This window comes from Chitinophaga sp. CB10 (genome assembly GCA_001870995.2).
Classification (GTDB): domain Bacteria; phylum Bacteroidota; class Bacteroidia; order Chitinophagales; family Chitinophagaceae; genus Chitinophaga.
Window position 1 is genome coordinate 1 of sequence record MLAV02000001.1, and the last position, 461,373, is coordinate 461,373.

Here is a 461,373-nt window from a genome sequence, read left to right on the forward strand (position 1 = left end):
CAACCAATACGATTGCACAACATTTTTTATTTCATAATTATATACATATTTTTCATTATCATTTAAGTCGCCACTTTAATAGCACAACACGTTAAATAACAACCTCCTTTACAGGCGCTTTATTGATCACCCCGAAGGAGAATAAAAAAAGTTGGTTTCAGCATAGTACCTTTTTTGAGTTTTGCTGTTATATAAAATAACCGCATCCCGTCCAGGTACTTTAGTGATCAACCTGAAGGAGCAAAAAAAAAGTTGCTTTCGATCTAGTACCTTTTTGGAGTTTTGCTGTTATATAAATAACAACACCTGAATAGGTGCATTAGTGATCTACCTAAAGGAGAAAAAAAAGTTACTTCCCGCATAGTACCTTTTTTGAGTTTTGAAGTTATATAAATAACAACATCCTTTACGGGTACTTTAGTAATCAACCTAAAGAAGCGAAAATATAAAAAGTCATTTCCAACATAATGTAACATTACACCAATTATCAAACCACCCGTAACAGTACCACTAAATCCAAACCCGGTACCCGTTACGCCACAAAGTTCTTTGATGAATCCTCCTTCACAGGATATAAATATTTGTCTCAGCCATTGACAGACAAACGCTATGAAGTCATTAAATAAGATGGATCCCTTTAACCGTTCGCGGCCATCATCTTTCTTCATAGAAGATGACGGGTGATGTCTATCGCTCGTCTTTCATCTAACTTAAAACCATTGTGTGTGGCAGCATGCTTTAAGGGTATGGCTTAAGGCGTTCAGCACAGGCCCCGAAAGGGGCCTCCCTTCCAAGGGACACCCAGCGGTATCAAATATTTGCAATTCTGAAAATGAGGGGATGCTGGAAACCCCGCCAGCTCCCCAAATTTCAGTCGCTCAACATCATTATAGGTCAAGTTTCTTAACGCAGTACTTCCGAATCGGGATAGCCACGCCCCGACCCATTGCCGGACGTCCTTCAGTAAGATTAGTACCGCGATTCGTTGTGAAAAGGCAACTCCCGATGAAGAAGTCGTTAAGACGCAAACCTCAACGCAGTTACGCTCCGCCAGTTTTTTGAGGGATTCTTGGACGGATGTAACTAACCTCTGAATAGCAGGTTTCTCAGAAACCTGCTATTTATAAAGCAGTATCCTTTCTTTTCTGCAAATAGCTTTTGTTTAAACATTAAGGTCACAACCCTTAATTTATTCAAAGTACGCCAACACGTACTTTGCAAAAAGATCACGGGTGGGAATTCATTCCCACCCACCATTAAACAGGCCCCTGAAAATATTTTACATATTCAAGGCAACTTGAGATATGTATCCGTGAAACCACGGAAAGCTTGGGTTAACAAACAAATGAATATGGATAAAGCTGGATTCTTCCAGCTTTGGTTATTCCGGCCCGTAGTGCGTCACAGCGCTACGGGTCTTTTTATCTTTAATGTTCGTAGGAAATAATTACCAACTTTCTTACCTTAATGCCACACACAAATTATTATGAAATTAAACCGCGCTATGATCACCCTCATCATCTCCTTACTCTGCCTCGGCCTCATGGCCGGCCTCTTCTACGCATGGGCCGTTTCCGTTATGCCAGGCATCACCAAACTAAACGACCTGCAGTTCCTCTCCGCCATGCAAAGCATGAACAGGGCCATCCTCAACCCGCTCTTCCTCATTCCCTTCATCGGAACAGTTTTCCTCCTTCCATACGCCACCTGGCAACAAGCCAGCCAGCCGGCATTCTATTACCTGCTCGCGGCGTCTGTACTCTACATAGCAGGCGTATTCGGTGTTACCATCACCGGCAACGTACCGCTCAATGAATCCCTCGATAAACTAAACCTGGTAAATGCGACAGCCGAAGCGCTGGCCGAGCAGAGAAAATTATTCGAAAAGCCCTGGGTTAACCTGCATAACATCCGCACCATCTGCGGCGTGCTTGCTTTTGCCTGCGGCCTGATAGGGCTTTACCAGGCCGCTGCAAATAACTGCAAATAAATAACTGCAAATAAATAACTGCAAATAAATAAATAACTACGACTAAATAACTAAATAACCACAAATAAATAACTACAACTAAATAATCGCAATTAAATAACTACACCTAAATAACATATCAGCCTTCGCCCCCTCACACCGCCGCCGCCGCCGCAGCCGTCTTATTATACTTATTCCTGTACTCAATAGGCGATAACCCCGTCACCTTCCTGAATATCGTCCTAAACGCCTTAATATCCGCATACCCCACATCATACATCACCTCGCTGATATTCTTCCGGCTGCTCTCAAAACTCTTCTTCGCCACCTCTATCTTCACACGCTGGATATACTCCGTCACCGTGTTACTGGTCGCTTTCTTAAACCGCCGTTCCAGGCTGCGCCGGCCCAACGCCAGCATGTTCGCCAGCTGATCCACCGTTACCCGGTCCTGGAAGTTCTGTTCAATGAACTCCTGCGCTTTGCGTACCGGCTCGTCCTCGTGTGACTTCTGACCCTGGAACATAATAAACGGCGACTGGCTATCCTTATCAATATCAATCATGAAAGTCTTAGCCACCACAATCGCAACCTCCCTGCCGGCATATTTCTCCACCAGGTACAATAGCAAATTCAAATACGAATAAGCGCCGCCACTGGTATAAATACCTTCCTCCTCCGTTAAAATCCGCTCGTCAACGACATCCACCGTCGGATACATCGCCCTGAACTCATTCACTGAGGCCCAATGCGTCGCGCAACGCTTGCCGTCCAGCAAGCCCGTGCCCGCCAGGAAAAACGCGCCAATGCAATAACTGATCAGCTCAGCGCCCTTCGCATACTGCTCCTGTATCCAGGGTATAAACTCCTTGTTCAGTCGCAACGCCTCCCGCGGATCCTGATGCATGGCGGGAATAATGATCATATCCGTTTTCTTCACCTGAGATACCAGTGAATCGGGTTGAATGGTAAACAAACCATTTCGTTGGGTTGATAATGCGGATATCCCCACAAAGTGTACATCAAAAATAGGATCGCGGTCCATGCGCTTTAAGATGGTGTTCACTTCTGTTAAAATATGCCAGGTTCCTTCTATATTCGATAAACTGCTGGCGCCAAATGGGATCAAAATGGATACGTGTTTCATACGCTAAAGTTAGGAAATAAAATTGTCGGGATCAACCCGTGCAAATGTCGCAAACCCTCCCCAATTGTAAGTTATAACATCATTAGATTTGTATCGACTAATTCTTTATTCATGCGAAAAGTTGTTGCACTGGCATTTGTGACCCTGGATGGTTTTACTACCGGCCCCAATGGTGAAACCGATTGGCAGCTGCATAACTTTAACGAAGAAATCGGAGAGTATATTTTCGAATCATATGAAGATACGGACCTGCTCCTCCTCGGCAGGTACACCTACCAGCAGTTCGCCGCCTACTGGCACCACCAGTATAATAAGAACCCCGAAGCGGCCCGCATGAATAATACCCATAAAATCGTTTTCTCCACCACCCTCACAGAAGCCACCTGGCATAATACCCGACTCATCTCCTCCAATATCGTACAGGAGGTGAACGCCCTGAAGCGACAACGGGGCAAAAACATCGCGATCGTCGCAAGCGCCGGCCTTATCCAAAGTTTCACTAACCTCGGACTCATCGATGAATACCGCCTCCTGATCTACCCGGTCATCCTCAGCAATGGCCGGCGGCTCCTCAGCAACATCCAGCAAACGCAGCAATTGGAGTTTATCCGTTCCCGTATCTTCAGCAACGGCGTCATGCTGGCGATATACCAACCCGTCCGCGAAGCCTGCATCTTCACCATGCTCTCCGCCGCCTTATAAATAAGGCCCGGAAGAGGGTCCAATGCTGCATTTTTGCAATTGCTATTATTTTTTAGGGGGAAAAATTAGTGCTGCCACTCCTTACCCTCCCGTCCAAACCCACCCTGGCACTACGCCGCGCGCACATGGCCGGCAGCCTCCCTTACGCGCCCAACATCCCCGAGGGAGTTACGCAGTGATATCCGGTACCGGTATGATAACAAGCCACAGCCCATAACCCCGCTTGGCAGAATCTGTATAATTTTTGTCATTGCGGACACCCACTTCCTGCCGTACTTTTGAACTGTCAAATCAACCCGCATATGACCCAGCAACGGAAATTAGTCGTAATAGCAGTACTCCCCGGCAGTCGCCTGCTCACCATGGCCGGACCCGCAGATGTATTCTCTTTCGCGCAATCAATGCTGGGGGCTCAAAAGGGACCTCATTACCAATCGTATGAAGTGTTGATCGCCGGCGCGGTCCCCGGGAACCGCATCCCTATGAACAGCGCCGCCGACCTCCTCGTCACCACATCTCTCCCTGATATAAAAAGACCCATAGATACCCTCATCATTACCGGGCATAACCTCCCGGAAGATGATGCGGATACCGCCCGCTTTTACCGCTGGCTGCAACGCAAGGCCCCCGGCATCCGCCGCGTAGCCGCCGTATGCGTGGCCACGTACGTGCTGGCAAAAGCCGGCCTCCTGCGGAATAAACGCGCCACCACCCACTGGGAACGGTATGATCATTTCCAGCAAACCTTCCCCGACATAAAAGTGGATACAACGCCTTTCTATATCAAAGACGGAAATATCTATACGGCAGGCGGCGTCACATCCGGACTGGACCTCTCGCTCGCCATGGTGGAAGAAGATTACGGCCGCGACCTCGCCCTGCAGATCGCCCGCAAACTCGTCATCCACCTCAAACGCCCCGGCAACCAGAAACAGTTCGGCAGCCTGCTGCCGGAATATGAACTGAACAGTAAGCTGGTACTGCTGCTGCGCCCATGGATCATGGAGCATATCGCGGAAGACCTCCCCGTAGAACGCCTCGCCGCAGAGGCGCATATGAGCGCCCGCAACTTCGCCCGCGTGTTCCTCAAAGAAACCGGTTTTACACCGGCAAAATTCATCGAAAAACTACGGGTGGAACTGGCCCGGAACTACCTCGAAAACAGTAGCCTGGGCCTGGAAGAAATAGCGCTCAGGTGCGGCCTCGGCGGCCTCGTATCCATGCGCCGCACCTTCCTGCGGCACCTGGAAATGTCGCCCGGCACCTACCGCAGCACCTTCCGGACAGTTTTGCCGACTGACTGATTAATGAACCTATAAACGATAGATTATGAAAATAGCCATCAATGGATTCGGACGCATAGGAAGAATGACCATGAGAGCCCTGCTGTCCCAACCGGGCGCAGAAGTACTTGCCATCAACGACCTGGCCGATATCGCCACACTGGCCCACCTCTTCAAATTCGACTCCGCGCATGGTAAGTTCGAAGGCACGGTTACTACCAATGGTAACCACCTCGTGATAAACGGACAATCCATCCGCCTCGTCAACGAACGTAATCCCGAAAACCTGCCCTGGAAAGAACTGGACATAGATGTAGTCGTAGAGTCTACCGGCCGTTTTACCGCACGTGACCAGGCCGCCGCGCACCTGACCGCCGGCGCTAAAAAAGTCCTGATCACCGCGCCGGCATCCGGCGGCGTAAAAACCATCGTGGATGGAGTGAACAATCACATCATCACACCGGAAGACACTATCCTGTCCACCGCTTCCTGTACCACCAACTGCATCGCGCCGGTGCTGCACGTACTGGATACCGCCTATGGCGTGGAATCCGGCTATATGACTACCATACACGCCTACACGATGGATCAGATGCTGCAGGATGGCCCGCACCGCGATCTTCGCCGCGCCCGCGCCGCCGCACAGTCCATCATCCCCACCAGCACCGGCGCCGCCAAAGCCATAGGAGAGGTGCTGCCTAATCTCAAAGGCCGCCTCGATGGCCACTCCTTCCGCGTACCCGTGATCGACGGATCCATCGCCGAACTCACGCTGAACCTCCGCAAGGCCGCCACCGTGGAACAAATCAACGCCCTCCTCCAGCAACAGGCCGAAGGGGAACTCAAAGGTATCCTGGAATACACCGCCGAACCCCTCGTGTCCTCCGATATCATCGGCAATACCCATTCCTCCATTGTAGACAGCCAGCTGACCCGCGTCATCGGTAATACCGTGAAAGTGGCTGCCTGGTACGATAATGAAGTAGGCATCTCCAACAGGATCGCCGCCCTCGTAACTGCGCTTTAGTCGAATAAAGGTGTATCCTTAACCGGATACACCTTATAATAAAATCACAGCTCCATGCGTTTAACATAGTAATTTTTACTATTTGTTATATATTTGCATATCATAATTCGACAAACCCTTGTTATCCATGAAGATAATTTCCCGATACCTGGTGATATGCCTGGCCATACTTTGCTGGGGCTGTAGCGCAGAAATGGTAAGAGATGGCAGCTTTAATCTGAACCCGAACGAGTACCAGAATGCCAGCGGTACCCTCAAAGGCAGCGATAACCAATGTTTACAAACAGCGATTACCGGAACCTTTGCCACCAAAGACGCGCAAACCGGCGCCGCCTACATCATCGCCAATGTGAATGTACTGGTACCCGGTAAATATGCCATTTCTACCGATAAGCAGAATGGCGTCACCTTTGCCGCATCCGGTCAGTTTACCGCCACCGGTATCCAGCAAATCAAACTGCTGCCCATCGGCGTGTTCGAGCAGGCCATCATCACCAACTATACGCTTACCTTCGGCAATACTTCCTGCCCATTATCGATCAATGTAGTGGAAGGTACCGGTACCGGCAATCCCGGCACTGGTAATCCGGGAACAGGTAATCCCGGCACGGGCAACCCCGGTACTTCCGCCGGTTCTTTCAACCTCACCATCAATGGCAAAACCTACAACGCCCTGGTAGCCACTTTCGATATTGATACAGATGGCGGGGTAGTAAGCATCATCGGCGCAGGAGTAAATACCAGTACCCAGGATGGTTACGTGCTGGAACTTTCTTTGCCGCTGACAAATAACACCGTCGCAGTGCAAACGTATAAGTCCACCGATTACGGCCCCCGTTGCGCTTTCGCCATCAGCGGTGCCGCTAACGGCAACGTACTGTATCAAACGCAGTCGGCCAACGGCGCTGTTACCACCTACCAGGTGACCGCCTTTAGCGCTACCCAGCTGAATATCACCGTGAGCGGCCAAACCGTTGCTGCGGATGGTAGTAAGGTGAACATCTCCGGTACGATTTCGGCGGTGCCGTTGCGGTAATACCACGAGCATAACTAAATAAATATTTTAAAACGGGTGATGCCTGCAGGCATCGCCCGTTTTTTATTTAACCAACTGCCACCCGTTAAAATTTCCGCCGCAACCGAATTACAACTATTTTCTTTATCTTAAATCAAACTTCCTATGTTATGAAAACTTTGAGAGGCTTATTCCTGCTCCGGGAAGAAATGAAGCGGCCATTCACCCTGCTGGATAACACCGGCAACCGCATTGCGTTTATCGCCTTCAGCGCCGTGTTTTCCTTCTGCTTCATGTACATCTTCCTGCCGTTTAATATCAATAAATGGTACGAAGGGCAGCGGCTCTCCCTCATCGCCATACTGGGAATATTCACCCTCTGCGGCAGCGTTGCCATGGCATGCACCCAGTTCATACTGTTCCGCATCCGCTGGCGCCGCCACATCAGCAACGCCGGCTATCTCCTCTGGGTAATGGCGGAAGTGGCGCTGATCGGGTTGATAGTAACCGTGGTCAACTCCGCCATCAACACAAACATTTTTCTCACCTTTGCTGAATTCTGCTCCACACTCCCTTACATAGCGCTCATCATCGCCATCCCGTACTGCCTGTCCCTCTTATGGTTCTACACCCGGCAAAAAATACAGGAGGTGCAAAAGCTGGAACATACCCGCCAGCAGGTTATGCCGGCGGACAGTACCCTGCAGATCCGGGACGAACATGATAAGCCGGTGCTGAGCATCCACCCGGAAAAACTCCTGATGGTAAAAGCGGAAGATAACTACGTGCATGTGTTCTACCTCGCCGGCGCCACCATGAAAAAAGAACTGATCCGCACTTCCCTGAAAAAAGTAGAAGCGGAAATTGCCCCTTTCGGGTTTAACCGGAGCCACCGCTCCTATATTATCAATACCTCCCGGGTGGTTTTATTCCGCAAACAAAACAAAGGCTACATCCTGCACCTGGAAGGACTGGACGATATGGAAGTACCGGTCTCGGGGTCCTACCTGTCCTTCTTCACCGAACGCTTTTCCACGGCCTGCTGATTCGCCCCGTATAGCGCCAATTTCGCCCCAAACCCGCTGTAGTAAGCACTTTTGCAAATGGTTTTTGAGTAATATCGCAGCAACGCCAAAATCAAAAACTAGCTCCCCATGTTTAAAGTCGCACAGTGGATCACGATGATGTTGCTGCTCAGCTCACCGCTGATGGCACAGCAAATAATTTCCGGAACTGTCCGTAACCGGGACACCAAAGAAGCCATTCCGGCAGTTTCTGTCAGAACAACGGATGGTAACGCGGGCGACTATTCCAACGGCCAGGGTAATTTCCGTTTTACCGTTCGCAGCAAATTTCCCCTGCAGCTGACCTTCTCCTGCGTGGGCTTCGAAACCCTTACCATGAACGTCAATTCCGCCGCCGCCATCCAGGTGGAACTGGCCCCCGCATCCGTGCTGGGGAAAGAAGTGGTGGTAAACGCCAGCCGGAATGTCCAGAAGAAAATCGAATCTCCCGTCACTATCGAAAGTATCGGCAACCGGGAAATCATCAACTCCCCGCAGCCCAGCTACTACAACATGCTGCAGGGCCTAAAGGGCGTGGATGTAACCACTTCCAGCCTTACCTTCACCACCGTCACCACCCGCGGTTTCAATACCAGCGGCAATACCAACTTCACCCAGGTGGTGGATGGGATGGATAACCAGGCCCCCGGCCTCAACTTCGCCCTGGGCGCCGCCATCGGGCTCACGGAGCTGGATGTGGACAACCTGGAAGTACTGTCCGGCGCATCTTCCGCCCTGTACGGGAGCCGCGGCCTGAACGGTACCATGGTCATGACCGGGAAGGACCCGTTTAAATACCAGGGCCTCAGCCTGCAGGTTACCCAGGGAGTGAACCATATTAAAAAAGGAAAGTCCAACGATCCCCTGGGCCCTTCTCCCTATTACGACTACACGCTCCGCTGGGCTAAGAAAGTAGGGGAGCGTTTCGCCTTTAAGGTCAACCTGCAGTATATCAAGGCGCGCGACTGGATCGCTTCGGATACCACGAACACCAACAGCCTTGCGTCTCGCTACACGGACCCCAATTACAATGGGGTAAACTTATACGGCAGCAAGACTTCAGTAGATATTAACCCTTTCCTGGAAGGCGCCCTGGCGCAGGCCCCAGATCTCTCCCCCCTAATAACCCCCATGTTGGGCTCGCCCAACTATGTAGCCCGCACGGGCTACCCGGAATATGAATACCTGAGCTCTGATGCCAAACTGTTCAAAGCAAACACAGAGTTGCGCTATAAGATAAAACCCAGGCTGGAAGCGATTGCCAGCGCCACCTACGGCCAGGGCAACGCCGTCTACAGCAACGATACCCGCTATGCCCTCACCGGCTACCATTTATCCCAATACCGGTTAGAATTGAAGTCGCCCCAATGGTTTGTGCGCGCCTACACCACCCGCGAAAACTCCGGTAACACGGTCATCGCAAGTCCCACGGCCCAGCTGATCAACGAAGCCTGGAAGCCCAGCTACAACCCCAACACGGGCGACGGCTGGTACCCGCAGTACACCAGCGCTTTGCTGGAAGCCATGGCCATGGGAAAAAGTTATGAAGACGCCAGCTGGATGGCCCGCCAGGTAGCAGACCAGGGCCGTCCGGCCGCCGGCAGCGGGTATTTCAATCACCTGAAAGACAGCATCGCCGGCCTGCCCACCCGCCAGGGCGGTACCCTCTTCCAGGACAGGAGCCGCCTGTTCAACGCCGAGGCGCAGTATAATTTCGGTAAGCTTATTCCTTTTGCGGCCATCATCGCAGGACTCAACTACCGCCTCTACCTCCTGGATTCCAAAGGCACCCTCTTCCCGGATGACGATGGCCCTATCCACGTCGCGGAATACAGCGCCTACCTCCAGGGAACCCGCAAGGTGATACATGATAAACTGAGCCTGAACCTGGCCTTCAGGGTAGATAAAAATACCCTCTTCGAAAAGCCGCGCGTTACCACCCGGGCATCGTCCGTATTGGAACTGGCGAAGGAAAGCTTCCTCCGCTTTTCCTACCAGAATGCCTATAGCTTCCCTTCCAATATCCAGGCCCTGCAATCCACCCCGGTGGACTATAACAGCTTCGCCTCCGGCGGCGCCACCCGCTTGCTGAACGGCGTGTACCAATTTGATAAATACCCGGCTTATACCCTCGCCAGCGTGCAGGCCTTCCAGCAATCGGAGAACCCGGATTCCCTGGTGAAATTCACCCCTAAAGACATCATGCCGCAGTCCGTAGATGCGTTCGAGTTAGGCTGGTCCTCCCTGATCGGCGGCTGCGTACTCGTGGACGTGCTGGGCTATTACTCCACCTGGAAGAACTTCATCGGCTATACGAACGTGGCCAACACCCCCGGTACGGATGATGTGAACGCCTTCAAGGACCACAGCACCTACGTGCAGTACAACATCGCCTACAACGGCGCGGAAAAGGTGAATACCTACGGCTACGCCGCCAGCGTCAGCGTGGACCTTTCCCATAATTTCCTCGCAAAAGTGAACTTTAGCTCGGATTTCCTGAAAAACCGGAACAACAGCCAGATCAACAACTTCAACACGCCGAATTATAAATTCAATATCGACTTTGGAAATGAAGGCTTCGGGAACAAACAGCGCTATGCTTTCAGTACCACTTTCCGCTACCGGCCGGCGTACTTCTACCAGATAGGATTTGCCAGCGGCACGGTGGACGCCAGTGCCGTGCTGGATGCACAGATCAGTTATAAATTACTGCAGGCGCATTCCCGCATCAAACTGGGCGCTACCAACCTGACGAACACCTATTACAGGACAGGCTTTGGGAGTCCGGCCATCGGCGGCATGTACTATGTTTCATTTGCTTATAACGTATTCTAAAAACCCAGCATCATGCGTATATACAACCTGTTCATGGCGGGCATGGCGGCCATCACGCTCCACGCCTGTACCACCCGGCCGGATAACGGCGACGGCTATATCCACCACCTCAGCTTCGGCCCCGGCGAAGAAACCAAAATCGCCGAAGCCTTCCTGACCCTCAAGGACTCCACCAAGGTGGAACTGAAAGAAGGAACTTATCATTTCGATAACCTCAGCATCGCCCAGTTGAAACACATCTTCATCAAGGGCGCCGGCGCTGAAAAAACTATCCTCGATTTTTCCGCCCAAAGCCAGGGTGGGGAAGGCATGCGCGTGACGGACGTGCTGGGCTTCACCATCGATGGGCTCACCCTGCAGGAATCCAAAGGGGACCTGATCAAGATCAATAAGAGTGAGGATGTCGTGATTTCCAACGTCAGGGCCATCTGGCACAAGGCGGACAGCGCCAGCGGCGGCTACGCCATCTACCCCGTATTATGCAGGCGGGTCTTGGTGGAAAACTGTTATGCGCAGGGCGCTTCGGACGCGGGCATCTACGTGGGGCAGTCCGACAGCGCTATCGTGCGCAAATGCAAAGCCTATAAAAACGTGGCCGGCTGCGAAATTGAAAACACCAGCCATGCAAAAGTCTATGATAACGAGTTTTGGGGCAATACCGCCGGCTTCCTGATCTTCGACCTGCCGGACCTCAGCAAGCGGGGCGGCAATGTGGAAGCATATAACAATTACCTGCACGACAATAACGAACGCAACTTCGCCAAAGCCGGCAGCTTCGGCAACACCTGGGGCGTAGGCAACGCCGCGCCGGGCAGTGGCATCATCGTACTGGCGGCCTCCGATATCAACCTGCATCACAATAAGATCATCAATAACAATTCGGCCGCCATCGCCGTGGTATCAGGATTTTTCATTGATGAAAAAGCGGCGGAGAAAATGAATGATCATTACTTCCCCATCCCCCGCAACGTAAAGATCCATGATAACGAAATGCAGGTGGCGGACAGCTTTCCGCCCGCCGTGTACGCGCATCACACCGGCAAGGTACTCGTAGGCATTGAGCAGATGCTGAACGCGCAGGACCCTTCCCGCAAAAATGCCCGCCTGCCGCTGATCACCTGGGATGGTATCACCACCAATATCCTCACCGGCGGCAAAGCGGTAAACCCGGATTCGCTCTGCATCAGCCAGCAGCAACCTAACCTGTTTGTGAACGCCGACGCTTTAAACATAGGCAAGCCAAACTGGAAGCCTTCCACCGATGTGACGCCATATGTCTGTAAATAAATGCTATTGCTTATGAGAAAGTGTTATGTGATGATGGTAGCGCTGCTGGCCTGTTTGAGCTGCAACAACAGGACGGAGCAAAAACAAACCGGGCCTTTCCGTTTCCTGGACAGGCTGTCGGACTACCACTTCTTTGAAGGGGAACTGAAGTTGTTGCAACCACGTAAGGGAGTTACCAGTTATGAACTGGCCACTCCCTTATTTACCGACTATGCCGTGAAAGACCGGTTCATTGTACTGCCGGCGGACAGCGCGCTGACCTACACCGGCGACGGGCTCCCGCATTTCCCGGACGCTACGTTTATCATCAAAAACTTCGCCTATACGGATACGCTCCATCGCAAGGTGATGATTGAAACGCGCCTCCTGTACAAAGATCCCTACGATCACGGCTGGAAGGTGATGAACTACCTCTGGAACAAGGAGCAAACGGATGCCGACCGCTGGCTGCTGGGCAAACGCGTTCCCATCACCCTGCTGGACGATAACGGGCAGGCACACACGACGAACTACCAGGTGCCGAATACCAACGACTGCAAGCGTTGTCATATCAACAACAGCACGCTCACGCCTATTGGCCCTAAATGGCGCAACCTGAATTTCACGCGCGCCGGCCATTCGCAGAACCAGTTGCAGGCCTGGGCCGGCATGGGGCTGGTAAAGGGTTTGCCTGACGCCAAACAACTGCCGGCATTGCCCGTTTGGAACGACAGCCTGCATTACTCAGTAAACGAACGTGCCCGCGCCTACCTGGATGTGAACTGCGCGCATTGCCATATCAAAGGCGGGGATGCCTTTAACACCGGCTTATTCCTCGATTATGAAACGACGGCCAAAGTGCAGGGAGTGATGAAATCGCCCGTATCCGCAGGCGGCGGCGCCGGCGGCCTGGATTACGACATCGTGCCGGGGGATGCGGCCAACAGCATCCTGTATTACCGCATGAACAGCGTGGAACCGGGAACGGCCATGCCCGAGCTGGCAAGAACGTTGGTGCATAGGGAAGGAGTGGAGCTGATAGCGAAGTGGATTGATGCGATGGCTGGCTCGCGGTAGGTTTTTTTTCTCGCAAAGAGGCAAAGGAAATTAAGGGCGCTAAGGAGTTTTATTTCTCGCAAAGAGGCAAAGGAAATTAAGGGCGCAAAGGAGGTTTATTTCTCGCAAAGCCGCCAAGGAAATTAAAGCCGCTAAGGAGTTTTTTTTCTCGCAAAGCTGCAAACCAAATTATAGACACTAAAAATGTTTTTTGTTATCCTATAATACATCATACCACAATCCCTTTGCGCCCTTAATCCCCCTTTGCCTCTTTGCGAGAAAAAAAACCGCTTTGCGAGAAAAAAACCTCCCTCTTCTCCTGCGTGAAATTCTCATCATTCAAATCCTCTTCCCACCGGTACAACTTCCCGTTTTCCAAAAACACCCGCGCCTGCATCGCTGAATCCGTCAGCGGATCACAGCCCGTCGGTATCAGCAGCGGCGTAAGCAACTGCTTCCACTCCGTACCGTTAAACGTCCACGTCGTGCAGGTAAACGTGCATCCATGCAGGGGTTCATTAAAAACAGACACCTCGTCGCGGCCGTCCCCGTTGAGGTCCCCCTCGTTCTGCACGGAAATGGCGCCCATAAACGGCGGCAGCGCAGGAATACCGCTGCTGAACGTAACGAGGTATTTATCCTGTACCTCCTGGTCCGGATCGTCCGGATGTTCCGGGGTGGCCATAGTAATGAACGCGGTATCAGCTTTGCCGGCAGCGGAAAAATGGCCGGTGATCGTATCATGGGAGGGAGGCGCCAGCGGTACCACCGTGGCGGTGTGGGTCGTTACCACGGAATCAGCAATCGTGGTGGAGTCATGCGCCGTTTCCTTATTCACGGAATTACAGGCACAAACCATCAAAGCGGCGATAGGAATCAGATTTTTCATAGCCGGCTAAAATACAAAAATGTCCCTGGAATGGCAAAAACCGCCGCTTCCCCGGCCGGCCGGCGCTTTGCCGGAAATACCCTACCTTTGCGGCAAATGCAAAAAGAAATTATACCGGCAATACTTGCCAATTTGAAAATAGCAGCGCTGAACGATATGCAGCTGGCGTCCCTCGAAGCCAACAGAACGCACAAGGATGTGATCCTGTTATCGGCTACCGGCTCCGGCAAAACGCTGGCATTCCTGCTGCCCGTGCTGGAAAGGCTGCAACAGGGCGTGAAGTCCACCCAGGCGCTGATCGTAGTGCCCTCCCGTGAGCTGGCCCTGCAGATAGAAAAGGTATTCCGCCAGATGGGTACCGGCTATAAGATCACCGCCTGCTACGGCGGCCACCTCCGCGAAACGGAAGAGAACAACCTGGTCGAAGCGCCGGCCGTTATCGTAGGCACCCCTGGCCGCCTCGGCGATCATATCCGCCGCGGCAACATCACCGTAGATAGTATCGAAACCCTCGTGCTGGACGAGTTTGATAAAACGCTGGAACTGGGCTTCCAGGAAGAAGTAGGTTTCATCGTGGCATCGTTGCCTAACGTAAAGCGCCACCAGCTTACATCTGCCACGGAGGCGGTAGAGATACCGGACTTTGTGGTGCTGGACAATCCGCAGCGGCTTAACTTCCTGCCGGAAAACGGCGCCGCTGCAGAGCGACTGGAAATAAAACAGGTCCGCTCTCCCGAAGCGGACAAAGTGGATACGCTGTTCCGCCTCATTTGTCACCTCGGCAACCGCTCTACCATTGTGTTCTGCAATCACCGCGAAGCGGTGGAGCGCACCAGTAGCCTGCTCTCCGAGAAAGGCATACTCAATACTTTTTACCATGGAGCAATGGAGCAGCAGGAGCGCGACAGCGCCCTCTGCAAGTTCAGGAACGGTACGGTAAACGTCCTCGTGACAACGGACCTCGCCGCGCGTGGCCTCGATATCCCGCATATCCGCTACATCATTCATTACCACCTCCCGCATACGGAAGATAGCTTCGTGCACCGCAACGGCCGCACCGCCCGCATGGAAGCCAGCGGCACCGCCATTATCCTCCTCGGGCCTGATGAAAAGCTGATGCCTTACGTATCCCCGGATATCGACGCCATCACCCTGCCTGAAAAGGCCGTATTGCCTGAAAAGCCAAAGTGGGTAACGCTCTTCATCGCCGCCGGCAAAAAGGATAAGGTAAACAAAATCGATATTGTAGGCTTCCTGGGCAATAAAGGTCAGCTGAAGAAGGAGGATATCGGCCTCATCGAAGTGAAGGACTTCTTCTCCTTCGTGGCCGTTGTACGCTCCAAAGTGGGGCATACCCTGGAAATGATCAAGGGGGAAAAAATCAAGAACAAGAAAGTAAAGATTGAAATAGCCAGATAAATCTGGCGGTTGTTGATAGGATAACGGGAGAGATTAAACGCCGCGGCGCTTTATCTCTCCCGTTTACATTTCCGTACAATCACGGCATATGCCGTATATCCATATTAGTGCAGAAAATTCAATGCCGCTCCTGACTCCACTTCATACGGCGCCTTCCCCTGTTCAAAAATCCTTGCCGACAATTTCCCTTCCAGGGTAATAGCATCCCCCTGTACGCGTATCCAGCTGCCCTCCCGCAGGCCTACTACCGGGGTGCTGTTCTGCGTATGGAATTCGCGGATGCGGGTTTCCCTGGTTTCGCCCATGTGCTGACTGCCAGGCACAGGATCCAGGTAATGCGGGTTGATATTGAATGGCACCATCCCGCTGGTGACAAAGCTGGATGGATAAACAATCGGCATATCATTGGTGGTTTGCATGCTCACGCCGCCTATATTCGTGCCGGCGCTGCAGCCCAGGTAAGGCGTGCCCTTGTCCGTTACTGCCTTGAGCAGCGGCATCAAACCCAGTTCATGTAAAGTTTTTACCAGCAGGAAAGTATTGCCTCCGCCGGTGAAAATGCCCTGCGCGTTTTCCAGGGCGGCCGCAGGATTTTCGAAGGTATGCAGCCCCTTCACGGCAATACCCAGCTCCTTAAACCCCTCCGCAGCCCTCGCCGTATAATCGTCGTGGGAAATACCTCCGGGCCTTGCAAATGGGATGAAGATAATTTCGCTGATCCCCGCAAATAAACTTTTCATGGCCGGCTTCAGGTAAGCCAGGAATTCTTCCCCAAATAAAGTAGAGGTACTCGCCAATACGATCTGTTTCATCTAAAAAATATTTCCGCAAATGTAAGAACCACATTGAAAAAAATATATCTTTACGATGAGCAACATATTCAACATCAACTGTTCTTTGTCCGAGCGCGATAATATAGCATCATTCTATGTCATGCCTGTGTCCTGAAAGTACCAGTGAAATAGTGCGCATGAAAAAAGCATTGTCATAGAATTTTCACTTTTTTAACAGAGATTATAAGGTAACAATTACGCTTATTACTTTGTGAGAAGATATAGTGCTGTGCGTGAACAATGAAGTATCAACCAAATAAATTGTAAAAAGTCGTAGCCGTAATCAAAAATTCGATCATGTTACACACCTGAGTACAAAATGCCCGGCAATTCCGGGAGTTTGTAACGTTAATTCCGTGCGATGAAGCGTTGTGCCTATTGTGCAAAGCCCCGCTTTGCCACCCTGTATGAACACGTGAATCACGTCAACCTCATTTTTGTATGCTTACACAGCAATGAACATTGCTGAATGGACCGACTCATGCGTAGAAAGTTTTAAAATTAATGAACAATGAATAAATGCTACTATTCTTCAAAGGCATCCTGCATGCGTCTCCTTCGCGTGCCCGAATATCCTTTTAACAGACATCCGAACGTATAACATATAGCTGAATAACAGCGGTATTCCGCTTGTGCGCAGGTGTTGAAAAATGCCTGGAAGGAATGCTGTTGCCTTTATAATCCAATTAAATCTTTTTACCAATGAGAGATCATCTATCCATGCGGTTGTCTGACAGAAAGCGTCGCTGGGTGCAGTCGCTGGTGGCCGCCTGTTGTACGCTCAATGTAGCCTTGTGCATCAACCCGCACGGCGCCATGGCAGCAGGTCTTAATCTCCCGTTACCTGCAAGGGATACTTTGCCTCCCGTTAATAAGGATTCCTTACCTCCTGTCAAAGACAGCTCCGTGGCCAATGAAGTGGTAAGAGTCTTCAGCAGGCGAAACATCCCCGCAGCCTTTACCAACGCTGACACCCTGGCGGTTAAACAGGTGGCCCTCTATCCTTATACCTCGCTGCAGCAAATGGTAAAAGGAAACATCAGGGGGCTCTATACACAGGAACCCAGCGGCGAACCCGGAACCGAACAGTTTATGTTCATCCGCGGATTGGCCATGCCACTGCTTTCCAAGCAGGATGTGTACCAGGTGCAACCCGCCGTATATCTCAACGGCATCCCCCTGGTACAAGATAACTCCATGGTGTTTGATATCCAGGTAAATGATAAAAACCGCCTCGGACCAGCCATCAACCTACTCAACATCGTCAACCTGGATAACGTTCAGTCGATCGACGTATATAAAGATGCCGCCGCCATCGGGCTTTTTGGCCCCAGAGGCGCTAACGGCGTTATCAACATCATCACTAAAACGCCTACCTTCGGTAACCGTAAAATCAGTATCAACAGCTACTTCGGCGTTAACCTCTACGACCCGGTGTTTACCACCAACGGCCAGTACGAAAACCGCGCCCGTAAACCTTACTACGAAAAGTACGCTACCACCGCCGATTCCCTGGCATTCCCGCCATACCTGAGGGATTCCTCCAACGCCGCTTACTACGGTAATGCCAACTGGACGGACCTCTACTTCCAGAACACCACCAGCCACGGTATCAACGCCGCCATCTCCGGCGGTTCCGAAAGAGCGAACTTCCGCTTCTTCGCAGATAAAACTACCGCCAACGGTATCGCGGATAATACCCGCCTGGATAAATACAACGCGAACTTTATCGTGAACATGGCGCCGAAGGAATGGCTCATGGGCTCCGCCCTCATCAACGCCACCCGTATGGACAGGCAGCGGAATACGAGTATGGTAGACCGTTATATAGAAACGGCCTATGTACCGGATATCACCAGCCCGCTCGCCCCTAACAGGGACGCCTATGGCCTCTACCTCCGTGAACTGGATAAAGGCTTCGATAAAAACCACCTCAACAGCATTCAGGGTAGCTTCTCGCTGATGTTCAACTGGAAGAGCGTACGCTACACCACGCGCCTGCTCTTCGATTACAACGAAAGCGACCGCGATATCTTCTACCCGTCTACACTCATGGACGGCGCCAACTACGTATCCAACTACTATGGCAACAACCAGCGGGTAGGCTTCCAGAACACCATCGATTACGACTGGCAACCCGCACCGCAACATAAGTTCAGCTTCGAAGCAGGGCACCTCTTCCAGTCCGATAACTTCCGCTACAACTACCAGCGCGCCTATAACGGCGCCAGCGACCGTATCAAGGTGAACGTAGTAGGCTCCAACCCGGATGCCGGCAACTACCTGTCCCCGCTGTACTACGCCAATCAGCTGGTGTACCGCTTCATCGATGGCCAAAAAACACGCCTGCTCTCCTTCCACGGCAACGTGAAATATGTATATAACAATTACCTCCGCCTCTCGCTCACCCTGCGTAGCGACGGTTCTTCCCTCATCAATCCTGCCCACCGCTGGCTCCTGTCCCCATCCGCCGGCGTAGAGTGGGATGTGAAGGAACACCTGCTCCCTGCGCTCACCCGCGTGTCTGACCTCACGCTGCACGCCAGCTACGGCCGCATCGGCCGCCTCCCCGGCGATGAACGCTTTGCCGCAGGCCCGCAGTATAAGGTGGATATGGGCTGGAGCGCCAACAAAAACGCCTCCTCCTACGCAGGCGTTGCTGGCCTTTCACGGCCTTATTCCTTTGGCTGGGTAGGCGAAAATATTCCATGGGCAACGACAGATATCTTCACCCTCGGCGCTAACTTCTCCCTGTATGACAACAGGGTACGCATCAACGGTGATTACTACAATAAAAATGACCGCAACATGCTGGCCCCTATGCCGGCAGTAGCGGAAAGCGGCTATAGCAGCATCTACGAAAACGGTATGCTGGTCAACAACAGCGGGGTAGAAGCCACCCTGTCCGTCGACCTGGTACGTACCAAAAAATTCATGTGGACGCCCGCCCTCACCGCTTCCTATAACCAGAACACCCTGAAAGCCCTGCCAGGCGGCGCTAAATCCCTCACCATCGGCGACCGCCACTTTGAAGTAGGGCAGGCCGTGGACATGTTCTGGCTCTATCAGAATGAAGGCATTTACAACACCGCCGCCGAAGTGCCGGTGAACAGCAAAACCGGTTCCCCGCTGACTTTCAAAGGCACCCCCTTTGCCGCCGGCGATGCCAAGTGGAAAGACGTGAACGGCGACTTCACCATCGACGATAAAGACAAAGTGCTGAAAGGGCATAGCATGCCTACGCTTTTCGGCAGCTTCGCCAATACCCTCCGCTATGGTAAACTGGATTTCTCCTTCAGCATATACTATGCGCTGGGCCAATCCATCCTCAACAGCAAAACGGCTACCCGGCTCGACTTTGCTAACCACGACGGACAAACGGACCTCGGCTCCGTTAAGGATATCACCTACTGGCAACGTAACGAGGATATGAAAACATATCCCATCTACAACCCGTGGAGCGCTACCATTCCTTTCCGCGCGGACCAGGACCTCTTCCTCGAAAAAGCCAATTTCGTGAAGCTCCGTACCATCAGCCTGGGATACGATTTTGCCGGCTCCAAACTGCTGAAACGGTTAGCGCCAACCCTTACCCGCTGCTACTTCTACGCAACGGCGAATAACATCCTCACGTTTACGGCCTACACAGGCGGCGATCCGGAGCTGACCTATTACAATGGTTACGATAACGGATATACGATTCCGGTACCGAAAACTTATACCGTAGGATTGAAACTGGATTTATAATCAATAGCCATCTGATTTTGTATGAATAAAATATATCGCTCAATAAAAGCAGCAGTGGTAGCAGCAGGCCTCCTGGCCATGGCAGCCGCCTGCAACAAATCACTGGATGTGCCGTCGAGCAGGCTGGTGGGTGAAAAAGACTACTGGAATAACGTGGAGGACGCGCGCAGCGCCCTGATGGGCATTTACGGCCTTTCCCGCGCAGCGCTGACGGATAATGCCGCCTTCTGGATGTACGGGGAGTTCCGCAAGGGCGACTTCACCGCCATCACCCGTACGGACCTGAAAGCCATCGTGAACAACGACCTGAATGTATCGTTGCCGATGCTGCAAAGCCTGAAAAACTGGCGCCGCTTTTACGCCGCCATCAACGCCGCCAACCTCTTCATCGAACGTTCCGGTGAAATCACTAAAAAAGATGCCTACTATCCCGCCAGCACCAATCGTATAGACATTGCCCAGGCCAGAGCCATGCGCGCTTTCCTGTACTTCTATATGGTGCGCATCTGGGGAGATGTGCCCCTGGTGGTAAGCTCCTTCGACGGTAAATTCCCGCAGCTGGAAAGAACGCCACAGCAGCAGGTACTTGCCTTTGCGGAAAAGGAACTGATCGAATCCGCGAAAGACCTGCCCGTAATCTATAACTCCACCGATCCTTTGCTGGGAGGCCTCTACTACAACCAGGGGTACAGCTTCTGGAAAGGCAGCCTGGTGAACAAGATCAGCGCATACGCAGTGCTGGCGCATATTGCAGCCTGGCAGCAGCGCTATAACGACGTAATGAGCTATACCCAGTTCATTATGGATAACTACAAAACGGCGGACATCTCTTTTACCAACAATACCGAATTGCTGTGCGACAGCGACAGCGGCTTCTTCTATCGCATGGGCCCCAGCCAGATGCTCAACTTCTCCTTCGATTACAATAACGGGGAAGGCATCACCGCCGGCCACCTGGAAGATTACGTGCTCGCCAAACCCATTACCAGCAAGCTGATGCCGGACCTGTTTGTACAGAAGGACAGTATCATCAAAATCTTCACCTGGAACGGGGATGAGCGTTTCAGCATCGACCTCGCCACCGGTTACCCTAAAACGGAATACTACTTCGTGAATTATAACACCAACACGCCGGTGTTTTCCAAAATCAAGGTATTACAGGATGGTAAGCTGGATAAGGGAACTTTCCGCATGTTCAACGCTACCATGATGTTCACCCGCATGGAGGAACTGGCGCTGCTCCGCGCGGAAGCCGCCGTGGTAACCAACAACATGCCGGAAGCGCTCAACTGGCTGCGCCAGGTGATGGTGAGCCGCGGCATACCCAGCCCTACTTTCAACGGCGTGGATATACTGGATGAAATTTTTAGGGAGAGAAGAAGAGAACTCATGGGAGAAGGGTGGCGCTGGTACGACCAGGTGCGCTATGCCCGCCTCCGCCCGGCCGCCAATCCCGCTTTTGCAGCCATGGTACAGAATGGCGCGATCTATTGGCCCGTAGCGGAAGAAGCCATGGCCGCCAATCCTAAGCTCACACAAAATTCTTATTGGAATAAATAAATATTGCCATGCAGAAAAGAAATCAAATTTTTGAAAGAGTCTGTTTGCTGCTGCTGGCAGTAGTATTTGCCGCCAGCTGTCAGAAAGATGGCGGTTATATCAACTATGTAAAACAACCGCCGCAGATAGATGCTAACGTGTACGACTACCTGCAAAGCAAACATGGCGTATATGATTCCATGGTGCTGGTGATCGATAGGGTAGGGCTGAAGCGTATCCTCAGCAATACCAAAGTCACCGTGTTTGCACTGACCAATGCCAGCTATACCGCCGCTCTGCGCAACCTCAACATCCTCCGGCAAAAACAGGGGAAAGCGCCCGTGACCCTCAGCTCACTGGACCAGCAACACCTGGATACCCTCATGTGCCGCTACATTGTGCCGGGCTTTTTCACGACGGACAGCCTCGCGCCTTATCCGGACGGCTTTACCACCACCTCCCTGAAATACGGCGGTGGCGCCAATATGCAGCTGTTTACCGAAACGGCTTCCGGTATGGCCAACGGTGGTCCCAAGTATATTATTTACAGCGATACTAAAGGTTCATTCTATATCAACAAGTGGGTAAGGGCCAACACCATGTCGATGGATACCTACCTGCGTAATGGCGTGGTGCATGTGCTTAGCGGCGATCATGAATTTGGTTTCAATGAATTCATCACCCGCTTCAACAAATAAATCCTATTGCTGACCGCTCATAAATGATGTAACAATGAAAAAATTACTTTTAGCAATGACGACGATGGGCCTGCTGCATGCTTGTGTGAAATTGCCCGCAGATGCCGATTATCTCAGCAAGGGAGCCGGGTACACCCAATCCAATTTCCAGCCGATCCTGGGCCGTACCACGGTAATGCCCAACGATCCGTTTGCAACCATCTTCAATGCGGACCACTCCACGCTGCCGCTGACATTTAAAATGCTCAGCGTCCGCGATGCCGAAACCGGCGATACGGTGGACCTCTTCAATAAAACCTTCGACGTCCAGGTATGGAAAGAAGCCTACACCGGCTTTGAAACCACGCGCGAGGAAATCGAGAAGAAACGGGTGATCGAAAAACACCGCCTCTTCGAAGTCCGCGAACATTCCGGCCAGCTCGTATTCTGGACCCCGCAGGACCTGCAATACCTGAACGCCGTGAAAGTACAGCCGCACAAAGGTTACAAGTTCGATATCGAAGTGTCCAACAGCGGCGGCTCCAAGGTGATCCACAACCTGGAATTGCAACCGCTCCGCCCGCAGCCTTTCGAGCCCACCAACGTGGACCCCGTAACAGGCAACTCCTACGGCGTGCTGCGCCCTTCTGTGGTAAGCGGTATCAAGAATTATAACGACGATAGTTACTTAAGTTCTGCCGATGTGCAGATGGTTTTTTATAAAGACCTCAACAGCAAGGAAAATACGCTCACGTTTGAATTCCGCGATTCTTCCTACGCGCCCATCGATCCTAAAAAGTTCAACAGTACCCAATGGGAAAAAGTATGCCACCACTTCGGTGAGCCGGTATTCACACCGGAAGGCGTTACCTACCAGGTAGCCTACCCGATCCCGCTGGCGGCCATTACCACCCAGTACACCACGGTCAACGGCCTGTCCGCGCAAAGCATGTTCAGCTTCAACAGGATCGGAACTGGCGGCATGCGCCAGGACGCCACCATCGGCACACAGTTCAGAATATTCGAACCGGGCGCCTGGAAAATTATCTTCTGGTTTTACAGGGGTAATCCTGATTTCCGCAATAACTAATGCGGTGCTAACTGAACTAAAATTATCAATGCTAAAAATCAAACCTTAATGTATAAGTCTGCAATTATACCAGGGAAGATAAAACAACTCTTAACGGTACTGGCTTTACTCTGGAGCGTTTGCGCAGCAGCGCAGACCAACATGGTAACCGTACGGGGGATTGTTTATGAAAAGGGCGCCAATACAGGCATTCCGGGCGTGCCTATCCTCGTGGGTAAACCGCCTAAAGGGGTAGGTACCACCAACGGGGATGGTAGCTTTGCCATCAACGTACCGGAAGGCGCGGAATTAACCTTTCAATCCATGGGTTACAATCCCATCAAAGTGAAAGCGAAAGCAGGGGAGTTAATGCGTATATACCTCCTCGTTAAAGAAAATAAACTGAATGAACAGGTGGTGATCGGTTACCAGCGCAAGTCAAGGGAAACCGTTACTGGTTCCACCGTGCTGATCTCCGGTAAGGAACTGCAAAATGCCCCGGTAGCCAACGTAATGGAGCTCCTCCAGGGTAAAGTGGCCGGTCTGAACATCCAGAACAATACCGGCGCGCCGGGATACGCAGGTACCATCCAGATGCGTGGTCTGAGTACCATGACCATCAGCGGCTCCGGCGATAATGCCTTCCTGACGCCTACCTCGCCACTGTTCGTGATTGACGGGGTGCCGGTAGACCCTAACACCAACTTCGAATACGGCTTTAACCAGGCAGGCCCTGGCCTGAACCCGCTCTCCCTCATCCCGCAGGAAGATATCGAAAGCATCCAGATCCTCAAAGATGCGCAGGCCACCGCCTTGTACGGCTCCCGCGGCGCTTACGGGGTAATGATCATCAATACAAAGAGAGGTAAATCCAAAGTGCCGATCGTATCCTATACCGGCAACTTCTTCGTGAGCATCCCGCCTACCTTACGCAAGGTGATCGGCGGTAACGAAGAACGCCGCATGCGCATCAACCAGATACTAAACTATACGGATACGCTGGCCTGGGCAAAAGAGCTGATCAACGGCACACCGTTCCTGGCCGACTCCCTGAACCCTTATTACAATAACTCTACCGACTGGCAGGGGCTGTTCTACAAATACACCTATAACACCACGCATAACATGAGTGTGTCCGGTGGGGACGACCGCTTTAACTACAAGGTGAACCTCGGTTACTACAAGGAAAGCGGTATCCTGAAAAACACGGATTTCAACCGCTACAACATGAACACCAACATGCAGTACCGGCCGACCAACCGCCTGAAGGTATATGCTTCCATCCAGGCGGCCCTGGGGCAGAACAGTAAGGGTAGCGGTAATGGTATCACCCAGTCGGACGTAGGTAAGGCAGGCAACCAATCTTCCCTGCTGCCGGCGCCGGCGTTCTATTCCGCCTCCGCCAATGCGGTAGCCGCCCTTCGTAATGATAACATCAACAAAACGGCGAACATACTCAGCAGCGTGGATATCGACTATGAAATACTGACCGGCTTACACGCTACCACCAACTTCAGCTACAACTATACCGGCGAAACGGAAGATAACTTCATCCCCGCAGCCATCAATAATAACCTGGACGAGGTGACCGCCTACAATGGCCGCCGCCACACGCTGTACAGCCGCAGCGGTTTGAACTACTTCAAAACCATCAACGAAAAGCATAACCTGAGTTTCTACTTCTTCAACGAGTTGAGAAAATCCGGCTCCCAGGCCAGTAAGCTGCGCCTGCGCGGTACCGCCAGCGATGAGCTGAAAGGCCCGCTGGGCTCCTCCTCCGGGTTCAGCAGCGGCGGCGTGCTGGACAATGCTACAGACGAGCGGGACATGGGCCTGGCCGGTAGCGCCACCTACAGCTTCATGAATAAATACATCCTTGATGTATCTTTCAGAAGGGACGCCTCTTCCAAGCTGGGTCGTAAAACGCCGTTCTCTAACAACCCATCCTTCGGTTTTAAATGGAATATCAACCGCGAAAATTATTTCAAGGATAAAACCTGGCTGGACTATGCGGACATCCGCCTCACCTGGGGCCGCAACGTAGTGCCGCAGGGTAATATCTTCTATGCATACGGTACCTACGATGACCGCAACGGCGGCCGCTATAACGATAAGCCCATGAGTGGTATCGATTACGGCCTGCTGCCCAACAACCACCTGCGCGCCCTCTCTACCACGCAGTATAACACCGGTATCGACATCGGCCTGTGGAATGGTAAGTTCAACGTCATGCTGGATGCTTACCTGAAGTACGTGGACAACAGCCTTATTAAAGTAACCCTGCCTAACACCAGCGGTTTCAAGGAAACCTGGAGCGACGATGCAGGCCTGATGGACGTAGGTTTTGAGTGGGATTTCACCTACCGCCCGCTGCCCAAAACGAGCAAGCTGCAATGGACCATCGGGTTTAACGGCGCTATCAACAAGGATTACGTGCGTTACCTCCCTAACGGAGCAAGAGAAATGCTGGAATACGATAGCACCAACCGCCAGAGCATCCTGCGCCGCGTAGGCCGCAATACCTTCACCAACGTATTGCTCAATACCCGCGGAGCATATCCGACCATGGCAGATGTACAGGTAGATCCGGCCACCGGCCGCCCCATCATGGTCATGAACTACGCCGGTACCGCTATGATGCTGGGCCGCCCCGGTGATCCTATCTGGACGGACCTGAACGGCGATTACATCATCAATGAACTGGATTACATCTATGCCGGTAACAGCCAGCCGCTGATCACCGGTGGTCTGACCTCTTACCTCACCTACGGGCCATGGTCTATGAACGTTACCGCCAGCTATACCGCCATCAGGTCTATCCTCAACAACGCCGTGCAATACCGCTTTGAAGGATATTCCAACCCTACCAATACCAAGGTAGCGCTGGTGCCGCTGGACGATTACAACTACTGGAGTAAAAACGGTGATATCGCCAAGTACCCGAATCCGTTCGACTATGTGCGCCAGGGCCAGGTACGCCCATACCGTGTGGATCAGACGCTGTTTGAAGAAGATGGTTCCTATTTCAAAATACAAACCATCACGCTGTCTTACACCATCCCGCGCGACAGAACTATCCGTTGGGGAGTAACTTCCTGCCGGTCTTATGTAACCGTTACGAATCCGTTCATCTTCTCCAAATACAGCGGGCCAAACCCCGAAGCAGTATCTGCGCTGGGCCGCGACCAGAAAGATGGCTACCCGGTTCGTAAAACAGTGACCGTGGGTCTTAACGTACAGTTCTAATCTTAACCTTAACGAATCAAGCAATAAAACCCAGATATATGAAGCGTTTAATAATCGGGATAGGAATGGCAGTATTGCTCTGCGCCAGCCAGTCGGGCTGTAAAAAATTCCTGGACGCGGAAAGCCCTGTAAAGGAATCCGGTGCTAGTTTCTGGAAAACGAGAGATGACGTAGAGCGTTTCACCAATAACCTTTACGGGGAGATAGCAGATATATTGCTGAACAACTCCTTTTTCCTCGCAGCGGAATTCCGCTGCGGCGTGTACCGGCAAACGGCGAAGTCGGTAAGCACCTGGAAAACCAGGTACTACTACGATTACCTCGTGTACAACGATATGCGCTCTTTAAATGTGCATGATTACTGGAATGGTTTCTTTCATTTCGATGATATCCGCAAATGGGCGCCTTACTTCAAGGTAATCCAGGCAGCCGGCATCCTGCAGGACCGCGTAATGGACATCTCCACCTCCGAACTGTCGGATGAGGATAAACGCCGTTACCGCGCCGAAGGCGTATGGGTGCGCTGCTTCCTCTACTTTATCATGGTGCGTTTATACGGGGACGTGCCTTATTACAACGAGCCTTACTTCGATAAAATCATCGGCCGTACCAAATTTGTAGACGTACTCAACTCCTGCATCGCTGACCTGGCTTCCGTAAAGGACGACCTGCCCTGGGCATATACCAATACCAAAATGAAAGCCGTGCGCCCTACCCGCGGCGCCGCGCTGGACCTGATGATGCACATGAACATGTGGAACGCAGGTTTCGACGAAGCCAACAAGGATAAATACTACCAGGCCACAGTAGACCTGGGCAAGGAGCTGCTGGAAAAAAACAACGGCGCTTACCGCCTGCTCACCATCTCTGAGTTCAAAACATTATTCAGAGGCGGTAGCGAAGAAGGTCTGTTCGAGTTCACCCAAAACGTGAACTACGGAGAAGTACGCGGCCTCGGTTACCAGTACCTGAACGATAACGTGCTGGAACATGGCGCCGGTAGCGGTTACGCTTACGTAGCGCCGGTGGCGGCATTTATGAAGAAGATGTACCCGCTGGGTATTGCGGATAAGCGCAGGGACGTATGGTTTGATGTCAATACCATGTACACCAACGGCAACCTCGTGGAGTTCCGCAAGTTTGCCGCCAACGCCGGCAGTAACATCGCATTCGACGGTAACCTGATATTTTTCCGTTTGTCTGACGCCATACTCCTGGCGGCGGAAGCAAACGCCGAACTGGGCAGCGCCCACGAGGCAGAGGCCATCCGCCTCATGAACCTCGTAAGGGCAAGGGCCGAAACGCCGCTCTACGTTGGCGCTGGCGGGGAGGCCCTGAAAGATGCCATCTTCTGGGAACGCGCGAAGGAACTGATGGGCGAAGGACATGCCTACTACGACCTGGTACGCACCCACCGCATCCTTAACTCCGAATACTGCAGCGCCCCGATCAGCCAGTCCGCATTCCTCCGTGGCGCATGGACCTGGCCTATCGATGAAAGCGCGCTCGATAATAACCCGTTAATGACACTCAACGAATACTGGCGTTAAACCTTAAAGCAGATGAAAATGAAAAAACAATTCTTCTCTATCGTGATCGGTCTGGCAACAGTAGTCATGCTGTTGAGTGCCTGCAAAAAGGATTATTACCAGGATACCGGTCTGGCAAAGGGCAAGTATGATGGCACCATTATGCAGTACCTGGAAGCCCGCAACGACTACTTTACCAAACTCGTGAAAGTGATCAAGCTGGCGAAGCTGGAAGATGTGCTGGGCAAGGAACAGCTGACCTTCTTTGCGCCAAACGACATGTCCATCGACAGTACCATCCACGAAACCAACCTCCTCCTGTATCAAACCGGCAAGGATACCATCAAAACGCTGGAACAGGTGCCGGCGCAGGTATGGCGGGAAATGCTGGGGAAATATATTTTCCGCGGAAAGTATATGCTCAATGATTTTCCCCAGGTGGACTGGGCGTTTTTCAGCACCTACCCGGGCGTGTACATGAAATCCTACGATGATGTGATCATGCATATCGGCGTGGTGTACAACGATGAAGGCTCGGCCAAATACGTAGGCTACAGGCAGCTGTTTATTTCCTATGCGCCAACGCCGGCGCAGTCAGGTATGTTCATCAGGTCGGCCGTATCGTCCGTGAATATTGAACCTACGAACGGGGTAGTACATGCGCTGGCTACCGCTACGCACGACTTTGGATTTTCGGTGATTGATTTTTACAACCGCTGCCTCTTTTATGGTTACACCGGTAAGTAGTCACCTTTCAAATTGCTAACATGACAGTATCACTGAAAAATAAAATAATGTGCATCACACTGGCGGCCGGCCTGGTAGCAGGTTGCCAGAAGGATAATGACAAATTCTTTCCGGATCCATATGCCGGCGGAAAGCCGCAGCTGGGCGTAAAGTTCAGCGAAGCGCTGCCTTCCCCTTCCTCCGGCGCGGCGGGTGAAAAAGTCACCTACAGCGTAAGAGGCTTGCTGGCTTATAAGGATTCCATCCACTTTTTCCAGAATGGGGAAGAAGCCGCTATCAGCAGCGTCACAGATTCCACCCTCACGGTGGTCGTGCCGGCACAAGCCAGCACCGGTACCGGCTGGGTAACCATCGGCGCGCAGGTATTCCCCGCGCCGCTGTTCCGCGTACGCGGTAAAGCCCGGCTGGATAATACGTTCAAGTCCGGCAGCGGTACCGATGGACTCATCTACCAGATTATTCCTACTTCCGACAACCGCTACCTGCTGACAGGCAGCTTCAGGCTGTATAACAGTAACGGACAAGGGAACTGGCTCAATGGTATCGCCAAAATTGAAAAACACGGCCAGTATGTAACGGATATGAGTACGGACTCCGCAGCGGGCCGTAATGGCCGTATCCATTCCGCCGCCGAACTGGAAGACGGTCGCTTCATCGTAGCGGGCGCCTTCAGCACCTACGGCTACAAAAAAGGCCTCTTCAATTTTGCCCGAGTAAACATCTCCGGAAAAATTGATACCACCGTACAAACCGTGATCCCGGAAGAATACAACTACGATCCGGACGCAGGTTTGCCTGATATGACGGAGGCGCTCTCAAAGGACACCGTTTCCGCTTTCAACGGCGGTTCCAGCTCCGCGCCAACGAAGATATTCGCACGCAATGGCCGGGTAATCGCTTTCGGCTCTTTGGGATTGTATCAGCAGATCTTTTATAAATCCAGTACCCGCAATGCCAAGGTAACAGACCGGCGGGTAGTACACTCCGTGATGGCCATGGACCTGGATGGCAACCTCGATTCCACTTATCACTACGACCTCGCCAACCACGAAGGTATGCCGGGAGCGGATGGATACCTGGCCGATGCCATCCTGATGTACGACGGGAAGCTCGTTATGGTAGGCAAGTTCCCCCGCTTCGATGGGGTGACCGCAGGCAACATTGCACGCCTGGACGCCAACGGCCGGGTGGACAATACTTTCAAAGCCGGATCAGGCGCCAATGGGGATGTGTTTTCCATCACCTTTAACAAGACCACCCGCAAGTTCCTCATCACGGGCAACTTCACCAGCTATAACGGGCAGCCCTGCCATGGCCTGATGTTGCTGAATGAAGATGGCTCGCCGGTAACAAACTTCCAGACGGATGTATTCCTCAACGGGTACGCCACTTACGCCATGCAGCTCAAAAACGGGATGATCGTGGTAACCGGCGGCTTTGAGAAATATGGTACCCGCATCAGAAGGGGAATGGTAATACTCAATGCGGACGGCTCCTATGCAGCGGCCTATAACAATACCGGCGACTTAAACGGCGCCGTGTATGGCATGCTGGAAACGACTTCCGCAGAGGGCGAAACCGCCGTCCTGATTTACGGGTATATTCCATCGTTCGACAATACGAACGTGGGCAATATCTTCCGACTGGTACTGGCTAAATAATTATCTGTAACACCACAATCTTTCAATCATATGAAAAAGATCATTTCATTGCTGGGAATGGCCGCTATCATCATCACGGTTTCCTGTAACAAGGATAAATCCGATATGCTGTCCGGCACAGATTACAAAAATGATCCTGCACTGAATACCGGGGAGCGGAAAGTACTGTTTGTTGTGCTGGATGGAGTAAGAGGCAATACCGTCCGTTCCCTGCAGCCAACCGTGCTTTGGGGTATGCGCGACAGCGCCGTGTACACCTGGGCAGGCGTGTCCGACGCTTCCGGTACCAACGGCGCCAACTGGGCGGCCATGCTCACAGGCGTGCTGCCTGCCAAAAATGGCGTCACCGGGGACGACCTCACCAAGGCTAACCTGACCGACTATCCGGTATTTACCAAACGCCTCAAGGATGCCGGCATCATCCAGGCCAGCGCCGCCTTCTGCGCTTCGGCGGATTTAAGCCAGCAGCTGATCGGCAACAACATGGACGTCAACAAAGTACTGCCTACCGACGACGAGGTAACCGCCAGCGTGGTGGCTGAACTGGGAAAAGAAGAAACAGACGTCATCTTTGCAGAATACAACGATGTGGACGAAGCAGGCAAACAATTCGGTTATGATGAATCCGTGCCGGAATATGTTGCCGCCATCCGGAAAGCGGATGAACAGGTGGGCCAGTTACTCACCGCCCTCCGTGCCCGTAAGAACTATAAAAAGGAAGACTGGCTGGTAATCGTAACCTCCAACAAAGGCGGTAAATGGACCGTGCCGCCTGCGGAAGATGATGGTACCGTTTTCAGCGTGCCGGAATACAACAGCTTCACCTTCTTCTACAACCCGCGTTTTGTGGCCGCGCCAATTGCCAGGCCGGAAAAAATCCGCGTGGCCTATGAAGGCAAAGCCGTACGCATGACGGGCGATCCTAAGACCAACGGCGCATACAACCGCGCGGAGCTCAACGATGCGGGCGCATTCAATATCACTACCCGCGCCATGACCTTCGAGTGTAAGATCAAAATCGTGAAGAATGCTTCCGGTAACTACAACTACACTTACCCGCCCTTCTTCGGAAAGGTGAACGCCAGAACGGGCAATACCGCCGGCTGGGCGTTTTTCCGCAACGGTAACAGCTTCTCCTTCTATACGGCGGATGGTACCACCAAATCCGAACTTACGCCGGCTGAAACCTTCCCGGATGGCAACTGGCATGCGCTTACCGGCGTGGTACAGCCAAGCGGCACTTCTTTAAATACCTATTTTTATATAGATGGTAAATTGTTGAAAACAGGCTCTATTGCGAATGCTAAATTCGCCAGCATGACCTCTACGGCAAATACCATCATCGGACCTTTCCCGGAAGTATTTACCACCAACTGGTTAAATGCCTACATCACGGACGTGCGTATCTGGAATACCGCCCTGCCTGAACAGGTAATCAAATCCTGGGCGGAAAGGACCGTGGTGAATAAATCGCATCCCTACTATGCGAACCTGATCGGTTACTGGACCTGTACAGATGGTAGCGGCAAACAGTTCGTAGATCAATCTCCTTTTAAACGCAACTACAACCTCGTGGGCAACTACACCTGGGATGAATTTGCCGATCCGAGCGGGTACCTCTACCCGGTGATCCCCAACTTCGACCGCTATGTGCCTAACCCGGTGGATATCCCGATGGTGATCTACAACTGGATGAAACAGCCGGTGAGCCTGGACTGGAAGCTGGATGGCAAAACCTGGCCGGCTACCTACCGCGATTTCCCGGTGATCAACCAGTAATGTTCTTTTATCAACTAAACTAATCGTACATGAAATCATTCAACATAAAACCGCTGGCGGGCATACTGGTGATGGGAACGCTCCTGGTGGCCTGTACAAAGGAATACAACTTTGAAAACGGGTATGATAAGCCGTTGAAAGAGGACACTACCGGCATCGGCAGCATCGATACCAGCATGTCCCGGATCGACAGCAGCGGCTTCCCGGATGCCCGTAAATTCCCCGGCCTGGTGTCTGTAGTGGAGCCCCGGCTGATGAACGCATCCGTCACCATCGACCTGAATTATAAACTGGTATCGCCGCAGCTGCGTATCGCTTCGCCTCCGGGCAACTGGTTCAGCACCGGCTTCTACGCCGGCCCGGGCGAACTGGTGAAAATAGTAGTGCCGCAGGGCACCGAAGGGATGACCGTACAGGTAGGCGCCCATACGGACAATATCAACGGTAAAATGCCACAACTGCGTGCAGGCGTGATCGTTACCCGCAAGACAGTACTCCCTGGCGTGAACTATATCCGTAATATCTACGGCGGCCCCATCTACCTCATACCTACAGGGCCCGCGCCTAAAAAAGTGACCGTTACATTCAGTAATGTTTGTAAGTCGCCCGATTTTATTTTGGGAGAAACAACCGATGCCGATTGGAAAGAAGCCGTCCGCAAATCACAGGTACCGGTGGTGGAACTCCGAGGCAAACGTTTCATCATCACCATGTACCGGAAAGTGCTGCTGGGATTGCTGAATACTTTTAACGCAGAAGCAGTGATGAAGAAATGGGATGACGTCATCGAAAAAGATTATAATGAATGGTATGGACTGTCCGACAATCCTGCCGACCCTATTGATCAGGCGCCCGGTACACCGCACCGGTTTGTGCTGGATATACAGATTTCCCTGGGTAGCGGCCATAGCGGGTATCCTTGTATGGCTTACCTGGACTGGCATGCGGACTTCCTGGATACCGCGATGATCAGTCGCGGCGCCAGCTGGGGCCCTTGCCACGAAATCGGCCACAACTACCAGATGATCAACACCTGGAGCTGGGGCGGCGCCGATGCCCTCACGGAAACATCCAACAACCTGTTCGTATTTAAAATTGCGAACCGTTTTGGCGGCAAACCACCGCGCATTTACGATGCTGAGCAAAACTTCGTACAGCCGGCGCTCGACTTCGCTAAAAAAGACAGCACCGGCAAAACTTTCGTAACGGTAACGGATGTATTTCAGCGCCTGATCCCTTTTGTACAACTCTTCCAGAAATATGGCTACGGCATGATGGGCTACATCTGCCGGGAAGCGCGCCATACCGAGCGTGAGATCTACATCGATGTGGTGAAGAAGGACTTCTTTTACGTCAATGCCAGCAAGTACGCGAAAAAGGACCTCTATCCGTTTTTCCGTTACTGGGGCATTAACCCTTCGCCGACGGCCAGGGCAGAGGTATTGGCCCTGGGGCTCCCGCTGCTGACGGAACAGATATGGCTAAACGATATCCGCTAGCCCTGCATGTTTAACATCTCCCTAAAAAACAAAAAATGAAAAAACTGACATACATACTCGGGTGCGCCGCTACCGTAGCCATGCTGGCAGCCGCCTGCTCCAAAATAGCAGAGGTACCGAGCGATACGGCCGATAAACCAAAATTTACCGACAAAAGTAAAGTGCTGGTCATCGTGGTAGACGGCCTCGCCGGCAAACAGCTGAAAGCCGTTGCGCCGCCGGTTATCACCCAAATGCTGGCGCACAGCACCTACAGCTACGATACCAAAGCGGATACCGTTACCACGGATGGCGCTTCCCTGGCCACGCTCTACACGGGCGTGCCTTACGCCAAAAACGAGATACGCGACAGCTCTCTCACGGCCAGGTCCACCAGCGGCGCGCGTTACGCGCCTTTCCTCAGCCTCATCAAAAAAACGGGCAAGCGGGAACTGAAATCTGTTTCAGTGACTGCCTGGGAAGCGGTCAACAAAACCCTGCTGGCTGATGCCGCGGTAAAAGTAACCACCCCGGACAATGATAAAGCAGTACTGGATACCGCCGTTAACCGCCTGAAAAAAGACAGCGTGGACCTGATGTTCGTGCAGTTCAACGGCATCAACAAAGCAGGTAAGCAATACGGCTACTACAGCTACGTGCCGGAATATGCCGCCGCCATCAAGCAGGTGGACGCTTACATCGGCGAGCTGCTCAATGCCATTAACAGCCGCCCGGATTACCAGAACGAAAACTGGCTGGTGATCGTGCAATCCACCCACGGCGGCCAGGATAAATCCTACGGGTCAGACAGTGATGCGGAAATGAACAGCTTCTCCCTCTACTATTGCCCTGACCTGTTCCGCTACCAGATTGATCAGCCGCAAACCATTCCGGCAAGTATCAAATTCAACGAGCAGAATGAAAAAACGGTGAATGCCGTGTTGAACGATGCGTCCATGTACAACTTCGGCGCGCCGTCTTCCGCCAACCAGTTCACCGTGGAATGTAAAGTGAAAACGCCGAAAGGTAGCAATCCTACCTATCCTGGCTTCTTATCCAAACGCGCCAGCTTCGCCGTAGGCCAGGCCGGGTGGACCTTCTTCCAGGAAGGCAGCTACTGGCAGGTGAACCTTTCCGGTACCGGCGCTACCAAAAACCTGCAGGCAAAAGGCGCAGATATCAATGATGGCAACTGGCATCACCTGACCTGTGTGTTTGCCACGAAAGCAAACAACGTAAGGGTTTGTTCTACCTATACCGATGGAAAATACAACAACTCCGTAACGGTGACCGAGTTTGGAAACCTCAACAGTACCGCGCCCCTGACGCTGGGCTTCATACCAGGTTCCATCAATACCCCGGTGACCATCTACATGTCCGATATCCGCATCTGGAACGATACGCTGCCTGCCGCTACCATCGCGGCGTTCAGCTGTACCAACGTGCTGGATCAGCATCCCTACCTCTCTAAATTAATCGGCTGGTGGCCGATGAATGAGCGCAAAGGAGCCCTGATCAGGAATGTGGCGCCTTCCGCTATCGGAAAGGATTTCAAAGTAAACGGCACTTTTACCTGGGAAGCAATAAACTATGTGTTGCCCTGCTCCGGCAATGCGGATAAACAAAATCCGCCCAACAACACGGACCTGTGCTACCAGATTGCGTACTGGCTGAACCTGGAACTCAATCCCGACTGGGAAATCGGAGGTCGCCTCTGGCTCAAATTCTTTTAACGGATTGTTTCATTCCTAACGAATGTATCTTATGCAGAAATTATTTTCAAACTATATCAAATGCGGACTGGCAGGCGTGTTTGCAGCCATGATCGGAATGACGGCCTGCACGCGGGAAACGGTAGACCCGGTTCGTTATAACACCGATACCACGGACCAGCTGATCGGTAGTCCAACCCTCAAAGAAAGAAAGGTGCTGCTCATCGGCATCGATGGCGCCATTGCCCGCCTGGTCGATGCCTACAAGCCGCCTGTAATCGCAGGCCTGCTGCCGAAAAGCGTGTACACCTTCTCCGGTATGAACGATACCATCAATACCACCGGCTCCACCTGGACCTCGCTGATGACGGGCTTCCCCGTGCAGTCGCATAAGGTGGTGGACAGTACCCTGATCCCTCGCTCCGTGGAAGGCAGCCACGACCCGATTAAATACTACAATACTTTCCTTTACTACATCAAGGAAGATAATAACCGCGCCAAAATCACCAGCATTTCCCAATGGGCGGACCTCAACTACTTCACCATGAACGTGGCGGACCGCATCGTGAACGTAGACCCTGCCAAAGGCGATAAAGGCGTGGCGGACGAAGCGGTAAAAGAGCTGTCTGCCGCCGATCCTGACCTGGTGATCGTGAACTTTAACGGCCCTGCCGTTGCCGGCAAAAAAAGCGGTTTCACCGATAACCCGGATTACCGCCAGTCCATCATGGACGTGGACGCCCGCATCGGCGAAGTAATCAAAGCCTTACAGGCCCGCAAGGACAGCGCTAAAGAGGAATGGCTGGTGGTAATTCAGAATACCACCGGCGGATTCCAGAACAGGATAGGAGGGGCTTCCCACTTTGAAAGGGATAACATGACCATCTACTACAGCCCGATCATTACGCCCGGCCGTGTGGACGGTTCCGCGTATCACGCTGCCGGCATACGCTATACCGGTGGCGCCGGCAACTACATCCGTGCGGAAAACAATGACGGCGGCCTCTATAACCTCAGCGATAAGGAAATGACCATCGAAGCCAAAGTGCGTTTCAATAAAGGGCCGCGTGGTAACTATACCTATAGCTATCCGCCATTCCTGAGCAAGATCGACTCCCTGGATGGCGCCATTGCCGGCTGGGGCTTCTACAGGGATGGTACCAGCATCGCCTTCGCCTACCAGGATGGCAAAAATGCCAACGAGGTAAGACCGGGCGTAGGCATCAGCGATGGCAACTGGCATACGATCACGGCTACACTGAAACATACCTACGACGCCACTAACGGGCACACCTATACGGCCAGCGCTTTCCTGGACGGTACGGCGAAAGCTACCACCACCATCAAAAAGGGCGAGGCGAAAATAGAATCCCTGGCGCCGCTGGTAATCGGCTACCGCCCTGTTATCTACAACGATAACAATGAAATCGATATGTACATGACCTACCTGCATATCTACAACACCGTACTGCCGGATGCCGCTATCCTGGCGAATGCCAAGGCTTTCGATGTGGACCCCGCCAGCCCGTATGCCGCTAACCTGATCGGCAACTGGGTGGGCGATGAAGAATCCGGCAACATCCTTTACGACAGAAGCAGCAGCAAAAAGAACTTTACCATCACCGGCAAATACCGCTGGGATGCGTTAAACCTCATGCTGGGTACGACGGTAGCGCCAAACAACCTGGATGTGGCGGCGAGTATCCTGGACTGGATCGGTATTACCCTGCCGGCCACCACTAAACCGCCGGGAACAAGCTGGTTGAAGGTGATAGGCGCCAAGTAGGGAATTGATGCAATGATAGAATTAAAACCTTCAGGGAGCGGCGTAAATACGCTCTCTGAAGGTTTTTTTATACGGTAAGGAAAGCGGGCTGGCAATACCTTATTAGGCGCCGTTCACAATCTGCGCGGTTACTTATCGCTTTATTGAACGCCCCGGTATGGATGCATCGGGAAGTATATATCAAAAAGTAAAGCATTATCTCAGGTAGGAATAACCTTTGGCTGGAGCCGCTGTTTTCCAGCTTTCTTCTTTAATCCATGGTATGCAAGCATCTATCCACTGGATAGACGCCGTCCGGTTGTTGATGCCAAACCCGTGACCGCCGTGGGTGTACACAAAAAATTTGACCGGCACCCGTTGTTGCTGCAGCGCCGCTACAAAACAGAGGCTGTTGCCAACCTTTACCACATCGTCGTCCACGGCATGTACAATGAAGGTGGGCGGTGTAGTGGCGGTTACCTGTTGCTCATTGGAGTACGTGGCAATTTTTTCAGGGGTGATATCCGGGCCGATTAAATTCTGACGGGATAGTTCATGGGTAAGACTGTCTGTAAAACTGATCACAGGGTACACCAGCACCATGAAATCCGGCCGCATGCTCGTATTGTTGGGATTTTCAATGTAGGTGTTGGTAAAATGCGTACCTGCGGTAGATACCAGGTGTCCTCCGGCAGAAAATCCCATAATACCCACCTGGTCCGCTTTAATAGCATATTGTTTGGCATGTTTCCTTACATACTGAATGGCACGTTGTAAGTCCTGAACAGGGCCAATTTCCTTATTGACCATCATGTCGGCCCGCGGTACCCGGTAGTGCAGCAGGAAGGCGGTAATGCCTGCATCGGCCAGCTTTTCCGCAGCGGGTATGCCCTCCACGCGGTCGGCCACATTCCGGTAGGAACCGCCGGAACAAACGATGACGGCGATGCCAGTGGCTTTTCCTGGTGGCGGCGTATAGACGGTGAGGGTAGGCATGATCGTTTTGGGTCGCAGGATAACCGTATCTGCATTGGTCAGCCAGCTCTTGCCCCGCAAAGTATCCGGGCCGGTATTGCCGGCAATGGCATTGGGCACTTTACCGTTTTCATAGAGCGGGAGAGGGCTTTGCGCTATCGTGGTTAACCCCGGCATGAATAGGACAGCCATCATTAACAGCCTGGTTTTGAGGAGCATGGTCTGATTGCGTTAAAGTGAATAATGTTTGTGCAGCAGAAAGGGTTCCGGAGAATTATCTTCCCCGGAACAATATTAATTTAAAATCAAAATAAAATTACCTTCCTGAAATGTTTCACTGCTTGTATAACATTTGCATAACAAACGAAAGCTCCATTTCCTCAATACCCTTTCCGCCGTTTCGCTTCCTCCACCAACTTCGAAAATGACCGCTCCCATTTGCGCTTCTCATGTTCCGATGCGGAAAAATGCCATGCTTCCCGCCGCAGTTTCAAATAACTCTCATATACACGGCGGTCCAGCCGGCCTTCCTGAACGGCGGCAATCACCGCGCAGCCGGCCTCGTTGATATGCTGGCAATCCCTGAACCGGCAGCCATCGGCGTAATCGGAGATTTCCAGCGCCTCCGCCAGCGAATCCGGCTGGTCCAGGGCCAGGCCAAATTCCCGCACGCCCGGCGTGTCGATAAGGATACCGCCGTTTTTCATCAATACCATTTCCCGGCGGGTAGAGGTATGTTTTCCCTTTCCGGTGGATTGGCTGATGGCGGAAGTCAGCAATACCGAATGTTCACAAAGGGCGTTTACCAGGGAGCTTTTGCCCACGCCGGAGGAGCCCACAAATACCACCGTTTCCCCCGCGCCGATATATTCCTTCAAAGGCTGCAGGGTGGCCGGCTGGTGGATGCTCGTAAAGAACACGGGCATCTGCCGGGAAAGGTGCGTAATCGACGCCAGGATGCCCTCCCGGTCAAATTCCAGGTCGGCCTTATTGAGTACCAGCACTGGCTGGATCCGCGCTTCCAGGATCTGGACCATAAAGCGTTCCGCCCGGCGGATGTTAAAATTGTCGTCCAGGCTTTGCACAATAAAGGCTTTGTCCACGTACGACGCAATGGCCTGCCTGTCCGCCACCGTGCCGTTCTTTTTGCGGTACAGCGCACGTTCGCGGGGCAGTATGTCCAGGATAATCCCTTTATCCTCGTCAAACGGCTGGAAAATCACCCAGTCGCCCGTGCAGGGAAGTTCCATATCCGCTTTGCTATACAACAGGTTGCCGGACAGTTCGCATTGCACCAGCCCTTCGGCGGCAATAACGTCATAACGGGTCCGGTGTACAACGGATACGCGGCCGTGTGGCAATGTATGGAAGGAAGATGCTTGTTTAAGTTGCTGTAACGGTTCATTCCAACCGTAGTTATTTAATTGGATCATTGTTTTGTAATTAAAAGGCGGACCTGGCGCATAGCCGCAATGGTATTGCGCATGGCAATGCCAGGTGTTTACCGTTTGAAAACTATTATTGAATAGGAAATATGCTCCGCAGGATTACCGGGAGCAGGCGAGGAACAACCTGGACAGAGCGGCCAGGTTGCTTACAAAACAATATCCGATATGGATGAGTTAAATAACATGCACTATTTTTAGCGTTGACAAAGGTAAATAATTTTTTTGGGGGGAGAAAATTTAGCCCTGCGCCGCCATACTGCCCCGGCCGGGCCTGCATAACAACTGTTTAACAGCCGGATCACGACAGTGCTGTTTGCATTTCAAACATTAATCACGATATTTAGAAATTGTTATTCTTACACTTATTAACCAGAAAATACGTTATGAAACTGACTTACAAACCCTTATGCACCCTTTTCGTGGCAGGTACCGTACTGGCGGCCTGTAATAACAATACATCCGGCAGCAAGGAAGAAAAAGCTAAACAAGATACTATGGCATTAACACAACAGGCACGTCCATTTGGCACATCCGACGGGCAGGAGGTTTTGCAATACACCCTCCGCAATGCCAATGGCATGGAAGTAAAAATTCTCAATTATGGTGGTACGGTTACGGATATCATCACACCGGATAAGCAGGGCACTCCCGGCAACGTAGTACTGTCATACGATTCCCTGGCAGGCTACCAGCAAAAAGGCCAGCCTTACTTCGGGGCGCTGATCGGCCGCTATGCCAACCGCATCGCCAACGCGAAATTTACCCTCGACGGGAAGGAGTACACCCTCGCGGCTAACGACCACGGCAACACGCTGCACGGTGGCCTCAAGGGATTCGATAAAGTGGTGTGGACCGGCGTCCAGCAGGGGGACAGCGCTTTACAGCTGACCTATAACAGCAAGGACGGGGAAGAAGGCTACCCGGGCAACCTCACCGCTACCGTGGTGTACACCCTGACGCCGGATAATGCGCTCCGCATCGATTATAAGGCTACTACCGATAAGCCTACCCCGGTAAACCTTACCAATCACGCTTATTTTAACCTCTCCGCCGGGAAAGACAGCACCATCCTGAACCATGTGCTGTCCCTCAAGGCATCCAAATTCACCCCGGTGAATGATAAGCTGATCCCCACCGGCAAACTGGCGGATGTGAAAGGCACGCCGATGGACTTCACGGCGCCTAAAAAAGTAGGAAAAGATATCGCGGCAGTGAAAGGCGGCTTCGATCATAACTGGGTACTGGATAAGAAGGCGGGCGAGCTGGAAACAATCGCTACCCTTTACGATCCTGCTTCCGGCAGGTATATGGAAGTGGCTACCACCGAACCGGGTATCCAGTTCTATTCCGGCAACTTCCTGGACGGCGCCTTACAATACACCGCCCAGGGCAGGAAGTACCCGCAACATGCAGCCCTCTGCCTGGAAGCGCAGCACTTTCCAAACTCTCCGAACGAGCCATCCTTCCCGAACGTAATCCTGAAACCAGGTGAAACCTATACCCAAACAACCATCTATAAGTTTGGCGTAAAATAAAAATAAGCCTGGCCTAAATATTAAAACAATTAACGGGCCACCGGCCCGTTAATTGTTTATAAAAAATCCTTTGCTCCCTTACGCCCCTTTGCGAGAAACCATCCGCCTCACTGCAACGCATACACGATAATATTCACACCGAACTTCGTATTATCCTCCGCTAAAAAGCGCTTATTCCTGAAATCATAATCCCACTCGCACCCGTAATCCTTATTACTGTACAACACCCCGATCCGGCCGTTTACCGTAATGGCTTTCAGGTATTCATGTATCAGGTCGTCGCCCCAGCCGTTTAGCTCAAAGGAAGTATTGGGAGGCCCGCTTTCAAAGGTGAAGAAACTGCGGTATATCGCGTGGCTATTCGGTATTTTCTGCAAGGCCGCCGGCCCGAACAAGCTCGCCATCTGCTTTTCAAACGAGCGGGCAAACAGCCCGTCAATATCATGGTTGCAATCATCCACAAACACAAACCCGCCGTTCTGCACGTACTGCTTAAAGTTGGCCGCCTCCTGCTTGTCGAACTGCACGAGCTTATGGCCGCTCAGGTAGCAGAAGGGGTATTGAAACAATTCCGGGCTGCCCAGGTCAATCACTTTTTCCTGCATGGCCACGGGGATGGTCGTATATTCAATCAGGGAGTTGAGGATATTGGAGGGCATGCGCTGGTCCGTATCCCAGTCGCCCGATTTATACCGTAACCTTACAAATGTGAATGTATTTCCCTCCATATGAACATTAAGCTGCGTAATAATACAAAATGCAATTTTTGTGGCAGAAAAAAATTATCGCCACGGGATAACGGTTCATTTTCTTGATGACCGGTTATTAATTTAAACCTATTGTTACTACATTAGTACCTACACACAACCATTTTCTTCGCTAAACGATGGTATGATGCTTAATGAGAATATGTTGCAACAACTGCTGCAAAAGCTGCCTGTACTCCGCCAGGAAATAAAGAAGGTGATAGTCGGACAGGAAACCGTGCTGGACGAAGTGCTGGTGGCCATGCTCGCCGGCGGCCACTGCTTGCTGGAAGGGGTGCCCGGGCTCGCCAAAACCCTGCTGGTACGCACGCTGGCGCAGGCGCTGGACCTGCCTTTCCGCCGCATACAGTTCACGCCGGACCTCATGCCCACCGATATCATTGGTACGGAAGTGCTGGAAGAAGATCATGCCACCGGCAAGCGCTTCTTTAAATTCAATAAAGGCCCGCTCTTCGCCAACATCATCCTGGCAGATGAGATCAACCGCACGCCGCCCAAAACGCAGTCCGCCCTGCTGGAAGCCATGCAGGAATTTGAAGTGACCTACGCCGGGCAAACCTATCCGCTGGACAGGCCCTTCTTTATTCTCGCCACGCAAAACCCCATCGAGCAATCCGGCACCTACCCGCTGCCGGAAGCGCAGCTGGACCGCTTCCTGCTCTATATCCGCATCGGCTATCCGGGGGAACAGGAGGAAACGGCCATCCTTGCCGGCACCACCGGTACCGCTAAAGCCAATATACAACCGGTGCTGAACGCCGCTGAAATTATCCAGCTGCAACAGCTCGTCCGGGAAGTGGCCATCGATGCGGAACTGATAGGCTATGTGAGCCGGCTCGTACGCGCTACCCGCCCGCTCACCACCACCGTGGAACCAGTCAGAGAGCTGGTACGCTGGGGCGCCGGACCCCGCGCCGGCCAGGCCCTGATCCTTACGGCCAAAGCCTATGCGCTGCTCCATGGCCGCTTCGCCGTCAACATGGACGACATCCGCACCATGGCCCTGCCCGTGCTGCGCCACCGCGTGCTGATGAGCTTTAAAGCGGAGGCCGAAGGCGTCCAGCCCGATGACGTGACCAACCTCTTACTGAAAAATATTACCAGAACCGCTACCAGCATCGCCTGATACCATGAGCACACTCCTTTCACCCGCTACCATCCTTGTCATCAGGGACCTGCAACTGGCTGCCAGAACAGTGGTGGACGGATTCCTGACGGGTATGCATGCCAGCAGGATGAAGGGGGTAGGGCTGGAATTCAGCCAGTACCGCAGCTATCAGCCCAGCGATGACCTGCGGTGGCTCGACTGGAAGATGTACGCGCGGTCCGACCGGTACTACGTGCGCCAGTCTGAAATCGAAACCAGTATTGACATACAGCTGATCCTTGATGCAAGCAATTCCATGCTGCATACGGAAGATGGCATCTCCAAAATTGACTACGCCCGCTACCTGGCGGCTTCCCTCGGCTACCTCTCGCACCTGCAGGGGGACGCTACTGGCCTCGCCGCCGTCAGCGAGGGCCAAATCACTACGCTGGCGGCCCGCCGCGAAGCCCGGCACATGGCCCGCTTCTATTACCAGTTGGAGCAGCTCCGCGCCGGAGGCCGGCTGCCGGAGGACGCCAATATCAGCGCCTTTACTACGGGGCCGCATAAACGAAGATTGATCGTGTTTATCACCGACTTCTATGAACGCCACCTCGAAATAATGCGGCTGCTGGATGCCTTTGCCGCCATGGGGCACGAGGTGATCGCCTTCCACCTGGCAGGGCAACAGGAGCAGTCCGCCCGCTTTGCCGGCTACCAGGCCGTGGAAGACCTGGAAACAGGAGAGGTGCTGCCACTGGATGGCAGTGTGGATACGGCCCGCTATGCGCAGGCATGGCAGGCGTTTACCGGCCAAATCAGCCGCCGCCTGCTGGAAAAGAATATTCATTACCGGATGCTGGATTTGCAGGCGCCTATGGATATGGCGCTGCGCGACTTCCTCCGTCATTACCATAAAATCCGCCGATAACTTGCTGCAACTGCTTCAACCCATATGGATGTTTCTGAGCGCCGCCGCCATTGTGCCGTTGCTGATACACCTGTGGAACCGCAAGCCGGGTAAAATCCTGAAAGTGGGCAGCATCCAGCTGTTGAAAACGGCCACGGTGAGGCATGCACGAAGCCTGCGTATTGCCGACTGGCTGCTGCTACTGCTCCGCTGCCTGCTCATCCTCCTGCTGGCCGTACTGCTGGCCAAACCCGTATGGCAACGCAACATCGCCCGGGAACACCGGGGCTGGATTATTTTGGAAGACGGAGCCTACCCGCATTTCCAAACCGAAATTGATTCGCTCCTGGCATCCGGCTGCCAGCTCCGCCGCTTCGATGCCGCCTTTACGCGCATTCAGGTCAAGCACCTACCCACGGGAGATACCACCACCACGGCCTACTGGCAACTGCTCAAAACGCTGGAAGCACAGCTGCCGCCCGACTTCCCGCTGTACGTCTACAGCGGCAACCAGCAGCGCCGCTTCTACGGCCGCCGCCCTGCACTGCGGCTCAACCTCCATTGGAAAGTATATACCAGCGCAGATACCCTGCATAACTGGCAGGCCTATACGTACCCGCTGGCCAGCGGGGAGGAAATGGTGCTGACGGGGCGCTCCTCTGCATCCGGCACTTACTATACCCGGCAGGCTACGCCTGCCGCAGGCGGGGAACCGCTGCGCATCTGCGTGTACACGGATCAGTATAAGCAGGATGCGGCCGCGCTCATCTACGCCCTGCAAACCGTTCAACAATACACCGGGCGAAAAATGACGATCGCAACAACGAAACCTGCCGGCGAACAGTACGATTGGATCTGCTGGCTGTCCGATGCGGAAGCGCCGGCGCCCGCGCACGGCAAACTGCTGAAATACGCTGTCGGCAAGGCATTGCCAACGAATGCCAATGCAGCTACAGTGAATATTTTAAAGTACATACCCGCTGCCACAGGAGATAGCGTGGCGCTCTACGATAGCTACCATCATCCAATCGTTACTTATAATGGTAACGTATATACGCTGTACACGCACATCAATACTGCCTGGTGCAGCCTGCCGGATGACGGCCTGTTTCCGTTACTACTGCTGAAAACGCTGCTGCCCGTGCCGCCTGCGGGCATACATGATATGCGGGCGGTGGATGCGCAGCAGCTGCTGGCTGCCAACGGCGCAGCGGCGGGCACACCGGCGCCAGGGCACTCCGGCGCAAAGCGCAATGACCGCCAGCGCACCGCAGCACCGCAGCGCCGTAACCTCCCCAACGATACGACCGACCTGCAAACACTTTGCTGGATGATCCTTTTCCTGCTGTTTGCAGTGGAGAGATACCTCGCTTTAAAAACACCTAAAACACATGACTATGGTAAAGCGGGGATATGACATATTAACGGCCTGGCGCAAACGCTGGATCATCCTGCGTATAGCCGCCATCGTTATACAGGCGATGGCCGTTGCCTTAACCGGCTGCGCCCTCTGGGGCAAGCCGGGCGCTTTGGCCGGCATAGCTTACCTGCTGGTGTTCCTCGTCAATTTCCTGCGCCGGCTGCCGGATAAATCAGAAATGGCTACCTGGCTGAACCAACAGTTCCCCGAGCTGGAAGACAGTGCCGGCTTGTTTCTGAAGGACTCCGCGGAGCTGAACCTGCTGGAATCCCTACAGGTACAAAAGATTTCCGCGAGGCTGGCCCTCCTGAATCCGCCCCTCTCTTTTTATAAACCCGTCTGGAACAGCCTCGTGATGTGGCTGCTGGCCGGCGGGCTCAGTTACATCATCTACTCCAGGGAAACCATCGCCCGCCCTGAAAAAGCGACCGTGAAGCCGCAGGCGGAAAAGCCCATACCCGGCGTAAAACGTACAACCATTACCGTTACACCGCCGGCTTATACGGGGAAGCACGTACGAAGCCAGCACAACTTCAACCTCCTGGTGGAAGACAGTGCCGAGGTGCAGTGGCGGATTGACGCCAAAACGCCCGCCCGCAGCGTAAGCCTCCTGTTTAGCGACAGCACGGTGCTGCGGCTGCAGCCCTCGGCTGACAGCGCGTCCTGGACAGGGGCAAAGCATATCCTCCATCCGGGATTCTACCAGGTGCAGCTGGATACGCTGCTCTCCGGCTATTACCAGTTGCAGGTGATCCCGGACCATCCGCCGCTGGTAAAGGTGAGCAGTCCGCAGCCGAATACCAGTATCGATTTTGGCCGCCCGCCGCTGGTGCGCATACAGGCCAGCCTGACGGACGACTATGCCATCAAAAATGCCCGCATCGCCGCCACCATCGCCAGCGGCAGCGGGGAAGGCGTAAAGTTCCGCGAAGCGCAGTTCAACTTTGACCAGTCGCTGGCAGGCCGCCCTGCGGCCATAACCGCCACCAAATCGCTCAACCTGGCCAGCCTCGGCATGAAGCCCGGGGATGAAATATATTTGCATATAGCCGTTACCGATAGTCGCAACCAGCAAACGCTTTCCGATGTATTCATCGTAACCCTGCCGGATACGGCGGCGCTGTTCAGCATGGACGGGATGGCCACGGCCCTCAACATCAAGCCGGAGTACTTCCGCAGCCAGCGCCAGATCATCATCGAAACGGAGGCGCTGATCCGGGATAAGGACAGCCTCGGCGTGGCGAAGTTCAACAGTCGCAGCAACGAGCTGGGTACGGATCAAAAGCTGCTGCGGCTGCGCTACGGCAAATTTTTGGGAGAGGAGTCGGAAACCTATGGCAGCGACAGCCACGAAGCAGGGCATGACCATGATGATCACGGCGATGACCATGGCCATGAGCCCCCCGATAAAACGGCCTTCGGCGATGCGCAGCAGATCATGGACCAGTTTGCCCATAAGCACGACAACGCGGAAGACGCCACCTTCTTTGATCCTGAAATCAAAAAACAACTGAAAGCTACTTTAACGGAAATGTGGAAGGCGGAGCTGCAACTGCGATTGTACAAGCCGCAGGAAGCCTTGCCGTACGAGTATAAGGCATTGCGCCTCCTGAAGGACCTGCAACAAAAGTCCCGTGCCTTTGTGGCCAAAACGGGTACCAAAACCACGCCCCTGAAGCCGGAGAAGCGCCTCAGCGGGGAGCAGGATAAGATCAACCCCGCCATCATGAAGCAGGCGTTTGATTACAACGATCCCGATGCGGCGATAAGGGCGGCTTTGTCCTTATTGGATAATCATAGGGGGGCGCCTCCGGCAGATGCCAATGCCGCAGCGCTTATGCGCAGCGCCCTCGGGAAGCTGACCACGGCTGCCGCACGCGAACCCGGCAAATACCTGGGCGCTATGGAGGCGTTGCACCGGATTACGCAGGGGACAGCGGCCGCGGGGGACTATACCACTGCCCGGCAGGGATTGTTCCACCTGCTGGCGCCCAGAAGCCTCCCGCAGCCCGGCGTACGCCCGCACGGGAAACTGGAAGAGGCCTATTTCAAAAACCTTAAAAAAGCCGGTAGCCGATGATACAGCAATGGACCTACCTCGTTGTGGCGGCCGGCGCCATCTTGCTGGCCTTCCTGCTCTGGCAGGAGTACCGGCGTGCGGATAAGCGCCGCCTGTTAGCGCGGCTGCTGGCCACGGCTGTAGCAGTGGCCAGCCTGGTAGCCTTAGGCATTCACCGCCAAAAAGCGACGCCGCCATCTCCCGGCAATAAAAGTGATACAGGCCGGCTAAAGCCGGCGCCGGGGTTTGTAAGTGCATACTGGGAGAAGACGTTGCCGTACCTGGCGCCGTTACAGGTTAAGGGGCGGTATCACAATACAACGGGCACGACTATACGCTTGTACCTTACTTATGCCGGCCTCCGCCTGGATAGCCAGGCTATACCTGCCCGCCAGGATACGACCGTTGCCCTGCAAACCCAGCCGCCCTTCCTGGGGACAGGCGTGCTGCAGCTGCTGGCTGTGCGCGGCGGCGATACCGTCGTATATCCGGTACCGGTAGAGGTGATGCCGGAAAAACGTATAGCCGTATTGTTTATAGCGGGCAGCCCGGGCTTTGAAAACCGCTTCCTGGCGGACTGGTTGGCGGCACGGGGCATGCCGGTAGCCATGCGCAGCCGCATTGCCGGCACGCAGTACGCCACAAGGTTTAATAATATGGACCCGCTGCCCCTGCATACCGTTACGCCGCAATTGCTGGAAAAGTTTGATGTAGTACTGGCGGACCCCGGCGCGCTCACCGCTACGGAAAAAAGCTGCCTGCTGGCGGCCATCCGGAATAACGATAAAGGCCTGGCCTACCTGGCGGACAGTGCGCATACCCTGCCGGCAGGCAGCGGGGTGGAAGTGTTGCTGAAAGACAGTACCGGCAAGCCTGCGGTAACGATTACCCGGCAGGGAATGGGCCGGCAGCTGCAGCTGGGCAATAGCAATACGTTTGCCTGGAAGCTGATGGGCGACACTACCCAATACGGACGTTACTGGGCAACGGTACTTAGCGCGGCCGCTGGTAACGCCGGCACAATGCGGAGCATCCAATGGAGCCCTGACTTTGCCACTACCCATGATGCCGTAAATCTCTCCCTAAAAAATACCGGAAACCTGCCAGACAGCTTCCTGGTGGCTGGTACCGTACGCCTGCCCCTGGCGCAGGATGCCCTGGCAGACGATCATTATACCGCCAACTGGTGGCCGGCGGACAGCGGCTGGCATACCCTCCGCTGGGGTACGGAAACTTTTCATGCCTATGTATTCGGGCCCGGGGAATGGGCGGAATTAAGGCCCGCCGCGCCGGCGGACATGCCTCAAACCAGCCGGCAGCAAGGGGAAGAGCGGTTGGTGTGGTACTGGATACTGCCATTGCTGGCGGCCTGTATTTTTTTGTGGATCGAAAAGAAATTGTGACCAGCGGTTATAAATTAAACGAAAAAAAAATTAGCTTAGGCTTCCGATAAGAATAGCATGGTTTTGTAGTTATGAGAAAAAAGCACCCGGGCGTGCCGTGTGCCTTATGTACAAGCCTGTCGACCAACAAATCTAAATCTAACCAAATCAACAGAACTGCTCTTGAAACGTAAAGACTTTATCCAGCTCTCTGCTATGGGACTGGGCGCCCTCGTTCTGCCGAAGTTCACATTCGGCACTCCTGTTGATCCATCCCGGTTTCTGAATGATGGGATCGACGTTAAGATCAAGAAAGAACTGGCAGATGTGGCCCTGAACGCCGCCAAAGCCAAAGGAGCCACCTACGCCGACGTGCGCATCGGCCGCTACCTGAACCAGATGGTGATGACCCGCGAAACCCGCGTGCAGAACATCGCCAACACGGAATCCTTTGGGGTAGGCATCCGCGTGATTGCCAACGGCTGCTGGGGCTTTGCCGCTACCAACAACGTAACCCGCGAGGAGGTGGCCAAAACCGCCGAACGCGCCGTGGCCGTTGCCAAAGCCAACAGCCGCGTAAAGGCCGAACCCGTAAGGCTCGCGCCCCAGGAAGGCTATGGCGAGGTAAGCTGGAAAACGCCCATTGAAATCAACACCTTTACAGTTCCGGTAAAAGATAAGGTGGACCTCCTGCTGTCCGTCAACGATGCGGCGCTGAAAGGCGGCGCGAACTTCGTGAACTCCGCCATCATGGCCATCAACGAACAGAAGTACTTTGCGTCTACCGATGGTTCGTATATCGACCAGGATATACACCGCCTCTTCCCGACATTTACCGTTACGAAAATAGACAGGGGCAGCGGGAAGTTTGAAACCCGCAAATCCCTCAGCTCCCCGGTAGGCATGGGCTACGAATACCTCAACGCACGCCCGGAAGATAAGGTTGGCGGCATCGTGACCCGCTACCGCGGCCGCTATGATATGCTGGAAGATGTGCAGAACGCTACCCGCGACGTGGAACAGAAGCTGAAAGCGACTTCCGTGCAACCGGGTAAGTATGACCTGATCCTCGATCCTTCGCACCTCTGGCTTACCATTCACGAATCCGTGGCGCACCCTACGGAGCTGGACCGCGTGCTGGGCTACGAAGCCAACTACGCAGGCACCAGCTTCCTCACGCTGGACAAATGGAAATCCGGCAACTTCAACTTCGGCAGCAAGATCGTGAACGTGGTGGCGGATAAGCTGCAACCCGGCTCCCTTGGCGCCGTTGGCTACGATGATGAAGGCGTGAAATGCGGGCAATGGGACCTGATTAAAGACGGCATCCTCGTCAACTACCAGGCCATCCGCGATCAGGCGCATATCATCGGCCTCAATCGCTCCCAGGGCTGCTGCTACGCCCAAAGCTGGGCGGACGTGCAGTTCCAGCGTATGCCGAACGTGTCCCTGCAGCCCGGCAAAACGCCGCTGAGCGTAGATGATATGATCCGGAACGTGGAAAAAGGTATCTATATCATCGGGGATGGTTCCTTCAGTATCGATCAGCAGCGCTACAACTTCCAGTTCGGCGGGCAAACGTTCTACGAAATAAAGAACGGCCAGATCACCGGTATGCTCAAGGATGTGGCCTACCAGGCCAACACCCGGGAGTTCTGGAACAGCTGCACAGCCATCGCCGATAAAAGCGATTACCGCCTGGGCGGCGCCTTTAACGATGGTAAAGGTCAGCCCGGCCAGTCAAACGCCGTTTCCCACGGTAGCTCCACTACCCGCTTTAACGGCGTGAATGTGATTAATACTGCTCGCAAAATCTAAACGACAACAATGGCAATTCTACATAAAGAAGCAACAAAAGCCCTCCTGCAGAAAGTACTGTCTTTCTCCAAGGCCGATGAATGTGAGGTGAGCCTGCGCGGCACCGAAGGCGGCAACATCCGCTACGCCCGCAATGCCATCAGCACTGCCGGCGATATCAGCACCCTTACCCTCAGCGTAACATCCAGTTTCGGCAAACGCTCCGGCACTGCCACCATCAACGAGTTCACGGACGATGCGCTCAAACGCGTAGTAGCCCGCTCCGAAGAGCTGGCGAAGCTGGCGCCGGAAAACCCGGAGTACATGCCGTTGCGCGGCCCTGCGGAGTTTAAGGACGCTCCGGGCTACGTGGAAGCTACGGCCAACATGACACCGGACGACCGCGCCGAAGCCGTGGCGAAAAGTATTAATGTAGCAAAAGAAGCGAAGCTGGAAGCGGCGGGCTTCATTGAAAATACCACCGGCTTTAATGCGATCATGAATTCCAAAGGGCTGTTTGCCTATGACACGGATACCAACGTGGTGTTTACCATCACCACGCGCAACAGCGCCGGTACCGGTTCAGGCTTTGCCGGCAGGGGATTCAACGATTTCCGCAAGCTGGATACCCATGAGGCTACCCGCATCGCTGCCATGAAAGCCAACAGCAGCGCGGATGCCAAGGCCATAGAGCCGGGGAAATATACCGTGATCCTGGAGCCTATTGCCGCTACGTATATGCTGGAAAATATGTTCCGCGGGCTGGATGCACGGAATGCGGATGAAGGCCGCAGCTTCATGAGTAAACCCGGCGGAGGCAACCGCATCGGGGAGCAGCTGATGGATGAAAAAGTGACCATCTATTCCGATCCTTTCCACCCGGAACTGCCGGGCCCCACCTGGAACCGCGACGGGCTGCCGCTGGAAAAAACTACCTGGATTGATAAAGGCGTGGTGAAAAACCTCGCTTACTCGCCCTACTGGGCGCAGAAAAAAGGCGTACAGCCGGTACCGATGCCTTCCAACATCATCATGGAAGGAGGCACGGCCTCCCTGGAGGAGCTGATCAAATCCACAGAAAAAGGCATCCTCGTTTCCCGCCTCTGGTACATCCGCCTGGTAGACGCGCAAACCCTGCTGCTGACAGGCCTTACCCGCGACGGAACTTTCTATATCGAAAACGGTGAAATCAAATACCCGGTAAAAAATCTGCGTTTTAACGAAAGCCCGGTGATTATGCTCAACAACGTGGAAGCGCTGGGAAAAACAGAACGCAGCGTGAGTATCGAGTCCTACAGGAGTTTTATGATCCCGCCCATCAAGGTGCGCGACTTTACCTTTACCTCCCTGTCGGATGCCGTGTAGCATTTCCGTAGTTCATACTTCGTCATTCACATAAAACGTTACCCATGAAAAGAAGAGATTTTCTACATCTCACCGGCATGGGGATCGGAGCGGGGATCTTGGCACAGATCCCCGTTCTTGGTAAAGCGATCCCCCTTGAAACGCCGTGGCATACAGTAGATGTGGCCAGGAAGAAAGAGCTGGCCGACATTGCGCTGGAAGCCGCCAGGAGTAAAGGCGCCACCTATACGGACGTACGCATTGGCCGTTACCTCAATCAGTTTGTTATCACCCGGGAAGACAAAGTGCAGAATGTAGTCAACACGGAATCTTACGGTATCGGCATCCGCGTATTGGCCAACGGCTGCTGGGGCTTTGCCAGTACCGATGATTTGAGCCGGGATAACATTGCCCGCACCGCCGCCCTGGCTGTAGCTATTGCCAAAGAAAATTCCCGCCTGATCACCACCCCGGTAGAACTGGCCCCGCAGAAAGGAGTAGGAGAGGTGAGCTGGAAAGCTCCCATCCAGCGCAATGCCTTCGAGGTGCCCATTAAGGAAAAAGCGGACCTGCTGCTTTCCGTCAACGATGCTGCGCTGAAAGGCGGCGCCAACTACATCGGCTCATACCTGTTTTTAGTCAATGAGCAGAAGTATTTTGCCAGCTCCGACGGTTCCTACATCGACCAGGACATTCACCGCATCTGGCCTACGTTCGACATCACGAAGATCGACAGCGCCACCGGTAAGTTCGAACGCCGCTCCGCGCTCAGCGCTCCCCGCGGTATGGGATATGAATACCTCATGCCCAACGAAGCAGAAAAAATTCATGGTATAACTACGTTGTACCGTAACCGTTATGACATGCTGGAAGATGCCCGCCAGGGCGCAGCCCAGCTTGGTCAGAAGATGAAGGCCAAATCCGTGGAGCCGGGCAAGTACGACCTGGTACTGGATCCTTCCCACCTCTGGCTCACCATCCACGAATCCGTAGGGCATCCGACGGAGCTGGACAGGGTGCTGGGTTACGAAGCCAACTTTGCCGGCACCAGCTTCCTGACGCTGGATAAATGGGAATCGAAGAAATTCAATTTTGGCAGTCCTATCGTCAACATCAAAGCAGATAAAAAACAACCCGGCTCCCTCGGCGCAGTGGGGTACGACGATGAAGGCGTGCCTACCCAGGAATGGGACCTCATCAAAAACGGCATACTGGTGAACTACCAGGCCATCCGCGATCAGGCGCACGTGATCGGGCTGGATCATTCGCAGGGTTGCTGCTACTCGCAGAGCTGGAGCGACGTGCAGTTCCAGCGCATGCCAAATGTAAGCCTGCAGCCGGGCAAACAACGGATGTCGCCGCAGGACATTATCAAAAACGTGGAACGCGGCATTTACATCGTAGGAGATGGTTCTTTCTCCATTGATCAGCAACGCTACAACTTCCAGTTTGGCGGTCAGTTATTTTATGAAATTAAGAACGGGCAGATTACCGGCATGCTCAAGGACGTAGCCTACCAGAGCAATACGCAGGAGTTCTGGAATTCCTGCAAGGCCATTGCCGATGAGCGGGACTACCGCCTCGGCGGTTCCTTCTTCGACGGAAAGGGCCAGCCGGAGCAGGTAAGCGCCGTCAGCCACGGCTCTTCCACCGCCCGTTTTAATGGAGTAAACGTTATTAACACAGCAAGAAAAATTTAACTATGCCTATCCTTACTAAAGAAGATGCGCAACAGTTACTGAAAAAAGTACTTGCTTTTTCAAAAGCTGATCAATGCGAAGTAAACATATACGGCAGCAATAGCGGTAATGTGCGCTATGCCCGCAATGCAGTATCTACCAGCGGCGGTAATAGCCTGAGTCAGCTGGTAGTATCATCGGCCTTTGGCAAACGCCTCGGTGTGGCCACCATCAACGAGTTTGACGATGCCTCCCTGGAAAAGGTGGTCAGGCGTTCCGAGGAGCTGGCAAGGCTGGCCCCGGAGAACCCTGAATTCATGCCTTTTCTGGAGCCGCAGCAGTATGGCCCTGAAACCCCTGCCTACGTGGAGGATACGGCCGCTGTTGATCCTAAAAAGCGCGCGGATATGGTAGCCGCCTCCCTGGATGTGGCCCGCAAAAACGGCCTCGTAGCGGCCGGCTTCCTGGAAAATACCGCCGCCTTCAGCGCCATGATGAACTCCAAAGGATTATTTGCCTACCATACGAGCACGAATGTACGTTTTACCGCTACCCTGCGTACGGAAGACGGTACCGGCTCCGGTTACATTTCCAGGGGCGTCAACGATGTCAAAAAGCTGGATACCGGCGCAGGTACGACCATCGCCGCCAAGAAGGCCCTGGGCTCCAAAGGGGCCAAAGCCCTGGAACCCGGTAAATACACCGTGATCCTGGAACCGGCTGCCGGTATTGTACTGCTGGAAAATATGTTCTTTAACATGGACGCACGCAGTGCGGATGAAGGCCGCAGTTTCCTCAGCAAGCCGGGAGGCAAAACCAAAGTAGGCGAGAAGCTGGTGGACGACCGGGTGACGATTTACTCCGACCCCTGGAATCCTGAACTGCCTACCTCGCCCTACAGCAGCGATGGCCGGCCCATGGAAAAAACGACCTGGATAGAAAAAGGCGTGATTAAAAACGTGTATTATTCCAGGTATTGGGCGGAAAAACAGAAAGCCAGGGCCATCCCCGGGCCGGATGGCGCGATCATGCTGGGCGGTACCAAAACGCTGGATGAAATGGTGAAGGAAACCGAAAAAGGCATCCTGGTGACCCGCCTGTGGTACATCCGCGAGGTGGACCCGCAAACGTTGCTGTACACCGGCCTTACCCGGGACGGAACTTTTTATATTGAAAACGGCGAGATCAAATACCCGGTAAAGAATTTCCGGTTTAATGAGAGTCCGATCATTATGCTTAACAACCTGGAGGAGTTGGGTATTTCGGAAAGGACGATCAGCGGGGAAAGTAATACGGAGGCGATGATTCCGCCGATGAAGATACGTGACTTTACTTTTACTTCTTTGTCCGATGCGGTGTAGGCCGGATAGAAAGGACGCCACGATTAGTGGCGTCCTTTTTTTGCAGGATCAATTACTCCACCCGGTCGTCTGTACCAGGTTCTGATTCAACTGCATCTCTTCCAGCGGTACTGGCTCATTATAGTATTTATCCAGCCAGCCAACAGGTACAGGGTAATAAACAACGGACCCGCTGCTGTTGAGCGTAATTGGCGTACCTGCGCCATAGTCGCTTACTTTCACTTTAGCGCCCAGCAGCTGTTTATTAAAATAGATTCCTTTTTTCCAGCGCTTCAGGTCATTGAAGCGGAAGCCATCACCCATCAGTTCAACCCGGCGTTCCCGCCTGATCTCCCATAACACCGGGTTCACGTCCGGATCGCGTTTGGCGTCGAAGTTCGCATCGATAGCAGCTACGGTCATTGCCGGCAATCCCGCTCTTGGCCTTAGCTTGTTGATGGTTATATCCGCAATGCCCTGGCTGAATGCGCCCAGCTCCCACATTGCTTCCGCATAGTTAAGCATTACTTCTTCTATTCTGAAAACAGGGAAGTCCGTAGTGGCTACGCCGGTGGTACTTACATCCGTAAAAGTGTTGTAAGGCTTGTAGTAATAATATCCGGTAGCGGTGTTCATAAAGCCTTGCGCGCCGGGCGTTTTATCATTCAGGAAATGCGGCGCCCTGTAGAGATAATAACCGGCCCAGTTGGTAACGGGCAACCTTTTCCGGGTGGCATCGTTGCCGGGAAGGGTAGCCATAAAGTCTATAAACTCATAATCGGAAGGCACACTGGTGCGGGTGTACGTAGTGACCTGGCCGGAGGCAATCACCCTGTATGGCGGCAGTACCGTGAAGTAAAGCCTGCGATCCCTTTTCCTGAATTCGGCGTTCATGGTAGAATCGCTGTAGCCCGTGGTGGTGGTGCTTACAGGGCGCCCATCCGTGCAGAGATAGCTTTCTACGGCGTCTTTGGAGAGGTCCGTACCCCAGGAGGAAGTGCGGACAAACCTTGTGGCATTATGGCCTGTTTGCCCGGTGATATATTGCCTGGCGAGGATGATGCCCGGCTTGCCGATGAGGTCCTCCGAGTTGAATACATCATCGTAACTGCCCATTACGGCAGGGAAGGAGCTGATCAGTTTTTCAGAATAGGTTTTACAGGCATTCAGGTACACCTCCGCCTGTGGCAACTGGTGATACTTACGCCAGGTGCCTTCAAACAATCCAAAGCGGGAGAGCAGGGCCCTTACCACATGTACGTTGATGGTGTTGGGGCCGTCGCCGTCTGTTTTAATATGCGATTCTGCCCATACCAGGTTGTCCAGTATATTTTTGGTCACCTCGTCGCGGGGTGTCCGGGGGCCAAAGAGCACGCTTACGGAGGTATCGGTTACCTTATGTTCAATCCAGGGGATATCGCCGTAGGCGGCCAGCATATCATAGTAACGGTACGCGCGGAAAAAGTAGCCCACGCTGCGGTAGTGATCCTTGTCCGTTTGGCTCATGGCCGATTGGTCAATGTTATCCAGCATCACGTTGATCCTCCTGATGAAGGTAAAATCCCACTGAGTGCCGGCAGTATTGGTAGGTATTATCTTCAGCTGAAAAGCGTAGGGGGATTTGTTGGCCACGTTGTAACCATTCACCATATTATCGGAGTTGAGCTCTCCGGCAGGAGCATCGATGCCGTATTCCGGTAGGATGCCGTAACAGCCCCAGAGGTAGGTCCGGAAGTTATCGGCAGTTTTGAATGCCGTTGCTTCCGTTAACTGGTCCAACGGCAGTTTATTGAGATAATCTTTGTTACAGCTGCTGGCTGCAAACAGCGCCAGTAAAAGGAATATATTCTTTTTCATTGCACGCATTTTAATTCATTAAAGAGAAGCGTTGACCCCGAAGGAGAACATACGCATGATCGGGTAGTTGATACCATAGCCTTTATCGGCGGTGGATGTAGGGTCCAGCCCTTTAGGCATTTTGCTGAAGGTGAACAGGTTTTCGCCGCTGAAAAACACCTGTAACCGGGTAAAGGAAATGCGTTTTAACAATGCTTCCGGAATGGAATAGGCTAAGCTCAGATTTTTAACCCGCAGGTAAGCGGCGTTGGTGAGGTACCTGGTTTGTACCAGCTTGTTGATAGCGGAGTTGCCGGCCGCCTTCGCATAGATGCGCGCAAAGTGAGCGTTGGTGTTTGTCGGCGTCCAGTAATCCAGCTGGTTGTCGTAAATAGTGCCAAACTCGTAATTGTAAGGGAAGGTCAGGTTATTACTGATCCAGAGGTCGCGCTTACCTACGCCTGCAATGGCAAAGCTGAAATTCCAGTTCTTATACCCCAGGCCGCCGTTGATGCCATATTGCATGGCGAGCCTGGTATTGCCTATCACAGAGAGATCGCCGGGCGAGCTAACGGTATTCAGCCCGTTGGTGATCACACCGTCCCCGTCAAAATCCCTGTACAGTACATCCCCCGGGTTGGGCGTCACCAGGGAGTTGCCGTTCCTGATTTGCTTTGGAATGCCGGCTTTAATCACGCCGTTTTCGAAGTCAGTTTCCTGGTAGAGGCGGTCCGTAGTATAACCCCATATTTCCGTCATGTCTTTTCCTACGTAATACGTGTTGAGAGAGCCGGCTTTGTTATTGTCGAACTTGGTGATCTTTGATTTGAAGTCGTACAGGTTGGCAGACACATAGTAGTTGAAATCGCCAACTTTATCCCGCCATTCCAATGCTATTTCATATCCCTGGGATTGCAGGTTGGCGGCATTCTGCAGCGGCGCGCCGGTGCCCAGTACTGCCGGCAGTTGCAGGGCGTTGGTCAGCATGTTGAGGGTTTGGCGCCTGTACCAATCGGCCGTCATGCTGATCCGGTTGTCCAGGAAGCCTAAGTTGATACCATAGTTAATGGTTTTCACGGTTTCCCAGGTGAAGTTCGGACTGATAAGACCCGGCGTGCCAAGCGTGGTAGGCTTTGCGCCGCCACTCAGCCAGTTGGTAAGGCTGGGCTCCATGGCATCGAGGAAGCGGTAAGGATCAATATCCTGGTTGCCTACAGCGCCAATGGATACACGCAGTTTCAGATCCGAGAGCCATGGTTTCACCGATTGCATGAATGGCTCCTCTGAAACCCTCCATCCTGCGGAGCCGGAAGGGAAATAACCCCAGCGGTGGCTCGCCGGGAATTTGGAAGAACCGTCGGTACGGCCGTTGATCTCCAGCAGGTATTTGCCTTTATAGTCGTAGTTGAAGCGGCCGAAAAAACCCAGCACACTCCATTCGGCGTAGTTGTCATCCGCCGTCAGGATGCCGATTGCCGTGGAAATGGAGGGCAGGTCAGCGGAAATCATTTGCGTCTTATTGGCCCAGAGGTTTTCCATATACAGATCATCCTGGTTGTAACCGGCCATCAGCGTGAAGTGGTGGTTCCCGAAGGATTTCGCATAGTTCGCGTACACGTTCAGCGTACGCCTGTCCGTATTTTGGTTAAACTTGTAAAACGCCGCATTGTTGGCCGGTACGGTGGTTTTTACCACAAATTCGCTGATATCCGCATAATTGAAAGATTTGTTATAGCTCGTATTGGTCTGGCGCAGGTTTTCAAACAGGTATTCTCCGGTAATAGTCAGTCCTTTCACAGGCCGGGCGATAACCTTGCCCATCAGCCGGATATCATCGTACCTTACTTTGGATGGCACACTGTTGAGCAGCAGATTTTTGGGCGTGCCGGTAGGATATAACACGCCGTTGATGGTCATGGTGTCAATTGTAGGACTGTAGGAGGGGCTGTTACTGGCCACATTCCAGAGCCAGGAGCTGTTCGGGTCCGACTTGGTGGAGGTGTAATAACTCACATCTCCCTGGAGGGTGAGCCAATTGGTAACATCGGAGCTAACGTTGGATTTTACGTTATAGCGTTGATAGGAGTCTGCATTGCTGGTCATGATCCCGTCTTCTTTCACCGTGCCGAGGGAGAGGCGGTAGGCCGTTTTTTCAGTGCCTCCGCTGACGGCAAAGTCGTGCATTTGCTGCACGCCCGCGTTGTCGAACAGCTGTTTGATCACATCCGTAGGCGCCAGCTGGTAACGGATGCCGGCATCCATCGTATATCCGTTAGGGTATTTGGATGGATCGGCGTTATAGTCCTGGAGGAACTGCAACCATTTGTCTACATTCTGACCGGTCCAGTAGGCGGCATAGCCCATGTCCTTATACGCCTGTACAGTGGCCAGGGGACTGGCTTTCTTAGGGATCGAACTGGGTGTGGAGAAGGTGAAATTATTACTGTAATCGAATCTCACTTTATTATGCTTGCTGCCTTTTTTGGTGGTGATGAGTATCACCCCGAATGCGGCACGGGCTCCATAGATGGCAGCAGCGCCGGCATCCTTCAAAACCGTCACGGTTTCAATATCGTTAGGATTCAGCATATTCATAGGCGCGCTGAAAGGAATATTGTCCACCAGGATCAGCGGTCCGCCGCCATTGATACTGGTAGTGCCCCTGATGTTGAAGCTGAAGCCGCCTCCCGGCTCGCCGGTGGTAGACGTTACTTCCAGGCCGGGTACCACGCTTTGCAGCAGCGCGCCTGCAGTACTGGTTGGCCGGTTTCCTGCCAGTTCCTCCATTTTAACGGTATTGACGGCGCTGGTCAGGTTGGTTTTCTTTTGCGTACCATAACCTACCACTACTACTTCGTCGATTTTTTTATCCGCCGGTTTGAGCGTGATGTCGATCTTGCCCGACTGAGTCACTGGAATTTCCGTTGGTTCATAGCCCATAAAGGTGATGACCAGCGTGCCGCCTTTTTGAGGTACGTTGAGGGTAAAGTTCCCGTGTACATCAGCAGCGGTACCAATATTGGTGCCTTTCAGCGCCACAGTGGCGCCGGGCAATGGTTGCCCGTTCTCGTCCGTAATGCGGCCTTTGATGAGGAGGTCGGCAACGGCCAGTTCTGGCGGCAGTTTATGCTTTTTTTCTTTGATGATAATGGTTTTGTCGACCACGCTGTAATCGAACGGTTGCCCGATGAAGCACAGGCTGAGGGCCTTTTCTACGGGCATGTTGCTGATGGTGAGATTCACCTCGTTGGCATGTTCCAGCAGGCGGCTGTCGAACCAGAATTCATAGCCCGTTTGTTTGGTGATAGCACGCAGCACCTTTTCGAGCGATGACTTTTCCGCCCTGATGGTTACGCTTTGCCCGTTTGTTTTAGCCGATAGTTGCAGGCAAACAGATAAAAGGAATAACATCGTCGTTTTCATGATCAATAGCTTCTTTAAGAAAGTCCATTGGTGGAATCCCCGTTTCGCCGGGGAATGGAGGAAATTCATACATTTGTTTTTAGGCGTGACAATAAATGGCTTCTTCCCATGAAGCCGTTTTACGAGGTGAAATTTGTACATGCCTGATCCTGCCGGAGGCCGTCCCATGGCTTCCGGTAATTTTTTCAGTACATGCTTGCAGGAATAATTATGGTAGTACGGTCAGCCTTTTCCCTTCCAGTCTGAAGCGTATCCCATTTAGCTCCATGACGTGAAGGATGGCGGCAAGGCTTTTGTCGCGTGAAATGCTGATGGTAAAGAACCGTGGTGGAATGGTCCCTTCGTACATGACATCCACATCATACCATCTGGCCAGTTGCTGCAGGATGGATTTCAGCTCTTCGTTTCTGAACTGGAACTGTTGTTGTTTCCAGGCGAGGGCTGCGTCCAGGTCGGCGTCTTCTTCCACCTGGACTTTACTATCCGTTGCGATGGCCTGCTGACCGGCGGTCAGCGTTTTCATTGTTCCTGTTGAATTTTGGCTGATTTGAATTTTCCCTGTTACGAGGGTTGCTTTTGTTGTGGCCTCATCTTCATATGATTTGATGTTAAATGCAGTTCCCAATACAACGATCTGCTGTCCTTTGGTTGTTTTTACAATAAATGGCCTGGTGGATGGTGCTACATCAAAGAAGGCTTCTCCGCTGATGGTGACGTGCCTTTCCTTGCTGGAAAACGGGACCATAAAAGTAACGGTGGAAGCTACGTTGATGGTCAGCCCGGAGCCGTCCGGGAGGGTGATGCGCAAAGGGCGGCTTCCCCTGGGGACCGTGATGGTGGCTGGTTCCGGCTGCGTGGTGGCGCTGCCCTGGTACACGATGTTATCCTCTCCCAGCTTCTGCGCCACCGCTTTTCCTGTATGGATGCCTGCTCCGGTTTGGATACTGTCTACATAAATCCGTTTGCCGTTGCTGAGCGTGAAGTACGCTCTTGTGCCGGCAGGCGCCGGTATATCTGTCAGTAGTTTTTTTGGGTTGGGGGAAGAGATATAAGGCTGCGCTGCCTGCCGGTACCGGTAATACCCTATGCTGCACGTTATCAGTATGCCGGCTATCGCGGCGGCATACCAGAAATGCTTTGTGGTCCGGATACGTTTGGCCGGAAGGGACGTTTGCGCCTGTATTTTTTCCCAGAGCCTGCCCCGGGTGTCGAGGATGCGCAACAACTCTTCCCTTATCCGCGCTTCATCCTTAAATTCCTCCACCAGGAGGCGGTTAGCCTCGCTGGCATTGGCCCATAGGTCCAGCTGCTGCTGTTCTTCAGCAGTGAGTTCACCTGACAGGTATTTTAAAATTAATGTGACTACATCTTCATTGTGCAACTGCATCGACGGCATTTTAAATCTGGCTCTATCGTATAAACACCGACAGTTGGTAATTGTCCCGTAAAAATTTTTACTTTTTTTAGCGTGCAAGGAGAATAAGCAAAAACAGTAACTCCTGCTTCAGTAATTTGGTGCGAAGCTGTTTGATCGCTTCCGTTTTAAGGTTCCGCACTGTTTTTTCTGAGATGCCTGTTAAATCAGCGATTTCGTTATTCCGGAGGCCTTTCAGGCTCAGTTGCATGATCTGCGGCATTTTACCCGGCAGCAGCGCTATCTCCTGGTAAAGCCGGTGGTAAATATCAGTTCTGATAGTGGTAATATCTCCTGCCGTTGCCGCTGCTTCTTCCAGCCTGGCCAGCTCCTGGTGCCGGCGCAGTAAGCGTTCTTCATTGCGGAGATGGTTAAGGCAGGCATTTCTGGCAATCGTATAAAGTAATCCCCGCAGGTTGGAATCCGGGGCAATGGCGGTACGCCTGTCCCAGAGCTTTACAAATGTTTCGATGGTGATGTCCTCCGCAGCCTGCCTGTCCCCGAGATACTTCAGGGAAAAATTGATCACCTCCGGGAAGTAGTAATTGTATATATCCTCAAAAGCGCGGCTATCGTTTGCAGAAAGCCGCTCCAATAAGCGCGTTTCAGTTGGTAGGTAGTCAGGCATCAGCATTCATCGGCTATCCTTACGCAAAATAAGAAAAGCAGCCGTACCCCGCAATTATTCTTTTCAGGACCAGGGAGGCGCTTTACCGCCCTGCGAAACGTTATTACCTGGAGATATTAGGTCCTAACTTTCAATTATCTCCTCGTCCGCCTCCTTATGCGTAGGCTGGTAATACAGGTAATAAAACGCCAGCACCAGCACGCCCAGCGTAAACGGGATCATCGCCAGGTGCTTGCAGGTCACCGTGCCAAAAACAATCTTTTCATCGAAATGCAAAAACTCGCTGATCATCCAGTAGGAGTTGGCCGTGATCCAGAGGGTGATGGCCAGGTTGTGCGTCAGCTCCGCCATATATTGGCGGGTGCGCCAGGCAATAACGATGGAGATGATTAAAGTAGGGAAGATCATCGCGATCCCCAGCGGCTTCCAGACCATACACCAGCCGATATCTTTCAGCAGCCAGAAAACAATGTGCAGGTTCTCCATCTTCCGGTAGCGCAACGGAATACTATACACCGGTGAGCCGGTATTCTCTTTACTCATGTTTGGTTGTATTGCATATTTTGGGCTTAAAGATATTCTTTATCTTCGTTTTACGCCAGAAGTCTTATCTCTCAAAAGAAAAATCATCCTATGACAGGCAATGCATTCTACTGGACAACCCGCCACACCCGCTTTCATGGTCTTGAATGGATCCCCGGGCAATACAGCCATGTAATGATCATCGTACATGGCATCGGCGAGCATATAGGCCGCTACGATGCCGTGGCTGCCTACTTTGCCGATAAGGGCTTTGCCGTAACGGGGATCGATCATTACGGGCACGGCCGCAGTGATGGGGACCGTGGCGCCAGCAAAGGGTTGCAGTTTACGATGGACTACCTGGGCGATTACCTCCGGCATGTGCAGGAGCAGTACGGCAAGCCGGTAGTGATGTATGGCCATAGCATGGGAGGCGGGATGCTCGCTGGCTTTTTACTGAGGAAGCAGCCGGCCATTGAAGCGGCCGTCCTCTCCGCGCCGGCGCTCATCGTGGCCAGGCGGCCGGGAGCGCTGCTCCGCGGATTCCTGCGGGTAGCTGCCGCCGTACTGCCCAACCTCCGCATCAGCCAGGGATTGGATATTACCAGGATCTCCCACGATACGCGGGAGGTGGAAAAGTTCAGAGCGGACCCGCTGCGGCACGGAAAAATGAGCCTGCGCCTGGCCAATGATATGATCCAAAACGGGCTGTGGTGCCTGCGGCATGCCAAACAGCTGCACGTGCCCGCCTTACTGATCCACGGCAACGCTGATGAGCTGACCGCCGTGGAAGGCTCCCGCCTTTTCGCGGAAAGAGCCCCGCAAAACCTCCTTACCTATAAGGAATGGCCGGGCGACTACCATGAATTGCATAATGAATTAAACAGCAAAGATGTTTTGTTCTATATCAATAAATGGCTTACCCACCACCTGGAACTATAACGGGGACGGATCATTGGTCCGTCCCCGCCTTTACATCTCCCGAAGGGAAAAAAGAAAAAGAAAAATATCCGCAAGGGCCGCAGGCCCCCTTTGCTCACCTACTTAAAAACAAAAACAACCATCTTTGCCTCTTTGCCCCTTACGCCACTTTGCGAGCAACCCTCCGCACAAATCAGCTACCTCCATCACGGATTCGTAGAAAACAGCGTCGCCGATTTCAGCAATACCCGTTTGTTCAGCTTCAACTGCGCCACCACCAGCTCCGCGAGATCCTCCGGTTGCATTACTTTTTCCGGATTGCCATCAGTCAGGTTCAGATCCTTCGCCATGTCCGTAGCAATGGTACTCGGCGTCAGCGCGCTCACGCGGATGTTATGCTTGCGCACTTCCAGCATCAGCGATTCCGTCATGCCCAGCAGGCCGAACTTGGAAGCGCTGTAGGCGCTGGTGGCAGGCGCGCCCTTTTGGCCTGCGGTGGAAGAGATGTTGATGATATCGCCGGTTTTGCGTTCGATCATGGATGGCAGCACGGCACGGGTAACATAATAAGCGCCCAGCAGGTTCACCTGTATGATCTCTTCCCATCTTTCCGGCGTGAGGTCCATAAAACCGCCGAAGGAAGAGATGCCGGCGTTATTGATGAGGATATCGATTTCGCCCAGCTCAGCGGTCAGGCTGGCTACGGCTGTATTTACTGCTGCAATTTTAGCAACGTCCCCGGTGGCAACCGCTGCTTTAACGCCGTGTTGGCGCACTTCCGCTGCTACCGCTTCCAGCGGCCCGGCGGACCTTCCCATCAGCGCTATATCCACGCCTTCCGCCGCGAGGGCGATCGCAATGGCGCGTCCGATTCCTTTACCGGCGCCGGTGATCAGGGCTTTCTTACCTTTTAATGATTCCATATGCTCCAATTTATTTTTACACTTGTTTCAGATTCATGCTTACCGGTTTGCAATTTACAGATTATCTTCGTTGCTCAGCATTAAATCACTGTATCATGATTCGGCTTTCCAATGAAAAACTAACGGTTACTATCGCAGAAAAAGGCGCGGAAATTCAGAGTATTCTCCGCAATGATACCAACCTCGAATACATGTGGAGCGGTAACCCGGAATTCTGGGGAAAGAAAAGCCCTGTGCTGTTTCCCATCGTTGGCGGACTCCTCGGCAATAAATACACCTATAATGGCAACGAATACACGCTGGGCAGGCATGGGTTCGCAAGGGATATGAACTTTGTTGTCACAGAGCAGGGCCCGGACAGCGCGCTCTTTTCCCTGATAGATAATGAAGAGACGCTGAAGGTGTACCCGTTTCATTTTATCTTCAGCATCCGTTACGTGCTGGAAGAAAATACGCTTTCCGTTACCTACCACGTTAAGAATACGGGAGAGGATATGATGTACTTCTCCGTTGGCGCCCACCCGGCTTTCCGCGTGCCGCTGGCAGAAGGTTCCGAGTTCACGGATTACTACCTGGAATTCAATCAGCCGGAAACCGCCGGCAGATGGACGCTTTCACCCGGCGGGCAGATTGAAAGCATCGCCCTGCCATACCTCTCCAATACGCAAAGACTGCCGCTGAACAAGCCCATGTTCTATGAAGATGCACTGGTGTTCAAACACCTGGCGTCCAATAAAATTGCTATTAAAAGCGACCTGACTGTGTATGGCCTCACCGTGCAGTTCGACGGGTTCCCGTACATGGGCATCTGGTCAGCCAGGGATGCGGACTTTGTCTGTATAGAGCCATGGTGCGGTATTGCGGACAGTGTGAATACCTCCGGGCAGTTGTCGGAGAAGGAGGGGATAAATGCATTGCACCCGGGGCAGTTGTTTGACAGGACGTGGTCGGTGACGCTGTATTAGCCACGCTTGTATCAGTGCGGGGAGAGGGCGTTTCACCCCTTGTACCCCCATGCATAACAGCACGCCATAAAAAAAGAGGACACTTCTTCCGAAGCGTCCTCTTTCTATTTTTAACAGTATTCTTAGAAGTTATATCCCGCCTTCAAGCCCCAAAAACCACGGGTGCCATCCTTAAACCACGCCTCATACTTACCTTCCACATCCAGGCCCAGTAAGCGGATGCCAATGCCTGGGGCCACCAGGCCGCCCACGCCGTTGTAATCCTTACCTGCATATTGTACTGTACCGCCTTCTACTTTCGCATACAGCAGGGAGAAGATTTTATATCTCAGTCCAAGACGGATAGGAATCGCTTTTACATCCGCCCAGTCCTGGCTGTTGCCATTGGTATCCGTATAGGATTTACCGCCGAAGTACATGTAACTCACAGAACCCACAGCAGTTAAACCAGCCACCAGTTTAATATCGGCGCCGATGCCTATGCCATAACCCGTTTTATTTGTTTCACTGAAATCTCCGGTGGGGAAACCGGCTTCTACAAACGGACCAATGCTAAATCTTTTTAATTGTGCCTGCGATGATTGTGCAGTGGCGCAGATCAGTAACAGGAAGGCAGCAACTGCCTGGAAGATTTTTTTCATAAGATCTAATTTTCAAGGATTTGGTTTGTGCCAATTATGTGTAAATGTACATATTCCCTGATAATTTCCAACTATTTACGCTTCTGCCAATTCCATCATTTCCGTTGCTACGGTTTGTTTGCCTGCCGCTGCCTCCACTTCAATTTTAGGCGGAATCAGCTTGTACACCACCGGTGTTACAATGCGGGACAGCAGCGTGGAACTGATCAAACCACCTATCAGCACGATGGCCAGCGGCGCAATCAGCGGATTGGTACTGATGGCGATCGGAATCAGTCCGCCGATGGCCGTTAACGAAGTGAGTACGATCGGGAGAAACCGCACTTCCCCCGCCTCGCGTATCGCGGATTCAAGGCTATGCCCCTGCCGGCGCAGCTGGTTGGTAAAGTCCACCAGCAGGATCGTGTTCTTCACTTCAATACCCGCCAGCGCTATCAACCCGATGATGGCAACGAACGACAGGGAATTACCGGTAATCCACAGCCCCAGCGCCGCGCCCACAATGCCCAGCGGTATTACGGACAATACAATCAGCGTACTCTTAAACGTTTTGAACTCCAGGATCAGCACCGCCACAAACATGAATACCGTTACAATGATGATGGTCATAAACCCGCCGAAAGAATCCTTCCGGCTTTCCACTTCCCCGCCCATCTCGTAGCTGTAACCTGCCGGCAACTGCAGCTTGTCCATCTGCCCGATGACATCGTTGATCACCTTATCCGCCAGCATGCCTTTCTTTACAAAGGCCGTAATCGCTATCATCCGGTTCTTCTCATGGTGGCGGATCACCAGGGGAGAGGTCTCCATTTCCAGCGTTGCTACCTGCGACAACGGGATGGCTACGCCCTGGTTATTGTTCACAAACAGGTCCCGGAAGACATCCAGTGTAGGCTTGCCCGTTTTCTCCCTCGTCAGCAGGATGTCGTAGTCGTTATCATTCTTATCATTGTAGCGGCCCAGGTTGATGCCGGCCACGGCCAGGCGCACCGTCCTGTCAATGCTGGCCGTCGGGATGCCCAGCTGCTGCGCTTTTTCGCGGTTGATCCTCACCCGGATATCGGTCTTCAGGTGGGAAACCTGGTTGTTGATATAGATGGCGCCCTTAGTTTTTTCCAGCATCTTTTCCACCTTGTCCGCCAGTACGCGGAGCGTATCCAGGTTGTCCCCAAACACGCGCACTTCTACCGGCGCGGCCATGGGCGGCCCCTGTTCAAAGTTTTTCACCTCGATCTTAGCGCCGGGGTAAGGCGTCCATTGTTTGCGGAGCTTTTCGATCAGGTCCAGCTTCGCGGCAGGACTCGTATGCGGGTCCAGCTGCACGAACAGCTGCGCATAATCGCTCCGCTCATTTTCCGGCACCTCGTTGTAATAAATCCTCGGGTTGCCTTTGCCGATATTGCTGGCTACATATTTCACCGCGCTTTCCTTACGCAGCACCGCTTCCAGGTTACGGGCAATGCTGTCCGTATATTCCAGGCTGCTCTGCGGCGGCGCCATCACGTTCACCAGGAACTGCGGCTTTTCCGAAGAAGGGAAGAGGCTGAAGCCCACCACCTGCAAAATACCAATGGAGCCGGCAAAGATCACCAGGGATACGATCACCGTCAGCACCGGGCGATGCAGGGCCTTATCCAGCAGGCGCGCATAACTGCCATGGATCATTCTTTTGAGCGCGCGCATGAAAATATTTCCTTCCGGGTTGGCATGCTGTTTCAGCAAACGGCTGGCCAGGAAAGGGATGATCGTCAGCGATACCGCCATGGAAGCCAGCACGCTGAAGATCACGGCCAGCGGCAATCCGCGGATGAAATCTCCTGCGCCTTCCGGCATGAATACGATCGGCATAAAGGCAATGATGAGGGTAGCGGTACAACCTACCACCGCGAGGCCTATCTGGGAAGTGGCTTTCAGCGTGGCTTCCATGCGGCTGTGCCCTTCCAGCATCCAGCGTTCAATGTTTTCAATCACCACGATGCTGTCGTCCACGAGGAGGCCGAGCGCTACTACCAGCCCTACAATGCTAAGCTGGTTCAGGTTATAGCCGAAGAGCTGCAGCAATACAATCCCGATACTGAGCGACAATGGAATGGAGATCATCACGATGATGGCCGGGCGTTGACCCAACGGCAACAGGGTGATGGCCACCAGGAGGATGGCAATGAGGAAGTCCTTCCCAAGCCCCGCCAGGCGGGAGTTAACAGCATCCGCCTGGTTAAAGTACGTTACCAGGTCAATATTTGCCGGCAGCGTTTTCTTAAATGCCGCAATCACTGGTTCATATTCCAGTTTCGTTTTACTGATGTTTTCCCCGGTTTTTTGCGCAGCGGAAACCACCACGCTGCGATGGCCGTTCAGCCGTACGAAATATTTCTCATCGTCAAATCCGTAGTACACGCGGGCAATGTCCTTCAGGAAAATATTCTTGCCGTTGGCGGCGGCTACGATGGTGCTTTCAATTTCTTTCAGGTCGTTGTAATTGCCGCTGGTTTTGATATTGAAGCTCTTTTCCCCTGCGTCGATACTGCCGCCGGGGATGTTGGCCATTTCGCTCTCCAGCGCGCCCATCACGGCATCCACGGGGATGTGCAGCTGCGCCATTTTATCCAGCTGCAATTCCACCCGCACCTGCTGATCAGGCAAGCCATGAATTTTTACATTCTTGAGCGCCGGTACTTTTTCCAGGTTTTCCTGGAGCTTGTCCGCATAAAAGCGCAGCTGATCGCGGGAGGCGTTTTCTGAAATCAGCGCCGTTTGCAGGATGTTTACATCCGACGGCTCCTGCTTCTTCACCTCTATACTAAAAATATCCGACGGCAGCTGGCTCCGCATGGTGTTTACTTCCCGCACCAGTTCCTGGTATTTCTGCTCTACGTCGGAGTTGTATTTGTAATCCACCTGGAGGATGGCCACGCCATCGTTGATGGTAGTACGAAGGCGTTTGATGTTTTCCAGGCTGTAGATATTTTTTTCCAGCGGGTCCACCACCAGGTCCTCCATATCCTTGGGGCTGGCGCCGGGGTAGATCACGACGACGGAGAACTGCGGGGATTTCATCTCCGGGTCCTCGGAGCGCGACATATTCATGATGGTACTGATGCCCAGCACGATGATCATGATGAATATCACCAGCGTAAACTGGTAATTTTTTACAGCGTATTGAGAGATTTTCATGAGAGCGGATTATTGGATGATGCGAATGGGAGATTGGTCTTTAAGGTACGCGCTGCCGGAGATGATCAGTTTGGCCGCGGTTTCAATACCGCCGCTAATCAGCACCTGGTCTTTTTCCATACCGGCAATGGTAACCGGCACTTTGCGGGCAGTCTTGTTATCGTTGGTGACGAATACAAAACCGCTGCTGCCGTTGCCATCCAGCAGGGCGGCATATGGGATCCGCCAGAAGCCGGAGGTATCGGCGGCAGCCGTTTGTATGGTACATCTGCCAAACATGCCGGCGGCAATGGCGGCGGGTTTGGCGCCGTCCAGCTGTACATCGATGGTGAAGGTGCCGCTCTGCGGATCTATCCCTTCTGATTTACGTATAACCGTAGCCGGTAGTGCGGCGCCTTTGGCGGATTCGGTTTCAATGGAGGCTTTATCGCCTTTTTTCACGCTGGCCCATTCGCCATCGCTAACGCCTATACGAAGTATCCAGTGCGCGTTTTGAGCGCCGTTGATCTGGAATACGGGCGTACCCGGACTAATCACCTGCCCCGTGTTGGCCAGTTTATGCAGCACATAACCGTCTTGCGTGGCGTGTATGGCGGAGTAGGAGCGGTTGAAGTTGGCGGCGGTCAGTTGCTGCTGCGCCAGGTCCAGCGCGGTTTTGCTGTTTTGCAGCTGTTCCAGCGTAGCTACGCTGTCTTTATAGAGGTTGTTGGTACGCTGGTAATCCCGTTGCGCTTTTTCAAAGGCCAGCGTAGCCTGCTGTACCTGCGCGTTCACTTCCGTGAGGTTGAGCGTGGCCAGCAGCTGCCCGCGGCGCACGGGGTCGCCCTCTTTCACTAAAATACTATTGATGATGCCACCGGTTTTAAACGAGAGGTACACTTCATCATCCGTCGTGAACTGCCCGGAGGCGTGAATGGTTTGCGCGCCGCCATGCTGTTGCAGGGCCATCGTTTTCACGGGAATGATAACAGTACTGTCCTGCTGAACGGCGGTTTGTTTGCTGCCGCAGGCGGCCAGCAGTGCGGATATTGCTATAGCGATGGGAAATTGTTTCATGGGAGTGTGATTTATTATTTGTTATCGTTAATCGGGTAAGATGCCTGCGCTCTTTCTACGCCGGCGTAAGCGGTTTGTACGGCTGCCTGCGTAACGGAAGTCTGCAGCCGGGCGGTGGTCAGCTGGTTTTGCGCATCCAGCAGTTCCAGGTAGAGCAATTGCCCTTCCTTGTAGGTCTTCAGCTGGTCGCGGTAATACCGCTCCGCAAATTCGAGCTGACTCTTAGCACTGTTGTAATTACGTATAGCCGTGCTGTAATTATTGCGGGCCTGTTGCAGTTGCAGCCGGAGCTGGTCCTCCGTTTGGGAAGCCTGCATGGCCACGGACTGCATATTGGTTTCCGCCTGTTTGATACGGTAGCGGCTTTTGTGAAAATTGAAGATGTTCCATTCCAGGTTCACCCCGAAGAAGTAGTAACGGGTGCTGTTATCGAAACGTTCCGGCGCGCCCTGGCTGCCAAGGTCCAGGAAGGTGTTGAGTTTGGGAACAAGGTAGCTGCGCTGCAGTTTGGTGTTGAGTTGTAACGCGCTTACGGCATGTTTGAACTGCTGCAACTCTTCACGGCCGCTAACATCCGCCGCAATGGCTTGCTCTGCAGGAATGGCCAGCAGCGAGCTGTCCAGCTGAATACTGTCCTGTAAGCCGCGGTTCAGCAGGAAGTTGAAATACGCTTTCGCATTTTCCCGGGCGTTGATCGCTTCGTTGATGGAGGCTTCCGTCTTCTCCTTTTCCGTGCGGGAGCGGTACAGCGCCGTATTGTTGCGGACGCCGTTGCGCACCAGGCTTTCGTTGATGCGGATATTTTCATGGATAAGCGAGAGCGCGCTGTTGTAGATCGCTACCGCCTGGGTGGCCTGGTAATACTGGAAGTAGGCGGCTTTCACCTCCTGCACCAGCTGGCGTTTGAATACGTTTACCGCTGCCTGTTGCTGGCTTAGCTGCTCTTTTTTGATCTGCTGGTTGTAGTAGATTTCCGCGTTGATCAGTGGCATGCTGGTGCGTAGCTTCGTGTCCAGGAAGTTGTCCGGGTTGAGCTGAAACTTTTCGTTGTTCAGCGTCCCGAAATGATGGCTGTTCGTCAGCTGGTTGAGGGTGGAGTACACGGGGTTCATCATATCCCCCAGGGGCAGGTCTATCGTTCTGCCGCCGGCCGATTTAACATAGCTGCTCAGCAGCGATACATCCGGACTGAATAATGCTTTCGCTTCTTTTAAGGCATACAGCGATCTGTCCAGCTGTATGTACTGCTCTTTCAGGCTCTTGTTGGATTGAAAGGCTTCCCGGATGTAATTGTCCAGGACGGATTGCTGCGCCCGGGCGCTGAAACTCATGACTACAGCGCTAATTAACAATGCTCCTTTTGTTATTAATGTTGACATTATAAACAGTGTTTATTAATGTTGTTAAAAAAAATAGCCAGGCGGCTATAGTTAAGATGCTACGGTGGAGCGGCATATAAGGGCGCTCCTTTCCCTATTGAATTATTTTATCGTTGTTGATATAATGAACAGTGTTCAAAGCTTGTGTTTAAAAAAAGCCCGGAGGGCTTTGGCGTTGCTATGCAGGCTAACCTGGTGCGGCTCAACCAACGGTAACGGCTACACTTTAATCGTTGCCAGGTAATGCTCCACGGCCTGTCGCATTACGATGGGAATGACCTCTTCACCCAATTCCGCGATTTTGATCCTGCAACGCAGGTTCAGGCTGATAAACCCATGCGCAAAGGCCCAGATGCTCAGCGTGGCGATCATGGGATTATCAAAGCGGATCAGCCCTTTTTCCACGCAGCTGATCACGTTCTCACGGAGCAGGGTAAACGCATCCTGGCCGTTATCCCATTCGGCGTCCTTCTGCACGGAGTTCATCGGCGCTTTGATGATGAACATCAGGTCATACAGTTCCTCGTATTCGCGGGCAAAATCCAGGTAAGCCAGGATCAGCTGCCGCACTCTTTCCAGGGGATCTTCAGCGGTAATGCGTGCGCGCAGGTAATTGGCCAGCTTTTGAAATGCTTCCCCCTGTACGTCATACAGCAATTCATCCTTATCTTTGTAGTAGAGATAAATAGTGGCCGGGCTGTATTCAATTTTATCAGCAATGTTCCGGATCGATACTTTTTCATATCCCTCCGCAACGAACATTTCTATTGCCGCATCTACGATACGCCGCCGCATTTCTGCCTTCTCTCTCTCTTTTCTTTCTGTAATGCCCATTGAAAAAGTTTACAGTGCAAATATAATGAACAGTGTTTATTATTTCCAAATTAATTTTCAAAAATTTTTGAAAGGTTTGAATGTCAAGCGGTTGGAGTGCGGAAGTTGCGTTCGCCTGCCGTCCTTGCGGCTTATTCATAGTTTTTAGTGGGTGGGGGAGATGGCAACCCGCATCTGCCGCTGTACCTGCCCGGTCACAGGTTCCCGGCACGGTAGCATTATGCCGTTGCAGCCAGCCGGGCCCCAGGCAGGCGTGACTATTTTAAACGCGGGGCTACGCGTACCCGGCATGTACGCATTTCGTGCGGCTCGCAGCCATGGCAGCAGGCATAGCTCCTCCTGTTGATTTACCGGGACCACGCTCACCGCGGCATTAATTTCTCCCCCTAAAAAAAATTAAGGGTCGCTGGCGACTCCCGCTCACAACACCACCACCTCATCGCAGCAAACCGCCGGCAGCTTGTTCGGGATCGCCCGCCAGTCCGGCATCTTCGGCGCACAAACCGCCGTCACCCGTACGTACCTCGCAGCCTTGCCGCCCGCCTGGAACTTAAAATTCCGGATTGCCGCCGTGTAATCCTCTTCCGCAGGCAGCCCGCCCGTTTGCGTGCCGATTTTCGTATAGTCCAGGCCGTTAGCCGATATTTCAATCGTGATTTGCTGAGGCAGGAAGATGTTATGCCGCGCATCCTGCAGGAAGTTCAACTGTACGCTGCGCACCGTCTTACTCCCGCCCAGGTCAATGGTCGCGATCATATCCTTGCCGTAAGTGAACAGCCAGTTGTAACTGAAATCCAGATCGCCGGTGAGCCCGTCCGTCAGCGTTTTCTCCTTCATAGGGCTGTACTCCGGCGTATAGGCGTTCACGAGCGTCACGGGCGCTTTAAACGCCAGGCCGCCCACCCAGGGCCGCCGCATCAGCGCCTGCCACTGCGCCAGGTACGCCTCGGGGGAGAGGCCTCCTTCTGACAATTCCTTCACCCCGGCCGCCTTCGCCTGTTCCGCAAACCGCTGCACCCTTGCCGGCCATTTCGGATTCACCGTATAGCCGCCACCGTTAGCAGGCACGAGGTAGCCGAATTTTTCGGTGCCGTACATGCGCGACTGCTGCAACACCGTGTATTCCAGTGGCAGCCTCGCCCGGTACACCCGCCGCAACGCCGCCGTATCGCCCTCCGCGGCCGCTTCCGCCCGGTCCAGCAGGGTGGAATATTGATCCAGGTTGGCAGGGGAGAGGTAATCCTTCCCGCTGTAAATAGGGCTGCCGTAAATATCCAGCACCGCCCCGGTGGTCTTGACCGCAGCCGTCAGCGCCTGTAAGTATTGCTGCATCGGCGCCGCCGCCGCCCGGTAATAATGCTTCATGAAATCGGCCGTTACCGCGCCGGCATCCGCCCGGGTGTTCCAGAGCAAGGCCGCCTGCAGGTAGCTGTTATACTCCGCCATATCCCCGTAGGTATCCCCGCTGCCCTGGCTAAACACGCCCCGCACGCCATGCGCGGCAAAATATTGCAGGTTGGCCGCCAGGTGGTTGTAGTCCGGGAACGGACATAAATAATTCGTGAACTGCGTGGTATAATCCCAGATAAACAAATGGCTGCCCAGCTTTTCCCATGCAGCCAGGTTCCTGCGGAAATCCGCTGCGGAAGGGGCTTCCGCCAGCGGCGTTTGCCGGTATGCATCAATTGTACTCAATAAAATATACACATTGCCGGCAGGCTTCGTTTTTGCCGGCGCCTTGCTCGTATAGCCGTAAGCGAGGGTCGTAAACCTCGCCTGCGGAAAGGCCGCCGCCACGCGGTTTACAAAGCGTATCAGCGAGCCGGACTGGCTGCCTTCCTCCGTATCCGCCTTTTTACATTGGTCGCAGGTACAGCCGCCAGGGCCGTCTTCCGGGGAAATGGACCAATATATCGCATCCGGGTTATCCGCCATGGCCTTTTTAAAATAAGCCACCGTCAGCCGGTACACCGCCTCGTTGCTGAGGCATAGCTGCAATGGCTGCCGCCGGCCGTTGACCATGGAATAGTATTCCGGGTGCGCGGCAAAATAAGTTGCGGGCGGTAGTATCTTGAAATAGGAATGCCCCCAAAGGCCCCACAGATCCTCGAATCGCTGCAGCCCATGCCATTCCAGGTACTCCGCATCTGCGGACGCAGGGTAGTAGCTCTCCCGGTAAATAAAATCCGGTTCGCTCAGATCCTGCATATTCCCCGGCAGGCTGATGTCCTTACTCACCGGCGCCACCGCCGGCGCGCCGGGCAACTTACGGCAACGCATATACGCTTCAGCAAAATGATACGCGCCATATACGACGCCCTTGCCGCTGCCACCCCGGATGTACAGGGCCTGGCCCGATACGCCGGTATAATAGCCGTCATCTTTTATCTTTTCCGGACCGCTGCTTTGCCGCGTGTTCCCCACGTAAATCGCCTGCTTACCGCTGTAGCCGCCCTCCTGCAGGATAGGCAGCTTGGCGCCGGAGGCCCGCAGTATATATTCCTGTACAATCCCCGCGGCCTTGCGCTCCGCCCCGGAAGGGCTTGCCGGCGTTACAATCACATACGCGCTCCTGCCGCCCGTTACCAGCGGGATGTCGCCGCCGGGGGCGCCACAGCCGGCGCTAAGCATCATCATCACGGAAAGGAATAAACTGCTCATTGAATACATCGGTTAGAATTTACGCATAAACAGCAGGTAGATATCGTATTGGTTGCGATATTGATTATCCGCTATCTTACTGTTGATCCAGGTGCCGTACAAACCCAGTGTAGTCCTGTATTTGATCACTTTCTGGTAGCCCGCCGCCACGCTGTGCGTGAGCAAGCCGGACAGCTCCGGTAAATTGATCAAACGGCTGCGGTCATCCGGAGAGGTGCCAATGCCGGCAATGAGGGATACAAAATCCTGCCGCCTGGCATCGGTGTAATACCGCGTCGTCAGGTTAAACGAAGTGTAGACATCCGATTCCTCGCTGATCACGTAAGCCCTGAAATTCACCCAAAAATCCCCGAAAGGTTTTGCGATGCTGGCCACGCCTGCAATGCTGGAAAGGCTGTCCAGGTTCAGGTAGCGCACGCCCAGCTCGCCCTCCACCTCCTTGCCGAATGTTTTGAACAGGGAGTAACCGGCCCGCAACTGCGGGAACACCACCTTGTTGGAATAAGTGACGAGGCCGTAGCTATAGAGCTTCGGATTATGCACATAATACATCTCCGCCTCGCCCTGCAACCCGTTGCCATCCTTGCGGCCGGCATAATCCAGCCGGAAGGCATAGGAGCCGCCCCGCTTCATCAGCCGCCGGTATTCCACGGTAGCAATGTTGTATTTGTTCGACGTATAGTCGTAACTGCTATTCAGGTAGTATAAGCCAAACTGGTTGCGCAGGGTTTTATTATACAGCTGGTCGTAATAATCTTTATTGGCCGCGGTTGGGTACTTGCGTGCCAGCGTATCCGCCGCCAGTGCGGCATTGGAGTAGTCTTTCCTGTTTTCCAGCGTCACGGCCCGTTTCAGCAGCAGGGCTTCATTGTCCGGGTAATACCGCAGCCCTTCCTGTACATAAGCCAGCGCGCTGTCGTACCGCTGCTGCGCATTCAAGAGGTTGATACTGCTTTGCAATGCCAGGGAATCCTTCGGGTTCAGCGCCAGCACCTGCTGGTACATATACAGGGCGCTGTCCGCCTGCTGCGCTTTCTGGTAGGCGCTTGCCGCAGCCAGTAAGGAATTCGTATAGGCGTCCCGGTATTTGGAGAGGTAAGGGTAACGCGCCATCAGGTCCGCCGTAATGGCCGCCGCTGCTGTGTTTTGGCCAAGCTGCTGCAAGGCGCCGGCTTTTTTCAGCAGCAGGTCTTTATCGTTCGGATAATATATTAACGCGTTGTCCGCATAGTACACCGCGCTGTCCGCCTTGCCGGTAGCGCTTTGCATGTTGATCATATAATCCAGCGCATCCCGGTTGTCCGGCTGGGCGGCCAGTACGGCGGCAAACTGTTGCTTGGCCGCTTCGTATTCCTCCGCCCGCATGAGGTTGCGCCCCATGCTCAGGCGCAGGTCCACCAGGGAGCCTTTGTACTTTTCATCCCCCGGGCGCCGGGCGCTGAGTTGCCCCAGCAGCTCCGCCGCAGCTTCGTACTTGCCGGAAGCCTCCAGGATAGCGGCTTTGCGCAGCAGGAACTTTTCGTTGTCCGGGTAGTAGGCCAGTGCGTTGTCCACCGCTTTCAGCGCGCCTTTATTGTCTTTCAGCAGCAGGTAAGTATTTGTTACCAGGGATAATAAATTAGTATCCTTGGGAGAGGTTTGGAGTCCTGACTGAAATGCGGCCAGCGCCAGGTCGTACTGCTCTTCCTGTAAATAGGCCCTGCCGGCCCGTAGCTGCAAATCGGTCAGCCGTTCTTTCAGGTCCGCATTAGGGCTGCGCCGGTACAGCATCTCCGCAATCGCGGCAGCAGCGCTGTATTTATGGTCCGCTTCCAGGATGTCCAGCTTAAAGCCCAGGAGGCGGCTATCAGCGGGGTTCGTACGCAAGCCGCGGTTGATCCACGCCAGGGCTTCCATATAGGCGCCCCTGGACATGGCATAGCCGATCACTTTATCCAGCGCTTCCCGGTTGTTCGGGTTCTTTTCCAGCACGGAGGTATAAAGCGTGTAGGGGTCGGCGTTAGCATAATAGGCCGCCGCTTCCATGCGCAGCGCGCTTTCTATGCTGCGCGCCTTGGCGTCGTTGGGGTATTTCCGGTAGATCTGTTGCAGTACGCTGAGCGCTTCCGCATACTGGTGCATTTCCTGCAACAGCCCCAGCTTCTTCATCAGCAGGTCATAATTATTCGGTTGCTGCGCCAGCTGGCGGTCCAGGATGGCCAGGGCTTCCGTGCGGTTGCCTCCCTTGAGTTCTGTGCCCAGCGTGGCTTCGCGGGCGTCTTTATTGTTAGGGTCTACCGCCAGCACCTTATCGAAGTTGCTGCGCGCCAGGGTGTAATTTCCGTTTTTCTGGTGATAGTAGCCCGCTTCCAGGTAGTGATTGATATAGGCGCGGCGTACTACGGTATCCTCGGGGAAGTTGTCCATCAGCGTTTCGGCGTAGCCGTCCGCCCGGCGGAGCTTCCCCTGCGCGTCCAGGATGTTTATCTGCCGGATCCTGAAATCCCTGTTGCCGGGGAAGTTCAGCAGCGCTTCATCCACATAGCATTCCGCCTCTTCATACCGGCCGGTGGTCATTTCCACGTTGATGCCGTAGTAATAGGCGTCCTTGTATGTCGGATCTTTGTGCAGCACTTTTTTGATGTATTTCCGGGAGAGGTCGTATTGCCCGGTGAGCATGTACAACCTCGCCAGCAGCAGCTCCTGGTCGATGTAGTTGGGTTCTTCCTTCAGCGCTTTTTTCGAGAGCTCAATGGCCTCCGCATAGCGCTGTTGCTGCGTGGCGGCCAGCGCCTGGTTGTAGTATTGCTCTGACTTGTTCTTTACCTTCTTCAGTTGAATAATCTGCCCCTGTGCCGTTATGGCAAAGCTCACCAACAATAGCGCTACGATATATTTATACGGCATTACCTTCACATGCATGGATTTAATTCGGTTTTTTGGGCGCAAAGCCCTGACGTTGCATATTCCCCCAGCTGGTCTTCTTCCCGATGAGGAAGAACCAGTATCCCCGCAGGGCGAAGAAAACGATTAACGGATGATATATAAATGGCTCCAGGAAGGCCATGAGCGTAAGCCCGAAAACCTCCCGGGTAGTTTTGTAGTAGGGATACGTGAGCTGGTCCCAGCAGAGGGCCAGCGTGGTAATCATCACGGAATACAGGTACACGAAAAGTAACAGTATCCGCGCATATGGCCAGTTGATCTGCCCGGTCAGGGCCAGCCAGATGATGGAGATCAACCCCAGCGCTTCAATGATGGGCGCCAGGAATTCAAACAGCAGGTTATACGGCAATACCACCAACCCCAGCTGCTTGTAGCGGGGATTGAACAGGAGATGCCGGTGTATGGTGATGATCTCCGCCAGGCCGCGCCCCCAGCGGGTCCGCTGCCGGCTGAAAATTTTCATGTTGGGCGGCCCTTCCGTCCAGCATTGGGTGGTTGGGATATAACGGATGGCGTATTTCAGGTTATTGTCCAGCATATAGCCGCACATACGGGTTACAATGTCCATATCTTCCGCGAACGACTGATGGTCATAGCCCCCCGCTTTAATGGCGATTTCCTTGTCAAATAACCCCAGCCCGCCTGAAACGTTGGGCACGGCGTTGATCATGCTCCAGCCCATTTTACCCAGCACGTAGGCGCGGATGTATTCCATCTCCTGGAACCTTGGCAGGAAGCGGGAAGGCGGCCTTACCCTTACCATCACCCCTTCGTCCACTTCGCTGGAATTGGCAATGCGCAGGGTGGCGCCGGAGGCAATAACCCGGGTACTGTCTTCCACGATATGAACGTAGCCGCATTCCGGGCAGGGATCTCCCACTTCCTTTGTTTTATTTTGGTATTCGTTGAGGAACGGGTGTATCATGCGGGAGAGGGTGTCCTTTTCCAGGATACAGTCCACATCGGTACAGAGGAAGTAGTCGAATGCCGCCGCGTTGATGCCGGCATTGGAAGCATCCGCCTTACTCTTGCCGTTCACCTTATCGATCACCAGCAGCTTGTCGTACGCCGTGTTGGTGGATTTGAAGAACTTGCGCACCGGCCGGGTGATGATCCGCTCGTTGTACGCGAAATCCACTTCCACCATTTCAAATTCGTCGATCAGCTTTTGCAGCGTATCATCCGTACTGCCGTCGTTGATGATGATCACTTCAAAGCGTGTATAGTTCAACGTTAGGAGGGAACGTACGTTGGAAATAATGGTAACGCCCTCGTTGTAGGCAGGCGCAATCACAGATATGCCGGGCGTTAAGGGGGAGTCCAGCAGCAGGGAATAGTCGGTATAGGGACTCCGCTTTTTAAACAGCCGCACGCCGATATTACTCATCAACGCAAGCAGCGCGTAAATGAGCAGCATGGCCAGGCCATAAACGAATACAAAATTTTCAAATATAATACCGATCATTGCCAATAATGAATTAAGTGGTTGTCTTAGCCTTCCGGAAGCCCTGCCGCTGCATATTACCCCAGCTGCTTCGCCTGTTGGTCAGGAAGAAGAGATAACCTTTCAGGGAATAAAAGGTAATCAGCGGGTGATACAGGAGGAATTCCAGGAATGGCATAATGAGGAGCGACAATACTTCTTTTACTGATTTATAATAATGGAAACTCAGCTGGTCCCACAAAATGGATAAGGTGGTGATCATTATCGCATACGTATATACGAAAAGGAGCAGGAGGATGGCGTATGGCCAGTTAACATTACCGGTCAGCCCCAGCCAGAGATATATAATGATGCCGGAAGCCTCTATCACGGGCGCCAGCAGTTCAAAGAAAAAGTTGTAGGGGAATACCACCAGCCCCAGGCGGCCGTAGCGCGGGTGAAGGAAGATGCTTTTGTGGGCGTACATCAGCTGCGCCAGCCCCCTGGCCCAGCGGGTCCGCTGTCTTCCAAAGACCTTCAGGGACGATGGCCCTTCCGTCCAGCAAAGCGTTTTAGGGATATAACGGACGGAGTAGGGGATCTTGTTGTCCTCGCAAAAACCGCACATCCGCGTGAGCAGCTCCATATCCTCTCCAAAGGATTTATGGTCATACCCGCCGCTTTTAATGACGATCTCCCTGTCAAACAAACCCAGTCCGCCGGAAACGTTCGGTACGCAGTTAATCGCGCTCCATCCCATCTTCCCCAGCACGAAGGAGCGGATATACTCCACTTCCTGGAACCGTGGCAGCAAGGCCCGGGGTGGGCGCATGCGAGTCATCACCCCTTCGTCGAACTCGCTGGAATTGGCGATGCGCAGGGTAGCGCCGATGGCGATCACCCGCTTCCCGCCTTCCTGCATCACGGGTTTGATGAGTTCCAGCAGGGTGTCCTTATGGAGTACGCAGTCTACATCCGTACATACGAAGTAATCGAATGCGGCGGCGTTGATGCCGGCGTTTACCGCGTCCGCCTTGCTTTTACCGTTGACCTTATCGATCACCAGCAGGTTGGAGTAGGCCTGGTTGCGGGATTTATAAATTGCGCGTACGGGCTTGGAGCGTATCTTTTCATGATAGGCGAAATCCACCGCCACCATGTCAAATTCATTGATCAGCTGTTCCAGGCTGTCGTCCGTACTGCCATCGTTGATCAGTACGATCTCGTATTTCGGGTAGTTGAGCGTCAGCAGGGAGCGTACGTTGGCAATGATGGTCAGCCCTTCGTTGTAGGCCGGCGCCAGGATAGAGATGCCGGGCGCCAGCGGGGAACTCATGAGGTTTTCCAGCTGGCTGGGCCGGGTGGCATTGAGGTAGCGCCGGATGGCGATAATGGACAGCACGGCCAGTACGCCGTACACGACGATTAACGTCAGCCCATATACGAAGATGGCTGAATCATAGAAGGCGCTTAATATTTCCTGTACGCTGTTCATCAATACTTAATTAAGGGGTTCATGCAATGTTTGAGGATCAGCAGGTTCTCGCCGGTGGTGGTGGCCAGCAATTCATCAATCACTTCCCTGGCCATGATCTCATTCTTCACAATGGCGCGGGCAGCGGCTTTGCGCAGGTCAAAGTCGGTGGAGTGAAGGAACTCGTTGCGCAGGAAGTCGATATGCCGGCCGCTCCTGATGCGCCCCAGCGCCTTCAGGATGGCGATCTGGCAAAACAGCGGCTGGCTGGTGTAAAGGTGTACCAGCCTATCTTCCACTTCGGCGATCTTCAGCCGCCCCAGCGCTTCGATGGCCTCGGCGCGCAGCGTATGATCCCGGTTTTCCAGCAGTTTGATGATGGCCGGCACGGCGGCAAGCTGGTTGTAATGTACCACCAGCTTCATACAGAAGGACACTACGCTTTTGTTGGAAGAGTAGGTGATCCACCGGGCGAAGTTGGGAATAGCGATATCCGTGGTAGTGGTAATGATCCGGTAAAGCTCCACCTGGTCCCAGGGCAGGAGGGGATCCGTCACGGAATCGAAGAACTTAAACGGTTCGTTCTTACTCAGTTTGATATACGCCTGCCGGGCAGCGGCCCTCAACTCACGGTTACGGCTATTGGCCAGCGGCAGGATGGTGACGTCGGCAATAGGCATATCCATGAGGGTGAACTCATTGAGCGCTTCCACCTTCTTATTCCAGTGCCTGGATTTCAATTTGCGCATGGCATCCTTGTCCAGGTCCAGCTGCAGGTACAGGTTGCGCAGCAGGTCGCCCGCTGTGCCGGATACGTTGTTGCGGTAATGAATAATGCGTTCGGTCAGCATTTCCCGGCCCCAGCGTTTGTGCAGGGGCAGTTCATCGAATGGTTCCAGGTCCAGCGCCACTTTTGAGGGAGCTACATCATGAGGGATGTTAGGATTGGCAATGATCTCATTCATCAGCAACTCGTCTATCTTCGGTAGCATGCGGGCCATGCGCCGCTGCTGCCGGTAATTCCGGTAGCGGCTCCGCAGCATGACCAGGTAAGCCAAAACAGTTGCCGACACCGCTACGATAATAAAGATAATCGCTACCTTGATAGCCAGCGGCGCATAATAATAAATGGAACGGATATCTTGTAAAATGTCGGATAGTGTAGTTTCCAATACGCTATTTATTTCTCATTAATAAACGTTTTACCCTGATAACCAGCTCAGCAGGGATAATCGGCTTCTTCAGAAAATCGTCCACACCGAGTTTAAAGCCTTCCATGATCATATCCTCATTGCCGGCATTCGACACGATGATGACGGGGATCGGCTTTTCACGTTCATGGCTTTTAACTTTACTGAGGATTTCAAAACCATTTGCATACGGCATCATAATATCTGTAATCACGAGATCGTACTGATAATGGTTGGCTTCCAGCTTTTGTATGGCCTCCTTGCCGTTCACGGCAATGTCCACCTCATACTCGGGCGGCGGCAAAATGCGTGCAATAATCTTTGGCATTACTTCATCATCCTCTACTAGCAGAATTTTACCCATTGTGGCTCTTTTTGTCCGCTTATAACAAACAGGGTGAGTGCTTGTTCAACGCGGCAGTTTTGAATTAGATTTAATTTTTCGTACAGTCATCCGTAGGGACGCTAATGGCGGTTCAATAGAGAATGATGGTCTTTTTTTATGTAGCATACCGGCCTTGCTGCGGTATGGCGCTTCAAATGTCACAGAAGTGAACATTTCTTAAAATTTCGTGCCGGAACTGCCGGCTGCTTCGTATATATACTGCGAACAGGTGTATATAGTTTTCCCATTAACAAATAACAAAATATTAAACTCAAGATAATATTACTTGGCAAAATCATTGAATATGAGCAACTTTTGATATTTTTAACTAAATTATAGAATAATCTTGATTGGAGGAATTTCAACCGCTTTTTTAAATCATATATTTTTTGTCGGACTATGAAGTTTTCGTTGGTAAACCGCTTGTACACCGGGTTTGCACTGGTAGTTATCCTCGTTGTGCTGGGCGGCCTGCTCACGATGAGGTCGTTTCATCAGCAAAAACGGGAATCGGCCTGGGTGCAGCATACCTATAAAGTGTTGAATCAGCTGGAAAGGATCAACCGGTTAGTGGTGGATATGGAAGCTTCCCGACGTGGATTTCGCGCCACATTCCAACGTAAATACCTGCAGCCTTACGAAATAAACCTGCCTAAGATAACGCCTGCCATCGGCACGCTGCGCGAAATGGTGGCGGACAATGAAGGGGAGCTGCGCCGGGTGGACAGCCTGGAAGATGCCGTCAACGCCATCCTCAGCTTCTGGAATGAAAACGACCATCGCATCTGGAAGCAAACCTTCGAAGATAACGAGGAGCTGACCAACCGGGAAGTCATCCTGATGGAAAAAATCCGCGTCGCCATCGTTAATATCCGCGCGGAAGAGCAGCGCCTGCTGGCCCTCCGGGAACAGGAGAACGAGGAATCCGCCTCCAGGTCCATGGTGATCCTGACCTGGAATAACATCTTCATCCTCCTCGTTGGCTTCATCCTCATGGTGGTTACCTACAAGGAATTCAAACGCCGCCTCAAAGCCCAGCATATCCTCAACGCCAAGCTGGAAGAGGTGGTGGAGCTGAACAACCAGGCCAACCAGCGCAACTGGAAGCTGGTAGGCATGGACCAGATGAACGCCAGCCTGCAGGGCATCCTGGACGTCAGGTGCCTCGTGGAGAAATGCCTTAAAGAGCTGGTGGACTACGGCAATTACATTGCCGGCGCTTTTTATGTAAAGGATGAAAAAGCTGCGCATCTTCGTTTAGCCGCCGGCGTTGCCATGCCGGCTGACCTCCCGCAAACGCTTGTGCCCGGTGAAGGCATCACAGGTCAGGCCGTGCTGGAGAAAAAAATAAAAGTCATTGACCATATTCCCGGCAACTTCTGGAAGATCGCTGCGGCATCAGGAGCCGCGCAACCGCAGGAACTCATCGTAGTGCCGTTATGGATGGACAGCGAAATTACCGGCGTCATAGAACTGGCGTCTTTCCATAAAACCTCCCAGGTGCAGCTGGAATTACTGGAAACCCTCGCCAAAGACATTGCAGTGGCCCTCAACGCCGCCAGCAGCCGGGATAAAGTGATGGAGCTGCTCAAACAGGTGCAGGAACAGAAGGAAGTACTGCTCAACCAGCAGGAAGAACTGCGCCAGAGCAATGAGGAACTGAGCCGGCAGTCGGAAGTACTGCAAGCCTCCGAAGAGGAACTCCGCGTGCAGGAAGAGGAACTGCGGCAGGTGAACGCTGAAATGACGGTGAAGAACAAAGCCCTGGAAGCCGCCAGGGAAGCGCTTTCTGTAAAAGCTTCCGAACTCGAGGCCAGCAACCGCTATAAGTCGGACTTCCTCGCCAATATGTCCCACGAATTGCGCACCCCGCTCAACAGTGTCCTCATCCTGGCCAAAATGCTGGAAGAAAATAAGGATAACAACCTGACCCAACGGCAACGGGAGTACGCTACCATCATCCACCGCTCCGGTACGGAACTGCTGACCCTCATCAACGATATACTGGACCTCTCCAAAATCGAAGCGGGTAAGGTGGATATACATATTGAAGACGTGCGGGTGAAGGAAATGCAGAACGATATCAACGACCTGTTTAAAATCGTAGCCCAGCAAAAAAATATCAACTTCACCCAGCATACCAGCGCGGACGTACCGGAGAAGGTGCCTACCGATAAACAACGGCTGGAGCAGGTGATCCGCAACCTCCTGTCCAACGCGTTTAAGTTCACACCGGAACAAGGAACCGTGCGGGTGGAATGGTATATTAAGGACGCGCAACTCTACGTCAGCGTGATCGATACGGGGATGGGCATCCCAGAGGATAAGCAGCAGCTCATCTTCGAAGCCTTTCAGCAGGCGGACAGCAGCACCAGCCGCAAGTTTGGCGGTACAGGGCTGGGGCTCTCCATCTCCCGCTACCTCATGAAGATGATGAACGGGCAGATACAGCTGGAACGCAGCTCCCCGGAAGGAAGCACCTTTACCATTAACATCCCCCTGGAACCCGCTCAGCTTGCCATGCGGTCCATGGCGGAAATCACGCCCGCCAAAACAGCGCTCCCGGTACCGGTGGACGCTGCCCCGGAGGACGACCGCGCCAACATCCACCGGCACGATAAGCTGATCCTCATCGTGGAAGATGATAAATGGTTTGCGGACATGCTGAAGCAGGTCGCGAGGAATAAAGGCTACAAAACCATCGTGGCCCACAACGGGCAGGAAGGGCTTAACCTCGCCCGCAAATTCAGGCCGGTGGCCATTATCCTGGATATGAACCTGCCGGTGATCGACGGGGAAAGCATCCTGCAGATCATCCGCAGCACGGAGGAGCTTAAAGATATACTCGTACACGTGGTTTCCGCAGGGGAAATATCTTCCCATACGGCTCATAACGTAAACGGATACACGCAGAAGCCGGTGCAGCAACCCGCCCTGGAAAAAATCTTCCAGGACATTAACACCCAGCTGCATGCCCGCCTGAAAAAAGTCCTGATAATTGCCGCGGGGCCACTGGCCGGCGATCCGCATATCCGCTCCAAAACGGAGGAGCGCCGCATGGATACCCGGTACGATCAGGCGGCCACGGTAGAGGAGGCAAAAGCTTTCCTGGATGAAAAAAAATATGATGGCGTAATTGTTGAATTAGGGGGAGATATCCATGCCGCCGTGGCGGAGTTGCAGGAGCTGGCCATCCTGACGGCCGGTTCGGCCACTCCGGTGATCGCTTATCTCGACAAGGATATCAGCCATGCAGAGGAGGCGCAGCTGAAAAAATACGCAGCGGCCATCGTGCGCAGCTCCGCGCTGGCAACGGACCGCCTGCTCGACGAATTAGAGTTGTTTTTGTATAAGCTGGAAAAAGTAGATCCGGCCAACTTACAAACCGTGAAGGAACTGATAGACACGGAAAATATCATGGAAGGCAAAACCATCCTGCTTGCGGACGACGATATGCGCAACGTATTTTCCATCAGCTCCTTACTGGAAGCCCAGGGCGCCAGTGTGCTGGCCGCTTCCGACGGGCAGGAGGCGCTGGAAATACTGCGGCAGCATCCGGACACGCACCTGGTACTCATGGACATCATGATGCCCGGCATGAACGGATACGACGCTATGAAACAAATAAGACAGGATAAACGATTTACCCGGCTGCCGATCATCGCGCTCACCGCCAAAGCCATGGCGGACGACCGGCAGAAGTCCATCGACGCCGGGGCATCCGATTATATTTCCAAACCTGTGGACGGTAGTAAATTATTATCCCTGCTGCGGGTGTGGTTATCGTAACGCATATGGTAGAAGATATCAGTAATACAGAACTCCAGGAGCTGATCTATATAATCCAGCATCAGTACGGCTATGACTTCAATGACTATGCAAAGGCATCGCTGAAAAGGAGGTTTGTACGTTTTATGAGCCATGCCGGCGTAACCACGCTGGTGGAGTTCAAGGTAAGGCTACAGACGGACCCCGCATTTTTCAGGAAGATGGTGGAATACATCACCGTAAATGTGACAGAGATGTTCCGGGATCCGGGTTTTTATAAATTGTTGAGAGAAGAGATACTGCCGCGGCTCGCTACCTACCCGATCATTAAAATCTGGCACGCGGGCTGTGCCACCGGCGAAGAGGTTTATTCTATGGCAATCCTCCTTCAGGAAGCCGGCCTCCTGGAACGGAGCCGCCTGTACGCCACCGACATGAATGCCGCCAACCTGGAAAAAGCCAATGCGGGCATCGTACCGATGAAGTGGATGAAGGATTATACCCATAACTACATTCAGTCCGGCGGCCGGCACGATTTTTCCGACTATTACACCGCCCGTTATGATAGCGCCATCATTCATCCGTCGTTGCGGAAAAACATCATCTTCTTCCAGCATAACCTCGTGACGGACCAGGTGTTTAACGAGTTTCAGCTCATTTGCTGCAGGAATGTATTTATCTATTTTAACCGCGCCCTGCAGGAAAAAGTGGTGTCGCTCTTTTACGATAGCCTGGCCACCAGGGGCTACCTGGCATTGGGTATGAAAGAAACGCTGTTGTTCAGCAAGGAGAAAAAGAAGTTTGAAGTAGTAAACGGTCCGTATAAAATTTTCAGACGTAAATTATAATACTTGACACCTGCAACCGGATTCGATATAATAGCCATAGGAGGTTCCGCCGGCAGTCTGCCCGTGATGGGAAAGCTGATCAGGGCTTTCCCGCCCGAAATGAAAACGCCGGTCATACTGGTATTGCACCGGTTGAAGAACGTGCACAGTGAATTGAACAAGCTGATGTCTGCCGATAGGCAGATCATCGAACCGGAAGACAAGGAGCAGGTAAAGCCCGGCTGCATTTACCTCGCCCCCCAGAACTATCATTTGCTGGTAGAACCGGACGGCACTTTTTCGCTGGACTACTCCGAGCTGGTGCATTACAGCCGGCCCGCCATCGATGAAACCTTTTTCAGCGTAGCCGCCGCCTACGGCCGCCGCGCGCTGGGCATCCTGCTCAGCGGCGCCAACAGCGACGGGGCCGCCGGACTGCTGCGCATTGTAAAAAACGGAGGAACCGGCATTGCCCAGGACCCCGAAGAAGCAGAATTTGAAATCATGCCACTCGCAGCTATAGAACTTTCCCACAAAATAGACGTTATGCGGACAGATGACATCGCCACCTTTATAAGATCTAAATACACCAACAAGTAAATTGACAACTACATGTTAGAACCTTCCAAAAAAATGACTATCCTGCTTGTGGACGACAAACAGGAAAATTTGCTTTCACTGGAAGATATGCTCCAGGCGCCCAACCGGGTGTTCCTGAAAGCGCTATCGGGCAATGAGGCATTGAAGCTGACCCTGAAACACCCGGACATCGGGCTGATCATGCTGGATGTACAGATGGGGGATATGGATGGTTACGAAGTAGCCCGCCTCCTGAAAAGCAATCCCAAAACAAAAGACATCTCCATCATATTTGTCACCGCCATCAACAAGGAAGAACAATATGTGCTGAAAGGCTTCGAGGAAGGCGCGGTCGATTACCTGGCCAAGCCGTTGGATGTGGATATTACCCGCGCTAAAGTCCGCGTTTTTGAAAAACTCTACTTCTACCAGGAAGAGCTCAAGCACACCCTGGCGGACAAGGATAAGATCAACAAGCAGCTGGAACGCTTTATGTTCGTGGTGGCGCACGACCTGAAATCGCCGCTGAACGGGGCCATCGGCCTGCTCAATGTCATCGCGGAGGATGAACGCATTAAAAATGAACCGGACCTCCATGAATACATGCAGATCGTGCTCACGGCCACCAACCACCTTACGGAAATGATTACCAGCGGTGCTGGACTACACCCGCAAAAACGAGGAAGAGCAGCCCAAAGAGCCGGTGGATGTAGGGCAGCTGCTGCGGCAGCTGGTGAAGCTCCTGTTCCTGCCGGGGCATGTATCCGTGCAGTATGATACGGAGTTTCCCACGATAACCACCACACGGCTTAAACTGGTACAGGTATTCCAGAACCTGGTCGCCAATGCCATCAAACATAACGACAAGGAAAAGGTGGAGATCCATATCGGCGCCATGCCGTCCGAAAAAGAGGGCTACGTGCAGTTTTACGTGCAGGACAACGGCCCCGGCGTAGCCCAGCGGGATACGGACCGCATCTTCCGCCTGTTCGAAAGAGGGGATAGCGCTACCGGCACCGGCATAGGGCTAAATATCTTTAAAATGCTGGTAGAGGAGCAGGGGGGCAAGGTGTGGGTAGAATCCAACCCCGGTATTGGCAGTAAGTTCTTTTTTGAATGGAGTAAACAGTAACCCGCTTCGTTTAACCCTTCTCTTCAAAAATCCATAACCTTCCGCTTACCTGCTGGGAAGATACCGGCATACAAATGACGTTGTAGCTTTTCTCGGGGTAAGCGAATTTCCACTCCCAGTTGGTAATAACGTTGGAAGGAGAGGTAAACAACTGCATGGCTTCCTTGTAAATTTCGTCCGCATTCGTGGCTTTGTTCCGCAACTGCATCATAGCATCCGAGAGGATGGCGGGCAGCTGCTCCCCTGCGCCGGAAAGCTCCAGCAGGCGGGCAGCGGTTTGATTGACCCAGCCTGAAAATCCATCATTGTTAATAAAGATAATGGCATGGGGCATAGCATGCATGATCGCTGAAAAGCGGGCGGCCACGCGCTGGAAATGCGTATGCTGCTGGCTGTGGGTGATGATCTCCTTCAGGCGCATGCGCATGGTTTCAATGCATTCCTGGAAGCTGGCGCTCATCTCCAGGGGTTCGCTCCAACCCAGCAGGATCATGCTGTTGGCCGGTTCGGTATGCAGCGGTATGATAACGGAAGAGGAAAAGGCCTGCAGCAGGTCTTTCAGGACGTTCTGGTTAGGGGGAGGAATGGTAGGCCAGTAAATGGTTTTAAAGGCATTGCCGTACAGCATTTTTTTGATGGGCTCAGGGTCCAGCACCATATCCTCCAGGTATTCCGGGTAAGCGTTTTTTACCCTGGCAGTAAATTCATCCTGGAATTCTATTTGCAGGGTGATATCCGCATGCAGCAATGATTTCAGCAGGTTGATACTGAAGGTGAGGAATGATCCGATATGCTTATCCTTATCCCAGCGGCTTGTTTGATTGATAAAACTCAGCGCTTTACTGTCCCAACTTGTCACACCTAATAGGTTGAACGGGTGATAAATAATTATACAAATGTTTTCATGGCACTGATCACTTCCTGTGGTGCGCTTATATGTGGGAAATGCCCGGTGGTATAAACCTTTATTCGTTTACTCATAGGGATGCGGGCTTCCATATATTCGCTTACTGCGCCGGGAACAGCGATGTCATCGGCTGTTTGCAGGATCAGTACCGGGATTTTCACGTGTGGCAGGGCATCGCGGTGATCGAGCTGGAAAATGCTCCTGGCTACGGCGATGGCAATATCTGCCCTGATAGCGGTAAGGCTGGCGGCAAAACCGGCGGCCAGTTCCGGCCGGTGCGGTTGGTTCATGGCCAGGGCGGAAAATCCGCTTGCCCAGGCTTGATAGTTGGCCTCCATCGCTGCGTATAAGTCGTCGAGCGACTGCTGGTTGAACCCACCCACATAGTCCTGCGCTTCATCGTCGAGGTACCGCGGGCTGGAACCGATCATGACGAGCTTTTCAAAAATACCGGGGTATTGCAGGCTGGCCAGCAGGCCTATCATGCCGCTCACGCTGTGCCCTACAAAGGTGACATGCGCGAGCCCCAGCTCGTGAATGATGTCCGCAATATCCGCCACGTACCCGGCGGTGGTAGCATACCGGTGAAAGCTAAACGAAGCGATGTCCGAATTACCGCCACCCACATTGTCGAACAGGACTATTTTATAATCATCTGTGAAGGCCGCAGCCACCTCGCTGAAAGAGGTCTGATCTATGCCAAATCCATGGCCGAAAACGAGTGTTTTTGGGGCGTCAGGATTTCCAATGATATGAATATTGTGCTTCCGGACTACTGCCATAATGATTATTTTCGAGTGCCTTGCTTACCAACTGTCGTTCCAAATATAACGAATAAACCCTTACCTTGCGCCAAAAAAAACCGCGCCTGTTGCAGCAGACACGGTCAAATGATTCATACAATCTCTTGTATGCATTTAGTTAACACTAAAATCAGTCTAATATACATTTTTTTATCGTAGAACACAACGGCAGCATGGCTTTTATTTTTGACATGAACGGAACCATGATCAACGACATGGAATACCACCTGGATGGCTGGTTTGATATGCTTAACCAACTGGGCGCCAATATGACCCGGGAGCAGGTCAGGGCGCATATGTACGGGAAGAACGAGGAACTCCTGGAAAGGATTTTCGGGAAAGGGCATTTTACGCCGGAAGAAATGGCCGCCTATGCCCGCCGCAAGGAGGAAATATACCAGGCGGCCTTCCGCCCGCACCTGCAGCTGATTGCCGGGCTACCCGCCTTCCTGGATAAGGCCGCGGCCGCGCAGATACCCATGGCCATCGGTACCGCCGCGGATAAATTCAATGTGGATTATGTGCTGGATAACCTGGACCTGCATCATTATTTCAAAGCCGTAATCGGCGCGGAAGATGTGCGCAGCAGCAAGCCCGATCCGGAAGTATTCCTGAAGGCGGCGGAAGCGCTGGGCGTGCCTGCCGGCAACTGCATCGTATTCGAGGATGCGCCCAAAGGGGTAGAAGCCGCCGCCAACGCGGGTATGCAGGCCGTGGCTATTACGACCATGCACACGCGTGACGAATTTGATCAATATAATAACATCCTGCTGTTCATCGGGGATTATACGGACCCCCGGCTGGAGCAGCTGTTGAAGGAGGCGTAAGCCCAAAGCACATCATTATCCTGCGGAATACCTCCGTATTCTCATACACTCCCCTGAACAGGCCGGAATTAGGGCCATAGGCAAACACCATCACGGGGATGCCTGTATGATCATTGGTGGCAAAATTGCCCCGCAGCCATCCCTGGCGGATGTCCCCATCCATCAGGGATAATCCCCCCGTTTCATGATCCGCCGTCACAATCACCGTCGTTTCCTTTTGCTGGTCGGCAAATTGCAGGGCTTCCCCCACGGCCACGTCAAAGTCCAGCATCTCGCGCACCAGGTAATCCAGGTTGTTGTAATGGCCGCCATGGTCTATCCGGGAGCCTTCCACCATCAGGAAGAAGCCTTTCTCACTCCGGCTCAGCTGTTGCAATGTTTTTTGTAATGCTTTTTTGAGGTAATCCCCGCGGCCTTCCACCATGGAGTTCACCACGCTGCCCGGGAGGATGACCAGCGTGCGGCCCTGCGTCAGCGGATTCCATTGATCCAGTTGGTCCGTCACCGTTACGCCGGCACGGGCCAGCTCCTGCTGCAAAGCCGGGTGCTGCAGGGCTTCCCTGCCGCCGCCTACGGCCAGCTGCAGCTTGCTGCGGATCAGCTGGCGCATCAGGATATTAGCGCTGTCCCTGTCCGCTGTATGGCCGTAAAAAGATGCCGGGGTAGCGCCCGTGATCTCCTCCGTTACCAGCACGCCGCTCTGGATGCCCGCAGGGGCCAATAGTTCCGGCAGGGAAGGGATGGCCACGTAGGTATTATCCATCCCGATTTCCCGGTTGTTGGTTTTGCTGCCGGTAGCCAGGGCTGTACCGCCGGCGGCGGAATCGGTATGGTAGTTATCGGTGGACTGGGTTTTGGATAACCCGAGTTGCCGCATGCGGAAAATATTCAGGTCCCCGCGGTTGGCCGTATAGCCGGCGTATAGCTGCGCCAGGCCCGTACCGTCGCCAATCATGAGGATGACGTTTTTGGACCTCGCCTGCGTGGCGTCGGAGGCATACGTGGGCGTATATACGGCGTGCGCCGGCGCGTTGGCGCTGCTGAGCTTTTGCGGGTTTTGCAGCACTTCATAGAGTTCCACCGGGTGGTCCGTACCAATCACGTCCACCCCGAGGTCCATGAGTTTATAATAGGTGCTTTTGCTGCTGGCGGCGCCCCAGAAGCGGAAAGGCTTGCCCATGGCATGTACCGCCGCTATTTGCTTTTCGATGGCTTTTTGCTCGGCCGGCACCAGCGTGCCTTTTCCATTCCAGGAAGTGAATCGCTTCATATCCGTGCTGATGAGGGCTACTCTTTTCAGCGCTTCGGCGCTGTAGGTACTGTCCGGCCGCCCGTCGAAATAAAACAGGGCATCATACTGATCCCAGGCGCCGGCCGGGGGCACGTTGCCGGAAAGGATGATCTGTACGGCATGCGGATTGATCCGGCTGTCGAAATATTTTCTATAAGGCTGTATCGCTTTTTGTAAAGCGGCGAGGGTAGGGCCTCCCGCGGTTTTCAGGTCGATGAGCAGGCGCATGGGCGCGTTGCCGGGATATGGCTTTCCGTTGTTCAGTTCAAACTGCCGGGCGATGGGTTGCAGGTAGAGCGCCTCCAGGGTACGGTTGCTGCTGATATCCTTGCTGTCGTGCGCCACGTAGAGCTGCCCGTTTTGCAGATGTATATCCGCTTCTATATAGCCGAAGCCCAGGCTGGCGGCCGCATAAAAAGGAGCGGCACGTTCGTAGTCGTTGTGGGAGTGCGCCTGGGACATCGTATAGAACGTCGTTTGTGCGTTCAGGTTAGCGGCCATTATGCAGGCGGGTATCAGGAGGAGTTTTTTCACTTTAGCAGGATTGTTTTGATTAGGCATTTTCAGCGTGTTGGTGCAAATAAAACGGGGAGATAAAGCGCCGCAGCACTTTATTCTCCCCAGAAAAATATAAAAATAATTACCAGCCTTCGTTCTGTTTGATCACGCCGCCGCTTGCATCAATTTCGCGCTGCGGCACCGGCCATACATGCATGACTGTTGGGTCAAACTTGCGCGCCGGCCAGATGACCTTCACTGGGTCCACCCCGTGCAGGGGTTTGGCGTAGGCGGCCTGCGCATCGCCCCAGCGTACCAGGTCGAAATGGCGGTCCGCCCATTCGCCGGCCAGCTCGCACCTTCTCTCATGCTTCAGGTTGGCCATTGTAGCGCCGCTGACAGGCGCCAGGCCTGCTCTTGCGCGCAGCTGGTTGATTTCATTATCCCCGCTCTTACCCTGCATGATCATTGCTTCCGCTTTGATCAGCAGTATTTCCGCATAGCGCAGCAGCGGCGGATTGAGCGCCGTCACGGGATGGTCGCCGTTTGGGCTCAGGTAAGTGCCGATGGGGTTTTCGTATCCAAACGGCTCCATGTACTTGCGGAACTGGTAGCCGCTGGTGCTGTTGGTGCTGCTGTAGGACATCGTTTGCCCGAAATATTTGAACTGATCGCCGGGTTGCAGGATGGTAGCAGGCAAACGGAGGTCGCCTGGCTCGTATTCCTCCACCAGCTCGCGGGTGGGCATGTAATAGCCCCAGCCGTTGTACTTGCCCCAGCCGGTGTTTTCCAGCATTACGCCCGGCAAAATACTTCCCCAGCCGCTGGTGCCGGCAGCGGTGCTGTAGGCGCTCCAGATATATTCGGACGTCCAGTTGTTGGCGATGGTGAATACATCCGCGAAATTTTTCAGCAGGGCATGTTTGCCGCTGAGGATCACGGAGTCCGCATAGGCGGCTGCGTTCACGTAGTCTTTTTTATAGAGATAGGTTTTGGCGAGATAGGCCAGCGCAGCGGTCCGGTGGGCATGCCCGTAATCGGAAGGAGAGTAGGAAGAGAAGTCCGGTAACAGGGACGCCGCCTTTTTTAAATCCGAAATAACGGTGTCGTAGTTTTCGGAGACGTTCTTCGCGCGCGGTACCACAACGCCGGGCGTAGGATTGTACTTGCTGATGATGGGCACGCCGGCGCGATTATCGCCATAGAGGTAGGACAGCTGGAAGTACATCAGTCCGCTGAGGAAGTAGGCCTCGCCCAGGTAGCGCTGCTTCAGCTTTTCGTCCATCTGGATGGCCGGCACTTTGCTCAGGATATCGTTGGCGCGTTTGATCACCAGGTAGCGGAGGGACCACTGGCCTTCGGTATAACTGCCGCCGATAAACGAAGAATTGAAGTTCTTGATGTTTTCCGCTTCCGGCTTACCACGGCCTACCACCATATCATCGCTGGCATCGATGAACCAGAAGGCGCCGCGGCCGTAAAAGTTTTCGTCGTCAAAAGGAGCGTACATCGCATTTACGCCGCTGGTGGCGTCTTTGGCGGTTTTCCAGAAGTTGTTCAGCGCGGGAGAGCCTTCCGGCGATACATCCAGCTTACTGTTGCAGGCGCTGATGGCCATGCCTGCGAGTATTGAAAAGGTATATACTATCTTTTTCATAATGTTTTGGCTTGAGTATTAGAAATTCACGTTCAGGCCTGCAATGAAGCCACGCGCCTGCGGATAGCGGCCCAGGTCAATGCCGTAGGTATCGGTGCCCACTTCAGGGTCCATACCGGAATATTTGGTAAAGGTGAAGAGGTTATTACCGGTAACGAATACACGCAGTTTGCTGATATGCATCCTGCCGGCCACCGCATTGGGCAAGGTGTAGCCGAGGGTAACGCTTTTCACGCGCAGGTAGGAACCATCTTCCAGGTACCAGTCGGAAGTAGTGCCAAAGTTACCGTTAGGATCGCTGATGGAAACGCGTGGAATATCCGTGTTGGTGTTGGTCGGCGTCCAGGCATTCTTTACATCCGCCAGCAGGTTGTAACCCTGGCCGGTTACCAGCGGCGCAAGGCCGGTATATTTCAGGGCATTGAAAATCTTGTTGCCCTGCACGCCCTGCAGGAAGAGGTTGAAGTCAAACCCTTTGTAGCTGCCGTTGAAGGTGAATCCGTACGTGAATTTGGGATATGGCGTGCCCATAAACTGGCGGTCGGAATTATTGATTTTACCATCGTTGTTGTAATCGATGAATTTCATATCCCCCGGTTTGGCATTCGGCTGGATCTTGCTGACAGCGCCGGTTTTAGGATCGGTCCAGGTGTAGTTATCGATTTCCGCCTGGGTCTGGAACAGGCCTGCGCTTTTCACGAGGTAGTAGGAGTAGAGCGGGTGCCCGACTTCTACCCGGATAGGTGTGATGGAGCTGCGGATATTGATGTCGGAAGTACTCAGCACCTGGTCGCCCATGCCTAAGGACAGCAGTTTGTTATTCACCGTAGCGAGGTTGGCGCTCACGCTGTATTGGAACTCGCTGCCTTCCTTGCTGTTGTAGGTGATGCCCAGTTCAATACCGTTATCCCTTACATTGCCCACGTTCATCCAGGCGCCGTTCTGCACGCCATCCGTACTTAACGCCTGTTTCTGGCGGAGCATTTTGTTGGTCTTTTTGATGAAGTAGTCGCCGATCAGGTAAAGGCGGTTGTTAAACAACCCGAGGTCCATACCGATGTTGGTCTGCTGAGATTCTGCCCAGGTGAGGTCCGGGTTGGCGATGGTTTGTTCGTAATAAGCGCGGCCGATGGCAGGTTGTGCGCCAAAGTACACGCTGGAACGGCCCAGCAGCGGGCTCACCGCGCCTACCGGCAGGGAGGAGAGGTTGCCCAGCAAACCGTAGCTGCCCCTGAATTTGAGGTAGCTCAGTACATCGCCGATTTCGAGGTCTTTCATAAACTGTTCGCTCGTGAGCACGTAGCCGGCAGAGAGGCTATAGTAGTTCTGGTATCGGTGCGCAGGCGCCACGAGGGAAGTGCCGTCCCTTCTGCCCAGTACGGAGAAGAGGTATTTGGCTTTATAGTCGTAGTTGATACGGCCAAAGAAGGACTGTGCGGCGGAGAGGTCGCGCCCGCCGTTGAAGCCATTCGGGTCAACGGCATCGCCGTTTTGCGGGTAGCGGAATTCAGGCCGCTCGTCGCCAAAATTATTTACCAACAGGCTGAAGTAATCGCGTTGCATACGCTGGTAGCTGAAGCCGCCTACTACGTTGAGGTGGTGGGCCTGCAGCTGTTTATCGTAGGTCAGCGTTTGCTCTGCCAGCAGATCGCTGGAATTGCTGTTGGAGAGGTAAAGGTTGTTGAAGTCGAATTTCTTACCGATTTCGAGGATGCGGGAAGTAAAGTTCTTCTCGTTATCAAACACTTTGTTGATGGAGAAGTTGGAGCGGAAAGTGAGGTTGGCAGGCAACTTTATTTCCACGTAGGGGTTGATGAGCAGGAAGCTTTTCGGGTGCTTCTGATCGAGGCGTTGCAGGTAGGCCACGGGGTTGATCACATCCCCGTAACCGCCGGCCCATTTGGCGGGCAGGCCGCTGTAGGAGCCATCCGGCTGGTAGGGCGTAACGCTCGGCGTGTATTGCAGGGCGGTGAGGATAGCGCCGGTGTAGGCGCTGGTAGTGTTGGCGCCGTTGCCGTTGGAGTACGCGTAGCTGAGGTTTTCGCCTACTTTCAGCCAGTTGTTGAGCTGGTGTTCGGAGTTGAGGCGGAAGTTATAGCGTTCGTTGAAGGTATTGATGAGGATACCTTCCTGTTTGCGGTAACCGAAGCCCATGAAGAATTTGGATTTATCGTTACCACCGCTCATGTCCACGTTGTATTCCTGCAGTTTGGCGGAGCGGGTGATCTCGTCCATCCAGTTGGTGCGGGTGATGGCGCCGTCCGGGTTCTGCGTGGCGTCATAGGCCGGGTTGCGGGCTTTGCCGGCGTTGTCGTACGCCTGGTTCATGACGCTGTTGAATTCAGCGGCGTTGAGCACGTCCAGCGTTTTGTATGTCTTTTGCACGCCCATTTTGGCTTCCGCGTTGACGGACATCTTGCCGGATTTGCCTTTTTTGGTAGTGATGAGGATGACGCCACCGGAAGCGCGTGCGCCGTAAATAGCGGCGGCAGCGTCTTTGAGGACGGAGATGGACTCAATGTCCGCCGGGTTGATCAGGCCATTATAGATGGTACCATCCACCACGTAGAGCGGGTTTTCGCCGTTGATACCGCCCGTACCGCGGATATATACCTTGGGCGCGGAGGTAGGGTCGCCGCCCTGGTTTTGTACCACTACGCCGGGGGCTTTGCCCTGCATGGCTTCTTCCACGCTGTTTACAGAGCGGGAGCTGAGTTTATCCAGCTTTACATCTGTGATCGCGCCGGAAATCTTATTACGGGACTGGCTGCCGTAACCCACCACCAATACCTGCCCTAGTTCGCGGCTGGCGGTGTTGAGTACGATTTGCAGGGGCGCGCCGTTGAAGATAACTTCCTGTTGTTTGTACCCTACCATGCTGATAACGAGTACTGCGTCGCCATTGAGGGGAGCGCTGAAGGAGAAGTTGCCGTTAGCGTCTGTGATGGCGCCTTTGTTAGTGCCTTTGAGTTGCACGACCGCCCCCGGCAGCGGGCCGGAGGCATCGGTTACTTTACCGCTGATCTTTTTTTCCTGTTGCAGGGAGGTATTGACGCCGGCAGGGGTGGCGGCGGCGGGAAAGATCACGATGGTGTTCTGGCGTTCTTCGTATTTCAGGCCGGTGCTGTTGAGCAGGTCGGACAGGATAGCCGCCACCGTTTCATTTTTCCAGGAATGCGGCGCCACGCGGACGTTGGCGAGGGCGCGGTTATCGTAGGAGATGCGCACGCCGGCTTTCTTTTCCAGGGATACGATGGCCTGGGTAAGGGAACCTTTTTTTACATCCATGCCCGGCACTACATGCTCCAATGCCTGGCTGAAGGCGGAGAAGCTTTCTGTGAACGGGACGGATGCCAGTAGTAGAACAAGCAGGGGCTTCATCCTTCGCGGATGTTTCAGGTGATTTTGCAATGTTGGTTGCATAGTGTAGTGTATTAAATATGATTGTCTGGTTGTTACTGTACCACATACTTTTGTTGGTCTGTGGTATGGAATTTTATTTTTGGTGAGATGATAATCCTGCTGATAATATCGAGTTTGTTTTGAAGGGTCATGCTGGGGGTAAAGCTGACGCTTAACCTGCACGCATCTATGTTCACCTTCGTTTCAAACGTTACGCCGTGGTAGTTCTCCAGCTCCCACAGCACCTGTTGCAGCGGCGTGTCGTGGAGTGCCAGTTCCCCGTTGGTCCAGCTGCGGATGCTGGCGCTGTCGATAAAACTCATCCTGGCCATTTGCGGGGTGACGGTGAGTTGCTGGGATGCCTGGAGGATGCCGAGCACCTGTTCTTTTTCCGTTACCTGCACTTTACCTGTTGCCACAGCGATGCGGGCGGGCTGGCCTTTGACGTTGGTAATGGCGAAGGCGGTGCCGAGTACTTTCACGCGTATATCCGCCGCTTCCACGAGGAAGGGGGACTGGCTGTTCTGCGCAACGTCGAAGTAGCCGTGGCCTTTGATGCGTACGGTTCTGTTGGCGGTGAAGGCGGCGGGGTATTCAAACGTGGTGGAAGCGTTGAGCCATACCTGTGAGCCATCGGGGAGGACGATTTTTTTCACTTCCTCTTTACCGGTGCGGACGGTTTGCCAGGCGACGGGGGCGGTGCGGCGGGCGTCGGTTTTCCACCACCATGCCAGTGCGATCAGGGGGAGAAGCGCTGCCGCTACGGCCCAGCGTTTCCAGCTGAGGGGGCGTACGGCAGGCGCCTGGTGGATATTTCTAAGGATAGTTTGCTTGATGGAGGCCTGCATTTCCGCGGGTAGCCCGGCGGATTGGCGTCCCTGCATGCGGTCGAGCCAGGCCATGAGGAGGAGTACTTCTTCCGGGGAGCATTTGCCGGCGCGGTAGCGGGCCATTAATTTGTATATCTCTTCTCTTTCCAATTAAAACGATTTAGCGGATCAGGAAAAATTTGCTCGTTTGTATATATGTCACATGTGGCGGAAAGGATAACTATTCCGGTTGTGTGCTTAACATTTTGGTAATATGGGCGCCGGTGGTTACCGTGGCGGGCGGTTTGCCGGGCAGGGGAATTGGGCCTGCAAAACAGCGCCGCTGCGTTGTAGCCTGCAAGGCCCAACGATGGCGGCACAATAGGTATAGGGAGTAATTATAGGAGGAAGGAAGCCATAGAGCCTTTCAGCATAAGCTTCAGCCTTTTATTGGCGGTATTGAGCTGGTTGCGAACTGTTTGTTCGGAGGCCCCGAGTTTGGCGGCAATTTCAGCTACGGATAAATTCTCAAAGCGACTTAACTTAAATACTTCCTGAATGCGTGCAGGCAGCTGGTTCACGTGCTGGTGCAGCTCTTCGTACAGTTGCTTATAATATAACTGGTCGGAGCTGCTGGAGGTAACTTCCGTCAGCAGCCCGGCAAATACATGTTCATGCCGGTTACGGATATCTTCTTTTCGCAGGGCGTTTAAAATGCGTAGCCGCAGTAAAAACAGCAGAAAGGCCCTGGTTTCTTTAGGAAGGGGTAGCGAAGCCCGTTTTTCCCAGAGTTCCAGGAAGAAGTTCTGTAATACATCCTTGGCCATATCCACATCCGCGATGATATTACAGGTATAATGCATGAGGGCATCCCAGTGTTCCTGGAACAGTTGCTCAAACGCCGTAGTATCGCCCTCCTGGAAACGTTCCCACCTGTTATTGTCTGGCATAATCACTGAAGTTGGATAAGCAGGCCCAAAGGTAAGGCCATAGTTATCTGGTTGATAAAACGCTTTTTTATGTTTATGTTAATTGTATGCTGCTTGCCGGCAGGTTTCCGGTTACAACTCATAATCTCCTTTATCCCCGCATCCTTCTCCTGCTGTATATCCATCCCACTAAACCCAATATCAGCGCCAGCACCGGCCAATAACGGCTGTATCCCGCCGCAGCCGCCAGCGGTTGCGCATTGCCCTGGTAATATAAGGCGGCCCAATAGTAAGGCAGCTTATGCAACTCGCTCACTGACGGGTCCTCCAGCCATTGGACCTTAGCCTGTTGCAATGCCATGGCTGCATTGCGCTCTTTTTGCAGCCCCCGGTAAAAATGTTGCATCAGGAGCGGAGCGGTGGCATCGGTCACATTCCATAATGCCGCCACTACTGCCGGCGTACCGGTGGCTACAAAGGCCCTTGCCATACTTTCCGCTCCTTCTCCCGCCATGTATCGCCCATCCGCTGTGCGGCAGGCGCTTAGCACCACCAGGGCCGGATGTTGCGGGGTTTGGTGCAGCTCAAATAAATAAAACGGCGCATCGGATAAGGCAATATGCGGAGCGGCCAGCGTATCCTGCCGGATGTAGGCATGGGAGCTGATATGGAGGATGCCGCCGCGCTGCAGGGCTTTTTTCAGCGCTGTGGTGCTGGCAGCTGCATTTTCGTATAGCTCGCCTGTAACCACTTCCTGTAATAACGTTTTTTCCTGCGCTACCCCCTGTAGGTTGCCCCGCTGCTGCTGCCCGGATACGAAGAAGCCGGTGAATGCCGGTGATTGAGGATCGGTACTATATTGCGCATACCAGGTACGGAGGGAATAGGCGTAGGAAAAGGTAGCCTGCCTGACGAGGAACGGCCATTTGCTGACGGCAGGTTTGTACACGCTGTCCGTCACCAGCGCTTCCACAGGTAAGCCGGTAAGGCTGCCATCCAACAGGAGGCAATAGGACGCGCCGGCTTCCGGCGGATGCGCGCGGAACAGCTGCCGGTAAATCGTATAGGCGTCCCGGTAATATTGCGCCGGTTTGCTCACCATGGCCTGGGGGCCTTCGTCAAAATAATGTTGGCGAAAGTATTGCAGGCTGTCCGCCGGGAGGATCGTACGGTCGAGGTAGCGAATGCCCTGTTGCCCTAACTCCATCGTATATACGAGGTTGCCGGCGGTGAAGTAAGTACGGATATAATTTTTTGGTCCCAGCTTTTTAAGCATCGCAGTTAGCGGCAGGCTGGTATCCGGCTGCTGGGTATGATCCGCCTGTTTATGCAGCCGGGAAAGCTCGTAGGCCAGTTGTTGCTGCCGTTGCCGCATACTGCTGTCCGCACCGCCCTGCTGCAGGGCTTCTTTCTGGTAGTAGGCCTGCGCCTGTTCCAGTACCCTGATCTTATGAATTAGGGTATCTTTTGCGCGAAGGTGGAGGCGTTGGAGCTGTTCCCATAGCAGCTGGGACTTGCTGTCCTCCATAAACAGCAGGAGGTCCTGCCGGTAGTGGTCCTTACCGCCGGCTTTCCAGGCGGTATAGGCGGTGTTAATGGCGCTGGCATAACGGGTACGGATATCCGCTACGGACATTTCCCTTGAGGCTGCGGATACATATGCCTGCCGCAGCTCCCGTTCGGTGGCGAAGGTGAGTTTGTAATAGTGCAGGGCATCGTCGAAACGGCCCTGCGTGGCGTGTACTTCCGCCAGGAGGTAGCAAAGGTCCATCAGGGTGTTTTCCGCATATACATCCGCGGCGGTAACCGCGCGTAAACGTTTGCCGGGGAGTAGTAAAGCGGCGCAGCTGTCGAGGTTGGCCAGCGCTTTATCCGGTTCCTTCCCGGCGGCGTATAGCCGCGCAATGCGCAGGAATAATTTTGCCTGCTCCCGGCGGCGGTGGGGGAGGCGTTCGTAAGGGAAGCGCAATGCCTGCCGGTAATAGCGCATCGCCTGTTGCGGCGAGGCGGCATAAATATCGCCTGCCTGCTGGTAGGCCATGTATAGCCAGTGGGCTGCGGCCGGGTCGTTGGCTGGTTGTTGTGCGAGGATGCGGATAGCCTGGGAGATGGATTGCTGCGCTGCGGGCGTATCGCCCAGCTGCTGGTACACATCCGCCTGCTCTGATAATAACAGGCCATAAAGCGCACTGCGTTTATCCGCCAACGTAATGCCCTTGCGGCAGCAGTCCAGCGCCAGGGCATATTCCCCCCGGTTGGCTGCCGCATTGGCCAGGTTGCTGTAAGTGGCTGCCATGGCGTCTTTGTCTTCCAGGGCAGTCGCAACCTTCAGGGACATGCGGTGGATATAGATCGCCTGATCGTAATCGCCCAGTCGTGTATAGTTGTTACCCAGCGGCTTCAGGATATGCTCCAGCAAGAATTCCGGATCGGCATCGGGAAACTGCTGGCGTACCCAGTCAAAAGCTTTTTGGTAGATGGCCGTGGAGGAAATGATATCGCCTGATTGGAGGTAGCGGTAACCTGCGTTGGCCAGGAGGTCCAGCCAGGCTTGTTTTTCTGGCTGGGTGCGCGGTGCGCGCCAGCTGCTCTGCAGGGTGGCTTCCAGTTGTCTGGCTTTCTGTCCCTGGTCGGGCAAGGGGAGTTGTAGTTGTGCGTATATCCAGCCGCTGAGGTCATCTTTGCTGCGGTAGTAGCGGAGGGTATCGGAGGAGGGGGCGTGGAAGGCAAGTAATGGCACTGCCGCCACCAGCAGCAACAGGTACTTCAACCGCCTGATATGTACAGCGCCTTCAGCCATTTCTTAGCTGAAGTTATGGTTTTTTACAATCGATATATAGCGTAAACAAAAAATCTGTTGGGCGTATTCCCCGTCACCTGCCGGATGTACCTTAAACCCACTGCCGGACCCGCTTTGACGCTTCCTGCCTGCACGTCCGCAAAGGCGGCCGCGTTAAAGGAAGCCAGCCAGGCGGTATTTTCAGTAAGCGTATTGCTGACAGTTTTCAGCACCACATCCGGCCGCTGAAAGTCGGAGAGGTACGCTTTGTTTTCAACAGTTGTTTTAGTGGAGAGGTTAACCTGCGCCAGCGCGCCAACGCCAACGCCTATCCAGCGGTTTAAATTATAACGGAAATGCAGCGGTACTACCTGCAGGGAGCTCCGGGTGATTTGCGTACTGCTGCTCCGGCCGCTCACCATATACGCCCGCCCGTCCACGGTGGTGTCGCGCTTATCCCTCGTGTAGCCGCTCTCGTGGGATTCTTTTTCCAGTACGCCCGCATAGGCTTCCAGCTGGAAATACGGCCTTGACGGCGCAAAGGGCGCCAGTACAGCGCCGAGCTGCAAAGGCCCACGCAGCGTATAGTCGCCACTGTTAGGCGCAAACGTATAGCCGGCTACGATTGCCGGCGATATGCCTTTGATAAACCTTGCCGTAGCCCGGTTGGTATAGATCGGCTCATTCTTATCGAATATAATAGCGGCACTGCTGGAAAACGGGATTTTCTTTGGCTTCTTCTTAAAACGGATGGTGTAACTGATAAATCCCTTGGTGGAGTCCGGGTCCGACACGCCGTCCTGCTGCATGCCTGGCAGGTAAATGTTCCTGAATACGAAATACAGGCTGTCCCTGGTGCGTACGGTATCAATACAGCTTTGCGTGTTATAGGCGGAGTCGCAGTGGATGCACTCGGGGCTCATGCTGTTGATCGCTACCGTTTCTGTATTCAGTTGCTTAGGCACGGCGATGCCGATTGCTACTTTTTTAGCGGGTCCTTTACCGGTATTCTGGAATTGCACTTTATAGGTCAGCTCTTTCTTTTTGCCCATCAGGCGGTAATTGATCCTGCGTTTTTTCAATTGCATCCTGTTGGGATCGTGGGAGGCTACTACCGGCATTTCCAGTGTAAATGCCTCCGGCTGTAAAGCCGGGTTGTCAGGAATCATTACAGCGGTCATGCTCACGATAGCATTGGTGTCTGCAATCATTTCAGGCAGTGTATGCAGGGTTACAAAAAGGAATCGTTCTGTACCCTGGTTAGCCCGGTTAAATTTCATGACGGTATGGCCGCCATATACCTGCTGCATATTTTGTAACAAAGCTTTAGCGGCGCTGTTAGGAGTGCTGCCAGTGCCGGCGGATGGGCCTTTGGCAAAAAGCATGTCACCGGCGTCGCCATCGAGTTGCGCCAGTAACGCCTCCATGGAACTGGAATCCATGCCGTTGTAACTGCGCTTTTCTGCAATGGAAAAACTTTCCCGGTCAAATTGCTTTTCATTGTAAAACAGTACCAGGGAGCCTGCGCCAATATCTCCTGCCGGATCCCTGTAGCCTATCAGCGCTACAAAATCTTCTCCGGGTTTGGGGCTCCTGTTTGTTTTCATTTCAATGTTTCCATTACCGTGGAAAAAGTGCGAAGCCCAGATAGTGCCCTTCATGGGTTTCTTGACTTTTATAGGCCGTGGTTTGGTTGGCGGCGCTTTACCATCGTCGTAGTTATTGGTAGCGTATAGCCGTAACAGGTAGGTGCCGGTATCGCTGTAATGCAGGGTAGGCGTTTTGGCGAAGCTGAAGGTACCGTCGCCCAGCTCCCAGAAGTAGGTATAAAAGGCGGCGGGCGCGCCGGCAATCTGCCTGAGCGGCCGCAGGTTGGCTGAAACCCGCATACTGTCGTCCTCGCCGGTAACCACAATTTCGGCCGGTATGGTATCTTCCGGGAATGCGGGCGGCCGGGGCGCGGCCGGCGTTTGCGCCATGGCGCAGGTATGCCTTAGGAGCAACAGTACAATGATAGGGAACCAGTATTTCATACCCTATAAATATAGATAATAATTATACAAAACAGCAATAAGCCGGCACGCCGGCCAGCTTATTGCCCTTCAACATTCGGGGATATATAAACGGATAACAGGCCGGTTATTTACTATTCATGCTGTTGATAAGCGTCAGGAGGCCATTGGCATCCACGGGCTGTAAGTCAAAGCTGACAGTGGTATAGTTGTCCGTGCCGGCAGGCGCGCCAATCACCACGGTTTTCTGTTCGGCGTAGAACTGGCCGTTTACGGCGCTGATAGCCAGGAAGGTGCCTTCCATACCAACGGAAATAGAGGCCTGGTAACTGTGGAAGCCTTCTTTACCGCTCGGGGCTGACATGATCACATTATAGAACTTCACCAGCGTATTCATATTCTTCGGTTTGAAGAACAGCATGCTGGGTTGCTCACCGCCGTAGCTGGAAGCAGTTTCGTTGTTAAAGTGATTGGTGAAATAAGCCATCACCGTGGTTTTAGGGTTCGGCAGGGAAGCGATGGCATCACAGTTCAGCCAGTGCAGGAGGCTATCCAGCCTGAAGTCCATACTACCGTTCGCGGAGTTGAAGAAGGCAAAGCTGGATGGAATCTGGTTCCAGGCAACGCCTTTTTGGGCGGCTATCTGCGAGGTCAGCGTAACGGGCTGGTTAATGTGATTGTATCCATATTGCGTTAAAGTAATAGTGGTATCGCCACTCCACATAGGCACCTCCTTATTGGCGCCGTTGGCAGCCGCTCTGGCAGGCACCTGTACCCGGATACCACTATCATTGTTCCGTTGCAGGCCAAGGGCCTGTGAACCCTGCGCTGCTTTCACAAAGAATTCCCCGTAGGATTCCAGCAGCCTGCCATCGCTGGTCACAGTCGCCTTGTCCGCCAGTATCATCCCACTCACATTCAAAATCTCCCGGATACTGAGTGTAACAGGGCCGGTAACAGGTTGCCCGGACGCCGTCACAAAGGCATTCGCAGCAACATGGAATTTTGTGCCCTTGGAGGTAGTGATAGTACCGCCGGCTGCACCATCCACCGTAAACGATTCGAACTTTGGGGCATGGCTGTTCAGCAGGTCCGCGAGCATACGCGCATCCTGTCCGCCGGCAGGAGCGTCGTTATGGTTATTCTTTTTACAGGCGCCCATCGCTAAGGCGGCGGCAACAAAAAGGGCGATCGGTTTTACAGAGATGCTTTTCATAACAATTATTTTTTGATGGTGAGTTTTTAGGTTTGTTTGTAAAGAGATCAACGGACCTTTGCATTTGTTACCCCCTTTTTCAAAAAAAATTTCAGGAAAGATGTATTTTTAAGGATATCAACCATTTAATTCAATCCCAGATGGCAATTCACCCCGATCAGCGTTACCTGGAAGGCCTGCTGAGAAACGATACTTTGATAGTGCAGGAGATCTATCAGCGCTTTTCGGGAAAGATCAAACACTATATTCTGCAACACCATGGCACAGAAGATGATGCCGCTGATATTTTCCAGGAGTCTTTAATAGATATCTACAACCAGGCAAAACACAGGCAGCTGGAGCTGAGTTGCCCCTTTGAGCCTTTCCTGTTGCTGATCTGTAAAAGGAAATGGCTGAATGATATAAAAAAAAGGGGCCGGCAGCCGGTAACAAAAAAGCTGGATGATGTATATGATGTAGGGGAAGATGTATTTGCCGCTGCGGAACAAACCATCCAGGACGAAGCGCGTACGGCTTTTATCCTTGCTCAGTTTGAACGCTTGGGCGAAAAATGCAGGGAAATCCTCCGGAGCAGCCTCGCGGGCGAAGCGCAGGAGAGAATCGCCGCTGCGATGAGGGTAACGTATGGCTACCTGCGAAAGAAGAAATCGGAGTGTATGGCTAAGCTGCTTTCGTATATACAGGGACAAAAGGTTTAGTGTATGCGTGGTGATATATTACCCGTTACGATTCCTGCACAGGGACAAAAAGTTTAGTGTATTACCCGTTACGACGACATGCTTTCCTCCACACCGGAATAAAAATATTTAATCTATGAGTGGTTATAATAATGAAGATATCATCCGTTACGTAGATGGCGACATGGACGCCGCGGAAGCCGCGCGCTTTGAAGCTGCCCTGGGGAACGATCCGGCCCTTGCCGCCGCCGTAACCTCCTACCGGGAAGTCAAAGCCACCCTGGCGCAACGCCTGCCTGCGGACCTGCAGCTGGAAGCGCTGAAAGGCACGCTGGCGCAACAACGTTCCGTCCATTTCAGCAGGCCGGCAAAGGTAGTGCCCATCCGCCGCTACCTGGCAGCTATCGCCGCCGCCGCTGCCATACTGGTAGCCGTGTGGTTCCTGCTGCCGGATAACCACAAAAACTACCTGCAGGAATACAGTACCGGCATGGAGGTATCCGCAGAGCGCGGGGATGAAAATGATACGCTACTGATACATGCAGCGGAGCTTTACAACAATAAGGAATATACGAAAGCGATAGCCGTATTGGATACCTGCCTGCAGCGCGACAGTACCAACGCGCAGGCGCTCTACTACCGCGGCCTCGCCGGCATTTACGCCAACTCGCCGGCACAGGGAGTAGCCGACCTGGAAAGAACATTTGCCGGGGAATCTATCTTTAAATATGATGCTGCTTTTTACCTCGCCGTACATTACGCGCAATTGCATCAAAAGGATAGCGCGCTGTATTGGATAGATAAGATTCCAGCGGAGGCGGCGCCATATGAGAAAGCGAGCAAATTGAGGAAGGAGGTTAAATAGCCACTCCCTGCGGCAACAATTCCCGCAGCAGCTGCAACCCTTCCGGCCATTCGCCCAAATCTGACTGCGCATTCAGGTGCCCCTTCGCGCCCATATTCACAAACCGGCTGCCCCAGGTGGCGGCAAAATAAGTAGCCCGGTCAAGGGTGCAATATTCATCATTGGTACTGGCAGCCACAATGGTCCGGAAAGGCAACCTGTCCTTAGGCACAGGAGCAAAACCAGTCGCCTCCGGCGGAAAGCCGGGGCGCTCCACATCCGCAGGAGCTACCAGCAAAGCGCCGGCAATACTGCGCTTCGTATGCGCGGCCCAGTGAACCACGGCAATGCAGGCCAGGCTATGCGCCGCAATCACCACCTGCGGCCCCGCAGCGGCTACCTCTTTTTCTATCTGCGCTACCCAGGCTGCGCACACCGGCGCATCCCAGGAGGTTTGTTCAATACGTTTGGTGGCGGGAATCAACTGTTCCCACAGGGTTTGCCAATGTTGAGGGCCGGAACTCCCAAGCCCCGGCGCAGTGAGCAGGTGTATAGCCATGTATGGACGAAGGTTTGTACAGAAAGATAATAAATATCTCACCAAAATATATCCCTCAAAAAAAATAGCCGGTGCTAAACAACACCGGCAACAGGTAACAACCAAAACAGCATATTACATACTGTAGTAATTTTAAAAGGAGGCTGCCTTAGCCACCTTCGCCCGTTTACCGGGAAAGATGGGTAAGGCAACCTCCGGGTAGTGGAATTTTAAAATGAAAATCTTTGCGTTGATAATCCAGCCTGCGTCCTGACAAACTTTAAAAAAATTGATCTGGGTCAGAAGGCCCTGATCGTTTTTGCTATTCCATTATATGTTATCAGTTCGCTTTTAATACCTGTCAATTGATCCGGCGACGCCGGATGCTTTTTATCCACTATAATGATGTTGAAATATCTCGTTGTCAGCATGCCGGGGAAGCTGCCTTCCCTGGCGCCTATCGTCAGCTCCTGCTTCGCTTCGTTCCATTGGAAACGGATACGGCTAAACGCGCCCTGCTCGTAATCGTAGTTGGTATTGCCGTCCTCATACAAGGCAAACTGCGCATCCTTGCCGGCATACACAAACAGCTGGATCGTATCCGGCTTCTTTTCCGCCACATATTGCAGTTCCGGCCCCACCGGCAGAATACTGCCTTCCTTCACATACAGCGGCATCCTCGAAAGCGGCGCTGCTACAGTAATACGGCGGCCGCCTGTTACATACTTCCCGGTATAGAAATCGTACCAGCCGGTTGTTTTGGGGAGATATACCTCCCGCTGGCGCGCCTGGTACGTAGTAACGGGGTTGACCAGCAGGGACGGGCCGAACATAAACTGGTCGCGAATACGCAGCGTTGCCGTATCACCCCCGAAATCCATAGGGAGGCCACGCATGATCGTATAGTCGTGGTGGTAAGTATCGCCCGACAGGGTATAAACATATGGTAGCAACCGGTAACGCAGTTTATCATAATAGAGCATGGACTGATACGCCTCGCTGTTTTCCGGGGCGATGTGGAACATCTCCCGGTAAGGGTACTGGCCATGGGAGCGGAACAGCGGACAAAAAGCGCCATACTGGAACCAGCGGGTGTTCAGCTCCTGCCATTCGGCAGCGGCAGCGCCCTGCGGATCCGGATGATCGTATTTATCCTCTACGAAAAATCCACCGATGTCCGTCGTCCAGTACGGCAAGCCGGACATGGAGTAGTTCAGCCCCGCCGGTATCTGGCGGGCCATCTCATCGAAAGTGGCCGCTATATCCCCGCTCCACGATGCGGCGGCATACCGCTGTATGCCGGCATAGGCATTACGGGTAAGTATAAACACCCGCTGATCCGGCCTGGCAGCCCGTTGCCCTTCGTACACGCCCCGCGCGTTCAGCACGGAATAAGTGTTGAAGTATTGCGCCGCCGGGCCTATCGCCGTCGGGTCCATCAGCTTTTTACGATGCGCGATAGATGCATTGCTGAGGATGTCCGGCTCGGTGGCATCCAGCCACCAGGCGTCCACGCCTTTGCTGAAAAGCCGCTCGTTCATAAAATGCCAGAACAGCTTGCGGGCATCCGGGTTAAAGGCATCGTAAAAAGTAGATACATAGCCTTTCCCGATCCAGTCCCGCTGCCGGTCCAGGATATTCTGTTTATACAGCCAGCCCTCTTTGTCAAAGGCTTTATAAGTACTGATCCCTTCGTAAAACTTCGGCCATACGGAAATCATGAACTGCGTATGGTACTTGTTATGCAGGCGGTCTATCATCCCTGCCGGATCGCTGAAGCGCGCCGGGTCAAACTCCTGGCTGCCCCATTCGTCCTGCTTCCAGTAGCTCCAATCCAGTACGATATTGTCCAGCGGAATTTGCTTCTCCCGGAAGGCAGCCACCGTCTGCTCAATCTCGTCCTGCGTTTTATAACGCTCCCGGCTTTGCCAGAAGCCCATCGCCCAACGGGGTAGCATAGTCGCTTTACCGGTGATCCGGCGGTACCCGCCAATCACTTCGTCCATTGTACGGCCATATACAAAGTAGTAATCCAATCTCTCCCCAACCTCAGCAGTAAAAATGGCTTTATGCCGGTACGCCGCAGGCGCAGGAGATAAAGTTTTGATGGAAAGGAACGACTGCGCCGTTTCCGGAATCCATTCCACCTTAACGGGAACGGCTACACCCTTTTTCAGCGCTACCCTGAACTGGGAAGGGCCGGGGTTCCAGCTTTCCCGCCATTTGTCCAGCTGCAGCTTGCCGTCGATCCATATCTTCAGGTAGCCGGATGCCTGGATGAAGAATTTATATTCGCCGGTTTCATCGCCTTTCAGGGCGCCTTCCCAAACGGCCTTCCCTTTTTCCAGCGGAAACGCCTTTGGAAGGCGGGGGAGGTCCTCCAGGAACTCGTAGTCGATCACACTGTCCCGCTGCTGCAGGTACACCTGCCCGGTTTTTTTATCGCTGTACGTGGCGGTCAATGCGCCCGGCCTGCCATCCGCTGCTATTAGCTGCAGGGCGTTCAGCTGCCGGCGCTCCCGCGGATCGCCAAACCTGGTAATGGAATAGTTATCCCAGAGAATGCCGAATTTATCGGTCGACACCAGGAACGGCACTGCCGAAATCGAATTGTACTGGGTAAGGTCCACGTCCTCGCCATTGTAGTTCATCAGCCCCGTTTGGTGCTGCCCCAGGCCATACAGGCCGGCGGCAGGGTTCACGTCAAATACCTGCTGTACCTGGTACAGGGCCTTGCCATTGATGGTTGCCGGCTGAAAAGTACGGCCGCCGGCTGCCTGTTCGGATAAGATCACTTTGCCGGCAAGGTCCCGGAAGATCACCTGCCCGCTGGTTTTATTGACGTCCACCCGCAGGGCTTTCGTCGTCAGCGTATAGTACGCGGCCTGGTCCTTATAATCCCAGGGAATATTTTTACCGGCAACTTCCACCGCCATGATACTGGGCGTACTGCTGATCGCTTGATCCGGAGAGGCGGTAACGTGCACAATATTATCACTGATCACCTGCAGCCGCACCCGGGCCGCCCCGTTTTTAGCCGGCTTGTCCAGCCGGATCAGTATGCCGTCCGCCAGCCGCTCCACCTGCCCGGCATAACACCAGGAGGCGATACAAGTCATTAATACAATCGGCAAGGTCCTTTTTGTCATGTCGTGTGGAATTTTGGCTTGGCAGCCTTTTCAGCGTTCATAACGATGCCGGCAAAAATAGAGGGGGCCCGGCACTTTGAGGGTACTGTTCTGTTTATGATTAGGGGTCAAAATGTTAACGGGAAAGGGGAGGCGCGCCGGTTGCAGGGGTAACGGATGTTAAGGAGCGCGCCACTGTGGCGGGTTTTAATGGATTGCCGTATAGCAGCGGTGCTGCCACCGCCGCCAGGCCGGCCCTATTCCCCATCCTGCTTCTTTCGCCCATATACTGACGGCAGTTCATTAAACTCCAGCTTAAAATACTTCGTGAAATACTTCGGGTTATTGAACCCCACTTCATATGCCACCTCGGCTACGGACAACTGACTTTTTTCCAGCAGTTGCGCCGCGCGTTTTAACCGGATGCTCCGGATAAATTCAATCGGCGACTTGCCGGTGATGGAGAGGATTTTCTTATAAGCGGATACGCGGCTCATGAACAGGGCGCGACTCAACTCCTCCACGGAAAAGTCCGGGTTGGAAATGTTTTTTTCTACAATCTCTACCGCCTGTTGTATAAACTGCTCGTCCGCAGAGGAAATTTCAATTTCGCTGGGATGCGCGTCGAAATGCTGCCGGAAGGTATTCCGTAGGGAGGCCTGCTGCTGCACAATATTCCGGATCTTCGAAAGCAGCATTTCAAAGTTAAAGGGCTTGGTCACATAATCCGTAGCCCCGGTTTCCAGGGCTTCCAGCTGCTGCGCTTCCTCCGCCCGGGCCGTCAGCAATACAATCGGGAGGTGACTGGTTTTAGCGTTTGCCCGTACTTTTTTGCAAAGTTCCAGCCCGTCCATCTGCGGCATGGCAATATCGCTCACAATGAGCTGCGGCTGAAAAGTTTGCAGCAGCTTCCAGGCCGACTGCCCGTTTTCAGCTTCCTCTACGTGGTAATACTGGCTCAAATTATCTTTCAGGTAAAAGCGGAAATCTTCGTTATCCTCTACCAGCAATATTTTTGGTAAGTCTTTTTCGGGGGGTGGGGGAGATGCGGGCGCCGCCTCCGGTAAACTGCGCAACTGGGCGTTCAGGGGCCCGGCCACTGCATCGGCTGTTTGCACCGGCAGCGTAACGGTAAAACAGCTCCCCATTTCAGGGGCACTGTCCACTGTAATGCTACCGCCATGCATTTTCACAAACTCCCGCGTAATGCTCAATCCTATGCCGCTGCCCTGGTTCATGACAGCGCCGGCCACGTCATGCTGGAAGAAGCGATCGAAAATATGCGCCTGCTTTTCCAGCGGGATGCCTATCCCGTTGTCTTTCACAAGCAGCTGCACCTGCGATTGCTCCGCATCGTATTGCAGTTCCACAGCTATTTTGCCGTAGTCCGGCGTGAACTTGAAGGCGTTGGAGAGGAGGTTGAAAATGATCTTCTCTATCTTATCCGCGTCATACGTCATCGGGAGCGACTGCACATTGCTCACAAAGTCCAGCTGGATATGCTTTTTCTCCGAGAGGTCGGAGAAGCCCTGGGTCAGCTCTTTCACAAACGCGGCCAGGTCGCCGGGCGCCGTATGCAGTTTGATCTGCTCCACTTCCAGCTTGCGGAAGTCCAGGAGCTGGTTCACGAGGTTGAGCAGGCGGCGGGCATTGCGTTGCATCAGCTGCAACTGGCCGTTCAGTTGTTTGTCCATACCCATGCTGATCAGGCGTTCCAGCGGCGTGATGATCAGGCTGAGCGGCGTCCTGAACTCGTGGCTCACATTTGTGAAGAAGCGGATCTTCAAAGCATCCAGTTCATGCATACGTTCCGCTTCGCGTATCTGCTCGGCTACCCTGAATTTCAGCCGTTCCCTTTCCAGGATGATCCGGCGGGCCAGCACCAGCGCGCCAATGATCAGCAGCGCATAGAGCAGGAATGCCGGCCAGGTTTTCCAGAACGGCGGCAGGATGCGGATATGCAGCGTTGCGCCCGTGTCGTTCCAGATGCCGTCGTTATTGGAAGCCTTGACCCTGAAAGTATAATCCCCGGGGTCCAGGTTGGTGAAGGTAGCTTTGCGCTGCGTACCGTCCGTATAAAGCCAGTTGTTGTTAAAGCCTTCCAGCTTATAGGCGTAGCGGTTTTTCTCCGGGTGGAAGTAGTTGAGCGCGGCAAATTCGATGGAGAACATATTTTGATTATGCCGCAGCGTCAGGGATTTGGTGAGCGGCATCGCCTCATGTAGTATCGTACGCCCCTGCAGTTGCTGGCCGGGTTCTATCCGCTGGTTGAATACCTGTAAGTCCGTCAGCACCACGGGCGGAATGTTGTTGTTAAGCCGTATCTGCCCCGGGTAAAAGAGGTTGAAGCCATTGCCTCCGCCGAATATCAGCTCCCCCTTGCTGGTACGCAGGGCCGCGTTTTCATTGAACTCCCTGCCTTGCAAACCATCCGCTTCATCGTAATTCCTGAAGGTAAACCGGCCGTTTTTCTCCTGCATGTTCGAGAGGCCGTTGGGTGTACTCATCCAAAGCCCGCTGCGGTCATCTTCCAGGATGTTCAGCACTGTATTGCTGGGCAATCCATTCTCTTTGCGAAAATTGCGGAAAGTATTATTCACCGGGTCATACAAACTTAAACCGTCGCGGGTGCCCACCCAGAGCCGTTGCCGGCGGTCCTCAAACAGGCATACAATGTTATTGTGGCTGATGCTGCCGGGTTGGCCGCTGCTGTTAAACCGCCGGGCCACGCCGGTTCCCCGGGTGTAAACGGTGAGTCCTTCGCTGCCGCCCACCCAGATGCGGCCGTCATGATCCTGCAGTAATGCGGATACGTAGCGGTAAGGGAACAACCGGTCCATGCGCCGGAACTGCCCTGTAGCCGGATTGAAAATATTCACGCCCCCGTTGAGTGTACCTACCCACAGCTGGTGCTGGTCGTCTTCCATCAGCTCCCACACGCTGTTGTCGCTGATCGTCGTACTGTCGGCAGCGTTATGTTTGTAATGCGCAAACCCGCTGCCGGTAAAGCGGTCCAGTCCACCGAAATAGGTACCCACCCAAAGCTGGCCCTGGTGGTCGATCAGCAGGCTTACCACCACATTGCCGGCAATGCTGGCAGGGTTGGCCGGTTCATGCTTGTACTGCCGGAAGGTATTATTGCTGCGGTCAAAATAAATAAGTCCGCCCCCGTTGGTACCTATCCAGAGGTTGCCTTTGGCATCCTCCACGAAGCGGTTCACATCATCGAAAGGCAAACTGTTACGGTTATACGCCTGGTATTGAAACAGGGGGAATTTCACCATGTTTTCATGGTAGTAGTTCAGGCCTTTCTTGTAGGTCCCGATCCAGATAATGCCGCTGTTATCGCGGTACAGCGTGGTAATACTGTTTTGACTGAGGCTGCGGTGATCGTCCGGGATATTCTGCACATAGCGGACCGTATGCTTTCTCTTATCGATGATATTGATCCCCCCGTGATCCGTGCCTATCCAAACTTCCCCGTTGTTGCCGGGTACTATGCCTCTTATAATATTATTATTGAGGGAGATAACCGGCGACGTTTGGCTGAACTGCGTCCACCTGTCAGCCGCAGTTTCGTAATACCATACGCCGTTGTCGTCCTTGTCGCCATAGGCCCACAGGTCCCCGTCCATATCCATGCACAACGTGTAGCCGTTTCCGTTTAGCTGCCGCAGGGCGGTATTTTGCCGGAGCGCTTTGCCGGTGGCTGCGTCCAGCTGTTCCAGTATTCCGTTGTCGTGAATGATCCAGTAATGCCCTTTGTTATCCGCCACCAGGTCAGCCACGGTAGCAGTGGCAATACTGCCTGGTTGCTTGCCCGGCAGCAGGTGTATGGTGGGTTGTCCGGTTTGTGTCAGGTAGATGCCATTGCCTTCCTGCAGGAAAATAAAGCGGTCCTTATCCCGGATCACATCGGTGATGCCATTGGCGGTAATCCCCAGCGGCTGCAGGATGCGTTCAGGATGGTGATCAAACTTATTCGTTGCCGGATCGTAAAGGTCAATGCCGTTGCGGGTAAACAGCCATAGCTTATTCCCCGGGCCGGGTTGTATCTTTTCAATGGTATTGTCCGCCAGGGTAGTGGTATCCCTGGCGTCGTGCTGGTAGCTGCGGAACGTATAGCCGTCATACCGGTTAAGCCCCGATACAGTGCCGATCCACATAAACCCGCTGCTATCCTTATAAATACAATTCACCTGGTTGTTGATCAGGCCATCGTTATTATCAATATGATTGAACTGGTACGCTAATGTCTGCGCAGGCAGCGTTCCTGCATGCAATAACATTACTATAATGGAGATGAGTAGATACTGTAGGGAAGTCCGCTTCCTCATGGTCACGCTGCTTTGGTTGACATATCGCTACGGAAAGATAGCTATACTATGGCTAAAAAAACAGAAAGGTCGAAAGAATTCGACCTTTATTGCTAAAATTCCACGTTATGGCACTCAGGTCCATAAAAAGTTGAAAATTTTTTGCCGCCTATATAACACACAACCCGCCATTACCGGTGGGTTGCAGGGGATTCGGAATGAATGTCAGACTGACAAATTATAGGCTAAAAGCTCAATAAATTGATATACTTTTAGACTATCACAAATGTAGCTCATGCTAAAACGAATGTCAAGTATTAGCAGGTTTATTTTTGCAATATTTGCAAGTATTTTAGCATGATAAGTTTGGAAACCGGTTGACGCCGCCAGTCGGAATGCAAACGTTTGCAATTTATTAAAAAATTGTATTACATTTTGCGAAAAAATTAGCTTTCCCGTCAAAGCGCGTCCATTAATATTGTAATCGATTAAAGACTAATAGAAAATGCCACGTTCCCACTTTTTCCGCGGAGTACTCTCCGCCATGCTGATGGCCCTGAGCGCGCCTGCATGGGCGCAGCAGTTGCCCGCAAAGAATGTTACCGTCACGCTCGACTACTTCTTTAACCACGAATTCAAAAAAGACAAGGCCGGCAACACTGTGCGCTGGCACTACACCTGGGAAGAGCAGGATTACGGCGGGTTCTCCCTCTGGGGGCATATCTTCGATTCGCTCGGCGCCAAAAGGGATACGCTTGCCGCAGCGCCCTCCGCAGCCACGCTGAAAGGTACCGGCATCTATATCATCGTAGACCCTGATACCGAGAAGGAAACCGCATCTCCCAACTATATGAACGATACCTACGCCAAAGCGATTTACAACTGGGTGAAAGCAGGCGGGGTATTGGTATTGCTGCAAAACGACTCCCTCAATTCCGAGTTCACGCATTTCAATAAACTCTCGGACCGCTTCGGTATCCACTTCAACGGGGATTCCAAAAACAGGGTGCAGGGCCGCAACTTTGAGCAGGGCGCCGTATTCTTCCCCCCAAACCACGAAATATTCCCGAACGTGAAGAAGGCCTATATCAAGGAAGTCTCCACCCTTACCCTGAAAGCCCCTGCCAGAGCGGTACACAGGGATGCGGAGAATAATATACTCATGGCCGTAGCCAAAGTAGGGAAGGGGACCGTATTTGCCGTAGGCGATCCCTGGTTTTACAATGAATACACAGATGGGAAAAAACTGCCGGCAGAATTCCAGAACTACGCCGCCGCTGCGGACCTGGCCGCATGGTTGCTGAAGCAGGCGCCCGCTAAAAAATAATTATGGCTGTTTGAGGAATTGCAGGTTGCGGCGGATGCCCGCATATTTGCTGCGCTTGAGCGGCGAATGACGGAAGATGGTCTTAAACGCCTCTTCCGTCATCTCTTCCCAGTCGCTGGTACTGAAATTCAAAATAGCCGGTATAGGCGTAAACGCTACTTCGCTGTTAGGTTTGGAAAAGCGGTTCCAGGGGCATACATCCTGGCAGGTATCGCAGCCAAACATCCAGTTGTCGAAACTGCCCTGCATCTTTTCCGGTATCAGCTGGTCCTTCAGCTCTATGGTGAAATAGGAAATACAACGGCTTCCGTCCACTACCCCGGGGGATACAATGGCCCCCGTCGGGCAGGCATCCAGGCAACGGGTGCAGGTCCCGCAGTAATCCCCCACAGGCCCGTCATACTCCAGCTCAATATCCGTAATAAGGGTCGCAATAAAAAAGAAGGACCCCGATTGTTTGTTGATGATATTCCCATTCTTTCCCATCCAGCCCAGGCCGCTGCGCCGGGCCCAGCTGCGCTCCAACACCGGCGCCGAGTCCACAAAACCGCGCCCCTGCACCGCGCCGATATGCTCCTGCATCCGGTCCAGCATCGTCTTCAGTTTCGCCCTTATAACCTCATGATAGTCTTCCCCATAAGCGTACTTGGAAACTTTAGGCGCATCGCTGCGCTGCTTTTCCGATGGGAAATAGTTGTATAAAAGTGTGATAACGGATTTGGCGCCGTCCACCAGCTTGCGCGGGTCAATACGTTTGTCAAAATGGTTCTCCATGTAATGCATACTGCCATGCATCCCCTTTTTGAGCCACTGTTCCAGCCGCCGCGCATCATCGTCCAGCTGCACCGCCTCCGATATGCCGCAGTAGTCAAAGCCCAGTTCCCTGGCCAGCGCTTTTATATACCTCGTATGTTCCACCCTGCGAAATTACAACTTGTCCTGTTCAATTCCCTGCTGAGGATATTTGAGTATATTTTATAGCTTTGGACCTGAATTAATACCTATACCGTCATTATTATGCGCTATCTATCTGTCGCCCTGGCCTTCATTGCCAGCTGTTTGTTATCTGTTGCAGCCCTTGCCCAGGACTACTCTAAAATCAAGTTTGGAAAAGTGGACCCGGCCGAGTTTAACCTGAGCTTTGATAAGGATACAGGCGCCCATGCCATCCTCATTGCTGAAATAGGCAGCTCCAATTTCGAAACCGGGAAAGGGGACCTCAGCCTCGTGTACCGCGTACACCGCCGGTATAAGATAGTGGACAAGGCGGGATTCGATTATGCCGAAATCTCCATCGGGCTGGATAAAACCAGCCGCGGCATGGAAGAAGCGAGCAAGATCAAAGCCGCCAGCTATAACCTGGAAAACGGGCAGATCGTTGTCAATACGCTCAACAGCAAGGATATTTTCACCGAAAAAGTAGACCAGGCAGGCGAAATCAAGAAGTTCGCCATCCCGGGCGTGAAAGTGGGCAGCATCATTGAATACAGCTACACTCTCACCTCCCCCGCCTGGGAATACATCCCCAGCTGGACGTTCCAGCACAGCGTGCCCACTCTCTGGTCCGAATACACGGTAGGCATTCCTGAATTTGCCCGTTTTATGCGGGTAGGCCAGGGCTTCGTACCCCTGGAAGTAAATTCCAAAAGGGATTACCGCACTACCTATAGCTTCCGCTATGAGCCGAATGGCGGCGCAGGCGCATCCGAAAACGTAAACGTTACCTCCAACGTAACGGAGTTCCGCCTCGGCGCCAGAAACGTCATGCCTATCCGTGCTGAAAACTTTATTACCACCGTTGATAACTACGTTTCCCAGATAAAATTCCAGCTGGCCTCCACCATCATCGGCGGGATAGAGACCAACTACTCCAATACCTGGCCCAAACTGATGGAGGAGCTGAATAAAAACCAGGAGTTTGGCGCTGCCATGGAAAAGAATAACAACTTCATGGACAACGTGACCAACGATATCATCAAAGGCGCTACCACCAACGAAGAGAAAGCCCGCAATATTTTCAACTGGGTAAAAAGCAATGTAATTTGTACGAGCGAGCGTGGCCTGGGTACTACCCAGAAGCTGAAAGCCACGCTCACCAACAAAAAAGGCGCAGTATCGGATATTAACCTCCTGTTGGTTGGGCTGCTCCGCAGGGCTAACCTCAACGCCTATCCCGTGATCCTCAGCACCCGCGATCACGGCTACGTGAGCATGTATCCCCTGTTGTCCTCCTTCAACTACGTGATCGCCGTAGTGGATATTGACGGCAGGCAGGTAACGCTCGACGCTTCCCGGCCCATGCTGGGCTTCGGTAAACTGATGCCCGAAACCTATAATGGCGACGCCAGGATAGTGGACGGTAACGGTACGGCCATGATCCTCTCCCCGGATTCCCTGAAAGAGATTGCTATCACCACCATCACGATGGAGCGCAATGCGGAAGGAGCTTTCGTAGGCAAATTCCAGAAACGCCCTACCTACCTGCAATCCTACAACATCCGCAACGCCATCAAAACCAAAAAGCTGGAAGGCTTTAAAGCAGCCCTGCAGCAATCCTATGGCGACGAAGTGGAGATACTCAATACCAGCGTGGAGGACCTCGATGACCTCGACGGCTCCGTATTGCTGGATTACGATTTCAAAATGAACAACACCGGCAGCGATGATATCCTCTACATCAAACCGATGATGGGCCAGGAGTACAAGCAAAACATCTTCCAGTCGGAAGAGCGCAAATTCCCCGTGGAAATGAACGCCGTGATGGACGAAATGTACACCCTCAACCTCGCCATCCCTGAAGGCTACGTGGTGGATGAACTGCCCAAATCCAGCATTATAAAATACAATGATGATGAAGGCATGTTCCAATACCTGATCCAGCAGGTGGATAACCGCATCCAGATGCGCAGCCGCATTAAGTTCACCAAGGCTACCTTCCAGCCGGAAGAATATACCGGCCTGCGCGACTTCTACGAAATGGTGGTGAAAAAACAGGCGGAACAAATTGTATTAAAGAAAAAAGCTTAAACCTTGAAATATATAGCGATGGCGCTGCTGCTGGCCGGCCTCGGCACTAAAGCGCTGGCAGCAGACCCTTACTATCCGGCTTCCGCCATCCCGGAAGCCCTGAAGAAAAATGCGCACAGCGTGGTGCGGCTGGACGAAGTATCCTATCGCTACGTGAGCCCGAAAGAAGTGCGGTATGTGCGCCATCATGTGGTCACCATACTGGACCGCGAGGCGGACCACCGCAGTGAACTGGAGTTCAGTTACAGCTCCCTGATGGAGCTGCGCAGCGTTTCCGCATCATATTACGATGCCGCGGGGAAACTGGTGAAAAGGGTGAAGCAAAGCGATATGACGGACCTCCCGGCCGGTAATGAGGTCAGCCTCGTGTCGGACAGCCGGGTGAAAAAATACGCCTTCACCGGCTTCGGATATCCCTACACCATCGAGTTTGAAGAAGAATACAAGTATAACAGCGGAGTGTACCTGGACAAATACATGCCCTATTCCTGGTACGATGAACCGGTGGAAAAGGCGGTATGCACAGTCGTGATGCCCCAGGGTATGGACCTGCGTTACCGCCTGCTGCAATCGGATTTACAGCCGGCTATAACGGACGTAAAGGAAGGCAAAAGCTATGCCTGGTCCTTTGCCAACCTGGCGCCCATGCGCCGGGAAACCAGCTCCCCGGCCCTCCATGAGCGGTACCCCTACCTGCTGATGGCCCCTGCGGAAGCAAAATATGCGGAGGTGCAGGGCAAAATGACCAGCTGGCAGGAGCTGGGTAACTTCATGTATGCGGTTAATAAGGGGAGAGATATACTGCCGGAGGCGCTGAAAGCCAAAGTACATGCAATAGCAGATCCACTGAAAACGCACGATGAAAAAGTGGCCGCCTTATATAAATATCTGCAACAGAATTACCGTTACATCAGCATTTCGCTGGGAGTAGGAGGCATGCAGACCATTGATGCCATTACCACCGCCCGCACCAGTTACGGCGATTGTAAAGGGCTCTCCAACCTCATGGTAGCCATGCTGAAAGAAGCAGGCATCAAAGGGTATTCCGTACTGGTATATGCGGACGAAGATCCGCTGCGCTTCCCGGAAGATTTTGCCACCCTCTGGTTCAACCACGTCATCGCCATGGTGCCTAACGGGAAGGATACTACGTGGCTGGAATGCACGAGCAATATGACGCCGCCGGGCTACCTCGGCAGCTTTACGGCGGACCGTGCGGTGCTGGTGCTCGACGAAACGAACAGTAAGCTCATACATACGCCTGTCTATACCCGGCAGGACAACCGCCGGTACTCCGCTACCAGCGCCACGATAGATGAAAAGGGAAACCTGAAAGCCACTTCGCGGGTAAGCAGCACCGGTATATTGCAGGATGATAAAATCCAGATCGTACACCTGCTGAGTAAGGATAAGCAGATGGAAGTCCTCCGCAAATCCATGGAAATAGGCAGTGTGAATATCTCTTCCTATACCACCGAAGTGCTAAGCAACCGCCTGCCGGAAGTAAGGGAAAACTTTGAGCTATCCGCCAGCAACTACGCCTCCGTTACGGGCAAGCGCCTGTTCCTGAAACCGAACATCATCAACCGTATGGGCGCGAAGGCAGCGGCGGATACAGCCCGCACTGCCGCCATCGATGTATCCTACGGGGAAGAATATACGGATAGCGTGACCATCACGCTGCCGGCTGGCTATAAGGTAGAATCGCTGCCACAGCCGGTTTCGCTGAAAACAAAATTCGGCGCTTACGAAGCGGCCGTAAAAGTGCAGGATAGCACGGCAACGTATATACGAAATTACAGTATCCAGAACGGCCGTTTTCCGGCGGCGGATTATCCCGCATACGTCGCGTTCCTGAACAGCGTGTACAAAGCGGAGAGAAACACCCTGGTGCTCGTGAAGGAATAATTACAGAAAAGGCGCTGCAAAGTATTTTGCAGCGCCTTTTCTGTAATGCATATAGCAGGATTATTTTTCGCGTACACTTACGCTGATATGCCTGTCTTTCTTCCGCTCTTCGTCCGGCGCATTAGCAGCCGCTTTTGCAAACTCGGAACCATAACCTTCCGCGCCCAGCAGCTGGGATGGGTTGGCGTTCAGGTTCTTAAGTCCGTTCACAACGGCATCCGCTCTTTCCTGGGAGAGTTTTTTATTAACCGCCGCATCCCCGGTTTTATCCGTATAGCCGCCCACTTTAATTTTCGTGTTGGGGAAGGCTTTCAGGATGGCGGCCAGGTTGCTGAGCTGCACTTTACTTTCTTCCGTAATTTCCGCGCTGCCGGTTTTGAAATTGAGGTTGTCAAAATCAAACCATACATCTTTGCCGGCAGGTTTGGTGTTATCCTTCAGGAAGGTCACCAGCTGGTCCTCAATACCGCCTTTATACGCATTTAACACCGTGCCATCCGGCAGGGTTACCTGTATGCTTTCCCGGCCGGCGTCCGCAGCAGGGGCAGGAGTGGCGGCAGGCGCCGGCGCCATGGCAGAGTCTGCCAGTTGGCTGGTAGTAATGCTGTCCGTAACCGCCTCGTTATTTTTATTGCCGCCGCAGCCACGCATCAGGTACCACAGCAGGATAATCGCCACCAGTATCAGGAGTAAGGACCAAATCCACTTCCCGCCGCTGGCTTGTTTTACTGTATTTACGGTAGATGTAGCCGCCCCGCTGACGGCGTTGCCCAGGTTGCCGGCAAGGCCACTGAGCTTGGAGCCGATGGCGCTCAGGCTACCCAAACCTAATATACCTGCCAGGTTTAACCCGCCTGGTACTGCGTTCAGGATTTTGTCCTTCTGCGAATTCAGGAATGCGGCAAATCCACCGGCACTCAGGTTGTTCTGAATCGCATACTGCCCCACCGTTCCCAGCGTAGCCGGTGCGGCGGATTGCAGCAGGGTATTGGCCGATGATTCCTTGATGCCTGCATACCCGGCCAGGGTAGCGGCAATAGCGCCCGCCTTGTCGCCAAATAAGCTCCTGAGCAAATCAGCGCCCTTACTCAGCAAAGTGCCGGCGCCGCCCTGCAGGGCGCTCGTCAGCGCTGCCGGCGAAGCATCCGAGGCCGACCCCTTCACTAAATTTAATAACCCGGATACATCGCCGCTGCTCTCTGTTTTGTGTAACAAACCAGTTAACACTGTCGGAATGATACCCGACAGCGCTTTCTGAATACCTCCTTCACTCTCGCCTAATTGCGCGGACGCCTGGCTGATAACGTTGCCGTTAAATAGATTTTTTGCACTCTCTAATAAGTCGAATGACATAATTTTAAGGGTTTTAAGATGAAAAAATCGTGATGTGCGGAAATAGTTCTCATACGCTGTAAAAAACAATTGTAGCAAGTCAATAACAATACTCATTACCCCCTTGTTCACATTTTTTTAAGAAATCGTTTGGCTTCCTCTCCGTTTTTTTGTATCTTCGCAAAGCTTTGACGCATTTCAGACTGTTTAAAGTGCCTTCCGAGCACGCTCATTACGATAGAACAGTCAATATTTATTGGTATTGATCACTTGTCGGGCCACATCGCGCCCGGTTTCATTTCCGAATAACTGTTATCATGCAGTTCCTGCATATAGGATTCCTATGTCGCAGAGGAAACGATCAGCATAAAACACATTAGAACTATGACTGCTATGATTGTAGGATCATCGGTGGTAAGGAAAACCTATGCCATCCAACCAGCAATTTCAGGCCTGTTGTCTAATGGATTTAAAGTGCTCTGCTGCATTGCATTACTTTGTCCGTTGACATCTAACGGTCAGGATAGTACGAAAACAAAAAATCAGGAAGAGCAACCCAAGCTCCACATTGGCGGAGCTTTGCGATTCAATTACAACAACTCCTCCTGGAAGACCAAACAGGTAAAACGCGGCGGCGATTTCGGATTCGATATGTTCCGCGTCAATGCGGACGCCTCCTGGAAAAACTTATCCCTGCATGCGGAATACCGCTTTTATTCCAAAGACTTTGGCGGCGGCATGCTCAAGGAAGGATATCTCAGCTGGCATGTTAACGATAGCACGCGTATTGATATCGGCCTTACCCAGGTGCCATTCGGGAATGTTGCATACAACTCCCATAGCTGGTTTTTCAATCTCCCCTATTATACCGGAAAGGAAGATGACTACGATATGGGTATCAAATTCGAACGCAAAAGCCATCGCTGGAAATATCAACTCGCCTTCTTCAAAAATGCGGAAGAACTCAGCTTCGGCGATGATACGCCCACGGATCCCGGCCGCTACTCCTACGATGTAGCAGGCAGGAATAAAGAGGTGAACCAGGGCAACGCCAGGGCGGAATATTTTTTCAACGCCGGCAATAGCCTGGGCGCATCTGTGATGGCGGGCGGCCTCTATAACATTCCTTCCGGGAATATGGGGAGCCATTATGCCGCCGCCCTGCATGCAAACCTGAACCTGCGCAAGTGGAACCTGAAGCTGCAAACCATGTATTATCAATACAACGCGGCCGACTCCGCCCGGTTCAAAGACGCAGTGGACATGGCCGCCTACGGCGCCAGCTACCAGGTTGCTTCCAAAGCATTTATCCATACCGCCTCCCTGTCGTTTACCCAACCGGTAAAATGGGGGCCCGTCAGCGCGCTGACGTTCTATAACGATTATTCCTACATGGATAAACAGGTGGCCGGATTCCGGGACTCGCAGATGAATGTACTGGGATGCATGATCACCGCTGGTCCTGTATTCACTTATGTCGACTGGGCTGCAGGAAAAAATCATTCCTGGCTGGGCCCCGTCTGGAACGAAGCCTTTGCCGCCGGCACGCCCGGGGAATCATGGCATAGCCGCTTCAACATTAATATCGGGTACTACTTCTAAAACAACTAACGATGACACCTAAACTTAAAATAGAAAATCTTACACTGATCTTTGGTCGCGATAAGGAAACCGCCCTGCGCATGCTCCGCGAAGGCAAAAGCAAGGCGGACATCCTTGCTGCCACCGGCTGTACGGTGGGTGTAAAGGAAGCCTCCTTCGATATTCAGAAAGGAGAGTTTTTCGTGATCATGGGTCTTTCCGGTAGCGGGAAGTCCAGTTTGTTACGCTGCCTGAACCGGTTGATAGAACCCACTGACGGCAATATCTTCATCAACGATACCAATATCACCCAGCTCAATGATAAACAGCTGCAGGAAATACGCCGCAAGGAAATCAGTATGGTGTTCCAGCAGTTCGGACTCCTGCCTCACCGCAGCGTGCTGGAAAACGTAGGCTTCGGCCTGGAACTCCAGGGCATCCCCCCGGCGGAAAGAAACCGGAAAGCTGCTGCCGTCATTGAAATGGTAGGCCTCAAAGGCTATGAACAACAGCTGCCCTCCAACCTCTCCGGCGGTATGCAGCAGCGCGTAGGCCTCGCCCGCGCGCTGGCCAACGATCCGGAAGTGCTGCTGATGGACGAAGCCTTCTCCGCCCTCGATCCGCTCATCCGCACGCAGATGCAGGATGAACTGCTGGACCTGCAGGAGAAGATGCATAAAACCATCGTCTTCATCACGCACGACCTGGATGAAGCCATCCGCCTGGGGGACCGCATCGCCATCATGAAAGACGGGGAAGTGATACAGATAGGCACGCCGGAAGAAATACTCACGGCGCCGGCAACGGACTATGTGTCCTCCTTCGTGGAGAAGGTAGACCGCAAAGCCATTATCACTGCCTCCTCCCTCATGGATACGAAGCCGGTGAGCGCCGTATTCAGAAAGGACGGCCCCGAAGGTAGCCTCCGCAAAATGCGCGCTACAGGGCTGGATATACTCCCCGCCGTTACCGTGGATAAACATTTCCTCGGCTTTGTGTACCTGCGTGAAATCCTGGAATGCAAACGCCGCGGCGAGCCTACCATCGAATCCGTCATCCACCGGGAAGTGCCGGTGGCCTACCCGGATACCACGGTAGAACAAATGCTGCCCTTCATCGCCGAAACGGATAAACCCGTGGCGGTCGTAAACCCTGAAACCAATAAGCTCATGGGATTGATTTCCCAAACGGCGCTGATTATCGAAACTACCGGCAATCAGACGTTATAACCCTTATGACTAAACGAAAATTATGATTAGAATAGGAAAATATATTGAACAATTCATCAACTGGCTGACGCATAACTTTGGTCCTTTCTTTAAAGCGGTCAAACATGTAGTGGAAGTCATGGTCAACAGCGTGCAGGGCCTGCTGGGCATCGTACCGGCTTATGTGTTCATCGTGCTGCTGGCCATCCTCGCCTGGCGCCGCGCCGGCTGGTCCGTAGGGATATTCACCCTCGCCGGCCTCGGGCTGATCTTTGGGATGGGCTACTGGCCGCAAACAATGGAAACGCTGGCGCTCATCCTCGTATCCGCCTGTATTGCCCTGATCATAGGCATACCATTCGGCATATGGGCGGCGCGCAACCAGATGGCCGGTAAGATCATGCGGCCCGTGCTGGATTTCATGCAAACCATGCCGGCCTTCGTGTACCTCATCCCCGCCGTACTCTTCTTCGGGCTGGGTAAAGTGCCGGGCGTATTTGCCACCATCATCTTTGCCATGCCGCCGGCGGTGCGGCTCACCACCCTGGGCATCCAACAGGTGCCGGGGGATATCGTGGAAGCTACCCGCTCCTTTGGCGCTACGCGCGCGCAGCTCCTGTTTAAAGTGGAACTGCCGCTGGCCATGCCTACCATCCTGGCCGGGGTGAACCAGACCATCATGATGGCGCTCTCCATGGTAGTTATATCCGCCATGATCGCCGCAGGCGGCCTGGGAGAAATTGTGCTGAAAGGGATCACCCAGCTGAAGATCGGGATCGGTTTCGAAGGCGGTATCGCCGTCGTGATCCTCGCCATCATCCTGGATCGCGTCACCCAATCCTTCGGCAAAAAGAAAGCAAAAACAAAAACGAGTAACCAATAAAAAGTACAGTAACCATGACTATGAAGAAAACGCTCCTGGCCTTGCTTGCTATCCTGCTGATCGGCGTTACCGCCTGCCGGCAGGGCGAGTCCGGCGGGAAGAAAATTACCATCGCCTACGTCAACTGGGCGGAAGGACAAGCTATGACCTATCTCGCCAAAAACCTGCTGGAAAAGAAGGGTTATACCGTAACCCTCAAAAATGCAGACGTAGCGCCGGTGTTTGCGGCAGTGGCCGGGGGAGATGCAGATGTATTCCTGGATACCTGGATGCCGGTCACTCATAAAACCTACATGGATAACTTCGGTGAAAAAGTAACCGTACTCAATACCAACTTCAATGGCGCACGCATCGGACTGGTGGTGCCGGATTATTCCGCCGCCAAAACCATCGACGACCTCCAGGCCATGAAGGCTAAATTCGGCGGCAAGATCGTAGGAATCGATGCCGGCGCAGGTATCATGAACAAAGCGGAAGACGCCATCCATGCATATGGACTGGATTACCAGCTGCAATCCGCCTCAGAAGCAGCCATGCTGGCCACCCTCAAAAAAAGTATCGACGAAAAGCAGGAAGTAGTGGTAACCGGCTGGCAGCCGCACTTTATGTTCAGCCAGTACAAACTGCGCTTCCTGGAAGACCCGAAGAAAGTATTCGGGGAAACGGAAAAAATCCTCACCATCGCCAACAACGAATTCAGCGTGACGGATACCACCGCGGTGAACTTCTTCCGCAAGTTCCAGCTGGATGCCGGGCAACTGGGCTCCCTCATGGGCGCCATTGCGGAAGCGGATGGTAACGATGAGCAGGGTGTGAAAAACTGGATTTCGAATAACCAAGCCGTTATAGCCGCCTGGGAGTAACTGCGTAGTAACAGCTATACCAATAACAGAAGAGGAGCCTTACGGGGCTCCTCTTCGCATTTATGGGTGATGTAAAGCATGGTTGCAGTAAAGCGTCATCGACTAACATCCGCCAGTTAAATCCGCCTACAAAGCCAGCTGCTGCTGGTTCCTGAAAACCGTCCATTTCAACGGCTTTTCTGCCGTTTTCAGCACCTGTTGCAGCTCGTGCACATTGCGCACCTTCCGCGTGCCGATCAGCAAAATTACATCGCCCTCCCGCAGGCCCATTGCCGGGACGGGCGCTTTCAGCACCAGCACGCCCTCATAATCCGGCATGCCGGTAGCAGAGCGTTCGCCCAGGGTTTCCAGGTTTTTGAAGCTGCCACCCTGCCAGGCCCAGCTGGCGGTAGTGGCTTCCGCGCCGGCGCCAGGCACGGGAAATACCGGATGGGCGGCCAGGGCCCGCAACTCAGGCGATACCACGCCAAAGCGGTGTTGGTTAAAATTCTTAAACCCCAGTGCCAGCGCTGCCGGATTGCGGACGGTGTAATCCCCTGCGGCGGGGTCGGCAAATGCCGGGTCGCCATAGCTGCTGTGCTGGTCCGTACCGTTCGCCTGCGCCATGGCCAGGGCAAGGCTGTCCGGGAAAAAGTTACGGTCCACCTCCCGGCCCCAGTACCGGATGCCGATAGGCTTGTAACGGGTCATCACAATATTGCCGGTAAATTCATCCCCGCTTTGCCTGAACCAGACGTGCGGGTGGAAGGAATTGTTCACGATGATATTGTTGTACACCTTCCGCTTAAAGCCTTCGCGTAGCTTTAGGCCGCCATGCAGGCACAGGTTGCCGTAAATCTCGTAATTGGAGGAGCCGTCGTCCAGGTCAATATCCCAGCCGTGGTCACAACGGAAACGGTTATACCGGATGATGTTGGTATATACGGCGTCCTGCTGCACGAGCCAGGGATAGCGGGCGGCGATGCTGTCCATCTCCTTCCTGTCCGGATACCACCAGCGGTCCCGGCCCCAGGAGTTAAACGAGCCATGGTCGCCAGTTTCCAGCACGGTATTAAAAACGTCGTTATATTCAATCACATGCCCGCCCCAGGTGCCTTCACTGATGTTAATACCGGCCCTGGGCAGGTTGTAAATGCTGTTATGGGCCACCTGCACGTGCGCGCTCATCGACAGCTGCACGCCGGCCACCTGTTTTTCAATCAGCCCGATATCGTGGATCAGGTTGTCCACCACGGCGCAGGAGTCGGGATAATTGGCGGTTTTGGGGCCCCGGGCTGTGTCCATGCCGGCAATGGCCTGCCGGTCGTTATACGCAAACAGGGGCGCCCTCACCGCGTCCGGACTGCCCGCAAACGCAATCGCGTTGGCGCCCAGCTGCTGTATGCGGTTACCGGTAATCATGGCATGCCGGTTGAAATTACTGACGAAGATGGCGTTACCGCCGTTCTGCTCAAATACGCAATGCTGTACCGTGCAGTCCCGGGTGCCATCCAGGAGTATAACGCCCCCGCGATAGATAGCCCAATCGCTGCGCAACAGCGGTTCGCGGGTTTCCATAAATGTGGCTTTTGCCTGCGTAAATCGTATATCCTTTACGGTTACCCGTTGCACCGGGGCATTGGCATCTCCCCGGAAAATAAAAATGCTGCTTAACCGGGATACCACGATGCGGGAGGAGGGCGCCTTGCCCGCCACGGGCTTATAGTACAAAAAGCGTTGCGCCTTATCGTAAAACCATTCATGGGCGGTATCCAGCTCTTCGAAGATATTTTCCACGAAACGGATAGTTGGGTGCATGCCCATCTGCCGGTTATTCTGATAGCCGCCGGTCAGCTGCAGGCTGGTATCCTTGTTCACCCCGGTAATCAGGTAATGGTAACCGCCCCATTCCGCCTTGTGCAGCGCGTGAATGTAACCGCCGGCAGGATGCTGCCAGCCGGCAATCCGACTTTTGCTGATGGCGTCCGCCGCATAGCCGTTGTAATGGGAGGCCGTACTGTCATAATTCGGGTAACGCGCCCTTACCTGCGCCACGCCATCCAGGTACAACTGGTCAAAATCAAAGGAAATATAAAGGGGGGTACGGTAGATGCCATGCTTCCAGGGCTGCCATTTTACCGTCAGGGCTTTACCACCGCTGAGCGTTACGCCATGGCGGGCATCCCCCTGGATAGTCGTGTACCCTTTCCCGTTAGTGAGCGCCGCAGGTATAACCAGCGTACTGTCCAGGTAATAAGTCCCGGGGCGGTAACGGATAGTCAGGTTGCAGTCCGGGTACTTTTGCCGGTACTCCCGGATCACCTGCACGGTACGTGCCGGGTCAGTATCCACGACGAAGTGCTGCGCCTGCGCGGGTGAAAAAAATACTGCTAACAATAATGACTGTACGAAAAATGAAAATAGCTGCCTCATGTCGTTTCGGTATGTTGCTAATATACCATCGCTTTTTGGTGGGGGATGATGCTAATTTAGCAGTGATTACCAGTATTTTCTGCTAAAAGTGCAGTCCTGTTTAGCAAATGCTGCCAAAATTTCCGGCAGGTCAACATTGGTTCATGCTTTGTTGTTACCTAAGGCAAGTTTGATGACACAAAAAAGGAGAAAAAAGTAATTTATGAATCTGAATAATTTCACTATTAAATCGCAGGAAATACTGCAAAAAGCTCAACAGCTGGCCTTCAACAACCAGAACCAGGCTATCGATACAGGTCACCTGTTAAAAGCCCTCCTGGAAGACCAGGACAGCCCTGTTGAATACCTGCTGAAGAAGAACGATGTGAACACGACGTTCCTCAACAGCAAGTTAAACGAACAGCTCAATAGATACCCGCGCATGCAGGGTGGCGAGCCGGGTCAGGTACTGTCCCGCGATGCCAACAACGTCATGCTCCGCGCCGGCGCTTCCCTGAAGGAATTCAAAGACGAGTTCGTCAGCGTGGAACACCTGCTGCTGGCCATCCTCGGCGGTAACGACGATACGGCCAAACTGCTCAAGGATGCCGGCCTGACCGAAAAAGGCCTGAAAGCAGCCATCAAAGAATTACGTAAAGGCGAAACCGTCAACTCACAGACCGGTGGAACCCAATATAATACCCTGCAGAAATACGCCAAAAACCTCAACGAACTGGCCCGGGACGGCAAGCTGGATCCCGTGATCGGCCGCGATGAAGAGATCAGGCGTACCCTGCACATCCTTTCCCGCCGCTCCAAAAACAACCCTATCCTCGTGGGTGAACCAGGGGTAGGTAAAACAGCGATCGTGGAAGGGCTCAGTCACCGCATCATCAATGGCGACGTGCCGGAGAACCTGAAGTCCAAAACCATTTATGCGCTGGATATGGGCGCGCTCATGGCAGGGGCCAAATACCGAGGTGAATTTGAGGAAAGGCTGAAAGGCGTGGTAAAAGAAGTAGCGGAAAGCGATGGAGAAATCATCCTCTTTATCGATGAGATCCATACGCTGATCGGCGCCGGCGCCATGGAAGGCGCCATGGACGCTGCCAACATCCTGAAACCGGCCCTGGCCCGCGGGGAACTCCGTGCCATCGGCGCTACCACCCTCAACGAATACCAGAAGTATTTCGAAAAAGATAAAGCCCTGGAACGCCGCTTCCAGAAAGTAATGGTGGATGAGCCTTCCGTGGAAGATGCCATCTCCATCCTGCGCGGCCTCAAGGAAAGATATGAGAGTCACCACCACGTGCTGATCAAAGACGAGGCGATTATCGCAGCAGTTGAATTGTCGCACCGCTATATTACCGACAGGTTCCTGCCGGACAAGGCGATCGACCTGATCGATGAAAGCGCCGCCAAACTTCGCCTGGAAATGAACTCCATGCCGGAAGAGCTGGACGAACTGGAACGCCGCATCCGCCAGCTGGAAATCGAAAGGGAAGCGATCAAACGTGAGAATGACGAAGATAAACTGAACGAACTGGCTGCTGAAATTTCCCGCCTCAGCGATGAACGTAATACGTTCAAAGCCAAATGGCAGGCGGAAAAAGAAGTGGTCGACAAGATACAGAACGCGAAATCTGCCATTGAAAACCTGCGCCTTGAGGCAGAACAGGCAGAACGTAACGGGGACTTCGGCCGTGTTGCTGAAATCCGCTACGGTAAAGTGAAAGAGCAGGAAAAACTGGTGGCCGACCTCACGGTGGAACTGGAGGAATTATCCGCCAACCACAAGCGCATGCTCAAGGAAGAAGTAGACGCGGAAGATATCGCGGAAAACGTAGCCAAAGCTACCGGCATCCCGGTATCCAAAATGATGCAGAGCGAGAAGGAAAAACTGCTCAACCTCGAAGAGGAACTGCACCAGCGCGTGGTAGGCCAGGAGGAAGCGATCATTGCCGTGTCCGACGCCATCCGCCGCAGCCGTGCAGGCCTGCAGGACCCCCGCCGCCCGATCGGCTCTTTCATCTTCCTCGGTACAACCGGCGTGGGTAAAACAGAGCTGGCAAAAGCCCTGGCGGAATACCTCTTCGATGACGAAAGCATGATGACCCGCATCGACATGAGCGAATACCAGGAAAAACACAGTGTGAGCAGGCTGGTAGGCGCGCCTCCGGGATACGTAGGTTACGATGAAGGCGGCCAGCTCACCGAAGCCGTAAGACGCAAGCCTTACTCCGTAATCCTGCTGGATGAAATCGAGAAAGCTCACCCGGATACCTTTAACATTTTGTTGCAGGTACTCGACGATGGCCGCCTCACTGATAACAAAGGCCGCGTGGTGAACTTCAAGAACACCATCATCATCATGACCAGCAACATGGGTAGCAATATTATCCAGGAAAACTTCGAAAATATCGACGAAGGCAACAAGGAAGAAATCGTGGACAAAACCAAAGAAGAGGTGATGTCGTTGCTGAAAGCCACGATCCGTCCGGAGTTCCTGAACCGTGTGGATGAAGTGATCATGTTCCAGCCGCTGATGCGCGAGGAGATTAAAGGAATAATTAACATTCAATTACAACAATTGAAGGACATGGTTGCGAAGACTGGCATGATATTGGAATTTTCTGACTATGCATTAGAGTTCCTCGCTGTACAGGGTTACGATCCGCAGTTCGGCGCCAGACCACTGAAACGCCTCATTCAGAAGGAGATCATCAACCTGTTGAGTAAGAAGATACTGGCAGGCGATATCGACAAAACCAAACCGGTACTGATCGATGTATTTGACGGTGTTGTGGTGGTGAGGAACAAACAATAAACAAAGCAATTCTAAATACGACGATACATAGTTTACAATAAGCCCCGCGATTCCTCGCGGGGTTTTCTTATATTAGTACACGACCAAAAGTTTAGCTTATGATGGGAGAAAGAGAACAAAAATTCATGGACTACGCCATCGCCTTATCTGCCCGTGGAATGAACAATGGGGACGGTGGCCCGTTTGGTTCAATTGTGGTGAGGGGAGATGAAATTGTAGGAGAGGGGTGGAACCAGGTGTTATGCAATAACGATCCTACGGCTCATGCCGAGGTAATGGCCATACGTGATGCCTGCCGGCGGCTGAATACTTTTCAGCTGGACGGCTGCGAGATATACACTTCCTGCGAGCCATGCCCGATGTGCCTGGGCGCTATTTACTGGGCCCGCCCGGCAAAGGTGTATTACGCCAATACCAGGGAGGATGCGGCGGCCATCGCTTTTGATGATTCTTTTATTTACAGGGAGCTGCAACTGCCGATGGATGCGCGCAAAATTCCGTTGGTGCATATGCCCAGCGAAGCTGCATTAAAGGTCTTTAATGCGTGGAAGGAGAAGGAAAACAGGACGTTGTATTAAGGCAAATCCGCAGGCCCCGCTGCGGCCATACTACACCAGATGGCCGTTGCGGGCGGGAAAACTATTTCGGATGGGTATAGAAATGATAACCCCAGAATAACGCAAGGATTAAGAAGATGATTGCCAGCACTATAACGGCAATGTATATATTAAAATGTTCCGGGCGGCGGCTCTTCCGGTATTTATTATGCAGTTTTTTCAACAGCTCCCACCGCATCTCCCTGACGAGAGCCGGCAGTTTTTCTTTGTCGTTAAAGGCGGCTAATCCATCCAGCGCTTCACTGCACAGTTCGCAGTCGGCCAGGTGCATTTCCACCTCGTGCTGTTGCTCCGGCGTCAGTTTACCCTGGACGTAATCCAGCAACTGCTGTTGGGATGGACAGCTGGTAGCGACAAATATATCTTTCAAATGCTCGTTCATATCACTAGTGCAAATTAACTTTTGTTTGCGCGTTGTTGTTTCTCCAGTATGATTTTTAAGTTACGCTTTCCATTCTGAATATGGCTTTTGACCTGCATGAGGTTAAAGCCTGTTTCGTCGGCTATTTGCTGGTAGGATTTTTTATGAAGATAAAAAAGTTCCAGGCAAATGCGCTGGTCCGCGTTTAATGACACCATGGCCTGTTCCATATTTTCCAGGAGGATGTCTTTTTCCTGGTGCGCGCGCTTATCCTCCTCCTCTGCTACCATTTTGCCGATGGTATTATCGGTGATTTCCTCTTTGTGCTTCAGGTGTTGCTGCCGCAGCTGCATCAGGCAGTAGTTTTTGGCTACCTGGTAAATCCATGCCCTGAAAAACTGCACCTCATGTTTATGCACGTCCGAGAGCACCTTCAGGAATATCTGCTGTACCGCGTCGCGGGCGTCTTCTTCGTTTTTCAGGTACTTCATGCACATACCCAGCAGCAGTAACGCATAGCGGTCGAATAGTACGCCTATCCATTCGCTGTTGCCGTCAGCTTTATACCGTTGAAGTAATTCCTGGTCTGTTAGTGTATTTATTTCTGAGTTATTCACAGGCTAAAAAATGGAATGCTGTTGGTAAGATGCAGCATATTGCAAAATTCCATAAAGTTTTTGAAAATAAAAATCCGCGCTTTAGGCGCGGACTTTTCAAACTGTATTTTTCACTGTTATATTACATGGTATCCAAAGCCTGCTGGGCGGCGGCTTTGAGGCTGCCGTTCATCCGCACTACTTCTTTAAACATCCTGCGGGCTCTGGCGCTCTGGCCTTTGCTGCGGTAGCAGATGCCGAGCTGGTAGCGGGCCATTTCCACGTATTTGCCGCTGCCGTTTGCTTCGATGCGTTTATAGCGGTCCATGGCTTCGCTGAGGTTGCCCTGCTGCTGGAATTGAAGGGCGGCTTTGTATAAGTTCTCGTCGCTGTTGGTGGGAGGAGGCGCGTCCTCTTTCTTCTCTTCTTTTTTAGGCGCCGGTTCAGGCTCTTTCTCTTTCTCCTTTTCTTTAGCGGCTTTAGCGGCTGCTTCTGCTTCCTGGTCTTTCTTCGCTTTTTCTTCCGCGAGTTTTTTGAGGCTGTCCTGTTTGCGGGCTTCCGCTGCGGCCTGGCTGGCTTTCAGGGCGCTGTCCGCCTGTGCTTTCCTTTTGGCGGCTCTTTCGGCCGCGAGGAGTTTTATTTTGGCAGAATCCACTGCGGCAGGCGCGGCAGCAGCGCTGGCGGGGGCGGCGGCGGCAGGGGCCGGAGCCGTATTGGACACGCTGCTGGTATGGTTAGCGGCGATGATAGGCTGCGAGGTAACCGCAGGTTCGGTGGCGGGCATTTTCTCCGCCTCAGCCGGCGGAATGGCCGACACCATGAGCCGCGGAATAGTGGGGTTATTGCGCATGTGCCCTTTCAGCACATACACGCCACTGACGCCGAGGATGGCGAATGCCAGCACCCAGAAGTACACGAGGAGGTTTTCTTTGGTGCGCTCCTTACGGGTGTACTGCAATACTTTCTGTTCCTGTGAAACGGGGCGGATGCTTTGCTGGATGTAACGTTGCAGTTTGCCGGTAAGGTCGGTGTACTTATCCATATTACCTTCCTTTTCCAGGGCCTGCAGCGCTTCGAAGCAGAGGTCGCAATCCGTGAGGTGTTGTTCTACGAGGTGCTTCTCCACGTCTGTCAGCCGCCCGTCCAGGTAACGGGGGAGCTGATCTTTACTCACGCAACGGATGCCTGAGAAGATTTTGATCACCTTGTCGCTGTTGTCTGAATTACTTAACATAGGCTTGATTGATGAAAAGCTTAGCCAGTTTAGCTTTGGCAGCTTTCAGCTGGTTGCGTACCTTATCGCGGTTCCAGCCTTTGGCTGCAGCAAGGTCACTGAACGATTTCTGTTCTACATAAAATTCATCCAGGAGTTCCTTTTCTTCGGGCGCCAGGCGCTGTAACGCCTGTTCGAGCCGGAGGATGATCTCCTGGCGGTCTATCGTATTGGTGGATGCTTTATCCACCTTATTTTCAATGTGCAGTAAATCTCTTGCTTCCCTGGAGGGGTAAAAAGGCGTTGCTTTCTCCTGGTTATTCAGGTAGGCCCGCTGGGTATGCATAATCCATTCGTTGGCTTTGTAAATGGATTGCGTGCGTAAACTCGCGCTGAGGCGTTGTAATAATGTAGGGAAAACAATGTTGGGGTCCAGGCTGGGATTTTTTTGCAGTTGCGGCAGCGTAATGGCGACCAGCAAGTGACTGTAGCGATCCATTAATACGCCTTCTGACTCCCGGTCTTTCTGCTTCCTGGTCCGGGATATCAGCTCTTTATCCGATAAACTGGTTAACTGCTGGTGCATAAACTTATTATTTTATATTTACGTATAGAATCGGAAAAAGTTCATTTCTGCATTAATAATATTGGATCACCAAACGGTTATATACAATTCATATGCCATACGCGGTTGTTATTGTGCCAGTTGCGCCTTTACGCATGGAATCAGCACACAGGAGCGAGATGATATCGCAGTTGCTCTGGGGGGAATGTGTGGAAATTATTGCTACTGCTCCCGGTAGCTGGGTACAGGTTAAGAACCAGTACGACGGGTACGTTGGCTGGGTGGCGGAAAACCAGCTGGAGGAAGTGGGAGAGGACGTGTACAATGCGCCGGTACTGGCCTACCTGCCGGAATATGTAAACGAAGTCAATTTCCAGGGCACGGCCATGCAGGTGCCTTTTGGCTGCCTCGTAAAAGGGGACCGGCTGATGTCCAAATGGGGCCGGTATAACGTATTCTATCCCCGGGAATTAGGCTCTTTGCGCATCCCCGAGGCGGATAGGGAGCGGATGGTCATCGCCACGGCGTATAAATACCTGGGAACGGGCTATTTGTGGGGAGGCAGGAGCGTTTTTGGGATAGATTGTTCCGGGTTTACCCAAAATGTCTACAAAATGGTGGGAATTCCCCTGCTGAGGGACGCTTACCAGCAGGCGACCCAGGGCGCGGCGGTGGACTTCCTGCAGGAAGCGCGGCCGGGCGACCTCGCGTTTTTCGATAATGAGGAGGGCCGGATCACCCACGTGGGCATCCTGCTGAGCGAGGAGCGGATCATTCATGCCTCCGGCAGGGTACGGGTAGACCCTATCGACAACCAGGGCATCACCAACATCGATACGGGGGAGCGCACCCATAAACTCAGGATTATTAAACGCTTTTTATAGGGGAGAGGCCTCCCTGAAACGGAAAAAGACTGATGCCTGGGGCGTCAGTCTTTTTCTTTGCTGCTTTTAGCGCGGTTTAGCTCTGTTTGAAAATCTTGCGATAATCTTCAAAGCTTTTCTTAATAATTTCTTCCGCTTTCACTTTATTCTGGAATTCTTCCACCTTCACGGTCTTTCTTTCCAGGGTTTTGTATTCTTCGAAGAAATGGCGCATTTCTTCAATAAAGTGAGGAGGCAGTTCGGAGATATCGTTGATGTGGTTTACACTCATATCGTTGGCTGCCACGGCGATGATCTTGTCATCCGCTTCGCCGCCGTCGATCATTTGCATTACACCGATCACTTTTGCTTCAATAATACACATCGGAACGCAATCTACCTGTGATAATACCAGGATATCCAGCGGATCATGGTCATCGCAGTAAGATTGAGGTATAAACCCGTAGTTGGCAGGATAATACACAGATGAATACAGTACCCTGTCCAGTTTCAGTAATCCGCTTTCTTTATCCAGTTCGTATTTGGCACGGCATCCCTTTGGAATCTCAATAATGGCATTTACGATGTGTGGTACTTCATTTCCGGGACTCACACTATGCCAGGGATTTGTCATCATAATAGATCTTTACGTTATAAGTTTATAGTTCTAATGCAAGCTTAAGGCAACATAATACGCTTTTGCCCCGCTTATTGCGGTGCAAAATTACATAACTCAGCGTTAATAGCTAAATTATTATTATCCCGGCAGTTAGGATCCGGGGGAAACGGGCTGCTACTGGGCTTGTGGCACGCTGCCGCCGCCCGGCAGGGTAGTGTCCACGGGCACAGGAATGGTATTGGCGCTATCGGTGATAGCTCCGGCATCCGGAGGAGGGATATAATTAGGAATGATGCTTTCAAATGTCAGGGAAATCTTCCATTGACCACTTTCCTTTACCAGTTGCAGTACTTCTTCCTGGTGGGCGGAGGAGTTGAGGATAGTGACGGAAGCTTTGTCGCCTGATTCGCTTTCTTCCGTTTTTACGACCTTGATCTGGGCATTTTTGATCTTTTCTCTTTCTGCCTCATTGCGGCGGGCATCAAAAAAGGAATAGAGTTGTATTACCTGTTGGGATTCTTTCGTGGCGTAATCCCTTGCCTTGTCAAAATTCGAATCCTGTATGGCGTGCATAAAAGCCAGTGCCACTTCATCAGGTGTGGCCTTTTTCTTACAACTGCTCAGCAGTAGGGTTGGTATCACTGCCAGTAACAGGAAACGACGAATATTGGTCATGCGGTGGATAAATTATTAATATATCACTAACAAAAATAGGGTTAAACAATCAATTCTGCAAAGTTCCATCACTTTATCGTCACCAAAATGTTTGCCCATAGGATGGTGAGTTACAAGCGACCCCCTTTCGGAACATTGTTAAAAGGATTGGCACTCCGGGTCCGGAGTGCCAATGCCTGTTATAAATCTTTATTGGCATCGTAGGCCTTGATGATGGCTTTCACCAGGCGGTGACGCACCACATCCTCTTCGTCCAGCTCCAGGTAACCGATCCCGTCAATGTTGCGCAGGATGCGGGTGGCTTTGTCCAACCCCGACTTCTGGTTCTTTGGCAGGTCGATCTGGGTTAAGTCGCCGGTGATGATGGCTTTGGCGGATGCGCCAATACGTGTCAGGAACATTTTGATCTGCAGGTCCGTGGCGTTTTGCGCCTCATCCAGGATAATGAAGGAATTGTCCAGGGTGCGGCCACGCATATACGCCAGCGGCGCTATCTCGATGATGCGGTTGGCCATATAATAGCTCAGCTTTTCAGCCGGTATCATATCGTCCAGCGCGTCGTAGAGCGGACGCAGATAAGGGTCAATCTTCTCCTTCAGGTCCCCGGGAAGGAAACCCAGGCTTTCGCCCGCTTCCACGGCAGGGCGGGTAAGGATGATCTTCTTGATGGCCTTGTTTTTCAGCGCTCTCACTGCCAGCGCTACTGCAGTATAGGTTTTACCGGTTCCCGCCGGCCCGATGGCAAACACGATGTCATTTTTATCCGCCAGGTTCACCATTCTTTTTTGGTTAGCTGTACGTGCCCTGACAGTTCTGCCGTTCGGTCCGAAAACCAGTACCTCATTGGGGTTACGGTCACTGAAATTATCAATACCAGTACCCTCTTCATCTCCCAGGATCTGCTCAAAATAGTTCTCAGTCAGATTGCCGTTGCGCTCCAAATATTTTACAATCTGGCTAATCTTTTCCTCCGCTGTCGATACCTCCTCAGGGGAGCCGCTCAGCTTTAGCTGGGTACCTCTGGACAGGATTTTCAACAATGGGAACTTTTTCTTCAGTAAATCCAACTTTCCGTTGTTTACGCCGAAAAACTCAATGGGATTAATACTGTCTAAGTTGATAATGGTTTCTGTCAATGATCTAGAGATTTAATTGTCCAGGAATAATCGATGTTCTGTAATCGAATATATTTAATTCTTGCGCAACCCGGATAGCAATCTTGTTAAGCTAATACTAAATTGTGTAGTACATTTTTAAGGAATGCTTCCATTTATCAGGTTTTGCGGGTATCTTCCCAACGCGAAGATAGGATGTGTAACACAATTTCAGAAAACAGAAATTCCACAAAAGTGGATAACCAAACCAACTGTGCCACAATTATTTTTGCATGATCTCGATAACCTCCGTATGCTTCCAGGCTCAGCCCATCAACATTTTAACTACATTTATGGAATTAAAACTATTTTTTCCTGTAGAAAAGCTATTTTAGGCCCTTTGCAGACAACGATATTAAGTTCCGCTATCATATGAACATAGCTATGCTGGATCAGCATTACCGGCATCTACAACACCTGGAAGCTGCTATTAATGCTTGTGCGCTCTCGGTTTCAGTGAATGCAGACGGTACCATTTCCTCGGTGAACAACCTGATGCTGAATGCGCTGCAGCTACCCGTTTCGGCCATTGAAGGTCAATTGTTCGAGGCTATCCTGATCCCTGTTAACAGGGACCAATGGACTGCTATTGTTCAAAAGATAGCCGGCGGCGCCGCCGTACAGGAACAGATCGGCTTCCTCATCAACGGCATTACCCCGCTGTGGATCGAAGCCGGCATCAACCCTGTCTTCGACGATAACGGCCAGCTGGCCCAGTTCCTGCTCATCGGCCTCAATATCACGGAACGCAAATTATCGGAACTCCGCATCCAGGAAGATGAGCAATACTTCCGCCAGATCCTGGAAAACCTGCCCATCGGCCTGCAGCAATTTTCCCCGGAAGGCATCAGCATGGAAATGAACAGCCGCCAGCGGGAAATCTGGGGGCAGGATCATCCCTTCCTCCGCCAGCCGGACTATAACTGGCTGCAGGATCCCCAATACCGGCTCAACGGGCTTACCCGCCTGTTTGAAGAAGTACGGGAAGGCCGTAAAACCCAGAAACGGGAAATCCTGCTCAACTATACGGAAAAGCATTACGACGATATCACCCGCATCTACCCGGTGTACTTCGAAGCCACCGTATTTCCGGTGGTGGACAAGCAGTCCAACATGGCCAACCTTTTCCTCATCCTCGACGATATCACCGAAAAGAAACTCGCCGAGATCAGCCTGCAGAAAAGCGAACGCCTCCTCGACAACATCATAGAAAACCTGCCGATCGGCTATATACAATTCGATAACTTCGGCTTTATCCGCCGTATTAATCAAACGCAGCGCAACTTCTTTAACTCGCCGCATCCCGCCGCACGCCGGCAGTTCAACGTGATGAACGACGAGTTTGCCACCACCTTTGAACTGGATGACCTCTTCCAGCGCGCCCTGCAGGAAAATGAAACCATCCGCCTGGAAAAGAAGGTGGACTTCACCAAAGACGCCCGCTGGACCTCCGTGCAAAGGGAAGTGTACCTGGACCTCACCGTGTTTCCCGTGGTCAACCCCATCGATAAGGAACGCATCGTAGTGGCCCTGGTCAATGATATCACGGATAAAAAAACGCAGGAGCTGGAAAACATCAAAAACCAGGAATTCCTGCTGCAAACCGGCCAGATAGGCAAGATCGGGGGCTGGGAGCTGGAAGTGGCCACCAACACCATCCGCTGGTCGGACCAGGCTTATCATATACATGAATGCCTGCCCGGAACACCGCTGACGCTGGACGTACTGTTGAACTTTTACCAAACAGCGTCGCGCCTGAACCTGGCACATCACATCGAAACGTGTATCCGCACGTGCAAACCATTCGATGTGCAGTTAACTTTCTCTCTGCAAAAAAATATTATTAAACGCATACGCTGTATCGGACAGGCGGATGTTACGAGCGGACAACCCCAACGCATATACGGCGTTGTACAGGACATCACCGAGCAATCCGCGATCCGCGATGCGCTCTCCCGCAATACAGAGCTGATGCGGCTTTTCTTCGATACCATGGATATGGGCTACGCCGCCATGGAGCCGGATGGCCGCCTCAACTTCGTGAACCAGAAAGCGGAGAAGATGATCGGCCGCAAAGTGCCGGCCGGCGCCAACATCTTTGAAGTGTTCCCGAAGCTCAGCGGCACCGTGTTTTACGCGCGGCTGCAGGAGTGTATCAAACAGCATACCTCCCAGTCCTTCGGTATCTATTTCCCGCTGCCGGACAAGTGGTACGACTTCCTCCTGACTCCCATGCAGGACGGCGGTATCTCCGTGTTCATCCGCGATATCACGGAAAGCCGGAAAATGCAGAAGGAACTGCGGAAAGCAAACGATCAGCTCTCCAACCTCAATAAAAACCTCGTTAACCAGAACAAGCAGCTGGAAGACTTTGCGCATATTACCTCCCATAACCTGCGCGCGCCGATAGCCAACCTCAAAGCGCTGATGCAAATGCACAACGAGGCTACATCCGGCCAGGAGCGCGAGTTGTACCTGGGTATGCTGCATGAAGTGATTAAGAAGATCGATGAAACCCTCAACGACCTGGTGGAGGTCGTGCAGATCCGCAAGGATGTGAATGTGGAGAAGGAAAAGCTCTACTTTGCAGACAGGCTGCAGAAAGTAAAGGATATTTTGCTGGTGGATATTGAAAATAGCAAGATCCAGATTACCGCCGACTTTGAGAAAGCCCCGGCCCTGGTATATTCCAAGGTGTACCTGGACAGCATACTCCAAAATTTCATCACCAACGCGATCCGGTACCGTTCGCCGGAACGCACGCCTGCCCTGCGTTTACAGACCTGGGTGGAAAACGATGCCATCATCCTCACCGTGGAAGACAACGGGGTGGGTATCGATATGGAACGGTTCGGCAACAAATTATTTGGCTTCAGGAAAACGTTCCATAAGAACAAAGATGCAAAGGGAATAGGCCTCTTTATTACAAAAACGCAGGTAGAGGCCATGGGCGGAAGCATCAAGGCAGAAAGTAAGCCCGGCTTTGGAACCAAATTTATTATTACTTTTAGACCTGAATAATTTGCTTATATGAACCTGATCGATATGATTTTTATTGTGGATGATGACCCTATTCACCAGCAAATCGCCAAAATTATGATTGAGCGGCAGGGTATAAGCAGCAATATCCGTGTATTCTCTGACGCCCAGGAGGTGCTTGACTATTTCAGAGAAAACACGAAGGAGGCAGCGGCGCTGCCCGATTTAATCCTGCTTGACCTGAACATGCCGGTGATGGACGGTTGGGAATTCCTGGATGAATATGCAGGGTTCCAGGCGGAGCTGCCTAAGTCCATTAAAATTTTTGTACTCACTTCCAGCATTGATGAAAAAGACAAGGAAAGAGTCCGTTCTTATTCGTTTGTAAGTGGGTATCTGACGAAACCACTGTCGAAAGAGATCATATCACATCTTTCCTAAGCCTGCCATGGCAGCGGCTTTCAGCTCGCTGATCGTTCCGGAGGGATTCTCCGATGCAAATACCGCGCTACCTGCAACCAATACATTCGCACCAGCCTGAATCAGCTGGCCGGCATTCTCTGCGCTGATGCCGCCGTCCACTTCTATGAGCGCATGCGCATTGCTGTCGTCAATCAACTGCCGCAGCTGCGCAATCTTATGATAGGTTTGTTCTATAAATGATTGTCCGCCGAAACCCGGGTTCACACTCATGATCAGCACCATGTCCACATCGCGGATGACATTTTCCAGCAGGCCCACCGGGGTATGCGGATTCAATGCCACGCCGGCTTTCATGCCCAGGTTTTTTATCTGCTGGATATTGCGGTGCAGGTGCGGGCAGGCTTCGTAATGCACGGTGAGCATATTGGCGCCCGCTTTCTGAAAGGCTTCCGCATATTTTTCCGGTTCTTCTATCATCAGGTGTACATCGCAGGTTTTCCGGGCCACCTTGCTGATTTGGGAGATCACGGGCAAACCAAAGCTGATGTTCGGCACAAATCGTCCGTCCATCACATCGAGGTGAAACCAGTCGGCCTCACTTTCATTCAGCATAGCCGCTTCCTTTCCCAGTTCCAGGAAGTTGGCCGCCAGCAGGGACGGGGCAATCAATACAGGTCTGTTTTCCAAAGGCAAATATTTTTGATCAGTGTAAATGTAAGCAATTTACTTGCTCAGTCTTTTGATGGCGGCTTTCGCCTCCGCATAATCCTTCCTGAAGGAAGCGGCTTTGCTATAGTCTTCCAGGGCCAGGTCCGTTTTGCCCAGCTTTTCGTTGCTCAGGGCGCGGTAGTAGTAAGCTTCCGCATCCGTGGGCGCGGCTTTGGCGGCCAGGTTATAGAAGGTCCAGGCGTCTTTCCAGTTATTTTTTTTACGGTAGATGTGTGCGAGCGCCATGTAGGCGGCTTCGTGACCGGGGTCGGCTACGATACTTTTACGGTATGCGTTGATGGCCGCATCGGTTTGCTGCAGTTGCTCATAGAGCTGGCCGGCGTTGAACATGGGCGCGGCATTGGCTGAGTCTAACTTCCACGCCTGTACGTAGTACGGGATGGCGGCGGCATCGCGGCGGGAGCTGAGCAGGTCGCCCAGTTCCATCAGGGCCTCGTACTCCGGCCGGGTAGCTACGGCTACTCCCTGTTGCAGGTATTTGATGGCGCTGGCGGTATCGCGGTGGTCTTCCGCGATGCGGGCTTTGAGGTAATAGCCCTGGTCTTTAGCTTCCTTGCTTTGGGTGAGGAGGTCCGCCAGGCTGTCCGCCGCGGCGTAATGTTTTTCTTCCACCTGCGCGATGGCCAGTTTGTATTGCAGGTACGGATAGCCGGGAGCGGTAGTCAGCGCTTTGCTGAACAGCTGTGCGGCCAATTGGTGGTTACCCGTTACCAGTGCGGCTTCGCCGGCGCCGGCCCAGTAATCGGTATTGGCGGTATCCAGTTTGGCGGCCTGCTGAAAGTCCTTCAGCGCCAGTTCAGGATGGGTATTAAAGAGGAGCAGGGCGCGGCGGTAATACAGCTGATGGTTGTCAGGGAATTGCTGTAAGGAGTCGGTAACAGGTTGTACGATGTCTTCGTTCAGAACGGAGTCCGCGGCGGACTCCTGCCGCTGGCTATTGTGCGCCTGTTGTTGTTGGCAGGCCACAATAGCCAGTCCCAGTGCAAGGATAGTTAGTTTTCTCATACAGTGCCAAGTTAATGGCTTAATTCTGAATTTTGAAATTCTAACTGTAATAATGTTTTTTTAACTGCCTGGTAATCTGCCGGTAATACGATGGAAGATTTCTCTTTACCGTAGAGGGACATCACTTTGGCAGGCGTATGGATTTCGTCGCGGATGGCTTTGGGCGCGGTGTCCTCAAACTTAACCGGGTGGGCTGTTTCCAGGAATACACCGGTAGCGTCAGGGTCTTCCGCGAGGTACTGTTGCAGGCCGAGGTAGCCTACGGCGCCGTGCGGGTCGAGCATGTAATGATATTCCTTGTACACCCGTTCCATGGTGCGGGCGGTATCCTTATCGTTGAAGCTGTAGGCGCTCATGCTGGCGGCCAGCTGCGGGAAGTTTTTACCATAGAGTTCCAGCACGCGTACGAAGTTGCTCGGGTCCGCCACGTCCATCGCGTTGGAGAGGGTAGGCACGGCGCGGCCGGGCTTGTACTCCTGCGTTTGCATGAAGCGGGGAATGGTATCGTTGCTGTTGGTAGCCGCGATGAAATGGGATACCGGCAGGCCGATCGCCGCGGCCATCATGCCTGCGCAGATGTTGCCGAAGTTGCCGCTGGGCACGGAGAAGACGAGCTTCGGATGCGCGGCCTTCATTTGCCGGTAGGCGAGGAAGTAGTAGAACATCTGCGGCAGCCAGCGGGCTACGTTGATGGAGTTGGCGGAGGTCAGCGGGCGTTTGGCCTGTATTTCCTGGTCGAGGAAAGCCGTTTTCACGATCTGCTGGCAATCGTCGAAAGTGCCGAGAATTTCCAGGGCGCGTATATTGCCGCCGAGGGTGGTGAGTTGTTTTTCCTGCAGGGTGCTGACCATGCGGGAAGGGTAGAGGATGACCACTTCCACGCCGGGCACGTTGTAGAAGCCGCTGGCCACTGCCGCGCCGGTATCGCCGGAAGTGGCTACCAGTACGGTTACCGGCTTTTTGCTGTTGCGGCGGAAGTAGCCCAGGCAGCCGGCCATAAAGCGGGCGCCCACGTCCTTAAAGGCGAGGGTAGGGCCGTGGAAGAGTTCCAGCGCGTAGGTAGCGCGGGAAACCTTTTGTATGGGGAAAGGGAAATGCAGCGTGTCCGCCACGATTTTCCTTAACTGCGCTTCAGGGATTTCCTCTCCTACAAATTCTCTGATGACTTCATAACCGATTTCCTGGTCTGAATACTGGTGGAGATTTTTCAAAAACGTTGGATCCAGTTGTGGAATCCGCTCCGGGAAGTACAGGCCTTTGTCCGGCGCCATTCCTTCCGTAACGGCGGTTTCAAAGGATACTTTGTGAGCTGGATTTTGCAAGCTGTAGTATTGCATAATGCGTTGCTTTAAATTAGTTAATCAATCACTTTTACTCCTGCAGTGTTTATCCGGGAAACGTATATTTTATAATCCACGCCGAGGGGCGCATATACTTTGTCCATCATGGCGGCCACGTTGCGGGCGTTGGCTTCGCCTTTGCTGAGCATGAATACGGAAGGGCCGGAGCCGCTGATGCCGCCGCCGAGGGCGCCTGCTTCCCTGCATTTTACTTTCAGTTCGTGGAAGGCCGGGATGAGGATGCTGCGTACCGGTTCTACGATCACGTCTTCCAGGGAGCGGCTGATCAGCTCATAGTCTTCCTGGAAGAGGCCTGCCACGAGGGCGCCTACGTTACCCCACTGGCGGATGGCATCCGTCATGAGGACTTTCTGTTTAAGTATTTCCCTTGCGTCGGAAGTTTTCACTTCTATCTGCGGGTGAATGACGGACACCCATAATTCGGACGGGGAGTTGAGCGCAATGATATCCAGGGGGCGGTAGCTGCGCACCATGGTGAAGCCGCCCAGGATGGCCGGGGCTACGTTATCCGCATGGGCGGAGCCGGAGGCCAGGCGTTCCCCTTCCATGGCAAAGCGTACCAGTTGCTTGCGGGTGAAGGGCTGGCCCAGGAGGTAGTTGGCGCCTACCACTGCGCCGGCGCTGCTGGCGGCGCTGGAGCCGATGCCGCTGCCGGGATGTATGTTTTTAAATATTTCTATTTCTATGCCGACTTCCGGGTTCTCATATTTCTGCAGGAGGGCTTGTACCGCCACGCCTGCTACGTTTTTCAGCGGGTCCAGGGGGAGGTTAGCCCCGTGGACGGCGGTGATACGGATGCCGGGTTCCTTGCTCCTGCGCAGGATCATTTCGTCGCCGGGTGCGTCCATAGCCAGTCCTATTACATCAAAGCCGCAGGCAACGTTTGCAACGGTGCCGGGAGCAAATACTTTTATAGAATCCATATACTTAATTTAATCATTGATTTTCAGGTACGGAAATAAGGAGATAAGGATAACGTTTTATTAACCCTACCTGGCGGTCCGGATAATGTCCGCAAATATGCCGGACGCGGTAACATCGGCTCCTGCCCCTGCGCCTTTCACGATCAGCGGTTGTTCACGGTACCTGGTGGTGGTGTACAGTACGATGTTATCTTTTCCTTCCAGGTTATAGAAGGGATGTTCTGGCGCGATGCACTGTAAGCCTACGGATGCCTTGCCTTCTTCATAACGGGCTACGAACTTAAGGCGTTTGCCTGCGGCCACCGCGTTACTGAGTAATTGTTTGAAGTGGTCCGCGTGGACGTCCAGCTGTTCGTAGAAATCCGCTACGGACGGGGCATCCAGGCAGGCCTGCGGCAGGAAGAGGTTATTGGTGATATCGCTCATTTCCATTTTAGCGCCGCTTTCGCGGGCGAGGATGAGGATTTTACGCATAACGTCTACCCCGCTGAGGTCAATGCGCGGATCCGGCTCGGTGTAGCCTTCGTCCTGCGCGGCCTGTACGACATCGCGGAAGCTGGCGCCGTTGACGAAGTGGTTGAACACGAAGTTGAGGCTGCCGCTGAGTACCGCTTCGATGCTGTGGATACGGTCGCCGCTGCGGATCAGGTCATTGAGGGTGTTGATCACCGGCAAGCCTGCGCCCACGTTGGTTTCGAAGAGGAAGGAAGCGTTGTAGCTGCGCGCGAGGTCCTTCAGTTGTTTATAGTATTGATAGTCGGAAGAGCAGGCGATCTTATTGCAGGTCACCACGGAGATGCCGTGTTGGAGGAACTCGTGGTAGGTTTTGGCTACCTCGGCGCTGGCAGTATTGTCTACAAACACGCTGTTGCGAAGGTTGAGGGCTTTGATACGTTCGATGAAAGCGGGGATATCGCTGACGTCGGCCTGTGGCAGCTGCTCTTTCCAGTCGCTCAGTTTGATGCCGTATTCGCTCAGCAGCATGTTTTTGCTGTTGGCGAGGCCGGTTACCCTTATTTGCAGCCCGAGTTCTTCTTCCAGGTAGCTTTGCTGCTGTTGCAGTTGTTCCAGCAGTTTGCCGCCTACGTTGCCGGCGCCGGCGATGAAGAGGTTCACCTGTTTGAGCGGCTTTTCGAAGAAGGCTTCGTGGATGAGGTTGAGGGCTTTTTTTACATCCGCTTTGTTGATGACGGCGGAGATATTTTTTTCGGTAGAGCCCTGTGCGATTGCGCGGACGTTTACCCCGTTGCGGCCCAGGGTGCCGAAGAGTTTACCGCTGGTGCCGTGGTGGTTTTTCATTTTATCCCCTACGACGGCCACGATGCAGAGGTCTTTTTCCACCTGCAGCGGTTCAATTTTTTTCTCGTGTATTTCGGTGGCAAATTCCTCGTCTACTGCGGCTTTGGCGCGGAGCATTTCGCTTTCATGGATACCCACGGTGATGGAGTGTTCCGAAGAGCTTTGGGTGATGAGGATGACGTTGATGCGTTCCCGCAGGAGGGCTTCGAACAGGCGTTTGGAGAAGCCGGGGATGCCGACCATGCCGCTGCCTTCCAGCGTCAGCAGGGCGATTTGCTGGATGCCGCTGATGCCGGTAACGGCCATGCTGCGTTCGGAGCTGTCTTGTATGAGGGTGCCGTAATCTTCCGGCGCGAAGGTGTTTTTAATCCACACGGGAATGCGTTTATCCATTACCGGTTGTATGGTAGGCGGATAGATGACTTTGGCCCCGAAGTGGGAGAGTTCCATGGCCTCTTCGTAGGAGATGTGCGCGATGGGAATGGCCTGGGATACGATGCGCGGGTCGGCGGTCATCATACCGCTGACGTCCGTCCAGATATCGAGTACGCTGGCGTTTACCGCTGCGGCGATGATGGCGGCGGTATAGTCGGACCCGCCGCGGCCGAGGGTAGTGGTTTCGCCATCCGGCGTAGCGGCCACGAAGCCGGGGAGCACGGTATAGTCGGCGGTAGACTGTTCGAAGTAGGCGTTGATGTTATGATTGGTAACGGGGAAGTTAACGGCGGCGTGGCCGAAGTTGGCGTCCGTCACGATGAGTTCCCGGCTGTCCTTGCAGGTGGCGTTGAGGCCTTGCTGCCTGAGCTTTTCCGCTACGAGTACGCAGGAGATGAGTTCGCCGAAGCTCATGATTTTATCGAGGGAGCGGGCGCTGAGTTCTCCTACCTGGAAGATGCCGTCACAAAGGTTTTCCAGGGCGTTGAGTTTCTTTTTAAGTTGGCTGATCTGGCTGCTTTGTGCCGTGATAGGGAACAGTTCGCGGATAGCGTCGAGGTGGCGGGTTTCAATTTCCTGCAATACGGATTTATAGGATTCCTGTCCTGCGCCGGCGAGTTGGCCAGCGCTGATCAGTTTGTCGGTAATGCCGCCCATGGCAGATACCACGATGGCGTATTTGCCTGCGGGTTTATGCTTTACTAATATCTGGCATACTTGTTCTATTGCTTTGGAGCTTCCAACGGATGTACCGCCGAATTTTAAAACTTGCATATTGAATTATGTTTATACGTAGAAATATTCCGATCCTTCCGGTTTGGTTACCACCTGCGTGGTCATTGGATGATATGTGAAAACTAACCCCGCAGTGGGGTTGTAATAATGGTGGTGGTAATAATAGTGCTCATGCATTCCCCCTGGGAGGTGGGAGCGGAAGAGAAGTGATATGTATTTTTCTGTAGCACTATTTGATTTGTATGACGATTACGTTACAAAAGTCTACAATTACAATGGTAAATAAAAGCGCAGTCTGTATATTTTTAAAAATTTCATTTTTTGTTGGTTATAATAATTTTTTTCAAAAATTATTAGGTGGTTATTGGGAGATGTTCAAGGTTTCTGCGAAAATACTGACGTCCGTTTAACAAGGGGCGCTTCATCAGGCTGCCATTTTGCACTGGCTGTGTGACGCAATCATGACAATTTACGGACGTTTCACTATTCTTAAGGGTTCCCTAAATCTTCCCCCCAAAAAATTGGAGTAATATAAAATATGATTAACTTTAGCAGGTAAAAAATAAACACTGCATTGCCGGAATTATTGAAATATACTTCCAATAGTCAGCTTCGCTACTATTTCCTCATGGCCACCCTCGCCATGGATTCGGCTTTGGCATAACCCTTCCTGTAACCCGCGCCGCCGGGCATTTTACCTTTTTAATTAACGTAACTTTACAGCAGCGTTCTTAACCTGCCTTTTTTGGTCGCATCCGGCGATCCGTTAATTACTACGGTATTATTACATCAGCGCCATTTATTGTCACAATATTTCATCATACACCAATACAATCACCTTATTTCTATCAACAATTCCTGTTATGCCACATTATCATAAACTAGGACAGATTCCGCACAAGCGTCATACCCAGTTCCGCAAGCCGGATGGGGGCCTGTATTCGGAGCAGCTCTTCTCCACGGAAGGATTTTCGTCCCATTCCTCCCTATTGTACCATTGTCACCCGCCGACCGAAATTGTGAAGGTAGACGAGCCTTACAGCGTGGCGCCGAAGGTGGCGGAAGAAAAAATGCTGAAACACCGCAGCTTCCAGGGTTTCAACATCCAGCCGGAAGACGATTTTCTGAAGAGCCGGAAGGCGGTGCTGGTGAATAGCGACCTGCACATTGTGCTGGCCGCGCCCCGTAAAAGCATGGTGGATTACTTTTATAAGAATGCCGATGCGGACGAGATGATCTTTGTGCATGAAGGGGCCGGTACGCTGAAAACCCAGTACGGGCAGTTGACATTCGGATATGGGGATTACCTGGTCATCCCGAGAGGCACTATTTACCAGATCCAGTTTGATACGGAGGCCAACCGCCTGTTTATCGTAGAATCGTTTAGTCCTATCCGTTACCCGAAACGCTACCTCAGCAAGTACGGCCAGCTGCTGGAGCATTCGCCTTACTGCGAGCGGGACATCCGCCAGCCGGAGCGCCTGGAAACCATTGACCAGGAAGGGGATTTCCTGATCAACATCAAAAAGAAGGGAGTGATGTACCCGATTCATTACAAGCACCATCCGTTTGACGTAGTTGGCTGGGATGGCTGCGAGTACCCGTTTGCCTTTTCTATCCACGATTTTGAACCTATCACCGGCCGCGTGCATCAGCCGCCTCCCGTGCATCAGACTTTCGAAGGCAACAACTTCGTGGTTTGTTCCTTCTGCCCGCGGCTGTTTGATTACCACCCGCAGGCGATACCTGCTCCCTACAATCACAGCAATATCGACAGCGATGAGGTATTATATTATGTGGACGGGGATTTCATGAGCCGCAAACATGTGACGCGGGGAATGATCACCCTTCACCCGGCCGGCATTCCGCATGGTCCGCATCCGGGCGCGGTGGAAAAGAGCATTGGCGCAAAGGAAACCAAAGAACTGGCGGTGATGGTGGATACCTTCCACCCGCTGCAGATTACGGAAGCCGCCCTTGGTATTGAAGACCCATCGTACACCATGAGCTGGGCCGAATAAGACCATTAAAAAACCAATCATCTATTTACACAACAAAATCTTTAAACCACTCAATTAAAAGTTATGGAAACAGCAACATCAAATGCTTCCACCCTTAAAACCCAGCAGGACTTCCTGCCGTTGAACGGAACTGATTATGTAGAATTTTATGTAGGCAACGCCAAACAAGCGGCACATTATTATAAGACGGCGTTCGGTTTCCAGTCCGTAGCCTATGCCGGCCCTGAAACCGGCGTGAGGGACCGCGCGTCCTATGTGCTGGTGCAAAACAAACTGCGTTTTGTGCTCACCACGCCGCTGCAGCCGGACAATCCTATCGCGGAGCATATCAGCAAGCACGGGGATGGGGTAAAAGTACTGGCCCTCTGGGTGGATGATGCCCGTTCCGCTTTTGAAGAAACGGTGAAGCGTGGCGCCAGGCCTTATATGGAGCCTGTCGTGGAGCAGGACGAGTTTGGCGAAGTGGTGCGCAGCGGTATTTATACCTATGGGGATACGGTACACGTATTTGTAGAACGCAAGAATTATAACGGTCCGTTCCTGCCGGGTTATAAAGAATGGAAAACGGCCTACAACCCAACCGACACCGGTTTGCTGTATGTGGACCACTGCGTGGGCAACGTAGGCTGGAATGAAATGAATACCTGGGTGGACTTCTATGAGAAGGTGATGGGTTTTAAAAACCTGATCTCCTTTGACGATAACGATATTTCCACCGAGTACTCCGCCCTGATGAGTAAGGTGATGAGTAACGGTAACGGCCGTGTGAAATTCCCTATCAACGAGCCGGCGGAAGGTAAAAAGAAATCCCAGATCGAGGAGTACCTCGATTTCTACGGCGGCCCGGGGGTACAGCACGTGGCGATCGCTACCAATGACATTGTGAAGACGGTTTCCGAACTGCAGGCCCGCGGCGTGGAATTCCTGACCGTGCCAGCGTCTTATTACGAAACGCTGCTGGACAGGGTGGGTAAGATCGACGAGGAGATTGCGCCGTTGCAAAAGCTGGGCATCCTGGTGGACCGGGATGACGAAGGGTACCTGCTGCAGATTTTCACCAAGCCGATCCAGGACAGGCCGACAGTGTTCTTTGAGATTATTCAAAGGAAGGGAGCGCAGTCGTTTGGAAAGGGGAATTTCAAGGCGTTGTTTGAGAGTATTGAGCGGGAGCAGGCGTTAAGGGGGAATTTGTAGGATATTGGAAGGATGATATTACAACAAGATAGAACCTGCGACCGGGGCTGCTGTGAGGTGGTCCCGGTTTGGTGGGAGAGGAGTTAAGAGAGTTTTTTTAGGAGGGTTTGATACAACAAAATAGAACCTGTGACCGGGGCTGTAGGGTGGTCCCGGTTTTTTTATGGTAGGGAGTGCTTGTTTTTTGTGAGGGGCTTGGATGCGAATATGGTTGAGGTTTAAGCTGCAGCTGCGGCTATCCATGGTACACTTGCACCCACGCGCCCGCCCACGCCCACCCACGCCCACACTGGCACCCACGCCCACACTGGCACCCACACCCACGCCCACACTGGCACCCCCGCTCGCACCCGCACTGTCCCTTAATGATTGCTATGGTTTGGTATTGTACTTTTTTCTGATGGATATTTTAAGCTCTTTTTCTGCAATATCAACCATCGTAGAGAAGGCAATAGCTTTCATTTCAGCCTCCTTTAGCTGTTTTTCCAATTCAGTAATACGTTTTTCTAATTGCTTCTTTTCGAAGTCATTATTAAGCGATTGGATTGATTCTTTTGCCATCAGGGAGGAGCTTTGATGGATCAATTTACGTTTTTTACCCGGTGCTTCATATCCCAGCTCCCGCATCCACTTCAAAATCTTTCCATGTTCCTCGAGATGACCTGTATATTCTTCCCAGATGGATTGCTTTGTTCTATTTGAATTCAAATAGGCTTTAATGATTAGGTGCTTGTCAGATTCCAAGTAATAACCATTTTCTGGTTTAATGATCTTCTTCATTTTTTACACTTTTTGTGTAAACCTATTCTAGGACAAGACACCCGCACCCGCACTCACCACTCATCCCCGCCCCCTCTCGCCACCTCCCTGCCATTAAATAGCACTCCTTATTAATATTTTTAACCCATTAACAATTTTTTAATATGTTAGTTCGTTTTTACAACAATCCGGCTCAGCCATTTTTCCGTATATCACCGTGAATATGTAACATCATATTATTTTAATTAATAACCTATGTCCAACAACAACTTGACCCGCAAGGCCACTGCTGCCTTGCTGCTGGCCACTTTTGGCCTTAGCTCTGCCTTTACAGTACCTGGGGAGCCACAACCTACTTACCTGACCAGCATCAGTTCGTCAGGAGGCCGTACTACCGTTGAGTACAACGCCGACAAAACCATCAGCCGCCTGGTGCTCGTTCACAAAGGAGAGAGCGGGGATTACAATGAGGTGATCAAGCCGGTTTATGAAAACGGCCGCCTTGTAAAAACCATGGCTTCCGACGGCGAGTCCGCCGACGAGGTGAACACCACCCTGGAATACAATCCGCAGGGACAGGTTACCAAAATCAGCTATTACCGCAACGAAGCCGTATATGCTTACGACTCCCTCGCGTACAACGAAGCCGGCCAGCTGACTATCCGTCACCTGTACACGCTGCAGGCCTCCAAAGGCACTTTTGACAACAGCGGCTACCAGGAATATACCTGGGACAATGCCGGTGATATCGTGCGCCAGGATAATTATGGTAAACAGCCAGGGTTTTCGAAGTTTCTCCGCCTGTCCAGTATCAGTTACCGGTACGACAACAAGGTGAATTCCCGTCAGCAACACCCGGAACTCCGCTGGGTACTGGAACTGCAACCGGCTAACCTCTCCGCCCACAACGTGGTGGCTGAAACGCTGACCAGCGCCAGATCCTCCCGCGCGGTAACCTCCACCTGCACCTACACGTACGCCGGTGGTAAATTCCCGCTGAAAGCAACGTACACATCAGACGCGGATCGCGAAATTGTTAAAATGGAATTCACAAGGTTGTAAGTACCCGGACAATAACTTAACTTTACATGCAATATTATTTGTAATTGTTTCGTTGTCTATGAGTATTCAGACGCTGTTTGGGATTTTGTTTTTGCTGGCGGGGATTTTTCAGGCTATCACAGTCATATTGATCTATCTGGGACACAAAAGCTATGTTTTGAAGTTTATCAGTAGGAATGTGGCCATGGTCCTGTATTCCATATTTTCGTTTTTCTTATTTTTCCTGGCGTATATTAACCTGGCTTAACTTAAAAATTTTGTTGATTTAGTATGAAGCGAATTTTAGCACTCGCATGGATGTTGTTGGCAGGGGGCAGTTTATATGCCCAGCAATCTTTTCTTGAGAACCAGAAGATGTACCCGAAAGTAGGGGAGGCCTACCGTCAGAAGGAAGAACTGATCCGTAAAGAATTTGAAAAGAAAGGCCTTGCATATCCTGCCAGGTATATCTTTATCCGGTCTTTCAAACTGGACAGCGAAATGGAAATCTGGGTGAAAAACAATCCCCAGGATACTTTCCGCCTTTTTAAATCCTACCGGGTATGTACCTTATCCGGTAAGATGGGACCCAAACGCCGGGAGGGCGACCGCCAGGTACCGGAAGGGTTCTATTATATCAATGATTTCAATCCAAACAGCAATTATCACCTCTCGCTCGGTATTAACTACCCGAACTTTTCCGACCGCATCCTCAGCGATCCCAAACGTCCGGGCAGCGAAATCTATATCCACGGTAACTGTATTACTGTAGGCTGTATCCCGCTGACCGATGAGTTTATCGATGAGGTGTATATTCTGGCGGTGAACGCCAAGAACGCAGGGCAGGACTTTATACCCGTACATGTTTTCCCGGTAAAGTTCAGCAACAACAGGTCGGTGGAATACCTGTCCGGTGTGCCGGTAACAGATTCCATCAGTCGCCCCTTCTGGGCTGACCTCCGCACTGCTTACGACTACTTCGAAAAACATCACAAATTGCCGGTGGTGATGATCGATGATAAAGGGAAATACACCATGTAACAGCTTATGCCTCAAAATACTTGCGGAAGCGGGCGCCATCGGCGTCCGCTTTTTGCATTTTATATCGTCCGGCCCAATTACCGCCCGCCCCTTCCTGCTGCAGCTTTAAGACAAAAAGATAGGCTTTCATCCATGTTAATTTGGTTTTTATTAAATTTTTTCTAAACTTACCAGCCGGTCAAATCAATTCATCATTATGCACAGAAGAGACGCAATTAGGAATGTGGCGATTTTGTTGGGTACAGCCATTTCCGCTTCCACGTTATCAGCTTTGGAGAGCTGCACAGGGTCCGCACCGAAAAATTATGACCTTCACAAACCAGAAACGAAAGCTATGGTGGCTGAAGTAGCGGAAACTATTATTCCTACCACCGATACTCCGGGAGCCAAGGCGGCGAAGGTAGATGAGTTCATCATCACCATGATGAACGATTGTTATAAAAAAGAGGACCAGGAACTGTTCCTCAGCGGTTTGAAAAAAATTGATGAAGCCAGCAAAAAGAAATTCCAGAAGGTATTCCTGGAGCTGACTCCTGAACAGCGCACGGAAATCCTTACCGAAATCGATAAGGAACGCGTGGCTTACAACAAACGTGATAATAAGAAAGAAGGAGATGCTGCCCACTACTTCCAGGCCATGAAAGACCTGACGCTGGTTGGTTACTTCACTTCCGAGCCAGGCGCTACGCAGGCCCTGCGTTATGTACGCGTTCCAGGCAAATACGAAGGTTGTGTGCCTTACAAAAAAGGCGATAAAGCATGGGCTACCTGATAACCCACCGGTAATCCCTGTTGTTGGTTGATGCAAGTATGGCGCAGGCCATCACTGATTCTTTCTTCTTATTAAATCCGTACACAATGAACTTAAATACAAAAGCGCAGGCGCAGAATACCTACGATGCCATCGTAATCGGCTCCGGTGTCAGCGGTGGCTGGGCTGCTAAAGAACTTACTGAAAAAGGGCTGAAAGTACTGATGCTGGATCGTGGTAAACAACTGGAACACGTGAAGGACTACGATACCGCTATGAAGGATCCATGGGAATTCCCTCACCGCGGCCGCCTCACCGTTGAACAGCGGGAAACGCATCCGAAACTGAGCCGCGACTACCCTTACTCTGAACACAACGAAAAATTCTGGATCAACGATTCACAATCTCCATACAACGAAGTAAAACGATTCGACTGGTACCGCCCGGACATCGTGGGTGGTAAGTCCATCATGTGGGGCCGCCAGTCTTACCGCTGGAGCGACCTCGACTTCGAAGCCAACCTGAAAGACGGTATCGCCGTTGACTGGCCTATCCGTTATAAGGACCTGGCGCCATGGTACGACTACGTGGAAAAATTCGCCGGCATCTCCGGTACCCGCGAAGGCTTACCACAACTGCCAGACGGCCAGTTCATGCCGGCCATGCCGATGAACTGCGTGGAAATCGATGTGAAGAAAAAAATCGAATCCGCCTTCAAAGGCCGCATCATGACCATGGGCCGTGTGGCCAACATCACCGAGCCGCTGCCCGGCCGTGAAAAATGCCAGTTCCGTAACCTGTGTAGCCGCGGTTGTCCGTTCGGGGCATACTTCAGCACCCAGTCCTCCACACTGCCGGCCGCCATGGCCACCGGTAACCTGACCCTGCGTCCGGATTCCATCGTGAACTCTATCATCTACGACGAACAAAAAGGTAAAGCTACCGGCGTTCGCGTAATCGATAAACACTCCAAGCAAATGACCGAGTACTACGCGAAGATCATCTTCGTGAACGGCTCTACGCTTGGTACCACCTTCGTACTGCTCAACTCTATCTCCAAACGGTTCCCGAACGGTTTGGGTAACGACAGCGGCGTACTGGGTAAATACCTCATGGATCACCACTTCCGCACCGGCGCTTCCGGTATCGCAGAAGGCTATGACGATAAATATACCTTCGGCCGCCGTGCAAACGGTATCTACATCCCCCGCTACCGCAACGTAGGCAGCGATAAGCGCGACTACCTCCGCGGCTTCGGTTACCAGGGTGGCGCCAGCCGTGGCGCGCTGTGGAGCAAAGGCATCGCGGAAATGGGCGTAGGTAAGGACTTTAAAGACTCCCTCGTAGAACCGGGACAATGGTCCATGGGCCTCGGCGGATTCGGTGAATGCCTGCCTTACGAAGATAACCAGGTGACCCTCGATACCTCCGTGAAAGATGCATGGGGCCAGCCGGTACTCAAATTCGACGTGGAGTTCAAGGAAAATGAGAAGAAAATGCGCGTGGACATGATGAACGACGCCGCAGAAATGCTCGAAGCCGCCGGACTGAAAAATATCAAAACATACGACAACGGTTCATGGCCTGGTATGGCTATCCATGAAATGGGTACCGCACGCATGGGTCGCGATCCTAAAACTTCCATGCTCAACGGTAATAACCAGCTGCATGCGGTGCCTAACGTATTCGTTACAGACGGCGCCTGCATGACTTCAGCAGCCTGTGTGAACCCGTCCCTCACCTATATGGCGCTGACTGCCCGTGCAGCGGACTTTGCGGTGAAAGAGCTGAAGAAAGGCAACTTATAATTCATTTGACCGAAGGGTGACTGAAAGCAGCATAAGGAGGATGGATGTTTCGTCAGGAACAACTGTCCGCAGCCGTTATCTGCTCTCAGGTCACCCTTTTTAATTTCTGCCAACATGAACCTGAATATAAAAGCTGAAAAAGAAAATACCTATGATGCCATCGTCGTAGGCTCCGGAATCAGTGGGGGCTGGGCCGCAAAAGAACTTTGCGAAAAAGGGCTCAAGACCCTGGTGCTGGAAAGAGGCCGCAACGTAGAGCATATCAAAGATTATACAACGGCAATGATGGATCCCTGGGAGTTCAAACACCGGCTCCGTCATACCAACGAAATGCGGGAAAAACACCCGATCCAGAGTCAGTGCTACGCTTTCGACGAAGGCACCCAGCAGTTCTGGGTGAACGACCTGGAAAATCCGTACAACCAGGTGAAGCCTTTCAACTGGCTGCGTGGTTACCATGTGGGCGGCCGCTCCCTGATGTGGGGCCGGCAGGTGTACCGCTGGAGCGACCTCGACTTTGAAGCCAACGCAAAGGACGGCCACGGCGTTGACTGGCCCATCCGCTATAAGGATATTGCGCCCTGGTACGAATACGTGGAACGCTACATCGGCGTGAGCGGCCAGGCCGAAGGACTGCCGCAGCTGCCCGATGGCATCTTCATGCCGGCCATGGAAATGAACTGCCTGGAAAAACATGTGGCTGCCCGCATCAAGGAACAGTATAACGATCGTATCATCACCATCGGCCGCGTAGCGCACGTGACCCAAAAGCATAACGGCCGCGGACCCTGCCAGTCCAGGAATCTCTGCGCCCGCGGTTGTCCGTTTACCGGCTATTTCAGCAGCAACGGCGTTACCCTGCCTGCCGCTGCAGCCACCGGCAACCTCACCCTCCGCCCCGATTCCATCGTGCTGGAAATCCTCTACGATAAGGATACGGCGAAGGCTACCGGCGTACGCATCCTGGATGCGCATACGAACAAAACAGTGGATTACCACGCGAAAGTGATCTTCCTCAACGGCTCTACCCTTGGCACTACCCATATCATGCTCAACTCCGTGTCCGACCGCTTCCCGAACGGATTTGGTAACGACAGCGGACAGCTGGGCCATAATCTCATGGACCACCACTATGGCGTAGGCGCAGGCGGAGAATTCGAAGGCCTGGAAGACCAATATACCAACGCCGGGCGCAGACCAAACGGTATCTACATCCCGCGTTTCCGTAACGTGAACGCCGCTACGACCCGCAAAGACTATGTGCGCGGTTTCGGCTACCAGGGCGGCGCAGGCCGTGGCAGAGGCTTAGGCGCTGATGGCATCGGCGTGGAGCTGAAGGAATCCCAGCTGTACCCGGGCAAATGGAGCATGGGCATCGGCTCCTGGGGCGAACACCTGCCTTACTACGAAAACAAGGTGACGCTTAATAAAGACAAGAAGGATAAGTACGGACTGCCTACCCTCGATATCGATTGCGAGTTCAAGGAAAATGAAATGGCGATGCGGAAGGACATGAAGGAAAGCGCGATCGAAATGCTGGAAAAAGCAGGCCTGAAAAACGTGTATGGCTACGATGGCGCGCCGCCTCCGGGCCACTGTATCCACGAAATGGGTACCGCGCGTATGGGCCGCGATCCTAAAACCTCCGTACTCAACGGCTTTAACCAGGTGCATGCTGCGCAGAACGTATTCGTAACGGATGGCGCCTGCATGACTTCCTCTTCCTGCGTAAACCCAAGCATTACCTACATGGCGCTTACCGCCAGGGCAGCGGATCACGCGGTGAAAGAACTGAAGAAAGGAAATATTTAACAAATATTCACAGCGAATAAGTCAGGCCTTCAACGTCCTGGCTTATTCGCTTTTTTTTGCGATCACTACCGTGTGTACCTCTTCTTCCTCTCCGCGGCGGTAGGGTTTACGAATCACTTCCAGGATCGTGAAGTGATTGGCTGTCAGCGTATCAAGCATCATCCCGATGGTGTGGTAATAAAAATAAGTCCTGTCCCCACTGCTGCCGGAAATAAACCCCGAACGTTCCGGACTTCCTTCCACAAAGCTGCCATAGAAAATACCTTCCCCGTATAATAACCGGTAACTGTCTTGTACCAGCTTCTTACAATCTGCCGCTGACAGGTACGGCAGGCAAAATCCTGCTATGATGCCATGAAAGCCCGCAGGCAGCAGATGGATATCCCGGCTGTCCAGCACCCGGAAGTTGGCATTGGGCACGGCTTCCCGCGCGAGCGTGATCATATTTTGCGAAATATCGGTGGCGACTATACGAAAATCGGGTCTTGCGGCAAGTAAGTACCGCGTGATATTTCCCGGGCCGCAACCCAGTTCCAGGATAACGGGATGTTGCATGGGCAGCTGCGCGCAAAAATGGTCATAGGTGTCGTTATACAAATCCAGGTCCATGAACTTTTCTTTGTACAGCGCCGCGATCTTATCCCAGGTAGCGAAGGTTTCTTTATAGGGGTCCATACGGTAAGTTAGCAGATTTTTTGGTTTCTACTTTCATAAAAAGCCGTATTTTGTACACTTAATCCTAACTTCAATTACAACTTAGAGCAATGAAAAAAGTGATTCTGAGCGGGATGTTGGCCTTATCCTGCTGGTTGTGCCAGGGTGTGAACGCGCAAAGCAAACATACGTTCACCCTGGGGAAATCTGAGTTCTTATTAGACGGTAAGCCTTACCAGATCATCAGCGGCGAAATGCATCCTGCCCGCATCCCGCGCGAATACTGGCGCCATCGCATACAGATGGCCAAAGCCATGGGTTGCAATACCATTGCAGCTTACGTATTCTGGAATTACCATGAAACGGAAAAGGGAAAATTCGACTTCAGCACCGGTAATCACAACATTGCGGAGTTTGTGAAAATTGCCCAGGAAGAAGGCATGTGGGTAATGTTGCGCCCCGGTCCTTATGTGTGCGCGGAGTGGGAGTTTGGCGGATTGCCTTCCTACCTGCTGCAGATACCTGACATCAAGGTGCGTTGTATGGACCCGCGCTACATCGAAAACGTGCAGCGTTATGTGAATACGCTCGCCGCGGAAGTGAAGCCATTGCTGGTGACCAACGGCGGCCCTATTGTGATGGTGCAGGTAGAAAACGAGTATGGCAGCTATGGGAATGATAAACAGTACCTCTATACGCTGAAGGATATGTGGGTGAAAAACGGGATCAATGTACCGTTCTATACCGCTGACGGCCCTACGCCGTTTATGCTGGAAGCCGGCACGGTAGACGGCGCAGCCATCGGGCTGGATTCCGGCAGCTCCGAAGCGGACTTTGAGCAGGCGAAAAAACAAAACCCCAATGTACCAGCCTTCAGCAGCGAATCCTACCCGGGATGGCTTACCCACTGGGGCGAAAAATGGCAGCGCCCCGGGGTAGACGGTATCGTGAAGGAAGTGAAATTCCTCATGGATACCAGGCGTTCCTTTAACCTGTACGTGATCCACGGCGGCACCAACTTTGGGTATATGGCCGGGGCTAACTCCGGAGGAAAAGGATACGAACCCGATGTTACCAGCTACGATTATGACGCCCCGATTAATGAGCAGGGAGATACGACTGCCAAATACATGGCACTGCGCCGGCTGATGGCTTCCTATCTCCCGAAGGGAAAAAAATTACCAGCCATACCTAAACCGATACCAGCTACCACCTTTGCGCCGGTGACCCTGCAACCTTTTACCACCGTTTGGCAACACCTGCCCGAACCGGTGAAAAAGCCGCAGCCTGTACCGTTTGAGGCAGTAGGGCAGGACTATGGCTTTATGGTGTATAAAACAACGCTCATCGGCCATAAGAGCGGGAAGCTGACGATTAAAGAGTTGCACGACTATGCCACCGTTTTCCTCAACGGCAGGTACGTAGGTAAAATAGACCGCCGCCTGGGCGAAAACAGCATCACCCTGCCTAAATCCGAGGTAAAGGACCCGGTGCTGGAAATCCTGGTGGAAGGCATGGGCCGCATCAACTTCGCGGAGGCGATGATCGACCGGAAGGGTATCACCGACCGCGTGATCCTCAACGGGATGACGCTCATGAACTGGGAGCAGTACCGCCTGCCCATGACGGAGCAGTTTGTACAGGAGCTGGCAAAAGGCCCTGCTGCTGCGGATAGCCGTGAAGGTAAGTTCTTCAAAGGCAGCTTCGAACTGGCTGCCGCCAATGATACCTACATCGATATGTCCGCCTTCAAGAAGGGCATCGTTTGGGTGAATGGCCATAACCTTGGCCGTTATTGGGAAATCGGCCCGCAAAAACGTTTATACTGCCCGGCCCCGTGGCTGAAAAAAGGCAGCAACGACATCGTGGTGTTCGACCTGCACCAGCAGGAAGCCGCTGCGGTAAAGGGCGAGAAAACGCTCGAATAGCATATAATTACAGCTTTCAGGCCGGAAAACAGCAATAATTGCCGTTTTCCGGCCTGTTTCGTTTACGGCGTCGCTGCCTTGAGATTATCAGGAAAATTCGTTATCTTAGGTTAGAGTCGGTTTTTCATTTTTTCACACCAAATTAGGCTTACCATGGGAACAGTACGCAACATCCTGGAGGCCAAGGGTCGCGCTGTTTACGCTATTCGCCCGCACAACACCGTGTATGAAGGAATTCAAATGCTGGTAGACCGTAATGTTGGGGCTTTAACAGTTGTAGATGACAACGACCATTGCCTTGGAATCTTCTCCGAACGCGACTATGCCCGCCGCGTTATCCTCAAGGGACGGGCATCGAAAGACACGCTTATCAGCGAAATCATGACAGAGAACCCCATTACAGTCACAGAGGATACCTCTATTGAAGACTGTATGGTGAAAATGACGGATAAACACATCCGCCACCTGCCTGTCATCAACGACCAGGAACAATTGATCGGAGTTATTTCAATCGGCGATGTGGTGAAGTATATTATTAACGACCAAAAGCATATCATCTCCAACCTGGAGTTGTATATCAATGGTACGCACGGCTGAATGAAAAAGGGCCGGTTGCTCCAGCGAACAACCAGCCCTTATATGAATCAAATTAATGCAGGATCAACCGGCGCGTTTAGCCTCTGCACTGGCCCCGGTTTGCCGCTCGCGGGCGGCTTTGATGGTGTTGCTGCCGAATTTATAACTGAAGTACACGCCTACGGTGCGGTACTGCCAGATGTTATAAATACTCATGTCCAGCGAACCATATTGCGCTCTTCCCCTGAAATACTGTACTGACAGCAGGTTGTTGACATTCAGCTTCACAGTAGCTTTCTTTTCCAAAAATGTTTTCTGGATACCGAGGTTCGCGTTGTATTGCGGATCGCCTTTGAAGATACCGAAGATAAACGGCGACTGGTAGAAGCCGGTCAGTTCTACCTTGAAATCTTTCGGCAGGCTGAACGTCTGCGTGGTATTGGCGTTGTAGCTATAGTTGGTGCGCGTTTCCAGCGGACCGCTGCCCACCTGTATCCGGTAGCTGTTGTAGTAGAGGTTCAGGTTATTATCCATATGCCACCACTTGGTCACGTCTACCGGCACGGTGAAGTTCAGGTTCATGAAATCCGCGTGGTCGTAGTTCACGTCCGTACTGGTCGTGATTTTGGTAGCGTTGTCCTGCGTGAGGAATTCCTCAATGATATGATTGATCCTGCTGGCGTTGAACGTAAAGATATACTTGTCTTTCAGCACGTAACTCAGCTCGGCGGTATTGGTGTACTGCGGCTTCAGAAAAGGATTTCCCTTGCGGTAGGTGTACCGGTCGAGGTAGAAGATGAAAGGATTCAGCTGGCCGTATTCCGGGCGGTCGATCCTCCTCGTGTAGCTGAGGCTTAGTTTATTTTTATCGTTGAGCTTTTGCTCTACCCCGATGTTGGGGAAGAAGTTCAGGTAGTTGTTCTCCACCGTGCTGTCCATCGTGTGGGAGTAACCGTTAGAGCGCGTATATTCCATGCGCCCGCCGAGGTTAAAGCTCGTTTTGTTGATGGTCTTTTTATAGCTGGCATAGGCTGCGTACACGTCTTCCTTATAATCAAATTCATCGCTCTGGGAGTAAGCCCGCACGTATTTACCGCCTTGCAGGGAATCGTATAACATCAGGTTATTGGTAGATACGGAGCTGAATTTGGCGCCGGTTTCCAGCTTGCCTTGTTTGCCCCAGGGGAATACCATATCCGTCTTAAGGCTCCTGATGGTGATGTTCGTGCGGGCGTTGTTCTGCACGCCGTTCATGTTACGGAACTGGCCGGTGTGGTTATCCAGCATGCTATCATTGAGGAGCATATGGCGCTGGTTGCGGAAGTTAGCGTAATCCGCATCTACTGTTACTTCCTTGCCGAGGGTGTCCAGCACGCCTTTATAGTTCAGGTTGACGGCAATGTTGTCAAAGCTGTTATCGTTGGTGGTGTAGGAAGACAGGATGGAATCAGGGCGCATACCAGGCCTGAAAAGGTTAGTGGTGCTGGGAATACTCGAAGTGAACGAGTTATTGTATCCGTTGACCAGTACGCCGACTGTATGTTTATCGTTGATGAAATAGTCCAGGCCCGCTTTATAGCTCCTGTCGTTAAAGCGGTTCCGCTGTTTGATATCCTGGGAAAGCATGGAGGTATCCTGCGCATCCCGGAAGGTCCGGCGGAAGTCGCGCTGCACGAGGTTACGGTACACTCCCAGGCTACCGTTGCCATAGAGGTTGAACTTTTCCGTGCGCCAGTTGAAGTTACCGCCACCGTTGGCCTGCGGGTACCAGCCTTGCGTGAAGGTACCATTCACAGAGCCATTGATGCCGGTCATCTTACCTTTCTTGGTTTTGATGTTGATGATACCACCGTTGCCTGCAGCATCGTATTTGGCGGGAGGAGTAGTCATGAGCTCAATCTGCGCAATATTTTCGGCCGGCGTACTTTTGAGGAGGTTCGTTAGTTGTTCTCCGGAGAGATAAGTGAGCTTCCCGTCTACCATAACCTGCACGGATTTGCCTTGCAGAATTACGTTTTCGTTATTATCCAGGTTAACGCCGGGCGCCTTACGCAGTAAGTCCAGGGCGGTGTTTCCGGCTGCGGTAGGGCTGCTTTCCACGTTGAGGACGGTTTTACCTGGTTCTCTTTCAATATAGGGCTTCTGGGCGGTTACCTGCACGGCCTGCAAACTTTTGGTAAGCGGTTCGAGGGTAATACTGTCGAAGCTGAATTTCTTGTGGGATGCGTCTATCTGGAAGTTGGGAACAAAGTGGGTGTTAAAGCCCATTTGTGATACCTGCAGGAAGTATTCGCCCTCAGGTACATTACTGAAATTGCAACTGCCGTTTTCAGCAGTCAGTTCTCCTTTAACGAGGGAAGAGTCTTGTGTTTTGCGTAACAGGATACTGGCAAACGGTAAGGGTTTCCCGGTTTTGTCGCTGACTTTTACCGCTATGGTTCCATTGATGGCGGCGGATTTTTGAGCATTGGCGGTTAACATTAGATGCATAAGCATTCCCAACGCAATCATTAGTTTTCTCATACTATCGAGGCGGTTATAATTTTTCTCCAAGCAAAAACTCAGGCTAAATACCTTAGGACTATCTGATGTTATAGATTGAAAAGCTTTCCAACAACACTTTACAAGCAGATTCCTTTGTGTCTGTGTTGGAACGGCAGTATTTCTCCGGTTCCGGGTCTACTGTATCGGCGGGTCTGATAATGTTGCCGGCAGTAAAGAGGTAAAAAGGTAATTCATCGGGGGACATGCTGGGCCCGTGACTTGCCAGTAAACTGCCCCCGCAGGCCACGGCCCCCGCTATTCCAAAAAACAAAAATGCAACTTTTTTCATACGGCTGTTTTCCTAAAGACGTACAGGTATGAAAAAAGTTGCACCGCCTGTCAAAATTAATAACCGGCTGATAAGTTTATTTCTTCCACAAGCGCTGGATCGTAGTAGGGGAGCGCTGTTCGAGCAATATACGGTGGCCGTTGCTGAGCTCTTCCAGGAGGCTGTCCTGGTAGTAACGTACAGTCAGTAGTTCCAGTCCTTCGTTATAGTTGATCTTGAAGTCGTTGTGCAGGGTTTTGATGAGCAGTTCAATCTTTTCCGGGTTGTGGTCGATACAGCAGCTAAAGCTGATAGCCCCGTTCTGCATCAGGTTGATCTTGATTTTCAGGCCGTGGAAGATCTCGTAGATGCCGCTGATCTTCTCCTCGGTGATGAAGGAGTAATCTTTGGAAGTTATGTGTAGCAACACCTGATTTTTTTTCAGCACGATGATGGGCGGCAGTTGCCTTACATCGGATACTTCTTTGATCACGGTGCCGGGGAGGTTCTTATCCAGGAAGCATTTTACATACAGGGGTATCTGTTTGTTCTGCAGCGGTTTAATGGTCTTGGGGTGGATCACCTGCGCGCCGTAGAAAGCCATTTCGATCACTTCCCCGTAGCTGATCTCCGGGATGTTAACCGTGTTGGGGAAGAGTTTCGGGTCGGCGTTTTTCAGGCCTTCCACATCTTTCCAGATGGTCTGGCTTTCGGCGTCGAGCATATTGGCGAATACGGCGGCGGAATAGTCGCTGCCTTCGCGGCCGAGGGTCACGCTTTCATTTTGATCCGTGCTGCCGATAAAGCCCTGTGAGATTACGATATTCGTATGAGTGAACAGGGGGAGTACCTTTTCTGTCACCTGGCGCTGGGTGATGTCCCAGTCAATATTCGCATCGCGGAAGTTATCGTCCGTACGGAATACGTCCCGCACGTCCAGCCAGGTATTGCGTATGCCTACGCTGTTGAAATACGCGCTGACGATGGCGGTGCTGAGCAGCTCGCCGAGGCTCACGAGTTGATCGTAATAGTAATCATATGCCCGCATAGGTTTTTCGCCCAGTGTCCATTCCGCTTCCGTGAAGAACTGTTGCAGTTGGATAAACAGCGGGTTTTCCCGGTTACCCAGCAGGGCTTCCGCTACCTGCATGTGCTGCTGCTCAATGTTATAGAGCAGCTGGGCGGCGATTTCGCGTTTGCGCAGAAAGTAGTTCTGTGCTACCTTTTCCAGCTCATTGGTCGTTTTGCCCATAGCCGATATAACGATCAGCAGCTTGTCTTCCGGGAAAGACTGGATAATTTGACCCACCTGGCGGATGCGTTCAACACTTTCTAAACTTGCGCCTCCGAACTTAAAAACCTTCATATGATATTTTGGCTTCTATTAAAAAAATATTTGGCAAAGTAAGGCAAGTTTAGAATTGTTTTAAAATCTGATTACAGATAAATGACAGTTTCATTAAAATAAAGTCCAATTGCCGTACTTTCGTTGCCGAAACTTATAGTTAACGTTATGAATCACAAGCAAAGAGTAATGACGCTGGATGAGTTCACCATCCAGGAGTTACGTAACTATCCTGGCGCCACCGGCCAGTTGTCTGGTCTGTTGCGGGATATAGGTCTCGCGGCGAAAAGGGTGAACGTGGAAGTTAACAAGGCCGGTATTGCCGACATCCTTGGCGAAGCCGGTACCACTAACGTTCAGGGGGAATCTGTAAAGAAGCTGGACGTATTTGCAAATGATCAATTCATTGACTCCCTTCAAACCAGCATTTACTGTTGTGGCGTTGCCTCCGAAGAAAATGAAAACTTCATTGCCTTTACGGACGAGCATTCCAAGAAGTCTAAATATGTCGTGCTGATCGATCCGCTGGACGGTTCCAGCAATATCGATGTCAACGTATCCATTGGTACCATCTTCTCCGTGTACCGCCGCCTGTCGCCGGAAGGAGAGGAATGCACTCTGGAGGACTTTCTGCAGCCTGGCACCCAGCAGATTGCCGCCGGTTATATCATCTACGGTTCATCCACGATGATGGTGTACGCCACCCGCCGCAGCGTGCAGGGCTTTACGCTGGACCCATCCATCGGGGAGTTCTGCCTCTCGCATCCTAACCTGAAATGCCCGCCGGAAAGCGATATCTTCTCTGTAAACATTGGCTACTACCACCTGTACGAGAAAAATATCCGGGACTCCATCGATCACTTCATGGCCCGGGATGAAAATGACCGTATTTACCGTCATCGCTTTGTTGGCTGTATGGTGGCCGAAATCCACCGTACGCTGATCCAGGGAGGTATTTTCATGTACCCTGCCTTTGGCAAGTATAAGTCGGGCAGATTGCGTTTGTGCTATGAATGTAACCCTATGTCCTTCCTGGTGGAAAAAGCAGGAGGCGTGGCAATGGCCAATGGCCGCCAGCGTTTGCTGGAACTGAAGCCGGCGCAGTTGCACCAGCGCGTGCCTATCTTCATCGGTTCCAAAGGAATGATGGAAACCTGGCAGGATATCGTCAACAAGCGATAGTCAAACTATTATATTAATGCAAACTTTTCCGCCTCGCCGGAAAGCAAAAAGCGCCCCTGTGGCGCTTTTTCTGTTTCAACTAAACTCTGGCACAATTTTTTAGTCTGTTTATATACACATTAATCATTTTTTATTATTAACCATTACTTTTATGTTCGTTTTGAAGAGCCGCAGCATCCTTGCTTTCCTGGTAGCCATCTTTTCCGCATTCCAAGTGAGTGCCTGCTCCCGCGCTACCACCCGTCATGCCACTGACGACGGAGGCGGCACCCTGGAGGAGCAAATCCTGTATTATACCAACAAGTTCAGGGCATCCAAAGGACTGAAGCCATTACAGCTGGATTCCTACTGCAGCCAGCAGGCGGAGCGCCACAGCCGCGATATGGCAAATGGCAGCACCGGCTTTGGCCATGAAGGCTTTGAAGAACGCGTGGCCAACATCTCCAAAAAACTGGGAAGAGTGAACGCCGCCGCTGAAAACGTGGCTTATGGCACACTGGACGCCGAGCAGGTAGTGAACGGATGGATTAAGAGCCCGGGGCACCGCCGCAATATGCTGGGCGATTACAACACCATCGGCATAGGCGCCGCCAAAGGCAATGGCCGCATCACCTTCTTTACACAGGTGTTCATCAAGAAATAGCAGCAGCAATTTTTCGGCTTACATCAGATAATAAAGGCAAGTCCACCCGCGACTTGCCTTTATCTTTTGGCAATTAATGTCTAATTTGGCAGCATGGAAAAGAAAAAGATCATCGAGGTAAATAACCTGGTGAAGAAGTACGGTGATTTTACCGCAGTGAAAGGCATCAGCTTCGAAGTGTATGAAGGGGAAATTTTCGGCCTCCTGGGCCCCAACGGCGCAGGAAAGTCGACCACGCTCGAAATCATTGAAACGTTGAGAGATAAAACCAGTGGTACCATCAAAGTGGATGGCTACGACCTGGATCAGCAACCGGACGAGATCAAAAAGATCATTGGCGTACAGCTCCAAAGCTCCGGCTACTACCCGAACCTGACCCTCACAGAACTGATTGAGATGTTCGGCGGCCTCTATAACCAGCCGGTAAAACCCATGGAACTGCTGGCCATGTTCAACCTGACAGACAAGGCCAGGAACAAGTACAAGGAACTCTCCGGCGGCCAGAAACAGCGCTTTTCCATCGCGACCACGCTGATCAACAAACCCCGGATCATCTTCCTGGATGAACCTACCACCGGCCTGGATCCGCAGGCGCGCAGGAGCCTCTGGGACCTGATCCTGCAGGTACGCGCGCAGGGAACCACCGTAGTGATCACCACCCACTATATGGATGAAGCGGAATTCCTCTGCGACCGCTGCGCCATTGTGGACAGCGGGGAGATCATCGCCCTGGCATCCCCGGACAGCCTTATAGACCAGCTGGTATCACAAGGCTTTGAGCGGAAGAAGGAAGTGAAAAAAGCCAACCTGGAAGATGTGTTCATCCACCTCACCGGTAAGGAATTAAGAGAAGATTAATCAAGATCGTGCATATGGAAGAATTAAAATATCCTATCGGCCGCTTCGAGGCAAAAGCCGATTACACCCCGGAAGAATTGCAACGCTTCATCAACGATATCCGGTACCTGCCATCTTTGCTGGAAATCACCGTGCAATCCATGGACCAGGCGCAGCTGGATACGCCCTACCGCCCCGAAGGGTGGACGGTGACGCAGCTTGTGCATCACGTGGCGGACTCTCACCTCAACGCCTATACGCGGTTTAAGCTGGCCCTCACGGAAGATACGCCTACCATCAAACCGTACGACGAAGCCGCATGGGCCGAGTTGCCGGATGTGAAAGCCACGCCCATCAACGTTTCCCTCACGCTGCTGCATGCCCTGCATACGCGGTGGACGGCCCTGCTCAACAGCATGGACGGCGAGCAGTGGGAGCGCGCTATTTACCACCCGGAAAGCAAAAAGGAAATTAACCTGAAATCGCTGGCGGCCATGTACTCCTGGCATGGATTGCATCACCTGGCGCATGTAACGGGACTGAAAGAGCGGATGAACTGGGATTAAAAGAAAGGCTATGAATAATATGGATTGGAAATTACTGTCGTCAGAATACCTGTACAAAGATACCTGGCTGACGGCAAGGAGAGATAAATGCGAAACCCCGGACGGCCGTATCGTAGATCCTTACTACGTGCTGGAATATAACGACTGGGTGAACGGGCTGGCGTTGACGGAAGACGGGCAGGCCATTATGATCAGGCAATACCGCCACGGGCTAAAACAGACCCTCATTGAAATCCCCGCCGGCACCATGGACGATACAGACCCTTCCCCGGCATTTGCCATGGAACGGGAGCTGCTGGAAGAAACCGGCTATGCTTTCAAGGAAATTATCCCGCTGGGCGCCGTATCCGCTAACCCCGGCTCTACGAACAACCTCACGCACATGTTCCTCGCCACCGGGGGCGTGAAAGTGAAGGAGCAGGCCCTGGACGATAATGAGCAGATTGAAGTCATCCTCATGCCGATAGAAGCATTGCAGCAACTCATTGCAGAAAACAAGCTGCTGCAAAGCCTGCACGTTACCTGTGTGTACTATGCGTTGCAGCACATGGGCAGGGTACAGTTTAAATAATTTACATCGCTTCCGCTACAATAAAGAAGCTGCCGCATACCAGTATCATATCATCCGGCTGGGCATGTTGCTTTGCCGCCTGTAAGGCGTGTTGCACGGTAGGATATGCCTGGCCTTCGAGGCCGTTGGCGGCAGCCATTTCCGCGAGTGTGATCTCATCCAGCGCCCGTGGTATCTGGGCTTTACAGAAATAATATTTAGCCGCTTTCGGAAACAGCGGCAGTACTTTCTCTACTTCTTTATCTTTCACAAACCCGGTAACGATATGAAGCGCCGTGTAGGTAACGTGGCGCAGCTGCTGTACGATTTCCGTGATGCCGGCTTCGTTGTGGCCCACGTCGTAGACGGTGAGCGGGTGCTGGCTCACTACTTCCCAGCGGCCGCGGAGGCCTGTCAGCTTTTTCACGTGGCGCAGCGCATTGGATATATCATCTTCCGTTATCTTCCAGCCGCGGGCCATCAGCTGGTGTACGGCGGACAGTACGCCCATTACATTTTTTTCCTGGTATTGCCCGTTGAGATCGAGCTTGTAGTGGCGGGTTTCCTGCTGGCGTATATGCAGCAACGTTAGTTCCAGGTGGGTGTTGGTGATGTTGGTGCCGTTGGCGGCGCCCATCCATTCCTCGTCCGCAAAGTGAATATCAGCGCCCACTTCCGCCGCTTTGGCGATAAATACCTCCTTGGTTTCAGACTGCCTTTCGCTGATCACCACCGGTACGCCGGGTTTGATGATACCGGCTTTTTCGCCGGCAATCTGTTGCAGGGTATCGCCCAGGAGGTTCTTATGATCGTAGCTGATGTTGGTGATGAGGGAGAGTTCCGGGGTGATGACGTTGGTGCTGTCCAAACGCCCGCCCAGCCCTACTTCCACGATGGCAATATCCACCTGCTCCTGCGCAAAATATTCAAAGGCCATGGCTACGGTGAGCTCAAAAAAGGAAGGATGGATTTCAGCGATATGGGGTTTCATGCGCTCTGTAAAAGAGATGACAAAATCCTCGCTGACCATTTGCCCGTTCACTCTGATACGCTCCCTGAAATCGACCAGGTGGGGAGAGGTGTACAGGCCGGTTTTGTAGCCGGCCTGCTGGAAGATGGCTGCGAGCATATGGCTGGAAGATCCTTTGCCATTGGTGCCGGCAACATGAACGGATTTGAATTTTTTATGTGGATGACCGCTGATCTCCAGCAGGGCCAGGGTGTTGTCAAGATCTTTCTTGATGGCGCTGGCGCCTACTCTGCTAAACATGGGCAGCTGCTGATACAGGAAGTCCAGCGTTTCTTGATATTTCTGCATGGCTTAAAATCTTCCCGGCGAAGATAAATATTCCTGCCATTTTCCACATCAACGTTTGCTATTGATTGGCGGGGCAGCGCAGTTGCCGCTTACGCATATGGAAGATGCCGCCGCCGTTTGGATCGCTCTTTTTGATAGGCACCCAGCGCAGCGCGATGTAGGCGTCCGCGCGGTTCACGTTTTTGCGGAACAGGTTAGTGAACAGCGTATTGGAACCCAGGAGGAGCGGACCTATACGGAATCCTGCGCCTACGTCGGCCATGCCGTTCTTATTGACGATGATGGGCATTTATGCGCCGAAGAGGTCTACATCGTAACGGGGCGTCACCTGGACCTGCGTCATCCCGTAGGTTTTGTAAATATTGTTGGGGCCACCGTTAAGGGCTATATCTGCATTCGCAGAGATAAAAAAGCGCCCGTCAATATTATAGTCGCCCATCAGGTGCAGGGTAGCCGGCAGGGCCATGCGAAACACAGAATCGGAAGCGACAGGGGTGAAGGCGTTATTGAGTTGCCTTGCAAATTGCCGCAGACTTTGATTCTTTTTATAGGTGATACTGTAGGGATCAATGTTGTTGGTTACCAGGTCCAGGTCCGTATTGCCGGGGGCTTTGTTGTACCCGATGCTGCCGAGGTCCGTAATGGAAGCGCCTACACGCCATTGGTAATAATCCGCTGCCGGGTTCCAGTGATCGCCTTCGTAATCCCCGAAGCCGTCGTTATCCGGCCGGTATTCGTAGATCACGCCGAGGTCCGCGGAGAAGCCGGAATTACCGTTGGGCTTCAGGTTATTGAGGTAGGGTTTATCCCAGTGGTCCAGGTTTTCGGAATAGCCATACCGCATGGTACCGCTGCTCACACTGGCGTTGCGGCTGCTGTTGAGGCGGAAGGTGGCGTTATCCACTGCCGCATAGCCGGCAGCAATGCCGCTGAGGTATTTGACCGTGATACCGCCTTTCCATACGCCGCCGTAAGTATTGCGGAGGATGCGGGCATAGCTGAGGCCGAACTCGTGCCAGATGTTGGACGATACGGCTGCGTGCTGGACAGTATAGTTGGTACCGATGTAAGCTTTATTGGGAAAGTTGTTACCGAAGAAGTTGGCCTGCTCCGTGGGTATGTTGCCCCCGTTGCTGCTGCTGCGAATACGCCAGATGAAGGACACGGTTTGTTTTTCATCGATGGAGTACATGATGGAGGGCATCATGATTTCCGCCATCTCCCAGCCGTTTTGCCGGCGGTTGGCCGCCGTGTCGAGAAAGTAGTCGACATTACGGGTGAGGGTATCATAGCGGTGGAGTAATGCTTTCTTGGTAACAGTCATGTAGGTGTTGCCGGCTTTGGCGTCGGCGCCTAAAATATGGAGGTCCCATTTATACCGCGTGGAGGCGGCGCTGGCCGGGTTGTACAGGATGCCGTACACGCCGGCGTAATTACTTTGGTGGATACCCGAAAAAGATTGTGCTGCTGCGGTAATAGCGCAGGCGGAAAAGATGATGGTCCCTGACAGAATTCTGCTGAAAATAGTCATTGCTGGCGATAAGTAAATTGAAACAGGTTTTTCAGATGGCGCAGGTTTATTGCGCATGGCGTACTCATGGTCATCATAGGTGCAGTAGAGTTTAAGGACAAAATGCGCCGGGGGAAGGAACTGGTATGCCGGTCTTCCTCAGCGGTTGCAATTCGGTTTGTTTAGATTATTGGTTTATTCGGCTTTAAAATAGAACCGGATGAGCCCGAACTGTACTTCAGGGGCATCCTGGCTGGCATTGTATTTAATTTGCATTGCTGCGCGCCTGGCAATACTGATCAGGTTATCATTACTGATGGTAGAGCCGCTCATGCTGTAACTGGCAGCAATCACATTCCCCTGTTTATCTACTTTGATATTAATCGCTACGTATCCGGATTCGTTACTGTCGTAGGTAACGTTGGGGCGTCCTACGAGGCTGCGGCCTTTCAGCTGGAAGTCGGACCTGCCGCCACCGAGGCCGCCACCGCCCGTATAGCCTTTGGCGTTAGGATCGCCATTGATCTGGCCACGGTCGCCCGGTTTGCCGGTATTACCCTCGCCGGTGGAGTTGTTGGAACCATTGGCGCCGTTGCCGCTGTGCGCGCTGTTGTTGCTGGCCACCCCGCCGAATACGGCTTTGGGTTTAGGCGCAGGCGCAGGGGGAGCCGGTTTGGGGGCTTCTGCCGCGGGCTTTTTAACGGGCTTCTCCGGTTTGGGTTCCAGTTTTTTAGGTAATTCTTTAGGTTTGGTTACCGGTTTTTCCGGTTTTTTGACTTCCGGCGCATCCGCGTCATTGTCCGTCGCAATGTCCTGAGGCGGTGCTGCGTCAGGCGACGGTTGTTGTGCTTCGGCAGGTGGCACCGGCGCGGGCGCTTCAGCGGCGGGAGGGTTTGGATCAAGCGGCTGTAGATCTCCCATCCCCTCATCAGAAGTGCCTAAATTCACTTCCATACCGAGGTCCTGATTCGGTAACGGGGGAGGAGCGGAAAAACCGGCAAACAGGAGCCCTACTAACAGCAACGCATGTACGCCGATAGTTACTCCCAATGCCTGTAAATTCTTTTTTCCTTTATTTTCCTGCATATTGCTGCTTGATCTTTCGGCCAAAGTTAATAATTACCTTATAAGTTACGCTAATGTTTCCATTAATTTTATCTTTACGGCCTCAATATGAACCCGCTAAAGAAAACGCTTGATCTTTACCGCAACGCCTATACGGGGCTTGCGCCTGCCACCTGGTGGTTGTCCCTCATCCTCCTGATCAACCGGAGTGGCACCATGGTGATTCCCTTTCTCACAGTGTACATGACCCAGCACCTGCATTTCTCCATTGCGCAGGCAGGTATTGTGATGGCCTGCTTTGGATCCGGCGCTATTGTAGGCGCTACCGCAGGAGGCTGGTTATCCGACCGCATCGGCTTTTACCAGGTGCAGTTCTGGAGCCTCTTCTCTAACGGTTTATTGTTCATTTTATTGGGTCAGATGCATACATTTCCGCAACTCTGCGTATGTGTGTTCGCGTTAAGTTCCGTGGGCGATGCCTTCCGGCCGGCGAACAGTATGGCGATTGCGGCATACAGCAAACCCGAGAACAGGACCCGTTCCTATGCGCTGAATCGCTTGGCCGTTAACCTGGGATGGTCCGTGGGGCCCGCTATCGGCGGGTTGCTCGCCAGCTTCAGTTACGACCTGCTCTTCTGGGTGGATGGGGCTACCTGTATGGTTGCCGCCATCACGATGCGCATCCTGTTGCCACCAGTGCCTGCACCCGCCAAAAGTCATGCCGATCCTTCCGCGCCGAAGGAAAGCATCTGGAAGGATCATATCTATATAACCTTCCTGGTTTTTGCGATGATCAACGCCATCTGCCTGTTCCAGTTTTCCAGCATTGTGCCGCTGTATTTCAAGCAGGTGCTGCATTTGAAGGAGTGGGCCATCGGGTTGTCGATGTCCATCAACGGGATTATGATTGCCGTGGTTGAAATGGTGATGATCTACCGGCTGGAAGGGCGCTTCCCGGACCTGTTGTTTATCATGCGGGGGAGCATTATGGTAGCCATTGCCTATTATGTAATTGCCGGATTGCCGGCCTGGTGGATAGTGGCGCCGGTGTTTATGGTCATTATTACTTTCGGGGAGATGTTATGCCTGCCTTTTATGAACAGCTTCTGGATTTCGAGGAGCCAGGCGCATAACAGGGGGCAATATGCGGCGTTGTACACGATTTCTTATTCCGTGGCAAATATTGTGTCGCCCACGGCGGGAGCTTTTGTGGTGGGTCACCTGGGATTCACCTGGTGGTGGGCGATCACGGGGAGTGTGTGCCTGCTGGCGGCAACGGGCTTTTGGTTGTTGCAGGCGAAGTTGGGCGGTTTTTTTTCTCGCAAAGGGGCGTGAGGAGGTTTTTCTCGCAAAGGGGCATAAGGATTTTAAGATCGCAAAGGCCTGTATTTTGTTGTTATAAGAAAAAAAGGATTGTATTATATTGTTATAAGAAAAGAAGGATTGTTTTAAGAAAAAAGGCTTATTATATCATTATAAGAAAATTTAACCCTGTTATCCACTAACCTTGAAAACAAACCCTGATCCTTTGCAACTTACCCCCTTATCATAAAAACAAAACCCAATCCTTTGCGACCTTAAAATCCTTATGCCCCTTTGCGAGAAAGAACCCGCCAACAAAAATTGTTAAACGATATACAAATATTGTCCTCAATTATCGAAATTTCCCGGAAATTGAGTAAAATTGGTAAATGAAAGTTATCCAATTTACCGTTCCGGTGGCTGACGAGGGCTCCGTAGTAGTACAGGAGGACATTTTACCATATTTCTATCATTATCTCCACCGCCACAAAGAAGCGCAGATCACCCTGATCCTGAAAGGAGAGGGTACCCTGATTGCCGGCAATTACACCCAGCCGTTCAAGGCCGGGGAAATTTATGTGATTGGGGCCAACCAGCCGCATATGTTTAAAGGAGATGCCAAATACTTCGAAAACCAGCAGGAAAAGAATATACATGCCATTCATATTTTCTTCGACCATGAGGATGCGCTGATGGGGCTACTGGCTTTGCCTGAAATGGAAGGGGTGCGCAGGTTCCTCGCCCAGGCACGCAGCAGCCTGCAACTGCCGGCCCAGTACGAGGAGCGTTTTGCGCCGGATATCATCCGCATCTCCCGGCTCACCGGGGCGGAAAGGCTCCTGGCGTTCATGCACCTGCTGTTGCAGATGAGCCGGCAGGTGAAGGACTGGAAGTCGCTCTCCACGGGCTTCTCCCGCCATGCCTACAGCGAGTCGGAAGGGCTGCGCATGAACGATATTTACCAGTACACGCTGGAACATTACGCAGAGAACATCACCCTCGGCAAAATAGCGCAGGTGGCGCACCTCACGACCTATGCCTTCTGCAAATACTTCAAAAAGCACACCCGTAAAACCTACCTTGAATTTTTAAATGAGATCAGGATCAATGCCGCCTGTAAGAAGATTATCAGCGGGGAGTATGACAGCATTGCATCTGTAGCCTATGCTACGGGGTATAACAACCCGATCACTTTCAACCGCGTATTCCGGAAAGTAACCGGTATGTCGCCCAGCACCTATGCGCGCCAGTATCGCTTTGGAGCTGAAAGCGCGCATAGGGACGGACTTTTATTATCGTTGGAAGAACTTTCCTAGTGTGCGAAATCCTTCATGTAATCGCCTTTGATACGCTCGATAGGCGGATTAAAATAACCGAATTTCAGGTGAGGGAATTCCTCGTGGATCAGTTCCAGTAACTGTTTCATGCCGAGGCACTCGCCCGGGTCCGTAATGTTCATACGGCCCATGTACCAGTCCGGATCGATGTTGAAGTTGCGCCATTGGATCATTTGTAGGTCCGTGTCGCGGATCAGCTTACGCAGCGCTTCATATTCATCCGCACTGTCGGTAATGCCCGGGAACACGAAGTAGTTGATGGACGTCCACCCGCCGAATTCGCGCACCACTTTCAGGCTTTCCACGATATCGTCAAACACGTAGTTATTAGGCCGGTAGTAAGGCGTATAATACTTCTCCTGGCAGGAATTCATACTCACGCGGATGCTGTTCAGGCCTGCTTCGCAGAGGGCTCTTACCGCATCCGGCTTGCTGCCGTTGGTGTTGATGTTAATGCTGCCTTTAGGCGTATGTTTACGGATTTCGATAATGGATTCGCGGATGGTTTCCCACATCAGCAGCGGCTCTCCTTCGCAGCCCTGTCCGAAGCTCACGATAGGGTAAGGCGCTGTTTCCAGGTGCGGGACGGTGTATTCCACGATTTCTTCCGCTGTAGGTTTAAAGCGGAGGCGATCCTGTGTGGATACGATGGATTCTTCTTCCGGCTGGAAGGAAATACAGCCAACGCAGTTGGCGTTACAAGCCGGGGAGGAAGGGATCGGGCATTCCCACCTGCCCATGAAATAGTTGCGGGCGGCAGGGCAATGGTAGGTCAGCGCGCAGTTTTCTGCCAGGTGCTGTACCAGCCTGTTATGCGGGTATGCTTTCAGGAGCTGGTTAACGCCCTGTTTCACTTTCTTATCGTCGAAGCCGGCGCATTCCTGGCGGATGTCCGCCTCAATGCGGGTGGCAGGCACATAGAACTTCCCGTCCAGCCAGCCCACTGCCGTGTAGCAGAAGAGGGGGAGGGTAGGCGCATCCGGCATGGTTTCATATGCTGCCAGGTAAAAGCCGGTATGTGCAGGCGGGATAAAAGCCGCTACCGCCCAACCTTTTTCGCAGAGCTGCATATCGCCGGTTTCGGCGTTGATACCGATGCCTCTGCGTCCGGGCAGTTCATACAAGTTTCCGCCTTCCGGTAATTCAATCCATTCATCCGCCTCGATAGGCCATGCATCCCAGCCACTGCGGCCGGTTACGTACATGGACGTATCTTCGAAGATATTACCATTCCCGTCGGAATAAAGTATGTAAGGTGTTTGCTTTAATACCGCCATAAAAATAATTGATGTTTAGAGCCTGCTTTTGCAGAAGTTGTTGATCGCTTCCCTTTCTTCTTTGCCTGGTTCATCGATGATTTCGATTTGCACCACTTTGTTGGTTTTGAAATCCAGGGTGAGCAGGTCATTACGCAAAATTACGTTATTCAGTTCGTTCCAGCCAACCAGGCGGTTTTTGAAAGCCGTCGGGACGGTGATGCCTGTTGCGTCCAGCTGGATGCGTGCCGGCAGGAATACGGTGTATTCCGACCAGGCGATGAAGCCCAGCCCGAATCCTGCCAGGATCAGCAATAACGCGGCCAGCGGTTGCAGGTGCGAGAGGAAGTACAGGCTGCCGGTGAGGCAAACGAAGATCTGTACGAGCCGCACCAGGGTATTGGCTGCCGCAAAATTTTTGAACCTTTTGGACATAAAGGGGAATGCCAGGCTGGCAAATCCTACCGCTACAAAAAAGAGCGCCAGGAACCAGTTGGGATTGGCTGCCCCCCGGTAAATGCCGATAGCATTTACCAGGAACAGTACGCCCACGATGCCATGCATAACAGGCAGCAATTTCAGCCTGCCGGTGGCATTGGGATGTATAATGCGCAGTTTGTACATGCCGCTTGATTTATTTGTGTGCGCTAACCAGCAGGTTGCAGAGTTTGAACAGTACGCGGGCGCCTACGTTGGCATCCCATTCGTCGTGGGAAGCGGCTACCTCGTTCAGGTCGAAGCCGATCAGCTGGCGGCCGCTGGCGAGGATGCGTTTAAACAGGTAATATACCTGCTCTGTTTCAAAACCGCCGCTCACCGGGGTGCCGGTATGCGGGCATAATTTAGGATCCAGCCCGTCGATGTCGAAGCTGATGTACACCTGCTGCGGGAGTTGCTCCACGATGCTGTCGCAGATGGATTTCCAGGTTTCGCCTTCGAACTGTCTTTCCTTGATGTCCTTGTCGAAGAAGGTCACTACCCGGCCATTGCTGTTGCGGATGTAATCCACCTCTTCCTCGCAATAGTCGCGGATACCCACCTGCACCAGTTTCTGCAGCTGCGGTACTTCCTTCAGCGCGTTGAACATGATGGAAGCGTGGGAGTACTGGAAACCTTCGTAGCTGTCGCGCAGGTCGCAGTGCGCATCGATCTGCAGGATGCCGAAATCGCCTTTGTGTTCGCCGATGGCTTTGAAAAAGCCCAGCGGCGTGCTATGGTCGCCACCTACGAGGCCTACCAGCTTGCCTTTTGCCAGCAGGTCGCGGGTTTGGTTATATACCCATTCGTTCATGGCCTTGGTACCGTTGTTTACGTCTACCAGGGTCTTTTTCAGGAACTCATTTTCTTCAATATCACCCCCTTCCATGAGGAATTTCAGGTAGAGTTCTGCTTCTTTACGGAGGTAGTCGCTGCGGAGCAGGAGGTGTTTATCCGGTTCGCGCATGTAAAAACCTTCTTTCCAGCCGTCTTTCACGTCCGCATCATAGAGGTCAACCTGGAGGGAAGCCCTGAAGATATGTTCCGGACCTCTGGCGGTACCATTACTGTAGGAAACGGTTACCTCCCAGGGTACAGGAAGCAGTACCAGCCTGGCGTCATCTTCCTGGAACGGCAGTCCGAAAATGTTGTTTGAAAGCAGCCCCACTGAGTTAGGGTCAAATTGAGTTAAATCAGCCATGATAAAATTCTAAATTCAAAATTCCGCGCAAAGATACTATTATGTTTACTTACAGCCTGACTTCCTGGAAAAAGAATTGCCTTTTATATAAATTTTGTCGTTTCCAGGTCATTTTGCGTTAATTTTGCGCAGTTAATCTGGAGTAGATAAATACAGGTTTTTTGCATAGGGGTTGAAACATTGACTGGGTAAGGGTTTTTGCAGCTTGTATCATAAGAATAGGAAGATAATTTTTATATGAAAAAAACAAATATTATCCTGCTGGTGGTTATTGCGGTAGCAATAGGGGTGATTATCACGATGGTTGGTGATTTCAGTACCTATGAAACTTTCGCAACCGCCCGTCAGAAAGAAGGGAAGGAGTTTCATGTGATTGGCACATTGGATACGCTCCAGACAATGACCTACGATCCGCTGAAGGATGCCAATTTTTTCAGTTTCTATGTTAAAGATAAAAAAGGGGAAACCCGCAAGGTGGTGTTTAACGGCGCCAAGCCAACCGACTTTGAGAAAGCCGAATCCGTTGTGCTCACCGGCATGATGGATGGGGAAGACTTTCATTGCAGCAAAATCCTGATGAAATGTCCGTCAAAGTATAAGAACGACCAGGTTGTGCTGGGCAAGACAGCGCCGGCAAACAAGCCACTTTAATTTTTATCTGAAGCATCATGAATTTTGTAGGGGAACATTTACTACCAGGCCAGCTGGGCCACTTTGCCGCCATTTTAGCGTTTGTAGCATCTTTAGTAGCCACTGTGGCCTACTATTGCGCTGTGGTGAACAAAGAGGAGCCGGCGCGCACCTCCTGGAAAAAGATAGCACGCTGGGGATTTTTCATCCAGTCCATCGCCGTTCTGGCCGTTTTCAGCTGTCTTTACTATATTCTGTATAATCACTTTTTTGAATACAAGTACGCGTGGCGTAATACCTCCCGCGACCTGCCTATACAATACCTGTTGTCCAGCCTCTGGTCCGACCAGGAAGGGTCCTTCCTGCTGTGGAGCATCTGGAACAGCGTGCTTGGTATTATCCTGATCCGCAGGAGCGGCAAATGGGAAAGCCCGGTGATGACCGTGATCTCCCTCTCGCAGCTCATGATGAGCAGCATGCTCCTCGGTATTTACATCCTCGGTTATAAAGTGGGCAGCAATCCTTTCATGCTCCTGCGCCAGGCAGAAGAAAACCAGGCAGCGCCCATCTTCCAGTCTGCCGAATACCTTACTTTCATACACGATGGTAACGGCCTGAACCTCACCCTGCAGAACTACTGGATGGTGATTCACCCGCCGGTACTGTTCCTTGGCTTCGCCTCCGTGATCGTGCCTTTTGCCTATGCTTTCGCCGGCATCTGGACCCGCGATTACACCGGCTGGGTGAAACCCGTACTGCCATGGGGCCTCTTTGCCGTAGCCATCCTCGGCCTCGGTATCATGATGGGCGCCGCCTGGGCATACGAATCCCTGAACTTCGGCGGCTACTGGGCCTGGGACCCGGTGGAAAACGCCTCCCTCGTACCATGGTTGCTCCTGGTAGCGGGCGTGCATACCTGCCTGGCCTTTAAATCTACCGGTCACGCGCTGAAATCCACCGTGTTTTTCTTCTTCATGGCTTTCATCACCGTACTGTACTCCACCTTCCTCACCCGTAGCGGCGTACTGGGGGATTCCTCCGTACACTCCTTTACGGACCTCGGTATGAGCGGACAGCTCCTGGTATTCATGGGCGTGTTCACCATCCCGGCTATCTGGATGATGATTGCCCGGAGAAAAGAAATCCCTGCGGTCAACAAGGAAGAAAGTACTTACTCCCGCGAATTCTGGTTGTTCGTCGGTTCCCTGGTAATGCTGATTTCAGCCATCCAGATTACCTTCACGACCTCCATCCCGGTGTGGAATAAACTGCTGGACCTCTTCGGGCTGAAGAAGCTCTTCAACCTCGATGAAATGGCGCCGCCTTCCGACGCCATGTTCCACTACAACAAGATACAGATCTGGCTGGCGGTGATCCTCGCGATCCTGACTGCCGTTGTACAATACATGCGCTACAAGGATACGCCACGCAGCGTACTGGGCAAAAAACTGCTGGTACCTACGGTGGTATCCCTGGCCATCACGCTGGCGATCATATTCGCAGGCGGGGTGCATTACACCGATTATGGCGCGGGCTTCCTCGGCGCTATCTACCTGATGCTGTTTGCAACGGTGTACGCGGTGGTGGCTAACATCATCTATATCATCGTTGAACAAAAAGGTAAGATAAGAACTGCCGGCGCTTCCATTGCCCACGTGGGCTTTGGCATGGTGCTGCTCGGCGCGCTGCTCTCCTCCTCCCGCAAAGAGGTGATCTCGCTGGACAAAATGAAAATGCTGAGCCAGGACATCTTCCGCAAGGAAAGTAAGCAGAACGCCCGCGAAAACATCATGCTGCCGCTGGGCGTACCGGTGGAAATGGGCGATTACCATGCTACCTTCGTCGGCGATTCCATTGCCCCGGGAGATGCGAAAGTCTATTTCAAAGTGGATTATGAGCGGAAGGACAAAGCCGGAAAAATCGTAGAGCGTTTCCGCCTATATCCTAACGCATTCGTTAACAGCAAGGAAAATGCGCTGACTTCCAACCCGGCGTCCAGGCATTACCTGCACAAGGATATATTCACGTATATCACCGCTACGCCTCCTTTAAAGGATAAAACCGCGCCAGCCAACGATACCGCCAATTATACCAGCCACCTGGTGCAGGAAGGCGATTCCATCTTCTTCTCCAAAGGCTTTATGATCATGCGCGGCATCGCGAAGGACCCTACCAATAAGAACTATGTGCCGCGACAAGGCGACCTGGCGGTAGGGGCTAACCTGGAAGTATATACGCAGACGGACGATCACTTCAACCTGCAGCCGGTGTACCTGATCCGCGACAGTGCATATCAGTACAGCATCGAAGATACTTTGGCGCCGCTGGCCCTGCAGGTACGCTTCAGCAAAATCCTGCCGGCGGAGAATAAGATTGAGATTAAGGTGAAGGAAGCGGATACCAGCAGCGACTATATCATCATGAAAGCCATCATCTTCCCGTACATCAACGTGCTGTGGCTGGGTGTGATCGTGATGATTGTGGGTACGCTGATTGCCGTTGTGTACCGTGTGAAGCTGAACAAGGGCAAGGCCTCCGGCTCCAAAGCCACGGCTGCTCCTGTGAAGGAAAGGGTTTAAAAATATTGAGCTGTTTTTCCCGGCGGGGAGTAAATGAACCGGAAGGTTTGTTTACTCCCCGCTTTCGTTTGTTCCCATTCCCCATCGCCACTCATCCCCTCCGGAACAATGTTCCATCAGCGTTTAACACCTGCCGGGCCGCCTGCCAGGCCCATCATCGCCCTGGCATACCGCCCCACTATTGGTACCTATCACCGGTACCACGTATTACCGCGGCATTAACTCTTACCTCCCCCCCCAAAAAATCCGTTTTTCCTCCTTATTTTTATAATACAAAACCCTGACCATGAAACGCAGATGGTTCCGTATATGCCTCATCGTTACATCCGCCTTGCTGGTGGTGTACCTGTTAGGCCCCAAACCCGCCACCCCGACTTATCCAAAGCATATGCCCGCGGTGCCGCAGCAGCCGGACAGCCTGGATGCGTATATCCGTCACCGTGAGGCCGCCCTGCCCGTGAAGCCGGATAATGAAGCCAGGATCGTTTGGGCGGATAGTCTGCATGAAAAAACGCCCTTTTCCATCGTGTACCTGCATGGCTTTTCCGCCAGCCAGGAAGAAGGAAATCCCGTACACCAGGAGGTGGCAAAGGTATTTCACTGTAACCTCTACTTGTCGCGGCTGGATCAGCATGGCCTCCGGTCCGACAGCCCGCTGCTGCACATGACCGCGGAAGGCCTCTGGGCGGACGCGCAGGAGGCGCTGGCCATCGGTAAAGCCATCGGGGAGAAGGTCGTTATCATCAGCACGTCCACGGGCGGCACCCTGGCGCTGAAACTCGCCGCGGAATACCCGGACGACGTATATGCGCTGGTGAATATGTCGCCCAACATCGCCATCAACGATAAATTCGCCTTCCTCGCCAATAACCACTGGGGCCTGCAGCTGGCGCGCCTCATCACCGGCGGGGATTACCGGGAGGGGCACGACACCAACGCCATCCGTAACCGGTACTGGAACAACCGCTACCGGCTGGAAGCCGTGGTGCAGCTGGAAGAGCTGCTGGAAACCACGATGACAAAAGAAACTTTTGCGAAAGTGAAGCAGCCGGTACTCAACCTCTACTATTATAAAGATGAACAGCACCAGGACCCTACGGTGAAAGTTTCCGCTATCCTGGCCATGGAAAAGCAGCTGGGCACGCCGCCCGGGCAAAAGGCCGCCATCCCCATCCCCGGCGCTGGCGCGCATGTGCTGGGCTCCTGGCTGACGAGCAACGCGGTGCCGGACGTGCTCCGGACGATCGACAGCTTTGCCGTGACAGTGCTGCATATGCGGCTTGGAAAGAGAGTGTACTACGTGTCAAATCTTTAATTAACTTGTGGTAACAATCAGATAGTAACTTGCGTTTCATGGGTATGCATCCGCTTAAAAAAACCGTTTTCCTTTTATCCCTCGCAGCAGGCATGCTCGCCTGCAGCAGGCCCGCTGCAGCCCAGGAAGCGCATGGGGCGGACAAAATACCCTTGCATGCCGTAGTGGTAGGCACGGATACCATTCCCGTGATTACCCTGGCTATTTTTGACGTGGTAGATAAATTGCCGCGGCGCCTGCGGAAGGAAAAAGAGCGTTATTCCAGGCTGCGCAACGCCGTGTATGTAACTTACCCGTACGCTAAATCAGCCGCGCGCATCCTCAAGGATGTAGGTGCGGAGCTGGCAAAACTGCCGAATGGCCGCGCCAGGAAGGCTTACCTCGCCAGCAAGGAAAAGGAGCTGAAGGCCCAGTTTGGGGATAAGCTCACCAACCTCTCCGTGTACCAGGGCAAGGTGCTGATGAAGCTGATCGACCGGGAGACCGGCCAGAACTGCTTTGAAATCATCAAGGAACTCAAGGGCGGCTTCAACGCCCGCGTATGGCAAACGGTGGCCTTCTTCTTCGGGGGCAACCTGAAAAGCGAGTACGATGTCCAGGAAGACAAGGACATCGAGGTGATCGTCCAGGAGCTGGAGATGTACCAGCGGTACCGCGCCTATAACTAAGATTGCCTACCTTCGTACACATGAATTACAATCGTTTTCTACTGTCATTATTGTTGTTGTTACCCACCGCCCTGTTCGCGCAGTCCGAAGAGGAGGGCGACCCTGTGTACGTGGTAGACAGCGTGCTGGTGACGCCCGGCGCCGCCAACCAGATTACGCCGGACCAGATCGGGCTGATCACCATCGCCAAAGGCCGCAGGGCCGTGCTGTTATACGGCCCGCAGGCGGAAAACGGGGTGATTTATATGGAAACCAAACCCTTTGCCCGCAAGAGAGTAGCGAATTTCCTGCAATCGGCATCGCCGGCGTACGACAGTTTGCGTAATACCGGCCTGGCAGACAGCGCGCTGGCCTATATCGTGAACGGCCAGGTGGTGAATGATAAAAACGAGGCCCTCCTGTTTACGGTCGATAAAAAGACTTTCCGCACCCTGGAAATAGTGCCGGCAAAGGAGCTGGAACAGCGCTACCAGCTGACCGGCAAGAAAGCAGGGGTACGTATCACCAGCTCAGAAGATTGATCCGTATCTTTGCACCTCAATTTTTTAGCTTATGAAACTGGATATACTCGCAATAGCCGTACACCCGGATGATGTGGAGCTGGGATGCTCCGGCACCCTGATGATGCACGCGGCCAAAGGCATGAAGGTAGGCGTAGTTGACCTCACCCGCGGAGAGCTGGGCACGAGAGGTACCCCCGAGCTGCGTGAGCAGGAAGCGCAGGCGGCTGCAAAAATTATGGGCCTGGAAGTGCGGGAAAACCTGGGCCTGGCCGATGGTTTTTTCCGTAACGATACCATGGAACAAATGGCCATTATCAGCGCCGTGCGGAAGTACCGCCCGGAAATCGTGCTGGCCAATGCGATTGACGACCGGCACCCGGACCATGGGCGCGCGGCGAAGCTGATTGCGGACAGCTGCTTCCTGGCCGGCCTGCGGAAGATATCCACCCAGCTGGATGGCGTGGAGCAGGAGGCGTGGCGCCCGAAGCAGGTGTTTCACTTCCTGCAGGACCGTTACATCGAGCCAGATTTTGTGCTGGATATTTCCCCGGTGATGGAGCGCAAGCTGGAAGCCATCAAGGCGTTTTCCTCGCAGTTCCTGGCCGCGAACGACCATGAGCCGCAGACCTACATCTCCGGCGCGAACTTTTTTGAGAGCGTGATTTACAGGGCTAAGATGCTCGGTAAGATGGTGGGAGTGGAGTATGCGGAAGGATACACTTCGGCCAAGATGATCGGGATACGGAGCTTTTCGGATTTGATCAGCGTAACGACATGATGAAATAAATATTAGGCGCCGGCTTTCGGCGCTTTTTCTTTTGCTGTATCCTTTTTATTTTAAGGGGATGAAAACTTACCTCCTCGGTTGCCTTGCGGCTACGTTATTAACCGCACCTGCGTTTGCCCAGCGCACGGATGCCAAATTGCAGGCGAAATTGCAACAATTACTCCGGGAATTTCACGGCCAGGCCGGCATTTATGTGCATCACCTGCAGCGGGATAAAGTGGTGGAGATCAACGCCGATACCATCTTCCCGACGGCCAGCATGATCAAGACCACGATCCAGGTGGGCATTTTCGACAAGATCGCGAAAGGGGAGCTGCAATACCGGCAGCCATTGACCTACAGGGATTCCCTGCTGTATCCCGGGGTGGATATATTGGGATCGTTTAAGGACAGCCAGCAGATTGACCTGGACAAGGTGATGATGCTGATGCTGACGATGAGCGACAATACGGCGAGCCTCTGGCTGCAATCCCTTGCTGGTGGCGGCGCTACGATCAACAGTTGGTTGGAACGCAACGGCTTTAAGGTATTGCGGGTGAATTCAAGAACGCCGGGAAGGGAAGAGATCAGGAAAATTTATGGCTGGGGGCAAACGAGCCCGCGGGAAATGGCGCGGCTGATGGAAATGGTGTACAAGGGGGAGGTGATAGACCAGGCGAGCAGCGAACGAATGTACAGGAACCTGACGCGCAATTATTGGGATACCCAGGGATTACTGCAGGTTCCTGCCAATATCAGGACCGCATCAAAGAACGGCGCTGTGGATGATGCCAGATCGGAGGTGATCATGGTGAACGGGCCACATGGCGATTACGTGTATTGTATTGCCACGAAAAATATTGCGGATCAAAGCTGGAAACCGGAGAACGAGGCCTGGCAGTTAATGCGGAAGGTAGGGTATGCCATATGGCAGCACTACGAACCTAAAAGCAAAAAACGTCCCGATCCCGCGGTGGGGAAGTTTTGACCGGCAATGCAGGACCCGCTAAACACTAGATGAACAGATCTTTGGTAGCGTCAAATTCATCCTGTTTAATGATGCTGTTTTTAATAAACGGAATCAGAGCAAGTCCAATCGTAACGATCACGAGTAATAAGTATTTCTTTTTCATTTCCATGCTAAAATTTAATTTTTCCAGATTTAAAAAGCTTCACTTATATAACTAATTTCCGTGCCAAAATGTTACGGAAATCCCATAAAAATGTGATCCGCCGTATTAAATTATTGTATATAGAGGGGCAGGGGCTTTGCTGTAGTGCTTCACTGCGGTATTTTTTCCTATATATAGAGAAACTCAATATCACATTTTAAAAATCTATTTGATTAATAATGAATGTAAAGTGATCTTTGCGCCTGCAAAAACGACATTTAGCTGAAGCAACAAATCAAAAATCGAATATAGAATATGAAAAATGTTATCTTATCCGTAGGATCAGAGTTTCCTGAATTCAAAAAAACGGCTGTAGTTTCTATCGAGAAGGGCAAAGAGTTCTACGAACTGTCTTCTGAAGAGCTGAAAAACTCCGGTAAATGGATGGTGATGTTCTGGTGGCCTAAGGACTTTACGTTTGTATGCCCTACTGAAATTGCTGAATTCAACAAACATGCGCAGGATTTCGCTGACCGCGATGCGGTACTGATCGGTGCTTCTACTGACAGCGAGTTCGTTCACGCAGCATGGAGAAGAGACCACGAAGACCTGCGCGGTCTGCAGTTCCCGATGCTGGCTGATACTTCCAAATCCCTGGCAGAAGAACTGGGTATCCTGGAAGCCAATGAAAAAGTGGCATACCGTGCTACTTACATTGTAGACCCTCAGGGAATTGTGCGTTGGGTATCCCTGTACGACCTGTCCGTAGGCCGCAGCGTGAAAGAAGTACTGCGCGTGCTGGACGCCCTGCAGACAGATGAGCTGTGCCCATGCAACTGGCAGAAAGGCGAAGCTACCCTGTCCGCTTAATTATTATCAATACTACATTACATACCCGGGAAGCAGCGTGCTGCTTCCCGGAGTTTTAAACACGAAATAGCATATGTTTGCAACAACCAATCAGGATACCGCTGTACAATTGTTAGAAGCGGTTGGTTTGGCAGAACTGCCGGTATCTGAAAAGTTACAGGCGCTGGTAAATGCGGATGCGCGTTACCTGAAAGATCTGAAGATCAACGTTACGAATGCACTTGGTGCAAGTACCCTTAGCAAGAAGGAAGCCTATCTGATAGGACTGTCTGTTGCGGTGAACGAGAAGCATGCCGCACTGGAGGCTGCTTTCGGGAAACTGGCCAAACAGGAAGGCGCTACTGAGAAAGAGATTGCTGAAGTAATGAGCTGCACTTCCCTGATGAACGCCAACAATATCTATTATAGATTCAGGCACTTCGTAAATAAGGAATTCTATACTACTACCGCTGCCGGTATCCGTATGAGCATTATGGCCAACCCGGTGCTGGGCAAGGAGTTTTTCGAGTTGCTGAGCCTGGTGATTTCCGCCCTCAACGGCTGTGAAATGTGCGTTACCTCCCATGAAGAAGCTGTCGTAAAACACGGTACCGAACCGCAGCGCGTGCTGGAAGCGGTGAGATTAGGCGCTGTGCTGAAGAGTCTTATTGTATTGTTATAAAAAATATATAAAAAGTAGAAGTTATACTAACTACTGCTGTAAACAATTGATTATCAAACTGATGTAAGATCGGGTGTTGCTTGTGGACAGGTGTTATACCATACAAATTTTGAATTTGTGAATAAATTCATGCAATAATATTTGTAAAGTCCACAAAAAAATCTGACTTTTGCATTCCTAAAATTTTTAGATCATGGCAAGAGTATGTCAGGTGACAGGAAAGAAGCCGATTACAGGTCACCATGTTTCCTTCTCCAATATCAAGACAAAGAGAAGGTTTCTGCCTAACCTGCAGAAAAAACGTTTTTTCCTGGCGGAAGAAGACAAATGGATATCTTTAAAAGTATCTGCTGACGGTTTAAGAACCATCAACAAGAGAGGTTTGTATGCAGTAGTGAAGGAATTGCGTGCAGCTGGTCAGGAAATTTAATTCTAGGACTCACTTAATTTGTATACAAAATGGCAAAAAAAGGTAACAGAGTGCAGGTAATTCTGGAATGCACTGAGCATAAAAACTCAGGTCTGGCTGGAACTTCCCGCTACATCTCTACAAAGAATAAGAAAAATACTCCAGAGCGTCTGGAGCTGAAGAAGTACAACCCTATCATGAGAAAGGTGACTGTACACAAAGAAATTAAATAGTTAATTGTTAGTGGTTAATGGCTGTAATGCAATAAACGGCCATATAGCCATCGACCATAAAACAAACGCAATACAATGGCAAAAGCAGTTTCAAAGAACTCGAAAGTAAAAGACGCTAAAGCAGCAGCTGATGCAAAGGTGTGGACCAAAGTTGTGAAAGCAGTTCGCTCTCCTAAAACCGGTGCCTATACTTTCAAAGAAGCTATCGTGCACAAAGACAAAGTGCAGGAGCATATCAACGCTAAGTAATTCGGCTTTACTAATATCATACTTAAAAGCTGTCCCTTAACAGGACAGCTTTTTGTGTTTGTGCCATCTTTGCCATAAAAGCCGTATTTTAGCGACCTGAATTGAAAAATGAACCCGGCCGCCTTTGTTGGCCCACTTTAATTAATATGAGCTTTTTCAAAAATCTATTCTCCAGAGAAAAAAAGGAAAGCCTGGATCAGGGACTCCAAAAAACAAAAGAAAGTTTCCTCTCCAGGATCGGACGCGCCATCGCCGGTAAGTCCACCGTTGACACCGAAGTACTGGATAACCTCGAAGAAGCATTGGTTGCAGCCGATGTAGGGGTAGATACCACCGTAAAAATCATCGATAGGATCGAACAACGCGTTGCGAAAGATAAATACCTGGGAACGAGTGAGTTAAACAGGTTGTTGCAAGAAGAAATTGCAGCGCTGCTCGTGGACGCGCCGGATAGCGGCTTCCGCGACTTTGACGTGCCGGCAGATAAAAAGCCTTATGTAATCATGGTTGTAGGCGTAAACGGCGTGGGTAAAACCACCACCATCGGCAAACTGGCCTATAACTTCAAGAAAGCCGGTAAATCTGTACTGCTGGGCGCAGCGGATACCTTCCGCGCCGCCGCGGTAGACCAGCTGACCATCTGGAGCGACAGGGTAGGGGTGCCGATCGTAAAACAGGCCATGGGGTCAGACCCCGGCGCCGTTGCCTTCGATACCGTACAAAGCGGCGCCGCCCGTAACGTGGACGTCATCATCATCGATACCGCCGGCCGCCTCCACAACAAAACCCACCTCATGGACGAGCTGAGCAAAATCAAACGCGTGATGAAAAAAGTCATCCCCGACGCGCCGCATGAAGTCCTTCTCGTACTCGACGGCTCTACCGGGCAAAACGCAGTGGAACAGGCCAGGCAATTCACCGCTGCCACCGAAGTGACCTCCCTCGCCATCACCAAACTGGACGGTACCGCAAAAGGCGGCGTAGTACTCGCCATCGCCAACCAGTTCAAAATCCCGGTGAAATACATCGGTATCGGTGAAAAAATGGAAGACCTGCAGGTTTTTGACAAACATGCCTTCGTGGATTCATTGTTCAGTGTAACTGATTGATAATGAAATTTATATAATTGTTGTTTGGAGTTCTGAATTATACTTATTTAAAATTTTACTTCAAATAAATAACAGCTGACCACTAAGCGAACAAATGCATTATATTCGCATTATTAAAATAAACGCTTAGTGGTCAGCTTTTTTTGTCTGGCTTTCCGTATTCGATTAGTTTTTGTTGCCACATAACCAAGCCTTCGCTAAATTAGAGTAGTTGTTTTTTTGGTACCCTTTTTAATAACAATTCGTAGTTATGAATATTTCAAGCATAGATCGAGTTGATAATATTACACCGGAGGAATTCAAAAGAAACTATTACCTGCCACGTAAACCGGTAGTAATTACAGGACTCAGCAAAAATTGGCCAGCTAAAGAGAAATGGACCTGGGACTATTTCAAATCCATCGTAGGGGACAAAACCGTAGGCGTCTACAACAACACCAGGGCAGACGCGAACACGCCGGTAAACGGCGCTGATGACTACATCAAGTTCGGCGACTACCTGGACCTCATCCAGAAAGGCCCCGTAGCCCTTCGCATCTTCCTCTTTAACATCTTCCAGCACGCACCGCAACTCACGGAAGATTTTACCTGGCCGGATAACTATTCAAAAGGCCTCCTTAAAAAATATCCCATGCTGTTTGTCGGCGGAGCCGGCTCCGTGGCACATATGCATTACGATATCGACCTCTCCCATATATTCCATACCCAGTTCGTCGGCCGCAAACGCGTCCTGCTCCTGGAAAACAAGCAGTCGCCCTACATCTACCGCATGCCTTTTACGGTAGAGAGCGCCGCTAACTTCGTGAACTGGCATGAGCAGCTGAATACGGCGGACTTCCCGGCGCTTAAATACGCCTCCGGCCTCACCACCATCCTCGAACACGGGGATACCCTGTTTATGCCGGGCGGGTACTGGCACCATATGGAATATATCGACAGCGGCTTTGCCATGAGCCTCCGCGCGCTGGACCACTCCCTGGTAGGTAAGCTGAACGGGCTCTACCACATCGTCGGGCTCCGCGGCATGAATAACCTGCTCATTAAAATGGCCCCCCAGTGGTGGTACCACAAAAAGCGGGAACTGGCCCGGAACAAGGCAGATAAATTGCTGAAAACTATATCGGCATAAAAACGGTTTAGCAGCTGCAAACGCTTTGTTTGCAGCTGTTTATCTTTAATTTCATAATTATCAATTCTTTTTGCTACCTTTGCACCTTCCTTACTCAACCCCCACTAAGGCTCAAAGTCACGTACAGTAAGTCTGCTGTTTTATCATGTTAGTGTCTGTGTGTCTTCGTGGCGGTAAGCGGTCCGGTAATAAGCCTGCACCGCAAGCGCTAAAACATTCGCATTGAAGACGAAAACTTTAAAGAAAGACAAGGTTAATATTATTACGCTTGGATGTTCCAAGAACATGGTTGATTCGGAAGTATTGAGCGGTCAGCTCGCTGCTAACGATATCGACGTGGTGCACGAAAGCACAAAGCGGGACCACAACATCGTGGTAGTCAATACCTGCGGTTTTATTGACAAAGCCAAGGAAGAATCCATCAACACCATCCTGGAACAGGTAGAGCTCAAAGAGCGCGGTAAACTCGATAAAGTGTATGTTACCGGCTGCCTGAGCGAACGCTATCGCGGCGACCTCGAAGCGGAGATCGCAGGCGTGGACGCCTGGTTCGGCACCATGGAACTCCCCCTGATCCTTAAAAAATTTGACGCGGATTATAAGGCCGAACTGATCGGAGAGCGCCTGCTGGCCACTCCTTCCCACTACGCCTACCTCAAGATCGCCGAGGGCTGCAACCGCACCTGCGCTTTCTGCGCTATCCCGCTCATGCGCGGCCAGCACGTTTCCAAACCCATCGAGGAACTGGTGGCGGAAGCGGAGAAGCTCGTGAAATTCGGCGTGAAAGAAATCATGCTCATCGCACAGGAACTGACCTACTACGGGCTGGACCTGTATAAGCAACGCCGCCTGGGCGACCTGATGCGGGCCCTCGCGCAGGTGAAAGGGTTAGAGTGGATTCGCCTCCACTACGCTTATCCGACCAAATTCCCCATGGAAATCCTGGATGTGATGAACGAGTACCCGAACATCTGCAAATACCTGGATATGCCGCTGCAACATGCCTCCAACGGCATGCTCAAAGCCATGAAACGCCAGATCACCCGCGAGGAAATCGAAGACCTGGTACACGCCATCCGCGAAAAAGTACCCGGCATCGCCCTCCGCACCACCCTCATTGCCGGATTCCCCGGCGAAACGGAGGAAGATGTGGAAGAACTCAAAGGATTCCTCGAAAGAATGCGTTTCGACCGCGTAGGCGTATTCACCTACAGCCACGAAGAAGGCACCAGCGCCTACGAGCTGGAAGACGACATCCCGGCTGAGGAAAAAGAAAGAAGAGCACAGGACATCATGGCCGTGCAACAGGAAATCTCCCTGGAGAAAAACCAGGAAATGGTAGGGAAGGTTTTCAAAGTAATCGTAGACAAAAAAGAGTCCGGCAGATACCTTGCTCGCACTGAATTTGACTCAGTGGAAGTAGATAATGAAGTGATCATCAATACCACCAAACGCCTCAAACCCGGCGACTTCGTGGAAGTGCGTATCACAAAAGCATTCGACTACGACCTCGAAGGAGAACTGGTGTAAGCAGCGCAACAGCAGGCGTTGCCTCTTTGTCCGGGTAAAAGACCCGGTAACAGCAAAAATTTTTCAACAGTCCCCCAACAAAAAGGGGCCTATTACTACAGCTCCCGACGGAGCTGGATCAATGTAAATCAATGACAACATTTGAATCTCTGGGCTTAAAAGAGTCCATCTTAAAGGGAATTACAGACTTGGGCTTTGTTGCTCCAACCCCCATTCAGGAAAAGGCTATTCCCGTATTATTGAGTGGTGACCGCGACTTTGTAGGTCTTGCCCAGACGGGCACTGGTAAAACGGCAGCTTTTGGCCTGCCCTTACTCCAGCAAATCGACGTTAACCTGCACAAACCTCAGGGACTGGTGCTTTGCCCTACCCGTGAGCTCTGCCTGCAGATTACCAACGACCTGAAAAACTTCAGTAAACACCTGGGCGACGTTAGCATCGTAGCCGTTTACGGTGGTTCCAGCATCGTACAGCAACTGCGCGAACTGAAAAGAGGCGTCCACATCGTGGTAGCTACCCCGGGCCGCCTGCTCGATATCATCGACCGCGGCGCCATTAACTTCGACAACGTACGCTACGCCGTACTGGACGAAGCAGACGAAATGCTGAACATGGGCTTCCAGGAAGACATCAACAGCATCCTCTCCAACACGCCTGAAGAAAAAACAACCTGGCTGTTCTCCGCTACCATGCCGCAGGAAGTTCGCCGTATCGCCCAGAAATACATGGAAGATCCGTTTGAACTCACCGTAGGTAACAAAAACAGCGGTAACGCCAACATCGAACACGAATACTACGTGGTACGCCCACGCGAAAAATATGCGGCGCTCAAACGCCTCGTGGATTATAACCCGGATATCTTCGGTATCATCTTTACCCGTACCAAGATCGAATCCCAGGAAATCGCCGAATCCCTGATCAAGGACGGTTACAATGCAGACGCCCTGCATGGCGACCTCACCCAGCAACAGCGCGATAAAGTGATGAAACGCTTCCGCGAAAGAGCCCTCCAGGTACTGGTAGCTACTGACGTGGCAGCCCGCGGTATCGACGTTGACAACGTTACCCACGTTATCAACTACGAACTGCCTGACGACGTGGAAAACTACACCCACCGCTCCGGCCGTACCGCCAGAGCCGGTAAATCCGGTACCTCCATCGCCATCATCAGCAGCCGCGATATCGGGAAAATCCGCCAGATCGAAAGAGTGATCGGTAAGAAATTTATCAAAGGTGAAGTACCGGACGGTTTCGCCGTTTGCGAAAAACAACTCTTCGGCCTCATCCACCGCGTACATAACGTAACCGTAAACGAAGAACAGATCGAACCATACCTGGAACGCATCAACGAAGAATTTGCCAACATGAGCAAAGAAGAGCTGATCAAGCGTTTCGCTTCCCTGGAATTCAACCAGTTCCTGGAATACTACCAGGATGCGCCGGATCTGAACGTGAAAGAAGAAAAACGCACCTTCGAAGACAGACGCCGCGATAATAGCAAATTCACCCGCCTGTTCATCAACCTCGGCTCTGTAGACGATTTCAACCGCGGCGATATGCTCCGCTACCTCTGCGATAACACAGGCTTGCGCGGCAACAAAATCGGCCGTATCGACCTGAAAGGCGTTTACTCCTTCTTCGAGGTAGAAAACGACGCAGTGGAAAAGGTGACCCAGGCATTCAAAAAAGTAGAATACAACGGCCGCTCCGTTAGGATCGAAATGTCCCAGGACGGCGATAAACGCCGTGGCGGCGGTGGCGGACGCAGAGATGACGGTCCGCGCAAACGCTGGCACAGCACGGAAGGCGGCAGCCGCGGAGAAAAAAGAGAATACTCCGGCGGTGGCAGCAGACCTCCGTTCAAACGTAAGTTTAATGCCTAAGCAGCATAAATAGTAAAGAGTCGCCACTAGGCGGCTCTTTCTTTTTCCCGGGAATCCGAAAAATTTTTCTTTGCTTTGAAATTTAAACTATCTTGTTAATCCAGACAATTCAACCAAGCAGAGCTATGACCGGAGATTCCAGCGTTCAACAGTCCGTTATACCCTTTTCCCTTTTCACATCCGCTGATATTGCCCTGTTCCAGGCAGGCTCACACTACCGGCTATACGAAAAGTTCGGCGCCCGCGTGACCCATTGCGATGGCATCGCAGGTACGTACTTCGCTGTATGGGCGCCGGATGCGGCGTATGTTTCCGTCACGGGCGACTTCAATCAGTGGGATCGCTACAGCCACACCCTGTTACCCCGATGGGACAGCTCCGGCATCTGGGAAGGTTTTATTCCCGGTGTTGCGGAAGGCTGCCTGTATAAATATTTTATCCGCTCCAACAGCGGGGAGGAATTATTCAAGGGCGACCCCTACGCCACCCACTGGGAAGTGCGGCCCAAAACGGCTTCCATCGTACATCCGCTGGATTACAAATGGAAGGATAAAACCTGGCTGGAAAAACGCCACCAGCACAATTCCCTGAAAAAAACATTCAGCGTGTATGAAGTGCACCTGGGCTCCTGGCGCAAGCCGGACCCCATGGAAGCGGAGAAGTTTTACTCCTACCCGGAAATCACCCGCATGCTTGTACCTTACGTGCAGGAAATGGGCTTCACACACGTGGAGTTCATGCCGGTAATGGAACATCCGTTTGACGGCTCCTGGGGGTACCAGCTCACCGGCTATTACGCGCCGACCTCCCGGTACGGCACGCCCCAGCAATTCATGGAAATGGTGGACGCCTTCCACGAGGCAGGCATCGGCGTGATCCTCGACTGGGTGCCTTCGCACTTCCCGTACGATGCGCATGGCCTCTTCCGCTTTGATGGCTCGCATACCTACGAATATGCGGATATGCGTAAAGGTTACCATCCGGACTGGAATTCCTATATCTTCAACTACGGCCGCAACGAAGTCCGTTCCTTCCTGCTCAGCAACGCCGTGTACTGGCTCGATAAATACCATGTGGACGGGCTCCGCGTAGATGCCGTAGCCTCCATGATACACCTGGATTACAGCCGGGAAAGAGGCGCCTGGGACCCGAACGAATTTGGCGGGAACGAAAACCTCGAAGCCATCAGCTTCGTAAAAAAGCTGAACGAAACCATCTACGCCCTCTACCCGGATGTGCAAACCATCGCGGAAGAATCCACTTCCTTCTATGGCGTATCCCGGCCTACCTTCCTCGGTGGCCTGGGCTTCGGCATGAAATGGATGATGGGCTGGATGAACGATACGCTGGATTATTTCAAGAAGGACCCCATCCACCGAAAGTGGTTTCAGAACGATCTGACCTTTAGCCTCGTGTACGCCTTCAGCGAAAACTTCATGCTGCCGTTCAGCCACGATGAAGTGGTGCACGGTAAGTCGCCCATGCTCTATAAAATGCCGGGGGACGACTGGCAGAAGTTCGCCAACCTGCGGCTCCTCTACAGCTACATGTTCACCCACCCGGGCACGAAGCTGCTCTTTATGGGCGATGAATTCGGGCAAACTTCCGAATGGAACTACAAGACGGAACTGGATTGGCACCTGCTGAAATACAAACCACACGAAGGCCTGAAAAACTATGTCAAGGCCCTCAACGCGCTGTACACCGGCAGCTCTGCCCTCTATGAGCAACAGTTTGACGGGGCGGGCTTTGAGTGGATCACGGTGAACGATTACGATAACTGCGTGCTCATTTACATGCGCAAAGGCTTGCAGCCGGACGATCTGCTGCTCGTAGCCCTGAACATGACGCCCGTGCCGCGGGAGAATTACGTGGTAGGCGTGCCGGTACCGGGGCAGTGGAAGGAGATCCTGAACAGTGATGACCCTGCGTTTTACGGCAGCGGCGTGGTAAATACGGGCGTACTGGAAAGCCGGAAACAGACCTATAACGGAAAGGATTATACGATAACGTTGCGGCTGCCCCCGCTGGGCGCCAGCATCTCCCAATATATCCCTGGTAAATAAACGAAGGGGCTCCGAAGAGGTTGTAGCCGGACTGTTCTGCGGAACAGTCCGGCTTTTTTTGGTCAATATTTTGCTGCAATAAGACTAAACTTCCGCACGTTATTTTAGTCTTATAACAGATTCAGCCAAAGCGTCAATCAATTTTTCAACCAAACCAATAAACCATCATCATTTATTGATTTCAAAACCAGTAGTTTATGAAAAACGCACTCCGTAATGCCGGATTGTTGTTGGCGGTTATTGTTACAGGAGCGGCAGTCCTGATCAGCGCCTGCAATAAGGATAATTCCGTAAACAATGAGCCGATTCCGGCCAACAAGCAAAAAGTAAGTCTGTATTTGTCCGACGACCCCGGGTATTTTGACCAGGTGCTGCTGGACATCCGCAAGGTGGAGGTACTCGTGGATACCTGCGGCAAGATCGATAACAGCAACTGGACGGACCGGGACCGCTGCGGTTGGGACGATGTGTTCGGCCGCCGTACGGACAGCTGCCAGGTCTGGGATTCCCTCGGCATCAAAGCCGGCGTGTACGACCTGCTGACCCTGCGCAATGGTACAGATACGCTGCTGGCCGGCGGTACTGTTAGCAAAGGTACCATCGAGCGTATCCGCATCACCATCGGCGACAATAACTCGCTGGTGAAAAACGGCGTGACCTACCCCGTGAAATCCCTTACCGGCCAAAGCAAAATTGTGGTGCGCGTGCGCCATACCGAGTGGGACCAGCTGACGGCTGACAACCTGCGCCTGTGGCTGGATTTCGATGTACAGCGCTCCATCATCAAAACGAGGGACGGCAAGTTCTTCCTGACCCCGTACATCAACGTATTTACCATTCTCAAGATGGGCAGCCTTTCAGGCCGTATCACGCCAAGCGAGGCTTACCCCGTGGTATCCGTGTACAACAGCAACAAGGACACGCTCTATGCGCTGCCATGGAGAGATGGTTTCTTCAAGGTAAGAGGCCTGAAGCCAGGCACCTGGAACGTGTTTATCAACCCGGATGCGGCCTTTAAGGATACGACCCTTACCAATGTGACCATCACCGCCGGTAAGGACACGAACCTCGGCGCCATCAAGCTGACTAAAAAATAAGCGCTATCCATATTTATCGCGGGGAGGGGAGGCCGGCGCCTGCTTCTCCCCGTTGTTTTTTGGGGCCTTCGGCAGATGTCTAAGGCCGCGGTAGCGGGGAGGCAACGTGAGGGCTATAGCACTGCCGGTTGCCATATTCGATTCGGCAGCATGCCGCCTTAGGCATGGCGTCTGAAATATAAATCCTAACTTGTAAAAAAAAGATGATGCGTCAATTACTGTTACTATGCCTTATGAACGCCTTTGTAATGGCCGGTTTCGCGCAGGAGCGACTGGTGTATAAAGTTCCGAAACACAACCAGCGGGACGAGAAGGGGCGCAAGCAGGGCCTTTGGATGGAAGAAGTGGGAGAGCTGCGCGGTGAGCCAGGATACACCTGGGAAGGGAATTACAAAAACGGCCGCAAGGAAGGCGTCTGGAAAAAAACGACCGCTTCCGGCCACCTGCTGGCGGAAGAAACCTACAAAAATGATGTACTCAACGGTTATTGCAAATACTACTACCCCGATGGCAAAAAGAGCGCGGAAGGCCAGTATGTAGCCACGGAAATCCCCGGGCAGAAGGATACCGTAATGGTGATAGACCTGGAAACCCAGCAGGAGAAGCCGATGGAGATCATCCGGGAAGGCAATCCCGTACGCCACGGCGTCTGGAAACTCTACGATGAAGAAACGGGGAAGATGGTGAAGGAATATTATCGTTTAGGCGAGGTTGTTACGGCGGAGGACTTCGGCGACAACGATTCCATTCCCGTGAAAGCAGCGCCCAAAGCGCAGCCGTCGCAATTGCCCCATGAAGGGATAAAGGGCGGCAAAAAAAAGCATTAATTCAAAAATGAACAGGCGCTAAACAAAAATGAACAAAAAGATTTGTCCATTTTAGCTTTTTTCTTTGTACATTCATTTTAGGAAAAGATGTTAAGACGTATGTAGAGGCCCCCTGGAATACCCCCTCAGTATTTCAGCATTTTTTAAATCCTTTTAATTTGTTTGTATGAAAAGCCTAAGTTTAGACCACGCCGAACGTAGACAAGAAATGAATAACTACGAAATGACTACTGATAAGATAGAGATCCTGTTTCGGGCAGTATTCGTGTTCCTGATCTTTTGTGCGTTGATTTCTATTTGTTTTCTGTCAATCTATTACTAATAGTTTGACCCAATTAGCCTATCAGTAATAAACATATACAATTCATCAAGCAAAAAAGCCTTCCTCCTGGAAGGCTTTTTTGCTTAAGCAAGTGGCTCACCCGGAAGGGTGATATTTCTAAAATGAACAAAATGAATAGGTTGTGAGGCTGTTCATTTTGTTCATTGTTGCTGCAGGCTTTGCGAAGATGCTTTGTCCGGTTAATTTTGCGCCAACTAAAGTTGGCATAGGTTAGGACAAAGCACGTTAGATGTCTATCTGGTGTGCCCTATTTTATCACTATCTCTTCGAAGCTTTTATCCGCCACCAGCTCCACTACATTTTCCCCTACGGTATAACTGCCCGTTGCCAGTGGCAGCCCGTCTACGGTCACCGCAGCCGCCTGGAATGGCAGGCCATAGACTTTAATGCGGAAGCGGGTATAACTGGTCTGGTAGTTTTCGTAAAACTGCTTCTTCAGGCGGAACTGTTTGTCGTCCGAATCCTGTTTGAACCGGATGACGTTAAACTGTCCGTTCTTATAGCCGTAGTGATCGCCGGCATCTTCATACAGGGAGCTCTTAACCGGCGTGTTGCCGTAGTAGGCTTCGAGTATGATTTCTTCCAGCTGCTTTTCGCCGGTGTACTGCATTTCAGGATAGAAAGGCACTACGGCGCCCGCTTTTACAAACAGGGGCATCTGGTCCAGCGGGGTGGCTACGGTATGGTGTTCGCCGCCGGCAAGGACTGATTTATCCCAGTAGTTGTACCATTGGCCAACCGGCAGGTACAGGTCTTTTTCCTGCATGCCAGGTTCGTTCACGTAGCTGATCAGCAGGGAATCCCCGAACATAAATTCATGGGAGCAGTTATAGGTATCCGCTTCGCCCTGGGCTACGAATGCCAGCGGCCGCAGCATGGGCGTGCCTTTCTGGGCATATTGCCAGAACGTGGTGTAGAAATAGGGCAGCAGCTGGTAACGGAGGGTAATGAATTTTTTCACGATGGCTTCATACTTTTCTCCGAAGCTCCATGGCTCCTGGTCGAACCCGGTTTCGTTGCTGGCGCTGTGGGTGCGCATGAGCGGGTGGAAGGTGGCCAGTTGAATCCAGCGGGTGTACAGTTCGCCATCCGGCTCGCCGATGAAACCGCCGATATCGCTGCCGCAGAAGGAGAGGCCGGAAACGGCCAGTCGCTGGCATTGCACGGCCGCCAGCCAGAGATGCTCCCAGCTGGATACGTTGTCGCCCGTCCACACGGAGGACCAGCGTTGCGCCCCAGCGTAAGCGGAGCGGGTGATGACGAACGGGCGGTTAGGCATCAGGTAGCGTTTCAGACCTGCGGAGGTAGCCTTGCTCATGAGGTGCCCGTACACGTTATGCGCCTTGCGGTGGCTCACTTCTTCGCCGTCGTAATCGTGGCGCACATCTTCAGGGAAGGTGCCCATTTCAAATACGGCGGGTTCGTTCATATCGTTCCAAACGCCGCGCACGCCGGTTTCAGCGAGTCCTTTGAAGAGGCCCGCCCACCATTCCCGCACTTCCGGGTTGGTGAAATCGGGGAATACGCATTTACCGGGCCATACATCCCCCTCCATGAGCGCGCCGTCGGCGCGTTTGCAGAAGTAGTTGTTTTTCAGGCCATCCTGGTAGATGCTGTATTCCGGGTCCACTTTGATGCCGGGGTCAATGATCACTACTACCTTGAAGCCTTCTGCGGCCAGGTCGCTGATCATTTTTGCCGGATCAGGGAAATATTCTTTATTCCAGGTAAAGCAGCGGAAGCCGTCCATATAGTCGATGTCCAGGTAGATGACATCGCAGGGTATCCGGCGTTTGCGGAATTCCGTTGCAATATCCCGTACTTTTTGCTCGGGGTAGTAGCTCCAGCGGCATTGGTGGTAGCCCAGCGCCCAGATGGGCGGGAGCTCCGGCGTGCCGGTGATGCGGGTGTAGGTTTCGGCTACTTCCATCAGCTCAGGCCCGTAGATGAAGTAGTAGTTCATTTCGCCGCCCCTGGCCCAGAAGCTGCATACGTTTTCCCGTTCCTTTCCGAAGTCGAAAATGGTGCGGAAGGTATTGTCGAAAAACAGCCCGTAGCCGATGCCGTTATGCAACCCGTAGTAGAAGGGGATATTGCGGTAGAGCGGGTCGGTATCTTTCTGGTAGCCATAGGCATCGGTGCCGTAGTTTTCCAGCCGTTTGCCGCGGAGGTTGAGGTCCGTAGGTTTATCTCCCAGGCCGTAAAAGACTTCGTTTTCCTGGATCAGCTTACTGCAATAGACGATCTTACCGCCTTTGAGCAGGTAGTGCTGCCAGTGGAAGCCCATTTCGTCCTGGTTGATGATTTTGCCTTCCAGGTCCGTTATGGTTACGCGCAGGTTATCCCTGGCGATCAGCACTTTAATATAGTTCGTATATATTTCGAAATTTTCTTCGAACTCCCGTATGCCGAAAGCGATCGGAGATTCTTCCAGGGTATCACTGGTGGCATAGGAGAAGTCGCGCTGGAAAGTGCCGTCTGAGGCGTATCTGAACCGGATGATCTTATCGGAGATGACCCTTACTTCCAGGATGGTTTCAGAGGTATAAAAGTAGAAGATGTTACCTTCTTTTTTCCATGACCGGATAGCGTCCGGGTAATGTTTCGCTGAGTATTTGCTCGAGGAGGTTTCAACTTGCATAATCGCTTTTTCTGTGTCAGGCTAATCCCGGCTTTAAGTTACAAAAAAAAGGAGGCGAATGTAAATTTTTACCTGCCTGCCCGTGGGTGTTTACGATCAAAAATATCTGCTTTGCAAAAAAGAGCAAAAAAAGAGATAATATCTTATTAACTTCAAACCAATAAATGTACTTTTTGCTTTAACCTATTCCAGCGGTGCGCCTTTCCAGGAGCACCTTTTTGGTATAAAGCCATTAATTTCCATTCATCACTGCAATTTCTTTGCCTGCGAGGAACACCCGGTTTCCCTGTCGCGCTTTCATGATGGCATTGTAGCCACTGCCGATCTTTTGCCAGGTTTTACCGCCGTCGTAGGAGAGGTAGGTGCCGCTGGTGCCTGTTGATGCCACTGTGTGATTATTTACCCATGTTACGGCGGACTGGTAACCGCCGGGGGGCGCCACAGGGGCCTGCCAGGTTCTGCCGCCATCGCTGGTTACAAAGCAGTTACGTTCCCGCAGGGTATCGTTTTTATAATCGCCACCAACTATGATGCCGTTTTGCTGATCGCGGAAGGCAACGGAGAAGGCGCCGGTGCTGTTCGCTCCCTGTATTAACGGCAATGGGTAAACGCTGCAGTTATTATCCCGGATAACACGGTTGCGGGTACCGTTGTTGAAAAAAATTCTTGAAACGGCGCCGCCGGTTACGAATACGGACCTGCCATCCGGGAGGGCGGCCAGGCTGCTATTGCTGGCGGCAAATACCGCTTCGCCGGGATGTGCCGGGGGCCTGGCTTCCATAGGATCCAGCGCCCAGCTGCGGCCGCCATCGTGGGTACGGAGGATGGTAAAGCGTTCGTTGCCGTCCTTGTCCTTCAGGGGATCGCCTACGGCGATGCCTTCCCGGTTGTCGAGGAATACGAGGCCGTCAAAAAAGATGTCTTTATCGTGGTTGGCGTACACCAGTTTCCAGGACTGCCCGCCGTCCGCAGTGCGGTACAGCAGGGCCGGGCTGCCAATGCTGAGTACTACTGCCTGTAGGCTGTCGAACGCGTAAATGGAACGGAAGTCGCAACTATCGGAGGCGACCTTAAACCATTGCCAGGTTTCACCGCCGTTAGTGCTGCGGCCTACCATACCCTGCGTACCTGATACCCACAGCATTTTATCGGAGAGGGCCTGCAAACCGCGCAGGCTCCGCGATGGCAGGTTGACGGCGAGCGTGCGTACGGGTACGGGCAACTGTGCCCGCGCAGCGGTGAACATCTCTGCAAAAAAAAATAAAAAACAGCAGCGCCGTAAGGCGCGCGCCGCCAGATGATGCCACCGTGGCGTGTTAGAGCGCTGCGCGAAAAAAATGGGCCTGGAAACCGGCATAAGTTATAATATTTATTCCCAATTGGTTAAGCGGCAAGAAAATTACAAAATTGCTTTAAAGTGTGGATCAGATTTATATATTTGCATTAAAGCCTAAAGCTGCTCACTGTCATTAACACTAAGACCATCGTGCATTTACTGCCTAAATTAAAAATACTCGTCCTGCTGTGCCTGTGTCTGTTAGGGAGTCGAATGCTCCGTTCCCAGGATAAGCCGTATATTTTTGATGGTTATAGCGTAAATGAAGGGCTCTCACAGAGTTCCGTATCCGACATCTGCCAGGATGACCAGGGTTTCATGTGGTTCGCCACCCGCGATGGTATCAATCGATTCGACGGATATATTTTCAACGAATACCGGTATAAACCCAATACCCAGATAAGGCCGGGCGACGGCAAAGGGGAACTGGTGCCCCGCACCATCACCGGCAACCGCGCCGTGATCAACCGTTTTGACCTGAGCGGTTATAAAGGCTATTCCTTTTTTAAAGACAGTCGCAACCGCCTGTTGCTCACCCATAACAATGGCGTGAGCGTGTACGATAAGTACCGTAACCGTTTCCGGGAAGTCTTCCCGGATAGCGTGAAAGCCAATGTGAATACGGCGGAGCGGGACGCGCCCTACAAATTCAGAATCCTGGGGGAAGATACGGCCAGCCGTACCATCTGGATCTGGCGGCCGATGAAAGGGATTTACGTGGTGGACAGGGATTCCTTCCGGACCAGGCGTATGATCGCCTACCCGCGGCAGTTTCAGCAGGCGGGCGTGGTGCCGGGCGTAGCCTATAAAGACGGCGACCTCGTGTGGATGAATCACCAGCCGGGAGAGATGCTGGCGCTGAATATCCGCACCCTGCAACTGCAGATTTTCTGTTTGCCGGGCGTGGGTAAAAATCCTGTGATACGCCGGCTGAACCAGGATTCCCTGATTATTGTGAGCGCGGGGCATATTACCATCTTCAACAAAAAAAGAAATAAGTTCAGCGACCTGCCGTACGATGTACGCAATGAACACAACCAGCCTTTTGCGCCCAGGGTGGTGGAGCTGGATCATGACGGCAATGCGTGGATTGGCGGGTCGGACGGGGTATTGATCTACAGTATTGCGCGCAATGAAATTATCCGGCATATTGTGAGTTTCAATACGTTTGAAACGCATTCCTTCAACGATGTGACTTTCCTGTACCGCGACGCGTCCGACAATATGTGGGTAGGCACCGATGGGGACGGGATTAAAAAATATTCGCCGCATAAAAAAGTATTCAACCTTTACCGTTCGCCCTACATTACGCATAACATGGTGATGTCCGTGTACAAGCACGACGATGGCCGGTTGTATGTAGGGTTATTGCGGGACGGACTGAATGTCTATGAAGAAGGCGGCCGGTTCCTGGAACGTTTTTCCAACGAGCTGTACCCGGGAAAGTTCCCCGGGAGCGATCTGGCGGCCATCTGCCGGGAGGACTATGAACATATCTGGCTGCATTTCATGGGGATGCATATAGGCCTGTTCAATGTGATTACCAAATCCTTTACGGACCTGACGGCGCAGGTGCGCAAGCTGGGGCTGCCGGAGGATCCGCAGCATTTTCCTTTCCTCTTCAAGCGGCCCAACGGCGAAGTGTATTTCAACTACGGGCATTACCTGCTGATGTTTACGAACGAGGGCATGGGGTATAAAGTGAGTATGGTGCACGACTTTGGCGATGAAACGCTGACGACCTATTGTGAAGATATGATGGGGAACCAGTATGCCGGTACGAAGTCGTCCCTGTTTGTGCGCCATGCGGGGAGCAGCCGCTGGAACAAGGTGATTTTCCCGGAAGGGATGATGGTAAAGTCCATCAACAAAAACTCCCACAGGCAGGTGTTGGTAGCCGGCACGAAAGGGCTGTTTGTGTTGAACGAGCAGGATCAGATTGTGCAGCACTTCAACAGTTATGATAACCCGAAGCTGATCAATGATTATTTATACGGGGTGTTGCTGGATGATAAGGATAAGATATGGGTGAGCCATAACAAAGGGCTGTCGCAGATCAACATGGTCACCAACGAGATTACGAGTTTTAATCATGAAGACGGGCTGCAGTCCAACGAATTCAACACCGGGGCATTTTACAAATCCGTGGACGGGGAATTATTCTTCGGCGGTATCCGCGGGGTAAATGGTTTCTATCCAAAAAATTTCCGGAACAATCCTTATTATCCGAAGGTGGTAATACGGCGGATGGAAGTGCTGGATAAGCCTTATGAATCGGATACGGTGGTATCCCTGCTGAAAAGAGTGGAGTTGCCTTACAACCAGAATACGATTGCGTTGGAGTTTGTGCCGCTGGAATATACGAATCCGACTAAGAACAGGATACAGTACAAGCTGGAAGGAGCGGATGAAGACTGGGTGGATGGCGGTACCTTCCGTATGGCGCGTTACACGAACCTGCATCCGGGAAAATATACGTTTAAGGTAAGGGCTTCCAATAACGACGATATCTGGAACAGCACGCCGACGACGCTGGAAATCCTCATCAGGATTCCTTTCTGGCAGTCGCTCTGGTTCCGGTTCCTGTTATTGTTGCTGTTGCTGGGCATCGCCTATTACTTCTCCACGTTGTATCTGGATTACAAGATACGGCATGAGAAGCTGAAGCTGGAAAAAGAGCAGGCGGTGGACCAGGAGCGGGCCCGTATCAGCAGCGATATGCATGACGACCTGGGATCGGGTTTATCTACGATCCGGTTGCTGAGCGAGATTGCGAAGCGGAAGATACAGGACACGAATCAAACCCGGGAGATAGAGCGGATTTCGGAGACGGCGGGGGAGATGGTGGACAAGATGAGCGAGATTATCTGGGCGATGAATTCTTCCAATGACTCTTTAGCGAATCTGATTGCATATATGCGTAGTTTTGCGGCCGACTTTTTGGAACATGCGCATATCACACATCAGTTCTACATACCTGATACGATTCCCAATATAAAACTGAGCGGCGGCACGAGGAGGAACATTTATCTTGCCGTGAAGGAATCGCTGCACAACGTAGTAAAACATGCCAAAGCGAGCGAAGTAATCATTGAAGTGAAAATGAATAACCGGAACATGACCATTATGATAAAAGACAACGGTAAAGGGTTTGACCAGGAGAAGGTGCGACTTTTCGGGAATGGCCTGAAAAACATCCAGAAGCGGATGGTAGCAGTGGGTGGTAATGCAGATATTACCTCCGATAACGGTACAATAGTTTTTCTCGATATCCCACTAAATTAACATACATTTGTTAGCAGTAACATCTAAGTGTTATAATTACTAAAACATGACGGTATACTCAAAAAAGAAGTCCCAGGATAACATGGATATCATCTCTATTGCGATAGTAGAGGACAACCATGATATTCGCACGGCTATGGAATTGCTGATTAATGGTTCTGACGGATATGCCTGTGTTGGCACTTTCAATAATGCAGAAACCGCAGTGGAACAGATCCCTCACTTACTTCCCAATGTGGTACTGATGGATTTCAATTTGCCCGGAGGCATGAATGGTATTGAATGTATTGCACGTTTGAAGGCAGAGTACCAGGACATGCAGTTTATGATGCTCACGGTTTATGAAGATGACGACAAGATTTTCAATGCGTTGGAAGCGGGCGCCAGTGGTTATATCCTGAAGAAGACGTCCCCGGGGGAATTGCTGGAAGCCATCCGCGACCTGCATGAGGGCGGCAGCCCGATGAGTTCGCAGATTGCGAGGAGGGTGGTAGCGTTTTTCCAGAAGCAGGCCAAACCGAACCCGGCGCTGGAAGCGTTGACGACGCGTGAGAAGGAGATCCTGGACCAGTTGTCGAAAGGCTTCCTGTACAAGGAGATTGCCAGCAATTTATTCATCAGCATAGAAACGGTGCGCCGCCACGTGCATAATATCTACGAGAAGTTACACGTGCGCAGCAGAACAGATGCTGTTAACAAATATTATAACCGTTAAGGGCGGAAAGTAAAAACAAAAGAGGCTGTCTCAATCACATGAAACAGCCTCTTTTTATTGTGGTAACCTCAGCTTCTCACCCCTTTACGCAGGAGGTGAGCAGTTAAAACGATTGTAGCGATCAACAGACATGCTAGTCTGAACAGTAAACCGGTTTTCATAGGAATAGGGATTATCAATGACGTAATCTGCTATTGCCTGGCTGAAAGTCCTGTGCTGAAACTATTGTATTAGTGCCGGATGTGCTATGTAATCTGAAAATATATTATATTGAAAATTAACGCATCATCTGCCAGGAGTCGAACTTCCGGATCAGACGGAGAAATTTGTTACCGACGTTGTTTTCCTGTTCCCTGCGGATATAGCGCGTGGCGACGAAAGCGGCGGCAATCATTAAAAGGGAGATGACAAGGCATAGTGTTTTCATAAGGACATAGGTTAGGATTTCAAAAATAGGTGTCTTTTGTAAATATAGTGAAAAAGTTAATATAAATACGAAATGCATGTATTTTTTTATTTATCTATCTTATACTTGGGTTGATTCACTGAAACCATTATTTTTGCCCATAATCCGGTTTTGCTAAAAGTTTTAGTATAGCAGGCGCCGGAAACTGGAAAAAAACATCATAAGTATTTAGGAAACTTTAATATATATGGCTAATACGGAGAAAACGGATAAAAAGGATCTATTTGCTTCCTATACGGAAGACTCCATCAGGTCGCTGGACTGGCGGGAGCATATCCGGCTCAGGCCAGGTATGTACATAGGTAAGTTGGGAGACGGTTCCAGTGCAGATGATGGTATTTACATCCTGCTGAAGGAGGTAACGGACAACTGTATCGATGAGCATACCATGGGTTTTGGTAAGCAGATAGATATTAAGGTAACGGAGCATACGGTAACCGTGAGGGATTACGGCCGCGGTATTCCGCTGGGTAAAGTGGTGGACGTGGTCAGTAAGATCAACACGGGTGCTAAATATGATAGCAAAGCCTTTCAGAAGTCGGTGGGTTTGAACGGTGTGGGTACGAAGGCGGTGAATGCGCTTTCCAGTTACTTCCGTGTACAGTCCGTACGGGACGGCCGGATGAAAGTGGCGGAGTTTGAGCGTGGCGTGCTGGTGAAGGAGCACAAGGAAACTGCAACCAACGAGGAAAACGGCACATTGGTGACGTTTTCGCCGGATGATACTGTATTCAAGAACTTCCGTTATATCCCTGAGTTCCTCGAAAACCAGATCTGGAACTATTGCTTCCTGAATGCGGGTTTAACGATCAACTTCAACGGGAAAAAATACCTCTCCAAGAACGGTTTGCTGGATTTGCTGCAACGCAAAACCAACGAGGAGGAGCTGCGCTACCCGATCATTCACCTGAAAGGGGAGGATATCGAGGTGGCCATCACCCATGAGAATCAATACGGGGAGGAATATTACTCTTTCGTAAACGGTCAGCATACGACCCAGGGCGGTACGCACCTCGGGGCTTTCCGCGAGGCGTTTGTAAAAACCGTACGTGATTTTTATAAGAAAGATTACGACGCGACCGATATCAGGGCTTCCATTTGTGCGGCGATTTCCGTACGGGTGCAGGAGCCGGTATTTGAATCCCAGACGAAAACGAAACTGGGCTCCCTGACGGTATATGAAGGCGGGCCTTCCATGAAGGCGTTTGTGCTGGATTTCCTTTCCAAACACCTGGACGACTTCCTGCACCGTAACCCGGCCGTAGCCGATGCGATGAAGAAACGCATTGAGCAGAGCGAGCGGGAACGCAAGGAGCTGGCTGGCGTGAAGAAGCTGGCGAACGAGCGGGCGAAAAAAGCGAACCTGCACAACCGCAAGCTGCGGGATTGCCGCATTCATATGAACGAGGAATACACCGGGAAGGACAAGGCGGAGAACGAAGCCCGCAAGCTGGATACCACCATCTTTATTACGGAGGGCGACTCAGCGAGCGGCTCCATCACCAAATCCCGCAACGTGGAAACGCAGGCCGTGTTCAGCTTACGCGGTAAGCCGCTGAACAGCTTTGGCCTCACCAAGAAGATTGTGTATGAAAACGAGGAGTTTAACCTCCTGCAACATGCGCTCAATATTGAAGAAGGGCTGGAAGGCTTACGGTACAACAACATCGTGGTAGCCACCGATGCCGACGTGGACGGGATGCACATCCGCCTGCTGATACTGACCTTCTTCCTGCAGTTCTTCCCTGACCTGGTGAAGAACGGGCACGTATATATCCTGGAAACGCCGCTGTTCCGCGTGCGTAACAAACAGGAAACTATTTACTGCTACAGCGAGGAAGAGAAGCAGAAGGCAGTGAGGAAGCTGGGCGGCAAGCCGGAGATCACCCGCTTTAAAGGACTGGGAGAGATATCGCCGGAGGAGTTCGGCCGCTTCATTGGGGAAGATATGCGCATAGAGCCCATCATCCTCTCCAAGGACGTACATATCCAGAAGCTGCTGGAATACTACATGGGTAAGAACACCCAGGCGCGCCAGGAATTTATTATCAATAACCTGCGCTACGAAAAGGACCTGATTGAAGAAGAACAAGCTACTGTTAAGTAATAAAGTAACTGTATGAGCTTAAAGCATATCGTGTTTGGCGAACCGGCGGCAGCAGTGCTTACGGAAGCCATAGGGATGGACGAGAAGATGCAGGGGGAGGTACTTTCCTTTGAGGATGACTTGTCCGTAGGCCCGCTGTTCATACTGGATACCAAGGAAGGCCAGGCGGGCCGCCAGCAATGGTGGCAGCAAATGCAGGGTGCAACGCCTGCACCGGCGCCGGCCACGGCGGATATGTTTGAGGAAGCAGCCACGCCCGAACCGGCGCCAGAGCCGGTACTGGAACACTCCCCGGACGAAGCCCGGTTCCTGGCGCTGAAAGCGCAGCTGAAGGAAGATCCGGAGCTGGAAGTATGGATATGGGCAGGGCAGAACGCCAGGGATGTGACCGGGTATTACTGGCTGGTCAGCAAGTTGTACGACTTTGCCGGCCGCATACACATCATCTACCTCAACAACCTGCCTTTCCTGAACGAAAAAGGCGCCGTGTTTTATCCTACGCACCTGCACCAGATACTACCCAAAGAATTCCTGAAAGCGAAGAAGCTGGCCCGCCCTATATCCCTGGCGGAGTATGAGCTGGATGGGGATGAGTGGCATCGCATGATGAATGAGAATGCCGGCATCCGCTTGCTGGAAGGCGGCAAGAAGCTGAAAGGCGAGCCTGCTACGTTCTATGATAAGGACCTGCTGCAACAGGCGGGGAAAGACTTTATCAAGGCATGGCGTGTAGCCGGGCAGGTTACCGGTAAGCTGAAATACCCGGTGATGGACCAGTTCCTCGCATGGCGGCTCAAAGAGCTGGTGAAGGAAGGGAAGCTGGAGAGCAGGGGAGAGTTGAAGACGCTGCGGGATTTTGAAGTAAAACAGCCAGGCGGAGAGCCGGCGGCAGCCGAGGCTGCGCCCGCGGTGGAAGCCTGAGGATAAAAGATACATGAACTATGATCAAGGTAACGCCGATAGCCCAGCAAGAGGAAGATGAAAGAGGAAGTAATTACATGTGGAACTGCCAGCGCACGGGCGATTTTATGCTCTGCTACCGGCATGCCGGCAGCAGCAGCGGTCAGCATTACCACGAAGGTCATAGCGATAATAAAAACCCGGAGGTCATGTACCTGTTCAGCGGAAAGGCTGAGTTGCACTGGTGCCCGCTGGGGGGTAACGAAATAGCGGTTACCGAAATTAATGCGCCCGCAAGGGTGGAAGTACCAGTGATGGTTTGGCATCAGCTGATCGCCGTGACCGATTGCTGCTTCATAGAACTGAACTCCATGGATGATGTGCGTAAAGACAGCGTCCGCATCTGGAGGGAGGATTTTGAAAAAATGATCAACGAAAAATCGTAAGTGTTTATACATGGATATGGAAAATCAAACATCAGACGAATCTCTGCATAATGTCACGCATGTAGGCGGCATGTATGAGAGCTGGTTCCTGGATTATGCTTCTTACGTAATCCTGGAGCGCGCGGTTCCCAGCATTGAAGATGGGTTAAAACCCGTTCAGCGCCGTATCCTGCACGCCATGAAGGAAATGGATGACGGCCGCTTCAACAAGGTGGCTAACGTGATCGGGCAAACGATGCAGTATCACCCCCATGGCGATGCTTCTATCAGTGACGCCATCGTGAACCTCGGCCAGAAAGACCTGCTCATCGATACCCAGGGTAACTGGGGCGACGTCAGGACCGGCGACGATGCCGCAGCCGCGAGGTACATCGAGGCGCGCCTTTCTAAATTTGCACTGGATGTAGCGTTCAACGCGAAGACGACCGCCTGGCAGCTCAGCTACGACGGCCGTAAGAACGAGCCGCTGGCGCTGCCCATGAAATTCCCGCTGCTGCTGGCACAGGGCGCGGAAGGTATCGCCGTAGGCCTCTCTACTAAAATATTACCTCACAACTTTTGTGAACTCATAGACGCAGCCATCAAATCCCTCAAAGGCAAGAAATTCGAACTCTACCCGGATTTTGCCACGGGCGGTATGGTGGACGTAGCCAACTACAACGATGGTAAACGCGGCGGTAAGGTAAGGGTACGCGCGCATATCGAAGAGCGCGATAAAAAGACACTGGTGATCAGGGACGTGCCTTATGGCATCACCACCACCCAGCTGATGGAATCTATCGTAAAAGCAAACGACAGCGGCAAAATCAAGATCCGCAAAGTGGTGGATAATACCGCCAAGGACGTGGAAATTGAAGTACACCTGGCTCCCGGCATTTCCCCGGATATTACGATAGACGCCCTGTACGCCTTTACCGATTGCGAGATTTCCATCTCTCCCAATGCCTGCGTTATCGTAAACGATAAACCGCAGTTCCTCTCCGCTTCAGACCTGCTGCGCTCTTCCGTGGATTACACCAAGGACCTGCTACGCCAGGAGCTGGAAATCAAACTGAGCGAACTCGAGGATAAATGGCATTATACCTCTCTCGAAAAAATCTTCTTCGAAAAAGGTATCTATAAGGAGCTGGAACAGAAGCATAAGGACTGGGAAGCGGTGCTCACCGCCATCGACAAGGCTTTTGCGCCGTACAAGAAAAACCTGAAACGCCCTATCCTGCGCGAAGATATCGTTAAACTAACGGAGAAGCCTGTACGCAGAATCTACCGCCTGGATATCAATGAACTCAACGAGCAGATAAAAGGTATTGAAGCGGATATCAAACAGGTGAAACATGACCTCGCCAACCTGACCGACTTCGCCATCGCCTACTACGAAGGGCTTCTGAAGAAGTACGGCAAAGGCAGGGAGCGGAATACGGAGATCAAAACCTTCGACACCATCCAGGTGCAGCAGGTGGCCATCGCCAATACCAAACTCTATGTAAACCGCGCGGATGGCTTCATCGGTACTTCCCTGAAGAAAGATGAATTTGTGGCCGACTGCTCCGACCTCGATAATATCATCGTTTTCCGCCGCGACGGTAAGATGCTGGTTACGAAAGTGGCCGACAAAACCTTCGTGGGTAAGGATATCATCCACGTGGATGTATTCCGCAAAAACGATGAACGTACTACCTACAACATGATCTACGTGGAAGGTAAAACCGGCGTGAGCTACGCGAAACGCTTCAACGTTACAGGCGTTACCAGGGATAAGGAGTACGACCTCGCGCATAAGGGAGAGAAAAACTCCAAAGTGCACTACTTCAGCGCCAACCCTAACGGGGAAGCGGAAGTGGTGACCATCAAACTGAGCCCGAACTGCTCCGCCCGCAACAAGGAATTTGACCTGTACTTTGAAACCATCGCGATCAAAGGCCGTAACTCCATGGGTAACCAGGTGACGAAATACCCGATCCGCAGCGTGAAGTTCAAGGAGAAAGGCGTGTCTACCCTCGCGGGCCAGAAGATCTGGTTTGATCCGGAAACAGGAAGGCTGAACACCGAGGAAAGAGGCGTGTACATCGGCAGTTTTGAAGGAGAAGATAAGATCTTCGCGGCCTTTAAAAATGGTACCTACGAGCTGACCAACTACGACCTGACGAACCGTTACGAATCCAACGATATCGTGTATATCGAGAAGTTCAACCCGGACAAGGTGGTGACCGCCATCTACTACGATGCGGACAAAAAGCAGTTTAACGTAAAACGTTTCCGCGTGGAAACGCAGACGCTGAATAATAAATTCCTTTTCATCAAAGAAGGCGCCGGCAACTACCTGGAAATGGTGACCACCCATACCCAACCGGTGGTGCTGCTGAAAACCGGTAAGAAGAGGAGTCCGGAAGAGGAGGAAATCAACCTGGCCGAGTTTATTGAAGTTACCGGCTGGAAGGCAGTAGGTACGAGGATTGCAGGCGATGACCTGATCAGTGCGGAATTACTGTCGGAGGATGAGGACCCGAGCCCGGAAGATGATAATACGGGAACGCAGGGAGAGTTGTTTTAAGAGATTTTTGTGAAAGGTATAAAGAAGGCCGTCGTTGCAGGTGCAGCGGCGGCCTTTGAATTTTTTCGGGGGTGGTGAGTAGGTATTTTAGGCGGTTGAATTGCCGGCAGATTGCTGTCTATTGCTGCAGGAGGCGCCGTTATGCACCCTTATTGCTTTTTCGTTCCCTTCGCTCCCTGTTCATTCAAATAATCATCCACGCTCTTCGGATTGGTCATACTCTTCTTCTTCACGTCCAGCGGCTGTGGCACCGGCGCGCCTTTACCCAGCGGAATGGCGTCGTTGAAGACTTTTTCCACGTGCAGCCATTTGCCGGCAGTCCATTTAAAGCCTTCATAATCCATGTCGGATACAAGGGTGAATTTCTTTTCCGGCTCATTGCTTTCGGATACCAGGTGATCGAAGATGATCATGTCCGCATCCTTATTGTAATTGAGGCTGATGCTGCTTTCCTTTTTGTATTCCAGGATAAACCTGTTACGGGAGGGCTTTTTCACACTGTCGGCCGTAAAGGTGAAATACGGGCCGCCAAATACCGGCTGGCCGTTCTTAAAGGTCAGCATTTCCACGATCTTCTTCTGGCTGCGTGGGTTATTGGCGTCCCAGCCGAAGAGGGTATAAAACTCCTGGTTGAAATAGTGGCGTTGTTCGATGTTGTAATACAGGCAGCCGTACCAGTATTTATTATCGGCAATGGTATCGGTGTTGGCCATATAATCGCTGGCATCGAAGAGGGGGAACAGTTTCAGCGAACCGTCCGGCGTATTCATCTGGATGGCGCCAAAATGCCGGTAGAAACCATTTTCATGCTCCAGGGCCCAGGTAAATATGCGGAAGGTGCTATCCTTCGGGTACTGGATGGAAACGGTTTTGAGCGAATCAAACCGGAATTTGAAAGAGTACTTGTTTTTGAGCGCTCTGACCAGGGCGGGGATGAAGGCATCGCAGGCTTGTTGCCGGCCTTCATCGCCACGGCCGGCGAAAATATCCTTGCTGAGTTGCTGCAGGGTGTCCTGGTATTTGAGCAGGCTGGCCCTGGAAGCGGCGTCAGGTTGCTGCGCAGTGGCGGAGAGGCCGGCGCTGATAAGCAGGATGGATATTACTAATTTTTTTACCATATCTATAATACGGTTGTAAGGTCGAATTATTGTATCGTGGCGGCATATTCCATCAAACTGCCGTACCGTTCATCGATGAGCGGGTGGGGCAGGGTGATTTCCGGGTGGGTAGAGGCAATGAAAATGGTTTTCATGCCCAGGTTGCGGCCAAATTGCATATCGCTCAGGGTGTTGCCCACCATGACGGCTGCTTGGAAGTCAATTTCCGGGAAATCCTGTTTTGCCTGCAGGGCCATGCCGTTTTGCGGTTTGCGGCAGGGGGAGCTGTTGTCCACGTCCGGGCAGTAGTAGATCTTGTCGATACGGCCGTTATGCGTATGGATGTCTTGCAGCATGCGGGCGTGGATGGCCTCCAATCCTTCCGGAGTAAGGAGGCCCCGGCCGATGCAGCGCTGATTGGTAACGATGACGATGCGTTGAAAGGCCTGGCTCAGCAGGGGCAGCGCCTGCAGGACGCCGTTGCTGAATCGGAACATATCCCAGCTTAGCACATATCCATCTTTAATCTCGTCGTTGATGACGCCGTCTCTGTCCAGGAATAATGTCATTAAAGCTAACGTTAAAGGTTATACGGTAAATAGTTGGAGGCGGCTTCATAGTCTTCCGGGATACCGATGTCAATGAAGTAGGTATCGCTCACAAAGCCATAGAGCTGGCCACTGGCGGCCATTGGCTCCAATACTTCTTTTTCAAATGAAAATTTTTGGGGGAGATGTAAGCCCCGCAGATACGAGGCCGCGGTAAGGTACACGCCCCCGTTGATCAGGCCGGCATCCATATACTGCTTTTCCCGGAACGCCGTTATAGAGTGGCGGCTGTTGAGGGTAACGGTACCGTAGCGGTCAAACTGCCGCATGGGTTTAAGCGCCAGCGAGAGTTGGCTCTGCTGCTGTTGATGGAAAGCGTGGAAATCCCGCAGGGATACATCAAAATAGGTATCTCCGTTTACGATGAACACCCCGTCGTTCTCTACTTTCTCCAACGCATATACGATGCCGCCGCCGGTGCCCAGGGGTTCCGGCTCTACGGTAAAGGATACACGCAGGGGGAGTTCGTTTTGCTCACACCATGCGATCACCTGTTCGGATTTATACCCGAGGGAGAGGATGGCATGGGTAATACCCTGTTTATGGAGGTATAGGAGCAGGTAGTAAAGGAAAGGCTGTTCGCCGATGGGCGCCATGCACTTGGGCTTATCGGCCACTACGCTGCGCAGGCGGGTGCCGAGGCCGCCCGCCAGTACGATACATTCAGTTGTCATCCCGGGAAGAGGTTGTTTTCTACTATTTCGCAGATGATGTGTCCTACGGTGATGTGCGCTTCCTGTATGCGCGGCGTATCGGTGGAGGGCATGTTCAGCAGGTAATCGCTGCCGGCGGCCATTTTTCCACCGGTCTGGCCGGTCATGCTCACCACGGTCATCCCTTGTTCCTTCGCCACTTTCATGGCTTCGAGGATGTTGGCGGAATTACCGGAGGTGGAAATGCCGATGAGCACATCTCCCGGGCGGCCGATGCCGCGGAGGATGCGGGCATATACCTGGTCGTAGCCATAGTCGTTGCCTACGGCGGTCATATAGGAGCTGTTGCAGTGGAGGGCCTCTGCATACAGCGGCGTACGGTCTTTATAGAAGCGGCCGGAGAATTCCGCGGCCAGGTGTTGCGCATCGGCGGCGCTGCCACCGTTGCCGCAAAAGAGGACTTTATGATCTTCCTGCAAACTTTTGGTGATAACGGCTGCTACTTCGCCGATGGCGTTGAGCAGGGTTTCGTCCCTGAGGATGGCTTCCTTTACGGCAATGCTTGCCTGCAGTCTGTTCGCTATTGCTTGCTTCATCAGATAAAGTTAAGTTAGATACTCCAGGTTTGAACACCGTTGTTGGTAAAATGATAGCGTTTTACATCGCCGCCAAATTTGCTGAGCGCGTCCACTACGGCGAAGCGGGTGTTTTTAGGGCAGTAGAAGATCATAAATCCGCCACCGCCTGCGCCGGATATTTTACCGCCGCTTGCGCCGGCTTTGCGGGCCGCTTCGTAGATCTCGTCCAGCTGAGGGTTGGAGATGCCTTTAGCCATGCGCTTTTTCTGTTCAAAGCCATAGTCGAGGATTTCGCCGATCTTATCGATGGTGCCGCGCAGCAGGGCTTCCTTCATCATCACCGCCTGTTCTTTCAGGTGGTGCATGGCGGCGATGGAGTCGTCGTTCTTATCCGTAACATTTTTCTGCTGTTCGGAGATAATGCTGGAGGAGAGGCGACTCGTAGAGGTATAAAAAAGTACGAGGTTATTTTCCAGTTCATGGAGGTACACGTCTTTAATACGGAGCGGGTTTACGATCACTTTATCGCCTGCGTAAAACTCCATGAAGTTGACGCCGCCGAAGGTGGCCGCGTACTGATCCTGCTTACCGCCTGCCTGTTGCAGGTCTTCCCGTTCTATGGAGTAAGCCAGGTGTGCCAGGTCGTATTCCCCCAGGGGGAGTTTGAGCCATTCGGCGAAAGCGCCCACCACGCCTACCACGAGGGTGGAAGAGGTGCCCAGGCCGGAGCCGGGAGGCGCGTCCACATAGGTGGTGAGGCGAAACCCGGAAGGGAAAGCGCCATAGTCTTTATAGATACGGTTCACTACTCCTTTGAGGATATCCAGCTTACCGTCTAACGGTAAGGGGTACACGGCGTCGTAGGAGAGGGATTCCCGCCTGTCGGCCGATTCAAATATCACTTTGTTTGCTGTCAGTGGCTCTATAGCGGCACGGGCATATAAAGATATGGTGGCATTGAGGATAGCGCCGCCGTATAAGTCCGAATAAGGACTTACATCGGTGCCGCCACCGGCGAGGCCTATACGCAGAGGAGCTTTACTTCTGTAAATCACGCCTTTTAGCTGGTTTAGATGTTTGTTGTTTAGGAAATGTTATCCGCTAATTTATGAATTTCTGCGGCCAGGCGGCTCCAGGAATATTTTAATTTTTCCTGTTGGAGTGCGGCCACCATATCGGCTTCGCGGTTTTCGACGAAATATTTTTCGATGGCCGTGGCGATGCTTTGCGGGTCCGGTTCCGCCTGGAATCCTACGACGCCGTCCGGCACCATTTCCGTGAGTCCGCCTACGTTGGTGACTACCATTGGCTTGTCGAAGTGGTAGGCGATCTGTGAAATACCGCTCTGGGTGGCGCTTTTATAAGGCTGCACCACCAGGTCCGCCGCGCAGAAATAATTTTTCACCGCATCGTTGGGGATGAAGTTTGTATGCATCAGCACGCGGTCGCCCAGGTGCAGTTCCTCCAGCAGTTGCTGATACGGCGCGGCATCCTCATAAAACTCCCCGGCCACGATGGCGTGTACACCGAGTTGTTTCAACGGCTCGTCCGCCATGGCTTTGAGCAGGAGGTCCAGCCCCTTATAGGCGCGGATAAAGCCGAAGAAGAGAATATATTTCTTCCCTGGTTGCAGCCCGAGGTTAGCCCTGGCGGCCTCTTTGGAGATATGTTCCCCGTAGTTGTCGTATATCGGGTGGGGGATGAGGGATACAGGTTTGTTGGGTTCAAACACGCGGAGGTCGTTGAGTACGGATTGACTCATGGCGATAAACGCATCCACGGGTTTGAGGAAGTATTTCGTAAAGGGTACATCTCCCGGCCTTTTTTCGTGGGGTACCACGTTATCGAGGATGGAGATGACTTTGGTGCGCTTGTTTTTTCCCAGTCGCAGCAGGGTGCCGAATGCAGGCCCCATGATAGGGAGCCAGAACTTGATGATAATCAGGTCCGGCTTCATTTTGCGGATGCTGCGGCCTACTTTGATCCAGTTCAGCGGGTTCACGGAGTTGACGAGCCTTTTGATCCGCAGGTGAGCGGGCGCCGGATCGGTAGAATACTGGCTTTTGCCGGGGAAGAGGAATTCCGGGTATTGCACCGTGAAGGTGAAGATTTCCACGTCATGGTTTTCGCGTTGGAGTTCTTCCGCCAGCCGTTCATTATAAGCAGCCAGCCCACCCCGGAAGGGGTAGGCTGTGCCGATGATAAGTATTTTCTTTTGTTGAGCCATCATTTGAAGTTGTCGCTGTAACCCGCGGGGCGGGGCAGAGGCATTATTGAGCGTTATCCATTCTTGCTTCCACCAGGTAGCTGTTCCTTTCGGTGGCGTTCCTGGTCACCAGTTCGCCGATGAAGCCGGTGAGGAAGAGTTGGGAACCTATGATCATCGCCAGCAGGGCGAGGAAGAAGATAGGCCGGTCCGTCATGTTGTATTTATCATAGAAAATTTTGGCAAGGCTCAGGTATCCTGCGATCACGAAACCGATGAGGAAGAAGAGCGTGCCCAGTGCGCCGAAGAAGTGCATAGGGCGTTTGCCGAATTTGCCGATAAACATGATGGTGGCAAGGTCGAGGAAGCCGTTGATGAAGCGTTCCAGTCCGAACTTGCTGGTACCGTATTTACGGGCGCGGTGTTCCACTACTTTTTCGCCGATGTTACGGAAGCCGTTCCATTTGGCGATTACGGGAATATAGCGGTGCATTTCGCCGTAAACTTCTATGGATTTCACCACCTTTCTGCGGTAGGATTTGAGGCCGCAGTTCATGTCGTGCAGCTTCACGCCGCTCATGCGGGTGGTGGTGTAGTTGTACAATTTGGAAGGAAGGTTTTTGGTAAACGCGTTATCGTACCGTTTTTTCTTCCATCCGCTCACGAGGTCGTATCCATCTTCCACGATCATGCGGTAGAGTTCCGGGATTTCGTCCGGACTGTCCTGCAGGTCCGCGTCCATGGTAATGACCACTTCGCCCTTCGCGGCGGCGAAGCCTTCGTTGAGGGCGGCGGATTTACCGTAGTTCCTTTGGAATTTGATGCCTTTGATATGCGGGTTTTCAGCGCCGAGTTGCTGGATGACCTGCCAGGAGTTGTCGGTGCTGCCATCGTCGACCATCCACACTTCATAGGTGAATTTGTGTTCACGCATGACGCGATCGATCCAGGCGGCCAGCTCTGGCAGTGATTCTTCTTCGTTTTTTAAAGGAACGATTACGGATATGTTTAAACTCATCTATTGTTGTCTCCTTATGAATGTATAAGCGTCGCTGACTATTTTTTGGCTTTAGGTGCAACGGCGGCGCCGATCAGGGAGGCTACCAGGCCAAATATCAAACTGCCGATGATAACTCCGCTGAATGTAAGTACCCAAAAGCTTTTATCGGTTTTTTCGATGATGCCGTCAATCTGTTCCGCCGTCATCTTTCCGTCTGCTTCCATCTGGGCCCTTGCGGCTTCCAGCCCTTGTTCCTTGATGTCGGGGAAAATCAGGATGAAGATGACAGTAAGCACCAGGCCTATTACGGTAATTACAGCGGTAGTTTTGAAGCCATTGGCAAAAATGTTGCCGAATGTCTGTCCGGGATTAGTTTTCCCGTAGTTGATGCAGGAAAGGATCACCGCAATCATGAGGATCGCCAGGCTCAAAAATCCTGTCCATCTCTCCTGGTTCAATTTGGTAAAATAGAATACCAGGGACAGTACAAACTGGATCAATGCGGCGGTAACGCCGTACGCAATATGGTTTTTGTTTGACATAGCAACAAATTTATGAGATGTAGGAATAAATGACTTAGTGTTTTGCTACCTGCCCATTGTTAACAACAGCTACGGGTTTTCCTTTCAGGGCAGCACCAATATACGCCGAATTTTTGGACTTGGAGGCAATATCGGCCTCGGTGAAAGTCCAGTGCTGATCCGGGTTGAAAACAGTCAGTTCCGCTACAGCGCCCACTTCGATGGCCGGCTGCTGGAGGCCGAAAATTTTGCGGGGATTGTCCGTCAGCATGGCCAGCAACTGTTCCAGTGGCACTTCCGGCAGGTATTTGCGGAGTACCCCGAAGGTGCTTTCCAGGCCGATCATTCCATTCTTTGCATATTCAAACTCGAGTATTTTGGCATCCCAGTCCTGCGGGAGGTGATGGGTGGCAAAGCAATCGATCACACCGTCTTTCACGGCCTGCTGCAGGGCCTTTACATCTTCGGCGCTGCGCAGGGGCGGATTTACTTTCAGGCTGGTATCGTAGTTGATCAGCGCTGCATCCGTCAGGGAGAGGTGGTAAGGCGTTACCGAGCAGGTAACCTTCACGCCCTGCGCTTTGGCAGCGGCGATCAGCTCCACAGCTTTGCGGGTGGTTACCCCGGTGATGTGGAGGCGGGAGTCCGTATATTTAGCCAGTTCGATATCGCGCTGGATGATCAGTTCCTCTGCGATGGCCGGTTTGCCGGGCATGCCCAGCTGGGTACTGTAGATGCCTTCGTTCATGAGGCCATGGGCGGAAATGCTCTGATCGTCCGGCAGCTGGATGAAGGTACCGTCAAATGCTTTGATGTATTGGAGGGCTTTGAGCAGCAGTCCGGGCGACTGTACCGGTTTCCAGCCATCGGAGAAGGCTACTGCGCCTGCCTGCCGCATTTCGTACATTTCAGCGAGGCCGGCGCCTTCCAGGTTTTTGGTGGCGGCGCCGATCGGTAAAACGTTTACCACATGCTGGCGGGACCTGCTGAGCACATATTCGATTTGGGCTTTGGTATGGAGTGCCGGCTGGGTGTTAGGTACTACCATGACGCTGGTATAACCCCCTTTGGCGGCCGCCTGGATACCAGAGCTGAGGTCTTCCTTGTATTCCTGGCCCGGGTCGCAGAAATGGGAGAAAATATCCATCCAGCCGGCGGAAACATGCAGGTTGTCCCCCGAGATGACGGTGGCATGCTCATCTTCCAGGTGATCTGCGATCTGCTGGATAACACCGTTATGAATGGAAATGTCTTTTTGCTGCCCGTTGAAAGGAGAGGAAGGCGCTGAAATCTTTACGTTTTTGAGTAATATGTGCATCTGTACGTTCTGTTCTTATATATCGAAACCGATCCAAAAATACAGCAGCAAATGTAATATAAAACTGTTAATCGGAGAGGGATTAACTAACAATTAAGCTGGTACAGCCATGTTGGTATGGTTATTGGAAATGCAGGGGTAGCAGATCAAAAAACCACTAGCAATGGATTACTTAAATAACCTCATCAACCGGATATGCGACCGCTCAGATCAGCTTCATGATACGCAAACGATCAGCTGGCAGGCCCTCCGCGAGGCGGAACAACTGGCCAACCATGCCTATATTCCCACCCTCTACACTTATATAGACCAGGAAACAGACAAGGAAAAAAGAAGGGCTGCGCTTTATATCATCGCGCAACTTTCCCGCAATACAAATGATCCGGAAGTGATCCGCTTCCTGATCGACCGGCTTAAGTTTGAACAGGACGCAGATATGATCACCGGCATCCAGCAGGACCTGGAACGGGGATTGCCTATTCCGTCGTACATCAACGTGCAGCCCCTGCTGAATAATACCCTTTCCGCCAATCCAAATATCAGGCGTTCAGCCCTGCTGGCCCTGAAAGGCACCAAGAATCCCCAGGTGGAAGATTGGGTATTGCAGATATTGCAACGTACTGTTAATGAATATGATATATATTATATAACCGTTCTCCTCAGTAAAATTGCCACCCGCAAGAGCCTTCCTGCCCTGAAACGCTTGCTGGACCACTCCCGGCAGGACGTTCGCAGCCTCGCCTTTACGACCATCGCTGATATAGAGCGGGAGCGCGAGGTGATGTTCTATGCGCGTTGCCTCATGCGCGGGCAACTGAAATTCGAGGCCATGGAGGCAATTTATAAGTATGCGGATGAAAATGCCATCCAGGCGGTCATCAACCGTATCACGGAATTACTATCCCGGAAAAGAACCCAGGCGCCCCACCTCAACCTCGACAGCTTTAAGAACGGGTTTACGGACCTGATGCTGGGCATGGAGTTTCTCTGGAAATTCAGGACTGCCAAAGCAGAGGTTAAAAAAACCTTCTCCTGGATCGCCGAAAAGAAAGCGGAATACCTGCTGCCCGAAGAAAGGGAATGGATGCAGCGCAACCTGGCGATCAGCTGATAATTTGCGGATTACACACCTGATTTGGTTACATTCGCATCCTAAAAAGTTATAAGGATGAAAAAAATGTTCCTTGTGCTTTTGACTGGATGTGTGATGAGCACCATGCAGCATGCCTATGCACAGCAACGCCTCTACACCATGTCGGAAGCCACCAACGGACTTCGGATGGAACTCGCTCCTGAGCGCGTAAAAATGTTTGAATGGATTCCCGGAGAAGATGCCTACACCAGAGCAATTACTGAAAATGGGAATGTAGCCTGGGTGAAATACACCTTACCTCAACTGAAAGCAGATACCCTGCTTACCACCGCGTCCCTGAATACACAACTTTTTGCCGCCAAGCCTTTACGCGGCATCCCGGCGATGCACTGGATCAACAACACCAGCGCCTGGTTTTCCATCGGCAGCCAACTGTTTACCGTCACTCTTGAAAATGGCAAATGGACCGCCGCACGCTGGTGTGAACTGCCGGAAGATGCAGAAAATATAACCGTTAACGTGAAGAGCCGGCAGATTGCCTGGACAGTAGCGAACAATCTCTACCTGCGTACTCCGGATGGCGCGATCCATACCGTTACCAACGATGCGGACGTCAATATCGTTAACGGTAAATCCGTCCATCGCGATGAATTTGGGATTAACGGGGGCATATTCTTTTCCCCCGATGGAAACCAACTCGCTTTCTATCGTATGGACCAGCGGATGGTGAATGATTACCCGATCATCGACTGGTCAGTAGTACCTGCCAAATCCAACCTGATCAAATACCCGATGGCTGGCGGTAAATCCCACGAGGTAACCCTGGGCGTTTATCAGCCATCCACCAAAAAGACCGTATTCATGAAGACCGGGCTGCCGGCAGATCATTACCTGACCTGCGTGACATGGGCGCCCGATCAGCAATCCGTATATATCGCGATTTTAAACAGGGAACAAAATCACCTCTGGCTGAATCAGTACAGCGCCGCTACCGGCGACCTGCAAAAGACCCTCTTCGAGGAACAGGACAGTAAGTATGTTCACCCTGAGCATGCGCTTTCCTTCGTGCCTGGTAAAAACGATCAGTTTATCTGGTATTCGGACCGTGACGGATACCGGCATTTATATCTCTACAACACCAACGGCCAGCTGATCAGGCAACTGACCAAGGGCAACTGGGTGGTGAACGATATTATTGGTTATCATCCCGGCGCCGGCGAAGTGATTTTTACCGCTGCCAAGGAAAGCCCGATGGAAAAACACCTGTACGCGGCCAGCCTGAAAAACGGGGCGCTGCGCCGGCTGGATGATGCGGCGGGCTGGCATGAAGGCCAGGTAAGCAGCAACGGCAACTACGTGCTGGACGCTTACAGTTCCGCTACCGTGCCTGCGGTAACACAGGTGCTGGGCGTTACATCCAAATTCCGTCAAACCCTGGTGCAGAGCGCCGATCCGCTGAAAGCATTCAAGCGCCCGGAAATCCGGAATGTGACGCTGAAGGCGGACGATGGCACGCCGTTGTACGGTAAGCTGATCCTGCCGGTGGACTTCGACTCCACCCGTAAATACCCTGCCATCGTGTACCTCTACAACGGGCCTAATGTGCAGCTGATCAAAAACACCTATCCTGCCAGCGGCAACCTCTGGTACGAGTATATGGCGCAACATGGTTACGTGGTATTCAGCATGGATGGCCGTGGTAGCCTGAACCGCGGAATGGCCTTTGAACAGGCTACTTTCCGCCGGCTGGGTACCGTGGAAATGAATGACCAGTTACAGGGCGTGGCCTACCTGAAATCGCTCCCCTACGTGAATGCCGATAAAATGGGCGTACACGGCTGGAGCTTCGGCGGCTTCATGACCACTTCGCTGATGCTGCGTCATCCGGAGGTATTCAAGGCGGCGGTTGCCGGCGGGCCGGTAATTGATTGGAGTATGTACGAAGTAATGTACACGGAGCGGTATATGGATACGCCGCAGGAAAACCCGCAGGGCTATGCGGACAATAACCTGCTGACCAAGACCAAAAACCTGAAAGGCCACCTGATGCTCATTCATGGCACTAACGACGATGTGGTGGTATGGCAGCATTCCATCAACTTCCTGAAAGCTTGTGTGGATACACAAACCCAGGTGGATTATTTCGTGTATCCGGGACATTTACACAATGTGCTGGGGAAAGACAGGGTGCACCTGATGCAGAAAATCACTGATTACTTTGATCAGTACCTGAAATAATATTACTGCCAGTAGCAGATACAAAAAGAGGAGCTTTAAAAAGCTCCTCTTTTTTTTATTCCCCGGTTTTGGTATCCGTAAAGCCGGTGGGCTTGTAGGTGATTTCGGAGAAAATACTTTCGCATTGCGCGCCCAATGGCGACTGGGAGGAGAATCCCAGCTGGATCTTTCCGCCGGGGTTGAAGTGTACCATACGGGCGGCCGTCCAGGTTTTACCTGCATCCAGCGAATAGAACATACCATAGAAGTTGCCTTTTTTGCTCAGGCGCATGAGGACTTCGTTGGTAGGGGAAACGGCGTTGGTGGCATCGTCCGTATAGGTGTTGGTAACGCCGGAGCAAACGGACAGGTTGCCGTAATGGCTCTTTTCAAAAAGGAACTTGATGTAGTGGGTGCTATCCGCATACACGAAGATAGCGCCGCCATCATAGGTTTCGTTGAATCCCACCTTTACTTTGGCGGTAACGGTGAAGTCGGCATCCGGCTGAAACAGCAGGATAGGGGCGTTGGTGGCTTTAAAGTTGCCACCCCCGTAATGAAAGAAGTCAGTGCCTTTTGCGGCAGTAATAGAAAGGCGGCTCCCGGAGGCATTGGCAGCAGCGGGCTTGTTGAGCCAATAACCTGCGGACGGCATCCCGGCAATACGAACGGAGTCGCCGGTGGGCGCGGCCTGGGCGGTGGCGCTGCAGCAGGCGGCCAGTACCAGGAGGTAAGCATAGATGCTTTTCATAAAAATCGAATTTATAGTACAGCGGTTAGGGTTTTTCCTTTCAGCAGTTTATCCAGTACCGGCAGCATTTTCGCGGCAAAGCGCTCCATGCCGGCATCGTTTGGATGCACGCCATCCACGGTGCCTTCGTGATCCGTGCCTATGAGGCCTTCGCCGGTTTGGTAAAAGAGATTTTTGATGCCTTGTTTTTGCAGTTCAGCGTAGGCTCTTTTCAACTCCGCCTGTTTTTTCAGGGAGGTTTGTTTTACGAGGGTATTGAAAGTGCCGCTCTCGTAAATAAAGTTTTCCAGCATCAGGATCGGCGTATTGGGCCGGCATTTGCGGAGTTGCTGGATCAGTTTTACGGATCGGTCGTAGATCTCTTCCGGTGGCGTATTGGGGTTACAGTCGATCACAAACAGCGCTGCATCAATTTCGCAGAGCGATTCGCCGACGGTGGTTTCGAAGGTACCGTTGCCGCTGAAGCCGAAGTTCATGATGGGGCGTTGCAGTTTACGCACGAGGATGTTGGTGAAGGCCATGCCGGGGCGGGAGGCGCAGCCGCCCTGTGCGATGCTGCTGCCGTACCAGGCGACAGGTTTCTTATCCATCAGCGCGGTGGATTGCGGTTTGGAGATATCTGCGCCGGCGTTGACCCCTATAGATAAGGAATCCACACCATCGTAGAGGGGGAGGAAGAGCAGGTATTCCCGGTAGACGTTCTCCCCGTTGGTGAGCAGGTTGCGTTGGAAGCTACCGGTATTGCCTTCCGGCACGCCGCTGTTCACGTACTGCCACTGATTGCCGACGAGGGCGTAGAGGTCGAGCCCTTTTACGCCGATGGGCGCCATGTTGTTTAAGGAGGCGTTGTTTTTCGCTTTCCATTTAGCGCCGATGGTAGTGGCGTTGGAACGGAAGCGGATGGCGATGCCTGCGGAGTTCAGGCTGAGCGACCAGATCACCGGCCTTACGGTGGCTTTGAATTTTTCAGGCAGGCGGTTGTAATTCGGTTCGTTATGATACTTATCAATCACCGGAAATTCCATCGCATCGTGGTACACCAGTTCTGGTTTCGGTGCGGCGTTTTTAGTTTGCGCATGGAGGGTGGCTGATAGCAGAATAGCTGGCAGTAAGGGTTTCAGGTAGCCCAGTAAATTTTTTTTCATTGACGGTATATTTATAAAAAGCGTTTCCGGAGGTAAGGATAATAAAAATTACCGGAATTTGCCAATTACGCAAACGCTTGCGTGGTTAACGCAAGCGTTTGCGTAGCAGAATTCTAAAAACATTTGCTTAAAATAGTGGTGTGAAAGAGAAGAAAGAGATTTCTTCCCGCATGAAAAGCAGCTTATTTAGACAGTGAACAATATGGCGCAACACAGTGAACAATTACCGCGCCAGCACAACAGTGAACAAGCAAACAGTGAACAAGTCCGCATTTTTCCAAATGCGTTAGTTAAGTTACAGTGAGCAAGCGTAAGAAATACGCAAACAGTGAACAATCAGTTTAATTAAGAACAGTGAACTGCGTCGTGGAACCTGCCATAGCGAGCAACTATGGCAAGGTTTACGACCGGGATCAGGTATGCAACACCAACTGCGATTCCATGATTAAACGCTGGTAATCGTTGAAGGCGCGTTCGCCGTTTAATATGCCCAGAAGCATATTAGTAGCGGCCTGGCCCTGTTCGTACGGGAACTGCTCCACCGAGGCAGCGGGCGGATAAGCCGTATAGCTGCTGACCGGTGTGTTGGCGTAAGATACAAAAGTTATATCTTTATTTATCTCCAATTTTTGTTTCAGGGCATACTGCACTGCATCCATCGCAACATAATCATTGAAAGTTACCACGGCCGTTACTCTTCTTTTGAGGGAAAGCAACTGCTTCATGGCTTCGGCGGTTCCGGCGGCCGTGAGGTCCGCGCTTACAATCAATTCCGGGTCATACTTCAGGCGGTGTTTGGAGAGCGCCCGCATATAACCGGCTGCGCGTTCCTTGCTGGCCACTAATTGTTCAGGCCCATTGATCATACCGATCACCCGGTGCCCCTTTTTCAGGAGGAAGTCCACCGCCTGCACGGTACCTGATTCCAGGTTGCAGGAAACGGAGTGGATATTCGGCAGGTCCGGGATACGGTCGAAAAACACCACGGGAATTTTTGCCTGCCGCAGCATTTCAAAGTGTTCGTAATTCCGGGTATTCTTCCCGATGGACACGATGCAGCCATCCACGCGGTGCTGCTTCATGCTTTGGATGATCTGTTTTTCCCGGGCCTCGTCGTCATGGGACTGCCCCAACAGCACCGTATAGTTGTTGCTGTAGGCGGTATCTTCAATACCGCTGATCGCGCTGGAAAAAAATGCTTCCGATAATTCTGGTAGGAGGATGCCGATGGTAAACGTTTTACCCTGCTGGAAGAAGATGGCGGTCTGGTTACGTTCATAACCCAGCTCGGCCGCGAGCTGCTGCACACGGGCCTTTGTTCTTAGACCAATGCTGTGATGGTCATGCAGGGCACGCGATACGGTAGATACGGATATGTTGAGTCTTTTCGCAATTTCTTTTATTGTTGGTTGACCCGAAGAAACCACCTTTCTCATACTATTTCGACATTAATGGAATATACAGTGAACAAGCCGGCGGGAAAGTTAATTATTTATCATCAGATAACCCCGTTTAAATACTATAAAGCTAGCAAGCACAATCCATACGAATGTAATAATACTTTGGAGATCTTGCCCTATGAAGTTTATATTAAAGATACGGGGTCGCCGCGGCGGATTTGCTCCATTATAGAATAAATAGATATATGCGCGCAATAATATCTATTTATTTGTAACTAATCAAATTTTAATGTCTTTTCAGAAGATTTTGTTAAAGATAGCGGCCTTCGGCCTGTTATTTGCAATATGGGAAGTAATTTGCCAACGTCCACCGTTAACCTATCACGATTTTTTTTAAGATTACTTAAATGTTCAATTTTATGAAAATACAACGATTTGCCTTGCCGGTACTTGCAGCTGCAACCGTATTGGCTTCCTGTTCAGCTCCCCGTAAGCTGAGGGAATCCGAGGCAAGGAACGCACGACTGGATAGCCTGTATAGAGATGCTACGGCCAAATTACAACGCTGTGATGAAGATGCTGCCCGCGCAGCTGCTGCCTATAAAGAGCGCATCAACAATATGACCGAAAAGCAGCAGCAACTGCAAACCACCAATACGCAGATGCTGGATCACCTGAAAGAGCTGTCCGTTATTTCCAGCAGCCAGGCGGAAAGTATTAAGAAGTCGCTGGAAAACATCGGCGCAAAAGACGCTTACATCAAAGACCTGCAGGGTGCGATTGCCCGTAAGGACTCCCTCAATATGCAGCTGGTGCTGAACCTGAAAGGCGCTATCGGCAACCTGGATGATAAGGACATCAATATCAAAGTGGAGAAAGGCGTGGTGTATATCGACATTTCCGATAAACTGCTGTTCAAGAGCGGTAGCTATGAGGTGACCGACCGTGCGAAGGAGGTATTGGGTAAAGTGGCGAAAGTATTGCTGAACCAGCCGGATATTGAATTCATGGTGGAGGGCCATACGGATAATGTGCCTTACCGCCCGAACGTACTGCTGGATAACTGGGATCTTTCTGTGAAGCGCGCTACCAGCGTGGTACGTATCCTGCAAAACCAATACGGTATTCCGCCTGCAAGGATGACTGCCGCCGGCCGTTCCGAATACGTGCCTGTTGCCAGCAACGATACGCCGGAAGGTAAATCCGCCAACCGCAGAACCAGGATCGTTATCCTGCCGCAGCTGGATCAGTTCTTCAAGCTGCTGGAAAAACCAGCTAATTAATACCCGGCCGCATAGTGGCGTAAACTGGCAAACAGTTATTCCTGCTTTGCCATTGTATGTTAACAATGCGTGTTAATACAATCAAAGAGGAGGCTAGCGGCCTCCTCTTTGCATTTCAGGCGCAATTATTTTTTTGATCATTCCGGGGAAAATAAAGCCATGGAAAGGCCATACACTCATCCAGTATAATGCGCCGGCCAGGTTTTCCGGTACGTACACGGCGGTCTGTGTGAGCTTCCCATCTCCCAGGAAAAATAATAACCATGCCTGGCCCGGAACTTTCATTTCCGCTTCCAGCAGCAATATGCCCTGCTCCCTGTCGGCAATGACCACCTTCCAGAAGTCGGTATAGTCGCCTGCCTCCAGCCTGTCCTCATTTTTCCTGCCCCGCATACCCGGCCCGCCAACAAGCTTATCCATCCAGCCCCGGAGCTGCCAGAGCCAGTTGGCATAATACCATCCCCGTTTGCCGCCGATGGCGAAAATACGGTCGAGCGTTTGTTCCCGGTCGGCCACCGGTTGTTGCTGTATATCTTTATAAAACTTTCTTCCCCGGATGTACGTTTTCCAAAAATCCTGATCCATGTGGTTATTAAAACACGCAAAGTTAACGGATCGCTAAGGGAAAAAAATCTTACATTCAATAACACCCTAAAAGAGGACTATATGGATATGAAGAAACAAATGGTAGCATCGCTGAAAGACTTGCTGCTAAAGGGGAATGCACATGTTACGTTCTGGGATGCGGTGAAGCGCCTGCCCGCGGATAAGCGGGGTGTGACGCCACCCAACATGCCTTACAGCATCTGGCAACTGGTAGAACACATTCGTATTGCGCAGTGGGATATCCTGGATTTTTCCCGTAACCCCAACTACAAGGAAATGAACTGGCCGCATGATTACTGGCCGAAGGAAACCGCGCCTGAAAATGAGCGGCAGTGGAAGCATACGTTGGAGCAGATCAAAGAGGATTTACATGCGTTTATCCAGCTGCTGGAAGCGCCGGATGCGGATCTGTTTGCGCCGTTTCCGCATGGGGATGGACAGCATTTATTCCGGGAAGCAGTGCTGATTGCGGATCATACGAGTTATCATACGGGGGAGATTGTAGCTATTCGCCGCATACTGAATTGCTGGCCTTAATCATTGTCCGCCGAAGCGGCCGTAGTGGCGCATACAACCGGTATGCGCCACTACGGGTTTTTATATCGCTTGCCATAAATAATCGCTGAACCAGTTGCGGTGATCGCTGAAGCGGGCCACCGGCGCAAACCCGCCGAGGGAGGCCAGCTGATCAATTTCCGCCGGATCGTACTTCTGGGAAATCTCCATATACAGCGGTTCATTCTCCTTAAAATTCACGACAACGTTATCGCCTATACGTACCTGCTGATCGCACAGGCTGATGAGATAGCTTTTGCAGCTGCCCGTTTGCGGATCGTAGGTAGGGTAGTGCTCAAACTGGGTGACGTCAAAATTGCCATCCAGCTCCCGGTTGATCCTGCGGAGCAGGTTGAAGTTGAATTCCCGCGTGATGCCGGCATCGTCGTTATACGCGTGCAGGATGAGGCGGGGATGCTTTTTCAGGTCGAACCCGGTGAGCAGCAAATCCCCCGGATGCAGGTGGCGCCGCAGTTGCTGGCAGAAGCTGCGGGCGGCAAATGGCGTAAAATTGCCAATATTGGCTCCCATGAACAATACTATTTTTCTTTTGGGGGAGATGTCGTTGGCCACTTTGAGCATCTCAAAGTATTCGCCCTGCAGCCCGTGAAACTGTAAGCCAGGTAACGTTTCCGGCAGGGTGTCTTCCAGGAGCCGGATTACATTACCGGATATATCGATCGGAAAGTACGTATAGTCGGTACCGTTATCCAGCAGGCGTTTGAGCAGGTGTACGGATTTAGAAGCGTCCCCTGCGCCCAGCTCCACGACATCGTAGTGGCTGGCATGCGCGTCAAAAGCGGCGGCAATGGCGGCGGACTGCTCCTGCATGATTTCCATTTCGCAGGCGGTGAGGTAGTATTCGGGGCATTGCATGATCTGTTGAAACAGCACATCGCCCTGTGCATCGTAGAAATACTTCGGGTCCAGGTATTTTTGCTGCGCCCTTAGTCCCTGCACTACATCATCGTAGAAAGTGCTGGTATGGCGGTTGCTGAATACCGTTGCCGGTGTGGAAATTACAGTGGTATGTGCCATAACTCAATGATTGTATCGTCAGTTAAAAATGGATTAGCTTTTTGCCAGCCTGATACCGGTGAACTGCCAGCGCAGCGGCGCGTGGAAAAAGTTACGGTAGGTTTTACGGCTGTGTTCCGGCGGCGTTACTTCCGAACCGCCGCGCAGCACCATCTGGTTTACCATAAACTTGCCATTGTATTCGCCAATAGCCCCCGGCGCTTTTTTGAAGCCGGGATAGGGGAGATAGGCGCTTTCCGTCCACTCCCAGCGCTGGCCCCATGAAAATTTATCCGCTGCGGCTTCCCATTCAAATTCGGTGGGCAGGCGGAGGCCTTTCCAGGCCGCATAAGCCGCCGCTTCGTAATAACTCACATGGCACACGGGCGCATCCAATTCCAGTGGCTGCAGGCCATTCCAGGCGTATTGCTGCCAATCGTCCCCGATCAGGTACCAGTACATGGGCGCGGTAACGTGGTTGTTTTTAACCCAGTCCCAGCCTTCGGCATGCCAGTAACGAAAATCCGTATAGCCGCCGGCGTTAATGAAGTCCAGGTATTCCCTGTTGGTTACCAGTGCAGAGCTGATGGCGTAAGGCGCGAGGTACACCTGGTGCCTTCCCAGCTCATTATCAAAACAAAAGCCTTTCCCATGATGCCCGATGCTGTAAATGCCTTCCGGTATGGCTATCCACTGCGCGTCCGTTGCAGGGGCGGGAGCGGGTTGCCGGGCAGGATCGTAAGCCGGCATCAGCGGGTTATGCCCGAGGATGTATTTGATATCCGTGTACAGCAGTTCCTGGTGTTGCTCCTCGTGATTGAGGCCCAGGATCATGAGCGCTTCGAGGTCCTCCTCCATGGGATTGGAAAGGAATTTCTCCATCGCGTCATCCACATGGCGGCGGTATTTCATGACGTCCTCCACGGAAGGCCGGCTCAGGTTGCCGCGGTCCGTACGGATTACGCGCGCGCCCACGGATTCGTAGTAACTGTTGAATACGAAGTTGTATTGCGGATCAAACTCCGTATAGCCTGGCGCGTTAGGCAGGAGGATGAAGGTTTCAAAAAACCAGGTGGTATGGCCGAGGTGCCACTTCGGCGGACTCACATCTACAATTGGCTGCACAACGTAGTCTTCGGTTTTCAAAGGTGCGCAGATGTTTTCGGAACGGGATCTGACGGTCTTATATTTTTCCAGGATATTCATACATTTTTATTTTTTCAGATAACGGGCCAGGTCTGATATACTTTTTATTTGCAGGTCCATCGTTTGTTGCCGGCGCATCATCAGGGCGTAGGTATTGTTAAAACCGACAGGCTTGAGCCATTTGATGCCGTATTGTTGTTCAAACTCCCGGCTAACATACGTGTACACCTTGTCTTTATCGGCTATCAGGGTATCCGTAATTTCGGCCGGTGTTTGCAAAATAGCCAGCAGGCCGGTACCGGTATATTCGGGATACACATCAAGTTGATTATTGTTCAGTGCATCGAAACAAATTTTTGTGCCACCAAGTCCCAGTTTGGTACTTACTGCCAGGTCCGTATGGCCTTCGATAAGCATTTTGTACATATTGGCGAGGATGTAGCCATCCCCGAAAATCTTACAGCCAATGCGGATCGTGCCTTTGGAACCGTTCCTGGCGGGCTGGTACAAGCCTTTCTGCATTAAAAATTCCCGGGCTACTTTTTCCGGGCTGTACTTCAGGTAATCCACCTGGTAGTTCAGTGCCGTCATTATGCTATCATTAATTGTACCAGCCAGGAGGTTAAGGGTGGGTTCCAGCTCCGGATATTTTTCCAGGATGGTATTGGTGGCGATGGGCGCGGCGTAGTAAGGCGGAAAAATATGCTTATCATCCTGCAGGACTACGAGGTCGAAGGCTTTTCCACGGCCATCCGTGGAGCTGCCGCTGATCACGTCGATCGTTTTTTCGTAGGCGGCTTTGTACATGATCATATCGCTGATCACAAGGGGATTGATATGTATGCCGTAGACGGTGCGCAGCCCGAGGTTTCCATCCCGGCGGCCCATGAACTCCGGCGTGAAGCCGGCTTTGAGCCGGGCGTTATTTCTCATGGGCAGCAGGTAAAAGGAGGAAAGTACGATTAGGATCAGTGGCAGCAGGTATAAGCGCATGCGCGACTGCCGGGTCATCCTTTTTTGCAGCAGGGAAATGAGCCAGTCGAACAGTATGGCCAGCAATGCGGCCGGTATGGCGCCGGCGAGGATCATGCCGGTATTATTCAGCGCGATGCCTCCGAAAATAAACTCTCCCAGTCCGCCGGCTGCGATGTAGGCCGCCAGCGTAGCCACGCCCACGTTGATCACCGTCGCCGTACGGATGCCCGCCAGGATCACCGGCATGGCCAGTGGCAGTTGCACTTTCAGGAGCAGCTGCCGGTCGCTCATGCCCATGCCGGTTGCCGCTTCCGTTACCGCGGGGTCCACGCCCTGGATGCCGGTATAGGTATTGCGGATGATGGGCAGCAACGCATAGAGGAACAGGGCTACGATAGCGGGTTTTACGCCTATGCCCAGCAAGGGGATCATGAAGCCCAGCAGCGCAATACTGGGAATAGTTTGCAATACGCCGGCAATGCCGAGCACGAGGCCGGAGAGCCTGCGGCGGCGGGTAATGAGGATGCCCAGCGGCAGGCCGATGGCTATGGCGATGAGGACTGATATGAACGTAAGCCCGGTATGGGTCAGCGTTTGCTGCAGCAGCTTGGCCGACTCCTGCTGTATAAAATCAAAGAAGCTGGTGGATGGTTCCATGGATGCTACCGGGTTTTATAGGTTTGTAATCCGTTCATGACAGCGCTGCCGGTGATGACTTTAGCCGTGCCGTTATGCGTAGCAATCACGGGGCTGGAAGTCAGCAGGGACAAGGCTTCCCAACAGGAGGCATCCCCTGTTATCTCCACATAGTTTTCTCCATTATGGGAAGACGGGATGGTATCCCATATATCGCGGAGCTTCAGGGTGGAAAGTTCCAGCTGTGTGCGCTGCCGGTCGAAGAAGTTGCGTACAAAATCATTCGCCGGCCGGAACAGGAGTTCCGCGGGGCGGCCGGTTTGCTGGATGCGGCCTGCGTTCATGAGGCAGATGCGGTCCCCCAGCTGAAAGGCTTCTTCAATATCGTGCGTTACCAGTACTACGGTTTTGGTATGCAGTTCGTCGAGGGATTTAAATTCCTGCCGCACTGCATCGCGGGTGAGCGGGTCCAGTGCGCCGAAAGGTTCATCCATGAGGAGTACCGGCGGATCTGCGGCCAGGGCGCGTGCCAGGCCTACCCGTTGCTGCTGGCCACCGCTCAGTTGGTGCGGGTAGCTGTGAGCATATTGTTCAGGAGGTAATTTCAGTTTATGCATGAGCGTATGGCAGCGCGCAATGGTTTTTTCCCTGGGCCAGTTGAGCAGCTGAGGTACGGTGCAGATGTTTTCTTCGACGGTGTAGTGCGGAAACAGGCCGTTGTTTTGCAGCACGTATCCGATACTTTTACGCAGCGTAGTAGCGGGTATGCGCCGGACGTTTTCCCCGTTGACTTCCACCGTGCCGGAACTGGCGTCCAGCAAGCGATTGATGAGCCGCAGCGTGGTGGTTTTACCGCAGCCGCTGGTGCCCAGCAACACCATTATCTCCCCATCATTAACAGTGAGTGAAATATCATCTACTGCATTTTTCCCTTTCTCAAAAAATTTACTGACGTGACTTAGTTGGATCATGCGAATGAGGAATTATGTACACATTTTATGGCCCTATTTCGACAGGGTCATAAAAAGGTTGTTGATAGATTCTGCGTAGAGCGGGTGTGCGAAGATCATTTCGCGCAGTTGCGATGCCGTGATATCCCCGGCCATGGCCATTTGCAGGATGGACATGATTTCGCCGCCCTGTTCCCCGATGATGGCTGCGCCAAGGATTTTATCTGTAGCTGCGTGTACGATCGCTTTCATAAAGCCTGTTGTTTGCCCGGTTTCGATGGCGCGCGCTACTTTATCCATGCCGAGGCAGGCTACCTTGAACGGATACCCTTTATCCACCGCTTCTTTTTCGGAAAGGCCTATGCGCCCCAGTTGCGGATCGGTGAACATACAGTAGGGGACCTGCCTGGTTTTGATGGAGAGTTGTTTGTTTTCAAAGAGATTTTTATAAATCAGGAGATGGTCATTATAGGAGATGTGGGTAAATGCGGGGCCGGGCTTAACGTCGCCCATGGCGTAGATGCCCGGGCAGGTTGTTTCCAGCTGGTCGTTTACCTGTATGAATCCTTTTTCATCCGTAGTAACGTTGGTGTTGCTAAGCTGCAGCTCCGCGGATTGCGGTCTGCGGCCTGTTGCCACCAGCAGATGCGTGCCGGTGATAGTTTTGCGGGAGGTGCCGCTGACGATTTCCAGGGAGAAAGTATCGCCGCTGGCAACAATTTTATCAGGATGGGAAGATGTATAGATACGCATGCCTTCCGCTTCGAGCATGTTCTTAATGACAGCCGCAACGTCCGTATCTTCCCTGGACATGAGGTGCGGCCCGGGTTCTACGATACTGACTTTACTGCCGAGGCGCTGAAAGAGTTGCCCCAGTTCAAGGCCGATATAGCTGCCGCCGAGTACTATCAGTTCGGGCGGGAGTTGTTTTAAGTCGAGTATAGACGTGGACGTATGATAAGGAATATCCGCTAATCCGGGAATATCCGGGATTACCGGCGTGGCGCCGGTGTTGATGAAGATGTTATTGCCTTCGATGGGAATGACCTTATCCTCCGGTTGGGTGATGTTTATTTTCCGGATGCCGGAGAAGGAAGCTGTACCGTAAAATAGTTTAATGTTCGGTTCATTTTCCAAAGATTTAATGGTTCCGTTCCGGAATTGTGTGACTACCTGGTTTTTACGTTCTACGATAAAGGGCAGGTCGATGGAGATGCTGTGCTGATCAAGGTGTATGCCCCATTGCGCTGCCTGGCGGACGGTTTGCGCCGTTTTTGCGCAGGCGATCATAGATTTGGTTGGGGTACAGCCGTCGTTGATGCAAGTGCCGCCGATCAGGCGTTTTTCGATAATGGCGGTGCGGAGTCCTTTTTTTGCCAGCTTCCGGGCTAATGGGTTTCCGCCTTGTCCTGATCCGATTATGATAGCATCAAATTTTTCCATATTCAAGGGTTTGAGATCGAGGGGCCAATAATTATACCATGCAAGGAGTATTAAAAGTAGGTCTTTTTTGTCAACGAGCGCAGGGGAATCCTGCGGTGAGGGATTGCGGGAAAAATCGTACCTTTGCCCGCTGAAAATATCATACAATTGGTAAAGATTGACAACATTATACTGCCTGATTTTCCTTTGCTGCTGGCGCCTATGGAGGACGTGAGTGATCCTCCGTTCAGGGTCGTATGTAAGGAAAACGGGGCGGACCTGATGTACACGGAATTTATTTCCAGCGACGGGTTGATCAGGGATGCGATTAAATGCAGGAAGAAGCTGGACTTCTTTGAATTTGAGCGCCCTATCGGCATCCAGATTTTCGGAGGCGATGAGGATTCGCTGGCGATGGCCGCAAAGATTGTGGATGTAACCAATCCGGATCTCCTGGATATCAATTTTGGCTGCCCGGTGAAAAAGGTGGCTGGCCGCGGCGCCGGCGCCGGCGTGTTGAAGGACCTGGACCTGATGGTGCGCTTAACCGAAGCCTGCGTAAAAGCAACCAATCTGCCTGTTACCGTCAAAACCCGCCTGGGCTGGGACGATGACACCAGGAACATTGAGGAAGTGGCGGAGCGCCTGCAGGACGTAGGCATTAAGGCATTGGCGATACATGGCCGTACGCGTTGCCAGATGTACAAAGGCGAGGCCGACTGGACGCTGATCGGAAAAGTAAAGAACAATCCAAGGATACATATTCCTATCATTGGAAACGGGGATATCAACAGTCCGCAAAAAGCGGTGGAATACAAGAACCGTTACGGCGTGGACGGCATTATGATTGGCCGCGCTGCCATAGGGTATCCGTGGATATTCCGTGAAATTAAGCATTATGCAGCCACCGGCGAGCTGATGGCGGGTCCTACCCTGGAGGAGCGGATTGCCGTAAGCAAGAAGCACCTGCATGAATCCGTGAAATGGAAAGGGCCTGTACAGGGGATTAACGAAATGCGGGGTTGCTATGCAAACTACCTGAAAGGGTTACCGGATATCAAACAGTTCCGGAGCCGCCTCGTGACGCTTAAAACCGAGGAAGAAGTAGTGGAAGTGCTGGATGAAATAGAACGGTATTATAAAGGCATTGAGCTGGCGGCAGCGCCGATAGAGCTGATAGATTACCATCAGAACTGTCCGTTGTAAGGGTCGGATGTTTTTGAAAAGCCTGCGTGATGCAGGCTTTTTTTGTGGGTAGGGGGGATGATAAAAATTACAGCGAAAAAGACAATTGTTTTTTGACATGGCTTTTTTCACTATTTACAATGGATGCATCGTGCATTAATTCATATTCTCTTTGTTTTTCCAATATCCGGAACCACATGATTGCAGGGAAGTTCCTGTTGGAATGAATTTCAAGCCTGTAAATTATTTTATCTGTTGGGTTTCTGTGCCGGTTAATGATCTGGCTTAATTCGGTTGGATTTACATCAATCTCTTCGGCAAATTGTTTGTATTTTTTTTCCAGACGGACAATATATTCTTTAAGAAAGTACCCAAAGTAGAGGTGCTGGTTAAGTGCCTTATCATTTAGATAATCCTCCATTAAAAATTTTAATTGAAGTAGTTGCGCGATCAGTTTACTATCATCGGTTTGCTCTTGTTTCTTTCTTTTTCTTATTTCCTTTAATGCAGATAACATGTCTTCCCGATCGCGCAGGTTTTGCGGGCCAGGGAACACGATAGATGCTGCGAGTTCTTTGTTGGTGTGCTTTTTTTCGATATCTTTTTGCGGTTTCATGATTGCTGTTTTAATCCCAAAATGTGTTGTACGTACAAATAGGCATTATATCAGGATGCGCTTAAATATTTCATAATCAGATTTCTGGCGAGGTGATCATAAAGGACCATAAGGCCACAAGGCCGGGAAGGCGTTTGCATCGGAAAATATTCAAATCCGTAATGTTGCGTATAATGTTCAATCAGGCTGGATTTTGGTACCAGCGATACAAATCCCTCATGCCCCCGTTTGAACGACTCCCTGCATGCAAATGCTATCAGGCAGCCGCCAATATAATCGTACTGTTTATTATTGCCAATATTTTCCACTGATACTTCCAGCAATGCTATTTCGATCGCATTCGTATCCGGATCAGTATGATCGATCAGGCACATTAATCCCAAAATGGTAGTGTTAGCCTTAAGTCTCAATTTATAGACTTCTTTCTTTTTATATAGTGACCAGTCGAATTTATTGAACCTCCCGGTACTTTGTTTTATGATTTTATAATCCTTCAATGTCACTGGCTCTATTACCGCGTCTACAAGAGAACCTGTTCCTGTTTCTCTAATCTTAACTCCTAATTTGACTTTTGCCATGCAAAGGCGTTTTCATGAAGTTAAAGAAAAAAGATTACGAATTTGTAAAGTCTTTACATATTTGTAATTATTTAAAATAAAGACATAAAAATAAGTACTATATATATTGTTTGTTATTGCTATTTATGGCTGACCTTTGCCCGCTCCATTTTTTTCATGATCTTCGCCCTGCAACCAGTCATGTGTCATTGGCCTAACCCTTTAAATCCACCCCTGATGCACAAACCACTACTCGCAGCGGCTTTACTCACCGGCCTCTTCGCCTGTACCAGTCAGCAGCCGGAACACGATCCCCTGAAACAAAGCAGCACCGCCCTGCCAGATACCACCGTCAAATACAACGTCCGTTACCGTGATCAGCAGCAGATCGAAAAAGTAATCTATGGCTTCGCGGAAAATTTCGATAACGGCCACCTGCAGCAATGCCTGGAATATATGGACGACAGCATACGCGGCGAAATCGACGGGGTAAAACTCCACGGCAAGGAAAACTTCGCCTCCCGCGTGTTACAGCTGGGCGAAAGCGTGAAGGACGCAAAGTTCCAGCAGCGCCACCTCATCAGCAACATGCAGTTCGAAATGCTGCCGAACGATACCGTGAAAGTCAGCATGTACTGCGCCAACCTGTGGACGGACATCAAAAGCGGCGAAATCCAGCTCATGGCAGTCGGCTATTACAAAGGGAAGCTCGTGAAGAAAGATGATAAATGGCGCATCGCCGTGCTGAACTCCCTGCCCGACAGCCGCCTGGTGGAGCGCTACTATAAAGAACACGAAGATTCCGCCGCCACGAAATAAACTATTATTTTTCTGATAGCAGGTATGAATTATCAGATGTTTCCATTCAGCGGTTTGGAATTAATTTTGTGATCCCTTAGCGATTTTAAATAACGAAGCAAAAGATTAAATTATGAACATTACAGACATCAAAGGCACTGTAAAGCTGGCTAACGGCGTACAAATGCCATATTTCGGACTCGGCGTATGGAAGACCAACGAAGGACAGGAAGTGATCGACGCGGTGAAGTATGCATTGGACGCAGGTTACCGGCATATTGACACGGCCGCTATATACGGCAATGAAGAAGGGGTTGGTACTGCCATCGCTAACCACGCTACAGACAGAAAGGACGTCTTCATCACCACCAAAGTATGGAATGCCGATCAGGGCTATGACAGCACCATCAAAGCATTCGAAACCTCCCTGCAAAAACTGAAAACCGATTACCTGGATCTTTACCTGATCCACTGGCCGGTTAAAGGAAAATACAAAGAAACCTGGCGCGCCCTGGAAACACTCTATGCGGAAGGCCGCGTAAAAGCCATCGGGGTGAGCAACTTCCTCCAGCACCAGCTGGAAGACCTGATGCAATCCGCTAATGTCGTGCCCATGGTGGACCAGCTGGAGTTCCACCCGCGCCTGCAGCAGCCTGCATTGCAGCAGTTTGCCAAACAGCACAACATCCAGTTCGAAGCATGGAGCCCGCTCATGCAGGGACAAATCTTCGATATTCCTGAACTGAAGGAACTGGCGCAGAAATACGGCGTGTCCGTTGCGCAGCTCGTACTCCGCTGGGACCTGCAGAAAGGTATCGTGACCATTCCGAAAAGCATTCAGCAAAAAAGAATCGTGGACAACGCCAATGTATTCGGTTTCGAAATTGCTGCTGAAGATATCGCGCTGATCGACTCCCTGGATAAAGGTACCCGGGTAGGTCCGGATCCTGATAACTTCAATTTCTAAAAATAGTATCATAAATTGCTTAAAAAGAGGAAAGAACAGCCATGGCTGGGCTTTCCTCTTTTTAAATTTTATTAATATCTTGCACGGGATGAAACGGAAACTATTTGTAATCGCCCTCGGAATATTCGCGGTACAACAGCTGGAAGCACAACAGCAGCCAGCATTCCGCAGGGCCGACCTGCCAACAGAAACAAGAGTACAGGACCTGATGCACACCCTTACCCTGCAAGAGAAAATTTCCCTGCTCGGCTATAACAGTCCAGCCATTGAACGCCTCGGCATACCGGCGTACAACTGGTGGAACGAAGCCCTGCACGGCATCGCCAGGGGAGGGGAAGCTACTGTTTACCCGCAGGCAGTAGGATTATCCTCCACCTTTGATCCGGAACTGGCAAAGGCGGTAGCCAACAGCATTTCCACGGAAGCCCGTGCAAAGTATAATCTGTCCGTTGCCAAAAACAGGCATGTACAATACATGGGGCTGAACTTCTGGACGCCTAACGTCAACATCTTCCGCGATCCGCGCTGGGGCCGCGGACAGGAAACCTACGGTGAGGATCCCTATCTGACCGCCACCATGGCCGGCGCTTTTGTGAAAGGCCTGCAGGGCGATGATCCGGAACACCTCAAAACCGCCGCCTGCGCCAAACACTTCGCCGTGCACAGCGGGCCGGAAGCGGACCGCCATCATTTCAACGCCATCGTGGATGAAAAGGACCTCAGGGAAACCTACCTCTATGCATTCAAAAAAATGGTGGACGGGAAAGTGGAATCCATCATGTGCGCATACAACCGCGTGAACAGTCAGCCCTGCTGCACCGGCAATACCCTCCTGCAGGACATCCTCCGCAAAGAGTGGAAGTTTACCGGGCAGGTAGTGACCGACTGCTGGGCGCTGGACGATATCTGGCAACGCCATAAAGCCATTCCTACCCGGGAGGAAGTGGCGGCAGCCGCTATCAAAGCGGGCGTAAACCTCGACTGTGCCAACATCCTGCAGGACGATGTGATGAAAGCTATCAACAAAGGCTGGCTGACCACCGCCGATGTGGACTCCGCCCTGATCAAATCCATCCGTACACAGATGAAGCTGGGATTGTACAACAACCCTGCGGACCGCGCCTACGCGAATTACGGGGCCGATAGCGTCAACAACGCCTGGCATACGCAACTGGCATTGGAAGCTGCGCGGAAAAGTATGGTGCTGCTGAAAAACAACGGCGTACTGCCCTTGCAGCATGATAAATACTCCTCCATGCTCGTCACCGGTTCCAACTCCGCTTCTCTGGAAGCACTGATGGGCAACTACCACGGCGTATCCGGCAACATGGTTACTTTTGCCGCCGGCCTCAGTAAAGCCGCCGGCCCGGCCGTAGCCATGCAATACGACCAGGGATGCGATTTCACAGATACCCTGCACTTCGGCGGCATCTGGGCATCCGAAAATTGTGATGTAACCGTTGCCGTAATCGGTTTAACGCCGCTGCTGGAAGGGGAAGACGGAGACGCGTTCCTCTCGCCCGCTGGCGGAGATAAAAATACCCTGAGCTTACCACGCTCGCAGGTATTGTTTATGAAGAAATTAAGGGCCGCGCACAAGAAGCCGATCATCGCAGTCATAACCGCCGGCAGCGCGGTGGACATCGCGGAGATTGAACCCTATGCGGATGCCATCATCCTCGCATGGTACCCCGGGGAACAAGGCGGTAATGCCCTGGCGGACCTGATCTACGGCAAATACTCGCCTTCCGGCAGGCTGCCCATCACGCTGTACAAATCCGTTAACGACCTGCCTAACTATAACGACTATAGTATGAAAAACCGCACTTACCGCTATTTCACCGGTAAGCCGGCATGGCCGTTCGGCTTTGGTATGAGCTACACTACTTTTAATTTCGGCTGGAATATCAAACCGCAGGAAAAGTATAAGAAGGCTGATACAATTCGTATGTCCGTAAAGGTTAGCAACACCGGTAACTATGATGCGGACGAAGTAGTGCAGGCTTACATCAGCTACCCCGCGGTGGAACGTATGCCGCTGAAAGAGCTGAAAGCCTTTGGCCGCGTGCATACCACAAAAGGCGGTACGCAGGAATTACAACTTGCCATCCCCGTTGCGGAATTGCAGAAATGGGATCTGCAGCAGGGCAAGTGGCGGCTGTACCCGGGTAAGTACACGGTGCATGTAGGAGGAGATTCCCAACAATCGAAACTCACGGCTTCCTTCAGTATAAAATAATCATTTTAAAAAACGGGAATTGTTATCTTAATAGAAACATTCCCGTTTTTTTATGCCTTTTCTATCCTTTCGATTACTATTTAGCGCATGGCTGCTATTGCCATGCTATGCCTTCTCTCAGGCGGTACGGGTACTGACCAATCACGTTGGTTATGAAATTACAGGACCCAAACGCGCCATCTTACAAAGTCAGACCGAAGGTACCGCCGGCAGCTTCCAGCTGCTGGACGTCAACAACCAGGTGGTATATACCGGCAAGCTTCCACAGCGGGCGCAGACGGTAGACAACTGGCAATTGTATTTCCGCGAGATGGATTTTTCCGGTTTCAACAAACCCGGCAAATACAGGCTGCGGGCCAGCTTCAACCAGGCGGATTACACGTCTGAATTGTTTGAAATCGGTACCAGCGTATTGGAGCGGCAAACTTTATCCGACGTCATTTATTACTTCAAGGGGCAACGCAGCAGCGGTTTGCTGGATGCGGCGGACCGTCATTTGGGACTACTCCACACGCAGGATACCGTGGACGCGCATGGCGGCTGGTACGATGCTACCGGCGATTACGGCAAGCATCTCTCTCACCTCTCTTTTTCCACCTATTTCAACCCCCAGCAAATTTCACTGACGGTATGGAGCCTGCTCAATACCTACGCGTTGCTGAACGCCAGGCCGGGAAACGATTTCAGGCAGTTTAAGCGGCGGTTGCTGGATGAGGCGATGTATGGGGCCGATTACCTCGCGCGGATACAGGTAAAGGATGGTTCCTTTTTCAGAAGCGTCAGCGCGCCGGGCCCCGGTAAGCGTGCGGTGGACCGCGTCATCCGCCCGGAAGAAAAAAATTACCGCATCAAGGAAAACAAGGACCAGAGCTTTACTTCCGGCAAGGATAATACGGCCTGGCAAAGCTACCAGGCCAGCTTCCGCTCCGGGGGCGGCATTGCCATTGCCGCGCTGGCAAAAGCCGCTACCTACGATACCAGCGGCGAATATACGAATGCGCAATACCTGGAAGCCGCTAAGCGCGCATTTGACTACCTGGAAAAACACAATGCGGAAATGACGAACGACGGTAAGGAAAATATTGTGGACGACTATTGCGCGCTGGCCGCCGCTACCGCCTTGTACGAAGCCACCAGGGATGCGCGCTACCGGCAATACGCAGCCAACCGGGCAAAGCAGCTGACGGGGCGGCTGCAACAATGGAAACAATACAAAGACTACTGGCGCGCGGATGATAAGGACCGGCCTTTCTTCCACCCGTCGGACGCAGGTTTGCCGGCCGTGACCCTGATGCAGTTTTATCCTTATGCTACAACGGCGCAGCAGCAGGAAATCCGCCAGGCCTTATTGCGATCCTTCGCTTTTGAAACAGGCATCACCGGGGAAGTGGCGAATCCGTTTGGCTATAGCCGGCAGCTCGTGCAGGATACCGCGGGCTATAGGCGCAGCAGTTTCTTCTTCCCGCATGGCAGCGAAGCGGCGCCCTGGTGGCAGGGGGAAAATGCCCGGCTCGGCTCAGTAGCCACGGCGGCGCGCATGGCCGCGAAGTTTTTTGCCAATGATACGTCACTCGCAGCCAGCCTGCGTAATTACGCTACCAACCAGCTGAACTGGATACTGGGGCTCAATCCCTACGATGCCTGTATGATGCAGGGCACAGGGCATAACAACCCAGCCTATGGTTTTTTCGGCACGTTTGAATATACCAATGCGCCCGGCGGCATCGTGAACGGTATTACCTCCGGCTTCACGGACGAGCATGGCATTGCATTTAATTTAAGCTACAAAACAACCGGAAAGGATGACGACTGGCGCTGGGCGGAGCAATGGCTGCCGCATGCGGCGTGGTACATGTGGGCAGTGGCGGAAGGAAATTAATGTTTTCCAAAGGCGAAGGCGAAACTGTACTTCTTTCGTTTACTCATAAAAGTGCCCCCAAAAGTTTACAGACTTTTGGGGGCACTCTCTTTTTTATTCTGATTTCAGGCTTCGCACAGGATCTGTCATACTCGCTTTGATGGATTGATAGCTGATGGTCAGCATGGTGATGACGATGGCTGTGATACCTGCCAGCAGGAACACCGCAGGGCCTATGCTCACATGGTATTTATATTGTTGCAGCCAGTTGGTCATGATATACCAGGCTGTGGGAAATGCGATCAGCATGGAGATGCCCACGAGTTTGAGGAAATCCATGGAAAGCAGGGTGGTAATGCTTTGCGTGCTGGCGCCGAGAACTTTGCGGATACCGATTTCCTTGGTGCGGCGTTCCGCCGTGTAGGCGGAGAGGCCGAACAATCCCAGGCAACTGATGATGATGGCGATGGAAGCGAAGATGCGGCTGAGCTGCTGCATCAGCATTTCCGTTTGAAACATATCGTTGAACTGCTTGTCCGTAAAGCTGTAGGCAAAAGGATAAGCGGGATTGTAGCGGCGCATTACCCCGCTCACTTTTGCCACGGCTACTTCCGGCGCCATGCCGGCGTGCAGGCGGGCGTAGATGGTGTTGGTGTGGGAAGGGATGCCGAGGAACATCACGGGGTCCGGACTGCCGTACATATCGCCGTACACATAATCTTTAACGAGGCCGGCTATACGAAAAGTGCGGGTGCGCCCGTCCGCTTCCGGCGCATAGAGCAGTTTGCCAATGGGGCTGCCGGCGCCTATTTGTCGCGCCATGGCCTGGTTCACCAATACATTTACGCTATCGTCCGCTTCCCGCGTAAAGGCTTGCCCTTCCAGCAATTGCATGCCCGTGGTTTCCAGGAAGCCGGGGCTGATATAGCGGATGGAGGTAATGCTGGACGCATCGGCCGGCTTGCCATCCCAGGAAATGCGGTCGGTGCTGTTGCCATCGTACAGCGGGTTATGATCCGCGAGGGCGGCTTTGTCTACCGCGCCGGTATTGTACAGCGCGTCGCGGATGGCGGGGAAATTCTTCACCACGTCGCCGGTGGCTTCGATGGAGATCAGGCGTTCGATATTAAATCCCAGGTCCCTGGATTTGACATGTTGTATTTGCTGGTAGATGATCACCGTTGCGATGATCAGCACGATGGAAATACTGAATTGGGATACGACCAAACCCTTACGTATAAACGCCGCGCCGCCGGACTTGATCTTAAATCCTTTGAGGATGGCCACGGGGTTGAAGTTGGAGAGGTACAGCGCCGGGTAGGACCCTGCCAGGACACCGCAGCACAGCGTGAGCAATGCCAATGCCAGGAGGTGCGCAGGCTGCAGCAGTTGCAGCGAGAGCGTTTTATTGACCATGGCGTTGAAGGCGGGCAATACGAGCGCCAGCAGCAGTACGGCCACGATGGTGGCGAAAGCGGCCTGTACGAGCGCTTCGCCGATGAACTGCGCCACGAGTTTGCCACGGCCTGCGCCGAGCGCTTTCCGCACGCCTACTTCCCTGGCGCGCTGTTCGCTGCGGGCGGTGGAGAGGTTCATAAAATTGATGCAGGCCACCAGCAGGATAATGCCGGCAATGATGAGGAAGAGGCGCACGTACACGATGCGGCCTCCGCTTTGCACGCCGTTGTCATACTCGCTGCGCAGGCGCCAGTCGTTCATATTCAGCAGCGAATAGGTGACGGCATAGGAAGGAATATTTTGCTTCGCCAGCTGGTTCAGCTTTTGTGTGATGGCGGCGATGTTGGCGCCGGGAACAGTCTGGAAAAAAGTTTCCAGCTGAAACGCTTCCCAGTTGGCCAGTGTTGCGGAGCCCTGGAAAGCCGCTTCCAGCGGGGCCAGCCACTCAAACCGTATGGTAGCGTTCTGCGGAATATCTGCTATCACGCCGGTAATCGTATAGGCGTTACTGTTATCTACCGTAATGGTTTTGCCCACGACGCCGCGGGTGGTATTAAAAAGTTTCTGTGCCGTTTTTTCTGTAATAACGAGGGAGTGCACCTGGCTGAAAGCATCTGCAGGCGCGCCTTCCAGGAAGCGGCATTCAAACAGCCGGAGGAAGTCGGGGTCCACATACCGGCCATAGCTGTACATGGGATTGTTGCGGTAGTTAAACAGCGCGGTGGTATAGCCTTCCGTACTGCGGGCGTAAGCTTTGATACCCGGGACCTGCGCCATGGCGGCAGGGCCGAGGGGGCCGGAGGTGGAACTGTAGGTTCTCAGTTCGTTATTGAGGTTCCAGTGGATTTTTGCCTGGTAAATGTTGTCCTTTCCGCGGATGTAATCGTTGAAATGCATTTCATCTTCTACCCACAGGAGGATGAGGCAGGTGCAGACAATACCGATGCTGAGCCCGAAAATGTTCAGGATGCCGTAGGTCTTGTTTTTCTTCAGGTTGCGCAAAGCCGTTTTCAGGTAGTTCGAGATCATAAAAAAAATCCTTTGGATGGGTTTGAACCAGAACGGTGCCATCTTACGAAAGTATTGAAAACGCGGGATTTTGTAAGGAGCGGGGTTGAAAAACTGTCCGCTTCCGGACATCGGAGTTACGGAAGCGGACACGGTGTTTGTGAACGGAACCAGGCGCCCGGCGAACTTAAATTTCTCCCTAAAAAAAACAACACACGATTAATGCAATACGGCTTGCGCCCCCTGCATGTCCGTTTCTTGCTTAATGAACCTGCGCCCGGTGAGCAGTACCCCGAGGGCTGTTAGTCCGCACAGGGCCAGGGTAAAGGCCATGGGCGAGGCGTTCGGGATTTTTACCGCGCTCACGGCGGCGGATGTGATGGCGCCGATACCCAGTTGCAGTGCGCCCATGACGGCAGAGGCGCTGCCGGCGTTTTTGGAGAAGGGCGCCAGGCAAAGCGCTGCGGTATTAGGGTTCACGAAACCGAGGCAGCAGAGGTAACCGAAAAGTAATATCAGGAGCAGGGTAAGCGTTAATACATGGGTGATGGCTGCGAGGAAAAGCAATATGCCGAATGCCGACTGAAATGCCAGCGCCACGGGGATGATCTGGCGGCTCTGGAACCTGCGCAGCAGGAAGCTGTTTACCTGGCTGCAACCGATAAAGCCAACGGAGAGGCCGGCAAAAATCCATCCGTACACTTCGCCGCTCACGCCGTACACTTCCATGAAAACTTTCGGGGAGCCGGATACGTAGGTGAAAATGCCTGCGAAGCTGAGTGCGCCGGCCAGGGCATAGGTCGTGAACTGGGCATTCGTAAGTACGGCCAGGAAATTGTTAATAATAGGTTTGGGTTTAAGAGATATAGTGCTGTCAGGGCGGTAGCTTTCCGGTAACCATAACAGGCAGGCGAGGAGAATGCCGACGCCCAAAACCGTCAGGATAAGGAAGACAGTGTTCCATCCAAACGCGTGGGTCACATACCCGCCAACGGCAGGCGCCACCATGGGAGAAGCGCCAACTACCAGCATCAACAGGGCAAACACCCTGGCATTGTCCTTCACGGGGAAGAGGTCGCGCACCATGGCTACTGCCGCTACTGTGGCGGCGCAGCTGCCGATGGCCTGGAAAAACCGCAGCGCAACAAGGCTTTCGATGGTGTGACTGTACATACATCCGATGGAGGTGGCGATATAAAGTATCAGGCCGGCATACAACGGTTTTTTGCGGCCGTATTTATCCAATAGCGGACCATACAGCAGCTGGCCGGCGGAGATGCCGATGAAAAAGCTGGTCAGGGAAAAACCGATGGTAGGCACGTCCGTATGGAGGTCTTTCGCTATGGCAGGGAATCCCGGGAGGTACATATCGATTGAAAACGGGCCCAGGGCAGTGAGCGACCCCAAAATTAAAATTAAAAAAAAGAACCGGGAGGGTGATATCGTTGTTGTCAATGAGTACGTATTTATGGTTTTCGTTTAATGGAGGTCGTAAAGTTACAGTGTATTTTTCGCAGTACCATTGAAAGACGATATCGATTATAGTTATACAACGATCAGTATATGTTATAACTATCCATAAATTAAATTTTTTCGTGCTATCGCCGGAGGTAAAAGGGGCAACTGTCTGATTTACTAACGTGGATGGTTAAACGAAAATAGAAATTCAACCAGCTATTTTTATTTTTTTTGCAGATACTTTTTTTGGTTATATCATTGGGGTGCGAAATGCGCAGCCCACATAAAACAGAAAAGCGATGAATACGGTAACCTATCTCCGGACCAACAACGAGCAGCAGGATTTTGAAGCGCTAACCAATGCGCTGGATGAGGACCTGCGCGACCGTTACCAGGAATTACAGGAAATTTACGATGAACACAATGTGATTGAAGCCATTAACACAGTGGTGATTGCTTACGTGGGCCAGGAGGCCGTTGGATGTGCATGTTTCCGCGAGTTTAATGACCATACCATTGAAATCAAACGCATGTTTGTGAAGCCTGAGTTGCGAGGGAAAGGGATTGCGTTGGGGATATTGCAGGAGTTGGAAAACTGGGCCAAGGAGCTGCATTACAGCTATGCCATACTTGAAACGGGTAAGCGGCAGCCGGAAGCCATCAGCCTGTACCAGAAGAGCGGGTTTACGATTATGGATAATTACGGGCCGTATATCGGCATGGAGAATAGTATCTGCATGCGTAAACGGCTGGGGTAGTGCGGATTTTTTTCTCGCAAAGAGGCGTAAGGGGCAAGGGGGGATTTTTTCTCGCAAAGGGGCATAAGGGGCAGAGCGCGCAAAGGGGGGATTTTTCTCGCAAAGGGGCATAAGGGGCAGAGCGCGCAGAGAGCTTACTTATTCCACTTACGCCGCTTTGCGAGCAATCATAAGCATGGTTCTAATGCGTTATTACGTTGGTTTCTTTTTGCATGGAGCCGGTAGCGTCCATTCTTGCATGCCAGCTGAGCGCTTCCTCCAGGAGGTGCGGCGTATGGCCGCCTTTGCGGGAGGCTGCAACAAAATAATCTTTCAATAATTCCTTATATACAGGGTCAGCGCAATTGCTGATAATTGACTTTGCACGTTCGCGGGGCGCGAGTCCGCGCAGGTCCGCCAGCCCGAAATCCGTTACCACAATGTCCACATCGTGTTCGCTGTTATCGATGTGGGAAGCCATAGGCACGATATGCGAAATTGCGCCGTTCCTGGACGACGCCTGCGTAACGAACACGCTCAGGTAAGCATTGCGCGCAAAATCATTACTGCCGCCGATGCCGTTCATCATCTTCGTACCGCCGATATGGGTGGAATTTACGTTCCCATAAATATCACATTCAATAGCCGTGTTCATACTGATGACGCCTAACCTGCGGATCACTTCCGCGGCGTTGCTGATATCCTGCGGCCGCAGGATGATATGCGGCTTGTAGCGTTCGAAATTTTCCATCAGCCGCGTGTAGCAGGGTTGCGATACAGTGATGCTGGAAGCGGACGCAAAGTCCATCTTGCCGGCGTCGATGAGGTTGAAAGTACTGTCCTGCAAAACTTCAGAGTACATCGTGAGATGCCGGAAGTCCCCGTCGATAAAGCCTTCCAGCACCGCGTTCGCTACCTTGCCGATGCCGGATTGCAGGGGCCGCAGCTGGTGGGTGAGGCGGCCTTTCTTTACTTCATGTTCGAAGAATTGGAGGAGATGCCCGGCAATGGAGCGGGTCTTCTCGTCCCGCTCGTTGATAGCGGCCGGACTGTCGACCGTTTCCGTGATGACGATGGCAATAATTTTTGCGGGGTCCACGGGAATGGAAGGCGTGCCAATCCGCGTGCCTGCCTCCGTGATGGGAATGATCTTTCTATCCGGCCATACGCCGGCGGAAAAAATATCGTGTACGCCATAGAGGGAGAGCGGCACGGAAACATTGATCTCTACAATTATTTTCGCTGCCTTTTCCGCAAACGTAGCGGTATTGCCTACAGAGGTGGTAGGCACGATGCTGCCATCCGCTTCAATCATCAGCGCTTCGATGATGGCTACATCCGGGCGGATGATGTCTTCTTTGATCAGTTCAGCGCTTTCGCCCAGGTGCTGGTCCATGAATAATACATTGCCCTGGTTGATGGCGTTGCGCAAGACGGGATCTACCTGGAAAGGCATCCGTTTATAGACCGCGCCTGCTTCCGTCAGCGTGCCATCGGTGCCATGGCCCAGGGAAGCGCCGGTGAGTAAGGTGATCTTGCGGGGTTGCTGTGTGGCGAGGGCTGCAAATGCTTTCAATACTGCCTTACTGTCTCCCGCCTTGGTGAAGCCGCTGCTGGCCACTGTCATGCCATCCTTAATACAGGCGGCCGCGTTGGCGGCGCTGGTGATCAACCCCTGCATGCCGGATCTCTTGATTCTCTCTTCGTACATCTTAGTGATAGGTTGGTGGAACGCCTAAAATTACGAAGGTAGCCGGTGGCCAAAATGTGATAATGCGCCAAAATGATGCTTGAACCGGCCACCGGCATTTTTAGGGTAAATCGATTGCCTCCGGGCTCAGGATAAGAATATAACGTGCATGGCTATACGATAAATAAAAATTTTTATTCTGTGGAGATGGCAATGCCGCAGGACGAAATTTTTTTTGCTCAAACTGCGATCGTCCGAGTGTAAAAAAATATATCTTCGCGCGTTCGTAAATGGACTATGCCAAAAAGAAGAAAGAAGAGTAGCAGTAATTATTCTATCGTTATTATCCTGGCGATCATCACGTTTGTAGTCACCTATTGTACCCGCAAGTTCACTACCGACAAGGGGAAACAGGCGCCTGCCACTTCGGGGCAGCAACGCCCGCCTGCATCAGGGAAAAAAAAGCAGCCGGAATTATTCAGAGAAAATTTTGAAACCGCTGCTCCTGTAAAAGAACATTACAATACGGAAACCATTACCCTGCAATCAGGACAATGGACGCTGAAAAACGCAGTGATCGGGGCAAAGGCGGAAGATCACAAGCAGGGAAAGCAGGCGCTGCGTGTACGCGGCGGCGGTAGCGCCACCATGGAATTTGATATCACGGTTACAGGCACGGTAACGGTTACGCTGAAACATGCCGCCTACGGCACGGATGCAGGCGGCGCCTGGGAACTCTGGTATTCGGTGAACAAAGGCCAGCGATTCCTGCCTGCCGGCAATGTGGTGCATACCAGCGAGCGGGAACTCCGTACGTCGACCTTCACCATCGTCGCGCAAAAAACGCTGCGCCTCCAAATACGCAGCACGGATAAGGAAAACGGCCGCCTTAACTTTGACGAGATCAGGGTTGTGCGCAGCCACGAAACGCCTGCGCCTTCCGGCGGCGCAGTGCCCGGGGATGATGACAACATGCTGCTCGGCAACCCGAGCGATGCCACGCCATCACTGGTAACGCCGAATAATTACCTGATGGATAAAGGGTATTACAAATTATCGTATAACCGTGACCGTGGTACGCCCAACTGGGTGTGCTGGCATGTAACCGCGAAGGATTTGGGGCATATGTCGCGCTCCCGGGATTTCCGGCCGGATGCCGACGTGCCGGACAGCTGGTACCAGGTTACGCAGAGCAGTTACAGCGGCAGCGGGTTCGACAGGGGGCATAATTGCCCTTCCGGGGACCGGACATTCAGCAGGGCCGCCAACGATGCTACCTTCCTCATGACGAACATGATACCCCAGGCGCCGAATCATAACCAGCACCTGTGGTCGGGGCTGGAAAACTATACCCGCGACCTCGTGCGGGCCGGCAATGAAGTGTATGTGATCATGGGCAGCTATGGCATGGGGGGAGTCGGGGAAAAGGGATTGAGAAAGAAGATTGACCGCAATAATATCACTGTGCCGGATCACATCTGGAAAGTGATTGTGGTGCTGCCGGAGGGCAACAACGACCTGAAACGCATTAACAAGCATACCCGCATCATTGCCGTGAATACGCCGAATAAGAACGACGTCAGCAAGCAGTGGACGGCCTACCTGACCACCATCGCGGAAATCGAGGAGGCGACGCACCTGAAGCTGTTGAGTCGCGTGCCGGAAGCGGTGCGGCAGGAGCTGGTGAAAAAAATTGACAGCGGAAACTGATAGATAATGTATTTTCGGAGTCGTCCAACCCGGAAAGATTATGCTGAAAGAAAAGATCAGGGAGCTGGCGGCTTCCCTGCACGCCAGTACAGTGAGTGATCGCAGGCGGCTGCATGCGCACCCTGAGTTGTCCTATAAAGAATTTGAAACGGCCGCATTCATAGAAGAGCGGCTCGCTGCCATCGGGCTGCCGTATGAGCGGATGGCCAATACCGGCCTGGTGGCGCTGCTGAAAGGCGGCAAGGCGGCATCCTCCGCGGTGGTAGCGCTGCGGGCGGATATTGATGCGTTGCCTATCCAGGAGCTGAACGAGGCGCCGTATAAGTCGCAGAACCCCGGCGTGATGCATGCCTGCGGGCACGACGTACATACGTCCTCGTTACTGGCCACGGCGGAGATACTGACCCGTTTGAAAGATGAATTTGCCGGTACGGTGAAGTTCATTTTCCAGCCGGCGGAAGAGCTGATCCCTGGCGGGGCGAGCATGATGATCAAAGAAGGGGTGTTGCAAAACCCTAAGCCGGATTTCATTTTAGGGCAGCATACCATGCCGGAGCTGCCGGCGGGCAAGGTGGGCTTCCGCGGCGGGCGTTATATGGCCAGCAACGATGAAATATTCCTGACCATCCGGGGCAGGGGAGGCCATGGCGCGATGCCGCACCTGGGCATTGACCCGGTGCTGATAGCCTGCCATATGATCACTGCCCTGCAGCAGATCGTTTCCCGCAGGGCCAATCCTTCGTTACCATCCGTACTGTCTTTCGGGAAAATGCTGGCAAACGGCGCTACGAACGTGATACCTGACGAGGTGAGGGTAGAAGGCACTTTCCGCTGTATGGACGAAACCTGGCGGCGGCAGGCCCATGAAAAGATCCGCCGTATGGCCGTATCCATTGCCGAGGGCATGGAAGGCGTTTGCGAGGTGGAGATACACCAGGGCTATCCCGTGCTGATCAACGACGATGCGCTGACGGCGGCTACCAAGGCGCATGCGGTCGACTACCTGGGGGCGGAGAACGTGGTGGACCTGGACATCTGGATGGCGGCGGAAGATTTTGCCTATTACAGTCAGGCCGGCCCTTCCTGCTTTTACCGGCTGGGCGTGCGCAACGAGGAGCGGGGCATTACTTCCGGCTTGCATACCGCTACGTTTGACGTGGACGAACTGAGTTTACAAACCGGGCCCGGACTCATGAGCTACCTGGCGGTAAAAACTTTAGGCAATTAGTATTTTTATAAATTATTCTTTATTTATATGTATCTTCGGGCATTAATGAATGCCTATGAAACACCCTGTCTTAAAAGCATTATGCCTCGGCGTGTATGCCGCCGCGTTAGTAGCCTGTAATAAGGAGGTCATTGATGAGCCCCGCATGAGAGGGCCGGTAGATGAATCGACCGGCAACAATCCTGACAACAATACGAATAACCCGCTGGCGGGCACTTACCGGGTGGTGGCCAGTACGGCCAACGGCCGTGGGGAAACCCGTTTTGACATGATGGGGACCCCTACGCTGATTGTCACCAATACGCAGGTGACCTGCGATAATTTTAACGGTACGGTGGTGATTGACGGGAAGAACATCACCGCGAAGGATATCAGCATGGGTATCCAGCTGGCGTACACCAACATGACTTACCTTAATGGCATGGAAAGCGGGGACCCGGTCAGCGGGACCAAATACGTGGAGGCGCCGGCGCAAAGCAGCAGCGCTCCCTATACGCTGAAAGGGAGTGACTCCATTTCCTGTAAGGTACTCCTGCCGGCCGGCGTGGGTGAGGCGCTGGGAGAAGCGGGCGCCAAGCTTCCGGATGAAAAGATGCAGCATTATGCGTTTGCAGGGGATACCCTCATCCTGACCGGCAAATGGATTGTAAGCCAGACGCTGTCGAACAACGGCATACCGGTGAACGTCTTTTCTACCGACTTATCGGTGATGAAGCTGGTAAGGGTTTCAAAATAATTTCAGATAAGCTGGCCGGGACGTCCCGGCCAGTTCTTTTTTAGGGCATTCCCTAAGCCTTCCCCCGATATACCCGGCACGTCGTGCGAAAAAATATTTTTAAATAAGCGAATGCTTACTTATTTTTGCGCCATGAGATATCGTGACGAGAATAAAGTTCAGAATATCAAAGCCCGGGCGATAGAAATGATTGCCAATGAAGGGCTGGAAAATTTCGGCATTAATCGTTTGGCTAAGGCGGCGGGCGTTTCCCCTGCTACCATCTATATCTATTACAAGGATAAAGACGATCTCATTTCCACGATTGTGAAGGAGGAAGTAGAGAAGTGGGTGGAATATTTATTCAGGGGATTTTCCCCTGACATGAGCTTTGAAGAAGGCTTGTGGGTGCAATGGAAGAACCGTTCCGAGCATGCGCTGAAGCACAAGGAGCTGAACCTGTTCATGGAAAAGATCCGGAATACCGCTTTTGGAGAGCGTTTATTGCATGGGATGTCGGAGGAGATGCGCAAGCATATGGGCAGCTTTTTGCAGCATGCCCGGGATAACGGGGAGATAGAAGAGGTGCAGCTGGAAGTGTACTGGGCGGTAGCTTTTGCGCCGTTGTACACCCTGATACGGTTTCACCAGGAAGGTAAAAGTATCGGCGGGCGCTCCTTTACTTTTTCGCAGGAGGTGATGCGCCAGACCTTTGAGCGGGTGATTAAAGCTTTAAAAAAGTCATAAGTTTTTAGCTCCATATATACATAGTAATTTTTATGAAAACACAACAATCGTTTAGCCCTCAACAGAAGCTGGTCGTGGTGATGCTGGCACTCACGCAGTTTACTGTTATTCTCGATTTCATGGTGATGTCGCCCCTGGGTGATATGCTGATGAAGTCTATGAAAATTTCGCCTGATCACTTTGGCATCGTGGTGGCTGCCTATGCTTTCAGCGCGGGCATCTCCGGTTTGCTGACCGCAGGATTTGCGGATAAGTATGACCGTAAGAAGCTGCTCATTTTCTTTTATGCAGGATTTATTGCAGGTACGCTCTGCTGCGGCCTGGCGCAGACCTACGCTATGCTGGTTGCCGCCAGGATCGTCACCGGTATTTTTGGCGGTGTGATCGGCAGCGTGTCCATGGCTATTATCACCGATTTATTTCCACTTGAAATGCGTGGCCGCGTGATGGGCTTCATGCAGATGGGCTTTGGCGCCAGCCAGGTGCTGGGGATTCCTATCAGCCTGTACATCGCGAACCACTGGGGCTGGGAAGCGCCGTTTTTCATGGTGGTGATACTGGCGGGCCTGGTGCTGGCGATGATCGTGATGCGCCTGCCGGCGGTTACCGCTCACCTGGCGCTGCAATCGGATAAAAGCCCGGTACAGCACCTGCTGCATACTTTCAACAAGCGTAATTACCGGATTGCTTTTCTGGCAACGGCGCTGTTATCAGTAGGCGGATTTATGATGATGCCTTTCGGTTCAGCGTTTGCGATCAACAACCTGCATGTTACCGCCGGCCAGTTACCGGTGCTGTTCACCTTTGCGGGTTGCGTATCGCTGATCTCCGTGCCGCTGATCGGTAAGCTGAGTGATAAGATTGACAAGTTTGCGCTCTTCAGCATCGCATCCCTTTACACGATGGTGATGGTGGTGGTTTACACCAACCTCGGCCCGAGTCCTTTCTGGCTGATCATCCTGCTCAACGTGTTGATGCTGGTAGGCATTCTTTCCAGGATGGTTCCGGCAACGGCGCTGATTTCAGCCGTGCCGCAGATGCAGGACAGGGGCGCTTTTATGAGCATCAACTCCTCCCTGCAGTCCATCGCCGGCGGGCTGGCAGCCGTGCTGGCAGGCCGTATCGTTACGCAGCGGGATAATTTTAGTCCGCTCGAACATTACGACACCGTAGGCTGGGTGGTAGTAGGCTTCAGCATGATCGGCATCTTCCTGTTGGGACGTGTTTCGAAGATGATCAAAACTAAAAATACAGCCGTGCAGGAACCGGAGCTTACACCACAGGCTTCCTGAGTTCCGCAGGGTTAACATTTCGGGCACCGCCGGCCGTGCAGCGTTATGCTGCCGGCCGGTGTTTTTTTAGGGCTATAATTTCTTTCCTTTTTTTGCTATTTTTAGCCCCGATACAGAACGCAGCATTGGAGGACGCCGTAATAAATAATGACAACAGCCTGTTGCTACGCATTGCAGCAGGAGATGAAACTGCCTTTCGTGAATTTTTTCACGAGTACAGTAATAATATATATACCGTTGCCTTCATGCTGACCAAATCCGCCGAGATGGCGGAGGATATGGTACAGGAAATCTTTCTCAAACTATGGCTCAACCGGGCCGCCCTGGCTGAAGTGAACAATATACGCAGCTACATCTTCATTCACGCGCGTAATCACATCTTTAATGAATTAAGGAAGAAGGCGGACAAGCAGGCGTTTACGGACGAGCTGCTGGATTATTTTGCCGAAGTGCGGGACACGCCTGAAAACGCCCTGCTGCAAAAGGAAAGCCGGCAATTGCTGCAGCAGGCTATCCTGCAGTTGCCTGCCCAGCAGCAGCTGGTGTACAGGATGAGTCGCGACGAAAATTTAACCCAGGAGGAAATAGCGGCGCGGCTGGGCATCAGCAGGCACACCGTCCGCAACCACATGGCCCAGGCGCTGCAAAATATCAAACATTTCCTCGAAACCAATGCCAACGGGCTTTTGCTCCTGAGTTGTATCGCTGAGTTGCTGTCCTGAAAAAAAAGTTAAAAATTTTTTAACGCTGACTAGTATTCCCTGTTTCAAAATGTGTCTTTATAAATACGCGCGGGTAAAGAGGACCTGTTGCGGTGTAATTGTAGTATGCTGAACCGAAAGAAAGAATTGCTGGAAGGACTGGCGGATAACACGCTGACGGCCGCCGGGCTGGCGGAATTAATGCAGGGTATCCGTGCAGGCGATCCTGAAATGGCGGAAGCGATAGGGGAGCTGCTGGCCGATGGCGAGCGCACCGGGTTGCTGACACCGGAGCGGGAACAGTGGCTGTTTGATAAAGTAATGTCCAGGGCAAAGCAGGCGGATAAGCGGGTACGGTGGTTACCGGCATACTCCTGGCGTGTAGCCGCCGCCGTTACGTTGCTCCTGGCCGGCAGCGGCATTTATTCTTCTCTCCAAAAACAAAAAAAACAACATACCCTGGCAATGGAACAGCGCCGGCCCGCGGGCAACAAAGCCGTGCTGACCCTGGCCAACGGGCGCCAGGTGGAGTTAGACAGCGCCGGCAATCAGCAGCTCCAGGAAGGAAGCGCGCAAATTCAGCAGCAGCACGGGGAACTGAAATATGCATCCAATGGTACGGCCGCTGAAGGGGCGTACAACCAGTTGTCCACTCCCCGGGGCGGACAGTTTGTACTCCAACTCCCGGATGGCTCCAAAGTATGGCTGAACGCGGCTTCCAGCATCAGGTACCCTGTGGCCTTCGGGCAGGAAAGAGTGGTCAGCATTACCGGGGAGGTATATTTCGACATCCGGCAGGATGCGGCCAAACCCTTTATTGTAAACACTTCCCGCTCATCGATACAGGTGCTGGGCACAGCCTTCAATATCATGGATTACGCGGATGAAACGCAGCAGCAAACAACGCTGGTGAGCGGCGCCGTGAAAGTGATGGCAGGGAAGGAAGCCGTAGTGCTGAAGCCCGGGAAAATGGCCGTGGTAAAGGAAAGCGGCATCTCCGTGACGAACGTGGATACCGGCAGTGTTGCAGGGTGGAGGACGGGAGAGATCAACGTGCAGGGGCAGGATATGGCGGCCGTGTTGCGACAAATATCCCGCCTGTATAATGTGGACATCATTGTGCAGGGCAAGCTGCCGCCGGATAAGTTAGGATATATAACAGATAAGCATACGCCCCTTGCCACCATGCTGGAATTACTGCATGAGCACGGGTTACAGACGAAAATCGACGGATCGGCCATTATTGTAACAAGTAAGCAACCATAAACGATCAATAGTACAATGTTTCAACCGTAGTGCGAACAGTGAACAATTAACACTGCCTTCATTCATTCATGCCCAAATATTGATGCCAGGTAAGTCAGCCTTCGTAACAAGGCCGGGGGATTGCTTTGCCGCTATTATTACCAACTATAGATCAAAAACCAACCATTGATTCAAATGTCATCATCAACCAAATTGCTGATTAGAATGAGAATTACTGCAATGCTGATCCTGGTAGCTACCTTGCAGGTCAGCGCCAATGCCTATGCGCAGCGGATCAACCTACATGTGCGGAACATGGCTTTGCAAAAGGTGTTTGTTCAGCTCAGGCAGCAAACAGGGTTTACCTTTTTCTGGGACCAGGAACAGCTGGACCAGGCAAGGCCGGTAACCGTGGATGTGCAAAACGCTTCCCTGAAAGAGGCGATGGACCAGTGTTTAAAGGGATCGTCGCTAACCTTTGAAATCAGGGAAAGCAGCAAAACCGTTTTTGTAAAGGCGAAATCGGAAGGGGATAAAGACCTCGCCGTTACGCCGCCGGAAACGATCACCGTGCGCGGGCGCATCACAGATCCTGACGGTAACCCGCTGGTTGGCGCCACTGTAATGATACAGGGCGCCAACCGCGGCGCCGCCGTAGACGCCTCGGGCAACTATACGCTCACGGGCGTGCCGGCGGATGGCGTGCTGCTCTTCCGGCTGGTAGGCTATGAGCCGCAGACGGTGAAAGTGAACCGCCGCACGGAAATCAACGTACGCATGGTAGTGGCTTCCCAAAAAATGAATGAAGTGGTAGTGACCACCGGTATCTTCACCCGTAAGAAGGAAAGCTTTACCGGCGCTTACTCTGTGTACACCGGCGAACAGCTGAAGACCACCGGCAACCAGAACATCATCCAGAGCTTACGCTCCCTGGACCCTTCCATGCTGGTGCTGGAAAACAACCTGGCGGGCTCCAATCCCAACGTGATGCCGAACCTGGCTATCCAGGGCAAAACCAGCCTGATAGGGCAGACGGACGCTTTGCAAAATGATCCGAACCAGCCGCTGTTTATCCTGGATGGTTTTGAATCTGACCTGGTGACCATCATGGGACTGGATATCAACCGCGTGGCCTCCATCACGATCCTGAAAGATGCCGCGTCTACTGCCATCTATGGCTCAAAAGCCGCTAACGGCGTGGTGGTAGTGGAAACGAAGGTGCCGAAGAACGGCGCGATGAGTTTATCGTTTAATGCGGACTACACAGCATCCATGCCGGACCTGCGGGATTACAATATGATGAATGCCGCGCAGGTACTGGAATACCAGCGGCTGGCAGGAGTGTACACCACCAATACCGGCGGGCTGCCCAAGCAGGCGGACTTCGACTCCGTTTACAACTCCCGCCTGAACCGCGTGCTGCGTGGCGTAAATACTTACTGGATGGGCGAACCGCTGACCTCCGTTGCGCTAGCGCAGAACTATTCCATCTATGCGGACGGCGGTGAAGGGAAATTCCGCTATGGCCTGGGTATGAAATACGGCAAAGTAGAAGGGGTGATGAAAGGCTCCGGCAGAAATATCGGTAACGGTAATATTGACCTCATCTATCGTTCGGGGAAATTTTCCTTTACGAACAAATTCATGCTGTCCGGCTTCAAAGCGACGGAATCCCCCTATGGCTCCTTTGAAACGTATGTGAGCGCCCTGCCTTACTATGAAAAAAATTATACGCAGCGTTACCTCGATTCCTCCATTATGAGCTCGGGATTGATGGTACGTACCAGCAACCCGCTGTATCAGCTGCAACTGCCGAATACCAATACCAGCAATGAAATACAGCTCTCTAACCGGTTTGGGGCCATTTACCAGCCTACCAACAATCTGCGCGTGGAGGCAAGGGTGGCCGTTACCCAACGCAACGGGGAAACGGAGTTATTGCGCTCGCCCAACAACACGGAGTACGACAATGTGAAGTTTGATCAGAAAGGCCGCTACGTGCACGGCAGAACGAAAGGATTTTCCTATGAAGCATTTTTACAGGGGAGCTATGGCGTGGTGCTGAACGGCAAGCATGAAATCAACGTGGTGCCGGGTTTTACCCTGCTGGATAACTCCGCTACTTCCGACAGCTATACGGCTGTGGGCTTTCCGCAGGCGACGGTGATGAACCCCGCCTTTGGTACCGGTTACCTGGAAGGCGGCACGCCAGGCTACCGCAAGGCGGCCACGCGCAGCGCCAGCGGATTTTTCAACGCCCACTACGGGTACGACCGCCGGTACATGGCAGATGCCACTATCCGTAAGGACGGCTCCTCCGTATTTGGCTCCAACAGGCGCTTTACCAACACCTGGACGCTTAGCATGGCCTGGAACGTACACAACGAAAAATGGTTCCGCCGCGGCCAGCTGCTCAACTACTTCCAGGTGCATGGAAGCGTGGGCAATCCCGGCAACCAGGGCTTTGGCAGCTACAATACCTTCACCACGATGACGTATATCCCGGGTATGATCAACGAACGCGGGAACGGCGTGCTGGTGGACATCTGGGGCAACCCGGACCTGGCGTGGCAAAAGACGCTGAATAAAACGGCAGGCGTGGAAGCGCGTATGTTTAAAGACAGGCTGGCATTCACCGTGAACGTATTCCACAAGTTCACCGATCCGCTGGTGGTATCCTTGCCCAGCGCGCCTTCCGTGGGTAACGGCAGCCAGATGATCAATATCGGTAACATGACGGCTACAGGTTTTGACGCGATTGTAAGAGCCACCGTGATCAACATGCCGAAGGAGCGCTTCTACTGGCGTATCAATGCCAGCGCTACCAAAGTGAAATCCGTTTACGGCGGATTGGGCAACAAGCTGAACGTGCTGAATAAGAATAATGAAACAGGCAATACCGGCATCACTGATGAATCAGCCCAGATGAACCAGCTGCTGACGCGCTATTACGACGGCGCGAGCCCGGATGATATTTGGGCGGTGCGTTCCCTCGGTATCGACCCGGCGACAGGCAAGGAAGTGTTCCTCACTAAAAACGGCGAGCGCACCTTCACCTACAATGCCGGCGATGTGGTGAACATCGGCAACAAGCAACCGGATTTGCAGGGCGTGATCGGCACTTCCGTGCAGTATAAAGGCTTTGTGGCCACGGTGAACCTGCGTTATACCCTCAACGCGTACCAGATGAATACGGCGCTGTACAATAAAGTGGAGAATATCAGTTTGGGTACCGTGTACGTGGAAAATATGGATCTGCGCGCACTGACGGACCGCTGGAAGCAACCGGGGGACGTGGCACAGTTCAAGGCTATCAGTCAAACCGCGAGCGTGCCTATCAGTTCCAGGTTTGTGCAAAAGGAAAGTACGCTGAGCGGCGAGTCCATTTCCCTGAGTTACGACATGCAGGGCTCGCCCTGGCTGCAATATGCGCGCCTAAAGGGTTTGCGGATGACGGGTTATCTGAACGACATCTTCCGGTTGTCTACCATACAGCGTGAGCGCGGTATTACCTACCCTTATGCGCGGACAGTTTCGTTTTCATTAAGTGCTACTTTCTAATTTTAAAATTATGATCAGAAGATATATCAACTGTTTGATGCTGGGCGCAATGGTAGTGATAGCGGGCGCCTGCAACAAATACCTGGATGTAAAGCCGGATACAAGTATCCTGGAATCGGACGCCTACAATACCCAGCAGGGATTTGAATCCCACCTGAACGGGGTGTACCTGGCGCTGGCCCAGAAACAGATGTACGGCGGTATGATAAACATGGTAGCGCCGGAGCTGCTGGCCCAGCGTTACATGCAATCCAATGTGAGCGGCTCCCTGCAGATGTCGTACAAGCCGGTGGCGGATTTGAACTATGGCGACAAGGTGACCAAGGATATGTTCGCCGGCATATGGGCGAGCGCCTATACGCAGATTGCGAACCTGAATAACCTGTTGCAGCAGATAGACGGGAAGAAATCCGTTTTTTCCGACAGTGCGTTTAACAAGGTGAAAGGGGAGGCGCTGGCGTTGCGCAGCTTCCTGTACTTTGACCTGCTGCGGCTCTTCGGGCCGGTGTACAGCGTAGATTCCGTGAAGGAAGCCATTCCGTATTACACCACGGTGTCCCGTAACCCTAACGGCTATATGAAAGCCAACCAGCTGATGGACAGCCTGATCCGCGATGCGGCGCAGGCCCGCAGCCTGCTGGATTCCGGCTATGCCTTCCGCAAGCCGTTCTTTAATTATTTTTCCGCGACGGCGCTGCTGGCGAGGATGACGTTGTACCGGGGCGACAAAGCAAGCGCCTATGCCTATGCCAAACAAGTGATCAACAGCATGAACGGGCGCTATGGTTTTACGCCTTACAGCAATACGGCCGCTGATCCCGCGCTGACGGGCGATGCCGTGCTGGCGTTTCAGAACACCAAGCTGATAGATACCTATAATACCTATTATTCCCCCGATGTGGCCACTACTACCAACTTCCTTTTCCCGGCGCCGCAGGTGCTGCTGAATTGCTTTGGTACGGAGGATGACCAGCGGTATAACGGCGCTATTTTTTCCAAGCCGAACAATGGCGCCAGCGCTTCCATCTGTATTTACAAGTTTGCGAAAGGGGAGCTGATCCCTATCCTCCGCGCGTCGGAATGTTTGCTGATTGCAGCGGAAACTGCGCCGGACCCGAACGAGGGCGTCAATTACGTCAACCAGTTGAAGAAAGCGAGGAATATTGCCGCGGTGACGCCGGTGGCGGATTTGCAGGCGCATATCGGGAAGGAATATATGCGGGAGTTTTGGCTGGAAGGCCAGCTGTTTTACTACTACAAACGCAAGCTGGTAACAACTATTCCCAATAACTACGATGCGAAGGATTTGAAGCTCACCAAAGCCAGTTACGTTGTGCCGGTTCCGGACAATGAACTTGTTATTCATCAACCAAATAACTAACACAGGAGTATGAAAAGATATTTGACGATCCTGACGCTGCTGGCAGCGATCCCGTTTGTGTTTAACGCCTGTAAGAAGTCGGCCCTGCTGACGTTTTCAGCCTCCGGCGCCGTGTACTTCAACCAGTCGGCCATGGACTCCCTGGGGCTGTATTACAAGCTTACCGATTCCACCATGGGCGTGTACTGGACCAGCACCAATATAGATACGGTCAGCCGTATGGACACGGTGACGGTGAACAGCGGCGGCATCAGCGGCAGCGTGACCGAGTTTGTGCTGGCGCTGGAAGTACGGATGATGGGGCAGGTATCCCCGGCGGACCGGAAGTTTCGTTTGAAGATTGACACGGAACATTCCACCCTGCCGGCGGACGCTTACACGCTAAACCCAGATGACTGTGTATTAAAGGCCGGGCAGGTGCGGGCATATGTGCCGCTGAAAGTAAAGCGTATCCCGGAGCTGCTGAAACGGCCGCTGTATTTGACCGTATCGCTGGAAGGCGCGGGGGACGGGCTGGATACCTCCTATAGCGCAAGGATGGTGAACGGCGTGAGGAAGAATGTGATTACGCGGACCTATGGTATCTATGATAACATCCCTGCGCCGATGTGGTGGCGTATAGCCTATGGCGTTAACCTGCTGGGGCCGTTCAGTACCACCAAGGTGAGAGCGCTGGCGGATTATATGGGCGTGACCTTATCCTACCTGCTGACGGCCAATATTTCCGTGAGTTACCTGGATGGTATGGCCAAGCAGTTTTACTGCTACCTGAAAGCGAGGAAGGATGCCGGCAACCCGCTCATGGATAAGGATGATATTACTGGGGTGGAGTTTCCGATGGAGGCCGGGAAGAATGCGGTGAACAGCTGCCTGGTACCGGTTAATTAATGCGCAATTTAAACTGAACTTTTTTTATGGTGTATATAAGAGAAAACTTTTTGCGGCTGGTGCTGGTATCGCTGCTGGCGGTATTTGCAGCGGGTTGTTACAAGGACCTGGGGAATTATGATTACAAGGCAATCAACAGCATCGAACTGGGGAAGATGCCCGATACCTTGCGGGTGTTTCAGTACGATACGCTGAAGGTGAAGTTGCCGGTAAGCGCTTTGCTGGACAGCAGCATCCTCGATGAACCGGGCAGGTTCACTTACCAGTGGATTGCCTCTACGGGAAATGCGGATTACGTGCTGGATTCCAGCCGGGAGCTGAAAGCCTATGTGGTCATACCTCCGGGCAAGTACACGCTGATTTTCAGGATGCGTGATACGAAGACGAATAATTTGTACTCCAAGAAGTCGAACGCCAATGCGCTGAGCGTGGTGACCGGCACTTACGAAGGCTGGCTGGTGTTTAGCGAAGTGCAGGGCCGGGCGCAGCTGGATATGGTGAACTTTGTAAACGGGCAGGCCCCTACGATTGCGCGGGATATTTTGCGTAACTCGCCCGTTATACCGCGGCAGCTGACAGGGGCGAGGGATATATGCTATACTTACAGCACGCCTACCTCCAACCAGGTACCGGGCCCGGGGCACGACTCTACCAAGGTGACGGCCGCCGATGCGGAGTGGATTTATATCTGCACGGACCAGGGGGCGTGGAAGCTCCGCAATGACGTGCTGACCACGCGGTGGCAGTGGACGATTGCGCGGGAATTTATCTTGCAGGACTCTGCCTCGTTCCGTCCCGGCTTTTGCGGTAATGGCCGTGGTATAGGCGTAAACGGCGCTTACCTGTATGTGTATGATAACAAGGGCAACTTCTTCGAACGTGCGCCGAGCGCTTATTACGAAGCTTCCCGGCCGATCAACAACGTATCGACCGAAGGGAAGACATTTAAAGCAGCGCCGTTTTTCTGCCGGTATCAGAACACCGGCAGGACCTTCGACGCCGTGTTGTTTGATACAGAGAAGAAGCGCTTCTTACGCTATACGCAGGGCGCAGGCACCTGTACGCCGGTGCAGCCGAATGCGATTCCTGACCCGCTGTTTGACTTCAATGATGTGAAGAAGGACCTTGTGTGGATGAAAACCACTTTATTTAACACGCTGACCTATGCGATCCTGCGGGGAGCGGACGGCGCTACCTGGCTGGCTACGTTTAACCTTAGCAGTGGTACTTCGCAGGACAGGTATGTACGCCTGACGGGTACGGATATTGACAAAGCGACGCTGTTTACCGTGGACCGTAATTACGGTACGCTGTTTTATGCAGTGGGCGGAAAAGTCTATGCTACCAGCAAGTTTTATCCTGACCAGAGTTACCTGGTGCTGGATAAGGGAGAGGAGAAGATTACGTACCTGGATCAGCATATTTTCCTGCGCTCTACTTATTTTTCAACGGATCCGGAGCATCCTGCGAGTCATGTGATGGTGGGGTCGTATCATGAAGGGACCGGTGTGGGTACGCTGGAAGGGTATTACCCGGCGGACTTTGTGAATGCGCATGCAGCGTTTACGAAGAAGTCCGCATACACGGGATTTGGGAAGATCAGGGCGTTGAGCTACAGAGAGCGGTAAATATTTGCCATCACCAACCAACCATTCATAAAGCCGGCGTCCTGAGAGGACGCCGGTTTTTTTATTTTTGGAATTTTTTTCTTTTAATCATTGATTGATTTGTGTTTTGTTCTACGTAGACAACAGAAAATTATACTTATTTCTATATTTATTTGATTTTGTGGGTATTTGTTCTGTAAATTGCGCTCATTATTACTTTTTGATACAGATAACGGTGGCTGTTGTATCCGCAACAGCATTAAAAGGGAATAGTGTGCAAATCACTGGCTGTCCCGCAACTGTAAGCAGTACCTGAATTTTATCTACCTGATGTTCATTGCCGGCATAGCCGGTGAGAAGAACAGATAAAATACTGCAAGCCAGGAGACCTGCCTTATCTGCATGTTGACAATTACTTTCGTGGACTGAAGTGGGTCAGCTTTCAGGAGCGCAGCGGTAGCCTGGCGTACGCAGCAGCTATTGCGCGCATCCTTCCCACCTCAGGGCACGCAGGTAATGGAGTAATCAGTTTTATTCATGTTAAAACCGGATGAGCCATGATAACACATAACCTGGGATACCCCCGGATCGGCGCCCACAGGGAGCTGAAGAAAGCCAATGAAGCCTATTGGGCAGGTAAGATCAGCGCTACGGAGCTGGAACAAACCGCCCGGAGCATTCGCCTCAACAACTGGTACCTGCAAAAGGATGCAGGCATCGATATCATTCCCTGCAATGATTTCTCCTTTTATGATCATGTGCTGGACACCTGCCTGATGACGGGCGCCATTCCTGCCCGTTACCATGAATTGCTGGTAGACAAACAGCTGCCCGGGCTGGACCTGCAGTTTGCCATGGCGCGCGGTTACCAGCGGGATGGGTTGGACGTTACCGCCATGGAAATGACCAAATGGTTTGATACCAACTACCATTACATTGTGCCGGAATTTTCCGCCAATCAGCAGTTTTCCCTCTTCTCCGAAAAGGTAATTACCCAGTTCCATGAAGCTAAGCGCGCCGGCTTCCAGGCAAAGCCTGTACTGCTGGGGCCTGTATCGTTCCTGCTGCTGGGCAAGGAAAAGGAGAAAGGCTTCCACCGCCTGCAATTGCTGAATAAGCTGCTGCCTGTGTACCTGGAAGTACTCTCCAAACTCAATGAGCTGGATGCGCATTACATCCAGTTTGACGAGCCATGCCTCTCTCTCAACCTCAACAAGGTAGAGCAGGAGGCGGTGACAAAAGCCTATACTACCTTCCAGCAGGCGTTTCCGCATATGCATTTCATCCTCGCTTCGTATTTTGAATGCTATGGCGAAAACCTGCAAACGGCGCTGCAGCTGCCGGTGCAAACCCTGCACCTGGACCTGGTCCGTTGCCCGTCCCAGTTAGATGACATCCTCGCGACGGACATCCGGCATAAAAAACTGCGTTTATCCCTTGGCGTTGTGGACGGCCGCAATATCTGGAAAAACGATTACCAGCAATCCCTCGCGCTGATTCAAAAAGCGCAGCAAGCGCTGGGCAACGAGCGGTTGCTGCTGGCGCCATCCTGCTCCCTGCTGCACGTGCCCTGCGACCTGGACCTGGAAACGGACGAAGAGAGCCTGCCCCCAACGATTAAATCCTGGATGGCTTTTGCAAAGCAAAAACTGGATGAAGTGAAAACGCTGGCGGAACTCGCCTCCGGCAATCCATCCGTGAATGCGTTGCAGGATTTAAAAGATAACCAGGCTGCGATGGAATCCCGCAGGACTTCCCCGCTGATTCACCGCCCTGCAGTAGCCGCCCGCGCTGCCGCCATAACGGAGGAGGATGCACGCCGCGCTACGCCTTTCCCGCAACGGAAGAAAATACAGCAACAGGTTTTGCAGCTGCCTAAATTCCCTACCACCACCATCGGCTCTTTCCCGCAAACGCCGGCCGTGCGCTCCTGGCGCAACAAGTGGAAGAAAGGAGAGCTGACGCCTGCGGAATACGATGCGCTGATCAGGGAAGAAACAGCGGCCTCCATCCGCTGGCAGGAGGAGATAGGCATGGATGTATTGGTGCACGGGGAATTTGAGCGGAACGATATGGTGGAGTACTTCGGCGAGCAGCTGGAAGGATTTGTGTTTACCCGCTACGGATGGGTGCAGAGCTATGGCAGCCGCTGCGTGAAACCACCGGTGATTTTTGGCGACGTGGCCCGCAAAGACGCCATGACGGTGTATTACACCCAATACGCGCAATCCCTCACCAGTCGCCCCGTGAAAGGCATGCTCACCGGCCCTGTTACCATCCTGCAATGGAGCTTCGTCCGCAACGACCAGCCCCGCGCCGCTACCTGCCTGCAGATAGCGCTCGCCATCCGCGATGAGGTGCAAGACCTGGAAGCTGCCGGCATCAAAGTGATACAGATCGATGAGCCGGCGCTGCGCGAAGGCCTGCCCCTGCGTAAAGAGAATTGGGAGAATTACCTGTATCATGCCGTACGGGCATTTAAGGTAGCCTCTTCCGGCGTGCAGGACAAAACGCAGATCCATACCCATATGTGCTACGCGGAGTTCAATGATATCTTTGAAAGCATCGCCGCGCTGGATGCGGATGTGATCACGATCGAAACGAGCCGCTCCCAGCATGAATTACTGGAAGGTTTTGCCAGTTTCCAATATCCTAACGATATTGGGCCGGGAGTGTACGATATTCACTCTCCCCGCATTCCTTCCGGGGAGGAAATGGTAGCCCTGATGGAAAAAGCGATGACGGTGATCCCTGCGGAGCAGCTCTGGGTAAACCCGGACTGCGGCCTGAAAACGCGGGACTGGCCAGAAACCAAAGCAGCGGTTGCCGCTATGGTGGCTGCCGCCAGAACGCTCAGGGAAAAGGCGGGAATTTTTGACGGCGCAAAAACAAAGTAATATGACTATAGCAGCACGCATGCAGGCATCGGAAACGCATATCTTCAAAGCGATATTTCCGGATAGCACCAATCATTACGACACCATGTTTGGCGGTACGGCCATGTACCTGATGGATGAAGTGGCATTTATCACGGCTACCCGTTTTACGCGCAAAAAGGTGGTAACGGTATCGTCCGACAGGATTGATTTTACCAAGCCTATCCCTGCCGGCACCATCATTGAGCTGATCGGCCAGGTGATTAAAGTGGGCAATACCAGTATGAAGGTGAAGGTGGATATTTTCGTGGAGGAGATGTATAGCGATAGCAGGGAGCTGGCGATTTCCGGTACGTTTACTTTTGTGGCGATCGATGATCAGAAGCGGCCGGTGAGCGTGTTGTAGGCGGCGCTATACCCGGGGGAAAAACCTTATCTTCGCCGCTTAATTTTTGAAGGACATATGACACTGGATGCTATTTTGAACGCGCGTAGCGGCGGCAACTGCGAAGTTTGCGGGGGTAATACCGATCTGAAAACTTATGAAGTACTGCCGGCAACCGGCGCGGTAGAAGATTACAGCGTATTGCTGTGTAATACTTGTCGCACACAGGTCGACAAAAAAGCGGAGCTGGACCCTGCTCACTGGAGCTGCCTCACTACCAGCATGTGGAGCGAAGTACCCGGCGTACAGGTAATTTCCTGGCGCATGCTCAACCGCCTGCGGGAGCAAAGCTGGGCCGCCGAACAACTGGACATGATGTACCTCGACGAGGAAAGGCTGGCATGGGCAAAGGCTTCCGGCGATCATGAAAATGATGCCACGGTTGATTTGCACCGGGATGCCAATGGCGCGGTACTCCAAAACGGGGACACGGTGGTACTCACCAAATCCCTGGACGTTAAGGGAACTTCCCTGAACGCCAGGCTGGGGACTGTAGTGAAAAACATCCGCCTCGTGCCGGATAATACGGAGCAGATCGAAGGTAAGATTGAAGGGCAGACGATTGTTATTCTCACTAAATATCTGCGCAAGCAAGCTTAATAGGCGGTTGCTGCTTTGTGACGCTGGTCGCAAAGCAGCAACCCTTTCTACCCCTCCGCCTTCTCCGGCAGCAAATACAACAACCCCGCCGTAACCAGCAAAAATCCGATATTCACCCACGTTGCCACGGCATAAGCATGCTCGTATCCCGCTGCCTGCGATGGGCCTTTCAGCAGCCCGAAAAATATCCCGCCGCTCACGCCTACCCCAAGCGCCACGGCCGTTTGCTGAAAAGTAGTGTAGGGCCCTGAAGCAGCGCCGGCAAAGGCCGGTGGTATGCTACGCATACTGAGTGTCAGCAGCGACGGTAAGACGGACCCGCACCCCATGCCATATAAGAATAACAGCAGGCAGGTACCGGCGGAAACATGCACATCTCCCCTAAATAACCTGATATGCCCGTACAAACAGACCGCCATCAGCAGCACGCCGGCAATGAGGACCTTGCGGCCATAAGCTTTTACCAGCCGGATGGAGGATACTGCAGCCACCACATACCCAATTCCCTGCGCGGCAAACAACAGGCCCGTCAGGCTGGAACTGAAGCCCAGCCCGTTTTGCAGCAGTACGGCGTTAATAAGAAAATAACTGTCCTGCACCATGAAATAGAACAATACCGCCCCCAGGCCGACGTTGAAATCACGGAAGCCAAACAGCTGCAAATCGATCAATGGCGCCTGTTGCAGCAAGCCTTTGCGCCGCTGGTCAAGGATAAATACCACCAGCAGTACCAGGGAGCCCACGAGCATGGCCACCGCCCAAACCGGCCAGCCCAGCTCCCTGCCGCGGATGAGGGGATAGATCAGGCATACCAGCATCACGGTCAGTAACACCACGCCGGAACGATCAAAGCGGGACTCCCCGACGCGCGGCGTTTCATGCAGGTATTTCACCGCCAGCCAGGCTGCAATTAACCCCACAGGCAGATTAATGAGGAAGATCCAGCGCCAGCCGTCCATTAAAAAATGCATGTCCGGAATAATACCGCCCAGCAGCTGCCCGATTACAGATGCCGTACCGGCAATGCTGCCATACACGCCCAATGCCTTGATGCGCGCTTCGTGCAGGGGGAACAGCAGGTGTATGTACGCAATGCTCTGGGGCACCATCAATGCAGCGCTGACCCCTTGCAGGAACCGGAAGGCATTGAGCTGCCCGGCCGTTTGCGCCAGGCCGCAGCAGCAGGAGAGCAGGGTGAACAGCAGCATACCGGCAACGAATACACGCTTTTTGCCGAGGTAGTCGCCCAGGCGGCCGCCTGTGATTAAAAACGCCGCATAGCCCGTCAGGTAGGCCGCTATCACCAGCTGCAGGTCCCCGTCCGTACTGTGCAGCCCCCCTTGTATGGAAGGCAGCGCCACATTCACAATAAAAATATCTATCACCGATAAAAAGGCCGCGGACGATACTATCCACAGCTGCAGCCACCTGTTGCTTTCCGTTTTGTCTATGCTAATCATCTATTGGTTAACTTTAAGGAAGCAAAGGTGATGGAGCCTGCGGGCTTTATCAAGTAGTTCATCGAATAATACCAGGTATGGAAAAGAATACTATTAGTGAGCAACAGGCAGTTAGCAATGCGGATGAATTGCAATTGCTGATGGAAAATAACATGGCGCTGACAAATGCCATGCAGGTAATCGGGGGGAAGTGGAAGCTGTTGCTGCTGAACAGTATCCGGCTCGACTGCCCTGCGCGTTTCGGGGAGTTGCGCAGGAAGATGCAGGATATTACCCACGCCACCCTTACGGCGCAACTGCGTGAACTCGAGCAGGACGGCATTATCGAACGCAAGGCCTACGCGGAAGTGCCGCCCCGCGTAGAGTACAAGCTCACCCCCTGGGCATTACGCTGGTACCTATCATCACCGCGTTATGCGAATGGGGGGAAGCGTATAAAAACAGGATGGTATAAAATATTTATGATATTCATTCGTCAGCATATCCTATGGGACTAAAAATTATTATCACCGGCGCTACCGGCATGGTAGGCGAAGGCGTGTTGCTCACCTGCCTGGCAAATCCGCAGGTGGAGCAGGTACTGATCGTGAGCAGGCGGCATTACGAGTTTTCGCATCCTAAGCTGAAAGAGCGGTTGGCGCCGGACTTCTTCCACCTCGATGCCATCGGGGAGGACCTCAAAGGGTACGATGCCTGTTTCTTTTGCGCAGGAGTAACTTCCATCGGCAAGAACGAGCAGGAATATACCTACCTTACCTATGATACCACGATGGCTTTTGCCCGTCAGCTGCTGACCTACAGCCCCGGTATCTCTTTCGTTTATGTATCCGGCGCGGGGACGGACTCCTCCGAAAAAGGCCGGAGCATGTGGGCCCGTGTAAAAGGAAAAACGGAGAACGACCTTGCGAAGCTGCCCTTTAAACAGGAATACAACTTCAGGCCTGGCTTTATGAAAGCGGTACCCGGGCAGCGAAACCTGCTGGAACTTTACCGCGCCCTCGGCTGGATGTTTCCTTTCTTTAAGCTGATAATGCCCAACATGACGTCTACCCTGCAACAGGTGGGGACCGCCATGATCAACGCCGTTACCAAAGGTTATCCCAGCCAGGTGTTGGAGGTGAAGGATATCAACAAACTGGGCGCTGCATAGCATGATAAGTTGGGGCGTCTTACAGCCGTGAATAGCTGTCGTTTACTTTGAATTGTTGGCGGAAATCTTTACTTTAGGCCCAACGATAGTTTGCCAGCTTTGGTTGAAGATAAACCCCTCTACTTATATCTATGGTATTCAACTCCTTTGAGTTTGCGCTATTCCTGCCGATCGTGTTTTTATTGTATTGGCTGGTAGCAAAAGGCTCCCTGTTGTTTCAGAACCTGGTGTTGTTAGCGGCCAGTTTTGTATTCTACGGAATGTGGGATTACCGCTTCCTCTTCCTGTTGTTTTTCTCTATTCTGCTGGATTACACTTCCGGCTTGCAGATTCATGCGGCGAAGTCGCCCCGCGCAAAGCAATGGTGGCTGTTTGCCAGTATCGTCATCAACCTGGGCTTCCTCTTCTTTTTCAAATACTACAACTTTTTCGTGGATTCCTTCTCGGAGCTGCTGCGTACGTTTGGCCTGCAACCGCACGTCTGGACGCTGCATATCATTCTCCCGGTAGGGATTTCCTTCTATACTTTCCACGGGCTTTCCTACGTGATCGATATCTACCGGCAAAAGGTAACGCCTACACGAAATTTCACCAACTATGCCTTGTTCGTCAGCTTTTTTCCTTTGCTGGTGGCGGGGCCTATAGAGCGGGCCACGCACCTGTTGCCGCAAATAGAGCAGCCGCGCCGCTTTGAGCTTAGTAAGGCTGCGGATGGATTGCGGCAGATACTCTGGGGCCTGCTGAAAAAGATGGTCATTGCCGATGGATGCGCGTTTTATGCGAACCAGATTTTTGATAACCCGCACGCCTACACGGGCAGCACGCTGGTAGTGGGAGCGGTGTTATTTGCCTTCCAGATCTACGGGGATTTCTCCGGGTATTCGGATATGGCGCTGGGCGTGGCGCGGCTCTTCGGGTTTGAGCTGCTCCGCAATTTCGCCTATCCTTACTTTTCGCGGGATATAGCGGAGTTCTGGCGGCGCTGGCATATTTCCCTTTCGTCCTGGTTTAAGGATTATGTGTACATACCGCTGGGAGGCAGCAGGGAAGGGCGTTTTAAAGCGGTGCGCAATACGTTTATCATCTTTTTGCTGAGTGGCTGGTGGCATGGCGCCAACTGGACGTTCCTGCTTTGGGGCGGTCTTCACGCCCTGTACTTCCTGCCATTGCTGCTGAGCAACCGGAACCGGAAGAATATGGAGATCGTAGCGCAGGGCCGCGTGCTGCCTTCCCTGGTGGAATGTTGGCAAATGCTGCGGACATTCGCGCTCGTCACCTTTGCGTGGATCTTTTTTCGTGCGGAAAATCTCAGCGAAACCATGGTCTATGTCCGCGGTATTTTTTCTGCTTCTATTGTGGAGATGCCGGTGATTTTTCCGAAAGGGTTACTACTGCTGACGGCACTGTTCCTGCTGGCGGAGTGGCAGGGGAGAGCGCATCCTTATGCGTTGGCCAACCTGGACCCCCGCTGGCCAAGGCCCGCCAGGTGGGCGCTGTACACGGTGCTGCTGTTTTGCCTGATCCTGCTGAAATCCGAACAACAACAATTTATCTATTTCCAATTCTGATATGAGAACGTTCCTGATACGCCTGTTGATCTTCAGCGCCCTCTTTGGAGGGCTGGTAATACTGGCGGCCTATAAACTGGCCCAGCCGGGGGAAATGGATTATGTAGGCGGTATTGTAATCAAACATAAACGGCTAAACGAAGTTAAGGGGCCGCGACTGATCTTCGCCGGCGGCTCCAACATGGCTTTCGGGCTGGATAGCAGGGCGGTCGAAGTGGCAACGCAGATGCCGGTGGTCAACCTGGCGCTGCATGGCGGCCTGGGACTGGATTTTATTCTGGAAGAGCTGAAGGATGTGACCCGCGGAGGGGACGTGGTGGTGCTGTCCCCGGAATACTTCCTGGAAGCGGGGCGTTACGAGCTGGATGCTGCGGTGGCAGCCTTTATGCCGGAATCGAAAAAATATTTCAAACACGACTTTTACACTGTTTTCAAATACAGCATTGAATCCCGTTTTGACCAGATAGGTTATAACCGGGACTACCTCATGGCCCGCTGGCGCAGGCGGAAATCCGCTCCTGAACGGGACTATGCTGCGGAGGTGTATGCGCATAATGCATTTAATGGGTATGGAGATGTAGTTGCGCACCTGGAACTGCCCGCGTATGGGGCTCCGAAGGTGCCACTGAAGCTACATGCCGGATATTGGGATGGAATTCCAAAGATAAATGCCGCCGCTACCATTCTTGAACAACGGGGCGTCAAATTTTATTTCGTGTTCCCTACTTTTTGTCAATCCTCCTATAACAATAACGCCGCTACGATAAGCGCGCTGGAAGCTACGCTCCGCAAGGACCTCCGGATACCGGTGATTAGCCGTCCGCAGGATTTCGTATATGCGGACTCGTTATATTACGACTCCTACTATCATCTCGCCAAAACCGGCAGGGCACTCCGCACGCAACAGCTGATCCGGCTCGTGCAGCCGCTCACGGCGGAGCTGCACGCTCAAAAAATGCTCCTCACGGATAAGGCCGCGAACAGATAAGCCCGGTAAGCTGCTGGCATAATAAATGTGATGCTGCTGATTGTCACCAAAACATTTATACGATGCAGCAACATATGATTACCCGGCGTCAGGCGCTGGCCGGAATTGGCAGTACGCTGGCCGCCTTATCGCTGCCCGATGTGGTAGTGGCCGCCGGCCAGGTGAGCAGTAACGCAGGCCCTGAAGATCCGCTGGGCAAATACCCGAAACCTCCGTTCAGGGAACAATCGCAGCCATGGCCGGGACTGGCCTCCAAAATGGACCCCGTGCCCGATCACGGCGAAAAAAGTTATAAGGGCAGCGGCCGGCTGGCAGGGCGCAAGGCGCTGATCACCGGCGGGGACTCCGGCATGGGGCGCGCCGCCGCTATCGCCTATGCGCGGGAAGGCGCGGACGTGGCCATCAACTACCTGCCGGCAGAAGAGGAGGACGCAAAGCAGGTGATTGCCCTTATCAGGGAAGCAGGCCGTAAAGGCGTGGCATTGCCCGGCGACCTGCGGGAAGAATCTTTCTGTAAGAAATTGGTAGCCGATGCCGTCAGCGCGCTGGGAGGGCTGGATATCCTTGTGAGTAATGCCGCGCGGCAGCAAACGAAAGCATCCATACTGGACCTCAGCACCGAAGATTTTGACGCAACGATGAAAACGAACATCTATGCGCCTTTCTGGCTGATTAAAGCCGCGGTGCCGCATTTAAAGCCGGGTTCGGTGATTATCGGCACCTCTTCTGAGCAGGCCTATGATCCCAGTGCGGACTTGTACGATTACGCGCAAACGAAAGCCGCTACCACCAACTTTGTGAAATCGCTGGCCAAGCAGCTTGCGCCGAAAGGCATCCGCGTCAATGGCGTTGCGCCTGGCCCCATCTGGACGCCGTTGCAGGTAAGCGGTGGCGCTACTATGGAAAAACTGAAGCAGTTTGGGGGAAATACGCCTATGGGCCGCCCGGGCCAGCCAGCGGAGCTGGCATCCATTTATGTCCAGCTGGCTGCCGCGGATGCAAGCTATGCCACGGGGCAGATATACGGCTCATCCGGCGGGGCAGGGCAGCCGTAGGGGATGCACGGAAGTATCTTTAAATTACCGCCAGGGTAACTGGCAGCAGCAGGCGCGGCCCGTTACCAATAAACAACATCTCCGGCAACTGTGCCATTCGCATTGAACACTACTTTCTGATCGTGGGGCTCACCGTCGAGTTCCACCTGGTAATATACTTTGCCGTTCTTTTCCAGGCGGTCCGCCTCATCGATGCGGTAATCTTTGTATTGACTGCTGATGGCATTACGGACGGCTGCAGGCAGCTCATTGGCGCGGATTTCCCGCTTATAGGTCTGCAGCTTTCCCGCCGCGTCGTAAATAGCTTTATAGTCGCGGCGGTCCACTTTGAACTCCGCTTCATAGCTGTTGCCTTTCTTTTCCCATTCCACTTTGGAGGTCCGGGGAAATTTCAGTTTAAACGCTTTTACGATGGCTGCCGGCACCTGGCTGCCGGGGATGTCCTGCGCGATGGATGCGCCTGCAAAAGCGAGCGCCAGTAAAGATAGAAACAGTGCTTTCATGGTCTTCTTTTTATGGATTAACAACTGCCATGCTGGAATGTTTCCGCAGGTTTATTCCTTGCTACCCCGCTCCACCTGTTTAATATCTTCCGCCCTGTTCTGGTGAAAATCAAAATGCCGGAATGCTTCCGTATCAGGAATTTCCACGGTATAGCTTTCCAGTTGATCTATCTCGATGGTTACGCCGGAAAGGGTGAGGTCTACAATATGGCCGCCGTGTTTTTTATCGTCCGACAAAAAGTGGAAGTGATAACCGGAGATGTTGGTGTTATCCATATAAGCCGGCAGGCGGTACCCTACGAGGTCGCCTGAAATATTTTCAAATTCAAAGAAGCGCTGCAATGGGAGCATGCTCGCCAGCGTGGGGTAGGGAGGATGCGTTACCGGCGGGAAAGCCCGTGTTTTCAGGTATTTGAACTTCCCTTTGATATGAATGGCGTACATGGCGTTCTTTTGCGGCATCAGCGTATCCAGCATGGTATAGAACATGGATTTACTGATGACGGCCGCCGCGCGCAGCCGGCGTTTGGCCACAAACGGATGCACCATGGCAAAAGAAACCAGGTGGTTTCCCGGCAGCGCCTTGGTGGCGCCGGTAGCTGTGGTTTGGTAAGCAGCGCCGTTGAGTACGATCAATTCTCCATCGATTTTATCCGGCGCGCCCAGGCCGAAGTCGCCCTGCTGCAATAGTTTATCGACCGGGTAAAATCCTTCAAATAAACCACCCATCAGGCCGGAGGCCACGCCCGCGGTGAAGAGGCGATGGGGGGCTGCCTGCTGAGCCCATGCAGGAATGAGGCAGGTGAGGAAGAGTATGAATAGGGTGATATGCTTTTTCATGGGAATATTTATTGGATAAAGATAATCATAGAGTGGGAAACATGCCAGGGCATGGTTGCCGTGGATGGAATTTATTTAATCAGCTACTGCCTCTTTCAGCTGCAATATCCGATCTCCCAAAAAAAATTTGTATTTATGTAGTCAGCTACGTAGTTTTATACCTAAATAGAAACACCTAATTATGAAACAGGAAATCCGGCTGATTTATAATGACGCCTGCCAGCAGGTAATTGACCTGATACTACCCATTCAGCAAATAGAGTTTAACGTGCCCGTCACCGTGGAGGATCAGCCTGACCTCCGGGACCTTGAGCGTAACTACCACCAGGGCGGGGGAGGATTCTGGGGCGCCTTTTTGGATGGCGAACTGGTAGGCACCATCGCCCTCATCAACACCGGCCATCATGCAGGCGCTATCCGCAAGATGTTTGTTAAAAAGGAATTCAGGGGCAAGGAACTGGGACTGGCCCAGGCGTTGCTGGAAACGCTGCTGGCATACAGCCGGCAGGCGGGTATTACAGATTTATACCTGGGCACGGTAGAGCAGTTAAAAGCCGCCCTGCGTTTTACGAGCGCAATGGGTTTGTGCAGATCCCCGCAGCAGATTTACCGGCATATTTCCCCAGAATGGCCGTAGATACCTTATTTTACCATCTTGAAATAAAATAAGGCATGAGTAACGTTATCAACGAATCCGGCATCCTGGCTATCTCCACGAGGCTGCAGCGGCTGGCGGACACGCTCCGCAAAGACGGGCAGCTGATTTACAAAGCGCATGGGATCGAGTTTGAGCCCAAGTGGTTCCCCGTCATTTATACCCTCTATTACAAGGAAACGATGAGCGTGATGGAAATCGCCGCAGGGATAGGATATACCCATCCTTCCACCATCAGCCTCCTGAAAGAACTTGAGAAGCAAAAGCTGATACGTTCCCGGAAAGACAAGCGGGACGAGCGGAAGCGGCTCCTCACCTTATCCGAAAAAGGGCAGGAGCTGGTGCAGCAGATGCTGCCGGTATGGAAGCGCATGGAAAAAGCGTTGACGGCCTTAACCAATACTGCCAATAACCTCATGGCGGCGATTGAGGAGGTAGAGGCGCAAATGGAGGTGAAAGGTTTTTATGAGCGGGAGCGGGGGATCAGGTAAGCATGCCCTAGAACAAATTGAGTTTCTCTGGCAGCAAGCCTAAATCAAATTGAATTTCTCCGGCAGATGCCTAAAACAAATTAAACTTCTCCGGCAGCGTAATCTTTATATCCAGATTCGTCACAAAACTACCTTTGCCCGCGGTATAATTATGATCCACCCCGCCGTAAACGTTCAGCCATAGCCCATCAACGGGGTTGAACTCCGCTCCCAGGTTAACAAAGCTGTGATGCTCCGCATAGCGCCCCCGGTATTGGTACTGGCATTCGCCAAATCCCTTCACCCGGTTCGTACCAAATACATACCTAACGGGTACGGATATACTAAAGTAATGTGCCGCATTTTTTTTCAGCGCGGTATCCGCCGCAATGCCGGCATTGATACCGATCAGCGTCTGCCCGTATTTGCCGGTGCGCAGGGCATAGGTACTCCACCATCCTGCCTGCGCAAAACGGATATTCCCCAGGAGGCTATCACGGGAAGCGCCCATGATGGCCAGGGCAATGTCCAGTTTATCCGCGTTCCAGTTCTCCTGTTTGTAAGCTTTCTTGAAACCGGCAAACCAGGCGTCAAACTCCGGCGCTTTGGACGTATATACGAACTGCTCATAGGCCTGTGCCCATACCGTATCTGTTTTTATTTTTTGGTGGAGATAGTAATCCCAATCTGGTACCTGGTCTATCAAAGCAGCGGCGCGCACGAGGGCGGAATCGGATGGGTTGGCCTCCAGCGCCCACGCTTTAATGTCCCCGATATGCCTGGCAGCAAAGGCTTTGCGAATGGCGCGTGTTTCCAGCCGCAGCTGCCCCAGCGCGTCAATGATCTGGCGGAGGGCTTGCCGGTCCGTCGCCATATCCCCTTTGTTGACCAGGTTGATGCGGAAGCCCAGGGCCAGCTTGCGGGCATTGACTCCAAGGGCCGTATCCCGCGCGCTCCCCAGCGATACGCGGAAACTATGCCAGGTGCGGTACTGCTTGTACTGCCTGTCCAGCTGGAACACGGTATTGCTGGCATGCAGCAGCTGGGCAGGCGCTACCTCCAGCGCAAATGCCCGGGGGATGACAAATTTATCTCCCTGGAAAAACTCTGACAATGCCACGGCGATGGGCATGGGCGTGGACGGGCGCAGGAGGTTGGAAGGGCCGGCGCCCAGGCTCTTAAACGCCGGCATATCCGGTACGATGAAGTTGAGCCGCATTTTGCTCAGCGTCAGGGAATCCAGCTGCTGGCCGCTGGCGCCTACGGCCAGCAATAACAGGGCTGCAAGGAAATATCTTACCATAACGGCTATACGAATTTACCGGGCTACCAGCCGGATGAACATAATGGTGTACTGTCCTTTGCCGGTGAGCTCCCCGGTTTCTTCCACAAAACCCAGGCAGGCGTTATCCTGCCAGATTTCCAGGCGGATGCGGTATCCATTGTGCAGCGCGGGGTTTAAGCCAACGTAGGTGGCGTCCAGGATCACCCGGCGGCCGTTGAGGAGGTCCGGCGTAAAGGGCAGGTTGGCGACGTCGTCTTCAGGGTTGAGGTTGTCGCCCTGGAGCAGACTGATCGTATTATTGCTGCCGGCTTCCCGGAGTATGATCTCGTAGTTGACAGGGGCGATGCTGCTGTGCGGAAAAATAGCTTTTGCCCGCAAAGCGCCGCCATCAGGTTTGAAGTACACTTCCTTCATGGGGCAGAGAGTTAGTGGTGATTGGGCATGTTGAATCAGGTCAGGATGGCTGCAAAAACAGGTAGCGCAAAACCTACCCTACCTTCTTTTTATGCGGCACTGCCGCCTTCCAGTCATGGCGCAGGGAATACAGCTTTAACCAGTAAGGGGCCAGTACCACGATGGGAATCAGGAAATACACGGACTTCTCCAGTATCGCAGAAATCAGAAACATGCCCGCCACAATAAAGTAACTGGTAGTCACTGCGCTGATGGCCCATTTTACCTGCGCCATCACCGGCGCCCATAACAGGATGACTAAGGACACGATCAATAGTATTCCCAATATCCGGCCTACGGCATAGGCGCGCGCGTCAGCACCCGTACCCGCCGCTTCAGCTGGAGGCATGGAGATTTCAAGGGAGCCCAAAAACAGTATGATGCTGAAAAGCAGCAGGAAAATCGTGTAGACTTTGATATACCCCGGCAGCAGCTCTTTTCTGCTGCGTGTGGCGAATTCCTGGAATTCTTCTCCGAAAATTGTTGCTTGTTCCATAGGTAAGGTGGCGTAAATCTTTCGCCAAGGTACAAAAGATTTGCCGGACTCATAAGCATGCCTCCCAGCCAAAATGGGAACAAGTTTCTACAAGCCTGCCATTCCAGGCGATGGTTAACCTGGCCGGATGCCACATTCTCCGGGTGGTTCGCTTCTTGCCGTATTTATCCTGTTCAAAATTGTTTGTTATGGCTACGCAATCAACTACTCCCAACTGGCTCAAGCGCAAAGCGTATTTCTGGGTAACTTTTATTTTATTCGCCGTGTCCGTGGCTGCCCATTGGTACTTCGGCTGGAAGGACTTCGTCAGCGAACAGATGGCGCATCAACAACCCATCGTAGTGGGCGATTATGTAAACCAGATGATGCGGGAAACTTTTGAAAACTGGCAATCCGAATTCCTGCAACTGATCTGGCAGGTAGTGGGCTTATCGCTCCTCTGGTATTGCGGATCGCCGCAGTCAAAAGAGGGGGACGACAGGCGCGAAAAGAAACTGGATTACATCATCCGCCGCCTCGATCCGGAACATGCGGAATCCCTGTTAGCCGAATGGGAAAGAGAATACCCCTGCAAATAACTATTTCTTTTTTGCCACGGTGGATTCCCGGATGATCAGTTTAGTAGGCAGCTGCGTGGTAGGAGCTTTTTTAATACTGTAATCGTTCTTCACTTTTGCGTTCAGCTCCTGCAGCAGCATTTCCGCAGCCATACGGCCTATTTCGCCGGTTGGCTGCGCCACCGTGGTGAGCCCGGGATACACCAGCCCCGCGGAAAGATCATTGCTGAAGCCTACAATGGCAATGTCCTGCGGAATGCGTAACCCCTTTGCCTTTACCACTTCCATGGCGGCAATGGCCGTAGGATCGTTGATGGCAAACAACGCGTCCGGCGGGGTGGCCAGGTCCAGGAAATGCTTCATGTAAATCTTCACTTTTTCTATCGTAAGGTCATAAGAGAGTACCAGGTCAGGATTGTAAGGGATGTCATGCTTCTTCAGCGCATCCAGGTAGCCCTGCCGGCGCAGCCTTGAATTCACCAATGAATCCGGCCCCGCAAGGTGCGCAATCCGCCTGCGCCCAATCCGGATCAGATGCTCCACTGCCTGAAAGGCCGCCTCGTAATCATTTACGATAACATTCGGCACATTGAGTTCTTCCGGAACCCGGTTGAAAAACACCAGCGGAACGCCACGGCGCTGGGCGAGCGTGAAGTGATCGAAGTTCCGCGTCTCTTTGGTATGCGATACAATTATACCATCTACCCGGTAAGATAATAACAACTTCATATTAGCCACCTCGGTTTCGTAAGATTCATTCTGCTGGCAGATCACCACATTGTAACCCGCCGCTTGCATGACATCCTGTACGCCCACAATCACGCTGGGAAAGTAGGTGGACATAAATTCCGGCACCATAATGCCTACCGTGTGCGTCGTATGCTTGCTGAAGCCCAGCGCCAGGGAATTGCGCTGGTACTCCATCGTGGAGGCCAGCTCCAATACCGCTTTGCGCGTGTGTTCCTTCACGTTGGGATGCCCCGTGAGCGCCCGGGATACCGTGGATTTTGAGATGTTCAACTGTTTCGCAATGTCAATAATTGTCGTGTATTTCGATTTCATACGTGGATAGTTTAGCGCAACCGGGATCAAAAATAAGCATTTGGGAACTATCCCAAAAAATTGGGACCGTTCCCATGAAAAATAATTCCCAAATTATTTTGCGGGCTCAATTTCTTTGGCAAAATTGAGATCGATTTATTCCATGTTATCAGTCGATATGCCTTATAGTACAGGCATGTATTTTATGTATCCCGGAAAACGCCAAGATCCACAGTTATGAATAAACAATTCATCCGATTAATGGGAATTTTCCCAATTTTACTCATCCCGATGCTGACCTTTGGCCAGCAACTGACGGTGAAAGGAAAAGTGACCAGTGCAGATAACGGTGAAACGCTGCCTGGGGTAACCGTCAGGATTAAGGGAGCTGCCGGCGGCGCCGTTACAGGCCCCGATGGCCGGTATTCGGTTACAGCCAGCCAGGGGGACGCCGTTCTCGTATTCACGTTTACCGGCTATACGACGCAGGAAGTGCCCGTAGGCGGCCGCGCCTCCATCGACGTGGCCATGGAAACGGCCAACAAAGACCTCGATGAAGTAGTAGTCGTAGGTTATGGCACCCAACAGAAAGCCAACGTTGCCGGCGCTATCACCTCCGTCAAAACCGCCGATCTCAAACAAACTCCCATCTCCAACGTGGTACAGGGATTACAGGGCCGCGTATCCGGCGTGCAGATCACGCAGAACTCCGCCGCGCCGGGAGGCAGCATCAGCATGCGCATCCGCGGCGTCAACTCCATCAATGGCACCTCCGAACCGCTCTATGTAGTGGACGGGGTACAGTTATCCAACTCCGGGGGCGTTAACGATATCAGCTCCCTTTCTATTATCAATCCGAACGATATTGAGTCGGTAGCAGTGCTGAAAGACGCTTCCGCTACGGCTATCTACGGCGCGCGTGGCGCCAACGGCGTAGTACTCATCACCACCAAAAGGGGAAAGGCCGGTAAAACCATCGTCAGCTACGATGGCTACTACGGCGTGCAAAGCACGACCAAACGCATGCACATGATGAACGCGTCCGAATTTGCCGCACTGGAAAATGAAGTCTATAAAACCAACGTATATCCCAACCCGGAATCGCTGGGCGAAGGCATCGACTGGCAGGACATGATCTTCCGCAACGCGCCCATGCAAAACCACCAGGTAACAGTGGCCGGCGGTACGGAAAAAACGCAGTTCGCCATGTCAGGCAACTATTTTAAACAGGAAGGCGTGGTGATCAGCTCGGACTTTACCCGTTACTCCTTCCGCCTCAACTTCGATCACCGCGTCAGCAATATGGTGAAAGTAGGCGCCAGCCTGCTCACCAGCTATGTGGTCAATAACACCATTCCTACAGGGTCTTCCAGCATCGATGCCGGCGCCGTTACCGCCAGCATCCTGGGAGCGGCCATGGGCGCGCCTCCTACGCTGAAGCCTTATAACGACATCGGGGCCATACTGCCCTTCGGGGACCAGATGAATGGCCGCTACCGCGAAGTGGTAAACCCGCTCGGCCTCGCGCAGATACTAAACCGGGATAAGATCAACCGCACGCTCGGCAACCTCTACGCGGAAATCACGCCGCTGAAAGGATTGACCTACCGGGCCAACTTCAACCCGGTATTATCTTCCTCGCTGAATGACTACTATTCCCCGCGCTCCATCATGAACAGCGGGGACCTCGCCGGGGGCGGCGGTACCGCGCAAAAGAACAATGCGAACACCATCGTGCTGCTCCACGAAAGCATCCTTACCTACGAAACCCGCTTTGGTAAACAGCATTCGTTAAAAGCCACCGGCGTATTCGCCACGCAGTCCAACAGCTCCAACTCCAACAGCATCAACGCCAGCAAATTCCCTAACGACGCTACCGCCAACGAAGCGGTGCAACTGGCCACCGTGCGCACCGTTTCCAGCTCCCGCTCCAAAGACCGGCTGGATTCCTACATGGGCCGCATCAACTACGGCTTCCGGGATAAATACCTGCTGGACCTCATCGCCCGCGTTGACGGCTCTACGAAGTTTGGAGAAAATAATAAATACGGCTTCTTCCCGGCTGCCGCCTTCGCCTGGCGCGCTTCCGAAGAACCTTTCCTGAAAAATGTAAACGCCATCAGTAACCTGAAGCTCCGCCTCAGTTACGGCCTTACGGGCAATGCCGGCGCTATCGATCCGTACAAGTCATTGTCGCTGCAAGGTACCAACGGACAGTATTACTTCGACCATGCGCCGGTAACCGGCATCAGTCCTACCGGCATTGCGAATAAGGATTTGAAGTGGGAACGTTCCGTGCAGGCGGACTTCGGCTTCGACCTCGGCCTGTTCCGCGACCGGCTCAATATCACGGCGGACGTGTACCAGAAAAAAACGGACGACCTCCTCTTTATCCGCGAACTGCCCGGCTCCTCCGGCTATACTTCCGTAACCGGCAACTTCGCCAGCATGGAGAACCGTGGCGTGGAGATGTCGTTCGATGCCATTGTGCTGGACCGTGCCGTGAAATGGTCCGTTGCCGGCAACTTTTCCCTGAACCGTAACAAACTCCTGAGCCTCGCCGGCGGCCTTAATGAATACGCCGTGAGCAACTACCAGGTAATGCAGGTAGGGCAGCCCCTTGGCTTGTTTAAAACCTACGTGTTCGATGGCGTGTATCAAACGGGGGAAACCGTGCTGGATGGCTCCGGAAGCCGCACCGGCGGGATGAAGGTCCGGGACCTGAATAAAGACGGCGTGATCAGCGCAGCGGACCAGCAGGTAGTGGGCAACGCCAACCCGGATTTCATTTATGGCTTCTCCACCAACCTGAGCTACAAAAATTTTGATTTCAGCGCTTTCTTCGCCGGCACGCAGGGCAATAAAGTATATAATCTCGTACGCTACTCCTTCGAAAATCCGCTGGGCAGCAGGAATATGTATGCCGCGCTGGTGAACCGCTGGTCGCCCACGAACCCCTCCAACGAGTATGTGAGCGGCTTCCAGGGCGGGCGCATTCCGCTCACGGATCGCTTCATGGAAGATGGTTCCTTCCTGCGTTGCAAAAACATTACGCTGGGCTACCGCATTCCGAAGATCAAAGGAATTTCCAGCGCCCGGGTGTATGTCAGCGCCAACAACCTTTTTACGGTTACCAAATACACCGGCTTTGATCCGGAGGTAAACACCTTCGGCAACTCCAACAAACAGATCGGGGTCGATAACCTGGTATATCCTACCGCGCGCTCCTTCCTCCTCGGTTTGCAGGTTGCTTTCTGATGTTTCACCGCTTAAATTGTCATTCGCATGAAAAGTATTCTTAAATATAGCGCTATCGGTTTACTGGCATGGTCCTGCTGGGGCTGCAGTAAGCTGAACGAAACGCCTTATTCTTCTATCTATACTGAAAATTTCTATAAGACTTCAGAAGACGCGGAAGCCGGACTGGCGGCCGTGTACAGCAAACTGGCGGATTTGTATTCCGGCCCTTCGCCGCTGATCGTGGCGGATTTCAGTGCGGACCAGATTTATCCGCGCCCGGTGGTAGGGCGGGATACCTATACGCTCTTCAGCTTTGACCCGCAATACAGCGCTGTCGTGAGCTTCAGCCGTGGTAACGAATCTCCGCTGGATATCTGGAATAACAGCTACAGCGGTATTGAAAACGCCAACTGGATCCTGCTGAAAGTGCCGAACACCGTGATGACCAACGCTACGCGCAAAAACCAGATCATTGGAGAAGCCTATTTCCTCCGCGCCTTCTTCCATTGGATGCTGACCAAAAATTTCGGGGATGTGGTCATCCGAACCAAAGCAAGTCAAACGCTGACGGATGCCTATGTGGCCAAGAGCCCGAAGGCGGACGTGTACAAACAAATCTTCCAGGACCTGGATTCTGCTGAATTATACCTGCCGGATTATTCGCCCGCCATGGTGAAAGGCCGGCCCAGCAAGCAGGCTGCCCAGGCTCTCCATGCCAAGGCTGCCCTGTATGCGGAAAACTATGCGATGGCCTTGCAACAGGCGGAAAAAGTGATTAACGCCGGCAGTGGCGCCGGCCTGATGGACAACTACCAGGACGTGTTTGATGTGGCGAAGGAAGACCAGGCGCGCAAGGAAAACCTCTGGGCGTTTGAATCCGAATCCGTTGCCGGCGGCCGTACCACACAGATCATGAGTTTGTATGGCCCTGCCAACAGCGCGGCCCCTGCCTATGGCAACAGCTCCTATGGTTCCGCTTTCGTATATCCGTCCTTTTTCAGATCCTTTGATCCGAAGGATAAGCGCCGCGCCCTGCTGGACACCACTTACACCAACAAGCAGAACGTGAAGGTGCCCCAGGCTTCCATTACGCCGATCACCAAAGAAGGGGTGCTGATGCGCAAGTATGCGGACCCGAACTCCATCGGTAATGCGCATGCTTCCAACATTCCCATCCTGCGGGTGGCCGATGTGTACCTGATTGCCGCAGAGGCGGAGGCGAGGTTGAACGGTGCTACCGGTAACGCCTATACGTACATTAATAAGATCCGGGCAAGGGCAGGGCTAGACCCGCTGACTGGCGGACTTGGCAAAGAGGCCTTCATTGCCGCCGTGCTGCAGGAACGCAGCTGGGAGCTGTTTGGCGAAGGGGACCGCTGGTATGACCTCTCCCGCACGGATACTTACCTACAGGTGGCGTCGAAGGCTGTCAACGACGTATTCCCGGTGCGTGCGCCGCAGAAGAGAAATAAATATTTTCCCATCCCGCAATCCGAAGTAAATGCCAATGACCTGCTGGACCAGAATCCTGATTGGCAATAGCCTCATGGCATTGCTAACAGGTATATCGCTAACGGCTACGGCACAACGTAGTATCTTCCTCGCGGCGGGGCAAAGCAACGCGGTGGGGAAGGGGGACAGCAGCTTGTCCGTACACCCGCCCGCGCAAACGGCCTGGGAGTACAAATGGCAGCAGGATGCCCTCGTACCCCTGCAAGACCCCGTGGGCGAAGACTACCAGCGCCTCCAGCAAGCCGCCACGGGCAGCCTGTGGCCGGCGTTTGCAGCCGCTTATCATCAGCGTACAGGCGATACCGTTATCATCGTGCCGGCGGCGCGGGGAGGCGCTTCCTGCCATGGCAAAGCCCGCCTGGGCGATATGGATACCTGGGATACCACCGGCCATTTATTTTCCGCCGCCGTGGCTAAAACGCAGGCAGCCATCAGGCTTTCCAACGGGGTAGTAAAGGGTATAATTTGGGTACAGGGGGAGAGAGATGCAAATGCCGTTAATAGCGGTGTCCTGGACGTGAACGAGTATAGTGATGCGTTATGCCGTTTGATACGCCGTTTCCGGAATGCATTGGGCGCTCCTATACCCTTTTATATAGTGCTGACGGGCAATTACAAAGGCCACCCTGAAAAAGGCTTTGACGCGGTGCGGAAAGTACAAACGGAGCTAGCCCAAACCATCCCGGGCGTATTCATCGTGTACCGCGGTACGCCGGACTTTTTCGGCAAACACTGGATGACAGATGATATTCATTATAATCAACACGGATTAAACCACATCGGCGCTACCATTGCCGAGGCCATGAAAAAATAGTTAGGTATGAGAAATTGCTTGTTGCTATTAACCATGTTTATTACGCCTGCACTCTTCGCGCAGGAACGGCTGCAAAACGGCCGCCTGTTGCTGGAGTGGAAGCAAACCGGCGAGGGATACCGGCTGCAACAGCTCGCAGTGGGCGGGCGGCAGCTGCCGCAGCCTTCGGGGGAGTACCTCGTGCTCTACTCGGCCGGCAAGCCGGACAGCCTGCCGGACCTGCGCCTGGCAGCCACCCACCCCGGCGGATTTTCCCTGAAGGAATACACCTACCTCACCAAAAACTGGGAGCGTAATATAAGCCCTGTGGCCATGAATACCGCAGGCATGGCTATCCGGTTTTTCCCTACATCCGCCACCCGGGCCAACGGCGGCCTGGAATTCCGCGCGGATAACGCGGAGTGTAACATTACCGCTGCCTGGCAACTGGATGAAAAAAATAAGAACGATATTCTGGTGAGCATCACCCTTACGGCAAAGCAGCCGGGGTATTACTCCATAGCTTCGCCTACGCTGGCAACGCTGGTGAATAACAAGCCGGATTTTGCCATGGTGCCTGGATTTTTCCAAAGCAATACCATTCAGCCGGACATCGTGCTGGCCTATGCATACGGGCAGGGTATTCCCGATAAACCGATCCTGTTCAGGGAGCGCAGCGCCTCTACGCTGAGCCCACTCGTGAGCAGCAACGGCATCACCATGGCCGTGATCCCGGCGCCGGGCACAGGCCGGGACCCCTGGGAGAAAGACCGCAACACGCACCAGGTATGGAAACTGGGCCTCTCCGTGATGAACCGCGCCGGCCAGTTTACCCCCGTTGCCTATCACCCGGTGCTGGGAGAGGAGGGTTCATATATGCGTGCCGGTGAACAACGCACTTTTTCCTTCCGCTACTCGGTACAGCAGGCGGACTGGTACACCGTGTACAAGCACGCGGTTAACGACGTGTACCGCTTCCCGGATTTCCTGAAGCTGAAGAAGACGAAGACATCGCTGACCAGCAGGATCATGGCTATGCTGCATTACCTCGGTAATGACAGTACTTCCATGTGGCATACCTTCCTCTACAAAGGCCTGCAGATTGGCGCGCAAAGTTACCGGGGCGGCGTGGTAGGCGCTGAAGGTGATGCGATGAAAAATTCTGATTACGGCGCCATGTGGATGCTGGCCAATATCACACAGGATACTACCTTACTGAAACACCGGCTGCCGGAAGCGCTCAACTTCAAACTGGTGCAACAGCAGGAAGAACCCGGCTTTTTCCAGGGCGCCGCCATCGGCCAGTACTACCTCTGGAAAAGAAAAACCTTTACGGAAGAGTGGGGCCATTACGTAGAGCCGATTGCGCTGACCTACTATACCATGCTGGATATCGGCAACATCCTGCTGTTTGAGCCGGGCAATCAGGCGCTGCGGCAACGCCTGCGCCTGGGGGCTGAAAAGCTGCTCCAATGGCAGCATGCGGACGGCCATTGGGAAGTAGGGTATGATGCCAATACCACGCAACCAACGTTTACGGATATACCGGATTTGCGGCCTACTTTTTACGGCCTGCTCGTTGCCTACCGTATCCTGAAGGACCCAAAGTATTTAGCGGCCGCGCGTAAAGGCGCGGACTGGCAGATTAAAAACGGCGTGGAGAAGGGCTGCTACCTCGGGGTATGCGGGGATGCCCGCTTTGTGGCCGACTTTGCCACGGCTCAAACCGTGCAGGCCATGCTGGACCTCTACGACCTCACGAAAGATAAACGCTACCAGGACGCGGCGATAAAAGCGGCGAAAGTATATACGGCATCGATTTATACGCATCCCATTCCTTCCACAGCGGAGAAATCCGTAAAAGGTATCCCGCGGCAGGATTGGGAAATCACGCAGACGGGGCTCAGCTTTGAACATGGCGGCAGCCTGGGTTCCGCCAATCACCACGGTCCTATCATGCTGGCGAGCCATGCGGGTATGTTTGTGCGCATGTTTGGGCTCACGCGGGATTCCCTGTTCCTCACCATGGCCCGTGCGGCAGTACTGGGCCGGGATGCTTTTGTGGACCAGCCTACGCAGGTGGCCTCCTACTATTGGGATGTGATGAACCAGGGAGCGGGGCATTACCCGCACCATGCCTGGTGGCAGGTAGGACTGCTAACGGATTATCTCATTTCGGAAATCACACTGCGCAGTAATAACCGCATCAGCTTCCCGAGGGGTTTTGTAACGCCTAAGGTTGGGCCGCACACCAGTTACGGCTTTGCGCCGGGAACGGTGCTGGGAACGGCGGCCAGCCTGTATATGCCGGACGGCCTGCTCAAAGTGGAGAATCCTTATGTGGACTTTCTCGGGGCCCGCAGCACCGATCAACGGCATATTTATTTGATGCTGTTGAACAATGACGATGCCGTACAGCAAAGCCAGGTGCAGATCTCTCCCCAACTTATAAAAAATATAAAACAGGCAGAACTGCTGGACGCCGGCGGAAAGCCGGAGCAGCAGGCGCTGACGGGCAATAGCTGGCAGGTGACGATACCGCCCTATGGCATGAAAATTATTAAAATCCGCTCATGAGTACATCCACGATAGATACGGCCGTCATATTTGTGTTTTCAGCGTTTGTGCTGGTCATCGGGCTGCTGTTTGCCCGTACCGGGCGCAACATGAAATCGTTTTTTGCAGGCGGGGAGGCTGTGCCCTGGTTTATCGGCGGCCTCTCGCTGTTCATGAGCTTTTTTTCCGCCGGCACATTTGTGGCGTGGGGAAGTATTGCTTATAAATACGGCTTTGTGTCCGTTACCATTCAATGGACCATGTGCCTGGGCGGGATTATCACGGCCTTCCTGCTGGCCCCGCGCTGGAAGCGTACCGGCGCGCTGACGGCCGCGGAATTCATCCGGCAGCGGCTGGGGGCGCCCGTGCAAAAATTTTACGTGTACATCTTTCTGGTGGTATCGCTGGTGAATAAAGGCGCGGTGCTGTATCCCGTGGCCAAGCTGGTCAGCGTTTCGCTGGGCTTCCCGCTTGTGCCCTGCACCATTGTGCTGGGCCTGATGATGATCGCCTATACCGCTATCGGCGGGCTTTGGGCCGTGATGGTAACGGATATTTTGCAGTTTGTGATCCTGACGGCGGCGGTGCTGATCGTGCTGCCTCTCTCGCTGAACCATGCCGGCGGCTGGCAACAGTTTACCCAACGCGTACCGGAAGATTTCTTTTCGCTGGTGAACGGGGAATATACCATTGGTTTCATACTGGCGTTCGCGTTATACCATATCAGTTACATCGGCGGCAACTGGACTTTCGTGCAACGCTATACCAGCGTGGATTCGCCGAAGTCCGCCAAAAAAGTGGCGCTGCTGTTTGCAGGGTTGTACCTCATTAGTCCGGTCATCTGGATGCTGCCGCCGATGATCTATAAAAGCATCAACCCTGCGCTGGCGGGGCTGAATGCGGAAAATGCCTACCTCGAAGTATGCCGGCTGGTGCTGCCTCCGGGCCTGATGGGCCTGATGCTGACGGGCATGTACTTCTCCACGTCCGCTACGGCCAATACTACGCTGAACGTGACGAGCGCGGTGATCACGAATGATATTTACAAGGGCGTGATCCACCCCGGCGCATCCGACCGGCAGCTGATACGCGTGGCGCGCGTATCCGGGCTGCTGCTGGGTTTGGGCATGATCGGCATTGCGTTGATGGTGCCGGCAGTAGGAGGGATGATTGAAGTGGTGATCAGCATTGCGGCTATCACGGGAGGGCCTTCCCTGCTGCCGCCGCTCTGGGCGCTGTTTTCCAAAAAGCTGGATGGCAGAACGGCCTACATTATTTCGGCGGTATGCCTGTTGGTGAACCTGGTGTTTAAATTTTTGACGCCGCTGCTGACTTCGTATTGGCTTAACCGTTCGGAAGAGATGTTGCTGGGCGCAGGGCTGCCGCTATTACTGTTAGGGCTATACGAATTTGTGCTGGCAGCGCGCAAAGGCCCTGCGGTGGACTATACCAATTACCAGGCGTTCCGCCGGCAGCAAAAAGCCGCGGCGGCGGCGCAACCGGCCGAAGAGGCGGCCGCCATTCGCCGGCAGAATATTTTCGGCCTGCGGGTGATCGCCTTTGCGCTGGCATTTACAGCACTGCTGCTGTTTATCCTCTGCGGGCTGGCCGCCACGGGGAAAGTGCTGGTGGCCATTATTGCAACGGTGGTATTGCTGGCGGCCGGCATTCCGCTGGCGGCGCTGCGCAAATTGACATTAAAACAACTGAATACTCCTTCGGGAAAGAGCATCATTCAAGAAAAAAATGTGGCATCCTGATTTATTGCAGGATAAAAAATTAGCTTATGTTGAAAGAACAGTCCATTGAAAGCCGGGAATTAAGAACGATCGAATACACAGCGGATCTGGTAGTTACAGGCGGCGGATTAGCGGGCGTTTGCTGCGCTATTACTGCAGCCAGGGAGGGCATTAAAGTGATTTTGGTGCAGGACAGGCCTGTGCTGGGCGGCAACTCCTCCAGCGAGGTCCGTTTGTGGGTGCTGGGCGCCACCTCTCACATGGGGAATAATAACCGCTGGGCGCGGGAAGGTGGGGTGATCGATGAAATCATGACGGAAAATATCTGGCGTAACCCGGAAGGTAACCCATTGATTTATGATACCATCCTGCTGGAAAAAGTGACCAATGAACCCAATATTACCTTGCTGCTGAATACGGCGGCATTTGAAGTACATAAAGCCGGGCCTGATATGATCGAATCCCTGACGGCCTTCTGTAGTCAGAACAGCACTTTGTATCGCCTGAAAGCGCCGTTGTTTTGCGATGCCTCCGGCGATGGCGTGGTGGGATTCCTTTCCGGCGCGGCTTTCCGGATGGGTGCTGAAAGCGAGTCGGAATTTGGGGAGAAGTTTGCGCCCTCGGCGGAGTATGGAGAACTGCTGGGGCATTCCCTCTACTTTTACACCAAGGATACAGGGCGGCCGGTGCAATTTGTGCCGCCGGCATATGCGCTGAAAGATATCACTGCAATTCCGCGTTACAAGCGCATCACCGCGCAGGCGCAGGGCTGCCAGTTCTGGTGGATAGAATTCGGCGGCCGGCTGGATACCGTGCACGATACAGAGGAGATTAAATGGGAGCTCTGGAAAGTGGTGTACGGCATCTGGAACTACATTAAAAATTCCGGGCACTTCCCGGAGGCGGAAACCATGACTTTAGAGTGGGTGGGGCAGATACCGGGGAAGCGGGAGAGCCGGCGCTTTGAGGGGGATTACATGCTGCGGCAGCAGGACATTGTGGAGCAGCGCACCCACAAAGACGCCGTGGCCTTCGGCGGCTGGTCTATCGACCTGCATCCGGCGGATGGCGTATTCAGCGAAAAGCCTGCCTGTAACCAATGGCATAGCAAAGGCGTGTACCAGATTCCGTTCAGGTGCCTGTACAGTCACAATATCAGCAACCTGTTGCTGGCAGGGCGTATTATCAGTGCCAGCCACGTGGCGTTTGGCTCCAGCAGGGTGATGGGCACGAGCGCCTGCGGAGCGCAGGCGGCAGGTATGGCGGCCGCGTTGTGTACCCGCTACGGCGTACAGCCGAGAGCGTTATTGCAGGATGCGCTGATGCAGGAGCTGCAGGCGAGCCTGATACGCAAGGGGCAGTATATTCCGCAGTTGCAGCTGCGCGATGCGCGGGACCTGGTGGCGCATGCTGCCATTACGGCAAGCAGCGAATATGTGCTGCAACGCCTGGCGCCGGATGGAGCAGTGATACGGCTGGACGCTTCCATGGCGCAGATGCTGCCGTTGCGTGCCGGGAAGATACCCGCTGTAAGAGTGTTTGCCGAGGTGGAGGAAGATACGGAACTGCGGGTGTCCCTCAGGACCAGCAGCCGGCAGTCGCACCATACGCCGGATATTATTTTACAGGAACTAACGGTGCCGGTTACACGTGGCGCGCAGGCGCTTGACCTGCAGTTTGACGCCACGTTGCCGGAAGACAATTATATCTTTCTCTGTTTCATGCAACATCCGCTGGTCAGCCTGGAAAGCAGCAGCGAACGCGTGAGCGGGGTACTGACGGTATTCAATAAAACCAATCCTGCCGTATCCAACTTTGGCGCGCAGGTACCCACGGAAGATATTGGTGTGGAAGCCTTTGAGTTCTGGTGCCCGGAGCGCAGGCCGGCAGGGAAGAACCTGGCGCTGGAAATTCCGGGGGGCATTGCGCTGTTTGGCGCGGGTAATATCCGCAACGGCATCAACCGGCCTACGCATCAGCCTAACATCTGGCTGGCTGCGGCGGAAGATGCAAACCCAACGCTGACGCTTACCTGGCCGGAGCAGCAGCGCATCAGCGAAATAGAGCTGGTGTTTGACACGGACTTTGATCATCCGATGGAGAATGTTATTTACCACCATCCGGAGAGAGCGATGCCTTTCTGCGTTGAGTCGTTTGTGTTATGCAATGATAGAAAGGAAGCCGTGGTAAAGGTGACGGATAATCATCAGTCGCTGTGGCGGATAAAGCTGGCGGAGCCGTTGCGGACGGGGAGCTTGACGGTGCATTTGGGGGGGACGCATGGAGGGACGCCGGCGGGGTTGTTTGCGGTGAGGTGTTATGAGTGATGCAGTATGTGACTGGCGTGCCTGTTGGCATAGGTTTGATCCGCTTTTTCTGAAATTCAACCAGTAGTACTTTTCCTGATGATGGATTCCAATATTCCACGTAAAATAAAACAGTATGCCTAAACATTTAATCGCCTCACTGATTTTCTGCGCAGGCCTCGCCGCCGGCAGCCTGGCAAAGGCCCAAACACCGGCCTTTACGCCGGAAGCCCACTGGGTATGCGTGAACCAGACGGGGTATAATACCAATGCCCCGAAGCGCTTCACCGTACCTACGGCCTTACAAGGGACAGTATCCTTCTACATTACGGCCGAAGGGGAGGATAAGCCCTTATTTAAAGGCACGGTAAGTAACGGTTTGGGAGACTTTACCGCATTTACGCCAACGGATACACGTAAACGCTACGTCATTCACGCGCAGGGTGGCGCCTTGCCGGAAGGGGTTTCCTATCCGTTCCGCGTGGGGCCTTACGTCCTGGAAAGGGCGGGATTTCTGCCATCCGTATGGTTTATGAACGATGCCCGCAGTATTACCGGCACGCATCACTCGGCCTATGGCGGTTGCCCCTGGCGGGATGGAACTTATTATTCGTACGAAATTCCATCGCTGATCTGGATGTATCTTTCTAACCCGGAAGTATATACGAAATTGCCGGCTACCATTTCGTACGACAGTTTGAAGTCGATGGTGCTGAGCCCGGATTACAAAAAGACCACAGACCCCAATGATGAAACGGCCTTACCATCTGCCAGAAAATATTTTACTACCATAGAAAAACCGCTGGGGGATAAAGTGCCGGATGTGGTGATGGACTTGCATTGGGGCCTGGGCTATTACCTGGTGAATCCTGAAACGAAGGACCCCAGCAAGGATCCGCTGCCCAGGCAGCTGCATCCCCAAACGCTGGCGCAGTTTGCCTACTTTTTGTATGCCTATCCGCAGTTGGATAAATGGTTCTCCAAAAAGTTCTACCAGCAGGCGCTTTCCTTTGCGAGGAGCAATTGGGAACCGGTAGGCCTGCTTAACGTACAGCGGGAGGTAGGGACGACAAAAGGCCGGCATGCGCCGGGTTTTTCCGTGTTGCCCAATTTGCTGATGTATGAAGTAGCGAAACGGGAGCAGCTGCCGGATGCAGATCAATACATGCAGGCGGCTTACCGGCAGGCGGTGTGGCTGATCGACTCCCTGTCCCTGCAGGACCCGATGACGACCAAAGGGCAGCGTATGAGCGAATACAACCTGATGACGGGCCTGGCCACCTTTCAGCTGCAATACCCGGAGAGAGCGCCGAAAGGCTTACAGCAAAAGATAGAGGAGTGGGCGGACGTGATGATACATCGTTCCAACAACGCCTGGGACTTCCGCCGCTACGACCTGGACAGTAACTGGACCGTGCCTGAGATGAACGAAGTGGGCAACGTGGCGGGCTTCCCTGCGTCCGCACTGCTGGCGGCGGCAGTGGTGAAAGATCCTGGGAAGAAGGCAAGGCTCGAGCAGCTGGCCTATGCGCATTTCGATAACCTCTATGGCCGCAATCCGCTGAATGCGCATGCGGCGCATCACCCGGAAATGGGCTTTGAAGGCGTTTCCAAAGGCTATCCGAAAGGCTACCATGAGAATGCCTGCGCGCGGTTGGAATTATGCCGGGGGTCTATCAGCTGCCTGCCGGGAACGGAAATGTATCCCTTCAATCCTGCCGGCAAGGACCGGCACCTGGAAGGATGGGTGAACCACAATACGGCGTGGAATGTGAGCCTGGCCGTACTGAACTGGTACGATAACCGGCCGCAGTCGCTTACCCGCCAGGGGAATTATTTAAAAGTATCCTGGCAGGCGCCGGTGATGGAAGGGCAGTCGCTCCCGTTAAAACTGCTGGTGAACGGCAGGCCGGTTGCAACGGTAGCGTTGCGGGCTGCTAACGGTATCGACTATACGGCGGAAGTACCTCTAGCGCAGGTAAAGGGCGTGAAGCGGGGAGATAAGGTAACCGCCGTTTATGGAGAAGGATTTTTGGCGAAGAAAAAGGAGATAGTATGGTAACAAGTGCTAAAATTTGATGCTTAGCGGCTAAGGAAGGAACGTCCAGCACTCCCTCCTTAGCCGCATATCTAAGGCAAAGGCCGGAACATTAACGGGCGCGTAAAAAAACAACCTCGAATCCTTTGCGGGCTTACACCCCCTTATGCCACTTACGCCCCCTTATGCCCCTTTGCGAGAAAAAAAATCAAACCTTCAACCCGCCAAACATACTAAACAATATCACCCCCAATACAAGCGCCGTAATCCCCACATACAACCTATCCTTTTCCAGCGCAAACGCGCCCAGGGACATTACAATGCGCAGGATCGGCGTAGCCAGCAGTACCAGCACGCCAAACTGAATCACTTCCGTACTGCTGAAGGAGGCCGCCCCTTTTAGAATACCGTTGAAAGTGGTAAACCCTTTGCCTTCTCCTGTGAAGTGGCTGTAATCCGGTACCAGGGTGTTCCCCATTTGAATGAGGTAGAAAATGCCGCCTGCCAGCACGATGCCGCTGGCGGTAAATACGCCGTAGCGCAGCATTTTGCCTACGATCACTTCCACATCTCTGTCTACTAATTTCTTTAAGAAGCTCATGTTGGGTCCGTTTTAACGTTAAAACTGGTGGTGAATGCCGTTATACATCATTTCCAGCGCTACGAATGCAATGGCGGCGCAGAAGATATACCGTAAAGTACGTGGGTTCATGATCGTTAGGAGCCGCGCACCGGTGAAAGCGCCGCCGAGCACGCCCAGCACAACGGGGAAGGCGATGCCCGGATCGATATAACCGCGTTGCAGGTACACCACTGCGCTGGCAGCGGCAGTAACGCCGATCATGAAGTTACTGGTGGTGGTACTTACTTTAAACGGGATGCGCATGGCGGAATCCATGGCCAATACTTTCAATGCGCCGGAGCCGATGCCCAGCAGGCCGGAGAGGACGCCGGCGATCAGCATCATCCCGAAGCCGCCGGCTACGTTTTTCAGTTCGTAATGCACAATACCATCTTTGGTAGGGTAGCTGCTGTTGAGCTTTAGCACGTGCGAGAGCCGGCTGCCCTGTTGCAGCGCGTGTTCGTTTTTGCGGCGCAGCGTCATGGCAGCGGAGAACAGCAGCACCACGCCGAACAGGATGGCGATGGTGTTGGTGGGCGTAAATACGGCTATCAGTGCGCCGCAAACAGCGCCTATGGTGGTGGCTATTTCCAGGAACATGCCCAGGCGGATGTTGGTGATTCCTTCCTTGATGTAGGCGCTGGCTGCGCCGGACGAATTGGCGATAGATGCCAGCAGCGCCGCGCCGATGGCGTAGCGAATATCCACATGGAAAACGAGCGTCAGCAGGGGAATAATGACCACGCCGCCGCCGAGGCCGGTGAGCGAGCCCAGGAGTCCGGCCACATAAGCCCCTGCCAGCATGATCAGTGTAAAGGTTAAGATCGTCATGGGTTAATAGTTATTGTCAATGATTTCCTGTATTACCTGCAAGGCCGCTTTCGGCTTCTTTGCTTTGATGGCTTTATACAATTGTTCATGCAGGTGGTGGGAGATAGCAAAATGCCCAACGCCCTGCTTGTCCCGTTTGCTGAAAAAATCCCTTATCACCGCGGTGAAGCTCTGGTAAAGGTCCGCCAGCACGTCATTCTGTGTCGCCCTGGCAATGGCCATATGAAAGGCAATGTCCGCCTCTGCGCAGCCCTCGTTATCATTAGCCATGATGGCGGCTTTGCGTAGCTGCAGCTGCTTTTCAATTGCGGCCAGCTGGGCGGCAGTGTGGTTTTCGGCTGCCAGTTTCACAATTTCAGTATCCAGCATGCGGCGTACCTGGTTGATTTCCTCAAAATCAGCCCGGCGCAGCCGCTGGTCCAGCGATTCCGGCTGTATGTGCTGGCTGACAAAGGTGCCGGCCCCTTGCTGCACCCGTAAAATACCGCTGTTGGCGAGGGTTTTGATGGCCTCCCTGATGGTCGACCGCCCAACGCCATACAGCTCCATCAGCTCCGGCTCTGCGGGAATCTTAGCCCCGGGCTTGTACTTGCCCCGGGAGATGTCTTTCTGTATGGCGCTGATCACCTTGTCAGATAATTTAGGTAGGTGTTCCATAATCCTGATTATGATACAAAGGTATGATGTTTATTTAAACATCTGATGTTTTATTTTTTGGCAAGGTATTTTCCACGGGATGTAAAAGGGGAGAATGCGGGGTTTTATCGTTGATTCTGCCTATTTTTGTAGTTGATTTTTTAACAAGGGGCGACCCATTACAAGAACGACAGCATATGAGTACAAACGCTAATAATGCCAACGCCGGCACAGATCCTTATGAGAATTTCAGGGCCTTGCTACAGAAAAATGTTAGTTTCCCTTGTCATTATACGTTCAAGTTTATTGTAAAGGTGGACGATCAGAAGCATGACCAGATCCTGGCGGTGTTTGACGGAAAGCACGCACAGATAACCGAAAACAATTCATCGCAGGGAAAGTACAGGTCTTTTAGTGTGGTGGTGCCTGTGAAAGATGAAGAGGAAGTAATCGACTATTATAAACAGGTTTCCAGGATTGAATCTGTTATTATGTTATAAAAATGCAGCAGGGCAAGGCGTACAGCCTTGCCCTGCTGCTAAATACAGGATAATTACTTATTCTATCATGGAAGGAGTTTCCTGGTATTGCAAATTGATGCGGCCCAATTTTCCACTGCTGAAATGTAAGGTCACTACATACACCCCTTTTGCTGTTGCACTCACCGGAGCGCTGGTAGCAAACTGCCAGGTATCCCATTTCTTCATTTCCAGGTCGAAGCCTGATGTCAATGGCTTATTTCCCATCGATATCTCATAATTTCCATGGTAAGGCCATGCCTTAAAGATTTCACTCATTTTCGTTTGCAATGCGGCGCCACCGTCCCCAACGCTCAGATACGCCGTTGTGCCGGCCGGCCAGCGTTGCAACGGGTAAATGCCGTCTGGTCCGCTCCAGCGTATCCGGGAAATGTTGTTGTTATACTCGATCTGAACCACGCCGGCGGAGTCAATCTGGTGAATCATGAAGGTGTTGTACAAGGCAGGGTTCCCCTGGAAATCGGATACTTTTACATATTGGTGCCGGGGGAGGCTATATACAGCCTTCACGCCCAGGCCTCCGGGCAGGTCCTGGAGCTGTCCGTACACCTGTTCGGGCGTACTCCCAATCATAATGCCCCAGCGGCTTCCGCTAGTAATGTCTTCATTGGCGGGAATAGTATCGTCTTTTTTGCAGGAAAACAGTAAGCATACAGGTACAAACAATAAAAGCAAAGATTTCATATGGGTTGATATTTATGCTGCTGAATTTCGTCTTTTTGCCGGATTTTTTAATCTTCAAAACCTCAAACAGGCCCTGTACGGGCATTCCCGGTTTCGCAGGCCCTCAAGAACTTTATCTAGCTTCCCGGAAGCAAATTTTGTCAGAATTGTTAAAAGATTGACATTTTTCAATATCTTGTACATACAATTGACATTAATCCCCTATTTTTGTGCACCAATATATATGTAATAAAAACAAATTTATGAAGCAAACAGTACCTGCGCTCGCGCTGCTGCTCACACTGGCAGCTTGTGGCGGTGCTTCGACCGAAACGGCGAAGACCGAAGCAAAACAAGAAGCGGCTGTAGCCACCGGCACAGCTTATGTTATTGACACTGCCACCACTTCTGTACAATGGCGTGCTACTCACAAAGGCGGTTTCGCACCTCGCTTTGGAACAATCAAAGTAACCGATGGTACCCTGAACGTAGAAAACGGCGCCATCACCAGCGGTAACTTCGAAGTTAACATGAACAGCCTGACCGCTGATCCGGCTTCTGTTACTGAAGCAGACAAAAAATCCACTGACCTGGATGGTCACCTGAAAAGTGCTGACTTCTTCGATACTGCAAAGTATCCAACCGCTAAGTTCGTGATCACTGCTGTTGCTCCTTTCGACAGCACCAAAGCTAAAAGTCTGTTACCAGGCGCTACTAACCTGATCAGCGGCAACCTCACCCTGAAAGACAGCACCCTGAACATCACTTTCCCTGCACAAATCACTGTTACTGACGCAGAAGTTACTGCAAACGCAAAATTTGTTATCGATCGTTCCGCATGGGGCATCAGCTACAAAACTGAAGGTAGCCCTGAAAACTGGATGATCAGCAAAGATGTTGAAATTGGTTTCAGCCTGAAAGCTGCCAAAAAATAATTCAGCATTTTGTGATTTGATAAATCGAAAAAGCGCCTGGCAAAACCTGCCAGGCGCTTTCTTTTTTATAACCGTTCATATTACCGGTGGCGGGTAGTAAGGATAATTCCACTTTGAAACAGCGGCCTTACCACATTTACACCAGCTTTATTTGTTGCCGGTAATAATCAAAGTAATACCACCTTTTACCTTTCCGGTACCCACATTGGTATTGACAATATTCACCGCAATCGCTTCTCCCGGAACAAGGCCGAAATCAGGGATCTTCAGGCTGAATTTTGAACATTTGTTGCTGTCGAAAATGCTGTTGAATTCCTTGAACAGCGCTTTGAAAGACGTAGCAGGCGCCGCGCCGCTGGCTATCTGCCGGATGGCTGCATCCACTTGTCTTTGTATGGCCTGCTGCCTGTCCACACTCATGCCTTCCTTGCTCTGGCTGGTAACGTCAAAGCCTGTACGACCTGCCTTCACCGTTACATTCTCCGCACCCTTGCTGTCCAGTACAGGTACCAGCTTGCTCACCAGGTCCGCGGTATTTTCGCGGAAGCGGAAGTTGGCCAGGGCCGGGTGTTGCAGCGCCAGGATTTCATCCTTCGTCAGCGCTACGAATTTGATGTTTTCCAGCGCATTAGCGGCATGGATCAGCTGGAAGTTATAGTTCTGCGCCTGGCCGGTAATGTTCAGGTTCTTCTGCCCGATGTGGCGGTCCAGGGTAGGGTCGAGGCCGTAGAGGCTCAGCGGCTTGTCGAGCGGACTAAATGAATAAGTGCGCGCAAACAGGCAACGGTGGCCCGCCTGGTGGTTCTGTACATCAAAAGGCACGTTCACGCTGCCGCTGCCCAGCGGCAGTAACATTGTGTTGAGCTGGGTCAGCGCAATGTTTTCCGCATAACGGGTATCAAAACCCAGGGAAGGCGTGCAGAGGAAGAACTCCACCTTGGCCGCCGGCACAATAATATCGCCGCGGTTATTCACCGTACACTGGATGTTATACTGCTGGCCCGCCTGCAGCTGCGTGGTCGGCGCGCCGGGGTTGGCCACCGGCGTGATCGTAATATCCGGCGAGTTCCAGAAAGTAATATTGCTGAACGGGCGGATGCCGATATCATTGCTGTAAGAGCGGATATAAAGGAATGAACTGTCGTTCACTTTTTCAGGGCGTCGTTTGCCGCCGGTAGTATTGGCTGCGGCATAGAGGCGGCTGACAAGTGCGGGAGCTTCGGCGGTGTACTTTTCAGTGGTGCTTTGCAGCTCCTTCAGGTATGCTTGTATGTTTGCGATTGTTTCGTTCATGAGTTTTAATTTTTTTGGATAGATGGAATAAGAAAGGATTTATCAGGCCGGCGGAATGAAAGTAAGGTCAACCGGCGTGGTGTCGAGCTGGTCAGGCTGCTCGCGCGGATCGCCCTTCTGCGTCCAGCAGGGATAACCATAGCCCCTGTCGGCATCCAGGTTGAAATCCGGGAACTTCACGTTCTTTTTCCAGCGGTCATAAATCTCTTCCGTCAGCATCATCGCGTTACCGAGAGAAGGTTTGATACCTGTCGTAGAAGCGGGATTGAAGGCTGCAATAACCTGCGATTCCGGTCCGTTGAGGGTAGCCAGCGTATCGATCAGCGTTTTGCTCAGCGGAATTTTATCAAATGCATAGTGCAATGCCGTATTGCTGAAATAGCTGTTAGGCGCGGGATGCGCAGGATTCTGTTCTGTAGCGCCGGATACCGGTGGATAGATCATATGTTTTTCGCGGTGGAATATCTCATCCAGGAATCCGCCTGCGCCCAGGGTTACAGCCAGTTTAGGCAGCTGGCCAAACAGGTCGCCGGCTTTGGTGCCCAGCGGGTCAGGGAAGCTGGTGTTTTTGAACTGCGCAAAACGAGGTTCGTTCAGGTGTTCCTGCATCGGGAAGGCAAGGCCGTTGAAAGCCACACCCAGCCTGAAGTTTTGGAAAGCGTTATAGAGTTGCTCGTACACCAGGCTGGCGGCATAACGGATACCGGCAGTGGTGAGGGTGGTGATGGAACCCAGGATAGCGTCTACCAGCGCATGGGCGGCCGCAACTGCTGCGAGGATCAGCGCCGCGAGGATCAGGAAGATGGCGAGGAAGCTGAAGTTGCCGGCCTGGTCTACCGCGTCTTCGATGAAGTCGCCAATGTCGCCAAGGTCATCCATCGCTTTTTCCCATACTTCTTCCAGTTCTGCAGTGAGGCTGTAAGGTACCGGGAAAGGCAGGGTGCCGGTGTCGGTAGCATTGCGCAGCCACTTGTACCAGAGGCGGTAAGCGTTATTGATGTCTTCCGCGCTGACAGGCGGGCCGTATTCATTATCATCAGCCGCGCCGGTGTTGAATACTTCATTCAGCGTTTCGGCAATGAATTTGGCCAGTTCCTCCGGCATGTGCGTGTTCGGATCAGGTACTTCGTCTTCTGCATCCGGCGCGGAAATATTGCCGTCAAAGTTGAAGTTATAAAGCGCATGCAGTTTGGAGCGGTTCCAGTCGGTACCATTCTTCGCAAACATATTGAATACGTCCTGGTAATTTTCCAGGGTCTTATGCCGTTGCGCATGGATACGGTAAGGTCCGCCGGAATTGATATTTACAAACGGGTGGCCTACAGTGTCTGCCGTGAAGTGGGTGAGGTAGCCGAGTGCATACAGGTGCAAGGGGGAATTGGCAGGGGCCTTGTCCAGCAGGGCTTTTGCATACCTGCCGGTTTTACGGTAGTGCATGGCGTCAAACCACCACCATTTGCCTTTGTCCTGCCCGTCGCGGTAAGGGTGCGCCAACACATTGTAAATATTGAATTCGGTAACGAACTCTTTCAGCATTTCCACCAGGTTGGCAGCGAGGCCGTCAATCACCTTTTGCAGGTCCTTGAACATCTCTTCAATTTCTGAAAGGGTAGAGGAGTTGCTGATCACCTGGTCAGCCGCATAGCCGGCGGCTTCCACGGCATCGATGATAGGCTGCGGCACAGCGTCCAGCAAGCCTTCCTTGAAGTTGTCGATGGCGTCATACACTTTGAAGTAAATCTGCGCCAGCTCGCCTACCGTGCCGTTCCAGTCTTTGGTGTTGAAAAACAGGAAATCAGGTCCCTGGCATCCGAGGAAAAGGAAAGGCAGGTTTTTAGGATCAGAGAGGGCAGCCTGTATGTCGGCATACGCCGCATTGCTGCCAAGTCCTTGGCCATTTTGAATTTGCGACCGTAATTGTTGTGCGATCATGTGATGCAACGATGGTCCGGGCATAACTAAATTTTTTGGGGTTAAATAATAAAACGATTCACCAGCAGTAACGGGCCGGTTGATTAATAAACAGATAGTGCTACAGTACCGGCTATTTTGAGGTGCGTTACTTTGATGTTGGATGCAAAATTAGTCAGACGGATAATTGTTGCAAAGGGGGAAAATGCTGGTTTACCAATATCCGGGGCGCTACGGCGGACGAGCGGCGGCAAATGATTTGTAACCGGCCGGATTTTTTTGAAAAGCGGAACAAGGGGAATACGTAGAAATACGTATAGTGAGCAAGTCGCCATCGGGCCATAAAAAAAGACCGCGATAGCGGTCTTCCTTACTCAATAACCTATGGTGAATCGCTCCCGGTGATGCTGTGGTTTTTCCAGCTCATCGATCATCGCCACGGCATAATCTTCCACGGAAATTTTACTCTGGCCTTTATCGTCTACGATCAGGTCGTTTTTACCGAGGCGGTATTTGCCGGTACGCTCGCCGGGGCTGATGTTGCCGGCCGGGGAAAAGAATACCCAGTCCAGTTCTTTTTCTTTGGGGAGAAGATCATGGTACACTTCGGCCAAGGCCTTCACTGCAGGTAACATTTGTTCGGGAATAGCGCCGCTATCCATCACCGTTACCCCGGGTTTGATAAACAGGGACCCTGCCCCGCCAACCACCAGCAGCCGCTTAACGCCTGCATCTTTCACGCCGGCGATAATAGACTTGTAGCCGCTGAGCGTTTCATTGGCAATATGCGGATTACTCCATCCGGGGTTGTAAGCGCTGATCACCGCCTCCGCGCCTTTCACGGCATCCGACACAATGCCGGGATTTTGAATATCGCCGTGCACCGCTTCCAGCCGGTCGTCCTTAATATTGATCTTCTCCGGATTGCGTACCACCGTCTTTACCTGGTGGCCCCTTGATAATGCTTCTTTCACGAGTGCCGAGCCAACAAAGCCGCTGCCACCGATGATTACTATGTTTGCCATATGAATGCTGTTTGTATAGGGATAACAACCAGTGGGGGAAAATGTTGGAGCAGGGAGTATTACCTGGCATGCCCTTATCCCGTAATCTGGTCCGATTGCCATTGCCAGCCATGTATTAAGTTTGGAAATCCTGTTTGAAAACCATAATTTTTTGAATCAATACTGTAACTAAATCCGGTCCGATATAATTAGATTTGTGCTGTTTCAGCCATGATCCTGATTTATTGGCAATTTTCTGATAAGGAACTACCTGGTGTACAGGAGGCCGGATCAACTCCTCCTCACCACACAACACTGCGTTTATGAATGGCAAAAATTTTTACAGCAGGCGTTTTTTCCTGAAAACCTCAGGCGCTATGGCAGCCCTGGCAGCCATCCCGGCCACGGTAAAGTCGTTTTACCTGGATGCCAAACGCCTTATCATCCCCAGGCGGCAAAAGCAGCCGCTGCGGGTTATGATCAACAAGCAATCCCACCAACTCGATGTGGACACCCGCACCACCCTGCTGGACCTACTCCGGGAAGAACTGCACCTCACCGGCACCAAGAAAGGATGCGACCACGGCCAATGCGGCGCCTGCACCGTGCACGTAAACGGGGAGCGGGTACTCAGCTGCCTGACGCTCGCGGCCACATTGCCCGGTAAGGAAGTTACCACCATCGAAGGGCTCGCAGACGGCGATCAGCTGCATCCCATGCAGGCCGCCTTCCTGGAATGCGACGGCTTCCAGTGCGGATACTGCACCCCGGGGCAGATCATGTCCGCCGTGGCCTGCGTCAAAGAAGGGCATACCCGCTCCGTGGAAGAAATCAAGGAGTTCATGAGTGGCAACCTTTGCCGCTGTGGCGCGTATAACGGTATTGTGGAATCCATTCAAAAAGTAGCAAAATGAAGCCATTCAGCTTTAGTAAATCCGACAAAGTAAGTAAGGCTTTAGTTGCAAAGAAAGAAGCCGTACAGTTTCTGGCAGGTGGCACCAACCTGGTGGACCTCATGAAAAAAAATATAGCCGTTCCCGATGGGCTCATCGATATTACCGCTGTACTATCCGATAAAGTGGAATCCATCAACGGCAACACGCGCATCGGCGCCATGGTACGCAACAGCGCCCTGGCCAACGATCCGCAGATACTCGCCAAACATCCGCTGGTAGCAAAGGCCGTACTGGCCGGCGCTTCCCCGCAGATCAGGAACATGGCCTCTACCGCTGGCAACCTCCTGCAACGCACCCGCTGCCCTTATTTCTACGAAACCAGCGCTCCCTGCAATAAACGTAAACCCGGCAGCGGCTGCAGCGCCCTCCACGGCGAGCAGCGCATGAGCGCCATCATCGGGTATAACGAGCAATGCGTAGCCGTACATCCGTCAGACCTATGCGTGGCCCTGGCCGCCCTTGGCGCTACGGTAAACGTAACGGATAAAGGAAATAAACAACTGACCATCCCGTTCAAAGATTTTCATAAACTGCCGGAATCCACGCCGGAGTTGGATAACCACCTCCCGAAAGATGCCATCATCACGTCCGTGGATATACCGGATAATCCCTTCAATAAGCATTTCGCCTACCTGAAGCTGAGGGACCGCGACTCCTACGCATTCGCCCTCGTATCCGTAGCGGCGGCGCTGCAGCTGGAAGGCAACCGCATCAAAGATGCACGGCTCGCCTCCGGCGGCGTGGCCCACAAGCCATGGCGCTGGCAAAAAGCGGAACAGTACCTCAGAGGGAAGGAAGCCAATGCCGCCACCTTCAGCGCTGCGGCAGCCATCGTGGCCGATGAGGTGAAACCCCTGCCAGGCAACGGCTTTAAGAAGGTCATGCTCAGCGGCGCTATTGAAACTGCTTTGCAGAATTGTTTAACTGCTTAATCTGACATCATGGGATTATTCAACACTAAAAATAAAGCTGCCGGCAAACCCAATGGTCGTGTGGAAGGGATCGCAAAAGTGACCGGCGCCGGCAAATATGCAGCGGAATACAAGCTGGATAATATGTGTCATGCCGTATTCGTAGGCAGCAGCATCGCGGCTGGTACCATCAAAAGCATTCACCTCGATCATGCAAAGCAGGTGGAAGGCGTGCTGGATATCATCACGCACCTCAACCGGCCGGCAGTGGCAGGTTTTGCCACAGAAGCAAAACTTAAGGATACCCGCTTCGGCCTCCCGCTTTTTCATACGGATAAAGTCTATTTCAGCAACCAGCCTATTGCCATGGTGATCGCTGAAACCCTGGAAGATGCAAGCTACGCGGCCTCCCTGGTGGAAGTGACCTATGAGGCCTCTCCCGCTACGGTGGACTTCAAAACGGCGTACGCCGCCGTACCACTGAAGCCGCAAGGCAGGGAACGCGGTTCGATGGACGCCTGGGCCAACGCCCCGGCAGTAATCGACCAGGAATACCACATGGCCGCGGAAGTGCATAGCCCCATGGAAATGCACGCCACCATTGCCCATTGGACGGGCGATGATAAGCTGGTGCTGTACGATAAAACCCAGGGCGTAGTGAACGTGCAGCGCACCATCGCCAAAATATTTGAAATCCCCCAGGAAAATATTGAAGTATTCAGCGAATTCGTGGGAGGCGGTTTCGGATCCGGACTACGGGTATGGACCAACGGAGTTGGCGCCATCATGGCCGCCAAACAGGTGAAACGCCCCGTGAAGCTCATGCTCACCCGCCCGCAGATGTTCAGCCTCACAGGTTACCGCCCCGCCGCCTGGCAGCGCGTGAAAATCGGCGCTGATAAGGACGGCAGGTTCCTCGGCATCCTCCACCAGGGCAAAAACGGTACTTCCATGTTTGAACAGTTCCAGGAAGGTATTACCGCCATCACCCGCATGGTGTATAACTTCGATAACCTGAAAGCGGAACAGGCCATCGTGCCGCTGAACCTCGGCACGCCCACGTGGATGCGGGGCCCGGGCGACTGCACCGGCGCATTCGCCGTGGAAAGCGCCATCGATGAGCTGAGCTACCAGTTGAATATGGACCCGGTAGCGCTGCGGCTTAAGAACTTCGCCATCACCCACGACCCGGAAAATAAAAAGCCCTATTCCAGTAACTTCATCGACGAATGCATTACCAAAGGCGCAGAAATGATTGGCTGGAAACAACGTAAGCAACAGCCCGGCGCTATTACGGAAGGCGATTGGAAAATCGGCTACGGTGTGGCAGTAGGCATGTGGGGCGCAGGCCGCGGCAATGCCAGCGCAGGCATCACGATGGAAAAAGATGGTACCATGACGGTGAAGACCGCCATGACGGACATCGGCACAGGCACCGGTACTTCCATGCAAAACATGGCGCATACATTTACCGGCATGCCAAAAGAAAAGATCAAAATTGAACTGGGCCACTCCACGCTGCCTACCGCCGGCAGCCAGGGAGGCAGCACGGGCATGTCGTCCATGAGCGGTGCAGTAGCAGCTGTATGCGATGTGCTGAAGCAACAGCTGGCCGGTTATGCTGCCGCCATCAATCCCGTCTATAAAGACGCCAAACCGGCGGATATCCTGCTGTCCGCAACGGGCATTTCCTATAAGACAGCGAAAAATGAATTTGTGTCGCTGGCCGATATATGGCAGAAAAACAACCTCGCCAACATTGAAGTGAAAGCCAGCTCCGGCCCCGGCGCGGAACGCCAGCAATACGCCTTCTGTTGCTCTACCGCGCATTTCATCAAAGTAAGGGTGCATACCAAAACCGGGAAAGTGAAGATTGAAAAAGCAGTGTGCGTGGCGGATGGCGGCACGATCGTAAGCGAGAAGCCCGCAGCCAACCAGATTTCCGGCGCAATCGTTGGCGGTATCGGTATGGCGCTGATGGAAGAAATCCATGCGGACCACCGGCTGGGCAACCTCGTCGGCAACGATTTTGCAGGCTATCACTTTGCCGTGAATGCAGATGCGCCGATCATAGAAGTGGCGTTTATCAATAAGCCTGATCCTTACGTGAACCCCAGCGGCGCCAAGGGTTTGGGCGAAGTGGGCATCATCGGTTGCGCGCCTGCAATTGCCAATGCCATCTACAATGCTACCGGCAAACGGTTGAGAGATTTACCGATTACGCCGGATAAAATACTGGTATAAAAGAAGAACGTGGTTCGGGAGGTTTTATGTCCCCGAACCACGTTTTATAAATTTACCGGATGTTTATGCAGGCGCAAAAGCCATCCGCTCCATGTAATCTCCTATTCCTCACTCCATCAGCGTAATCCCCATCCACTCCACGCAATCTCCTACCCATCCCATCAATTCAACCCCCTGTACTCATTCGGTGTAATCCCCGTCCGCTGCTTAAATAACCGCGTAAAATGCTGCGGATACTTAAACCCCAGCTCATACGCCACCTGGCTAATCGTCTTCTCCATATCAAACACCCGCTCCTTCGCCAGTTCTATCACCTTGTTCTGAATATATTCCTGCGCCGATTTCCCCGTCTCTTTCTTAATCAAATCCCCGAAATAATTAGCGGATAAATGCAACGCATCCGCGCAGTACCCCACCGTCGGAAGGCCCTGCTGCTGCGGCTTGTCCGATAAAAAGTATTCCTGCAGCACCCGCTCGAATTTTTCCACCGTCCCTTTGTTCTGGTTATCCCTCGTCAGGAACTGCCGGTCGTAAAACCGGAGGCAGTAGTTGAGGAATAATTCAATATTGGCAGTGATCAGTTTTTTACTGTGATGGTCAATCGCATGGCTCAGCTCATACTGGATTTTTGCAAAGCAATCCAGCACAATCTGCCGTTCTTTTTCCGACAAATGCAGCGCTTCATTCACATCATAGGAAAAAAACGTATAGTCGTGTATGTTCTTGCCGAGAGAAGTGCCGGCAATCAGGTCCGGATGGAAGACGAGCGACCAGCCCCTGACCTGCACATTCCCTTTCGGCTGCACGCCCACCACCTGCCCCGGCGCGATGAACATCAGCGTGCCTTCCTGGTAATCGTAATGACTACGCCCGTATTTCAGTTCTCCGCACTTCAACTCCTTCAGGTAAATGCAATAGAGGTTGAAGTTGTAGGTCTTCGGGGGCAAGCTCGCCGCATGGGAGAGGTCCACCACGGATACCAGCGGATGCAGCGTTTCCACGCCCCGCAGCTTATTGTACTGATCAATACTTTCCAGCTTAACGATTGCTTCCATGTTGCGCTGATTTTATACAAATGTATTGTATTCATACCCATAATACCGGCAAACCGGTAATTTTGGTAAGGAAACCAGTAATACATATCAGCGGGCAGCGGCCATCAGTAAAAATGGTAACCTTTGCAGTAATTCATATACCATTTCCTGATCCGGCAGCGCCTACATTTGCAGGAGTAAATGACCCCGGCCCCGGGGATGCCGGGCATCTGACATCTCCCCACCTAAAAAAAATTTAAAAAAAAAGCAAGTCTATGAAAACAAGAAAATTAGGAAACAGTGGGCTGGAAGTATCCGCGCTCGGATTAGGCTGCATGGGACTGAGTTTCGCATATGGCACAGCGCCCGAAAAAAGTGAATCCATTAAACTGCTGCATGCCGCTGTGGACGCGGGTATCAACTTCTTTGATACGGCAGAAGCTTATGGCCCGTACGAAAATGAAGAACTCCTGGGCGAAGCGCTCGCGCCCTACCGGGATAAGGTGATCATCGCTACCAAATTCGGGTTTAAGGATGGGATACCTGACCGGGGCGTGGACAGCCGGCCGGAAAACATCATTGCCGTGGCAGATGCGGCTTTGCGCCGCCTCAAAACGGATTATATCGACCTGTTCTATCAGCACCGGGTGGACCCCGCCGTGCCAATAGAGGACGTGGCCGGTACCATCCAGGACCTGATCAAAGCCGGAAAAGTGCGCCACTGGGGCATGTCCGAAGCGGGCGCATCATCCATCCGCAAAGCGCACGCTATCCAGCCGGTAGCCGCTTTGCAAAGCGAATACTCCCTCTGGTGGCGGGAGCCGGAGCAGGAAATCCTGCCGCTGCTGGAAGAACTGGGCATCGGCTTTGTCCCATTCAGCCCGCTGGGCCGCGGCTTCCTCACAGGAGCCATCAGCGAGGATACGAAATTTGATGCGAACGATTTCCGTAACCGCCTGCCCCGTTACCAGGAAGAGAACCGCAAGGCCAACCTCGCGCTGGTGGACCTGCTCAAGGGTATTGCCGCGGATAAACAGGTGACGCCCGCGCAAATCGCACTGGCATGGCTGCTCGCCCAACGCCCGTGGATCGTGCCTATCCCGGGTACCACCAAAATCAACCGCCTGCAGGAAAACATCGGCGCGGTGGAGGTAACGCTGACTCCGGCCGACTTACAAGCCATTGAAGCGGCGGCGGCAAAAGTGGCTATCCAGGGCGCGCGCTACCCTGAAATCTTCCAGAAAGCAGTGGGTAAATAACTCATTATTTTGCTGATAGCAGCTATCATTTAGCTGAATAAAAATTCCTGGAAATTATAAATATCTTTGCGGTCGGTTTGGCAAATGGATTTGCCAATGTTCTTTCCAACGATCACATTGCATTAAGATATAAATTTCATTGGTTATGATACAGGTCTTTACGGGCCTGTATCTTTTTTTTAGGCATATGAATAAAAAGTTATTCCCACTGTTGCTGGGCGGTCTGGGTATCGGTATGACCGAGTTTGTCATGATGGGCTTACTGCCGGATGTGGCAGGCAACCTGAAAATCACCATTCCCCAGGCGGGGCACCTGATCTCCGCCTATGCGCTGGGCGTCGTAATTGGCGCGCCTTTGCTGGTCATGATCAGCGGCAACTATCCGCCGAAGAAAATTTTGATGGCGCTGATGGGCATCTTCACCGTATTCAACGGCCTGTCTGCCTTTGCGCCGGATGAGCATACCCTGCTGATCGCGCGGTTCTTCGCGGGCCTGCCGCATGGGGCCTTCTTCGGCGTGGGCGCTATCATGGCGAGTCGCCTCGCAGAGCCGGGAAAGCAGGCGCAGGCCGTGGCCACCATGTTTGCCGGCCTCACGATCGCCAACCTGGCGCTGGTGCCCATCGGCACCTGGATCGGGCACAACTTCCTCTGGCGCTATACCTTCGGGCTCGTGGCGCTGATAGGCCTCATCACGATATTATCCATCAAATACTGGCTGCCGGCCCTCCCCGCTGAACGCAGCGAAGGCCTGAAGTCGCAGCTAAGAATATTTCAAAACGCGGACGTATGGCTGGTGATCCTCATCACGGCCATCGGCACGGGCGGACTGTTCTGCTGGATCAGTTACATCGCGCCGCTGATGACGAAAATCTCCGGCTTTCCCGCTTCCACCGTGCCCTGGATCATGGTGCTGGCCGGGTTTGGCATGGTGGTGGGCAACTGGGCAGGCGGTAAGCTGGCGGACCGTATGTCAGCCGGGAAAGCTTGCGCATGGCTGCTTTTCGCCATGACGGCGACATTACTCGGCATCTTCCTCTTTTCGCAATTCCGCATCGTATCGCTGCTGCTCACGTTTGTGGCGGGCGCGCTGAGCATTTCCCTGGCGGCGCCCATCCAGGTACTGATGATGCAATGCGCAAAAGACGCGCAAATGCTGGGCGCTTCCATCACGCAGGCCGGTTTCAACATCGGCAACTCGCTGGGCGCCTTCCTCGGCGGCCTGCCCATCACATACGGCCTCACGTACAACTATCCATCGCTGGTGGGCATGCTCATGGCTGCCTGCGGCGTCGTATTTGCCATGATGATCGTGCGGCGGCAGCGGAATAATCCACTGCCCATGCAGCCAGTGCAAATAATGGGGCATTAAATTTTATTTTTTTAGGGAGAAGATTTACTGCCGCCCTGCGGCAACGTCCCGTCCTTCGCGGCAAGCCGCGCGAAGCGTTATGCCGCATCACCAAAATGCAATTGCTATGAAAGGTTGCAAATTTGCAAATGTTTGAATAATTTGTCCGCTATTCACGCTAATAATATCAGTATTATGAATTCGAGGAGAGATTTTATCAAACAGGCAGCCCTGGCTTCTGCCGGCGCATTGTTGCTGCCTTCTTTTGCCAGCGCAAAATCTGTTAAGACAATAGGTTTACAGTTATATACCCTGCGTGACCTGCTGCCCAAAGATGTAGAAGGAGTGATCCGCAAAGTGGCGGCAATAGGTTACAAAGAAGTGGAAACATACGGCTATGATCCAAAGCACGGCTTCTGGGGTATGCCTGCCAAACAACTGGCCCAGCTGCTGAAATCCGTAAAGCTGACCGCGCCGAGCGGCCACGTAGGCGTAGATCCATTCATCCGCGACGGGAAAACCGATGAGCTGAAAGCCAACATCGAAGCGCTGAAAACCATCGGGGCTACCTACTTCACCGTGCCCTGGCTGGATGAAAGCCTGCGCCAGTCAGCGGACGACTACAAGAAAGTGGCGGAAAAACTGAATAAGGCAGCGGAACTCTGTAAAGGAGCCGGACTGCGGTTTGCCTACCACAACCACGACTTTGAATTCAAACAACACGGCGGTGTAACCGGTTACAGCATCCTCCTCAAAGAAACAGATCCCAAACTGGTGAGCTTTGAACTGGATATCTACTGGGCAGTGCATTCCGGCCAGCAGCCGGCAAAAATCTTCGCGGCGCACCCGGGCCGTTTCCCGATGTGGCATGTGAAGGATATGGATAAAGCCCACCCGGATCAAAACACGGAAGTAGGCAAGGGCAGCATCGATTACAAACAAATCTTCACCCACGCATCCACCGCTGGTTTGAAGCACTTCTTCGTAGAGCATGAAAATAACTACCAGCCGGATGAGTTAGGCTCCATTGCTACCAGCTTCAACTATCTCAAACAAAACATCAAATAAATATTTCGTATAGCCATTGACGGTATTACAGCAATGGCTATACGTTTTTCAAGGAACGGCCCTTCCCCTTATGAATATCCGCTTAACCCTCCGGGCCCGGACGCGTTTCGCAACAAAGGCGTGCAGCTGGTGTAAAGCAAGCTATTTTAAAATTCCATCCATATGAAAATGAAACAAAAGGCTATGATGATAGCCGCCCTTGCCGTTTTTGCGGTGTCCTGCGGTCAACAGGCCACCGGCGATAATACATTGACCGCTAAAGAAAAAAGCGAAGGCTGGGAACTGCTCTTCGATGGTAAAACAATGAACGGCTGGCATGTGTACAACATGGGCAAGGCGCCTTCCGCATGGAGCGTGAAGGACGGGGCGCTGGTATGTACCCAGGGCGCGGCTAAGGAAGTGGGCGACCTCGTGACGGACAAGGAGTTCAAAAATTATGAACTGCAGTTCGACTGGAAGATCAGTAAACAAGGCAACAGCGGCGTGTTCATCAACGTGGCGGAACGCCCGGATCTGCCGGCAGCATGGGCTACAGGGCCAGAATACCAGTTGCTGGAAACGAGCCACCCTGATAATGAAAATCCTAAGAAGCGCACCGGTGGCCTGTTTGCGCTCTTCGCTCCGGAGAGTGGCGCTGCCATGAAGCCCCAGGAAGAGTGGAACCAATCCACCATCCGCCAGGTGGATGGCAAAATCGAATTTTACCTGAATGGGAAGCTAACGCTCCGGCAGGACCTGCAGTCCAGGCAGTGGAAAGATACCGTGGCTGCCACGCATTTTAAGAATTATGCGGATTTCGGGAAGTTTACCTCCGGCCATATTGCGTTGCAGGACTGGAATAAAGGCGTGTCGTTCAAGAATATTAAAATAAAGCAGTTGTAAGCCGACTGAAAATTAAAACAGCCACAGGACCTTCCTGTGGCTGTCTTTTTTTAAAGGCTACGCTATTTATGTTGCGCGCATACCACCAGGGATGCCTGGGCGATGGTCGCAAAATGAATGTTAAAACCCACCAGCGCCGGGGATACATTCTCATCCAGGTCCAGCTGCTTATTCAACGCATATACGGTGATCAGGTAACGGTGCACGGGGCCTGCCGGAGGAGCGGCGCCGCCATAGCCGGGTACGCCGAAATCAGTTCTGCTCTGCACCGCGCCTGCCGGCATTAAATGCTTCTTCACATCGCCGGCGCCGGATTTCAATTCATGCACATTTGCGGGAATATTGAACACTACCCAGTGCCAGAAGCCGCTGCCAGTGGGCGCGTCCAGGTCGTACATGGTGACGGCGAAGCTTTGCGTGCCGGCAGGAGCGTCCTCCCAGTAGAGTTGGGGCGACTGGTTTTCGCCGCTGTAGCCAAAGCCGTTGAAATATTGTTTGTTGGTTAACTGACCACCGAGTTCATTGCTTTTCAGGGTGAAGTTCTGCGCATAGGAGCCAAGGCTGGCAATGACCGCCAGCAATAAGGTTGCAATTAAGTGCTTCATAAAATGAGTGATTTATCTGACACAAAAATAGCTGCACAATACTGCTATTCCTTTCAGCCGGGAGTTCAAAAATTGTGGCCGGACGTTCATTGTCAGTTACTGAGCTGATACTGTTTGGGTGTGATGCCGTGCACCTGCTTGAACGACTGCACGAAGCTGGAAAGGTTTTCGTAGCCTAGGTCGTAATACACTTCGCTGGCTTTCAGCCCTTTGTTTTTTAGCAGGGCGGCGGCTTTCTGCATCCGCATTTTCAGCAGCCACTGTTTGGGGCTATCGCCGAATACACGGGCAAATTTCCGTTTGAAGGTGGAGATACTCATATTGCAAAGGAAGGCCAGCTCTTCTACCGTGATGGCGCTTTCCAGGTGGGTGTTCACTATTTTCCTCAACTGCGTTTCTTCATCATATTCGTTGCACAAGCCTTTGAAGTAAGCGATCAGCTGTTTGTTTTTGCCGGTGAGGTAGAGGAGTAATTCATGCAGTTTATTCTCGTATAAAGCAGGGTGGTAGTGCGGCTGCATGAGTTGAAGGCTGTGGATGAAATTGGTGATGTAGGCGTCTTTCAGGAAGGCCACCGGGGTAGGGTCCGTACTTTCCGCGGGCACGTCGTCGAAGGGGTGGTCCTGGAAAAAGCGGTGCAGCGATTGCTGGCTCACAAAGAGCAGCATGCAGCTGTAACGGCCGTTGTCCGCCGTTTTTTCGCTCATCAGGCAGTTGCCGGCAGGGAGGAAAAAGAAGCCTTCCGCGCCAAGCCGCTGTGTGCCGGAGGCATAGCTGACAGATTTTTCACCTTCCATCAGGAAGTTAAAGAGATGCCATTCCAGCACGATGCGCGCCTTTTGCGCTACCTTGTCCGTACCGTAGGGAAGCGCGAACACCCCGCCCGGTATGTCAGTCACGAGCCCCTGCGGGAGATATAGTTCCTGTATGGTTTGATTAGCCTGGGCCATGGGCTAAAAGTAGGCAAATTGAGTGGATTTTCAGCAGGGTGGAAGTTCAAAAAATGTTGTTAGAAGTTCAAGCCGGCATAAAATTTTGTCCTATTATTGTTCCTGCGGAATTACCTTCAACACCAAATAAAAAGTCATATGAGTTTCGATGTACATCTTTACAGAAAGGAAACGATGGAAAGGCAGCAGCAGGCTAATGATCCGGGTTTCTTTGACAACCCCGAAAACCTGGAACCTTTTACAGCAGAACAGTTCCGGAAATTAAGCGACCGGCTGGCCGCCTATAAATTTGCAGTAGTCCGGGAGCGGCCGGAGGATGTGGAGTACCAGCACCCGAAGTACAACATCACGGTGTTGCTGACCAAAAGAGGGCTGTATTTCAATGCCGGTTGGGATCCGGATAGTATGTTCGAAGCCGGTATGACCGCCTCAGAATTTACTGATTCCGGCGAGTTCCGGAAGTACGATCCGCAAAACGGAGGTTGGGAAGCGCTCTAGGCTTACCTTTGTCCAAAATTATACACGCATTATGGCGAAAATGGCACTACCCGGATTAGAACGCTCGGTATTTGATTTCCTGGAAAATGTACGTATCCACAACAACCGCGAATGGTTTAATGAACACAAAAGCGTTTACCAGCAGCAGCTGGGCATCGTGGAAGCGTTTGCGGAAGGGCTGTTGCAGAAAATGAACGAGCATGACGTCATTGAAACGCCTTCCGGTAAGCAGAGCTTATACCGCATTTACCGGGATACCCGTTTCTCCACTGATAAAACCCCGTACAAAACGCATTTCAGCGGGAGTTTCAAACGCGCTACCAAACAACGCCGCGGTGGTTACTACTTCCAGATTGAAAAAGGAAACACCTTCCTGGGCGGCGGCTTCTGGGGCCCCGTGCCGGCGGATCTGAAGCTGATCCGCGATGAAATCGCATTTGATGACGCGCCGCTGCGTAAGATACTCGCCGCAAAATCCTTCGTATCGATGTTCGGCACGCTGCAGGGCGAACAGTTGAAAACCGCTCCCAAAGGCTACCCAAACGATCACCCTGCCATTGACCTGCTGCGGCACAAACAATTTATTGTGCGGCGCCGGTTTACGGACGAGGAGGTGCTGAGGCCCGGGTTCCCGGACGAAGCGAATAAGACGTTTAAAGCCATGCGGCCGTTTTTTGATTATATGAGCGAGGTGCTGACCAGTGACGGAAATGGGGCATAGCCACTTAAATAATACCGCCTTGGAAATAAAGCTTGGGTTAAAGGAAAACTGGCAACAATTCACCCTGCTGGTGTTGGTGAACATGATGGTTGGCGGGATGGTGGGGCTGGAAAGAACAGTCGTGCCGCTCATGGGTACGGAGCTTTTTCGTATAGGGGCTGATATGCTGGTGTTTTCCTTCATCATCGCCTTTGGCGTGGTGAAAGCCTTTACCAATCTTATTTCCGGGGTGCTGGCGGATAAATATACCCGTAAGCGGGTGCTGATCCTGGGCTGGCTGTTTGGCCTGCCCGTCCCGTTTATGCTGGGCTGGGGCCCTTCCTGGGGGTGGATCATCGCCGCCAACGTATTGCTGGGCATCAGCCAGGGGCTGGCCTGGTCCATGACGGTGAACATGAAAATAGACCTCGTAGGCCCTAAAAAGCGCGGGCTGGCCATGGGGCTCAACGAAGCCGCCGGTTACGGCGCCGTGGGATTAACCGCGTTGCTCACCGGCTATCTTGCCGCTGCATATGGCTTGCGCCCGCAGCCATTCTATATCGGTATCGCCTATACGATGATCGGTTTGTTACTCTCCGTTTTGGTCATACGGGATACCCGGGCTTATGCCAGGCTGGAATCCGCTACGGCAGTAATGCCCGGCGGGCAGGCGCATCGGCCGGACCTCCGGTGGGTGTTCAAAGAAACTTCCCTGAAAAACCGCAACCTCTTTTCCGTATCGCAGGCGGGGCTCATCAATAACCTGAATGATGGAATGTCCTGGGGGGTGTTTCCCTTGTTGTTTGTGCATATGGGCGTAGGCCTGGAAGGCGTGGGCTGGATTAAAGCCATATACCCCGTTGTATGGGGCGCCGGGCAGATCATTACAGGTCCCCTGGCGGACCGCTGCGGCCGCAAGCCGCTGATTGTTTGGGGGATGTTCGTACAGGTGCTGGGGCATGTGGTCATCGGGTTCGAATGGTTCCCGCCATTCGCTTCCGGTATGGCTGGTTCCGTGCTGTTGGGCGCGGGTACCGCCATGGTGTACCCGGCCCTGCTGGCAGCCGTGAGCGATGCGGCGCATCCTTCCTGGCGCGCTTCTTCCCTGGGCGTGTACCGCTTCTGGCGGGATATGGGCTATGCGGCCGGGGCGCTGATGGCAGGCGTGGTGGCCAGCCTGCTGGGGCTGGTCTGGGCCGTGCATATTGCCGGGCTGCTGACGTTGGCCTCCGGGGTCGTGGTTTGGATATGCTTTACTTCTTCGTCACCATCTTCCGGTGCGAACGCCCCCAGTTGATCATTTCCTGGATAATGTTACCAAAGGTGCGGCAATACGGCGTAGGCTCGTAGGTGACGAGTACCGGCGTGTCGTCATACACTGTCCTTACCACCAGTTTATTCAGTTCCATTTCTTTTAATTCCCTGGAAAGCATACGGGTAGTGATGCCCGGAATGCTGCGCTCTATTTCCCTGAAACGCCTGTTGCCATTGCAAAGGGAGTTAATGATGGGGACCCGCCACTTGCCTCCGATGAAATACAGGGTATCCTGCAAGGCCTTCAACTCTTCTGCCTGATCTCTTTTCATACCATTTGATTTACTGATATACTCTGTGATACTGGTTACAAAGTTATACCAATCTGCCGGTAAATTTGCTAAAAATTTAAAAGCATGAAAAAGTTAACAGGAAAAACGGCGCTCGTCACCGGCGGAAACAGCGGAATCGGATATGCGGCAGCAGCAGAATTGGTGGCACAAGGGGCAACAGTCATTATCACCGGCAGGAGGGAAGCAGCCGTATCCCGCGCAGCGGCGGAAATAGGCGCCGCCTGGTACGTAGCGGACCAGGCCAGCCTGGCCGATACGGACGCGCTGGTGGCGGCAGTGAAAGCGCAATACGGGCAGCTGGACATCCTTTTTGTCAATGCCGGCATCACAGGGGAGCAAATGCTGATAGCAGATGCCACGGAACATAACTTTGACCAGGTGATGAATATCAACTTCAAGGGCGCTTACTTCACCCTGAGCAGGTTTATACCCCTGCTGGCGGATGGCGCGTCGGTTGTGATGTTGTCGTCCATTGTTGCGGCCATGTACAAGCCTTCCAGCTCTATTTACCAGGCCAGCAAGGCAGCCCTGAATTCCATCGCCAAAACCGCCGCCGCGGAGCTGGCACCGAGGAAAATACGGGTGAACATCGTGAGCCCGGGCCCGACCCGCACAGAAGTGCTGACCAAGAACGGCGCAGACCAGCAGGCCGTGGATGCGATGTATGAATACCTGGAAAGTATTATCCCGCTGCATAAGATCGGTAACGCCGGAGATGTGGCTAAGATGGTGGCGTATTTGTGCGATGACGCTGCCGGGTTTATTACCGGGGCGGAGTTTGTGATTGATGGCGGGTTGACGATATAGAGGGCAGGAGGTTGTATCAACGGTGGTACAACCTCCATTCCGCTTTATGAACATCCGATGCCTTCCCTTTGTTATGATGTTACCCCCAATCCAAATTTTCAACCTCAAACCACCCCGTCATGAAACAGTTACTGTTATGCCCCCTCTTCGTCCTGCTCGTTTCCGGCTGCGGAAAAACCGACAGGTCAGCCCTTGACTGCGCCGCTGCATCCGATGCCATAAAGCTCGAATACGCCACCGACCCGGCAAATGCCCGCAAAGTGGATTACACCATCCGTTACACCGGTGATGTCGCCATTACCTCCGTTACTTTTGACTATGGCGACGGCAAGGCCGAAAGCCTGGCCGTACTCACGGGCACGCATACCTACGCACAGCCAGGGTCCTATACAGTGAAGGCTACCCTTACCCTGCAAAACAGCAGCGGGGAAATATGCGCCATTACCCCGGCAAAGCGCATCACGATATACTGAAGAAACCATTTTTGTCCTCCTGCGGTTTGTTTTGTAGCTTGCGGTATAACATTCAACCAATCTGCTAAACGCAGCTAAGATTTATGAGAAAACTTTTTTTGTCTGTACTGCTCGCTGCACAACTGCCGGCAGTTACGGCCTTAGCCCAAACCCAACCTACGCCGGCAACCGATAGTTTCAAAATCTACAACAGGATGCTGCAGCCCAGCGAAATGCAGGAGGACCTCAAAATTTTCAGGGGAATCCGGGAAAAAGCCAATTCTGGGCTGTACCGCTACCATTCCAAAAAGCAGATAGACAGCATTTATAAATGGGCCAATGGCGCTGTAAAGAAGCCCATGCCCGTTACGGGGTTCTTCAAAATCATCCTGGAATTGACCGATTTTGAAGGTAGCTGCCATAACCACACGGAAGTAGGCACGGAGCTGAATAGCTTCCTGAATCGCCAGCAGGCGTTTTTTCCTTACGACCTGAAATACCTCGAAGGAAAGATCATCTTTAACCAGCAGCTTCCCGAAATTCCGGCAGGCTCCCGGGTGCTGAGTATCAACGGGGTGCCGGATACTACGCTGATGCGGTCCTTTTATAAGTACCTTACCGGCGACGGCTATACGATAACGCAGAAGTTGTCCGGCAGCGTGAGTCGCGCCTATGGCGTGCGTTACCTGCTGGAATACGGCCTGCACGATCAATTCACGCTGACGTTCACGCCGCCTTATTCCAGGGAAGTAAAATCGGCCACACTGCCGGCGGTTACGTTGGAAAAACGGAAGCAAAACCTGGCAGGCCGCTTCAGCGCCAGGCTCGACAGTATCATCGACTATAACGTGCAGCCCAAATACAGCTTCCGTATGATGGATGATAAAACGGCGCTGCTCAACTTCCGGATATTCAGCATGGCCTATGGGCCGGATGATCCGCTGTTCCCGGGATATGTAAAGTGGGTGGACAGCGTCTTCCAGCTGCTGGACAAGCAAGCAGTTCCGAACCTGATCATCGATATCAGGAGTAACCCGGGCGGTAGCGATCCTACCTTTGAACAACCGATGATGTACCTGACGGACCACGACTTCAAAGAAAATGCATCCGCCTATATTTCATTCGACCGCGATAAAATTCCCTACGAGGAATACTTCTGGGGAGTGAGCACCAGCCATAAATACACTGCGGACGAGATAAAGGAAGGTTATAAATTCCTGAAAGAATATTTCCTGCCGTATAAAGACGGGAAGAGCCTGCAAAACCCGGCGCTGAACCCGGTTTACCATCCGAAGAAGCCGGCATACAAGGGGCGCCTGTACCTCCTGATCGATGAAAATACCGCGTCTGCCGCTTCCCACCTGGCTTCCCTGGTGCGGGCATATGCCAGGAACGTGACTATCGTAGGGGTGGAAACTGTGGGAGGTTACTACTATCACAACGGGCATTCCCCGCTGGTGTACCAGCTGCCTCATTCAAAAATTAAAACGCAGTTTTCGATCGTAGCAGTGACCCAGGATGCGCCTTTGAAACCCAACCAGCCGGAAGGCCGTGGCACCATGCCGGACTATGAGGTATGGCCAAAATACGACGATTACATGCAGGGTAAGGATACGCAGATGGAATACGTACTGAAGCTGATCAGAGAAAAGCAATAACTGATTTATATACAACGAAAGCCCTGGCGCGAAAGTGGCCAGGGCTTTGTTATTTAGCAGGCTGACAAATGCCGCTCTGTTCTCTTACATTCATCAATTAAAGGAATCCTTTACCCATCCATTGTTTTTATCCGGCTGATAATGCGGCATTTGAAGCAGGCATTTTAATTGTTGCAGGTTAAGGAAAGTATCATCATGAAAAACAGTCTGTACAATAGAACGCATATACGGGAATACCTGATCTATGGTCTGTTTTCCGCCATTGTATTCATTATCCCCGTGTGGATATACCTCTACCAGGCTGACTATGAAAAAACCTGGTTTGTGTTTTCCGGGTCGATTTTTTTTATGTTCGTCATCATGGCCTATGCATGGAAGCTGTGTAAGCGGAGGCCGGATTACAAGAGTACCTGGATGATGATCATGGCATCGCACCTGGCAGTCTTCACCGGCATTTTATTTTCTGTTATATTCACCACCATCCTGTGTTTTATTTACATCCCCGATTTTCTCAGCGCCCATAGCGAAAACGTTTTTGGTAACGCTCCCACGGGCGTGAATAATCACAACTTCAATTCCATCTCGCTCCTCTATGTATGCGCAACGGTGGAAAACTATGGCGCAGGCGGCTTCATCGGCGCGTTGGCTCCTTATGTATTCAAAAGGAATCAGACAAAGGACCGTACGGCAGTGCTGGACCCGGATTTACGGAATCCCAAACCCTGATGCAGTATTACCGCAGCAGGACAGTATAAAACAGGAGCGCCACTTACAGGCGCTCCTGTGCAGTTCAAACCTGTTGCCTTACTCCACAACAGCTTGTCCGCTCGCACGGCGGCGGTACCAATCCTCAAACCTGATTTTTCCGAGAATGGCATCGTTGCCGGGCAACAGCGTATCGGGGTGTAACTGCGCGCCGAAGTAAAGCGCATGGTCATCTTCCACCAGTTGCCGGGAGTCTTCCGTTTCGTTCAGGTAATAACGGATGAGTTCATACATGGGCATGCTTTCGGGGCCTGCAATTTCAATCGTCGCATTCTGCGGCGGCCGCACGGCAAGGGCCGCCAGCGCGCCTACCACTTCATCCGCTGCAATAGGCTGTATCGGCGTTTGGGAAATATGCACCTGTTCGTTGATAGTACCCGCATTGGCAATGCGGGCAGCCAGTTCGAAAAACTGCGTGGAACGCAGGATCGTATATGGCACGCCGGAGGCTTCTATGAGCGTTTCCTGCGTAAGTTTGGAGCGCATGTAATCGCTGTCCGGCATGCGTTCGGCGCCTACAACGGACAAGGCTATATGATGGCGCACGTTCGCATATTTCTCCGCGGTGAGCAGATGAGTGGTAGACTCAGGGAAAAAATGACCACTGGCGGGGCCTGTAAATGCAGGCGTATTGGAAACATCTATCACTACCTCTGTATTTTTCAGCGCGGCGGGCAAGCCCTGGCCCGTTATCGTATCCACGCCGGTACGGCGGGTGGCAGGAAAAACAACGTGGCCTTCCTGCTTCAGCCTGTCTACGAGTCGCGCCCCAATAAGGCCGGTGCCGCCTATTACTACAATTCTCATAATATCAGGTTTTAGATGAGCGAATGACAACCTTACTCGTCGAGCCGCAGTTTCCGGGCCATCCGCGCGTTGATAGTAGCCGTATAAGTTTTTGCGCCATGTACCAGCGTACCTTTTATGCCGGTTACGGCGGTAATGGCGTAAACGATTTTCCCGGCATCGCTGCCTGCAGCAGCTGACAGCTCATAGTATTCGTCGACATGAAAATCATCCGGATCAAGGCGGATGTCGAACTCGCCACAATAAAGGGAGATGGCCTCTGTGGTGAAGTCCGTGCAGTAACCTTTGTCGTACAGCGCCTGTAAGGCCGCTGCCAGTGAATTAAATTCTTTCATATACCGAAGAATGATTGGTGGCTGAATGCAGGCGGCTCATGCCTCCCCGTACCTGTCAATTTATTCTTCATGCGTAGGCATTACTTCGCCGGTAAAAGGCTGTTCTACCATGCGGAGGTCATCATTCATAAACTCCGCGCCTTCGCTTTCATTCTGATCCGGCACTTCATGGATCACCTGGATTTCAGGATCGCCTTGCTGTTGCTCCCTGTCATGATGAAGGGGAAAAAATGGTAAATGCATGATGGACGATTTAAACGGTGAAAAATGTTTCCTGGAAACCGATTCCCCGGCCGCTCCCGCGAGGGAGCGGCGGATAGAGAAAACAACATGGGAATCGATGAAAATGGAATGCGTGTGGGATGGCTTCCTGTTGACCTGTAGTGTAACTGACCGGATTTCCGTACGGATACAGTACGCCGGCGTGGGGATATCCTTGTGTACGAACAGGTGGAAAGTACACTCCCGTTACAGCTGCCTCTACAGGCTGACACCCGTCATCTTCGTTTTATCAACAGGTAGCCATCCTGGCGGTTATGCCTTCGCAGGCTGTGGCTGCAAGGCCCACCATTTGTCAAAATTGACAGCGCCCAGTGCTGCTTTGCCGGCAGGAACAAGGGCTTCATGGGATACTTCGCCCCCGAAATACATGGGTTTACCGTTAGGTATTACCGTGCGCGGGTCATTAGCCTTTTGCAGATACCGGGCCACAATTTCATACATCTTAAACCGTTCCGGACCTGCAATTTCAACGTATCCGTTTACCGGTGTGCCGGTTGCAAACGTGGCTACATATTTGGCCACATCGTCTGATGCAATTGGTTGAACAAGCACATCCGAGAGGTGTACTTCATTGCCCTCCGTAGCCTGGTTGGCAATGCCGCCCAGGAAGTCCAGGAACTGGGTACTGCGCACGATGGTATAAGGAATGCCGGATTGCTTGATCAGCTCCTCCTGCGCCAGTTTGGCGCGCATATACCCGATGTTTTGCATGAGGTCAGTACCGACGATAGACAAGGCAACATGATGCTTTACGCCTGCATTGGTTTCCGCAGCGAGCAGGTTGCGGCCGGCCGTCTGGAAAAATTCCATCACGGCATTATCTTCAAAGGAAGGAGAGTTGGCCAGGTCAATCACCACATCAGTTCCCTGCATCGCCTCTGCCAGCCCTTCCCCGGTGATGGTGTTGATACCGGTGGCAGGCGAGGCTGCTATCACCTGGTGACCTGCCTGGCGCAGGAAGTTAACTACTTTGGTTCCTATGAGGCCGGAGCCTCCGATTACGACGATTTTCATGATTTGCGTTTTGATGAGTAATGCTACCTGGAAGGCCAAGCACATGCCAACTCTGTTAACGCGCTGAAAATCAGTAAAAAGGTCAAAAAGCTTGTTTAATTTTTTCACTGTATTTCGTGAAAGCACCATCCCTTTCACTAAATATGGTTAATGCGGTCAGTTAAAGTAATCGCTCTTCGTAATCTTCAGCTTTTTCATCTTTGAATGCAGCGTAGTCCCGGGAATGTCCAATACCTCCGCTGCGCTGCCTACGCCGGAGATCTTGCCGGCGCAGCGTTTCAGCGTGGCCACGATGTATGCCCGCTCTACTTCTTCCAGGGAGCGGTTGAGCAATACAGCTTCCTCCTGTGTATCCGTATGTTTGGTGCTGGGTATATCCACTTCGCTTAACGTGCCGTCCGTAGCCAGCAATACGCTTCTTTCAATCAGGTGTTCCAGCTCGCGTACATTGCCCGGCCAGGTATAGCTCCGCAGCTGTTGCATTACCCGGGGCGATATTTTTCGTATAGTCCGCCCCGTATTGCGGCTGTATTTTTTTACGAAGAAGTGGGTGAGCGCCTCTACGTCTTCCAGGCGCTCCCGCAGCGGCGGCAGCGCAATAGGAAATACATTCAGCCGGAAGTACAGGTCCGCGCGGAAGCGGCCTGCTTTTACCTCTTCTTCCAGGTTACGGTTGGTGGCCGCTATCAGGCGCACGTTGATGCGGATGACCTGCTTGCCGCCGATGCGTTCCACTTCTCTTTCCTGTATCACCCGCAACAGCTTGGCCTGCGCTTCCAGGGGCAGCTCTCCGATTTCGTCGAGGAACAGCGTGCTGTTATCCGCCAGTTCGAACTTACCGATACGCCGGTCAATAGCGCCGGTGAATGCGCCTTTTTCGTGCCCGAACAATTCACTTTCGATCAGGTGGGTAGGAAGGGCCGCACAATTTACCTTCACCATCAAATTGGCTTTTCGCGGCGAGCTATTGTGGATAGCCCGGGCAATCAGTTCCTTGCCGGTTCCCGTCTCTCCCAAAATTAAAACCGTAGTGTTGGACTCCGCCACCAGCCCCATAAGCCGGTACACCTCCTGCATGGCAGGGCCGGCGCCAATGATTTCGGAAAAATTATAGATGGTTTTTATCTGCTCCCGCAGGTAGTCGTTCTCGATTTCGAGTTGCTTTTTATATGCCATCAGTTTTTCATTTGCGAGGATGTTGGCCACCGCGATGGCGATTTGCGAGCATATGCCTTTCAGCAGCAATGGCCCCAGGGAGTCCGCCACCAGCCAGATGGTACCGATGTTTTTATCGCCCACCCGCAGCGGCAGGCCGTAGGCATTCCTCAACCCCGTGGAATGCCATAGTTTGGCATATGCCGTGCCTTTTTTCATCTCCTCCTGCACGTTGAATATCACGCCTTCCTTACTGGCCAGCACCTGCGCAGTATAAGGCTCTTGTATGGTTATCCTGTTGGCGGATAATTTTTCAAAATCCAATTTCGCTTTCACAAACAACCGCTCGTCATACATAAACACATCCATGTGTATGCCATCGTCCGCCAGCACGCGGATCATGGCCAGCTGGGTATGCATGGTTTGCGCCAGTACCTCAAAAATCGCGTGCTGCAATTCCGCCTTCGTACGCACCCGGGTAATGGCGCTGCTGAAGCCCAGCAGGAATGCCTGTTCCTCCTGCTTTTTGATCACCTGCTCGTTGGCCATGATATTGGCCAGCGCCGTGGATATCTGCGAGCAGATACCCTGCAGTAATTCAATCTTAATTTCCTGGATGTCCAGCAGGAGTATGCCCAGGTTATTTTCGCCGTTGCGCAGCCGTACGCCCACAAAATTCTCGAAGCCCATCTGCTTCCAGTAGGGGAGGTAGCCGGAGGTAATGCCACGCTGTATTTCCCGGTCCACGTTGAAGAGCAGGGGAATGGCGCTGTTGAGCACGCGGTTCTGCAAACCGTCGTTGATGGGGTACTTTGACTTCACCAATACCTGCAATGCCTTTTCATCTTTTTTCATCGCGCCGAGGTCATACACGTAGGCACTGAGGGTGGTCTTATCCTCGTTGATGCGGCGGATGACGAAGCCGCTCCGCTGGTCGAGCTTGCGTAAGGCCGCCCGGACTGCGCGGGTGAGGTCTTCCTTGGTTCTGACGGCGGCAATTTCGCTGCTGAAGTCCAGCAAAAAAGATTTTTCCTTCTCCTTATTCAGGATTTCTTCATTCTTGATGATATTGGACACGGCGCTGGAAAGCTGCGGGGCAAAGCCTTTCATGACATCCCTCAACTCGGCGGTGAAGCTGCCGGTACGGTCGGAATACAAATGGATAAAGCCCATGGGCTTCCCTTCTTTCATCAGCCGGGTCATGAGGATTTCCCGCACGCCTCCCTCGTAGTTCACCCGCAGGAAAGGCGGACTTTGGGGCAGGTCCATAATATCCGCCAGGAGGAAGGATACCGGCTCTTCGGATTGTAATACGGTTTGTATGAAGGGATCGTTCAGGGAAAAATGCGAGTGCACCATTTCCTGGTAGCGGGGGTGCGTCCGGATCGGGGACCCCTCGTTGTCCAGCAGGAAGGGCCAGTAGGTTTCATCCTTATGGTCGATCAGGGTGATGATGGTGTGGGTGAAGTAAAACAACCTCTTGATCCGGCTTTTGAAAAGGGTGATCAGGTCGTTCTTTTCCCTGATGCGGGTGATATCGTTACCCAGGTCCAGCAACAGCTTCCTTTCCTGTTCCAGGATAGCTTTTGAAGGCGTGTGCAGGACATCATGCTTAGTGGTTCTTTTCATATCGAAAAGAACCAGCTAATGATGATAAATGTTCGTTCTGGCAGGGATTTTAACCTTTCAGGATTTTTGCTTTTTCCGCGTCGAATTCCTCCTGGGAAAGTATGCCGGCATCCAGCAGCTCCTTCAGGTCCAGCAGGGCTTTTTTCTTATCCGCCATGGGGTTGTGCGCAGCGGGCGCGGGCTCCGCAGCAGCGCCTGCTTTGGGTTGGGGCGAGTTGTAGGAGAGCAGCAGCGCGGCAATTTCATTAAACCCTTTGATGGCAGCGTAGTCGATCGCCTTTTGTTCCCTGCTGTTCACCAGCGTAACATCGGCGCCCTGTTCCAGCAGGTGTTTGACGATATCCTTCTTGCCGGCGGAAGCGGCGTAATGCAGGGCGCTGTTGCCGCCTTCGTCCTGGATGTTGATGCCGGCGCCCCGTTCCAGCAGGAGTTTCACCATGCTGAGGTGGCCGTTCTTCGCCGCCACGTGGAGCAGGCTCTCGCCCCCGTTGGAATAGCTGTGGTTAAACGTAAAGGTGCTGGTGAGTGAGAGGTTATTGGCCGTTTCCACCCATTCCAGGTAACTGTTGACCACCGTTGTATTATCGGATACAGGCTGGCTGAAATTCACATCTATGCCTTTGTCCAGCAGCAGCGTCACAATTTCTTTCTGGTTGTTGGCGCAGGCATACCAGATAGGCGAGAGGCCGTTTTTGGAAGTGATGTTCACATCTGCGCCCTTCTCCACCAGGAGGTGGGTGAGCGCGCGGTTGGTATCATAGCAGGCAATCAGCAGGGCGGATTCGCCGGCATGGTTCGTATGATTGATATCCGCGTAGTTTTCCAGCAGCTGGGCAGCGATCACGGGATTTTTCGTCCTTACGGCCACCAGCAGGGGGCTGTCGCCCGCTTTATTGGTAGCGTTCACGTTAGCGCCGTTGTCCAGCAGCAGCTGCACAATATCCTTGTTGCGCCAGGCTGCGGCAATGAGCAGCGGCGTTTCCGCCTCATTGTTTTCCGCATCTGCGTTGGCGCCGTTGCGCAGCAGGGCTTCCATTACTTCCTTTTGCCCGGTGCGGGCGGTGAGGTGGAGGAGGCTGTTGCCGTTATAATCGTTGATATCCGTGCGCGCGCCTCTTTCCAGCAGGTGCAGCGCCGTTTGTTTTTGCTTTTGCAGGCAGGCGAAATAGAAAGGCGTTTCGCCGTTATGGTCCTCGTAATCCAGCGCGGCGCCTGCGTCCAGGAGCAGCTTTACGAGGTCCAGGTAGCCGTGGTGCGCGGCGTAATGCAGGGCGGTGCGGCCTTTCTCGTCCGTATAAGCGACGTCAACTTCGTTGTTGGCGAGCAATATTTCAGCGATCTTGCGTTTGCCGCTTTCGCAGGCAACTATAAAAGACATGGACATGATAACTAGACTTTATGTTTCAGGAGCAATTCCACGGCTTTGGCTTTCAGGTTGTCCTGTCCGGCCAGGTCCATGGCGCTTTGGTCACGGTCGTTGGTGATGCTGGCATCCGCGCCGTTTTCCAGTAAGAGTTTAACTTTTTTATAGAGCTGTTGCGCCGCTTTTTGCTCGTAGTTCACGTTAAATGCGCAGACTTTATGCAGCAGGGTATTGCCGGCATCGTCCCGTCTGTCCAGGTCGATAGCGCCTGTTTCCAATATGCCTGCCAGCATCTCCGCGGGGTATTCCGCCACCCAGTCCAATGCGGCCTTCGGCGTGTTATAGTAGGGAGCGGTTTGATAGATATCCGCTCCGTCGTTTACCAGGGCTTTAATTAATTCCACTTCGCCTTCCGATGCCCTGCCACGCATGCGCAGCGCGCCGCAGATCAGGGTTTCGCCGGCTTTATTCGCCTGGTTGAAATCCGCCGGCGCATATTGGGCCAGCTTACGATACATGGCCACATCGCATACGCTGTGTACGATGGCGGTATAAAATGCGGATTCCTCATTTTTGCCGGGCTGGTTAGGGTCAGCGCCACGTTCCAGCAGGAGGTCCAGGTATTTCATTTTGCGGTTGCCTACCACAATATGCAGGGGCGTTTCTTTCACGATGTTCCCGTCGTTGGGGTCAATTCCCTGATCCATCAGGTATTCCAGGTATTTCACGCCGGTATCTTCCTTGATGTTGAACTCCCGGGTGATATGGAACAGGTAGTTTTCCTCATAATTATTTTTGTACCGGGGATCGCAGCCGGCATCTACCAGGACCGCAATGGCCTCTGCCGGCACATTGAGCGTGAAAGCCAGCAGCAGCAAGGTATTATTGTTAACGGCATCGTTGATGTTATCGAACTTTCGAATGAACTTATCCAGGAAGTCCAATGCTTCCGGTTCGTTGGCGATATACCTGAAAACGCTTTCAAAGACGGACCTGTCCAGCGATTCATACTCATAGAGGTCGGTATTGATGCTGCCATTATCCGCCAGCGCCAGCAGCAATTCGTATTGTTTGGCACGGGCTAACTGATCGTAGATGTATCGCTTATCATGATCGGCAAGGTCGCTTGATAATTTTTCCTTCTGCTGTATGCGTTCCATGGCGTCGGACCATTGGCTCTTCCTGAGTGCATCTGCCAGGTTATTCGTAGCTGTCATGTTCCTTAAAGATATGTGGGTTAAGTATTTCCGGGCATTGCCCGGGGCTTCAAATGTAAGGGATAAATATAAAACTCCAATAGCGTCGCGGATAAATCCCTGGTTTCAGGGAGAAGTGTTTTACGCTGCCGGATAACTTTTCGTTTTTCCAAAAATTTGTAATTTAGGTCATGGTTGTTCCCTCGCTCAGAAGTATGATCAACAGTAACACCTATTACAAACCGTATTTTTATGGGATTCCTGAAAAAACTATTTGGAAAAGCCGAACCCGCTGCTCCTGCTAAAGAAATTGAAAAAGATATTGTACCTGTTTACCCGATGATCAAGGATTCCCGCTGGCAGGGGATGCCCCATGTGGTGCATTATCCGTTTGTGCGTAACGGTGACCTGGATTTGGACATTGTTTTTGCGCAGGATGCCGGCGACCGTTTTGAATACATCCGGCCGGCAGACCTGGAAAATCCTGCCATCAAAGCGAATTTCGACAAGTGGAAGGAAAACATCGATCACTATCCTTATGAATTCATACAGCCGGATGTGTTTCACGGTAAAGTGGCCGTGGCGGAAGGGTTGGATCATTCTTCCGAAAAGATGCTCTGCTCCGCGTTCCTGTCGGAGGCCTGCAAGTTGCTGAACACGGATAAGCTGATTATTTCCGCTACCCGCAGGAGGTTTTTGATGATGACGAGTTATTATGGCGACTTCCAGACGCTTGAAAGCTTCTTCCTCTATCACTTCAGCGATTTCCGCAATGAGCAGTCAGGCAATGAAGTCATCACGGAAATGGTGTTTGTGGCGGAGGCCAGCCGGGTGCTGTACGCCGTGCCGCTGGGCTTCCGCATGAACGTCTATGAAAAGGACGGAGAAACAAGGCTTGTTTATTCCACCATGGAGGACCTCTATGATGAGGAAGGCCAGCTTAACTTCCGGCGATTGATTGAAAATAAAAAGACGCCGGTATTATACCCGGCGCCCTGATGTATTAACTGAATTTTAATTTTTCTTCTTCGAGATCCAGCTTCGTTAAATATTTACGGATTAGCTCCTCGTCGTAACGTTTGTCCGCCGTGTTTTGCGCCAGCAGCCAGGCGCGCTGACTATTGATGATTTCGAAGGATTCGGATTTGGAGAGGCGGTGCAGTTCCTCGTTGCTGGCCTGCAACAGGCTGTTCCATCTGTCCTGCACCTGCCGGAGGTGATTGTCGGACTGGAGGCGCTCCCCGAAACGGGTTTCGATGAAGTGGAGGGTATGGTCCGCCAATCCTTTCCGGATCAGGGCTTCCGCTTCCCGCTCCGGTATAAAATCATCGTAGGTGGGCAACCCTAGTTTCCTGATCAGAATGGGCAGCGTAAGGCCCTGTAAAAGCAGGGTTACCAGTATAACTATAAAGGTGATGAAGAGAATCAGGTTGCGCTGCGGGAACGGCGCCCCGTGAAGGCTGACGGGGATACTGAGGGCAGCTGCCAGGGATACCACTCCTCTCATACCGGTCCACCCGATAACCAGCGGGACTTTCAGCCCGGGACTCCGGGTATCCGCCACCGTTATAAAATTCTTAGCGATCAGGGTAACGATCACCGCGCCATAGGCGGCCAATATCCTGCCAACGATCAGTACTGCCGTTACCAGCAGGCCGTACCCGATGGCCTTCATGAGGCTGACGTTTTCCAGTCCGCTGGTGATCTCCGGCAAATCCAGCCCAATGAGCAGGAACACCAGCCCGTTCAGCACAAACACAATGCTTTGCCATACGTTCACGCCGCGGAGCCGCGAGGTATTGCTGAGGAAGGAGTGCCGCTTGTTGGACATGAGCAGGCCGCCGCAAACCACGGCCAGCACGCCGGAGCTATGCGCCTCCTCCGCCACCATGTAGATGACGTAAGGGGTGATGATGGTGATAATCGTATCCATATTGGCATCCGTAGGCAGGCGCTTCTGCGCCTCAATCATCAGCCAGGCAATGAGCAACCCGATGCCGATGCCGCCCACGATCATCCAGGCAAAGCTGCCCAGGGCCTGGTACCAGATAAACTGGCCTGTGCTCAGGGCAATGAAGGCAAAGCGGAAAATGATGAGGGAAGAAGCGTCGTTCAGTAAGCTTTCCCCTTCCAGTATGGTGGACATGCGTTTGGGCACATCCACAAACTTCAGGATAGCGCTGGCGCTCACCGCATCCGGCGGGGAAACGATGCCGCCCAGCAGGAAGCCCAATGCCAGCGAAAACCCAGGTATGAAGTGGTTGGCTACAAAAGCCACGCTCATTGCGGAAAGGAACACCACTACAAAAGCAAAGCTGCCAACGATGCGGCGCCACCGCCACAACTCCCTCCAGGAAATAGCCCAGGCAGCCTCGTACAACAGGGGCGGAAGGAAGATGACGAAGATCAATTCAGGGTCCATACGGAGCATGGGCACCCCGGGTATTAAGCTCAGCGCCAGGCCTGCCAATACGAGCAACACCGGGTAGGCTAATTTCAGCTTATTGGCCAGCATGATAATGCCAATAATGATAACAATCAGGGTGAGATAAAAAGAAAACTGAGGTATCATCTCTCGAATATTAATGGGTTTTTCTCCGGCAAAATCCTAAGTTAAAGAAATCAAGGAATATCCTGTATTTGCCGGGATTCAAATTTAATACGCTGTAATTCGTTTTTTAAGCCTATCTTTATTGAAATACATCAGGCTCCTGCCTCGGCTTCTTCTGATCTAGTCTGGATTTCTTCTTTTCTTCCTCAGTCTTCGCTTTTCCAGCTGCCGTATTTAAACGCTTTACTACTCACAAATTTCGTATGGTGCAATATTGCGATATAACTAAAACCAGGTAACTATGGGAGAATCCTTCTCAAAAAAAGAAAACAGAAATAAGAAAGCCAAAGCCAAAGAAAACAAGGCCGCAAAAAAGCAGGAACGTAAGCTGAACAACAACAAGGGCAAAAGCCTGGAAGATATGCTCGCTTATGTGGACGAATACGGGAACCTCAGCGCTACGCCGCCGGACCAGTCCAACAAGGTGGAAATTGATTCGAAAGACATCCGCATCGGCGCTGCGCCAAGGCCCGAAGAAGACCCTGTGCGTACCGGGATGGTGACTTTCTACAATCCTACCAAAGGTTTTGGATTTATTTCTGACGATTCATCCAGGGAGGACATATTCTTTCATATGAACGACTTAGCAATGCCTGTAAAGGAAAAAGATAAGGTCTCGTTTTTGCGCGACAGAAATGCAAAAGGCTACTTTGCCAAAGAGATCAAGCGAATCGATAAGCGGGGATAATCCCTTCCGATATAACCGGTAAAAGAGGATGCAGCCACAGGCCGCATCCTCTTTTGCTTTATTGCGGCAGCAATACGTTTTTCTTCTGCCCCTTGTCGTCAATGACTTCAATTTTTGGATTACCATCCTTGTCCACATAAATATTCATACGTGGCTTACCGTTGGCATCGCGGAGGAAGAGGCCTGCATCGCTGTTCACCGTCCTGCCGATCAGGAGACGTCTTTTAGCGCCTGCTTTGGCCCAGAATTCGGCCAGTTTCGCTTCGCGCTCCTTAGGGTCCTGTATCTTTGCCAGTTCTTCGCTTTTGGCAACTTTTTCATAGAGGTTGCTACCCAGCGGGTATTCGTTCACCATGAGGCCACGGAAAATTTCTGCTTTACCTTTTTCGTAGGTTTCATCGTTCAGGATCTGTATCACCTGGTCGTCCCGGTAATTGTCCATCGTGAAGGACATCCCGTGGTTTACCTGGCCGTCCTTATCTGTGGTGGCAGCCACGATCCCGCCGCATTCATCCCCTCTGTTGGTGAAGAAGATGATGCCCGCAGGCCTTTCCCGCTGCTTGAAGTCTTTCCCGTCCATTCTGCCGGAGTGCTGGCGCGTTTCGTTACTGAGTACTATTCTCGGCTGATTGTCCTCACCGATTACGGTAATGCGTTTAACGGTGAGTTCATCTGCTGTCAGGGTCTTGTCTTTCCCCGCAAAAGAGGAGAGGAGGAATACCATACATACGGCAGTACTGATCACTGCATAGTACATTAAGAAGTTCACTTTACGTTTCAACGATTTGTCTGTCTGTTGCATAGTGTTGATTTGGTATGATAGGATTTTTTTGGTTGACACGGGTTAAGAATGCCGGGGCCAAATGTAGGGCTAAAAAAGTACACGGCGCCATGGGCTACAGGAATTTCGGCAAAAGGCATGATTCCACCGGTGAATATTCCACCTGACCTGCTTCCAAAATTGTATTATTTTTAAGTAAGCCGGTTTAACAATAAGATAATATAGCAGCGGCAAATCCTTTACCGGTTTGATTACTTTCGCATTTCTATTGCGCCAAGAGCATATTACATCGTATGAAATCATCAGTTCTACTGCTGTCGATGCTATCCATAGCCGGATTCAGCACATTTGCACAAACGCCGGGATTGCAGCCGGCCACCAAACAGCTTCTGCTTCCCAACGGCTGGAAGCTTAGTCCTGCCGGGCATTCCATCCCCCTGGGCGATCTCCCGTTAAACATCCAGCTGAGCAGCTCCGGTAAATACCTGGCTGTTACCAATAACGGGCAAAGCACGCAAACTATCCAGTTGATCGATCCCGCAAAGGAAACCGTCCTGGACAGCGTGGTGGTAGGCAAAGCCTGGTACGGACTCGCCTTTACCAAAGATGAAAAGCATTTGTACGCCTCCGGGGCCAACGACAACTGGATCCTGAATTTCCCCATTGCCGGCGGCAAGCTCGGAAAGGCGGACACCATCCGCCTCGGCAAGCCATGGCCGGCGCAAAAGATCAGCCCGGCCGGCATTGCGGTTAACCAAAAAAATACCCGTTTATATACCGTCACCAAGGAGGACAGCGCGGTGTACATCCTGGACCCTGCTTCCAAACAGGTACTGCACCGCATCCAGCTGCCGGACATTGCCTACAGCTGCGTACTGTCCCCGGATGAAAGCAAGCTGTATGTGAGCGTATGGGGCGCAGCCAGCCTAGTGGTCATCCATACCGCCACGGCTGCGATTACGGAAACCATTGCCGTTGGCAACCACCCCAATGAGCTGCTCCTGAATAAAAAAGGAACGGTGTTGTATGTGGCTAACGCTAACGACAATACGGTGTCCGTCATCAATACCAATACCGGCAAGGTAATAGAAACCATTTCCGCCACGCTTTATCCTACCCAGCTCAGCGGCTCCACTACCAACGGCCTGGCGCTGAGCAGGGATGAGAAGGTACTGTATATCGCCAACGCAGATAACAACTGCCTCAGCGTGTTTAATACGAGCGTTCCCGGCCACAGTCAAAGCATGGGCTTTATACCGGTGGGCTGGTATCCTACGAGCGTGAAGGTATTGCGCTCGAAAATACTGGTGGCTAACGGGAAAGGCAACACGTCGTTACCAAACCCGCTGGGCCCGCAGCCGGTGAGTAAGCTGGATAACAGCGGCATTCATACCGGCAGCACGGCCAACAGCCGCCTGCAGTACATCGCCGGCCTCTTCAAAGGCTCGCTGTCGTTTATTGACGCGCCTAAGGAGGAACAACTTAAATCGTACACCCGCCAGGTTTATGCCAATACGCCTTTCTCCGATAAAAAGGCCCTGCTGGCGGATGGGGAAGCGGGTAACCCGGTTCCGAGGAAACTGGGGGATACTTCTCCCATCAAATACGTGTTTTATATCATCAAGGAAAACCGTACGTACGACCAGGTGCTGGGCGACCTGCCCCAGGGCAACGGGGACTCTTCCCTGACCTTGTTTGGCAGGCATATCACGCCGAACCACCACGCTTTTGCGGAGGACTTTGTACTGCTGGATAATTTTTACGTGGATGCGGAAGTGAGCGCGGACGGGCACAATTGGAGCATGGCCGCCTATGCCACCGATGTGGTGGAAAAAACCTGGCCTACCACCTACGGTAACCGTGGCGGTACTACCAGCTACGAAGGAGGCCGGCCGGTGACCTATCCGAAGGATGGCTTCATCTGGGATTACTGCCAGCGCGCAGGCATCAGCTTCCGCAGCTACGGGGAATTCGGGTCCTACAACAAAGCCAGCCTGAAAACATTGCAGGGGCATATGTCGCCCTACTCCCCGGGATTTGATATGGACATCAAGGACCAGGTGCGTGTAGACGCCTGGCAGCACGATTTCGACTCCCTGCTGGCCATTAACCAGGTGCCGCAATTCAGCACCATCCGCATTTCCAACGATCATACGAGCGGGCAGCGCAAGGGCAAGTATTCCCCGCGGGCAGCCGTAGCGGATAACGACCTGGCTGTAGGCCGCCTGCTGGACCACCTTTCCCACAGCCCTATCTGGAAGGAGTCCGTCGTTTTCATCCTGGAAGACGATGCGCAGAACGGCCCTGATCATGTGGATGCGCACCGTTCCCCGGCATTTGTAATAGGCCCTTATGTAAAGCGGAAAGCAGTGGTGCATACCATGTACTCCACCTCCGGCTTCCTGCGTACCATGGAGCTGATCCTGGGGTTGCCGCCCATGAGCCAGTACGACGCTGCCGCCATGCCTTTGTACGAATGCTTCACCGCAACGCCTGATTTTACGCCTTACACGGTGAAACCCGCGCAGGTGGACCTGGAAGAGCGTAACGTAGCCGTAAACGAAAGCAGCAGGAAGTCGGAAAAATACGACCTCACCAAAGAAGACGCCGCGCCGGACCTGGAGCTGAACGAGGTGATCTGGAAATACTTCAAAGGAGAAGAGGCCATCATGCCTGCGCCTAAACGAAGCGCTTTCGTGATCCTGGAAAAAAAGAAGAAAGACGATGACGATTGATGGATCTTGCGGCCAATAAAAAATAATTGCAGCCCAATGCGCCTCCCGGTGTCATTGGGCTTTTTTTTAGCGCCGCCCCGCGCGGAAGATGCCTGATAAGTAGTAAATTCAGTACACCGAAAAAGTATATCTTATGAATGCGCATTTTCGTCAGGGCTCCCGGAATCTGATAGAAACGATCCTGGTGTTGCTCCTCCTGTTAGGCTTGCTGCTGGCTCTTTACCACGTACTGCATATTTTTTTCGGGGTACTCACTTTTGCCCTGATCTTTTCCGTATCATTTCATGGGCTGTTTGAAAGAATGGTTGCGGGTATGGGCGGCCGGCGCACGCTGGTGGCCGTGTTGTATGCGGTCATACTCGTAGCGGTGATCGCACTCCCGGTAACGTTTATCATCAGCGCCATCAGTTCGCACATGCGGGAAATCGTGGAGTGGATCAACGATACCCGGCAAAACGGGCTGCCGCCGCTGCCTGACTGGCTGGTGAAGCTGCCGTACATTGGGCCGGACATACACGCTTACTGGCAGAGCCTGCGGGAGAGCCCGCATGCGACGCTCAGCGGCCATGAACGCCAGGTAGGCATCGTGGTGAAACACGTGGTGAGCAGCGGCGCGGAAATTATTGGCGCTGCCCTGCAACTGATCATCGGCATTATCGTTTCCGCCTTCCTGCTGGTAGGAGGGGAAAATGCCGTGCGGCCTTTCCGGCTTGCCATACAGCACCTGCTGGGTAAAAAGGACGGGCAGGACCTCCTGGATGCCACCATCATGGCGGTCAAAGGCGTATCCATTGGCGTGATGGGCACGGCTTTCATTACCGGCCTTATATCCTGGATTGGTTTTGCCATCGGCGGAGTACCGTTCGCGTTAGGCTTATCCGCACTGGTATTTTTCGTGGTATTGATACAGATAGGCCCGTTGCTGATCTGGATTCCGGTGATCGTCTGGATGGCCACGCAGGGGCATACCGGCGTGACCCTGTTCCTCATCATCTACGGCGCGGCGCTGCAAATAGGGGAAGCTATCCTGAAGCCGCTGCTGATAGCGAAGAGCGGCAAGCTGCCTTTTTTGATCCTGTTCCTGGGCGTAGTGGGCGGCCTCGCTGCCTGGGGCTTTACGGGAATTTTCAAAGGCGCCATCATAATGGCCGTATTCTATACTATCTTTAACTCCTGGCTGGCGGCCAAAAGTGAGCCCCGGCCCGTAGAATAACCGGATATATATGAAGTCAGCATCTGTCAGTGATATCAAGAAGGAGTTGAAGACCTTACCGCATGAAAGCCTCGTGGCCGTCTGCCTGCGCCTGGCGAAATTCAAAGTTGACAACAAGGAATTACTGACCTACCTGTTATTTGAGGCGGACGACCTGCCTGGCTACGTAGCCGCCGTGAAAGCGGAAATCGACGAAGCCTTCGCGGAGATCAACCGGGAAAAATCCTATCCCGCCAGGAAGAAATTGAGAAAGATCATCCGTATAACGAACAAGTATATACGTTATGTGGGAGATAAGGAAACCGAGGCGGACCTGTTGCTGTACATCTGCCGGCAGATGAAGGAAGCCGCGATGGTCAGCAAGCGTAATGTGCAGTTATTGAATATCTACATGCAGCTGCTGAAGAAGGCCGTCAAGGCGATTGACACCTTGCACGAGGACCTCCAGTACGAGTATATCCGGATCGTAAATAGTTTGGATGTTTAGGCAGAAGGCCCGGTTTAATTACCGCCCAGGCCGGGACCATGCGCCCCGCGGCATTAAATCTCTCCCCCAAAAAAATAAATTGACGTAATTCCCCCTCAGAATTACGCATCCGGCCACCATGGCACTGTGGCGGATCATTTATTTTTGAAGCGTAAACAAAAAACTACGTTTATGAAAGTAAAAAAGATATGGGGCAATTTCCCGGTAAGCGACCTGGATCGTACCACGCAATTCTACAAAGCGCTTGGGTTTAAACATAATGGCGCATCGGAGCAGCTGACGAGTTTTTTCTTCGGGGAAGAAAATTTCATCCTGCATTTCTTCCTGGCGGATGTGCTGGGCCCCGCTATGAAAGGGCCGATAGCCGATGTTGCCGCCGGCAATGAAATTATTTTCACGCTTTCTTTTGAAACGAGGGAAGAGGTGGACGCTTGCGAAAAAGAAATCCTGGATGCCGGCGGTACCATCGTTTCCAGGCCGGAGCTGGTGCAGGGAAAATATTACGGTTTTGTATTTGCCGACCCCGATGGCCATAAGTACAATGTGTTTCAAATGTAACCCGCATCAGAAGGTAACGCCCACCTGCAAGCCTACTCCAACGGTGGCGGCTATATTATTTCCGAACCGCGCGGGAAAGGGAACGGCTACAAAATAGCCATGGTCCTTCCTTTTGAAGACCGCTTTGTTTAACACCGGCGTAAAGCCGTATCTGCCGCTGGTTTCAAAGGCAAGGCGGTTGGCGAGCGTAAACCCTTTGCCGAGCGATACGAGCAGGCCGGGATGGAACAGGAAATTACTCATCTTACTGGCGCCGCCGGAAGCCGTAATGGTGGGCACTACTTCGAACGAAAACCCGATCCGGTGGCTTTTCCAGATGTTTATACCGGTGGGCAGGCCTCCCGTGTAGGAACCGTTGAAATTGTACTTCGGTTCCCCGTTGCCAAATGTGACGATGGGATGGAAGATGCCTACGTATCCCGTGATTTTAGGAAAAGATTTTTCCTGGGAGAAGGCGTGAAAGTGCAGTAGTAGTAAAACGATGATGATGCTATTTTTCATAATCGCAATGCTACTGATTACCGCCTGCCGGAAATAGGACGGAATTAACTGCTGGTATGGTTTTTACCTTTTTTCAAACTTTTTTTATAATCGGATGGCGTGGTACCGGTATGTATGCGGAAGATGCGGGTAAAATGGCTCTGGTCCGAAAAGCCGGTGAGGTAAGCAATTTCCGTCAGCGAATAGGCCGAGTTCCGGATCAGTTCCATGGCCTTGTCGATGCGCATTTTGCGCACGTAATCGCCATAGCTCATGTTATCGAAATATTTGGAGAATTCGCGCGAGAGATAGGCCGGGTTGAGGTCCAGTTCCCTGGAAATGTCCTTCAGGCTGGCGTTAAGATAGGTATCTGCCTGGTCCTGCAGGAGGGCTTTCAGCTCCATGGCCCATTGCGGCGTCTTCTTGTGCTTCCTGCCCAGGTATTGCTGCAAAACGGCCAGCAGCATCTGTTCCGCCGGGCCTGCCTGGGTATGTTTGTGTTGGTAGAGGTGCGTGGCCCAGCTATAGAGGCCGTCGTAAATCACCATGCCGAGGTCCAGCAAAGCCTGATCATCCGGGATGTTGTAGGCCAGCCCGGAGAAGATGGCTTCCAGTCCGGCCGCCTGCGGCGCAAAGTCGTGCCGGTCTGTATCCGCTCCGCGTACAATCGCCGCGAGCCGCTCCAGCGCCGGATCCTTCAACTCATGTTTCAGCAGGAAATAATCAAAAGTACAGCGGTCCTCGTAATGAGAATACTCCACGCCGGGGATGTCAAAAGGCGTGGCCTGCAGCGCTGCCGCCTGTTCCCGCACCTGTTCAAAAGGCACGAAGTAAAATTCCGCCTCCGGATCAATAAATCGCTTTATCAGCCAGGGGCAAGCGATGCGGTCAATTTTAGGCCGTTCGCGGGTAATCCATTTCATAGCGCCTGTTTGGCCGCAAGATAAAATATTTACGGGAGGAAGTATTTAATGGCGATACCTGCCAGCGCGGCGGCAAGGATAATAAGGGGTTCGGGGAGATGTTTGAGTCGCCACAGGAGCAGGGCCACGATAACGGCAATGGCTATGGTATAACCATCCGTGAGCGACCTTTGCGCCAGCACGATCACCGCTCCTGTAATAGCGCCGATAGCCGCAGCCGTTATACCATCCACAAACGTTTTAATACCGGGGTTTTTCCCGTATTTCCGGAAGAAGGGGGCCGGCAGTACCGTGAAGAGGTAGCAGGGGAAGAAGGTGGCGAAAGCCGCGACCGCAGCGCCGGAGAGGCCGGCGGATAAATACCCGATGAAGCCCACGGTGATTACAACGGGGCCGGGCGTGATCATGGCTACGGCCACTGCGTCCATAAACTGGTGTTCGTTCAGCCAGCCGTATTCCTTTACCACGCCGCCATAGAGGAACGGGACGATGGCCAGGCCACTGCCGAAAACAAACGCGCCTGCCTTGAGGTAAAACCAAAAGATATCCCAGAGTTTACCGTGATGGCTCGTGAGCAGCACCGGCAGGAGGAAGCTGTTGGCCACTTTCCGGCTTTTGGCCGCCAGCAGGCTGCGCCCGTGTTTATACAGCCAGTAGCCGATGCCGGCCAGGAGGAACAGCAGTACGTTTTCCGATGCCGTGATGGCCGTATAGGCGGCGGCGCCCGCGCAGATGAGTATCAGGGGAATGTTTGCGCCGATGGATTTTTTGATCAGTTTATAACTGCTGGTACTGATGATGCCGATCACCGCTGCGCCTACGCCGTAGAATACGGCCTGCATCAGCGGAATGCCCTGCCAGCGGGTATAGCAGTACCCCAGCACTATCACCATCAGAAAGGACGGCAGCACAAAGGCCAGGCCTGCGAGGGTGGCGCCCAGCAGGCGGTAATGCACATAGCCGAGGTAGATGCCCAGCTGCGCAGCGAGCGGGCCGGGGGCGAGTTGTGCCAGTGCCAGGCCTTCCTTATAATCTTCTTCGGTGATCCATTTTTTATTTTCCACGAGGTCCCGGTGCATATAACCCGCCAGCGCCACGGGGCCGCCAAAGCCCCATGTGCCCAGTTTCAGGAAATAGAGGACCAACTGCCGGAGCGTATAATTTGCTGGTTGCGTCATATACGCAAGTTGGGAAAGTTCCGGGTGCGGAAATAGAATAGAAATAACCGTTTGGTAGGTTATTTACCTGCGCGCGTAAAAAAGTTAGCCTAAAAGTGGTTACTTTTGGCCTGCTTTTTAGGATAACGTTGAAAAAAAAAGCATATAACCCGTATCTCATGCGCTTTTGAGATAGCCATTTGTTTAGAAAAAACCGACTTCATGCGAATTTCATTAAAGCCCGTATTCTTCCTGCTTTTGCCCTTAGCCAGTGTTGCACAAAAAACCGTTGTTCCCGGCAGTGCGGATATTAAAACCAACCGGCTGAAACCCGGCAAATCCTTGTACACCATCTATTACGTGAAGGATAACAACTGGACGAAAAAAGGAACCTATGTGAATGACCTCACGATTACCGGCGACGAATTGAGGCTGGCAGTGGATTACAAGGACGATAAGGATGCCTGGTACCGCAACCGGACTTCCGTAGCCGATCCAAAAACGCTGGCCCCTGTGAGTTATAGGACCAAAAGCCTGAAAAACTCGCTGGAACTGCGATTTGGCAATCCTATCACCGGTAAGTACCAGTATGTGAACGGCGATAAGGACAAGCCGGTGAGCATCAAATCCACCCAGCAGTTTGTGGATTTCAACGTAGCGGAGCTGCTGTTTACCACCCTGCCGCTGGACGTGGGTTACAAGGCAACCGTGCCGGAGTTTTACCTGGGGAATAGTCCGGATAGCGTTGTATCCAACTACATCATCAGGGACGTGAAAAGTTACGTTCACCGTTCGCCTAAAACAGGCAACCACGAAAGCTGGCTGGTGAACGTGCTGGAAGAGGAGAGCGGCGCGGTGTACACTTACGTCATCGATAAGAAGGACCACCGGATATGGCAGCGGGAAATGCCCGTGGGTGGCGGCACCATGGAGATTTGCGTGAACGAGGAGCTGGACTACCGGCCTATAGAAAGCAATTTTGATAAGGCGGAAAACCTGAGGAAGCTGGAGCAGGGCAACAGCGTGATCACGGGTACGGCATTCGCCAGGGATCATGGGAATAGTCGCCTGCAGGTGGTGAATATCAACCGCGCGCAATTTGCGCCGAGAGGCACGGTGGTGTCCATCCTGCCGAATTCCGCCTACATCGAGGAATGGAAGGAAGTGAACCGCAAGATCCGGAAAGGGAAGAAGCTGCCGGAGGTGCCAATTGATCCTAACGTTGCCGCCTGTGTGAAAACGACTAAAGTGTATGATGACAAAGGGCATTTTGAGTTTACGAACCTGATGCCGGGCGAGTATATTTTGTTTACCAGCTTCGGCTACACGCACCAGTATTCCTACCAGTATTATGCGGGCACCAATTACCTGATGCACCCGAGCGGCGCGGTTTTATCGTCCAGCAACGTGTACAATACGGCCAATGCAGCTACCGGCGCTACTGCGCAGATAGAAATGAAAGTGACGATTAAGAAGGATGGCGATAAAGTGGATGTGAACCTGAAGGATGTGCGATAGGGAAACTGATATTGAAAAGCCCTCCACCTGTTGCAGGTGGAGGGCTTTTTTATTTTAGGGAAAGATTTAACTGCGTCAGGCGGCGGCCAACCGGTTTTTCGGCAGTTGCACTACCTTAATAATCCGCAGCCACGCCAGTCCTTTAATGATCAAGTACGAGGGGTCTATTTCGAACCACCGTTTCCCGAAATTGACAGAGGACGGGTGTTTGTGGTGGTTGTTATGATACGACTCGCCTAACATCAACACATCTACGAAAAGCAGGTTCATGGCGGTATTTCTCAGTTTGAAATTAATATAACCGTATTTATGTGCAAACCAGTTGACGATAGCGCCGTGAAAAGCGCCCATGGATACAACGATTGGCAGCAGCAGGTATTGCCATGGACTGGTGGCGAAGAAAGCGAAGAACAGCACGTAAGCCGCTACCCATAACAACCGGGAAACGGTGCTGTTGGCGAACTTGTCGAAGCCAGCCCAGGTGGGGAGGTTCTTGGTGTAGCGCGGGTCTATATCAACCCTGTCGTGCAGGATATCCTGGTAAGCGGTACGGGTACTCCACATCATGGAAAAGATGTTGGAGGAATTGGAAGGCGAATGCGGGTCCAGTTCTGTATCCGTATGCGCATGATGGAGCCGGTGCATGATGCCGTATGCACGGGGACTCATATACGAAGATCCTTGTGTGATATATGTGAAAATGAAAAAGAATTTCTCCCATCCTTTGTGCATGGTAAACGCGCCGTGGGCGGCATAGCGGTGCTGGAAGAAGGTTTGAGAAAATAACGAGAGGTACCAGATGGCGGCAAAGAAAATGAATATGACCATATTTGAAATTTTGTAGAAGCGAGGAATAAATCTCAAATATGCCCGAAGAATAATTGAAAATATAAAGCGCTATCTGTTAGTGTGGGTTTGAATTTTTTTAAAAATAGGTAATTATATGTTAAGGAAGTGGTAAAGGTGGATTTGGTGTGTGTGATGGGAGGATTTGAGAGGTTGTTATATGGTATATAGCGGCATCATTGTAAAAAAAAAGCCTCACCGGAGAGGCAAGGCTTATTGTTTTTTATGTTGTGCAGGATTAGAATTGTTCCAGCGTTTCGTTTTGTTTATTGACCTTTTCAAAGTTTTCCTTTTTGAAATCGGCCAGTTTTTGACGCAGTTCGCTGTTGCTGGTGCCCAGGATCTGCACGGCCAGCAGGCCTGCGTTTTGCGCGTTATTTACGCCTACGGTTGCAACGGGAACGCCGCCGGGCATCTGCACGATGGAGAGGAGGGAATCCCAGCCATCGAGGGAGTTGGAGGATTTCACCGGTACGCCGATGACAGGCAAAGTGGTGATAGCGGCAACCATGCCCGGGAGGTGCGCTGCGCCGCCGGCTCCTGCGATGATGATCTTTAAGCCACGGGATTCAGCTTCGGTGGCGTACTCAAACATTTTTTGCGGCGTGCGGTGTGCGGACACAACAGTAAATTCGTAGCCTATGTCAAACTTCTTTAATACTTCAATTGCCTGACGCATGATAGGCGCATCGGAACTACTGCCCATGATAATGCCTACTTCTACCTGTTTCATATAGATTAATTTAAAACTTTTCGAATTGTTTCCGCTTTGGCGACGATGCTTTCCATGGTATCGCCGGCGATGGTGATGTGCCCGATCTTCCTGCCGGGGCGGTGGTCGATTTTACCGTACCAGTGGAGGTGTGCGCCTTTGATGGCGAGCAGGCGTGTCAGCACGTCCTTTTTATTGGCATTGAGGTAAGTGCTGTCGAGTATATTCATCATCAGGGATGGGAAGCGCAGGTCCGTTTCGCCCAGCGGCATGCCGATGATGGCGCGCAGCAGCTGTTCGTACTGGGAGGTGATGCTGGCTTCAATGGTGTGGTGGCCGCTGTTGTGCGGGCGCGGGGCCAGCTCGTTCACGACTACCTGGTTATCTTTGGTGATGAACATTTCCACGGCGATGATGCCTACCAGTTTAAATGCTTCCGCTACTTTTTCAGCGAGGGCGGTAGCTTGCCCGAGGATGGATGCATCCAGCTGTGCCGGCGCGATCTGGTAATCGAGGATAAATTTCTCCCCGGAGAACTGCATCATTACGGCATCGTAGCATTTCACTTCGCCTTGCTCGTTTCTGGCTACGATGACGGCGATTTCATGTTTGATGTCCACCAGTTCTTCCAGTACGCAAGGCGCGTCGAAAGCTGCTTCGATGTCGGCCTTGGATTTAAGGACCATCACGCCGTAACCATCGTATCCGTCGCGGCGTTTTTTCAGGCAGCCGGGCAGTTTATCTTCGATGGCATAGAGTTCATTTTTACCCTGTATGGCTACGCCTGGTACTACCGGGATGTTGTGGGATTGCAGGAATTGTTTCTGGGTGTATTTATCCTGGATCACGGCGATTGTTTCAGGGGAGGGGTACACTTTTACGCCTTGTTTTTCCAGCTGGCGTAATGCGTCGATATTCACCGCTTCCCTTTCGATGGTGATCACATCCATGTTTTTACCGAATTCGAGTACCGCTTCGTATGAAGTGGGATCAGCACAAATAAAAGAGGAAGTATAACGGGAGCAGGGCGCTTGCGGATCTTTATCCATTGCTGATACGTTAACGCCGAGGTCAATGGCATGTCTGATGAGCATGGCGCCCAGCTGACCGCCTCCTAATATTCCTATTTTCAAAGTTTCAAGCATAGCATTCAATTGGGATGCAAAGGTATAAAACTAATTGGAAATGATGGAATGGGGCGGAGGAGGTTGATATGTGGGGAAGTTTAATATGTGTGGAGGCCCGCTAATGCAGCGCGCCTCCATCTTCCAGCGCATTGGGCGGCAGTTTTTGCACCGCGCCTTCAGCAGTTGTTTTCAATTTACCCCGGCGGATCTTATCCTTAAAGGCTTCCCGCATGGCGGGGCTGGGGCCTTTCATGAGTATGATGAGAGAGCCGTATTCCAGCGCATAGGGGTTAGTGACGGAATCCACGAGGGTGACCTCTTTGAATTCTTTGATAAAGCCGTGTTGCATTTCCTGCCTGTCGTCCGTTACCAGGAGGATGGTTTCGAAGGAATCGAGGTCTTGTGGCATCCAGTACAGGAAACTGGCATTATCGCTATACGCAGGCGGCAGGTGATATTTTGGCGCATAGTAGTTCACTGCGCCGGCCTGGCCGTAGTTATCGCAAAACAGGATGGTGTGCGCCTTTTCCGTGCTATCCAGCGTGCTGTAGGCTTTTGCCACCTTTTGCGTGATCTCTTCCCAGGAGAGCATATCGGCAAAGTCCTGCGGCAGCGCGTGATCCCGGCGATCGCCCCAGCGCAGCACCCCTGCTTTGCGGGGGAGGTCGTGCTGCTGGTAGTAGGCCGCCATTGCCGCCGGCGGTTTGATCGGCAGCAGTAATGGCAGCAGGATATAGCCTATGCATGCGCTAAACGCCACCATGCCCATTTTCCACCAGCGGTTGGCCGACTTTTCCAGGCAGGCGGCGCCGAAGGCGAAGAGGATAGGATAGGCGCCCTGGGTATAGTAGCTTTTACCCTGGCCGATCATCAGCAGGGTGACGGTGAGGAGGAATGCCCAGGCGATGAAGCGGTATTGTTTGCTGCGGGCCGTCCATACCAGGCCGGCCACCCAGGTGATCACCGTGGCGATGTTCAGCAGCAGCTGATCCAGGAGGAAGCTCCAGGGGCTGAGGTATTGCAGCTGGTCATCGTGCAGGGTTTTCATGTGATAGACCACCGGGAAGCCGTTGGCAGCCTGCCAGAGGAGGTTGGGCAGGGCAATGAGGATGCCCAGGCCGGCAGCGAAGTAAAAGTGCCGGCTGGCAAGGATTTTTTTGTCCCATGAGAGGAGTAATCCGCCCGCGATGCCGGCGGCAAAGAACGCCATGGTGTATTTACTCAATATGCCAAGTCCTAAGCTGACACCCGCCAGGTACAGGTACACCGGTTTTGCGGTTTGTTTATACCGGATGAGCCCATACGCCATGGCCGTCCACCAAAAAATATCGAGGAAGTTGGGCTGGAACAGGAAGTGCATGCGGAGCCACGCGCCGGTCACAAACGGCAGCCAGGCCAGTACCAGGGCAAACCAGCGGCCGCCCAGGTGCAGCGTCATGCGGCCTACGAGCAGGTAGGTCAGCGCGCCGGCGAGGGAAGGCCATATTTTGATCGCCCACAGGGCGCCGCCCATGAGGTTAGTGAGCCAGGCGAACACGGAGAGCAGCGGCGGCGCTTCCATATAGCCCCAGGCCATGTGGCGGGCTTCGGCGAGGTACAGCAGCTCGTCGCGGTGCGGACCCCATTGCGGGTCCTGTAATACAAAAGGTAAAACGAGTTTTACCAGCGCAAGGAGGTAGAGGAGGTGAACAGGTTTCATAGCAAAAAGGTAAAGAGAAAAACGGGGGAATGGGAGCGGATTTTGACCAATGACAGGAAAATGGTGACGTTTTGCAGCGTTTGGGGGGATGGTTTGATTTGTTGGAGGCAGGTTGGAGCGTTTTGCTGGCTATCGTTTGATTTGTTTGACGCCTGTTGCAACTTTTCCCAGCTATGGCTTGATTTGTCGGACGCATGTTGCAGCGTTTTCCCGGCTATTGTTATATTTGCCGGTATGTCTGACGCCGGGAAACAAATTCATCAAGTAAACAGTTTTGAAGACCTTGTAAATACGCCTTTTCGTGGGTCCGTTAACGCTATCTGCTGGACGCGGACATTGGCCGGCGATTTCGCCGAGATCGTGGGGAAGCTGGCACAAGAGGGGAATATTACAGAAGTGGCCCCCGCTGCGTTGCTCACGCTGCAATTGAGCGAGCAGGGGCAGCTTGCCCGCGACGTGCTTTTGCACGACCTGGACCTGCTGAAAGCCCATGGCGCCTCCCCGGTGCTGAATGTGATCGCGTATTATGAGCAGGACGAAACCTTGCCGTTTTTTCCAACAGATGTCTATTCCTGGCATGTGGACCGTTCCCCCGTTCCGACGGATACGTTTCTATGTACCTACTACGGCGCGTCCAGTGATATATTGCCCAATGCGCAAGGCGTGCAGAAGGTACTTGTTCCGGAGATACGCGCGCAGTTGAGGAAGTTGTATGATGGTCCTGAGGAAGGGTTTGAGGCATTCCTGGAAGAGCATTTTTTTGATTTGCATTATGCCGCCCTGCCGGGCGCTCAGCCGGTGAACGCAGGGCTGGGGAATTTGTGGCGGCTGGCGGTGGATCATCCGGGGAGTGAGGTGCTGCCGTGTTTGCACAGGGCGCCGAAGGAAAGGAAGGGGGAGAGGAGGTTGTTGTTAATTTGTTAAACATCTATTTCGCTAATTGATGAAGAAGTGGTCTGCATTCAGTCCGTATTTCAAACAGCTGGAAGTGCCTGCCAGGACTCTCCTTTTACAGGAAGGGCAGGTGTCCCGGACCATGTTCTTTATTGAAAAGGGATGCCTGCGGACATGGATCAATAATGACGGCAGGGATATCACTACGCAATTTTTCTTTGAAGGGGACAGTGTTTCTGCGATAGAGAGCTTTAGAACCAACCAGCCAAGTTTATATAGCATCGAAAGTTTGGAGCCCTGTGTGCTACAAACCATCTCGCAGCAGGACTTTCACGATATTATTGAAAACCTGCCGGCGATTAGATCAGAACTGGAAGCGCATTTGTTTAAACGCCTGCTGCATTCCCAAAAGGTTTTTTATTCCTACCTCAAAAACAATCCTCAGCAACGTTATGAGGAGTTGCTCCAAGAATACCCGCACATTGTGCAGCGGGTTCCTCAACATTATATTGCTTCCTACCTGGGTATTACCCCTGTTTCGTTGAGCCGGATACGTAACCGGCGCTAAAGTTCAGGGAAGTTCATTTCTTAACAAATGTTATCGTCCGCGCTTGCCAGGCTGCTCAATTTTGCAGTGTAATCAACAACATGCAAATGAGAACAGTAATTGTATTTAATCATCCCTACGAAGGCAGTTTCTGCAATGCTATATTACAGGCCGTAACGAAAGGGTTGCACAAGGCCGGTCAGGAGGTGGACCTGATGCACCTCGACCGGGATGGGTTTAACCCTGCCATGTCGCAAGGCGACCTTCAGGCCTTTGTGGCGCACCAGCCGGTTGACCCTCAGGTGATCGACTACTGCGGGCGGTTGAAAAAAGCGGATCAGGTGATTTTTATATTCCCCATCTGGTGGGATATTATGCCGGCAACAACGAAAGGATTTATTGACCGGGTGTTGGCGCCTGGCGTAGTGTATGACCATCACCCGAGAGGGTTTGGATTGGTGCCGCTGCTGACAAACCTAAAAAGCGTAACCATCATAACGACGATGAATAAGCCTGGGATCATGTATTCCCTGCTTATTGGGAATTTAATCAGGAAGGTAATGTTGAGGAGTGTTTTCAGGACGATGGGATACAGGAATTTAAAATGGATCAGTTTTACGCGGGTGAAGACGAGGCGGCAGGAGAAGCGGGTGCAGTGGCTGGAAGGGTTGGAGAGAAAGTTTGCGGCAACGGCGTCCAGGTAAACATGGATGGCAAGTTTTGAAGTAGCCTGTTCTCGATACTGCTGCGGCCTCAGCAGTATTGCCGTGTGACCTATCCTACGAGTCAATTTTATCACATTCCCGTAATATTTTCACTTAATTATTAAAGTTTAAACGCTTTTTTGGGCTTTTTCTTATTGTTTTTTAATATTTTGCGTGAAATTTTCACGCAATGCTCGTCCGCTTCATCGTCTCTAATTTATTTTCCTTCAAGGAACCTACTGAGTTCAATATGCTGCCCGGCAGGTTTAACCGGCTGCCACATCATGTTATTACCGCCGGAAATGTCAATCTGTTGAAGTTGAACGCGATGTACGGTGCAAACGGGGCAGGTAAGAGCAATTTTATTCATGCCCTCGCCATACTAAGAGATTTTCTGATCGATGGCAGGATGCCTATTGACCTTATAACGGAAACTTTCAAGTTTGACCGGGAAAGTGCTCAAAAGGATGTGTATCTCGGTATTGAGTTCATCAAAGAAGACGTGCCTTACTATTACGGACTGACGATTAATCAGGGCATCATTGTAGAGGAGGAATTGCAAATAAGTGGCATAGGCCAAAAGAGTGACAAGGTGCTGTTTATTCGAAAAGATAAAATCGAAGAAAAGGACCTTGCATTAACTTTTTCCAAAGAGGTAAATGAGGACCGGGAAGCTGCATTATTTCCTGAGTTTTTAAAAAACGAGATTTTGGAGCGGAATGTACCTGTCTTGTTTTATATGAGAAACAGAAACAACAAAGTTTTCGAACCATTTAAGAAGGCCCTGGAATGGTTTGAAAGAGGACTTGAACTGATTTTACCTTTTTCCAAACCCAGTGGATTAGCCATGAGGTTGGAAAAAGATGAAAATTTCCGCCGGTTTACTGTCGACCTGATGAAGTCTTTCAATACCGGTATTGAAGATATTCACGTGCAGACAATTCCCATCGAAGAATATTTTGGTGAAGATAATAAACACGAGGCTGAAAGGATTATCGCCGATTTACGGGCTAAGGCGGGAAAAGGAAAATATATTCATACGCACTGGGAGGAAGTAGTATTCGTTTTAGAAAACAACCTGCCTGTTGCAAAGAGAATCGAACTGTCTCATGGGGAGGATAATGGCCAGGCCAGGTTTCTTTTTTCTGAAGAATCAGACGGTACCAGGAGATTGCTTGAATACATTCCTGCGATCTATAGTGCAGTGAATTGGAACAGAACTTTTTTCATTGATGAAATAGAGCGAAGTATTCATCCTTTGTTAATCAAAGAGCTTATCCGCAAGTTCTCTCATGACAAACATACGAAAGGACAATTAATTTTCTCCACACACGAAGCCAACCTCCTGGATCAGGATATTTTCCGTCCTGATGAAATTTGGTTTGCTGAAAAGAATAAACAAGGAGCCACTCAACTATATCCTTTGAGCGAATTCAAAGAGCACCATACTATTGATATACGCAAAGGTTATCTCAATGGGCGTTATGGCGCTATTCCGTTCCTGGGCAATTTAAAAGACTTAAACTGGGAACAGTATGCCGAAGCCAATTAAGTTTTCCTATGCGAAGAAGGAGCCTTTCCGGGACGCATTCTTCTTTATCATTGTCTGTGAAGGGCAGAATCGGGAACCAGACTATTTCCGTTTTTTTGACGGTATATCTTCCAGAGTAAAGATTGTAACTGTAGAGAGTGACGGAGGAAACAGTGCTCCAAAGAAATTGATCGGGCGGGCAATATCAAAAGAACAGGAGCTGGATGCCAGCGCTGAAAAGGATCGTTTGTGGTTCGTTATTGATACGGATAAATGGAAAGCGCAACTTCATGAAATCAGGAAGGAGTGCGAAAGCAGGCCGCATTGGAAGGTTGCGCAAAGTAATCCCTGCTTTGAGGTATGGTTACATTTCCATGTGAAAAAAGGATTGCCTCCATTGGAAAATATCGCTAATTGCAAAAGCTGGAAGCCCTATTTGCCTACGATTATTCCCGGAGGATTCAATCCGGATATTCATCCTTCGGCCATAGAAACAGCCATCACTAATGCAAAGGCATCGTATGAGGCAAAAGGGTATGAACCTCAACCGGGCAGTACAGAGTTATGGAAACTTGGAGAAGAGTTGATGGCTTTGATCAAGAACGATTTGGATCGGTTGCTTGTCGTATTTTAGCTATTACTGTTTATATAGCATATTTATTGCTGGTTATATTTTGCTGATGCCTGTTCTGGGAGGCAGAAAGAAAAGCCTACTTACTTTTATATCTGGATCTTAGGCATCTTATTGGTTACTTGATCTATACTCAATCGGAGTTCTCCCTGTTTTTTGTTTAAATAACCGGGTAAAATGCTGCTGGTATTTAAAGCCCAACTGAAAAGCTATATCACTAATAGATTTGTTACCGTCAAATATCAAAACCTTTGCAGCATCAATCACTTTGGATTGAATATAGTCTAATGCTGTATTGCCAGTTTCCTTTTTGATAAGATCACCGAAGTAATTGCTCGATAAGTGCAACTGATCTGCACACCAGGCGACGGTTGGTAGTCCAAATGTCTGACAATTACCAGACTGAAAATAATGATCAAGAAGGCTTTCAAACCTAACTAAAATATCTTTATTGGCATGGCTGCGGGTAGTAAACTGGCGGTCATAAAAACGCATACAATAATTCAGTAACAATTCAATATTTGATACGATTAGTGTTTTACTATGCTTATCTATGTTTTGGTCTATTTCATAAGCAATCTTTGCGAAGCAATCATTAACAATCGCCCTTTCCTTTTTGGATAAGTGAAGGGCCTCATTCACTTCGTAAGAAAAAAAAGTATAATTCCTTATTTTTCTTCCAAGATCAGTTCCTTTAATTAGGTCGGGGTGAAATACAAGCGCTTTGCCGGATGGCTTGATCACCTTGCCCTTGCTGTCAATGCCATAAATCTGTCCTGGTGATATAAAAACGAGTGTTCCGTCTTCATAATCATAAGACTGGCAGCCATACTTTATATCACCGCACTTGATGTACTTCAAAAAAATGGCATAAATACCCATATATCTTTTGAAATATTGATAGGTGGGCATTTCATCAAAATTCACTACACTCACAAGAGGATGTAATGTTTCAACTCCCACTGTCTGGTTGTATTGTTTAACAGTATCTATTCTTTCCACCTGTTTCATAGCCTGTATTTCAATTTATACAAATTTAGCAAACCTTGATATGTGTTAAAGACAATGGAACCCAAATCGGTGAAATTGGTAAATAAATCTGTGTTATGTATAAAAAAAGGCTGTTGGATAACAGGTAAATTTGTACCCCAGTAATTAAGTAACGAGCCGGTTGTTTTAAACTTTTTAAAGGCAAGTGCTGTTAATATCCATCTTATGCAAAGGAACAAATTTATAAAATGGATTTTGTCATTGGTTTTACTCCTAAATACAATAAGTATGAACGCACAGCATGAAAGTAAATCAGCATCTTTAGATTCCCGTCAATATAACCTTGCTTCAATTTCAACATTGACAGCTATTGGAAATATTGAAAGCCTGAAAGTACAGCTTGGAGCCGCACTGGATGCTGGGCTAACTATAAACGAGATAAAAGAGGCTTTGGTGCAGTTATACGCCTATTGTGGATTTCCACGAAGCCTTAATGCTATCAGTAGCTTCATGCAGGTGCTGGAAGAGAGAAAAGAGAAAGGGATTACTGATGTAATAGGTAGAGACGCAACACCTGTTAAAGATAGTTCGGATTCTTATGAGCGTGGAAGAAAAACGCTTGAGATGCTAACTAAAACTCCACAGGCAAAGCCTGCACCAGGATTTGGAGAGTTTGCGCCACGTATCGATGCTTTTCTGAAGAAGCACCTTTTTGCCGATATATTTGACAGTGATGTGCTCGACTTTCAGCAAAGGGAACTCGTAACAATATCCGCATTGGCAGCCATGCAGGGAACAACCGGACAGTTGCAAGCCCATATAGGGATGGGAATAAATACAGGGATTACAATAAAACAGATAAAGGATATTTTCGACATTGTTGAAAAGACAGTAGGTAAAGAGCAGGCTGAAAAAGCCATGACTGTTTTGTCAAACCTGAATAAATAGCCGGTAATATGAACAACTATTTATTTGAATTCCGCAATCGCTTTAGACATTTATTTCTTATTGCACTGACTATAATAATCCTTTTTTGTATGAATAACATTGCGCATGCACAACAGGGAATGATAGTGCGCATTTCGGAGATCGACATTCACCCCGATTATCTAAAGGAATATATAGCCATATTAAAACATGAAGCTGAAGCATCTGTAAAAATAGAACCAGGCGTTATTGCTATCTTTCCCATGCTCCAACGAGATAATCCGACGCAAGTGAGAATATTGGAAATATACAGGGATCAGAAAGCCTATCAGTCGCATCTGCAAACCGAACATTTTCTGAAGTATAAGACCACCACACTGCACATGATTAAATCATTGAAATTAGTGGACATGGATGCACTTGATGTGGAAACTGCAACGCAGCTGTTCAGTAAATTAAAAAGTGCGCCACAATAAAGACCAATTTTAGTATTAGAAGTAAAACGTATCAATGGGATGGCAAATCTCAATAAACAGGATAGCATAAACTATGCTATCCTGTTTATTGAATTATTGGTATTATCGAGAATCTCCATGATTCTATTTAATCTTCGAAATCACCAGGCTCAATATCTGTGTGAGGATCTACTGTGCTAATAGCTTCTTCTTTTGACTGTCGTACTCATCTTGGGTAATCGCGCCAGCATCTAACAATTCTTTTAATTTCTTCAACTCGTCTGCAACAGACCCACCCGCTGATGAAGATATGTTTTTTCTCGCATAAGATGCAGGGGGCACCAACTCCCCGCCTTCAATAGCATTTTCAATTTCAATCCAATAGTTTACCATTTCTCCAACTCCTACTTTAGCGACAACAGTATATCCAGTTTTTTTTCTGCCATAGGCTATAAGTGACTTTACTTTAACGGTTTTGCCGGAAAAATTTGTTCCCGCATATCTCCTGTTTGAATAATTATCCATAGAGGTTGCAGACCCCCATCCTATTGGAGATTGGTACATAAATGAAAAGGTTTTATTAGGCATAGATCCTCTGCCTAATGTTAGCACATCTCCTGGCCTAATTGTCCATCCAGTGCTAGTAGTAAACGCTGTATCAATCATACTTTGAGCCACGGCTGCTTTAGTACCTGGTTCTATGATTGTTGGGGTGTTTTGCGAGAATGCAAGCGAAGGGATTAGAATTGTTGCCGTTAAAATAAAAATTTTCATGTTATTTAATTATAAGGTGTACGTATATAAAATGCGTAGTGAATTAATACCTTCATCACACTTACTGCACCTTGACAATCTGTTAACCTGTAATACCTGTGTGTATGAAGAAGAGAAGCAAAACTAAGTGTCAAACTCCGGATCATTCCTTATTAGATTGGTATTTTTCTTTAACTGGGCATCACGCGGCGCACGATCTAAGCTGTCCTGAACGGAGAGTCGTCCAACGTGGATGCCGTACGGGATGCCGCTGCTGCCGCTCGTCGGGTCATTAAAAATCGCAAGTCCAATGTACATAGCATACCCCCCAGGGAAGATGCCCCAAAGAAGGTGAAGAAGCCGCGTAGAAGACCCGCGCGGGAGGTGCAGGATCTTACTGAGTACCTGACCGAGAGATTATCAAAGTCCCCAAACGGTCCCCGGCATTGCTGAAAATGATAAAACCCGCCATGCTGGCGGGTTTAGTTTTAGCTGGTCGGGACGACAAGATTCGAACTTGCGACCCCTAGCACCCCATGCTAGTGCGCTACCGGGCTGCGCTACGTCCCGAACTTCCGGTGTTCCCCTCATCAGGGGATGCAAAAGTAGTACTTTTTTGATTTTTACAAAATTATATACAATATTTTTTATAAACCATCCCCAAAAGCCTATAACCCCACCGCACACACGCTCCCAACATGGAACCACTTTTGCATACACCTCCATGTATCAAATTGCCTTCATATGAAAAAGTTAGTCTTTATCATGACCCTCGCTGTTCTGTCCATAGTCGCAGCCTGCGTGCCACCCCGGAGGCCGCCACGGCCGCCGCACCCGCCCAGGCCGCCACACGCCATGGTAATCCCCCCGCAAGCCGGTTTCATAGCATAAAAAAGAAGCCGGAGCTACACAGGCTCCGGCTTCTCCCATTATGTAAAAAATATGGCTAATTGCGGTTCATCCCCTTGGAAATTAACCATATGATAAGCCCCAATACTACCGCCACCGCTATTATGCCCGTCCATACCCCGGCTTTAAAAATACCCCCGATCACTTCGCAACTGCTTAACAGGAGGATGGAGGCTACGGCTACCGAATAAACTATACTTTTCATAGTGATATGTTTGGTTCTGATAACCATAACGCATTTTCTATGCCGCCTGCCGGTTAAACAGGAACTCCTGCTGCCGGCTACACCGGTGCTGTGGCTGTAAAAAGCCCGACAAATCTACCGCTTCCGCCTGCAATGTCGCCGTGCCACAGCCCTTAACCGAAGTAATTTGATACTTCCGCTCCCCTGCCAACTGATAAGAGAATTCCACAGTATTGGGTCCGGTTGTCAGAAAAATTACACGTTTTGCCGTACCTACATACCGGTAACGTCCACCTCCTGGTACATGTTGAACCGGTAACCGGGACCATGGTTCGGAAATCCCGACGGATCTCGCCATAGCAAAATTGCGGTCGTTATAATTTTTTTAGGGGGAGAAGAATAAGCCTGCCCCGCAGTGTGGTATCGGCCGGTTCTAAATTTTCCGGCGCCGGTACAGCCATGGCAGTGAAGTAGAACAAATGGAGACGCCGCTGCCGGAGGAATGCAATGAAAAGCCCGAAAATAATTCGACAAGGATGTTAAAGAAAATGTTCAGCGCAAATTCGTAACCCCCGGGCCTTTGAGAGATTGATTATTCCATGGCCGGATACATATGCCAACCAATTTAACGAACCAGGTGTTAACGTTTAGTTGTCCCTAGACTTAACTTACCTTGAAGTACTTTTTACTAACTTACGATCAGACAAATTCTTACTCCGATGATTCATTTATTTCAACCGCTTCAGCTGCGCGCCGTAACATTGAAAAACCGCATCGCCGTTTCTCCAATGTGCGAGTATTCCGCTGAAGATGGCTTCGCAAACGACTGGCACTTGGTTCACCTGGGCAGCAGGGCTGTTGGCGGGGCAGGACTCGTACTCACAGAGGCGGTGGCCGTATCCCCGGAAGGCCGTATCTCCCCGCAGGACCTCGGCATATGGAAGGAAGAACACCTGCCCATGCTGCTCCGCATCACCACATTCATAAAATCACAGGGCGCAGTGCCCGGCATACAACTGGGCCATGCCGGCCGCAAAGCCAGCACCTACCGCCCCTGGGAAGGCCATAAGGAAGTGCCGGCAGATCAGGGAGGGTGGAAGGTAGTCGCTCCCAGCGCCATTCCGTTTAATGACGTATATCCCATGCCGGAAGCACTGACCAAAGAAGGTATTAAGAAAGTAATCGCAGATTTTGCCACCGCCACGGAAAGAGCCATCCGCGCGGGTTTTGAAGTAATCGAAATCCATGCGGCGCACGGTTACCTGCTGCACAACTTCCTGTCGCCACTTAGCAACCAGCGTACGGACGAATACGGCGGCCCCTTCGAAAACCGAATCCGCATGCTGCTGGAAGTAACGGACGCCATCCGCACCGTGTTGCCCGCCCAATACCCGCTGTTTGTACGTTTATCCGCTACCGATTGGGCGCCCGGCGGCTGGAATGAAGAGGAATCTGTAAAGCTGGCACTGATCCTGAAAGACAGGGGAGTGGACCTGATCGATACCAGCACCGGCGGCCTCGCAGCACACCAGCAAATCCCCGTAGGGCCGCTCTACCAGGTGCCGTTCGCTGATAAGATCCGGAAGGAAGCAGGCATCGCTACCGGCGCTGTAGGCCTCATTACCACACCGCAGGAAGCCAACAGCATCATCGCCGAAGGCAAGGCCGACCTGGTACTGATGGCGCGGGAGCTGCTGCGGGACCCATATTTCCCTATCCACGCAGCTGCCGAATTAGGTTATCACGACATGCCGTGGCCTATCCAATACGTCCGCGCAAAACGCACACCCAGGTAATAAGCTATTGCAATATCTCCTCGATCGCCTGCAATTCTTCCGCCGCAAACCTCCGGTTTTGCAGCGCCGCCAGGTTATCGTCCAGTTGCGAAGTAGAGCTGGCGCCAATCAACACGGTCGTCACACGCGGGTCCTTCAGCACCCACGCCAGCGCCATTTGAGCCAGCGTTTGCCCCCGTTGCACCGCCAGCTGGTTCAACCGGGTGATCTTGTCCAGCTTTTCCGGCGTAATATCCTCCTCCTTCAGGAAGCCGCCCTTGCTGGCCCTGCTGCCGGCAGGTATCCCTTTGAGGTATTTGTCGGTAAGCAGGCCCTGAGCCAGCGGAGAAAAGGGAATACAGCCCACGCCGTTGGCTTCCAGCACATCCAGCAAGCCTTCCTCCACCCAGCGTACAAACATGCTGTATTTTGGCTGGTGGATCAGGCAGGGCGTGCCCAGCTCCCGCAACACCTTCACCGCCACGGCCGTTTGCTCGGCGGTGTAGTTGGAAAGCCCCACGTACAGCGCTTTGCCCTGCTGCACAATACTATGCAGGGCGCCCATCGTTTCTTCTACCGGCGTCTCCGGATCGGGACGGTGCGAGTAAAATATATCCACATAATCCAGCTGCATGCGCTGCAGGCTCTGGTCCAGGCTTGAAATAAGGTATTTGCGGCTGCCTTTGTCGCCATATGGCCCCGGCCACATCACATAGCCGGCTTTGGTGGAAATCACCATTTCATCCCTCAAATGGCCGCTAAAATCCTTTTTGAGGATACGCCCGAAGTTCTCCTCGGCGCTGCCCGGAACGGGGCCGTAATTGTTCGCCAGGTCAAAATGGGTAATGCCGTTGTCAAAAGCATGCCGGATGATCGCGCGCCCGTTCTCAAAATTGTCAACAGAGCCGAAGTTGTGCCAAAGCCCCAGGGATATTGCCGGCAGCAGTAAGCCGCTCCTGCCGCACCGCTGGTAGGTCATATCCTGGTATCTCGCCGGATGGGGAACATACGTCATCTTATCGTGGTTTTTCGCCAAGATAAAAGATTTATGATATAAAAATTTTAAATTTGGAGAGTTACTTTCCCGGACTATTCTATTTGCGGATTATCTTTTATCAACCTACAGCAACCTGTCTATGGAGCACGTCGCTACCACTGGGATCATCTCGGTAAACCTATACGAAAAAAGCAGGATACTCTCCACCTCCTGGAATACCTGTGAAACTGCCGAAGAATATATTACCGGCATTAAAGATTTTCATTCCCTTTACTGGCAGGTCAAACCCAGGCATACGCTTTGGCATAACCAGAACTGTGGCTTTGATATCCCGCCAGACCTGCAGGCCTGGACGGACGTATTCCTCAACGTTTCCGCCATCAAAGCCGGGTTCGATGGTAAGGTGGCCATTCTCGTGGGGGATAATATGCTGCACCTGCTCTCGCTGGCCAATCTCTTCGAGGAAGGAACGGCAAACGTCACCTCCCGCTTCTTTCGCCACACAGAGGAAGCCCTGGCCTGGCTGGAAAAGAAATCGCCTTTACAGCCCATTGCGCCGCCTTCCATCAAAGTCAAAAGCCTGGAAGACGGGAGGTCGGAAATAAGCCTGGAAATCAACAGCGAAGCCCTTAACGAATACATCTTCCTGCTCAATCGCCTGCTAAAAAGCTCCATTTTCAAAATGTCGCACGCAGAGCAGTTCGCCAAACTCTCCGCCCGCGAAAAAGAAGTCTTCCAGCTGATCGTCCGGGGATGTACCAACCCAGTTATCGCCAAAAGTCTTTTTATCTCCATTGACACCGTAAAGACGCACCGCAAGAATATCATGCAAAAGCTCCGCTGCCGCAATGTGCAGGAGCTGTTACAGTACGCCATTTTTGTTCAGGTATAACGGATGAAAATCACCCTGTAAGGCGATTGTTAAAATCAGGCGGAAAAGGGAAATTGCAGGTAAGCAACCAATACAACCAATTATTCTAATCACATATACCATCTTCGCCGGCCATTACGGAGGACGGCGTTGCTCACAAACTCCTTTCGCCAACAAAATTATTACGGGAATGCAATCGCATGCTGCCATGATCTTATAGCAGGATGATTTAATCGTGTAGGGTCTTAATAGGTTAACCTCAAGTCTAATAAGCAGAAAGAAAAGAGGTCGTCACGGCATGCCGGACGACCTCTGAATTTATTCGTTATTTGGAAACTATGCTCTTACTTCCTTCACAGCAGTTCCATCTTTCACTTTGTTGATCTTATTGCTCTCCCTTACTTTCGCCGGTACCGGGCGGATGTCCCACACAATACCAAACCAGCTGAGGGCTTTGAGCACATAATAGGAGATGTCAATTTCCCACCAGTAGAAACCCTGGCGTGCAGAGCTTTGATAGTAGTGGTGGTTATTGTGCCATCCTTCGCCCAGGGTGATCAGCGCCAGCCACACACTGTTGCGGGATTGGTCGCCGGTTTCATAACGCTGCTTACCAATTTTATGCATCAGGGAGTTGATGGTGAAAGTACCATGGTACAGGAATATAGTGCTGGCAAAGAAACCGATGAACAGGGTGGATAAGCCGGCGCTCCAGTCAAACCAACCGGTACCGTTTACCTTGTTACCCACGAAATACACGGCAATCGCCAGGACTACCGCAGGAATCATATGCCATTTATTCAGCCAGAAGAGTTCTTTTGCCTTGTGATCCTTGATCAGGTCCCAACGGGTAGGCTTGTATTCAGGGCCCATGATCCAGCCAATGTGCGCATACCAGATGCCGTAGATATTGGCAGAGTGAGGATCTTCCGGAGTGTCGCTGTGTTTGTGGTGAATACGGTGATTAGCGGACCACCATAAAGCGCCTTTCTGCAAACTGCTCTGCGCGCCGCCTGCAAGGATGAACTGGAAGAATCGCGACGTCTTGAATGCGCGATGCGAGAAATAACGGTGATAACCTGCCGTCACAAAAAACATACGCACTACATACAGCGCCGCGCACAAAATCCAGTCAAATGCTGTTGTGCCGGTAAAAAATGCAAAAAAGGGCACTAAATGTATGCCCAGGAAATCTACTTGATGCCACCAGTTTGGTCGGCCTCTTTGTTGCTTAATCGCCTTATTCATCTCACAAAGATAGTTTCCAGAATTTGTTATAAATATGATTTAAATCAGATTGGGCAAAGTTAATCTATTTAGCCATCCGGTCACCCTCCGGCTGAACATTTTACATTAAGATGTGTTAGGGTTGTATCGGGAAACCAAGTTTTAATTAAAATATTATCTTATGTCTAACCTCTTCAATGCGATCCGAAGTAATGTAAAATACTGGTGGTTGTACCTGGTAAACGGGATCATTTTCCTCCTCGCAGGTTTCGTGGTTTTTTCTAACCCCTTCAGCAGTTACGTCCTGCTTAGTATATTCTTCGCCGTTACCCTGTTTGTGTCCGGCATCGCGGAAATTATTTTCGCCGTGAGCAACCGCCGGCATATGTACGGTTGGGGATGGTCGCTGGCCTCCGGCATTATCGACCTCGTGGTGGGCTTCCTCCTCATGATCTACCCCGCCGTCAGCATGGCCGTGATCCCCATCTTCCTCGGTTTCTGGTTCCTCTTCCGGGGTATCAGCCTCATTGTATTCTCCATCCAGTTAAGCATGGAAAAAATTCCCAACTGGGGCTGGATCCTGGTAGGCGGCATCATCCTCATCATGCTCGCCGTATTTATCCTGGATAACCCCGCCCTCGGCGTAGCCACTGTACTCGGCATTGTGGCCGCTTCCTTCTGGGTGGCCGGCGTGCTCGCCATCCTCTTCGCATTCCGGCTCCGCCATGTGAAAAAAGAATTCAATAAACTGGTTTAATGCGCCTCCTTACCTGTGCGGTACTCCTGCAAAGCTGTAGCCGCAACAGGCCGCATAAACGCAACTGCCCGGTGCATCAGCACCGGCAGCAGCTTGCTTATCTGCCCTGCCGGAATTCCTGATGCCGCTTTGCGGGAAATAGTAGGCTGATTCGTATATTTAGCAATCAGCATCATCAACCGCTTTACATGACAATGAAATTCCCGCTCACCCTTGCGCTGCTCGCTGCCACTGCCGCAGCCTTCGCCCAGTCGCCCGCTTATGACCAACACTAGGCATTCGCGCCTTTATTTTACACGACGAACGGTAACGAATACCGCGCTGCCGACGGTACGCCCGGCCCCCGGTATTGGCAGAACGCCGCCGATTACCACATCGATGCCACCCTGGATACCGTTAACCATCGTATCACCGGCGCCGTGACCATCACCTACCACAACAACAGCCCCCAGGCATTGCCCTTCCTGTGGCTGCAGCTGGATCAGCAGCATTTCCGCGAGGACTCCCGCGGTACCGCTACCATTCCCGGCGGCAACGAACGCTTTTCCAATAAGGACTATACCAATGGTTTTGAAATAAAGCAAGTGCAGGTAATACAAGGGGGTAAGGGGGGAGACGCCAATTACATCACGAACGATACCCGCCTGCAGGTGCGACTCAACGAGCCGCTGAAAGCCGGGGCCGCCATCCAGCTGAAAATCGACTATGCCTATGCCATTCCCATGTATGGCATCGATCGTACCAGCCGCATGAAGTCCCGCAACGGATGGGTGTACGAAATCGCCCAGTGGTACCCCCGCATGGCCGTGTACGACGACGTGCTGGGCTGGAACAACCTGCCCTACCTGGGCGCAGGAGAGTTCTACCTGGAATATGGCGACTTCACCTACAACATCACCGCGCCGGCCAATATGGTAGTTGCCGGCTCGGGTGAACTGACCAACCCTTCCCAGGTGCTATCCGCCAAAGAGCTTTCCCAACTGACGGCCGCTAAAAACAGTGATAAAACGGTGTTCATCCGCGACAGCGCCGAGATGAAAAACAACACCGCTACAGGTACCCGCATCTGGCGCTTCTCCTGCAAAAACGCCCGGGATGTGGCCTGGGCCGCCTCCGCCGCCTTCATCTGGGACGCTGCCCGCATTAACCTGCCCGGCAATAAAAAAGCCCTCGCGCAATCCGTCTATATCGTAGAAAACAGCGGCAAGAGCGGCTGGGGAAGGTCCACCGAATACGTGAAAGCCTGCATTGAACACTATTCCGAAAAATGGTATCCCTACACGTACCCGGTAGCTACCAACGTAGCCGGTATGGTCGGAGGGATGGAATACCCCGGCATCGTGTTCTGCTCTTACCGGTCCTCCAACGGCGGCCTGTGGAACGTAACCAACCACGAATTCGGCCACAACTGGTTCCCCATGATCGTTGGCTCCAACGAGCGTAAATACGCCTGGATGGACGAAGGTTTCAATACCTTCATCAACAGCATTGCCACACAGGCGTTCAATAACGGGGAATACTATACGAAAGCTTCCATACAACGGCAGGCGCCTATGATGTTCTCCGAAAGGGAGGAAGCCCTGCTGAATACGCCGGAGGTGATCGGGTTAGGATACAACGGCATCGCGGCGTATTACAAACCTGCTATGGGCCTCCATTTGCTGCGCAACGTCGTCCTGGGGAAAGACCGGTTCGATTACGCCTTCCGTAAATACATCGACGCCTGGGCATTCAAACATCCTACGCCGTACGACTTCTTCCGCTGCATGGAAAACGCCAGCGGGGAGGACCTCAGCTGGTTCTGGCGGGGCTGGTTCTTCAACAACTGGCGGCTGGACCAGGGGATAGAAAAGGTTGCCTACCGTAACGACGATCCTGCAAAAGGCGCCCTTATCACCATCCGCAATTACAACCAATTGCCCATGCCGGTGATCGTGGCTGTCACGGAAGCCAACGGGAAGACCGATACCCTCCACCTCCCGGTGGAAATTTGGCAACGCGGCGACACCTGGACATTCCCGTACGCCTCCACTTCCAAACTCATCAAAGTAGAGCTGGATCCGGAAGGGCAGCTGCCGGACCTCAACCCGAAGAATAACACCTGGCAGGACGCGGAGCAAAAGCCTGTAAAACCCGGTACTACAGCCACCTCCGTATTACAACAGTACCTGAAGGCCATCAGCGGCCAAAATAACCTCTCCGCCCTGAAGGATATTTCGCTGAATACCGTGGTAGATGCCGAAGGCACAGAATGGGATGTGGTCCTGCGGGCCATACAGCCGGATAAATTCTACAAGGAAGTATATATCCCGATCATCAACCAAACCGTGCAGGTGTTGCGGATAGAAGGCGACTCCGTCTACTTCCAGCGCAAAGGAGAGGTGAAAGCGCTGACCGCGGCAGAAAAAGCGCTGGAAACGGAAAAGAACAGGATGTTTCCGGAAGCCTGGTACCTCGCGCATCCGCAGGAGGTGAAGATGGAACTCTCGCCAAATATCGCAGTGATAGACGGTAAAGAAACCAATGTGATCAGCATCGCCACTACCAACGGTACCGTTTTTAAATCCTATTTCGATGTGGCCACCGGCCTGAAACTCCGTACCGTCCAACTGCCGGTGCAGGAATCCGAAAACCCGGAAATTCTAACGGATTACTCCGATTATAAAACCGTCAAAGGCTTCCGGCTGCCTTTCCTGCAGGTGACGTTTGTCAACGGTTTGCAGCAGCGAATGGTAGTCAGGGACGCGCAAATCAATACAGGCCTTACCCGGGCCGGCCTTTTCAAAAAGTATTTTCAGCCATAACATCGAAGCCGCTATTTTTGCCGCATGAAAAGTATCATGATCGCAGGCACAGCTTCGGATGTAGGTAAAAGCGTTATTACAGCAGGCTTCTGCCGGATCTTCAAACAGGACGGTTGGAAGCCTGCGCCTTTTAAGGCGCAGAATATGTCGCTCAACAGCTTCGCTACGCCGGATGGCCTTGAAATAGGCCGTGCGCAAGCGGTACAGGCGGAAGCCGCGGGCGTGCCCTGCACTACGGACATGAATCCCGTGTTGCTGAAACCATCCAGCGATGTGTCGGCCCAGCTGGTGCTACATGGCAAGCCCGCCGGCAATCGCACCGCGGCAGAGTACTTCACCACCGCCTATAACAATGGCCTGTTTGCGGAAGCTACGGCCGCCTACGATCGCCTCGCCGCGCAATTTAACCCGGTGGTGATGGAAGGCGCCGGCAGTATTTCAGAAATCAACCTCTGGGACAGGGATATCGTGAACATGCGCATGGCCATGCACGCCAGGGCGGATGTGTACCTCGTGGCGGATATCGACCGGGGCGGCATCTTCGGCAGCATCTACGGTACGCTGGCCCTCTTGCCGCCGGAGCAGAAGGCGCTGGTCAAAGGCATTATCATCAACAAATTCCGGGGCGATACCCGCTTGTTCGACGACGGTCGAAAACAGCTGGAACGTTTAACCGGCGTGCCCGTGACGGGCATATTGCCCTATTTCCGGGACATTCATATTGAAGAAGAAGATACCGTTTCTCTCCAAACCAAATACAGGCGGCTGGCTGCAGACAAGGTAAACATAGCCGTTGTATTACTCCGGCATATGTCCAACTTTACGGATTTCAATGCCCTGGAAAAATATGAGGAGATTAACCTCTTTTATACGGATAACCCTGCCGATATTGTAAAAGCGGACGTCGTGATCCTGCCCGGCAGCAAAAATACCATCGGCGACCTGATGGCCATTCGCAGCAATGGCGCGGCAGCTGCGGTTTTACAGGCCGCGGCCGCGGGTAAAACCGTGATTGGAATTTGCGGTGGCTACCAAATGATGGGTGCTACCATTGCTGACCCGTATGGGGTGGAGGGGGAGATAAGAGAAACTGCCGGGTTGGGACTATTGCCCGTTCATACCCACCTGGCGCAGGTGAAAACTACAAAGCAACAATTCTTCAGATTTAGAGACATGCCCGGTACCTGCGTGGGTTACGAGATCCATATGGGGGTAACTACCGCTGCTGCTGCCAGTCCGGTTAATATTTTGGGAGATGGAAGTGCCGACGGTTACTGGCTTTCCCCGAAATGCTGGGGTACCTACCTCCACGGCGTGCTGGATAATGATGTGGTCGTAAAACAGGTTATTGGTACGGTAGGCCGCCACATCAGCGCCGGTTTTGATTATCCCGCCTTCCGGCAGCAGCAGTATGATAAATTGGCAGCGCTGATGCGTGAACATCTGGATATGCAGGCTGTTTATAGTTCATTGGCAAAACAATGAGTTAAATACTATGAAACATGGGCATGGGGATGATGCATATCTACTCAACAAAAAAATAGTAGCTGATTTCAGCAGCAACCTCTGGTACGGCGGACTACGGCCGGAATTGAAATCACATCTGGCCGGCATGCTCGATACCATCGGGCATTACCCGCAGGTGGCGGGGGAACAACTGCAACAGCAAATGGAAAAACACCTGAAGCTGGGCGCGGATAACATCCTGCTGACGGATGGCGCCACACAGGGGATTTACCTGATTGCGCAAGCCTTTGCAGGCGCTACTACCACCGTGGTAGGGCCTACGTATCCTGAATACGCTGATGCCAGTCGCCTCTTCGGGCACCAGGTGCGCTACCTCAGCTGGGATAAAGTGGACCATGGCATTCATATCGATTCAGATATTTTTTTCATCTGCAATCCGAATAATCCCGGCGGGCAGGTGTACCCCGGGGAGCAGCTACAGCAGCTGGTTGCAGCCAACCGTAAACATATCTTCGTGGTAGATGAAGCCTATATTCAGTTCACCCGCGAAACCACTTCACTGATACCGCATCTGCACCGGTTACCGAACTTGCTGATCCTGCGCTCGCCTACGAAAGCGGCCTGCTTCCCCGGGCTGCGGTTCGGATACATCGCCGGGCAAAAAGCATTGCTGGATAAAGTGCGCGCCTACCAGATGCCCTGGGCCCTCAACCAGCTGGCATTGGCGGCCGGCAGCTATTTAATTACAAATCCTGCGATATTTGAATTTCCACTGGACAACCTGCTTGCAGATGCTTTTCAGCTGAGAGAAAAGCTGAAAGCGATTCCGGAGTTGAAAGTCTATCCAACATATACGCATTATTTTTTATTTGAAACATTGACCGGCACGGCTGCGGAATTGAAGTCGTGGCTGGTGGATAAATACGGCATTTTAATCCGCGATGCGTCCAATATCGAAGGACTTTCCAACGGTTTTTGCAGAGTGGCCTGCCGCGGTGAAAAAGACAATAAATTACTCGTCACGGCACTGAAGAAATGGGCCCTGCAATAAGCCCGTATATTCATAAACGTTATATAATTCATTCGTTGAAAAAATCCTGCATTTCTGAACTAAACATATGTGTCAAAAGTTTTAAATTGTAGCAGGATTCGGAACGGAACCATTTGAATAAAATTAAAAGGAGATAAGAAAGCAAACCATGTATAATCCAAAGTTCCCCGCTATAAGTATCCTGGGTTGCGGCTGGGTAGGAAAGCCGCTCGCCTTGCACCTGCAGGCGGAAGGCTACCGTGTGAAAGGCTCCCGGACAACGATGGCGGGCGTGGAAGAAATGAACAACCTGGGTGTACAGGGATGCCTGGTGAAGTTGGAGGAAAATAAGATCACTGCTGATCCGGAATTTTGGGATGCGGATGTATTGATCATTGACGTACCTCCGCGTATGCAAAGAGGGGAGGGCGCATTTGTGCAGGAGATGACGACGCTGGCGGCGCACCTGCGCACCACGCGTATCGGCAAAGTAATTTTCATCAGCTCTACTTCCGTTTATCCGAATGTGAACGATAAGGTAACGGAGGAATGTACGCGCCTGCCGGATGCGCCTAACGGGCTGGCGCTGCTCAAGGCGGAGCAGCTCCTGATGGCGGAAACGGCCTGGGATACGGTAGTATTGCGTTTTGGCGGGCTGGCAGGTTATGACCGGATGCCAACCACCCAGCGCAAGGTGAATGAAGCCAAAGGCCAGGATATGCCATTAAACCTCATTCACCGGTTGGATTGCATTGGCGTGATAGATGCGGTGCTGGAAAAGGACATCTGGAATGAGGTGTTTAACGCCTGCGCCAGCGCACACCCGATGAAATTCACCTACCATGTGGCCGCCGCTGCCTACTATGGCTTTATGCGGCCGCGGCGCAAAACCACCGATGACGATTCGTATAAAATCGTCTCCAATTCAAAGTTGAAAAAAATGTTGGGATATACTTTTAAATTCGATAGCCCCCTGCAATTCTTCGGGGATGAACCGGGTAAAATACCTTTGGGGAATCTGCCGGAAACGCAGGAAGAGGGGTATAACAGGTAGCTCTTTGAAGAGGAAAAAGGTGAAGTGCTTTCGGGTGCTTTGCGGAAAGACAGGCTTGCAGGAATGAGCCTGGCGAGGTGTCTTCGGGTGCTTCGTTGACGCTCGGGAATGAATCGGGCGATGTGCTTTTGGATGCTGGCTGGTGTTTCAGGAATGAGCCTGTCGAGGTGCCTTAGGGGGCTTCGCTGTCTTTCTGGAATGAACCAGGCGATGTGATATTGGATGCTGCATGGTGTTTCAGTAATGAGCCTGGCGAGGTGTCTTCGGTGCTTCGTAGTCACTCCGGACTGAACCAGGCAATGTGCTTTGGGATGCTGCTGGTGTTTCAGGAATGAGCCTGGCGAGGTGACTTCAGTGCTTCGTAGTCACTCCGGACTGAACCAGGCGATGTGCTTTGGGATGCTGGCTGGTGTTTGAGGAATGAACCTGGTGGGATGGCTTAGAGTGCTTCGTTGACGCTCCGGAATGAACGAGGCGATGTGCTTTGGGATGCTGGGTGGTGTTTCAGGAATGAACCTGTCGAGGTGTCTTAAGGGGCTTCGCAGTCTTTCTGGAATGCACCAGGCGATGTGCTTTGGGATGCTGCATGGTGTTTCAGTAATGAGCCTGGCGAGGTGTCTTTGGGTGCTTCGTTGACTGTCCGGAATGAATTCGGCAATGTGCTTTGGGATGCTCGATGGTGTTTCAGGAATGAACCTGTCGAGGTGTCTTAGGAGGCTTCGCAGTCTTTCTGGAATGCACCAGTCTATCTGCTTTGGATGCTTGATAGCCTTCAGGTTTATACCAGGCCAACGCGTTCTGGTCCCTTTCCACAGGATTTCCCCACCGCGTTTAATCGCGGCCCCACTGCCGGCTACGACCTTACCGAACCCGGCACGACCCATGCAGGAACGATGGCAGTTCCGTTGAATTAAGGAAATATTTGCATATAATCTCCCAAAAAATCCTTAATTTGATTGGACCTAAGTCAACGTTTTCAACTGCTAAACCTGGTATATTGTGAATCCTTTATTCCTCGCTACCCTGACCATCGCTACCATTGGCGGAGCTATCTTTATTTATAAAGTTTCTTCAAAAAAGAAATCCATCCCTGCAGTGCTGCGCTCAGCCGCAATCGTTAAAATCAACAGCTATAAGTCCTTCGGCATTATGGCTACCGTGAGGTTCAACGATGACGGCGTGCCCCAGGTAGGGGACCAGATTCAACAGGAAGGCACGACCTACAAAATAAAAGGGGTAGTGTCCGAAAGTCCCCGGCAGCATGACCAGGTATGGGAATGCAAGCTCGAAAAAATCTAATACTCAATGCAGTATGTCAAAATATATTGGTTAAACCCGGAAGAGGACAGGGCAGAAATCCAATTTAGTGAACTGGATGACAGCCGTTTTGAACGCAGGAAGATCGAAATCTATCCGGACGGTAGTTTTGGCATCGCAGACAGTACCTTTAATTTTGGGGGGACGGCCCTCAGTGTGGAACCATTGCCTCAACCGGACGGATTGGACGGAAAGTCGCGCCCGGTAGCGGAAATCCTTTCCCAGAAAGAATTTGAAGACGTTTGGTACAAATACTACAACTTTCTTTCGGCCTGATTTGCGCTGGCCTGCCGTTTGTGTTAAATAACCCTAAAAAATAGTAGTATATGGAGCCATTTATGATCAAAACACCATCCGGCCGCTTCTATGTTAAACCCGCCGGAGCAAACAACCATGAACGCTTTGTTGTAGACGTAAACGGAGAAGAAGTTTTACTGGAAAAAGATGACGACGGCTACATGCGTGCGCCCGGCGCTACCATCAACGGCCATCGCCTGAACATGGGCCTGCTGAACATGATTGCCGACGGTATTAACGGCTTCGTTTCGCAGCCCGTAAAAGATTGAGGTCCGCTATACCGGCATCCCGAAAAGCTGTAGCTTTTCCAGGATATCCTCCTCGCGGTAAGGCTTTACCAGATAATCGCTGAAGCCGGATCGCAGGTACAACGCCAGGTCCTCCTCGAGTACATTCCCGGTTATCGCAATAATGGTCACGGCCGCCTTATCCTTGTCCGGCCAGTTCCTGATCGCCTGCGCCATGGCTAACCCATCCATGCCCGGCAGGTCAATATCGGTCAGTACGATATCGAACCGGTAGGTATCAAACGCGGTTAACCCTTCTTCCGCAGTGGACACCACTTTGTAGTGTACCTGCATGCGGTCCAGCATCAGCGATAATAACTTTTGATTCAACACGCTGTCTTCCACCACCAGGATCCTGGTGAGTGCGCTGTGGCGTTCCAGGTCGCCTACGTTCACCGGCACCGTTACCTTCCTCGTAGCGGGCGTATGCTCCACCGGTGGATATTTAATTTCAAAAAAGAACGTGGACCCCTTACCGTGAATGCTCTTCACGTAGATCTTGCCTTCGTGCAGGTCGATAATCTTTTTGGCGATGTGCAGCCCAAGGCCGCTGCCGGTGGCCTTATTGTACGAGGTTTCCGCCGTACCCGCCTGTGTAAACGCATCGAAGAGCTGCGGCAGATCGCGGTTATGAATGCCGATGCCGGTATCCGTCACGGCTACTTCCAGGAGGTTGGCAGCCGTATCCGTCTGCCGCATAGAAGCGGTGATCGTGATATTCCCGGTGTCGGTATATTTTATGGCATTGGCCACCAGGTTGGTGATCACCTGTTTGAGGCGGAAGGCATCTCCACAAACCATGAGAGTGGTAGGGAAGTAGATGCTGACCGTCATGCGGAGCTGCTTCATCTCCGCCTGTACCAGCAGGGCATTGCAGACTTCCTCAATGGCGGCCCGCGGCGAAAACTTCTCCTGCTTCAGTACCAGTTTCTGCGTTTCTATCTTCGTATAATCGAGCACGTTATTGACTACCTGCAACAGCATTTCCGCACTGGTGCGTATAGCCGATACCGTTTCCGGCTTGTATTCCTGCTTCAGTTGCTGCGTATAGCCCAGCACGCTATGAATAGGCGTCCGCAGCTCGTGACTGATGGTGGCGGCAAACTCGGACTTCTGCCGCGCCAGGCGCTCCGCCTGTTGTTGGCTGCGCAGCAGGGCCAGGTCGTACCGGTACAGCCGCATGATGCCGTACACAATCAACGCTGCCAGTAGCAACACCAGCGGGATTTCCCAATAGCTCTGCTGCCAGATGCGATGCACGGCGCCGGTGGCGGCGTTTTGCTGTGCCTGTCGCTGCTCGCTGGCGGCTGCCAGCACATTTTCCCGTGCTGCCTGCAGGAGGGAGTCCAGCGCCGCAAAAATGCGGGTGCTGCCCACTACCAGTTCCTGCTCTGCATTGTTCATAGCGCGCCGGGTTTTGGCCGCATCGCTGAGGAGGTGATCGTAGGCGGCCTGCAGGTCCTGCAAGCGGGAATTATTTTCCGCGGGTTGGTGGTGTACGACGTTCACCTGGCTGCGCTGTTGTTGTACCGCGGGTTTGTTCGCAATGGCATCTTTCAATCTCCCCAATAACTTCTTTTTACTGCGGGTGGTTACTTCGCTGGTGGTAACAACGGTATCTGTATGGGCTCGCGACTGCTTGCTCCACTGCTCCATCATGCGGGCGGGGAGGGGGATAGCGGGAGGTTCATAATTGTTTTGAATAGCGAGCAGCGTGTCCAGCTGGGCGCGACAGGCAATGAATACCTGCATCTTAGCGGCTTTGCCGGCGAGGAGGCGGTGGATGGCGCCGTTGCTGGTACTGTCTGTCAGCAAAGTGTCCAGTTCGCTGCTGAGCTGATGAAGCTCCGTCTGGTAGCGGTTGTAAAACGCTTTATCCCAGGTGACCGTATATAATCTGAAGTTGTTATCCGCGCGGTATAACAATTGCATGGCTTTATCCAGGTGTACAGGACTGATCATGACCGTGCCCATCTCGCGGATGGTATTGCTCAGCTGTTGCGAAGTCCGTTTCCGCAAAAAGAGCAGCATGGTCAGGCTGACTAATATCATTACCAACAGGATCAGGACGGCAAAACGGACAAATGTTTTTCGCTCGTGATTATTGTGCATGAACGTGGGTTTGGCGCTAGGCTGCTATCGTATTTTAGGGTTAAAATTAAGGGATTTGGGCGGTTGAAAGTAATCTGATTTTCAAGATAAGTTATTGTTTTGCAGCAGGTTAGCAGTAAGGATTTTATGCATTAGGCTAAAAAATGTATTATTAAAAAAGCTTAGATTAAGATTCAGACAAATTTGATTTAAGCTGGTTATGATTCCTGAAGAAACTTTGTAATCTTGCAATATGCATTACTTCAGAAGATTTTTAACTGTATCCTTTTTAGTAGCGGCCCTGGCGTCGCAGGCCCAGATGGCCCCGCCGGACCCGCATTACAGCTTTTTCTCCGGCGCGAGCGCCGTTCAGGACAGGAACTTTTACCTGTTCACCCTCATGGAAAAAATGCCTGCCGTACGCAAGCTCGTGGTCCAGGATCCTTACCTGCAAAAGATTTCAGCTTCTTTTAGCCAGCGCCTCGCGGGGCCAGTGCAGGAAAACCTGACGGATGCCAGCGAGCTGGTGTCCCCCTTTCTGTTTTCCAATGAAGAAGTGGAAGGTATCGGCTACCGGTTAAACGAACTGCTGACCAATCACCAGGAGGCAATGAGCCCGATGATCCACGCCATGCGCAACAGCGGCCTGTTTCAGCTGTACAGCCGCATGAGCGATACGGCCCTCCTGACGCAGGCCTGGCAGGACGCTGCCAGAGGCGTGAACTATATCCTGGAAGCCTATACGAAAGGGAAGGGGTTCCGCTATCCGAATATTGACTCCGCGGCGTACTGGGTGAAATCGCCGGACTACCTTGCCAGCGTAAACAGTTTGCTGGACAAGCTGCAATCCGAAGACCTGCAATCCAACCTCTTCTTCGAACCTTCACTGGACCTGGCATTGGCCCTGCTGACGCTGAACCGTCATGATGAAGCGGGCCGGTATGAACCCATGTCCAAACTGAATAAAGATGCTTACGCCAGGGTGAAGTCCATCCCCTGGAAGAAGTTCGAATACACGGCTATCCTGATTCTCGGCGCTGGGCCGGGCAATAAGGACAATATCAGCGATGCCGGCAAGGCCCGTTGCAAGGCCGGCGTAGCGGCTTTCAGGCAAGGGCTCGCGCCGTTTATCATCGTATCCGGCGGGCATGTGCATCCTTTCCTGACGCCGTTTGCCGAAGCGCTGGAAATGAAAAAGTACCTGGTAGACAGCCTGGGCATGCCTGCCAGCGCTGTGATTGCAGAGCCTTATGCGCGGCATACCACTACGAATATCCGCAACGCCAACCGGATTATTTTCCGCTCCGGCATGCCGGTGGATAAGCGGGTGCTGTGCGTGTCGGACCCGATGCATCTAACTTATATCAGTACCCGTTTATTTGAACTGCGCTGCCGGCAGGAGCTGGGCTACCTGCCTATGATAAAGCCGAAGAGCGTGAGCGAAACGAGTATATCGTATCTGCCGGATTTGAATTCCTTGCAGGCTGATAGCAGGGATCCGCTGGACCCGTGAGCGGGGGATTTCTCGCAAAGGGGCAGAGGGGGCAAAGAACGCAAAGGATCTGTGCGGATGTTAGCATAAGAGGCAAAGGGGCAAAGAATGCAAAGGACCTACGTGGATGTTATTAGCATAAGAGGCGGAGGGGTATAAGCAGCAAAGACCTTGCATTTTGGTGTTTAAATAAACAGATCCTAACAACAAAACACAAATCTTACCTCCTTAAAACTATTACAACCCAAAAAAACAAAACACAATTCTTTGCGTTCTTTGCCCCCTTAGCTTCTTTGCGAGGCAAAAAAAAACAAAACACAATCCTTTGCGTTCTTTGCTCCCTTCGCTTCTTTGCGAGCAAAAAAAAACAAAACACAATTCTTTGCGTTCTTTGCTCCCTTAGCCCCTTTGCGAGCAAAAAAAACAAAACACAATCCTTTGCGTTCTTTGCCCCCTCTGCCCCTTTGCGAGCAACCCCCTTTGCAAGAAATCCCCCCGCTTTCACTAACTTTACCTCTCCGAGAAAAAAACTCACGCATGGAGCAAACTATCCAACCCTTGTACACTATCCTGGGAGCCAACGGCGTCATCGCCAACGAAACCGCGAAACACCTCGTTGCCAACAACCACCGGGTACGCCTGGTGAGCCGCCACCCGAAATCCATCCACGGCATTACGGACCTAGTTGCTGCGGACATCACCAACGAGGCTGATACCCTGCGCGCCGTGCAGGGCGCCGATGTCGTCCTGCTTTGCGCAGGATTGAAATACGATATCAAAGTATGGTCCACCGCCTGGCCGGCAATTATGGATAACGTTATCCGCGCCTGCAAGGCCACCGGCGCCAAACTCCTGTTCTTCGACAACGTATATGCCTACGGGTTGGTAGAAGGGCAGATGCTGGAAAACACACCTTATAATCCCGCCAGCAAAAAAGGAGAGGTGCGGGCTAAGATCGCCACCCAGCTGATGGAGGAGGTAAAGGCAGGTAATATCACCGCTACCATTGCCCGCGCGGCCGACTTCTACGGCCCGCACGCCAACCAGACGGGATTCCTGAACCTCATGATCATGGAACGCTTTAAGAAGAAAAGCGCCGCTATGTGGATCGGCAGGGACGATATGCCCCATAGCTACACCTACACGCCGGATGCCGGCCACGGGATGTACTTATTGTCGCAACAGGCGGATAGCTGGAACCAGGTCTGGCACCTGCCCACCGCTGCGCCTGCGCCAGACGGTAAAGCCTACGTGCAGCTGTTTGCGGACGCCATGGGCGTAAAGGCGAAACATTTCAACCTCGGCAAATTTATGCTGGGCTTAACAGGCCTGTTCGATACCACGGTAAAAGAGATCGTAGAAATGCTCTACCAGAACAATTACCCGTATCATTTCAATTCCGGGAAATTTGAAAAATTTTTCAACTACACGCCAACCAGCTACCAGCAAGGGATTCGGGATACGGTGGCAGCGGAAAAATAGAATAGTCTACAAATTTTGTAGGAAATAAATTTGGAGATTTGATTTTCCGCCTTATCTTTGCATCAGTTCTTTAAGAAGTTACTTATCAAGAAAGGAGTAGGGACATGGCCCGACGATACCTTAGCAACCTTCACACCCGTGAAAGGTGCTGCATCCATCCTCGAAAAGAGGGAAGATAAGTCAGATTCAAAGTTTTACAGTATTCTCCGGAATCAACATATTAAAACTCATCTGGCTGTCAGATGAGTTTTTTTTGTGCCTGCGCGCAAACGAAGCTCAGCTGCAGGCCCCCGCATGCCTACTTGATAGTACCTCCCCGGAACGCATTGTTCATTTTTAAAACTTTTTCCCATGAGTACTATCACCAATCTGATTCATTCCATTCCCGTAGATCCGCAAACCGGCGCTATCGCAGTGCCCATTTACCAAACCTCTACGTTCGTGCAGGAAGCGCCCGGCGTAAACAAAGGATACGACTATGCCCGCAGTAATAACCCTACCCGGGAAACCGCGGAAAACATTATCGCCGCATTGGAAGGCGGCGCCGGCGCATCCGCATTCGCCAGCGGCCTGGCAGCCATTGACGCGGTAGTGAAACTGCTGAAATCCGGCGACGAAATTATTGCCGTAGATGATATTTACGGAGGCGCGTTCCGGTTATTTGATAAGGTGTACAAAAAATTTGGCATCTCGGTGACCTATGTGGATACGACGGACGTTACGGCCATCTTCCATGCCGTTACCCCTGCCACGCGGCTCATATGGCTGGAAACGCCTACCAATCCCACGCTGAAGATTTCTGATATTGAAGCCGTAGCGCGGCTCGCCAAAGCCCATAACATCCTGCTTTGTGTGGATAATACCTTCGCGTCGCCGGTGTTGCAAAAGCCGCTGGAACTGGGGGCGGACCTCGTGGTGCACAGCGCTACCAAGTACCTCGGCGGCCATAGCGACCTGATTGCAGGCGTGGTGATCAGTAAAACCGAGCAGCTGGCACAGGAGATCAGGTTTTATCAAAATGCTACCGGTGCGGTATTGTCGCCGTTCGACAGCTTCCTGCTCATCCGCGGCATTGAAACCCTGCCTTTGCGCATCCGCGTGCATAACGAAAATGCGCAACGCATCGCGGAATTCCTGGAACAGCATCCCCTGGTGGATAAAGTGTATTACCCCGGCCTGCAATCCCATCCGGGGCACGAGCTCGCAAAACGCCAAAGTAAAGGCTTTGGAGGAATTGTTTCTTTTAGTTTAAGGGAAGACACTATTGCCGCTGCCACTACATTCGTTACGTCTACTAAATATTTCAAACTGGCCGAAAGCCTGGGCGGTATTAAAAGCCTGGTGGCGCATCCTGCGGCTATGACCCATAAGTCCATTCCGGACGAAAAGCGTAGAGCCGCCGGCGTTAGCGATAGCCTGATCCGCTTGTCAGTAGGCCTGGAAGAAACGGCGGATTTGCTGGAAGATTTGCGCGAGGCGTTTGATAAGCTGGCAGTGCAACAGGCGGCGCAGGCGGCTACGGCGTCAGCGGCGAGTAATTAAGCGCTGCTGCGGGAAATTTCCGGGATATTAACGGGGATTTATTTGACCAATAACAGGTACGTATATACGCAGCCTTCCCTGGATGTTTGTCAATGGTTTAAATTAATACGCTTTTCGGCCCGGCGGCTCCCTGGGCAATAACCGGCGCGCATATACGCAGCAACCGGGTAAATTATTCACGCTGCGCCGGCTGCAACGATCCCCTTAAAAAACGTGTCGTCAGCATCGCCGCCACATTATCACCCGTCGCATTCAGTATCGTTGCCAGCGGATCTACCAGCGTCCCGATAATCATCAGCGCCGGCAGGGCCTCCTGCGGAAAGCCATACACGCTCATCACCAGCAGTTCGCCCACATAGCCGCCGTTCGGAATACCGCCTTCCACAATGCTGGCAATGACGGTAACGCCCAGCGCCATCAGTATGGTTTGCGGATTGTCGAACGCCTTGCCGTACATGCCAAATACCACGGCCATTTTGATAATGGAGCTGATACTGGAACCATCCTTATGCAGCGTTGCGCCCAATGGTACTACCACATTCGCAATATCGTTGGGCACACCCATGCGGGGGACCGCCTCCAGGTTGGCAGGTATCGTAGCAATACTGCTGCCGGTGCCCACGGCCGTAAGGGAAGGCACTATATTATTTTTCCAGAAACGCTTGACCCCATTGAAGCCACCGGCTATAAACGCATAAAAACTGAAACCAACCAAAAAGTACACCGTCCCGAATCCATAGTAGATACCAAGCGAATGCGCATAGGTACCGAATAGTTCAGGCCCCAAAGTTCCCACCTGGTAAGCAAAGTAGGCGCCCAATCCAATGGGCGCCGCTTTCATGATTACGTGCAGGACCTGTTTCATCACCTCGTTGCCGGAATGCAGGAACTGGCGGAAGCCCGCGCAGGCCTCCCCGGAACGCATGGCCGCAAAGCCGGTGATGACAGAAAAGATGATGAAAGGCAGCATATTTTTACGGGAAAGCAGGGCATAAAATTCATCCACCGTCAGCAGCTTCGTCAGCTGCTCGCCAATGTTGCCGGGGTTGGAAATATCGCCTTCCGCATGCGTTAATACCACCTGTTGGTGGATAGGAAACAACCATACGCATACGATTGTCAGAAAGGCCGCTATCAGGAGCGTGCAGAGAAATACGACGGACATCACTCCAAGAATCCCTCCCAGCTTTTTGCCGGCATCTACCTGGGCAATCGCATTGGCAATGGCAAAAAACACAAGGGGAATAATGGTGGTGAACAGCAGGTTCAGGAAGATGTCGCCAATGGGTTTTAACACCGTCACACTTTTGCCAAGCGCTAATCCCAATATACTACCGGCGATGATGCCGCCCAGCAGCCAAAGCACATGGCTGTAATTTTTGAGGAAACCCATGCAGGATCAATTTTCTGGATACAATTTAGGAGTAATTCCCAACATGCCAAAGTAAAGGGAATGGATGCACGAAAGGCAGCCCCGTCTGAACATTTCTTTTTTCCGTATGTTTACTGTAGAGAAACCAGTACTATCATCCATGAAACAGCTGCTGCTCAGTATTTTTTTGCTAACCACCCTGGCATGGGCCGTACCGCGGCAGGAGCAATATACGGTAGGAGAGGTCCTGCGCAAGGCGCGGCAACTGGACCGGGACAGTACCACCGTGCAACTCATCGGTTATATCACCGGCAAAGTAGGTAAAGGACTGTATAAGTTCGTAGATAAAACCGCGGAAATAAAAATCTATATTGATGATAATTACCTGCCGGCAAAGCCTTTTGACGACCGGGTGCAGATGGTCGTGTATGCCTGGGTCCAGTATGAACAATACAAGCCTGTTACGCTGAAGGCAAACAGGCTTGTGACAGAGTTTTGATGAACTATATTAATTTAAGCAGCCAGGCTGCCAACAGGCCTACAACACCTTCAGCAAAAAGCCGTAAATACTCTTTACACTCGCCAGCATCACAATAACAGCCACAGCCAGCATAATCGTCTTTGCAGAAATCCTGTTCGATACCCTCGCGGCAATCGGCGAAGCAATCGCGCTACCCACAACCAGCCCCAGCACTGCATCCCAATGTACGTGGGATAATACCGTTACAAATGTCAGGGAGCTGAGCATGGCGATAAAAAACCGGCAGGCTTTTACCGTACCAAGGGAAAACCTCGGATGACGGCCTCCTGCAATCAGGGACGACAGTACAATAGACCCCCAGCCGCCTCCGCCAATGGCGTCGATGAAACCGCCGAAGAAGCCCAGCGTACCTATACGCTTGATCTTCTTTTGCGACTGGCCAGGCGCAGCCTTGCGTTTAATATTAATAGCGCGCTTTAAGATAATCGCCCCAAGGATGAAAGTATATAAGGATACTACCGGCTTGGTGTAAGTAGAATAATGTTCCAGGGAAGAGAGGAGGTACGCCCCGATAACGGCGCCGGCTATACCCGGTATAATCAGCATTTTAAACAGCTTCCTGTTCACATTCCCCATTTTAAAATGCATCCAGCCCGCAATACCGTTGCTGAGGATTTCAGAAATATGCACCGCCGTACTGGCGGACGCCGGGGGGATACCCATGGAGAGGGAAAAAGTAGTGGAAGTAATGCCGTACGACATGCCAATGGCCCCGTCGATCATCGCAAATACAAACCCTGCCAGCAGAAAATAGTAAAAAGTAGCAGGTACATCCTCCACGTGCGTACGGAAGGCCGGAATTTGCACCCACAGGGTGGTCAGTATAATTGCCAGGGACAAAACGCCTGCCGCCCACCAGATCAACCGGGCCCTGCCAGCTGGCAGCTTCGCTGCCGAAACCGTTGCCGGCGGCTCAATAGGCGGAGTGCTGGCGGTAGTGGCTGCGGGGGATTGTATAACTTTCTCCATGTAAATTTCCTGTCTATTTCTCCACAAAATACATAAACTCTATGAAAATAGTAGACTATTGGAAAAAAAATTGTAGCCGGGTCCCTTCCCCGGGATGGAAGAGGCAGGTAAAAATTGATTAACGTATAAGATTTCTTTAGCCTATATTTGGGCTTGCGAACCAATTTACCCACATAATGTTTCTACAAGTTCTTGGAACTATCATACTCGTTTTACTGAATGGATTTTTCGTAGCAGCCGAATTTGCCATAGTTAAAGTCAGATCATCTCAAATCAATAGCAGCGGGGCAGGTAGCAAACGCGCTACCAAAGCTGCCAAACATGTATTGAATAACCTGGACGGCTACCTGGCCGCCACCCAGCTGGGCATCACCCTGGCATCCCTCGGTTTGGGTTGGGTCGGCGAGTCCGTAGTCACCACGCTGGTGCTGAACTTCATGTCCGCCATCGGTATGAGCATCACCGCCAGCACCGCGCATGCCATTGCCATTCCTATCGCATTCTTCATCATCACCGTTCTGCATATCGTTTTCGGGGAGCTGGCGCCTAAATCCATGGCCATCCGCAAACCGCTGCCTACCACCCTCGCAGTGGCAGTGCCCCTGAAATTCGTATATATCATCTTCCGTCCCTTCATCTGGATGCTCAACGGCCTGGCCAACAGCATCCTGCGCCTCCTGGGCCTCCAGCCTGCCGGCGAATCGGAAATCCACTCGGAAGAAGAGCTGAAACTCATCATCTCCGAAAGCCAGGAAGGCGGCGCCATCGAAGAAACGGAACGGGAGCTGATCCAGAATGTATTCGATTTCGACGATAGCCGCGTAAAGGAAATCCTCACCCACCGCAAGGATATTTCCGCGCTCGACATCGCCCTGCCGTTCGACCAGCTGGTCAACCAGGTCATCACGGACGGCTATTCCCGCTACCCGGTGTACAGCACCTCCCTGGACGACCTGAAAGGCATCATCTACACCAAAGACCTCGTAAAAGGCGTACACGAAAAAAAGCTTACGGATATCAACTCCATCCTGAAACCGGTATTCTACGTGCCGGACAGCATGAAGATCAAGGACCTGCTCCGCACTTTCCAGCTGCAGCGCATCCAGATCGCCGTGGTGACGAACGAGTTCGGCGATACCGAAGGAATCGTAACCATGGAGGACATCCTCGAGGAACTGGTAGGGGATATCCAGGACGAGCACGACCAGGAAGCGCCAATCGTGGAAAAGAAAGACGACTCCACCTATATCGTCAACGCGCATGAAAATGTGGCGGACCTGAACGAATTTTTACCTGTACCACTGCCGGAAAGCGAACATTATGAAACCCTCTCCGGTTTAATAAACTACGCACACGGGAATATCCCGCGGGAAGGGGAAATCGTCAATATCGAGCACTACGAGGTACTGATATTGAAAATGTTCCGCAGCTCCGTGGAAAAAGCCCGCTTGAAGTTATTACCGGAAGCAACAAGTAATAGTTAGTTTATGGAGAAAAAAATCCTGCACGTACTGGAAGGCCGCGAAAAAAAGATTACCGAATCGGAAACGGTCCGCCAGTCGCTGCCCACTGCGCAGTTTCGCTTTGCGAACCCTTTTATCGTGGTACACCACATGCCCCCTAAGTTTTACCCGGCCGGCTCCCCGGAGGAGCGCCTGCATCCGCATCCCCACCGGGGTTTTGCGCCTGTAACATTTATGCTGCAGGGCCAGGGCTATCACCGCGACAGCGCCGGCAACGCCATGGCCGTTACCGCCGGCGACGTGCAGTGGATGTTTGCCGGGAAAGGCGTGCTGCACAGCGAAGGGCCTTCGCCGGAATTCCTCGCGGAAGGCGGTAATTACGAACTGCTGCAGCTCTGGTTCAACGTGCCGGCAGCGCATAAATTCGACGATCCTTATTATCAATACGTGCCCGGTAGTACCATGCCGGTGATTGCGGACGATCCCGGCGTACAACTCTCCCTCATCGGCGGAGAGTACGACGGTAAAACCGGCCCCCTGAAAAATTTTACACCCATCACCGCCATCTGGGGCGCCATCCACGCAGATAAGGACTTCTCCTTCCAGGCCACTCCCGGCAACTGGACGTTATTATACGCCATCGACGGGAACCTCCTCGTCAACGGCACCTCCGTAGACGGCTTTCACCTCGTGGTATTTGACAAGGATGATCCCAATACGGACATCCACGTGCAGGCTACCGAGATAGCCCGCATCTTATACCTCTCCGCCACGCCGCTGGATGAACCGGTGGCGGCCAAAGACAATTTCGTCATGAATACCGCAGCGGAAATAGAACAGGCTTTTGCAGATTATAAAAACGGCCTTTTCGGCGTTCTCGAAAAATAAAAATTAAGTGTACTACCTGTATTACAACTAAAACTAAATTCCTATCTTGTTAATGAAACAATGATAGGGAAGCCAGCAACCAGAAGATAAAGATTTCATAACGTAGCCTTTTTGTCAGGATAAGTAATTTTAAACTTCCGTTAGATCGCCAGGGTTACCGTACAGGAACCTGTTCAATTGCAACAGTTTTGGAAAACATACAGGTAGTAAACGAAAACACGCTATGGAAAAGCATTATTGCGGGTGAGCAACCTGCATTTAAAATGCTGTACGAGGCCTATGTAGACCTGTTGTATGCGTATGCCAGCAGGTACACTAAAGATAAAGAGGTGATACTGGACTGTATCCATGACCTCTTTATAGACCTGCATACCTGGCGCCGCAACCTGGCCACAGAGGTAAACGTACGCTATTACCTGCTCTCTTCCATGCGGCGTAAACTGCTTACCGCCGCCAAAAAAGCCTCCCGTACCAGCTTACAGGGGGATATGATGCAGTTCTCCGTGGATTTTGAAACGGAGTCCGTACAATCCGCCATCATCGCCACCGAACAGGAACAACAGTTGTACCGGCAGCTTGCCAAACACCTTAACCAGCTGCCTGCCCGCCAAAAGGAGATCATTTACCTGAAATACCATTGCGATCTGTCCTACGAAGAAATCGCTGCCATCATGCAGATATCCGTGCCTACCTGCCGCACGCTTGCCTACAGGGCCATCAAACAAATGCGCCAGGCCATGGATGCCTCTACCGCTACTGCATTCAGCATTATCCTCTGCCAGGTGCTGCAGGCGCTCTGAAAAATAGCGTCTATAAAGTTTCACTATTACAGCGGGAATTGCCTGAAAAAATAATTTTTAAAAAAAGAGTCTATAAAAATCTCACTACCCGCTCTTATTAATTATAGCAGGAATTGCACACCATGGATCTATTCGAACAGCAGGAACAACAGGAGCCAGGCCGTACGGACGCCGGCATAGCTGCGCTGGCAAAGGCGGCGGGGAACGAACGTATCCCCGGGGCCGACCGCGACGCGCTCTGGGAGCGTATCCACCAGCATATGAACCGGCCGGCAAAAAAGCCTTTCCTCCTTATACATGGCTGGAAGGTGGCCGCCGCCCTCCTCCTTTTACTGGCGCCGCTCCTATGGCTGCAAACCGCACGCAGACCGGTACCGGCCATCGTGCGCTACGCCGCCTCCCTGCCGGATATGGATGCGGACACGCTGTCGGCTACACGCGTTTTGCTCGGCAAACGCCAAGGTATCCAGGTACAACAGCAAAATGCCGTCATCAGCTACCTCCGGGGCGATTCCCTGCAGGTGAACAATGAAACGCTGGCACAAAATAAATCCGCCGATTTTAACACTGTCCTGGTGCCCTACGCCCATACCGCGCAAATCACCCTGCCGGATGGCTCACGGGTATGGCTAAACGCCGGCTCCAAGCTGGTGTACCCTGCCTCGTTTAACAGCGGCAGGAGGGAAGTGGTGCTGGAAGGGGAAGGCTATTTCGAAATAGCCGCCAATGCAGCCCACCCTTTCCAGGTGTACGCCGGAGACGCCCAGGTACGCGTACTGGGAACGGCGTTCAACCTCTCCTCCTACAAAAATGAAAAACAACAACTGGTGCTTTGCAGCGGCAGCGTGTCCGTCACTGCCGGCAACACGGAAAACCTCCTGCGGCCGGGGCAGCTGGCGGAATTGCAGCCAGACGAACCGGTGCGGATCACCGACGTGAATACCAGCCGGTACACAGCCTGGAAGGAACATCACCTCCTGGCGGATCATACCACACTGGGGGAAATACTGAAGAAATTAGCGAGGTACTATAATATCAGGATAGAGATCAGCCCGATGGCTGCCAAAGAAACTTTTAGCGGAGACCTTGACCTGCGGAACAACATGGAAGTGGTGTTGCACACTATTGCCAACGCTACCTCCATGCAATGCGAGTATGCCAATGGAACGGTGAAAATAAAGTAGCAAATAACTTTTACTGAATATCATCAGCAACTGCCAGCAGTTGCTGCCAGCCGGTTTTATGCGCAAAAGCCGGAGGGGACCTGTATTTTCTAAACCATCCAAAATAGATGTATGCGAAAACTCTACGTTTGTCTGCTCTTATGCCTGTGCATCGTCGCAACACAGGCGGCTACGGCCACGCAGAACGGGCAATTGCTCGTAAAACTAAAAAACGCACCGGTAACGGAACTGTTCAAACAAATCCAGGAACAAAGCGCCTGGCGCTTCTTTTACAAAGATGACCTGGTGGCAGATGTAAGAAATATCACCCTGTTCATGCACGCGGGGATCACCGATATTCTCGACAAAGGACTGCAATCTACCTCCCTCGGCTATACGATTACCGGCAACCAGGTCACCATCGTACCCAAAGCCGCTATGCCTCCCAGGCAAAGCAAAAGCGCCGCCGGCCCTGACGATACCCTGGTACTGGTAAAAGGCCGCGTGTACGATACCCACGAGCCGCCGCAAGGCCTCCCGGGCGTTACCATCAAACTCAAGGATGGCAACATCGGCACCACCTCCGATCCGGACGGTTATTTCAGCATCCGCGTACCGAAGAACAAACTGCTGGTGTTCTCCCAAATCGGCTACCTGCCGCAGGAGTACAGCTCCGGTACCGGCAACAACGGCCTGACCATCGCCCTGAAAGAAAACGTTTCCAAACTGGATGAGGTAGTCGTAACGGGCCTCACAGAGCAACAGCGTAAACATATCGCCAGCTCCGTAGCCACGCTCAACGTAGCTTCCGCCATGAGCGGCAAGCCCATCACCACCATCTCCCAGGCCCTGCAGGGCGGCGTCACCGGCTTGCAGGTTAACCAGGGCAGCGGCCTCCCCGGCGGCGATGCGGCTACCATAAAGATCCGCGGCATCAGCACCCTCAACAACTCCAACCCGCTCGTGCTGGTGGACGGGGTGCCCATGGATATGAACTTCATCGACCCGCTGACCATCGAAAGCGTGACCGTCCTGAAAGACGCCGCCGCCGCTTCCAGCTACGGCGCCCGCGCAGCTAACGGCGTTATCCTCATCACCACCCGCCGCGGCGTGCCCGGTAAAGTGAGCGTGATGTACGATGGCTACTACGGCGTACAAACGCCTACCTTCCTGCCCGCCCTCGTAGACGCGCCGGAATATATGCGGCTCTATAACGAAGCGCAGGTCAACGCCGGCAACCAGCCTTATTATGCGGATAGCACCATCGCCAATACCATCGCCGGCATCGACCCGGTAAAATACCCGAACACCAACTGGCAGGACCTCATCATCGATAAACATTCGCCCATCACCAGCCATTCTATCGGCGTGAGCGGCGGTAACAACCTGGGCCGCTTTGCGCTCAATGTCAACTACCAGGACCAGGAAGGGATGATTTCCTTATCCCGCCAGCGCAAATACAATATCCGCGCAAATACCTCTGTTACCCTGAGTAAAAAACTGCTGGTCAACATCGACCTCCTGGCCATCAAACGGAACGCCTCCCAGCCCAACAGGGTCAGTGGTTCCGGCGGTAACAGGATACTGGAAGACGTCTATCGCGTGCCGCCCACCATCCTTCCCAAATACCCGGGCAACCAATGGGGAACGGAGATCTACGGCCGCTTTGCCGATATCGTCAACCCGCTGGCCTACGCGGAAAAAGGCGGCATCCGCAACAGCGAATACGGGCAAAGCAGCATCAACCTGCAACCCCGCTGGGAAGTGCTGCCTAACCTCTACCTCCGCGGCCAGTTCAGCTTCCGCCTGAACAGTGATTTCAGTAACGACACGCGGGATAACTATAACTTCCTCGATTACTACACCGGCCAGCTCCTCCAAACCTGGACCCAGCAACGCAGCAACAAACTCGCCCGCACTACCTATTACTACCTGGGCGGTACGGCGGAGTACACGCTGGACAGAGGGGATCACCACCTCTTCGTCATGGGCGGCTATTCCCAGGAGGAAAACAATGGCAGCTCCCAGGGCAGCGGTTCCGATGATAAGACAACTTTCAGCATCTGGTCCATCATGTCCGGCTACGCCAAAGCCAACTACTCCTATAAAGACAAATACCTGCTGGAACTCACCGGCCGTGCGGACGGTAGTTCCAAGTTTGGCCCGGCAAATAAATTCGGTTTCTTCCCCTCTTTTGCAGTGGGCTGGAACGTGAGCAAAGAGCCGTTCATGCAGCATATTAGAGCAGTGAGCAATATGAAACTCCGCGCCTCGTACGGTAAACTGGGTAACGAGGGTATTGGCCTGTACCTGTACCAAACCACCATCTCCAACAGTAACGGGGTCGAACAAACGAACGGCAACCCGGAAATTGGCTGGGAAACTGTGAACATGCTGGACCTCGGACTGGACCTCGGTTTGTTTGGCGGTAAGCTGGAACTGGTAGCGGATTATTACGACAAAAAGACCACCGGCATGATCCTCTTCCCGCAACTGTCCTACACCGGCGGTTTTGAAGATGATATCCCTTTCAACATCGGGGAAGTGTCCAACAAAGGCTGGGAAGTATCCCTGAACTACAACGCCCAGCTGAGCAAGGACGTCAGCCTGTCCGTACGCCCCGGCGTTACCGGCAATAATAACCGCATCCTGAAGCTGGCGGGCGGCACAGAGGCTACCACCACCAAGATCAACGAGGTGGGCGGCCCTATCGGCGCGTGGTTCGGCTACCGTACGAATGGACTGCTGCAGGCGTCCGACTTCGATGCGGCCGGTAACCCGCTGGTGCCCGTATTGCCAGGCGCAAAGCCCGGGGATATCAAGTACCTGGACGTGAACAATAACAAGGTGATCGATGCCGGGGACCAGGGCCGCATCGGCAGCAACCTGCCTACGATGAACTATTTCGCAAACGTACACCTCAGCTGGAAGAAGCTGGACCTGGAATTCCTCTTCCAGGGCGTGAACCGCTCCGATGGTTACCTGCAGGGTATGCTGGCATTGCCGCTGGACCTCAGTAAGGACGGGGGCGTGCCTACCAAATACTACGCGGCCAACTACTGGACGCCGGAGCGCACCAACGCACGGTTTCCGCGTTTGAGCACCGCGCCTGCCAACAATAAACCCAACTCAGATTTCTGGTTCGAAAACGGCGCTTACCTGCGCCTGAAATACATCCAGCTGGGTTACAACGTCACCAGCGACGGGCTGAAGAAAGCGGGTATCAGCCGCATCCGCGCCTACGTGAATGCGCAGAACCTCTGGACGCTGACAGACATGACGCTGATGGATCCGGAAAGCCAGGGTAACCAGTGGACTTACGGGATCATGAAATCCTTTATTGCAGGTGTAAATATTCAATTCTAAAATCTAGCAATCATGCATATCAATAAATCCTGGATACTTTTAATCGCGATATTATTCTCCGGATGTACCAAGTTCCTGACGCATGATGATCCGGATTCCGTAACGGATGAATCCTGGTGGAAAACGGAGGCCAACGCTACCGGCGCTTTAGGCTCCGTATATGCCGGCCTGCCGGGCGGCTCCGATGGCCGGCAGCTCATGTTCCTCTCCGCGCTGAGCGACGAAGCCGTGGCGCGGCAGGATACCCGCGGCTCCTACGAGATCTACGCCAAAGGCCTGGCCAATAGTAACTGGGATGTGGCGCTGAACGTGTGGCGGGACGATTTCAAGGACATCCGCCGCGCCTGCCGCTTCCTGGAAAACGTGGACCGCTGTTTTATGGACTCCACCCTCAAGCAGCGTTATAAAAATGAAGCCCGCGCCATGCGTGCCTATTACCATATGGAGCTGCTGATGTTCTTTGGCGGCATCCCCATCGTTACCAAATCCGTGGATCCCCTGAAGGATGACCTGAAGCGCAATACCGAAGAAGAAGTGTACAAGTTTGTGATGGAGGAGCTGGCCGCCTGCGCGCCCAATTTGCCGGCCACGTACGACAGCAAGGAAGCCTGGCGTATCTCCTCCGGCGTATGTTATGCCCTCATGGCCAAACTGGCGATGTTCTACGGCAACTACGAAGTTGCGAAAGCCAATGCCAAAGCGGTGATCGACCAGGGCGTATTCGCGCTCTATAAAAGCAGTAACGCGAAGGTCAATAGTTATGCGGAGCTGTTTCTCTATGCAGGCGAATTGAATAAGGAGCGCATTTTCTTTAAGGATGCCGGCTGCGCCGGGGCCTGGAATACCTTTGCCCCTGCGGGGGTTGGGGGGAAGACAGTAGTGTCGCCAACGAGCGTGGTCGTGAATAATTTTGAAACCCTGCAGGGAAAAACGCTGGGGGAACTGCCCGCGGACTCGCAGGAGATCTACAAAAAAACGCCTAACTTCAAAAACAACCGTGATCCACGTTTAGCCGCTACCGTTTTACTGCCCGGGCAAACCTACCAGGGCGTTACGCTGCAGCCCTTTGCTGACGTTGGTACCGATAAGATAGGCACCCAGTTCTCCACCACCACCGGCTATTGGGTAAATAAATACCTGGACCCGAAAGACCGTAATGCCAGCACCAAAAACCTCGACTACATGATCATCCGTTATGCGGAAGTGCTGCTGTACTACGTGGAAGCCCTGGTGGAAACGGGCGACTGGAAAAATCCGGATGTACTGCTGTACCTGAACCAGATCCGCAACCGCGCCGGCATGCCATCCGTGGATGCAACCAAATACAACACACAGGAAAGCCTGCGGGCGCTCATCCGCCGGGAACGCATGTCCGAACTGTGTTTCGAAGGAGCGCGCTTCTTCGACATCCGCCGCTGGAAGATACTCGGTACAGTGATGACCGGCCAGGTGTACGGCGCAAACGATCCCAGAACGGGCCAGCCTACGCTGGTGGAAACCCGCAACTGCAACCCGGAAAGGGATGTACGCTTCCCCATCCCGCTGGGCGAAATACTCGCGAATCCGAACATGGAACAAAATTATCTATACTAGGAATAATCCTGTTTATCATCTGCCAGAAGCGCCCTGCCACAAGCGGGGCGCTTTTCGTTTAGTCGTTGCCGTTATCATAACATAGGAACGCCGCGCGGATATGTCCGGCGCGGCGTCCTGCCTTACTAAATCAATGATGGTTAGCTATTGCCTGATACCAAGCGTATCTCTTTTTCTGCCTGTGGTATCACGGTCATGTTTTTTATCCTTTTTCGGATGGTGTGGCGGCCATTTACCAGTGTCCGGCCTTGGTTTTGGCGGCATAGTATCCTGCCACTGTGTGGTTAAGCCCGGCATGGTCTGCGCGTCCACCTGATGGTCATCCCTACGGATAAAAAATGCAGCGATAAATAATACCATCATTAATCCAATTGTTGCGGGTAGGTTCCTCATAAAATTTTATGAATGGTTCAATGACCATAATTCCAAATCCATGCTGAAAATGGGAGCGGAGAGCAGGGCGCTGCAACTCCCTGAAATTAACAGTTTTACGCGCTGTGGTGGCTTGTTTCAGCCTGGGCGGGGCTGTGGAAGTAATACAACATTCCGGGGCAGTGAGTTGCAATTTTTACCAGCTCGCCGCAGGTATCGGCGCTGGTACCCGGTACAGGCAATGGCTGCCTGTGGTATGGGAAGGATCAGTCAGCAGAAAGGGGAGGGGTTACACCAGCTCCATTTTTACCCGCAGTATGGCAATATCGGTCACCGCTTCGGAATAGAATACCGGCGGCACTTTATACAGCTGCAGCATCTCAGCAGGCGCGGCGGCCGCGCTGCTGAGATGGTCTGTAGTCAGTTGCCTGGTAAAGTACAGGTTGCCAAACTTGCAACGGGTACCTGACTCCTGGTAAATATTATACGTGGCGATCCTGGCTTCTACCTGCTGTATGTCGTTAGACTTAAACCAGGTATGGGCCACGCCCTCTTCGTTGGTTTGCGGTTGCCAGCCCCTGCTGAGCAGGTGCTCGTGGATCACATCCTGGTCCATGGCAATGTCTTCAAAATCGGCGATGGTGGTCAGCAGTTGCTGATCCGGCTGCAGGGCAGTCGCCTGCCTGTCCAGCTGCTCAAACGCCGGGATGATGTTATGCTCCGCCAGGTGCGCTTTCCATTGCGCGATAGCCTGTTCATCCGCTTGCAAAGGATGAAGCAGCCGCACGCTGCCAAATGGCGGCAGCTCAATGGTTGCGCCGCTGATGGTGATCAGCCGGGAATCCTCCGTGCAGCGGAAGCTCGTCATCAGCTGGTTTTCCTCGTCGTACACGGCCCATATCAGCCTGTTCGCGAATACGAACATCAGCGGGTTGTGGAGGAAGAGTTCCAGCCATTGGGCGGCCTTCCAGCTGCGCTGGTTCACGAGGAACTGCTGCAGCCGGCCTGCCTGTTTGGCGGCCATGGCCGGCAGTTGCTTCTGCAACTCCTTGAAGAATTTTTTCGTTTCCTTGGAAGCCGCTGTAGGAGGCGTTTTAGGCCGTTTCCCCTTGCGGTTGAGGTAGGCGATGCGGAAGTTATTGTCCACAAAGCCTTTCCAGGTATCGCCTTTCATATCGAAAGGTTTGTACCTGCCTTCAAATTCCAGGTCCGGTACGGCTTTATCGCCCAGCTCGTGCAGGGTGAGTTCCAGTTCCGCGGCGGCGCGCACCAGCGCGTTGCGCGCGGCGGTACCGAGGAGTACGCGGCGGGTGGTATATTTCTTAGCGTAGTATTCTACGATTTGGAGCGATTTGCTGTTCGCCTGCAGGGCCATGGCGGCGAGGGCATGCTCTGCCTGGCGCGGCCTGCGTTCGTTGATCCAGCTGCCGATGTTGGCCTGCAGCGCGGCGGCAAGTTTATGATGCCCGGTAAGCGCAGCGGTTGCCAGCAGGAACTTCAGGCGGGTATCGCCTTCGTGCTGTTCGTACATGTTGAACAGGCCCATGGCAAAGTCGTCGTTGCGGACGGGGTCCAGCAGCTTGAGTAACGGTTTCGCCTCTACGTCCGCGCCCATTTCCCTGATGCGGGACATGCGGTAGAGCAGGAAGCGGGTGGCTTCCAGCGGCAGCTGCTGCCCGTCTTTGGTCCAGAGCAGCGGGAGGGACTGGTCGTCCATCCACTTCTCCAGCGGGCGGTTGAGTTTATAGCGGCTCCGCGCGGAGGCAATCAGGCTGTTCACCGTTTCCATATCCGCTTCGTAACGGATGGTGTTGCCCAGCGTTTCCAGCATGAGGTCGCGCGCATCGTCGTTGATCTCGTTGTGCAGCGCGTCTTTAATGAGCTCCCGCGCTTCCGGCGTGTTGATGCTGCAGAGGATCAGCGTGGCCGTGAGGCGTTGCTCGGCTTTCTTATGCTGCATGAGCTCCGCCGCTTTGGGAAAAGCTTCCGGGTCTTTGGCCAGGATAACGGCAACGGCCATACGAACCGACTTCAGCTTATGCAGGGTATAAGGCCAGAGTTGTTCGAAATACCTGGTAGATTCCACCTGTTCCATTACCGGGAGCAGCAGCTTGATGTCGTACCCTTTTTCCAGGGCTTCCATCAGCACGGGCACGGCCTGTTGTTGCAGGCGCTGGCCCAGTATTTCGAAGCAGGCAGGCGGAATTTCCCTTTGTGCGCGGATGAATTGCAGGAGGTAGTCCACCGCTTCGGCAGCGTTGTGCTGCAGCAGCCCATGGAGGGCAATGAGGCTGAGCGGGTAGCTGCCCGTGGTTTCCGCCTGCAGGATGCTGCTGGCGTAGCCTTCCTCCGTATCCGGGGCCTGGGAAAATTCTTGCAGGTATTGCCGGAACAATGGCAGGAGGTTGGCCTGGTACACGTCCGGCTGGTAATTGGTGAGCGCCAGTTGTACGCCCAGCTGCACCGCCACGGTGGCGTCAGGCTGCGTGCCTATCTGCAGCAATAAGGGTTCGTATTTGGCGAAGTTGTTTTGCAATAAGGCGTTGGCCAGATCGCTGTTCAAATAGCCCGAGATGGGGCCTGAAAGTTTTTTTTCAAGGTAAGGGATTTCCAGGTCCGGATGGCTCTTGGCCAGCAGCCTGAAAAACAGGGAGTTCCAGTTGAGTTGATACCACCTTTGCAGGTATGGTTGGATAGTAAGGGCATCCGTACTTCGGAGCAGGTCTTGCAGGAATTTCCGCAGGGGCGAAAATTTCAGCGGCATGAGGTCCAGGTTTTCCCCGTAGCGGGAATAGCGGATCAGCATGGAGCCGATCTTTTCCGGGCTGTAGCCTTGTTGCTGCAGGAAGTTCGTGAATGTACTGAATCGCTGTACGATAGAGGAGGAGCTGCCTGGCATATCCAGCATAGGGACGATATGCGACAGGAAATCATGCTCATTTTTCTCCCATACCTGTGGATCGGATAGTAACTGAAGCACCAGTCGGTCGTTGTCATTCCATTGATCGGGCAGTTGCAGCAGGGGGATAAAGTAGCCTGCCATAGCTGATTCGTCAGGTGTGTTGAGTACCGGTACGGAAGTTTGCGCGCCTGTCAGGAACAGATGGATCGACACGATCGTGGTTTCATTGGCATGTTGGAACCTTTTTCTTAGCCTTTCAATTATTGGTTGTGTCGTTTCCGCTGTATATGGCATAAGGTTTAAAATGGATTCAGTTTAGTGGTATTCGCTGCGTGCTACCGCTCAGGGCGGCTTTTTTAAAAGTGAAAAAAATGGTTTCAGTATGCAATTCGGCCACAAATTAAATAAAATCGAAAAATAAAAAGCTATTTATCAAAGGCAATTATAAAAACAACGGCCTGTTTTTTTCGAATTTTCCGGATGGGCGGGCGCCTTTCGCGGCAGGTGGGCTGCTCCGCACCGGCCCGGCCGGGGTGTGTAGTAAACGGGAAGATACTGCGGCCGCGGGGCTGACTCTCTCCCCCCACTAAAAAAAAGACCGGTCCTTCCGGTACCAGTCTTCAGTTATGTTAGAGGAACCCGAGTTCCAGCTTCGCTTCTTCGCTCATCATCTCCTTGGTCCATGGCGGATCAAAGGTCAGGTGTACATGCACATCCGTCACGGATTCGAGGTTGCGCACCTTTTCTTCCACTTCCCGGATGATGTCCCCCGCTACGGGGCAACCGGGGGCCGTCAGCGTCATATCGATGTTCACGGCGTTGGTATCGCTGATTTTGATGGCATATACCAGCCCGAGTTCCCAGATATTAACGGGGATTTCGGGATCGTACACCGTGCGGAGCTGTTCTTCTATCTGATCTCTTAATGTTGCTTCACTCATGACTAATTATTTTTAGCCTGGTAGGCTACGGAATAAAGTTTCATCTGTTTGAGCATACTCAGCAGGCCGTTGGAGCGGGTGGGAGAGAGGTGGCTGCTCAAGCCGATCGCATCTATGAAATATATTTCTGCCTCTGCAATTTCTTTCGGCGTGTGGCCGGAAAGTACGGATATCATGAGGCTCACGAGTCCTTTCGTGATCACTGCGTCCGAATCGGCGGTGAAGTAAAGCTTCCCGTCTTTCAGTTCGGTGTGCAGCCACACGCGCGACTGGCAGCCTTTGATCAGGTTATCTTCCGTTTTGTACTTTTCCTCGATCAGGGGCAGTTCCTTTCCAAGCTGGATAATGTATTCATACTTATCCTCCCAGTTTTCCATGAAGGAAAAATCATCTATAACCTCGTCCTGTTTTTCTTTAATCGTCATAATCCCCTGTTTACAGCAGCATGGCGCTGGCGCGTTTGACGCCTGCCACCAGTTTATCAATTTCTTCCATGGTATTGTAGAAGGAGAGGGACGCTCTCACGGTACCCGGAATATTAAAGCGGTTCATGAGCGGCTCGGTGCAGTGGTGGCCTGTTCTCACGGCGATCCCCTGTTGGTCCAGCAGTTCGCCCATATCAAACGGGTGAATGTTGTGTACGAGGAAGGAGATGGCGCCGCTTCTGTGGGCGGCATCGCCGATGAAACGGATGCCGTCTACCTGGCGGAGCTGCTGCATGGCGTAGCTCATCAGTTCCTCTTCCCATTGCTGGATGGCGGGAATGCCGGTTTGCTGCAGGTATTCAATCGCTGCGCCCAGCCCGATGACGCCGGCGATGTTAGGCGTGCCGGCTTCAAATTTATGGGGCAGTACGTTGTATGTTGTCTTTTCGAAAGTAACGGTTTTGATCATTTCCCCGCCGCCCTGGTAAGGGGGCAGTTTATTCAGCCACTCTTCGGAGCCGTACAGCACGCCGGTGCCGGTAGGGCCGTAGATTTTGTGGCCGGAGAAAACGAGGAAATCCGGTTGCAGCGCCTGCACGTCGATCGTGATGTGCTGGATGGCCTGTGCGGCGTCGATCAGCACGGGGATATTCCGTGCATGCGCCAGGCGGATGATATCTTCCACCGGGTTAATGGTTCCCAGCGTATTGGATACATAGGTGACGGCTACAATTTTCACGGTATCATCGAGCATAGCTTCAAAGGCGTCCATGAGCAGTTCTCCCTTATCGTTGATAGGGATCACTTTCAGGGTGGCGCCGTTGTCTTCGCAGGCCATCTGCCAGGGAACGATGTTGGAATGGTGCTCCATGGCGGAGATGATCACGGTATCGCCGGCCTGGAGGAAGCGGCGGCTAAAGCCGCTGGCTACCAGGTTGATGCCGTCGGTAGTGCCTTTGGTGAAGATGACCTGGCTGTTGTCCGGCGCATTGATATAGCCGGTAACGATATTACGGGCTTTCTCGAAAGCGTCGGTGGCAACCTGGCTCAGATGGTGTACCCCACGGTGCACATTGCTATTATATGTTTCGTAGTAACGTTCTTCTGTTTCGATGACCACTTTTGGCTTTTGCGTGGTGGCTCCGTTATCAAAGTACACCAGCGGTTTGCCATGCACCAGTCGCTGCAGGATCGGGAAGTCTTTCCTGACGGCGGCAACGTCCAGCGCGGCGGTTCCTATGTTAGCAATATGTTCCATGTTTGTATCGTCTTAGTTGTTCATGATAGCCTCGATCTGCCCCTGGATGTAGTCCTGTAACGCAGGCACTGCGATCTCGTCGGTTACATCATGGGTGAAAGCGTTTACCAGCAGGGCTTTGGCGGCTTCTTCACCGATGGCGCGGGCGCGGAGGTAGAAGAGGGCGTCGTCGCTGAACTGGCCGGCGGTAAAGCCGTGGCTGCATTTCACATCGTCGGCATAAATTTCCAGCTGAGGCTGGGAGTTGATAGTCGCTTTATCGCCTATCAGGATATTGTTATTCTGCTGGAAGGCATTTGTTTTCTGGGCTTCCTGGTGTACGTGGATCCTTCCGGTGAATACCGCGTTGGCATTGTCGAGCAGCACGCCTTTATAGTGTTCGTTGCTGTTGCAATTCGGCACGAGGTGGTTCATGAAGGTATAGTTGTCCACGTGTTGGTTACCGGTAGCCAGGTAGATGCCTTTCAGGTTGGTTTCCGTGTTGCTGCCGTGCAATACTACGCTCAGGTTATTGCGGGTGAACGGGGTATTGGGCAGGGTGATGTTGAAGTGGTGGTAACGGCTGTCTCTTTCCTGTTGCGCAGCGGTGGTGTTTACCTGGCGGAAGTTTTCCGCGCCCTGCTGTACGTTATAGTGCCAGAGTTCAGCGTTATCGGCCACTACTACTTCGGTGACAGAGTTGGAGAATGCCACCGCTTCCTGTTTGGGATGTACGGTAGATTCAATAACGGTGGCCGCAGCGCCTCTTTGCAGCACCCAGAGGTGGCGGGGCTGTATGAATGCGTGGCGGTCGGACGTATATACGTGAACGAGGTGGATCGGTTTGTCGATACTCACATTAGCCTGCAGTTCAATGAACAGGCCATCGCCGAAGAGGGCGGTATTGAGGTCGGCAAGCGGTTCCCCGTTTACCTGTGCATGCTGGTTGAACCATTTTGCGAAGCCGGGGGCATCGGTGCTGGCGCTCATGGCGCCGATGCGGATGCCTTTACCTTCCGGAATGCTGGAGAGGTCAGCCTGCAGATGGCCGTTTACAAGTACGATGCGGTAAGCGTCCAGTCCCGGGATGCTGGCTTCGTTGGCAACAGCGGCGGTAGTGGTGGCAGGAGTACTTGTCAGTTCATATGGATACTCTTTCAGGAATCGTTGGATATTGGTAAAACGCCATGCTTCCGTTTTCAGGGTAGGGAGTCCTGTTGCGGAGAAACGTTGCAGGGCACTGCGGCGCAGTTCCTGCAGGGAATCCTGCGGGGCGGCCAGTGCATTTACGTCTTCCGTTAAAGCCTGGTAAAAAGGTATCATGATGGTATCGCTTGTCATTTTGCTAACGCTTTTGAATAAATTACGAGAGATGATGGGCTGTCGTAATTTGATTATACTGATTCTTTCTGGTGCTCTGCTTCTTTCAGCCAGTCGTAACCTTTTTCTTCCAGCTCCAGGGCCAGTTCTTTGGTTCCGGTTTTGATGATACGGCCGTTGTACAGCACGTGTACAAAATCAGGAACGATATATTCAAGCAGACGTTGATAGTGCGTGATTACTACGAATGACTTTTCAGCATCGCGCAGTTTGTTTACCCCGTTGGAAACGATGCGCAGCGCGTCGATGTCCAGGCCGGAGTCAGTTTCGTCCAGGATGGCCAGGGAAGGGTTCAGCATGGCCAGCTGGAAGATTTCGTTACGTTTCTTTTCACCACCGGAGAAGCCTTCGTTCAGGGAACGGTTCATCAGGTTGGTATTAAAATCTACCAGCTGTTGTTTTTCTTTGGTAAGCTTCAGGAATTCCTTTGCTTCCAAAGGAGGCAGGCCTTTGTAGGTTCTTACCTCGTTCACTGCAGTTTTGAGGAAGTTGATGTTGGAAACACCAGGGATTTCAACCGGGTACTGGAATGCGAGGAAAACACCTTCACGGGCGCGGTCTTCCGGGGACATTTCCAGGAGATTTTTGCCATTGAACCAAACTTCGCCTTCCGTTACAGTATAGTTGTCACGACCCGCGAGCACGGATGCCAGCGAGCTTTTACCGGAACCGTTGGGTCCCATGATAGCGTGGATTTCCCCTTTCGGAATTTCCAGGTTAATGCCTTTCAGAATTTTTTTCCCTTCTACTTCTGCGTGCAGATTTTTAATCGTCAGCATGATTGTTTTATTGTGTTCTGTATGTTTAAATAGTTGTCAGTAATCAGTTACTGGTTAATCGCGGTAACCAATTCCCAACTATCCAACGCTTCCTTCAAGTGTGATAGATAAAAGTTTCTGTGCTTCTACGGCAAATTCCATAGGCAGCTGGTTCAGTACTTCTTTAACGTAACCGTTTACGATGAGGGCTACGGCTTTTTCGGTATCGATGCCACGCGCATTGAGGTAGAAGATCTGGTCTTCCCCGATTTTGGAGGTGGTGGCTTCGTGTTCGATCATGGCGGATTTGTTCCTGGACTCGATGTACGGGAAGGTGTGAGATCCGCATTGGTTACCGATCAGCAGGGAGTCGCACTGGGTAAAGTTACGGGCATTCTCCGCGCGGGGGCCTACAGATACCAGTCCGCGGTAGCTGTTATCGCCATGGCCGGCAGAAATACCTTTGGAGATGATGCGGCTTTTGGTGCCTTTACCGATGTGGTGGATTTTGGTACCGGTATCAGCGATCTGCCGGTTGCGCACCACTGCTACGGAATAGAATTCGCCTTCTGAGTAATCGCCCTGGAGGATCACGCTGGGGTATTTCCAGGTGATGGCGGAACCGGTTTCCACCTGTGTCCAGGAGATTTTACTGTTGGCGCCTTTACAGATACCGCGTTTGGTAACGAAGTTGTAGATACCGCCTTTACCGTCTTTATCGCCGGGATACCAGTTTTGAACGGTGGAGTATTTCACTTCTGCATTTTCCAGGGCTACGATTTCCACCACTGCGGCGTGCAGCTGGTTCTCGTCGCGCATGGGAGCGGTACAGCCTTCGAGGTAGCTCACGTAGCTGTTATCGTCCGCTACGATGAGGGTACGCTCAAACTGGCCGGTGTTCTGTGCGTTGATACGGAAGTACGTGCTCAGCTCCATCGGGCAGCGAACGCCTTTTGGAATGTACACGAACGAACCGTCGGAGAATACGGCGCTGTTGAGGGCCGCAAAAATATTATCGGAGTGGGGTACCACGGTACCCAGGTATTTTTTAACGAGGTCCGGGTATTCCTGTACGGCTTCCCCGAAGGAGCAGAAGATCACGCCCATCTCCTTCAGTTTACCTTTAAAGGTGGTCGCTACGGAAACGCTGTCGAACACCGCATCCACGGCTACGCCGGTGAGGGCTTTCTGTTCGTTCAGCGGGATACCCAGTTTTTCGAATGTGGCCAGCAGCTCCGGATCTACTTCGTCCAGGCTGTTGAGCTGTTTTTTCTTCTTGGGCGCCGCATAGTAGGAGAGTGCCTGCAGGTCCATTTCAGGAAGGTCGAAGTGCTGCCAGGTAGGGAATTTAAGTTTCTTAAATGCCTGGAAACCTTTCAGACGCCATTCCAACAGCCATTCCGGCTCATTCTTTTTCGCCGAAATAAAACGGATGATATCTTCATTCAGCCCAGGAGGTGCTATATCCATTTCAATATCGGTGGTAAAGCCAAACTCATACTCCTTATTGGCTATATCATCTATTATTTCGTTACTATTCATCATACAATTTTGTGATTTTGAGTTGTCGGGATCTGCTTAAACGGCGAAGCTTTCGCCGCAGCTGCAAGTTCTGGTAGCATTCGGGTTGTTGAAGAACAGCCCCTTGCCATTCAGCCCATCGGAATAATCCAGCTGGGTGCCATACAGATAGAGTAAGCTCTTCATCTGCACCACTACTTTCACTCCTTTATCTTCGAAAACCTGGTCTCCTTCCTCTTCTGTTGTTTCAAACTTCAGTACGTATTCCAGGCCGGAGCATCCGCCGCCCTTCACGCCTACACGAACAAAAGTACCTGGGGCATGATGTTCTTTTTCCATCAATGCTTTAATGTATTCACCTGCTTTTTCTGAAACGGTTATCATAAATCAGCACTTTTTAAATAACTGAAGCCGGTTGCCCGGCCGAAATATTGTACACTTTCCTGTTCCGTTGCCCGGATATTGATTGCAGTAGGCGGGCTAAAAATTCATAAGGAATGCAAAATTACGATCTTTCCCTGTAAAAATTCAGCATCAAGCTGGCTTTCAGCCCACTATTCCGCGGTATTCTTTCAAAAAACTTTTTTTTTGCTCCCACAAATTTACGACATTTGAGAATAAAACAAGTAATAACTTGGAAAAATATCCAACGCGAATCAGAAATGCTGCCGACCGGTTATTGACACTGCTCAAGACCAAAGGACCGCTGCCAGCCTCCAAGCTGGCGGATGAGCTGGGTATTACCGGTGAGGGAGCCCGGCTCCACCTTGTTAAACTGCAGGAAGAAGGCCTCGTGCAGCCCGAAAGCATCTCCCGTGGCGTAGGCCGCCCGGTGCAGATATGGAGCCTCACCGCCCTCGGCAATGCCCGCTTCCCGGACAGCCATACCGAACTCACCCTGCAACTGATACAGACCATCAAAAACGTATTGGGTAAAGAAGCCCTGGAAAGCGTAGTGTCCGCCAGGGAAAAAAATCAGCAGGAAAAATACCATGCCGCCCTCGACGGCGTCTCCGGCCTGGAAAACCGGCTGGACGCCTTTGCCGCCATCCGTAGCAAGGAAGGCTACCTGGCTGAATGGAAAAAAGAAGATGGTACGTATTATTTCATTGAAAATCACTGCCCTATATGCTGCGCCGCCCAGGAGTGCGACAATATCTGCACCTCCGAAATGAATACCTTCGTGTCCATCGTTGGCGACGAGGTGAACGTGAGCCGGCAGGAGCATATCATCAACGGCGCAAGGCGCTGCGTGTATAAAATCACCCCTTCCGTTTAATATCCGACTTTGTTTATAACTCAAACAGGCGCAAGCAATTGCGTCTGTTTTTGTATTAGGGGTATGCAGCAGGGGGGTGCACCCCCTTTATTTTTTTTTAGGGAGAAGATCTAGCGCCGCCCGGCCATACCGTTCCGGCCGGGCCATACGCCGCCCACTGCCTTATGCCATGGCTACGCCGGCTGCCTTACTTGAGGATCAGCACCAAAGTGCCGCAGATAATCAGCCCCGCACCCAGCGCCGTTTTCCAGGTAATGCTCTCCTGCAGGAACAAGGCCGCCAAAATAATCGTCAGGGCTACGCTCAGCTTATCCACCGGCGCTACCTGGCTCACCTTGCCCACCTGCAACGCCTTGAAGTAAAATAACCAGGACATGCCGGTAGCCAGCCCGGATAATACCAGGAACAGCAGGCCGTGCCTGCTCAGGGAGCCGGCCATCCGCCACTCCCCCCGGAAGAAAACAATACACCATACCAGCGCCAGTATCACCAGCGTACGGATGCCGGTAGCCAGGTTGGAAGGAATGTCCGATACGCCCACCTTGGCGAAAATGGCCGTCAGCGCTGCAAATAGTGCCGACAGCAATGCATAGACCCACCACATAGGATGCTATTTAATTTTATAACCTAATATCTTCAGGCTGCGCTTCACGCCATCCAGCTCGGCGATATCCGGCAGGTTGGCCCACTCCCGGAACCCGATCTTCTCGAATAATTTTATACTGGGGTAGTTATGGGCGAAAATGAAGCCCAGCAAGGTTTCTACATTATACTTCGGCGCTACCATGATGGCGTAACGGAGCACCTCGCCGCCGTAGCCCTTGCCCCTGGCGGATTCGTCCAGGTAGATGCTGACCTCCACCGTGCTGTTGTACGCCGGCCGGCCGTAAAAGGATTGAAAGCTCATCCAGCCGATGTTCTCCCCGTTTGCATCATCAATCATCCACAAAGGCCGCCGCACTTCATCGTGGGCGTAAAACCAGTTGTGCCGGCTCTCCACGGTCACCGGCTCGGTATCCGCCGTCACCATGCGGCCCGCTATCGTCGTGTTGTAAATGGCCACTATCCGTGGTAAATCTTCAATGGCAGCGTGTCTGTAAGTTAAGCTCATTGTATTATCTTATAAGTATTACCAGATGTATTCCCGCTCATGATCCGCCCGCAGCAAACTGTAAATCTCTGCGTCCACGAAAACGCCCTTCTCAAAAAAAGCATCCCGCAGCAGGCCTTCCCTGTTAAAGCCCAGGCGGCCCAGCAGCCGGGAGGAAGCGGTATTCAGCGGATCCACAAACGCCTCTATGCGGTGGAGGGCCATCTCCTGGAAGCCATAATCCACCAGCGCGCCCACCGCCACCGTCATAATCCCCTTGCCCCAGTATTCCGGCAACAGGTCATAACCTATCTCGGCTTTGTAATGCGGCTTGTTCCATTTATGATACCCGCAGGTGCCTACCAGCTCCCCGCTGGCGGCTAACGTAATGCCTAAACGAAAACCATCGTCCGCCTCCTGCCTTTCCTGGAAATGGGTAATAATCTGCATCGCTTCCGTAATGTTGCGGAACGAATCAATGTCCATATACCGGGTTACCTGATCATTGGAAAACAACCTGAAAAGCCCCGCAGCGTCTTTCTCTTTCAATGGGCGGAGTATCAACTCCCCAACCGTGATTTCGGGTACGTGCATAAATTGGTTATGCGTTTTTTGGATGATGCGTAAAGCTACGCATTTTAATCCCGCTTTAATAACGTTCTCTTCAACATTGCCTAATTTCGTACACCAACGGAAACAATATGGCTTGCTTATGAAGATACTGGTTATAGAAGACGAAATTAAAGTAGGCGCCTTCATCAAAAGGGGGCTGGAAGAGCATCAGCACCAGGTGCAGGTAGCCACCGAAGGCCCGGAAGGCCAGCAGCTGGCATTGCAGGAAGATTTTGAACTTATACTGCTGGACGTGATGCTGCCGGGCATCAGCGGCATACAAATCTGCCAGCACCTCCGCGGTTCAGGCGTGCAAACGCCCATCCTCATGCTCACCGCCCTCAACGATACAACGGATATAGTAGACGGCCTCAATGCCGGCGCGGATGATTACCTCTCCAAACCATTCCACTTCTCCGAACTGCTGGCCCGCGTCAATGCGCTGGGCCGCCGCCATCACCAGTTCCGTAACGATCCGGCCGTGCTCGCCCTGGCGGACCTCAGCCTGGACACCAGCACCAAAACCGCGCACCGCGAAGGCAGGGAGATTGTGCTCACCGCAAAGGAATACGCCCTGCTGGAACTCTTCCTGAAAAACCCCGGCAAGGTATTATCCCGCGCGCTGATAGCCGAATCCGTATGGGGACTGGAATTTGACACCGGCACCAACACCATCGACGTGTACATCAACTACCTCCGCAACAAAATAGAAAAAGGGTTCAGCGGCGATAAACTGATCCACACCGTCGTAGGCATGGGCTATGTCATGAAAATAAAAACCTGATATGAAGATCCGCCACCGCCTGTCGCTACAGTTCACCCTCATCAGCGGGATCATCCTCACCACGGTGTTTGTGATCATCTACCTGCTGTCCGCCCGCTTTGTGCGCAACAACTTCTACAAGCAGCTGGAAGTAAGGGCCCTGTTGACCGCGGAGGTGTACCTCGAAAAGGATGAACTCACGAAAAAGAAATTCCTCGAGATAGAAAAAAGCTACCAGCAAGGCATTCCCGGGGAGTCCAGCAATATATACGACAGCGGCAACCGCGCAGTGTTCATCGAAGAGGCAAAGTACGACTGGCCGGCCTCCCTGCTGGATAATATCCGCAAGCATCAATCCTACCGCTTCAGCTTTCGCGATAAATACGGCCTTGGCATCTACTACCCGGATAACCAGGGAGATTTTGTGGTGATCGTTACCGCACGCAATGCCGCGGGCGAACAGCAGCTGAATTTCCTCCTCTGGAGCCTCGTTATCATGGGCCTCATTGCCCTGGCGGTTACCTATGGCATGAGCCAATGGTACGCCAGCAGAGCGCTGCGGCCGATCCAGCATATCAACCGGGAAGTAAAAAAGATTCGCGCCACCAGCCTGCACCTGCGGGTGCAACGTGGCCGTAATAACGACGAGATAGATGAGTTGGCCACGCACTTCAACGAGTTGCTGGCGCATATGGAAAACGCCTTTGAAATGCAGCGCTCCTTTGTGTCCAACGCTTCGCACGAACTCCGCACCCCGCTGACCACCATCATCGGCGAGATAGAGGTGACCATGCAAAAAGACCGCTCCCCGGAGGAATACCGGCAAACGCTGGAAACCTTGCTGGGCGAGTCCGAAAGGCTGAAGGTGATTATGGACGGGCTGCTGCAGCTCACCCGGGTGGACGCCGTGCCGGACGCCTCGCAGCTGGAAGACGTCCGGCTGGATGAACTCCTGGAAGGACTCAAACTATCCTGGCAGCACCAGTCGCCTCCCGGTGAGCTGCTCCTGCAACTCCCTGCCGGCGCTGCGCCGCAGCAACTTGCCGTCAAAGGCAATCCGCAGCTGCTCGCCGTGGCTATCAACAATATCCTCAAAAACGCCTTCAAATTTTCCGCCAGCGCGCCGGTAACCGCCACGCTGGAAGTCACAGGGGAAGGGCTTCTCCTCTCGGTAACGGATACGGGTATAGGCATCCCCGAAGCGGAGCAGGAGCGGATATTTATGCCGCTGTACCGCGCTACTAACGCGCACGCCTACACGGGATACGGCATCGGCCTGGCCATGACCCGCAAAATCCTCCAACTCCACCAGGCCCGCATCAGCGTTAGCAGCGTACCGGGCCAAGGCACTACGTTTCACTGCTGGTTTTCAAATCTAACTTCGTTTTAATACGATTCTAACTGCCCGCTAATAGCGCCGTTTCATCTTTGCGTGCAAGTAAAATACTTGTAGTATGATGAAAAGATTGTCTGTATGGGCATTACTTATTTTCTATGAATGGCTGACGGCGGGCCTGGCCAGCGGGCAGTCCGCCGATACGCTCCGGCTTACCCTGCCGCAGGCCACTGCCATGCTGCTGCAGCAAAACATTCCCCTGCTGGCGCAGCGCTATAATATCGATTCCGCGAAAGCGGCGGTCATAACGGCACGGCTATACGACAACCCGCAGGTCTCCTTTGAAAACGCGCTGTACAATCATACCACCGGCAAATGGCTGGATCCCGGTTATAACAGTCAAAACACCCTGCAGCTACAGCAGCTGATCAAGCTGGCGGGCAAGCGGAACAAAGAGATACAGCTGGCCCGCAGCGGCGTAAAGCTGAGCGAATACCAGTTCTACGACCTGCTCCGCACCCTGCGGTACGAACTGGCGGATAATTTTTACGACCTCTGTTACAAGCAACAATCCCTGCAAACCTACGGTAGCCAGATTGCTTTTTTGAAGCAGGTGGTGAAAGCGTTTGAGCAACAGCAGCAGCTGGGGCACATCGCGCCGAAAGAGATAATCAGGCTGAAGTCGCTGCTGTACGACCTGCAGCACGACGAGCTACAGCTGCGCCAGGCCGTGCAGCAAACCCAGTCCGACCTGGCGCTGCTGATTCGTGTAGCCCCCACCGTTACCATCCTGCCGGAGGCGCCGGCAGCCCTGCCGCTGCCGAAGGTGGCCGCCTACAGTTTCCAGGCCTTGCTGGACACGGCCACGCAAAACCGGTTCGACCTCAAAATGGCCGGCGAGAATGTACATTACAATGCGCTCAACCTGCGCCTGCAAAAGGCCATGGCCGTGCCGGACATACAGGTAGGGCTCTCGTACGACAAGCAGGGGAACTTTGAACGGAACTACAACGGCCTCGGCATCACCATGCCCCTGCCGCTGTTTAACCGCAACCAGGGCAACATCCGCACGGCCAAAGCCACCCTGGAAAGCAGCAAGCTGCAGCTGGAAGGCCAGCAGGAGCAGCTGGCCCACGAAGTGATGAACAGCTACCGGGAAGCCCTGCAAACGGAGCAAATGGCAGGGGATATAGATCCCGCCTTTGAACAGGATTACCAGCGCATGATGGGCGAAATAGAAAAGAACTACCGGCAGCACAACATCGGGCTGCTGGAATTCATTGACCTCTATGACGCCTACCGCAGCAACGTACTCAAGATGAACGAGCTGCGTTACAGTCGCCTCAGCGCCCTCGAAAAAATCAATTTCACCACCGGCGCGCAAATTTTTCACCCTTAAACCATCGCCATGCAAAAGCTATTCAGATATTACCTGCCTGCAACTGTTTTTATCATATACCTCCTTGCTATAACCGCCTGCGGCAACACGGTAGAGCCTATACGAAAACAAAACTGGGAACTGAGCGATTCCCTGCTGCGCCGCCTGGAAGTGGACACCGCAGCCATTACGCCGGTGCAGCACCAGATCTCGCTCACCGGCAAGATCACGGCCAACGAGGATAAAATGGCCCGCATCTTCCCGATGGTGAGCGGGATTGTCACGAATGTGAAAGTCCACTCAGGGGATTATGTACAGAAAGGGCAGGTGCTGGCCCTCATCAAAAGCCCCGAAATGGCCACCTACACGGCGGACCAAACCATCAGCGAAAAGGAAATGCAAACCGCGAAAAAGAACCTGGAAGTAGCGGAATCTTTTTACAAGAGCGGCCTCAACTCCCAACAGGAATATGAAGCGGCGCGGAACGAGTACGACAAAGCCGTTGCGGCCTGGCATAAATCCAGCGCCATCGTGGATATCAACGGCGGCGCGCATCAGAGCACCTATGCGGTAAAAGCGCCGGTGCCCGGCTTCGTGATCATCAAGCGCGCGGCGGAAAATATGCAGTGGCGGCCGGATAACAGCGATCCGATTTTCGTCGTGGCGGACCTGCACAACGTGTGGGCCATCATCAATGTGTTTGAATCCGACATTGCCGGCATCCGCGAAGGGGACCAGGTGGAGATGAGTACTTTATCCTACCCGGACAAAACTTTCACCGGCCGCATTGAAAAGATCTACAATGTGCTGGACCCGGAAAATAAAGTGATGAAAGCCCGCGTGGTGATTGACAATCCGGGTTACCTGCTGAAGCCGGAGATGTTTGTGAGCATCAAAACCCAGCGGCATTCGGACACGAACAGCGTCAGCATCCCATCCAGGGGCATCATCTTCGATAAGGACAAATATTTTGTACTCGCGCTGACGGATAAGAAGCCAGGCGTGGAAATCCGGGAGATCCGGGTGGCCAGCACGGTGGAAGGCCGGGCTTATGTAACGGCGGGGCTGCAGCCGGGCGACAGGATCATTGCATCGCGGCAGGTATTTATTTATGAAACCCTGCAGGACCAGCAATAACGAATTGTCCAACTTTTTAACGACGACCGTATGAATAAATTCCTGAAGAAAGTCCTGGCTTTCTCCCTGATCAATAAATACTTTATCTTCTTTGCGGCGGCCGCCATGGCGGTGGCGGGGTATGTGAGCTTCAAGCAGATTGGCGTGGATGCCTTCCCGGACGTGACCAATACTTCCGTTACCATCATCACCCAATGGCAGGGCCGCAGCGCGGAAGAAGTGGAAAAATTTGTGACCCGGCCCATAGAGATTGCCATGAACCGGGCGCAGCAAAAGACGCATATACGTAGCTCCTCCCTCTTTGGCCTCTCTGTAGTGAAAGTGATTTTCGACGATGGAGTAGATGATATTTTCGCCCGGCAGCAGATCAATAACAACATCACTTCGGCGGACCTGCCGGATGGCGTATCCCCTGAAATAGAGCCGCCATACGGGCCCACGGGGGAAATTTACCGGTACACGCTGGAGAGCAGCAAGCGTTCCGTAGCGGAGCTGAAAACGCTGCAGGACTGGGTGGTGGAGCGCAACCTCCTGGCGGTGTCCGGGGTGGCGGATATTGTGAGCTTTGGCGGGGAGGTGAAAATCTACCAGGTGACCATCAACCCCGATAAGGCCGTGCAGTACGATATTACGGCCAGCGAAATGTTCCAGGCGCTCACCAAAAGTAATATTAATGTGGGGGGAGACGTCATTGTCAGGAATGCACAAGCCTATGTAGTACGCGGTATTGGCGTCCTTAACAATACGGACGAAATCGGCAATATCATCGTAGATCATATCAATGGAACCCCCATCCTGGTGAAGGATGTGGCGGATGTGAGCGTGGCCGCGCTGCCGCGCCTGGGCCAGGTGGGCCGGGATGCGGACCATGACGTGGTGGAAGGCATCGTGGTGATGCGCAAAGGCGAAAACCCTGCGAATGTCATCACTGCATTGAAGGAAAAAATTGCGGAGCTGAATACAAAAATTCTCCCGGATGATGTTAAGATCAAACCGTTCTATAACCGCGAGGACCTGATCGAATTCAGTACCCATACAGTGTTGCATAACATGCTGGAAGGGATCATCTTCGTAACGGTGATTGTATTCCTCTTTATGGCCGACTGGCGTACTACCGTGATCGTGTCAGTAGTGATTCCGCTGGCATTGCTCTTTGCCTTTATCTGCCTGCGTTTGAAGGGGATGAGCGCGAACCTCTTATCGATGGGAGCGATCGATTTCGGGATTATCATCGATGGAGCCGTTGTAATGATGGAAGGGATTTTCGTGATGCTGGACCACCGGGCGCATAAGGTGGGCATGGAGCGTTTCAACCGGCTCAGCAAACTGGGCATGATCCGCAAGGCCTGCATGGAAAACGGCAAGGGCATCCTGTTTGCGAAGCTGATCATCATCACCGGGTTGCTGCCCATCTTTACGTTCGAGAAAGTGGAAGGCAAGATGTTCTCCCCCCTGGCGTGGACGCTGGGCTTTGCCCTGCTGGGCGCGCTGATCCTGACTTTCACCCTGGTGCCGGCCATGGCAAGCGTATTGTTAAAAAGGAATGTCAGGGAGAAGAAAAATTACTTTTTGGAATGGGTGCAGCGTATCACGCTGCGGATATTCAACTTTACCTTCCACAGGCGGCGCCTCGTCTTTTTTGGGTCATTGGCCGTGTTAGCCGCAGGGTTGTACTGCTTCCGGTTTTTAGGCACGGAGTTTTTGCCGCAGCTGAATGAAGGCGCTATCTACATTCGCGCTACAGGGCCGCTGAGTACTTCCCTGGAAGAATCCGTGAAGCTCTCCAACGACATGCGGCGCAAGCTGCTGCAGTTCCCGGAGGTACGGCAGGTGATGTCCCAAACGGGCCGCCCCAACGATGGTACGGATGCTACCGGCTTTTACAATATCGAAATGCATGTGGACATCTACCCGCAGCGCGAATGGAAAAGCGGTTTGACGAAGGCGCAGCTCATTGATAAAATGCAGCATAAGCTGGGCGGTATTCCGGGGATTACCCTGAACTTCTCCCAGCCTATTATGGACAACGTGGAAGAAGCTGTATCCGGGGTGAAAGGTTCCCTGGTAGTAAAGTTATTCGGAGATGATTTTAAGGTGATAGAGGACAAGGAGGAGCAGATAGAGAAAATCCTCAAATCCGTGCGGGGCATTGAGGACCTGGGTATCCTGCGCAACCTGGGGCAGCCGGAGTTGCGGATCAACCTGGACCAGCAGAAGATGGCGCTGTATGGCGTTACCACGGAAGATGCCAACTCCGTGATAGAAATGGCTATCGGCGGCAAGGCGGCCACGCGGATCTACGAAGGGGAAAAGTATTTCGATTTGCGCATCCGTTACCCGGAATCCTTCAGGGAGGATGAAACAGCTATTGGCAACCTGATCATCCCTACCATACGGGGCAATAAAATTCCCCTGAAGGAGATTGCTGACATCGGGCATATTGTAGGGCCGAGTATTATTTACCGGGATAAGCACCAGCGTTATGGCGCTATCAAGTTTTCCGTGCGGGAGCGGGACCTGGGCAGTACCATCGCTGAAGCCCAGCAGAAGGTAGCTGCGCAGATACAATTGCCTAAAGGCTACACGCTGGAATGGGCGGGCGATTTCGAGAACCAGGAGCGCGCTACGAAGCGGCTGGCGCAGGTGGTGCCAATCAGTTTGCTGCTGATCTTCCTTTTCCTGTTCATCTTATTCGGCACGTTCAAGGATGCCTTGCTGGTACTGGGGAACGTTCCGTTTGCCATCATCGGCGGTATCTTCTCCCTGTGGCTGACGGGCACCAATTTCAGTATATCCGCCGGTATAGGATTTATTGCCTTGTTCGGGATCTGCGTGCAGAATGGGGTGATATTATTGTCGCGTTTCAAAAATAACCTTCGCACCTTGCCGCAGGCATCCGATGCGGGATTGATGGCAGGCATCCACAACGGTGTGGAATCGCGCATACGCCCGGTGATCATGACGGCGATGATGGCGGCCATCGGGCTGCTGCCGGCTGCAACGAGCATGGGTATTGGGTCTGAAACGGCCAGGCCGCTGGCGAGGGTAGTGATAGGCGGGTTGATTACGGATACGTTTTTTAACCTGTTTATTTTCCCCGTGGTGTTTTACTGGTCTTACAGGAGAGTGGTGAATAAATAGGCCAGGAGTACTGTTGGCAGCGCGCAGCTAAGGTAAGGAGACGCTTTTGCTATAAGGGCGGGATGGTTGATCCCGCCCTTATGGCATCTTACTTTTTGAGGATACGACGGGTAAATTTTAGCTGCTTGGGCTTATCTTCTTCCCCCAACAAAATAGCCCATGGATGGAGATTATCGACGCTTTCACAGAGGATTTTTACAATGGCAATCACAGGAATGGCGAGGAACATACCCGGTACGCCCCAGAGCATATTGCCAAGAATCACGCTGATGATGGTCACGAGTGCATTGATCTTTACTTGTCGCCCTACGATGCTTGGGAACAGCACGTTGCTATCGATCAGGTGAATGAGGAATAAGGCGATGCCCACCTGCAAAGCGCCTATAGGCGTGCCCGTAGCCAGGGTGACCACCATGCACAGCACCAGCGCCGTGAAGATGCCGATGTAGGGGATGATGTTGAAGATGGCGGCCATCATGCCGAGGAGTACGGCGTATTTGATGCCGAGGATGGCAAACACGGTGCAGTTAAGTACGGCAACAATGACCATTTCGATCATCAGGCCGCCTACATAACTTTTGATAATGGAGCGGGTGCGTTCTACTGCGCCCAGCAGGGTTTCCTTATGCTTTTCCGCGAACAGCGCCACGAGGAACTTCACGAGCAGCCTGCGGTACAGCATGATGAAGAAAGTATAGAGCAGTACGAATACAATGAAAATGATCAGGGACGATACGGAGAGCAGCGTGGAGCTGACGAAGCTGGTGGCGGTGCCGAGTGTGCCCATGGCCAGTTTTTCGAGGTAGTCCATTTGCGTGCTGCTGTCGATATGGAACTGCACGTTCACCCAGTTTTGGAGGGAGCTGACGGTGTTCATCAGCTTGGTTTCCAGCTGGGGGAGGTCGGAAATAAAGGCCTGCATTTGTTTGGTCAGCACCATGATGATGACCAGGAGGAAGATGATGAACAACAGCAGGGAAGTGAAGGCTGCGAGGCCCCGGGGAAAGCGCCAGCGCTCCAGGAGCGAGGCTACGGGCAACAGCATAATCGAAATCAGGAGCGCAAACAATAACGGTATGATGATTTCGCTCCCTGTCCGCGCTATCATGACAATGAGTACCAGCGATAATAACGTAAAGGCCAGCTTAGCGTAAAAGGGCAGTTTTAACTCGTTCATGCAGAATAGTATTTATTCAAATATATTAAAAATCAACATCTTTTGCATTAAGAAATTAGCAATTCCGCGAACGGCATAGGAATGAAACTTTCAATTCCTATTTTGTGCGCTACGTGAATAAAACCCTTTTTTACATGAAAAGTTTATCAGCCTTTATCTTATTACTATTTGTACTGAACGGATCTGCACAAACGAAAACCACGGACAGTATTGACTCCCTGCCTGTAAGAGGCTTCTGTATTGCGGCGCCAACCACGGGAAGGTTGGCATCATTTATCAAATTTATCAACGAGGAGCTGGCGCCCCGGCACATTAACACGCTGGTGCTGCGGGTGGATTTCAACTACCAGTATGTTTCGCATCCGGAGTTGCGGGACAGGGATGCGCTGAGCAACGCGCAGGTAAAGCAGCTGGTAGCAGCCTGCCGGCAGCACCAGATCCGGCTGATCCCGCAGATCAACCTGCTGGGGCATCAGTCCTGGGCGGGGCAGCTATCCAACCTGTTGCGGGTGTATCCTGACTTCGACGAAACGCCCTGGGTGAAGATGCCGGAAAAGTACGCCTGGCCGAATGCGGACGGGCTGTATTGCAAAAGCTATTGCCCGCTGCACCCGGGCGTGCACAAGGTGGTGTTTGAGCTGGTGGATGAAGTATGCGATGCCTTTGAAACGAATGCGTTTCATGCGGGGATGGACGAGGTGTTTTACATCGGGGAGGAGAAGTGCCCCCGTTGCGGTGGCCGGGATAAAGCGGAGCTCTACGCCGGCGAGGTATGGAAGATACGCAATCACCTGGCTGAAAAAGGCCGCCAGCTGTGGATTTGGGGCGACAGGTTGATCGACGGTAAGACCACCGGCATTGGTATGTGGGAAGGCAGCATGAACAACACGCATCGCGCGGTGGACCTGGTGCCGAAGGACATCATGGTGTGCGACTGGCATTATGAGCGTCCGGATAAAACGCCGGTCTATTTTGCCATGAAAGGATTGAGCGTAATCACTTGTCCGTGGCGGATGCCGAACAATGCGACGGCGCAGCTGAAGGACATGTACGATTACCGCAGTGCTGCCACGGCGGAGATGAAGCCGCGTTTCCAGGGCATGATGCAAACCGTATGGTCGGATGCAGGTTCCTTCCTGGATGAGTTCTATGGCGTGAAGCAGCCGAAAGCAGGGGAAACGCCGGCGAACAATACGGCTACCAATTGCTTTAAGGCAATATTTCCTGTGGCAGCAAGATGATTTAGTAATGCTTCCTTAAAGTAGGAATAAAGATTTCGCAATAGTTGGCAAAGGAAAGGGATATGAAGAAATGATTACCGCTCATTTTGAATATTCCTTCCTTGCAATTGCGGCTGATGAATTCGTACATGGGAATGCCGGCGGTGGCCCAATCCATCGGCAGCGGCAAGCGGAGGTAGGTGCCGCCCTGGATGCGTTTTTTGAGCAGGTAATGGTAATGGCCTTCCAGCTGGATGCGCGTTTTGAGGTCGCAGGCCGGGATGGCGATGCCTGCGTACATGCTTAGTTTTTCATAGTCCGTAACCGGTACGGAATCCAGCGTACCGGTGATGATGCGGCTGTTGGGGATATCGTACAGCGTTTGCATTTTATGGAACAACCCGAGGAAGTGGGTCATTTTGGCCACCATTTCCGCGACGGGGTTTTGCCCGCGGGAGATGAGGGAGTAGTAGAGGACCGTGTCGGGGATGGTAACTTTTTCGCAACGTTCTATATTGAAAAAGCTGCTCAGGGGCGTACCTCCGCCGCTGTGGGTAATGGTTACTGCGATGTCGAGCGTGCGCTTTTCATTGGGCAGCACCTGTATTTTGCGGAACTGCATGGGGCTTTCGCGGAAGTGTTGCTTGAAAGCTTTGCTGAGTGCCGCGGTGGTGGCGTAGCCACACAGTTCGCTGATCTCATTGATATTATAGCCGCTGTGCCGGAGCAGCCCTGCCGCCAGTTCGAGCCGGTGTCTTTTCACATAATGCCAGAAAGGTTCTCCTATTACAGATACGAAGGTGTGGTAAAAATAGGAGTAGGACATGCCCAGCCGCTCCGATACTTCTTTAATACTGAATGGTTCTCCTACGTTGTCATCGGCGAAGCACAGGCCTTGTAGTGCAAGCGCTTCCAGTTGCTCTTTTGTTTGAGTGGATGTCTTTTTCATAGCAACCTTTTAAGGTTATTTCACGGGATTAATGGTACAATCTGGTCCTATTGTGTACATGAATAGTACAATTTAGACAAAATATTTTTTTATTCTAATTATTATTTTGATCATATGATGATCAAATTGATTATCAATGAATTTCCGCTTAATCCCTGCGCTGGCGCGGAAAATATTTTTTCAATCTCGCTTAAAAAAAGCTGAAATGGACAAATGGAATTGCCGGAGAATGGATATTTTTAGGGGAGCAACCACTTCGGTACATCCTGGTCCTATTTATTGAAGGGTAGCCTGAAAAATAACCTGTCATTTCTGATTGTCATGGAAGCCAAAAGCAATCGCAACAAGGTATTTACGGCGGCGCGTTGTATGCGTGCGCCGGTACGTTTTCTTAACTCCATTAAGGTATTTGTCCTATCAATCCTGTTTTGGGGTTGCGCCTGTCGCAACGCCTTTGCCATGGGCAGGATAACGATGCCGGCGGGCGTCAGCGTGTCCCTGTTGCTGGCCATTGGTATGCTGGTGGTGGTGCTTTGCTCCCTGGTATATTTAGGCTGGCTGATGTTGGGTAAGCTGGGCAGGCAGTTACAGGTAGCCAACGTCAGTTTATTGCAGTCGGAAATAAAGGAGGCGACCTACCGGCATCGCATAAACGAAGCGACGGAGAAGTGCCGTGCGCTGCAGGCGCAGCTGGATGCTACGTTGTTTGAATTGAGGCAGGCGCGAAAAGAGTTGTGAGTCCTTTGCTGTTTTTATTCCCCCGATCCATTTTCTTCATTCCTGATACAACCTCTTTGGCGTTACTGCTGTTAAGCAGGTAGCGCTTTCCATTTTTTTTCAAAATTGAAATATTTATTTATTTCATATTTGATTGGTATTGTTATATTTACAATATGCAAGTTGTATTTCAGATTACATCAGTGGAAGAGGAGGCGCATCGTGCGATGTTGGGGCAGGTCCGTAACCTGTTGCGGTATGCGGCCGGGAAGGGGATAGCGCCCAGGGTGGAAGTAGTGGTGCATGGAGGGGCCTGGCCATTGCTGACCGGGGGTACGGAAACGGAGGCCGGGGTGCGGGAGCTGGCGCATGATAAGGTGGAGTGGCTGATTTGCAGGAATACGATGAACAGTCACCAGGTAACGGAATCGCAGTTATTGCCATTTGTAAAGATAGTGCCGGCGGGAGTGGGGCATTTGGTGGAGCGGCAACAGGAAGGTTGGGCTTATATCAGATGTTAACGGATTTCTTTATGGAGGAATTGTATTATTAGTTTATTTTTACATTTTAAATATTAATATTTGTTCGGCGTAACGTGGATAGCTACACGATTCGTACTTGTGCAGCAAATAAAACGAGCGCAAATTGCGTTATATAGATTATTCATTTATACCGGACTAACCTCTTAAAAACTGACACCTTGAAAATCAAAAAATCTACCGGAATACTATTGTTATTCTTGGCAATCCCATTTTTCAGCATGGCGCAGGACTGGCACGTCGGCGCATTTCTGGGAATCAGCAATTACAGTGGAGATCTCGTGGAAAAGAAGGTAGACCTGAAGTACACCCGCCCGGCGTTGGGCATTTTAGTCAGAAAAGATTTCAATCGTTATTTTTCTCTCCGGGGCGCCATTACGTATGGCGTGGCGGCAGGGGCGGACAGCACGAATGCCAACTCGGCACTTGTGGCGCGTAACCTCAGCTTCCGCAGTCGCATTATCGAATTTGCGCTCATTGGAGAATTAAACTTCCTGGATATAGACGAAAAGGGTTTTACGCCTTATGTGTTTGCAGGTATTGCCGGTTTTGGCTTTGATCCTCAGGCCAAAGACCAGTCAGGCAACTGGGTGCGCCTGCGCCGCCTCGGTACGGAAGGGCAGGGCTTACCGCAATACCCGGATCGCCTCCCGTATGATATGTTCACCGTTTCCATTCCGTTCGGCGTTGGTTTCAAGGCGTTGCTGAGCGACCGCTGGACGCTGGGCTTTGAAGTAGGCTTCCGCCCAACGATAACGGACTACCTGGACGATGTGAGCAAGACCTACGTAGATCAGAACACGCTGCTGGCTTACCGCGGGCAGGCTTCCGTGGATATGGCCTACCGTGGCGATGAAGCGGGTAAATTCACGCCGGGCACTTACCCGGTAGATGGCGCCAAGAGAGGCTCCGACAAGTATAAGGACTGGTACGGCTTTACTGGTTTTACCATTACCTACCGCCTGGGCAATGGCGGTAATCCGTGGGGCAGGGTGAATGCGACCCGTTGTCCGCGCTTCTAATCAAGAACTACACTGGCACGGCGTTTGGGCGGGATAATTCCCTGATTTCCGTCCCCAATAAAGTCCAAATATACCTTTCAATCCTCCGCCCTGGCTGCGGGGGATTTTTTTTGGCACAGATGTTGAATTTATCTGTTTAAACAGGTAAAAATGCAGCCACCAGCTTGCACCAGGTGGAAAAAATACGAATCGCGGAGAGGAGTAAGATTCAAACGGAAGTAGTAAGTTGGTGCGCAACCACCTGTCTTAATCACCAAAAACCATGTGCCATGAAAAAGATATTCGCCTTAGCAGCAATGATGGTGATGGCCGGCACAATAAACACGAGCAGCGCTCAATTGCCACCACCGCCACCAAGGCCACCGGCTCCAAAGCATTTACCGCCGCCGCCGTTGCCGCCACGGCCTCCAAGGCCGCCTCATCCGGCACACCGGCCACCGGCGCCGCCAAAGCCACCGGTACACCATCACGTACCACCACGGCCTCCGCGCCCACCGAAACCACCAAAGCCGCCAAAACCATTTTCATATATTCATAAACACAATCATTATCGATACGCCAACGCTGTCATGATCAATTCCAACGGAGTATATGCCGCCGGCAGGATGAATGAAACAAAGCACAGCGCCTGATTAACACCGGTAATAATTTGTACCAGCCAATCTTGAACTAAAAACCAAAAAAATGAAAAAACTAATCCTTCTGACAGTGTTGATGGGTGGAGCTGTACTCACCACCTATGCGCAACGAGGCCACGGCAGGGGGCATGGTTACGGTCATTACAAATCATACGAGAGGTATGACCGCCGCCACTGCGACTACCGCCGTTATGATGATTGCGGACCACGCCGTGTAGTGATTTATGACAGGCCGAGATACTACCGGCCAGCTTATTATGTACCAGTGCCTCCGCCGCCGCCAGTGGCAGTTGTGCCGGTACCAGTGCCTGCACCTCGACCCAGAGCGGTTTTCCATGCAGGAGTTACCATCGTTAATTGATAACTGAAAGATGAAACATTGAAATGCCACCCGCCATAAACGGGTGGCATTTTTTATTCCTGCCGGGGATGGTTACATTTGTACCTATCCTTAAGCATATGCAAGACAAATCACTTTTCTCATATATCCGGCTAACGGTGTTATTTATGGCCATGGCAGGCGCGGGGCAGGCGGCCAGCGCGCAGGCGAGCGTGAAGGACTTTCCTTACCTGAAAAAATTGCAGGGCACCTGGGTGATGAATACCCGTAAAGGCTCCGTGGTGGAGCAATGGCAGCAGGTCAATGATTCCACCTGGTACGGCCGCACCTGGCGTGTAGCCGAAGGCGATAGTTCCCTGCAGCAATCCATCAACCTGGTGAAGCAGGGAGATGCCATTTACTTTATGCCCGTTTATACCGGCCATGAAACGCTGGCGCCGCTGAAGCTGAAAGTAAGGGTACTCAAGCCGATCGGCTTTGTGGCAGAAGACCTGCAAAACGATTTTCCCCAGAAGGTAACGTACCGGTTTTCAACGCCGACCGTTTTGGAAGCAAGGGTGCAGGGCACGCGGGACGGGACGGTGGAGGAATACATTTTTAAATACAATAAATAATATCTCCCCCATAAAAAGAAAAGCGAAGTCAGGATATGACTTCGCTTTTCTTGTATAAATTCCTTTGTATTATTTGTGTATTTCGGAACTGAAGTTGAACTGGATATCCGGATTGTTAGCCCTTTCCGTGTTCAGGTACCATTCGGATTCCGCGAGGTACACCAGGTGTCCGTCCTTGTCTTCCACGATGTTGGAGGACTTGAAGCGGATGAAATCCTCGATTTTGTTTTTAGGGCCGGTGATCCAGCAGGCTTTGAAGTAAGGCAGGGTGTTGAACTGGCAGGCAGCGCCGTACTCCTGCAGGAGGCGGTACTGGATAACTTCAAATTGCAGGTCGCCCACGCAACCGATGATTTTGCGGTTACCGCCATGCTGGGTAAACAGCTGGGCCACACCTTCGTCCGTCAGCTGGCGGATACCTTTTTCCAGTTGTTTGGTCTTCATCGGATCCTTGTTCACCAGCTCCTTGAACAGCTCCGGAGAGAAGCTGGGGATGCCGGTAAAGAAGAATTTCTCCCCTTCGGTGAGGGTATCGCCGATTTTGAAGTTCCCGGTATCGAACAGGCCCACTACGTCGCCAGGGTAGGCGTCGTCTACCACGTTCTTTTCGCGGGCGAGGAAGCTGTAAGGGTTGCTGAAACGCACATCCTTATCGAGGCGTACGTGTTTATAGAATTTATTCCTTTCAAATTTACCGGAGCAAACGCGGAGGAAGGCGATACGGTCGCGGTGGCGGGGATCCAGGTTGGCGTGAATTTTAAAGATGAAGCCACTGAATTTATCCTCGTTCACATCGATCTCGCGGGTGCTGCTCTCGCGGTTGCGGGGAGCGGGGGCAATTTCGACGAAGGTATCCAGGAGGTCCTTCACCCCGAAGTTGTTCACCGCGGAGCCGAAGAAAACCGGCGCCAGCTTGCCTTGGAGGTAAGCCTCTTTATCGAACGGATCGTAAACACCTTCGATCAGTTCCACATCGTTGCGGAGCTGTGCGGCATCTTTCTCGTTGAAGTGCTCGTCCACGTAGCGGTCGCTCAGGTCGGCCAGGGCTACCACATCATCGTCCGTAGCTTTTTTATTCGGCAGGAAGTTTACCAGGCTTTTATTGTAAAGGTTATACACCCCTTTGAAATCCTTACCCATGTTGATAGGCCAGCTGAGCGGGCGTACCCGGATGGAAAGTTTTTCTTCCAGTTCGTCCAGCAGGTCGAAGGGGTTTTTACCGTCGCGGTCCATTTTGTTGACGTAGATGATCACGGGCGTATCGCGCATGCGGCATACTTCCATGAGGGCTTCCGTCTGGGTTTCCACCCCTTTAACGCAGTCGATAACCAGCACCACGCTGTCTACTGCGGTGAGGGTGCGGTAGGTATCTTCCGCGAAGTCCTTGTGACCTGGCGTATCCAGGAGGTTCACCAGTACGTCGCGGTATTCAAAGGTCATAACAGACGTGGCCACCGAGATACCCCTCTGCCTTTCTATCTCCATGAAGTCGGAGGTAGTATGTTTCTTGATTTTATTGGATTTCACCGCGCCGGCCGTCTGGATAGCCCCGCCGAACAGGAGGAATTTCTCTGTCAGCGTGGTCTTACCGGCATCCGGGTGGGCGATGATGGCGAAGGATTTTCTTTTATTAATCTCGTTAGCGTACTTCATATTTATGTCCGAAAAATGGCAGCAAAGGTAACTAAATTTTTTATCCGGCTATATTTAGTGTTTACCGGGTGGTAATCTGCAAATAAATCCACTAAATTTGAAATATGATTGCTACCCTGAAAATTTTATGGAATAGTTTAAAAATGGCCGTGCAGGAATTGCGGGTGAACAAGCTGCGTACTTTCCTCTCGCTGTTAGGTATAACTATCGGTATATTCTGTATTATCTCTGTGTTTACCCTTACCAGCAGCCTGGAACGCAATGTGCGTAACAGTTTGAGCGAACTGGGCGACGATGTTATTTACGTGCAGAAGTGGCCCTGGGGCGGCGGGGGAGAGTATCCCTGGTGGAAATACATGAACCGCCCGGAGCCGGAGTATAAAGAACTGCGGCTGATACAGGAAAAGGTGCAGGGCGCCAGCTTTGTATCGTTCGACTTTGATGTGAGCGGCCGGCGGCTGGAGCTGGGGGATGATTACATGGACGGCGTGACTATGATGGCTGTTACGCACGACTTCAACCAGATTCAGCAACTGGCGATCATTGATGGGCGTTATTTCGCCAATTCGGAGAGCAACAGCGGCACGCCGGTGGGCATCCTGGGCGCTACCATCTGGGAAGGGCTCTTTGGCGCTGCAGAGGCGGCAGTGGGCAAGACGGTGAAGCTGATGGGCCGGGATGTGAAAGTAGTGGGTGTGATGAAGAAGAAAGGGGAGAGTATGATCGGCGGGCCGAATTACGACAATGCCATTATCATCCCGTATAAATTCGGCCGTACCCTGGTAGACGAGCGCCGCAATGGTAGTCCGTATATGCTGGTTAAAGCGAAACCCAACGTATCCCTGGATCAGCTGAAGGACGAAATCCGTTCTGTGATGCGCGCTGCGCACCGCCTTCGCCCAACGGAGGAAGATGATTTTGCCTTGAATGAAATTACTTCTGCCAACGAAAACCTGAACTCCATATTCTCCGCCATTAACGCCGGTGGTATCCTGATTGCGGGCTTTGCTTTGCTGGTGGGCGGTTTCGGGATTGCCAACATCATGTTTGTGACGGTGAAGGAGCGCACCAATATCATTGGCCTGAAAAAGGCGATAGGCGCCAAGCGGCAGGTGATCCTGGCGGAGTTCCTGCTGGAGGCGGTGGTACTGTGCCTGATCGGGGGGCTGATCGGCTTGCTGCTGGTATTCATACTGGCAACGATTATTTCGGCCGTGAGCACGTTCCAGTTATACATGTCCCTTGGGAATATTATATTCGGATTGAGCCTGAGCGCAGGGGTAGGGGTTATTTCAGGGTTTATCCCGGCGTATAGCGCGAGCAACCTGGATCCGGTGGTGGCGATAAGAAGCAATTAATTTGTAATTTTGCCGCTTATGTCAGTGAAAATATTAGCAATAGAATCATCTTGCGATGATACCGGGGCGGCAGTGATAGTGGACGGGAAGGTGTTATCCAATCGCATTGCCAATCAGAAAGTACATGAAGAATACGGGGGCGTGGTGCCGGAGCTGGCGAGTCGCGCCCACCAGGAAAACATAATTCCTGTAGTAGACGTAGCGTTGCAGATGGCGGGTGTTAAGAAGGAAGAGCTGAGCGCCATTGCATTTACGCAGTCGCCGGGGCTGATAGGGTCCCTGCTGGTAGGTACCTGCTTTGCCAAATCCATGGCTATGGCGCTGAACATACCGCTGATAGGCGTGCATCATATGCAGGCCCACGTACTGGCCAATTTCATTGATGATCCTAAGCCTGATTTCCCATTCCTTTGCCTGACCGTTTCCGGTGGCCACACGCAGATTGTGCTGTGTGAGAGTCCGCTGAAAATGCGGGTGATTGGCGAAACGCTGGACGACGCTGCCGGCGAGGCTTTTGATAAGAGCGCCAAATTACTCGGCCTGCCGTATCCCGGTGGTCCGCTGATCGATAAATACGCGAAAGAGGGTAATCCCCATCGCTTTAAATTCCCGGAGCCGCGCATCCCGGGGCTGAATTTCAGCTTCAGCGGCCTGAAAACTTCCATCCTTTATTTTTTACAGGAAAACCAGCAACAGGATCCTGATTTCATTCAAAACAACCTGGCCGACATCTGCGCCTCCATTCAACACCGCATCATCAGTATTTTGCTGAACAAGCTGGTGAAGGCAGCGGAGGAAACCGGCGTGCGGGATGTGGCCATTGCCGGCGGCGTGAGCGCCAACAGCGGCCTGCGCGCGGCGTTGGAGGAGTATGGGCAGCAGCATCACTGGCGGACGTTCATTCCCAAATTTGAGTACTGTACGGATAATGCCGGTATGATTGCGATTACGGCGTATTACAAGTACCTGGCAGGAGATTTTGCGTCCCTGGATGCGGTGCCTACGGCCAGAGCGGCGTTTTGATCCAATTCCCCGCCATACTTTAACGATTTAGCGCTATATTGGAAGCTCGTTATAGCCAATTCGTTTGAATGATGAAGAAAATTATTGTTGCGTTGCTGCTGTTAAGCGCAACGGGCGTCCGCGCGCAACAGCCGGATGCGCTCACTGCATGGAAAGATCAGAAGTATTCCCTGTTTATCCACTGGGGCGCTATCTACAGCACGCTGGGCGGCGTATGGGAAGGCAAGCCGGTAACCCGTGGATACAGTGAACAGATACAATCGCATGCAGGCATTTACAGCGACGTGTATGCCGATGTAGCCAAACGTTTCAACCCTGCGCAGTGGAATCCGGATTCCATAGTACTGCTGGCCAAAGCGGCCGGTATGAAGTCGGTGGTGATCACCTCCAAGCACCACGACGGTTTCTGTATGTTTAAATCCGCTTATACTGATTATAACGTGGCAGACGCTACGCCTTACAAGCGGGACGTCCTGCAGGAGCTGGCGGCAGCCTGCAAGCGGCATGGACTGAAGTTCGGGCTGTACTTCTCGCTGATCGACTGGCATTTTCCGCAGGCCTATCCTATCAGCAGCAGCAACAGCGATCCCATTACGCCGGAGCATCATGCCTACAACCTGCAACAGGTCAGGGAGCTGATGACCAACTATGGGCCGGTGTCAGAAATCTGGTTCGATATGGGTTCGCTCACGCCGCAGCAAAGCCGGGAGCTGGCAACGCTGGTGCATTCCCTGCAGCCCGACTGTATGGTGAGCGGCCGGCTCGGTAACGATGCCGGGGATTTTTGTGTAATGGGAGATAACCAGTACCCTGATTATAAAATTGCCTCGCCCTGGCAAACACCTGCCTCGGTGTATGACGAAACATGGGGGTACCGTTCCTGGCAGCAGCATGGGAAGGCGGCGGACAAGGCGGATGAAAAGCTCCGTGGCCTCATTAAGGTAGTGAGCAGGGGAGGTAACTACCTGCTGAACATCGGCCCCCGCGGCGATGGTTCCGTGGTGGACTTTGAGAAGGAGGTGCTGCTGTTGAATGGCGCCTGGTTGCAGCAAAATGGCGAAGCTATTTATGGGGCGGGTCCGAATCCGTTTGACACTACGTTTGCATGGGGCGAAGTGACCGCTAAAAAGGGGCAATTGTTCCTGCACATTTTAAATGCCCCTGCCGATGGCCATATTCTTCTCCCCGGATTACATAACAAAATAACCGGCGTACGACTGGTAGCGGGTAATAAGCCAGTGGAAGCGAAAGTGCACGCAGATGCTGCAGGCTGGCATATTCAATTGCCGCCGTCCGCCGTAGCGGGGTTGCACATCCCGGTACTGGCCGTGCATTATGAAGGCGCGCTGGATATTACACCGGCGCACCTGCTGAAAGCGCCGGTAATGTTGGATCGTAGTAATTCAGTAGCATTATTCAGCTTTTCGGGGGCGGACTATGAAAGTTATTATAGAAGCGAAGTGGGAGCAACGTGGGCTTTTACTTCTCCCCAAAATAAAAAAATAACCCTGCGCTACAGCGAGGCGGAAAAGGACCGTACGGTAGCGCTGGACCTCAACGGCGCCACCCATGAACTGGCATTGACCGGCGGCAGGGTAGTGCCTTTGAAAAACGAGCTGGCCATACTGCAATGGGGGCCGGTGTACACGACGGGCGCTATGCGTGGCGGTATTGGCGGCAGCGCGGCGGACCTGCATGATGTGGATGTAACCAAGCCTTTTGCGGGCAGGCAGTCCTGGACTTTGCAGCCGGATTTCAACAATGATTCGCTGCACACTTTCCCTGGCGGCCGTAGCACGAACTATTACATTTTGCAGGAGGTGACGGCGCCGAAGGATGGCAGTTACCTGCTCGGCTTCACCAGCGGGGACGGTATCCAGGTGTTTATAAACGGCGAGGAGCAGCTGATCCATAACAACCCCGAGCGGGGCGGCACGCAGTCAGAAGTGCTGCTGGTAACGTTGAAAAAAAGGAAAGAACCAGCTGGTGGTAAAACTTTATACCCGGTTTGCCAAAGAGCTGCACTGGGCGATCAACCGTCATGTGCCGCAGCAGTTATACGAGCTGCCTACGACGCTGGAAGTGAAGGGAGGCAGCGGGGTGCAGCGCATTACCATACGGGATGCGAAGGCTGTATCGCCACACCGGAATCTGCGGATGCCTGATCTCTCCTTATATTTGCAGGCAAAATAACGGCATGGCCAATACGTATTTCCAGTTTAAACAATTCACCGTCCACCAGGAACACTGCGCGATGAAAGTCTGTACAGACGCCTGTTTGCAGGGAGCTTTCACCGCGCGGTACCTGGCGGGGCATGGCTATGCCGTAAAGCGCATACTGGAGATCGGGACGGGTACGGGCTTACTGAGCCTGATGCTGGCGCAGTCGCACCCGGCGGAGATTACCGCGGTAGAGCTGGACCCCGGCGCGGTGTTGCAGGCGAGGGAGAACTTCGCTGCGAGCCCCTGGAAGGAGCGCCTGACGGTACAGGAGGCGGATATACGCGCATTGCCGGCGGCCGAAGCGTTTGATTTTATAATTACGAATCCGCCATTTTATGAATCCGCCCTGAAAAGCGGGAACCAGCAGAAGGATAAGGCCATGCACGCTACCAGCCTGGGTTACGGGGAGCTGATCTCCTCAATTGAGCGGCATCTGAAGCGGGGGGCTTCCTTTTCGGTATTGTTGCCTTATGCGGAGTTCCAGGAGTTACGTGCCCTGGCAGCGGAAAAAGGGTTTAGACTGCACCGGTTGCTGGAGGTGCGGCAGAGTGTCAACCATGGCTATTTCCGGGCTGTCGGGATATTTTCATCAGCCGGCAGCGAACCGGTTATAACGGAGATGGCTATACGCGATGAGCAGCAGCAATACACTGCTGCATTTATAGATTTACTGAAACCATATTACCTGAAATTATAGGGCGGGCAGTTATTCCGCCAGCACATACGGCTGTTCCAGCACTTTTGACCCTACATAATTATCATCTTTCCAAATGATCAGGAACGTGCCGCCCCACACGGTTCCCGGCTGATTTACGATAGGCTCCAGCTGCTGGCGCATGAACTCAAAATGCAGTTGCGGCAGTCCTTCTTTGGGGGCCATCCATGCATAGGTGGCGCCGCTGTTGGGTGGCGGTTGTAAGTGGCCGGATTTCAGCCTGGCGGTATAGTAGGTCCGGAAAGAGAGTTCCTTATGATCCGGCAGGCCTTCAAACTTATGCGTGTACAGGCCGGCGAGGCGGATGTTTTCGAGCGTGATTTTATTCCCCCACATAATCCTCCAGGTACCTGAACGCCGGCGTAAGATGCCCGTTTTCCGCAATGGTAGCCTTTCTGATCATTTCGCTGTTGCCTGACAGGAGGTCCTCGAAAACGTATTTCATAAGCTGGTCGCCGAAGTACTGCGACGCATCGCGGGGCAGTTCATTCGGCAGGTTGCTGACGCACATCATATCCACGGTATCCGGGAGGTAAGGCGCTGTTTTGGTCATCGTTTGTTTATCTACGCCATACACCGGATCCTCTATGGTACTATCGCCCAGGTTGCAGGGAACGCTGCCGTTGGTATCGTCCGTAATATCGGCGATCACGCGGATGCGGAAGTTGTCCTTTTGCAGGTCTTTGGCGGAAAACAGCGGCGGGATATTCTTATCCCAGTAGATACCGTTCATGAGGATATCGCTGGCGGCCACAAAGGGCAGGAACTTGCAGTCGTACTGGTCCGGGTGGGCATGGAAGTCGGCCCGGCTATAGGTTTTTTCATCTTTTCTCAAATACAATTCCCCTGCTTTCAGCTGCGTATATACGGGATAGTTATAGCTGTTCATAAGGAACTCTTCCGGCGGGATGTATTTAATCCCCAGCAGCCCCATAATCTCCAGCACGCCTGCTGCCACGCGGCCGGAGCCGGTAGCAACGATTTTGAGCGGCGGCAGTTTAACGCCGAAATAGTGGGAGATGAGTTCCTGGAAGTCGTGCGACTGGTGCACGGGCTTTAGTTTAAAGAGCCCTGTCTTCTGCCCATAGGCCATTAGCCCGTTATGCGCGCCTACCACGCCGGCAAAAAATCCGAAGCCCAGGATGCGCTGCCCGTCCGGGTGTACGAGGCATTCATAATCGATCAGGCGGATGTTTTTGCGGAGTATTTCCTGCAGCATTTCCCGGTTATGGGGCTGCTTCTTTTTGGTATGGCTGAAGAACAAATAAGTTTTACCAGGCAGGAGGGAAGCGGGCGGCACTTCTTTTATACCTAAGAGTACACTGCAATTTTCCAGGTTGGGGGAGATGATTACGCCCGCTTTGGCATATTCTTCATCCTTAAAACAACGGTGTGGCGAGGGTTGTGCATAGAGCGTCACCTGCGGGAAATGGTGCATGATCCATTGACATTGCCTGGGCGTAAAGGCCACGCGATTGTCGTGCGGCTGCTTTTCTTCCCTGATTAACCCTATTTGCACTGAATTTTGCATTATTTAATTTACGAAAAAAATAAATAATGGCAGTGCCGGGCAGGTTAATACTGCATGAAGTTATTGGCGGGATTGTAAAGCGGCGTATAGCCGTAATAGGTACCTCTGCTCACGCTGACGCTGCCGGAAACGGAGAAGGTGCGGTCGTTGCTGATGTACATAACCCCGGCCCTGGCGGCGGGGAAGATACCGGAGTTGTTCACCTGCATGTTCCCTAAGTTTTTGTTCATGGCGGGCACGAAGGCAGGGCCGCTGAACCGCATCACGGTAGGCGTGGCGGAGAGGCTGCCGAAGGCGAAGAGGTTATGTGTGAGCTGGCGGTTAAGCTGCACTTCCAGGGGAGCGGACAAATAACTGCCGCTGCCGCCTTTAAAGCCTACGATGCCGGCGGACAGGCCGGTATATTTAGTGATGAACCATTTTTGCTGAGGATGGCTGCTATCCTTTTCCGCCTGGCGAAGAAGGGAAGCCGTGTTATGCTGATCCGCCGGAAATACAGGCAGCTGGGCTTTTGCAGCCATGGCTGACATCAATATTGCTGAAAAAATGAATACGCGTAACATACTATGAAGGTAAGCATCCTTTCCGTCAATTTTGCTAAGGAAATCTTAATGTTTCTGCTGGCCGGGGGCGTAAGGTCTGGCGGATTTTGAGCCGGTCATTTTCTTGGCCTGGCCGGGAGGGATTTTGCCGCTGTTGCCGGCGGTGTGTACGGTGGTGTAGCAGGAGGTAAAGAGGAGGATGGCTACGGTGGCTACAAGAATATGGTATTTTTTCATTGTATGGATTTTTGGGTACAAAGCTACGAATTCTGTGCCGATTGCTTAAAAATCGCTTTTGGGCCGCCTGGAACCGGAACCGGGGGCTGGCTCCATGGCTAATTTTTGTCAGATACTTGTCAACTTATGATGACGTTTAGTGGGTTGTTGCTCCACCTTCCGGCCGGTAAAAAGTTAGGTATCCCGTTCTCCAAACTTTTTAAATTTTTTTAATTAATTGTCATATAGACATTTAATTAAACTGCCAAAGTAAATCTGTGTATGATTAAATAATTAAGCCTGAAAGGCAGAACAAATTTGTGATACAGCATCGTTAGCAACCCGCATAATTGTATATAAGACACTTCATTTTAAACATTTGCGCCTTTATATAATTTGGGTATTTTTACTTCATGCACAACGATATTCCCGAATTACAAAAAAGAATATACGGGGGTGACACACAGGCATTTAAAGAATTATATGACCGCTTTTGCACTCCATTGCTGCAGTTAGCCATGGCCGTTGTTCACAACAGAGAAATGGCGGAAGAAATAGTAGCGGATGTTTTTATAGCCGTATGGAAAAAAAAGGAAAGCCTCTATCAAGCCCACAACCTGAAATGGTATCTGTATGTAGCCACCCGCAATATTGCGCTTAACTACCTGCGTAGATATGCGCAGAAAAAAACGCTGCACCTGGATGAAGCCTGCCTGCCGGAATATGAGTTAAACCCGGAAGCGCAACTCATCAGCAATGAAATGATGCAACATATTAACAGGGCCATTCTTGAACTGCCCCCGCAGTGCCGTCTTATCTTTAAACTTGTGAAAGAAGACGGGCTCAAATATAAAGAGGTAGCCATGCTGCTGAATATCTCCATAAAAACAGTAGAAAACCAGGTAGGCATCGCCTTAAAGAAACTGACCAAAATGAAAGCGTTCTTAATCACCTCCTTACCCGGAGCGCAATAATATTTCTCCCAAAAAAATTTCCTGCCGCTTTGGGGGTATTCATTTCTTCCTGTTGTCTTATATCCCCGGATGCTTTTACCACATCTGATGCAATACTACTATGAGCAACGACCGTATATGGATATTACTGGGAAAACAGTTCAGTGGCGAAATAACTTTCGCGGAGCGCGCTGAACTGGAAACATTACTGAAGGAAGATCCCGAGGTGGCTGCATCCCTGGAACTGGCCGCCGGCATCTGGGAAACGCCTGTACAGGAAGTGGAAGGCGCACCTGATAGTAAAAGCCGTATATGGGAGGCCGTGGCGCCGCAACTGCAACAACGCCGCGCTCGTCCGGTAATGCAACGATGGCTGGTGGCCGCCGGAGCCGCTGCGGTAATAGCTACCGGCTGGATAGGGTGGAAATACCTGCGCCCCAATGCGCCTGCATTGCAACAACTCAGCGCTGCTGCCGGCAAATCTAAAGTAATACTCCCGGATGGTTCTATCGTATGGCTCAACTCCAATACCCAACTCTATTATGACAAGGACAGCTTTGGCAAACAATACCGAGAAGTTACCCTCGCCGGGGAAGCCTTCTTTGATGTGGCAAAAAGTGAAGGTACTCCCTTTATTATCCATGCTGGGAAAATAAATATCCACGTACTCGGCACTGCGTTTAATGTGAAAGCCTATATGGCAGACAGCGCCGTGCATACGACGCTGGTACGCGGAAAAATTGCCGTATCCTTCCAGGGAAAAACCATTGTGTTGCAACCGGAAGAAAAACTGACGGTACCGGTTGCCGAGCCGTCAACCGTGCTTCAGCCGACCCACCTGCATAAAGACAGTAGCGGGCAACTTCCTGAAATATCCTGGTTAAATAATAAACTGATATTCGATAATGACACCTTTGCCAACCTGGCTGATAAAATGAGTAAATGGTATGGCGTCAGCTTTCATTTCGAATCTGCATCCCTGCAGCAATTACGGTTCTCCGGCATCATAGACACAGAATCCATAGACGAGGCGTTGAAAATGCTGCAACTATCGAATCCCTTTCAATTCCAGGTAAACGGCAAAGAAGTGTATATCCGTAACTAATCTCATTTTCTTCATCTTCAAAAAATAAATCTTATGACCTAAAAAGATCGTGCAGCCTTTCACTTTACTTTCCATCACCCTAAAACATTCCATGTTATGAAATCAATGTTACTATGGACTTTGCATAAAAGTCAACATAGCGGTTCGCTACGTTTGCTCTTCCTGGCCTTACTGGTTACCCACCTTCTGCCTGCATATGCTACTACTCCGCCGCAGGAAAAGATCAGCATCTCCCTGGATCAGGTCAGTATTAAAACAGTGCTGAAAACTATTCAGCAAAAGAGTCGATGCCGGCTTATTTACAGCGACGACATCCTGCCGGAGAAACCACCCGTTTCCATTCATGCCGAAAATGCCACGGTGGAGCAGGTGCTGGCGCAAACCTTTACCGGTACCTCACTGCGGTATGCCGCGATGGAGAACGACGTAATCATCATCGCCGCAAAAGATGCCAGCGCAATTAAGATCAGCGGAACGGTCACCAATGAACGGGGCGACCTGCTGATTGGCGTATCCGTAAAGATAAAAGGTACCAACATTGGTACCATGACCAATGAAAAAGGCCATTTTGAATTACAGGCCACAGCAGGCGTTACGCTGGTATTCAGCTACGTGGGGTATGAGCAGATAGAAGTAGTGAGTACGGCCGATCCCCTCAATATTATTATGAAAGAAAGTGCCAGTGGTTTGAATGAAGTAGTGGTAGTGGGTTACGGCACACAGAAAAAAACATCGTCTACCGCATCGGTATCCGCCGTGCAGGGTAAGGAACTGGCAAAGTCGCCGGTAACCAATATCTCCAATTCGCTGGCGGGAAATGTGGCCGGTATCAGTATGCGCCCCAACGGCGGGCAGCCGGGAAGGGATAATCCCGATATCCATATCAGGGGTATTGCTACTACCGGTAATAACTCCCCGCTCATCGTAGTAGATGGTATCATCCGCAATAACATCAACGAAATTTCCCCCAGCTCCATCGCTTCCGTGACGGTACTGAAAGATGCCGCCGCCGTTGCGCCTTACGGATTGGGAGGCGCCAACGGGGTAATCCTTATCACTACCAAACGCGGGCAAACAGGTATCCCGTCGCTTTCCCTCAACGCGTACTATGGTTGGCAAACGCCTACCTATTATCCTAAAATGCTGAATGCACAGGATTATATGCGCCTGCGGAACGAAGCCTACCTGAATGAAAATCCCGGTGGTACACAGCAGCCTTTCCCGGAAGATTACATTAATGATTATGCCAATCTGAATGCGCAGGACCCCGATAAGTATCCTATCAGCAATACGAAAGACCTGGTACGCATGCATGCGCCCATGCAGAATTATAACCTCCAGTTAAGCGGTGGCACCAAGGTGGTTCGTTATTATGCCGGTATGGGTTTCCTTAACCAGGAAGGCATGTTTGCGCCGGTTAACTATAAGCGGTACGACTATAACGTAAACATGGAAGTAAGCGCTACGCCCACCACATTGGTGACCATGACGCTGATTGGCGCGATCCAAAATACCAACAGCGTAGACGCCGCCACCACGCCCGGCCAGTTGTTCCGCAGCGCCTACAAACTGATCCCCATTACCAATCTTTACTACAGCAATGGCTTGTGGGGCGAATTTGCCGGTAACTCCCCGGTGGGTATCCTGAACGCCGGTTACTCCCGCCGCAATTCAACCTCCCTGCTCACAACGCTGGCGGTAGAACAACAACTGCCATTCATTAAAGGGTTGAGCATTAAAGGAACTTTCAGCTATGACCCTACAGACGTAATGGTGAAAGGATGGCACACGCCATTTTACTTTTACTCACAGAATACGTCCACTACCCCTTATACCTATACGAAACAGATATCTACTTCGGAGGGTAATGCGGCCGCCTACACCTGGCTCAACCAGGAGTATGCGAAAAACCAGTACTTCACCTACCAGGGATTTCTCAATTACCACAATACCTTTGGTAAGCACGACATCACGGGGCTGCTCGTTGCGGAAGCCCGTAAGAACGATTCCACCGGTTTCTCCGCACGCCGTAATAACTTCGCTGTAAACATCGATGAGCTGGGCATGGGCAGCTCCAATAAGAATGATTTCGACAACAATGGTTCCACCGTTACCGGTAGCCAGCTTGGATTTGTATATCGCTTTGGTTACATCTACAATCATAAATACCTTTTTGAGGCAGCCGGCCGCTACGATGGCCACTACTATTTCGCGCCCGGCAAGCGCTGGGGCTATTTCCCCGCCTTCTCTGCCGGATGGATCGTATCTGAAGAAAAATTTATGGCCAACCGGCCATCGCTACTCAGCTACCTAAAGCTGAGAGGATCGTGGGGAAAATCCGGTAACCTGGCCGGGGCAGCGTTTCAATACCTCAATGGCTACAATTTATACGGTAACGCCTACGCGTTTGGAAACGGGAATATGGTGCAAGGCTCCAATATTACCATGGAAGCCAATACCAATATCACCTGGGAAATATCTGCCAAAACGGATGTAGGCCTGGATGCTTCTTTTTGGGACGGGCTGCTCACCCTTGAATTAGACTATTTCCATGAAAGAAGGACTGGGATGCTGCTGCCACCGGCGGTGACGGTGCCGGTAGAATATGGTCTGAACCTTTCCGATGAAAACCAGGGGATCATGGTGAACCACGGTTTTGAAGTGGTGGCAGGTACCAACTATCGTTTTTCAAATGGGCTGCAGTTCAACCTGACCGGTAATTTCAGCTATGCGAAGAATAAAATGGAGCAGATATTTGAAACTGCCGCTACGCGTAACAATCCTAACCGCAGCAGAACGGGCAGGCCTTTCGGTACACAGTTCGGGTACAAGTCGCAGGGCCTCTTTTCCCTGGAAGACGATAAAAACCACGATGGCGTCATCAACAGCGATGATGGCTACAACGTTACCCAGTTCGGTATATTACATCCCGGCGATATCCGCTATGTAGATATCAGCGGCCCGGATGGAAAACCCGATGGAAAAATAGATGCCTTTGACGAAGTTGTCATCGGTAACCCGGTGTATCCTTTCATTACCTACGGCTTTACCCCCAGCGTATCCTGGAAAGGGTTTGACCTCAGCTTGTTCTTCCAGGGCGCAGCCTTGTCCGGCCTGAATATCCGCGGGTTCCAGACCGTGCCTTTCAACAATAACAATAGTAATTCAGCCTATGAATACTATAACAACCACTGGACGCCCGGTACGCCTGATGCCAAATATCCGCGTGCCAATCAGTCGCCCTATGCTAATAACACCCAGAATTCCGATTTCTGGATCATGAAAACAGGTTAACTGCGCTTAAAAACAGCGGTGTTAGGATATACCCTTCCTGCCCGTATTACCAAAGCGATGAAGATGCAACGCCTCCGTGCTTACTTCTCCGGGCAAAACCTGCTCACCTTCAGCAAAATGAAGTTCATGGACCCTGAAGTAGGATATACCGACCTGGAAACGGCTTACCCTAACCAGAAGGTGATGGTGTTCGGCCTGAATGTCACTTTTTAGCTTCATCCTGTTAAACGCGTTAACATGAAACACTATATTAAGCTGTTACCGATTGCCATACTGTTTTTCAGTATGCTCTCCTGTAAGAAAGACTTCCTGGAAAATACCAATAAAGCCAAACTGACGGATGCCATGCAGTGGAGTACGGAGGGGAATGCGGATCTTTTCCTCAATGATATTTACAGCGCATTACCCAACTTTTGGAACCAGCCGGAGAACCTGGACAACTTCACCGATGATAATGATGCAGGCTTCTACTATACTTCCTATAACTGGAAGCAGGGTATTGTTGTGCCGTCTTCCAACGATTATACTGTTTGGGGAGGTGTTACAGGCCCCGGGGATCTTACCAACTGGACAACTACCTTCACCAATATACGCAAGTGCAATACTTTCATTACCGAAGTACGTAAAAATGCCCGGAACTTTTCGGAGGAATGGTTGAACAGGCGGCTGGATGAAGCCCGGTTCCTGCGCGCTTTTTATTACAGCCAGTTGTGGATGCACATTGGCGGACTCCCCATCATTACCGCGCCGGCAGACAGGCGTACCATGGACAGCGCTGCCATCTACACGCCCAGAAGCACCTTTGCTGAAACCGCTGATTTCATCACCACCCAGCTGGACTCCATCGTTAAAGGCGGTTACCTGGCGGCTAAATACAACAAGGGCGATGCTAATGCCGGCAGGGCTACGTTGGGCGCTGCGCTGGCCCTAAAGGGATGGGTGGAGCTGTATGCGGCGAGCCCGGCATTTAATGATGCGCAGCCCGCTGCCGGCAACGACCCTAACAAGGTAGCAGGATATAACAACTACGACGGACAACGCTGGGCCAAGGCAGCCGCTACCTTCAAACAATTCATTGACCTTTATGGTAACGGCAGGGTATATGAGCTGTTTCCCAACACTGCCGCCATTTGGTATGAAGCGAATGAATACCATTCCGAAGTGATCTGGGACCGCCAGGTGGTAGCAAATATTATGGGCTCCTCCTTTGAGCAATACGGCGGCCCCGTGTGGATCAACGGGGTGTACTACACCTGGGGGAATTACTGTCCTACCCAGGAACTGGTAGACCAGTTTTTCATGGCAAACGGAAAGCCTATCACCGACCCGGCTTCCGGCTATGACCCGCAACGGCCGTACACAGGCCGTGAGAAGCGCTTCTACGACTGGATCGTGTACGATGGCGCTCCTTACAAAATGGACTGGATGGATAAAGCTGATACCATATTTACCCGCATCGACAAAGTAAATCCTTCTAAAAACCAGATTGATTTCGGTACGGATGATGTAAGCAACACTGCCTATTATTTTAAGAAGCGGCTTAACCCATTGGTAAGGCCCGGCGGTGGCGCGGTAAGCGGCGCCAACTTCATCTATTACCGCTATGCGGAAGTATTGTTGGGATATGCGGAAGCGCAGAACGAAGCAGTGGGCCCCGACGCAAGTGTGTACGATGCCATCAACCAGATCCGCAAAAGGGCTAACCTGCCTAACCTGACGCCGGGGCTATCCCAGGCGGACATGCGCGCTGCTATCCGCCAGGAAAGAAGGGTAGAGCTGTGCTTTGAAAATAAGCGCTTCTATGATATTATCCGCTGGAAGACAGCCAACACTGTCATGAATGTGGACAAGCATGCGATGAAGATCTCGAATACCGTACCCGATAATAACTCCGGTGTGTGGAAGTACGAAGTGGTGCCGCTGAACCACCCGCATGTATTCACACAGAAAATGTACCTGAACCCAGTGCCGCAGGATGCCATAGACCGGAATCCGCGTATTGTGCAGAACCCTGGTTATTAGCAGGAAAGAAGAAACCTTTTCCTGCATTCTTTTATCTATAAAATGATAGCTCCATTGCGTATGGACAGAGAAATAATAGGGTAGGAATGAAAGTGACGGGAATGAAAAAGCCTTCATGATCTTTTGATTGTGAAGGCTTTGCTGTGAATGGCTGCATAGAGGTTACATGGAGCAATTCTCACATGAGATGAAATATGATAATCACCCGGGCGGTTATTGCAACCAGGGAAATAATATTAGCTGCGCTGTGAAAATATTATCAACTTTACTGCGGGGATGCATATAATCGAAAAAATTTGGCGGGCAGGAAATCAAAGAAAAAAGAAAAGGCCATCGTGCTGATGGCCTTTATAGCAATTTGATACTTATGGTGCCCAGAACAGGAATCGAACCTGCACTCCGTTGCCGAAACAAGATTTTGAGTCTAGCGCGTCTACCAATTCCGCCATCTGGGCAAATGCCTTTTGCACTGCTTTCCGCCGTAGCGGGATGCAAATGTAGGAATAAAATTTTAATAAACAAATATTTATTTTTTGTTCAGCCTAAATATTATAAAATCAGGGATATAACAGTTGGATATATCGGATAAAGATTCTATTTTACATGAAATGATCTATACCTCATGATAAGTTAATTCCCCAGGTACTGAGCATTGCTGTCCTGACCTCGCCACCCAACATTAAACACTGAGCTATGTAGTGTTGCATCCCCATGTAATACTCATCGCTGTCTTTAAATGAATAATTCGTCAATCAAGATTAACACTCCCTTACATGAAAAAACAACTGATTGTCCATCACTGTAGAAGCTACATGGGTAGGCTTTTACGGATTACCCTAACTATGATGTGGCTGGGTATCGTGCTGGATTCCGCCGGACAGGTAGACAAACCACGGTGGAAACCGAAGAGTTTTGAAATTAAAATAGATGAAAATGGTATGCTGCGCGAACTGCCCCCTTACGCCCTCGTGACAGACAAAACATACGAAATCAAGGTGATTATTGATTCTATGCCCGGCCAGCAGGAAAAGCTGTTGAAATTCCTTGCTGAAAAATCCCTGGAAAGTTATAATCAAATACAGGATGATATTGCCAGGGCGAATGATTTATTTGGAGCTGCGGCTACCCAGGACCTCCTGGAGGATTTAAAGGCGGTAAACACGATTGCCAGTATGGAACGCAATGATGCATTAAATGCACTGCAGGATAGCAATTGCCGAAGCCTTACCTCGTTTATAAGCAAAGATGTTTTAAAGGATTTGCTTTTTGATCGCCAGATGAAGTTAAGTGTCAATGGCAAAACATATTCATTTGATTACAAGAAAGGTTTTGATACTACCCTTATAATAACGGCTGATCAGTCAGAAAACCGGATCAACGTGGTGGTGGAAGATAAAGTTAAAATGTTCCTGAAAGCCTATTTTGACAGTACGCTTTCAAAAGAAAACCTGGATGCCCAATTGAAAAATGTGAACATTCAACGGTTCTATACACAGGATGTCCCGGCTGCGAAATTGACTTACGACGCAATTAAAAGCCTGCTGGATACACTCACAAAGGCCGATACGCCCGTGCTTTGTAACACCGGCCTAATGCAGCGCTATCATGACCTGAAGAATCGGACTTCCCTTTTTTACAACCTGGTCCATTCAAAATGGATGCTATACTGGAGCTGGTACACCGGCAGTAATTTTCGCCTTAACCCCCTGCCATTTACTGATGAAGCCCGGCTTCCAGCATCGTACGCCATGCTGGAAGCGGACAAGGATACTTACCGCCGCTACCTGGATTCCGTCATTTCGCTGATGCTGCGTGCGGATCAGCTCAATACCGCCAAAACAGATTATAAGCATATGGACAGCCTGTTGCAGGAGCGGCAAAGTAACCGTTTTGCCACTGCCAGGATACAGGCCCTTAAAGCAGTGAATAAAGAGCAGGCCACAGCCATGCAGCAAACCATGTGGACGGCCAACAGCATCATCACCATAAATGTAGAAAAGAAAAAGCGTCGCAAACTGATCCTCCGGGCCTATAACGCCTCAGATAAACTGAAAGGCGGCAGTATGCCGGAAGCAGTGCCAACAGACACCAGGGTAGTGGCCGTGGCTTATAACATTCCGCAGAAAAAAGAAGTTACGTTTAAGGAAAACGCCAGCCCGATAGAGGACAAGTCGGCAGCAGTGAAAGATGTCAATTCAGCCCTGGATATTGCCGGTACGGGAATTGGCGGCGCAGCAAAAACTTCGTCTGCGTTTAGCCAAATAGTATCGGGTTTCCGTGCAAAAGACTATAAGCCTGGTTTAACAATAACGCCAGTCGAAAACCAGGAAAGTATTAATAAACTGTATGAGAGGGAATCTAATAACCCTTATCAGATGCGATTGACCAAAGATCCCCAGGGCAATAGTGTCTTGCTGATGTTGGTGCATAATGGCCAGGAGCTTAAACATGCCAACCTTACCGAAACGGCCTTAGATTTTCTGGCGGAAAAGAATCTGAAGTGTGATTCATTCCCGGATAAAGTACTACAGAAAATACGCGGCTTTCAGGAAGTTACTGTGAACTTAGGGACGATTGAAGCTGTTGCCTCCAATGGATTTAAGGAGAAAGTTAAGGCTTATGCCGATAGCGTAAACCACATCATAGCGGAAGTATATAAACAGGAGATGGATTTGATAATTAATGACCTTACGGATCTCGCTAAGAAGTGGGGTGTCGTTGCCGCATTCGGAGAATACCCCCGCTACATTCTCCCTCCCGCTAAATTTGAAAGCAACACAGATACCACCCCGGCATACCGGAATAAAATCTTTCTCCTGGCTAACGAAACTTCCGCTCAAAAGAAAAGTTTTGAGTTAGCGCTTGTTGATTCCAAAACCCAGGCAACGCAATTCACTTACAAGGGTAGTTATAAAACCTCCCCGGAACACCTTTTTACAGCCAGTATAGGCGTACTGAACCTCGTTTCGCCTGTCTACCAGGTGAATGCCACCATGGAAAATGGAGCCATCAGGACCTCCGTTGATGAGGAGAGGGTCAGGTTGTTTGCAGGATTGCACCTGCATCCATGGAAGATACTGTTGACGAACGACAAGCCAATTTGGCAACTGTGTGGCAGAGATTTCTTCAGCAGGGTTTCATTATTTGCCGGCGTCAGCTTCCCCAAGCCACTGTACAACCCTCATGCTGGACTGTCTTTTGATATTTGGGCCGGCATCAAAGCCAATGTAGGATACCACTGGTACAGGTACACGGAATACACAGTAGTGAATAATCAAATTACGGATGAAAAATCGCGTTATCGCAAACAGGGCCTATGGTACGGCATCAGTATCGACCCTGTTACATTCGCAAAAATCATTGGACTCTTAAATCTTTAAGCAAATGAAATCCATATATATCCTTCTGATCGGGTGCCTGCTCGCTGTAAGCTGTGAATATGAGCCCGTTGGCGACCTTGCCGGCACTTCCTACATCCGCGGCAGGCTGATGCTGGTAGATAATATTACACAGTCCGCCAATTACCAGCCACTGGGGAAGAAGCGGGTGCTGCTGAACTATCCTGACCGGGACTCCCTCAATTACCTGTTCAGCACCGTTACAGATGATAACGGTTACTTTATCTTTGAGCATCTCAAGGAATTCCAGCCATATAAGGTCTACTACGAAGATACCATCAAGGGCGTGCTGTATAGCGCCAGGGGCGAAGCCAGGCCTCCCATGGATACCCTGTTGCTGGTGGCGGAAGTAGCACGGACAAAGCAAAGAGGTATTCATATCACGGTGGTAGGGAGCGATGGGGGAACAGTGGCGAATGTGCCAATTTGTATTTTCAATTCTGCCACACTTTCCTATAAAAATAATACCTGCGATGGCAGTAACTATTCCATCACTACAGATGCCACCGGAAAAGCCTTTAAATTTGATATCCCGGCCGGTACTTATTACATCCTTGCAAAAGTGAAGATGGGAGAACAGCAGATCGTCGTTAAGCAGGATAATGTAGTCGTAACGGACAGTATTGAATTCCGCACGCTTACCGCCGCAGGCCCCGGCGCCACCAACGGCATTAAGTTCGTTACCCGCGACGCCACAGGCGCTATTATCCCGGGCGCGAATATCTGCATCTTCACCAGCCCCTATTTATTCCAGCGAAGCCTGTGCGATGGCAGCAACTATCAGCTGATGTCTGACGCAGCAGGGAATGCTTCCATCAGCGCGATCCCACCGGCTACCTATTACGTGAAAGCCAGCTGGGTAACCAAAGATACCCTCGCTGCACATAAAGATACCCTGGTAGGTACCGCCACTATTGACCTCCAGTCATCAGTACTCACCCAGGTCATGACGCTGCAACATCCGTAATTGCAATATGCTAAAAGTTCTTTAAAGATCCCGGCCACAATAGCGGCCGGGATCTTTTGTTTGGAAGGTGGCTACGGGATTCATCCTACCGGCTGAAAATCTCTAATATCCTTTTCCATTTCCCCTACTATTTGTAATTTTGGAATAGCTGTAATGAAATACTTAGAAACACTACCCACGCCATCACTAACTCCCTTTATTCACTCATTTTGGGAGCTGAAAGGCGATGCTGCGGATGAACAATGGGAACGGATTTTCCCCGATGGATGTGCAGGCATCCTCATCAACTTAGGGGATACTTCCCTCACCGATAACGGCAGGACCAAACTGGAACCTGGCCGCACCTACGCGGTAGGCGCCATGACCACGTATAAAGATAACTTCATCACACAGGATACCCGCCTGCTGGGCGTGTGTTTAAAACCAGGCGCCTTCTCCAGCTTCTACCACTTCGCCCCGCAAAGTGAAATACTCGACCAAACCGTTTTGCTGGAGCCAACACACGCGTTTAACCCGGATAAACTGGTTAAAGATCCTATCCATTATTTAAACGGCTATTTCGCGAGCAGGCTGCAACGTAAAAGCAACGGCCTGGAACCGGTGATCGCCACTATCCACCGGGCAAAAGGCCGGGTAAGTATATCCCATGTCGCTAAAAGTCACTTCACCACCGTAAGGCAGCTGGAGCGTAAATTCAAACTACAGGTAGGCATTTCCCCGAAAGAATACGCCAATATCATCCGCTTTCAACACACCCTGTCCGCCATCCGGGATAAAGAAGAGGAGAGGAGCCTGCTGGATATCGCGTATGAATGCGGTTACTACGACCATTCCCACCTGGCAAATGATATTAAAAAACACACCGGGATGATTCCCTCTCAACTTTAATTTTGTCGCATTTTTCCAAAACCCGAATGACCAGCAAACCTATTTTTGTGTAAAGAAAAAAATCAGTAGCAAATGCGTAAATTATCACTTTTCATCGCCACTAGCCTGGATGGTTATATTGCAAAGCTGAATGATGACCTGGGTTTCCTCAAGCTGGTAGAAAAAGAAGGGGAAGATTATGGATATGCCCAATTCACCAGCAACATCGACACGATTCTCATTGGCAGAAAAACTTATGATTACGTTGTAAGAGAAATCGGAACTTCCCATTATGATAACGGTGAACGGGATATTTATGTCGTAACCAGGCAGGAGAAACCGGATACAGGCAGGATTAAATTTTATGCCGGCAGCCTGGCCGAATTGGTGAAGAAACTAAAAGCCCAGCCGGGGAAAGATATTTATTGCGACGGTGGGGCAGAGGTGATCAATGAATTACTCAACCATGACCTGATAGATGAGATGACCATTTCCATCGTGCCGGTGTTGCTAGGCAGCGGAACCCGCCTTTTCAAGGACGGACGGCCTGAACAACTGCTGGAACTGTTAGCGGTTAAGACGTTTGACACCGGGTTAACACAATTGCATTTTCGCAGGAAACACGCTGACGGGAAATAGCCGCCTGGCTTCCGGGTATTACGTGATTAATATTTTATGGCTAAATTAGTGGATGCACTTTACCGCTATTTACAGTGGCAGGTAATATTAAAACCAACAGTGAAACCATGGAACACAAAAACAATCCTCAGCCGGACAATACCGCAGCCCGAACCGCCTTATGGAGAGCCCTCCATGTTTTTGCGGATGAGCAGCCTTACATTATCGAAGACAAAGTAGGCTACGAACTACTCCAGCCCGAACAGGATTGGCAGGAACGGCCGGACATGAAGTACACAAAGCGGTTACGCGCTTCCATCGTTGCCCGTGCCCGTTTTGTTGAAGACATGGCAAAGGACCAGATCAACCAGGGCGTTAAACAATACGTGCTGCTCGGCGCCGGGCTCGATAGCTTTGCCCAGCGAAATAAAAACCTCGCCCGCGAAGTGGATATCTACGAAATTGACCAGCCGGAAACCCTGGCCTGGAAGCAGGAAAAGCTCGTGGAAAACGGCTATTCGATCCCGGATCACCTTCATTTCGTGCCGGTAAATTTTGAAACCTCCTCCTGGTGGGATGAATTATTGAAGCAGGGTTTTGACTTTTCACAGCGGGCCTTTGTTTCCTGCACGGGCGTAACGCTGTATCTCACCAGGGAAGCCATTACGGACACGCTGCGTAAATTGACTTCCCTGGCCCCGGGCTCCACCATCGCTATCGCATTCTACCTGCCCATAGCGGAACTCGACCCGGAAGATCAGCCCATGCAGGAAATGGCCAATAAAGGAGCCGCCGCTGCCGGCACGCCGTTCGTGAGCTTTTTCCCCGTAGCTGCCGTTGAAAAAATGGCGAATGAAATAGGACTGAAAGCAGTACGGACAGTTTCAACGAAAGACATGGAAGAAAAATATTTCAAAGGAAGAAAAGACCAGCTGACACCCGCCAGCGGAGAATTTTTCCTGGTAGCCAGGATATAATATCCACCCCAAAAAACAACTGCGATCATTTTACATCCATCCTGCATTAAGTAACCCATTTTTCCGAAAGAAAAAATAAAAATATCCGCCGCAAAAAAATGTAGGAAATTGAAAAAATATTATATCTTCATCCACACAGAATAGAAATTGACCCAGTGATGTTGAAGACCCATAGTTAATCCTGTAACTACCATGAAACGGCTGATGAACCCAAAGACTCAAAATGACCTAATTATGAACCTGTTTATTTAAAACTAAAATCAAATTTTACTGTCCGGCTAAAATGATCTGTTGAGCTAAACACAGTTCACCTGCGGGTAAACAGTTTTGTCGAGTATTACCTAAGCACATAAGGCGTTCATAACTGATGAACTCCTCCTGTAATTCTTTGCCCTAACTTTTCCTGGCCCGATTGCCAGCCGGACGATCATGTAAATAACCGAATGATGAGTAAACAGACGGCACTAGTTACAATGGTACTGGTCATGTGTTGCTGGCATACTGTCTCAGGGCAGCTACGCATTTCCGGTAGGATCACAGACAGTACATTTCACCCCGTAGCCTATGCTACCGTTGAATTGCTACAGGATAGCATACCTGCGCATTCCGGCTTTGCCGATAGTACCGGCAGCTACCTGCTGGCAGGTATCGCGCCCGGCAAATACCGGCAAGTGGTGAAATACCTCGGCAGCAACATATGGGAACAAACGTTGTTTATTAACCGGGATACGGTAACGGATATACGCATCCCGTCAAACGCCGGTAAATACCTCTCCGGCGTTACCATCACCGCTAACAAAAAGCTGATCGAACAGCTCGGCGATAAACTGATCTTCCATGTCGAAAATAGTCCGCTTTCCAAAGGCTTCAACGCCGTCGAAGTGCTGCAACGCAGTCCTAAACTGACCGTTGGCCCGGATGGGGAAGTGTTGCTGGCCAACCGCAGCGTTACGCTGCTCATCAACGGCCGCAAACCCACCCTGCAAGGCGCGGCCCTGGCCAGTTTCCTGGCAGGCCTCAATGCGGAAGATATTAAACGCATCGAAATACAAAACTCCGCCTCGGCAGAACAGGATGCAACTGCCGGCGGAGGTGTAGTCAACATCATCGTAAAAAAGAAGTTGAATGGTTTTAAGGGAATCGCTAAATCTTCCTACCTGTTCCGCAAACAGGATTACGGTACCTACAACGGCAGCCTTAGCCTGAATTACGGCTCCGAAAAACTGGGCCTGTATTCGGTCTTCGGCTATAGCGATAATAAAGACCTGGGCAAAACCAACGGGAAATTTGCTTACCAGTCCGGCGTTACCAATACCAATACGGAAAGCTTTGATCAGACGGATAACAGCATAGACCTCCGCACAGGCCTCGTGTACTATCCAAACAAACGGAATGAATTTGGCATCGAAGGCTATATCAACCGTAACAGCTTCAATTTTGACGAACAAGGCACGCAACAGCTATCCGTCAAAAACACCGCGCCGGTCAACAGCAACATCCACTCCATCTCCGGGTTGAAGAATAAACCCTGGTATGTAACGCTGAACTATGGCTACAAAACGGATTCATCTGGCAGCAGCATTCAGTTCATAGGGGATTTGGGGAGAGAAAATAGCCGTCCCTTTAACGACGTGCAAACGTATTATCCCGATGACCCGGTCAGGAACAGCCATTATCAATACCGTACTACTGCGCTATCGGATTACTTTACCATCCAGGCCGACTGGACGCAGCAATGCAGCCATGGTATTCAGTTACAGGCAGGCCTGAAGTATGGTAAGGTAAAGCGCAGCAACGTCGTGATCCCGCAATTCCTGGAAAATAACCAATGGATCATCGACGAAAATCAACACCAGGACTTCGATAACAACGAAGGCATCTTCGCCGGGTATGGCACGCTCAGCAAACAGTGGAAACAGCATTTTCTGAAAGCCGGCCTCAGAGCGGAGAACACATCGGTTAAAGGATTCAACAGGCGGAATAATAAGGACGTTAGCCAGCGCTATACCCAATTATTTCCCAGCCTTTTCTATAAATACAACTGGCAACAGGATAAGGGCTTTTCCGCCAGCTATAAGCGGAGCATTACCCGCCCTTCCTTTGCGGACCTCAATCCGTACACGGTCAAGCAAAATGATTACCTGTATCAGATAGGCAATCCTTACCTGCAGCCGTATTACATGGATATGGCAGAACTAAGCCTGGATATCCCTTCCCAGTCGTTCACCCTCTTCGGCAGGAAGACGGTCAACATCATCCAGGGCGCTTACTTCACGGATAATAACCTGGTCAATTATTTCCAGCCTCAGAACTTCGGGAATTTTTACGAAACAGGTATCGATCATAATTATAGCGGCGACCTGGCGAAATGGTGCTACGCCAGCGTAAGTACAGGCGTCTTCTATAACTCCTTTGAAGCGGTCGACGGGGTGAAGACGGCAGGCATATCGTTCTATAACAATATCTACCTGCATTTCAGCCTGTCCAAAACCTGGTCGGTGGACCTCTTTAATAACTACCAGCACCGCTACCGGAATAAAAACCTCCTCGGGGAGCCCAAGTATAAAACGGACGTGGTGCTGAAGAAGTCGTTCCCGCAGGCAGGCCTCATCTGCATGCTGCGCGCCAACGATATTTTCAATACCCGTATCGACGAGAACCTGTCCTACTACAAGGATTTTACTTCTTACTTCTACATGAAAAGGCTGACAAGGAGCATTTCCTTCTCCATCCAGTACACGTTTGACAACAAGAAGAAGGTGAATACGGACAGGGTAAGCTCGCAAAATGAAAGCAGACAAAGACTTTAGTACTATATAGTCCAACTCGTTGCAACAAGGAGATTGCTGAAAATCCTGAAGAGAGTAAGCATAAAACTTTAAAACCTAACAAAATGAAAGTTAAAAACACTTTAAAAGGTCTGGAGAAAAAAGTTACTCCTCTGAAACAGAACGAACAAGGTAAACTGAAAGGTGGTTTCTCTGCTTTTGGCGCCACTGAACCAGTTAAATCAGAACCAGTAAACGTAAACGTGGACGTGGCTTCTGGTCATACCTGTGCTTGCGCTTGCAAATGATTTCAAACAGTAAAGCCGGTTTTAGCTTGCTAAAACCGGCTCCTTCATCAGGCCATTTAAATGTAATCGTATGAAATTAAGTCGATTTAACACCGCCGTTCCGTATGGTGATGCCATCGTGTATCATAACTCCTTTGCCAATAAATTCCTCCTCCTGGATAGCTCCCTCTACGATATGCTGATGGTGGTAAAAACGCCGGCCGACCTGGAAGAACTCCGCGATATCCACGAAGAGTTTTACGACGCGCTCGTAGACCTCGGGTTTATCGTGGAAGACGAAGTGGATGAACTGCAGCGGGCACGCGACCTCATTACCAGCATCGATAACCAGGACCACTACTTCCACCTGATCGTCAACCCTACCATGAACTGTAATTTCAGTTGCTGGTACTGCTACGAAAATCATGAACGTAAATCCAAAATCACGGACGACGTTATTGATAAAATAGAACTCCTGATAGAAAATATCTTCCGGCAAAATCCCAAGATCCAAATCTTCAGCCTCTCATTTTTCGGCGGCGAGCCCTTACTCTTCTACGATAAAATGAGCATCCTGATGAAACGCGCCAAAGCCATCACCGACCGGCTGGGCAAGGAACTGCAAATCTCCATTACCTCCAACGGCCTGCTGATCGATAAAGCCATCATCGAAGAGCTGAAAGGCTATATCGTTTCCGGCTTCCAGATCACGCTGGATGGCAACCGCGAACACCATGACCAGGTACGCTTCGTATCCAAATCCAGGGGCTCTTATGATAAGATTATTGCCAACATAAAAGACCTTGCCAGGAACGGCTTTATTGTTACCCTGCGCATCAACTTTACCAAAGAGAACCTCAACGGACTGGAAGAAGTGATCAACGACCTGGACGACCTCACCGTAGAAGAAAAAAGCCTGATATCCCTCTCCATGCAGAAGGTTTTCCAGGAACCCGGCACGCCGGAACTGGTGCAGCGCGTGGCCCTCTTCAAAGAGTACGCCAAGCAGCACCACATCTACCACCGGAGCGCCATCCTCGCGGATACGGTTCGCAGCTCCTGCTATGCGGATAAAGTAAACGAAGCCGTGATCAACTACAACGGCGATGTATATAAATGCAACGCCCGGGATTTCAACCAGAAAAATAAAGAAGGCGTGCTGACGGAACAGGGCGAAATCATCTGGAACGAACAACATGCCCGCCGCCTCACACCCAAGCTCACCAACAAACCCTGCCAGGAATGCTCCATCATGCCCATCTGCGGCGGCGGTTGCAGCCAGATGGTGCTGGAAAACCTGGATAAGGAATACTGCGTGCATGAATTCGACGAAAACAGTAAGAAACAACTGGTCCTGGAAATGTTTTTAGATCAGCAAACGACAAGTATATAAGATGAAATTCTTTCCTCAGCATGATCAGATGGATTGCGGGCCTGCCTGCCTGGCCATGGTGGCTTCCTATTACGGCAAGACCTACGGCCTGACCTACCTCCGCGAGCATTCATTTATTTCCCGGGAAGGCGTATCCTTGCTGGGAATAAGTGAGGCGGCGCAGCGGATAGGCATGGAAACACTGCCCGGAAAGCTCACCACCGACATGCTGGCGGAACCCAACACACCGCTGCCGGCCATCCTGCACTGGAACCAGAATCACTTTATCGTGCTGCGGAAAGTAACCCGGCAGCCGCTCACCGGCAGGCAGCAATTCAAAATTGCAGACCCGGCCCATGGATTCATCACCCTCTCCCGCGAACGTTTTGAACAGCAATGGCTCTCCGACGGCGGGGAAGGCGTAGCGCTGTTTCTCCATCCCACAGCGGCCTTCGAGAATTTTGAACCTCCAAAGGAACAAAATGCCTCTATCCGTTATCTCTTTAGCTACCTGACCCCGCATAAACGCCCGCTGATATGGATGCTGCTGCTGTTGCTGCTCGGGTCCTGCATCTCACTGACGTTTCCTTTCCTGACACAAAGCCTGATCGACAAAGGGGTAAACGGGAAGAACCTCCATTTCATCACCCTGATCCTACTGGCGCAACTGAGCCTGTACCTGGGCTCCCTCGGGATGGAACTGCTGCGCAACTGGATGATGATGGTAGTGGCCACCAAAGTCAACATCCAGATCATTTCGGACTTCCTCCGCAAGCTGCTGAAGCTGCCCATCAAATTTTTCGATACCAAGCTAATGGGCGATTTCAATCAGCGTATAGCCGACCACGATAGGATAGAAACCTTCCTCACCTCCCAAAGTCTGCTCACCTTCTTTTCCATGATCACCTTCCTGGTGTTCTTCGGCGTGCTGTGGTATTATAATCCGCAGTTGCTAATGATATACCTGGGATTGAGCACAGTAGCGGTGTTATGGTCCCTGTACTGGATGCGGCAGCGCAAAATACTGGACTATTTCAGGTTCCAGCTGCGCAGCGAAAACCAGCAGTCCATCTTCGAAATCATCAACGGCGTCACGGAAATGAAGCTCAACCAGTTCGAAGATTATAAGCGGACCGAATGGGAAAAGATCCAGCATAAAATTTTTAAGATCAACATCCGCAGCATGAAGCTCAACCAGGTTCAGCTCTCCGGCTTTGAATTCCTGAACCAGATGAAGAACATCCTGGTGACCTTCCTGGCGGCTTCCCTCGTGGTAACGGGCCATATGACCCTCGGCGCGCTGTTAAGCGTGTCCTATATCATTGGCCAGATGAACACCCCCATTAATCAACTGGTGAACTTTTTCAGGTCGTTACAGGACGCGCGCTTAAGTATGGCACGCCTAAACGAAGTGCAGCAACATGAAGAAGAGGACGCCGGGGCAACCGCTGCGGATACGGATAACGGTAGCGCATACACTTATTCCAGCCTGGACTTCCGTTTGTCAGGCGTGGATTTTCAGTACGAAGGGCCCTCATCTCCCCATGTACTAAAAAATATAAACCTGCATATTCCGCAAGGGAAGGTGACCGCTATTGTAGGAGCCAGCGGCAGCGGCAAAACCACCTTAATGAAGCTGCTGCTGAAATTCTATGAGCCCGTAAAAGGCCAGATCCGCCTGGGGGACCGCCCGCTGCCGGAAGTTCCGCACCTCTGGTTGCGGCGCAACAGCGGCGTAGTGCTGCAGGACGGGTTCATTTTTGGCGATACCATCCTGCGCAATATCATTTGCGGCGATGAGGAAATTGATATGGAACGTCTGGTAAACGCCCTCCGTATTGCCAATATCCAATCCTTCGTAGAGCAGTTGCCGTTACAGCTGAATACCAAGATAGGCGCCTCCGGCAGCGGTATCTCCGGCGGGCAGCGCCAAAGAATCCTGATCGCCCGCGCCGTGTACAAGAACCCGCAGTTCCTCTTCTTCGACGAAGCTACTTCCGCACTGGACGCCGAAAATGAAAAGGTCATCCACGATAATTTACAGACCTTCTTTAAAGGGAAAACGGTCGTCATCATCGCCCACCGCCTGTCGACCGTTAAAAATGCTGATCAGATCATCGTACTGAAGGAAGGGCAGATCGTGGAGTTCGGTACTCACCAGCAACTGGTAGCGAGCCGGAAGAATTATTTTGATCTGGTAAAGAACCAGCTGGAATTAGGCGTATAACCGCCCGCGTTAGCGGCTTATCTCTCCCCCCAAAAAAAATAATTACATGTTTTTTTAGTGTATTAAAAGATGCCGGCCCGCCATTTAACCTGCCGCCAAAACCCGTGTTCGGCAACAGGAATGCATATACGCCATATGTGATCCAAGTGTCTTAATTATCGCTGTTAATGATTGATAATCAGTATGTTGTAATTAAATTTTCCAATAATTTTCCCTAACTTTCCTCCATCTTTTAACCACAAAAAAATTCCACATTATGAAAAAGATCCATCTCCGGCTGCTAGCCGTGAGCCTGCTCGCTATTGCCTTTTTTGCCTGTAGGAAAAATAGCTATATACCAGGGGAAGGGGGAGAGATCACCACCGCCAGGGCCAACGAATCCGTCAGCATCTGGCAGACGACCGGCAGTCAAAGCCAGTTGCTACAGCAGCAGGGAAATGTAACCTTTGCCCCGGACGCCGGCACGGCCAGCACCACCATCACCGTCAACGATGCTACTACCTACCAAAGCATGGACGGCTTCGGGTTCACCCTCACCCAGGGCAGCGCGAAATTAATCAGCAACCTCTCCGCCACCGCGCAAAACTCCTTGCTGAATGAACTGTTTAGCCCCACGGGCGGCATTGGCCTTTCCGTTATTCGTATAGGCGTGGGCGCTACTGACCTGAGCGATTATTCCTACACTTACCGGGACGGCGCCTCCTTCAGCCTCGCCGGGCCTGACCTCACCTACACCATCCCCATCCTGAAAAAGATCCTGGCCATCAACCCCGCCATCAAAGTACTGGCCACCCCCTGGAGCGCCCCCGTGTGGATGAAAACCAACGGCTCCTTTGTAGGCGGCACCCTCAAGGCGGAAAACTACGAAAGCTACGGGCAGTACTGGCTGGACTATATGAACGCCATGCGCGCGCAGGGCATCGAAATCTGGGCGGTGACCCCGCAGAACGAGCCGCTGAACCCCTACAACGAGCCCAGCATGACGCTCAGCAAGGAAAACGAACTGGGACTGATCAACGATTACATGGGGCCAAAGCTCAGGGGCGCCGGCTTTAACTGCAAGATCATCTGCTACGATCATAATTGCGACAATACGGAATTCCCCATTTACGTAGCCAACAACAGCTCTTATGTGGACGGTTCGGCGTTTCACCTCTATGCCGGCAATATTTCCGCGATGACCACCGTAAAGAACGCCACCAACAAAAACGTGTACTTTACCGAACAATACACTTCCACTACCGGCAGCTTCTCCGGCGACCTCTCCTGGCACATCCAGAACGTAGTGATAGGCTCGGTGAACAATTGGTCCAAAACGGTATTGGAATGGAACCTCGCGAGCGACTCCCAGGGCGGCCCGCATACTCCCGGCGGCAGCACCGTTTCCCGCGGCGCCATTACGATCGACGGTAGCGCCATCACCCGCCGCGTAGGCTATTACATCATTGCGCACGTCTCCAAATTCGTACAGCCGGGAGCGTTACGCATTGCTTCCAACAGTTCCGGCAGCATTCAAACCACCGCTTTCAAAAACAGCGATGGCTCGAAAGTCTTGCTGGCCTTTAACAACAGCGGCGCCAGCGTCTCCTTCAAAGTAAAATGGGGCAGCCAGTCGTTTACCTATTCCTTACCCGGCGGTGCAGTGGCTACCTTCAAATGGTCCGGCGCCGGCAGCGGCAACCCCTCCGTCGCACCTATCGGCCAGCAGATTACCCTGAAAGGCTTTAACAATATGTACGTCAGCAGCGAGAACGGTACCCAGGCCATGAATTGCAACAGGGCTACGGCATCCGGCTGGGAAACCTTTACAGTAGTGGATGCCGGCGGCGGTAAGATCGCCCTGCAGGCCATGGGCAAATACGTATCCTCCGAAGACGGCGCCCAGGCCATCACCTGCAACCGCGCTACCATTGGCGATTGGGAAAAGTTTGACTGGGTGGTGAATGCAGACGGGAAAATTTCCCTGCGGGGCAATAACGGGCGCTATGTCAGCTCGGAAAACGGTACCCAGGCTATGACCTGCAACCGTACTTCCATCTCAGGCTGGGAGGCCTTCGGCGTCAACCAATAATCTTCATCCGGTACCCGCCGCGGCTATGGTGGGTACCGCTTATATTTCCACATGAAGTTGTTTATAGCAATCTCACTGTTATGCCTATACGCTGTTCGTACCATCGCACAGGTGGAGGCAACCTTCTCCGGCGGTTACGAAGCGGCTGCCCTTAGCTGGTCAATCGGGGGCAAAACGAACAACGAACCAATCAATGTATTGTCGGAGCTGAAATGGCGCGGCTTACGCGGCCCCTTGTGGCAGGGCGGTTTAAAATGGCATCCCCGCAAACGCTGGTACATAGCGGGAGAAATGAGTAAATCCCGCATCACTGCCGGCCATGCCGAGGATACGGATTATGGCGCAAACGACCGGCGCTCACCCACCTATCACGCCCGCCTGGATAGCGACGAAGGGGCACTATCTTCCTGCCGTTTGTTCGGGGGATTTCACTTCCTCCAACGGGAGAAGCTGGACCTGGGCGGTTTTGCGGGGTATGTCCAACGCAGGGAGGAGCTATTGCTGCTCAATCATGCAGCAGCGCAGCCTGGTCAAAAGAACCTGCGCAGTACTTACAACACCCGCTGGTCGGGCGTTACAGGCGGCGTAGCCGGCGCGTACCATTTCAGCAAGCGGCTGCATATCGCTGCAGAACTGCAATACAGCCAACTGCGTTTCCATGCTGCGGCGGACTGGAACCTGGTCGATGCCTTTCAGCATCCCGTCAGCTTTCGGCAACAGGCCAATGGGTTTGACCTCGGCGCTTCCCTGAAAGTTGCGTTACAGCTAAATCATCACCTGTCCCTTTTTCTCTCGGGCATGTATCGCCATGCGGCAACCGGCACTGGTTCGGATGAATTGTACCTCGCGAATGGCGCTGTGCAAACGGCCCGGTTCAATGGCGCCTACGCGCATGCCTGCAAAGCGCTGACGGGCGGCAGCTGGGCGTTTTGATCATTCCTTCCGGATCAGGTCCGCCCAGGTACTTTTTTTATGCCGCTTCGTTTGCTCCATAAGTTGCCTGATGCGTACGGCATAAGCCCAGCAGGTGCCTTGCCGCATGCCTGTTTTCTCCGCAATCTGGTAGGAGGAAATATTGCCTTTCGTGGTAAACACCAGGTACACAATGTAAAACGCTTTGTTGATGGGGATGCGGTTGTTTTCAAATATCGTGTCCTGCAGGGGCGATTCCTCATACGCGCATTTGTTGCAACGCCTGCTGAAAGGCTTGCGGCCCTTGCTATAATTGTTGTAATTACATTTCTTACACTGGTAACCGTTACTCCATTTCAAATCCGCCAGGAAGCGGTAGCACTGCTCCTGGTCCGGGTATTTCTGGCTAAACTCCTCAAATGTCAACTCGGCGGAACTGATGCGCGCGTCCGTAATTTTTTCAATATTTGTTTTCAATGCCGCATTATCATTTTGCAGCAGCCGGTTCATACGGGCAATTTCCTGCGCCTGTTCGTAGATTTCGCGGGCTTGCAGCTCCAGCTGCCGGGTGCGCGCCGCCACCTGCTCTTCCAGCTGCTGGTTGACGGATGCCTGCAATTGCAGGTGATGCTGCATATGGAACATCGCATCGTCCTGCGCCTGCTTCTTCTCTTTGCGCAACAGCCGTATCTGGTCGCCGATGGAAAAGGAGAGAAGCACCATCTCCAGCACAAACCCGAACACCAGGCTGTAATGCGCCGCCACCGCCAGGTTGCCGCTCACTAATCCCAGCACGTTGATCAGCTTGCCGACAGCGCCGGCAAATAATAACGCGTACGCCAGTACGAAAAAACGCGCCGGCTTAAACCCTTTCTGCCAGATGATGATGCCGGCGATAAATACAGCGCCGAGCGGAATGAAATCAAGAAATTTATAAATAAACCATTCTTTTTTGAAAGCCAGGCAAATGAGAAAATACAGCGTGCGGATAACAATGATCCAGTTGATGATCCTGTACAGCGGAGGACTTTGCCTTTTCATCCGCAACAGCGTTCGCGCAAAGATCAGCGCAAAGAGGCTCATGCAGTACAGGCAAATCCCGTACATATACACGTTCAGCTGCGGCGCCGCCGGCCAGATAAACTGAAACGCAATCCCGTCCGTACTCATCTCATACACGCCCACGCTCACGATATACAGCACATACCAGAGGTAATGACTCAGCCCCGTGGCCAGCAACATCAGCAGGTTGTAAAAGCAGAACACGAGTATCATGCCGTAGAAGAGGCCAAAAGTAATATACTCCGCCAGGGCATAATTGATAAACCGCTCCACACTGCGGTACACCATAATAAAATTAATTTCGTTTAAAGACTGTACCCGCACGTAAAAATCGTAAGTCCCGCGAGGCATGCCCGGCAGCAGGAATTCAAAGTTCTTGTGTTTGAAGAGCCGCGCTGCAAAAGGCCTGCCCGCGCCTGCATGCGCTGCGGTGTACTTGCCGCGGGCATCCGGCACGTACAGTGTGAGGTCGTCAATAGTCTGATCGTAAAATTCGATCAGCCGCTCGTGGTGCGGCAGCGTGTCACTAACAGTAACGGATACTTTAAACCAATAGGCGGAGGCCGTGTGCGTATTTTGCGGGTAGTAGCGCCCATTAATTCGGAATTCGCCCGCAGCATCCCGCTGCCTCGCCGTTTCAAAACTCATTTTCCCCGAAGCATCCTCCAGCCAGCTGATCTCCTGGTGGGTGAAAATATACTCGGCCGTATTGGCGCGGATAATCGCCGCCTTTTGCGCCCAAAGGCTCGTGCGCGGGCAGCAGCAGGCGATCAGCAGGATGCCGTATTGCACCCATCGGCGGAATCGTTTCCCGGAACATGGAATAGAATGAACATGCATGAATAACGTGGAATAACAGCTCAACCTAATTTAAGGAATGTAGCTGAGTTTTACCAGTAGGATTTTTTGGGGGAGAGAGCTAAGGCCGCGACAGCATACCTCAACGGCCTATCGGCAGCTAGCCCGGTTGCCCTATGCCGGCGCTGCCAGCCCACTGATAAGAAATAGTTGAAAAATACAACTAAATTATTTTACTTTGTACCCATGGATAGTTGAAATATTCAACTAATAACGGAAAGCTATTTTTGCTATGTCAAACCTGGAACTATCGGCCATTACCATCCGGAACACCTTACAACCCGGGGACCTTGGCTATATCGCCTACATCCATGGCACGCTCTACGAGAAGGAGTGCGGCTATGGCCTTAACTTTGAAACCTACGTGCTGGACGGCCTGAAGGACTTTGCCCGGGAGTACGATCCCCGGCAGGATAAAGTTTGGATCTGCCTGCACGGGGACCGCATCATCGGCTCGCTGGTAGCCCAGCACCGGGCGGATAAATTGCAGCTCCGCTATTTTATTTTCCTGCCGGAATACCGCGGGATAGGGCTGGGCAAGCACCTCGTGCAGGAGTTCGTCCGCTTCATGAAGGAGAGGGGAGTCCGCCATGCCTACCTCTGGACTACCGAAGAGCAGGAAGCCGCCATCTCCCTCTATACGCGGTTTGGTTTTACCCTCACGGAAGAAGCTACGTCGGATACTTTTGATAAACCGGTAACAGAGCGGCGGTACGACCTCATCCTGCCCTGATAAATCCTTCCACATGAAAGTACAACAACACATCGTCGATAAATTCAGGGCGTTTAACCGGTACTACACGCGCCTGCTCGGCCTCCTGGACGATCACCTGCTGGATAGCCCGTTTTCCCTCGTGGAAGCCCGCATCCTGTACGAAATACATCACCGCGGACCGGTGAGCGCTTCGCAGATAATCGCGGAAATAGGGATCGACAAAGGCTACCTGAGTAATGTCCTGAAGCAGTTTGCGAAAAGCGGGTTGATCTCCAGGCACGTTTCCCGGGAGGATGCCCGGGTATCCCTGATATCCCTCACGGCCAAAGGGGAAAAATGCTACAGGGAATTAAACGCCGCTTCGCATAAGCAGGTGGAAACCCTGATCCGCGCATTGAGCAGGGAGGAGCAGCTACAGCTGGTAGCGCATATGCAGGGGATACAACAACTGTTATCCGCGCATACGCATGCGCTGGACTAAAAAGCCCGGAGCGTGTAACCCCGGGCTTGCTGCACCTTCCGCGCAGGATCGCTTCCCTGCATGGTGCTACAGCGAGCGGATCGTGCCGCCATCCACGCGTAGCGTGGCGCCGCTGATATAATCGGCATAACGGCTGCACAGGTACGTTACCGCCGCCGCTATTTCCGCCGGCTCGCCAAAACGGCCGGTATCATTCGGGATCAGCTCCTGCACCGCTTTATATTTAATTTCCTCCAGGTCGGTTCCCCAACCGAATTTAGGCGCTGCGTTAACCAACCATTCCTCTACCATCGGGTTAATGATGGCTCCGGGAGCCACGATATTGGAGGTAATTCCCGTTTCCTTCAGCTGCCTGGCCAGGGATACGGAGAGGTTATGTCGCGCTGCCAGCGTGGCATTGTAATGCGGCTGCTCCCGGATGGGCTGAATGGCAAGTCCGCCGCCTATATGCACCACACGGCCCCAACCCAGCTCTTTCATCTGCGGAACAATCCTTTGTATCATCCGCACGTATGACACTACGTTGCTGTTGTAAATATCCAGCCAGTCGGCCGTGCTGGCCTCGCCCCAGGATTTATGGGAAGTAACCCCTGCATTGTTCACCAATATGTCGATCGGTCCTGATTGCAGCGCTGCGGTTGCCACCGCGTCCGCGCCGGCATCCGTAGCCAGGTCCCCGATGGCCATCTCCGCTTTGCCGCCCGCCTGCACGATGGCTGCTACTACCTCGCTGGCACGCCCGCTGTTGCGGCCATGAATGATCACTGCTGCGCCTTCCGCAGCCAGCATTTTTGCGATCGCCTCTCCCAAACCTGAGCTGGAACCCGTTACCAGGGCGCGTTTGCCTTTTAATTGCATGTCCATTGTAATTGATTTTACGGTTTACAATGCAAAGGTCTGTTATAGCACGGCACGCAGCTTTGTTGAAAAGGTCAGATTGCTTTGCTGAGAAGTTCACCCCCTCGCAATAATCCCCTCCAACTGCCGGATCTTCCTCAACGGCGGCTTCGTATAATATATCCCGTTATCCGCATAACTCCTCACCCCCCTGATAAACAAATAAAAAATCCCGCCAAACTGCCGCTCATAGTCAAATGCCGGCAGGCGCGATTCCAGGTATTTTTTCACGGCAACGGTATAGATCAAATATTGCAGGTGATAGTTGTTCAAATTCATTTCCGCTTCCAGCGCATCCCGCTGGTAATCGCTCAGCTGATCCCCCAGGTAGTTGGACTTCCAGTCCAGCACATAATATTTGTTTTCATGCTCAAAGAAGAGATCTATCTTCCCGTTCATAATACCTTCCAGTTCCGGCCCTCCCAGCTCGGCAAAACGTTTGATGCTCACCGTTTGCCCCGCTTCTGAAAGATCATTCAGGTCATTGAGCTGGAATACCGGCACAGGAAAGTCAAATTCAAATTCAGCCATACGCCGGTCTTTGGATACGGACGATAACTGGAAGCTGCTGCTGCCGGCACGGAGCGGGGCTTTTACCACGTGCTGCACCAGCTGCAGCAACATCGGCAAATACGTGTCCTCCTGGCCCGGCAGGAATTTCTCAATGGCAACCCGTATCCAGTGCTCCCACCGGCTGCTGTCGGAAAAGCTGATGTTTTCAAAAATCAGGTGAAGCAGGTTACCCGTTTTTGCGCCACGCCGCAGCGTGTTGAAGATAAACTCATCATAGGCTTCCGACGCGGCGTCCCCCCGGGGGATCCGCTTCTGCTCCGGCTTTGCGGCCAGCATAGTGTAGCTGAGCTTGCGCCAGTACTCTTCCCTGAGGTGAAAGTCCACTTCCTGTTTGGCCACCGGGGGCAATTCCTGCTGTTTATATTTACGGTAATGTTGTTCCGGTTTTTCCGGGAGAGCAGTGGCAAACGCAATCAGGGTAGTGTCCCGGCCGTACGTCATCAGTTCGTTGGTAAATGCCGTCAGGGAGGATTCCTTATAGTAGGTATTCCGGAAGAGGTAACACTTATACACCGCCCTGGTAATCGCCACATAGATCAGCCGCCTGTTTTCCTGCTCCTGTTGTTGCAGGTAGGCATTGCGCTGTTCCTCCGTTTGCCGGTCTCCTTCGGTACTGATATAGTCGCCGGTTACGGGATCGCGGAAGCTCACAAACTCCTGGTTGTCCTTCTGGCTAAAATCCAGGTAAGGAGCAAACACAATGTTGTAAGCCAGCCCTTTACTCTTATGGATGGTAACAATCTTCACCGCCTCCTCATCGCTCTCCATGCGCTGCGTGTATTCATCGCCCTCCACGTACATGCCGTCAATACCGCGTTTCAGCCAGGAGATGAGGTCCCGCATGGAAAGGTTCCGGCGGCTCTGCACCTGGTGTACGATCTCCGTCACCTGCAGCAGGTTGGTGAGGATGCGCTCCCCGTTATTATCCTTCATGAGGTTATTGCGTACGCCGAAGTCGGCAAAGAAGGCCATCAGCGCTGTGTACACGCCGTTGCGGTCCGCCTGCTCCCGGTAACGTCCAAAGCAAACCAGCACCAGCTCATCGTCCAGGTGAAGGATGTCGTCCACGCTGAAGCCGGTCAGGTTCGATAATAAAGCCCTGTTGATGGTAGACCGGTCCGGCGTTTCCATCGCTTCCAGCAGGTAATAAACCTCCAGGGCTTCCGGGGAAGAAAGTATTTTCAGCTCGTCTATGGAAACTGCCGGGATGCCCAGTTTGGCGAGCTTTTGTTTCACGTCCGCGCCTTCTTTCCCCGTGCGTACGAGTATGCCGATGTCCGCCGGGCTGATCTGGCGCGACTTCCCGTCCGGCGTACGGATCTGGTACCCCGGGTCCATCAGCAGGCGGGCTGCCTGCGCCGCCACGGCCGCCGCTATTTCAGGCTTGTTGCTGCCTTCGTAAATAGTGATGGGCACATCAGGCTGTTCATCATGATAGAGCAGGCCTTTGTTGTTATCCGGCGGACTGTCCACATGGATATACTGAATGCTGTCCTGCTCCCCGCTGAAGCGGAACGTATCGAAGCCCGGCGAAGGCATGAAAAACTGGTTCATGGCCCTGATCAGCGGTTCCGAAGAGCGGCGGTTATAGTTCATGTTATAGAGGTGCTGCACACGGCTCCTCGCACTGAAATAAGTGTAGATATCGGCTTTGCGCCAGGCGTAAATACTCTGTTTCGGATCTCCGATGTAAAACAGGATGGTACGCTCACCAAAAGCCCTGTCAAAAATTTCATATTGCAGGCGGTCCGTATCCTGGAACTCATCGATGAACACGGCTTTGTACTTCTCCTGTAGTTTAGCCACCAGCCCGGGGTTATCGCGCTTCACCAGCGCGTTGTGGAGGTTGGTGATCAGGTCGTCATACCCCAGGATATTATTCCGGGTCATATAGCCATAAACGCCGCCGGCCACCACGCTGATGGCAAAGCAGTTAAGCCGGTGGTGAATGCCGGCTGTCAGCTTGCGGATTTCTTCCTCCACGGCTTCCTGCTGGTCCAGGTATTCCAGTATCTCCGGGAATAACTCTGCCAGGTAGCCCGGCGGTTTGGACGAATTTTTTTTCGACTTGATGGCATCTGCAAACGCTTCCGGGATGGAGATCACTTCCGCAAAAGCTTTTTTGGCATGGCTGTTTTTGCTGCAACGGGTAGTGAGTTCCGCCGTGTGGGTACAGATGTAATCATGCATTTGTGCGGTAATAGCGGCCAGCTTGTCCGCCAGCAGCTGGTGTTCGGCCAGCCACTCTTCCTGCCTGGCGGCGCTGATGAAGTAGTTGTATCCTTCCTCGTAGCCCAGGTACTTTTTACCGCTCATATGCTGTTCCAGCACCGCTTGCATGCGGCTGCGCATATCCTCCTGCCAGATCAGATGCAGCAGCTCCGGCCGCAGCGTAGTGATATATTTGCGCCAGAATTTATTCAGTTCTTTTTCAACGATGGGAGAGGTGTCCGGCGTCATTTCTGCGCCAAACAGCTGGTCGGTTTCAAAGGCGTATTCGTTGAGTATCTGCTGGCAAAAGCTATGGATGGTTAACACGGAAATTTCATCCAGCAGCAACACGGCATCCCGCAATAGTTTATTCACGCTTTGCGGGTCCGTCCTTTCGCCGGCAGCCAGTACAAGTTCAATGATGTCCTCATTCTCCACGGGATACCCAAAGCTAACCTGGTACGCCTGCCGCAGGAATTTGCGGATGCGCTCCTTCAGCTCCGCTACAGCGGCTTTGGTAAAGGTCACCATCAGGATCTCCTTCACGGAGAGCTGTTTTTCCAACACCAGTCTCAGTACCAATATGCCGATAGAGTAGGTTTTACCTGTTCCGGCACTGGCCTCGATCAGGTTACTGCCCTCCATCGGCACCGTATTCACCTCGAAGTTTTGATATCTCCCTATACTCATTTTTTAGTTATAATAATCCGGGAAAATTTCTGCCAATGGTCTTACCAGCCGCTCGCACAGCTGCTTATACCTTTCCGCCAGGCCTTCCTGTTCGAAGTAGCCGTTTTCATATTCATTCATCACATACCTGTCGCTGTTGCTGCGCCTGGAAGGGTCCAGGTTGTCCTGCACGAGTTTGGCAAAAGTTTTACTGTCTATTTTTTCAATCTTTTTAGGCTCCATGTTGAACTCGGGGTAGAAGGGGAGTATCTCTTTCATACCCTGCTGGTACAATGCCAGCAACTCACGTAAACGGGCAAACGCAGTTTCCCTTGAAATGGGCGTAGCTGCAAACACCTTTTCTTTCGCGCTGCCGGAGATAAACAGCATGCCATGCAGTTCCCCGGCTGCAACGCCCGCCAGGTAAGTGATGTAGGCGTCTATCAGGTTACGCGCCTCGTTCTTCGACCAGGACACCCTGACCAGGCAGCCCTCATACACCTCATCAATGCTGCACTTCATCACCACGTCGTCCACCAGCAGGTCAAAATCGAGCCGCACCGCTTCCTTGCCGGCCGTGCAGGAGGCATGCAGCGTACGCACGGGATGCACCGTATCTTCCACCTGCCTGATGGCTACAAACGCCATGTTGCTGAGCGGGAGCTTTCCTTTTTTCACCAGCGTGGCCTGCGTCGTAGCAACGTCCTGCGCCGGCAGCAGCGCGTTTTTCAGGCTCCATTGCTGCAGGTGGTCCAGGCTGAAAATCTCCGTTTCATGCAGCAGGATGGGGTCATCGTTCAGGTAGATGCCCAGCACCCGGTTGTAGTATGCCTTGAATGGATTTTTGAAAAAGCTGATGAGCATATCCAGGGTGAAATCCTCCATCAGCGGCATTTCTACCTTTTTATGCGGATTGATGAAAGGATAGCCCGCCCCCGCATTCCGGTTCAGGTAACTGTATAAGCCCGTTCCCGGCTGGTTATACTTACGGCTGAATTCCTGCAATGGCTGCAGGGTAACCATGGCCTTGCGAATGGCCCCCGTGGTATCCTGCGCGCCGGATTCAATGTAATCCAGCAGCTCGTCTACGAGGGCGGAAGGAGGGATGCTCGTATTATCCTTCACGCTGCGCCCAACGTAGCTGATGTACAGGTATTCCTGTGCGGAAATAATCGTTTCCAGGAAAAGATGCTTGTCGTTTTCCCGGATGTTACGGTCGCCCCGCTGCGGTTGTTTCGACATAATGTCGAACCCGGACTTATTTTCCTTCCTGGGGAATTTATCATGGTTCAACCCCAGCAGCGCTACCACCTTAAATGGAATGGAACGCATCGGGATCAGGGAGCAGAACGTAATACCGCCGTTGGCAAACAGGCTGGTACGGGTAGCGCCGCTGATCACGTGCAGCAGGCTATGCACAAATACGTTGTAGGGAATCGTTTCCTCCATGTATTCATGCAGGATATTGAAATCTGTCAGTTGTTTGATCAGGGAGGCGTAGTCCTCATCGGTTTCATCCTGCTGTTCAAAGATGAGGCTGTGCAGCACCTGTTCCGTATAGGTTACCCACCCGGTGATGCTGCGGGCCTGCCGGCGACTCTCAATCGCCGTGATCAGCACCTTCGCAAAATGGCAGAAGCGGATGATATCATACGCATCCCGCCCTTCCACCAGGTCCAGCGGGAAAAAGCTGTCCAGGTCCTGCCCGTACTCCGCCTCCCCGCTCATGCAAATGCCGTACATGATCCGCTGTATGCCGTATTTCCAGCTCACGTAATGCGTCTGGTCCTCCCGGGCGCCGTCAATCCCAAAGCGGATATTGGCCGCTTCAATGATGGGGCGTATATACACGGGGTCCTGCAGGTTAAAACGGTTCCGGATATACGAAAAATCAAGGAGCTGCATCACCGTCTCCGCCGTAAAGTTTTCCTCGTCCATGGTCAGCACGGCCTGCAGCGCGTTGAAAATATTATCGTTCTCGTT

373 protein-coding genes, 2 tRNA genes and 2 riboswitches (1 of these 377 only partly in view) are annotated in these 461,373 nt (G+C 52.3%); of the genes, 218 read left to right on the forward strand and 157 right to left on the reverse strand.

Annotated elements, in window-relative coordinates; genetic code table 11:
- Positions 1–1,486 precede the first annotated feature (1,486 nt).
- Complete coding sequence (locus tag BOC67_RS00005) at positions 1,487–1,990, forward strand: anthrone oxygenase family protein (protein WP_291906013.1); 504 nt, start codon at positions 1,487–1,489, stop codon at positions 1,988–1,990.
- Positions 1,991–2,123: 133 nt separating this feature from the next.
- Here the strand turns inward: BOC67_RS00005 and BOC67_RS00010 are convergent, their stop codons facing one another.
- Positions 2,124–3,116, reverse strand: a complete 993-nt coding sequence (locus BOC67_RS00010; RefSeq protein WP_291906014.1) for a GlxA family transcriptional regulator — start codon at positions 3,114–3,116, stop codon at positions 2,124–2,126.
- A 111-nt stretch (positions 3,117–3,227) separates the two neighbouring features.
- Here BOC67_RS00010 and BOC67_RS00015 point away from each other — a divergent pair, with 111 nt between their 5' ends.
- The 8 genes from BOC67_RS00015 to BOC67_RS00050 all read left to right on the forward strand — a co-directional run bounded on the left by BOC67_RS00015 (position 3,228) and on the right by BOC67_RS00050 (position 13,385).
- A complete protein-coding gene (locus tag BOC67_RS00015; protein ID WP_291906015.1) occupies positions 3,228–3,818 on the forward strand; it encodes a dihydrofolate reductase family protein in 591 nt (196 codons plus the stop codon).
- A 302-nt stretch (positions 3,819–4,120) separates the two neighbouring features.
- Positions 4,121–5,122 (forward strand): GlxA family transcriptional regulator, encoded by a 1,002-nt coding sequence (locus BOC67_RS00020; RefSeq protein ID WP_291906017.1) that lies wholly within the window; start codon positions 4,121–4,123, stop codon positions 5,120–5,122.
- A 25-nt stretch (positions 5,123–5,147) separates the two neighbouring features.
- Complete coding sequence (gene gap / locus BOC67_RS00025) at positions 5,148–6,128, forward strand: type I glyceraldehyde-3-phosphate dehydrogenase (protein ID WP_291906019.1); 981 nt, start codon at positions 5,148–5,150, stop codon at positions 6,126–6,128.
- A 127-nt stretch (positions 6,129–6,255) separates the two neighbouring features.
- Complete coding sequence (locus tag BOC67_RS00030; protein ID WP_291906022.1) at positions 6,256–7,164, forward strand: hypothetical protein; 909 nt, start codon at positions 6,256–6,258, stop codon at positions 7,162–7,164.
- A 149-nt stretch (positions 7,165–7,313) separates the two neighbouring features.
- Complete coding sequence (locus BOC67_RS00035; protein ID WP_291906024.1) at positions 7,314–8,189, forward strand: LytTR family transcriptional regulator DNA-binding domain-containing protein; 876 nt, start codon at positions 7,314–7,316, stop codon at positions 8,187–8,189.
- Between the two features lie 108 nt (positions 8,190–8,297).
- The gene (locus tag BOC67_RS00040) at positions 8,298–11,042 is read left to right on the forward strand and encodes a carboxypeptidase-like regulatory domain-containing protein (protein ID WP_291906026.1); all 2,745 of its coding nucleotides are present in this window, start codon (positions 8,298–8,300) and stop codon (positions 11,040–11,042) included.
- Between the two features lie 12 nt (positions 11,043–11,054).
- Positions 11,055–12,329, forward strand: coding sequence for a parallel beta-helix domain-containing protein (locus BOC67_RS00045; RefSeq protein ID WP_291906028.1), 1,275 nt, complete (start codon positions 11,055–11,057; stop codon positions 12,327–12,329).
- Positions 12,330–12,341: 12 nt separating this feature from the next.
- Positions 12,342–13,385 (forward strand): SO2930 family diheme c-type cytochrome, encoded by a 1,044-nt coding sequence (locus tag BOC67_RS00050; protein WP_291906030.1) that lies wholly within the window; start codon positions 12,342–12,344, stop codon positions 13,383–13,385.
- 232 nt (positions 13,386–13,617) lie between these two features.
- Here BOC67_RS00050 and BOC67_RS00055 read toward each other — a convergent pair whose 3' ends face one another.
- The gene (locus BOC67_RS00055; protein ID WP_291906032.1) at positions 13,618–14,253 is read right to left on the reverse strand and encodes a hypothetical protein; all 636 of its coding nucleotides are present in this window, start codon (positions 14,251–14,253) and stop codon (positions 13,618–13,620) included.
- Between the two features lie 30 nt (positions 14,254–14,283).
- On the opposite strand from BOC67_RS00055, the gene BOC67_RS00060 reads away from it, so the two are divergent.
- Positions 14,284–15,672, forward strand: a complete 1,389-nt coding sequence (locus tag BOC67_RS00060) for a DEAD/DEAH box helicase (protein ID WP_291906035.1) — start codon at positions 14,284–14,286, stop codon at positions 15,670–15,672.
- Between the two features lie 104 nt (positions 15,673–15,776).
- Here the strand turns inward: BOC67_RS00060 and pepE are convergent, their stop codons facing one another.
- Entirely contained in the window at positions 15,777–16,484 is a 708-nt protein-coding gene (gene pepE / locus BOC67_RS00065; RefSeq protein WP_291906036.1) for a dipeptidase PepE, read from the reverse strand.
- Between the two features lie 723 nt (positions 16,485–17,207).
- Here pepE and BOC67_RS00070 point away from each other — a divergent pair.
- From BOC67_RS00070 to BOC67_RS00125, 12 genes are read left to right on the forward strand one after another with little or no spacing between them, the layout of a single operon-like run.
- The gene (locus tag BOC67_RS00070; protein ID WP_291906037.1) at positions 17,208–20,252 is read left to right on the forward strand and encodes a SusC/RagA family TonB-linked outer membrane protein; all 3,045 of its coding nucleotides are present in this window, start codon (positions 17,208–17,210) and stop codon (positions 20,250–20,252) included.
- Between the two features lie 21 nt (positions 20,253–20,273).
- Entirely contained in the window at positions 20,274–21,812 is a 1,539-nt protein-coding gene (locus tag BOC67_RS00075; RefSeq protein ID WP_291906040.1) for a RagB/SusD family nutrient uptake outer membrane protein, read from the forward strand.
- An 8-nt stretch (positions 21,813–21,820) separates the two neighbouring features.
- On the forward strand, positions 21,821–22,489 hold the full coding sequence (locus tag BOC67_RS00080) for a hypothetical protein (RefSeq protein ID WP_291906042.1): 669 nt from the start codon (positions 21,821–21,823) through the stop codon (positions 22,487–22,489).
- A gap of 34 nt (positions 22,490–22,523) precedes the next feature.
- Positions 22,524–23,558: a DUF5007 domain-containing protein gene (locus BOC67_RS00085; protein WP_291906044.1), complete on the forward strand. Its 1,035-nt coding sequence runs from the start codon at positions 22,524–22,526 to the stop codon at positions 23,556–23,558.
- A 48-nt stretch (positions 23,559–23,606) separates the two neighbouring features.
- Positions 23,607–26,783, forward strand: coding sequence for a SusC/RagA family TonB-linked outer membrane protein (locus BOC67_RS00090; protein ID WP_291906046.1), 3,177 nt, complete (start codon positions 23,607–23,609; stop codon positions 26,781–26,783).
- Between the two features lie 38 nt (positions 26,784–26,821).
- A complete protein-coding gene (locus BOC67_RS00095; protein ID WP_291906047.1) occupies positions 26,822–28,333 on the forward strand; it encodes a RagB/SusD family nutrient uptake outer membrane protein in 1,512 nt (503 codons plus the stop codon).
- Between the two features lie 18 nt (positions 28,334–28,351).
- The gene (locus BOC67_RS00100; RefSeq protein ID WP_291906050.1) at positions 28,352–29,059 is read left to right on the forward strand and encodes a fasciclin domain-containing protein; all 708 of its coding nucleotides are present in this window, start codon (positions 28,352–28,354) and stop codon (positions 29,057–29,059) included.
- A gap of 20 nt (positions 29,060–29,079) precedes the next feature.
- Positions 29,080–30,720, forward strand: a complete 1,641-nt coding sequence (locus BOC67_RS00105; protein WP_291906052.1) for a DUF5008 domain-containing protein — start codon at positions 29,080–29,082, stop codon at positions 30,718–30,720.
- A 30-nt stretch (positions 30,721–30,750) separates the two neighbouring features.
- Positions 30,751–32,499: a LamG-like jellyroll fold domain-containing protein gene (locus BOC67_RS00110; protein WP_291906053.1), complete on the forward strand. Its 1,749-nt coding sequence runs from the start codon at positions 30,751–30,753 to the stop codon at positions 32,497–32,499.
- Between the two features lie 29 nt (positions 32,500–32,528).
- Positions 32,529–33,998 (forward strand): M60 family metallopeptidase, encoded by a 1,470-nt coding sequence (locus BOC67_RS00115; RefSeq protein WP_291906054.1) that lies wholly within the window; start codon positions 32,529–32,531, stop codon positions 33,996–33,998.
- Positions 33,999–34,033: 35 nt separating this feature from the next.
- Entirely contained in the window at positions 34,034–35,710 is a 1,677-nt protein-coding gene (locus BOC67_RS00120; RefSeq protein WP_291906056.1) for an alkaline phosphatase family protein, read from the forward strand.
- A gap of 31 nt (positions 35,711–35,741) precedes the next feature.
- Positions 35,742–37,475 (forward strand): alkaline phosphatase family protein, encoded by a 1,734-nt coding sequence (locus BOC67_RS00125; RefSeq protein ID WP_291906058.1) that lies wholly within the window; start codon positions 35,742–35,744, stop codon positions 37,473–37,475.
- A 195-nt stretch (positions 37,476–37,670) separates the two neighbouring features.
- Here BOC67_RS00125 and BOC67_RS00130 read toward each other — a convergent pair whose 3' ends face one another.
- Together BOC67_RS00130 and rsgA are read right to left on the reverse strand one after the other, a co-directional pair.
- Positions 37,671–38,624: an alpha/beta hydrolase gene (locus tag BOC67_RS00130; protein ID WP_291906059.1), complete on the reverse strand. Its 954-nt coding sequence runs from the start codon at positions 38,622–38,624 to the stop codon at positions 37,671–37,673.
- 185 nt (positions 38,625–38,809) lie between these two features.
- Positions 38,810–39,862, reverse strand: a complete 1,053-nt coding sequence (gene rsgA, locus BOC67_RS00135; RefSeq protein ID WP_291906060.1) for a ribosome small subunit-dependent GTPase A — start codon at positions 39,860–39,862, stop codon at positions 38,810–38,812.
- Between the two features lie 398 nt (positions 39,863–40,260).
- Here rsgA and BOC67_RS00140 point away from each other — a divergent pair, with 398 nt between their 5' ends.
- Entirely contained in the window at positions 40,261–41,412 is a 1,152-nt protein-coding gene (locus tag BOC67_RS00140; RefSeq protein WP_291906062.1) for an aldose epimerase family protein, read from the forward strand.
- 107 nt (positions 41,413–41,519) lie between these two features.
- Here BOC67_RS00140 and BOC67_RS00145 read toward each other — a convergent pair whose 3' ends face one another.
- A complete protein-coding gene (locus BOC67_RS00145; protein WP_291906063.1) occupies positions 41,520–42,140 on the reverse strand; it encodes a DUF4159 domain-containing protein in 621 nt (206 codons plus the stop codon).
- A 163-nt stretch (positions 42,141–42,303) separates the two neighbouring features.
- On the opposite strand from BOC67_RS00145, the gene BOC67_RS00150 reads away from it, so the two are divergent.
- From BOC67_RS00150 to BOC67_RS00190, 9 genes are all read left to right on the forward strand, one after another.
- Positions 42,304–43,305: a MoxR family ATPase gene (locus BOC67_RS00150; protein WP_291906065.1), complete on the forward strand. Its 1,002-nt coding sequence runs from the start codon at positions 42,304–42,306 to the stop codon at positions 43,303–43,305.
- 4 nt (positions 43,306–43,309) lie between these two features.
- On the forward strand, positions 43,310–44,197 hold the full coding sequence (locus BOC67_RS00155; RefSeq protein WP_291906067.1) for a DUF58 domain-containing protein: 888 nt from the start codon (positions 43,310–43,312) through the stop codon (positions 44,195–44,197).
- 1 nt (position 44,198) lies between these two features.
- Entirely contained in the window at positions 44,199–45,593 is a 1,395-nt protein-coding gene (locus BOC67_RS00160) for a BatA domain-containing protein (protein WP_291906069.1), read from the forward strand.
- On the forward strand, positions 45,574–47,676 hold the full coding sequence (locus tag BOC67_RS00165; RefSeq protein ID WP_291906071.1) for a DUF4175 family protein: 2,103 nt from the start codon (positions 45,574–45,576) through the stop codon (positions 47,674–47,676). Before BOC67_RS00160 ends, BOC67_RS00165 begins: the two co-directional genes overlap by 20 nt.
- Entirely contained in the window at positions 47,673–49,058 is a 1,386-nt protein-coding gene (locus BOC67_RS00170) for a hypothetical protein (RefSeq protein WP_291906073.1), read from the forward strand. The genes BOC67_RS00165 and BOC67_RS00170 overlap by 4 nt, the downstream gene beginning before the upstream one ends.
- A 162-nt stretch (positions 49,059–49,220) precedes the next feature.
- Complete coding sequence (locus tag BOC67_RS00175; RefSeq protein ID WP_291906075.1) at positions 49,221–50,855, forward strand: TldD/PmbA family protein; 1,635 nt, start codon at positions 49,221–49,223, stop codon at positions 50,853–50,855.
- Between the two features lie 9 nt (positions 50,856–50,864).
- Positions 50,865–52,199 carry a TldD/PmbA family protein gene (locus BOC67_RS00180; protein WP_291906077.1) on the forward strand — a complete coding sequence of 445 codons (1,335 nt, stop codon included), beginning with the start codon at positions 50,865–50,867 and terminating at the stop codon, positions 52,197–52,199.
- Positions 52,200–52,243: 44 nt separating this feature from the next.
- The gene (locus tag BOC67_RS00185; protein ID WP_291906079.1) at positions 52,244–53,878 is read left to right on the forward strand and encodes a TldD/PmbA family protein; all 1,635 of its coding nucleotides are present in this window, start codon (positions 52,244–52,246) and stop codon (positions 53,876–53,878) included.
- A gap of 2 nt (positions 53,879–53,880) precedes the next feature.
- Positions 53,881–55,218: a TldD/PmbA family protein gene (locus BOC67_RS00190; RefSeq protein ID WP_291906080.1), complete on the forward strand. Its 1,338-nt coding sequence runs from the start codon at positions 53,881–53,883 to the stop codon at positions 55,216–55,218.
- A 48-nt stretch (positions 55,219–55,266) separates the two neighbouring features.
- Here BOC67_RS00190 and BOC67_RS00195 read toward each other — a convergent pair whose 3' ends face one another.
- From BOC67_RS00195 to BOC67_RS00215, 5 genes are all read right to left on the reverse strand, one after another.
- Positions 55,267–57,054 carry a RagB/SusD family nutrient uptake outer membrane protein gene (locus tag BOC67_RS00195; protein ID WP_291906082.1) on the reverse strand — a complete coding sequence of 596 codons (1,788 nt, stop codon included), beginning with the start codon at positions 57,052–57,054 and terminating at the stop codon, positions 55,267–55,269.
- 18 nt (positions 57,055–57,072) lie between these two features.
- Positions 57,073–60,525: a TonB-dependent receptor gene (locus BOC67_RS00200; protein WP_291906084.1), complete on the reverse strand. Its 3,453-nt coding sequence runs from the start codon at positions 60,523–60,525 to the stop codon at positions 57,073–57,075.
- Between the two features lie 139 nt (positions 60,526–60,664).
- Positions 60,665–61,843: a FecR family protein gene (locus BOC67_RS00205; RefSeq protein ID WP_291906086.1), complete on the reverse strand. Its 1,179-nt coding sequence runs from the start codon at positions 61,841–61,843 to the stop codon at positions 60,665–60,667.
- 76 nt (positions 61,844–61,919) lie between these two features.
- Complete coding sequence (locus BOC67_RS00210) at positions 61,920–62,498, reverse strand: sigma-70 family RNA polymerase sigma factor (RefSeq protein ID WP_291906087.1); 579 nt, start codon at positions 62,496–62,498, stop codon at positions 61,920–61,922.
- A gap of 123 nt (positions 62,499–62,621) precedes the next feature.
- A complete protein-coding gene (locus BOC67_RS00215; protein ID WP_291906089.1) occupies positions 62,622–63,041 on the reverse strand; it encodes a hypothetical protein in 420 nt (139 codons plus the stop codon).
- 90 nt (positions 63,042–63,131) lie between these two features.
- Here BOC67_RS00215 and BOC67_RS00220 point away from each other — a divergent pair, with 90 nt between their 5' ends.
- The gene (locus BOC67_RS00220; protein WP_291906090.1) at positions 63,132–63,962 is read left to right on the forward strand and encodes an alpha/beta hydrolase; all 831 of its coding nucleotides are present in this window, start codon (positions 63,132–63,134) and stop codon (positions 63,960–63,962) included.
- A gap of 185 nt (positions 63,963–64,147) precedes the next feature.
- On the opposite strand, the gene BOC67_RS00225 is transcribed toward BOC67_RS00220, so the two are convergent.
- Entirely contained in the window at positions 64,148–64,864 is a 717-nt protein-coding gene (locus BOC67_RS00225; RefSeq protein ID WP_291906091.1) for a 3-ketoacyl-ACP reductase, read from the reverse strand.
- A gap of 95 nt (positions 64,865–64,959) precedes the next feature.
- On the opposite strand from BOC67_RS00225, the gene BOC67_RS00230 reads away from it, so the two are divergent.
- Complete coding sequence (locus BOC67_RS00230; RefSeq protein WP_291906092.1) at positions 64,960–65,829, forward strand: aldose 1-epimerase family protein; 870 nt, start codon at positions 64,960–64,962, stop codon at positions 65,827–65,829.
- A 122-nt stretch (positions 65,830–65,951) separates the two neighbouring features.
- Here BOC67_RS00230 and BOC67_RS00235 read toward each other — a convergent pair whose 3' ends face one another.
- From BOC67_RS00235 to BOC67_RS00285, 11 genes are all read right to left on the reverse strand, one after another.
- On the reverse strand, positions 65,952–66,470 hold the full coding sequence (locus tag BOC67_RS00235) for a hypothetical protein (protein WP_291906094.1): 519 nt from the start codon (positions 66,468–66,470) through the stop codon (positions 65,952–65,954).
- 75 nt (positions 66,471–66,545) lie between these two features.
- A complete protein-coding gene (locus tag BOC67_RS00240) occupies positions 66,546–69,644 on the reverse strand; it encodes an efflux RND transporter permease subunit (protein ID WP_291906095.1) in 3,099 nt (1,032 codons plus the stop codon).
- A 9-nt stretch (positions 69,645–69,653) separates the two neighbouring features.
- Positions 69,654–70,700, reverse strand: coding sequence for an efflux RND transporter periplasmic adaptor subunit (locus BOC67_RS00245; RefSeq protein WP_291906097.1), 1,047 nt, complete (start codon positions 70,698–70,700; stop codon positions 69,654–69,656).
- 14 nt (positions 70,701–70,714) lie between these two features.
- Complete coding sequence (locus BOC67_RS00250; protein ID WP_291906099.1) at positions 70,715–72,079, reverse strand: TolC family protein; 1,365 nt, start codon at positions 72,077–72,079, stop codon at positions 70,715–70,717.
- A 219-nt stretch (positions 72,080–72,298) separates the two neighbouring features.
- Positions 72,299–72,913 (reverse strand): TetR/AcrR family transcriptional regulator, encoded by a 615-nt coding sequence (locus BOC67_RS00255; protein WP_291906101.1) that lies wholly within the window; start codon positions 72,911–72,913, stop codon positions 72,299–72,301.
- A 420-nt stretch (positions 72,914–73,333) separates the two neighbouring features.
- Positions 73,334–75,574, reverse strand: coding sequence for a DUF4838 domain-containing protein (locus BOC67_RS00260; RefSeq protein ID WP_291906103.1), 2,241 nt, complete (start codon positions 75,572–75,574; stop codon positions 73,334–73,336).
- A 12-nt stretch (positions 75,575–75,586) separates the two neighbouring features.
- Positions 75,587–78,475 (reverse strand): tetratricopeptide repeat protein, encoded by a 2,889-nt coding sequence (locus tag BOC67_RS00265; RefSeq protein ID WP_291906105.1) that lies wholly within the window; start codon positions 78,473–78,475, stop codon positions 75,587–75,589.
- Between the two features lie 4 nt (positions 78,476–78,479).
- The gene (locus BOC67_RS00270; RefSeq protein ID WP_291906107.1) at positions 78,480–79,964 is read right to left on the reverse strand and encodes a glycosyltransferase; all 1,485 of its coding nucleotides are present in this window, start codon (positions 79,962–79,964) and stop codon (positions 78,480–78,482) included.
- Positions 79,965–79,977: 13 nt separating this feature from the next.
- Entirely contained in the window at positions 79,978–81,417 is a 1,440-nt protein-coding gene (locus BOC67_RS00275) for a glycosyltransferase family 2 protein (protein ID WP_291906109.1), read from the reverse strand.
- Positions 81,417–82,568: a HEAT repeat domain-containing protein gene (locus BOC67_RS00280; protein WP_291906111.1), complete on the reverse strand. Its 1,152-nt coding sequence runs from the start codon at positions 82,566–82,568 to the stop codon at positions 81,417–81,419. The genes BOC67_RS00275 and BOC67_RS00280 overlap by 1 nt, the downstream gene beginning before the upstream one ends.
- A 4-nt stretch (positions 82,569–82,572) precedes the next feature.
- Positions 82,573–82,950, reverse strand: coding sequence for a response regulator transcription factor (locus BOC67_RS00285; RefSeq protein WP_291906113.1), 378 nt, complete (start codon positions 82,948–82,950; stop codon positions 82,573–82,575).
- A 420-nt stretch (positions 82,951–83,370) separates the two neighbouring features.
- Between BOC67_RS00285 and BOC67_RS00290 the strand changes: the two genes are divergently transcribed.
- From BOC67_RS00290 to BOC67_RS00310, 5 genes are read left to right on the forward strand one after another with little or no spacing between them, the layout of a single operon-like run.
- A complete protein-coding gene (locus tag BOC67_RS00290; protein ID WP_291906115.1) occupies positions 83,371–86,760 on the forward strand; it encodes a response regulator in 3,390 nt (1,129 codons plus the stop codon).
- Positions 86,761–86,765: 5 nt separating this feature from the next.
- The gene (locus tag BOC67_RS00295) at positions 86,766–87,587 is read left to right on the forward strand and encodes a protein-glutamate O-methyltransferase CheR (RefSeq protein ID WP_291906116.1); all 822 of its coding nucleotides are present in this window, start codon (positions 86,766–86,768) and stop codon (positions 87,585–87,587) included.
- A 3-nt stretch (positions 87,588–87,590) separates the two neighbouring features.
- Positions 87,591–88,166, forward strand: coding sequence for a chemotaxis protein CheB (locus BOC67_RS00300; protein WP_291906117.1), 576 nt, complete (start codon positions 87,591–87,593; stop codon positions 88,164–88,166).
- A gap of 33 nt (positions 88,167–88,199) precedes the next feature.
- Positions 88,200–88,922: a response regulator gene (locus BOC67_RS00305; protein ID WP_291906119.1), complete on the forward strand. Its 723-nt coding sequence runs from the start codon at positions 88,200–88,202 to the stop codon at positions 88,920–88,922.
- Complete coding sequence (locus BOC67_RS00310; RefSeq protein WP_291906122.1) at positions 88,849–89,277, forward strand: HAMP domain-containing sensor histidine kinase; 429 nt, start codon at positions 88,849–88,851, stop codon at positions 89,275–89,277. Before BOC67_RS00305 ends, BOC67_RS00310 begins: the two co-directional genes overlap by 74 nt.
- Before the next feature lie 10 nt (positions 89,278–89,287).
- Here the strand turns inward: BOC67_RS00310 and BOC67_RS00315 are convergent, their stop codons facing one another.
- Entirely contained in the window at positions 89,288–90,136 is an 849-nt protein-coding gene (locus tag BOC67_RS00315; RefSeq protein ID WP_291906124.1) for a hypothetical protein, read from the reverse strand.
- Between the two features lie 29 nt (positions 90,137–90,165).
- A complete protein-coding gene (locus tag BOC67_RS00320) occupies positions 90,166–90,966 on the reverse strand; it encodes an alpha/beta hydrolase (protein ID WP_291906127.1) in 801 nt (266 codons plus the stop codon).
- 194 nt (positions 90,967–91,160) lie between these two features.
- On the opposite strand from BOC67_RS00320, the gene BOC67_RS00325 reads away from it, so the two are divergent.
- Positions 91,161–91,814 carry an HAD family phosphatase gene (locus BOC67_RS00325; RefSeq protein WP_291906129.1) on the forward strand — a complete coding sequence of 218 codons (654 nt, stop codon included), beginning with the start codon at positions 91,161–91,163 and terminating at the stop codon, positions 91,812–91,814.
- On the opposite strand, the gene BOC67_RS00330 is transcribed toward BOC67_RS00325, so the two are convergent.
- From BOC67_RS00330 to BOC67_RS00365, 8 genes are all read right to left on the reverse strand, one after another.
- Positions 91,762–93,666 carry an alkaline phosphatase gene (locus BOC67_RS00330; RefSeq protein WP_291906130.1) on the reverse strand — a complete coding sequence of 635 codons (1,905 nt, stop codon included), beginning with the start codon at positions 93,664–93,666 and terminating at the stop codon, positions 91,762–91,764. The genes BOC67_RS00325 and BOC67_RS00330 overlap by 53 nt on opposite strands.
- 79 nt (positions 93,667–93,745) lie before the next feature.
- Positions 93,746–95,260: a RagB/SusD family nutrient uptake outer membrane protein gene (locus BOC67_RS00335; RefSeq protein ID WP_291906132.1), complete on the reverse strand. Its 1,515-nt coding sequence runs from the start codon at positions 95,258–95,260 to the stop codon at positions 93,746–93,748.
- Between the two features lie 18 nt (positions 95,261–95,278).
- The gene (locus tag BOC67_RS00340) at positions 95,279–98,683 is read right to left on the reverse strand and encodes a TonB-dependent receptor (protein ID WP_291906133.1); all 3,405 of its coding nucleotides are present in this window, start codon (positions 98,681–98,683) and stop codon (positions 95,279–95,281) included.
- A 32-nt stretch (positions 98,684–98,715) separates the two neighbouring features.
- Positions 98,716–99,642, reverse strand: coding sequence for a FecR family protein (locus BOC67_RS00345; protein ID WP_291906134.1), 927 nt, complete (start codon positions 99,640–99,642; stop codon positions 98,716–98,718).
- A 227-nt stretch (positions 99,643–99,869) separates the two neighbouring features.
- Positions 99,870–100,421 (reverse strand): RNA polymerase sigma factor, encoded by a 552-nt coding sequence (locus BOC67_RS00350; protein WP_291906136.1) that lies wholly within the window; start codon positions 100,419–100,421, stop codon positions 99,870–99,872.
- Between the two features lie 130 nt (positions 100,422–100,551).
- Positions 100,552–103,200 (reverse strand): CHAT domain-containing protein, encoded by a 2,649-nt coding sequence (locus BOC67_RS00355; RefSeq protein WP_291906137.1) that lies wholly within the window; start codon positions 103,198–103,200, stop codon positions 100,552–100,554.
- A gap of 23 nt (positions 103,201–103,223) precedes the next feature.
- Positions 103,224–105,212 (reverse strand): PKD domain-containing protein, encoded by a 1,989-nt coding sequence (locus BOC67_RS00360; protein WP_291906139.1) that lies wholly within the window; start codon positions 105,210–105,212, stop codon positions 103,224–103,226.
- Between the two features lie 106 nt (positions 105,213–105,318).
- Positions 105,319–106,407 (reverse strand): hypothetical protein, encoded by a 1,089-nt coding sequence (locus BOC67_RS00365; RefSeq protein ID WP_291906142.1) that lies wholly within the window; start codon positions 106,405–106,407, stop codon positions 105,319–105,321.
- A gap of 140 nt (positions 106,408–106,547) precedes the next feature.
- Between BOC67_RS00365 and BOC67_RS00370 the strand changes: the two genes are divergently transcribed.
- Together BOC67_RS00370 and BOC67_RS00375 are read left to right on the forward strand one after the other, a co-directional pair.
- Positions 106,548–107,105, forward strand: coding sequence for a sigma-70 family RNA polymerase sigma factor (locus BOC67_RS00370; protein ID WP_291906144.1), 558 nt, complete (start codon positions 106,548–106,550; stop codon positions 107,103–107,105).
- Positions 107,106–107,220: 115 nt separating this feature from the next.
- Positions 107,221–107,949 carry a hypothetical protein gene (locus BOC67_RS00375; protein ID WP_291906145.1) on the forward strand — a complete coding sequence of 243 codons (729 nt, stop codon included), beginning with the start codon at positions 107,221–107,223 and terminating at the stop codon, positions 107,947–107,949.
- On the opposite strand, the gene BOC67_RS00380 is transcribed toward BOC67_RS00375, so the two are convergent.
- The 3 genes from BOC67_RS00380 to BOC67_RS00390 form a co-directional block, all read right to left on the reverse strand.
- Positions 107,942–108,487 carry an alpha/beta fold hydrolase gene (locus BOC67_RS00380; protein ID WP_291906147.1) on the reverse strand — a complete coding sequence of 182 codons (546 nt, stop codon included), beginning with the start codon at positions 108,485–108,487 and terminating at the stop codon, positions 107,942–107,944. The two genes, BOC67_RS00375 and BOC67_RS00380, sit on opposite strands and share 8 nt — an antisense overlap.
- A 278-nt stretch (positions 108,488–108,765) precedes the next feature.
- On the reverse strand, positions 108,766–111,615 hold the full coding sequence (locus tag BOC67_RS00385) for a TIM-barrel domain-containing protein (protein WP_291906148.1): 2,850 nt from the start codon (positions 111,613–111,615) through the stop codon (positions 108,766–108,768).
- A gap of 236 nt (positions 111,616–111,851) precedes the next feature.
- The gene (locus BOC67_RS00390; protein WP_291906150.1) at positions 111,852–115,931 is read right to left on the reverse strand and encodes a hybrid sensor histidine kinase/response regulator transcription factor; all 4,080 of its coding nucleotides are present in this window, start codon (positions 115,929–115,931) and stop codon (positions 111,852–111,854) included.
- A gap of 484 nt (positions 115,932–116,415) precedes the next feature.
- Between BOC67_RS00390 and BOC67_RS00395 the strand changes: the two genes are divergently transcribed.
- Positions 116,416–117,237: a hypothetical protein gene (locus BOC67_RS00395; protein WP_291906151.1), complete on the forward strand. Its 822-nt coding sequence runs from the start codon at positions 116,416–116,418 to the stop codon at positions 117,235–117,237.
- Here the strand turns inward: BOC67_RS00395 and queG are convergent, their stop codons facing one another.
- The gene (gene queG / locus BOC67_RS00400; RefSeq protein WP_291906153.1) at positions 117,238–118,155 is read right to left on the reverse strand and encodes a tRNA epoxyqueuosine(34) reductase QueG; all 918 of its coding nucleotides are present in this window, start codon (positions 118,153–118,155) and stop codon (positions 117,238–117,240) included.
- Positions 118,156–118,254: 99 nt separating this feature from the next.
- On the opposite strand from queG, the gene BOC67_RS00405 reads away from it, so the two are divergent.
- Together BOC67_RS00405 and BOC67_RS00410 are read left to right on the forward strand one after the other, a co-directional pair.
- Complete coding sequence (locus tag BOC67_RS00405; protein ID WP_291906154.1) at positions 118,255–120,264, forward strand: DUF3857 domain-containing protein; 2,010 nt, start codon at positions 118,255–118,257, stop codon at positions 120,262–120,264.
- A 3-nt stretch (positions 120,265–120,267) separates the two neighbouring features.
- Positions 120,268–122,172 (forward strand): DUF3857 domain-containing protein, encoded by a 1,905-nt coding sequence (locus BOC67_RS00410; protein ID WP_291906155.1) that lies wholly within the window; start codon positions 120,268–120,270, stop codon positions 122,170–122,172.
- A 60-nt stretch (positions 122,173–122,232) separates the two neighbouring features.
- Here the strand turns inward: BOC67_RS00410 and BOC67_RS00415 are convergent, their stop codons facing one another.
- Entirely contained in the window at positions 122,233–123,525 is a 1,293-nt protein-coding gene (locus BOC67_RS00415) for an OmpA family protein (protein WP_291906156.1), read from the reverse strand.
- Between the two features lie 363 nt (positions 123,526–123,888).
- Here BOC67_RS00415 and BOC67_RS00420 point away from each other — a divergent pair, with 363 nt between their 5' ends.
- The 4 genes from BOC67_RS00420 to BOC67_RS00435 are packed head-to-tail and all read left to right on the forward strand — an operon-like array spanning position 123,889 to position 128,039.
- Complete coding sequence (locus tag BOC67_RS00420; RefSeq protein ID WP_291906158.1) at positions 123,889–125,106, forward strand: hypothetical protein; 1,218 nt, start codon at positions 123,889–123,891, stop codon at positions 125,104–125,106.
- 11 nt (positions 125,107–125,117) lie between these two features.
- Complete coding sequence (locus BOC67_RS00425) at positions 125,118–126,314, forward strand: glycine betaine/L-proline ABC transporter ATP-binding protein (protein ID WP_291906160.1); 1,197 nt, start codon at positions 125,118–125,120, stop codon at positions 126,312–126,314.
- Positions 126,315–126,336: 22 nt separating this feature from the next.
- Positions 126,337–127,176: a proline/glycine betaine ABC transporter permease gene (locus BOC67_RS00430; RefSeq protein ID WP_291906162.1), complete on the forward strand. Its 840-nt coding sequence runs from the start codon at positions 126,337–126,339 to the stop codon at positions 127,174–127,176.
- A 20-nt stretch (positions 127,177–127,196) separates the two neighbouring features.
- The gene (locus tag BOC67_RS00435) at positions 127,197–128,039 is read left to right on the forward strand and encodes a glycine betaine ABC transporter substrate-binding protein (protein ID WP_291906163.1); all 843 of its coding nucleotides are present in this window, start codon (positions 127,197–127,199) and stop codon (positions 128,037–128,039) included.
- Between the two features lie 126 nt (positions 128,040–128,165).
- Here the strand turns inward: BOC67_RS00435 and BOC67_RS00440 are convergent, their stop codons facing one another.
- A complete protein-coding gene (locus BOC67_RS00440) occupies positions 128,166–130,451 on the reverse strand; it encodes a right-handed parallel beta-helix repeat-containing protein (RefSeq protein ID WP_291906164.1) in 2,286 nt (761 codons plus the stop codon).
- Between the two features lie 202 nt (positions 130,452–130,653).
- Between BOC67_RS00440 and clpB the strand changes: the two genes are divergently transcribed.
- Both clpB and BOC67_RS00450 read left to right on the forward strand, forming a co-directional pair.
- Complete coding sequence (gene clpB, locus BOC67_RS00445) at positions 130,654–133,257, forward strand: ATP-dependent chaperone ClpB (protein WP_291906166.1); 2,604 nt, start codon at positions 130,654–130,656, stop codon at positions 133,255–133,257.
- A gap of 98 nt (positions 133,258–133,355) precedes the next feature.
- On the forward strand, positions 133,356–133,835 hold the full coding sequence (locus BOC67_RS00450) for a nucleoside deaminase (RefSeq protein WP_291906168.1): 480 nt from the start codon (positions 133,356–133,358) through the stop codon (positions 133,833–133,835).
- 61 nt (positions 133,836–133,896) lie between these two features.
- Here the strand turns inward: BOC67_RS00450 and BOC67_RS00455 are convergent, their stop codons facing one another.
- The 4 genes from BOC67_RS00455 to BOC67_RS00470 form a co-directional block, all read right to left on the reverse strand.
- The gene (locus BOC67_RS00455) at positions 133,897–134,256 is read right to left on the reverse strand and encodes an anti-sigma factor (RefSeq protein WP_291906170.1); all 360 of its coding nucleotides are present in this window, start codon (positions 134,254–134,256) and stop codon (positions 133,897–133,899) included.
- Positions 134,257–134,270: 14 nt separating this feature from the next.
- Positions 134,271–134,852 (reverse strand): sigma-70 family RNA polymerase sigma factor, encoded by a 582-nt coding sequence (locus tag BOC67_RS00460; RefSeq protein WP_291906172.1) that lies wholly within the window; start codon positions 134,850–134,852, stop codon positions 134,271–134,273.
- Between the two features lie 121 nt (positions 134,853–134,973).
- Positions 134,974–136,065, reverse strand: a complete 1,092-nt coding sequence (locus BOC67_RS00465; protein WP_291906173.1) for a zf-HC2 domain-containing protein — start codon at positions 136,063–136,065, stop codon at positions 134,974–134,976.
- Positions 136,055–136,630 (reverse strand): sigma factor-like helix-turn-helix DNA-binding protein, encoded by a 576-nt coding sequence (locus tag BOC67_RS00470; protein ID WP_291906175.1) that lies wholly within the window; start codon positions 136,628–136,630, stop codon positions 136,055–136,057. The genes BOC67_RS00465 and BOC67_RS00470 overlap by 11 nt, the downstream gene beginning before the upstream one ends.
- Positions 136,631–136,764: 134 nt before the next feature.
- Between BOC67_RS00470 and BOC67_RS00475 the strand changes: the two genes are divergently transcribed.
- Positions 136,765–137,493: a C40 family peptidase gene (locus BOC67_RS00475; protein WP_291906177.1), complete on the forward strand. Its 729-nt coding sequence runs from the start codon at positions 136,765–136,767 to the stop codon at positions 137,491–137,493.
- A gap of 76 nt (positions 137,494–137,569) precedes the next feature.
- Here BOC67_RS00475 and BOC67_RS00480 read toward each other — a convergent pair whose 3' ends face one another.
- The 3 genes from BOC67_RS00480 to BOC67_RS00490 form a co-directional block, all read right to left on the reverse strand.
- The gene (locus tag BOC67_RS00480; RefSeq protein WP_291906179.1) at positions 137,570–138,109 is read right to left on the reverse strand and encodes an inorganic diphosphatase; all 540 of its coding nucleotides are present in this window, start codon (positions 138,107–138,109) and stop codon (positions 137,570–137,572) included.
- Positions 138,110–138,265: 156 nt separating this feature from the next.
- Complete coding sequence (locus BOC67_RS00485) at positions 138,266–138,766, reverse strand: DUF4878 domain-containing protein (RefSeq protein ID WP_291906180.1); 501 nt, start codon at positions 138,764–138,766, stop codon at positions 138,266–138,268.
- Between the two features lie 179 nt (positions 138,767–138,945).
- On the reverse strand, positions 138,946–139,902 hold the full coding sequence (locus BOC67_RS00490; protein ID WP_291906182.1) for a PhoH family protein: 957 nt from the start codon (positions 139,900–139,902) through the stop codon (positions 138,946–138,948).
- A 390-nt stretch (positions 139,903–140,292) separates the two neighbouring features.
- Between BOC67_RS00490 and BOC67_RS00495 the strand changes: the two genes are divergently transcribed.
- Entirely contained in the window at positions 140,293–142,941 is a 2,649-nt protein-coding gene (locus BOC67_RS00495) for a PAS domain-containing protein (RefSeq protein WP_291906184.1), read from the forward strand.
- Positions 142,942–142,950: 9 nt separating this feature from the next.
- Positions 142,951–143,340, forward strand: coding sequence for a response regulator (locus BOC67_RS00500; RefSeq protein WP_291906185.1), 390 nt, complete (start codon positions 142,951–142,953; stop codon positions 143,338–143,340).
- Here BOC67_RS00500 and rpe read toward each other — a convergent pair.
- From rpe to thrA, 5 genes are all read right to left on the reverse strand, one after another.
- Complete coding sequence (gene rpe, locus BOC67_RS00505) at positions 143,326–144,009, reverse strand: ribulose-phosphate 3-epimerase (RefSeq protein ID WP_291906187.1); 684 nt, start codon at positions 144,007–144,009, stop codon at positions 143,326–143,328. The genes BOC67_RS00500 and rpe overlap by 15 nt on opposite strands.
- 36 nt (positions 144,010–144,045) lie before the next feature.
- Positions 144,046–145,056 (reverse strand): tetratricopeptide repeat protein, encoded by a 1,011-nt coding sequence (locus tag BOC67_RS00510; RefSeq protein ID WP_291906189.1) that lies wholly within the window; start codon positions 145,054–145,056, stop codon positions 144,046–144,048.
- An 11-nt stretch (positions 145,057–145,067) separates the two neighbouring features.
- Positions 145,068–146,393, reverse strand: coding sequence for a threonine synthase (thrC, locus tag BOC67_RS00515; RefSeq protein ID WP_291906191.1), 1,326 nt, complete (start codon positions 146,391–146,393; stop codon positions 145,068–145,070).
- 20 nt (positions 146,394–146,413) lie between these two features.
- Positions 146,414–147,340 (reverse strand): homoserine kinase, encoded by a 927-nt coding sequence (locus BOC67_RS00520; protein WP_291906192.1) that lies wholly within the window; start codon positions 147,338–147,340, stop codon positions 146,414–146,416.
- A gap of 66 nt (positions 147,341–147,406) precedes the next feature.
- The gene (thrA, locus tag BOC67_RS00525; RefSeq protein ID WP_291906194.1) at positions 147,407–149,848 is read right to left on the reverse strand and encodes a bifunctional aspartate kinase/homoserine dehydrogenase I; all 2,442 of its coding nucleotides are present in this window, start codon (positions 149,846–149,848) and stop codon (positions 147,407–147,409) included.
- A gap of 824 nt (positions 149,849–150,672) precedes the next feature.
- Here thrA and BOC67_RS00530 point away from each other — a divergent pair.
- Together BOC67_RS00530 and hppD are read left to right on the forward strand one after the other, a co-directional pair.
- Positions 150,673–151,830 carry a homogentisate 1,2-dioxygenase gene (locus BOC67_RS00530; RefSeq protein WP_291906196.1) on the forward strand — a complete coding sequence of 386 codons (1,158 nt, stop codon included), beginning with the start codon at positions 150,673–150,675 and terminating at the stop codon, positions 151,828–151,830.
- Between the two features lie 63 nt (positions 151,831–151,893).
- Positions 151,894–153,024 (forward strand): 4-hydroxyphenylpyruvate dioxygenase, encoded by a 1,131-nt coding sequence (gene hppD, locus BOC67_RS00535; RefSeq protein WP_291906198.1) that lies wholly within the window; start codon positions 151,894–151,896, stop codon positions 153,022–153,024.
- Between the two features lie 372 nt (positions 153,025–153,396).
- Here hppD and BOC67_RS00540 read toward each other — a convergent pair whose 3' ends face one another.
- Complete coding sequence (locus BOC67_RS00540) at positions 153,397–153,804, reverse strand: hypothetical protein (protein ID WP_291906200.1); 408 nt, start codon at positions 153,802–153,804, stop codon at positions 153,397–153,399.
- A 234-nt stretch (positions 153,805–154,038) separates the two neighbouring features.
- On the opposite strand from BOC67_RS00540, the gene BOC67_RS00545 reads away from it, so the two are divergent.
- Both BOC67_RS00545 and BOC67_RS00550 read left to right on the forward strand, forming a co-directional pair.
- Positions 154,039–154,845: a hypothetical protein gene (locus tag BOC67_RS00545; RefSeq protein WP_291906202.1), complete on the forward strand. Its 807-nt coding sequence runs from the start codon at positions 154,039–154,041 to the stop codon at positions 154,843–154,845.
- A gap of 270 nt (positions 154,846–155,115) precedes the next feature.
- Complete coding sequence (locus tag BOC67_RS00550; protein WP_291906204.1) at positions 155,116–155,865, forward strand: L,D-transpeptidase family protein; 750 nt, start codon at positions 155,116–155,118, stop codon at positions 155,863–155,865.
- A 4-nt stretch (positions 155,866–155,869) separates the two neighbouring features.
- Here BOC67_RS00550 and BOC67_RS00555 read toward each other — a convergent pair whose 3' ends face one another.
- Positions 155,870–155,995 (reverse strand): hypothetical protein, encoded by a 126-nt coding sequence (locus BOC67_RS00555; RefSeq protein ID WP_291906205.1) that lies wholly within the window; start codon positions 155,993–155,995, stop codon positions 155,870–155,872.
- Positions 155,996–156,199: 204 nt separating this feature from the next.
- Here BOC67_RS00555 and BOC67_RS00560 point away from each other — a divergent pair, with 204 nt between their 5' ends.
- The 3 genes from BOC67_RS00560 to BOC67_RS00570 all read left to right on the forward strand — a co-directional run bounded on the left by BOC67_RS00560 (position 156,200) and on the right by BOC67_RS00570 (position 160,236).
- Positions 156,200–156,637, forward strand: a complete 438-nt coding sequence (locus tag BOC67_RS00560) for a gluconate 2-dehydrogenase subunit 3 family protein (protein WP_291906206.1) — start codon at positions 156,200–156,202, stop codon at positions 156,635–156,637.
- Positions 156,638–156,723: 86 nt separating this feature from the next.
- Positions 156,724–158,424, forward strand: a complete 1,701-nt coding sequence (locus BOC67_RS00565) for a GMC family oxidoreductase (protein ID WP_291906207.1) — start codon at positions 156,724–156,726, stop codon at positions 158,422–158,424.
- Positions 158,425–158,538: 114 nt separating this feature from the next.
- On the forward strand, positions 158,539–160,236 hold the full coding sequence (locus BOC67_RS00570) for a GMC family oxidoreductase (RefSeq protein ID WP_291906209.1): 1,698 nt from the start codon (positions 158,539–158,541) through the stop codon (positions 160,234–160,236).
- A gap of 42 nt (positions 160,237–160,278) precedes the next feature.
- Here the strand turns inward: BOC67_RS00570 and BOC67_RS00575 are convergent, their stop codons facing one another.
- Positions 160,279–160,911, reverse strand: coding sequence for a class I SAM-dependent methyltransferase (locus BOC67_RS00575; RefSeq protein WP_291906210.1), 633 nt, complete (start codon positions 160,909–160,911; stop codon positions 160,279–160,281).
- An 89-nt stretch (positions 160,912–161,000) separates the two neighbouring features.
- Between BOC67_RS00575 and BOC67_RS00580 the strand changes: the two genes are divergently transcribed.
- The gene (locus BOC67_RS00580) at positions 161,001–162,818 is read left to right on the forward strand and encodes a beta-galactosidase family protein (protein ID WP_291906212.1); all 1,818 of its coding nucleotides are present in this window, start codon (positions 161,001–161,003) and stop codon (positions 162,816–162,818) included.
- A 153-nt stretch (positions 162,819–162,971) separates the two neighbouring features.
- Entirely contained in the window at positions 162,972–163,415 is a 444-nt protein-coding gene (locus tag BOC67_RS00585) for a CBS domain-containing protein (protein ID WP_291906214.1), read from the forward strand.
- Between the two features lie 63 nt (positions 163,416–163,478).
- On the opposite strand, the gene BOC67_RS00590 is transcribed toward BOC67_RS00585, so the two are convergent.
- From BOC67_RS00590 to BOC67_RS00600, 3 genes are all read right to left on the reverse strand, one after another.
- Positions 163,479–165,917, reverse strand: coding sequence for a TonB-dependent receptor (locus BOC67_RS00590; RefSeq protein WP_291906215.1), 2,439 nt, complete (start codon positions 165,915–165,917; stop codon positions 163,479–163,481).
- A gap of 58 nt (positions 165,918–165,975) precedes the next feature.
- Positions 165,976–166,227, reverse strand: a complete 252-nt coding sequence (locus BOC67_RS00595; protein WP_291906216.1) for a hypothetical protein — start codon at positions 166,225–166,227, stop codon at positions 165,976–165,978.
- 76 nt (positions 166,228–166,303) lie between these two features.
- Positions 166,304–167,572, reverse strand: coding sequence for an aspartate kinase (locus BOC67_RS00600; RefSeq protein ID WP_291906217.1), 1,269 nt, complete (start codon positions 167,570–167,572; stop codon positions 166,304–166,306).
- 147 nt (positions 167,573–167,719) lie between these two features.
- On the opposite strand from BOC67_RS00600, the gene fbp reads away from it, so the two are divergent.
- The 5 genes from fbp to BOC67_RS00625 all read left to right on the forward strand — a co-directional run bounded on the left by fbp (position 167,720) and on the right by BOC67_RS00625 (position 171,350).
- The gene (gene fbp, locus BOC67_RS00605; protein ID WP_291906218.1) at positions 167,720–168,733 is read left to right on the forward strand and encodes a class 1 fructose-bisphosphatase; all 1,014 of its coding nucleotides are present in this window, start codon (positions 167,720–167,722) and stop codon (positions 168,731–168,733) included.
- Between the two features lie 151 nt (positions 168,734–168,884).
- On the forward strand, positions 168,885–169,376 hold the full coding sequence (locus BOC67_RS00610; protein WP_291906219.1) for a CAP domain-containing protein: 492 nt from the start codon (positions 168,885–168,887) through the stop codon (positions 169,374–169,376).
- Positions 169,377–169,469: 93 nt separating this feature from the next.
- Positions 169,470–170,234: an ABC transporter ATP-binding protein gene (locus tag BOC67_RS00615; protein ID WP_291906220.1), complete on the forward strand. Its 765-nt coding sequence runs from the start codon at positions 169,470–169,472 to the stop codon at positions 170,232–170,234.
- A gap of 14 nt (positions 170,235–170,248) precedes the next feature.
- Positions 170,249–170,779 (forward strand): YfiT family bacillithiol transferase, encoded by a 531-nt coding sequence (locus BOC67_RS00620; protein WP_291906221.1) that lies wholly within the window; start codon positions 170,249–170,251, stop codon positions 170,777–170,779.
- A gap of 10 nt (positions 170,780–170,789) precedes the next feature.
- The gene (locus BOC67_RS00625) at positions 170,790–171,350 is read left to right on the forward strand and encodes an NUDIX hydrolase (RefSeq protein ID WP_291906223.1); all 561 of its coding nucleotides are present in this window, start codon (positions 170,790–170,792) and stop codon (positions 171,348–171,350) included.
- A gap of 1 nt (position 171,351) precedes the next feature.
- Here BOC67_RS00625 and BOC67_RS00630 read toward each other — a convergent pair whose 3' ends face one another.
- The 4 genes from BOC67_RS00630 to BOC67_RS00645 all read right to left on the reverse strand — a co-directional run bounded on the left by BOC67_RS00630 (position 171,352) and on the right by BOC67_RS00645 (position 175,267).
- A complete protein-coding gene (locus tag BOC67_RS00630; RefSeq protein WP_291906225.1) occupies positions 171,352–172,647 on the reverse strand; it encodes a folylpolyglutamate synthase/dihydrofolate synthase family protein in 1,296 nt (431 codons plus the stop codon).
- Between the two features lie 58 nt (positions 172,648–172,705).
- Entirely contained in the window at positions 172,706–172,936 is a 231-nt protein-coding gene (locus BOC67_RS00635; RefSeq protein ID WP_291906227.1) for a hypothetical protein, read from the reverse strand.
- Positions 172,937–174,178 (reverse strand): DUF5723 family protein, encoded by a 1,242-nt coding sequence (locus tag BOC67_RS00640; RefSeq protein ID WP_291906229.1) that lies wholly within the window; start codon positions 174,176–174,178, stop codon positions 172,937–172,939.
- Positions 174,179–174,352: 174 nt separating this feature from the next.
- The gene (locus BOC67_RS00645; protein WP_291906231.1) at positions 174,353–175,267 is read right to left on the reverse strand and encodes a hypothetical protein; all 915 of its coding nucleotides are present in this window, start codon (positions 175,265–175,267) and stop codon (positions 174,353–174,355) included.
- Between the two features lie 63 nt (positions 175,268–175,330).
- Here BOC67_RS00645 and BOC67_RS00650 point away from each other — a divergent pair, with 63 nt between their 5' ends.
- Both BOC67_RS00650 and BOC67_RS00655 read left to right on the forward strand, forming a co-directional pair.
- A complete protein-coding gene (locus tag BOC67_RS00650) occupies positions 175,331–176,557 on the forward strand; it encodes an MFS transporter (protein ID WP_291906233.1) in 1,227 nt (408 codons plus the stop codon).
- A gap of 356 nt (positions 176,558–176,913) precedes the next feature.
- On the forward strand, positions 176,914–177,840 hold the full coding sequence (locus BOC67_RS00655) for an AraC family transcriptional regulator (protein ID WP_291906235.1): 927 nt from the start codon (positions 176,914–176,916) through the stop codon (positions 177,838–177,840).
- On the opposite strand, the gene BOC67_RS00660 is transcribed toward BOC67_RS00655, so the two are convergent.
- From BOC67_RS00660 to BOC67_RS00670, 3 genes are read right to left on the reverse strand one after another with little or no spacing between them, the layout of a single operon-like run.
- Positions 177,837–179,138 carry a radical SAM protein gene (locus BOC67_RS00660; protein WP_291906237.1) on the reverse strand — a complete coding sequence of 434 codons (1,302 nt, stop codon included), beginning with the start codon at positions 179,136–179,138 and terminating at the stop codon, positions 177,837–177,839. The two genes, BOC67_RS00655 and BOC67_RS00660, sit on opposite strands and share 4 nt — an antisense overlap.
- 15 nt (positions 179,139–179,153) lie before the next feature.
- On the reverse strand, positions 179,154–179,741 hold the full coding sequence (locus BOC67_RS00665) for a hypothetical protein (RefSeq protein WP_291906239.1): 588 nt from the start codon (positions 179,739–179,741) through the stop codon (positions 179,154–179,156).
- Between the two features lie 10 nt (positions 179,742–179,751).
- Positions 179,752–180,795 (reverse strand): agmatinase family protein, encoded by a 1,044-nt coding sequence (locus tag BOC67_RS00670; RefSeq protein ID WP_291906241.1) that lies wholly within the window; start codon positions 180,793–180,795, stop codon positions 179,752–179,754.
- Positions 180,796–181,032: 237 nt separating this feature from the next.
- On the opposite strand from BOC67_RS00670, the gene BOC67_RS00675 reads away from it, so the two are divergent.
- The 19 genes from BOC67_RS00675 (at position 181,033) to BOC67_RS00765 (ending at position 200,431) form a co-directional block, all read left to right on the forward strand.
- Entirely contained in the window at positions 181,033–181,446 is a 414-nt protein-coding gene (locus BOC67_RS00675; RefSeq protein ID WP_291906243.1) for a cytochrome c maturation protein CcmE, read from the forward strand.
- Positions 181,447–181,463: 17 nt separating this feature from the next.
- Entirely contained in the window at positions 181,464–184,004 is a 2,541-nt protein-coding gene (gene ccsA, locus BOC67_RS00680; RefSeq protein ID WP_291906245.1) for a cytochrome c biogenesis protein CcsA, read from the forward strand.
- Positions 184,005–184,290: 286 nt separating this feature from the next.
- A complete protein-coding gene (locus tag BOC67_RS00685) occupies positions 184,291–185,319 on the forward strand; it encodes an alpha/beta hydrolase (protein ID WP_291906246.1) in 1,029 nt (342 codons plus the stop codon).
- Positions 185,320–185,363: 44 nt separating this feature from the next.
- Positions 185,364–185,987 carry a DUF4294 domain-containing protein gene (locus BOC67_RS00690; RefSeq protein ID WP_291906247.1) on the forward strand — a complete coding sequence of 208 codons (624 nt, stop codon included), beginning with the start codon at positions 185,364–185,366 and terminating at the stop codon, positions 185,985–185,987.
- Positions 185,988–186,007: 20 nt separating this feature from the next.
- Positions 186,008–186,508, forward strand: a complete 501-nt coding sequence (locus BOC67_RS00695) for a hypothetical protein (RefSeq protein ID WP_291906248.1) — start codon at positions 186,008–186,010, stop codon at positions 186,506–186,508.
- 31 nt (positions 186,509–186,539) lie between these two features.
- Positions 186,540–187,268: a bacillithiol biosynthesis deacetylase BshB1 gene (gene bshB1, locus BOC67_RS00700; RefSeq protein WP_291906250.1), complete on the forward strand. Its 729-nt coding sequence runs from the start codon at positions 186,540–186,542 to the stop codon at positions 187,266–187,268.
- Positions 187,269–187,335: 67 nt separating this feature from the next.
- Entirely contained in the window at positions 187,336–188,244 is a 909-nt protein-coding gene (locus BOC67_RS00705; RefSeq protein ID WP_291906251.1) for a serine hydrolase, read from the forward strand.
- A gap of 439 nt (positions 188,245–188,683) precedes the next feature.
- Positions 188,684–189,238, forward strand: a complete 555-nt coding sequence (locus BOC67_RS00710) for a peroxiredoxin (RefSeq protein WP_291906252.1) — start codon at positions 188,684–188,686, stop codon at positions 189,236–189,238.
- Positions 189,239–189,311: 73 nt separating this feature from the next.
- Positions 189,312–189,899 (forward strand): carboxymuconolactone decarboxylase family protein, encoded by a 588-nt coding sequence (locus BOC67_RS00715; RefSeq protein WP_291906253.1) that lies wholly within the window; start codon positions 189,312–189,314, stop codon positions 189,897–189,899.
- Between the two features lie 193 nt (positions 189,900–190,092).
- Positions 190,093–190,329 (forward strand): 50S ribosomal protein L28, encoded by a 237-nt coding sequence (gene rpmB / locus BOC67_RS00720; RefSeq protein WP_073086206.1) that lies wholly within the window; start codon positions 190,093–190,095, stop codon positions 190,327–190,329.
- 29 nt (positions 190,330–190,358) lie between these two features.
- On the forward strand, positions 190,359–190,541 hold the full coding sequence (gene rpmG, locus BOC67_RS00725; RefSeq protein WP_291906257.1) for a 50S ribosomal protein L33: 183 nt from the start codon (positions 190,359–190,361) through the stop codon (positions 190,539–190,541).
- 75 nt (positions 190,542–190,616) lie between these two features.
- Complete coding sequence (locus tag BOC67_RS00730) at positions 190,617–190,790, forward strand: DUF4295 family protein (RefSeq protein ID WP_073086210.1); 174 nt, start codon at positions 190,617–190,619, stop codon at positions 190,788–190,790.
- Between the two features lie 146 nt (positions 190,791–190,936).
- Entirely contained in the window at positions 190,937–191,899 is a 963-nt protein-coding gene (gene ftsY, locus BOC67_RS00735) for a signal recognition particle-docking protein FtsY (RefSeq protein WP_291906261.1), read from the forward strand.
- A 250-nt stretch (positions 191,900–192,149) separates the two neighbouring features.
- Entirely contained in the window at positions 192,150–193,028 is an 879-nt protein-coding gene (locus BOC67_RS00740) for a cupin-like domain-containing protein (RefSeq protein ID WP_291906262.1), read from the forward strand.
- Positions 193,029–193,250: 222 nt separating this feature from the next.
- The gene (gene rimO, locus BOC67_RS00745; protein WP_291906264.1) at positions 193,251–194,558 is read left to right on the forward strand and encodes a 30S ribosomal protein S12 methylthiotransferase RimO; all 1,308 of its coding nucleotides are present in this window, start codon (positions 193,251–193,253) and stop codon (positions 194,556–194,558) included.
- 131 nt (positions 194,559–194,689) lie between these two features.
- The gene (locus tag BOC67_RS00750; RefSeq protein WP_291906265.1) at positions 194,690–196,441 is read left to right on the forward strand and encodes a DEAD/DEAH box helicase; all 1,752 of its coding nucleotides are present in this window, start codon (positions 194,690–194,692) and stop codon (positions 196,439–196,441) included.
- Positions 196,442–196,566: 125 nt separating this feature from the next.
- Positions 196,567–198,507, forward strand: a complete 1,941-nt coding sequence (gene glgB, locus BOC67_RS00755) for a 1,4-alpha-glucan branching protein GlgB (protein WP_291906268.1) — start codon at positions 196,567–196,569, stop codon at positions 198,505–198,507.
- A gap of 197 nt (positions 198,508–198,704) precedes the next feature.
- The gene (locus tag BOC67_RS00760) at positions 198,705–199,604 is read left to right on the forward strand and encodes a DUF4382 domain-containing protein (RefSeq protein WP_291906269.1); all 900 of its coding nucleotides are present in this window, start codon (positions 198,705–198,707) and stop codon (positions 199,602–199,604) included.
- Between the two features lie 203 nt (positions 199,605–199,807).
- Positions 199,808–200,431 carry a hypothetical protein gene (locus BOC67_RS00765; RefSeq protein ID WP_291906270.1) on the forward strand — a complete coding sequence of 208 codons (624 nt, stop codon included), beginning with the start codon at positions 199,808–199,810 and terminating at the stop codon, positions 200,429–200,431.
- A 590-nt stretch (positions 200,432–201,021) separates the two neighbouring features.
- Here BOC67_RS00765 and BOC67_RS00770 read toward each other — a convergent pair.
- The gene (locus BOC67_RS00770) at positions 201,022–203,415 is read right to left on the reverse strand and encodes a glycoside hydrolase family 31 protein (RefSeq protein WP_291906271.1); all 2,394 of its coding nucleotides are present in this window, start codon (positions 203,413–203,415) and stop codon (positions 201,022–201,024) included.
- A 232-nt stretch (positions 203,416–203,647) separates the two neighbouring features.
- The gene (locus BOC67_RS00775) at positions 203,648–204,661 is read right to left on the reverse strand and encodes an oxidoreductase (RefSeq protein WP_291906273.1); all 1,014 of its coding nucleotides are present in this window, start codon (positions 204,659–204,661) and stop codon (positions 203,648–203,650) included.
- A gap of 303 nt (positions 204,662–204,964) precedes the next feature.
- Between BOC67_RS00775 and BOC67_RS00780 the strand changes: the two genes are divergently transcribed.
- Together BOC67_RS00780 and BOC67_RS00785 are read left to right on the forward strand one after the other, a co-directional pair.
- Positions 204,965–208,036, forward strand: coding sequence for a sensor histidine kinase (locus BOC67_RS00780; RefSeq protein ID WP_291906275.1), 3,072 nt, complete (start codon positions 204,965–204,967; stop codon positions 208,034–208,036).
- Positions 208,037–208,082: 46 nt separating this feature from the next.
- Positions 208,083–208,751, forward strand: a complete 669-nt coding sequence (locus BOC67_RS00785) for a response regulator transcription factor (protein WP_083550725.1) — start codon at positions 208,083–208,085, stop codon at positions 208,749–208,751.
- A gap of 277 nt (positions 208,752–209,028) precedes the next feature.
- Here BOC67_RS00785 and BOC67_RS00790 read toward each other — a convergent pair whose 3' ends face one another.
- Entirely contained in the window at positions 209,029–209,178 is a 150-nt protein-coding gene (locus BOC67_RS00790; RefSeq protein ID WP_291906280.1) for a hypothetical protein, read from the reverse strand.
- A 226-nt stretch (positions 209,179–209,404) separates the two neighbouring features.
- Between BOC67_RS00790 and BOC67_RS00795 the strand changes: the two genes are divergently transcribed.
- Genes BOC67_RS00795 through BOC67_RS00810 form a run of 4 tightly spaced genes read left to right on the forward strand, consistent with a single transcriptional unit; the run spans position 209,405 to position 215,221 of the window.
- Positions 209,405–211,324 carry a DNA topoisomerase IV subunit B gene (locus BOC67_RS00795; protein ID WP_291906281.1) on the forward strand — a complete coding sequence of 640 codons (1,920 nt, stop codon included), beginning with the start codon at positions 209,405–209,407 and terminating at the stop codon, positions 211,322–211,324.
- Between the two features lie 12 nt (positions 211,325–211,336).
- Entirely contained in the window at positions 211,337–212,245 is a 909-nt protein-coding gene (locus BOC67_RS00800; RefSeq protein ID WP_291906283.1) for a DUF1835 domain-containing protein, read from the forward strand.
- 20 nt (positions 212,246–212,265) lie between these two features.
- Positions 212,266–212,670: a hypothetical protein gene (locus tag BOC67_RS00805; RefSeq protein WP_291906285.1), complete on the forward strand. Its 405-nt coding sequence runs from the start codon at positions 212,266–212,268 to the stop codon at positions 212,668–212,670.
- Between the two features lie 16 nt (positions 212,671–212,686).
- Positions 212,687–215,221: a DNA gyrase/topoisomerase IV subunit A gene (locus tag BOC67_RS00810; protein ID WP_291906286.1), complete on the forward strand. Its 2,535-nt coding sequence runs from the start codon at positions 212,687–212,689 to the stop codon at positions 215,219–215,221.
- Between the two features lie 149 nt (positions 215,222–215,370).
- Here BOC67_RS00810 and BOC67_RS00815 read toward each other — a convergent pair whose 3' ends face one another.
- From BOC67_RS00815 to BOC67_RS00855, 9 genes are read right to left on the reverse strand one after another with little or no spacing between them, the layout of a single operon-like run.
- Positions 215,371–216,339 carry a hypothetical protein gene (locus BOC67_RS00815; protein ID WP_291906288.1) on the reverse strand — a complete coding sequence of 323 codons (969 nt, stop codon included), beginning with the start codon at positions 216,337–216,339 and terminating at the stop codon, positions 215,371–215,373.
- A gap of 26 nt (positions 216,340–216,365) precedes the next feature.
- A complete protein-coding gene (locus tag BOC67_RS00820) occupies positions 216,366–216,887 on the reverse strand; it encodes an HAD-IIIA family hydrolase (protein WP_291906290.1) in 522 nt (173 codons plus the stop codon).
- An 11-nt stretch (positions 216,888–216,898) separates the two neighbouring features.
- Positions 216,899–217,600: a nucleotidyltransferase family protein gene (locus tag BOC67_RS00825; protein WP_291906292.1), complete on the reverse strand. Its 702-nt coding sequence runs from the start codon at positions 217,598–217,600 to the stop codon at positions 216,899–216,901.
- The gene (locus BOC67_RS00830; protein WP_291906294.1) at positions 217,597–218,175 is read right to left on the reverse strand and encodes an SIS domain-containing protein; all 579 of its coding nucleotides are present in this window, start codon (positions 218,173–218,175) and stop codon (positions 217,597–217,599) included. Before BOC67_RS00830 ends, BOC67_RS00825 begins: the two co-directional genes overlap by 4 nt.
- Before the next feature lie 14 nt (positions 218,176–218,189).
- Positions 218,190–219,212, reverse strand: a complete 1,023-nt coding sequence (locus BOC67_RS00835) for a dehydrogenase (RefSeq protein ID WP_291906296.1) — start codon at positions 219,210–219,212, stop codon at positions 218,190–218,192.
- A 29-nt stretch (positions 219,213–219,241) separates the two neighbouring features.
- Entirely contained in the window at positions 219,242–220,387 is a 1,146-nt protein-coding gene (locus BOC67_RS00840; protein WP_291906298.1) for a glycosyltransferase, read from the reverse strand.
- A 40-nt stretch (positions 220,388–220,427) separates the two neighbouring features.
- Entirely contained in the window at positions 220,428–221,381 is a 954-nt protein-coding gene (locus tag BOC67_RS00845; RefSeq protein WP_291906300.1) for a glycosyltransferase family 2 protein, read from the reverse strand.
- Positions 221,382–221,419: 38 nt separating this feature from the next.
- Positions 221,420–221,905, reverse strand: coding sequence for a DUF4199 domain-containing protein (locus tag BOC67_RS00850; RefSeq protein WP_291906302.1), 486 nt, complete (start codon positions 221,903–221,905; stop codon positions 221,420–221,422).
- Positions 221,906–221,939: 34 nt separating this feature from the next.
- Entirely contained in the window at positions 221,940–223,202 is a 1,263-nt protein-coding gene (locus tag BOC67_RS00855; RefSeq protein WP_291906305.1) for a dihydroorotase family protein, read from the reverse strand.
- A gap of 163 nt (positions 223,203–223,365) precedes the next feature.
- On the opposite strand from BOC67_RS00855, the gene BOC67_RS00860 reads away from it, so the two are divergent.
- Both BOC67_RS00860 and BOC67_RS00865 read left to right on the forward strand, forming a co-directional pair.
- The gene (locus BOC67_RS00860; RefSeq protein WP_291906307.1) at positions 223,366–224,313 is read left to right on the forward strand and encodes a HEAT repeat domain-containing protein; all 948 of its coding nucleotides are present in this window, start codon (positions 223,366–223,368) and stop codon (positions 224,311–224,313) included.
- Between the two features lie 75 nt (positions 224,314–224,388).
- Positions 224,389–226,533 carry a DPP IV N-terminal domain-containing protein gene (locus BOC67_RS00865; protein WP_291906308.1) on the forward strand — a complete coding sequence of 715 codons (2,145 nt, stop codon included), beginning with the start codon at positions 224,389–224,391 and terminating at the stop codon, positions 226,531–226,533.
- Positions 226,534–226,588: 55 nt separating this feature from the next.
- Here BOC67_RS00865 and BOC67_RS00870 read toward each other — a convergent pair whose 3' ends face one another.
- From BOC67_RS00870 to BOC67_RS00880, 3 genes are all read right to left on the reverse strand, one after another.
- Positions 226,589–227,263, reverse strand: coding sequence for a DUF1349 domain-containing protein (locus tag BOC67_RS00870; protein ID WP_291906310.1), 675 nt, complete (start codon positions 227,261–227,263; stop codon positions 226,589–226,591).
- 11 nt (positions 227,264–227,274) lie between these two features.
- Positions 227,275–228,408: an SGNH/GDSL hydrolase family protein gene (locus tag BOC67_RS00875; protein ID WP_291906312.1), complete on the reverse strand. Its 1,134-nt coding sequence runs from the start codon at positions 228,406–228,408 to the stop codon at positions 227,275–227,277.
- A gap of 413 nt (positions 228,409–228,821) precedes the next feature.
- Positions 228,822–229,844: a LacI family DNA-binding transcriptional regulator gene (locus tag BOC67_RS00880; RefSeq protein WP_291906314.1), complete on the reverse strand. Its 1,023-nt coding sequence runs from the start codon at positions 229,842–229,844 to the stop codon at positions 228,822–228,824.
- A gap of 383 nt (positions 229,845–230,227) precedes the next feature.
- Here BOC67_RS00880 and BOC67_RS00885 point away from each other — a divergent pair, with 383 nt between their 5' ends.
- Complete coding sequence (locus BOC67_RS00885) at positions 230,228–231,091, forward strand: OmpA family protein (RefSeq protein ID WP_291906315.1); 864 nt, start codon at positions 230,228–230,230, stop codon at positions 231,089–231,091.
- 93 nt (positions 231,092–231,184) lie between these two features.
- Here BOC67_RS00885 and BOC67_RS00890 read toward each other — a convergent pair whose 3' ends face one another.
- On the reverse strand, positions 231,185–231,676 hold the full coding sequence (locus BOC67_RS00890; protein WP_291906317.1) for a DUF2867 domain-containing protein: 492 nt from the start codon (positions 231,674–231,676) through the stop codon (positions 231,185–231,187).
- Between the two features lie 87 nt (positions 231,677–231,763).
- On the opposite strand from BOC67_RS00890, the gene BOC67_RS00895 reads away from it, so the two are divergent.
- Positions 231,764–232,234 (forward strand): DinB family protein, encoded by a 471-nt coding sequence (locus tag BOC67_RS00895; RefSeq protein ID WP_291906320.1) that lies wholly within the window; start codon positions 231,764–231,766, stop codon positions 232,232–232,234.
- Positions 232,235–232,294: 60 nt separating this feature from the next.
- Here the strand turns inward: BOC67_RS00895 and BOC67_RS00900 are convergent, their stop codons facing one another.
- From BOC67_RS00900 to BOC67_RS00920, 5 genes are read right to left on the reverse strand one after another with little or no spacing between them, the layout of a single operon-like run.
- Positions 232,295–233,290 (reverse strand): L-histidine N(alpha)-methyltransferase, encoded by a 996-nt coding sequence (locus BOC67_RS00900; RefSeq protein WP_291906322.1) that lies wholly within the window; start codon positions 233,288–233,290, stop codon positions 232,295–232,297.
- A 33-nt stretch (positions 233,291–233,323) separates the two neighbouring features.
- Complete coding sequence (gene egtB / locus BOC67_RS00905; RefSeq protein ID WP_291906324.1) at positions 233,324–234,475, reverse strand: ergothioneine biosynthesis protein EgtB; 1,152 nt, start codon at positions 234,473–234,475, stop codon at positions 233,324–233,326.
- 6 nt (positions 234,476–234,481) lie between these two features.
- Positions 234,482–236,047 carry an ABC transporter permease/substrate-binding protein gene (locus tag BOC67_RS00910; RefSeq protein WP_291906325.1) on the reverse strand — a complete coding sequence of 522 codons (1,566 nt, stop codon included), beginning with the start codon at positions 236,045–236,047 and terminating at the stop codon, positions 234,482–234,484.
- Between the two features lie 5 nt (positions 236,048–236,052).
- Complete coding sequence (locus BOC67_RS00915) at positions 236,053–236,997, reverse strand: ABC transporter ATP-binding protein (RefSeq protein ID WP_291906326.1); 945 nt, start codon at positions 236,995–236,997, stop codon at positions 236,053–236,055.
- Positions 236,998–237,030: 33 nt separating this feature from the next.
- A complete protein-coding gene (locus tag BOC67_RS00920; RefSeq protein ID WP_291906328.1) occupies positions 237,031–238,419 on the reverse strand; it encodes a mercuric reductase in 1,389 nt (462 codons plus the stop codon).
- Positions 238,420–238,566: 147 nt separating this feature from the next.
- Here BOC67_RS00920 and dusB point away from each other — a divergent pair, with 147 nt between their 5' ends.
- Entirely contained in the window at positions 238,567–239,604 is a 1,038-nt protein-coding gene (gene dusB, locus BOC67_RS00925; protein ID WP_291906330.1) for a tRNA dihydrouridine synthase DusB, read from the forward strand.
- 67 nt (positions 239,605–239,671) lie between these two features.
- Here dusB and BOC67_RS00930 read toward each other — a convergent pair whose 3' ends face one another.
- Both BOC67_RS00930 and BOC67_RS00935 read right to left on the reverse strand, forming a co-directional pair.
- Positions 239,672–240,199: a helix-turn-helix transcriptional regulator gene (locus BOC67_RS00930; protein ID WP_291906332.1), complete on the reverse strand. Its 528-nt coding sequence runs from the start codon at positions 240,197–240,199 to the stop codon at positions 239,672–239,674.
- Positions 240,200–240,249: 50 nt separating this feature from the next.
- A complete protein-coding gene (locus BOC67_RS00935; RefSeq protein WP_291906334.1) occupies positions 240,250–240,777 on the reverse strand; it encodes a hypothetical protein in 528 nt (175 codons plus the stop codon).
- A 216-nt stretch (positions 240,778–240,993) separates the two neighbouring features.
- On the opposite strand from BOC67_RS00935, the gene BOC67_RS00940 reads away from it, so the two are divergent.
- The 4 genes from BOC67_RS00940 (at position 240,994) to BOC67_RS00955 (ending at position 246,639) form a co-directional block, all read left to right on the forward strand.
- Positions 240,994–241,575: a nuclear transport factor 2 family protein gene (locus tag BOC67_RS00940; protein WP_291906336.1), complete on the forward strand. Its 582-nt coding sequence runs from the start codon at positions 240,994–240,996 to the stop codon at positions 241,573–241,575.
- 112 nt (positions 241,576–241,687) lie between these two features.
- Positions 241,688–242,521: an aldo/keto reductase gene (locus BOC67_RS00945; RefSeq protein ID WP_291906338.1), complete on the forward strand. Its 834-nt coding sequence runs from the start codon at positions 241,688–241,690 to the stop codon at positions 242,519–242,521.
- Positions 242,522–242,609: 88 nt separating this feature from the next.
- Positions 242,610–244,760, forward strand: coding sequence for a glycoside hydrolase family 3 N-terminal domain-containing protein (locus tag BOC67_RS00950; protein WP_291906340.1), 2,151 nt, complete (start codon positions 242,610–242,612; stop codon positions 244,758–244,760).
- 52 nt (positions 244,761–244,812) lie between these two features.
- On the forward strand, positions 244,813–246,639 hold the full coding sequence (locus BOC67_RS00955) for a glycoside hydrolase family 9 protein (RefSeq protein WP_291906342.1): 1,827 nt from the start codon (positions 244,813–244,815) through the stop codon (positions 246,637–246,639).
- 93 nt (positions 246,640–246,732) lie between these two features.
- Here BOC67_RS00955 and BOC67_RS00960 read toward each other — a convergent pair whose 3' ends face one another.
- Together BOC67_RS00960 and BOC67_RS00965 are read right to left on the reverse strand one after the other, a co-directional pair.
- The gene (locus tag BOC67_RS00960; protein WP_291906344.1) at positions 246,733–249,105 is read right to left on the reverse strand and encodes an ABC transporter permease; all 2,373 of its coding nucleotides are present in this window, start codon (positions 249,103–249,105) and stop codon (positions 246,733–246,735) included.
- Between the two features lie 198 nt (positions 249,106–249,303).
- Entirely contained in the window at positions 249,304–250,539 is a 1,236-nt protein-coding gene (locus tag BOC67_RS00965) for a multidrug effflux MFS transporter (RefSeq protein ID WP_291906346.1), read from the reverse strand.
- Positions 250,540–250,841: 302 nt separating this feature from the next.
- Between BOC67_RS00965 and BOC67_RS00970 the strand changes: the two genes are divergently transcribed.
- Positions 250,842–251,300 (forward strand): GNAT family N-acetyltransferase, encoded by a 459-nt coding sequence (locus tag BOC67_RS00970; protein WP_291906348.1) that lies wholly within the window; start codon positions 250,842–250,844, stop codon positions 251,298–251,300.
- A 181-nt stretch (positions 251,301–251,481) separates the two neighbouring features.
- Here BOC67_RS00970 and BOC67_RS00975 read toward each other — a convergent pair whose 3' ends face one another.
- On the reverse strand, positions 251,482–252,990 hold the full coding sequence (locus BOC67_RS00975; RefSeq protein WP_291906350.1) for a succinate CoA transferase: 1,509 nt from the start codon (positions 252,988–252,990) through the stop codon (positions 251,482–251,484).
- Positions 252,991–253,266: 276 nt separating this feature from the next.
- On the opposite strand from BOC67_RS00975, the gene BOC67_RS00980 reads away from it, so the two are divergent.
- From BOC67_RS00980 to BOC67_RS01045, 14 genes are all read left to right on the forward strand, one after another.
- Positions 253,267–254,679 carry a DNA/RNA non-specific endonuclease gene (locus BOC67_RS00980; RefSeq protein WP_291906353.1) on the forward strand — a complete coding sequence of 471 codons (1,413 nt, stop codon included), beginning with the start codon at positions 253,267–253,269 and terminating at the stop codon, positions 254,677–254,679.
- A 40-nt stretch (positions 254,680–254,719) separates the two neighbouring features.
- Positions 254,720–255,907, forward strand: a complete 1,188-nt coding sequence (locus tag BOC67_RS00985) for a M20 family metallopeptidase (RefSeq protein ID WP_291906355.1) — start codon at positions 254,720–254,722, stop codon at positions 255,905–255,907.
- Positions 255,908–255,962: 55 nt separating this feature from the next.
- Positions 255,963–256,643: a hypothetical protein gene (locus BOC67_RS00990; protein WP_291906357.1), complete on the forward strand. Its 681-nt coding sequence runs from the start codon at positions 255,963–255,965 to the stop codon at positions 256,641–256,643.
- A 132-nt stretch (positions 256,644–256,775) separates the two neighbouring features.
- Positions 256,776–257,369 carry a TetR/AcrR family transcriptional regulator gene (locus tag BOC67_RS00995; RefSeq protein ID WP_291906359.1) on the forward strand — a complete coding sequence of 198 codons (594 nt, stop codon included), beginning with the start codon at positions 256,776–256,778 and terminating at the stop codon, positions 257,367–257,369.
- Positions 257,370–257,401: 32 nt separating this feature from the next.
- Positions 257,402–258,661, forward strand: a complete 1,260-nt coding sequence (locus BOC67_RS01000) for an MFS transporter (protein WP_291906361.1) — start codon at positions 257,402–257,404, stop codon at positions 258,659–258,661.
- 92 nt (positions 258,662–258,753) lie between these two features.
- Positions 258,754–259,383 carry an RNA polymerase sigma factor gene (locus tag BOC67_RS01005; protein ID WP_291906363.1) on the forward strand — a complete coding sequence of 210 codons (630 nt, stop codon included), beginning with the start codon at positions 258,754–258,756 and terminating at the stop codon, positions 259,381–259,383.
- A 105-nt stretch (positions 259,384–259,488) separates the two neighbouring features.
- On the forward strand, positions 259,489–260,628 hold the full coding sequence (locus tag BOC67_RS01010; RefSeq protein WP_291906366.1) for a FecR family protein: 1,140 nt from the start codon (positions 259,489–259,491) through the stop codon (positions 260,626–260,628).
- A gap of 204 nt (positions 260,629–260,832) precedes the next feature.
- Positions 260,833–264,168 (forward strand): SusC/RagA family TonB-linked outer membrane protein, encoded by a 3,336-nt coding sequence (locus BOC67_RS01015; protein ID WP_291906368.1) that lies wholly within the window; start codon positions 260,833–260,835, stop codon positions 264,166–264,168.
- Between the two features lie 10 nt (positions 264,169–264,178).
- Positions 264,179–265,549, forward strand: coding sequence for a RagB/SusD family nutrient uptake outer membrane protein (locus BOC67_RS01020; protein ID WP_291906370.1), 1,371 nt, complete (start codon positions 264,179–264,181; stop codon positions 265,547–265,549).
- A gap of 9 nt (positions 265,550–265,558) precedes the next feature.
- Entirely contained in the window at positions 265,559–266,437 is an 879-nt protein-coding gene (locus BOC67_RS01025; RefSeq protein WP_291906372.1) for a DUF4843 domain-containing protein, read from the forward strand.
- Positions 266,438–266,463: 26 nt separating this feature from the next.
- Positions 266,464–268,065, forward strand: coding sequence for a PKD-like family lipoprotein (locus tag BOC67_RS01030; protein ID WP_291906375.1), 1,602 nt, complete (start codon positions 266,464–266,466; stop codon positions 268,063–268,065).
- Positions 268,066–268,260: 195 nt separating this feature from the next.
- Positions 268,261–268,456, forward strand: a riboswitch (cobalamin riboswitch).
- 145 nt (positions 268,457–268,601) lie between these two features.
- A complete protein-coding gene (gene metE / locus BOC67_RS01035) occupies positions 268,602–270,941 on the forward strand; it encodes a 5-methyltetrahydropteroyltriglutamate--homocysteine S-methyltransferase (protein ID WP_291906377.1) in 2,340 nt (779 codons plus the stop codon).
- Between the two features lies 1 nt (position 270,942).
- Positions 270,943–271,326, forward strand: a complete 384-nt coding sequence (locus BOC67_RS01040; protein WP_291906378.1) for an acyl-CoA thioesterase — start codon at positions 270,943–270,945, stop codon at positions 271,324–271,326.
- Between the two features lie 57 nt (positions 271,327–271,383).
- Positions 271,384–271,965: an alkylphosphonate utilization protein gene (locus BOC67_RS01045; RefSeq protein ID WP_291906380.1), complete on the forward strand. Its 582-nt coding sequence runs from the start codon at positions 271,384–271,386 to the stop codon at positions 271,963–271,965.
- A 47-nt stretch (positions 271,966–272,012) separates the two neighbouring features.
- Here the strand turns inward: BOC67_RS01045 and BOC67_RS01050 are convergent, their stop codons facing one another.
- Positions 272,013–273,425, reverse strand: coding sequence for an MFS transporter (locus tag BOC67_RS01050; protein ID WP_291906382.1), 1,413 nt, complete (start codon positions 273,423–273,425; stop codon positions 272,013–272,015).
- 77 nt (positions 273,426–273,502) lie between these two features.
- On the opposite strand from BOC67_RS01050, the gene BOC67_RS01055 reads away from it, so the two are divergent.
- From BOC67_RS01055 to BOC67_RS01075, 5 genes are all read left to right on the forward strand, one after another.
- Positions 273,503–273,922, forward strand: coding sequence for a helix-turn-helix domain-containing protein (locus tag BOC67_RS01055; RefSeq protein WP_291906384.1), 420 nt, complete (start codon positions 273,503–273,505; stop codon positions 273,920–273,922).
- A complete protein-coding gene (locus BOC67_RS01060) occupies positions 273,913–274,575 on the forward strand; it encodes an NAD-dependent epimerase/dehydratase family protein (protein ID WP_291906386.1) in 663 nt (220 codons plus the stop codon). Before BOC67_RS01055 ends, BOC67_RS01060 begins: the two co-directional genes overlap by 10 nt.
- A gap of 131 nt (positions 274,576–274,706) precedes the next feature.
- On the forward strand, positions 274,707–276,143 hold the full coding sequence (locus tag BOC67_RS01065; RefSeq protein WP_291906388.1) for an MBOAT family O-acyltransferase: 1,437 nt from the start codon (positions 274,707–274,709) through the stop codon (positions 276,141–276,143).
- A gap of 1 nt (position 276,144) precedes the next feature.
- The gene (locus tag BOC67_RS01070) at positions 276,145–277,131 is read left to right on the forward strand and encodes a hypothetical protein (protein WP_291906390.1); all 987 of its coding nucleotides are present in this window, start codon (positions 276,145–276,147) and stop codon (positions 277,129–277,131) included.
- Positions 277,132–277,193: 62 nt separating this feature from the next.
- Positions 277,194–278,186: an SDR family oxidoreductase gene (locus BOC67_RS01075; RefSeq protein WP_291906392.1), complete on the forward strand. Its 993-nt coding sequence runs from the start codon at positions 277,194–277,196 to the stop codon at positions 278,184–278,186.
- A 62-nt stretch (positions 278,187–278,248) separates the two neighbouring features.
- Here the strand turns inward: BOC67_RS01075 and BOC67_RS01080 are convergent, their stop codons facing one another.
- Positions 278,249–278,689, reverse strand: coding sequence for a PepSY-like domain-containing protein (locus BOC67_RS01080; RefSeq protein WP_291906393.1), 441 nt, complete (start codon positions 278,687–278,689; stop codon positions 278,249–278,251).
- Positions 278,690–278,740: 51 nt separating this feature from the next.
- Complete coding sequence (budA, locus tag BOC67_RS01085; protein WP_291906394.1) at positions 278,741–279,529, reverse strand: acetolactate decarboxylase; 789 nt, start codon at positions 279,527–279,529, stop codon at positions 278,741–278,743.
- A 181-nt stretch (positions 279,530–279,710) separates the two neighbouring features.
- Here budA and BOC67_RS01090 point away from each other — a divergent pair, with 181 nt between their 5' ends.
- Positions 279,711–280,166: a GNAT family N-acetyltransferase gene (locus tag BOC67_RS01090; RefSeq protein ID WP_291906396.1), complete on the forward strand. Its 456-nt coding sequence runs from the start codon at positions 279,711–279,713 to the stop codon at positions 280,164–280,166.
- Positions 280,167–280,201: 35 nt separating this feature from the next.
- Positions 280,202–280,675 carry a MarR family transcriptional regulator gene (locus tag BOC67_RS01095; protein WP_291906398.1) on the forward strand — a complete coding sequence of 158 codons (474 nt, stop codon included), beginning with the start codon at positions 280,202–280,204 and terminating at the stop codon, positions 280,673–280,675.
- Between the two features lie 70 nt (positions 280,676–280,745).
- On the opposite strand, the gene BOC67_RS01100 is transcribed toward BOC67_RS01095, so the two are convergent.
- From BOC67_RS01100 to BOC67_RS01110, 3 genes are all read right to left on the reverse strand, one after another.
- Positions 280,746–281,957, reverse strand: coding sequence for a hypothetical protein (locus tag BOC67_RS01100; RefSeq protein ID WP_291906400.1), 1,212 nt, complete (start codon positions 281,955–281,957; stop codon positions 280,746–280,748).
- A gap of 15 nt (positions 281,958–281,972) precedes the next feature.
- On the reverse strand, positions 281,973–282,353 hold the full coding sequence (locus BOC67_RS01105; protein ID WP_291906402.1) for a hypothetical protein: 381 nt from the start codon (positions 282,351–282,353) through the stop codon (positions 281,973–281,975).
- 73 nt (positions 282,354–282,426) lie between these two features.
- Positions 282,427–282,888 carry a hypothetical protein gene (locus BOC67_RS01110; protein WP_291906405.1) on the reverse strand — a complete coding sequence of 154 codons (462 nt, stop codon included), beginning with the start codon at positions 282,886–282,888 and terminating at the stop codon, positions 282,427–282,429.
- Positions 282,889–283,076: 188 nt separating this feature from the next.
- Between BOC67_RS01110 and BOC67_RS01115 the strand changes: the two genes are divergently transcribed.
- Entirely contained in the window at positions 283,077–283,466 is a 390-nt protein-coding gene (locus tag BOC67_RS01115; protein WP_291906408.1) for a DUF6766 family protein, read from the forward strand.
- Here BOC67_RS01115 and BOC67_RS01120 read toward each other — a convergent pair whose 3' ends face one another.
- Complete coding sequence (locus BOC67_RS01120) at positions 283,467–284,507, reverse strand: LacI family DNA-binding transcriptional regulator (RefSeq protein ID WP_291906410.1); 1,041 nt, start codon at positions 284,505–284,507, stop codon at positions 283,467–283,469. It abuts the gene before it with no gap.
- A 240-nt stretch (positions 284,508–284,747) separates the two neighbouring features.
- Here BOC67_RS01120 and BOC67_RS01125 point away from each other — a divergent pair, with 240 nt between their 5' ends.
- The 7 genes from BOC67_RS01125 (at position 284,748) to BOC67_RS01155 (ending at position 298,694) form a co-directional block, all read left to right on the forward strand.
- Positions 284,748–287,744, forward strand: coding sequence for a TonB-dependent receptor (locus BOC67_RS01125; protein WP_291906411.1), 2,997 nt, complete (start codon positions 284,748–284,750; stop codon positions 287,742–287,744).
- Between the two features lie 27 nt (positions 287,745–287,771).
- Complete coding sequence (locus BOC67_RS01130) at positions 287,772–289,268, forward strand: RagB/SusD family nutrient uptake outer membrane protein (protein ID WP_291906413.1); 1,497 nt, start codon at positions 287,772–287,774, stop codon at positions 289,266–289,268.
- A gap of 4 nt (positions 289,269–289,272) precedes the next feature.
- Positions 289,273–290,052, forward strand: coding sequence for a sialate O-acetylesterase (locus tag BOC67_RS01135; RefSeq protein ID WP_291906414.1), 780 nt, complete (start codon positions 289,273–289,275; stop codon positions 290,050–290,052).
- Between the two features lie 6 nt (positions 290,053–290,058).
- Complete coding sequence (locus tag BOC67_RS01140) at positions 290,059–292,608, forward strand: glycerophosphoryl diester phosphodiesterase (protein WP_291906416.1); 2,550 nt, start codon at positions 290,059–290,061, stop codon at positions 292,606–292,608.
- Complete coding sequence (locus BOC67_RS01145) at positions 292,605–294,347, forward strand: sodium:solute symporter family protein (protein ID WP_291906418.1); 1,743 nt, start codon at positions 292,605–292,607, stop codon at positions 294,345–294,347. The genes BOC67_RS01140 and BOC67_RS01145 overlap by 4 nt, the downstream gene beginning before the upstream one ends.
- A 26-nt stretch (positions 294,348–294,373) precedes the next feature.
- Entirely contained in the window at positions 294,374–296,653 is a 2,280-nt protein-coding gene (locus tag BOC67_RS01150; RefSeq protein WP_291906420.1) for an FAD-dependent oxidoreductase, read from the forward strand.
- A gap of 115 nt (positions 296,654–296,768) precedes the next feature.
- Positions 296,769–298,694 carry a hypothetical protein gene (locus BOC67_RS01155; RefSeq protein ID WP_291906421.1) on the forward strand — a complete coding sequence of 642 codons (1,926 nt, stop codon included), beginning with the start codon at positions 296,769–296,771 and terminating at the stop codon, positions 298,692–298,694.
- A 184-nt stretch (positions 298,695–298,878) separates the two neighbouring features.
- Here the strand turns inward: BOC67_RS01155 and BOC67_RS01160 are convergent, their stop codons facing one another.
- From BOC67_RS01160 to BOC67_RS01170, 3 genes are read right to left on the reverse strand one after another with little or no spacing between them, the layout of a single operon-like run.
- A complete protein-coding gene (locus BOC67_RS01160) occupies positions 298,879–299,271 on the reverse strand; it encodes a DUF1634 domain-containing protein (protein WP_291906423.1) in 393 nt (130 codons plus the stop codon).
- Between the two features lie 18 nt (positions 299,272–299,289).
- Positions 299,290–300,123, reverse strand: coding sequence for a sulfite exporter TauE/SafE family protein (locus BOC67_RS01165; protein WP_291906425.1), 834 nt, complete (start codon positions 300,121–300,123; stop codon positions 299,290–299,292).
- A 3-nt stretch (positions 300,124–300,126) separates the two neighbouring features.
- Positions 300,127–300,780: a FadR/GntR family transcriptional regulator gene (locus tag BOC67_RS01170; RefSeq protein WP_291906427.1), complete on the reverse strand. Its 654-nt coding sequence runs from the start codon at positions 300,778–300,780 to the stop codon at positions 300,127–300,129.
- 176 nt (positions 300,781–300,956) lie between these two features.
- On the opposite strand from BOC67_RS01170, the gene BOC67_RS01175 reads away from it, so the two are divergent.
- On the forward strand, positions 300,957–301,259 hold the full coding sequence (locus BOC67_RS01175) for a DUF493 domain-containing protein (protein WP_291906428.1): 303 nt from the start codon (positions 300,957–300,959) through the stop codon (positions 301,257–301,259).
- A gap of 57 nt (positions 301,260–301,316) precedes the next feature.
- Here the strand turns inward: BOC67_RS01175 and BOC67_RS01180 are convergent, their stop codons facing one another.
- The gene (locus tag BOC67_RS01180) at positions 301,317–301,982 is read right to left on the reverse strand and encodes a hypothetical protein (RefSeq protein ID WP_291906429.1); all 666 of its coding nucleotides are present in this window, start codon (positions 301,980–301,982) and stop codon (positions 301,317–301,319) included.
- A 242-nt stretch (positions 301,983–302,224) separates the two neighbouring features.
- On the opposite strand from BOC67_RS01180, the gene BOC67_RS01185 reads away from it, so the two are divergent.
- The gene (locus BOC67_RS01185) at positions 302,225–302,896 is read left to right on the forward strand and encodes a YceI family protein (RefSeq protein ID WP_291906430.1); all 672 of its coding nucleotides are present in this window, start codon (positions 302,225–302,227) and stop codon (positions 302,894–302,896) included.
- 147 nt (positions 302,897–303,043) lie between these two features.
- On the opposite strand, the gene BOC67_RS01190 is transcribed toward BOC67_RS01185, so the two are convergent.
- The 3 genes from BOC67_RS01190 to BOC67_RS01200 form a co-directional block, all read right to left on the reverse strand.
- Entirely contained in the window at positions 303,044–304,189 is a 1,146-nt protein-coding gene (locus tag BOC67_RS01190) for a hypothetical protein (protein ID WP_291906432.1), read from the reverse strand.
- A gap of 42 nt (positions 304,190–304,231) precedes the next feature.
- Positions 304,232–306,145, reverse strand: coding sequence for a zinc dependent phospholipase C family protein (locus BOC67_RS01195; RefSeq protein WP_291906433.1), 1,914 nt, complete (start codon positions 306,143–306,145; stop codon positions 304,232–304,234).
- 329 nt (positions 306,146–306,474) lie between these two features.
- Complete coding sequence (locus BOC67_RS01200) at positions 306,475–307,125, reverse strand: NAD(P)-dependent oxidoreductase (RefSeq protein ID WP_291906435.1); 651 nt, start codon at positions 307,123–307,125, stop codon at positions 306,475–306,477.
- A gap of 302 nt (positions 307,126–307,427) precedes the next feature.
- Here BOC67_RS01200 and BOC67_RS01205 point away from each other — a divergent pair, with 302 nt between their 5' ends.
- Genes BOC67_RS01205 through BOC67_RS01215 form a run of 3 tightly spaced genes read left to right on the forward strand, consistent with a single transcriptional unit; the run spans position 307,428 to position 311,215 of the window.
- Positions 307,428–308,018, forward strand: a complete 591-nt coding sequence (locus tag BOC67_RS01205) for a (2Fe-2S)-binding protein (RefSeq protein ID WP_291906437.1) — start codon at positions 307,428–307,430, stop codon at positions 308,016–308,018.
- A complete protein-coding gene (locus BOC67_RS01210) occupies positions 308,015–308,992 on the forward strand; it encodes a xanthine dehydrogenase family protein subunit M (protein ID WP_291906439.1) in 978 nt (325 codons plus the stop codon). Before BOC67_RS01205 ends, BOC67_RS01210 begins: the two co-directional genes overlap by 4 nt.
- A 9-nt stretch (positions 308,993–309,001) precedes the next feature.
- Entirely contained in the window at positions 309,002–311,215 is a 2,214-nt protein-coding gene (locus BOC67_RS01215; RefSeq protein ID WP_291906441.1) for a xanthine dehydrogenase family protein molybdopterin-binding subunit, read from the forward strand.
- A gap of 161 nt (positions 311,216–311,376) precedes the next feature.
- On the opposite strand, the gene BOC67_RS01220 is transcribed toward BOC67_RS01215, so the two are convergent.
- Entirely contained in the window at positions 311,377–312,270 is an 894-nt protein-coding gene (locus BOC67_RS01220; RefSeq protein WP_291906443.1) for an AraC family transcriptional regulator, read from the reverse strand.
- Between the two features lie 254 nt (positions 312,271–312,524).
- On the opposite strand from BOC67_RS01220, the gene BOC67_RS01225 reads away from it, so the two are divergent.
- The 4 genes from BOC67_RS01225 (at position 312,525) to BOC67_RS01240 (ending at position 316,809) form a co-directional block, all read left to right on the forward strand.
- Positions 312,525–313,508 (forward strand): aldo/keto reductase, encoded by a 984-nt coding sequence (locus BOC67_RS01225; protein ID WP_291906446.1) that lies wholly within the window; start codon positions 312,525–312,527, stop codon positions 313,506–313,508.
- Positions 313,509–313,695: 187 nt separating this feature from the next.
- Positions 313,696–314,880 (forward strand): MFS transporter, encoded by a 1,185-nt coding sequence (locus BOC67_RS01230; protein WP_291906448.1) that lies wholly within the window; start codon positions 313,696–313,698, stop codon positions 314,878–314,880.
- Positions 314,881–315,054: 174 nt separating this feature from the next.
- Positions 315,055–315,927 carry a sugar phosphate isomerase/epimerase gene (locus tag BOC67_RS01235; RefSeq protein ID WP_291906451.1) on the forward strand — a complete coding sequence of 291 codons (873 nt, stop codon included), beginning with the start codon at positions 315,055–315,057 and terminating at the stop codon, positions 315,925–315,927.
- 162 nt (positions 315,928–316,089) lie between these two features.
- Positions 316,090–316,809, forward strand: a complete 720-nt coding sequence (locus tag BOC67_RS01240) for a DUF1080 domain-containing protein (protein ID WP_291906452.1) — start codon at positions 316,090–316,092, stop codon at positions 316,807–316,809.
- 62 nt (positions 316,810–316,871) lie between these two features.
- On the opposite strand, the gene BOC67_RS01245 is transcribed toward BOC67_RS01240, so the two are convergent.
- Positions 316,872–317,414, reverse strand: a complete 543-nt coding sequence (locus BOC67_RS01245) for a YbhB/YbcL family Raf kinase inhibitor-like protein (protein WP_291906454.1) — start codon at positions 317,412–317,414, stop codon at positions 316,872–316,874.
- Between the two features lie 92 nt (positions 317,415–317,506).
- Positions 317,507–318,364 carry an AraC family transcriptional regulator gene (locus BOC67_RS01250; RefSeq protein WP_291906456.1) on the reverse strand — a complete coding sequence of 286 codons (858 nt, stop codon included), beginning with the start codon at positions 318,362–318,364 and terminating at the stop codon, positions 317,507–317,509.
- Positions 318,365–318,502: 138 nt separating this feature from the next.
- Here BOC67_RS01250 and BOC67_RS01255 point away from each other — a divergent pair, with 138 nt between their 5' ends.
- Genes BOC67_RS01255 through BOC67_RS01265 form a run of 3 tightly spaced genes read left to right on the forward strand, consistent with a single transcriptional unit; the run spans position 318,503 to position 320,859 of the window.
- Entirely contained in the window at positions 318,503–318,862 is a 360-nt protein-coding gene (locus BOC67_RS01255; RefSeq protein WP_291906458.1) for a hypothetical protein, read from the forward strand.
- Positions 318,863–318,893: 31 nt separating this feature from the next.
- Positions 318,894–319,583: a DUF2461 domain-containing protein gene (locus tag BOC67_RS01260; protein WP_291906460.1), complete on the forward strand. Its 690-nt coding sequence runs from the start codon at positions 318,894–318,896 to the stop codon at positions 319,581–319,583.
- Positions 319,584–319,602: 19 nt separating this feature from the next.
- The gene (locus tag BOC67_RS01265; RefSeq protein ID WP_291906462.1) at positions 319,603–320,859 is read left to right on the forward strand and encodes an MFS transporter; all 1,257 of its coding nucleotides are present in this window, start codon (positions 319,603–319,605) and stop codon (positions 320,857–320,859) included.
- On the opposite strand, the gene BOC67_RS01270 is transcribed toward BOC67_RS01265, so the two are convergent.
- A complete protein-coding gene (locus tag BOC67_RS01270) occupies positions 320,816–321,148 on the reverse strand; it encodes a helix-turn-helix domain-containing protein (protein ID WP_291906464.1) in 333 nt (110 codons plus the stop codon). The two genes, BOC67_RS01265 and BOC67_RS01270, sit on opposite strands and share 44 nt — an antisense overlap.
- A gap of 84 nt (positions 321,149–321,232) precedes the next feature.
- Here BOC67_RS01270 and BOC67_RS01275 point away from each other — a divergent pair, with 84 nt between their 5' ends.
- The 4 genes from BOC67_RS01275 to BOC67_RS01290 all read left to right on the forward strand — a co-directional run bounded on the left by BOC67_RS01275 (position 321,233) and on the right by BOC67_RS01290 (position 324,812).
- Positions 321,233–321,976, forward strand: coding sequence for an SDR family oxidoreductase (locus BOC67_RS01275; RefSeq protein ID WP_291906465.1), 744 nt, complete (start codon positions 321,233–321,235; stop codon positions 321,974–321,976).
- A 119-nt stretch (positions 321,977–322,095) separates the two neighbouring features.
- Complete coding sequence (locus BOC67_RS01280; protein WP_291906467.1) at positions 322,096–322,449, forward strand: PKD domain-containing protein; 354 nt, start codon at positions 322,096–322,098, stop codon at positions 322,447–322,449.
- 83 nt (positions 322,450–322,532) lie between these two features.
- Positions 322,533–324,086, forward strand: coding sequence for a S41 family peptidase (locus BOC67_RS01285; protein ID WP_291906469.1), 1,554 nt, complete (start codon positions 322,533–322,535; stop codon positions 324,084–324,086).
- A gap of 195 nt (positions 324,087–324,281) precedes the next feature.
- The gene (locus BOC67_RS01290; RefSeq protein WP_291906471.1) at positions 324,282–324,812 is read left to right on the forward strand and encodes a hypothetical protein; all 531 of its coding nucleotides are present in this window, start codon (positions 324,282–324,284) and stop codon (positions 324,810–324,812) included.
- Positions 324,813–324,890: 78 nt separating this feature from the next.
- On the opposite strand, the gene BOC67_RS01295 is transcribed toward BOC67_RS01290, so the two are convergent.
- The 7 genes from BOC67_RS01295 to BOC67_RS01325 form a co-directional block, all read right to left on the reverse strand.
- Entirely contained in the window at positions 324,891–325,658 is a 768-nt protein-coding gene (locus BOC67_RS01295) for an SDR family oxidoreductase (RefSeq protein ID WP_291906472.1), read from the reverse strand.
- Positions 325,659–325,690: 32 nt separating this feature from the next.
- A complete protein-coding gene (locus BOC67_RS01300; RefSeq protein ID WP_291906475.1) occupies positions 325,691–325,993 on the reverse strand; it encodes a hypothetical protein in 303 nt (100 codons plus the stop codon).
- A 60-nt stretch (positions 325,994–326,053) separates the two neighbouring features.
- Positions 326,054–326,236, reverse strand: coding sequence for a hypothetical protein (locus BOC67_RS01305; RefSeq protein WP_291906476.1), 183 nt, complete (start codon positions 326,234–326,236; stop codon positions 326,054–326,056).
- A 291-nt stretch (positions 326,237–326,527) separates the two neighbouring features.
- The gene (locus BOC67_RS01310; protein WP_291906477.1) at positions 326,528–327,289 is read right to left on the reverse strand and encodes an SDR family oxidoreductase; all 762 of its coding nucleotides are present in this window, start codon (positions 327,287–327,289) and stop codon (positions 326,528–326,530) included.
- Positions 327,290–327,445: 156 nt separating this feature from the next.
- Positions 327,446–330,073: a sigma 54-interacting transcriptional regulator gene (locus tag BOC67_RS01315; protein ID WP_291906478.1), complete on the reverse strand. Its 2,628-nt coding sequence runs from the start codon at positions 330,071–330,073 to the stop codon at positions 327,446–327,448.
- 49 nt (positions 330,074–330,122) lie between these two features.
- Positions 330,123–331,457 (reverse strand): ankyrin repeat domain-containing protein, encoded by a 1,335-nt coding sequence (locus BOC67_RS01320; protein WP_291906479.1) that lies wholly within the window; start codon positions 331,455–331,457, stop codon positions 330,123–330,125.
- Between the two features lie 5 nt (positions 331,458–331,462).
- The gene (locus tag BOC67_RS01325; protein ID WP_291906480.1) at positions 331,463–332,653 is read right to left on the reverse strand and encodes a hypothetical protein; all 1,191 of its coding nucleotides are present in this window, start codon (positions 332,651–332,653) and stop codon (positions 331,463–331,465) included.
- A 231-nt stretch (positions 332,654–332,884) separates the two neighbouring features.
- On the opposite strand from BOC67_RS01325, the gene BOC67_RS01330 reads away from it, so the two are divergent.
- Positions 332,885–333,631, forward strand: a complete 747-nt coding sequence (locus BOC67_RS01330) for a hypothetical protein (RefSeq protein ID WP_291906481.1) — start codon at positions 332,885–332,887, stop codon at positions 333,629–333,631.
- Between the two features lie 4 nt (positions 333,632–333,635).
- Here the strand turns inward: BOC67_RS01330 and BOC67_RS01335 are convergent, their stop codons facing one another.
- Positions 333,636–335,204, reverse strand: a complete 1,569-nt coding sequence (locus tag BOC67_RS01335) for a Na+/H+ antiporter (protein ID WP_291906482.1) — start codon at positions 335,202–335,204, stop codon at positions 333,636–333,638.
- A 280-nt stretch (positions 335,205–335,484) separates the two neighbouring features.
- On the opposite strand from BOC67_RS01335, the gene BOC67_RS01340 reads away from it, so the two are divergent.
- The gene (locus BOC67_RS01340) at positions 335,485–335,931 is read left to right on the forward strand and encodes a cold-shock protein (RefSeq protein ID WP_291906483.1); all 447 of its coding nucleotides are present in this window, start codon (positions 335,485–335,487) and stop codon (positions 335,929–335,931) included.
- Between the two features lie 58 nt (positions 335,932–335,989).
- Here BOC67_RS01340 and BOC67_RS01345 read toward each other — a convergent pair whose 3' ends face one another.
- Positions 335,990–336,733: a hypothetical protein gene (locus BOC67_RS01345; protein ID WP_291906484.1), complete on the reverse strand. Its 744-nt coding sequence runs from the start codon at positions 336,731–336,733 to the stop codon at positions 335,990–335,992.
- 272 nt (positions 336,734–337,005) lie between these two features.
- On the opposite strand from BOC67_RS01345, the gene BOC67_RS01350 reads away from it, so the two are divergent.
- The 4 genes from BOC67_RS01350 (at position 337,006) to BOC67_RS01365 (ending at position 341,705) form a co-directional block, all read left to right on the forward strand.
- On the forward strand, positions 337,006–339,447 hold the full coding sequence (locus BOC67_RS01350; RefSeq protein ID WP_291906486.1) for a bifunctional YncE family protein/alkaline phosphatase family protein: 2,442 nt from the start codon (positions 337,006–337,008) through the stop codon (positions 339,445–339,447).
- A gap of 133 nt (positions 339,448–339,580) precedes the next feature.
- Positions 339,581–340,660 carry an AI-2E family transporter gene (locus BOC67_RS01355; RefSeq protein ID WP_291906488.1) on the forward strand — a complete coding sequence of 360 codons (1,080 nt, stop codon included), beginning with the start codon at positions 339,581–339,583 and terminating at the stop codon, positions 340,658–340,660.
- Between the two features lie 10 nt (positions 340,661–340,670).
- The gene (locus BOC67_RS01360; RefSeq protein WP_291906490.1) at positions 340,671–341,147 is read left to right on the forward strand and encodes a hypothetical protein; all 477 of its coding nucleotides are present in this window, start codon (positions 340,671–340,673) and stop codon (positions 341,145–341,147) included.
- Between the two features lie 171 nt (positions 341,148–341,318).
- On the forward strand, positions 341,319–341,705 hold the full coding sequence (locus BOC67_RS01365) for a VOC family protein (RefSeq protein WP_291906491.1): 387 nt from the start codon (positions 341,319–341,321) through the stop codon (positions 341,703–341,705).
- Positions 341,706–341,711: 6 nt separating this feature from the next.
- Here BOC67_RS01365 and BOC67_RS01370 read toward each other — a convergent pair whose 3' ends face one another.
- The 3 genes from BOC67_RS01370 to BOC67_RS01380 are packed head-to-tail and all read right to left on the reverse strand — an operon-like array spanning position 341,712 to position 344,286.
- Entirely contained in the window at positions 341,712–342,206 is a 495-nt protein-coding gene (locus tag BOC67_RS01370) for a hypothetical protein (RefSeq protein WP_291906493.1), read from the reverse strand.
- Between the two features lie 44 nt (positions 342,207–342,250).
- Entirely contained in the window at positions 342,251–343,108 is an 858-nt protein-coding gene (locus BOC67_RS01375) for a chromate resistance protein ChrB domain-containing protein (RefSeq protein WP_291906494.1), read from the reverse strand.
- 29 nt (positions 343,109–343,137) lie between these two features.
- Positions 343,138–344,286, reverse strand: coding sequence for a chromate transporter (locus BOC67_RS01380; RefSeq protein ID WP_291906496.1), 1,149 nt, complete (start codon positions 344,284–344,286; stop codon positions 343,138–343,140).
- 201 nt (positions 344,287–344,487) lie between these two features.
- Here BOC67_RS01380 and BOC67_RS01385 point away from each other — a divergent pair, with 201 nt between their 5' ends.
- A complete protein-coding gene (locus tag BOC67_RS01385) occupies positions 344,488–345,783 on the forward strand; it encodes a hypothetical protein (RefSeq protein WP_291906497.1) in 1,296 nt (431 codons plus the stop codon).
- Positions 345,784–345,858: 75 nt separating this feature from the next.
- On the opposite strand, the gene BOC67_RS01390 is transcribed toward BOC67_RS01385, so the two are convergent.
- The 4 genes from BOC67_RS01390 to BOC67_RS01405 all read right to left on the reverse strand — a co-directional run bounded on the left by BOC67_RS01390 (position 345,859) and on the right by BOC67_RS01405 (position 350,167).
- On the reverse strand, positions 345,859–346,611 hold the full coding sequence (locus BOC67_RS01390; RefSeq protein ID WP_291906499.1) for an acyl-CoA desaturase: 753 nt from the start codon (positions 346,609–346,611) through the stop codon (positions 345,859–345,861).
- 256 nt (positions 346,612–346,867) lie between these two features.
- Positions 346,868–347,362 (reverse strand): 5-(carboxyamino)imidazole ribonucleotide mutase, encoded by a 495-nt coding sequence (gene purE, locus BOC67_RS01395; protein WP_291906501.1) that lies wholly within the window; start codon positions 347,360–347,362, stop codon positions 346,868–346,870.
- Between the two features lie 5 nt (positions 347,363–347,367).
- On the reverse strand, positions 347,368–348,486 hold the full coding sequence (locus BOC67_RS01400) for a 5-(carboxyamino)imidazole ribonucleotide synthase (RefSeq protein WP_291906503.1): 1,119 nt from the start codon (positions 348,484–348,486) through the stop codon (positions 347,368–347,370).
- Positions 348,487–348,586: 100 nt separating this feature from the next.
- Positions 348,587–350,167 (reverse strand): glycosyltransferase family 39 protein, encoded by a 1,581-nt coding sequence (locus BOC67_RS01405; protein WP_291906505.1) that lies wholly within the window; start codon positions 350,165–350,167, stop codon positions 348,587–348,589.
- 234 nt (positions 350,168–350,401) lie between these two features.
- Here BOC67_RS01405 and BOC67_RS01410 point away from each other — a divergent pair, with 234 nt between their 5' ends.
- The 5 genes from BOC67_RS01410 to BOC67_RS01430 all read left to right on the forward strand — a co-directional run bounded on the left by BOC67_RS01410 (position 350,402) and on the right by BOC67_RS01430 (position 354,477).
- Complete coding sequence (locus tag BOC67_RS01410) at positions 350,402–351,091, forward strand: hypothetical protein (RefSeq protein ID WP_291906507.1); 690 nt, start codon at positions 350,402–350,404, stop codon at positions 351,089–351,091.
- 19 nt (positions 351,092–351,110) lie between these two features.
- On the forward strand, positions 351,111–351,629 hold the full coding sequence (locus BOC67_RS01415; protein ID WP_291906509.1) for a Crp/Fnr family transcriptional regulator: 519 nt from the start codon (positions 351,111–351,113) through the stop codon (positions 351,627–351,629).
- 86 nt (positions 351,630–351,715) lie between these two features.
- The gene (locus BOC67_RS01420; RefSeq protein ID WP_291906510.1) at positions 351,716–352,312 is read left to right on the forward strand and encodes an NAD(P)H-dependent oxidoreductase; all 597 of its coding nucleotides are present in this window, start codon (positions 351,716–351,718) and stop codon (positions 352,310–352,312) included.
- A 190-nt stretch (positions 352,313–352,502) separates the two neighbouring features.
- A complete protein-coding gene (locus BOC67_RS01425) occupies positions 352,503–353,864 on the forward strand; it encodes an ATP/GTP-binding protein (protein ID WP_291906512.1) in 1,362 nt (453 codons plus the stop codon).
- Complete coding sequence (locus tag BOC67_RS01430; protein WP_291906513.1) at positions 353,848–354,477, forward strand: RloB family protein; 630 nt, start codon at positions 353,848–353,850, stop codon at positions 354,475–354,477. Before BOC67_RS01425 ends, BOC67_RS01430 begins: the two co-directional genes overlap by 17 nt.
- Positions 354,478–354,585: 108 nt before the next feature.
- On the opposite strand, the gene BOC67_RS01435 is transcribed toward BOC67_RS01430, so the two are convergent.
- Entirely contained in the window at positions 354,586–355,485 is a 900-nt protein-coding gene (locus tag BOC67_RS01435; protein WP_291906514.1) for a helix-turn-helix transcriptional regulator, read from the reverse strand.
- Between the two features lie 267 nt (positions 355,486–355,752).
- Here BOC67_RS01435 and BOC67_RS01440 point away from each other — a divergent pair, with 267 nt between their 5' ends.
- Positions 355,753–356,412, forward strand: a complete 660-nt coding sequence (locus BOC67_RS01440) for a carboxymuconolactone decarboxylase family protein (protein ID WP_291906516.1) — start codon at positions 355,753–355,755, stop codon at positions 356,410–356,412.
- Between the two features lie 89 nt (positions 356,413–356,501).
- Positions 356,502–356,867, forward strand: coding sequence for a putative quinol monooxygenase (locus BOC67_RS01445; RefSeq protein ID WP_291906517.1), 366 nt, complete (start codon positions 356,502–356,504; stop codon positions 356,865–356,867).
- A 168-nt stretch (positions 356,868–357,035) separates the two neighbouring features.
- Here the strand turns inward: BOC67_RS01445 and BOC67_RS01450 are convergent, their stop codons facing one another.
- The 3 genes from BOC67_RS01450 to BOC67_RS01460 form a co-directional block, all read right to left on the reverse strand.
- A complete protein-coding gene (locus tag BOC67_RS01450; RefSeq protein ID WP_291906520.1) occupies positions 357,036–357,620 on the reverse strand; it encodes an SHOCT domain-containing protein in 585 nt (194 codons plus the stop codon).
- Between the two features lie 472 nt (positions 357,621–358,092).
- Positions 358,093–358,169, reverse strand: a tRNA-Pro gene (locus tag BOC67_RS01455).
- Between the two features lie 376 nt (positions 358,170–358,545).
- Complete coding sequence (locus BOC67_RS01460) at positions 358,546–358,713, reverse strand: phosphatidate cytidylyltransferase (RefSeq protein WP_291906521.1); 168 nt, start codon at positions 358,711–358,713, stop codon at positions 358,546–358,548.
- 698 nt (positions 358,714–359,411) lie between these two features.
- Between BOC67_RS01460 and BOC67_RS01465 the strand changes: the two genes are divergently transcribed.
- Entirely contained in the window at positions 359,412–360,488 is a 1,077-nt protein-coding gene (locus tag BOC67_RS01465; RefSeq protein WP_291906523.1) for an NADH:flavin oxidoreductase/NADH oxidase, read from the forward strand.
- Between the two features lie 4 nt (positions 360,489–360,492).
- Here the strand turns inward: BOC67_RS01465 and mgrA are convergent, their stop codons facing one another.
- A complete protein-coding gene (mgrA, locus tag BOC67_RS01470; protein WP_291906525.1) occupies positions 360,493–361,482 on the reverse strand; it encodes an L-glyceraldehyde 3-phosphate reductase in 990 nt (329 codons plus the stop codon).
- Between the two features lie 121 nt (positions 361,483–361,603).
- Here mgrA and BOC67_RS01475 point away from each other — a divergent pair, with 121 nt between their 5' ends.
- Positions 361,604–362,356, forward strand: coding sequence for a response regulator transcription factor (locus BOC67_RS01475; RefSeq protein WP_291906527.1), 753 nt, complete (start codon positions 361,604–361,606; stop codon positions 362,354–362,356).
- Between the two features lie 315 nt (positions 362,357–362,671).
- Here the strand turns inward: BOC67_RS01475 and BOC67_RS01480 are convergent, their stop codons facing one another.
- Positions 362,672–363,583: an acyl-CoA desaturase gene (locus BOC67_RS01480; RefSeq protein ID WP_291906528.1), complete on the reverse strand. Its 912-nt coding sequence runs from the start codon at positions 363,581–363,583 to the stop codon at positions 362,672–362,674.
- A 160-nt stretch (positions 363,584–363,743) separates the two neighbouring features.
- Here BOC67_RS01480 and BOC67_RS01485 point away from each other — a divergent pair, with 160 nt between their 5' ends.
- Positions 363,744–364,319: an HdeD family acid-resistance protein gene (locus BOC67_RS01485; RefSeq protein ID WP_291906529.1), complete on the forward strand. Its 576-nt coding sequence runs from the start codon at positions 363,744–363,746 to the stop codon at positions 364,317–364,319.
- Here BOC67_RS01485 and BOC67_RS01490 read toward each other — a convergent pair.
- Positions 364,316–364,591 carry a hypothetical protein gene (locus BOC67_RS01490; protein ID WP_291906530.1) on the reverse strand — a complete coding sequence of 92 codons (276 nt, stop codon included), beginning with the start codon at positions 364,589–364,591 and terminating at the stop codon, positions 364,316–364,318. The genes BOC67_RS01485 and BOC67_RS01490 overlap by 4 nt on opposite strands.
- A 147-nt stretch (positions 364,592–364,738) precedes the next feature.
- Here BOC67_RS01490 and BOC67_RS01495 point away from each other — a divergent pair, with 147 nt between their 5' ends.
- The 7 genes from BOC67_RS01495 (at position 364,739) to BOC67_RS01525 (ending at position 372,557) form a co-directional block, all read left to right on the forward strand.
- Entirely contained in the window at positions 364,739–367,123 is a 2,385-nt protein-coding gene (locus BOC67_RS01495; RefSeq protein WP_291906532.1) for a M1 family metallopeptidase, read from the forward strand.
- A gap of 24 nt (positions 367,124–367,147) precedes the next feature.
- Positions 367,148–368,608: a cobyric acid synthase gene (locus BOC67_RS01500; RefSeq protein WP_291906533.1), complete on the forward strand. Its 1,461-nt coding sequence runs from the start codon at positions 367,148–367,150 to the stop codon at positions 368,606–368,608.
- A 10-nt stretch (positions 368,609–368,618) separates the two neighbouring features.
- A complete protein-coding gene (locus tag BOC67_RS01505; RefSeq protein ID WP_291906535.1) occupies positions 368,619–369,641 on the forward strand; it encodes an aminotransferase class I/II-fold pyridoxal phosphate-dependent enzyme in 1,023 nt (340 codons plus the stop codon).
- Positions 369,642–369,789: 148 nt separating this feature from the next.
- Entirely contained in the window at positions 369,790–370,674 is an 885-nt protein-coding gene (locus tag BOC67_RS01510) for an SDR family NAD(P)-dependent oxidoreductase (protein ID WP_291906537.1), read from the forward strand.
- Positions 370,675–371,673: 999 nt separating this feature from the next.
- Positions 371,674–371,973 (forward strand): hypothetical protein, encoded by a 300-nt coding sequence (locus BOC67_RS01515; protein ID WP_291906540.1) that lies wholly within the window; start codon positions 371,674–371,676, stop codon positions 371,971–371,973.
- A 6-nt stretch (positions 371,974–371,979) separates the two neighbouring features.
- The gene (locus BOC67_RS01520) at positions 371,980–372,267 is read left to right on the forward strand and encodes a hypothetical protein (protein ID WP_291906541.1); all 288 of its coding nucleotides are present in this window, start codon (positions 371,980–371,982) and stop codon (positions 372,265–372,267) included.
- Between the two features lie 50 nt (positions 372,268–372,317).
- Positions 372,318–372,557, forward strand: a complete 240-nt coding sequence (locus BOC67_RS01525) for a hypothetical protein (protein ID WP_291906542.1) — start codon at positions 372,318–372,320, stop codon at positions 372,555–372,557.
- 6 nt (positions 372,558–372,563) lie between these two features.
- Here BOC67_RS01525 and BOC67_RS01530 read toward each other — a convergent pair whose 3' ends face one another.
- Positions 372,564–374,687 (reverse strand): ATP-binding protein, encoded by a 2,124-nt coding sequence (locus BOC67_RS01530; protein WP_291906543.1) that lies wholly within the window; start codon positions 374,685–374,687, stop codon positions 372,564–372,566.
- Between the two features lie 232 nt (positions 374,688–374,919).
- Between BOC67_RS01530 and BOC67_RS01535 the strand changes: the two genes are divergently transcribed.
- From BOC67_RS01535 to BOC67_RS01545, 3 genes are all read left to right on the forward strand, one after another.
- A complete protein-coding gene (locus tag BOC67_RS01535; RefSeq protein ID WP_291906545.1) occupies positions 374,920–376,179 on the forward strand; it encodes a YdcF family protein in 1,260 nt (419 codons plus the stop codon).
- A gap of 516 nt (positions 376,180–376,695) precedes the next feature.
- On the forward strand, positions 376,696–377,640 hold the full coding sequence (locus BOC67_RS01540; RefSeq protein ID WP_291906546.1) for an NAD-dependent epimerase/dehydratase family protein: 945 nt from the start codon (positions 376,696–376,698) through the stop codon (positions 377,638–377,640).
- Positions 377,641–377,719: 79 nt separating this feature from the next.
- Positions 377,720–377,822: riboswitch (SAM riboswitch) on the forward strand.
- Positions 377,823–377,991: 169 nt separating this feature from the next.
- Positions 377,992–379,182, forward strand: coding sequence for a PLP-dependent aspartate aminotransferase family protein (locus tag BOC67_RS01545; RefSeq protein ID WP_291906547.1), 1,191 nt, complete (start codon positions 377,992–377,994; stop codon positions 379,180–379,182).
- 172 nt (positions 379,183–379,354) lie between these two features.
- Here the strand turns inward: BOC67_RS01545 and BOC67_RS01550 are convergent, their stop codons facing one another.
- Entirely contained in the window at positions 379,355–380,575 is a 1,221-nt protein-coding gene (locus tag BOC67_RS01550) for a dicarboxylate/amino acid:cation symporter (protein WP_291906548.1), read from the reverse strand.
- 139 nt (positions 380,576–380,714) lie between these two features.
- Here BOC67_RS01550 and BOC67_RS01555 point away from each other — a divergent pair, with 139 nt between their 5' ends.
- Positions 380,715–381,053 carry a NirD/YgiW/YdeI family stress tolerance protein gene (locus BOC67_RS01555; protein ID WP_291906551.1) on the forward strand — a complete coding sequence of 113 codons (339 nt, stop codon included), beginning with the start codon at positions 380,715–380,717 and terminating at the stop codon, positions 381,051–381,053.
- Between the two features lie 39 nt (positions 381,054–381,092).
- Here the strand turns inward: BOC67_RS01555 and BOC67_RS01560 are convergent, their stop codons facing one another.
- Entirely contained in the window at positions 381,093–382,064 is a 972-nt protein-coding gene (locus BOC67_RS01560; protein ID WP_291906553.1) for a sulfite exporter TauE/SafE family protein, read from the reverse strand.
- Positions 382,065–382,240: 176 nt separating this feature from the next.
- On the opposite strand from BOC67_RS01560, the gene BOC67_RS01565 reads away from it, so the two are divergent.
- From BOC67_RS01565 to BOC67_RS01590, 6 genes are all read left to right on the forward strand, one after another.
- The gene (locus BOC67_RS01565; protein ID WP_291906555.1) at positions 382,241–383,548 is read left to right on the forward strand and encodes a hemolysin family protein; all 1,308 of its coding nucleotides are present in this window, start codon (positions 382,241–382,243) and stop codon (positions 383,546–383,548) included.
- A 3-nt stretch (positions 383,549–383,551) separates the two neighbouring features.
- On the forward strand, positions 383,552–384,415 hold the full coding sequence (locus BOC67_RS01570; RefSeq protein WP_291906557.1) for a pirin family protein: 864 nt from the start codon (positions 383,552–383,554) through the stop codon (positions 384,413–384,415).
- Positions 384,416–384,603: 188 nt separating this feature from the next.
- Positions 384,604–385,215: a sigma-70 family RNA polymerase sigma factor gene (locus tag BOC67_RS01575; protein ID WP_291906559.1), complete on the forward strand. Its 612-nt coding sequence runs from the start codon at positions 384,604–384,606 to the stop codon at positions 385,213–385,215.
- A gap of 122 nt (positions 385,216–385,337) precedes the next feature.
- Entirely contained in the window at positions 385,338–386,399 is a 1,062-nt protein-coding gene (locus BOC67_RS01580) for a FecR family protein (protein ID WP_291906561.1), read from the forward strand.
- A gap of 111 nt (positions 386,400–386,510) precedes the next feature.
- Complete coding sequence (locus BOC67_RS01585; protein WP_291906562.1) at positions 386,511–389,744, forward strand: TonB-dependent receptor; 3,234 nt, start codon at positions 386,511–386,513, stop codon at positions 389,742–389,744.
- A gap of 12 nt (positions 389,745–389,756) precedes the next feature.
- Positions 389,757–391,337 (forward strand): RagB/SusD family nutrient uptake outer membrane protein, encoded by a 1,581-nt coding sequence (locus tag BOC67_RS01590; RefSeq protein WP_291906564.1) that lies wholly within the window; start codon positions 389,757–389,759, stop codon positions 391,335–391,337.
- A 661-nt stretch (positions 391,338–391,998) separates the two neighbouring features.
- On the opposite strand, the gene BOC67_RS01595 is transcribed toward BOC67_RS01590, so the two are convergent.
- The 8 genes from BOC67_RS01595 to BOC67_RS01630 all read right to left on the reverse strand — a co-directional run bounded on the left by BOC67_RS01595 (position 391,999) and on the right by BOC67_RS01630 (position 401,257).
- Positions 391,999–394,824, reverse strand: a complete 2,826-nt coding sequence (locus tag BOC67_RS01595; protein WP_291906566.1) for a DUF4132 domain-containing protein — start codon at positions 394,822–394,824, stop codon at positions 391,999–392,001.
- A 416-nt stretch (positions 394,825–395,240) separates the two neighbouring features.
- A complete protein-coding gene (locus tag BOC67_RS01600) occupies positions 395,241–395,552 on the reverse strand; it encodes a DUF59 domain-containing protein (RefSeq protein ID WP_291906567.1) in 312 nt (103 codons plus the stop codon).
- A gap of 2 nt (positions 395,553–395,554) precedes the next feature.
- A complete protein-coding gene (locus tag BOC67_RS01605; RefSeq protein ID WP_291906568.1) occupies positions 395,555–395,977 on the reverse strand; it encodes a SufE family protein in 423 nt (140 codons plus the stop codon).
- A 10-nt stretch (positions 395,978–395,987) separates the two neighbouring features.
- Positions 395,988–397,235, reverse strand: coding sequence for an aminotransferase class V-fold PLP-dependent enzyme (locus tag BOC67_RS01610; protein ID WP_291906569.1), 1,248 nt, complete (start codon positions 397,233–397,235; stop codon positions 395,988–395,990).
- Between the two features lie 12 nt (positions 397,236–397,247).
- Positions 397,248–398,555, reverse strand: coding sequence for a Fe-S cluster assembly protein SufD (sufD, locus tag BOC67_RS01615; RefSeq protein ID WP_291906571.1), 1,308 nt, complete (start codon positions 398,553–398,555; stop codon positions 397,248–397,250).
- 53 nt (positions 398,556–398,608) lie between these two features.
- Complete coding sequence (gene sufC / locus BOC67_RS01620; protein ID WP_073085835.1) at positions 398,609–399,373, reverse strand: Fe-S cluster assembly ATPase SufC; 765 nt, start codon at positions 399,371–399,373, stop codon at positions 398,609–398,611.
- A 78-nt stretch (positions 399,374–399,451) separates the two neighbouring features.
- On the reverse strand, positions 399,452–400,897 hold the full coding sequence (gene sufB / locus BOC67_RS01625) for a Fe-S cluster assembly protein SufB (protein WP_291906576.1): 1,446 nt from the start codon (positions 400,895–400,897) through the stop codon (positions 399,452–399,454).
- Positions 400,898–400,930: 33 nt separating this feature from the next.
- Entirely contained in the window at positions 400,931–401,257 is a 327-nt protein-coding gene (locus BOC67_RS01630; protein WP_291906578.1) for an iron-sulfur cluster assembly accessory protein, read from the reverse strand.
- A 250-nt stretch (positions 401,258–401,507) separates the two neighbouring features.
- Between BOC67_RS01630 and BOC67_RS01635 the strand changes: the two genes are divergently transcribed.
- Positions 401,508–402,152, forward strand: a complete 645-nt coding sequence (locus BOC67_RS01635; protein ID WP_291906580.1) for a metalloregulator ArsR/SmtB family transcription factor — start codon at positions 401,508–401,510, stop codon at positions 402,150–402,152.
- 187 nt (positions 402,153–402,339) lie between these two features.
- Here the strand turns inward: BOC67_RS01635 and BOC67_RS01640 are convergent, their stop codons facing one another.
- The 3 genes from BOC67_RS01640 to BOC67_RS01650 are packed head-to-tail and all read right to left on the reverse strand — an operon-like array spanning position 402,340 to position 403,836.
- Positions 402,340–402,756, reverse strand: coding sequence for an EamA family transporter (locus BOC67_RS01640; RefSeq protein WP_291906582.1), 417 nt, complete (start codon positions 402,754–402,756; stop codon positions 402,340–402,342).
- Between the two features lie 6 nt (positions 402,757–402,762).
- Entirely contained in the window at positions 402,763–403,263 is a 501-nt protein-coding gene (locus BOC67_RS01645) for a GNAT family N-acetyltransferase (protein ID WP_291906584.1), read from the reverse strand.
- A gap of 18 nt (positions 403,264–403,281) precedes the next feature.
- The gene (locus tag BOC67_RS01650) at positions 403,282–403,836 is read right to left on the reverse strand and encodes a GNAT family protein (protein WP_291906585.1); all 555 of its coding nucleotides are present in this window, start codon (positions 403,834–403,836) and stop codon (positions 403,282–403,284) included.
- Positions 403,837–403,954: 118 nt separating this feature from the next.
- Between BOC67_RS01650 and BOC67_RS01655 the strand changes: the two genes are divergently transcribed.
- The 5 genes from BOC67_RS01655 (at position 403,955) to BOC67_RS01675 (ending at position 411,609) form a co-directional block, all read left to right on the forward strand.
- Entirely contained in the window at positions 403,955–404,638 is a 684-nt protein-coding gene (locus tag BOC67_RS01655; RefSeq protein WP_291906586.1) for a response regulator transcription factor, read from the forward strand.
- Position 404,639: 1 nt separating this feature from the next.
- Complete coding sequence (locus BOC67_RS01660) at positions 404,640–406,007, forward strand: HAMP domain-containing sensor histidine kinase (RefSeq protein ID WP_291906588.1); 1,368 nt, start codon at positions 404,640–404,642, stop codon at positions 406,005–406,007.
- Between the two features lie 64 nt (positions 406,008–406,071).
- On the forward strand, positions 406,072–407,352 hold the full coding sequence (locus BOC67_RS01665) for a TolC family protein (protein WP_291906589.1): 1,281 nt from the start codon (positions 406,072–406,074) through the stop codon (positions 407,350–407,352).
- A 9-nt stretch (positions 407,353–407,361) separates the two neighbouring features.
- On the forward strand, positions 407,362–408,468 hold the full coding sequence (locus tag BOC67_RS01670; RefSeq protein ID WP_291906590.1) for an efflux RND transporter periplasmic adaptor subunit: 1,107 nt from the start codon (positions 407,362–407,364) through the stop codon (positions 408,466–408,468).
- A gap of 30 nt (positions 408,469–408,498) precedes the next feature.
- Positions 408,499–411,609 (forward strand): CusA/CzcA family heavy metal efflux RND transporter, encoded by a 3,111-nt coding sequence (locus tag BOC67_RS01675; RefSeq protein WP_291906592.1) that lies wholly within the window; start codon positions 408,499–408,501, stop codon positions 411,607–411,609.
- Positions 411,610–411,697: 88 nt separating this feature from the next.
- Here the strand turns inward: BOC67_RS01675 and BOC67_RS01680 are convergent, their stop codons facing one another.
- Complete coding sequence (locus BOC67_RS01680; protein ID WP_291906593.1) at positions 411,698–412,786, reverse strand: AI-2E family transporter; 1,089 nt, start codon at positions 412,784–412,786, stop codon at positions 411,698–411,700.
- Between the two features lie 134 nt (positions 412,787–412,920).
- Here BOC67_RS01680 and BOC67_RS01685 point away from each other — a divergent pair, with 134 nt between their 5' ends.
- The gene (locus BOC67_RS01685; RefSeq protein WP_291906594.1) at positions 412,921–414,027 is read left to right on the forward strand and encodes a family 20 glycosylhydrolase; all 1,107 of its coding nucleotides are present in this window, start codon (positions 412,921–412,923) and stop codon (positions 414,025–414,027) included.
- 1 nt (position 414,028) lies between these two features.
- Here BOC67_RS01685 and BOC67_RS01690 read toward each other — a convergent pair whose 3' ends face one another.
- Positions 414,029–414,955, reverse strand: a complete 927-nt coding sequence (locus BOC67_RS01690) for a helix-turn-helix transcriptional regulator (RefSeq protein WP_291906596.1) — start codon at positions 414,953–414,955, stop codon at positions 414,029–414,031.
- Positions 414,956–415,414: 459 nt separating this feature from the next.
- Between BOC67_RS01690 and BOC67_RS01695 the strand changes: the two genes are divergently transcribed.
- The 5 genes from BOC67_RS01695 to BOC67_RS01715 all read left to right on the forward strand — a co-directional run bounded on the left by BOC67_RS01695 (position 415,415) and on the right by BOC67_RS01715 (position 418,825).
- On the forward strand, positions 415,415–415,693 hold the full coding sequence (locus BOC67_RS01695; RefSeq protein WP_291906597.1) for a hypothetical protein: 279 nt from the start codon (positions 415,415–415,417) through the stop codon (positions 415,691–415,693).
- Positions 415,694–415,848: 155 nt separating this feature from the next.
- Entirely contained in the window at positions 415,849–416,193 is a 345-nt protein-coding gene (locus BOC67_RS01700; RefSeq protein ID WP_291906598.1) for a DsrE family protein, read from the forward strand.
- A gap of 218 nt (positions 416,194–416,411) precedes the next feature.
- Entirely contained in the window at positions 416,412–417,233 is an 822-nt protein-coding gene (locus tag BOC67_RS01705; RefSeq protein ID WP_291906599.1) for a DUF6089 family protein, read from the forward strand.
- A 262-nt stretch (positions 417,234–417,495) separates the two neighbouring features.
- Positions 417,496–417,771: a hypothetical protein gene (locus BOC67_RS01710; protein ID WP_291906601.1), complete on the forward strand. Its 276-nt coding sequence runs from the start codon at positions 417,496–417,498 to the stop codon at positions 417,769–417,771.
- Between the two features lie 559 nt (positions 417,772–418,330).
- Entirely contained in the window at positions 418,331–418,825 is a 495-nt protein-coding gene (locus BOC67_RS01715; protein WP_291906603.1) for a DUF6265 family protein, read from the forward strand.
- A 69-nt stretch (positions 418,826–418,894) separates the two neighbouring features.
- Here the strand turns inward: BOC67_RS01715 and BOC67_RS01720 are convergent, their stop codons facing one another.
- Entirely contained in the window at positions 418,895–420,478 is a 1,584-nt protein-coding gene (locus BOC67_RS01720) for a peptide chain release factor 3 (protein WP_291906606.1), read from the reverse strand.
- 104 nt (positions 420,479–420,582) lie between these two features.
- Between BOC67_RS01720 and BOC67_RS01725 the strand changes: the two genes are divergently transcribed.
- The 4 genes from BOC67_RS01725 to BOC67_RS01740 all read left to right on the forward strand — a co-directional run bounded on the left by BOC67_RS01725 (position 420,583) and on the right by BOC67_RS01740 (position 425,779).
- The gene (locus BOC67_RS01725; RefSeq protein ID WP_291906608.1) at positions 420,583–421,836 is read left to right on the forward strand and encodes an ABC transporter permease; all 1,254 of its coding nucleotides are present in this window, start codon (positions 420,583–420,585) and stop codon (positions 421,834–421,836) included.
- Positions 421,837–421,854: 18 nt separating this feature from the next.
- Positions 421,855–422,859 carry a tRNA (adenosine(37)-N6)-threonylcarbamoyltransferase complex transferase subunit TsaD gene (gene tsaD, locus BOC67_RS01730; protein WP_291906610.1) on the forward strand — a complete coding sequence of 335 codons (1,005 nt, stop codon included), beginning with the start codon at positions 421,855–421,857 and terminating at the stop codon, positions 422,857–422,859.
- Positions 422,860–422,927: 68 nt separating this feature from the next.
- On the forward strand, positions 422,928–425,024 hold the full coding sequence (locus BOC67_RS01735) for an alpha-L-fucosidase (protein ID WP_291906612.1): 2,097 nt from the start codon (positions 422,928–422,930) through the stop codon (positions 425,022–425,024).
- A 32-nt stretch (positions 425,025–425,056) separates the two neighbouring features.
- Positions 425,057–425,779: a methyltransferase gene (locus tag BOC67_RS01740; protein ID WP_291906614.1), complete on the forward strand. Its 723-nt coding sequence runs from the start codon at positions 425,057–425,059 to the stop codon at positions 425,777–425,779.
- Positions 425,780–425,788: 9 nt separating this feature from the next.
- Here BOC67_RS01740 and BOC67_RS01745 read toward each other — a convergent pair whose 3' ends face one another.
- From BOC67_RS01745 to BOC67_RS01760, 4 genes are all read right to left on the reverse strand, one after another.
- Complete coding sequence (locus BOC67_RS01745; RefSeq protein WP_291906616.1) at positions 425,789–426,133, reverse strand: hypothetical protein; 345 nt, start codon at positions 426,131–426,133, stop codon at positions 425,789–425,791.
- Positions 426,120–427,328 (reverse strand): NAD(P)-dependent oxidoreductase, encoded by a 1,209-nt coding sequence (locus BOC67_RS01750; protein WP_291906618.1) that lies wholly within the window; start codon positions 427,326–427,328, stop codon positions 426,120–426,122. The genes BOC67_RS01745 and BOC67_RS01750 overlap by 14 nt, the downstream gene beginning before the upstream one ends.
- 44 nt (positions 427,329–427,372) lie before the next feature.
- Positions 427,373–427,849: a hypothetical protein gene (locus BOC67_RS01755; RefSeq protein WP_291906620.1), complete on the reverse strand. Its 477-nt coding sequence runs from the start codon at positions 427,847–427,849 to the stop codon at positions 427,373–427,375.
- Positions 427,850–427,936: 87 nt separating this feature from the next.
- Positions 427,937–428,107, reverse strand: a complete 171-nt coding sequence (locus tag BOC67_RS01760; RefSeq protein ID WP_291906622.1) for a quinol oxidase subunit 4 — start codon at positions 428,105–428,107, stop codon at positions 427,937–427,939.
- Positions 428,108–428,499: 392 nt separating this feature from the next.
- Here BOC67_RS01760 and BOC67_RS01765 point away from each other — a divergent pair, with 392 nt between their 5' ends.
- The 5 genes from BOC67_RS01765 to BOC67_RS01785 all read left to right on the forward strand — a co-directional run bounded on the left by BOC67_RS01765 (position 428,500) and on the right by BOC67_RS01785 (position 435,460).
- Entirely contained in the window at positions 428,500–429,060 is a 561-nt protein-coding gene (locus BOC67_RS01765) for an RNA polymerase sigma-70 factor (protein WP_291906624.1), read from the forward strand.
- Positions 429,061–429,160: 100 nt separating this feature from the next.
- Positions 429,161–430,144 carry a FecR domain-containing protein gene (locus BOC67_RS01770; RefSeq protein WP_291906626.1) on the forward strand — a complete coding sequence of 328 codons (984 nt, stop codon included), beginning with the start codon at positions 429,161–429,163 and terminating at the stop codon, positions 430,142–430,144.
- A 96-nt stretch (positions 430,145–430,240) separates the two neighbouring features.
- On the forward strand, positions 430,241–433,438 hold the full coding sequence (locus BOC67_RS01775) for a TonB-dependent receptor (RefSeq protein ID WP_291906628.1): 3,198 nt from the start codon (positions 430,241–430,243) through the stop codon (positions 433,436–433,438).
- An 18-nt stretch (positions 433,439–433,456) separates the two neighbouring features.
- A complete protein-coding gene (locus BOC67_RS01780; RefSeq protein ID WP_291906629.1) occupies positions 433,457–433,651 on the forward strand; it encodes a hypothetical protein in 195 nt (64 codons plus the stop codon).
- Between the two features lie 24 nt (positions 433,652–433,675).
- On the forward strand, positions 433,676–435,460 hold the full coding sequence (locus BOC67_RS01785) for a RagB/SusD family nutrient uptake outer membrane protein (protein ID WP_291906630.1): 1,785 nt from the start codon (positions 433,676–433,678) through the stop codon (positions 435,458–435,460).
- A gap of 368 nt (positions 435,461–435,828) precedes the next feature.
- Here BOC67_RS01785 and BOC67_RS01790 read toward each other — a convergent pair.
- Positions 435,829–435,915: transfer RNA gene (locus tag BOC67_RS01790), tRNA-Leu, on the reverse strand.
- 318 nt (positions 435,916–436,233) lie between these two features.
- Here BOC67_RS01790 and BOC67_RS01795 point away from each other — a divergent pair.
- The 11 genes from BOC67_RS01795 (at position 436,234) to BOC67_RS01845 (ending at position 451,945) form a co-directional block, all read left to right on the forward strand.
- A complete protein-coding gene (locus tag BOC67_RS01795) occupies positions 436,234–438,840 on the forward strand; it encodes a hypothetical protein (RefSeq protein ID WP_291906631.1) in 2,607 nt (868 codons plus the stop codon).
- A 4-nt stretch (positions 438,841–438,844) separates the two neighbouring features.
- Entirely contained in the window at positions 438,845–439,825 is a 981-nt protein-coding gene (locus BOC67_RS01800) for a carboxypeptidase-like regulatory domain-containing protein (protein WP_291906632.1), read from the forward strand.
- A gap of 153 nt (positions 439,826–439,978) precedes the next feature.
- Complete coding sequence (locus tag BOC67_RS01805; RefSeq protein WP_291906633.1) at positions 439,979–440,713, forward strand: helix-turn-helix transcriptional regulator; 735 nt, start codon at positions 439,979–439,981, stop codon at positions 440,711–440,713.
- Between the two features lie 72 nt (positions 440,714–440,785).
- Positions 440,786–441,331, forward strand: a complete 546-nt coding sequence (locus tag BOC67_RS01810; RefSeq protein ID WP_291906634.1) for a dihydrofolate reductase family protein — start codon at positions 440,786–440,788, stop codon at positions 441,329–441,331.
- Between the two features lie 107 nt (positions 441,332–441,438).
- A complete protein-coding gene (locus BOC67_RS01815; RefSeq protein ID WP_291906636.1) occupies positions 441,439–442,287 on the forward strand; it encodes a class I SAM-dependent methyltransferase in 849 nt (282 codons plus the stop codon).
- Positions 442,288–442,730: 443 nt separating this feature from the next.
- The gene (locus BOC67_RS01820; RefSeq protein WP_291906637.1) at positions 442,731–445,097 is read left to right on the forward strand and encodes a TonB-dependent receptor; all 2,367 of its coding nucleotides are present in this window, start codon (positions 442,731–442,733) and stop codon (positions 445,095–445,097) included.
- A gap of 83 nt (positions 445,098–445,180) precedes the next feature.
- The gene (locus tag BOC67_RS01825; RefSeq protein WP_291906638.1) at positions 445,181–445,363 is read left to right on the forward strand and encodes a hypothetical protein; all 183 of its coding nucleotides are present in this window, start codon (positions 445,181–445,183) and stop codon (positions 445,361–445,363) included.
- Positions 445,364–445,433: 70 nt separating this feature from the next.
- The gene (locus BOC67_RS01830; protein WP_291906639.1) at positions 445,434–446,735 is read left to right on the forward strand and encodes a radical SAM protein; all 1,302 of its coding nucleotides are present in this window, start codon (positions 445,434–445,436) and stop codon (positions 446,733–446,735) included.
- A gap of 1 nt (position 446,736) precedes the next feature.
- Positions 446,737–448,941 carry a peptidase domain-containing ABC transporter gene (locus BOC67_RS01835; protein ID WP_291906640.1) on the forward strand — a complete coding sequence of 735 codons (2,205 nt, stop codon included), beginning with the start codon at positions 446,737–446,739 and terminating at the stop codon, positions 448,939–448,941.
- 256 nt (positions 448,942–449,197) lie between these two features.
- Positions 449,198–451,012, forward strand: coding sequence for a glycoside hydrolase family 30 beta sandwich domain-containing protein (locus BOC67_RS01840; RefSeq protein WP_291906641.1), 1,815 nt, complete (start codon positions 449,198–449,200; stop codon positions 451,010–451,012).
- A 51-nt stretch (positions 451,013–451,063) separates the two neighbouring features.
- Positions 451,064–451,945, forward strand: coding sequence for an omptin family outer membrane protease (locus tag BOC67_RS01845; RefSeq protein ID WP_291906642.1), 882 nt, complete (start codon positions 451,064–451,066; stop codon positions 451,943–451,945).
- On the opposite strand, the gene BOC67_RS01850 is transcribed toward BOC67_RS01845, so the two are convergent.
- Positions 451,946–453,826, reverse strand: a complete 1,881-nt coding sequence (locus BOC67_RS01850) for a 7TM diverse intracellular signaling domain-containing protein (protein ID WP_291906643.1) — start codon at positions 453,824–453,826, stop codon at positions 451,946–451,948.
- Between the two features lie 250 nt (positions 453,827–454,076).
- Here BOC67_RS01850 and BOC67_RS01855 point away from each other — a divergent pair, with 250 nt between their 5' ends.
- Complete coding sequence (locus BOC67_RS01855; RefSeq protein ID WP_291906644.1) at positions 454,077–454,577, forward strand: GNAT family N-acetyltransferase; 501 nt, start codon at positions 454,077–454,079, stop codon at positions 454,575–454,577.
- Positions 454,578–454,590: 13 nt separating this feature from the next.
- A complete protein-coding gene (locus BOC67_RS01860; RefSeq protein WP_291906645.1) occupies positions 454,591–455,040 on the forward strand; it encodes a MarR family winged helix-turn-helix transcriptional regulator in 450 nt (149 codons plus the stop codon).
- Positions 455,041–455,106: 66 nt separating this feature from the next.
- On the opposite strand, the gene BOC67_RS01865 is transcribed toward BOC67_RS01860, so the two are convergent.
- The 3 genes from BOC67_RS01865 to recC all read right to left on the reverse strand — a co-directional run.
- The gene (locus BOC67_RS01865) at positions 455,107–455,904 is read right to left on the reverse strand and encodes an SDR family NAD(P)-dependent oxidoreductase (RefSeq protein ID WP_291906646.1); all 798 of its coding nucleotides are present in this window, start codon (positions 455,902–455,904) and stop codon (positions 455,107–455,109) included.
- A gap of 90 nt (positions 455,905–455,994) precedes the next feature.
- Complete coding sequence (gene recB / locus BOC67_RS01870) at positions 455,995–459,411, reverse strand: exodeoxyribonuclease V subunit beta (protein ID WP_291906647.1); 3,417 nt, start codon at positions 459,409–459,411, stop codon at positions 455,995–455,997.
- A 3-nt stretch (positions 459,412–459,414) separates the two neighbouring features.
- A protein-coding gene (gene recC / locus BOC67_RS01875; protein ID WP_291906649.1) for an exodeoxyribonuclease V subunit gamma crosses the window boundary here: on the reverse strand, positions 459,415–461,373 show its 3' portion. 1,236 nt of this gene lie beyond the right edge of the window; 1,959 of the gene's 3,195 nt are visible here — the last part of the coding sequence; the start codon falls outside the window, past its right edge — the gene reads right to left on this strand; its stop codon occupies positions 459,415–459,417.

What these genes read in the sequence shown, in the direction of transcription:
- BOC67_RS00005 (WP_291906013.1), top strand. Translation starts at nt 1,487, where the DNA reads ATGAAATTAAACCGCGCTATGATCACCCTCATCATCTCCTTACTCTGC.
- BOC67_RS00010 (WP_291906014.1), bottom strand. Translation starts at nt 3,116, where the DNA reads ATGAAACACGTATCCATTTTGATCCCATTTGGCGCCAGCAGTTTATCG.
- BOC67_RS00015 (WP_291906015.1), top strand. Translation starts at nt 3,228, where the DNA reads ATGCGAAAAGTTGTTGCACTGGCATTTGTGACCCTGGATGGTTTTACT.
- BOC67_RS00020 (WP_291906017.1), top strand. Translation starts at nt 4,121, where the DNA reads ATGACCCAGCAACGGAAATTAGTCGTAATAGCAGTACTCCCCGGCAGT.
- gap (WP_291906019.1), top strand. Translation starts at nt 5,148, where the DNA reads ATGAAAATAGCCATCAATGGATTCGGACGCATAGGAAGAATGACCATG.
- BOC67_RS00030 (WP_291906022.1), top strand. Translation starts at nt 6,256, where the DNA reads ATGAAGATAATTTCCCGATACCTGGTGATATGCCTGGCCATACTTTGC.
- BOC67_RS00035 (WP_291906024.1), top strand. Translation starts at nt 7,314, where the DNA reads ATGAAAACTTTGAGAGGCTTATTCCTGCTCCGGGAAGAAATGAAGCGG.
- BOC67_RS00040 (WP_291906026.1), top strand. Translation starts at nt 8,298, where the DNA reads ATGTTTAAAGTCGCACAGTGGATCACGATGATGTTGCTGCTCAGCTCA.
- BOC67_RS00045 (WP_291906028.1), top strand. Translation starts at nt 11,055, where the DNA reads ATGCGTATATACAACCTGTTCATGGCGGGCATGGCGGCCATCACGCTC.
- BOC67_RS00050 (WP_291906030.1), top strand. Translation starts at nt 12,342, where the DNA reads ATGAGAAAGTGTTATGTGATGATGGTAGCGCTGCTGGCCTGTTTGAGC.
- BOC67_RS00055 (WP_291906032.1), bottom strand. Translation starts at nt 14,253, where the DNA reads ATGAAAAATCTGATTCCTATCGCCGCTTTGATGGTTTGTGCCTGTAAT.
- BOC67_RS00060 (WP_291906035.1), top strand. Translation starts at nt 14,284, where the DNA reads ATGGCAAAAACCGCCGCTTCCCCGGCCGGCCGGCGCTTTGCCGGAAAT.
- pepE (WP_291906036.1), bottom strand. Translation starts at nt 16,484, where the DNA reads ATGAAACAGATCGTATTGGCGAGTACCTCTACTTTATTTGGGGAAGAA.
- BOC67_RS00070 (WP_291906037.1), top strand. Translation starts at nt 17,208, where the DNA reads ATGAGAGATCATCTATCCATGCGGTTGTCTGACAGAAAGCGTCGCTGG.
- BOC67_RS00075 (WP_291906040.1), top strand. Translation starts at nt 20,274, where the DNA reads ATGAATAAAATATATCGCTCAATAAAAGCAGCAGTGGTAGCAGCAGGC.
- BOC67_RS00080 (WP_291906042.1), top strand. Translation starts at nt 21,821, where the DNA reads ATGCAGAAAAGAAATCAAATTTTTGAAAGAGTCTGTTTGCTGCTGCTG.
- BOC67_RS00085 (WP_291906044.1), top strand. Translation starts at nt 22,524, where the DNA reads ATGAAAAAATTACTTTTAGCAATGACGACGATGGGCCTGCTGCATGCT.
- BOC67_RS00090 (WP_291906046.1), top strand. Translation starts at nt 23,607, where the DNA reads ATGTATAAGTCTGCAATTATACCAGGGAAGATAAAACAACTCTTAACG.
- BOC67_RS00095 (WP_291906047.1), top strand. Translation starts at nt 26,822, where the DNA reads ATGAAGCGTTTAATAATCGGGATAGGAATGGCAGTATTGCTCTGCGCC.
- BOC67_RS00100 (WP_291906050.1), top strand. Translation starts at nt 28,352, where the DNA reads ATGAAAAAACAATTCTTCTCTATCGTGATCGGTCTGGCAACAGTAGTC.
- BOC67_RS00105 (WP_291906052.1), top strand. Translation starts at nt 29,080, where the DNA reads ATGACAGTATCACTGAAAAATAAAATAATGTGCATCACACTGGCGGCC.
- BOC67_RS00110 (WP_291906053.1), top strand. Translation starts at nt 30,751, where the DNA reads ATGAAAAAGATCATTTCATTGCTGGGAATGGCCGCTATCATCATCACG.
- BOC67_RS00115 (WP_291906054.1), top strand. Translation starts at nt 32,529, where the DNA reads ATGAAATCATTCAACATAAAACCGCTGGCGGGCATACTGGTGATGGGA.
- BOC67_RS00120 (WP_291906056.1), top strand. Translation starts at nt 34,034, where the DNA reads ATGAAAAAACTGACATACATACTCGGGTGCGCCGCTACCGTAGCCATG.
- BOC67_RS00125 (WP_291906058.1), top strand. Translation starts at nt 35,742, where the DNA reads ATGCAGAAATTATTTTCAAACTATATCAAATGCGGACTGGCAGGCGTG.
- BOC67_RS00130 (WP_291906059.1), bottom strand. Translation starts at nt 38,624, where the DNA reads ATGATGGCTGTCCTATTCATGCCGGGGTTAACCACGATAGCGCAAAGC.
- rsgA (WP_291906060.1), bottom strand. Translation starts at nt 39,862, where the DNA reads ATGATCCAATTAAATAACTACGGTTGGAATGAACCGTTACAGCAACTT.
- BOC67_RS00140 (WP_291906062.1), top strand. Translation starts at nt 40,261, where the DNA reads ATGAAACTGACTTACAAACCCTTATGCACCCTTTTCGTGGCAGGTACC.
- BOC67_RS00145 (WP_291906063.1), bottom strand. Translation starts at nt 42,140, where the DNA reads ATGGAGGGAAATACATTCACATTTGTAAGGTTACGGTATAAATCGGGC.
- BOC67_RS00150 (WP_291906065.1), top strand. Translation starts at nt 42,304, where the DNA reads ATGATGCTTAATGAGAATATGTTGCAACAACTGCTGCAAAAGCTGCCT.
- BOC67_RS00155 (WP_291906067.1), top strand. Translation starts at nt 43,310, where the DNA reads ATGAGCACACTCCTTTCACCCGCTACCATCCTTGTCATCAGGGACCTG.
- BOC67_RS00165 (WP_291906071.1), top strand. Translation starts at nt 45,574, where the DNA reads ATGGTAAAGCGGGGATATGACATATTAACGGCCTGGCGCAAACGCTGG.
- BOC67_RS00170 (WP_291906073.1), top strand. Translation starts at nt 47,673, where the DNA reads ATGATACAGCAATGGACCTACCTCGTTGTGGCGGCCGGCGCCATCTTG.
- BOC67_RS00180 (WP_291906077.1), top strand. Translation starts at nt 50,865, where the DNA reads ATGGCAATTCTACATAAAGAAGCAACAAAAGCCCTCCTGCAGAAAGTA.
- BOC67_RS00185 (WP_291906079.1), top strand. Translation starts at nt 52,244, where the DNA reads ATGAAAAGAAGAGATTTTCTACATCTCACCGGCATGGGGATCGGAGCG.
- BOC67_RS00190 (WP_291906080.1), top strand. Translation starts at nt 53,881, where the DNA reads ATGCCTATCCTTACTAAAGAAGATGCGCAACAGTTACTGAAAAAAGTA.
- BOC67_RS00195 (WP_291906082.1), bottom strand. Translation starts at nt 57,054, where the DNA reads ATGAAAAAGAATATATTCCTTTTACTGGCGCTGTTTGCAGCCAGCAGC.
- BOC67_RS00200 (WP_291906084.1), bottom strand. Translation starts at nt 60,525, where the DNA reads ATGAATTTCCTCCATTCCCCGGCGAAACGGGGATTCCACCAATGGACT.
- BOC67_RS00205 (WP_291906086.1), bottom strand. Translation starts at nt 61,843, where the DNA reads ATGCAGTTGCACAATGAAGATGTAGTCACATTAATTTTAAAATACCTG.
- BOC67_RS00210 (WP_291906087.1), bottom strand. Translation starts at nt 62,498, where the DNA reads ATGCCTGACTACCTACCAACTGAAACGCGCTTATTGGAGCGGCTTTCT.
- BOC67_RS00215 (WP_291906089.1), bottom strand. Translation starts at nt 63,041, where the DNA reads ATGAGTAAAGAGAATACCGGCTCACCGGTGTATAGTATTCCGTTGCGC.
- BOC67_RS00220 (WP_291906090.1), top strand. Translation starts at nt 63,132, where the DNA reads ATGACAGGCAATGCATTCTACTGGACAACCCGCCACACCCGCTTTCAT.
- BOC67_RS00225 (WP_291906091.1), bottom strand. Translation starts at nt 64,864, where the DNA reads ATGGAATCATTAAAAGGTAAGAAAGCCCTGATCACCGGCGCCGGTAAA.
- BOC67_RS00230 (WP_291906092.1), top strand. Translation starts at nt 64,960, where the DNA reads ATGATTCGGCTTTCCAATGAAAAACTAACGGTTACTATCGCAGAAAAA.
- BOC67_RS00235 (WP_291906094.1), bottom strand. Translation starts at nt 66,470, where the DNA reads ATGAAAAAAATCTTCCAGGCAGTTGCTGCCTTCCTGTTACTGATCTGC.
- BOC67_RS00240 (WP_291906095.1), bottom strand. Translation starts at nt 69,644, where the DNA reads ATGAAAATCTCTCAATACGCTGTAAAAAATTACCAGTTTACGCTGGTG.
- BOC67_RS00245 (WP_291906097.1), bottom strand. Translation starts at nt 70,700, where the DNA reads ATGAAACAATTTCCCATCGCTATAGCAATATCCGCACTGCTGGCCGCC.
- BOC67_RS00250 (WP_291906099.1), bottom strand. Translation starts at nt 72,079, where the DNA reads ATGTCAACATTAATAACAAAAGGAGCATTGTTAATTAGCGCTGTAGTC.
- BOC67_RS00255 (WP_291906101.1), bottom strand. Translation starts at nt 72,913, where the DNA reads ATGGGCATTACAGAAAGAAAAGAGAGAGAGAAGGCAGAAATGCGGCGG.
- BOC67_RS00260 (WP_291906103.1), bottom strand. Translation starts at nt 75,574, where the DNA reads ATGAGCAGTTTATTCCTTTCCGTGATGATGATGCTTAGCGCCGGCTGT.
- BOC67_RS00265 (WP_291906105.1), bottom strand. Translation starts at nt 78,475, where the DNA reads ATGCATGTGAAGGTAATGCCGTATAAATATATCGTAGCGCTATTGTTG.
- BOC67_RS00270 (WP_291906107.1), bottom strand. Translation starts at nt 79,964, where the DNA reads ATGATCGGTATTATATTTGAAAATTTTGTATTCGTTTATGGCCTGGCC.
- BOC67_RS00275 (WP_291906109.1), bottom strand. Translation starts at nt 81,417, where the DNA reads ATGAACAGCGTACAGGAAATATTAAGCGCCTTCTATGATTCAGCCATC.
- BOC67_RS00285 (WP_291906113.1), bottom strand. Translation starts at nt 82,950, where the DNA reads ATGGGTAAAATTCTGCTAGTAGAGGATGATGAAGTAATGCCAAAGATT.
- BOC67_RS00290 (WP_291906115.1), top strand. Translation starts at nt 83,371, where the DNA reads ATGAAGTTTTCGTTGGTAAACCGCTTGTACACCGGGTTTGCACTGGTA.
- BOC67_RS00295 (WP_291906116.1), top strand. Translation starts at nt 86,766, where the DNA reads ATGGTAGAAGATATCAGTAATACAGAACTCCAGGAGCTGATCTATATA.
- BOC67_RS00305 (WP_291906119.1), top strand. Translation starts at nt 88,200, where the DNA reads ATGACTATCCTGCTTGTGGACGACAAACAGGAAAATTTGCTTTCACTG.
- BOC67_RS00320 (WP_291906127.1), bottom strand. Translation starts at nt 90,966, where the DNA reads ATGGCAGTAGTCCGGAAGCACAATATTCATATCATTGGAAATCCTGAC.
- BOC67_RS00325 (WP_291906129.1), top strand. Translation starts at nt 91,161, where the DNA reads ATGGCTTTTATTTTTGACATGAACGGAACCATGATCAACGACATGGAA.
- BOC67_RS00330 (WP_291906130.1), bottom strand. Translation starts at nt 93,666, where the DNA reads ATGCCTAATCAAAACAATCCTGCTAAAGTGAAAAAACTCCTCCTGATA.
- BOC67_RS00335 (WP_291906132.1), bottom strand. Translation starts at nt 95,260, where the DNA reads ATGAAAAAGATAGTATATACCTTTTCAATACTCGCAGGCATGGCCATC.
- BOC67_RS00340 (WP_291906133.1), bottom strand. Translation starts at nt 98,683, where the DNA reads ATGCAACCAACATTGCAAAATCACCTGAAACATCCGCGAAGGATGAAG.
- BOC67_RS00350 (WP_291906136.1), bottom strand. Translation starts at nt 100,421, where the DNA reads ATGCCAGACAATAACAGGTGGGAACGTTTCCAGGAGGGCGATACTACG.
- BOC67_RS00355 (WP_291906137.1), bottom strand. Translation starts at nt 103,200, where the DNA reads ATGGCTGAAGGCGCTGTACATATCAGGCGGTTGAAGTACCTGTTGCTG.
- BOC67_RS00360 (WP_291906139.1), bottom strand. Translation starts at nt 105,212, where the DNA reads ATGAAATACTGGTTCCCTATCATTGTACTGTTGCTCCTAAGGCATACC.
- BOC67_RS00365 (WP_291906142.1), bottom strand. Translation starts at nt 106,407, where the DNA reads ATGAAAAGCATCTCTGTAAAACCGATCGCCCTTTTTGTTGCCGCCGCC.
- BOC67_RS00370 (WP_291906144.1), top strand. Translation starts at nt 106,548, where the DNA reads ATGGCAATTCACCCCGATCAGCGTTACCTGGAAGGCCTGCTGAGAAAC.
- BOC67_RS00375 (WP_291906145.1), top strand. Translation starts at nt 107,221, where the DNA reads ATGAGTGGTTATAATAATGAAGATATCATCCGTTACGTAGATGGCGAC.
- BOC67_RS00380 (WP_291906147.1), bottom strand. Translation starts at nt 108,487, where the DNA reads ATGGCTATACACCTGCTCACTGCGCCGGGGCTTGGGAGTTCCGGCCCT.
- BOC67_RS00385 (WP_291906148.1), bottom strand. Translation starts at nt 111,615, where the DNA reads ATGACAAAAAGGACCTTGCCGATTGTATTAATGACTTGTATCGCCTCC.
- BOC67_RS00390 (WP_291906150.1), bottom strand. Translation starts at nt 115,931, where the DNA reads ATGAGGAAGCGGACTTCCCTACAGTATCTACTCATCTCCATTATAGTA.
- BOC67_RS00395 (WP_291906151.1), top strand. Translation starts at nt 116,416, where the DNA reads ATGCCACGTTCCCACTTTTTCCGCGGAGTACTCTCCGCCATGCTGATG.
- BOC67_RS00405 (WP_291906154.1), top strand. Translation starts at nt 118,255, where the DNA reads ATGCGCTATCTATCTGTCGCCCTGGCCTTCATTGCCAGCTGTTTGTTA.
- BOC67_RS00415 (WP_291906156.1), bottom strand. Translation starts at nt 123,525, where the DNA reads ATGTCATTCGACTTATTAGAGAGTGCAAAAAATCTATTTAACGGCAAC.
- BOC67_RS00420 (WP_291906158.1), top strand. Translation starts at nt 123,889, where the DNA reads ATGACTGCTATGATTGTAGGATCATCGGTGGTAAGGAAAACCTATGCC.
- BOC67_RS00425 (WP_291906160.1), top strand. Translation starts at nt 125,118, where the DNA reads ATGACACCTAAACTTAAAATAGAAAATCTTACACTGATCTTTGGTCGC.
- BOC67_RS00430 (WP_291906162.1), top strand. Translation starts at nt 126,337, where the DNA reads ATGATTAGAATAGGAAAATATATTGAACAATTCATCAACTGGCTGACG.
- BOC67_RS00435 (WP_291906163.1), top strand. Translation starts at nt 127,197, where the DNA reads ATGAAGAAAACGCTCCTGGCCTTGCTTGCTATCCTGCTGATCGGCGTT.
- BOC67_RS00440 (WP_291906164.1), bottom strand. Translation starts at nt 130,451, where the DNA reads ATGAGGCAGCTATTTTCATTTTTCGTACAGTCATTATTGTTAGCAGTA.
- clpB (WP_291906166.1), top strand. Translation starts at nt 130,654, where the DNA reads ATGAATCTGAATAATTTCACTATTAAATCGCAGGAAATACTGCAAAAA.
- BOC67_RS00450 (WP_291906168.1), top strand. Translation starts at nt 133,356, where the DNA reads ATGATGGGAGAAAGAGAACAAAAATTCATGGACTACGCCATCGCCTTA.
- BOC67_RS00455 (WP_291906170.1), bottom strand. Translation starts at nt 134,256, where the DNA reads ATGAACGAGCATTTGAAAGATATATTTGTCGCTACCAGCTGTCCATCC.
- BOC67_RS00465 (WP_291906173.1), bottom strand. Translation starts at nt 136,065, where the DNA reads ATGTTAAGTAATTCAGACAACAGCGACAAGGTGATCAAAATCTTCTCA.
- BOC67_RS00470 (WP_291906175.1), bottom strand. Translation starts at nt 136,630, where the DNA reads ATGCACCAGCAGTTAACCAGTTTATCGGATAAAGAGCTGATATCCCGG.
- BOC67_RS00475 (WP_291906177.1), top strand. Translation starts at nt 136,765, where the DNA reads ATGGAATCAGCACACAGGAGCGAGATGATATCGCAGTTGCTCTGGGGG.
- BOC67_RS00480 (WP_291906179.1), bottom strand. Translation starts at nt 138,109, where the DNA reads ATGATGACAAATCCCTGGCATAGTGTGAGTCCCGGAAATGAAGTACCA.
- BOC67_RS00485 (WP_291906180.1), bottom strand. Translation starts at nt 138,766, where the DNA reads ATGACCAATATTCGTCGTTTCCTGTTACTGGCAGTGATACCAACCCTA.
- BOC67_RS00495 (WP_291906184.1), top strand. Translation starts at nt 140,293, where the DNA reads ATGAACATAGCTATGCTGGATCAGCATTACCGGCATCTACAACACCTG.
- BOC67_RS00500 (WP_291906185.1), top strand. Translation starts at nt 142,951, where the DNA reads ATGAACCTGATCGATATGATTTTTATTGTGGATGATGACCCTATTCAC.
- BOC67_RS00510 (WP_291906189.1), bottom strand. Translation starts at nt 145,056, where the DNA reads ATGAGAAAACTAACTATCCTTGCACTGGGACTGGCTATTGTGGCCTGC.
- thrC (WP_291906191.1), bottom strand. Translation starts at nt 146,393, where the DNA reads ATGCAATACTACAGCTTGCAAAATCCAGCTCACAAAGTATCCTTTGAA.
- BOC67_RS00520 (WP_291906192.1), bottom strand. Translation starts at nt 147,340, where the DNA reads ATGGATTCTATAAAAGTATTTGCTCCCGGCACCGTTGCAAACGTTGCC.
- thrA (WP_291906194.1), bottom strand. Translation starts at nt 149,848, where the DNA reads ATGCAAGTTTTAAAATTCGGCGGTACATCCGTTGGAAGCTCCAAAGCA.
- BOC67_RS00530 (WP_291906196.1), top strand. Translation starts at nt 150,673, where the DNA reads ATGCCACATTATCATAAACTAGGACAGATTCCGCACAAGCGTCATACC.
- hppD (WP_291906198.1), top strand. Translation starts at nt 151,894, where the DNA reads ATGGAAACAGCAACATCAAATGCTTCCACCCTTAAAACCCAGCAGGAC.
- BOC67_RS00540 (WP_291906200.1), bottom strand. Translation starts at nt 153,804, where the DNA reads ATGAAGAAGATCATTAAACCAGAAAATGGTTATTACTTGGAATCTGAC.
- BOC67_RS00545 (WP_291906202.1), top strand. Translation starts at nt 154,039, where the DNA reads ATGTCCAACAACAACTTGACCCGCAAGGCCACTGCTGCCTTGCTGCTG.
- BOC67_RS00550 (WP_291906204.1), top strand. Translation starts at nt 155,116, where the DNA reads ATGAAGCGAATTTTAGCACTCGCATGGATGTTGTTGGCAGGGGGCAGT.
- BOC67_RS00555 (WP_291906205.1), bottom strand. Translation starts at nt 155,995, where the DNA reads ATGAAAGCCTATCTTTTTGTCTTAAAGCTGCAGCAGGAAGGGGCGGGC.
- BOC67_RS00560 (WP_291906206.1), top strand. Translation starts at nt 156,200, where the DNA reads ATGGTGGCTGAAGTAGCGGAAACTATTATTCCTACCACCGATACTCCG.
- BOC67_RS00565 (WP_291906207.1), top strand. Translation starts at nt 156,724, where the DNA reads ATGAACTTAAATACAAAAGCGCAGGCGCAGAATACCTACGATGCCATC.
- BOC67_RS00570 (WP_291906209.1), top strand. Translation starts at nt 158,539, where the DNA reads ATGAACCTGAATATAAAAGCTGAAAAAGAAAATACCTATGATGCCATC.
- BOC67_RS00575 (WP_291906210.1), bottom strand. Translation starts at nt 160,911, where the DNA reads ATGGACCCCTATAAAGAAACCTTCGCTACCTGGGATAAGATCGCGGCG.
- BOC67_RS00580 (WP_291906212.1), top strand. Translation starts at nt 161,001, where the DNA reads ATGAAAAAAGTGATTCTGAGCGGGATGTTGGCCTTATCCTGCTGGTTG.
- BOC67_RS00585 (WP_291906214.1), top strand. Translation starts at nt 162,972, where the DNA reads ATGGGAACAGTACGCAACATCCTGGAGGCCAAGGGTCGCGCTGTTTAC.
- BOC67_RS00590 (WP_291906215.1), bottom strand. Translation starts at nt 165,917, where the DNA reads ATGAGAAAACTAATGATTGCGTTGGGAATGCTTATGCATCTAATGTTA.
- BOC67_RS00595 (WP_291906216.1), bottom strand. Translation starts at nt 166,227, where the DNA reads ATGAAAAAAGTTGCATTTTTGTTTTTTGGAATAGCGGGGGCCGTGGCC.
- BOC67_RS00600 (WP_291906217.1), bottom strand. Translation starts at nt 167,572, where the DNA reads ATGAAGGTTTTTAAGTTCGGAGGCGCAAGTTTAGAAAGTGTTGAACGC.
- fbp (WP_291906218.1), top strand. Translation starts at nt 167,720, where the DNA reads ATGAATCACAAGCAAAGAGTAATGACGCTGGATGAGTTCACCATCCAG.
- BOC67_RS00610 (WP_291906219.1), top strand. Translation starts at nt 168,885, where the DNA reads ATGTTCGTTTTGAAGAGCCGCAGCATCCTTGCTTTCCTGGTAGCCATC.
- BOC67_RS00615 (WP_291906220.1), top strand. Translation starts at nt 169,470, where the DNA reads ATGGAAAAGAAAAAGATCATCGAGGTAAATAACCTGGTGAAGAAGTAC.
- BOC67_RS00620 (WP_291906221.1), top strand. Translation starts at nt 170,249, where the DNA reads ATGGAAGAATTAAAATATCCTATCGGCCGCTTCGAGGCAAAAGCCGAT.
- BOC67_RS00625 (WP_291906223.1), top strand. Translation starts at nt 170,790, where the DNA reads ATGAATAATATGGATTGGAAATTACTGTCGTCAGAATACCTGTACAAA.
- BOC67_RS00630 (WP_291906225.1), bottom strand. Translation starts at nt 172,647, where the DNA reads ATGCAGAAATATCAAGAAACGCTGGACTTCCTGTATCAGCAGCTGCCC.
- BOC67_RS00635 (WP_291906227.1), bottom strand. Translation starts at nt 172,936, where the DNA reads ATGCCCATCATCGTCAATAAGAACGGCATGGCCGACGTAGGCGCAGGA.
- BOC67_RS00640 (WP_291906229.1), bottom strand. Translation starts at nt 174,178, where the DNA reads ATGACTATTTTCAGCAGAATTCTGTCAGGGACCATCATCTTTTCCGCC.
- BOC67_RS00650 (WP_291906233.1), top strand. Translation starts at nt 175,331, where the DNA reads ATGAACCCGCTAAAGAAAACGCTTGATCTTTACCGCAACGCCTATACG.
- BOC67_RS00655 (WP_291906235.1), top strand. Translation starts at nt 176,914, where the DNA reads ATGAAAGTTATCCAATTTACCGTTCCGGTGGCTGACGAGGGCTCCGTA.
- BOC67_RS00660 (WP_291906237.1), bottom strand. Translation starts at nt 179,138, where the DNA reads ATGGCGGTATTAAAGCAAACACCTTACATACTTTATTCCGACGGGAAT.
- BOC67_RS00665 (WP_291906239.1), bottom strand. Translation starts at nt 179,741, where the DNA reads ATGTACAAACTGCGCATTATACATCCCAATGCCACCGGCAGGCTGAAA.
- BOC67_RS00670 (WP_291906241.1), bottom strand. Translation starts at nt 180,795, where the DNA reads ATGGCTGATTTAACTCAATTTGACCCTAACTCAGTGGGGCTGCTTTCA.
- BOC67_RS00675 (WP_291906243.1), top strand. Translation starts at nt 181,033, where the DNA reads ATGAAAAAAACAAATATTATCCTGCTGGTGGTTATTGCGGTAGCAATA.
- ccsA (WP_291906245.1), top strand. Translation starts at nt 181,464, where the DNA reads ATGAATTTTGTAGGGGAACATTTACTACCAGGCCAGCTGGGCCACTTT.
- BOC67_RS00685 (WP_291906246.1), top strand. Translation starts at nt 184,291, where the DNA reads ATGAAACGCAGATGGTTCCGTATATGCCTCATCGTTACATCCGCCTTG.
- BOC67_RS00690 (WP_291906247.1), top strand. Translation starts at nt 185,364, where the DNA reads ATGCATCCGCTTAAAAAAACCGTTTTCCTTTTATCCCTCGCAGCAGGC.
- BOC67_RS00695 (WP_291906248.1), top strand. Translation starts at nt 186,008, where the DNA reads ATGAATTACAATCGTTTTCTACTGTCATTATTGTTGTTGTTACCCACC.
- bshB1 (WP_291906250.1), top strand. Translation starts at nt 186,540, where the DNA reads ATGAAACTGGATATACTCGCAATAGCCGTACACCCGGATGATGTGGAG.
- BOC67_RS00705 (WP_291906251.1), top strand. Translation starts at nt 187,336, where the DNA reads ATGAAAACTTACCTCCTCGGTTGCCTTGCGGCTACGTTATTAACCGCA.
- BOC67_RS00710 (WP_291906252.1), top strand. Translation starts at nt 188,684, where the DNA reads ATGAAAAATGTTATCTTATCCGTAGGATCAGAGTTTCCTGAATTCAAA.
- BOC67_RS00715 (WP_291906253.1), top strand. Translation starts at nt 189,312, where the DNA reads ATGTTTGCAACAACCAATCAGGATACCGCTGTACAATTGTTAGAAGCG.
- rpmB (WP_073086206.1), top strand. Translation starts at nt 190,093, where the DNA reads ATGGCAAGAGTATGTCAGGTGACAGGAAAGAAGCCGATTACAGGTCAC.
- rpmG (WP_291906257.1), top strand. Translation starts at nt 190,359, where the DNA reads ATGGCAAAAAAAGGTAACAGAGTGCAGGTAATTCTGGAATGCACTGAG.
- BOC67_RS00730 (WP_073086210.1), top strand. Translation starts at nt 190,617, where the DNA reads ATGGCAAAAGCAGTTTCAAAGAACTCGAAAGTAAAAGACGCTAAAGCA.
- ftsY (WP_291906261.1), top strand. Translation starts at nt 190,937, where the DNA reads ATGAGCTTTTTCAAAAATCTATTCTCCAGAGAAAAAAAGGAAAGCCTG.
- BOC67_RS00740 (WP_291906262.1), top strand. Translation starts at nt 192,150, where the DNA reads ATGAATATTTCAAGCATAGATCGAGTTGATAATATTACACCGGAGGAA.
- BOC67_RS00750 (WP_291906265.1), top strand. Translation starts at nt 194,690, where the DNA reads ATGACAACATTTGAATCTCTGGGCTTAAAAGAGTCCATCTTAAAGGGA.
- glgB (WP_291906268.1), top strand. Translation starts at nt 196,567, where the DNA reads ATGACCGGAGATTCCAGCGTTCAACAGTCCGTTATACCCTTTTCCCTT.
- BOC67_RS00760 (WP_291906269.1), top strand. Translation starts at nt 198,705, where the DNA reads ATGAAAAACGCACTCCGTAATGCCGGATTGTTGTTGGCGGTTATTGTT.
- BOC67_RS00765 (WP_291906270.1), top strand. Translation starts at nt 199,808, where the DNA reads ATGATGCGTCAATTACTGTTACTATGCCTTATGAACGCCTTTGTAATG.
- BOC67_RS00770 (WP_291906271.1), bottom strand. Translation starts at nt 203,415, where the DNA reads ATGCAAGTTGAAACCTCCTCGAGCAAATACTCAGCGAAACATTACCCG.
- BOC67_RS00775 (WP_291906273.1), bottom strand. Translation starts at nt 204,661, where the DNA reads ATGTTCACCGCTGCGCGGGCACAGTTGCCCGTACCCGTACGCACGCTC.
- BOC67_RS00780 (WP_291906275.1), top strand. Translation starts at nt 204,965, where the DNA reads ATGCTCCGTTCCCAGGATAAGCCGTATATTTTTGATGGTTATAGCGTA.
- BOC67_RS00785 (WP_083550725.1), top strand. Translation starts at nt 208,083, where the DNA reads ATGACGGTATACTCAAAAAAGAAGTCCCAGGATAACATGGATATCATC.
- BOC67_RS00790 (WP_291906280.1), bottom strand. Translation starts at nt 209,178, where the DNA reads ATGAAAACACTATGCCTTGTCATCTCCCTTTTAATGATTGCCGCCGCT.
- BOC67_RS00795 (WP_291906281.1), top strand. Translation starts at nt 209,405, where the DNA reads ATGGCTAATACGGAGAAAACGGATAAAAAGGATCTATTTGCTTCCTAT.
- BOC67_RS00800 (WP_291906283.1), top strand. Translation starts at nt 211,337, where the DNA reads ATGAGCTTAAAGCATATCGTGTTTGGCGAACCGGCGGCAGCAGTGCTT.
- BOC67_RS00805 (WP_291906285.1), top strand. Translation starts at nt 212,266, where the DNA reads ATGATCAAGGTAACGCCGATAGCCCAGCAAGAGGAAGATGAAAGAGGA.
- BOC67_RS00810 (WP_291906286.1), top strand. Translation starts at nt 212,687, where the DNA reads ATGGAAAATCAAACATCAGACGAATCTCTGCATAATGTCACGCATGTA.
- BOC67_RS00815 (WP_291906288.1), bottom strand. Translation starts at nt 216,339, where the DNA reads ATGGTAAAAAAATTAGTAATATCCATCCTGCTTATCAGCGCCGGCCTC.
- BOC67_RS00820 (WP_291906290.1), bottom strand. Translation starts at nt 216,887, where the DNA reads ATGACATTATTCCTGGACAGAGACGGCGTCATCAACGACGAGATTAAA.
- BOC67_RS00825 (WP_291906292.1), bottom strand. Translation starts at nt 217,600, where the DNA reads ATGACAACTGAATGTATCGTACTGGCGGGCGGCCTCGGCACCCGCCTG.
- BOC67_RS00830 (WP_291906294.1), bottom strand. Translation starts at nt 218,175, where the DNA reads ATGAAGCAAGCAATAGCGAACAGACTGCAGGCAAGCATTGCCGTAAAG.
- BOC67_RS00840 (WP_291906298.1), bottom strand. Translation starts at nt 220,387, where the DNA reads ATGATGGCTCAACAAAAGAAAATACTTATCATCGGCACAGCCTACCCC.
- BOC67_RS00845 (WP_291906300.1), bottom strand. Translation starts at nt 221,381, where the DNA reads ATGAGTTTAAACATATCCGTAATCGTTCCTTTAAAAAACGAAGAAGAA.
- BOC67_RS00850 (WP_291906302.1), bottom strand. Translation starts at nt 221,905, where the DNA reads ATGTCAAACAAAAACCATATTGCGTACGGCGTTACCGCCGCATTGATC.
- BOC67_RS00855 (WP_291906305.1), bottom strand. Translation starts at nt 223,202, where the DNA reads ATGCACATATTACTCAAAAACGTAAAGATTTCAGCGCCTTCCTCTCCT.
- BOC67_RS00860 (WP_291906307.1), top strand. Translation starts at nt 223,366, where the DNA reads ATGGATTACTTAAATAACCTCATCAACCGGATATGCGACCGCTCAGAT.
- BOC67_RS00870 (WP_291906310.1), bottom strand. Translation starts at nt 227,263, where the DNA reads ATGAAAAGCATCTATGCTTACCTCCTGGTACTGGCCGCCTGCTGCAGC.
- BOC67_RS00875 (WP_291906312.1), bottom strand. Translation starts at nt 228,408, where the DNA reads ATGAAAAAAAATTTACTGGGCTACCTGAAACCCTTACTGCCAGCTATT.
- BOC67_RS00880 (WP_291906314.1), bottom strand. Translation starts at nt 229,844, where the DNA reads ATGAGAAAGGTGGTTTCTTCGGGTCAACCAACAATAAAAGAAATTGCG.
- BOC67_RS00885 (WP_291906315.1), top strand. Translation starts at nt 230,228, where the DNA reads ATGAAAATACAACGATTTGCCTTGCCGGTACTTGCAGCTGCAACCGTA.
- BOC67_RS00890 (WP_291906317.1), bottom strand. Translation starts at nt 231,676, where the DNA reads ATGGATCAGGATTTTTGGAAAACGTACATCCGGGGAAGAAAGTTTTAT.
- BOC67_RS00895 (WP_291906320.1), top strand. Translation starts at nt 231,764, where the DNA reads ATGAAGAAACAAATGGTAGCATCGCTGAAAGACTTGCTGCTAAAGGGG.
- BOC67_RS00900 (WP_291906322.1), bottom strand. Translation starts at nt 233,290, where the DNA reads ATGGCACATACCACTGTAATTTCCACACCGGCAACGGTATTCAGCAAC.
- egtB (WP_291906324.1), bottom strand. Translation starts at nt 234,475, where the DNA reads ATGAATATCCTGGAAAAATATAAGACCGTCAGATCCCGTTCCGAAAAC.
- BOC67_RS00910 (WP_291906325.1), bottom strand. Translation starts at nt 236,047, where the DNA reads ATGGAACCATCCACCAGCTTCTTTGATTTTATACAGCAGGAGTCGGCC.
- BOC67_RS00915 (WP_291906326.1), bottom strand. Translation starts at nt 236,997, where the DNA reads ATGATCCAACTAAGTCACGTCAGTAAATTTTTTGAGAAAGGGAAAAAT.
- BOC67_RS00920 (WP_291906328.1), bottom strand. Translation starts at nt 238,419, where the DNA reads ATGGAAAAATTTGATGCTATCATAATCGGATCAGGACAAGGCGGAAAC.
- BOC67_RS00930 (WP_291906332.1), bottom strand. Translation starts at nt 240,199, where the DNA reads ATGAAACCGCAAAAAGATATCGAAAAAAAGCACACCAACAAAGAACTC.
- BOC67_RS00935 (WP_291906334.1), bottom strand. Translation starts at nt 240,777, where the DNA reads ATGGCAAAAGTCAAATTAGGAGTTAAGATTAGAGAAACAGGAACAGGT.
- BOC67_RS00940 (WP_291906336.1), top strand. Translation starts at nt 240,994, where the DNA reads ATGCACAAACCACTACTCGCAGCGGCTTTACTCACCGGCCTCTTCGCC.
- BOC67_RS00945 (WP_291906338.1), top strand. Translation starts at nt 241,688, where the DNA reads ATGAACATTACAGACATCAAAGGCACTGTAAAGCTGGCTAACGGCGTA.
- BOC67_RS00950 (WP_291906340.1), top strand. Translation starts at nt 242,610, where the DNA reads ATGAAACGGAAACTATTTGTAATCGCCCTCGGAATATTCGCGGTACAA.
- BOC67_RS00955 (WP_291906342.1), top strand. Translation starts at nt 244,813, where the DNA reads ATGCCTTTTCTATCCTTTCGATTACTATTTAGCGCATGGCTGCTATTG.
- BOC67_RS00960 (WP_291906344.1), bottom strand. Translation starts at nt 249,105, where the DNA reads ATGATCTCGAACTACCTGAAAACGGCTTTGCGCAACCTGAAGAAAAAC.
- BOC67_RS00970 (WP_291906348.1), top strand. Translation starts at nt 250,842, where the DNA reads ATGAATACGGTAACCTATCTCCGGACCAACAACGAGCAGCAGGATTTT.
- BOC67_RS00975 (WP_291906350.1), bottom strand. Translation starts at nt 252,990, where the DNA reads ATGTACGAAGAGAGAATCAAGAGATCCGGCATGCAGGGGTTGATCACC.
- BOC67_RS00980 (WP_291906353.1), top strand. Translation starts at nt 253,267, where the DNA reads ATGCCAAAAAGAAGAAAGAAGAGTAGCAGTAATTATTCTATCGTTATT.
- BOC67_RS00985 (WP_291906355.1), top strand. Translation starts at nt 254,720, where the DNA reads ATGCTGAAAGAAAAGATCAGGGAGCTGGCGGCTTCCCTGCACGCCAGT.
- BOC67_RS00990 (WP_291906357.1), top strand. Translation starts at nt 255,963, where the DNA reads ATGAAACACCCTGTCTTAAAAGCATTATGCCTCGGCGTGTATGCCGCC.
- BOC67_RS00995 (WP_291906359.1), top strand. Translation starts at nt 256,776, where the DNA reads ATGAGATATCGTGACGAGAATAAAGTTCAGAATATCAAAGCCCGGGCG.
- BOC67_RS01000 (WP_291906361.1), top strand. Translation starts at nt 257,402, where the DNA reads ATGAAAACACAACAATCGTTTAGCCCTCAACAGAAGCTGGTCGTGGTG.
- BOC67_RS01010 (WP_291906366.1), top strand. Translation starts at nt 259,489, where the DNA reads ATGCTGAACCGAAAGAAAGAATTGCTGGAAGGACTGGCGGATAACACG.
- BOC67_RS01015 (WP_291906368.1), top strand. Translation starts at nt 260,833, where the DNA reads ATGAGAATTACTGCAATGCTGATCCTGGTAGCTACCTTGCAGGTCAGC.
- BOC67_RS01020 (WP_291906370.1), top strand. Translation starts at nt 264,179, where the DNA reads ATGATCAGAAGATATATCAACTGTTTGATGCTGGGCGCAATGGTAGTG.
- BOC67_RS01025 (WP_291906372.1), top strand. Translation starts at nt 265,559, where the DNA reads ATGAAAAGATATTTGACGATCCTGACGCTGCTGGCAGCGATCCCGTTT.
- BOC67_RS01030 (WP_291906375.1), top strand. Translation starts at nt 266,464, where the DNA reads ATGGTGTATATAAGAGAAAACTTTTTGCGGCTGGTGCTGGTATCGCTG.
- metE (WP_291906377.1), top strand. Translation starts at nt 268,602, where the DNA reads ATGATAACACATAACCTGGGATACCCCCGGATCGGCGCCCACAGGGAG.
- BOC67_RS01040 (WP_291906378.1), top strand. Translation starts at nt 270,943, where the DNA reads ATGACTATAGCAGCACGCATGCAGGCATCGGAAACGCATATCTTCAAA.
- BOC67_RS01045 (WP_291906380.1), top strand. Translation starts at nt 271,384, where the DNA reads ATGACACTGGATGCTATTTTGAACGCGCGTAGCGGCGGCAACTGCGAA.
- BOC67_RS01050 (WP_291906382.1), bottom strand. Translation starts at nt 273,425, where the DNA reads ATGATTAGCATAGACAAAACGGAAAGCAACAGGTGGCTGCAGCTGTGG.
- BOC67_RS01055 (WP_291906384.1), top strand. Translation starts at nt 273,503, where the DNA reads ATGGAAAAGAATACTATTAGTGAGCAACAGGCAGTTAGCAATGCGGAT.
- BOC67_RS01060 (WP_291906386.1), top strand. Translation starts at nt 273,913, where the DNA reads ATGGGACTAAAAATTATTATCACCGGCGCTACCGGCATGGTAGGCGAA.
- BOC67_RS01065 (WP_291906388.1), top strand. Translation starts at nt 274,707, where the DNA reads ATGGTATTCAACTCCTTTGAGTTTGCGCTATTCCTGCCGATCGTGTTT.
- BOC67_RS01070 (WP_291906390.1), top strand. Translation starts at nt 276,145, where the DNA reads ATGAGAACGTTCCTGATACGCCTGTTGATCTTCAGCGCCCTCTTTGGA.
- BOC67_RS01075 (WP_291906392.1), top strand. Translation starts at nt 277,194, where the DNA reads ATGCAGCAACATATGATTACCCGGCGTCAGGCGCTGGCCGGAATTGGC.
- BOC67_RS01080 (WP_291906393.1), bottom strand. Translation starts at nt 278,689, where the DNA reads ATGAAAGCACTGTTTCTATCTTTACTGGCGCTCGCTTTTGCAGGCGCA.
- budA (WP_291906394.1), bottom strand. Translation starts at nt 279,529, where the DNA reads ATGAAAAAGCATATCACCCTATTCATACTCTTCCTCACCTGCCTCATT.
- BOC67_RS01090 (WP_291906396.1), top strand. Translation starts at nt 279,711, where the DNA reads ATGAAACAGGAAATCCGGCTGATTTATAATGACGCCTGCCAGCAGGTA.
- BOC67_RS01095 (WP_291906398.1), top strand. Translation starts at nt 280,202, where the DNA reads ATGAGTAACGTTATCAACGAATCCGGCATCCTGGCTATCTCCACGAGG.
- BOC67_RS01100 (WP_291906400.1), bottom strand. Translation starts at nt 281,957, where the DNA reads ATGGTAAGATATTTCCTTGCAGCCCTGTTATTGCTGGCCGTAGGCGCC.
- BOC67_RS01105 (WP_291906402.1), bottom strand. Translation starts at nt 282,353, where the DNA reads ATGAAGGAAGTGTACTTCAAACCTGATGGCGGCGCTTTGCGGGCAAAA.
- BOC67_RS01110 (WP_291906405.1), bottom strand. Translation starts at nt 282,888, where the DNA reads ATGGAACAAGCAACAATTTTCGGAGAAGAATTCCAGGAATTCGCCACA.
- BOC67_RS01115 (WP_291906408.1), top strand. Translation starts at nt 283,077, where the DNA reads ATGGCTACGCAATCAACTACTCCCAACTGGCTCAAGCGCAAAGCGTAT.
- BOC67_RS01120 (WP_291906410.1), bottom strand. Translation starts at nt 284,507, where the DNA reads ATGAAATCGAAATACACGACAATTATTGACATTGCGAAACAGTTGAAC.
- BOC67_RS01125 (WP_291906411.1), top strand. Translation starts at nt 284,748, where the DNA reads ATGGGAATTTTCCCAATTTTACTCATCCCGATGCTGACCTTTGGCCAG.
- BOC67_RS01130 (WP_291906413.1), top strand. Translation starts at nt 287,772, where the DNA reads ATGAAAAGTATTCTTAAATATAGCGCTATCGGTTTACTGGCATGGTCC.
- BOC67_RS01135 (WP_291906414.1), top strand. Translation starts at nt 289,273, where the DNA reads ATGGCATTGCTAACAGGTATATCGCTAACGGCTACGGCACAACGTAGT.
- BOC67_RS01140 (WP_291906416.1), top strand. Translation starts at nt 290,059, where the DNA reads ATGAGAAATTGCTTGTTGCTATTAACCATGTTTATTACGCCTGCACTC.
- BOC67_RS01145 (WP_291906418.1), top strand. Translation starts at nt 292,605, where the DNA reads ATGAGTACATCCACGATAGATACGGCCGTCATATTTGTGTTTTCAGCG.
- BOC67_RS01150 (WP_291906420.1), top strand. Translation starts at nt 294,374, where the DNA reads ATGTTGAAAGAACAGTCCATTGAAAGCCGGGAATTAAGAACGATCGAA.
- BOC67_RS01155 (WP_291906421.1), top strand. Translation starts at nt 296,769, where the DNA reads ATGCCTAAACATTTAATCGCCTCACTGATTTTCTGCGCAGGCCTCGCC.
- BOC67_RS01160 (WP_291906423.1), bottom strand. Translation starts at nt 299,271, where the DNA reads ATGAGCTTCTTAAAGAAATTAGTAGACAGAGATGTGGAAGTGATCGTA.
- BOC67_RS01165 (WP_291906425.1), bottom strand. Translation starts at nt 300,123, where the DNA reads ATGACGATCTTAACCTTTACACTGATCATGCTGGCAGGGGCTTATGTG.
- BOC67_RS01170 (WP_291906427.1), bottom strand. Translation starts at nt 300,780, where the DNA reads ATGGAACACCTACCTAAATTATCTGACAAGGTGATCAGCGCCATACAG.
- BOC67_RS01175 (WP_291906428.1), top strand. Translation starts at nt 300,957, where the DNA reads ATGAGTACAAACGCTAATAATGCCAACGCCGGCACAGATCCTTATGAG.
- BOC67_RS01180 (WP_291906429.1), bottom strand. Translation starts at nt 301,982, where the DNA reads ATGAAATCTTTGCTTTTATTGTTTGTACCTGTATGCTTACTGTTTTCC.
- BOC67_RS01185 (WP_291906430.1), top strand. Translation starts at nt 302,225, where the DNA reads ATGAAGCAAACAGTACCTGCGCTCGCGCTGCTGCTCACACTGGCAGCT.
- BOC67_RS01190 (WP_291906432.1), bottom strand. Translation starts at nt 304,189, where the DNA reads ATGAACGAAACAATCGCAAACATACAAGCATACCTGAAGGAGCTGCAA.
- BOC67_RS01195 (WP_291906433.1), bottom strand. Translation starts at nt 306,145, where the DNA reads ATGCCCGGACCATCGTTGCATCACATGATCGCACAACAATTACGGTCG.
- BOC67_RS01200 (WP_291906435.1), bottom strand. Translation starts at nt 307,125, where the DNA reads ATGGCAAACATAGTAATCATCGGTGGCAGCGGCTTTGTTGGCTCGGCA.
- BOC67_RS01205 (WP_291906437.1), top strand. Translation starts at nt 307,428, where the DNA reads ATGAATGGCAAAAATTTTTACAGCAGGCGTTTTTTCCTGAAAACCTCA.
- BOC67_RS01210 (WP_291906439.1), top strand. Translation starts at nt 308,015, where the DNA reads ATGAAGCCATTCAGCTTTAGTAAATCCGACAAAGTAAGTAAGGCTTTA.
- BOC67_RS01215 (WP_291906441.1), top strand. Translation starts at nt 309,002, where the DNA reads ATGGGATTATTCAACACTAAAAATAAAGCTGCCGGCAAACCCAATGGT.
- BOC67_RS01220 (WP_291906443.1), bottom strand. Translation starts at nt 312,270, where the DNA reads ATGGAAGCAATCGTTAAGCTGGAAAGTATTGATCAGTACAATAAGCTG.
- BOC67_RS01225 (WP_291906446.1), top strand. Translation starts at nt 312,525, where the DNA reads ATGAAAACAAGAAAATTAGGAAACAGTGGGCTGGAAGTATCCGCGCTC.
- BOC67_RS01230 (WP_291906448.1), top strand. Translation starts at nt 313,696, where the DNA reads ATGAATAAAAAGTTATTCCCACTGTTGCTGGGCGGTCTGGGTATCGGT.
- BOC67_RS01235 (WP_291906451.1), top strand. Translation starts at nt 315,055, where the DNA reads ATGAATTCGAGGAGAGATTTTATCAAACAGGCAGCCCTGGCTTCTGCC.
- BOC67_RS01240 (WP_291906452.1), top strand. Translation starts at nt 316,090, where the DNA reads ATGAAAATGAAACAAAAGGCTATGATGATAGCCGCCCTTGCCGTTTTT.
- BOC67_RS01245 (WP_291906454.1), bottom strand. Translation starts at nt 317,414, where the DNA reads ATGAAGCACTTAATTGCAACCTTATTGCTGGCGGTCATTGCCAGCCTT.
- BOC67_RS01250 (WP_291906456.1), bottom strand. Translation starts at nt 318,364, where the DNA reads ATGGCCCAGGCTAATCAAACCATACAGGAACTATATCTCCCGCAGGGG.
- BOC67_RS01255 (WP_291906458.1), top strand. Translation starts at nt 318,503, where the DNA reads ATGAGTTTCGATGTACATCTTTACAGAAAGGAAACGATGGAAAGGCAG.
- BOC67_RS01260 (WP_291906460.1), top strand. Translation starts at nt 318,894, where the DNA reads ATGGCGAAAATGGCACTACCCGGATTAGAACGCTCGGTATTTGATTTC.
- BOC67_RS01270 (WP_291906464.1), bottom strand. Translation starts at nt 321,148, where the DNA reads ATGAAAAGAGATCAGGCAGAAGAGTTGAAGGCCTTGCAGGATACCCTG.
- BOC67_RS01275 (WP_291906465.1), top strand. Translation starts at nt 321,233, where the DNA reads ATGAAAAAGTTAACAGGAAAAACGGCGCTCGTCACCGGCGGAAACAGC.
- BOC67_RS01280 (WP_291906467.1), top strand. Translation starts at nt 322,096, where the DNA reads ATGAAACAGTTACTGTTATGCCCCCTCTTCGTCCTGCTCGTTTCCGGC.
- BOC67_RS01285 (WP_291906469.1), top strand. Translation starts at nt 322,533, where the DNA reads ATGAGAAAACTTTTTTTGTCTGTACTGCTCGCTGCACAACTGCCGGCA.
- BOC67_RS01290 (WP_291906471.1), top strand. Translation starts at nt 324,282, where the DNA reads ATGAAAAACAGTCTGTACAATAGAACGCATATACGGGAATACCTGATC.
- BOC67_RS01295 (WP_291906472.1), bottom strand. Translation starts at nt 325,658, where the DNA reads ATGAGAATTGTAGTAATAGGCGGCACCGGCCTTATTGGGGCGCGACTC.
- BOC67_RS01300 (WP_291906475.1), bottom strand. Translation starts at nt 325,993, where the DNA reads ATGAAAGAATTTAATTCACTGGCAGCGGCCTTACAGGCGCTGTACGAC.
- BOC67_RS01305 (WP_291906476.1), bottom strand. Translation starts at nt 326,236, where the DNA reads ATGCATTTACCATTTTTTCCCCTTCATCATGACAGGGAGCAACAGCAA.
- BOC67_RS01310 (WP_291906477.1), bottom strand. Translation starts at nt 327,289, where the DNA reads ATGAAAATCGTCGTAATCGGAGGCTCCGGCCTCATAGGAACCAAAGTA.
- BOC67_RS01315 (WP_291906478.1), bottom strand. Translation starts at nt 330,073, where the DNA reads ATGAAAAGAACCACTAAGCATGATGTCCTGCACACGCCTTCAAAAGCT.
- BOC67_RS01320 (WP_291906479.1), bottom strand. Translation starts at nt 331,457, where the DNA reads ATGTCCATGTCTTTTATAGTTGCCTGCGAAAGCGGCAAACGCAAGATC.
- BOC67_RS01325 (WP_291906480.1), bottom strand. Translation starts at nt 332,653, where the DNA reads ATGACAGCTACGAATAACCTGGCAGATGCACTCAGGAAGAGCCAATGG.
- BOC67_RS01330 (WP_291906481.1), top strand. Translation starts at nt 332,885, where the DNA reads ATGGGATTCCTGAAAAAACTATTTGGAAAAGCCGAACCCGCTGCTCCT.
- BOC67_RS01335 (WP_291906482.1), bottom strand. Translation starts at nt 335,204, where the DNA reads ATGATACCTCAGTTTTCTTTTTATCTCACCCTGATTGTTATCATTATT.
- BOC67_RS01340 (WP_291906483.1), top strand. Translation starts at nt 335,485, where the DNA reads ATGGGAGAATCCTTCTCAAAAAAAGAAAACAGAAATAAGAAAGCCAAA.
- BOC67_RS01345 (WP_291906484.1), bottom strand. Translation starts at nt 336,733, where the DNA reads ATGCAACAGACAGACAAATCGTTGAAACGTAAAGTGAACTTCTTAATG.
- BOC67_RS01350 (WP_291906486.1), top strand. Translation starts at nt 337,006, where the DNA reads ATGAAATCATCAGTTCTACTGCTGTCGATGCTATCCATAGCCGGATTC.
- BOC67_RS01355 (WP_291906488.1), top strand. Translation starts at nt 339,581, where the DNA reads ATGAATGCGCATTTTCGTCAGGGCTCCCGGAATCTGATAGAAACGATC.
- BOC67_RS01360 (WP_291906490.1), top strand. Translation starts at nt 340,671, where the DNA reads ATGAAGTCAGCATCTGTCAGTGATATCAAGAAGGAGTTGAAGACCTTA.
- BOC67_RS01365 (WP_291906491.1), top strand. Translation starts at nt 341,319, where the DNA reads ATGAAAGTAAAAAAGATATGGGGCAATTTCCCGGTAAGCGACCTGGAT.
- BOC67_RS01370 (WP_291906493.1), bottom strand. Translation starts at nt 342,206, where the DNA reads ATGAAAAATAGCATCATCATCGTTTTACTACTACTGCACTTTCACGCC.
- BOC67_RS01375 (WP_291906494.1), bottom strand. Translation starts at nt 343,108, where the DNA reads ATGAAATGGATTACCCGCGAACGGCCTAAAATTGACCGCATCGCTTGC.
- BOC67_RS01380 (WP_291906496.1), bottom strand. Translation starts at nt 344,286, where the DNA reads ATGACGCAACCAGCAAATTATACGCTCCGGCAGTTGGTCCTCTATTTC.
- BOC67_RS01385 (WP_291906497.1), top strand. Translation starts at nt 344,488, where the DNA reads ATGCGAATTTCATTAAAGCCCGTATTCTTCCTGCTTTTGCCCTTAGCC.
- BOC67_RS01390 (WP_291906499.1), bottom strand. Translation starts at nt 346,611, where the DNA reads ATGGTCATATTCATTTTCTTTGCCGCCATCTGGTACCTCTCGTTATTT.
- purE (WP_291906501.1), bottom strand. Translation starts at nt 347,362, where the DNA reads ATGAAACAGGTAGAAGTAGGCATTATCATGGGCAGTAGTTCCGATGCG.
- BOC67_RS01400 (WP_291906503.1), bottom strand. Translation starts at nt 348,486, where the DNA reads ATGCTTGAAACTTTGAAAATAGGAATATTAGGAGGCGGTCAGCTGGGC.
- BOC67_RS01405 (WP_291906505.1), bottom strand. Translation starts at nt 350,167, where the DNA reads ATGAAACCTGTTCACCTCCTCTACCTCCTTGCGCTGGTAAAACTCGTT.
- BOC67_RS01410 (WP_291906507.1), top strand. Translation starts at nt 350,402, where the DNA reads ATGTCTGACGCCGGGAAACAAATTCATCAAGTAAACAGTTTTGAAGAC.
- BOC67_RS01415 (WP_291906509.1), top strand. Translation starts at nt 351,111, where the DNA reads ATGAAGAAGTGGTCTGCATTCAGTCCGTATTTCAAACAGCTGGAAGTG.
- BOC67_RS01420 (WP_291906510.1), top strand. Translation starts at nt 351,716, where the DNA reads ATGAGAACAGTAATTGTATTTAATCATCCCTACGAAGGCAGTTTCTGC.
- BOC67_RS01425 (WP_291906512.1), top strand. Translation starts at nt 352,503, where the DNA reads ATGCTCGTCCGCTTCATCGTCTCTAATTTATTTTCCTTCAAGGAACCT.
- BOC67_RS01430 (WP_291906513.1), top strand. Translation starts at nt 353,848, where the DNA reads ATGCCGAAGCCAATTAAGTTTTCCTATGCGAAGAAGGAGCCTTTCCGG.
- BOC67_RS01435 (WP_291906514.1), bottom strand. Translation starts at nt 355,485, where the DNA reads ATGAAACAGGTGGAAAGAATAGATACTGTTAAACAATACAACCAGACA.
- BOC67_RS01440 (WP_291906516.1), top strand. Translation starts at nt 355,753, where the DNA reads ATGAACGCACAGCATGAAAGTAAATCAGCATCTTTAGATTCCCGTCAA.
- BOC67_RS01445 (WP_291906517.1), top strand. Translation starts at nt 356,502, where the DNA reads ATGAATAACATTGCGCATGCACAACAGGGAATGATAGTGCGCATTTCG.
- BOC67_RS01450 (WP_291906520.1), bottom strand. Translation starts at nt 357,620, where the DNA reads ATGAAAATTTTTATTTTAACGGCAACAATTCTAATCCCTTCGCTTGCA.
- BOC67_RS01460 (WP_291906521.1), bottom strand. Translation starts at nt 358,713, where the DNA reads ATGAAAAGTATAGTTTATTCGGTAGCCGTAGCCTCCATCCTCCTGTTA.
- BOC67_RS01465 (WP_291906523.1), top strand. Translation starts at nt 359,412, where the DNA reads ATGATTCATTTATTTCAACCGCTTCAGCTGCGCGCCGTAACATTGAAA.
- mgrA (WP_291906525.1), bottom strand. Translation starts at nt 361,482, where the DNA reads ATGACGTATGTTCCCCATCCGGCGAGATACCAGGATATGACCTACCAG.
- BOC67_RS01475 (WP_291906527.1), top strand. Translation starts at nt 361,604, where the DNA reads ATGGAGCACGTCGCTACCACTGGGATCATCTCGGTAAACCTATACGAA.
- BOC67_RS01480 (WP_291906528.1), bottom strand. Translation starts at nt 363,583, where the DNA reads ATGAATAAGGCGATTAAGCAACAAAGAGGCCGACCAAACTGGTGGCAT.
- BOC67_RS01485 (WP_291906529.1), top strand. Translation starts at nt 363,744, where the DNA reads ATGTCTAACCTCTTCAATGCGATCCGAAGTAATGTAAAATACTGGTGG.
- BOC67_RS01500 (WP_291906533.1), top strand. Translation starts at nt 367,148, where the DNA reads ATGAAAAGTATCATGATCGCAGGCACAGCTTCGGATGTAGGTAAAAGC.
- BOC67_RS01505 (WP_291906535.1), top strand. Translation starts at nt 368,619, where the DNA reads ATGAAACATGGGCATGGGGATGATGCATATCTACTCAACAAAAAAATA.
- BOC67_RS01510 (WP_291906537.1), top strand. Translation starts at nt 369,790, where the DNA reads ATGTATAATCCAAAGTTCCCCGCTATAAGTATCCTGGGTTGCGGCTGG.
- BOC67_RS01520 (WP_291906541.1), top strand. Translation starts at nt 371,980, where the DNA reads ATGCAGTATGTCAAAATATATTGGTTAAACCCGGAAGAGGACAGGGCA.
- BOC67_RS01525 (WP_291906542.1), top strand. Translation starts at nt 372,318, where the DNA reads ATGGAGCCATTTATGATCAAAACACCATCCGGCCGCTTCTATGTTAAA.
- BOC67_RS01530 (WP_291906543.1), bottom strand. Translation starts at nt 374,687, where the DNA reads ATGCACAATAATCACGAGCGAAAAACATTTGTCCGTTTTGCCGTCCTG.
- BOC67_RS01535 (WP_291906545.1), top strand. Translation starts at nt 374,920, where the DNA reads ATGCATTACTTCAGAAGATTTTTAACTGTATCCTTTTTAGTAGCGGCC.
- BOC67_RS01540 (WP_291906546.1), top strand. Translation starts at nt 376,696, where the DNA reads ATGGAGCAAACTATCCAACCCTTGTACACTATCCTGGGAGCCAACGGC.
- BOC67_RS01545 (WP_291906547.1), top strand. Translation starts at nt 377,992, where the DNA reads ATGAGTACTATCACCAATCTGATTCATTCCATTCCCGTAGATCCGCAA.
- BOC67_RS01550 (WP_291906548.1), bottom strand. Translation starts at nt 380,575, where the DNA reads ATGGGTTTCCTCAAAAATTACAGCCATGTGCTTTGGCTGCTGGGCGGC.
- BOC67_RS01555 (WP_291906551.1), top strand. Translation starts at nt 380,715, where the DNA reads ATGAAACAGCTGCTGCTCAGTATTTTTTTGCTAACCACCCTGGCATGG.
- BOC67_RS01560 (WP_291906553.1), bottom strand. Translation starts at nt 382,064, where the DNA reads ATGGAGAAAGTTATACAATCCCCCGCAGCCACTACCGCCAGCACTCCG.
- BOC67_RS01565 (WP_291906555.1), top strand. Translation starts at nt 382,241, where the DNA reads ATGTTTCTACAAGTTCTTGGAACTATCATACTCGTTTTACTGAATGGA.
- BOC67_RS01570 (WP_291906557.1), top strand. Translation starts at nt 383,552, where the DNA reads ATGGAGAAAAAAATCCTGCACGTACTGGAAGGCCGCGAAAAAAAGATT.
- BOC67_RS01580 (WP_291906561.1), top strand. Translation starts at nt 385,338, where the DNA reads ATGGATCTATTCGAACAGCAGGAACAACAGGAGCCAGGCCGTACGGAC.
- BOC67_RS01585 (WP_291906562.1), top strand. Translation starts at nt 386,511, where the DNA reads ATGCGAAAACTCTACGTTTGTCTGCTCTTATGCCTGTGCATCGTCGCA.
- BOC67_RS01590 (WP_291906564.1), top strand. Translation starts at nt 389,757, where the DNA reads ATGCATATCAATAAATCCTGGATACTTTTAATCGCGATATTATTCTCC.
- BOC67_RS01600 (WP_291906567.1), bottom strand. Translation starts at nt 395,552, where the DNA reads ATGAGTGAAGCAACATTAAGAGATCAGATAGAAGAACAGCTCCGCACG.
- BOC67_RS01605 (WP_291906568.1), bottom strand. Translation starts at nt 395,977, where the DNA reads ATGACGATTAAAGAAAAACAGGACGAGGTTATAGATGATTTTTCCTTC.
- BOC67_RS01610 (WP_291906569.1), bottom strand. Translation starts at nt 397,235, where the DNA reads ATGGAACATATTGCTAACATAGGAACCGCCGCGCTGGACGTTGCCGCC.
- sufD (WP_291906571.1), bottom strand. Translation starts at nt 398,555, where the DNA reads ATGACAAGCGATACCATCATGATACCTTTTTACCAGGCTTTAACGGAA.
- sufC (WP_073085835.1), bottom strand. Translation starts at nt 399,373, where the DNA reads ATGCTGACGATTAAAAATCTGCACGCAGAAGTAGAAGGGAAAAAAATT.
- sufB (WP_291906576.1), bottom strand. Translation starts at nt 400,897, where the DNA reads ATGATGAATAGTAACGAAATAATAGATGATATAGCCAATAAGGAGTAT.
- BOC67_RS01630 (WP_291906578.1), bottom strand. Translation starts at nt 401,257, where the DNA reads ATGATAACCGTTTCAGAAAAAGCAGGTGAATACATTAAAGCATTGATG.
- BOC67_RS01640 (WP_291906582.1), bottom strand. Translation starts at nt 402,756, where the DNA reads ATGTGGTGGGTCTATGCATTGCTGTCGGCACTATTTGCAGCGCTGACG.
- BOC67_RS01645 (WP_291906584.1), bottom strand. Translation starts at nt 403,263, where the DNA reads ATGAGCTTAACTTACAGACACGCTGCCATTGAAGATTTACCACGGATA.
- BOC67_RS01650 (WP_291906585.1), bottom strand. Translation starts at nt 403,836, where the DNA reads ATGCACGTACCCGAAATCACGGTTGGGGAGTTGATACTCCGCCCATTG.
- BOC67_RS01655 (WP_291906586.1), top strand. Translation starts at nt 403,955, where the DNA reads ATGAAGATACTGGTTATAGAAGACGAAATTAAAGTAGGCGCCTTCATC.
- BOC67_RS01660 (WP_291906588.1), top strand. Translation starts at nt 404,640, where the DNA reads ATGAAGATCCGCCACCGCCTGTCGCTACAGTTCACCCTCATCAGCGGG.
- BOC67_RS01665 (WP_291906589.1), top strand. Translation starts at nt 406,072, where the DNA reads ATGATGAAAAGATTGTCTGTATGGGCATTACTTATTTTCTATGAATGG.
- BOC67_RS01670 (WP_291906590.1), top strand. Translation starts at nt 407,362, where the DNA reads ATGCAAAAGCTATTCAGATATTACCTGCCTGCAACTGTTTTTATCATA.
- BOC67_RS01675 (WP_291906592.1), top strand. Translation starts at nt 408,499, where the DNA reads ATGAATAAATTCCTGAAGAAAGTCCTGGCTTTCTCCCTGATCAATAAA.
- BOC67_RS01680 (WP_291906593.1), bottom strand. Translation starts at nt 412,786, where the DNA reads ATGAACGAGTTAAAACTGCCCTTTTACGCTAAGCTGGCCTTTACGTTA.
- BOC67_RS01685 (WP_291906594.1), top strand. Translation starts at nt 412,921, where the DNA reads ATGAAAAGTTTATCAGCCTTTATCTTATTACTATTTGTACTGAACGGA.
- BOC67_RS01690 (WP_291906596.1), bottom strand. Translation starts at nt 414,955, where the DNA reads ATGAAAAAGACATCCACTCAAACAAAAGAGCAACTGGAAGCGCTTGCA.
- BOC67_RS01695 (WP_291906597.1), top strand. Translation starts at nt 415,415, where the DNA reads ATGGGCAGGATAACGATGCCGGCGGGCGTCAGCGTGTCCCTGTTGCTG.
- BOC67_RS01700 (WP_291906598.1), top strand. Translation starts at nt 415,849, where the DNA reads ATGCAAGTTGTATTTCAGATTACATCAGTGGAAGAGGAGGCGCATCGT.
- BOC67_RS01710 (WP_291906601.1), top strand. Translation starts at nt 417,496, where the DNA reads ATGTGCCATGAAAAAGATATTCGCCTTAGCAGCAATGATGGTGATGGC.
- BOC67_RS01715 (WP_291906603.1), top strand. Translation starts at nt 418,331, where the DNA reads ATGCAAGACAAATCACTTTTCTCATATATCCGGCTAACGGTGTTATTT.
- BOC67_RS01720 (WP_291906606.1), bottom strand. Translation starts at nt 420,478, where the DNA reads ATGAAGTACGCTAACGAGATTAATAAAAGAAAATCCTTCGCCATCATC.
- BOC67_RS01725 (WP_291906608.1), top strand. Translation starts at nt 420,583, where the DNA reads ATGATTGCTACCCTGAAAATTTTATGGAATAGTTTAAAAATGGCCGTG.
- tsaD (WP_291906610.1), top strand. Translation starts at nt 421,855, where the DNA reads ATGTCAGTGAAAATATTAGCAATAGAATCATCTTGCGATGATACCGGG.
- BOC67_RS01735 (WP_291906612.1), top strand. Translation starts at nt 422,928, where the DNA reads ATGATGAAGAAAATTATTGTTGCGTTGCTGCTGTTAAGCGCAACGGGC.
- BOC67_RS01740 (WP_291906614.1), top strand. Translation starts at nt 425,057, where the DNA reads ATGGCCAATACGTATTTCCAGTTTAAACAATTCACCGTCCACCAGGAA.
- BOC67_RS01745 (WP_291906616.1), bottom strand. Translation starts at nt 426,133, where the DNA reads ATGTGGGGGAATAAAATCACGCTCGAAAACATCCGCCTCGCCGGCCTG.
- BOC67_RS01750 (WP_291906618.1), bottom strand. Translation starts at nt 427,328, where the DNA reads ATGCAAAATTCAGTGCAAATAGGGTTAATCAGGGAAGAAAAGCAGCCG.
- BOC67_RS01755 (WP_291906620.1), bottom strand. Translation starts at nt 427,849, where the DNA reads ATGGCTGCAAAAGCCCAGCTGCCTGTATTTCCGGCGGATCAGCATAAC.
- BOC67_RS01760 (WP_291906622.1), bottom strand. Translation starts at nt 428,107, where the DNA reads ATGAAAAAATACCATATTCTTGTAGCCACCGTAGCCATCCTCCTCTTT.
- BOC67_RS01765 (WP_291906624.1), top strand. Translation starts at nt 428,500, where the DNA reads ATGCACAACGATATTCCCGAATTACAAAAAAGAATATACGGGGGTGAC.
- BOC67_RS01770 (WP_291906626.1), top strand. Translation starts at nt 429,161, where the DNA reads ATGAGCAACGACCGTATATGGATATTACTGGGAAAACAGTTCAGTGGC.
- BOC67_RS01775 (WP_291906628.1), top strand. Translation starts at nt 430,241, where the DNA reads ATGAAATCAATGTTACTATGGACTTTGCATAAAAGTCAACATAGCGGT.
- BOC67_RS01785 (WP_291906630.1), top strand. Translation starts at nt 433,676, where the DNA reads ATGAAACACTATATTAAGCTGTTACCGATTGCCATACTGTTTTTCAGT.
- BOC67_RS01795 (WP_291906631.1), top strand. Translation starts at nt 436,234, where the DNA reads ATGAAAAAACAACTGATTGTCCATCACTGTAGAAGCTACATGGGTAGG.
- BOC67_RS01800 (WP_291906632.1), top strand. Translation starts at nt 438,845, where the DNA reads ATGAAATCCATATATATCCTTCTGATCGGGTGCCTGCTCGCTGTAAGC.
- BOC67_RS01805 (WP_291906633.1), top strand. Translation starts at nt 439,979, where the DNA reads ATGAAATACTTAGAAACACTACCCACGCCATCACTAACTCCCTTTATT.
- BOC67_RS01810 (WP_291906634.1), top strand. Translation starts at nt 440,786, where the DNA reads ATGCGTAAATTATCACTTTTCATCGCCACTAGCCTGGATGGTTATATT.
- BOC67_RS01815 (WP_291906636.1), top strand. Translation starts at nt 441,439, where the DNA reads ATGGAACACAAAAACAATCCTCAGCCGGACAATACCGCAGCCCGAACC.
- BOC67_RS01820 (WP_291906637.1), top strand. Translation starts at nt 442,731, where the DNA reads ATGATGAGTAAACAGACGGCACTAGTTACAATGGTACTGGTCATGTGT.
- BOC67_RS01825 (WP_291906638.1), top strand. Translation starts at nt 445,181, where the DNA reads ATGAAAGTTAAAAACACTTTAAAAGGTCTGGAGAAAAAAGTTACTCCT.
- BOC67_RS01830 (WP_291906639.1), top strand. Translation starts at nt 445,434, where the DNA reads ATGAAATTAAGTCGATTTAACACCGCCGTTCCGTATGGTGATGCCATC.
- BOC67_RS01835 (WP_291906640.1), top strand. Translation starts at nt 446,737, where the DNA reads ATGAAATTCTTTCCTCAGCATGATCAGATGGATTGCGGGCCTGCCTGC.
- BOC67_RS01840 (WP_291906641.1), top strand. Translation starts at nt 449,198, where the DNA reads ATGAAAAAGATCCATCTCCGGCTGCTAGCCGTGAGCCTGCTCGCTATT.
- BOC67_RS01845 (WP_291906642.1), top strand. Translation starts at nt 451,064, where the DNA reads ATGAAGTTGTTTATAGCAATCTCACTGTTATGCCTATACGCTGTTCGT.
- BOC67_RS01850 (WP_291906643.1), bottom strand. Translation starts at nt 453,826, where the DNA reads ATGCATGTTCATTCTATTCCATGTTCCGGGAAACGATTCCGCCGATGG.
- BOC67_RS01855 (WP_291906644.1), top strand. Translation starts at nt 454,077, where the DNA reads ATGTCAAACCTGGAACTATCGGCCATTACCATCCGGAACACCTTACAA.
- BOC67_RS01860 (WP_291906645.1), top strand. Translation starts at nt 454,591, where the DNA reads ATGAAAGTACAACAACACATCGTCGATAAATTCAGGGCGTTTAACCGG.
- BOC67_RS01865 (WP_291906646.1), bottom strand. Translation starts at nt 455,904, where the DNA reads ATGGACATGCAATTAAAAGGCAAACGCGCCCTGGTAACGGGTTCCAGC.
- recB (WP_291906647.1), bottom strand. Translation starts at nt 459,411, where the DNA reads ATGAGTATAGGGAGATATCAAAACTTCGAGGTGAATACGGTGCCGATG.